373 protein-coding genes, 6 tRNA genes and 10 pseudogenes (2 of these 389 only partly in view) are annotated in these 461,373 nt (G+C 66.8%); 200 read left to right on the top strand and 189 right to left on the bottom strand.

Translation table 11 applies throughout. The annotated features are described in order from the left end of the window. A protein-coding gene (locus HH212_RS24330; protein WP_170204826.1) for a cation diffusion facilitator family transporter crosses the window boundary here: on the bottom strand, positions 1 to 655 show its 5' portion. The gene continues 341 nt to the left of window position 1, outside the view; 655 of the gene's 996 nt are visible here — the first part of the coding sequence; the start codon lies at positions 653 to 655; the stop codon falls past the left edge of the window. 105 nt (positions 656 to 760) lie between these two features. Here HH212_RS24330 and HH212_RS24325 point away from each other — a divergent pair, with 105 nt between their 5' ends. Then, complete coding sequence (locus HH212_RS24325) at positions 761 to 3,451, top strand: bifunctional acetate--CoA ligase family protein/GNAT family N-acetyltransferase (RefSeq protein ID WP_170204825.1); 2,691 nt, start codon at positions 761 to 763, stop codon at positions 3,449 to 3,451. Positions 3,452 to 3,510: 59 nt separating this feature from the next. Here the strand turns inward: HH212_RS24325 and HH212_RS24320 are convergent, their stop codons facing one another. The 4 genes from HH212_RS24320 to HH212_RS24305 form a co-directional block, all read right to left on the bottom strand. Next, positions 3,511 to 4,065: a hypothetical protein gene (locus tag HH212_RS24320; RefSeq protein WP_170204824.1), complete on the bottom strand. Its 555-nt coding sequence runs from the start codon at positions 4,063 to 4,065 to the stop codon at positions 3,511 to 3,513. Continuing rightward, on the bottom strand, positions 4,062 to 4,679 hold the full coding sequence (locus HH212_RS24315) for a lysozyme family protein (protein WP_229217445.1): 618 nt from the start codon (positions 4,677 to 4,679) through the stop codon (positions 4,062 to 4,064). Before HH212_RS24315 ends, HH212_RS24320 begins: the two co-directional genes overlap by 4 nt. A 111-nt stretch (positions 4,680 to 4,790) precedes the next feature. Continuing rightward, positions 4,791 to 5,069 (bottom strand): PAAR domain-containing protein, encoded by a 279-nt coding sequence (locus HH212_RS24310; protein ID WP_170204823.1) that lies wholly within the window; start codon positions 5,067 to 5,069, stop codon positions 4,791 to 4,793. Between the two features lie 153 nt (positions 5,070 to 5,222). Further along, positions 5,223 to 5,501, bottom strand: coding sequence for a hypothetical protein (locus tag HH212_RS24305; RefSeq protein WP_170204822.1), 279 nt, complete (start codon positions 5,499 to 5,501; stop codon positions 5,223 to 5,225). Between HH212_RS24305 and HH212_RS24300 the strand changes: the two are divergent. After that, positions 5,436 to 5,675 (top strand): annotated as a pseudogene (locus tag HH212_RS24300) (SDR family oxidoreductase); the annotation flags it as partial. The gene HH212_RS24305 and the pseudogene HH212_RS24300 overlap by 66 nt on opposite strands. A 93-nt stretch (positions 5,676 to 5,768) precedes the next feature. Here the strand turns inward: HH212_RS24300 and HH212_RS24295 are convergent. From HH212_RS24295 to HH212_RS24285, 3 genes are all read right to left on the bottom strand, one after another. Then, positions 5,769 to 7,409: a methyl-accepting chemotaxis protein gene (locus HH212_RS24295; protein ID WP_170204821.1), complete on the bottom strand. Its 1,641-nt coding sequence runs from the start codon at positions 7,407 to 7,409 to the stop codon at positions 5,769 to 5,771. 76 nt (positions 7,410 to 7,485) lie between these two features. Next, positions 7,486 to 7,740, bottom strand: a complete 255-nt coding sequence (locus tag HH212_RS24290; protein WP_170204820.1) for a hypothetical protein — start codon at positions 7,738 to 7,740, stop codon at positions 7,486 to 7,488. Between the two features lie 57 nt (positions 7,741 to 7,797). Then, positions 7,798 to 8,781 (bottom strand): PEP-CTERM sorting domain-containing protein, encoded by a 984-nt coding sequence (locus HH212_RS24285; RefSeq protein ID WP_211172412.1) that lies wholly within the window; start codon positions 8,779 to 8,781, stop codon positions 7,798 to 7,800. 475 nt (positions 8,782 to 9,256) lie between these two features. On the opposite strand from HH212_RS24285, the gene HH212_RS24280 reads away from it, so the two are divergent. From HH212_RS24280 to mnhG, 6 genes are read left to right on the top strand one after another with little or no spacing between them, the layout of a single operon-like run. After that, complete coding sequence (locus HH212_RS24280) at positions 9,257 to 12,283, top strand: monovalent cation/H+ antiporter subunit A (RefSeq protein ID WP_211172411.1); 3,027 nt, start codon at positions 9,257 to 9,259, stop codon at positions 12,281 to 12,283. Continuing rightward, positions 12,283 to 12,627 (top strand): Na+/H+ antiporter subunit C, encoded by a 345-nt coding sequence (locus tag HH212_RS24275; RefSeq protein WP_170204818.1) that lies wholly within the window; start codon positions 12,283 to 12,285, stop codon positions 12,625 to 12,627. Before HH212_RS24280 ends, HH212_RS24275 begins: the two co-directional genes overlap by 1 nt. After that, the gene (locus HH212_RS24270; protein WP_255486870.1) at positions 12,624 to 14,303 is read left to right on the top strand and encodes a monovalent cation/H+ antiporter subunit D; all 1,680 of its coding nucleotides are present in this window, start codon (positions 12,624 to 12,626) and stop codon (positions 14,301 to 14,303) included. Before HH212_RS24275 ends, HH212_RS24270 begins: the two co-directional genes overlap by 4 nt. Continuing rightward, the gene (locus tag HH212_RS24265; RefSeq protein WP_170204817.1) at positions 14,300 to 14,833 is read left to right on the top strand and encodes a Na+/H+ antiporter subunit E; all 534 of its coding nucleotides are present in this window, start codon (positions 14,300 to 14,302) and stop codon (positions 14,831 to 14,833) included. The genes HH212_RS24270 and HH212_RS24265 overlap by 4 nt, the downstream gene beginning before the upstream one ends. After that, positions 14,817 to 15,095 carry a K+/H+ antiporter subunit F gene (locus HH212_RS24260; protein ID WP_170204816.1) on the top strand — a complete coding sequence of 93 codons (279 nt, stop codon included), beginning with the start codon at positions 14,817 to 14,819 and terminating at the stop codon, positions 15,093 to 15,095. Before HH212_RS24265 ends, HH212_RS24260 begins: the two co-directional genes overlap by 17 nt. Continuing rightward, positions 15,092 to 15,484, top strand: coding sequence for a monovalent cation/H(+) antiporter subunit G (mnhG, locus tag HH212_RS24255; protein WP_170204815.1), 393 nt, complete (start codon positions 15,092 to 15,094; stop codon positions 15,482 to 15,484). Before HH212_RS24260 ends, mnhG begins: the two co-directional genes overlap by 4 nt. Before the next feature lie 92 nt (positions 15,485 to 15,576). On the opposite strand, the gene HH212_RS24250 is transcribed toward mnhG, so the two are convergent. The 7 genes from HH212_RS24250 to HH212_RS24220 form a co-directional block, all read right to left on the bottom strand. Next, on the bottom strand, positions 15,577 to 15,891 hold the full coding sequence (locus tag HH212_RS24250; RefSeq protein WP_170204814.1) for an EthD family reductase: 315 nt from the start codon (positions 15,889 to 15,891) through the stop codon (positions 15,577 to 15,579). 128 nt (positions 15,892 to 16,019) lie between these two features. After that, positions 16,020 to 16,616 carry a PEP-CTERM sorting domain-containing protein gene (locus HH212_RS27125; protein WP_211172410.1) on the bottom strand — a complete coding sequence of 199 codons (597 nt, stop codon included), beginning with the start codon at positions 16,614 to 16,616 and terminating at the stop codon, positions 16,020 to 16,022. A 65-nt stretch (positions 16,617 to 16,681) separates the two neighbouring features. Beyond that, positions 16,682 to 19,024 (bottom strand): family 43 glycosylhydrolase, encoded by a 2,343-nt coding sequence (locus tag HH212_RS27775; RefSeq protein WP_308633226.1) that lies wholly within the window; start codon positions 19,022 to 19,024, stop codon positions 16,682 to 16,684. 170 nt (positions 19,025 to 19,194) lie between these two features. Beyond that, positions 19,195 to 19,455: a hypothetical protein gene (locus HH212_RS24235; protein WP_170204813.1), complete on the bottom strand. Its 261-nt coding sequence runs from the start codon at positions 19,453 to 19,455 to the stop codon at positions 19,195 to 19,197. Between the two features lie 39 nt (positions 19,456 to 19,494). Beyond that, entirely contained in the window at positions 19,495 to 20,742 is a 1,248-nt protein-coding gene (locus tag HH212_RS24230; protein WP_170205668.1) for a DEAD/DEAH box helicase, read from the bottom strand. Positions 20,743 to 20,877: 135 nt separating this feature from the next. After that, a complete protein-coding gene (locus tag HH212_RS24225) occupies positions 20,878 to 21,024 on the bottom strand; it encodes a hypothetical protein (protein WP_170204812.1) in 147 nt (48 codons plus the stop codon). A 70-nt stretch (positions 21,025 to 21,094) separates the two neighbouring features. Further along, a complete protein-coding gene (locus HH212_RS24220) occupies positions 21,095 to 21,622 on the bottom strand; it encodes a hypothetical protein (protein ID WP_170204811.1) in 528 nt (175 codons plus the stop codon). 156 nt (positions 21,623 to 21,778) lie between these two features. Here HH212_RS24220 and HH212_RS24215 point away from each other — a divergent pair, with 156 nt between their 5' ends. After that, positions 21,779 to 23,107 carry an NAD(P)/FAD-dependent oxidoreductase gene (locus tag HH212_RS24215; RefSeq protein WP_170204810.1) on the top strand — a complete coding sequence of 443 codons (1,329 nt, stop codon included), beginning with the start codon at positions 21,779 to 21,781 and terminating at the stop codon, positions 23,105 to 23,107. Positions 23,108 to 23,179: 72 nt separating this feature from the next. Here HH212_RS24215 and HH212_RS24210 read toward each other — a convergent pair whose 3' ends face one another. After that, entirely contained in the window at positions 23,180 to 23,881 is a 702-nt protein-coding gene (locus HH212_RS24210; RefSeq protein WP_170204809.1) for a sensor histidine kinase, read from the bottom strand. 155 nt (positions 23,882 to 24,036) lie between these two features. Between HH212_RS24210 and HH212_RS24205 the strand changes: the two genes are divergently transcribed. Beyond that, complete coding sequence (locus HH212_RS24205) at positions 24,037 to 24,525, top strand: hemerythrin domain-containing protein (protein WP_170204808.1); 489 nt, start codon at positions 24,037 to 24,039, stop codon at positions 24,523 to 24,525. Positions 24,526 to 24,568: 43 nt separating this feature from the next. On the opposite strand, the gene HH212_RS24200 is transcribed toward HH212_RS24205, so the two are convergent. After that, positions 24,569 to 26,179, bottom strand: coding sequence for a response regulator (locus tag HH212_RS24200; protein ID WP_170204807.1), 1,611 nt, complete (start codon positions 26,177 to 26,179; stop codon positions 24,569 to 24,571). Positions 26,180 to 26,445: 266 nt separating this feature from the next. On the opposite strand from HH212_RS24200, the gene HH212_RS24195 reads away from it, so the two are divergent. Both HH212_RS24195 and HH212_RS24190 read left to right on the top strand, forming a co-directional pair. Further along, on the top strand, positions 26,446 to 26,886 hold the full coding sequence (locus HH212_RS24195) for a hypothetical protein (protein WP_170204806.1): 441 nt from the start codon (positions 26,446 to 26,448) through the stop codon (positions 26,884 to 26,886). Between the two features lie 65 nt (positions 26,887 to 26,951). After that, positions 26,952 to 27,563: a GNAT family N-acetyltransferase gene (locus tag HH212_RS24190; protein ID WP_170204805.1), complete on the top strand. Its 612-nt coding sequence runs from the start codon at positions 26,952 to 26,954 to the stop codon at positions 27,561 to 27,563. A 100-nt stretch (positions 27,564 to 27,663) separates the two neighbouring features. On the opposite strand, the gene HH212_RS24185 is transcribed toward HH212_RS24190, so the two are convergent. From HH212_RS24185 to HH212_RS24175, 3 genes are all read right to left on the bottom strand, one after another. Then, positions 27,664 to 28,683, bottom strand: a complete 1,020-nt coding sequence (locus HH212_RS24185) for a GGDEF domain-containing response regulator (RefSeq protein WP_170204804.1) — start codon at positions 28,681 to 28,683, stop codon at positions 27,664 to 27,666. Between the two features lie 153 nt (positions 28,684 to 28,836). Then, a complete protein-coding gene (locus tag HH212_RS24180; protein ID WP_229217444.1) occupies positions 28,837 to 31,875 on the bottom strand; it encodes a hybrid sensor histidine kinase/response regulator in 3,039 nt (1,012 codons plus the stop codon). A gap of 245 nt (positions 31,876 to 32,120) precedes the next feature. Next, positions 32,121 to 32,960: a response regulator gene (locus tag HH212_RS24175; protein WP_170204803.1), complete on the bottom strand. Its 840-nt coding sequence runs from the start codon at positions 32,958 to 32,960 to the stop codon at positions 32,121 to 32,123. 531 nt (positions 32,961 to 33,491) lie between these two features. Between HH212_RS24175 and HH212_RS24170 the strand changes: the two genes are divergently transcribed. Continuing rightward, a complete protein-coding gene (locus HH212_RS24170; protein WP_170204802.1) occupies positions 33,492 to 34,121 on the top strand; it encodes a TOL_0243 family YfiR-like periplasmic protein in 630 nt (209 codons plus the stop codon). A gap of 2 nt (positions 34,122 to 34,123) precedes the next feature. Then, entirely contained in the window at positions 34,124 to 36,013 is a 1,890-nt protein-coding gene (locus HH212_RS24165; protein ID WP_170204801.1) for a sensor histidine kinase, YfiR-like protein-associated, read from the top strand. 190 nt (positions 36,014 to 36,203) lie between these two features. Here the strand turns inward: HH212_RS24165 and HH212_RS24160 are convergent, their stop codons facing one another. The 5 genes from HH212_RS24160 to HH212_RS24140 form a co-directional block, all read right to left on the bottom strand. After that, positions 36,204 to 36,740 carry an FxDxF family PEP-CTERM protein gene (locus HH212_RS24160; RefSeq protein WP_255487022.1) on the bottom strand — a complete coding sequence of 179 codons (537 nt, stop codon included), beginning with the start codon at positions 36,738 to 36,740 and terminating at the stop codon, positions 36,204 to 36,206. 472 nt (positions 36,741 to 37,212) lie between these two features. Beyond that, positions 37,213 to 37,289 (bottom strand) — tRNA-Arg (locus tag HH212_RS24155). Positions 37,290 to 37,424: 135 nt separating this feature from the next. Further along, positions 37,425 to 37,501 (bottom strand) — tRNA-Arg (locus tag HH212_RS24150). Between the two features lie 330 nt (positions 37,502 to 37,831). Then, a tRNA-Arg gene (locus HH212_RS24145) sits at positions 37,832 to 37,908 on the bottom strand. 189 nt (positions 37,909 to 38,097) lie between these two features. Next, positions 38,098 to 38,174 (bottom strand) — tRNA-Arg (locus HH212_RS24140). Between the two features lie 157 nt (positions 38,175 to 38,331). Here HH212_RS24140 and HH212_RS24135 point away from each other — a divergent pair. Then, entirely contained in the window at positions 38,332 to 42,402 is a 4,071-nt protein-coding gene (locus HH212_RS24135; protein ID WP_170204799.1) for a sensor histidine kinase, read from the top strand. 216 nt (positions 42,403 to 42,618) lie between these two features. Here the strand turns inward: HH212_RS24135 and HH212_RS24130 are convergent, their stop codons facing one another. Both HH212_RS24130 and HH212_RS24125 read right to left on the bottom strand, forming a co-directional pair. Continuing rightward, positions 42,619 to 43,590, bottom strand: coding sequence for a D-2-hydroxyacid dehydrogenase (locus tag HH212_RS24130; protein ID WP_211172408.1), 972 nt, complete (start codon positions 43,588 to 43,590; stop codon positions 42,619 to 42,621). 121 nt (positions 43,591 to 43,711) lie between these two features. Next, positions 43,712 to 44,053, bottom strand: coding sequence for a hypothetical protein (locus HH212_RS24125; protein WP_170204798.1), 342 nt, complete (start codon positions 44,051 to 44,053; stop codon positions 43,712 to 43,714). Between the two features lie 258 nt (positions 44,054 to 44,311). On the opposite strand from HH212_RS24125, the gene HH212_RS24120 reads away from it, so the two are divergent. Then, on the top strand, positions 44,312 to 46,003 hold the full coding sequence (locus HH212_RS24120; protein WP_170204797.1) for a M28 family metallopeptidase: 1,692 nt from the start codon (positions 44,312 to 44,314) through the stop codon (positions 46,001 to 46,003). Between the two features lie 95 nt (positions 46,004 to 46,098). Beyond that, complete coding sequence (ligD, locus tag HH212_RS24115; protein WP_170204796.1) at positions 46,099 to 48,837, top strand: DNA ligase D; 2,739 nt, start codon at positions 46,099 to 46,101, stop codon at positions 48,835 to 48,837. A 181-nt stretch (positions 48,838 to 49,018) separates the two neighbouring features. Here the strand turns inward: ligD and HH212_RS24110 are convergent, their stop codons facing one another. The 3 genes from HH212_RS24110 to HH212_RS24100 are packed head-to-tail and all read right to left on the bottom strand — an operon-like array spanning position 49,019 to position 51,383. After that, the gene (locus HH212_RS24110; protein ID WP_308633225.1) at positions 49,019 to 49,267 is read right to left on the bottom strand and encodes a hypothetical protein; all 249 of its coding nucleotides are present in this window, start codon (positions 49,265 to 49,267) and stop codon (positions 49,019 to 49,021) included. Then, entirely contained in the window at positions 49,268 to 50,404 is a 1,137-nt protein-coding gene (gene ku, locus HH212_RS24105; RefSeq protein ID WP_170204795.1) for a non-homologous end joining protein Ku, read from the bottom strand. It abuts the gene before it with no gap. Positions 50,405 to 50,414: 10 nt separating this feature from the next. Continuing rightward, positions 50,415 to 51,383 (bottom strand): SDR family oxidoreductase, encoded by a 969-nt coding sequence (locus HH212_RS24100; RefSeq protein ID WP_170204794.1) that lies wholly within the window; start codon positions 51,381 to 51,383, stop codon positions 50,415 to 50,417. Positions 51,384 to 51,534: 151 nt separating this feature from the next. Between HH212_RS24100 and HH212_RS24095 the strand changes: the two genes are divergently transcribed. From HH212_RS24095 to arsC, 13 genes are all read left to right on the top strand, one after another. Then, positions 51,535 to 53,046, top strand: coding sequence for a GGDEF domain-containing protein (locus tag HH212_RS24095; protein WP_229217443.1), 1,512 nt, complete (start codon positions 51,535 to 51,537; stop codon positions 53,044 to 53,046). Then, positions 53,043 to 54,737 carry a SulP family inorganic anion transporter gene (locus HH212_RS24090; RefSeq protein WP_229217442.1) on the top strand — a complete coding sequence of 565 codons (1,695 nt, stop codon included), beginning with the start codon at positions 53,043 to 53,045 and terminating at the stop codon, positions 54,735 to 54,737. The genes HH212_RS24095 and HH212_RS24090 overlap by 4 nt, the downstream gene beginning before the upstream one ends. Positions 54,738 to 54,797: 60 nt before the next feature. After that, positions 54,798 to 54,995: a hypothetical protein gene (locus tag HH212_RS24085; protein ID WP_211172407.1), complete on the top strand. Its 198-nt coding sequence runs from the start codon at positions 54,798 to 54,800 to the stop codon at positions 54,993 to 54,995. Positions 54,996 to 55,164: 169 nt separating this feature from the next. Further along, positions 55,165 to 56,007, top strand: coding sequence for an urease accessory protein UreD (locus HH212_RS24080; RefSeq protein WP_170204792.1), 843 nt, complete (start codon positions 55,165 to 55,167; stop codon positions 56,005 to 56,007). A 15-nt stretch (positions 56,008 to 56,022) separates the two neighbouring features. Beyond that, positions 56,023 to 56,325: an urease subunit gamma gene (locus HH212_RS24075; protein ID WP_170204791.1), complete on the top strand. Its 303-nt coding sequence runs from the start codon at positions 56,023 to 56,025 to the stop codon at positions 56,323 to 56,325. A gap of 26 nt (positions 56,326 to 56,351) precedes the next feature. Then, a complete protein-coding gene (locus tag HH212_RS24070; RefSeq protein WP_170204790.1) occupies positions 56,352 to 56,882 on the top strand; it encodes a GNAT family N-acetyltransferase in 531 nt (176 codons plus the stop codon). Further along, a complete protein-coding gene (locus tag HH212_RS24065) occupies positions 56,879 to 57,271 on the top strand; it encodes an urease subunit beta (protein ID WP_170204789.1) in 393 nt (130 codons plus the stop codon). The genes HH212_RS24070 and HH212_RS24065 overlap by 4 nt, the downstream gene beginning before the upstream one ends. Next, positions 57,272 to 58,972: an urease subunit alpha gene (ureC, locus tag HH212_RS24060; RefSeq protein WP_170204788.1), complete on the top strand. Its 1,701-nt coding sequence runs from the start codon at positions 57,272 to 57,274 to the stop codon at positions 58,970 to 58,972. 25 nt (positions 58,973 to 58,997) lie between these two features. Then, complete coding sequence (gene ureE, locus HH212_RS24055; RefSeq protein WP_170205662.1) at positions 58,998 to 59,540, top strand: urease accessory protein UreE; 543 nt, start codon at positions 58,998 to 59,000, stop codon at positions 59,538 to 59,540. Beyond that, positions 59,537 to 60,238, top strand: coding sequence for an urease accessory protein UreF (locus HH212_RS24050; protein ID WP_170204787.1), 702 nt, complete (start codon positions 59,537 to 59,539; stop codon positions 60,236 to 60,238). The genes ureE and HH212_RS24050 overlap by 4 nt, the downstream gene beginning before the upstream one ends. A gap of 86 nt (positions 60,239 to 60,324) precedes the next feature. Beyond that, the gene (ureG, locus tag HH212_RS24045; protein WP_170205661.1) at positions 60,325 to 60,960 is read left to right on the top strand and encodes an urease accessory protein UreG; all 636 of its coding nucleotides are present in this window, start codon (positions 60,325 to 60,327) and stop codon (positions 60,958 to 60,960) included. A gap of 22 nt (positions 60,961 to 60,982) precedes the next feature. Further along, positions 60,983 to 61,585, top strand: coding sequence for a HupE/UreJ family protein (locus HH212_RS24040; protein WP_170204786.1), 603 nt, complete (start codon positions 60,983 to 60,985; stop codon positions 61,583 to 61,585). A 111-nt stretch (positions 61,586 to 61,696) separates the two neighbouring features. Next, complete coding sequence (gene arsC / locus HH212_RS24035; protein ID WP_170204785.1) at positions 61,697 to 62,044, top strand: arsenate reductase (glutaredoxin); 348 nt, start codon at positions 61,697 to 61,699, stop codon at positions 62,042 to 62,044. 35 nt (positions 62,045 to 62,079) lie between these two features. Here the strand turns inward: arsC and HH212_RS24030 are convergent, their stop codons facing one another. After that, complete coding sequence (locus tag HH212_RS24030) at positions 62,080 to 63,336, bottom strand: right-handed parallel beta-helix repeat-containing protein (protein ID WP_170204784.1); 1,257 nt, start codon at positions 63,334 to 63,336, stop codon at positions 62,080 to 62,082. Positions 63,337 to 63,577: 241 nt separating this feature from the next. On the opposite strand from HH212_RS24030, the gene HH212_RS24025 reads away from it, so the two are divergent. Beyond that, complete coding sequence (locus HH212_RS24025) at positions 63,578 to 65,086, top strand: glycoside hydrolase family 30 protein (RefSeq protein WP_211172406.1); 1,509 nt, start codon at positions 63,578 to 63,580, stop codon at positions 65,084 to 65,086. Positions 65,087 to 65,113: 27 nt separating this feature from the next. On the opposite strand, the gene HH212_RS24020 is transcribed toward HH212_RS24025, so the two are convergent. The 3 genes from HH212_RS24020 to HH212_RS24010 are packed head-to-tail and all read right to left on the bottom strand — an operon-like array spanning position 65,114 to position 68,698. Beyond that, the gene (locus tag HH212_RS24020; RefSeq protein ID WP_170204783.1) at positions 65,114 to 66,940 is read right to left on the bottom strand and encodes a putative bifunctional diguanylate cyclase/phosphodiesterase; all 1,827 of its coding nucleotides are present in this window, start codon (positions 66,938 to 66,940) and stop codon (positions 65,114 to 65,116) included. Further along, positions 66,933 to 68,309 (bottom strand): sensor domain-containing diguanylate cyclase, encoded by a 1,377-nt coding sequence (locus HH212_RS24015; protein ID WP_229217441.1) that lies wholly within the window; start codon positions 68,307 to 68,309, stop codon positions 66,933 to 66,935. Before HH212_RS24015 ends, HH212_RS24020 begins: the two co-directional genes overlap by 8 nt. Next, positions 68,306 to 68,698 carry a phosphonate transporter gene (locus tag HH212_RS24010; protein WP_170204782.1) on the bottom strand — a complete coding sequence of 131 codons (393 nt, stop codon included), beginning with the start codon at positions 68,696 to 68,698 and terminating at the stop codon, positions 68,306 to 68,308. Before HH212_RS24010 ends, HH212_RS24015 begins: the two co-directional genes overlap by 4 nt. Before the next feature lie 257 nt (positions 68,699 to 68,955). On the opposite strand from HH212_RS24010, the gene HH212_RS24005 reads away from it, so the two are divergent. Next, positions 68,956 to 70,341, top strand: a complete 1,386-nt coding sequence (locus HH212_RS24005; RefSeq protein ID WP_170204781.1) for an AMP-binding protein — start codon at positions 68,956 to 68,958, stop codon at positions 70,339 to 70,341. Between the two features lie 10 nt (positions 70,342 to 70,351). On the opposite strand, the gene HH212_RS24000 is transcribed toward HH212_RS24005, so the two are convergent. Then, entirely contained in the window at positions 70,352 to 70,783 is a 432-nt protein-coding gene (locus tag HH212_RS24000; RefSeq protein ID WP_170204780.1) for an acyl-CoA thioesterase, read from the bottom strand. Positions 70,784 to 70,848: 65 nt separating this feature from the next. Between HH212_RS24000 and HH212_RS23995 the strand changes: the two genes are divergently transcribed. Beyond that, complete coding sequence (locus HH212_RS23995) at positions 70,849 to 71,316, top strand: hypothetical protein (RefSeq protein ID WP_170204779.1); 468 nt, start codon at positions 70,849 to 70,851, stop codon at positions 71,314 to 71,316. Between the two features lie 97 nt (positions 71,317 to 71,413). Here the strand turns inward: HH212_RS23995 and pepN are convergent, their stop codons facing one another. Beyond that, positions 71,414 to 74,125, bottom strand: coding sequence for an aminopeptidase N (gene pepN / locus HH212_RS23990; RefSeq protein WP_229217440.1), 2,712 nt, complete (start codon positions 74,123 to 74,125; stop codon positions 71,414 to 71,416). Positions 74,126 to 74,427: 302 nt separating this feature from the next. Here pepN and sugE point away from each other — a divergent pair, with 302 nt between their 5' ends. The 6 genes from sugE to HH212_RS23960 all read left to right on the top strand — a co-directional run bounded on the left by sugE (position 74,428) and on the right by HH212_RS23960 (position 80,569). After that, on the top strand, positions 74,428 to 74,748 hold the full coding sequence (gene sugE, locus HH212_RS23985; protein WP_170204778.1) for a quaternary ammonium compound efflux SMR transporter SugE: 321 nt from the start codon (positions 74,428 to 74,430) through the stop codon (positions 74,746 to 74,748). Between the two features lie 215 nt (positions 74,749 to 74,963). Further along, positions 74,964 to 76,154, top strand: coding sequence for a glycosyltransferase family 2 protein (locus HH212_RS23980; RefSeq protein ID WP_170204777.1), 1,191 nt, complete (start codon positions 74,964 to 74,966; stop codon positions 76,152 to 76,154). Next, entirely contained in the window at positions 76,151 to 77,932 is a 1,782-nt protein-coding gene (locus HH212_RS23975) for an ArnT family glycosyltransferase (protein WP_170204776.1), read from the top strand. The genes HH212_RS23980 and HH212_RS23975 overlap by 4 nt, the downstream gene beginning before the upstream one ends. 4 nt (positions 77,933 to 77,936) lie before the next feature. Next, positions 77,937 to 78,782, top strand: a complete 846-nt coding sequence (locus tag HH212_RS23970; RefSeq protein WP_170204775.1) for a phosphatase PAP2 family protein — start codon at positions 77,937 to 77,939, stop codon at positions 78,780 to 78,782. After that, entirely contained in the window at positions 78,775 to 79,056 is a 282-nt protein-coding gene (locus HH212_RS23965) for a lipid-A-disaccharide synthase N-terminal domain-containing protein (RefSeq protein WP_170204774.1), read from the top strand. The genes HH212_RS23970 and HH212_RS23965 overlap by 8 nt, the downstream gene beginning before the upstream one ends. 238 nt (positions 79,057 to 79,294) lie before the next feature. Further along, the gene (locus tag HH212_RS23960) at positions 79,295 to 80,569 is read left to right on the top strand and encodes a glycosyltransferase family 9 protein (protein WP_370663893.1); all 1,275 of its coding nucleotides are present in this window, start codon (positions 79,295 to 79,297) and stop codon (positions 80,567 to 80,569) included. Between the two features lie 201 nt (positions 80,570 to 80,770). Here HH212_RS23960 and HH212_RS23955 read toward each other — a convergent pair whose 3' ends face one another. The 4 genes from HH212_RS23955 to HH212_RS23940 form a co-directional block, all read right to left on the bottom strand. Continuing rightward, positions 80,771 to 81,760 (bottom strand): M14 family metallopeptidase, encoded by a 990-nt coding sequence (locus tag HH212_RS23955; RefSeq protein ID WP_170204773.1) that lies wholly within the window; start codon positions 81,758 to 81,760, stop codon positions 80,771 to 80,773. A gap of 128 nt (positions 81,761 to 81,888) precedes the next feature. Next, the gene (locus HH212_RS23950) at positions 81,889 to 82,407 is read right to left on the bottom strand and encodes a hypothetical protein (protein ID WP_170204772.1); all 519 of its coding nucleotides are present in this window, start codon (positions 82,405 to 82,407) and stop codon (positions 81,889 to 81,891) included. A gap of 87 nt (positions 82,408 to 82,494) precedes the next feature. Further along, positions 82,495 to 83,397, bottom strand: a complete 903-nt coding sequence (locus HH212_RS23945) for a pirin family protein (RefSeq protein ID WP_170204771.1) — start codon at positions 83,395 to 83,397, stop codon at positions 82,495 to 82,497. A gap of 97 nt (positions 83,398 to 83,494) precedes the next feature. Continuing rightward, positions 83,495 to 84,088, bottom strand: coding sequence for an FMN-dependent NADH-azoreductase (locus HH212_RS23940; protein WP_170204770.1), 594 nt, complete (start codon positions 84,086 to 84,088; stop codon positions 83,495 to 83,497). 132 nt (positions 84,089 to 84,220) lie between these two features. On the opposite strand from HH212_RS23940, the gene HH212_RS23935 reads away from it, so the two are divergent. Further along, positions 84,221 to 85,132, top strand: coding sequence for a LysR family transcriptional regulator (locus tag HH212_RS23935; protein WP_170204769.1), 912 nt, complete (start codon positions 84,221 to 84,223; stop codon positions 85,130 to 85,132). A gap of 47 nt (positions 85,133 to 85,179) precedes the next feature. Here the strand turns inward: HH212_RS23935 and asd are convergent, their stop codons facing one another. The 6 genes from asd to HH212_RS23905 all read right to left on the bottom strand — a co-directional run bounded on the left by asd (position 85,180) and on the right by HH212_RS23905 (position 89,996). Continuing rightward, positions 85,180 to 86,031 (bottom strand): archaetidylserine decarboxylase, encoded by an 852-nt coding sequence (gene asd, locus HH212_RS23930; RefSeq protein WP_170204768.1) that lies wholly within the window; start codon positions 86,029 to 86,031, stop codon positions 85,180 to 85,182. Positions 86,032 to 86,058: 27 nt separating this feature from the next. Continuing rightward, positions 86,059 to 87,327: an MFS transporter gene (locus HH212_RS23925; RefSeq protein WP_170204767.1), complete on the bottom strand. Its 1,269-nt coding sequence runs from the start codon at positions 87,325 to 87,327 to the stop codon at positions 86,059 to 86,061. 61 nt (positions 87,328 to 87,388) lie between these two features. Then, positions 87,389 to 88,084 (bottom strand): HD domain-containing protein, encoded by a 696-nt coding sequence (locus HH212_RS23920; protein ID WP_229217439.1) that lies wholly within the window; start codon positions 88,082 to 88,084, stop codon positions 87,389 to 87,391. Then, positions 88,077 to 88,901: a ribonuclease HI family protein gene (locus tag HH212_RS23915; RefSeq protein WP_170204766.1), complete on the bottom strand. Its 825-nt coding sequence runs from the start codon at positions 88,899 to 88,901 to the stop codon at positions 88,077 to 88,079. The genes HH212_RS23920 and HH212_RS23915 overlap by 8 nt, the downstream gene beginning before the upstream one ends. A 117-nt stretch (positions 88,902 to 89,018) precedes the next feature. Further along, complete coding sequence (locus HH212_RS23910) at positions 89,019 to 89,522, bottom strand: YXWGXW repeat-containing protein (protein WP_170204765.1); 504 nt, start codon at positions 89,520 to 89,522, stop codon at positions 89,019 to 89,021. 222 nt (positions 89,523 to 89,744) lie between these two features. Next, positions 89,745 to 89,996: a hypothetical protein gene (locus HH212_RS23905; protein ID WP_170204764.1), complete on the bottom strand. Its 252-nt coding sequence runs from the start codon at positions 89,994 to 89,996 to the stop codon at positions 89,745 to 89,747. A gap of 213 nt (positions 89,997 to 90,209) precedes the next feature. On the opposite strand from HH212_RS23905, the gene HH212_RS23900 reads away from it, so the two are divergent. The 7 genes from HH212_RS23900 to HH212_RS27515 all read left to right on the top strand — a co-directional run bounded on the left by HH212_RS23900 (position 90,210) and on the right by HH212_RS27515 (position 103,668). After that, on the top strand, positions 90,210 to 93,764 hold the full coding sequence (locus HH212_RS23900) for a penicillin-binding transpeptidase domain-containing protein (RefSeq protein WP_229217438.1): 3,555 nt from the start codon (positions 90,210 to 90,212) through the stop codon (positions 93,762 to 93,764). Between the two features lie 104 nt (positions 93,765 to 93,868). Continuing rightward, positions 93,869 to 95,257 (top strand): hypothetical protein, encoded by a 1,389-nt coding sequence (locus HH212_RS23895; protein WP_170204763.1) that lies wholly within the window; start codon positions 93,869 to 93,871, stop codon positions 95,255 to 95,257. Beyond that, a complete protein-coding gene (locus tag HH212_RS23890) occupies positions 95,254 to 95,916 on the top strand; it encodes a hypothetical protein (RefSeq protein ID WP_170204762.1) in 663 nt (220 codons plus the stop codon). Before HH212_RS23895 ends, HH212_RS23890 begins: the two co-directional genes overlap by 4 nt. Next, entirely contained in the window at positions 95,913 to 97,157 is a 1,245-nt protein-coding gene (locus HH212_RS23885) for a hypothetical protein (RefSeq protein ID WP_211172405.1), read from the top strand. Before HH212_RS23890 ends, HH212_RS23885 begins: the two co-directional genes overlap by 4 nt. Then, positions 97,154 to 98,176: a hypothetical protein gene (locus HH212_RS23880; RefSeq protein ID WP_170204761.1), complete on the top strand. Its 1,023-nt coding sequence runs from the start codon at positions 97,154 to 97,156 to the stop codon at positions 98,174 to 98,176. The genes HH212_RS23885 and HH212_RS23880 overlap by 4 nt, the downstream gene beginning before the upstream one ends. Before the next feature lie 72 nt (positions 98,177 to 98,248). Then, entirely contained in the window at positions 98,249 to 100,483 is a 2,235-nt protein-coding gene (locus tag HH212_RS23875) for a coiled-coil domain-containing protein (protein ID WP_170204760.1), read from the top strand. After that, positions 100,483 to 103,668 carry a bifunctional serine/threonine-protein kinase/formylglycine-generating enzyme family protein gene (locus tag HH212_RS27515; protein WP_229217437.1) on the top strand — a complete coding sequence of 1,062 codons (3,186 nt, stop codon included), beginning with the start codon at positions 100,483 to 100,485 and terminating at the stop codon, positions 103,666 to 103,668. The genes HH212_RS23875 and HH212_RS27515 overlap by 1 nt, the downstream gene beginning before the upstream one ends. 78 nt (positions 103,669 to 103,746) lie before the next feature. Here the strand turns inward: HH212_RS27515 and HH212_RS27770 are convergent, their stop codons facing one another. The 3 genes from HH212_RS27770 to HH212_RS23855 form a co-directional block, all read right to left on the bottom strand. Then, complete coding sequence (locus HH212_RS27770; RefSeq protein WP_170204759.1) at positions 103,747 to 105,357, bottom strand: methyl-accepting chemotaxis protein; 1,611 nt, start codon at positions 105,355 to 105,357, stop codon at positions 103,747 to 103,749. A 437-nt stretch (positions 105,358 to 105,794) separates the two neighbouring features. Continuing rightward, on the bottom strand, positions 105,795 to 107,321 hold the full coding sequence (locus HH212_RS23860; RefSeq protein ID WP_170204758.1) for an FHA domain-containing protein: 1,527 nt from the start codon (positions 107,319 to 107,321) through the stop codon (positions 105,795 to 105,797). Between the two features lie 10 nt (positions 107,322 to 107,331). Beyond that, positions 107,332 to 108,324, bottom strand: coding sequence for a PP2C family protein-serine/threonine phosphatase (locus HH212_RS23855; RefSeq protein WP_229217436.1), 993 nt, complete (start codon positions 108,322 to 108,324; stop codon positions 107,332 to 107,334). Here HH212_RS23855 and HH212_RS23850 point away from each other — a divergent pair. After that, positions 108,323 to 108,910 (top strand): annotated as a pseudogene (locus tag HH212_RS23850) (GNAT family N-acetyltransferase); the annotation flags it as partial. The gene HH212_RS23855 and the pseudogene HH212_RS23850 sit on opposite strands and share 2 nt — an antisense overlap. Before the next feature lie 21 nt (positions 108,911 to 108,931). Here the strand turns inward: HH212_RS23850 and HH212_RS27500 are convergent. The 5 genes from HH212_RS27500 to HH212_RS23825 form a co-directional block, all read right to left on the bottom strand. Then, complete coding sequence (locus HH212_RS27500) at positions 108,932 to 109,516, bottom strand: SH3 domain-containing protein (protein WP_229217435.1); 585 nt, start codon at positions 109,514 to 109,516, stop codon at positions 108,932 to 108,934. A gap of 7 nt (positions 109,517 to 109,523) precedes the next feature. Next, positions 109,524 to 111,416, bottom strand: a complete 1,893-nt coding sequence (locus HH212_RS23840) for a hypothetical protein (RefSeq protein WP_170204756.1) — start codon at positions 111,414 to 111,416, stop codon at positions 109,524 to 109,526. Then, complete coding sequence (locus HH212_RS23835; RefSeq protein ID WP_170204755.1) at positions 111,353 to 113,962, bottom strand: FtsW/RodA/SpoVE family cell cycle protein; 2,610 nt, start codon at positions 113,960 to 113,962, stop codon at positions 111,353 to 111,355. Before HH212_RS23835 ends, HH212_RS23840 begins: the two co-directional genes overlap by 64 nt. After that, positions 113,959 to 114,957, bottom strand: coding sequence for a protein kinase domain-containing protein (locus HH212_RS23830; protein ID WP_170204754.1), 999 nt, complete (start codon positions 114,955 to 114,957; stop codon positions 113,959 to 113,961). Before HH212_RS23830 ends, HH212_RS23835 begins: the two co-directional genes overlap by 4 nt. Positions 114,958 to 115,122: 165 nt before the next feature. Then, entirely contained in the window at positions 115,123 to 115,623 is a 501-nt protein-coding gene (locus tag HH212_RS23825) for a hypothetical protein (protein ID WP_211172404.1), read from the bottom strand. A gap of 202 nt (positions 115,624 to 115,825) precedes the next feature. Between HH212_RS23825 and HH212_RS23820 the strand changes: the two are divergent. Together HH212_RS23820 and HH212_RS23815 are read left to right on the top strand one after the other, a co-directional pair. Further along, positions 115,826 to 116,962 (top strand): annotated as a pseudogene (locus HH212_RS23820) (metallophosphoesterase). Positions 116,963 to 117,157: 195 nt separating this feature from the next. After that, on the top strand, positions 117,158 to 118,630 hold the full coding sequence (locus HH212_RS23815) for a M20/M25/M40 family metallo-hydrolase (protein ID WP_170204753.1): 1,473 nt from the start codon (positions 117,158 to 117,160) through the stop codon (positions 118,628 to 118,630). Positions 118,631 to 118,651: 21 nt separating this feature from the next. Here HH212_RS23815 and HH212_RS23810 read toward each other — a convergent pair whose 3' ends face one another. Further along, positions 118,652 to 119,023: an Lcl C-terminal domain-containing protein gene (locus HH212_RS23810; protein WP_170204752.1), complete on the bottom strand. Its 372-nt coding sequence runs from the start codon at positions 119,021 to 119,023 to the stop codon at positions 118,652 to 118,654. 230 nt (positions 119,024 to 119,253) lie between these two features. Then, positions 119,254 to 119,931: an SOS response-associated peptidase gene (locus HH212_RS23805; RefSeq protein WP_170204751.1), complete on the bottom strand. Its 678-nt coding sequence runs from the start codon at positions 119,929 to 119,931 to the stop codon at positions 119,254 to 119,256. A 148-nt stretch (positions 119,932 to 120,079) separates the two neighbouring features. Between HH212_RS23805 and HH212_RS23800 the strand changes: the two genes are divergently transcribed. The 3 genes from HH212_RS23800 to HH212_RS23790 all read left to right on the top strand — a co-directional run bounded on the left by HH212_RS23800 (position 120,080) and on the right by HH212_RS23790 (position 124,922). Further along, entirely contained in the window at positions 120,080 to 121,792 is a 1,713-nt protein-coding gene (locus HH212_RS23800) for an Hsp70 family protein (protein WP_170204750.1), read from the top strand. Continuing rightward, positions 121,792 to 123,486 (top strand): hypothetical protein, encoded by a 1,695-nt coding sequence (locus tag HH212_RS23795; RefSeq protein WP_170204749.1) that lies wholly within the window; start codon positions 121,792 to 121,794, stop codon positions 123,484 to 123,486. The genes HH212_RS23800 and HH212_RS23795 overlap by 1 nt, the downstream gene beginning before the upstream one ends. A gap of 251 nt (positions 123,487 to 123,737) precedes the next feature. Further along, positions 123,738 to 124,922: a GGDEF domain-containing protein gene (locus HH212_RS23790; RefSeq protein WP_170204748.1), complete on the top strand. Its 1,185-nt coding sequence runs from the start codon at positions 123,738 to 123,740 to the stop codon at positions 124,920 to 124,922. A 218-nt stretch (positions 124,923 to 125,140) separates the two neighbouring features. On the opposite strand, the gene HH212_RS23785 is transcribed toward HH212_RS23790, so the two are convergent. The 4 genes from HH212_RS23785 to HH212_RS23770 form a co-directional block, all read right to left on the bottom strand. Further along, positions 125,141 to 125,392, bottom strand: a complete 252-nt coding sequence (locus tag HH212_RS23785; RefSeq protein ID WP_170204747.1) for a hypothetical protein — start codon at positions 125,390 to 125,392, stop codon at positions 125,141 to 125,143. A 255-nt stretch (positions 125,393 to 125,647) separates the two neighbouring features. Beyond that, positions 125,648 to 125,830 (bottom strand): hypothetical protein, encoded by a 183-nt coding sequence (locus HH212_RS23780; protein WP_170204746.1) that lies wholly within the window; start codon positions 125,828 to 125,830, stop codon positions 125,648 to 125,650. 91 nt (positions 125,831 to 125,921) lie between these two features. After that, positions 125,922 to 126,140 carry a hypothetical protein gene (locus HH212_RS23775; RefSeq protein WP_170204745.1) on the bottom strand — a complete coding sequence of 73 codons (219 nt, stop codon included), beginning with the start codon at positions 126,138 to 126,140 and terminating at the stop codon, positions 125,922 to 125,924. Positions 126,141 to 126,234: 94 nt separating this feature from the next. Then, a tRNA-Leu gene (locus tag HH212_RS23770) sits at positions 126,235 to 126,321 on the bottom strand. Positions 126,322 to 126,473: 152 nt separating this feature from the next. Here HH212_RS23770 and HH212_RS23765 point away from each other — a divergent pair. The 7 genes from HH212_RS23765 to HH212_RS23735 all read left to right on the top strand — a co-directional run bounded on the left by HH212_RS23765 (position 126,474) and on the right by HH212_RS23735 (position 135,347). Continuing rightward, positions 126,474 to 127,286, top strand: a complete 813-nt coding sequence (locus tag HH212_RS23765; RefSeq protein WP_170204744.1) for a ParB N-terminal domain-containing protein — start codon at positions 126,474 to 126,476, stop codon at positions 127,284 to 127,286. Between the two features lie 49 nt (positions 127,287 to 127,335). Next, positions 127,336 to 129,639 (top strand): penicillin acylase family protein, encoded by a 2,304-nt coding sequence (locus tag HH212_RS23760; RefSeq protein WP_229217770.1) that lies wholly within the window; start codon positions 127,336 to 127,338, stop codon positions 129,637 to 129,639. A gap of 235 nt (positions 129,640 to 129,874) precedes the next feature. Continuing rightward, entirely contained in the window at positions 129,875 to 130,510 is a 636-nt protein-coding gene (locus HH212_RS23755) for a PEP-CTERM sorting domain-containing protein (protein WP_229217434.1), read from the top strand. Positions 130,511 to 130,651: 141 nt separating this feature from the next. Then, a complete protein-coding gene (locus HH212_RS23750; RefSeq protein ID WP_170204743.1) occupies positions 130,652 to 131,203 on the top strand; it encodes a thymidine kinase in 552 nt (183 codons plus the stop codon). A gap of 24 nt (positions 131,204 to 131,227) precedes the next feature. After that, complete coding sequence (locus HH212_RS23745) at positions 131,228 to 131,797, top strand: hypothetical protein (protein WP_308633224.1); 570 nt, start codon at positions 131,228 to 131,230, stop codon at positions 131,795 to 131,797. Between the two features lie 323 nt (positions 131,798 to 132,120). Continuing rightward, on the top strand, positions 132,121 to 134,400 hold the full coding sequence (locus tag HH212_RS23740) for a carboxy terminal-processing peptidase (RefSeq protein ID WP_170204742.1): 2,280 nt from the start codon (positions 132,121 to 132,123) through the stop codon (positions 134,398 to 134,400). Between the two features lie 218 nt (positions 134,401 to 134,618). Next, positions 134,619 to 135,347 (top strand): PEP-CTERM sorting domain-containing protein, encoded by a 729-nt coding sequence (locus HH212_RS23735; protein WP_170204741.1) that lies wholly within the window; start codon positions 134,619 to 134,621, stop codon positions 135,345 to 135,347. A gap of 58 nt (positions 135,348 to 135,405) precedes the next feature. Here the strand turns inward: HH212_RS23735 and HH212_RS23730 are convergent, their stop codons facing one another. Both HH212_RS23730 and HH212_RS23725 read right to left on the bottom strand, forming a co-directional pair. Continuing rightward, complete coding sequence (locus HH212_RS23730; RefSeq protein WP_170204740.1) at positions 135,406 to 136,362, bottom strand: diguanylate cyclase domain-containing protein; 957 nt, start codon at positions 136,360 to 136,362, stop codon at positions 135,406 to 135,408. Next, positions 136,359 to 140,996, bottom strand: a complete 4,638-nt coding sequence (locus HH212_RS23725) for a response regulator (RefSeq protein ID WP_229217433.1) — start codon at positions 140,994 to 140,996, stop codon at positions 136,359 to 136,361. The genes HH212_RS23730 and HH212_RS23725 overlap by 4 nt, the downstream gene beginning before the upstream one ends. A 460-nt stretch (positions 140,997 to 141,456) precedes the next feature. Between HH212_RS23725 and HH212_RS23720 the strand changes: the two genes are divergently transcribed. The 15 genes from HH212_RS23720 (at position 141,457) to HH212_RS23650 (ending at position 158,248) form a co-directional block, all read left to right on the top strand. Beyond that, positions 141,457 to 143,160 (top strand): GspE/PulE family protein, encoded by a 1,704-nt coding sequence (locus HH212_RS23720; protein WP_170204739.1) that lies wholly within the window; start codon positions 141,457 to 141,459, stop codon positions 143,158 to 143,160. A 2-nt stretch (positions 143,161 to 143,162) separates the two neighbouring features. Then, on the top strand, positions 143,163 to 144,404 hold the full coding sequence (locus HH212_RS23715) for a type II secretion system F family protein (RefSeq protein ID WP_170204738.1): 1,242 nt from the start codon (positions 143,163 to 143,165) through the stop codon (positions 144,402 to 144,404). A gap of 276 nt (positions 144,405 to 144,680) precedes the next feature. Next, entirely contained in the window at positions 144,681 to 145,175 is a 495-nt protein-coding gene (locus HH212_RS27765) for a type II secretion system protein (RefSeq protein ID WP_170204737.1), read from the top strand. Between the two features lie 20 nt (positions 145,176 to 145,195). Further along, complete coding sequence (locus tag HH212_RS23705; RefSeq protein WP_170204736.1) at positions 145,196 to 145,813, top strand: pilus assembly FimT family protein; 618 nt, start codon at positions 145,196 to 145,198, stop codon at positions 145,811 to 145,813. After that, complete coding sequence (locus tag HH212_RS23700; protein ID WP_170204735.1) at positions 145,803 to 146,399, top strand: type II secretion system protein; 597 nt, start codon at positions 145,803 to 145,805, stop codon at positions 146,397 to 146,399. The genes HH212_RS23705 and HH212_RS23700 overlap by 11 nt, the downstream gene beginning before the upstream one ends. After that, positions 146,396 to 147,340: a type II secretion system protein gene (locus tag HH212_RS23695; protein WP_170204734.1), complete on the top strand. Its 945-nt coding sequence runs from the start codon at positions 146,396 to 146,398 to the stop codon at positions 147,338 to 147,340. Before HH212_RS23700 ends, HH212_RS23695 begins: the two co-directional genes overlap by 4 nt. Next, a complete protein-coding gene (locus tag HH212_RS23690) occupies positions 147,337 to 147,807 on the top strand; it encodes an agglutinin biogenesis protein MshP (RefSeq protein ID WP_170204733.1) in 471 nt (156 codons plus the stop codon). The genes HH212_RS23695 and HH212_RS23690 overlap by 4 nt, the downstream gene beginning before the upstream one ends. Further along, on the top strand, positions 147,804 to 151,130 hold the full coding sequence (locus tag HH212_RS23685) for a DUF6701 domain-containing protein (protein WP_170204732.1): 3,327 nt from the start codon (positions 147,804 to 147,806) through the stop codon (positions 151,128 to 151,130). The genes HH212_RS23690 and HH212_RS23685 overlap by 4 nt, the downstream gene beginning before the upstream one ends. 172 nt (positions 151,131 to 151,302) lie before the next feature. Then, positions 151,303 to 152,256 carry a type IV pilus biogenesis protein PilM gene (gene pilM, locus HH212_RS23680; protein WP_170204731.1) on the top strand — a complete coding sequence of 318 codons (954 nt, stop codon included), beginning with the start codon at positions 151,303 to 151,305 and terminating at the stop codon, positions 152,254 to 152,256. Beyond that, the gene (locus tag HH212_RS23675; protein WP_170204730.1) at positions 152,253 to 152,939 is read left to right on the top strand and encodes a PilN family protein; all 687 of its coding nucleotides are present in this window, start codon (positions 152,253 to 152,255) and stop codon (positions 152,937 to 152,939) included. The genes pilM and HH212_RS23675 overlap by 4 nt, the downstream gene beginning before the upstream one ends. After that, on the top strand, positions 152,936 to 153,691 hold the full coding sequence (locus HH212_RS23670) for a hypothetical protein (protein WP_170204729.1): 756 nt from the start codon (positions 152,936 to 152,938) through the stop codon (positions 153,689 to 153,691). The genes HH212_RS23675 and HH212_RS23670 overlap by 4 nt, the downstream gene beginning before the upstream one ends. Continuing rightward, positions 153,676 to 154,074, top strand: coding sequence for a hypothetical protein (locus HH212_RS23665; protein ID WP_229217432.1), 399 nt, complete (start codon positions 153,676 to 153,678; stop codon positions 154,072 to 154,074). The genes HH212_RS23670 and HH212_RS23665 overlap by 16 nt, the downstream gene beginning before the upstream one ends. A gap of 40 nt (positions 154,075 to 154,114) precedes the next feature. Then, positions 154,115 to 155,944: a pilus (MSHA type) biogenesis protein MshL gene (gene mshL / locus HH212_RS23660; protein WP_229217431.1), complete on the top strand. Its 1,830-nt coding sequence runs from the start codon at positions 154,115 to 154,117 to the stop codon at positions 155,942 to 155,944. Between the two features lie 16 nt (positions 155,945 to 155,960). After that, the gene (locus HH212_RS23655; protein WP_170204728.1) at positions 155,961 to 156,854 is read left to right on the top strand and encodes an ExeA family protein; all 894 of its coding nucleotides are present in this window, start codon (positions 155,961 to 155,963) and stop codon (positions 156,852 to 156,854) included. Continuing rightward, entirely contained in the window at positions 156,851 to 158,248 is a 1,398-nt protein-coding gene (locus HH212_RS23650) for a tetratricopeptide repeat protein (RefSeq protein WP_170204727.1), read from the top strand. The genes HH212_RS23655 and HH212_RS23650 overlap by 4 nt, the downstream gene beginning before the upstream one ends. Before the next feature lie 186 nt (positions 158,249 to 158,434). On the opposite strand, the gene HH212_RS23645 is transcribed toward HH212_RS23650, so the two are convergent. Together HH212_RS23645 and HH212_RS23640 are read right to left on the bottom strand one after the other, a co-directional pair. Then, complete coding sequence (locus tag HH212_RS23645) at positions 158,435 to 159,592, bottom strand: pyridoxal phosphate-dependent aminotransferase (protein WP_170204726.1); 1,158 nt, start codon at positions 159,590 to 159,592, stop codon at positions 158,435 to 158,437. A gap of 31 nt (positions 159,593 to 159,623) precedes the next feature. Next, positions 159,624 to 160,091 carry a PIN domain-containing protein gene (locus tag HH212_RS23640; RefSeq protein ID WP_170204725.1) on the bottom strand — a complete coding sequence of 156 codons (468 nt, stop codon included), beginning with the start codon at positions 160,089 to 160,091 and terminating at the stop codon, positions 159,624 to 159,626. Between the two features lie 36 nt (positions 160,092 to 160,127). On the opposite strand from HH212_RS23640, the gene yaaA reads away from it, so the two are divergent. Next, positions 160,128 to 160,898 (top strand): peroxide stress protein YaaA, encoded by a 771-nt coding sequence (gene yaaA / locus HH212_RS23635; protein WP_170204724.1) that lies wholly within the window; start codon positions 160,128 to 160,130, stop codon positions 160,896 to 160,898. 277 nt (positions 160,899 to 161,175) lie between these two features. Here the strand turns inward: yaaA and HH212_RS23630 are convergent, their stop codons facing one another. Further along, the gene (locus tag HH212_RS23630; RefSeq protein ID WP_170204723.1) at positions 161,176 to 162,087 is read right to left on the bottom strand and encodes a LysR family transcriptional regulator; all 912 of its coding nucleotides are present in this window, start codon (positions 162,085 to 162,087) and stop codon (positions 161,176 to 161,178) included. Positions 162,088 to 162,212: 125 nt separating this feature from the next. Here HH212_RS23630 and HH212_RS23625 point away from each other — a divergent pair, with 125 nt between their 5' ends. Beyond that, positions 162,213 to 163,328: a tartrate dehydrogenase gene (locus HH212_RS23625; protein WP_170204722.1), complete on the top strand. Its 1,116-nt coding sequence runs from the start codon at positions 162,213 to 162,215 to the stop codon at positions 163,326 to 163,328. 114 nt (positions 163,329 to 163,442) lie between these two features. Beyond that, positions 163,443 to 164,786: a dicarboxylate/amino acid:cation symporter gene (locus HH212_RS23620; protein ID WP_170204721.1), complete on the top strand. Its 1,344-nt coding sequence runs from the start codon at positions 163,443 to 163,445 to the stop codon at positions 164,784 to 164,786. A gap of 469 nt (positions 164,787 to 165,255) precedes the next feature. Here HH212_RS23620 and HH212_RS23615 read toward each other — a convergent pair whose 3' ends face one another. Then, the gene (locus tag HH212_RS23615; protein ID WP_170204720.1) at positions 165,256 to 166,101 is read right to left on the bottom strand and encodes an outer membrane protein assembly factor BamD; all 846 of its coding nucleotides are present in this window, start codon (positions 166,099 to 166,101) and stop codon (positions 165,256 to 165,258) included. A gap of 180 nt (positions 166,102 to 166,281) precedes the next feature. On the opposite strand from HH212_RS23615, the gene HH212_RS23610 reads away from it, so the two are divergent. Together HH212_RS23610 and pgeF are read left to right on the top strand one after the other, a co-directional pair. Beyond that, the gene (locus tag HH212_RS23610) at positions 166,282 to 167,286 is read left to right on the top strand and encodes an RluA family pseudouridine synthase (protein WP_170204719.1); all 1,005 of its coding nucleotides are present in this window, start codon (positions 166,282 to 166,284) and stop codon (positions 167,284 to 167,286) included. 8 nt (positions 167,287 to 167,294) lie between these two features. Continuing rightward, positions 167,295 to 168,074, top strand: coding sequence for a peptidoglycan editing factor PgeF (gene pgeF / locus HH212_RS23605; RefSeq protein WP_170204718.1), 780 nt, complete (start codon positions 167,295 to 167,297; stop codon positions 168,072 to 168,074). On the opposite strand, the gene HH212_RS23600 is transcribed toward pgeF, so the two are convergent. Then, complete coding sequence (locus HH212_RS23600; protein ID WP_170204717.1) at positions 168,071 to 168,274, bottom strand: hypothetical protein; 204 nt, start codon at positions 168,272 to 168,274, stop codon at positions 168,071 to 168,073. The genes pgeF and HH212_RS23600 overlap by 4 nt on opposite strands. Positions 168,275 to 168,325: 51 nt before the next feature. Between HH212_RS23600 and phaC the strand changes: the two genes are divergently transcribed. The 4 genes from phaC (at position 168,326) to HH212_RS23580 (ending at position 174,197) form a co-directional block, all read left to right on the top strand. Next, entirely contained in the window at positions 168,326 to 170,155 is a 1,830-nt protein-coding gene (gene phaC / locus HH212_RS23595; protein ID WP_170204716.1) for a class I poly(R)-hydroxyalkanoic acid synthase, read from the top strand. A 274-nt stretch (positions 170,156 to 170,429) separates the two neighbouring features. Continuing rightward, positions 170,430 to 170,984: a polyhydroxyalkanoate synthesis repressor PhaR gene (gene phaR / locus HH212_RS23590; RefSeq protein ID WP_170204715.1), complete on the top strand. Its 555-nt coding sequence runs from the start codon at positions 170,430 to 170,432 to the stop codon at positions 170,982 to 170,984. 407 nt (positions 170,985 to 171,391) lie between these two features. After that, entirely contained in the window at positions 171,392 to 172,756 is a 1,365-nt protein-coding gene (gene rimO / locus HH212_RS23585; protein WP_170205646.1) for a 30S ribosomal protein S12 methylthiotransferase RimO, read from the top strand. Positions 172,757 to 173,030: 274 nt separating this feature from the next. Continuing rightward, positions 173,031 to 174,197 (top strand): cystathionine beta-lyase, encoded by a 1,167-nt coding sequence (locus HH212_RS23580; RefSeq protein ID WP_170204714.1) that lies wholly within the window; start codon positions 173,031 to 173,033, stop codon positions 174,195 to 174,197. Positions 174,198 to 174,294: 97 nt separating this feature from the next. Here the strand turns inward: HH212_RS23580 and HH212_RS23575 are convergent, their stop codons facing one another. Continuing rightward, on the bottom strand, positions 174,295 to 174,669 hold the full coding sequence (locus HH212_RS23575) for a DUF4870 family protein (protein WP_170204713.1): 375 nt from the start codon (positions 174,667 to 174,669) through the stop codon (positions 174,295 to 174,297). Between the two features lie 50 nt (positions 174,670 to 174,719). After that, positions 174,720 to 175,166, bottom strand: coding sequence for a thioredoxin TrxC (trxC, locus tag HH212_RS23570; protein ID WP_170204712.1), 447 nt, complete (start codon positions 175,164 to 175,166; stop codon positions 174,720 to 174,722). A 158-nt stretch (positions 175,167 to 175,324) separates the two neighbouring features. Here trxC and HH212_RS23565 point away from each other — a divergent pair, with 158 nt between their 5' ends. The 4 genes from HH212_RS23565 (at position 175,325) to HH212_RS23550 (ending at position 179,215) form a co-directional block, all read left to right on the top strand. Further along, complete coding sequence (locus tag HH212_RS23565; RefSeq protein WP_170204711.1) at positions 175,325 to 176,083, top strand: DUF72 domain-containing protein; 759 nt, start codon at positions 175,325 to 175,327, stop codon at positions 176,081 to 176,083. A 112-nt stretch (positions 176,084 to 176,195) separates the two neighbouring features. Then, entirely contained in the window at positions 176,196 to 177,899 is a 1,704-nt protein-coding gene (locus HH212_RS23560; RefSeq protein ID WP_170204710.1) for a T6SS phospholipase effector Tle1-like catalytic domain-containing protein, read from the top strand. A gap of 67 nt (positions 177,900 to 177,966) precedes the next feature. Continuing rightward, positions 177,967 to 178,716, top strand: coding sequence for a Mut7-C RNAse domain-containing protein (locus HH212_RS23555; RefSeq protein WP_170204709.1), 750 nt, complete (start codon positions 177,967 to 177,969; stop codon positions 178,714 to 178,716). A 94-nt stretch (positions 178,717 to 178,810) separates the two neighbouring features. Continuing rightward, complete coding sequence (locus HH212_RS23550; protein ID WP_211172402.1) at positions 178,811 to 179,215, top strand: hypothetical protein; 405 nt, start codon at positions 178,811 to 178,813, stop codon at positions 179,213 to 179,215. 528 nt (positions 179,216 to 179,743) lie between these two features. Here the strand turns inward: HH212_RS23550 and HH212_RS23545 are convergent. Further along, positions 179,744 to 180,946 (bottom strand): sugar diacid recognition domain-containing protein, encoded by a 1,203-nt coding sequence (locus tag HH212_RS23545; RefSeq protein ID WP_170204708.1) that lies wholly within the window; start codon positions 180,944 to 180,946, stop codon positions 179,744 to 179,746. Between the two features lie 248 nt (positions 180,947 to 181,194). Between HH212_RS23545 and HH212_RS23540 the strand changes: the two genes are divergently transcribed. Genes HH212_RS23540 through HH212_RS23530 form a run of 3 tightly spaced genes read left to right on the top strand, consistent with a single transcriptional unit; the run spans position 181,195 to position 184,988 of the window. Next, on the top strand, positions 181,195 to 182,532 hold the full coding sequence (locus HH212_RS23540) for an MFS transporter (RefSeq protein WP_170204707.1): 1,338 nt from the start codon (positions 181,195 to 181,197) through the stop codon (positions 182,530 to 182,532). Positions 182,533 to 182,545: 13 nt separating this feature from the next. Next, the gene (locus tag HH212_RS23535; protein ID WP_170204706.1) at positions 182,546 to 183,760 is read left to right on the top strand and encodes a glycerate kinase; all 1,215 of its coding nucleotides are present in this window, start codon (positions 182,546 to 182,548) and stop codon (positions 183,758 to 183,760) included. A 34-nt stretch (positions 183,761 to 183,794) separates the two neighbouring features. After that, positions 183,795 to 184,988 carry an aminotransferase class V-fold PLP-dependent enzyme gene (locus tag HH212_RS23530; protein ID WP_170204705.1) on the top strand — a complete coding sequence of 398 codons (1,194 nt, stop codon included), beginning with the start codon at positions 183,795 to 183,797 and terminating at the stop codon, positions 184,986 to 184,988. Between the two features lie 9 nt (positions 184,989 to 184,997). Here HH212_RS23530 and HH212_RS23525 read toward each other — a convergent pair whose 3' ends face one another. The 8 genes from HH212_RS23525 to HH212_RS23490 form a co-directional block, all read right to left on the bottom strand. After that, the gene (locus HH212_RS23525; protein ID WP_170204704.1) at positions 184,998 to 185,687 is read right to left on the bottom strand and encodes a hypothetical protein; all 690 of its coding nucleotides are present in this window, start codon (positions 185,685 to 185,687) and stop codon (positions 184,998 to 185,000) included. Between the two features lie 54 nt (positions 185,688 to 185,741). Next, positions 185,742 to 186,683 carry a family 43 glycosylhydrolase gene (locus HH212_RS23520; protein ID WP_170204703.1) on the bottom strand — a complete coding sequence of 314 codons (942 nt, stop codon included), beginning with the start codon at positions 186,681 to 186,683 and terminating at the stop codon, positions 185,742 to 185,744. Between the two features lie 253 nt (positions 186,684 to 186,936). Then, positions 186,937 to 187,527, bottom strand: a complete 591-nt coding sequence (locus tag HH212_RS23515; protein ID WP_170204702.1) for a Dps family protein — start codon at positions 187,525 to 187,527, stop codon at positions 186,937 to 186,939. Between the two features lie 153 nt (positions 187,528 to 187,680). Further along, a complete protein-coding gene (locus tag HH212_RS23510) occupies positions 187,681 to 188,409 on the bottom strand; it encodes an ABC transporter ATP-binding protein (RefSeq protein ID WP_170204701.1) in 729 nt (242 codons plus the stop codon). Positions 188,410 to 188,418: 9 nt separating this feature from the next. After that, the gene (locus HH212_RS23505) at positions 188,419 to 190,434 is read right to left on the bottom strand and encodes a branched-chain amino acid ABC transporter ATP-binding protein/permease (RefSeq protein WP_170205644.1); all 2,016 of its coding nucleotides are present in this window, start codon (positions 190,432 to 190,434) and stop codon (positions 188,419 to 188,421) included. Between the two features lie 50 nt (positions 190,435 to 190,484). Continuing rightward, positions 190,485 to 191,375, bottom strand: coding sequence for a branched-chain amino acid ABC transporter permease (locus HH212_RS23500; protein WP_170204700.1), 891 nt, complete (start codon positions 191,373 to 191,375; stop codon positions 190,485 to 190,487). A gap of 112 nt (positions 191,376 to 191,487) precedes the next feature. Next, complete coding sequence (locus tag HH212_RS23495; protein WP_370663892.1) at positions 191,488 to 192,585, bottom strand: ABC transporter substrate-binding protein; 1,098 nt, start codon at positions 192,583 to 192,585, stop codon at positions 191,488 to 191,490. A 381-nt stretch (positions 192,586 to 192,966) separates the two neighbouring features. Beyond that, positions 192,967 to 193,410 (bottom strand): hypothetical protein, encoded by a 444-nt coding sequence (locus HH212_RS23490; RefSeq protein WP_170204698.1) that lies wholly within the window; start codon positions 193,408 to 193,410, stop codon positions 192,967 to 192,969. Between the two features lie 205 nt (positions 193,411 to 193,615). Between HH212_RS23490 and HH212_RS23485 the strand changes: the two genes are divergently transcribed. Continuing rightward, a complete protein-coding gene (locus HH212_RS23485; RefSeq protein WP_170204697.1) occupies positions 193,616 to 196,987 on the top strand; it encodes a PAS domain-containing protein in 3,372 nt (1,123 codons plus the stop codon). A gap of 9 nt (positions 196,988 to 196,996) precedes the next feature. Here HH212_RS23485 and HH212_RS23480 read toward each other — a convergent pair whose 3' ends face one another. From HH212_RS23480 to HH212_RS23455, 6 genes are all read right to left on the bottom strand, one after another. After that, positions 196,997 to 198,301 (bottom strand): SGNH/GDSL hydrolase family protein, encoded by a 1,305-nt coding sequence (locus tag HH212_RS23480; protein WP_170204696.1) that lies wholly within the window; start codon positions 198,299 to 198,301, stop codon positions 196,997 to 196,999. A 179-nt stretch (positions 198,302 to 198,480) separates the two neighbouring features. Further along, positions 198,481 to 199,344, bottom strand: coding sequence for a phosphoserine phosphatase SerB (serB, locus tag HH212_RS23475; protein WP_170204695.1), 864 nt, complete (start codon positions 199,342 to 199,344; stop codon positions 198,481 to 198,483). Between the two features lie 40 nt (positions 199,345 to 199,384). Beyond that, positions 199,385 to 202,834 (bottom strand): transcription-repair coupling factor, encoded by a 3,450-nt coding sequence (gene mfd / locus HH212_RS23470; protein WP_170204694.1) that lies wholly within the window; start codon positions 202,832 to 202,834, stop codon positions 199,385 to 199,387. Positions 202,835 to 202,956: 122 nt separating this feature from the next. Further along, positions 202,957 to 203,997: an HDOD domain-containing protein gene (locus HH212_RS23465; protein WP_170204693.1), complete on the bottom strand. Its 1,041-nt coding sequence runs from the start codon at positions 203,995 to 203,997 to the stop codon at positions 202,957 to 202,959. A gap of 159 nt (positions 203,998 to 204,156) precedes the next feature. After that, the gene (locus HH212_RS23460; protein WP_170204692.1) at positions 204,157 to 204,522 is read right to left on the bottom strand and encodes a hypothetical protein; all 366 of its coding nucleotides are present in this window, start codon (positions 204,520 to 204,522) and stop codon (positions 204,157 to 204,159) included. A gap of 249 nt (positions 204,523 to 204,771) precedes the next feature. Then, positions 204,772 to 207,207 carry a penicillin-binding protein 1A gene (locus HH212_RS23455; protein WP_370663891.1) on the bottom strand — a complete coding sequence of 812 codons (2,436 nt, stop codon included), beginning with the start codon at positions 207,205 to 207,207 and terminating at the stop codon, positions 204,772 to 204,774. A gap of 246 nt (positions 207,208 to 207,453) precedes the next feature. Between HH212_RS23455 and HH212_RS23450 the strand changes: the two genes are divergently transcribed. Beyond that, positions 207,454 to 209,748: an OPT family oligopeptide transporter gene (locus HH212_RS23450; RefSeq protein ID WP_170204691.1), complete on the top strand. Its 2,295-nt coding sequence runs from the start codon at positions 207,454 to 207,456 to the stop codon at positions 209,746 to 209,748. A 37-nt stretch (positions 209,749 to 209,785) separates the two neighbouring features. Here HH212_RS23450 and HH212_RS23445 read toward each other — a convergent pair whose 3' ends face one another. Further along, the gene (locus tag HH212_RS23445) at positions 209,786 to 210,328 is read right to left on the bottom strand and encodes a DUF4232 domain-containing protein (protein WP_170204690.1); all 543 of its coding nucleotides are present in this window, start codon (positions 210,326 to 210,328) and stop codon (positions 209,786 to 209,788) included. Continuing rightward, positions 210,325 to 211,323, bottom strand: a complete 999-nt coding sequence (locus HH212_RS23440) for an alpha/beta hydrolase (protein WP_229217430.1) — start codon at positions 211,321 to 211,323, stop codon at positions 210,325 to 210,327. The genes HH212_RS23445 and HH212_RS23440 overlap by 4 nt, the downstream gene beginning before the upstream one ends. A 156-nt stretch (positions 211,324 to 211,479) precedes the next feature. On the opposite strand from HH212_RS23440, the gene HH212_RS23435 reads away from it, so the two are divergent. The 12 genes from HH212_RS23435 to HH212_RS23380 all read left to right on the top strand — a co-directional run bounded on the left by HH212_RS23435 (position 211,480) and on the right by HH212_RS23380 (position 227,817). After that, on the top strand, positions 211,480 to 211,812 hold the full coding sequence (locus tag HH212_RS23435; RefSeq protein WP_170204689.1) for a low molecular weight protein tyrosine phosphatase family protein: 333 nt from the start codon (positions 211,480 to 211,482) through the stop codon (positions 211,810 to 211,812). Then, positions 211,809 to 212,390, top strand: a complete 582-nt coding sequence (locus tag HH212_RS23430) for a YdcF family protein (protein WP_229217429.1) — start codon at positions 211,809 to 211,811, stop codon at positions 212,388 to 212,390. The genes HH212_RS23435 and HH212_RS23430 overlap by 4 nt, the downstream gene beginning before the upstream one ends. Positions 212,391 to 212,759: 369 nt before the next feature. After that, entirely contained in the window at positions 212,760 to 215,711 is a 2,952-nt protein-coding gene (locus HH212_RS23425) for a type VI secretion system Vgr family protein (protein ID WP_170204688.1), read from the top strand. Between the two features lie 10 nt (positions 215,712 to 215,721). Beyond that, complete coding sequence (locus tag HH212_RS23420) at positions 215,722 to 220,566, top strand: RHS repeat-associated core domain-containing protein (protein ID WP_170204687.1); 4,845 nt, start codon at positions 215,722 to 215,724, stop codon at positions 220,564 to 220,566. 57 nt (positions 220,567 to 220,623) lie between these two features. Beyond that, on the top strand, positions 220,624 to 221,652 hold the full coding sequence (locus tag HH212_RS23415; protein ID WP_169433898.1) for an IS5 family transposase: 1,029 nt from the start codon (positions 220,624 to 220,626) through the stop codon (positions 221,650 to 221,652). 271 nt (positions 221,653 to 221,923) lie between these two features. Further along, on the top strand, positions 221,924 to 222,160 hold the full coding sequence (locus HH212_RS23410) for a hypothetical protein (RefSeq protein ID WP_170204686.1): 237 nt from the start codon (positions 221,924 to 221,926) through the stop codon (positions 222,158 to 222,160). A 93-nt stretch (positions 222,161 to 222,253) separates the two neighbouring features. Continuing rightward, complete coding sequence (locus HH212_RS23405) at positions 222,254 to 222,658, top strand: hypothetical protein (RefSeq protein ID WP_170204685.1); 405 nt, start codon at positions 222,254 to 222,256, stop codon at positions 222,656 to 222,658. 249 nt (positions 222,659 to 222,907) lie between these two features. Beyond that, positions 222,908 to 224,245, top strand: coding sequence for a sigma-54 dependent transcriptional regulator (locus HH212_RS23400; protein ID WP_170204684.1), 1,338 nt, complete (start codon positions 222,908 to 222,910; stop codon positions 224,243 to 224,245). A 115-nt stretch (positions 224,246 to 224,360) separates the two neighbouring features. Then, entirely contained in the window at positions 224,361 to 225,338 is a 978-nt protein-coding gene (locus HH212_RS23395) for a ferritin-like domain-containing protein (protein ID WP_170204683.1), read from the top strand. A gap of 132 nt (positions 225,339 to 225,470) precedes the next feature. Beyond that, positions 225,471 to 226,058: a sigma-70 family RNA polymerase sigma factor gene (locus HH212_RS23390; RefSeq protein WP_170204682.1), complete on the top strand. Its 588-nt coding sequence runs from the start codon at positions 225,471 to 225,473 to the stop codon at positions 226,056 to 226,058. Continuing rightward, positions 226,055 to 226,756, top strand: coding sequence for an anti-sigma factor (locus tag HH212_RS23385; RefSeq protein ID WP_170204681.1), 702 nt, complete (start codon positions 226,055 to 226,057; stop codon positions 226,754 to 226,756). The genes HH212_RS23390 and HH212_RS23385 overlap by 4 nt, the downstream gene beginning before the upstream one ends. 56 nt (positions 226,757 to 226,812) lie before the next feature. After that, a complete protein-coding gene (locus tag HH212_RS23380) occupies positions 226,813 to 227,817 on the top strand; it encodes a mechanosensitive ion channel family protein (RefSeq protein WP_170204680.1) in 1,005 nt (334 codons plus the stop codon). Positions 227,818 to 227,856: 39 nt separating this feature from the next. On the opposite strand, the gene HH212_RS23375 is transcribed toward HH212_RS23380, so the two are convergent. From HH212_RS23375 to HH212_RS23365, 3 genes are all read right to left on the bottom strand, one after another. Then, positions 227,857 to 229,095, bottom strand: coding sequence for a cation:proton antiporter (locus HH212_RS23375; RefSeq protein WP_170204679.1), 1,239 nt, complete (start codon positions 229,093 to 229,095; stop codon positions 227,857 to 227,859). A 19-nt stretch (positions 229,096 to 229,114) separates the two neighbouring features. After that, entirely contained in the window at positions 229,115 to 230,407 is a 1,293-nt protein-coding gene (locus tag HH212_RS23370) for a DUF2254 domain-containing protein (protein ID WP_170204678.1), read from the bottom strand. A gap of 135 nt (positions 230,408 to 230,542) precedes the next feature. Then, a complete protein-coding gene (locus HH212_RS23365) occupies positions 230,543 to 232,045 on the bottom strand; it encodes a peptide MFS transporter (RefSeq protein ID WP_170204677.1) in 1,503 nt (500 codons plus the stop codon). A 234-nt stretch (positions 232,046 to 232,279) separates the two neighbouring features. Between HH212_RS23365 and ppnN the strand changes: the two genes are divergently transcribed. After that, positions 232,280 to 233,650 carry a nucleotide 5'-monophosphate nucleosidase PpnN gene (gene ppnN, locus HH212_RS23360; protein ID WP_170204676.1) on the top strand — a complete coding sequence of 457 codons (1,371 nt, stop codon included), beginning with the start codon at positions 232,280 to 232,282 and terminating at the stop codon, positions 233,648 to 233,650. A gap of 169 nt (positions 233,651 to 233,819) precedes the next feature. Here ppnN and lysS read toward each other — a convergent pair whose 3' ends face one another. The 3 genes from lysS to prfB all read right to left on the bottom strand — a co-directional run bounded on the left by lysS (position 233,820) and on the right by prfB (position 237,252). Then, positions 233,820 to 235,382 carry a lysine--tRNA ligase gene (lysS, locus tag HH212_RS23355; RefSeq protein ID WP_170204675.1) on the bottom strand — a complete coding sequence of 521 codons (1,563 nt, stop codon included), beginning with the start codon at positions 235,380 to 235,382 and terminating at the stop codon, positions 233,820 to 233,822. Between the two features lie 25 nt (positions 235,383 to 235,407). Continuing rightward, the gene (locus tag HH212_RS23350) at positions 235,408 to 236,145 is read right to left on the bottom strand and encodes an HAD family hydrolase (protein WP_170204674.1); all 738 of its coding nucleotides are present in this window, start codon (positions 236,143 to 236,145) and stop codon (positions 235,408 to 235,410) included. Between the two features lie 2 nt (positions 236,146 to 236,147). Beyond that, a protein-coding gene (prfB, locus tag HH212_RS23345) for a peptide chain release factor 2 (RefSeq protein WP_170204673.1) occupies positions 236,148 to 237,252 on the bottom strand; the annotation gives its coding sequence in 2 pieces (ribosomal slippage) (positions 236,148 to 237,170 and positions 237,172 to 237,252; 1,104 coding nt in all). A gap of 153 nt (positions 237,253 to 237,405) precedes the next feature. Here prfB and HH212_RS23340 point away from each other — a divergent pair. Both HH212_RS23340 and HH212_RS23335 read left to right on the top strand, forming a co-directional pair. Then, positions 237,406 to 239,433 carry a bifunctional 2',3'-cyclic-nucleotide 2'-phosphodiesterase/3'-nucleotidase gene (locus tag HH212_RS23340; protein WP_170204672.1) on the top strand — a complete coding sequence of 676 codons (2,028 nt, stop codon included), beginning with the start codon at positions 237,406 to 237,408 and terminating at the stop codon, positions 239,431 to 239,433. A gap of 7 nt (positions 239,434 to 239,440) precedes the next feature. Further along, the gene (locus tag HH212_RS23335) at positions 239,441 to 239,866 is read left to right on the top strand and encodes an SEL1-like repeat protein (protein WP_170204671.1); all 426 of its coding nucleotides are present in this window, start codon (positions 239,441 to 239,443) and stop codon (positions 239,864 to 239,866) included. A gap of 9 nt (positions 239,867 to 239,875) precedes the next feature. Here HH212_RS23335 and HH212_RS23330 read toward each other — a convergent pair whose 3' ends face one another. After that, positions 239,876 to 240,598, bottom strand: coding sequence for a GAF domain-containing protein (locus HH212_RS23330; RefSeq protein ID WP_229217428.1), 723 nt, complete (start codon positions 240,596 to 240,598; stop codon positions 239,876 to 239,878). Between the two features lie 269 nt (positions 240,599 to 240,867). Here HH212_RS23330 and HH212_RS23325 point away from each other — a divergent pair, with 269 nt between their 5' ends. Beyond that, positions 240,868 to 242,460, top strand: coding sequence for a methyl-accepting chemotaxis protein (locus tag HH212_RS23325; protein WP_170204669.1), 1,593 nt, complete (start codon positions 240,868 to 240,870; stop codon positions 242,458 to 242,460). Here the strand turns inward: HH212_RS23325 and pqqE are convergent. From pqqE to HH212_RS23290, 7 genes are all read right to left on the bottom strand, one after another. Then, a complete protein-coding gene (pqqE, locus tag HH212_RS23320) occupies positions 242,444 to 243,631 on the bottom strand; it encodes a pyrroloquinoline quinone biosynthesis protein PqqE (RefSeq protein WP_170204668.1) in 1,188 nt (395 codons plus the stop codon). The genes HH212_RS23325 and pqqE overlap by 17 nt on opposite strands. After that, entirely contained in the window at positions 243,619 to 243,888 is a 270-nt protein-coding gene (pqqD, locus tag HH212_RS23315) for a pyrroloquinoline quinone biosynthesis peptide chaperone PqqD (protein ID WP_170204667.1), read from the bottom strand. The genes pqqE and pqqD overlap by 13 nt, the downstream gene beginning before the upstream one ends. Further along, entirely contained in the window at positions 243,885 to 244,610 is a 726-nt protein-coding gene (gene pqqC, locus HH212_RS23310) for a pyrroloquinoline-quinone synthase PqqC (protein ID WP_170204666.1), read from the bottom strand. Before pqqC ends, pqqD begins: the two co-directional genes overlap by 4 nt. Next, positions 244,607 to 245,521, bottom strand: a complete 915-nt coding sequence (gene pqqB, locus HH212_RS23305) for a pyrroloquinoline quinone biosynthesis protein PqqB (RefSeq protein WP_170204665.1) — start codon at positions 245,519 to 245,521, stop codon at positions 244,607 to 244,609. Before pqqB ends, pqqC begins: the two co-directional genes overlap by 4 nt. A gap of 96 nt (positions 245,522 to 245,617) precedes the next feature. Beyond that, positions 245,618 to 245,692 carry a pyrroloquinoline quinone precursor peptide PqqA gene (pqqA, locus tag HH212_RS27865; protein ID WP_170205640.1) on the bottom strand — a complete coding sequence of 25 codons (75 nt, stop codon included), beginning with the start codon at positions 245,690 to 245,692 and terminating at the stop codon, positions 245,618 to 245,620. A 162-nt stretch (positions 245,693 to 245,854) separates the two neighbouring features. Next, positions 245,855 to 248,740 (bottom strand): insulinase family protein, encoded by a 2,886-nt coding sequence (locus tag HH212_RS23295; RefSeq protein WP_170204664.1) that lies wholly within the window; start codon positions 248,738 to 248,740, stop codon positions 245,855 to 245,857. 27 nt (positions 248,741 to 248,767) lie between these two features. Beyond that, the gene (locus HH212_RS23290) at positions 248,768 to 249,103 is read right to left on the bottom strand and encodes a DUF2288 domain-containing protein (RefSeq protein ID WP_170204663.1); all 336 of its coding nucleotides are present in this window, start codon (positions 249,101 to 249,103) and stop codon (positions 248,768 to 248,770) included. Positions 249,104 to 249,242: 139 nt separating this feature from the next. Here HH212_RS23290 and HH212_RS23285 point away from each other — a divergent pair, with 139 nt between their 5' ends. Beyond that, positions 249,243 to 250,535 (top strand): MFS transporter, encoded by a 1,293-nt coding sequence (locus HH212_RS23285; protein ID WP_170204662.1) that lies wholly within the window; start codon positions 249,243 to 249,245, stop codon positions 250,533 to 250,535. Between the two features lie 59 nt (positions 250,536 to 250,594). Here HH212_RS23285 and HH212_RS23280 read toward each other — a convergent pair whose 3' ends face one another. Next, complete coding sequence (locus tag HH212_RS23280; protein ID WP_170204661.1) at positions 250,595 to 251,302, bottom strand: RES family NAD+ phosphorylase; 708 nt, start codon at positions 251,300 to 251,302, stop codon at positions 250,595 to 250,597. Then, positions 251,303 to 251,527, bottom strand: a pseudogene (locus tag HH212_RS23275) (antitoxin Xre/MbcA/ParS toxin-binding domain-containing protein); the annotation flags it as partial. A gap of 78 nt (positions 251,528 to 251,605) precedes the next feature. Between HH212_RS23275 and HH212_RS23270 the strand changes: the two are divergent. The 3 genes from HH212_RS23270 to HH212_RS23260 all read left to right on the top strand — a co-directional run bounded on the left by HH212_RS23270 (position 251,606) and on the right by HH212_RS23260 (position 255,120). After that, positions 251,606 to 252,085 carry a YybH family protein gene (locus HH212_RS23270; RefSeq protein ID WP_229217427.1) on the top strand — a complete coding sequence of 160 codons (480 nt, stop codon included), beginning with the start codon at positions 251,606 to 251,608 and terminating at the stop codon, positions 252,083 to 252,085. Between the two features lie 489 nt (positions 252,086 to 252,574). Next, positions 252,575 to 254,362 (top strand): glycoside hydrolase family 16 protein, encoded by a 1,788-nt coding sequence (locus HH212_RS23265; protein ID WP_229217426.1) that lies wholly within the window; start codon positions 252,575 to 252,577, stop codon positions 254,360 to 254,362. Between the two features lie 158 nt (positions 254,363 to 254,520). Further along, on the top strand, positions 254,521 to 255,120 hold the full coding sequence (locus HH212_RS23260) for a PEP-CTERM sorting domain-containing protein (RefSeq protein ID WP_170204660.1): 600 nt from the start codon (positions 254,521 to 254,523) through the stop codon (positions 255,118 to 255,120). Between the two features lie 34 nt (positions 255,121 to 255,154). Here HH212_RS23260 and recJ read toward each other — a convergent pair whose 3' ends face one another. Beyond that, on the bottom strand, positions 255,155 to 256,804 hold the full coding sequence (recJ, locus tag HH212_RS23255; protein WP_170205637.1) for a single-stranded-DNA-specific exonuclease RecJ: 1,650 nt from the start codon (positions 256,802 to 256,804) through the stop codon (positions 255,155 to 255,157). A 44-nt stretch (positions 256,805 to 256,848) separates the two neighbouring features. Next, complete coding sequence (locus tag HH212_RS23250) at positions 256,849 to 257,919, bottom strand: hypothetical protein (RefSeq protein WP_170204659.1); 1,071 nt, start codon at positions 257,917 to 257,919, stop codon at positions 256,849 to 256,851. Between the two features lie 166 nt (positions 257,920 to 258,085). On the opposite strand from HH212_RS23250, the gene HH212_RS23245 reads away from it, so the two are divergent. The 8 genes from HH212_RS23245 to HH212_RS23210 all read left to right on the top strand — a co-directional run bounded on the left by HH212_RS23245 (position 258,086) and on the right by HH212_RS23210 (position 271,299). After that, on the top strand, positions 258,086 to 259,351 hold the full coding sequence (locus HH212_RS23245) for a lipoprotein-releasing ABC transporter permease subunit (RefSeq protein WP_170204658.1): 1,266 nt from the start codon (positions 258,086 to 258,088) through the stop codon (positions 259,349 to 259,351). Next, positions 259,344 to 260,072, top strand: a complete 729-nt coding sequence (lolD, locus tag HH212_RS23240) for a lipoprotein-releasing ABC transporter ATP-binding protein LolD (RefSeq protein ID WP_170204657.1) — start codon at positions 259,344 to 259,346, stop codon at positions 260,070 to 260,072. Before HH212_RS23245 ends, lolD begins: the two co-directional genes overlap by 8 nt. A 12-nt stretch (positions 260,073 to 260,084) precedes the next feature. Further along, the gene (locus tag HH212_RS23235) at positions 260,085 to 260,888 is read left to right on the top strand and encodes a TatD family hydrolase (protein ID WP_170204656.1); all 804 of its coding nucleotides are present in this window, start codon (positions 260,085 to 260,087) and stop codon (positions 260,886 to 260,888) included. 569 nt (positions 260,889 to 261,457) lie between these two features. After that, a complete protein-coding gene (locus HH212_RS23230; protein WP_229217425.1) occupies positions 261,458 to 264,316 on the top strand; it encodes a type VI secretion system Vgr family protein in 2,859 nt (952 codons plus the stop codon). 50 nt (positions 264,317 to 264,366) lie between these two features. Continuing rightward, a complete protein-coding gene (locus HH212_RS23225) occupies positions 264,367 to 266,037 on the top strand; it encodes an esterase/lipase family protein (RefSeq protein ID WP_170204655.1) in 1,671 nt (556 codons plus the stop codon). A gap of 19 nt (positions 266,038 to 266,056) precedes the next feature. After that, on the top strand, positions 266,057 to 268,006 hold the full coding sequence (locus tag HH212_RS27860) for a T6SS immunity protein Tli4 family protein (protein WP_370663889.1): 1,950 nt from the start codon (positions 266,057 to 266,059) through the stop codon (positions 268,004 to 268,006). A gap of 88 nt (positions 268,007 to 268,094) precedes the next feature. Next, on the top strand, positions 268,095 to 270,581 hold the full coding sequence (locus HH212_RS23215; RefSeq protein WP_170204653.1) for a DNA internalization-related competence protein ComEC/Rec2: 2,487 nt from the start codon (positions 268,095 to 268,097) through the stop codon (positions 270,579 to 270,581). A gap of 46 nt (positions 270,582 to 270,627) precedes the next feature. Beyond that, positions 270,628 to 271,299, top strand: a complete 672-nt coding sequence (locus HH212_RS23210) for a hypothetical protein (protein WP_170204652.1) — start codon at positions 270,628 to 270,630, stop codon at positions 271,297 to 271,299. 77 nt (positions 271,300 to 271,376) lie between these two features. Here the strand turns inward: HH212_RS23210 and HH212_RS23205 are convergent, their stop codons facing one another. Continuing rightward, entirely contained in the window at positions 271,377 to 271,736 is a 360-nt protein-coding gene (locus HH212_RS23205; protein ID WP_211172400.1) for a hypothetical protein, read from the bottom strand. 191 nt (positions 271,737 to 271,927) lie between these two features. Between HH212_RS23205 and HH212_RS23200 the strand changes: the two genes are divergently transcribed. Continuing rightward, positions 271,928 to 275,188 (top strand): DEAD/DEAH box helicase, encoded by a 3,261-nt coding sequence (locus HH212_RS23200; RefSeq protein WP_170204651.1) that lies wholly within the window; start codon positions 271,928 to 271,930, stop codon positions 275,186 to 275,188. Here the strand turns inward: HH212_RS23200 and HH212_RS23195 are convergent. Together HH212_RS23195 and HH212_RS23190 are read right to left on the bottom strand one after the other, a co-directional pair. Next, positions 275,185 to 276,921, bottom strand: a complete 1,737-nt coding sequence (locus HH212_RS23195) for a sensor histidine kinase (RefSeq protein WP_170204650.1) — start codon at positions 276,919 to 276,921, stop codon at positions 275,185 to 275,187. The two genes, HH212_RS23200 and HH212_RS23195, sit on opposite strands and share 4 nt — an antisense overlap. 2 nt (positions 276,922 to 276,923) lie before the next feature. Then, positions 276,924 to 277,610, bottom strand: coding sequence for a response regulator transcription factor (locus HH212_RS23190; protein WP_170204649.1), 687 nt, complete (start codon positions 277,608 to 277,610; stop codon positions 276,924 to 276,926). Between the two features lie 135 nt (positions 277,611 to 277,745). Here HH212_RS23190 and HH212_RS23185 point away from each other — a divergent pair, with 135 nt between their 5' ends. From HH212_RS23185 to dcd, 3 genes are all read left to right on the top strand, one after another. Then, positions 277,746 to 278,393 (top strand): Spy/CpxP family protein refolding chaperone, encoded by a 648-nt coding sequence (locus HH212_RS23185; protein WP_170204648.1) that lies wholly within the window; start codon positions 277,746 to 277,748, stop codon positions 278,391 to 278,393. 129 nt (positions 278,394 to 278,522) lie between these two features. Then, positions 278,523 to 279,380, top strand: coding sequence for an alpha/beta hydrolase (locus tag HH212_RS23180; RefSeq protein ID WP_170204647.1), 858 nt, complete (start codon positions 278,523 to 278,525; stop codon positions 279,378 to 279,380). A 41-nt stretch (positions 279,381 to 279,421) separates the two neighbouring features. Beyond that, entirely contained in the window at positions 279,422 to 279,988 is a 567-nt protein-coding gene (gene dcd / locus HH212_RS23175) for a dCTP deaminase (RefSeq protein ID WP_170204646.1), read from the top strand. A gap of 126 nt (positions 279,989 to 280,114) precedes the next feature. Here dcd and HH212_RS23170 read toward each other — a convergent pair whose 3' ends face one another. Further along, positions 280,115 to 282,370, bottom strand: coding sequence for an arginine/lysine/ornithine decarboxylase (locus tag HH212_RS23170; protein ID WP_170204645.1), 2,256 nt, complete (start codon positions 282,368 to 282,370; stop codon positions 280,115 to 280,117). A gap of 436 nt (positions 282,371 to 282,806) precedes the next feature. Between HH212_RS23170 and HH212_RS23165 the strand changes: the two genes are divergently transcribed. Continuing rightward, positions 282,807 to 283,469 carry a CCXG family PEP-CTERM protein gene (locus tag HH212_RS23165; protein ID WP_170204644.1) on the top strand — a complete coding sequence of 221 codons (663 nt, stop codon included), beginning with the start codon at positions 282,807 to 282,809 and terminating at the stop codon, positions 283,467 to 283,469. A 104-nt stretch (positions 283,470 to 283,573) separates the two neighbouring features. On the opposite strand, the gene HH212_RS23160 is transcribed toward HH212_RS23165, so the two are convergent. From HH212_RS23160 to wrbA, 14 genes are all read right to left on the bottom strand, one after another. Beyond that, positions 283,574 to 284,182: a DUF4337 domain-containing protein gene (locus HH212_RS23160; RefSeq protein WP_170204643.1), complete on the bottom strand. Its 609-nt coding sequence runs from the start codon at positions 284,180 to 284,182 to the stop codon at positions 283,574 to 283,576. Positions 284,183 to 284,187: 5 nt separating this feature from the next. Further along, positions 284,188 to 284,688 carry a dihydrofolate reductase gene (locus HH212_RS23155; RefSeq protein ID WP_170204642.1) on the bottom strand — a complete coding sequence of 167 codons (501 nt, stop codon included), beginning with the start codon at positions 284,686 to 284,688 and terminating at the stop codon, positions 284,188 to 284,190. A gap of 17 nt (positions 284,689 to 284,705) precedes the next feature. Continuing rightward, positions 284,706 to 285,500 carry a thymidylate synthase gene (gene thyA, locus HH212_RS23150; protein ID WP_170204641.1) on the bottom strand — a complete coding sequence of 265 codons (795 nt, stop codon included), beginning with the start codon at positions 285,498 to 285,500 and terminating at the stop codon, positions 284,706 to 284,708. Between the two features lie 80 nt (positions 285,501 to 285,580). Beyond that, positions 285,581 to 286,060 (bottom strand): nuclear transport factor 2 family protein, encoded by a 480-nt coding sequence (locus HH212_RS23145; RefSeq protein ID WP_170204640.1) that lies wholly within the window; start codon positions 286,058 to 286,060, stop codon positions 285,581 to 285,583. Beyond that, a complete protein-coding gene (locus HH212_RS23140; RefSeq protein WP_170204639.1) occupies positions 286,057 to 286,668 on the bottom strand; it encodes a TetR/AcrR family transcriptional regulator in 612 nt (203 codons plus the stop codon). Before HH212_RS23140 ends, HH212_RS23145 begins: the two co-directional genes overlap by 4 nt. A 65-nt stretch (positions 286,669 to 286,733) precedes the next feature. Next, entirely contained in the window at positions 286,734 to 287,819 is a 1,086-nt protein-coding gene (locus HH212_RS23135; RefSeq protein WP_170204638.1) for a threonine aldolase family protein, read from the bottom strand. Positions 287,820 to 288,109: 290 nt separating this feature from the next. After that, positions 288,110 to 290,137, bottom strand: a complete 2,028-nt coding sequence (locus HH212_RS23130) for a methyl-accepting chemotaxis protein (RefSeq protein ID WP_170204637.1) — start codon at positions 290,135 to 290,137, stop codon at positions 288,110 to 288,112. Positions 290,138 to 290,283: 146 nt separating this feature from the next. After that, positions 290,284 to 292,272 (bottom strand): ABC transporter transmembrane domain-containing protein, encoded by a 1,989-nt coding sequence (locus HH212_RS23125; RefSeq protein WP_170204636.1) that lies wholly within the window; start codon positions 292,270 to 292,272, stop codon positions 290,284 to 290,286. Between the two features lie 109 nt (positions 292,273 to 292,381). Beyond that, positions 292,382 to 293,467 (bottom strand): lipocalin-like domain-containing protein, encoded by a 1,086-nt coding sequence (locus tag HH212_RS23120; RefSeq protein ID WP_170205635.1) that lies wholly within the window; start codon positions 293,465 to 293,467, stop codon positions 292,382 to 292,384. 8 nt (positions 293,468 to 293,475) lie between these two features. Continuing rightward, entirely contained in the window at positions 293,476 to 296,073 is a 2,598-nt protein-coding gene (locus HH212_RS23115) for an FtsX-like permease family protein (RefSeq protein ID WP_370663944.1), read from the bottom strand. A gap of 23 nt (positions 296,074 to 296,096) precedes the next feature. Then, positions 296,097 to 296,672 carry a hypothetical protein gene (locus tag HH212_RS27485; RefSeq protein WP_229217424.1) on the bottom strand — a complete coding sequence of 192 codons (576 nt, stop codon included), beginning with the start codon at positions 296,670 to 296,672 and terminating at the stop codon, positions 296,097 to 296,099. Between the two features lie 11 nt (positions 296,673 to 296,683). After that, a complete protein-coding gene (locus HH212_RS23110; RefSeq protein ID WP_170204634.1) occupies positions 296,684 to 298,102 on the bottom strand; it encodes an FAD-binding oxidoreductase in 1,419 nt (472 codons plus the stop codon). After that, the gene (locus HH212_RS23105) at positions 298,095 to 298,493 is read right to left on the bottom strand and encodes a DUF2069 domain-containing protein (protein ID WP_170204633.1); all 399 of its coding nucleotides are present in this window, start codon (positions 298,491 to 298,493) and stop codon (positions 298,095 to 298,097) included. Before HH212_RS23105 ends, HH212_RS23110 begins: the two co-directional genes overlap by 8 nt. A 3-nt stretch (positions 298,494 to 298,496) precedes the next feature. Continuing rightward, positions 298,497 to 299,108, bottom strand: coding sequence for an NAD(P)H:quinone oxidoreductase (gene wrbA / locus HH212_RS23100; protein WP_170204632.1), 612 nt, complete (start codon positions 299,106 to 299,108; stop codon positions 298,497 to 298,499). Between the two features lie 170 nt (positions 299,109 to 299,278). Here wrbA and HH212_RS23095 point away from each other — a divergent pair, with 170 nt between their 5' ends. Further along, positions 299,279 to 300,787, top strand: a complete 1,509-nt coding sequence (locus tag HH212_RS23095) for a YihY family inner membrane protein (RefSeq protein WP_229217423.1) — start codon at positions 299,279 to 299,281, stop codon at positions 300,785 to 300,787. Here the strand turns inward: HH212_RS23095 and HH212_RS23090 are convergent. Both HH212_RS23090 and HH212_RS23085 read right to left on the bottom strand, forming a co-directional pair. After that, a complete protein-coding gene (locus HH212_RS23090; protein WP_255487021.1) occupies positions 300,777 to 300,893 on the bottom strand; it encodes an Mpo1-like protein in 117 nt (38 codons plus the stop codon). The two genes, HH212_RS23095 and HH212_RS23090, sit on opposite strands and share 11 nt — an antisense overlap. 32 nt (positions 300,894 to 300,925) lie before the next feature. Continuing rightward, positions 300,926 to 301,747 (bottom strand): alpha/beta fold hydrolase, encoded by an 822-nt coding sequence (locus tag HH212_RS23085; protein ID WP_170204631.1) that lies wholly within the window; start codon positions 301,745 to 301,747, stop codon positions 300,926 to 300,928. A gap of 192 nt (positions 301,748 to 301,939) precedes the next feature. On the opposite strand from HH212_RS23085, the gene HH212_RS23080 reads away from it, so the two are divergent. Continuing rightward, a complete protein-coding gene (locus HH212_RS23080) occupies positions 301,940 to 302,395 on the top strand; it encodes a CBS domain-containing protein (protein WP_170204630.1) in 456 nt (151 codons plus the stop codon). Positions 302,396 to 302,479: 84 nt separating this feature from the next. On the opposite strand, the gene HH212_RS23075 is transcribed toward HH212_RS23080, so the two are convergent. After that, positions 302,480 to 304,750 (bottom strand): EAL domain-containing response regulator, encoded by a 2,271-nt coding sequence (locus tag HH212_RS23075; RefSeq protein ID WP_170204629.1) that lies wholly within the window; start codon positions 304,748 to 304,750, stop codon positions 302,480 to 302,482. Positions 304,751 to 304,936: 186 nt separating this feature from the next. On the opposite strand from HH212_RS23075, the gene aroC reads away from it, so the two are divergent. Continuing rightward, positions 304,937 to 306,043, top strand: a complete 1,107-nt coding sequence (gene aroC / locus HH212_RS23070) for a chorismate synthase (RefSeq protein WP_170204628.1) — start codon at positions 304,937 to 304,939, stop codon at positions 306,041 to 306,043. A gap of 193 nt (positions 306,044 to 306,236) precedes the next feature. Here the strand turns inward: aroC and HH212_RS23065 are convergent, their stop codons facing one another. Next, complete coding sequence (locus tag HH212_RS23065; protein WP_229217421.1) at positions 306,237 to 307,730, bottom strand: HDOD domain-containing protein; 1,494 nt, start codon at positions 307,728 to 307,730, stop codon at positions 306,237 to 306,239. Continuing rightward, a complete protein-coding gene (locus HH212_RS23060; protein ID WP_370663888.1) occupies positions 307,727 to 309,490 on the bottom strand; it encodes a putative bifunctional diguanylate cyclase/phosphodiesterase in 1,764 nt (587 codons plus the stop codon). The genes HH212_RS23065 and HH212_RS23060 overlap by 4 nt, the downstream gene beginning before the upstream one ends. 372 nt (positions 309,491 to 309,862) lie before the next feature. On the opposite strand from HH212_RS23060, the gene HH212_RS23055 reads away from it, so the two are divergent. From HH212_RS23055 to HH212_RS23040, 4 genes are all read left to right on the top strand, one after another. Further along, on the top strand, positions 309,863 to 311,686 hold the full coding sequence (locus HH212_RS23055; protein ID WP_170204627.1) for an isovaleryl-CoA dehydrogenase: 1,824 nt from the start codon (positions 309,863 to 309,865) through the stop codon (positions 311,684 to 311,686). Between the two features lie 40 nt (positions 311,687 to 311,726). Then, the gene (upp, locus tag HH212_RS23050; protein ID WP_170205630.1) at positions 311,727 to 312,377 is read left to right on the top strand and encodes a uracil phosphoribosyltransferase; all 651 of its coding nucleotides are present in this window, start codon (positions 311,727 to 311,729) and stop codon (positions 312,375 to 312,377) included. Positions 312,378 to 312,408: 31 nt separating this feature from the next. Then, on the top strand, positions 312,409 to 312,792 hold the full coding sequence (locus HH212_RS23045; RefSeq protein ID WP_170204626.1) for an Hpt domain-containing protein: 384 nt from the start codon (positions 312,409 to 312,411) through the stop codon (positions 312,790 to 312,792). A gap of 309 nt (positions 312,793 to 313,101) precedes the next feature. Beyond that, on the top strand, positions 313,102 to 313,305 hold the full coding sequence (locus HH212_RS23040; protein ID WP_050408059.1) for a cold-shock protein: 204 nt from the start codon (positions 313,102 to 313,104) through the stop codon (positions 313,303 to 313,305). A gap of 99 nt (positions 313,306 to 313,404) precedes the next feature. On the opposite strand, the gene HH212_RS23035 is transcribed toward HH212_RS23040, so the two are convergent. Continuing rightward, on the bottom strand, positions 313,405 to 314,313 hold the full coding sequence (locus HH212_RS23035) for a LysR family transcriptional regulator (protein WP_170204625.1): 909 nt from the start codon (positions 314,311 to 314,313) through the stop codon (positions 313,405 to 313,407). A 149-nt stretch (positions 314,314 to 314,462) separates the two neighbouring features. Between HH212_RS23035 and aceB the strand changes: the two genes are divergently transcribed. Further along, the gene (gene aceB, locus HH212_RS23030; RefSeq protein ID WP_170204624.1) at positions 314,463 to 316,052 is read left to right on the top strand and encodes a malate synthase A; all 1,590 of its coding nucleotides are present in this window, start codon (positions 314,463 to 314,465) and stop codon (positions 316,050 to 316,052) included. Between the two features lie 131 nt (positions 316,053 to 316,183). Here the strand turns inward: aceB and gloB are convergent, their stop codons facing one another. Further along, the gene (gloB, locus tag HH212_RS23025) at positions 316,184 to 316,993 is read right to left on the bottom strand and encodes a hydroxyacylglutathione hydrolase (RefSeq protein WP_170204623.1); all 810 of its coding nucleotides are present in this window, start codon (positions 316,991 to 316,993) and stop codon (positions 316,184 to 316,186) included. A 34-nt stretch (positions 316,994 to 317,027) separates the two neighbouring features. Here gloB and HH212_RS23020 point away from each other — a divergent pair, with 34 nt between their 5' ends. From HH212_RS23020 to HH212_RS23000, 5 genes are all read left to right on the top strand, one after another. Further along, the gene (locus HH212_RS23020; RefSeq protein WP_170204622.1) at positions 317,028 to 317,846 is read left to right on the top strand and encodes a class I SAM-dependent methyltransferase; all 819 of its coding nucleotides are present in this window, start codon (positions 317,028 to 317,030) and stop codon (positions 317,844 to 317,846) included. Next, positions 317,843 to 318,283: a ribonuclease HI gene (rnhA, locus tag HH212_RS23015; protein ID WP_170204621.1), complete on the top strand. Its 441-nt coding sequence runs from the start codon at positions 317,843 to 317,845 to the stop codon at positions 318,281 to 318,283. Before HH212_RS23020 ends, rnhA begins: the two co-directional genes overlap by 4 nt. A gap of 60 nt (positions 318,284 to 318,343) precedes the next feature. Continuing rightward, positions 318,344 to 319,051 (top strand): DNA polymerase III subunit epsilon, encoded by a 708-nt coding sequence (dnaQ, locus tag HH212_RS23010; RefSeq protein ID WP_170204620.1) that lies wholly within the window; start codon positions 318,344 to 318,346, stop codon positions 319,049 to 319,051. A 69-nt stretch (positions 319,052 to 319,120) separates the two neighbouring features. Continuing rightward, positions 319,121 to 319,195 (top strand) — tRNA-Val (locus HH212_RS23005). Positions 319,196 to 319,322: 127 nt separating this feature from the next. After that, positions 319,323 to 320,639: a site-specific integrase gene (locus tag HH212_RS23000; RefSeq protein WP_170204619.1), complete on the top strand. Its 1,317-nt coding sequence runs from the start codon at positions 319,323 to 319,325 to the stop codon at positions 320,637 to 320,639. An 86-nt stretch (positions 320,640 to 320,725) separates the two neighbouring features. Here HH212_RS23000 and HH212_RS22995 read toward each other — a convergent pair whose 3' ends face one another. After that, positions 320,726 to 322,345, bottom strand: coding sequence for a Dyp-type peroxidase (locus tag HH212_RS22995; RefSeq protein ID WP_170204618.1), 1,620 nt, complete (start codon positions 322,343 to 322,345; stop codon positions 320,726 to 320,728). A 222-nt stretch (positions 322,346 to 322,567) separates the two neighbouring features. Here HH212_RS22995 and HH212_RS22990 point away from each other — a divergent pair, with 222 nt between their 5' ends. Next, positions 322,568 to 323,533, top strand: coding sequence for a hypothetical protein (locus HH212_RS22990; protein ID WP_170204617.1), 966 nt, complete (start codon positions 322,568 to 322,570; stop codon positions 323,531 to 323,533). A gap of 73 nt (positions 323,534 to 323,606) precedes the next feature. Here HH212_RS22990 and HH212_RS22985 read toward each other — a convergent pair whose 3' ends face one another. Beyond that, positions 323,607 to 324,005 carry a helix-turn-helix domain-containing protein gene (locus HH212_RS22985; RefSeq protein WP_170204616.1) on the bottom strand — a complete coding sequence of 133 codons (399 nt, stop codon included), beginning with the start codon at positions 324,003 to 324,005 and terminating at the stop codon, positions 323,607 to 323,609. Between the two features lie 169 nt (positions 324,006 to 324,174). Here HH212_RS22985 and HH212_RS22980 point away from each other — a divergent pair, with 169 nt between their 5' ends. Continuing rightward, positions 324,175 to 324,705 (top strand): DUF4755 domain-containing protein, encoded by a 531-nt coding sequence (locus HH212_RS22980; RefSeq protein WP_170204615.1) that lies wholly within the window; start codon positions 324,175 to 324,177, stop codon positions 324,703 to 324,705. A 26-nt stretch (positions 324,706 to 324,731) separates the two neighbouring features. Continuing rightward, positions 324,732 to 325,040: a hypothetical protein gene (locus HH212_RS22975; RefSeq protein WP_170204614.1), complete on the top strand. Its 309-nt coding sequence runs from the start codon at positions 324,732 to 324,734 to the stop codon at positions 325,038 to 325,040. A gap of 198 nt (positions 325,041 to 325,238) precedes the next feature. On the opposite strand, the gene HH212_RS22970 is transcribed toward HH212_RS22975, so the two are convergent. Further along, a complete protein-coding gene (locus HH212_RS22970) occupies positions 325,239 to 326,384 on the bottom strand; it encodes a PAS domain-containing sensor histidine kinase (protein WP_170204613.1) in 1,146 nt (381 codons plus the stop codon). A 127-nt stretch (positions 326,385 to 326,511) separates the two neighbouring features. On the opposite strand from HH212_RS22970, the gene HH212_RS22965 reads away from it, so the two are divergent. Beyond that, a complete protein-coding gene (locus tag HH212_RS22965) occupies positions 326,512 to 326,766 on the top strand; it encodes a hypothetical protein (protein WP_170204612.1) in 255 nt (84 codons plus the stop codon). Between the two features lie 60 nt (positions 326,767 to 326,826). Here HH212_RS22965 and HH212_RS22960 read toward each other — a convergent pair whose 3' ends face one another. The 5 genes from HH212_RS22960 to HH212_RS22940 form a co-directional block, all read right to left on the bottom strand. Beyond that, entirely contained in the window at positions 326,827 to 327,618 is a 792-nt protein-coding gene (locus HH212_RS22960) for a hypothetical protein (protein ID WP_170204611.1), read from the bottom strand. Between the two features lie 155 nt (positions 327,619 to 327,773). Then, positions 327,774 to 330,857, bottom strand: a complete 3,084-nt coding sequence (mobF, locus tag HH212_RS22955) for a MobF family relaxase (RefSeq protein WP_170204610.1) — start codon at positions 330,855 to 330,857, stop codon at positions 327,774 to 327,776. Between the two features lie 3 nt (positions 330,858 to 330,860). Further along, positions 330,861 to 331,166 carry a hypothetical protein gene (locus HH212_RS22950; protein ID WP_170204609.1) on the bottom strand — a complete coding sequence of 102 codons (306 nt, stop codon included), beginning with the start codon at positions 331,164 to 331,166 and terminating at the stop codon, positions 330,861 to 330,863. Between the two features lie 195 nt (positions 331,167 to 331,361). Beyond that, entirely contained in the window at positions 331,362 to 332,435 is a 1,074-nt protein-coding gene (locus HH212_RS22945) for a site-specific integrase (RefSeq protein ID WP_170204608.1), read from the bottom strand. A 443-nt stretch (positions 332,436 to 332,878) separates the two neighbouring features. After that, the gene (locus HH212_RS22940) at positions 332,879 to 333,430 is read right to left on the bottom strand and encodes a hypothetical protein (protein ID WP_170204607.1); all 552 of its coding nucleotides are present in this window, start codon (positions 333,428 to 333,430) and stop codon (positions 332,879 to 332,881) included. Between the two features lie 504 nt (positions 333,431 to 333,934). Between HH212_RS22940 and HH212_RS22935 the strand changes: the two genes are divergently transcribed. Together HH212_RS22935 and HH212_RS22930 are read left to right on the top strand one after the other, a co-directional pair. Then, on the top strand, positions 333,935 to 334,192 hold the full coding sequence (locus tag HH212_RS22935; RefSeq protein WP_170204606.1) for a hypothetical protein: 258 nt from the start codon (positions 333,935 to 333,937) through the stop codon (positions 334,190 to 334,192). Between the two features lies 1 nt (position 334,193). Then, entirely contained in the window at positions 334,194 to 334,706 is a 513-nt protein-coding gene (locus HH212_RS22930) for a hypothetical protein (RefSeq protein ID WP_170204605.1), read from the top strand. 1,620 nt (positions 334,707 to 336,326) lie between these two features. On the opposite strand, the gene HH212_RS22925 is transcribed toward HH212_RS22930, so the two are convergent. Further along, positions 336,327 to 337,538 (bottom strand): hypothetical protein, encoded by a 1,212-nt coding sequence (locus HH212_RS22925; protein ID WP_170204604.1) that lies wholly within the window; start codon positions 337,536 to 337,538, stop codon positions 336,327 to 336,329. A gap of 248 nt (positions 337,539 to 337,786) precedes the next feature. On the opposite strand from HH212_RS22925, the gene HH212_RS22920 reads away from it, so the two are divergent. After that, positions 337,787 to 338,362: a helix-turn-helix transcriptional regulator gene (locus HH212_RS22920; protein WP_170204603.1), complete on the top strand. Its 576-nt coding sequence runs from the start codon at positions 337,787 to 337,789 to the stop codon at positions 338,360 to 338,362. 194 nt (positions 338,363 to 338,556) lie between these two features. Continuing rightward, positions 338,557 to 338,772, top strand: a complete 216-nt coding sequence (locus HH212_RS22915; RefSeq protein WP_170204602.1) for a hypothetical protein — start codon at positions 338,557 to 338,559, stop codon at positions 338,770 to 338,772. On the opposite strand, the gene HH212_RS22910 is transcribed toward HH212_RS22915, so the two are convergent. The 3 genes from HH212_RS22910 to HH212_RS22900 form a co-directional block, all read right to left on the bottom strand. Next, on the bottom strand, positions 338,742 to 338,990 hold the full coding sequence (locus tag HH212_RS22910) for a hypothetical protein (RefSeq protein ID WP_170204601.1): 249 nt from the start codon (positions 338,988 to 338,990) through the stop codon (positions 338,742 to 338,744). The genes HH212_RS22915 and HH212_RS22910 overlap by 31 nt on opposite strands. A 396-nt stretch (positions 338,991 to 339,386) precedes the next feature. Further along, the gene (locus HH212_RS22905; RefSeq protein WP_170204600.1) at positions 339,387 to 339,935 is read right to left on the bottom strand and encodes a hypothetical protein; all 549 of its coding nucleotides are present in this window, start codon (positions 339,933 to 339,935) and stop codon (positions 339,387 to 339,389) included. A 56-nt stretch (positions 339,936 to 339,991) separates the two neighbouring features. Beyond that, a complete protein-coding gene (locus HH212_RS22900; protein ID WP_170204599.1) occupies positions 339,992 to 340,555 on the bottom strand; it encodes a hypothetical protein in 564 nt (187 codons plus the stop codon). Between the two features lie 178 nt (positions 340,556 to 340,733). On the opposite strand from HH212_RS22900, the gene HH212_RS22895 reads away from it, so the two are divergent. Continuing rightward, positions 340,734 to 342,776, top strand: a complete 2,043-nt coding sequence (locus HH212_RS22895; protein ID WP_229217420.1) for a type IV secretion system DNA-binding domain-containing protein — start codon at positions 340,734 to 340,736, stop codon at positions 342,774 to 342,776. 60 nt (positions 342,777 to 342,836) lie between these two features. On the opposite strand, the gene HH212_RS22890 is transcribed toward HH212_RS22895, so the two are convergent. Further along, positions 342,837 to 343,481 (bottom strand): hypothetical protein, encoded by a 645-nt coding sequence (locus HH212_RS22890; protein ID WP_170204598.1) that lies wholly within the window; start codon positions 343,479 to 343,481, stop codon positions 342,837 to 342,839. Here HH212_RS22890 and HH212_RS22885 point away from each other — a divergent pair. Together HH212_RS22885 and HH212_RS22880 are read left to right on the top strand one after the other, a co-directional pair. Continuing rightward, entirely contained in the window at positions 343,480 to 343,851 is a 372-nt protein-coding gene (locus HH212_RS22885; RefSeq protein ID WP_170204597.1) for a hypothetical protein, read from the top strand. The two genes, HH212_RS22890 and HH212_RS22885, sit on opposite strands and share 2 nt — an antisense overlap. A gap of 284 nt (positions 343,852 to 344,135) precedes the next feature. Further along, complete coding sequence (locus tag HH212_RS22880; RefSeq protein WP_170204596.1) at positions 344,136 to 344,432, top strand: hypothetical protein; 297 nt, start codon at positions 344,136 to 344,138, stop codon at positions 344,430 to 344,432. A gap of 338 nt (positions 344,433 to 344,770) precedes the next feature. Here HH212_RS22880 and HH212_RS22875 read toward each other — a convergent pair whose 3' ends face one another. Further along, positions 344,771 to 344,989 (bottom strand): DUF2188 domain-containing protein, encoded by a 219-nt coding sequence (locus HH212_RS22875; RefSeq protein ID WP_170204595.1) that lies wholly within the window; start codon positions 344,987 to 344,989, stop codon positions 344,771 to 344,773. Between the two features lie 178 nt (positions 344,990 to 345,167). On the opposite strand from HH212_RS22875, the gene HH212_RS22870 reads away from it, so the two are divergent. From HH212_RS22870 to HH212_RS22860, 3 genes are read left to right on the top strand one after another with little or no spacing between them, the layout of a single operon-like run. Then, positions 345,168 to 345,581 carry a hypothetical protein gene (locus HH212_RS22870; protein ID WP_170204594.1) on the top strand — a complete coding sequence of 138 codons (414 nt, stop codon included), beginning with the start codon at positions 345,168 to 345,170 and terminating at the stop codon, positions 345,579 to 345,581. Then, positions 345,578 to 346,558 carry an ArdC family protein gene (locus tag HH212_RS22865; protein WP_170204593.1) on the top strand — a complete coding sequence of 327 codons (981 nt, stop codon included), beginning with the start codon at positions 345,578 to 345,580 and terminating at the stop codon, positions 346,556 to 346,558. The genes HH212_RS22870 and HH212_RS22865 overlap by 4 nt, the downstream gene beginning before the upstream one ends. Beyond that, positions 346,558 to 346,866: a hypothetical protein gene (locus HH212_RS22860; RefSeq protein WP_170204592.1), complete on the top strand. Its 309-nt coding sequence runs from the start codon at positions 346,558 to 346,560 to the stop codon at positions 346,864 to 346,866. Before HH212_RS22865 ends, HH212_RS22860 begins: the two co-directional genes overlap by 1 nt. Before the next feature lie 125 nt (positions 346,867 to 346,991). Here the strand turns inward: HH212_RS22860 and HH212_RS22855 are convergent, their stop codons facing one another. Then, the gene (locus tag HH212_RS22855) at positions 346,992 to 347,795 is read right to left on the bottom strand and encodes an HNH endonuclease (protein WP_170204591.1); all 804 of its coding nucleotides are present in this window, start codon (positions 347,793 to 347,795) and stop codon (positions 346,992 to 346,994) included. A 505-nt stretch (positions 347,796 to 348,300) separates the two neighbouring features. Here HH212_RS22855 and HH212_RS22850 point away from each other — a divergent pair. Both HH212_RS22850 and HH212_RS27635 read left to right on the top strand, forming a co-directional pair. After that, positions 348,301 to 349,821, top strand: a pseudogene (locus HH212_RS22850) (AAA family ATPase); the annotation flags it as partial. A 106-nt stretch (positions 349,822 to 349,927) separates the two neighbouring features. After that, on the top strand, positions 349,928 to 350,524 hold the full coding sequence (locus HH212_RS27635) for an AAA family ATPase (protein WP_255486854.1): 597 nt from the start codon (positions 349,928 to 349,930) through the stop codon (positions 350,522 to 350,524). Positions 350,525 to 350,987: 463 nt separating this feature from the next. Here the strand turns inward: HH212_RS27635 and HH212_RS22845 are convergent, their stop codons facing one another. Beyond that, entirely contained in the window at positions 350,988 to 351,539 is a 552-nt protein-coding gene (locus HH212_RS22845) for a hypothetical protein (RefSeq protein ID WP_170204590.1), read from the bottom strand. A gap of 557 nt (positions 351,540 to 352,096) precedes the next feature. Between HH212_RS22845 and HH212_RS22840 the strand changes: the two genes are divergently transcribed. Continuing rightward, a complete protein-coding gene (locus tag HH212_RS22840; protein ID WP_170204589.1) occupies positions 352,097 to 353,986 on the top strand; it encodes a sensor domain-containing diguanylate cyclase in 1,890 nt (629 codons plus the stop codon). Positions 353,987 to 354,047: 61 nt separating this feature from the next. On the opposite strand, the gene HH212_RS22835 is transcribed toward HH212_RS22840, so the two are convergent. After that, positions 354,048 to 354,350 (bottom strand): hypothetical protein, encoded by a 303-nt coding sequence (locus HH212_RS22835; protein ID WP_170204588.1) that lies wholly within the window; start codon positions 354,348 to 354,350, stop codon positions 354,048 to 354,050. On the opposite strand from HH212_RS22835, the gene HH212_RS22830 reads away from it, so the two are divergent. After that, complete coding sequence (locus tag HH212_RS22830) at positions 354,345 to 355,121, top strand: EAL domain-containing protein (protein WP_170204587.1); 777 nt, start codon at positions 354,345 to 354,347, stop codon at positions 355,119 to 355,121. The genes HH212_RS22835 and HH212_RS22830 overlap by 6 nt on opposite strands. A gap of 230 nt (positions 355,122 to 355,351) precedes the next feature. Next, entirely contained in the window at positions 355,352 to 355,843 is a 492-nt protein-coding gene (locus HH212_RS22825; protein ID WP_170204586.1) for a hypothetical protein, read from the top strand. A gap of 6 nt (positions 355,844 to 355,849) precedes the next feature. Here HH212_RS22825 and HH212_RS22820 read toward each other — a convergent pair whose 3' ends face one another. The 3 genes from HH212_RS22820 to HH212_RS22810 are packed head-to-tail and all read right to left on the bottom strand — an operon-like array spanning position 355,850 to position 358,183. After that, positions 355,850 to 356,356 (bottom strand): hypothetical protein, encoded by a 507-nt coding sequence (locus HH212_RS22820; protein ID WP_170204585.1) that lies wholly within the window; start codon positions 356,354 to 356,356, stop codon positions 355,850 to 355,852. A 28-nt stretch (positions 356,357 to 356,384) separates the two neighbouring features. Beyond that, the gene (locus HH212_RS22815; RefSeq protein ID WP_170204584.1) at positions 356,385 to 357,311 is read right to left on the bottom strand and encodes a hypothetical protein; all 927 of its coding nucleotides are present in this window, start codon (positions 357,309 to 357,311) and stop codon (positions 356,385 to 356,387) included. Further along, positions 357,308 to 358,183, bottom strand: coding sequence for a hypothetical protein (locus tag HH212_RS22810; protein ID WP_170204583.1), 876 nt, complete (start codon positions 358,181 to 358,183; stop codon positions 357,308 to 357,310). Before HH212_RS22810 ends, HH212_RS22815 begins: the two co-directional genes overlap by 4 nt. Positions 358,184 to 358,475: 292 nt before the next feature. Between HH212_RS22810 and HH212_RS22805 the strand changes: the two genes are divergently transcribed. The 7 genes and pseudogenes from HH212_RS22805 to HH212_RS22775 form a co-directional block, all read left to right on the top strand. After that, positions 358,476 to 361,994 carry a helicase-related protein gene (locus HH212_RS22805; protein ID WP_170204582.1) on the top strand — a complete coding sequence of 1,173 codons (3,519 nt, stop codon included), beginning with the start codon at positions 358,476 to 358,478 and terminating at the stop codon, positions 361,992 to 361,994. Between the two features lie 176 nt (positions 361,995 to 362,170). Further along, positions 362,171 to 362,650: a DUF4145 domain-containing protein gene (locus tag HH212_RS22800; protein WP_229217419.1), complete on the top strand. Its 480-nt coding sequence runs from the start codon at positions 362,171 to 362,173 to the stop codon at positions 362,648 to 362,650. A 20-nt stretch (positions 362,651 to 362,670) separates the two neighbouring features. After that, positions 362,671 to 365,535: a DUF1156 domain-containing protein gene (locus HH212_RS22795; RefSeq protein ID WP_170204581.1), complete on the top strand. Its 2,865-nt coding sequence runs from the start codon at positions 362,671 to 362,673 to the stop codon at positions 365,533 to 365,535. Positions 365,536 to 365,547: 12 nt separating this feature from the next. Further along, entirely contained in the window at positions 365,548 to 368,418 is a 2,871-nt protein-coding gene (locus tag HH212_RS22790) for an ATP-binding protein (protein ID WP_170204580.1), read from the top strand. Between the two features lie 152 nt (positions 368,419 to 368,570). Then, positions 368,571 to 368,999, top strand: coding sequence for a hypothetical protein (locus HH212_RS22785; RefSeq protein ID WP_170204579.1), 429 nt, complete (start codon positions 368,571 to 368,573; stop codon positions 368,997 to 368,999). Then, positions 368,996 to 369,820 carry a hypothetical protein gene (locus tag HH212_RS22780; RefSeq protein ID WP_170204578.1) on the top strand — a complete coding sequence of 275 codons (825 nt, stop codon included), beginning with the start codon at positions 368,996 to 368,998 and terminating at the stop codon, positions 369,818 to 369,820. Before HH212_RS22785 ends, HH212_RS22780 begins: the two co-directional genes overlap by 4 nt. A 1,257-nt stretch (positions 369,821 to 371,077) precedes the next feature. After that, a pseudogene (locus tag HH212_RS22775) lies at positions 371,078 to 371,599 on the top strand (group II intron reverse transcriptase/maturase); the annotation flags it as partial. Between the two features lie 40 nt (positions 371,600 to 371,639). Here the strand turns inward: HH212_RS22775 and HH212_RS22770 are convergent. Then, positions 371,640 to 372,889 (bottom strand): IS3 family transposase gene (locus HH212_RS22770; RefSeq protein ID WP_229217358.1). Its coding sequence is split into 2 segments (ribosomal slippage): positions 371,640 to 372,604 and positions 372,604 to 372,889, totalling 1,251 coding nucleotides; the frame shifts between segments, so codons are not numbered across the junction. Here HH212_RS22770 and HH212_RS22765 point away from each other — a divergent pair. After that, entirely contained in the window at positions 372,801 to 373,799 is a 999-nt protein-coding gene (locus HH212_RS22765) for a reverse transcriptase domain-containing protein (RefSeq protein WP_255486853.1), read from the top strand. The genes HH212_RS22770 and HH212_RS22765 overlap by 89 nt on opposite strands. A 282-nt stretch (positions 373,800 to 374,081) precedes the next feature. Here the strand turns inward: HH212_RS22765 and HH212_RS22760 are convergent, their stop codons facing one another. Further along, positions 374,082 to 374,843 (bottom strand): Npun_F0296 family exosortase-dependent surface protein, encoded by a 762-nt coding sequence (locus tag HH212_RS22760; protein ID WP_170204576.1) that lies wholly within the window; start codon positions 374,841 to 374,843, stop codon positions 374,082 to 374,084. A gap of 328 nt (positions 374,844 to 375,171) precedes the next feature. Here HH212_RS22760 and HH212_RS22755 point away from each other — a divergent pair, with 328 nt between their 5' ends. Continuing rightward, positions 375,172 to 376,110: a bile acid:sodium symporter family protein gene (locus HH212_RS22755; RefSeq protein ID WP_170204575.1), complete on the top strand. Its 939-nt coding sequence runs from the start codon at positions 375,172 to 375,174 to the stop codon at positions 376,108 to 376,110. A gap of 28 nt (positions 376,111 to 376,138) precedes the next feature. Here the strand turns inward: HH212_RS22755 and HH212_RS22750 are convergent, their stop codons facing one another. Genes HH212_RS22750 through HH212_RS22740 form a run of 3 tightly spaced genes read right to left on the bottom strand, consistent with a single transcriptional unit; the run spans position 376,139 to position 381,281 of the window. Next, a complete protein-coding gene (locus tag HH212_RS22750; protein ID WP_170204574.1) occupies positions 376,139 to 377,176 on the bottom strand; it encodes a formylglycine-generating enzyme family protein in 1,038 nt (345 codons plus the stop codon). Positions 377,177 to 377,188: 12 nt separating this feature from the next. Beyond that, positions 377,189 to 379,039 carry an arylsulfatase gene (locus HH212_RS22745; protein ID WP_170204573.1) on the bottom strand — a complete coding sequence of 617 codons (1,851 nt, stop codon included), beginning with the start codon at positions 379,037 to 379,039 and terminating at the stop codon, positions 377,189 to 377,191. A 28-nt stretch (positions 379,040 to 379,067) separates the two neighbouring features. After that, positions 379,068 to 381,281, bottom strand: a complete 2,214-nt coding sequence (locus HH212_RS22740; protein WP_170204572.1) for a TonB-dependent siderophore receptor — start codon at positions 381,279 to 381,281, stop codon at positions 379,068 to 379,070. A gap of 318 nt (positions 381,282 to 381,599) precedes the next feature. Between HH212_RS22740 and HH212_RS22735 the strand changes: the two genes are divergently transcribed. Beyond that, on the top strand, positions 381,600 to 383,717 hold the full coding sequence (locus HH212_RS22735) for a TonB-dependent siderophore receptor (protein ID WP_211172399.1): 2,118 nt from the start codon (positions 381,600 to 381,602) through the stop codon (positions 383,715 to 383,717). Positions 383,718 to 383,847: 130 nt separating this feature from the next. Beyond that, positions 383,848 to 385,593, top strand: coding sequence for a diguanylate cyclase (locus tag HH212_RS22730; protein ID WP_170204571.1), 1,746 nt, complete (start codon positions 383,848 to 383,850; stop codon positions 385,591 to 385,593). 147 nt (positions 385,594 to 385,740) lie between these two features. Here the strand turns inward: HH212_RS22730 and HH212_RS22725 are convergent, their stop codons facing one another. The 7 genes from HH212_RS22725 to HH212_RS22695 all read right to left on the bottom strand — a co-directional run bounded on the left by HH212_RS22725 (position 385,741) and on the right by HH212_RS22695 (position 392,029). Beyond that, complete coding sequence (locus tag HH212_RS22725; RefSeq protein ID WP_211172398.1) at positions 385,741 to 386,181, bottom strand: hypothetical protein; 441 nt, start codon at positions 386,179 to 386,181, stop codon at positions 385,741 to 385,743. A gap of 213 nt (positions 386,182 to 386,394) precedes the next feature. Beyond that, positions 386,395 to 386,655: a PAAR domain-containing protein gene (locus HH212_RS22720; RefSeq protein ID WP_170204569.1), complete on the bottom strand. Its 261-nt coding sequence runs from the start codon at positions 386,653 to 386,655 to the stop codon at positions 386,395 to 386,397. Continuing rightward, a complete protein-coding gene (locus HH212_RS22715; protein ID WP_170204568.1) occupies positions 386,652 to 387,140 on the bottom strand; it encodes a hypothetical protein in 489 nt (162 codons plus the stop codon). The genes HH212_RS22720 and HH212_RS22715 overlap by 4 nt, the downstream gene beginning before the upstream one ends. Before the next feature lies 1 nt (position 387,141). After that, positions 387,142 to 388,023, bottom strand: coding sequence for a LysM peptidoglycan-binding domain-containing protein (locus HH212_RS22710; protein ID WP_170204567.1), 882 nt, complete (start codon positions 388,021 to 388,023; stop codon positions 387,142 to 387,144). 837 nt (positions 388,024 to 388,860) lie between these two features. Continuing rightward, positions 388,861 to 389,271 (bottom strand): GFA family protein, encoded by a 411-nt coding sequence (locus tag HH212_RS27855; protein ID WP_170204566.1) that lies wholly within the window; start codon positions 389,269 to 389,271, stop codon positions 388,861 to 388,863. A 280-nt stretch (positions 389,272 to 389,551) separates the two neighbouring features. Further along, positions 389,552 to 390,691, bottom strand: coding sequence for a sensor histidine kinase (locus HH212_RS22700; protein ID WP_211172397.1), 1,140 nt, complete (start codon positions 390,689 to 390,691; stop codon positions 389,552 to 389,554). Between the two features lie 357 nt (positions 390,692 to 391,048). Then, positions 391,049 to 392,029 (bottom strand): IS481 family transposase, encoded by a 981-nt coding sequence (locus HH212_RS22695; RefSeq protein WP_169434964.1) that lies wholly within the window; start codon positions 392,027 to 392,029, stop codon positions 391,049 to 391,051. A 174-nt stretch (positions 392,030 to 392,203) separates the two neighbouring features. On the opposite strand from HH212_RS22695, the pseudogene HH212_RS22690 reads away from it, so the two are divergent. Further along, positions 392,204 to 393,140 (top strand): annotated as a pseudogene (locus HH212_RS22690) (IS5 family transposase). A 161-nt stretch (positions 393,141 to 393,301) separates the two neighbouring features. On the opposite strand, the gene HH212_RS22685 reads toward HH212_RS22690, so the two are convergent. Further along, positions 393,302 to 393,880: a thioredoxin domain-containing protein gene (locus HH212_RS22685; protein ID WP_170204565.1), complete on the bottom strand. Its 579-nt coding sequence runs from the start codon at positions 393,878 to 393,880 to the stop codon at positions 393,302 to 393,304. Between the two features lie 804 nt (positions 393,881 to 394,684). On the opposite strand from HH212_RS22685, the gene HH212_RS22680 reads away from it, so the two are divergent. The 3 genes from HH212_RS22680 to HH212_RS22670 all read left to right on the top strand — a co-directional run bounded on the left by HH212_RS22680 (position 394,685) and on the right by HH212_RS22670 (position 397,001). After that, complete coding sequence (locus tag HH212_RS22680) at positions 394,685 to 395,893, top strand: DesA family fatty acid desaturase (RefSeq protein WP_229217418.1); 1,209 nt, start codon at positions 394,685 to 394,687, stop codon at positions 395,891 to 395,893. A gap of 371 nt (positions 395,894 to 396,264) precedes the next feature. Further along, positions 396,265 to 396,660: a LysM peptidoglycan-binding domain-containing protein gene (locus tag HH212_RS22675; RefSeq protein ID WP_170204564.1), complete on the top strand. Its 396-nt coding sequence runs from the start codon at positions 396,265 to 396,267 to the stop codon at positions 396,658 to 396,660. Further along, positions 396,657 to 397,001, top strand: a complete 345-nt coding sequence (locus HH212_RS22670; RefSeq protein ID WP_170204563.1) for a DUF421 domain-containing protein — start codon at positions 396,657 to 396,659, stop codon at positions 396,999 to 397,001. Before HH212_RS22675 ends, HH212_RS22670 begins: the two co-directional genes overlap by 4 nt. Before the next feature lie 698 nt (positions 397,002 to 397,699). Here the strand turns inward: HH212_RS22670 and HH212_RS22665 are convergent. From HH212_RS22665 to HH212_RS22655, 3 genes are all read right to left on the bottom strand, one after another. Further along, a complete protein-coding gene (locus tag HH212_RS22665) occupies positions 397,700 to 398,671 on the bottom strand; it encodes a mechanosensitive ion channel family protein (RefSeq protein ID WP_170204562.1) in 972 nt (323 codons plus the stop codon). Then, positions 398,668 to 399,522, bottom strand: coding sequence for a DUF2254 family protein (locus tag HH212_RS22660; RefSeq protein ID WP_170204561.1), 855 nt, complete (start codon positions 399,520 to 399,522; stop codon positions 398,668 to 398,670). Before HH212_RS22660 ends, HH212_RS22665 begins: the two co-directional genes overlap by 4 nt. Positions 399,523 to 399,603: 81 nt before the next feature. Beyond that, a complete protein-coding gene (locus HH212_RS22655) occupies positions 399,604 to 400,065 on the bottom strand; it encodes a DUF305 domain-containing protein (protein ID WP_170204560.1) in 462 nt (153 codons plus the stop codon). Positions 400,066 to 400,311: 246 nt separating this feature from the next. On the opposite strand from HH212_RS22655, the gene HH212_RS22650 reads away from it, so the two are divergent. From HH212_RS22650 to HH212_RS22630, 5 genes are all read left to right on the top strand, one after another. Beyond that, on the top strand, positions 400,312 to 401,340 hold the full coding sequence (locus HH212_RS22650; protein WP_229217417.1) for a mechanosensitive ion channel family protein: 1,029 nt from the start codon (positions 400,312 to 400,314) through the stop codon (positions 401,338 to 401,340). A gap of 153 nt (positions 401,341 to 401,493) precedes the next feature. After that, positions 401,494 to 401,943, top strand: a complete 450-nt coding sequence (locus HH212_RS22645) for a DUF2231 domain-containing protein (protein WP_170204558.1) — start codon at positions 401,494 to 401,496, stop codon at positions 401,941 to 401,943. Next, entirely contained in the window at positions 401,930 to 403,261 is a 1,332-nt protein-coding gene (locus tag HH212_RS22640) for a PQQ-dependent sugar dehydrogenase (RefSeq protein ID WP_170204557.1), read from the top strand. Before HH212_RS22645 ends, HH212_RS22640 begins: the two co-directional genes overlap by 14 nt. A gap of 503 nt (positions 403,262 to 403,764) precedes the next feature. After that, a complete protein-coding gene (locus HH212_RS22635) occupies positions 403,765 to 404,187 on the top strand; it encodes a PRC-barrel domain-containing protein (RefSeq protein WP_170204556.1) in 423 nt (140 codons plus the stop codon). Next, positions 404,166 to 404,573, top strand: a complete 408-nt coding sequence (locus HH212_RS22630; protein WP_170204555.1) for a PRC-barrel domain-containing protein — start codon at positions 404,166 to 404,168, stop codon at positions 404,571 to 404,573. The genes HH212_RS22635 and HH212_RS22630 overlap by 22 nt, the downstream gene beginning before the upstream one ends. Before the next feature lie 322 nt (positions 404,574 to 404,895). Here the strand turns inward: HH212_RS22630 and HH212_RS22620 are convergent, their stop codons facing one another. The 4 genes from HH212_RS22620 to HH212_RS22605 form a co-directional block, all read right to left on the bottom strand. Next, positions 404,896 to 405,228 (bottom strand): four-helix bundle copper-binding protein, encoded by a 333-nt coding sequence (locus HH212_RS22620; RefSeq protein ID WP_170204553.1) that lies wholly within the window; start codon positions 405,226 to 405,228, stop codon positions 404,896 to 404,898. A gap of 99 nt (positions 405,229 to 405,327) precedes the next feature. After that, positions 405,328 to 406,605: a cation:proton antiporter gene (locus HH212_RS22615; RefSeq protein WP_170204552.1), complete on the bottom strand. Its 1,278-nt coding sequence runs from the start codon at positions 406,603 to 406,605 to the stop codon at positions 405,328 to 405,330. Between the two features lie 122 nt (positions 406,606 to 406,727). Next, on the bottom strand, positions 406,728 to 408,080 hold the full coding sequence (locus tag HH212_RS22610; RefSeq protein ID WP_170204551.1) for a DUF2254 domain-containing protein: 1,353 nt from the start codon (positions 408,078 to 408,080) through the stop codon (positions 406,728 to 406,730). After that, positions 408,077 to 409,435, bottom strand: a complete 1,359-nt coding sequence (locus tag HH212_RS22605; RefSeq protein WP_170204550.1) for a DUF389 domain-containing protein — start codon at positions 409,433 to 409,435, stop codon at positions 408,077 to 408,079. The genes HH212_RS22610 and HH212_RS22605 overlap by 4 nt, the downstream gene beginning before the upstream one ends. Positions 409,436 to 409,565: 130 nt before the next feature. Between HH212_RS22605 and HH212_RS22600 the strand changes: the two genes are divergently transcribed. The 3 genes from HH212_RS22600 (at position 409,566) to HH212_RS27120 (ending at position 411,264) form a co-directional block, all read left to right on the top strand. Next, positions 409,566 to 410,114, top strand: coding sequence for a Na+/H+ antiporter NhaA (locus HH212_RS22600; protein WP_229217416.1), 549 nt, complete (start codon positions 409,566 to 409,568; stop codon positions 410,112 to 410,114). A gap of 255 nt (positions 410,115 to 410,369) precedes the next feature. Next, positions 410,370 to 411,095 (top strand): YihY/virulence factor BrkB family protein, encoded by a 726-nt coding sequence (locus HH212_RS22595; RefSeq protein ID WP_211172396.1) that lies wholly within the window; start codon positions 410,370 to 410,372, stop codon positions 411,093 to 411,095. Beyond that, entirely contained in the window at positions 411,037 to 411,264 is a 228-nt protein-coding gene (locus tag HH212_RS27120; RefSeq protein ID WP_211172395.1) for a YhjD/YihY/BrkB family envelope integrity protein, read from the top strand. The genes HH212_RS22595 and HH212_RS27120 overlap by 59 nt, the downstream gene beginning before the upstream one ends. Before the next feature lie 1,263 nt (positions 411,265 to 412,527). Here HH212_RS27120 and HH212_RS22590 read toward each other — a convergent pair. Continuing rightward, positions 412,528 to 413,556 carry an IS5 family transposase gene (locus tag HH212_RS22590; protein WP_170203683.1) on the bottom strand — a complete coding sequence of 343 codons (1,029 nt, stop codon included), beginning with the start codon at positions 413,554 to 413,556 and terminating at the stop codon, positions 412,528 to 412,530. Between the two features lie 419 nt (positions 413,557 to 413,975). Here HH212_RS22590 and HH212_RS22585 point away from each other — a divergent pair. Beyond that, a pseudogene (locus HH212_RS22585) lies at positions 413,976 to 414,463 on the top strand (IS6 family transposase); the annotation flags it as partial. A gap of 33 nt (positions 414,464 to 414,496) precedes the next feature. Here the strand turns inward: HH212_RS22585 and HH212_RS22580 are convergent. Further along, positions 414,497 to 414,787 (bottom strand): annotated as a pseudogene (locus tag HH212_RS22580) (integrase core domain-containing protein); the annotation flags it as partial. A gap of 64 nt (positions 414,788 to 414,851) precedes the next feature. On the opposite strand from HH212_RS22580, the gene HH212_RS22575 reads away from it, so the two are divergent. After that, complete coding sequence (locus tag HH212_RS22575) at positions 414,852 to 416,228, top strand: IS30 family transposase (protein WP_170203843.1); 1,377 nt, start codon at positions 414,852 to 414,854, stop codon at positions 416,226 to 416,228. Positions 416,229 to 416,235: 7 nt separating this feature from the next. Here the strand turns inward: HH212_RS22575 and HH212_RS27480 are convergent. The 8 genes and pseudogenes from HH212_RS27480 to HH212_RS22530 form a co-directional block, all read right to left on the bottom strand. Continuing rightward, positions 416,236 to 417,122: pseudogene (locus HH212_RS27480) on the bottom strand (IS3 family transposase); the annotation flags it as partial. A 48-nt stretch (positions 417,123 to 417,170) separates the two neighbouring features. Further along, entirely contained in the window at positions 417,171 to 417,995 is an 825-nt protein-coding gene (locus HH212_RS22560; protein WP_170204548.1) for a type VI secretion system Vgr family protein, read from the bottom strand. Positions 417,996 to 418,226: 231 nt separating this feature from the next. Next, positions 418,227 to 419,981: a phosphoethanolamine transferase gene (locus tag HH212_RS22555; RefSeq protein WP_170204547.1), complete on the bottom strand. Its 1,755-nt coding sequence runs from the start codon at positions 419,979 to 419,981 to the stop codon at positions 418,227 to 418,229. Between the two features lie 166 nt (positions 419,982 to 420,147). Continuing rightward, on the bottom strand, positions 420,148 to 421,071 hold the full coding sequence (locus HH212_RS22550; RefSeq protein ID WP_229217415.1) for a hypothetical protein: 924 nt from the start codon (positions 421,069 to 421,071) through the stop codon (positions 420,148 to 420,150). A 196-nt stretch (positions 421,072 to 421,267) separates the two neighbouring features. After that, the gene (locus tag HH212_RS22545) at positions 421,268 to 421,978 is read right to left on the bottom strand and encodes a TorF family putative porin (RefSeq protein ID WP_170204546.1); all 711 of its coding nucleotides are present in this window, start codon (positions 421,976 to 421,978) and stop codon (positions 421,268 to 421,270) included. Further along, the gene (locus HH212_RS22540) at positions 421,936 to 423,333 is read right to left on the bottom strand and encodes a S8 family peptidase (RefSeq protein WP_229217414.1); all 1,398 of its coding nucleotides are present in this window, start codon (positions 423,331 to 423,333) and stop codon (positions 421,936 to 421,938) included. The genes HH212_RS22545 and HH212_RS22540 overlap by 43 nt, the downstream gene beginning before the upstream one ends. After that, positions 423,330 to 424,055, bottom strand: a complete 726-nt coding sequence (locus HH212_RS22535) for a zf-HC2 domain-containing protein (protein ID WP_170204545.1) — start codon at positions 424,053 to 424,055, stop codon at positions 423,330 to 423,332. The genes HH212_RS22540 and HH212_RS22535 overlap by 4 nt, the downstream gene beginning before the upstream one ends. Further along, positions 424,052 to 424,612, bottom strand: a complete 561-nt coding sequence (locus tag HH212_RS22530) for an RNA polymerase sigma factor (protein WP_170204544.1) — start codon at positions 424,610 to 424,612, stop codon at positions 424,052 to 424,054. Before HH212_RS22530 ends, HH212_RS22535 begins: the two co-directional genes overlap by 4 nt. 229 nt (positions 424,613 to 424,841) lie before the next feature. On the opposite strand from HH212_RS22530, the gene HH212_RS22525 reads away from it, so the two are divergent. Next, positions 424,842 to 425,030: a hypothetical protein gene (locus HH212_RS22525; RefSeq protein ID WP_170204543.1), complete on the top strand. Its 189-nt coding sequence runs from the start codon at positions 424,842 to 424,844 to the stop codon at positions 425,028 to 425,030. Between the two features lie 238 nt (positions 425,031 to 425,268). On the opposite strand, the gene HH212_RS22520 is transcribed toward HH212_RS22525, so the two are convergent. After that, complete coding sequence (locus HH212_RS22520) at positions 425,269 to 428,070, bottom strand: TonB-dependent receptor (RefSeq protein ID WP_170204542.1); 2,802 nt, start codon at positions 428,068 to 428,070, stop codon at positions 425,269 to 425,271. 173 nt (positions 428,071 to 428,243) lie between these two features. Then, the gene (locus HH212_RS22515) at positions 428,244 to 428,963 is read right to left on the bottom strand and encodes a GntR family transcriptional regulator (RefSeq protein ID WP_170204541.1); all 720 of its coding nucleotides are present in this window, start codon (positions 428,961 to 428,963) and stop codon (positions 428,244 to 428,246) included. A gap of 262 nt (positions 428,964 to 429,225) precedes the next feature. Between HH212_RS22515 and HH212_RS22510 the strand changes: the two genes are divergently transcribed. The 3 genes from HH212_RS22510 to HH212_RS22500 all read left to right on the top strand — a co-directional run bounded on the left by HH212_RS22510 (position 429,226) and on the right by HH212_RS22500 (position 432,666). Next, the gene (locus HH212_RS22510) at positions 429,226 to 430,443 is read left to right on the top strand and encodes a pyridoxal-phosphate-dependent aminotransferase family protein (protein WP_170204540.1); all 1,218 of its coding nucleotides are present in this window, start codon (positions 429,226 to 429,228) and stop codon (positions 430,441 to 430,443) included. 149 nt (positions 430,444 to 430,592) lie between these two features. Next, positions 430,593 to 431,876, top strand: a complete 1,284-nt coding sequence (locus HH212_RS22505; protein WP_170204539.1) for an MFS transporter — start codon at positions 430,593 to 430,595, stop codon at positions 431,874 to 431,876. Positions 431,877 to 431,901: 25 nt separating this feature from the next. After that, a complete protein-coding gene (locus HH212_RS22500; RefSeq protein WP_170204538.1) occupies positions 431,902 to 432,666 on the top strand; it encodes a 2-keto-4-pentenoate hydratase in 765 nt (254 codons plus the stop codon). A gap of 65 nt (positions 432,667 to 432,731) precedes the next feature. Here the strand turns inward: HH212_RS22500 and HH212_RS22495 are convergent, their stop codons facing one another. Next, positions 432,732 to 434,411, bottom strand: coding sequence for a GIY-YIG nuclease family protein (locus HH212_RS22495; RefSeq protein ID WP_170204537.1), 1,680 nt, complete (start codon positions 434,409 to 434,411; stop codon positions 432,732 to 432,734). Between the two features lie 333 nt (positions 434,412 to 434,744). Here HH212_RS22495 and HH212_RS22490 point away from each other — a divergent pair, with 333 nt between their 5' ends. The 5 genes from HH212_RS22490 (at position 434,745) to paoC (ending at position 440,525) form a co-directional block, all read left to right on the top strand. Further along, complete coding sequence (locus HH212_RS22490; RefSeq protein ID WP_170204536.1) at positions 434,745 to 436,058, top strand: glycoside hydrolase family 28 protein; 1,314 nt, start codon at positions 434,745 to 434,747, stop codon at positions 436,056 to 436,058. A gap of 184 nt (positions 436,059 to 436,242) precedes the next feature. After that, positions 436,243 to 436,512: a hypothetical protein gene (locus HH212_RS22485; protein ID WP_170204535.1), complete on the top strand. Its 270-nt coding sequence runs from the start codon at positions 436,243 to 436,245 to the stop codon at positions 436,510 to 436,512. A gap of 158 nt (positions 436,513 to 436,670) precedes the next feature. Continuing rightward, the gene (paoA, locus tag HH212_RS22480) at positions 436,671 to 437,360 is read left to right on the top strand and encodes an aldehyde dehydrogenase iron-sulfur subunit PaoA (protein WP_170204534.1); all 690 of its coding nucleotides are present in this window, start codon (positions 436,671 to 436,673) and stop codon (positions 437,358 to 437,360) included. Next, positions 437,357 to 438,310: an FAD binding domain-containing protein gene (locus tag HH212_RS22475; protein ID WP_170204533.1), complete on the top strand. Its 954-nt coding sequence runs from the start codon at positions 437,357 to 437,359 to the stop codon at positions 438,308 to 438,310. Before paoA ends, HH212_RS22475 begins: the two co-directional genes overlap by 4 nt. A gap of 13 nt (positions 438,311 to 438,323) precedes the next feature. Beyond that, complete coding sequence (paoC, locus tag HH212_RS22470) at positions 438,324 to 440,525, top strand: aldehyde oxidoreductase molybdenum-binding subunit PaoC (protein ID WP_170204532.1); 2,202 nt, start codon at positions 438,324 to 438,326, stop codon at positions 440,523 to 440,525. A gap of 90 nt (positions 440,526 to 440,615) precedes the next feature. Here paoC and HH212_RS22465 read toward each other — a convergent pair whose 3' ends face one another. Beyond that, entirely contained in the window at positions 440,616 to 441,509 is an 894-nt protein-coding gene (locus tag HH212_RS22465) for a LysR family transcriptional regulator (protein ID WP_170204531.1), read from the bottom strand. A 145-nt stretch (positions 441,510 to 441,654) separates the two neighbouring features. On the opposite strand from HH212_RS22465, the gene HH212_RS22460 reads away from it, so the two are divergent. The 3 genes from HH212_RS22460 (at position 441,655) to HH212_RS22450 (ending at position 446,845) form a co-directional block, all read left to right on the top strand. Continuing rightward, positions 441,655 to 442,029, top strand: coding sequence for an SDR family oxidoreductase (locus tag HH212_RS22460; RefSeq protein ID WP_229217413.1), 375 nt, complete (start codon positions 441,655 to 441,657; stop codon positions 442,027 to 442,029). Positions 442,030 to 442,469: 440 nt separating this feature from the next. Continuing rightward, positions 442,470 to 445,328: a TonB-dependent receptor gene (locus tag HH212_RS22455; RefSeq protein ID WP_170204529.1), complete on the top strand. Its 2,859-nt coding sequence runs from the start codon at positions 442,470 to 442,472 to the stop codon at positions 445,326 to 445,328. An 89-nt stretch (positions 445,329 to 445,417) separates the two neighbouring features. Then, on the top strand, positions 445,418 to 446,845 hold the full coding sequence (locus tag HH212_RS22450; protein ID WP_170204528.1) for a M20/M25/M40 family metallo-hydrolase: 1,428 nt from the start codon (positions 445,418 to 445,420) through the stop codon (positions 446,843 to 446,845). 258 nt (positions 446,846 to 447,103) lie between these two features. Here HH212_RS22450 and HH212_RS22445 read toward each other — a convergent pair whose 3' ends face one another. After that, positions 447,104 to 448,981 carry an AI-2E family transporter gene (locus HH212_RS22445; RefSeq protein ID WP_229217412.1) on the bottom strand — a complete coding sequence of 626 codons (1,878 nt, stop codon included), beginning with the start codon at positions 448,979 to 448,981 and terminating at the stop codon, positions 447,104 to 447,106. 268 nt (positions 448,982 to 449,249) lie between these two features. Here HH212_RS22445 and HH212_RS22440 point away from each other — a divergent pair, with 268 nt between their 5' ends. Beyond that, positions 449,250 to 452,675 carry an ATP-binding protein gene (locus HH212_RS22440; RefSeq protein ID WP_170204526.1) on the top strand — a complete coding sequence of 1,142 codons (3,426 nt, stop codon included), beginning with the start codon at positions 449,250 to 449,252 and terminating at the stop codon, positions 452,673 to 452,675. Positions 452,676 to 452,942: 267 nt separating this feature from the next. Here the strand turns inward: HH212_RS22440 and HH212_RS22435 are convergent, their stop codons facing one another. The 5 genes from HH212_RS22435 to HH212_RS22420 all read right to left on the bottom strand — a co-directional run bounded on the left by HH212_RS22435 (position 452,943) and on the right by HH212_RS22420 (position 456,692). After that, complete coding sequence (locus tag HH212_RS22435) at positions 452,943 to 453,593, bottom strand: MetQ/NlpA family ABC transporter substrate-binding protein (protein ID WP_370663887.1); 651 nt, start codon at positions 453,591 to 453,593, stop codon at positions 452,943 to 452,945. Further along, positions 453,503 to 453,919, bottom strand: a complete 417-nt coding sequence (locus tag HH212_RS27475) for an ATP-binding cassette domain-containing protein (RefSeq protein WP_370663886.1) — start codon at positions 453,917 to 453,919, stop codon at positions 453,503 to 453,505. Before HH212_RS27475 ends, HH212_RS22435 begins: the two co-directional genes overlap by 91 nt. A 13-nt stretch (positions 453,920 to 453,932) precedes the next feature. Continuing rightward, the gene (locus HH212_RS22430; RefSeq protein ID WP_170204524.1) at positions 453,933 to 455,165 is read right to left on the bottom strand and encodes an acyl-CoA dehydrogenase family protein; all 1,233 of its coding nucleotides are present in this window, start codon (positions 455,163 to 455,165) and stop codon (positions 453,933 to 453,935) included. A 133-nt stretch (positions 455,166 to 455,298) separates the two neighbouring features. Next, positions 455,299 to 455,982: a haloacid dehalogenase type II gene (locus HH212_RS22425; protein ID WP_170204523.1), complete on the bottom strand. Its 684-nt coding sequence runs from the start codon at positions 455,980 to 455,982 to the stop codon at positions 455,299 to 455,301. A 77-nt stretch (positions 455,983 to 456,059) separates the two neighbouring features. After that, entirely contained in the window at positions 456,060 to 456,692 is a 633-nt protein-coding gene (locus tag HH212_RS22420) for a LysE family translocator (RefSeq protein WP_170205621.1), read from the bottom strand. Between the two features lie 144 nt (positions 456,693 to 456,836). Here HH212_RS22420 and HH212_RS22415 point away from each other — a divergent pair, with 144 nt between their 5' ends. From HH212_RS22415 to cphA, 4 genes are all read left to right on the top strand, one after another. After that, positions 456,837 to 457,691 (top strand): metallophosphoesterase, encoded by an 855-nt coding sequence (locus HH212_RS22415; protein WP_170204522.1) that lies wholly within the window; start codon positions 456,837 to 456,839, stop codon positions 457,689 to 457,691. Positions 457,692 to 457,954: 263 nt separating this feature from the next. Further along, positions 457,955 to 459,361: a branched-chain amino acid transporter BcaP gene (gene bcaP / locus HH212_RS22410; RefSeq protein WP_308633223.1), complete on the top strand. Its 1,407-nt coding sequence runs from the start codon at positions 457,955 to 457,957 to the stop codon at positions 459,359 to 459,361. A gap of 213 nt (positions 459,362 to 459,574) precedes the next feature. Continuing rightward, positions 459,575 to 461,035 (top strand): iron-containing redox enzyme family protein, encoded by a 1,461-nt coding sequence (locus tag HH212_RS22405; protein WP_170204521.1) that lies wholly within the window; start codon positions 459,575 to 459,577, stop codon positions 461,033 to 461,035. 136 nt (positions 461,036 to 461,171) lie between these two features. Beyond that, positions 461,172 to 461,373 carry the 5' portion of a cyanophycin synthetase gene (cphA, locus tag HH212_RS22400; protein WP_170204520.1) on the top strand. It continues 2,432 nt past the right edge of the window, so only the first 202 of its 2,634 coding nucleotides appear in the window; it begins with the start codon at positions 461,172 to 461,174; its stop codon lies beyond the right edge, outside the window.

The following is a 461,373-nucleotide window of genomic DNA, read 5'->3' as shown; positions in this document are numbered from 1 at the left end:
CGGCCGGGTCGCAATACGGGTTGTCGAACACTTGCCCGAGCAGGATGCCGAGCGCGGCGATCGCCAGGCCGATCAGCGCGGTGGAATCCTCGATGAAGACGGTGAACACCGATGCGTCCTTGCTGGCGCGTACCGTCTGCCACAGCGAGGCGCCGGGTTTCCTGCGCTTGTTCAGTTCCTTGCGCGAGACGTTCCAACTGTAGCCTTCGAACAGCGCCGAGACGCCCAACACGACGTAGTTCCACAGCGGATCGCGCAGCGGTTCCGGGTGGCGCAGGGCGTCGACGCCGTGGTAGATCGACAGGCCGCCGCCCAGCGCGAACACGCTCAGCGCCACCAGCAGCGCCCAGAAATACAGGCTCTTGCCGTAGCCGAAAGGATGGCGTGCATCGGCCGGACGCGTGCTGCGGCGCTCGCCGACCAGCAGCAGCAGTTCGTTGCCGGTGTCGACCGCCGAGTGGATGCCCTCGGCCGCCATGGCGGCGCTGCCGGTGATGCCGGCGACCACGAATTTCGACACGGCGATGCCGAGGTTGGCCACGATGGCGGCGTAGATCACTTTCTTGGAGCCGCCTCCCTTGGCGTCCTTGCCGTCTTCCGCGGCGGGCGCGGACGGGGCCTCCTGCAGGGGCTGTTTTGTATTGGAGTCGGTCATCGATGCATCCTGCATGCTGTGGGGGTATCGACCCAGTGTAGCCAATTTGCTACGATTGCCCTGCACGGCTGGAACGGTCCGGCCGGTCCCTTGGAGACCCCCGGCATGAGCGTCCGCAACCTGCGCCAACTGTTCGCACCGAAGTCGATCGCCCTGGTCGGCGCGTCCGAGCGCCCCGGCAGCGTCGGCGCGACCGTGCTGCGCAACCTGCTGGCGGGCGGTTTCAAGGGGCCGCTGTACCCGGTCAACCCGAAGTACGAGACGCTGGCCGGGCTGCGGGCCTGGCCCGACGTGACGGACCTGCCGCAGGCGCCGGAGCTGGCCGTCATCTGCACGCCGCCGCGCACGCTGCCGGGCATCGTGCGCGCGCTGGGCGAACTCGGCACGCGCGCCGCCATCGTCATGAGCCCGGGCGTGGCCGGGGCGCGCGACGGGCGTGGCCGCAGCATCAAGCAGGCGATGCTGGACGCCGCCAACCCCTACCTGCTGCGCATCCTCGGCCCCGACAGCGCCGGCCTGCTGGCGCCCGGCATCGGCCTGAACGCCAGCACGGCGGCCGGCGGCGCGGCGCCGGGGCGGATCGCCTTCGTGTCCGAATCGGGCGCCCTGATGACCGGGGTGCTGGACTGGGCGCGCACGCGCGGCATCGGCTTTTCCAGCTTCGTCGCGCTGGGCGACTCGGCCGACGTCGACTTCGGCGATGCGTTGGACTACCTGGCCAGCGACCCCGGCACCGGCGCCATCCTGCTGCACGTGGAAAGCCTGCGCTACGCTCGCAAGTTCATGTCGGCCGCGCGCGCGGCGGCGAGAAGCAAGCCGACCCTGATGCTGAAAGCCGGGCGCTCGCTGGAGGCGGCCGCCGGCGCCGCCTGCCTGGCGGGCGTGCTGGCCACGCCGGACGACGTCTACGACGCCGCCATCCGCCGCGCCGGCATGCTGCGCGCCTACACCACCGGCCAGCTGTTCGCCGCGGTGGAGACGCTGGCGCGCGCGCGCCCGCTGTACGGCGAGCGCCTGGCCATCCTCGGCAACGGCGCCGGCCCGGTGGTGCTGGCCGCCGACGCGCTACTGTTCGGCGGCGGCGCGGCGGCGCAGCTGGGCGAGGACACCGTGGCCAAGCTGCGCGAACTGGTGCCGGAATGGCGCGGCAGCGGCCCGCTCAACCTGCACGGCGACGCGCCGCCGGAACGCTATCGCGAAGTGGTCGAGGTGCTGCTGCGCGAGCCGGACGCCAGCGCGGTGCTGATCGTGCATGCGCCAAACGCCGTGGTCGATCCGGCCGCCGTGGCGCGCGCGCTGGCGCCGCTGGCGCGCGCCACCTCGCGCAACCTGCTGGCCTGCTGGCTGGGCGGGAACGGCGTGCTGGAAGCGCGCACCATCGCCTCCGAGGCCGGCATGCCGTCCTACCGCACGCCGGAAGAAGCGGTGAACGGCTTCCTGCAGATCGTGCATTACCGGCGCAACCAGCACCTGCTGATGGAAGTACCGGCCTCCAGCGGCGATGGCGCGCCGGACCGCGAACGCGCGCGCCTGCTGGTGCGCCAGGCGCTCGAGCGCGGCCGCGCCAGCGGGCGCTACCTGCTGTCCGACCCGGACACCAAGGCGATCCTGGCCGCCTACGGCATTCCGGTGGTGCCGACCCGCGCCGCGTCCACGGCCGAGGAAGCGGTGGACGCTGCCCGCGCGATCGGCTTTCCGGTGGCGGTCAAGATCCTGTCGCCGGACGTGGCGCAAAAGAGCGACGTCGGCGGCGTCACGCTCGACCTGGACACGCCGGAAGCGGTGTTTGCCGCCACCGAGCGCATGCGCCGCCGCCTGGCCGAGCTGCGCCCGGATGCGCGCCTGGACGGCTTCATCGTGCAGGCGATGGCGCGCAACCCCGAAGCGCACGAGCTGATCGCCGGCGCCGCCACCGACCCGGTGTTCGGCCCGGTGATCCTGTTCGGCCACGGCGGCCTGGCGGTGGAGGTGGCGGCCGACCACGCGGTGGGACTGCCGCCGCTGAACATGGTGCTGGCGCGCGACCTGATCGGCCGCACCCGCGTCGCGCGCCGCCTGGCCGGCTACCGCAACCACCCGGCGGCCGACCTGGACGCCGTCTCGGCGGTGCTGGTGCAGGTGTCGCAGCTGGTGGCCGAGCTGCCGGAAATCGTCGAACTCGACATCAACCCGCTGCTGGCCGACAGCCGCGGCGCCGTCGTGCTGGACGCGCGCATGCGCATCGCCATGGCCGACCGCTCGGCCAGCACGCTGGACCGGCTGGCGATCCGCCCCTATCCGGCCGAGCTGGAAGAGACCGTGCAATGGCAGGGCGCGCCGCTGCTGCTGCGCCCGATCCGCCCCGAGGACGGCCCGGCCCACGTCGCCCTGTTCAACGCGCTCACGCCGGACGACGTGCGCTACCGCATGTTCGTGCGCGTGCGCGAGCTGCAGCCGGCGCAGCTGGCGCGCTTCACCCAGATCGACTACGACCGCGAGATGGCCTTCATCGCCACCCGGCCGGACACGCACGGCGTGCAGGAGACGCTGGCGGTGGGGCGGGTGGTGGCCGATCCGGACAACATGAGCGCCGAGTTCGCGGTGACGGTGCGCTCCGACCTGAAGGGCAAGGGCCTGGGCATCATGTTGATGCACAAGCTGATCGATTATTGCCGCGCGCGCGGCACGCGCGAGATCGTCGGCGAGGCGTTGCCGCAGAATGCGCCGGTGCTGGGGCTGGTGAGGAAGCTCGGGTTCACGGTCGGGCCGCTGGACGAGGAAGAGGGGGTGCGCAAGTTCTGGCTGGATTTGCGGTGACGCGGGCCCGATCCGCTCGCTTCAATGCCGCCTGCCTCCCCGGTCTCATCGCAAGCGGATCATTGCGCTTTACGTCGCCCGGGCTGGAGCGAATCGTCATATGCGCCAAGCAGTTTCAGGATCGCGGGTTGGCCGGCATATTTCTTTTCAAGATTACGCAAATACTCGTTCATGCCTTCGCACTGCCCAAAATTATCGCAGTCACCACGCCATTGCATAGCGTAGCGAACGTCGGCCGGAAGAGGATTCACATCCTCGCTCGCTCCCTTTTCTCGACATTGATTCGACCAGCTCTCGATTTTCATAGAGCGCGTTTCCTCGCCTTTCGCATGAAGCCGCAAGCAAGCGTTGTTCCTTATGTATTGAAATACGCATAGCGATTCTCCAAGGCTGCAGTAATCGACCTCGGCAAATCCGTCCTGGACGAGTTGGCGTTCGACGCCCGTGTATTCGCCGCTTGCAGCATGTGCCGACAGATCGGCACGCCATCCTTCGGCCTGAAGTTTCTCCTGGGCCTTGATAAACGGTTCGCCAACGCCCAATGCGGGCGACGCGGCCTGGGCAATCGAGGTGGCGACAATGAGGAATATGGATGTAATCGTGCGGTTCTTCATTTGACGCTTCCTCCCGCAGCCTTGTATGTCGTTTCGAAATGCTCGAATGTCACGCAGGGCTGGTTATACCGCCCGGTTTGATACCGCCCGGTTTGGCCGCGTCCTGCAGGGAGCGCGGCCCACGGTTTCGATGCCTGTGACATTCCTGCTTCGATATCGCCATCCTTAATCTTGTCGATGACACCGAGTCGGCGAAGAAGCGAAACGGCGATGAGATCCTGTGTTTCCGGCGTGAAATCGGTCAAGCCCATGCCCTTTTCACCATGATCTTGCCAAGTCAATTTGTTGATCTGATACATGCCCGCAGCAGTGGTGACACCGTCACGCCCGGGACCGGGATGAGTCGCGTAGTCGGAAAATCGCCATGGGTCGTTGCGTTTGCCTTTAATCGCTCCGTACTTGAAGTCGTATCCGCCTCCTTCCGCATCGGCAATCGCTTTGAGAAAGGCTTGGACGTTCGTGTTTTTCAGGTATTCCCGGTTTTCCTCAAGCCGTTCTTCTTTACTTACTTTGATCCGTACGGCTTTTGCATCGGCATCCTCACGTGGCGTTGTCGTTCTAGTTGCATGATGATGAAGGGTTCGTCCCGATGAAGATGTTACTGAAGTCGTCATGATTACCTCACAAGTAAATCTCGATCAATTCAGCATGTGCCATAGCCGTAAGCAAATGGGTATGGCCTTTTTCGTCGGTGGTTCCGAATTCGACCTGCCCATTTGCTCTTTTCAAAGCGTACTCAATATTGGCGAGTGGCTCTTGGCTAATTTCATCGATAAGGATATATCTATCATCGGAAAAAGTTTCAGTAGCGGCGAAATTTCTCGCTGTCTGCGTTTCGTTGCGATCAGTATTGCTGATTTCCTGATATCTGATAAATTGATTTGGCAATAACTTTGGGTGGCTTGCGCAATCGTCATCCCATTAATGCTTCCGCTGCTGCTGGCTGAAAGAACTTTTCCGCCTGCCGAGGTTGGTGCGTTTAATGTGATCGTGTGGCGTTTCATCGATCGTCTCCGTAATAATCAGTGGTCAATCCAGTTGATTCCATCGTATTGGTTGGACACTATTGATCGAGCAAGGGTTTTGTATTGCGGAGGCGCAAACAGCGAAGGAATTTATAAACCGTCTAATCTCACAGCATATTTGTTGGAGAAGCATTAGCCAGGAGGGTTCAGCGCCTTGCCGACCGAGGTCGCGGCCGATACGCTCACCATCATGCCGTCTTCGTCGAGATTGACGACGAGCAGATGAAGAATGATCGACGCCGTTTCCACGATAACGGCAACAATCGTCCACAGCGTCTCAAGCAGGGCGGTATCATCATGATGGGCATGCGGTGACGCGTTCTCCAAACCAACCGGCTTGCCGACGGTTCGTCCAGGGAAGTGGCGCTGGAAGGCATCCGCGTGAACGGCGTGCGTCCGGGACTGATTCACACCGACATGCACGCCAGCGGCGGCGAGCCGGGGCGGGTCGAGCGGCTACGGTCGTCGGTGCCGATGGGACGCGGCGGCCAGGCAGAGGAGGTGGCCAGGGCGGTGCTATGGCTGTTGTCCGGCGACGCGTCCTATTCGACCGGGACGTTCATCGACGTGTCGGGCGGCAGGTAGCCGGTTGCCGCCGGCGCGCGTTACTGCCGCCATGCCCGGATGAGGGCATCGGCGCCCGCCCTGCAGCGCCGCATGCGCGGCAGCCAGGAGCGCCTAGCCGACGTGCGCCAGCTGCGCCGGCACCCGTGCGCTGCGCGCCGGTGCGGCAGGATGGGGCAGTTTGGCGGCGCCGGCGCCTGGCGCATCGGCCGCGCCGTGCGCCAGCCTGAACACCGCCATCGCCTCGACCAGCTGCCCGGCCTGGCGCCGCAGTTCGTCGGCGGCGGCCGCGCTCTGTTCGACCAGGGCCGCGTTCTGCTGCGTGGTCTGGTCCATCTGCACCACGGCCTCACCGACCTGCGCCACGCCCTGGCTCTGTTCCGCGCTGGCCGCGCTGATCTCGCCGACGATCCCGGTCACGCGGCCGATGGCGGCGACCACTTCCTGCATGGTGGCGCCGGCCTGGTCGACCAGCGCGCTGCCCTGGTCGACGCGCTCGACGCTGATGCCGATCAGGCCCTTGATTTCCTTCGCCGCCTCGGCGCTGCGCTGCGCCAGGCTGCGCACCTCGCTGGCGACCACCGCGAAGCCGCGGCCCTGCTCGCCGGCGCGGGCGGCTTCCACCGCCGCGTTCAGGGCCAGGATATTGGTCTGGAAGGCGATCGAATCGATGACGCCGATGATGTCGGCGATCCTGCGCGAGCTGTCGTTGATGCCCTTCATGGTCTCGACCACCTGCGCCACCACTTGTCCGCCGCGCGACGCCACGTCGCTGGCGTTCAGCGCCAGCGTGTTGGCTTGCCGGGCGTTGTCGGCATTCTGGCGCACCGTGCTGCCCAGCTCTTCCATCGAGGCGGCGGTCTGCTCCAGCGACGAGGCCTGCTCTTCGGTACGCTGGCTCAGATCGGTGTTGCCCTGCGCGATTTCGGCGCTGGCCGTGGCCACGCTCTCGGCGTTGGCGCGCACGATGCCGACGGTGCCGGCCAGCTTCTCCTGCATGCGCGCCAGGGAGGCCAGCAATTGGCCGGTCTCGTCCTGCGAGCCGACCGCGATCGGCAGGCTCAGGTCGCCGTCGGCGACGCGGTTGGCGACCGCCACCGCTTCGCCCAGCGGCCGGGTAACGGAGCGGGTCAGGACATAGGCGGCGGCCGCCGCCAGCAGCACGGCGAGCGCGGCGGCGCCCGTCAACACAAACGTGGAATTGCGGTACAGCGCCTGCGCATGCCCGGCGCCTTGTTCGATGGCCGTTTCCTGGAATGCCAGCATCTCTTCCAGCGCGGCCAGGTAGGCGCCCTGGGTTTTATATCCCGGTCCGTACAGGGTGACGGTGGCCTCGGCCTTCTGGCCCGCCTGCGCCTGCGCCACCACCGCCGCGGTGAAGCTGCGGTAGGCGGTCATGTTGCCCTTGACCCGATCCAGGATCTCGCGGTCCCGGCCCGTGCCGCTCAGGCGGTCGAGCCTGGCGAGCAGGTCGTCGGCCTTGGCCTGGTTCTTGGCCAGCGTCTGCAGGTTCGACGAGAACGCCTTGTCGTCGCTGACCAGGATCAGGTTGCGCACGACGCGTGCGGTGTCCACGGCCAGGTAGGACAGCTTGGCGGTCAGCGCGGCCTTGGGCTGCAGCCTGGTCGCGACCGTGTCCGTGAGTCCGTTCATTTCCGAGAGGCGCGACAGGCCGACCGCGGTCAGCAGGATCAAGAGCAGGCACAGCAGGCTGAAGCCGAGGCCCAGGCGGGCGCCGATATTGAGTTTGTTCATGGGCGATGATTGTGAAACCAATTAATGATCTGTGGAAACAAATGTTGCATGGAAATTTTTGATGCAACAAGCATTTTCAAAGAATTTCGTGGTTCTTACCACAGCATCGCCCTGGAACTCGACCGGTAGTGCAGCGAGTGCATGCGCGCCCGGCCGGCGAGCGCCCATGCAGCGCGCGAATCAGCGTGCCGGCTGCGCCGGTGGGCCGCTCCGCCAGCAGGCGGTCCGCGAGCATGGCGATCTCGTCGCACAGCGCCAGCGGTTCGAGCCGGGCGGCTGGAATCTGCCCGAGGCCCGCAATCGTCAGCCGTGGCGACGAGCGGACGATCATGGCGGCGACGGACGATTCCAACCGGTCGCGCCGGCGCGATGCCGGCCCAGCGGCGATTCAGGCCGCGGCGGTACCGCGCTGGCGCCGGCGCGCCAGCACCATCAGGCCGCCCAGCGACGCGAACATCCACGCCATGCCCGGCTCCGGCACTTGCTCCGCCGCCAGCTGGTCGGCCGCGAACTGCTGCAGCGCCAGCGCCATGGTGCCGCTGATGCCGAGGTCGCGCGCCACCAGGTCGCCGGCGCCGAACGCGCGCGGGTCGAGGCCGGTGACCGAGCCGTAGATGGTCAGCGCTTCCAGGTAGTAGCCGTACACGCTGGCGTGGTAATTGTCCGGCGCCCACAGGTCGACCTGGCCGGCGCCGATACCGTCGTACGGGTTGGCGTCGGCCACGCCGGCGGCGATGGCGCGGTTCCAGGTCTCGCCGACCGGGATCACGCCGTCGATCAGGTTCGAAGCGGCGTCGGCGGCGTCGTAGCCCTTGCGCACGTCCAGCGCCATCTGGTAGATCGACTGGCCGTACCACGGGCTCGCCGTTTTATAGGTGAGGTCGGCGCGCGACCAGGTCGAGGTCAGCATCACTTCCACGTTCGGGTTTTGCGCATGGAAGGCTTGGGCCAGCAGGTCGGCGTACTTGGTGAGCGTGTCCGGGTTGCCGGGATGGGCGGCGTCCAGCGTGCTGTAGCTCTGCAGCAGCACCTTGTCGAACGGTTTATTGATGACGGCCAGCTTATTGTTGTAGTGGTAGTCGACGCCCACGCCCGGCACCGTTTCCAGGCTGACGTCGTAGTTCAGTCCCGCTTCCACCGTCAGCGCCTTGAACAGCGCCGGCACGCCGCCGATGTTCGAGCCGTTCAGGTCGGTTACCGAGCCCGGCTTGTAGTTCTGCACCAGCGGCGCGGCGCCGGCCGGCTCGCCGTAGGTGAAGCTGTTGCCGACGAACAGGATCGTCGTCGCCGAGGCGGGCAGGGCGCAGGCGCCGAGGGCCAGGGTGGCGAACAGGGCGCCGATGGAACGGCGGATGGTGGAATCGATGTGCATGGTGGTCTCCGGTCTTGGTGTATGCATGGCGGGCGGCTTGCCCGCGTCGTTGGGGCAAGCAAGTCCCGTGCCGCGCCCTCGGCAGCGGGCGCCATGGCCGATCCGGCCGCGCCACCAACCGTGCGCCGCTGCGGCCTGTAAAAATCGTCGACAACCGATCGCGCAAAAAATGCCTGGGATTTGGCAGAATCATGGACAAGAATCCAGTATTTACGTCGTCGATCGAGGATGTTTTATGCTGAACATGGATAGTGCATGAAAACAATTCCTGCGTTGCCAGAGTAACGTGTTGTCGTTATCTCACCATTCCCGCTACAGTATTGACGTTCAGGACCTCATTGGTGGATGCCATGCCCGACGATTTCATGTACCCGAAACCGCCAGGATTGTTGCTCGCAACGGCCCTGAGCCACGCCCGTGACCTGCCGCCGGCGCGCGCCGATCGGCACCGTCGCCGCCGGCGCGATTGATGCCGATGGCGTCGCCACAGCTATTCATCCTGATACTGCTGCCCTTCGTCGGCGCATTGGTCGCCGGCTGCATGCCGGCCGGCTCGCGCACGCGTCCGGCGGCGGTGGCCGGCGTTGCCACGCTGGCGGCGCTGGTGCTGGCCGTCGCCCAGTTCGGGCGTATCCGCAGCGGCGACATCCTCGCTTCGCGCGCCGCCTGGCTGCCGCAGTTCGGCCTCGACATCGTCTGGCGCATGGATGGCCTGGCCTGGCTGTTCACGATCATGGCGCTGGGCATTGGCCTGCTGGTGTTGCTGTATGCGCGCTACTACATGTCGCGCCGCGATCCGGTGGCGCGCTTCTTCGCCTACATGCTCGCCTTCATGGGGTCGATGCTGGGCGTGGTCTTGTCGGGCAATATCATTCAATTGGTCGTGTTCTGGGAACTCACCAGCCTGACCTCCTTTCTCCTGATCGGCTACTGGCAGGAACGCAGCGATGCGCGCCGCGGCGCGCGCATGGCGTTCACGGTGACGACCACCGGCGGCCTGTGCCTGCTGGCGGGCATGCTGCTGGTCGGCCACATCGCCGGCAGCTACGACCTGGATGCGGTGCTGGCGGCCGGGGAGCGCATCCGCGCGCACGCGCTGTACCCGGCGGCGCTGGTGCTGGTGGCGCTGGGCGCGCTGACCAAGAGCGCGCAGTTCCCGTTCCACTTCTGGCTGCCGCACGCGATGGCGGCGCCGACGCCGGTATCCGCCTACCTGCATTCGGCCACCATGGTCAAGGCCGGCGTGTTCCTGCTGATGCGCTTCTGGCCGGTGCTGTCGGGCGCGCCGGAGTGGCACTGGATCGTCGGCGGCGCCGGCGTCTGCACGCTGCTGCTGGCCTCGTTCTTCGCCATCTTCCAGAACGACATGAAGGGCCTGCTGGCGTATTCCACCATCAGCCACCTCGGCCTGATCACGGTGCTGCTGGGGATCGGCACGCCGCTGTCGGTGGTGGCGGCGATCTTCCATACGGTGAACCACGGGATCTTCAAGGCCTCGCTGTTCATGGCGGTGGGCATCGTCGACCACGAGACCGGCACGCGCGATATGCGCCTGCTGCGCGGCCTGCGCCACGCCATGCCGTACACGGCGGCGCTGGCGGTGGTGGCCAGCGCCGCCATGGCCGGGGTGCCGCTGCTGAACGGTTTCCTGTCGAAGGAGATGTTCTTTGCCGAGGCGGCGCTGGTGGGCGGCACCGAGGATTGGTCGATGGCGGTGGCGGCCACGCTGATGGGCATTTTCAGCGTGGCCTATTCGCTGCGCTTCATCAGCGTGTTCTTCGGCGCGCCCGCCACCGGGCGCGATCCGGAAGCATACAAGCCGCCGCACGAGCCGCCGCGCTGGATGCGCTTTCCGATCGAATGCCTGGTGGTGCTGTGCATCCTGGTCGGCATGTTTCCCGAGCGCGCGGTCGGCGCCGTGCTGGCGGTGGCCGCGCACGCGGTGCTGGGGAGCGCGCTGCCGGCCTACGACCTGGGCATCTGGCACGGGTTCAACTTGCCGCTCTTGATGAGCGTCGTGGCGCTGGCCGGCGGCGTGGTCTTGTATGTGCTGCTGCGCCGCCATGCCAACCTGCGCCAGCGCACCGACGTGCCGCTGCTGCACCGCATGCAGGGCGCGCAAGCCTACGAAAACACGATGTCCGCGCTGGGCACCGCGGCCGACCGCCTGATGCGGCGCGCCGGCACGCGCCGCCTGCAGCCGCAACTGCGCGCCGTGGTGCTGCTGATGGTTGCAAGCCCGCTCCTGCTGGCGCGGCCGTGGGAAAGCCTGCCGCCCTGGCCGGCCATCGGTGCGGACGCCATCGACCTGCCGTTCGCGCTGCTGTGGCTGATCGGCGCCGCCTGCGCGCTCATGGCGGCGCACAAGGCGAAATACCACCGGCTGGCGGCGCTGGTCCTGGTGGGCGGCACCGGCATCGTCACCAGCATCACTTTCCTGTGGCTGTCGGCGCCGGACTTGGCGCTGACCCAGCTGATGGTGGAGACCGTGACCACGGTGCTGGTGCTGCTCGGCCTGCGCTGGCTGCCGCCGCGGCGCCAGCCGCGCGCATTGATGGGCCGGCCGCCGGCGTCAACCCGCTGGCGGCGCGCGCGCGACGCCACGCTGGCGCTGGCCGGCGGCCTCGGCCTGGCCGCCGCCAGCTACACCGTGCTGACGCGCGCCCCGGCCGACACCATCAGCGGCTTCTACGTGCTGCGCGCCTTGAGCGAGGGCGGCGGCGCCAACGTGGTCAACGTGCTGCTGGTCGACTTCCGCGGCTTCGACACCATGGGCGAGATCACCGTGCTGGGCGCGGTGGCGCTGACGGTGTATGCGCTGCTGCGCCGCTTCCGCCCGGCGCCGGAGAGCGTCGCGATTCCCGTGCAGCAGGCCAGCGACGTCGATCCGGCGGTGGCGCAGTCGCCGGCGCGGCAGGCGAATGGCGGCTACCTGGCGGTGCCGGCGGTGTACCTGCGCCTGCTGCTGCCGGTGATGGGCATCGTCGCCGCCTACTTCTTCATGCGCGGCCACAACCTGCCGGGCGGCGGCTTCGTCGCCGGGCTGATCTTCGCCACCGCGATCATCGTGCAGTACATGGTGGCCGGCACCGACTGGGTCGAATCGCACTTGCGCCTGCGCCCGCACCGCTGGATCGCCTGGGGCCTGGCCACCGCCTGCGCCACCGGCCTGGGCGCGTGGCTGTTGGGCTACCCGTTCCTGACCAGCCACACGGCGCACCTGGCGCTGCCGCTGCTGGGCCGGGTGCACGTGCCCAGCGCTTTCGTCTTCGACCTGGGCGTGTTCCTGGTGGTGGTCGGCGCTACCATGCTGATCCTGGTGGCGCTGGCGCACCAGTCGCTGCGCAGCCACCGCATGCCCGCGGCCGCGCGCGCCGCCGCCCTCGCGGCCGCTGCTGCGCCGGTAGCCGCGCTGGCCTCCGCCGGCGCAGCCGCCGCGCCCGCCGCACCCGCCGTACCGTTACCGCCGGCGGCGCTGCCGCCGGCCAAGGAGATCCCCTGATGAACATCGTGCTCGCCCTGGCGACCGGCATCGTGTTCGGCGCCGGCATCTGGCTGGTGCTGCGCCCGCGCAGCTTCCAGGTGCTGTGCGGCCTGATGCTGATGTCGTACGCCGTCAACCTGTTCATCTTCGCCATGGGCAGGCTGCGCGTCGACCGCGCGCCGCTGACGCCGGCCGGCAGCGCCCCCGACCCGGCCGCGCTGGCCGATCCGCTGCCGCAGGCGCTGGTGCTGACCGCCATCGTGATCGGCTTCGCCACCACCGCGCTGTATCTGGTGGTGATGATCGGCGCGCGCGGCCTCACCGGCACCGACCACGTCGACGGCGAGGAGCCCCAGCCTTGACCGCGACGCTCCCGACCCTCCACGCGCTGCCCTGGCTGCAGCACCTGATGCTGGCGCCGGTCCTGCTGCCGCTGCTGTGCGGCGCGGCGCTGGCGCCGCTCACGCGCGGGCGCCACCGCCTCAAGTTCGCGCTCGGCTACGCCTCGATCCTGGCGCAGCTGGCGGCGGCGCTGGTGCTGGGCGCGATGGCCGATGGCGGCTACTGGGAAGACGGCATCGGCGTCTACCTGGCCGCCAACTGGGCGGCGCCGTTCGGCATCGCGCTGGTGGCCGACCGCCTGGCGGCGCTGATGCTGGTGTTGACGGCGCTGCTGGCGCTGGCGGCGCTGCACTTCGCCATGCTGCGCTGGGAACGCATCGGCGTGCATTTCCACACGCTGTTCCAGTTCCTGCTGATGGGCCTGAACGGCGCTTTTCTGACCCACGACCTGTTCAACCTGTTCGTGTTCTTCGAAGTGATGCTGGCGGCCTCGTACGGCCTGGTGCTGCACGGCTACAACGCCCAGCGCCTGCGCGCCAGCATGCAGTACATCGCCCTCAACCTGGCGGCGGCGATGCTGTTCCTGATCGGCACCGCGCTGCTCTACGCCGCCACCGGCACGCTCAACATGGCCGACCTGGCCTGGCGCATCGCCGCTATGGCCGGCGCGGGCGACAGTGCGGACCTGAGCCTGGTGCACGCCGGCGCCGCCATCCTGGTGCTGGCATTCTTGATCAAGAGCGCGATGTGGCCGCTGGGCTTCTGGCTGCCGACCACCTATGCCGCCGCCTCGCCGCCGGTGGCCGCCATGCTGGTGCTGATGACCAAGGTCGGCGTGGTCGTGATCCTGCGCCTGTGGCTCTTGCTGTTCCCGGCCGGCGCTGCCGGCGGCTTCGCCTACGACGCGCTGCTGTGGGGCGGCATGGCCACCATCGTGTTCGGCGCCGCCGGCATGCTGTCCACCGGCAGCGCCGGGCGCATGGCCGGCTACGCCGCCACGGTGTCGTCCGGCACGCTGTTGGCGGTGGTCGGCTACGGCCAGGCCTCGCTGGTGACCGCCGGCCTGTTCTACCTGATCGGCTCGACGCTGGCGGTGGCCGCCTTGCTGCTGCTGCTGGAACTGGTCGACCGCATCCGCACGCCGGGCGCGGCGCTGCTGGCGGTGACCATGGAAGCCTGGGTGGTCGAGGATAAGCCGGACGAGCCGGTGGGGCAGGGCGTGCCGGCGGCGCTGGCCTTCCTCGCCGTTTCCTTCGCCGCCTGCGCGCTGATGATCGCCGGGCTGCCGCCGCTGTCCGGCTTCGTCGCCAAGTTCGGCATGTTCCACGCCTTGCTCAACCCGCCGGCGCCGGGCGCGGCGATAGCGGCCCCCGGCTGGACCCTGATGGCGCTGGTGTTCGGCTCCGGGCTGGTGGCGATCGTCGCGATGATGCGCTTCGGCGTGCGCACCTTCTGGACCAGCGCCAAGCTGGCGCCGCCCAGGCTGCACCGCTCGGAAGTGCTGCCGGTGCTGTTCTTGCTCGGGCTGTCCGCCCTGATGACGGTGCAGGCCGGGCCGCTGTTCGGCTACCTGGGCCGCGCCAGCGACGGCATCCACCGGCCCGGGGACTACATCGCGCGGGTGCTGCGCGAACCGGCGGTGGCGGCGCCGCCCCCTGCGACGGCATCCGCCGCCGGCCTCGCGGAGGCGCCATGACGCGCTGGCTGCCGTTCCCCATCGTCTCGCTCGGCCTGTGCGCGCTGTGGCTGCTGCTCAACCAGAGCGCGGCGCCGGCCGACCTGCTGCCGGGCGCCGCCCTCGGCATCGCTGCGCCGCTGCTGGCGCGCAAGCTGCAGCCGCTCGGCTATCCGCGCCTGCGCCGCCCGCTGGTGGCGCTGCGCTTGCTGGCGTTCGCGGCGGTCGAGGTGGTGCGTTCCTGCTTCAACGTGTGCCGCGTGATCCTGTTCGCCGACTACGCCACCGTGAATTCGCAGTTCATCCGCGTCCCGCTGGCGATGCGCGACCCGTACGGCCTGGCGGCGCTATCCTGCCTGATCAACATGACGCCGGGCACCGTCTGGGTCGAGATCCTGGAAGAGCGCCACGAACTGGCGCTGCACGTGTTCGACCTGCACGACGCCGACTGGTGGCGCCACACCATCCGCACGAAATACGAGCAGCCGCTGATGGAGATCTTCGAAACCCCGACCGTGAAACAGGAGGCCCGCGATGGCGACCCTGCTTGAACTGGCGATCGTCTACGCGCTGGTGTGCGTGGTGGCCGCCATGCTGCTGTGCACCGCGCGCCTCTTGATCGGCCCCTCGGCGCACGACCGCGTGCTGGCGCTGGACACGCTGTGGATGTGCGGCATGCTGCTGGCGCTGGTGCTCGGCATCCGCTTCGGCTCGCAGCTGTACTTCGAGGCGGCGATGCTGATCGCGCTGGTCGGCTTCGTCTCGACGGTGGCCATCGCCAAGTTCCTGATGCGCGGCGAGGTGATCGAATGAGCGCGCTCGGATTGGCCGTGGACCCGGCCGCATTGCCGGCCTGGGCGGCGCTGGCGGCGGCGCTGCTGCTGGCGCTGGGCGCCACCATCGTCCTGATCGGCGCGCTCGGTCTGCTGCGCCTGCGCACCTTCTACCAGCGCATCCACGGGCCGGCGATCGCGGTCACGCTCGGCGCCGGCAGCGTGCTGCTGGCGTCGATGGTCTACTTCACCGCATCGCAGTCGCGCCCCGTGGTGCACGAGCTGATCATCGCCGCGTTCCTGCTGGCGACGGCGCCGGTGGTGTCGATGCTGGTGATGCGCGCGGCGGTGTACCGCGACCTGCGCGCGCGCAAGCGCGAGGCGGGGGCGACGGCGGGGGAGGTGTATACCATCCCCGACGAAGAATGAACGCGGCGCTGGCCGACGCGGGATTGCGTGGCCTGGCAGATGGCAGTGCTTCAGGAGGCGCGTAGAGTCGCGCTGTGCGCAAGCCGTCCGGCTCAGCCGACCAGCACTTCGCTGACCTGGATCACCGGCTTCTGGTTGGTAAAGTGCGGAATGTCGCCCATGATCTCGTCCGTGTGCGGCCCGAAGCCGGCTTGGAAATCGGCGACCGACTCGCAGAACAGATGGCCCATGGCGATGTAGGGCGTGCTGGCGCCTGGCACGCCGGTGGCAATCACGTTGTCGACGGTGTAGCGCTTGCAGGTGTCGCCCATCAACTGCTTCACCATCGGCATGTGCTTGTCGCAATAATAGGCCTGGTCGAAACGGGCGTCCGGGCCGTTGGGATACATGACGCTTACCTTGATCATCGTTGTTCTCCTGGTTGCGGTTGGCTGAAGAATACCGGCCCATCGTGCCCCGATGAGCGCCGCATTGCAAGCGGCGCGCCGCTTGCCTTGCAGCCTGGCGCGCACCATGCCGGCCGGCGCCGGCATTGTCAGGCCGCCGGCCGCCGGCGCCGGCGCACCGAGACCAGCCCGGCCAGCGCGGTGCCGAACAGCGCCAGCGAGGCCGGCTCCGGCACCGTGAACTCGTCCATCGCCCACTGCGTGCCGCTGCTGTTGTAGATCACCAGCGTGTCGATGCCGGACCAGCCGAGCCCCACCCACACCGGGGTCGCGGGGTCGATCACCCAGGCCGTGTCGGTCGAGTACAGCAGGGCGCCGTCGCGCCAGCCTTCGAACGCCAGTTCCTGGTCGAGCCAGGCCGAGGTGAACCAAGCGCCGGCGAAATCGAAGACGCCGCCGCCGGTCCGGGAGACCGCCGCCGTGGCGCCGCCGAGGTTGTAGGCGACGTTGCCGGGCGAGACCGCGCCGGCGGCGTAGCCGCTGCCCGGATAGGCATCGGCGCCCACCACGCCGATGTTGTCCCAGTCGAAGCCGCCGTAGCCGGCGGCGATCGGGGATTCGTCGCCCGCCAGGTCGTCGAACGAGATCACGCCGGCGGAAGCGGCGGCGCAGGCGCAGCCCAGCAGCAGCGCCAGCAGCGCCTGTTTCACACCCGTATTCATCTTCATGTCCATCCTTTTGTTCATATCGTTTTCCTCGGACGCCGGATGCCCGCGTGGGCCGTCCGGCGCATGCGCTGCAGGATGCGGGTTCAATGCGCCAGGCCGGCGACTTCGGCGTCGCTCAGTGCCTTGCCATAGATGCGCAGTTCGTCCATCGAGCCTTTGTAGGGCGCGTCCCACCAGTTCACGCCCAGCGCAAAGGTGCCGGCGGCGGTCGTGAACACATTCGGGAAATTCACGCCCGAAAAGCGCTTGACGCCGTTCACGTATACGGCGACGGCGCCGTTATTGACGCTGAACGCCAGGTGCGACCATTGCCCGACCGGGATGTTCATGCCGAGTCCTGCGTCGTACCAGGTCGTGCCCGACCACAGCATCGAGGCGCCGTTGACGAAGTTGTGGCCCATCGGCAGCAGGCTGACCCAGGCGTCGCCGTTGCGCGCGCCGAAGAAGGTCGGGGAGAACGCGGTCAGTTGCGCCGGTTTCAGCCACAGCGACACGGTGTAGCTGTTGGTCGAGATCAGGCCGTTCGGCAAGCGCACGCCGGTGGCGCCGTTGAACACGGCGGCGCGGCCCTTGACGCCGGTCTCGTAGCCGAGGCTGCCGCCGGCGACGTCGATCTTGCTGCCGACCACGGTGCCGGCGCCGAACACGCCGTTCGAATCGGCCAGGTTGCCGTCGAACGCGTACCAGGCCAGCAGGCCGCCGACCTTGCGCACGGTGACGCTGAAGGTTTTGACCACCGTGGTATTGCCCTTGGCGATGGTGGCGGTGAGCGTGACCGTGACGTCGCCGTTGCCCGGCGCCGTGACCACGCCGGTATTGCTCAGCACCGCCGGGTTGGACGAGGTCCAGTTGATGGTCGCGCCGCGCGTGCCGCTGGTCGGCAGCGCCAGGTTGCCGGTGACGGCGCCCGTGTTGCCCAGGCTGAGTTCGGCGTACACGGCGTTCACCACTTGCGCGTCGGTCTTCGGCAGCAGGCGGCTGCCGAACACGGCGATGCCTTCGCGCGCCAGCGCCGAGAAGGTCATCACGTAGCTCTTCGACGTCTCGTCCCACTCGCTGACGAACACGCCCTTGTAGGTGGATGCGCCGGGTACATTGAGCTCGACCTGGTTGCTGCCCACCAGCGCCCAGGTGCCTGCCAGCGCGCCGCTGACCGTGCCGTTGTTGTTGAGGGTGATCGATACCGGCTTCTTGATCGCGGCCGTGATGTCCTTGCCGTGGTTGACCAGCAGGTAGTCGCCGGTGACGAATTCGCGCCGCACGCCCGCCAGGGTTTCGTTGGTGTTGCGATAGGGCGCCACCACCGGCCAGCCGTCGGCATTCATGAACATCTGGTGCACGCGGATCTCGTGCTGTTCGCCGCGTTCCGGGAAGCGCGTGTGGAAGATCAGGAAGTGCTTGCCGGTGGCGGCGTCGTAGTACGCCGAGTTGTGGCCCGGCGAGACGTAGCCGGTGCCGATGCCGCTGCCGGCGTCGCCCAGCTTGCGCTCGAACAGGAAGTTGCCCATCAATTTGACGCCGTAGGGCGCGATCGAGGCGTCGTCGAACAGCGGCTTGGTCGGATCGGCCTTCACCTTGGCCATGTCGTTACCCTGGGCATCGAGGTAGGGGCCGTCCGGGCTGGTCGAGCGCGCCACGCGGATGTTGTAGCCGCCGGCCGCATCCAGCCCGCCGAACGAGGTGAACAGGTAGTAGTAGGCGGTGGCCGGGCTGTACATCACGTAGGCGCCCTCGATACGGCTGTGGTTGCCGCCGATCAGGCGCTTGCCGTAGCCCTGGCCCGCGTACGGCATGCCGTTGGCCGGGTTCATCTGCATGATGAAGATGCCGCCGGAGTAGGAACCGTAGACCATCCACAGCTTGCCGCCGTTGTCGAAGAACACGGCCGGGTCGACCGTGTTCGGGTGTTTCAAGGCATCGTAGACGGTGCCGTCGTAGCTGGCCTGGCCCCACATGCCGGACTTCAGGATGATGCCCTTGTTGACGTACGGCCCCTCGACCTTGCCGGCGACGGCGACGCCCAGCGCCGACAGCGGCGAATCGCCCTTGCAGGCGTTGTAGTACATGTAGAACTTGCCGTCCGCCAGCTGGCGCACGTCCGGCGCCCACAGCGTGTTCGACTGTGCCCAGGCAAAGGTCTCCGCCAGTTCGGTGTACACGTTCGACGCGCCGTTCAGGAACAGCGGATTGGTGGCGCTGACGCTGTCGGTCAGCTGCTGCCAGTTCATCAAGTCCTTCGACCTGGCCGAGGCCAGGTGCGAACCGAACACGTAGAAGGTGTCGCCGACCTTGATTACCGAAGGATCGTGCACGGACGCGTTCTGGAAGGAGGGTTGCGTGAAGCCGGCCTGGGCATGGGCGTTCGCGGCCACGAATGACGCGGCCGCGGCGGCGCATGTCATCCAGCGTGACAAGTTCTTGTTCAATTGTGGTCTCCGTGATGGGCGCTGGTGTTGGCGCCGTTATTGTTCGAACGGGCATCATCCCGATGCGGCCGGTGCGCCGATCGGATGCCGATGTGCCTGTTCGTTGCGGAGAATGCGCGTGTTTTGAAAGTTTTGCAACGGGCCGGATTTGGCCTGCCGGCATTGAAAAATTACTCAGGGAAATCGATGTTTGTCTGAATAAAAGCTGCGATTCCAAAATGGCGCGGCTTTTTCGATAAACGGACTTTATCGATATGACGCCGCTGCCGGCGATAACCGTTTTGTTGGGCAAGCCATGCCTGGCCGAAAAAAAGATATCGATCGCGGCCTCTGGAGAGCGCGAAACCGCGAAAAATATTTTTCTTATTGTGTGGCGGCGGCGCCGCTGGCGGGCGCCGGCTTGGCCGTACGGCGCCGCGCAAGATCGCCATGGCAATGCGCAGCAGCGCTGCCGAAGCGCCAGGACCGGATCAGCGCCGGAAGCGCACGTCCTCGCTCACCACCTGCGCATCGCCCTTCGGCTTCTTCGGCTTTTTCGGTTTCTTGACGACCTGGCCGCCGGCATTGGTCTGCGGCACCCGGTGTTCCGGCGCGAAGCCGTCTTCTTCCTGGCGCGGCAGCGTCTGCCCGGTCAGCGCCTCGATCGCGGCCAGCTGCTGCACCTCGTCGGCGCAGACCAGTGACACCGCTTCGCCCGAGGCGCCGGCGCGTCCGGTGCGGCCGCTGCGGTGCACGTAATCCTCGGCCACGATCGGCAGGTCGACGTTCACCACCACCGGCAGGTTGTCGATGTCGAGGCCGCGCGCGGCGACGTCGGTGGCGACCAGCACATCCACCTCGCCGGCCTTGAAGCGTTCCAGCGCGCGCAGGCGCGCCGGCTGCGGCTTGTCGCCGTGGATCGAATCCGCATTGATGCACTTGGCGGCCAGCAGCTCGACCAGGGCGTCCACGCCCTTGCGCGTCTTGACGAAGGCCAGCACCTGGGGCCAGCGGTGGCGTCTCAAGAGATGCAGGAACAGCTCTGGCTTGCGCTTCTTGTCGACCGGGACGACCCACTGGCGGATCGCCTTGACGGTGGTGTTGCGCGGCGTGGCCTCGATGCCGACCGGGTCGTCCAGCAGCTTGGCGGCCATGGCGCGGATCGGGTCGGAAAAGGTGGCCGAGAACAGCAGCGTCTGGCGCCGCTTGGGCAACAGCGCGAACAGCTTGTCGAGGTCGCGCGCGAAGCCGAGGTCGAGCATGCGGTCGGCCTCGTCCAGCACCAGCGCCTGCACCGCATCGAAGCGCACCGCGTTCTGGCGCTGCAGGTCGAGCAGGCGGCCGGGCGTGGCCACCAGCACATCCACGCCCTTGCGCAGGCGCATCATCTGCGGGTTGATGCTGACGCCGCCGTAGGCCACCATGGTGCGCAGCGGCAGGCCGGCGCCGTAGGCCTTGACACTGTCGTGCACCTGCTCGGCCAGTTCGCGGGTCGGCACCAGCACCAGGCTGCGCGCGCCGTTGCTGGGCGCCTGGGCGCCTTCCAGCGCCAGGCGCTGCAGCAGCGGCAGGGCGAAGGCGGCGGTCTTGCCGGTGCCGGTCTGGGCGGCGGCCATCACGTCGCGCCCGGCCAGCACGGCGGGAATGGCTTGCGACTGGACCGCGGTGGGGGAGGTGTACGACAGCGAGACGAGGGTGCGCGTGATCTGGTCGATCAGGCCGAGCGAAGCGAACGACATGGGCGGCAAGGGATTTGGTAGAAGGAAAAGGCGACAGTGTACCCCGTCGCCTGCGCCCATGCCGTGGCAGGCGATGCCGGGCCGGCCGGGCGCGCATGGCGCTCGGACCGGATGCGGGCAGCGGCCTGGCGCGGATCAGGCCAGGCCGGCAGGCTCGGCGGGCGTGGACGCCGCGGCGAGCGCGGCGACGGTCGGCTTGACCGGCTCCCTGCGGTCTTGGCACGCCACGGACAGCAGGCAGGCCGCGACGACCAGGCCCCAGCGGATCGGATGCTTGTGCATGATGATGTCCTCCTTGCAGGCATCCTAGCGCAGCGGGCGCATGGCGGGCGCACGCTCGGCGCCTGCTGCCTCAGAAGCGGTAGCCCAGGTTGGCGCGCAGCACCGGATACACCTTGACGCCGTCGACGTCGCGGCGCAGGCGCACCTGCTCGGCGGCCACGTCCCGGGCCAGCGCGGTGCAGAACGCCTGCGAGGTGGTGCAGCCGACGCTGGCCAGCTTGACGTTCGGGTTGCCCTGGTAGAAGAAGCCGAGATCGGTGTTCACGCTCCAGCGGCTGCCCGGCGCCAGCGCATTGCCCCAGCCGATGCCGAGATAGGGTGCGGCCTTGCGGTAGTCGATGCGGCCGCTCAGGATGCCGACGTCGGCGCTGGCGTAGCTGGTGCCGTTGAGCGTGTACTTGCCCAGCTGGTTGGGATTGGCGCGGACGTCGCCCTGGTTGCCGTTGTAGACCAGGCCGCCGGTCAGGCGGAACGGGCTGCCTTCGCGCAGGTACCAGTCGAACAGGATGTCGAACGTCTGCAGCTTGCCCTTGACCTGGTAGTCGATGCCGTTCGAGGTCTTGTCGAAGTCGCGACGCCATACATATCGGGTTTCCATGTGGAATTTGTTGCTTTTGCGCCAGACGATCGAGCACACTTTTGCTGCAACGCACAAGACCGATATTTCTTTGCTAAACTCTGCGGTGATTCGGTTGCCGTGGCGTGCATCGGTGCACGCAGCCCATGGTAGCCAGCATGATATTTGGAGAAAAGTTTGCAAAGTAAGATCGTGATTGTCGGCGGCGGTGCGGGCGGGCTGGAACTGGCCTGCAAGCTGGGCCGCAAGCTGGGCCGGGAAAACGTGATGCTGGTGGACAGCCGGCTGTACCACGTATGGAAACCCTCGCTGCACGAAGTGGCGGCGGGCACGCTGGACATCCACCAGGAAGGCCTGTCCTACCAGATGCTGGCGCACGACCGCGGCTTCACCTTCGTGTACGGCGCCATGACCGCGCTCGACGCGGCGGCCAGGCGCCTGACGGTGGCGGCGGTGGGGGCCGCCGACGGCGAGGAAGTCATCCCGGAGCGCAGCATCGGTTACGAATCGCTGGTGATCGCGGTGGGCAGCACCTCGAACTACTTCGGCGTGCCCGGCGCGCGCGAAAACACGATCTCGCTGAACGCTACCGAGGATGCCGAGCGCTTCCGCCTGCGTTTGCTGCGCCTGCTGACCCAGGTCGAGCTGGACAAGGAAAAGAGTGGGGCAGGGGTGACCTCGGCCGGCGCAGGCGCGCGCACAGGCCTGGACATCGTGATCATCGGCGGCGGCGCCACCGGCGTCGAGCTGGCGGCCGAGCTGCGCGAAGCCTCGGGCGTGTACGCCGCCTACGGCTTCAACCGCCTGCAGGTGCAGCGCGACGTGCGCATCACCCTGATCGAGGGCGCGCCGCGCATCCTGGCGCCGCTGCCGGAACGCGTCTCGGGCGCGGCGCTGCGCCTGCTGGAGCAGCGCGCCATCAAGGTGGTGACCGATTGCCGCGTCAGCAGCATCGACCGCCACCACGTCAGCGACAGCCAGGGCAACGTCTATCCGTCCGACCTGTGCGTGTGGGCGGCCGGCATCCGCGCGCCGGAATTCCTCGGTTCGCTCGGCCTGCCGACCACCAGGGGCGGCCAGCTCGACGTCGACGCCCACCTGCGTGTGAAGGGCGTGGCGGGCGTGTATGCGCTGGGCGATTGCGCCGCCTGCTTCGACGGCGACGGCAAGCCGGTGCCGCCGCGCGCCCAGGCCGCGCACCAGCAGGCCGACTACCTCTTGACCACCTTCATGAACATGGCCAGCGGTCATGCGCCGCAAAAGAAGCCCTACGTCTACCGCGACTACGGTTCGCTGGTGTCGATCGGCCACCAGACCACGGTCGGCAGCCTGATGGGTTCGCTGCGCGGGGCCAGCTGGTTCGTGGAAGGGTTCATGGCGCGCATCATGTACCTGAGCCTGCACCTGCTGCACCACAAGGCGGTGCTGGGACCGGTGCGCACCGGCGTGATGGCGACCGCGCGTTTCCTGATCCGCCGCACCACGCCGCTGGTCAAGCTGCATTGATGCGGCCGGCCGGCTTGCCCCCATGGCAAGCCGGTCACGGTCGAATCATTGGTATTTTCGAAACAGGGTCCGTCAATCCTGCTTCGGCAGGATCAGCAGCAGGGCCGAGCCGCCCTCCAGGCCGGGCCGCAGCGTCAGCGTGCCGTTCAGCACGCGCGCACGTTCGCGCAGCAGGCGCAGGCCGTGGCGCTCGAGCGGCGCATCCGGCGTTTGCGGACCCTTGCCGTTGTCGCGTACCGTGAGCATGGCCTGGTCGCCGTCGTCGTCCAGGATGACGTCCACCTCGGTGGCGCCGGCGTGCGCCAGCACGTTGCGCAAGCCTTCCTCGACCGTGCGCAGCAGGGCCACGCCCTGGGCGCGCGAATACGGCGGATCTTCATCCGGCAGGCTGATGCGCGCCTTGAGGCCGTGTTCGCGGCCCCATTCGCTCACCAGTTCGGCGATCGCCGCCTTCGGTCCCAGGAATTCCAGCTTGTCGTTCCACAGCGCCAACTGCATGTTGCGGTTGGTTTCGATGATGTTGTTCAGCAACTGTTTCATCTGCGCGGCGCGGTCGCGCTGCGGCTGTTCCTTCAGGTGCTGCGACAGCAACGCCAGGTGCATGGTCAGCGCCGTCATCGACGAGCCGAGGCTGTCGTGTAGCTTGCGCGCCAGCTGGCGCCGCTCGTCGTCCCAGCACGTGGTCATGTGACCGAGCAGCTCGGCGAGCTCGGCGGCACGTGTCTCCAGACGCTCGCCGTCGGGATCGGGTGGTTGAGATGGTGGAACTTTCATGAAAGCAACCAATTTATGTTTCCTCGGATGATACAACAGCTTGGACCGCGATGGCGCGCAAGAACATGGCAGTGTGTGTTGCCGAACGGTCCATACCCCGGTTTCGCGCCAAGCTGAAACCTCTTACACAGATGAAATCAACAAGGGGGAATACCATGAGCGCGAAAGACAAGAACGCACAGGACAAGCATGCCAAGGACGCCGTCGCCATGCTGACCGCGCAGCACCGCGAGGTCTCCGGCATGTTCAAGCAGTTCGAGGATCTGGGCGACAATGCCAAGGCCGGCAAGCAGGAACTGGCCGCGCGTATCTGCGAAGCCCTGATCCTGCACACGGCGATCGAAGAGGAAATCTTCTATCCGGCCGTGCGCGAAGCGGCCAAGGAGGGCGACGACATGATCGACGAGGCGACGGTGGAGCACGCTTCCGCCAAGGAACTGATCCAGCAATTGCTGGACATGGACCCGGACGACGACCTGTTCGACGCCAAGGTCAAGGTGCTGGGCGAACAGATCGACCACCACGTCGAGGAAGAGGAAGAAGAAATGTTCCCGCGGGCAAAGAAGGCCGGCCTGGACCTGGTCGCACTGGGCCAGCAGATGGCGCAGCGCCAGCAGTCGCTGCAGGCGTCGGCAGCGGCCTGACGCGCATCCGCGGCGGCGCCGCGCCGCCCGCTCCCGCCGGCCCTCACCCGGCGGCGGCCGTGTCGCCGAGCTGCGCCAACAGGGCCGCCAAATCGACCGGCTTGACCAGGTGGCGGTCGAAGCCCGCCTCCAGCACGCGGCGCTGGTCTTCCGCCAGGCCGTAGCCGGTCAGCGCGATCAGGCGGATGCCGCGCGTGGCCGCTTCCCTGCGCAGGCGGCGCGCCACTTCGTAGCCGTCGATGCCGGGCAACCCGATGTCCACCAGCGCCACGTCGGGCAGGCTGGCCTGGGCCAGTTCCACGCCCTGCAAACCATCCGCCGATTGCAGCACCGTATAGCCGTAGGACGAGAGCATGATCGCCATCATCTCGCGGCCATCCTCGTTGTCTTCGATCAGCAGCACGGTCGGCTTGCCGCCCGCAGGCTGCGCTGGCGCCGGCGCGGCCGCCTGCACGGCCGCCTGGGCACGCGGCAGGCGGATCTCGAAGGTGCTGCCGCCGTTCGGCCCGGGACTGCGCGCGCTGACCGAGCCGCCGTGCAGCTCGACCAGGCGCCGCACCAGCGACAGGCCGATGCCGAGGCCGCCCTGCGAGCGGTCGATCGAGATCGATCCCTGCACGAACACGTCGAACACCTGCGGCAGCAGGTCGGCGGCGATGCCGACGCCGGAATCGCGCACCGTCAGCACCACGTCGGCGCCGTCGCAGCCAACCGCGATGTCGATACTGCCGCCGGCCGGCGTGTACTTCAGGGCGTTGTCGATCAGGTTGCTGGCGATCTGTTCCAGGCGGGTGGCGTCGCCGTCCACCCAGGCGGCGTCCAGCGTGGCGTGCAGGTCGTAGCGGCCGGTGCGGCCGGTGGCGCGGAAGGTATCCAGGCAGCTGCCGACCAGGGCCGCCATGTCCAGCTGCTTACGGGACAGCAAAATCTTGCCCGACATGGCGCGCGACAGGTCGAGCAGGTCGTCGACGATGCGCGACAGGTGCTGGGTCTGGCGCTGGATGATCAGGCGCGCGCGCGCCGCCGATTCGGCGCCGGCGCCGGCCATGCCGAGCAGGGCGGAAGCGCTGCTGATCGCCGACAGCGGATTGCGCAGTTCGTGGCCCAGCATCGCCAGGAACTCGTCCTTGGCGCTGTTCTTGCGCTCGGCCGCGTGGCGTTCCTCGATCTCGCACAGCAGGCGCGCGTTGGTGGCGCTCAGGTCGGCCGCGTGCTGCGACAGCGCATCGGCCTGGCGCCGCAGTTCCTCGTTCTTCATCGCCAGCGTCACGAACACCTGCACCTTGGCGCGCAGGATCTGCGGGATCACCGGGGTGAACATGAAGTCGGCGGCGCCGCGCTGGTAGGCCTTCAGTCGGTCGATCTCGTCGGCCAGGAAGGCGGTGACGAAGATGATCGGGATGTCGGCCGAGCGCGGCCGCTGGTGGATCGCCTCGGCGGTTTCGAAACCGTCCATGCCCGGCATGTTGACGTCCAACAGGATCACCGCGAAATCATGGCGCAGCACCTGGCGCAACGCATCCTGGCCGGAGCGCGCCGACAGCACTTCGTAATTGCATTCGTCGGCCCATTGCTCGAGCAGGCTGGTCAGGGCCAGCAGGCTGGCGGCATCGTCGTTGACGACGAGGATCTTCGGTTTGTCGAATTGAGACACGGCGTTCAAACTGGCCCGGATGTGGTTGCGTCAGGTCGGCAGAATAGCAGAGGATGCTGTTCCGCAAAGAGATTTCACAGAAAAAGTTGCACCTAGTCATGATAGCACGGTGTGTTTCCGATAAATGCGTCCACGAGGCAATCGTACGTAGACAAAATTGAAACATTGTTCGGTGCCGCACATACTGGCGTCACGCCGTGTGCAATAGTGGGTCCGTGTCTGATTCAACCGTCATTGGGGACAGGCGCCAACTTGAAAGGACAGACATGAATATTCAAATCATCGTAAACGATACGCACCACGACAAATGCTTCCGTGAACTCATCAGCGAACCGGTCACGGCGCTGCGCGGCGTCAGCCAGCAGCAGGCGGACGCCTTGCGCGATGTCTTCGGCATCAATACCATCGCCGACCTGGCCGAACTGAAGGTCGTCAAATGGGCGCGCGCCATCCGCACCATGGCCAGCGCGGAAGTCGAACCGCCGGAAGCAGTTGCCAAGGAATCCCTGCTGGACGACGCCGTCGAAATGACCTTCCCGGCCAGCGACCCGGTGTCGGTGCAGTCCAGCATCACCCGCATCGAAGTGGCGCCGGACAAGGTCGACGCCAGCCTCGACCACCAGCACGCATCGGCGATCGAAGCGCGCAACGAGGAAGCCATCGGCGTCCCGGCAGTGGGTACCGGAAACAAGGCCGGCACAGCCTGACGATTGTGCAGGGAAGACCAGGGGCGCGGCCGGAAACGGCCGCGCCTTTTTCATTGGCACTGCCCATGCGCGCCGCACGCGTGGTGATAATCTGCGTAGATTTCCCTACATTGATTGTGTTTATTTGTGGCAACACAATTTGTTACATTTTGTCGAAGAGTGTTACGCATCGATCCTGGCAATTCATCAATCGGCTGATTATTCTTTTCAGATGTCGATTACTTTCTGCCATCATGTTGACCATCCTCGATTTCCAGCCTTTGACCAGCCCATTGGGCAACAAGATCCTGCGCAATTTCCGCCGTGATGCAGGGTGGGATGGAGATGGCGCAGCGTCGTCCAGCGACGGGGCTTTCGGTGGCCGGGCGCAATGGGTGACGGCGAACCTGAAGAGCAAGGTCATCGGCATCGCCCGCCTGGAACTGGCGGCGCCGCAGTTCTGCTACGTCTCCGACCTGATCGTCCTGCGCGCCTACCGCGGACGCGGCGTGGGCGCCTGGCTGATGGACCATATCGAACAACATTGCCGCGCGTTGACCATACCGCGCGTGATCCTGCAGCCCTTGGACGACAACAAGCGGTTCTACGAAAAGCGCCAGTTCGTCGCCGACCCGCTGGCGGCCGGCTTCCTGAAGAAGGAGATCGGGCCGGCCAGGCGCATGGCGTTGCCGTTCTGAGCGCGCCTGCGCGAGAGGCTTGAGATGCCTGCAGAATGCAAAATGCCCGCGCAGTGCGCGGGCATTTTTCATGAACGGGCCGTTCGGGCCCGGTACGTGGTCAGCGGTGCTGGGCCAGCTCTGCCGAGAGCGGCGCCGCCGGCGCCGGCGTCGGCAGGGCGGGCTTGACGGCCTGGGCCGCCTGGCGCGCGGCGCTGCCGTTGGCGCAGAAGCGGTTCTTGCCCGAGCGCTTGGCTTCGTACAGCGCATAGTCGGCGATGCTGATCAGGTCGGCCACGTTCTCGGCATCGTCCGGATACAGGCTGATGCCGATACTGGTCGACAACTGCAGCGTCAGGTCGTTGATGAAGAACGGCGCCGATACCGCCTCGACCAGCTTGGCGGCCGGGCCCTGGGCGTCGGCCAGCGTGTGCACGTCGCCCAGCACCACCATGAATTCGTCGCCGCCGAGGCGCGAGACGGTGTCTTCCTTGCGCGAATTGGCCAGCAGGCGCTGCGAGACGATCTTCAGCACCTCGTCGCCGTAGGCGTGGCCGTAGGTATCGTTGATCGCCTTGAAACCGTCCAGGTCGAGGTACATGACCGCAGCCTTGTGGTGGTTGCGGCTGGCATGCTGCAGTGCGGTTTCGATGCGGTCTTCCAGCAGGCGCCGGTTGGGCAGGCCGGTGAGGGCGTCGTGCAATGCCAGTTCCTGCTGGGCGCGGCTGTATTGCGCCAGTTCCTTGTACAGCAGGCGCACTTCCAGCATGTTGTGGATGCGCTTGTGCACCTCCAGCAGGTCGAACGGCTTGCTGATGAAATCGCGGGCGCCGGCTTCCAGCGCGGCGATCTTGAAGCTCGGCTGGGCGGTCAGGGCCAGCACCGGCAGATAGCCGCCCTGTTCGATTTCCTTCAGGCCCTTCATGACCTGAAAACCGTTCAGCCCCGGCATCTGCAGGTCGAGCAGGATCAGGTCGTAGTTGTGCTCCCGGTGCATGGGGCAGACTTGTTCCGGCAGCATCGTGGAGCTGACGTCGGTATAGCCTTCCTCGCGCAATATCTCTTCCATCAATTCGATATTGTCCGGGGAATCGTCCACCACCAGGATCTTGGCGTTCAGAATGTCTTGTCGGCTTGGCATGCGTACTCTCGTGAAATCAAGGCTGGCATCGTTCAATATTGAAACTTTTGCCAGCTTTCGCGCAACATTACATAGTCTAACAAAACATAAAGAATTTCTTGTAGGACAGCGCCGCGTGTTTTGGTAGGAAGATACAAGGCGCCGCTTCCCGGTCTACAGCATATCACCCTGGCTGGCGGCCGGGGGCGGCGAACGGTTCACCAGCGGCGTGGCCGGACCGCGCATCGACGCCACCGTGGCGATCAGTTCGCTCGGCTCGACCGGCTTCGAGATATGCGCCGAAAAACCCGCTTCCAGCACGCGCAGCCGGTCTTCCGAGCGGGCGAAGGCGGTGAGGGCGATCGCCGGCACGTAGCCGCCGTGCTCGCGCCCCAGCTTGCGCACCCGGTCGAGCAGTTCGAAGCCGTCGACTTCCGGCATGCCGAGGTCGCTGATCAAGAGATTCGGCGGCGCTTCCCGGAACAGCGCCAGCGCCTCGCGCGCGCTGGCGGCGATGCGCACGGTGGCGCCGCAATCGCTCAGGATGCGCTTGATCAGTTCGCGGTTGTCGCGGTCGTCGTCGACCACCAGCGCGTCCAGGCTGGCGAGGTCGCGCGCCGCGCTTTCCGGCGGCGTCGGCGTGCCCGGCGCCTGCACCATGGCGGCGCTGCGCGCCGAGCGCGCCGGCGCCAGCGGCAATTGCTTGGCCAGCGGCAGCTCGATGATGAAGCTGGCGCCTTGCCCTTCGCCCGCGCTGTCGGCGCGCACCGTGCCGCCATGTTGCTCGATCAATTGCTTGACGATCGCCAGGCCCAGTCCGAGGCCGCCGTGGCGCCGCGTCATCGAGGCGTCGGCCTGGCGGAAGCGCTCGAACACGTGGGTGATGAATTCCGGCTTGATGCCGACGCCGTTGTCGCGCACGGTGATCAGCACGCTGGTATCGTTGCGCCCCAGTTCGACCTCGACGCGGCCGTCGCGCGGGGTGAACTTGATGGCGTTCGACAGCAGGTTCCACACCACCTGCTGCAGGCGCGCCGGATCGCCGGCCACCATGCCGGCGTCGGGCGCGTAGCGCTTCTCGATGCGGATGTTCTTAGCGTCGGCGCCCGGGCGCACGGTCTCGATGGCGGCGTCGAGGAAGCCGCCGGGGGCCACCGTCTGCATCTCGAGCAGCGCCTTGCCGGACGTGATGCGGCTCATGTCGAGCAAGTCCTCGATCAGCTGGGCCTGGGCGCGCGCGTTGCGCTCGATGGTCTGCAAGCCCTTCTGCAGATCGTTCTGGTCGCGGCTGCCGCGCCGCAGCACCTGCGACCAGCCCAGGATCGCCGACAGCGGCGTGCGCAGTTCGTGCGATAGGGTGGCCAGGAACTCGTCCTTCATCTGGCTGGTGCGCTCGGCTTCGGCGCGCGCCAGGCGCTCGCTTTCCAGCAAGACCTTGCGTTCCTCGGCGGCGCGCTGGGCTTCCTCGTACAGGCGGGTATTGTCGATCGCCACCGCCGCCTGGGCGGCGATGCCGCGCACGATGCGCTCGGTGCGCTCGGTGAAGATGCGCGGTTCCGGGTGGCCGAAGAACATCGTGCCCAGCACTTCGCCGGAGTGCGCCACCACCGGCACCGCCAGGTAGCTGCGCAGCGGCGGGTGGCCGATCGGCAGGCCGAACGGATTGGTGCCGTGGAAGCGCGCATCCTGGGTGATGTCGTCCGAGCGCAGCACCTCGTGCGCGTCGGCGCCGGAGGCGCCCGGCATGCCGGGGCCGAACAGGCCGTTGGCGCCAGCCGCGCCGAACGCCTCGAACTCGGCCGGGCTGGCGCCGGATACCGTATACAACGAAAACAATTTGCCGGCGCCATCGGCGCCGCGGCCGTGGTACAGGAAGGCGCCGTGGCGCGCGCCGGCGATGCCGGTAGCGGCGTCGGCCGCGGTCTGCAGCAGCGAATGCAGGTCGCGCGTGGAGGCGAGGGCGCTGCCGGTGCTGTTGAGCAGCTCCAGCACGTTCGACTCGTCGCGCAGCGCCTGCTCCGCGCGCTTGACCTGGTCGACGTCGGTATTCGTGCCGAACCAGCGCAGCACGTGGCCGTGGCGGTCGCGTACCGGATTGCCGCGCGTCAGGAACCAGCGGTAGTTGCCGTCGGCGCCGCGCAACGGAAACTCCATCTCGAACGGACTGCCGTCGCGGATGCTGTCGTTCCAGTGCTCCAGCACCAGCGGCAGCGAACTCGGTTCGCAGGCGCTTTGCCAGCCCCAGCCGACCACCTGGTCGGGCGTGGTGCCGGTGTAGTCGAACCAGCGTTCGTTGAACCAGACCATGGCGCCGTCGGCCTGCGCCATCCAGGCCAGCTGCGGAATGGTGTTGGCCAGCGCGCGCAGCACTTCCTCGCTCTGGCGCAGGGTGTCCTCGGCGCCGCGGCGCGCACTGATGTCCTGCACCACGCCGGTCATGCCGAGCATGCCCGAGCGCTGCGCCTGGTCGGCGTAGTCGGCGCGGCCGACCATGGCCACCCAGCGCTGCTCGGGACCGTCGCCCAGCAGGCGGCATTCGAGGTCCAGGTCGCTGTGGCCGGCGAAGGCCTGCATGACGGCGCGGCGCACGTTTTCGCGGTCGGCCGGGTCGATGCGGGCGCGCAGTTCGCTCCATTCGAGCGCCTGTTCGGGCGCCAGGCCGAAGATCTCGGCGGCGCGCTCGCCCAGCGATACGCGGTCGCTGCCGGCGTCCCAGCGCCAGTCGCCCAGGCGGCCGGCGGCCAGCGCCACCTGCAGGCGGTTATTGCCCTGCAGCAGGGCCTGCTGGTCGGTCTTGCGCCGGGTGATGTCCTGCAGGTACAGCGTCAGGCCGTCGGGCGACGGATGGGCGCGCACCTCGAACCAGCGGCTCAGCGTCGCATAAAAGAATTCGTGCACGCCGGTCTCGCGCCTGGCCATCGCGTGCAGGAACATGCGCTCCAGCTGGGTGCCGTGCAGTTCGCCGAAGGCTTCCCACAGGTTGCTTCCCACCAGGTCGGTGCGGGTGCGCTGCAGCGGTGCCAGCATTTCCAGGCCGCGCTCGTTGATATAGGAGATGCGCCAGTCGTGATCGACGGCGCAAAAGCCGTCGTTCAGGCTTTCGAGCATGTTTTCCATGCGCTCGTGGGCGCGCCGCAGCGCTTCGCGTGCAGCCTGCAACTCCCGCTCGGCGGCCGAGGTCGTGTCAGGCGCGCCTTTGTGTTCCTCGGTCACGTCGCCTCCACCGTCGGACGTGGCGTGGCCGTCGCGCGTGCACATGCGGCGGACGCGGCGGGCGGCCGGAAAGGTGACACATTGCCGCAAGAAGCAATGTTGCGGATGGAATTAATCTGGCTCATCGTTGTTGGAATACGGCGCGCCGCATGCAGCCGCGGGCAACGCTGCCCGCTGTACGTGGTGCGCCATGCACCGATTCTAGCCCAGCCAAGGCGGTTTGATGCACACCGTTGGCGCATCGCTCAAGCGTGTCCCGGACGCTGGCCGGATACCTTGTCCAGTGCCTGCTGCAACTGATCGAGCTCGTACGGCTTCTGCAGCGACAGGTAGGGGAATTCGACGTGGCGCAGCAGGGTGTCGCCGTAGCCGGACGCGAAGATCACCTGCATGGCGGGCGCATCGGCGACGGCGCGCCGCGCCAGGTCGACGCCGGACATGCCCGGCAGGCTGACGTCGGTGAACAGCACGTCGTAGGCCCCGGCCGCCAGGCGCGCCAGCGCATCGTTCGGATGGCCCACGCCGTCGGCGTCGTGGCCGAAGGCGCGCAGCATTTCGCATACCAGGTACTGGGAGTCGAGATTGTCCTCGACCACCAGGATGCGCAGCGGCCCGGCCGCGGCCGGCTCCAGCATGGCGCCCATGGTGTCGGCCACGGACAGGGCGCACAGCACGCCTTCGACGTTGCCTTCGGCCCCGCGCACCGGCGTCAGGAACACGTCGTAGGCCAGCGCCGCGCCGTCGTGGGCGCCGGCGAAGCCGAGGCTGCGTGCCGGCGCCAGCGCCGCCTCGCCGTTCCAGGCGCTGCGCAGCTCGTCGCCGGCGGCCGCCAGCGGCGGCGGCATCACCGGCGGCACACTGCCGCCCGGCACCTTGCCGTATCCCGGCCCGGCCAGCGCCGCGTAGGCGTCGTTGAACAGGACCGTCATGTCGCGGCCCCACACCAGCAGCATCGGCAGCGGCGTGTTGAACAACAGGTCGGCGCTCAAGCGCAGCGAATGCGGCCAGCCGGCCGGATCGCCGAGGCGCGAAGCGGACCAGTCGAACGAGCGGGAAGAGCGGGCGGATTTACCGGAAGGGAGCATGGCAAACTAGAAATATTATTATCGAAACGAAAAGAGCCAGCATCGTACACCAAAACGGTCCGCGCAGAGGCACGACTGTGTGTGCGAGCGAACTGACGGCAGAGCGGCTGCGGTTGCATGATTGCAACGAGTGAAGTTTGTATTTTGCGGCACAGCATGCAAGACGGCGTCGATCACAATCTGCAGAAAAAGACGCCGATGGCATGCAGGAGCAGACGCCAGGGGCAAAAAAAAGCCCGCTACGGGAGCGGGCTGAATCTATCCTTGGAGGAGAATAGAGGAGACAGGAACGATAATGCTGCATCGCAAAAAATAAAGCCAATTTAGATTTTCAATGGCTGTCATTGCTTTTATCAATAATGTGGTCGGCCGGCCTGTCGTCAACAGTATGCTTGGTGCACTAAAGAAAATGTTCTACGATAGCAAAATGTGTAACCCAGTCTTGCTGTCGGCGACCTCCGGCCCTGCATCCGCGCGTCCCGGCGGCGTCCCCATGGCGGCCGATGCCGCCCTGCGCCGGTGAGCCGCCCCATGCCGCGTCCATCGACTTCCATTCCGGCCCTGGCCATGCGCCGCCGCCTCGTGCGCTGGGGCGTGGCCACCGTCAAGGTGTGGGCGGTAGCCTGCGTCTGCGCCGGCGCTGCGCTGGCGGCGACGCCGCGCGCGCAGGCGTATCCGCCGGGGACGGGCGCGGCGGGCGAGCGGCGCGTCAAGGCCGCCTTCGTGGTCAAGTTCCTGACCTATGCCGATTTTCCGGCGGGTGCCTTCGCCGACGCCGCCAGCCCGGTGACGATCGGCGTGGTCGGCGCCGACGAGATGGCGCTGGAACTGGCGCATGCGGTGGCGGGGCGCAGCGTCAACAGCCGTACCATCGTGGTGCGCCCGCTGCACGAGAGCGAGGTGCATGCGCCGCTGCACCTGCTGTTCATCGGCGGGCAGGACCCGGTACGCGTGGCGCGCATCATGCGCCAGGCCAGCACCGGCACGCTGCTGGTGACCGAATACGAGCAAGGCTTGCCGCAGGGTAGTGTGATCAATTTCCGCATCGTCGACGGACGCGTCCGTTTCGATGTCTCGCTCGATGCGGCGGAACGTAACGGCATCAAACTCAGTTCGCGCCTGCTGGCGGTGGCGAGCCGGGTGCAGAAAGGAACGCAGTAACGATGAGCGTGCACGACAGCGGTACCGTCCGCGGCAAACTGATTCTCATGGCGGTGTCCACCACCATCGTCGCACTGCTGTCGGCGGCGCTGGTGATGCTGCTGTTCGACCTGCGCGCCTTCCAGCGCTACTGGATCGACGACCTCGTGGCCCAGGGCGACATCATGGCGCGCGTGAACGTGCCGGCGCTGGCCTTCAACGACGACAAGACCGCACGCCAGAACCTGGCGGTGCTGCAGGTGCGGCCGCAGATCCTGGCGGCCGCCATCTACAACGGCGCCGGCAAGCGCTTCGCCAGCTATGCGGCGGCGCGCGACGAGCAGTTCCCCCGCCAGCCGCAGCATGCTGGCTGGCAAATCGACGGCGGCGAGATCGTGGTCGCGCGCGACATCGTCGAGAACGGCGAGCGGGTCGGCTCGGTCTGGCTGCGGGCGCGCTACGGCCTGATGGACCGCCTGCTCGGCTACGCGGCGATGCTGGGCGCGGTGATGCTGGGCGCGCTGCTGATCGCCGGCCTGGTGGCCTCGCGCCTGCAAGCCGCCATCACACGCCCGCTGGAGGCGATGACGGAGGTGGCGCGCCAGGTGATGCAGCAGCGCGACTTCACGCTGCGCGTGCCGGGCAAGGAGCGCGGCGAGATCGGCGTGCTGGTGGAAGCCTTCAACGACATGCTGGCCGAGATCGGGCGCCGTTCGCACGCGCTGCAGGAATCCAACGCCACCCTGGAGCGCGAGATGCAGGTGCGCCAGCGCGCCGAGCAGGCGCTGATCGCGGGCGACCGCCGCAAGGACGAATTCCTGGCCACCCTGGCGCACGAACTGCGCAATCCGCTGGCGCCGATCCGCACCGGCCTCGACATCCTGCGCCTGCGCAGCGGCGACGCCCAGGCCACCCAGCGCGCCACCGACATCATGGAGCGCCAGCTGCGCCAGATGGTGCGCCTGGTGGACGACCTGCTCGACGTCTCGCGCATCAATACCGGCAAGTTCGCCATCAAGACCGGCCGCGTGGAATTGAAGGCGGTGGTCAACGACGCCCTGGAAGTGGTGCGCCCGACCGTCGACCTGCACGGGCACGAGCTGGTGATCGACCTGCCGGACCGCCCGGTGTTCCTGCACGGCGACGCCACGCGCCTGGCGCAGATCCTGTCGAACCTGCTCAACAATGCCGCCAAGTACACCAACCGCGGCGGCCGCGTCAGCCTGAAGGCGACGGTGGAAGAACGCACGCTGGTGCTGGTGGTGGCCGACACCGGCATCGGCATCGCCGCCGACATGCTCGACAGCGTGTTCGCCATGTTCGTGCAGGTCGACTCCACGCTGGAACGCTCGAACGCCGGCCTGGGCGTCGGCCTGTCGCTGGCGCGCAAGCTGGTCGAGCTGCATGGCGGCGCCATCGAGGCGCACAGCGCCGGCCTCGGCCACGGCAGCCAGTTCGTGGCGCGCCTGCCGATCGTGGTCGAGCCGGAATTGCCGGCCAAGCCGACCCCGGCCGCCTTCATCAGCGCCGAGACCTACCGCATCCTGCTGGCCGACGACAACGTCGACTTCGTCAACAGCATCGGCGCGCTGCTGACGGCGATGGGGCACAGCGTGGTCATCACCCATACCGGGCCGGACGCGCTGGCCGCCGCCAAGCGCTTCTGCCCGGACTATGCCTTTCTCGACATCGGCTTGCCGCAGATGTCGGGCTACGACCTGGCGCGCGGCATCCGCGACTTGCCGAGCGGGGCGATGACGACCATGATCGCGGTGACCGGCTGGGGCCAGGAAAAGGACCGCCAGCTGGCGTTCGAGGCGGGTTTCGACCACCACATGGTGAAGCCGGTGCGCTTCGAGCAGATCGAGGAAATCCTCGGCAACCGCAGTCTCATCAAAAAGCTACGTACCTGAAGGCGCGTCGAAAAACCTACTGCGCGTTGCAATGGCGTTCTGCGATGCTCACTGTACTATTCGTACAGCTGCGCTTCTCGAACACCATTGCTGCCGCTCGCTACGGTTTTTCGAGGCGCCGTGACGCAGTCAATATGCAAATATAAAGAAGCGGAGGCGCAGGCGTCTCCGCTGTCATTTACGGCAAGGTTTACGCCTGCAAGGCGTTCCTGCGGCGCCGCGCCAGCCAGCCCAGCACGCCCAGCCCGCCCAGCATCAGGCCATAGGCCTCGGGTTCCGGCACCGGGGCCAGCGCCACCACGCCGCCGATGCTGGTGGCCTGGTCGGACACCACGTTGCCCGTCACCTGCAGGTAGTAGTCGCCCGCCGTCAGGCCGTTGCCGGCGACCGTCCATACGTCGACCAGCCCGGATTGCAGCGAGGTGCCGGACGACACCGGTGTCCTGCCGGTAGCGCTGTAGACCGAAAAGCCGGTGATGTCCAGGCCGGTGTCCTGGGTGCGGCTGATCGAGGACACCACGGCGTCCAGGTTCCAGGTGGCGGCGGTCGGTACCGTGAAGGTGAAGCGGTCGGTGAAGGTGGCGCCGCTGTTGCCGGCCGCGAAGGTGTCGCCGAAGAAGGCACTGCCGTCGGTCAGGTCGAGGGCCTGGGTGGGCGTACCGACGGTCTGGGCCATGACGGCCGGGGACCCGAGCGATGCAGCAGCGACTACAACAGCAGCAATCATGGATTTGGTCATATCTCGCCTCGCAAAGAAACAGCCGCGTCGTGCAGCCTGGTTTTCGAGAATCGGGGATCTTCATGCTAGCAAAGCGCCCGTAAAACGCACGAAAATTCAGCGGTACGCAGGCTTCCTCGAAGAAATGTACCAGTTATCATAAATGCATGTCGTCATGCCGGGAAGGGCGCTCTTCAGAGCGGGAGCGAGGATCGGGGTGGCCATGGCGAACGGTCGGCATGACGCTTGCATTACATTCGTAGGCACAGTCCTACATGGAGAGGAGGATTGCTCCTTGGCTCAGTTTGTTTCCAATGGAAATTGGTTGTTAAGCCGTGTGCAATGGCGTGATGGATATTGGAAAAATAGAGATGCTGCATCGGACCAGACCGATGCCGGCCGCCTCTTCAAGCGCGGGAGAGGGAAGGACAAAGAAAAATGGCCCAGAAATCGCTTTCTGAGCCATTGATCTTGAAGAAGTTGGTGCGGCTGGCAGGAATCGAACCCACGACCCCTTGGTTCGTAGCCAAGTACTCTATCCAGCTGAGCTACAGCCGCCCGATGCAGGCATTATAGCGGAATTTTGCCATTTGGCAAAGAGCTGATGCGGCATGCGGCGGCATCGGGCGACACCGGCAGCGCAAAGAAAAATGGCCCAGAAATCGCTTTCTGAGCCATTGATCCTGAAGAAGTTGGTGCGGCTGGCAGGAATCGAACCCACGACCCCTTGGTTCGTAGCCAAGTACTCTATCCAGCTGAGCTACAGCCGCCCGAGGCACGCATTATAACGGCACTTTCCCGATTTGCAAAGTGGCCGCTTCGGCAAGCCGCGCAAAGGAAGCGTGCAGGGCAGGGTGGACGGCTTTGCCGGGCACCCCGCCGTTGCCGCGGTGCGTCCGCCGTCCACGCGTCCGGCCGGTGCCGAACAAGTCGCCTGGCATGCCGGCACCGTTTGAACGCGTGGACGGATCGGCGTCTCTGCCGTGCATAGCGTCCGGTGCAGCCGTCCACCCTACGCATGCGGGAACAACGGATGAAAGCGGAAGCGCAAAGAAAAATGGCCCAGAAATCGCTTTCTGAGCCATTCGTCCTGAAGAAGTTGGTGCGGCTGGCAGGAATCGAACCCACGACCCCTTGGTTCGTAGCCAAGTACTCTATCCAGCTGAGCTACAGCCGCCCGAGGCACGCATTATAGCGGGCCTTCCCCGATTTGCAAAGTGAAAGCGTGGATGGCATCGGCGCCTCTGCCGTGCATATCGTCCGGTGCAGCCCTCCACCGTACGCATGCGGCAGCACCGGACAAAAGCGGAAGCGCAAAGAAAAATGGCCCAGAAATCGCTTTCTGAGCCATTCGTCCTGAAGAAGTTGGTGCGGCTGGCAGGAATCGAACCCACGACCCCTTGGTTCGTAGCCAAGTACTCTATCCAGCTGAGCTACAGCCGCCCGATGCACGCATTATAGCAGCGGCATATGGATCGCGGAAGTCTTAATTTTTCTCAATACCCAGGGAGGGTTCTGGTAGATTAGGCTCGTGCCACCTACTTCATCTCATTTCCTTCCCGGCCGGCAGCGCCCGTGCCGCCTGTCCGCAAGCGCATGCATGGCCGTGCTGGCCTGGCTGTTGCCGTGCCTGGCCTTGTCGATCATGCTGTGCCGTCCGGCCCACGCCGGGGCGCCGCGCAGCCTGCGTTTCGAACACATCGGCCTGGACGAGGGCCTGCCGCAGGAATCGGTGCTCACCATCCTGCAGGACCGCACCGGCTTCATGTGGTTCGGCACCCAGGCCGGCCTGAGCCGCTTCGACGGCTACCGCAACCGTGTGTTCCGCAACGATCCGGGCGACGGCGCCAGCCTGGTCGACAACTATGTGCAATCCTCGTACGAGGATGCGCAGGGCCGGCTGTGGTTCGGCACGCGCGGCGGGCTGGAGCGCTTCGACGAAGGCAGCCAGAAATTCGTCCACTATCCGCTGTACACCAGCAGCGAGCGCGTCGCGCGCAACGCCGCCGTCACCGCCATCATCAACGACGGCAACGGCGGCATGTGGATCGGCACCGGCGACGGCCTGGTGCACCTGGACCCCGCCAGCGGCCGCGCGCGCACGCGGCACCACGACGAGGCCGACCCCGCCAGCCTGCGCGACGACCGCGTGACCGCGCTGGCGCTGGATGCGCACGGCGGCCTGTGGATCGGCACCGGCGTCGGCGTCGACTACCTGCCGGCCGGCGCCGAGCGCTTCAGCCACTTCGACATCGACCGCGAACCGGCCGGCGACGCCGCCCAGGCCGGCGCCCGGCGCAATGACGTGGGACGCAGCGACGCGCGGCGTGGCGACGCCCGGCGTGGCGGCGCCCGGCGTGGCGACGCGCGGCGCAACACCGTCACGGCGCTGTCGGCGGGGCCGCACGACACCCTGTGGATCGGCACCGGCGCCGGCCTGCACGCCTGGCAGCTGGGCGCGGCGCGCGGGCAGGGCGTGCTGCAGCGCCGCCAGTTCGGCGAACGCGAGGGCATGAGCGAGACGCGCATCCTGACGCTCTACCACGACCGTCACGGCAACCTGTGGGTGGGCACCGAGCTGGACGGCCTGAAATGGCACGATCCGGCCGGCGGCCGCTTCGTCGGCTACATCAGCCAGGCGTTCGACCGCCATGCGCTGTCGGACAACCAGATCAGCGCGATCTGCGTCGACCGCACCGGCACCCTGTGGGCCGGCACCATGTTCGGCGGCGCCAACCACGCCGACCTGGCCAGCGGCGGCTTCGGCCGCTTCACGATCCTGCCCGGACGTCAGCCCGATCCCGGCACGCGCAAGGTGCGCGCGATCGCCGCCGCGGCCGACGGCGGCCTGTGGCTGGGCACCACCGGCGGCGGCCTGGTACAGCTGGAGCCGGCCAGCGGGCGCGCGCAGGTGTTCCGCCACGATACCGCGCGCGCCGACAGCCTGCCGGACAACGTCATCACGGCGGTGCTGCCGGTCCCCGGGCGCCTGTGGGTGGGCTCGCCCACCGGCCTGTCCTGGCGCGATCCGGCCAGCGGCCGCTTCACCCAGGTGGCGCTGAGCGGCGAGGCCGGCGCCAACCACGTGCAGGCGCTGTACCGCGACCGCGCCGGCGCGCTCTGGATCGTCACCCGCGGCGGCCTGTTCCTGCTCGGCGCCGACGGCCATGCGCTGCAGGGCTGGCGCCACGACCCGTCCAACCCGTCGACCCTGGGCGAGAATTTCGGCTTTTCCGTGCTCGAAGACCGCGGCGGGGCGATCTGGATCGGCACCGAGAACGGCCTGGACCGCTTCGACCGCGCCAGCGCCACCTTCACCCACTTCCGCCACGATCCGCGCGACCCGTCCAGCCTGCGCCACAACCGCATCTATTACCTGTACCAGTCGTCCAACGGCGACATCTGGGTCGGCAGCGCCGCCGGCCTGCACCGCATGGAGCGCAAGGCCGACGGCCGGATCGGCTTCCGCTTCTTCCCGGTGACCGGCGCGCGCGAGCAGGCGCCGATCGGCGCCATCCTGGAAGACGGCAACGGCATGATCTGGGCCAGCACCACCGTCGGCCTGACGCGCCTGGACCCGGCCAACGGCGACTTCAAGAGCTACGACGCCAACGACGGCCTGATCGACGGCACCTATTTCGTCGGCTCGGCGGCGCGCGGCGCCGACGGCGAGCTGCACTTCGGCGGCGTCAACGGCATGACCTCGTTCATGCCGGAGGCGATCCACGACAACCCGTATCCGCCGCCGGTGGTGATCACCGATTTCCTGGTGTCGAACCGGCCCGGCCTGCCGTACGCCGCGCTGGCCCACGCGCACGAGGTGCAGCTACCGTGGCGCGACGCCGCCTTCACGCTGGAATTCGCCGCGCTGCACTACGCCGACCCGGCCGCCAACCGCTACGCCTACCGCCTGCGCGGCTTCGACCGCGACTGGACCGATACCGATGCCGGCAAGCGCTTCGCCACCTATACCAACCTGGACCCCGGCCGCTACGTGTTCGAGGTGCGCGCCGCCAACAAGGACGGCGTGTGGAGCGCGCAGCCGGCGCGCCTCGACATCACGATCGCCACGCCGTTCTGGATGACCTGGTGGTTCCGCCTGCTGACGGCGCTGGTGGCGCTGGGCGCGGCGCTGGCGCTGTACCGCCTGCGCATCCGCGTGCTGGTGCAGCAGACCGAACGCCTGGAGCGCCAGGTCGGCGCCCGCACCGCCGAGCTGGTGCTGCAGAAGGACCGCGCCGAGCGCCGCAAGCAGGAAGCCGAGACCCAGAAGGAAGCGGTGGAAGAGGCGCGCCGCACCATCGCGCTGCTGTCGGATATCGGCCGCGAGCTGACCGCCAACCTGGACAGCGAGGCGATCATGGCCAACGTCTACAACCAGGTCGGGCGCCTGATGGACGTGAGCGTGTTCGCCATCGGCGTGGCGCGCGCGGCGCACGGGGCGGCGCCGGACGCCACCGGCGCGGCGCTGACCCAGCTCGATTATCCGTACGTGATGGAGCAGGGCCGGCGCTGCGGCGCCACCGAGCGCTGCGTGCCGGAAGTGTTGCGCATGATCGGCTACTGCGTGCGCAAGGGCGAGGAAATCCTGATCGACGACTTCGAGGACGAGCACCGGCCCTACCTGGACGACCGCGCCGCCGCCGCCCAGGACTGGGTCGACGAGCACCCGCCCACGCGCCCGGCGCCGCGCTCGCTGATGCTGGTGCCGATCATGGTCGGCGCGCGCGTGCTGGGCGTGATCATCGTGCAGAGCGCGCGCGCCGGCGCCTACCGCCACGTGCAGCTCGACATGCTCAGCACCCTGGCCGCCTACGTCGGGGTGGCGCTCGACAATGCCGACGCCTACCGCCAGCTGAAGGAAACCCAGGCCCAGCTGGCCGCGCGCGAAAAGATGGCCTCGCTCGGCTCGCTGGTGGCGGGCGTGGCGCACGAACTGAACACCCCGATCGGCAACAGCCTCCTGATGGCCAGCACGCTGCAGGAAAAGACCGAGTCGCTGGCGGCGCGCGTCCAGGCCGGCGAACTGCGCAGGTCCGACCTCGACGGCTGGATCGGCGCGGTGCGCGAAGCGTCCGGCCTGATCACGCGCAGCCTGCATGCGGCGGCCGAGCTGGTGAACAGCTTCAAGCAGGTGTCGGTCGACCAGGCCAGCACCCAGCGCCGCCGCTTCGACCTGGCGCGCGCCTGCCACGAGATCGCCGCCACCATGATGAACCAGGTGCGGCGCGCCGGCCACCGGCTGGAACTGCGCATCGAGCCCGGCATCGAGATGGACAGCTACCCCGGTCCGTTCGGCCAGGTGATCATCAACTTCGTCAACAACGCCCTGCTGCACGGCTTCGACGGCGCCGGCGGCACCATGGTGCTGGCGGCGGCGCGCATCGACGGCGAGCGCGTGCGCATCGAATTCTCGGACGACGGCCGCGGCATCGCGCCGCAACACCTGGCGCGCATTTTCGACCCGTTCTTCACCACGCGCATGGGGCAGGGCGGCACCGGGCTCGGCCTGAACATCGCCTACAACATCGTCACCACGCTGTTGGGCGGGACCATCCGCGCCGAGGGCGCCGGCGCCGACGGCCGCGGCGCCGCCTTCATCCTGGAGCTGCCGCTGCATCCGGCGGGGCCGCCCCCGGAGCATGTGCTGACCATTCAACAGGAGCGCTGAACCCGGCCGGGCTGCCGTGCTGCCCGGAACGATCGTCGCGCCGCGCCCGTCTGCGGCGCGTCGTCCCCGCGCAGGCGGGGACCCATGCCGAGTATCCAGGACCCGTATTTTTGAAACCTTCCAGCTGCTTCCAATGTACCGAATCCTGTTGCTCATTATGGGTCCCCGCCGGCGCGGGGACGACGTTGTCGGCATGCTGTCGATAACGCGAGACCGCTACACCGCATTCTTCGGCGTCCCCGCCGCCCACGCCTCGATGTTATCGACCAGCATGTCCGCCAGCGTCTGCATCGCCCCGCCGCTGGCCCAGGCCACGTGCGGGGTCAGAACGAAATTCGGCAGGCGCAGCCGCAACAGCGGGTTGTCGGGCGCCGGCGGCTCCTTGCTCAAGACGTCGAAGCCGGCGCCGGCGATGGTGCCGTCGGTGAGCGCCGCGGCCAGTGCAGCCTCGTCGACCAGGCCGCCGCGCGCGGTGTTGATCAGGATGGCGGAACGCTTCATCGACGCCAGTTCGGCGGCGCCGATCAGGTGGCGCGTCTGTGCGGTCAGCGGCAGGTGCAGGCTGACCACGTCGCTGGTGGCCAGCAGTTCGCCCAACGGCAGCGCCAGCACGTCGTCGTCCTGGACCGGCGAGCGCGAAGCCGCCGCGACCTGCATGCCGAAGGCGCGCCCGATCTGCGCCACGCGCCGCCCCAGCGCGCCGTAGCCGACGATGCCCAGGCGGCTGCCGGACAGGTCGCCGATCGGGTGATCCAGCAGGCAGAAGCGGCTCGACGCCTCCCACCGGCCCGCCTCGACGTCGGCCAGGTAGGCGCGCAGGTTGCGCCGCACCGCCAGCATCAGGGCGAAGCAGTGCTCGGGCACCGAGACCAGCGAATAGTCGCGGATGTTGGCCACCACGATGCCGCGCGCGCGGCAGGCATCCAGGTCGACGTTGTCGGTGCCGGTGGCGGCCACGGCGATCATTTGCAGGTCCGGCAATTGCGCGATCGCATCCGCGCGCAGCGGCACCTTGTTGGTGATGGCGACCGTGGCATCGCGCAGGCGTTCGACGACTTCGCCCTGCGCGGTGGCCGCATGCTCGGTCCAGACGTGGTCGAAGGCGGGAGGGCGGACGGTGGCGATCAGGCTGTCGCGGTCCAGGAAGACAATGTGATGAGCAATGCGCTGCTTGGCGGTGGCGGACATGGGCGATCCTTGGCGGGGGCGGATCGTCATTGTAGAACAGGCGCGCATAAAAAAAGACAGGACCGGGGTCCTGTCTTCCGAGGAGGAGGGGCTTGAGCCGCTCTGGATAAAGGCAGTGCCTTTATTTCGCTGCGTCGGCTTTCTGGTCTGCGCGAGCCTCGGCCTTGTCGGCGCTGGCTTCGGCTTTGGCCTTTGCGGCCTTCTTGTGTGCTTTGGCTTTGGTCTTGGCGGCATCGGCCTTGGCCACGGCCATGTCCGAATTCGCTTCCGCGGCTTTCTTCTCTACCTTGGCATCGGCCTTGGCCGCTGCCTTGGCTTCCTTGGCGTCGGCCTTGGCCATGTCCTTGTCGGCCTTGGCTTCGGCTTTGGTGACAGGCGCCGCCGGCGCAGTGGCGGTCGACTGGGCGGCGAATGCCGAGGTAGCGAACAGGCCTGCGATCAGGGTAGCGACGATTTTGCTCATGGCGATGATTCCTTCAGGTGTTGGGATGTTGTTGGGTGTTTCCGGTGCTACTGAGCAGAAAACGCGGCACCGGAACACCCGGTTGACACGGTTACACACGCTTACATCACGATTTTTTTGTTTGAAGTTCATGCAGATGCGCAACGGGTAACTTGTTGAAAGTTTGACATTGGAAATCTTCCGACCCATACTCCGGATGCTGCTGTCCAGTTCGCCCGGCAAGCCGCCGGGTTCCCATCCAAGTCGAAGAGAGTCGCCATGAGAAAAACAAGATTGGCCTGCCTGGTGTTCGCCGCCCATGCCGTTCCCTGCATCGCCGTCCATGCCGCCGCCGGCCAAGCGGGCCCCGCCACGTCCACCACGCCGCGCATCGAAGCCAGCCACCTGTCGCAGGACGTCAAGGTGCTGGCTTCCGACGCGTTCGAAGGCCGCGGCCCGAATACGCCCGGCGAGGCCAAGACGGTCGCCTACATCGCCGAACAGTTCACCCAGGCCGGCTTGAAGCCGGGCGGCGACCTGGTCGACGGCAAGCGCGGCTGGACCCAGGACGTGCCGCTCGGGCGCTTCGAGATCAAGGGGCCGGTCGAGGTCAGCGTCACGGATGGCAAGTCCAGCCGCGCGCTGGCGCAGGGCGAGCAGATCGCCGTGCGCGCCGCCATGACCGGCGCCAGGAGCGTCGAGTTCCGCGACGCGCCGCTGGTCTTCGTCGGCTACGGCGTGACCGCGCCGGAACGCAAGTGGGACGATTTCAAGGGCGTCGACCTCAAGGGCAAGCTGGCGGTGGTGCTGATCAACGACCCCGACTTCGAGACCGGCAAGGGCGACTTCGGCGGCAAGGCGATGACCTATTACGGCCGCTGGACCTATAAATTCGAGGAGCTGGCGCGGCGCGGGGCGCTGGGCACCTTGATCGTGCACGAGACCGCGCCGGCGTCCTACGGCTGGGCCACGGTGAAGAACTCCAACACCAACGTTATGTACGACATCGTGCGCAAGGACCCGGCGGCGGCGCACGCGCCGGTGGAAGCCTGGATCCAGCGCGATACCGCGCAAGCCCTGTTCAAGAGCGCCGGCCTGGATTTCGACAAACTGAAGGCGCAGGCGCGCGCGCGTACCTTCAAGCCGGTCGAACTCAAGGGCGTGAGCCTGAGCGCGCGCTACGCGGTCGACGCCCAGACCATCACCTCGAAGAACGTGGTGGCGCTGCGCGAAGGCAGCGAGCATCCGGACCAGTACGTGATTTACAGCGGCCACTGGGACCACCTGGGCATCGGCCTGCCGGACGCGCGCGGCGACCGGATCTACAACGGTGCGGTCGACAATGCCACCGGCGTGGCGGCGCTGCTGGAACTGGCGCGCGTCTACGCGCGCGAGCCGCAACCGAAGCGCAGCGTGGTGTTCCTGGCGGTGACCGCGGAAGAAAAGGGCTTGCTGGGTTCCGAGTACTACGCCGCCAATCCGGTGTATCCATTGGCGAAGACCGTGGGCGTGATCAACATGGATGCCCTGACGCCCTACGGCCCGGCGCGCGATTTTTCCATCTCCGGCAATGCCAGGCTGGATTTGCTGACCCAGCTGACCGCCAAGGCGAAAGCGTGGAAGGTGCGCTACACGCCGGACCCGCGCCCGGAAGCGGGCGGCTTCTTCCGCTCCGACCATTTCCCGTTCGCCAAGCAGGGCGTGCCGGCGATCTCGTTCCGCTCGGGTATCGACTGGGAGCAGGGCGGCGTGGCGGCCGGCAAGGCCAATGCGGACAAGTATACCGCCGACCACTACCACCAGCCGTCGGACGAATGGCAGGCCAAGTGGACCTTCGCCGGCATGGCGCGCGACCTCGACATGCTGTATTCGCTGGGACGCGACCTGGCCGATTCGAAGGTCTGGCCGAACTGGTCGGCGGACTCCGAGTTCCGCGCGGCGCGCGAGCGTAGCGCGGCAGAGCGCAAGTAAGAGTATCCGCCCCCGGGCGCCACGGTTAGCTGTCGAACGGTGGCGCCGGGGCGTCCGGCCTACAGTGGCATCACCAGCGAACACCAGGTGACGCCATGCCAGACGCCCTCGAGCAGTACAAGTCCAAGCGCGATTTTTCGATTACCTCCGAACCGGCCGAAGGCGGCCGCGCCGGCACCGACGCGCTGACCTTCGTGATCCAGAAGCACTGGGCCACCAGGCTGCACTACGATTTCCGCCTCGAGCTGGACGGCACCATGAAAAGCTGGGCGGTGCCCAAGGGCCCGAGCTTCGATACCCGCGACAAGCGCATGGCAGTGCACGTCGAGGACCACCCGATCTCGTACGCCGATTTCGAGGGCACGATTCCGGCGCACCAGTACGGCGCCGGTAAGGTGATCATCTGGGACAAGGGCACCTGGGAGCCGGTCGGCGATCCGCGCGCCGGCTACGCCAAGGGCGAAATCAAGTTCGCCATCCACGGCCACAAGCTGCACGGGCGCTGGGTGCTGGTGCGCATGAAGCCGCGCGCCGGCGAGCGCCAGGAAGCCTGGCTGCTGATCAAGGAAAGGGATGACTACGCGCGCCCGGCCGCCGAGTATTCGGTGATCGACGCCATGCCGGACAGCGTCAAGGACTTGCCGATGCCGGCCGGGCCGGGCGAGCAGGCGGCGGCCGATGCCAAGCTGGCGGAACTGAAAGCCGAAGACGAGAAAGCCGGCGCCGGGCCGGCCAAGCCTGCCAAGCGCAGGACGGCCAAAGCGACGAAGGAAAAAGCAGGCGAGGGCGCCGCTGCCGTCGCGAAGGATGAATCGGCCGATGCCGCGCCAGCCGGCGCCGCACCCGCAAAGGGTCGCAAGAAGGTCGCCGCCAAGGCCGATGGCATGCCTGCCGGCGCCGTCGCCGCCGAGCTGCCCGCGACCCTGTCGCCGGAACTGGCGACACTGGTCGACGGCCCGCCCCCGCAGCCGGAGGAGTGGCTGTACGAGATCAAGTTCGACGGCTACCGCATGCTGGCGCGCGTGCAGGGCGACGACGTGCGCCTGGTCACCCGCAACGGCAACGACTGGACCGGCAAGCTCGACCTCCTGCACAAGGAATTGCTGCGTCTGCGGCTGCCGGACGGCTGGTACGACGGCGAGATCGTCGTGCACGACGAACACGGCAAACCCAACTTCAACCTGCTGCAGCTGGCCTTCGACGCGGACAGCCGCGCGCAGATCGTCTACTTCCTGTTCGACATCCCGTATTTCCAGGGCCACGACCTGCGCCAGGTGCGCCTGGACGCGCGCCGTCCGCTGCTGGAGCGGGCGCTGGCGCACAAGGCATCGGAGACGGTGCGCTTTTCCGCCGAATTCGGCACCGATCCCGGCCAGCTGGTGGTGGCGGCTTGCCGCATCGGCCTGGAAGGCGTGATCGGCAAGCGCCGCGATTCGCGCTACCTGACGCGCCGCTCGCCCGAATGGATCAAGCTGAAATGCGGCCTGCGCCAGGAATTCGTGATCGGCGGCTTTACCGATCCGCAGGGCGCGCGCAGCGGCATCGGCTCGCTGCTGCTGGGGTATTACGACGCCGAGGGCGTGCTGCGCTACGCCGGCCACGTCGGCAGCGGCTTCAATGGCGCCTCGCTGCGCCACTTGCGCGACGTCCTGGACGCGATCGAGACCGACGCCGACCCGTTCCCGCCGCGCGCGGTGCCGGGACGCGGCAAGCACTGGGTGAAGCCGGAACTGGTGGCCGAGGTCAGCTTCTCGGCATGGACCGTGGCCGGCCTGATCCGCCATCCGGTATTCCAGGGCCTGCGCGAGGACAAGCCGGCGCGCAGCGTGGTGCGCGAGCACGCCGGGCATGTGCAGGACGGCGGCGCGGCGGCCGCGCCGGACACGGTCCAGGCGGATGCGGATGCGGATGCGGCTGGCAGCGAAGCCGGCGCCGCGCTGCCGGCCGGCTTCAAGCTGACCCACGGCGAGCGCGTGATGGATGCCGACAGCGGCGTCACCAAGGCCGGCCTGGCGCGCTATTACGCGTTGGTCGGGCCGCTGATGATGGCGCATCTGGAAGGGCGGCCGGTGTCGCTGGTGCGCGCGCCCGAGGGCGTGGGCGGCGAACTGTTCTTCCAGAAGCACGTCGTCGACACGCGCAAGATGCCGGGCGTGATCCAGATGGACCGTGCGCTCGACCCCGAGCATCCGAGCATGATGCAGCTCGCCGGCGTCGAGGGCTTGCTGTCGGCGGCGCAGTGGAACGTGGTCGAGATCCATAGCCAGAACGCCACCGGCGCGCATTACGAGAAGCCGGATCGCATCGTGTTCGACCTCGATCCGGGCGAGGGCGTGGCGTGGACGGCGGTGCAGGAAGCCGCCCAGCTGATGCGCGCCTTTCTGCAGGAGCTGGGCTTGACGCCCTTCCTCAAGACCAGCGGCGGCAAGGGCCTGCACATGGTGGTGCCGCTCAAGCCCAGGCTGGACTGGGACACGGTCAAGGATTTCTCGCACGCGGTGGTGAACCACCTGGCGAAGACGCTGCCGGAACGCTTCTCGGGCAAGAGCGGCGCCAGGAATCGCGTCGGCCGCGTGTTCATCGACTACCTGCGCAACGGGCGCGGCGCCACCACGGTGTCGGCCTGGTCGCCGCGCGTGCGGCCGGGACTGGGCATCTCGGTGCCGGTGCGTTGGGAAGAGCTGGCCGGATTGACGTCGGGCGCGCACTGGACCGTCGGCACGGTGCAGGCGCGGCTGGAAGAAGGGAACGCGCCGTGGGCGGATTACGCCGAGAGCGCGACGACCTTGACCAGGGCGATGAAGGTACTGGGGTTCAAGGCAGCGAAGAAGTAGGCATGCCGGTCATGTGCGGGACGCTGAAACACCGTCGTCCCCGCGCAGGCGGGGACCCATACTGAGCTACAGAAACCGCGAAAGTCAACGCGGCGGCGATGTTTTTCAGTGCGCCATTTCTGGAAGCTCAACATGGGTCCCCGCCTGCGCGGGGACGACGCCTCATGCGGCGCAGGGATCGTCACGCCCCCTGCGTGTCGTTCCTCACGATCCCACGCACGTTCATGGCGAACAACCCGGCCTGCAGCGCGATCAGCGCCCATGCCTTGTCATGCACGCCCCACACGATCCACAGCAGGTTGCTCAGGATGAAGGCATAGAAGCCGACGATGCGCCGGTTGGCGCGGCGTGCGCCGACCAGGAAGGCGGCGGCCAGGGTGACCAGCATCGCCGGCCACTGCAAAAAGTCGATCACGGTATCCCAATCCACTCAGGCCGCCTTCCTGCGCCGCGCCGGCGCCTTGTCGGCGGCTGCGGTCTTGCTAGTGCTTGCCGTGCCGGCGCCGGCGGCGCGCTTGGCGGGCGCGTTCTTCGCCACCGCGCCTTTCGTCGTCACGCTTTTTTTTGCCACGGTTTTTGACGCTACCGTCTTGGCCGCAGCGCGCTTGGCCGGCACTGCGTTCGCATGCGCGCCGCTTGCAGACGCCTGCTTGCGCGCGCGCGGCGGCGGCGCGTCGCCGTCGTCCTCCTCGTTTTCGTCCGCATCGGGCTTGCGCGACCTGCGCGGCGGCGGATCGTCGTCGCCGTCGTCGTCCGGCGCCGCCCTGGACGGCTTCTTGCCCAGGCTGGCCTGCAGCAGCGCCACCAGGTCGATCACGTCGGCCTTGGCCGGCTTCGCTTCCTCCGGTTCGGGCGCGGTGAGGGTCTTGGTCTGGTTGGCTTCGATCTTCTTCTTGACCAGCGCCATCAGGTCTTCGCGGTAGCTGTCGTGGTACTGCTGCGGCTTCCACTTCTCGCTCATGCCTTCGACCAGCGCCTTGGCCATCTGCAGTTCCTTCTCGGTCAGCCGGGATGCCTTGCTGTCCTGGCCCGGGATGCGCAGCTCGTCGGTGGGGCGGATCTCGTCCGGGTAGCGCAGTGTGTTCAGCACGATGGTGTCGCCCACGCACACCAGCGCCGCCAGGTGCTGCTTGACGCGGATGACGACGTTGGCGATGCCGATCTTGCCGACTTCACGCAGGGCCTCGCGCAGCAGCGCGTACACCTTGTCGCCGCCCTTGCCGGGAGAGAGGTAGTAGGGCTGCTCGTAGTAGATCAGCGGCACCTGGTCGGCGTTGACGAAGGCCAGGATGTCGATGGTCTGGGTGGCTTCCGGATTGGCGCGCCGCAGGTCTTCGTCGGACAGCACCACGTATTCGCCGTCGCTGTACTCGTAGCCCTTGACGATGTCGTCCCAGGCGACTTCCTTGCCGGTGTTCTTGTTGTAGCGCTTGAAGCCGATCGGCGCGAAGTCGCGCCGGTCGAGCATGCTCAGGTCGAGGCCATGGTCGCTAACTGCGGGAACCATCTCGACCGGGATGTGCACCAGCCCGAAGCTGATCGCGCCCTTCCACATGGTGCGTGGCATGCCGGCGTCCTTATTCGCCGACGGTGCCGGTGATCGGCAGCACCACGCCGGTCACGTAGCCGGAGCACACGCTCGACGCCAGGTAGACGTAGGCCGGCGACAGTTCTTCCGGCTGGGCCGGGCGGCCGAAGGTGGTGCTCTGGCCGAACTTGGCGATATCCTCCGGCGACTGGTCGGCCGGGTTCAGCGGCGTCCACACCGGACCCGGGGCGACGGCATTCACGCGGATGCCCTGGTCCAGCAGGTTGGCCGCCAGCGACATGGTGAAGGCGTGGATCGCGCCCTTGGTGGTCGAGTAGTCCAGCAGTTTCTTGGAACCCTTCAGGCCGGTGACCGAGCCGGTGTTGACGATGGCGGCGCCGCGCTTCAGGTGCGGCAGGCAGGCCTTGGCCATGTGGAAGTAGCCATAGATGTTGGTCTTCATGGTCTCGTCGAAGCGGTCCTCGGTCAGGTCGAGCAGCGAATCGGCGTGTTCCTGGAAGGCCGCGTTATTCACCAGCACGTCCAGGCGGCCGAACTCGGCCACGACCTGGTCCACCGCCTGCTGGCAGAAGTCCATGTCCTTGACGTCGCCGGCGACGGTGACGCAGCGCTGGCCCTCGGCCTCGATGTAGCGCTGGGTCTCGGCCGCGTCCTCGTGCTCGTTCAGGTACAGGATGGCGACGTCGGCGCCTTCGCGCGCGAACAGGATCGCCACCGCGCGTCCGATGCCGGAATCGCCGCCGGTGACGATGGCCACCTGGCCGGCCAGCTTGCCGCTGCCCTTGTATTGCTCCGCCATGAACTTCGGCTTGAGCGCCATCTGCGCTTCCAGGCCCGGCTTGGCCAGGTGCTGGGCCGGGAAGTCGCCCTCGGGCTGGCGCACGCCGGTCTGGGCGGCGCCGCTGTCCTCGCTGCCTTTCTGCATGTTGCCGTCGTGCTGGTCCTGGCGGTTCTGGATCGCCTTCTGCTTGTTCGCCACGTCGTCCTGGTGTGCCATGTCGTGCTCCTCGTTCGAGACTGTTCGTAATCGTTCCAGTATTGGACGGGACCGCGCATGTGGACGGTGCGCTTACACACACAAGCGGGCATTTGGCGCGCGGGGTGCTTTATGGCAAACTCGCTTGTGTATTCGCGTATTCCAGGAGTCGATGATGTCGCAGCAAGCCGGGCAGGTTGGAGAAGCAGGAGCAGGAACGGTTGCCGATGGAGGACGCTGCGCCGTCTACCTGAATCCGATGGCGCAGCGGCGCGCCGAGTTCGAGGCCGCCGGCGCCGGCCTGTTCGCACGGCTGGCTCTGGCCGACGGCGTCGAGGCGGCGCGCGCGCTGGTCGTGGCATCCGAGGGGCAGGACGCGGCCAGCCGGGTCGACCTGCTGGTGATCGACCTGGAGCGCTTCGAGCAGAGCATCGACCTGGCCGCGCTGGGCGAACTGGTGGCGCTGCGCCGCGGCGCGCCGGTGCTGCTGCTGTGTCCCTGCGCCGGCGCGGCCTGGGTGCCGGCGTTGATGGCCTTCGGGCCGGCTTCGTATGCGATCACGCCGATCGAAGCGCCGGCGCTGCACCAGGCCGTGGCGGGCGCGCTCGCCGCAGCCGGCGCGGACGGCGCCGATGCGGCTGCGCTGCGCGACCTGCTGGCCCTGCGCACCCGCGCCGGGCAGGCGGTGCGCGCCGCCGTCGACAGCCAGGACCTGGGCGAGCGCCTGTGCCGCGCGCTGGCCGACTGGCCGGGCGTGCTGCATGCGGCGCTGTTCCACCTGAAGCCGGACGGCGACTTGCAGCTGGATGCCCAGCACGGCCCCGAGGGCCTGTCGCTGGCCACGCTGCTGGGACGCAGCCACGGCCTGCTGCAGGCGCCGCTGCGGCACGCCTTCCCGGGCCTGCTGGCGGCCGCCACCGGCGAACTGGCGCTGCTCGACACGCTCGGCCAGGCCGGCGAGCCGGGCATGGCCGACACCTTGCGCGCGCATGGCGTGGCGATGGCGGCCGGCATCGCGATTCCGGCCGACGGCCCCGGCATGGCGCGCGGCGCACTGTCGCTGCTGTTCGAGCGCGCGCGCCCGCTGTCCCAAGAGGATTTCGCCACCCTGCTCGACGTGGCGGAACTGGCGGCGCAGGGCCTGCACGGCGCCGAGCTGGCGCTGGAAAACGAGCAGCTGCTGGCCAGGCTGACCTATATTTCGACCACCGACGCCCTGACCGGCATCGCCAACCGCCGCCACGGCGAGGAACTGCTGGAAAAGGAAATCCGGCGCGCGCGCCGCTACCGCGTGCCGCTGGCGCTGGTCGCCTTCGACATCGACCGCTTCAAGGCCATCAACGACAACTTCGGCTACCCGGTCGGCGACGTGGTGCTGCGCAGCGTGGCCGACGCCGCGCGCGCCGTGCTGCGCAGCAGCGACCTGCTGGTGCGCTCCGGCGGCGAGGAATTCCAGATCATCGCGCCGCACACCAGCGCCATCGACGCCCTCAAGATGGCCGAGAAGATCCGCCTGGCCATCGAGCAGGCCGAGGTGCCGGGCGCCGACCACGTCACGGTCAGCCTGGGCGTGGCCCAGCTGGGCGAGCAGGAGAGCGGCGACTCGCTGGTGCAGCGCGTGAACGCGGCGCTGGCGCGCGCCAAGCGCGCCGGCCGCAATTGCGTCGAACTGGCGATGCAGTGACGGGTCCGCGGCCGGGACTGGGGCCGCTCGACTGGCTCCGGCACTACCGCCGCGCCGACCTGGGCGGCGACCTCTGCGCCGGCATCATCGTCGCCATGATGATGATCCCGCAGGGCATGGCGTACGCGCTGGTGGCCGGATTGCCGCCGGTGGCCGGCCTGTACGCCAGCATCGCCCCGGCGCTGCTGTACGCGCTGTTCGGCACCAGCGCCACCCAGTCGGTGGGGCCGATGGCGATCATCTCCCTGATGACGGCATCCGCGCTGGCGCCGCTGGCCGAAGCCGGCGGCAGCCTGTACGTGTCCCTGGCGGCGCAGCTGGCGCTGCTGTCCGGCCTGGTGCTGCTGGCCTGCGGCCTGCTGCGCGTGGGCTTCCTCGCCAATTTCTTTTCGCGCCCGGTGATGAACGGCTTCACGCTCGGTTCGGCCATCGTGATCGCGCTCGGCCAGCTCGACACGCTGCTCGGCGTGCCGCTCGGCCTGGACCGCCTGGCGCACCCGGCCGCGCTGCTGCACGGCCCCAGCGCGGCGCTCGGCCTCGGCGCGCTGGCCATCCTGCTGCTGGCGCGCCGCCATGGCGCGGCGCTGCTGCGCCGCCTGGGCCTGGCGCCGGGCGCGGCCGACGTCGGCGCGCGCCTGGCGCCGATGCTGCTGGTGGGCGCGTCGATGGTCCTGAGCGCCGCGCTCGGGCTGGAGCGGCACGGGGTGCGCACCATCGGCGCGGTGCCGTCCGGCCTGCCGCACTTCGCGCTGGCGCCGTCGGCCTGGTACTGGCAGCCGCTGGCCAAGCCGGCGCTCCTGATCGGCTTCATGAGCTTCCTGATCGCCATGTCCGGCGCCCAGGCGCTGGCCCTCAAGCGCGCCGAAAAGCTGCACACCGACCGCGAACTGCTCGGGCTCGGCCTGGCCAACATCGGCAGCGCGCTGAGCGGCGGCTTTCCGGTCACCGGCAGCCTGTCGCGCTCGGCCGTGAACTTCGCCGCCGGCGCCCGCACCCAGCTGGCCGGGGTGGTCGCCTCGCTGCTGCTGGCGGCGGCGCTGGTGTCGCCCACCGGCTGGCTGGCGCACCTGCCGCTGCCGGTGCTGGCCGCCACCATCATCGTCGCCGTGCTGGGCATGCTGGAACTGGATACGCTGCGCACCGCCTGGCGCTACGACCGCGCCGACGCGCTGGCCCTGGTCGCCACCGGCGGCGGCGTGCTGCTGCTGGGCGTCGAGGCCGGCGTGGTGCTCGGGCTGCTGCTGTCGCTGGGCGCGATGGTCTGGCGCGAGAGCCGGCCCCACATCGCCGTGCTGGGACGGATCGCCGGCACCCAGCACTTCCGCAACGTGCGCCGCTATCCGGCCGAGACCGCGGCGCCGGTGCTGCTGCTGCGCGTCGACGCCGGCCTGTTCTTCGGGAATATCGAGGCGGTGACCACGCGCATCGAGGAAGAACTGGCGGCGCACGGGGCGGCGCGCCACCTGGTGCTGGTGCTGTCGGCGGTGAACGCGATCGATACCTCGGCTTTGTTCGCGCTGCTGGAATTGAACGGCACCCTGGCGGCGCGCGGCGTCGCGCTGCACCTGGCCGAGGTCAAGGGACCGGTGATGGACCGCTTGAAGGATTCGGCATTATCAAGTCAGCTGAGCGGCTGTATCTTTCTGAGCACGGAAAATGCCTGGGATGCGCTCGCACGCAACGAATCGTGATTGCAGGCAAGTGCAGGCTGTGGCAGGATGAACCATCGCTCCGAACTGAAAGGTGACACCATGCCGCATGCAAGCACATTCGTCTTCATCCTCGCCGCCGTGGTCCTGTACGCGATCGGCCTGGGCACGCCGGCCCAGTGCGCGCTGTTCCTGGCGGCGGGCTGCGAACTGGTGGTGTGGAAGCGCGCCGCCGACAAGCTGCGCGCGGCGCGCGCGACGCGTCGTCAGCTGCCGCGCCGCCCGCACCGCCGCGGTTGAACCGACGGGCCGCTCCGGCTCGCTTTTCTGGCTTATTCTGTGATGCACCGCTCTGGTGCGCTCATCGTCCCTCGATTGCCGCGCTGGTGCATCGTCATCGCCGGCAGCGCCTGAAGCGCATCGACAACCCATGTTATGAGCTTGGCATGCTTCCTGCTGTAGCACAAGCATGCGCGATTTTCCCGATTCCACCCCTTCCCACGATGCCGGCGCCTGGCACGCCAGCCTGCGCCTGCGCTTCGACGACGACGGCGGCACCACCCGCCTGAGCGGACGCGCGCACCGCGGCCCGCTGCGCGTGCAAAAGGCGCTGTATCCGGAAGGACCGCGCACCTGCCACGTGATCGTAGTGCATCCGCCCGGCGGCGTGGTCGGCGGCGACCGCCTCGACCTGGCGCTGGACGCCGGCGCCGCCGCCGAAGTGCTGGCCACCACCCCCGGCGCCGCCAAGTGGTACCGCGCCAACGGCCGCGTGTCGCGCCAGAACGTGGTGCTCACGGCCGGCCCCGGCGCCGCCATCGAGTGGCTGCCGCAGGAAACCATTTTCTACGACGATGCCGACGTGGTGCTGGAACACGAGGTCGACCTGGCGCCGGGCGCACGCTACATCGGCAGCGAGATCCTGTGCTTCGGCCGCCGCGCCTGCGGCGAGACCTTCCGCAGCGGCCGGGTGCGCCAGCGCACCCGCATCCGCCAGGGCGGGCGGCTGGTGTGGTGGGAGCAGGGCACGCTGTACGGCGGCGACGCCATGCGCAGCCCGCTCGGCCTGGGCGGGCGCAGCGTGTGCGCCACCCTGGTCGCGGTGGGCGCGCCGCTGCCGGCGGCGCTGCTGGCCGACCTGCGCGCGGGCGACCCGGCGCTCGGCCTGAGCCAGGTGAAATCGGTGTTCGTGGCGCGCCACCTGGGCGACGACGGCGAGGCCGCGCGCGCCAGCCTGCAGCGCGTGTGGCAGGCGCTGCGCCCGCACCTGCTGGGACGGCCGGCCTGCGTGCCGCGCATCTGGCATACCTGATACCGATGGAACGACATGGACCTGACCCCACGCGAAAAAGACAAGCTGCTGATCTTCACCGCCGCACTGCTGGCCGAACGCCGCCGCGCGCGCGGACTGAAGCTGAACTACCCGGAAGCGGTGGCCCTGATCACGGCCGCCATCATGGAAGGCGCGCGCGACGGGCGCAGCGTGGCCGAACTGATGAGCGAGGGCGCCACCGTGCTGGCGCGCGCCGACGTGATGGAGGGCGTGCCGGAGATGATCCCGGAAATCCAGGTCGAAGCCACCTTCCCGGACGGCAGCAAGCTGGTGACCGTCCACAATCCGATTCCCTAGCGATGCCTCGAACGGGCGATGACACCATGAAGATCCAGAAACTCGATGCGCGCGCCGTCGACGCGGCGCTTCCCCAACTGGCGCAGCTGCTGCTGGATGCGGTCGGCGGCGGCGCCTCCCTCGGCTTCCTGTCCGGCATCGGTGCGGACGAGGCCGATGACTACTGGCGCGGCGTGCGCGGCGCCGTGGCCGACGGTGCGCGCGTGCTGCTGGCGGCGGTCCAGGACGGCGCGCTGCTCGGCAGCGTGCAGCTCGACCTGTGCCGGCGTCCCGACGGCAGCCACCGCGCCGAGGTGCAGAAGCTGATGGTGCACCGCCGCGCGCGCCGGCGCGGCATCGGCAGCGTGCTGCTGCGCGCGGTGGAGGCCGAGGCGCGCGCGCTGCAGCGCGGCCTGCTGTGCCTGGACACCGAGGCCGGCTGCGGCGCCGAGCACCTGGTCCACGACCTCGGCTACACGCGCGTGGGCGAGGTGCCCGGCTACGCGGCCACGCCGGGCGGGCAGTTGCGGCCCAGCGCCATCTACTACAAGTCGCTGCTGGTGCCGGAGCTCGCATGATCCCGGGAGAATACTTCATCGAGGACGGTGACGTCGTCATCAACGCCGGCCGCGCCGTGCTGACGCTGACGGTGGCGAATGCCGGCGACCGCCCGATCCAGGTCGGCTCGCACTACCATTTCTACGAAGTCAACGACGCGCTGCAATTCGACCGCGCATGCGCGCTCGGCATGCGCCTGAACATCGCCGCCGGCACCGCGGTGCGCTTCGAGCCGGGCCAGCGCCGCACGGTGGAACTGGTGGCGCTGGCCGGCGGGCGCGTGGCGGTCGGCTTCCAGGGGCGCGTGATGGGCAGCCTGCCCGCGCATGCCGACCCGGCGCCCCCAGCCGCACCCGCGGCCGCACCCGACAGCGCGGCCGCGCCGGTCCCATCTTCCGGAGAACACTGAATGGCATCGATCACACGCCGGGCCTATGCCGACATGTACGGCCCCACGACCGGCGACCGCATCCGCCTGGCGGATACCGAGCTGGTCATCGAGATCGAGCGCGACCACGCGATCTACGGCGAAGAGGTGAAATTCGGCGGCGGCAAGGTGATCCGCGACGGCATGGGCCAGTCGCAGCTGCCGCGCGCCGGCGTGATGGATACCGTCATCACCAACGCCGTCATCGTCGACCACTGGGGCATCGTCAAGGCCGACATCGGCATCAAGGATGGCCTCATCGCCGGGATCGGCAAGGCCGGCAACCCGGACATCCAGCCGGGCGTGACGATGGCCATCGGCGGCGCCACCGAGATCATCGCCGGCGAGGGCATGATCGTCACCGCCGGCGCCATCGACAGCCACATCCACTTCATCTGCCCGCAGCAGATCGAGGAAGCCCTGATGTCGGGCGTGACCACCATGCTGGGCGGCGGCACCGGGCCGGCGGTGGGCACCGCCGCCACCACCTGCACCCCGGGCGCCTGGCACATCGAATCGATGCTGCTGGCGGCCGACGCCTTCCCGATGAACCTGGGTTTCCTGGGCAAGGGCAACGTCAGCCATCCGCGTCCGCTGGAAGAACAGATCGAGGCCGGCGCCATCGGCCTCAAGCTGCACGAGGACTGGGGCAGCACGCCGGCCGCGATCGACAACTGCCTGGCGGTGGCCGAGCGCATGGACGTGCAGGTGGCGCTGCATTCGGACACGCTCAACGAGGCCGGCTTCCTGGAGTCGACCCTGGGCGCGTTCAAGGACCGCACCATCCACACCTTCCACACCGAAGGCGCGGGCGGCGGCCATGCGCCCGACATCATCGCCGCGGTCGGCCAGGCCAACGTGCTGCCGTCGTCGACCAACCCGACCCGCCCGTTTACCGTCAACACGCTCGACGAGCACCTCGACATGCTGATGGTCTGCCACCACCTCGATCCGGCCATCGCCGAGGACGTCGCCTTCGCCGAATCGCGCATCCGCCGCGAGACCATCGCCGCCGAGGACATCCTGCACGACATCGGCGCGATCTCGATGATGTCGTCCGACTCGCAGGCCATGGGCCGGGTCGGCGAGACCATCCTGCGCACCTGGCAGACCGCGCACAAGATGAAGGTGCAGCGCGGCGCATTGCCCGAGGATTCGTCGCGCCATGACAATTTCCGCGTCAAGCGCTACGTCGCCAAGTACACCATCAACCCGGCCATCACGCACGGCATCGCGCACGCGGTCGGCTCGATCGAGCCGGGCAAGATCGCCGACATCGTGTTGTGGCGCCCGGCCTTTTTCGGCGTCAAGCCGTCGATGATCCTCAAGGGCGGGATGATCGCGGCCAGCCTGATGGGCGACCCCAACGCATCGATTCCGACGCCGCAGCCGGTGCACTACCGGCCGATGTTCGGCGCCTTTGGCGGCGGCCTGCGTAAATCGTTTACCTTCATTTCGCAGGCGGCCTACGACGCCGGCGTGGCGCGCCGCCTGGGCTTGCAAAAAACCGTGATCCCGGTGCGCGGCATGCGCGGCCTGCGCAAGGCCGACATGGTCCACAACGGCGCCACCCCGCACATGGAAGTCGACCCGGAAACCTACGAGGTGCGCGCCGACGGCCGCCTGCTGGTGTGCGAAGCCGCCGCCGTGCTGCCGCTGGCGCAGCGCTACTTCCTATTCTGAGCCCGAGCGGCCGAGGACCATCATGCTGCCTTCCCTGCATACCAAGCTTTCCCCGCAAGACGCCGCCGGCGTGCGCGTCGACGACGAACTGGTGCTGCCCTACGACGCGCGCGAGCGCTGCCGCCTGCGCGCGCGCCTGGCGTCCGGCCGCGAGGCCGCGCTGTTCCTGGTGCGCGGCACCGTGCTGCGCGACGGCGACCTGCTCACCGGCGCCGAAGGCCTGGTGGTGCGCGTGGTCGCCGCCGCCGAGCCGACCTACCTGGTGCGCTGCCCGGACCCGGTGCTGCTGGCGCGCTGCGCCTTCCACCTCGGCAACCGCCACACGCAAGTGCAGGTGGGGCCGGACTGGTTGCGCATCCGCGTCGATCCGGTATTCAGGGAAATGCTGGCCGGGCTGGGCGCGCAGGTGAGCGAGGAGATGGCCAAGTTCGAGCCGGAGCCGGGCGCCTATGCCGCCGGGCACGGTCACGGCCATGGCCACGAGCACGGACACGGGGAGGGCGCGCGCGGCCTGCTGGCGCCGGTGCCGCTGCGCCAGAAGATCCACCGGCCGGGCGACGCCGCATGAATGCCGCCGCCCTGCTGCACCTGCTGCAGTTCGCCAGTCCGGCCCTGCCGATCGGCGGCTACAGCTATTCGCAGGGGCTGGAAGCGGCGATCGAGGGCGGGCTGGTGCACGACGCCGCCAGCGCGCGCGACTGGATGGCGCGCTGCCTGGATGAAGTCATGGCGCACTGGGACGCGCCGCTGCTGTGGCGCCTGCTGAAGGCCTTCGAGGCGCGCGATGCCGCCGCCATCGCACTGTGGAGCGAGTGCTACCTGGCCTCGCGCGATACCGCGGAACTGCGCGCCGAGACGGTGCAGATGGGCTATTCGCTGGCGCGCCTGCTGGCCGAACTCGGCGTGGCCGACGTGGCGCCGCTGGGGGCGGGGCAGGGGACGGGGCAGGGGGCGGCGCAGTTGGCCGATACCTCCTTGCCGGCCGCATTCGCCTGCGCGGTCGACGCGCTCGACATCCCGCACGAGGAAGCGCTGCTGGCGATGCTGTTTTCCTGGCTCGAGAACCAGGTGCTGGTGTGCGTCAAGTCGGTGCCGCTGGGGCAGGTGGCGGGCCAGCGCCTGCTGCTGTCGCTGCGTCCCGACCTGGAACGCGCCGCCGCGCTGGCGCGCACGCTGCCGGACGAGGCGCTGTCAAACTGGTCGCCCGGCCTGTCGATGCTGTCGATGCGCCACGAGGTGCAGCACGGCCGCCTGTACCGCTCCTGATCCGCCCGCATGCAACCGAGATTGACGACACCATGGAACCAACGATGACCAGCCATTTTCATACCGGCGCGGCGCCCGCCGCAGCCATGCCGGCGCCCGCGCCGTCCAATCCGCTGCGCGTCGGCATCGGCGGCCCGGTCGGCTCCGGCAAGACCGCGCTGTGCGAACTGCTGTGCCGCCACATGCGCGAACGCTACGACATGGCCGTGATCACCAACGACATCTACACACGCGAAGACATGGAGATCCTGCTGCGCTCGCAGGCACTGCCGCCCGAGCGCCTGATGGGCGTGGAGACCGGCGGCTGCCCGCACACGGCGATCCGCGAGGACGCCTCGATCAACCTGGAAGCGATCGCGCGCCTGCAGGCCGATTTCCCGGCGCTGGAACTGGTGCTGGTGGAATCCGGCGGCGACAACCTCGCCGCCACCTTCAGCCCGGAACTGTCGGACCTGACGCTGTACGTGATCGACGTCGCCGGCGGCGAAAAGATCCCGCGCAAGGGCGGCCCCGGCATCACCCGCTCGGACCTCCTGATCATCAACAAGACCGACCTGGCGCCGCACGTGGGCGCCGACCTGGACGTGATGGCCAGCGACGCGCGCCGCCAGCGCGGCGCGCGCCCGTTCGTGTTCACCAACCTGCGCAGCGGCGAAGGCGTGCAGGCGGTGGTCGATTTCATCCGCGAACAGGGCCTGCTCGACCAGGGCCGGCCGGCTTGACCATCACCAGGAGAACACAACTATGAAGAATACGAACCGCGGCAACGCACTGCGTGCGGCACCGCTTGTGGCACCGTTTCTGGCAGCGCTGCTGGCGCTGGCCGTGCCGCTGACGGCGGCCGCCCATCCGGGCCATGCGGAGCTGGCGGCGAGCGGCTTCGCGGCCGGCCTGCTGCATCCTCTCACCGGGCTGGACCACCTGCTGGCGCTGCTGGCGGTGGGCCTGTGGAGCGGCTCGTGGCGCGGGCGCCAGCGCCACGCCATGGTGTTGCCGCCATGCTTCCTGGTGCTGATGGCGCTGGGCGCGTCGACCGGCCTGGGCGCGGCGCTACCGGCGCTGGAAACCTCGATCGCCGCCACCGTGCTGCTGCTGGGCGTGCTGGCCGCGAGCGCGCTGCGCGTGCCGGTTGCGCTGGCGGTGGCGCTGGTGAGCGTGTGCGGCTTCCTGCACGGGCTGGCGCACGGCAAGGAACTGGCGGGGATGGCCGGCGGCGCCGGCTTCCTGCTGGCCAGCGCGGCGGTGATGGCGCTGGGCCTGCTGCCGCACTGGAGCCCGCGCCTGCGCCGCCTGGCGGGCGCCGCGATCGGCGCCGCCGGCCTGGTCCTGCTGAGCGGCGTCGCCTGAAGCGCGCCGGGCAGGCCGCGCCGCGTCGTCGAAACGCTGGCAGCCGCACGCCGCTGCCGGTATCATGCGCTGCCGGTATCATGCGCTGCCATTTTCGACTGGGAGCCCACGATGGACGTCACGATCTTTCACAATCCGCGCTGCGGCACGTCGCGCAACACGCTGGCGCTGATCCGCGCCGCCGGCGTCGCGCCGCGCGTGGTCGAGTACCTGGCGACGCCGCCCACGCGCGCCGAACTGGCCGGCCTGGGTGCACGCAGCGGCCTGCCTTTGCGTGACCTGGTGCGCAGCAAGGAAACCCTGTTCGCCGAACTCGGCCTGGACGACCCGGCCGTCGGCGACGCGGCGCTGCTGGAGGCGATGGTGGCCAACCCGATCCTGATCAACCGGCCGCTGGTCGTCACGCCGAAGGGCGTGCGCTTGTGCCGGCCGGCCGAGCTGGTGCACGAGATCCTGTAAGCGCCGGTGCCGGCGCCGACCTCCCGCATGGCCAGCTAGTGCTGCGCCGCGCCGATATCCACCTCCACCGCGTTGGGGCGCGCCTTGCCGTAGAAGTCGGGCTGGTCGGCGCCCAGGTCCAGGCCCTTGCCGATCGCCGGCGAACGCTGTGCCAGGCGGAAGTCCGGCGTGCCGCTGCGCGTGTAGGTGATGAAGTTCGGCGCCGCCGCCACCGTGCCGCTGTGCGACATGCCCTGCGCCAGGCTCCAGTCGCCGCCCGGGTTCTGGAACACCAGATTGTTGCGGTAGCTGTTGTGCGGGCCGGTCGCGCCCAGTTCGGCGATGCCGAAGCGGTTGTCGTAGACGATATTGTTGATCACCTGGGTATGGTCGTTCAAGCCCTTGGTGTGATAGAAGTCGCCGCCGCCGACCAGGATGCCGCGGTTCGAGGCCGTCACCGTGTTGTTGACGATGCTGACGCGGTGCGCGTCGTGCCACAGCAGGATGCCGGCCTCGGCCACGCGGTACACCACGTTGTTGCGGATGGTGCCCGGCGCGTTCATGTAGATGCCGTGCACGTAGCGGCAGTCTGGCGGGCCGATGTCGTGCACGCTGTTGCCGCTCACTTCCGAATGCATGCCTTTGTAGTAGCTGTCGACGCCGATGCCGCCGCCGTCCGAGCTGGTGCAGGCGATGCTGTTGGCGACGTGGTGGACGTGGTTGCCGGTGATGCGGTTGTAGGAACCGCCGCTGTAGATGCCGGTGGTCCATTTCATGCCGGTGCTGGCGGCATTCCCGGCGCCGATGCCGATCTCCATGCCGGTGCCGGACGCCTGGGCGCTGCCGTCGATCTCGAAGCCTTCGATGTCGACGTAGCTGGCGCGGTTGTCCCAGGCGGCGGCGTTGCTCGACAGCGGCGGCGGCACGATGCGCGCGCCCCAGCGCTCGCTCGAGCGGAACACGATGCGCGCGTTCGACAGGCCACTGACGGCGGTGCGGAAGCCGCCGTGGTAGACCCCCGGCAGCACGTTGACGATGGTGCCCGGCTGCACTACCTGGGCGGCGCGCGCCAGCGTGCGCAGCGGCGCGGCGCGGGTGCCGGGATTGCTGTCCAGGCCATCCGGCGCCACGTACAGTTCGGCCGGGACCACCTGCGGGATAACCGTGACCGGGTGGTTGTCCTGGACGCTGCAGGCGGCCAGCAGGGGCAACAGGACCAGCATGGACGGTGGGAGGGCGCCGAACCGGGACCGCGCACGGGTGGCGGCCGGCGCGCGCTGGCGGCGACGATAAAAATTGCGTATTTGAATCATGATCGTGGCATTCTTGACAGGCAACTGCGCAAGTTTGCCGCACGCGCCGCCAGGCAGACCCGGCTGCCTCAATGTCGCGGTTGAGGTCGCGCAAGCCGGGTCTGGCGTGCGCGCGTGCAGCGTGTCCACGATCGGCTGTTTTGACATCTGGAAAATGTGAATGTTATAGTGCAGACACATAAATGGTAACGTTTCCAATCCGATCCGCGACGGATCGGCCTGGAGACCGACAGGAGACAGGATGACGACGAGACGACAGGCGATGCGCGTGCTGGGCAGCGGCGCGCTGATGGGACTTCCGCTGGCGCGCACGGCGCTGGCGGCTGCAGGCGCAGAAGGCCGGCAAGCCGCCGGGCAAGCCGCGTCCACGAAGGCCGCAACGGTTGCGGGTGCCTGGCGCGCCGTCACCAGCGCCCCCGGGGCCGCACGCTTTGCGCCGCAAACCTTGGGCGCGCCGCAGCCGGCCGCGCAGCCGCTGGAAACCGACATCGCCGTGTTCGTCGATACGCGCCACCGCTACCAGGAAGTGTTCGGCTTCGGCGGCGCCATCACCGATGCCGTGGCCGAGGTCTACGCGACACTGCAGCCGGAGGCGCAACGCGCCTTCCTGGGCGCGTATTTCGATCCGCGCGAGGGGATCGGCTACAACGTGGTGCGCACCACCATCCACAGTTCCGACTTCGGCAGCGCGACCTATACCTACGTGCGCGACGGCGACAAGTCGCTGGCCTCGTTCGACATCGGCCACGACATGAAGCTGCGCATCCCGCTGCTGCGCCAGGCGCTGGCCGCCGGCGCCGCGCACGGCAGCCCGGTGCGCGTGTTCGCCAGCCCGTGGAGCGCGCCGGCCTGGATGAAGTCGAACCGCAGCATGCTCGGCGGCAGCAGCCTGCTGCCGGAATACCGCGACACCTGGGCCGCCTACATCGTCAAGTTCGTGCAGGCCTACGAACGGGCCGGCATCCCGCTGTGGGGCCTGTCGGTGCAGAACGAGCCGATGGCCAAGCAGACCTGGGAATCGATGATCTACACGGCCGAGGAAGAGACCCGCTTCCTGGGCGACCACCTGGGCCCGGCGCTGAAGAACGCCGGCCTGGGCGGCAGGAAGATCGTGGTGTGGGACCACAACCGCGACCTGCTGCCGCAGCGCGCCGGCCACATCCTGGCAGACCCCAAGGCGCGCCCGTACGTGTGGGGCGTCGGCTATCACTGGTACGAGACCTGGGCCGGCGGCGCGCCGATGCACCGCAACCTGGCCGCGGTGCACGAGGCCTATCCCGACGTGAACCTGTTGATGACCGAGGGCTGCATCGAACAGTTCGATGCGGCCAGGCTGCAGGACTGGGCCAATGGCGAACGCTACGCCGGCCAGATGATCGCCGACCTGAACGCCGGCGCCTGCGGCTGGATCGACTGGAACATGCTGCTCGACGCGCGCGGCGGCCCCAACCACAAGAACAACTTCTGCTTCGCGCCGCTGCACGCGAGCGCCGACGGGCAGCTGGTGTTCACCCCGATCTACAGCGCCATCGGCCACTTCAGCCGCTACATCCGCCCGCAGGCGCGCCGCATCGGCGCCGCCACCAGCCGCAGCACGCTGGACGCCACCGCCTTCCGCAATGCCGACGGCAGCCTGGCGATCGTGGTGCTGAACAGGACCGACCAGGCGCAGCGCTACCGCCTGCAGGTCGACCGCCTGGAAACCACGGTCGAGATCCCGGCGCGCGCGCTCCAGACTGTCGTTGCTTGATCAATCACAAACCGCCAACGGGCCGCATTACATCGGGTGTGCGTCGAACGCGTGGACGGCGCAGCCGTCCACCCTGCCGGTTTCGGCAATCGCTGGCGCCGGCATGTTGATGCACAGCCAGTCGAGCAGGGCGCCCGAGGTCAGCGGGCGGCTGAACAGGTAGCCTTGTCCCTTGGCGCAGGACAGGGCGCGCACGGCGGCGGCCTGGGCCTCGGTCTCGATGCCTTCGGCCACGGTGCTCATGCCCAGGCTCTGCGCCACCTTGACGGTCGCCTCGATCAGCACGCGGTGGTGGTGGCTGGTGTCGGCCTGGCACACGAACGAGCGGTCGATCTTGACCGTGTCCACCGGCAGCTGGTGCAGGCTCGACAGCGACGAATAGCCGGTGCCGAAATCGTCCAGCGCCAGCGTGATGCCGATCGCCTTGAGTTCGTGCAGGCGCTGCTGCACGTGCTGGTCCTGGGCCGCCAGGCTTTCGGTCACTTCCAGCTGCAATTGCGCCGGCAGCATGGCGTTGTCGATCAGGACCTGGCGCACGGTCGCCGGCCAGCCGGCTTCGGCCAGCTGCGCGCGCGACAGGTTCACCGCCAGCAGGCGCGGCGCGCGCGCGCCCAGCGTGCGCTGCCAGGACTGGAAATCGCGGCAGGCGCGGCGCAGCACGAAATCGCCGAGCGCGCCGATCAAGCCGCATTCCTCGGCCACCTGGATGAATTCGAAGGGCGGCACCACGCCGCGCGCCGGATGCTGCCAGCGCACCAGCGCCTCGACCCCGGCGCCGAAGTCGGTGGCGCCGTCGGGGCCCAGGCCGACCACCGGCTGGTAGACCACGAACAGCTGTTCCTCGACCAGCGCCAGGCGCAGGTCGGCCTCGATGTCGGCGCGGCGGGCGGCGCGCTCGCGCATGGCGTTTTCGAACAGCACGCAGCGGGCGCCGCCGGCGCGCTTGGCTTCGGCCATGGCGATGCTGGCGTCGCGCAGCAGTTCGTCGGCGAAGGCGCCGGCAATGTCGGCCGGGTCCAGATCCTGGCTCCACACCAGGCCGATGCTGAGTGTGCAGATGACGTCCTGGCCGAGCAGCTGGTACGGCTTGGCCAGCGTATCCTGCAAGCGCGCCGCGACGCGCTCGGCGTCCTCGCGGCTGCGCAGGCCGTCGAGGATCACGGCGAATTCGTCGGAACCGATGCGCGCCGCCAGCTGGCCGGTATCCGCGTTGGGCTGGATGCGGTCGGTCGGCGGGCGCAGCGCGGCGCGCAGGCGTTCGCCGACCTGCACCAGCAGGCGGTCGCCGACCGACTGGCCGAGCGCGTCGTTGAGCTGGCGGAAGCGGTCGCAGTTCATCGACAGCAGGGCGAAGCCGCGCGCGCCGCTCGGCCGCGCCAGCATCTGCTGCAGTTGTTCCAGCACCGCCTCGCGGTTGGGCATGCGCGTCAGGGCGTCGGTGCGGGCCGCGTTCTTGAGGCGCCGCGCCAGCCGTTCCTGCTCGCGCTGGACCTCAGCGGTGGCGTCGGTCACGGTCGCCATCAGGCGCGCGCCGTCCAGCTTCAGCACGCTCAGCGACAGCACCTTCGGTCCGTTCGCCATGGCGGCCTCGCCCAGTTCCACGCGCAAGCCTTCGCAGACGACGCCGGAGGGCTGGCCGAAGCTTGATACCAGGTGCGGCAATTGCGGCACCACGTCCTGCAGCACGGTGAACAGGTTGTCCATGCTGCCGTCGTGCACCAGCGGCATGAGCAGGCTGGACGACATGGGGTTGAGCATGTCGACCGTGCCGTCCAGGCCGGTCTGTACCAGGCCGATCGGCGCGCGGTACAGGAACTGCACCAGCGCTTCGTAGGCGTCGAGATTGTCAGACATCGCGGGTTGGCGGTGGGTTGTCGGGATGCGCGGACGGGGGCGGGGTCCAGCACGCGATGCGGTTGCGGCCTTGTTCCTTGGCGGCGTACAGGGCGCGGTCGGCGCGCTTCATGAGCACGTCCAGCTGCAGCTGTTCGCCGTCGCTGGCGGCGATGCCGGCGCTGATCGTCAGTTCGATTGGCACGCCGTCGACGACGATCGGGCGCGCCGCCACCAGCTGGCGCAGGCGCTCGGCGACGATGGCCGCGCCTTCCAGCGTGGACGAGGGCAGCAGCACGGCGAATTCCTCGCCGCCGACGCGCGCCACCACGTCGACCTGGCGGAAAGTCGCCGTCAGCAGCTGGCCCAGGTGGCGCAGCACGGCGTCGCCGGCCGGGTGGCCGTGGCGGTCGTTGACGCGCTTGAAATGGTCGGCGTCCAGCAGGATCAGCGCGGTCGGGCGCGGCGCGCGCCGGTTGCGGTTGAGTTCCAGCTCGGCCGCCTCGAAGAAGGCGCGGCGGTTGCCGACGCCGGTCAGGTGGTCGCAGAACACCGCCTTGTGGCGCTTCTCGATGGCGTCGCGCTTGTCGCTGATGTCGCGCACCACCATGCAGTAGGCGGGGCCGTCGTCGGGCAGGCCGTTCGCGCCGGCTTCGGCGCCGGTGTCGGGATCGCGGTCCGGCAGCGGCGAGATCATGGCGCTCGACCAGAACTGGCTGCCGTCGGCGCGCACGCTCGGGCCTTCCTTCAGGCTCCAGCCGTTCTGGTCGGCTTCGCGCAGGCGGTCGCGCAACTGCTCCGGCGTGGTGGCGTCGTCCGGATAGAACACGGAATACGGACGCCCCACCACGCTCTCGGCGTGGCCGGTGACGCGCTCGATGGTGGTGTTCCATTCGCTGACGCGGCCGTCGCTGTCGAGGCCGACCAGGGCGTAATCGGTGATGCTGGTGAGCAGGGCGTTCAGCCAGGCGTCGTTCTGGCGCAGCTGGCGTTCGCGCCGCACCTGTTCGCTGACGTCGGACAGCACCGCCATCAGGCGCTGGTCGTCCAGCTTCAGCAGGCTGAGCGACAGCACCTGCGGCTTGCGCGCGGCGCGCTGGGAACCGCTGTTGAGGTGGATGTGCAGGCCGTCGCAGATCATCCCGCTCGGACGCGCGAACACGCTGCACAGGTGGCGCAGCTCGGGCGCCACGCTTTCGAGCGCGCCGAACAGGTTGAGCAGGTTGCCGTCGCGCTGCAGCGGCATCAGCAATTGCGCCGAGATCGGGTTGATCATCAGGATCTCGCCGTCGATGCGGGTCTGCACCAGGCCCACCGGGGCCAGGTACAGGAACTGGATCAGCGCCTCGTGTTCGGCCGCCAGGCCGTCCTGCAGGATGTCGTCGATCACGGCCGGCGCTGCACCAGTACGTAGCGCACCGGGCTGCCCGGTTCGGCCAGCAGGCGCAGCGCCACCTTGATCGGGCGCATGCGCAGCGTCAGCACGTAGTCGATGGTATCGTCCAGCGCGGCGGCGTCGTCCTGGGCATCCTCGAAGCGCTGGGCCACCATGAAGTTGTTCAGGCACGGCGCCACGTTGGTGAACAGCGGCTGTCCCACCACGCGCGGGGCGGTCAGGCCTGCGGCCTGGGACTCGGTCTGGTTGTACTGGCAGACGTTGGTGTCGGCGTCGAAGCCGATCACACCGAAGTCGAGGCGGTCGAGCGCTTCCGGGCTCAATCGGGTGAGGTGGGCATGCAGGCCGGGCGTGGCGAAGGACAGGTCGGTGGTCGGGCTCATGGAGGTTCCGGCGAAATCGGGGGCGGATGTTGCAAACAAGAAAGGTATGGTGACATACCGAAATTTAACTGTCAAATCAATCGTGCGATATGTGATATTGCGTAATAAAGAGGAAATAAGCAATGACTCATTCTGTTTGACAGTGGCGCGTAGTACATTCAACATTCACCGCCAAAATTTCCTGCCCCGTTCATGCCATGGCCGATCCGTCCAGCACACAAGCTTTCCCGTTTCCTGATGTCCCCCATCGCGGCGCCATGACAACATGGTGGGCGCACGAACCCACGCTGCGGCGTTTCATCGGCGACCTGCTGGCCGCGGAACTGGCGCAGGCGCGTCCGGGACGGGCCGCGCCGCCGCCGCCATGGCCGCACGGCGTCGACCTGGTGCGCGACCTGGGCGCCGACTCGCTCGACCTGCTGGCCATGGGCAGCGCGCTGGCCGAGGCGCTGCACCTGCACCAACGCGGGCCGGCCGGCGGCGCGCACCCCGGGCCGGCGGACCGGCTGCTGGCGCTGTCCGCCCTGGACGATTGGATCGACGCCGTGCGCACCGGCCTGCGCGCGCAATGGGCCGCCCCGGACGGCGGCGCCGGCAGCGATGCCGATGCGGGCGCGAACGCCGCGGTGCTCACCTTCCGCACCTCCGGCAGCGCCGGCACGCCCAAGCGCTGCACCCACCTGCTGGCCACGCTGGCGCAGGAAACGCTGGCACTGGCGCAGCTGCTGCCCGGACGGCGGCGTATCCTGAGCGCGGTGCCGTCGCACCACATCTACGGCTTCCTGTTCACGGTGCTGCTGCCGCGCCTGCTCGGCATCGAGGATGTGGTCGACCTGCGCTCGGCCACTCCGGACGTGCTGCTGCGCGGGGCGCGCGCCGGCGACCTGGTGGTGGCGCATCCCGGCTGGTGGGACGCGCTGGCGCGCCTTCAGCCGCGCTTCGGCGCCGACGTCGCCGGCGTGACCTCGACCGCGCCCTGTCCGGACGCCCTGGCGGACACGCTGGCCGAGGCCGGCATGCGCCTGCTGCAGGTGTACGGCAGCTCCGAGACCGCCGGCGTCGGCTGGCGCGAGCGGGCCGGCGCACCGTTCACGCTGTTTCCGTACTGGAGCCGGGTCGAGGGCGCGGACGCGCTGGCGCGCCCGCTCCCGGACGGCGGCATGGCCCGCTATCCGCTGCAGGACCGGCTGGACTGGCGCGACGCGGAAGAGGAGGCGGGCCGGGCGCAAGGGCGCGGCGGCGCGCGGGAACAGGCGGGCTCGACGGGGCGCCGCTTCCTGCCCGGCGGCCGCATCGACCAGGCGGTGCAGGTGGGCGGCGTCAACGTGTTTCCCGGCTACGTGGCCGAGGTGCTGCGCATGCATCCGGCGGTGCAGGACGCGTCGGTGCGCCTGATGCGCCCCGACGAAGGCACCCGCCTGAAGGCGTTCGTGGTGCCGCGTGACGGACACCTGCATGCGACCGGCGATGCGGCCGGCGATGCGGATGGCGCGAAGGACGCGGGCGGCCTCGGCGCGGAACTGGCCGCCTGGATCGGCGCGCGCCTGCCGGCGCCGGAACGTCCGGCCGCCTACACCTTCGGCGCGCGCCTGCCGCGCCAGGCCAGCGGCAAGCCGGGCGACTGGATCATCGACGCCGGCTGAGCCGGCGGCGTCATGACACCACCACCGCCATGTAGGTATCCAGGAATTCCTGCGGCATGCGGCGCGGCCGGCCGCTGCTCATCTCGATACACACCAGGTCCCAGCGGCCGCGCAGCACGGTGACGCCGTCGCGCTCGCGCACCAGCTGGAAGCGGCGCTGCATCGACAGCTTGCCGTCGCCCGCCACCAGCCAGGTCGCCAGCACCAGCGCGTCGTCCGCGAAGGTCGGCAGCAGGTAATCGTATTCGCCGCGCCGGATCGCCATCGCCCGGTCCAGGCGCCGGTAGTCGGCCAGCGCCAGGCCCAGCGCCTCGGAATGCGCCCAGCCGGCCTGCTCGCACCAGCGCACGTAGACGGCATTGTTGGTATGGTTCAGCCCGTCGATGTCGTCCGCTTGCGGGACGCGGGGCAGGGTGAAGGGGTGCGGGTAATCCCAGGCCAAGGTAGTCCTTCCTGATGTCGGTCGAGGCCGCGACGCGGCGACGGCGCCATTCTACCGGCTGGCGCGTGAAGCCGGGAACCGCGGCGCACGCCGGCGGTCAGAGCCATTACGCGCGCAAGCGCGCCGCCGCCGGAGGCCGGATGTACACGATGATTCTCTTGCTGTACTTGCAGCAAAACCTGGAAGTCACGCTCGACCAGGCCAACCTGCGCGGCCAGTACGCGCGCCAGGCCGATTGCGAGGCGGCCGCGCGGCGCCTGCGCGGGCCGCTGCCGATCCCGCACAATACCCAGGCGGCCTGGCAGGACGCGCTGTGCATCCGCATCAACGACAACGTCAGCGTCAACGGCATGAAGCCGGTGGAACTCGGCAAGCTGCTGCAGCAGCACCCGCCGCTCGGCTGCCAGGCCGAGGGCGCGTGGGGCAGGGTGGCGGCACTGTGCGCGCCGTCCGGGAAGGGCGGCGCGGAAGAGACGCCAGATGGCGCAGCGCCGGCCGGCGCACGGGCCGGACCGGGGCCGCCGCAGCGCTGACGCAGCGGCCCGATGGCGGCGCCTGCAGCGACGCCGGCGCGCTGGTCTGGCGCCGGCTTGGCGCTCGCTTCGCGCCGGCTTGGGGCTTATTTGGCCCTCATTTGGCCGTCATCGCCCCCTTGATCGTCACGCAGCGCCGGTCTTCCTGCAGCGTGTCGAGCAGGGCGCGGCGGGTGCCGGCCGACAGGTCCTGCATGCTGCCGGCCGCGGCCTGCAGGCGCTGCACGCTGGCCGGGGTGCAGCTGGCCGGGATCAGGCTCGGGCCGTAGGAACGCATGAACACCGGGCCGGCCGACTTGTCCAGCTCGGGCAGGCGCGCCAGGCGCTGCTCGGCGCTGCGCTCGGCCAGCGCGGCCTGCTCGGCCGGGTACAGGCTGCCCATCGCCGTGCGCACCTTGGAGAACGGCAGCTTGGTCTTGACGTCCTGGATCGTGCCCAGCCATTCGGCCTTGAGCGCCGGGTCGGGACGGGCGACGGTGGCCGCGATGGCGGCGGCCTGGCCGCTGTCCGACTTGTCGCGCGCCTGTTCGGCGTCGAGGAGGGCGGCGGCGCCCGGGTAGTCGAAGCGGTTCAGGCGCGCGACGATGGCCCAGCGCAGGTCCTGGTTGACCGTCAAGCCGTCGATCGTGCCCTTGCCGTTCAACAGCGCGGCCAGGCGATCCAGCGCCGGGCGCGAGCTGGCCACGGCGACGTAGGTGCCGAACCAGCGGCGCTGGAAGTTGTCGTCGCCCTTGCTGGCGACCGCGCCTTGCCACGCCATGTTTTCCAGGTCGCGCGTGGCTTGCGCGCTGTACGGCCCGTCCAGGCGCATCAGGTCGAGGTAGTGTTTCGATGCGACGACCTTGCCCAGCACGTCGCCCAGCAGCGTGTAGTCCTTTTCGCCGGGCGCGTTGTCGAGGGCGGTGGCGATGAAGTCGTTGAGCGGCAGCTTGCCGTCGCGTACGCCGTCCCACAGGCTTTGCCACAGCATGGCGCGCAGCAGCGGATCGTCGACGCCCTTGATGCGCGCACGCGCGCTGTCGAACGAACGCTGGTCCAGCTGCACCTTGACGAAGCCCCAGTCCTCGTAGTTCGGGTAGACCAGGTCGGGGCAGGCCGCGCCGACCATGCCCGGCACCGCGGTGGAGGCGTTCTTGTAGGTCACCGCGACCTTGCGGTCCAGTTTCAATTGATCGCCGTCGAGGCGGAATGCGGCCACCTGCACGCGCTGTTCGCGCAGCGTCGGGAATTCCTTCGAAGCGCTCTGGTCGAGGGCGAACGACGTGATCTTGCCGCCGGCGCACCGGTAGTTGGCGGCGATGGTGTTCACGCCCGGCTGGTACAGCCACTGTTGGGTCCAGCCCTTCATGTCGCGTCCGGCCGCCTGGCCCAGGCTGCCGATGAAGTCGTCCAGCCTGGCGTTGCGGTACTGGTACTTGACCAGGTAATTGTGCACGCCCTTGCGGAACACGTCGGCGCCGAGCAGGTGGCGCAGCTGCATCAGGGTCGAGGCGCCCTTCGAATAGGTGATGGCGTCGATGTTGTCGAAGGCGTTCTGGGTGGACGGCACCGGCACCTCGATCGGGTGGGTGGTCGAGCGCTGGTCCTGAGCGTAGGCTTGCTGCTTGCCTTCCGAGTAGAACGAGCGCCAGGCATCCTTGAACTCGGTGGCTTCGGCGGTGGCCAGCGTGCCCATGAAGGAGGCGAAGCTTTCGTTCAGCCACAGGCCGTTCCACCATTGCATGGTGACCAGATCGCCGAACCACTGGTGGGCCATCTCGTGCATGATCACCGCGGCCAGGCGCTGGCGCTGCTCGGCGGTCATGTCGGCCTTGTACATGAAGCCGCGCTCGGCGAAGGTGATGGCGCCGGCGTTTTCCATGGCGCCGTACAGGAAATCCGGTACCAGGATCTGGTCGTATTTCTCGAACTGGTAGGGTATGCCGAAGTACTCGTCGAAGAAGGCCAGGCCCGACTTGGTGTACTTGAACCACTCGGCCGGCTTGATCTGCGACGCCACCGACTGGCGCGCGAACAGGCGCATCGGGTACTTGCCGCTCTTGTCTTCCCACATCGTGTAGGGGCCGGCGTGCATCGAGAAATTGTACGGGCTCAGCTTCTTGGTAGCCGGGAAGGTCCAGCGCCGGGCGTCGGCGCCGCTGGCGACCGCGCCGGTCTCGCGCTTGGTCGAGATCACGTGCCAGTCGGCCGGCGCGGTCACGTTCAGCTGGTAGGTCGCCTTCAGGTCGGGCTGGTCGAACAGCGCGAACATCTGGTGCGCGGCGGCCGGCTCGAAGTGCGAATAGGTGTACACGCGGCCGTCGACCGGGTCGACCATGCGGTGCAGGCCTTCGCCGTTGGTGCTGTGCAAGCGCTCGAAGGCGACCACCACGGTGTTGCGGCCCTTGGCCAGGTCGGCGGCGGCCAGCGTGATGAACCAGCCGTTGTACCGCGGCGTGACCGTCTTGCCGTTCACCGTGAGGGACTTGATGGTGGCCTTGTCCAGGTCGACCGTGAGCGCGCTGTCCTTGTCCTTCAGGTCGAACGTCAGGGTGGTGACGGCGTTGAAGGTTTCCTTGCCGGTGAGCGTGAAGTCCAGCACGTAGTCGACGTTCGACACCCGCGCCGCGCGCGCGGCGGCATCGGCCTGCGACAGGAAGGCGTTCTCGGCGCGTGGCGCGGCCGCCGCGGCGGGCGCGGCGGCGAGGGCGGCGGTGGCGGAAGCGAAGGCCAGCGCGGTGGCGATGGCGAGCGGCAGCAGGCGGGGCGCAAGACGTGGAGAGAAGCGGGTGGAGAAGCGGGGAGCGAAGCGGAGTACGAAGCGGTTCACGGTTGTCCTTGCAACGATTGACGACGCTGGCGGCGGCTTGTGGCTGGCGCCAGAATGAATTGCGCAAGAATAGCATGCCGGCAATGGCAATCATACTGGCGGCAGCCCGGTCGCCGGGGTTTTCTTGCCGAAAAGCGCACTCGGGAAGAAGGCCATCGCGCGGCGCGCAGGCATGGCTGGACAGGGTGCCGCCGATGCTATACTCGCCACCTTTTGCCCTCCAGGGCAAGCCGAAAAGGGACCTCGAAAGCCATGCCGTCATGGGGTCGATGTTCGCGGCGCCCGGGGGCGATGGAGTCTCGATGAACTGGATCTACCTGATAATCGCCGGGTTGCTGGAAGTGGCCTGGGCCGTCGGCCTGAAGCATACCGCCGGCTTCACCCGCCTGTGGCCCTCGGTGTTCACGCTGGCCACGATGGCCGGCAGCGTCGGCATGCTGGGCCTGGCGCTGCGCGCGCTGCCGCTGGGCACCGCCTACGCGGTCTGGACCGGCATCGGCACCGTCGGCACCGCGCTGTTCGGCATGCTGGTGCTGGGCGAACCGGGCGGCGCGGCGCGCCTGCTGTCGATCGGCCTGATCGTGGCCGGCATCGCCGGACTGAAGCTGCTGACGCCGGCCTGATCTGATTCCCCGAGCGGCCGCGGCTGGGGCGTGTCTCCCGTGCCTGTGCCGGCCAAAGCGCGCACGTTTGCGCTGCATCGTCATCGCGTCCTCATGCAGGACGAATATACGGTCTCCCGGCCGCCGCCGAAACAAGCCCCATGGCTGCGTTGCATGCGCCTTGCCCTGGAACTTGTGCCGGCGGCGCTTACATCGGCTTCCGATCGGAGACACGGATGACTTCGCCTTTTCGGACACAGCACGGCGCTCCTGCCCCTGGCCATGCCGCCGGACCGGACGGCGGGCACACCTTGTCGGTCGTGGTTCCGCTGCACGACGAGGAAGACAATGTGCTGCCGCTGGTGACCCAGGTGCAGGCCGCGATGGCGGCCTCGCCCTGGCCGTGGCAGCTGATCCTGGTCGACGACGGCAGCCGCGACGCCACCGCCGCGCGCGTGCGCGAAGCGGTGGCGGCCAGCCCGGAGCGGGTGGCGGCGGTGCTGCTGCGGCGCCGCTTCGGCCAGACCGCGGCGATGCAGGCCGGCATCGACGCGGCGCGCGGCAGCGTCATCGCCACCATGGACGGCGATTTGCAGAACAGCCCGCACGACATCGTGCGCATGGCGCGCCGCCTGGTCGACGAAGACCTCGACCTGCTGGTGGGCTGGCGGCGCGCGCGCCAGGACGGCTTCTGGCTGCGCCGCGTGCCGTCGATCCTGGCCAACCGCCTGATCGGCGCGGTGACGCGGCTGCACCTGCACGACTACGGCTGCTCGCTGAAGATCTACCGCACCGCCGTGCTGCGCGAAGTGCGCCTGTACGGCGAGATGCACCGCTTCATCCCGACCTGGATGGCGACCGTGACCGCGCCCGAGCGCATCCGCGAGGAGGAAGTCAGCCATTTCCCACGCCTGTACGGCAAATCGAAGTACGGCATGTCGCGCGTGCTGAAGGTCGTGCTCGACCTGCTGGCGGTGGTGTTCTTCGTGCGCTTCCGCGCTGCGCCCGGCCATTTCTTCGGACGCATCGGCCTCGGCTGCGTGTTCCCGGGCCTGGTCGCGCTGGCCTGGCTGGTGTGGGTCAAGCTGGCCGAGGGCACGCCGATCGCCAGCCGCCCGCTGCTGCTGCTGGCGGTGCTGCTGGTCGTGATCGGCGTGCAGTTCGTCTGTACCGGCATCGTCACGGAAATGCTGGCGCGCACCTATTTCGAGGCGGGCACGGCGCGCACCTACCTGGTGCGCGAAACGCTGGGCGCGGCTGGCGGCGCGCAGGCTGGCCTCCAGTCCGGGCAGCCCGGCCCGGCGGGTCCGTCCGTGCGTGCGCAGCGTGCGCCGTACGGCGCCGAGCGCCGGATCGACATGGCGCGCAGGATCGACATGGAGCGCAGGATGGGGCAGGGACCGACGCCCGGCTCGGAGCGTGCATGAAGCCATCCGCCGGCCGTCCGGGTGGCATGGGTGCGCAACCGGCGCGCCCGCCGGCGCATGCCGCCGCCGCAGCGCATCCAGACGCGCGCGCGTGGGGCGGGCGCCTGTACGCGATGGCGTCGGGGTGGGCCGCGCCGCTGGCGCTGGCCCTGGCGTTGCTGGCCGGCCTGTTCCTGCGCCTCGGTGCGCCACCATTGTTCGACGTCGACGAAGGCGCGTTCGCCGAAGCCACGCGCGAAATGCTGGAACGCGGCGATGCGGTGTCGACCTGGCTCAACGGCCAGCCGCGTTACGACAAGCCGATCCTGGTCTATTGGCTGCAGGCGGGCTCGGTGCTGCTGTTCGGGCCATCCGAGTTCGCGTTCCGCCTGCCGTCGGCGCTGGCCGCCGGTGCCTGGATCGCGGCGATCCTGGCGTTCACGCGCCGGTGCGCGGACCGGGGCACGGCCTGGGCCGCCGCGTTCATCGCCGCCACCACGGCGGGCGTGACGGTGATCGGCCGCGGCGCCATCGCCGATGCCCTGCTGAACCTGTTCATCGCGCTGGCCATGTTCGACATCATGCGCCATGCCGGCGTGCGCTACGCACCGCAGCGGTGGCAGGGGCAGCCGCCATCGCCATCGCCACTGTCCCTGCGCCGGGCACTGCCGAGCGGACCGGCCGGCCTCCCGCGCGGCTCGGCCTGCCTGAGGCGCGCCTTCCTGTGGATGGGCCTGGGCCTGCTCGCCAAGGGGCCGGTGGCGCTGCTGGTGCCGGGCGGCGCCAGCCTGCTGGCCTGCGCGCTGTCGGGCCGCATCGCCTGCTGGCGCCGCGCCGCGCGCGACCCGCTGGGCTGGCTGATCCTGCTGGCGGTGGCGGCACCCTGGTACCTGCTCGAATACGGCCGGCGCGGCGACGCCTTTTTGCAAGGCTTTTTCATGCGCCACAATGTCGAGCGTTTCATGGCGCCCATGCAGGGCCACGGCGGCGGCGCGCTCTACTACGTGCCGGCCCTGCTGCTGGTGCTGCTGCCGTACAGCGGGCTGTTCCTGCTCGCGCTGCGGACGCTGCCGGCGCCGCGGCGCCGGCGCGAGCAGGAAGCGGCGGTGTTCCTGTGGTGCTGGTTCGGGTTCGTGTTCGTGTTCTTTTCGCTGGCCGGCACCAAGCTGCCGCACTACATCCTGTACGGCGCCACGCCGCTGTTCATCCTGATGGCGCGTCGCCGCCACGCGCTGTGCAACCGTGCGCCGCGCAGCCACGCGCTCGCCTTCGCGCCGCCGCTGCTGTTGCTGGGGGCGGTCGCCGCGCTGCCGGAACTGCTGCGCCGGGCGGCGCCCACGATCCGCAACGCCTACGTGCGCGAGGCGCTCGGCCGCGGCGATGTGTTCGATGCGGCCTGGCGCGCCGGTGCGCTGTGCCTGCTGGCCGCCGTGCTCGTCCTGGCGCTGTGGCGCACCCGGCCCGTGTGGCCGCGGCTGGCGGCGGCGGGCCTGGCGTGCGCGTGCGCGATCGGCGCCCTGCTGCTGCCGGCGCTGGGCGAGCTGCAGCAGGGGCCGGTGAAGGAAGCGGCGCGGCTGGCGCAGCGCGCCGGCTGGCAGGTGCACGGCTGGCGCATCGACGCGCCCAGCTTTTCCGTGTACCGCGCCGCGGTCACGCCGGCGGTCGCCGTGCCGGCCCCGGGCCAGGTGATCCTGACGCGCAGCGATGCGCTGGACGAGCTGGCGCGCCTGCGCGGCCGCGGCGCCGCGCGCATCCTGTACCGCAAGGGCGGGGTGGTGTTGCTGCACGTCGAGGAGTGAACCGATGCGCGCGCCGTTCGACCCGGCCTGGATCTGGCTACCGCCCGTGCTGGGCCTGGCGGCGCTGCTGCTGGTCGCCGCCGGCGGCGCCAACCGCACGCTGTTCCTGCTGCTGAACCATGGCGGCCACGCGCTGGGCGCGGCGTTCTGGCTGCACCTGACCATGCTGGGCGACGGCGCGATCGCCCTGGCGCTGGTGTTGCCCTGCATCCGGCGCGCGCCGCGCTGCTTCTGGGCGGCCGTGATCGCGGCGGTGTTCGCGGGCTTGTGGACGCAGTTCACCAAGCAATGCATCGACGTGCCGCGTCCGCTCGCCGTGTTCGGCGCCGCCGAATTCTTCCATGCCGGTCCCGCCTACCGCCAGGTTTCCTTTCCCTCCGGCCACGCCGCGGCGGCGTTCGCGCTCGCCGGGATCGCGGTGATGGGCGCGGCGCAGCGCGCGCTGACGCGCTGGCTGGCGCTGGGACTGGCGTGCCTGGTCGGCCTGTCGCGCATCATGGTGGGGGTGCACTGGCCGATCGACGTCCTGTGGGGCATGCTGGGCGGCTGGGCCGGCGCCTGGTGCGGGCTGGCGCTGTGCGGCCGGCTGGAACGGACCGCCGCGGGTGCGGGCACGCTGGCGGCCGGCCTGGTGCTGCTGGGCTTGTGCGCGGCGCTGCTGGCGAGCCGTCACATCGGCATTCCGTCCACGCTGCCGCTGCAGCGCCTGATCGCCGGGGTGTGCCTGGTATGGGGCGCCTGGGAAATCGGCGCCATGCCGTTCCCGCGCCACCGGCGGCGCGCGCCCGGCGCGGCTCCCGTGGCCGACGTGGGGCCGGCGCCGGCGGCGGGAAGGATCGCCGATGGATGACGAAACCTGGTGGCTGCTGCTCGGCTTCGGCGGGCAAGCCTTGTTCATGGGACGCTTCGTCATCCAGTGGCTGGCCAGCGAGCGTTGCCGGCGCAGCGTGATTCCGGTGTCGTTCTGGTACCTGAGCATCCTGGGCGCGCTGGTGCTGCTGGGCTATGCGGTGCACCGGCGCGATCCGGTCTTCATCGCCGGCCAGGGCCTGGGCGTGGCCATCTACCTGCGCAACCTGCAATTGATCCGGGGCGCCAGGGCGCACGCCCAGGGGTCCGGGTAGGCAGGCCGGCGCGTCTTGTCATGATTTTACGAAAATTTACAGTGGCGCCACATTCTGACGTGTTATTCCACAATAAAATTCGTCACGATCCGGTTGCGCCTGATAGCGTATCCGCCGAACGATTTCCAGGAGCCCGAATGAACGCGCGTTATCTTGTCCACGATTCCCATGCCACGACGCGACCGCGATCCGCCCGATGCGCACGCGGCTGCCGGCATGGCGTCGCCGGGAGCGCGCCATGAAGCCGGTGGGTGGACAAGCTGCGCGCGGCGGCGCCGGCTGGCGCTGGCCAGGACGCCAGGCCGCGCCGGCCCCTGCCGGCCGTGCGGGCCACGGCGCCGTAGCCGGTGGCGCCGCATCCGATGCCGACGCGGCCGGTGCCATGGCGTCCGATGGCGCGGTGGCGCCGCTGATCGATGCCGATCTGCTGCGCGGCGCGGACAAGATCCTGTTCATCGCGCACCTGGCGCTGGGCGATTTCACTTACCTGGAAAGCTGCTTCCGCGCCCTGGCGCAGGCCCATCCGCACCTGCAGATCCATCTCTGGGTCGACGAGCGGCGCCGCACCGGCCGCGCCGCCGATTGGCCGCACCTGAAGAAATATGCGCTGTACGACTGGCTCGCCGAGTGCCCGTACTTTGCCAAGGTCTACGACCGGACCTATAGCCCGGCATCGTTCCGCGCGTCGCTGCAGGAAGCGCAGGAGCAGGACTATCCGCTGGTGGTGTCGCTGGCGGTGCTCGATCGCCACAAGTACGCGATCCTGGCGCGCAAGATCAGCCCGCATGGTTTCGTGGTCGGCCAGAAAAAACGGGTGCGGCGCTACGACCTGCCGAAGATGCTGTGCTATCGCAAGCTGGACGCATTCATTCCGGCTTACGTGGCGTCCGCCCATCCGGAGCAGCACATCAGCGACATCTATGCCGGCTGGTTTGCCCGCCTGTTCGGCCTGCGCATCGACGCCGCGGCGCGCTTTCCGGTACTGCCCATCGCCGAGCGCTGGCAGCGCTACGCCCGCGACCAGTTCGCGGCGTGGGGCTTCGGCCGCGCGCCGGCCGCGGCGCCGCGCAGGGTGGTGTTCCTGAATGCGTTTTCCAAATCGATCGAGCGCAGCTGGCCGCTGGAACGGGTGATCGAACTGGTGCGCGCGATGCGCGGCCATCCCGCCTGGCACGACACCGGCTTCGTCGTGAACGTGGTGCCGGAAGCGCTGCCGCATGCCAGGAAACTGTTCGAAAGCCAGGACCTGCCGCACACGCACCTGTTCAGCGCGGAAGACAATTTCTTCCAGTTGCCGGCGATCCTGGCGCTGTGCGACCTGGTGGTGTCGGTCGAAACCGCGGTCATGCACCTGGCGAACGCGGTGCATGTACCGGTGATCGCCCTGATGCGCCAGAAGACGCCGGAGTGGGCGCCGATCGACAAGGCCAACAGCACCGTGATCACGGTCGCCGGCCGCGACGACTGGGTCGAGAAGATCGGCGTGGACGAGGTGCTGGCCGTCCTGCCTTGACGACGGCGCGCCGGGCAGCCCGCAGCTTAGAATCTATCCCAGTAGGGAGAGGGAAGTTGCTGGCGACATGCGCGTAGGCGATGCATGGCGAGCGCGGGCAAGGCGCGAGGACGCCGCATGGCGAGCCATGCAAGGACGAGCAACGCGGCACCCGCTTGCCAGGCGCGTCAGCAACGACCGGTTCCCTACTGGGATAGGTTCTTAGCGCGACGGTTCCTGCTCGCGCCCGAACGCGGGATTCGGCCGGGTCAGGTAATACCACTCCTGGTTCGGTCCGGCGTTGGCGTCGGGGAACAGGATGCGTCCCGAAAACTCGGCCAGCACCGGGCTGCCGTCGGCGCGCACGCCGATCTGCTCGCCCTCGGCGAGCGGGTCGAAGCTGGCCCACTGGCGCGTGAAGCGGTCGCCGGCATCGAGCTTGTCGTGCACCACCACCATCTGCAGTGCTTCCATCTCGTCGAACGGCACAGGCTGCGGCTGCGGCGCCTCGACCAGCGCCAGGAAGGCGAGGGTGTTCAGGATGGCGCGGTAGGCCACCTGCGGCGCCTGCGGGTCGAGGTGCTGGCCGCATTCCAGCGTCAGCGCGTAGCCGCCGGTGCTGCGCATGTACTCGGTGGTGCCGACGCCGTAGCGCAGCACGGTTTCCAGCTCGGCGGCGTCGCCGCGCGCACGGCGCTGCACGCCGCCGCCGTAGGCCGCCATCCAGCCGGTGACGAAGCGGCGCACGCCCAGGCGGCGCGCCAGCGCGCGTTCGGCCGCCATGTGGCGGAACGGTTCGAGCGGGCCGTCGTTGTCGACCGGGCCGACCATCACGAAGGGTTCGCCGTGCGCGGCGTTGAAGGAGTGCAGGTCGAGCAGCACGTCGTGCCGGGCCAGCAGCGGGCACAGCCAGTTGGCGACGCGGTCCTCGAAGTCGCGCGGCTGTTCCTTGGGGAACAGGTCGCGGTTCAGGTTGCGCTCGCCCGAGCGGGTGTTGTTGGCGTAGGCCAGCGGGTTCACGACCGGCACGAAGGTCACGCTGCCGTTGGCGATGTGCAGGGCGCCGCTGTCGAGTTCCGCCATCACCCGCGCGATGGCCTGCGTGCCGCACACCTCGTTGCCGTGGGTGGCGCCCATGACGATGACGCGCGGACCCTGGCCGAGGCCGGTGTAGGTGGTGGATTTGAATTGCAGCTTGCTGGCGGAACTCATGCCGGTATCCTGGAAATAAGGGGAAAGCCGGCATTGTAGAACAAGCCCGCATGGCAGCGGACAGCGCATCGACCGCGGCGCGCCCGGCGGCGCCGCACAGGAACGAAGAAAAGGCGAGACGCGATGCGTCAGCCCGCGCCGGCGCCCGTAGGTCCGTCGCCGCGCTCGCCGGCGGCATCGATGACGTCGAACGCCGCCGGCATGTCCGCCAGAAAGGCGGCCAGCTGGGCGCTGCGCATCGACGGATCGTAGCCGTCGGTGGCCTCGATCGCCGCGCGCAGGCCGGGCAGCGCTTCCTGCGTGTGCGGGCTGGCGTAGGCGTCGAGCAGCATCGCCACCAGGTCGGTGGGCGCGGCCTGGGCGCCGGCGCCACGGCGCATGCGCGCATGGATCGCGCCGAGCAGGGTGCGCTGCATGCGCGGGGTCGGATGGTCGATGTGGGCGAAGGCGGCCGGTGTGTTGGCGATCGCCTCGCACAGGGCGCGCTCGATGGCGTCGGGCTTCAGGTCGGACGGGATGTCGAACCAGGACTTGTCCCAGCGCGTGCGCGCATGGCGGTGGCCGGGCGGGAAGGAATCGACGCTTTCCAGACCGAGCGCGCGGCTGGCGCGGGACAGGAGCGTGGACAGGGCATCGAGCAGGGGCATCGGCGTGAGGTGTTCGGAAAAATGGCGGCGATGGAGAGTGTAGCCGAAAGCCGCCGCTGCTCTGCGCGCCGAAACTACGCGCCGAAACTACGCGCCGAAACGTCCGGCGCGGAAATCCTCGACGGCCTGGAACACTTCGGCCTGGGTATTCATCACGAACGGCCCGTATTGCGCGATCGGCTCGTTCAGCGGGCGTCCGGCGAGCAGCAGCAGGCGCGCGCCCTGGCCGGACCCTCCAGCCGCCTTGATGCGCACCCCGTCCGCGCCTTGCGCATTGTCCAGGATCGCCATGCGGCCCTGCGCCACGCCCTTGCCCTCGACCACGACCTCGCCGCGGTAGACGTACAAAAAGGCGTTGTGCCCGGCCGGCAGCGGCTGCGCCAGGCCGGCGCCGGGCGGCAGATGAATGTCCAGGTACAGCGGCAGCGTGCCTGCGCGCTGCACGGCGCCGGTCACGCCGTGGCTGCTGCCGGCGATCACCCGCACCGCGGCGCCGTCCGCCAGGGTGAAGCGCGGCAGGTCCCCGGACGGAATGTCGCGGTACCAGGGTTCGCCCATCTTGTCGCCGGACGGCAGGTTCAGCCACAGCTGGAACCCTTCCATCAGGCCCTCGTTCTGTTCCGGCATCTCGGAATGGACCACGCCGCGCCCGGCCGTCATCCACTGCACGCCGCCATCGGTGACCAGGCCTTCATTGCCGGCGCTGTCGCGGTGGCGCATGCGCCCGCTCAGCATGTAGGTGACGGTCTCGAAACCGCGGTGCGGGTGTTCCGGGAAACCGGCGATGTAGTCGCCGGCGCGGTCGCTGCCGAACGCGTCCAGCATCAGGAACGGGTCCAGGCGGCGCTGCAGCGGCTGGGTCAGCACGCGGTTGATCTTGACGCCGGCGCCATCCATCACGAACTGGCCGCCGAGCACGCGCTCGACGCCGCGGCTGCGGGTCACGCTCGCGTCCGCGACCGTCTCTTCATTGCTGGCTTGCTGGTGCATATGGCGCTCCCGTCATGGCTTCGTTGCGGTCGTGATGAACGTCCGGCTGCGCCCGCTGGCGCAGCCGGCCCGTGCAGACAAGCTTGCTGCCGGCGCGTCAGGCCAGGGCGGCGACGGCGGCGTCGGCGTCGGCCTGGGCCTTGGCCGCGGCGTCCGGCCCCATCGACATACCCGACGAGTAGACGAAGGTCGAGTCGCTCATGCCGAGGAAGTTCAGCAGCATGCGGATGTGCGGCACTTGCGGGTCGGCGTCGGCCGGGTAGATGCCGCCGCGCGCGGTGGCCACGTAGACCTTCTTGTTCTTCAGCAGGCCTTCCGGACCGGTCTCGGTATAGCGGAAGGTGACGCCGGCGCGGCAGATGGCGTCGAACCAGGCCTTCAATTGCACAGGCATGCCGAAGTTGTACATCGGCGCGCCGATCACGATCACGTCGGCGGCCTGCGCTTCGGCGATCAGGGTGTCGTCCAGCGCCACGCGCGCGGCCTGGCCTGCGGAGCGGCTTTCGGCCGGGGTGAACAGCGCGCCCAATGCGGCGCCGTCCAGTTCCGGGTGCGGCTGGGCGCCCAGGTCGCGCACGCTGACGCGCGCATCCGGGTGGGCGGCGCGCAGGCGGGCGACGATCCGGCTGGCCACGCGGGTCGATTCCGAATCCGCGCCGCGCACGCTCGAGTTGATTTGCAGGATGTTCATGGGTCTTCCTCCGTGGATGCCAGTCATGCCGGATGCATGCCTATTGCGATGGAGACACTTTAACGGTTCCAAAACCAATGGGGAAGGCGATAGAATGGATAACATTATTCATCCGATGGAACAATCGCCGCCATGGACCTGGAACCGAACGATTTGCTGCTGTTCGCGCGCATCGTGCAGGCGGGTAGCTTCAGCATGGCGGCGCAGCGCCTCGACCTGCCCAAGTCGACCGTGTCGCGCCGCATCGCGCTGCTGGAAGCGCGCCTGGGCGAACGCCTGTTGCAGCGCACCACGCGCCGGCTGATGCTGACCGAGTTCGGCGCCAGCCTGCTCGAGCATGCGAGAAGGGTGGCGGACGAGGTCGAGGCGGCCGGCGCGCTGGCGCAGCACCGCCAGGCCGCGCCCAGCGGCAAGCTGCGCATCTCGATGCCGCACGACTTTGCCAACATCGGCATGACCGAGCTGATCGCGCGCTTCACCGAGCGCTATCCGGCGGTATCGCTGGAACTGGATTTGTCGCCGCGCCGGGTCGACCTGGTGGCGGAAGGCTTCGACATCGCCATCCGCATGGGCGACCTGCCGGAAGATTCGACCCTGGCGGCGCGCCGGGTGGCGCTGGAGCGCTTCGGACTGTACGCGGCGCCGGCGTACATCGCCCGGCGCGGCTTGCCCGAGCATCCGGACGACCTGCTGCAGCACGATGTGCTGTGCATCCTGAGCCGCAGCGGCGGCCCGGCGCCGTGGAAGCTGCAGCGCGGCAAGACGCAGTGGGAACGCGGCCTGCAGGCGCGCCTGACCGCGAATTCGCCGGAGCTGCTGGCGCGCATCGCCTGCGGCGGCGCCGGCATCGCCCTCAGTTCCGACCTGTTCGCGGCGTCCTACCTCAAGAAGGGCGAACTGGTGCGCGTGCTGCCGGAATGGGAGATGCCGAGCGCGGTCGGCTGGGCCGTGTTCCCAGGGCGGCGCCTGATGCCGGCCAAGACCCGGGTATTCCTGGACATGATGGAAGATATGTTTTGCAAGGAGCAGCAGGCCAGGCAATAGGGCGTGCCGGCCCGGCGCCTGCAGGGCCAGTCGCTCACGCCGGCCGCTCAGGCCGGCTTGTTCCCCATCGATTCGCCCAGGCGCACCGAACGCTCCGGCGCCCAGTCCGGGTTGAAGCCGATCGTATTCGCCTGGAACAGCATGACGATGGTCGAGCCCAGCAGGAAGCGGCCCATCTCGTCACCCTTCTTCAGCACGATGTCCCGGTCGTCGTAGGTCCATTCGCTGATTTTCTGCGGACGCTTGGGGTTGACCACGCCGTGCCACACGGTGGCCATGCTGCCGACGATGGTGGCGCCGACCAGCACCAGCACGAACGGGCCGAACTGTGCGCTTTCAAACACGCACACCACGCGCTCGTTGCGCGCGAACAGGTTGGGCACGCCGCGCGCGGTGGTCGGATTGACCGAGAACAGCGCGCCCGGCACGTAGATCATGCGCGTCAGGCGGCCGTCGCAGGGCATGTGCAGGCGGTGGTAATCCTTGGGCGACAGGTACAGGTTGGCGAAGCTGCCGTGGCGGAACTGCGCCGCCAGCGACGCGTCCCCGCCGACCAGTTCGGTGGTGGTGAAGCGGTGGCCCTTGGCCTGCAGGATGTGGTGGTCGTCGATGGCGCCGAACTGGCTGATGGCGCCGTCCACCGGGCACACGAAGTCGGCCGCCGCCAGCGGCCGCACGCCGGCCTTGAGCGGACGGGTGAAGAATTCGTTGAAGCTGGCGTAGCTGGCGACGTCCGGATTTTCCGCTTCCGCCATGTTGACGCCGTACTTGCCCACGAACCAGCGGATCAGCCGGGTCGTCATCGATCCGCCCTTGGCGCCAGCGACGCGGCCGGCGAAGGTGGTGAGGCGCTGCTTGGGCAGCAGGTACTGGGGCAGGACTTTGAAGCGATCGGACACGGCAATCCTCGTGATGTTGACGGCGAATTATAAACGGTGGGAGGCGGGCGGGGGCGCGGCAGGCGTGGCCGGCGCGCCCGGCCGCAATACGCGCCACGCGGCCAGGATCGCCGCCGCCTGCATCGCCGCGCACAGGTAGAAACTGCTGCCGATGCGCCAGTCCTGCGGCGGCAGGTGGCCGACCGCGCCCAGGATGCGGGTGCCGACCAGCGGCATCACGATCAGCCCCAGGCTGGCGATCGATTGCAGGGACCCCATCAATTCTCCCTGCTCGCGCGGCGCGGCGTCCTTCGACAGGATGCCCTGCAGCGTCGGCACCACCGCGAACGACAGCAGGTTGCACAGGATGATCGCATACAGCATCCAGCCCCGCGTGGCCAGGCCGTACAGCAAAAAGGCGCAGGCGCCGGAACTCATGCCGGCCAGCGCCAGGCGCCGCTCGCCGAAGCGCCGGATCAGCGGTCCCAGCAGGCGCGCCTGCACCAGGAACGACGTCAAGCCGACGCAGCACAGCGCCACGCCGTTCTCGCGCGGGGTCCAGCCGAAGCGGAAGCTGGAATACAGCACGAAGGTGGCCTGCAACGTCATCTGGGCGAACGACACCAGCGTGTACACCGCGACCAGGCCGCGCACGTCGCGCCGTCGCAGCAAGCGTAGCAGGGCGGCGAACGGATTCAGGCGCGCCAGCCGGAACGGCGCGCGCCGCTCGGCCGGCAGCGATTCCGGCACCGCGACGGCGCCGTACACGAAGTTGGCGGCGGCCAGGGCGGCGGCGACGTAGAACGGCAGGTGCAGGCCGACGTTGCCGAGCAGGCCGCCCAGCACTGGCCCGCAGATGAAGCCCAGGCCGAAGGCGGCGCCGACCTTGCCGAAGTTCTTCGCCCGCTCTTCCGGCGCCGAGACGTCGGCGGCGTAGGCCGAGGCCACCGCCATGCTGGCCGAGGAAGCGCCGCCCAGCACGCGCCCGAGGAACAGCCAGGCCAGGTTCGGCGCCAGCGCGGTGCTGAGAAAGGCCGCACACATGCCGGCCATCGAATACAGCAGCACCGGGCGCCGCCCGAGGCGGTCGCTGGCCATGCCGATGACGGGCATGCACAGGAACTGCATCAGCGCCCACACGGCGGCCAGGATGCCGAACCACAGCGCCTGCTGCTCGCGTCCGTGCGCGTACTCGCCGACCAGGGCCGGCAGCACCGGCACGATCAGGCCGACGCCGAGCAGGTCGATGAAGACGCAGATCAGGACGAACTTCAGGTTGCCGGCCGGGGCCTTGGCGAGGGTCGCGCTGGTATCCATGGACTTCCCGTTGCAATGGCGAGACGCCCGATGGTAACACCGCTTGCGGCCGCTGCCGCGCTTATTCCGGGGCCGCTGTTGCGCCGCCGGCCCACTCGTCGGCGAAGGCGCTGCGGAAGTCTTCCAGCAGGGCCAGGCGCCGCTCGGCGACGCGGCGTCCGGCGGCGGTCTGCATCATGCCCGGCAACAGGGCCAGCTTGGCCGGCACGTGGTCGAGCGCGTAGGCGCGGTCGTCGAGCGGGCGCGCGGCCGCGAGCGGATCGGCGCCGTGCGCCAGCGCGCTGCCCATGCGCCCGGCGATGTAGAACATGCGCGCCAGTCCGACCGCGCCCAGGCCGTCCAGGCGGTCGGCATCCTGCACGATCTGCGCCTCGATGGTGGTGGCGGGAATCGCGGCGGAAAAGCTGTGCGCCTCGATCGCGTGGGCGACGCCGTCCAGCTTCGCAGGCGGAAAGGCGAGCGCCGCCAGTTCGCGCCGCGCCAGTTCGGCCGACAGGCGCGAGGCGCGGCTGCGGCGCGGGTCGTTCTTGGGTACGTTGACCAGGTCGTGCAGGTAGCAGGCGGCCAGCACGGTCAGCGCGTCGGCGTGCGGATGGTCCGGCAGCAGCGCCCGCGCGTTGCGCCAGACGCGCTCGAGGTGGTTGGCGTCGTGGGCGCCGTCGCTGGCGCCGGCATCCGCTTGCGCGACGGCGGCGGCCAGCGCGGCCAGGCGGGTGCGCCAGGCGTCCAGTTCGGGCGTCATGGGAAAACTAGGCATCGGTATCGGTAGCGTGAACGGTGTCGGTCGGGGCGGGGGCGGGGCGGTTGCCGGCCTGCTGCGCAAGGGCGTCTGCCTGGGTGTTGCGGTGGCGCGGCACCCAGCGCAAATACAACGGGTCGAAGCGCGCGGCCAGCGCCCGCACCTGGGCGCGGTAGCCGGCCAGCACGCGCGCGGCCAGGGCATCGGGACCGTTGACGTCGTCGATGACGACGCGGCTGTCGCCGTACACGGTCAGCGCGCGCGCGCCGTGCGCCAGCGCCGCCTGCAGCAGCGCGATCAGGGCGCGGTATTCGGCGTCGCTGCTGCTGCCGTAGCCGGCGTCCTGCGCTAGTTCGACGCGCCGGCCGTCCGGGCCCAGCAGCACGGCGCCGATGGCGCAGCGGCCGGGATTCGGGCGCGCGGAACCGTCGAACCAGGCGCGCCAGGCGGTGGTGCCGGCGGTGGGCGCGCTGGTGGGCGGTCTGATGGCGGCATCGCCGTTGCCCGATGCGGCGGCGACAGGCAGGCCGGTCGCGGCATCACTCCCATCGGGCGGTTCGCCGTGGCGCAGGCGGCGTGCGGCTTCGCGTCGGGCGGCGCCGGCGGCGCGCACGGCATCACGCGCCACGTCGCGGGCAGCGGCGCGCTGTTCTTCGCCGTCGCGTAGGGCAGTGCGGCTGGCGACCAGCGCCGCCAGGCCGGCTCGGCCGGCGTTCAGTTCCAGCGTGCGGCGCAGGGCTTGTTCTTCGCTCAGCCCTTGCGTGCGTGCCAGGCGCCGGCTGGCCGCGCGTTCGCTCTTGAAGGCGAGATGGTGCAGGTCGATCGTTTCATCCATGCCGGCAGGATAACCGGTTTCGGCGTGGAAGTGGATTTCCAAAAATAAACAGCGCCGCACGAAGCGGCGCTGCCGGCCTGCCCGCGTTGCCGCGGGCCGGTAAGGCGGGATCGGGGATCAACGCCGGTACGGATTGTCCGGGCGGTGATCGTAGCGGTTGGGCACGCCGTCGCCGTCGCGGTCGTGGCGGTCCGGGCCGCCGTCGCGCCAGCCATGCGGGCGATCATGGCGGTCCGGACCGTGTCCATCCCAGCGGCCGGGGCCGCCGCGGTACTCGTAGCGGTCGGGGATGCCGTCGCGGTTGCGGTCGCGGCCGTACGGGGTCCAGCGCGCCGGTTCCATGTACCAGCCGCCGTTGCGGGCGTACCAGGACGGGGCGCTGTAGACGTAGCCGGGACGCTCGGCGATCCAGTAGCCGCGCGCCCAGGTGTGGCGGCGGCCGTTCCATTCCCAGTGGCCCGGCGCCCATACGTAGCCGTGGCGCGGCGCCGGGATGCGCTCGACCAGCGGCGCCGGCGGCGCGGTGTCGATGAACAGGTTGACCTGGCCGGCGGCCAGCGAAGGCAGCGGTGCGGTGGCGGCGCCGAGGGCGATCAGTGCGGCAAGAGTAAGCGATTTCATGTTCTGTCTCCAGTTCCAGTCCGAACAGCGGATGGAGGAACTATAGCGCCGCACGCTGCCGTACGGGGCGCCTGAAGCAGATCCTTACATTTGAAACAGAATGTGGTAGGGCGCTTGTGGGCCGGGCGAAACGGCTGCCATGCGTCTTGCGCGGCCGGCTTGACCGGTGCGCCGGACGCCGCGCATGTGGCGTCCGGCCGGGGCAGGGCAAGCTCGTCGACATCAGATCGGCTGGCCGGCGCGTTCGCGCGCCAGCGACGCCTGTTTCTCGGCCGCGGTCATGCGCTTGGCGCTGACGTGTACCACCGCCATCGGCACCGCCGCGGCGGCAGGCTGCGCGGCCTGGACAAGCGCAGCGCCGGCCGGCGCCACGCGGGCCTGGGCTTCCGGGATGGCGTCGACCGCGACGCTTGCGGCGCCGGCCACGCTCAGGACGACGAGAAAGGCGGCTTCCATGTGCTTGACGATGTTCATGACCTTGGCTCCTGTGGGTGATCGGGGTGTCGATGGAGTCACTGTAGCCAAGGCGTTGCGGGCCTTCCAGCGGCGTGCGACAGGCAGCGCGAAACGCGGGATGAACTGCGCAAAAGACGCCTCCGGACAGGCGGCCGGCCCTGTATGCCGGCAGCGCTTTTTCCTTCCCCCCGCTAGGGCCTGCCACGAGCGAGAACGCGGGGGAACGGGACCATGATCGGAGCGGTATTCGAAGCGCTGGCGGCTAGCCGCACGCGCCGGCGGCGCGCGCGCAACTTGCGCGCGGGCGTACGCGCGGCAGGCGCAACACGCGTGGCGGCCGCGCCGGTGTCGCGGATGGATCGCGCGCTGCTCGTTCGGCCGTCACGGATGCCGCCCTTCGCCGCGGCGCTTGCGTGGCCGGGTGCGCGGCTGCACGCCGCGCTGCTTGCATGGCGCGCGTCCTGGCCGCGCAGCGGCGCCGCCGTCACGCTGCGCCGTCCCGGACCGCTGGCCGTGCTCGCCGTCGCCGCCATCGCGCTGGCGGCCGCGGGCGCCTGGACCATCGCCGTCCACGCGCGCTGGCTGGACGCCGCCGCGCTCGAATCGATGGCCCCCGACGGCGGCCTGGCCGCGCTGCAGCCGCTGCTGCCCGGCGCCGCCTTCGACGTGCCGTCCGGCCCCGCCGTGCGGCTGGAGCGGCGCGGCGGCGCGGCGCTGCTGGTGCTGTCCGGCCTGCGTCCCGAGCCGGCCCGGCGCATCGACCTGTGTAGCCAGCTGGCCGACCCGGGCGGCGGGCGCCTGCTGACGCTGCGCATCGGCGAGCGCTTCGAGGATGTGGCGGCGCTGGCCGCGCGGCGTGCCGCGGCCGGCACCCCGCTCGCGCTGCGTAACGTCGTGCTGGCCGACGAAGCGATGCCGCGCATCGAGATCGGTGGCGCGGTGGCCGGGCGCGGCATGGCGAACGCCGCGCTGCCGGACGCGGCCGGCGCCGGCGCCGTGCTTGGCGCGCCGCCGTTGATGCTGCGCTGGCAGGGCGACGCCCGCTGGATCGGCGATGGCGGCGCTGCGGCGCCGGCCGGCGGCAGCGGCACGGCGGCCCTGCACGGCCAGGGCTGGCTGCTGTGGGGCGGCACGCGCGCGCTGCGCGTGCTGCGCCGGCCCAGCGCCGCCTGTGCGCAGACGGGCGAGCTGGTGCTGCAGCTGTACCGTCCGGCGCCGGGGGCGGCGCAAGGGGTGGCGCAAACGGCGGCGCCAGCGGCGGCGCAGCGGGCGCTGGTCGCCGCCTTTGCGCTCGGGACCGACTTTGCGCCCGGCGCTGCCGGCTCGGCCGGGAGCGCGCCCGGCCCGGCCGAGATCCGCCTGGCGCCGGGCAGCTACCGCGTGCCGCAAGCCGCGCCGGCGCGGCTGGAAGACCGCCAGCTGTTCGAGCAGTTGCGCGCGCATGGATTGGTGCGGCTCGGCGCGGGTGGCCTGGCCGAGCTGGCGCCGCCCGACCTGTTCGCCTGGCGCGCTGCCGGGCCGACCGCCTGGGACGACGTGGTCCTCGACGACGAGGCGCGGCGCCTGCTGCAGCACGTGTACGGGCGCGCCGACGGCGACTACGTGCGCGAGCAGCTGCGCATCTTCAACGGCGAACGGCGCCTGCTGGCCTGGCGCGTGCAGGACGCCGCGCCGGCGGATGCCGGCGCGGCCGGTGCGGACGCCGTGGCGGCGCTTGCCGCGACGCCGCTTGCGGCCGGCGCCATGGCCGCCGCAGGGATGCCAGCTTTGCCATGGCGCGCCGACGCCGGCGGCATGCCCGCGCCGCTGGCGCACGACATGCCGGCCGCGGCCGCGCGCCTGTTCGCGCGCCTGCCGCAGGGCTGGACCCCATGGCAGCGCATCGGCGCCTGGCCGGCGGGACGCAGCGCCACGCTGCGCCTGCCGCTGGCGGCGCCGGCGCAGGGTGGCGAGCGCCTGCGCCTGATGCTGGCCGGGCGCCTGCTGGACGTGCGCGGCGCCCTGCTGGCCGCCGCGCCGGTTCCCGCCTGCAGCGGCCGCGCCTGCCGTACGCCGGACCAGGTGCAGGTGCTCGACCTGCGCCTGGCGCCGGGCGCGCGCGAACTGGCGCTGGATGCTGCCTCGCTCGGCCTGGATGCGCTGGCCATGCCCGGCGATGCGCGCTACCGCCACCTGGCGCTCGAACATGGCCGCCTGGCCTGGCAGGCGCTGCCCGCACACGCCGGCGCACCGGCAGCCGCGCCGCAGTCGCCGGTCCCGGCGGCGCCGGCGCTGCGCCTGGAAGACCGCAGCGGCGCGCCGCTGTGGCGCGACGGCGCACCGGTCGACGCCGCCCGCGGCGCCGGCCTGGCCGCGCTGCTGGGCGTGCACGCGGGCCAGCAATCGGGCCTGGCCGGGATGCTCGGCCGCCTGCCCGGCGGCGCGCACCGGGCGCGCCTCACCATCGACCTCGACCTGCAGCGCGCGGCGCAGGCAGCGCTCGACTGCATCGGCTTGCGCCGCGGCCGCTGGGAAGGCGGCGCCTGCAGCGGCGCGCAGGCGGCGCCGGACGGGCGCCAGGCCGGCCTGGTGCTGCTGGACGCCGAGACCGGCGACATCCTGGCGGCGGCCGGCAGCGGCGGCGCGGACCTGGACCGGCTCGACGGCGCCCGCTGGCGCGAGCTGCGCGACTTCGACCGCGCCGACCCGGCCGCCAGTCCGCTGCGCCTGCCGGCCTGGCAGCACGACGGCGGCGCCGAGCGCAGCCCCGGCTCGACCTTCAAGATCGTCAGCGCGCTCGGGCTGGAACGGGCGGCGCGCGCCGACCGCAGCCTGGATGCGCTGCTGGACGGCCTGCCGCTGCCCGCGATCAACGCCCTGGCGCGCGCGCGCGGCTTCGATTTCCGTACCGACGCGCCGTCCTATCCCGCCGCTGCCGGCAAGGCCGCGGCGCGCATCACCAACTTCCGCGACCAGGGCCTGGACCGGCGCGCCCAGGACGGCCGCCTCGGCCTGTCCCAGGCGCTGACCTACAGCCTGAACACTTGGTTCGCCTGGACCGGCGAACTGGCCGACCGCAGCCTGCTGGGCCTGCCCAGCGGCGGCGTGCCCGACCTGCAGCCGCTGGCGCCGGGCGCGCTGGACGACGTTCGTCCGATCGTGGCGATGGCGCGCCGCCTCGGCTTCGGCCAGGCGCTGCGCCTGGACGGCGGCCTGCTGCCGGACGACTATACGTGGTCGGCGTGGGACGCGCTGCAGGCGACGCCGGCCGCCATCGACCCGGTCCACACGCGCCACGAACTGCGCCAGATGGCGATCGGGCTGCGCATGCAGGCGACGCCGCTGCAGATGGCGCTGGCGGCGGCGGCGGTCGGGCAGGGCGCGGTGGTGCGGCCGCGCCTGCTGGCCGACCTGGACGGGCGGGCGGCCGTCGATGCACCGCAACAGCCGCTCGGCGTGCGCCTGGACCGCGTGCGCGCCGGCCTGAAGGGCGTGGTCGACAGCGGCACCGCCGCCGGCGCGTTCGGCAGCCCCGGCGGCGCCGGCATGGAGGCGATCCGCCGCGGCCTGTCCGGCAAGACCGGCACGGCGCCGGTCGGCGACGGCAGGCTGGCCACGGTCTGGTTCACCGGCTGGCTGGAACCGCACAGCGTGCCGGGCCAGGCGCACCGGCTGGCGCTGGCGCTGTTCGTCAGCCGTTCCGAGGCCACCGGCGGCGAGCATGCGGCGCCGGTGGCGGCGGCGCTGCTGCGCCACCTGGCCGCGCGTGGCGCGCAGAAAACGCAAGCGCACCAAGCGCCGAAATAAAGGGTAAAAGCGCGCCATCAGCGCGCCTTGGCGGTATGGTTCTGTGGCATGATTTGCTTCGGTCCGGCAAATCGCGGGCCATTGGACACGTCGACGAGGAAGGTATGCGCTTGCCGGGAACCCGGTACCAGGAGCCGGGATGGGAAGAAGTGCGCAAATTGCTGGGGCAATGCTCGCTCGCGGCCCTGCGCGCCGGCGCGCCGGCGCACCCGGACAGCGATCCCCAGGCGCGCGCTGACGCGCTGGAGCGCTACGTGGAGGCGATGGCCGCCGCCCTGCATGCGCTGCGGCGCACGGCGCGCGCGCAGGCGCCCGGCAACGCCTACGGCGACAGCGTGTTCGAGCTGGCCCTGAGCCTGTTGTTCGAATTGCAGGCACGCCCGGCCGACTGGCACGCGCTGTGCGAGGCGCTGGACGGGGTCGACCGCGGCGGCGCCGACGATGGCCTGCTGCGCAAGAAGGTCAACGACATGTACGCGCTGCTGCGCGACCGCGTCGACGCCGACAATTACCAGGCCGCCTGCGGCCGTCCCTGCAGCGCCAACCGCATGTACGCCTACCGCATGCTGGACACGGCCTACGGCGAGATCGCGCGCCTGTTCGCCGATTGGGAACGGCACCGCGACCAGGTCGGCGCCATCCTCGGACGCGAACTGGCCGGCGTGCCGATCGAGGTGCGCCAGCTGCGCGGCATCGGCGGCTGCCGGCCCGAATGGGTGCTGCGCTGGAGCGCCACGCGCGCGCGTTTCGGCCCCGGGCCGGGGCCGCTGCACACGCGTTCCAAGCGCTTCGCCAGCCTCAAGGACCAGCCGGAGCGGATCGGCGCCATGCTGGCCGAGATCGGCGAGTACCAGGTCCTGTCGGACAACCGCGACCGGGACTGGTTGCAGGACCTGGACGACGCGGCGGTGTGGATGGAAGATTACTGGCGCGTGCTGCAGGAGTCGGTCGACGCCGCCGTGCCGGGGCCGGACCGCATCCTGGAAGCGCGCCAGGATGCGCTCGATGCGGATGCGTGCGATGCGGATGCGCGCGATCCGGCCGCGGCCGGCGTGGATCCGGACGATGCGCAGGCGGACTGCGCGGCGCAGGACGGCCTTGGTGCGGCAGGCGATGGCCAGGCGCTCGCCGCCGCCGCCCGCCTGGAAGCGATCGCGCTGGCGGTTGCGCTGCCCCCCGGCTACATGCAGGCGGCGGCGCATGCCGAGGAAGCCGGCGGCTGGGTGGCGCGCGCATTGCGCGACGCCGGCCTGCCGGTGCGGCTGGCGGTGTACGCGCGCGTGCTGGGGGCGGCCGACGACGCCTATCCGGACGCGTGGCGCGATCCGGCCAGCGGCGAACTGCCGACCATGCGCCAGCTGGCGGCGCTGGCGCAGGTGTCGCTGCCGACGCTGCGCAAGCGCCGCGACGCCGCCATCGACAAGCTCGTGGCGATCGAACGGCCGGCAGCCATCGAACAACCGGGCGCTGCGCCCATCAGGAGAAGCGGATGAATACCAGGAACACCGGCGGCGCCGACCAGGCGGCGCACCAGCTGCAGCGCCGGCTGGGCGAGCGCGCGCTGCTCGGGCGGCGCGTCGAGGGCGACCGCCTGGCGCTGGCCGACGCCACGCTGCTGGCGGCGCTCGACGGCAGCCGTCCCCTGACGGCCGGCGAGCGCGCCGCGCTGCAGGCGTCGCCGCTGACGGCGCGCCGCCTGCGCCAGCTGGCGCTGGAGCGGCGCGCACGCTCCGCCGCCGATGCAAACGGTGCCGATGCGAACGGCGCCGGCAGCGTCGTACGCGAGGCGGCCGGCGGCTGGCGCGGCAGCCGCGGCATGCTGCGCGCGGCCAGCAGCGGCGCCGTGGCCGCGCTGGCCACCGACGACGGCTGCTGGACCCTGCACCTGCTGCGCCAGGAGGGCGCCTGGCGCGCCATCCTGCAATTGTCGGCGGATGCGCCGTTCGCGGCGCAGCTGCTGGCGGCGCGCACGCCGCTGCGCGTCTGCGACGGCGCCGGCGCCGTACTCCTGCAGGGCTGCCTGGACGACGACGGCGAGTGCGAAGCCGCCTGGCCGTTCGCCGCGGCGCCCGGTGCCCACCTGCAGGCGCACGGCGCCGGGTTCAGCGTGGAGCCCTGCAGCGCGGCGCCGTCCGCTCGGGAGCCATCGTGAAACTCGACGCCGGCGCCATGCTGGGCATGCTGTTCCGGCGCGCCGCGCCGCCCGCCGGCGCGTGCGCGCTGGGCACCAGCGTGGTGGCGCTGCCGCTGCGCAGCGGCTGCACGGCGCCGCCGGGCTGTCCGGTGGTGATCATCGACGCCAAGGGCGCCACCCGGCGCGCCCCCGATCCGCGCCGTCCCGCCGTGCGCGAGGGCGAGCTGGCCTGCGTGTTCCATCCGGGGCCGTACACGGTCGACATCGTGCCGTTCGCGCAGGCGCCGGAAATCGGCCTGCGCACCACCTTCGCCGTCGACGCTGCCGATCCGCAGGCGGCGCACCAGCGCTTCGACCTGTACCTGTCCAGTGAAGTGCCGGAGCGCCTGGAACTGGCGGCGCTGGCGGAGGGCATGCAGGCCACCCTGCAGCGCGAACTGGCGCACGGCGGCCTGGAACTGCCGCCATGCGCCGGCATCGAGGAGTGGAACGTATTCCGCCTCGGCCTGAACCAGCTGCTCTACATGCGCTACGGCGTCACCGTGGACGATTGCGTGCCGGTCGACCTGGGTGCGACGCGCGACTACGCCCAGGACCTGTGCGCGCGCGCGGCGGCGCAGCCGGCCGCCAGCCTGGCCGTGCCGGCGGACGCAGCGGCAAGCGCGGTGCCGGGCGGGGCGGCGCTGGCGGATCCGGGCGCCGCTGCGCCGGGCGGCGCCGCGGCGCCGGTGTACGGCGGCGCGCGCCGGCCGGCATCGGCTGCCCTGGCCGGCGCCGACGACGCGGCGCTGCGCGACGCGCGCGCGTTGCGGCGCCTGTTCCTGGAACTGCCGTGCCTGATGTGCGGCCTGCGCCTGGCGGCGCTGCCGGTGTGCCCGGAACAGTTCCGCCGCCAGCAGGCGCTGCTGCAGCGCATGGACTTGCTCAGCGTCGGCGCCGCCAGCATGCCGGCATTCTCCCTGGCCACGCCGGGCCAGGCGCTGGCGATCGAGCAGCGCCTGCGCCGCGTGCGCCACAGCCAGCGCGCCTGCGCGTCGCTGGACGACGCCTGGGCGCTGCTGGCGCGCATGAAGGAGGCGCCGGCGGCGCTGGCGCGGCACCGGCTGGCGGCCTTGTACGACGAAGCCGAGCGCATCGTCGCCAACCTGGAAACCGATTGCGCCGGCCGCCGCGCGGCCCAGCCGCCCGCCGAGGGCGAAGAGCGCGCGATGGAACGCGGCGCGGCCGACGCCGGCAGTGCGCAAGGCGGCGCCGCATGAGCCCGGCGCCGACGACGGCCGCGTGCCGCAGCCTGCTGCCCGACGGTGCCGTGCTGACGGTCAGCGCGGTGCGCCGCCCGCGCGACGGCCGCGCCGAGGTCAAATCCGCGGCCTGCGGCGACGCCGCCCTGGCCGCGCGCATGACAGAGACCGTGCGCCTGGCGCGCCACACCGAGACCCGCTTCGACAGCCGCGACCAGGTCGTGCTCAGCCTCGACCGCGCGCCGCCGGCCGGCTGGCGCGACTGGGAGCTGGCGGCGGTGCTGGCCGACCGCATGGTGCGCGGCCTGTGGCGCCCGAACGGCACGCCGCTCGCCAACGGCTGGTCGGATACCTGGCAGCTGGGGCGCGTGGACGGCCACGCCATCGACGACAGCGTGGTGGCGGCGGAGGTGCTGCTGGGCGGGCCCGGCGCGCTGGCGCACCTGGGCATGCTGGACGGCCATCCGGATCCGGGCGCGGCGGTGTCGAGCGCGCGCGCCTGGTTCCCGCTGCACAGCGGCGGCGCCGGGGACAGCCTGTGCTGGGTCGAGGTCGGCCTGCATCCGCTGGCGGCCGGGGCGGCCGGGGCGGCCGAGGAAGAAGAGCAGACCATCGCCGTGCCCGGCCAGGACGCGGCGCGCCAGGCCGCGGTGCGCCAGGCGCTGGCCGGCGCGCGCCAGTTCGATGGGCGCGGCCTGGGCCGCTGGCGCACCACGGTGCGCTTCGGCGGCCAGCCGTTCCAGGGCCGTTCGTTCGAGCTGGCGCTGGTGCTGGCCGACCGCATCGCGCGTGGACGCGAGTTCGTGCCGCGCGCGCGCCTGATCGCCAGCGGCTGTTCCGACGCCTGGCACACGGGCCGGGTCGACACGGTGGAAGCGATCGACGCCAAGTGCGCGCTGCTGCTGCGCGAAGCCGGCGCGGGCGACCGCATCCTGCTGCCGCAGGCATGGCAGGATGCGTTGCCGGCCGGGTTCGCGGAGGGCGTGCGCGCGCTGGGCGCCAGCGTGGCCTGCGTGGCGCGGATCGGGATCATTTAGGCGGGATCATGCAAGCGGAATCGTGCGAGCAGATTCGGTTGTACAAGGAGTGGGTGATACAAGGAGTGGGTGATGTTGAAGATGTTCGGATTCGGCGGCGCGGCCTGCCCGCGCTGCGCGCATAAGAACGCGGGCGAAGACGGCTATTGCGCCGGCTGCGGCCTGATGCTGGGCGCGCCGCGCCATGCGCCGGTGCTGGTCGACAACCGCTGGATGCCCGGCCCCGACGAACTGGCCGTGTTCTTCGGCGTGCGCGACCTGGCCGGCCTGTTCGTCAAGGTGCTGCGCGTGCCGGCCACCGCGCGCGCCTTCATCCTGCAGGGCGGCGAGGCTACCGAGGTGCAGCAGGGTGAATACGAGATCGAGGGCTTCTTCACGCGCCTGAACCATTTGCTGCGCGACCAGCACGCCGAGATCCTGGTCACCAGGAGCGGCGCGCTGCCGGTGGAATTCGCCTTCGACGACCTGGCCAGCAGCGAGCACCTGCAGCTGGCGGCGCGCGTGACGCTGTCGCTGCGCATCGAGAACGTGCCGGCCTTTGCGCGCCATTTCATGACCATGCCCGGCACCATCGGCGCGGCCCAGCTGCGCGAACTGCTGCAGGCGCCGCTGCGCCAGCTGGCGGCGGAATTCAGCGCCGCGCGCTCGCTGCGCGACATGGCCGGCAACGCCGAGCTGCGCCCCCAGCTCGACCAGCACCTGCAGGGCGGCCTGGCGCTGCTGCTGGCGCAGTACGGGCTGGCGGTGGCGCGGGTCGATACGCTGGCGCTGCGCCACGACAAGTTCGACGCCAACCGCGCCCGCATCGGCAGCCTGTGGCTGGCCGCCGACGAGCAGCGCGTGGCGCGCGAGCATGCGCGCCACCTGGACGAGCTGTACGGCGAGGAGGAATGGCAGCGCATCCGGCGCGCGGAGCAGGACGTGCGGCTGGATTACCGGCGCGCCCAGTTGCGCCAGGAGAGCGCGCTCGAGCGCGCCGAACTATCGCTGGAGAATGCCGAGCGCGCCCATGCGGTGCGCGCGCGCGAGATCGAGCTGTACGGGCGCATCGTCGAATCGCGCACGCGCAAGCAGGCGATCGAGCGCGGCGCGGTCGACGTGGTCAGGGAAATCGAGCACGAGCTGGGCGAGAAACGCGGCGCGCGGCTGGACGAGCAGGGCCAGTGGGAGCACCTGCGCGCCGTGGCCGGCATCCGCATGCGCACCGAGCTCGAGGTGGCGCAGCAGGATACGCTGGAAGCGCGCACGGTGGCGCGCCAGCGCTTTTCGCACGCGCTGGTGCAGCAGCAGATCCGCAACAAGATCGAGCAGGCGCAGGCGATCGAGGATGCCGCGCAGCGGCGCAGCGAACTGGCGCGCCTGCGCGAGGCGGAGCAGGCCGGCGCGCTGCAGGCGCGCGCCATCGACGACGAGGAACACGCGGCGCGCCTGAAGCTGCTGCAGCTGGCCCATCGGGCGCGCGCGCGCGAAGCCGAGCGCGTGCTGGAGTGGGAAGAGACGCAGTTCGGCGCGCGCCTGCGCGAAGCGGCGCGCGGCGAATCGGTGGAAGCCGAGTTCACGCGCCAGAAGCTGGACGAGCTGCGCCGCGCCGGCGGCCGCGCCGATGCCGTGGCCCAGCGCGACAAGCTGCTGCTGACCATCGAGCTCGATGCCGAACAGGCGCGCCGGGAGCAGGCTCTGCAGCTGGACGCGGAAGAAAAGCGCGCTGCGCTGCGCGCGGCCGAGCGCGAAGCCGCCTGGCAGCAGGAGCTGCGCGTGCTGGCGCAGCAGGCCGGGCGCCAGGAAGCCGCGCATGCCCAGGCGCTCGAGCTGGCGCGCCTGGAGCTGGCGCGCGCCGAAGCGCTGGGTGCGATGGACGACGGCGCCCGCGTGGCGCTGGCGCCGGCCGCCAACGCGGCCCTGCTGGCGGACGTGATGAAGGCGCGCGTGCACGCCGGCATGAGCGCCGAGCAGCTGGGCGGACTGGCCGGCGTGGCCGCCGCCGCGCTGCCCGGCGCCGAGGCGCTGGAGGCGGCCAGGCAGAAAGCGGACGCGGCGCGCGCCGACGAGCGCGGCCAGCGCGCGCGGGACGCCGACAGCGAGCGGCGCCACCAGCTCGACCTGCTGGCGCTGCACAACGGCGCCGGCCGGCCGGTCGCCGCCGCCGGAGTGCCGGCCGCCGGAGCGCCGGCCGCAGTGTCGCCGGCCGCCGGATCGTCGGCCGCAGTGTCGCCGGCACCAGCAGCGCCGGCCTGCACGCATGCGCAGGCCGGCCCGGCCGACCGCTTCTGCGCGGCCTGCGGCGCGTCCCTGGCGGCCCGGGGCTGATGCAGACGGCGCACGACAAGCTGCGCGAACTGCGCGCGCTGCACGAGGACGGACTGCTCAGCCGCGAGGAATTCGACAGCCGCAGGAACGCGATCCTGGACGCCGCCTACCCGGCGCCGGCGGAGGCGGACGCGCCCGGCGCGGCGCAGGCGGCGCCGGCCGCGGCGCACGACGGGCGCGCCGGCACCGAACTGGGCCTGATGCGCGGCCAGGAAGTCGGCCCGTTCGGGCGCCGCTACCGGCTGGAGCGCCTGATCGCCCAGGGCGGCATGGGCCAGGTGTGGCAGGCCACCGACCTGGCCACCGATGCCGAGCTCGGACACAGCGCCCGCGTCGCGCTGAAGATACTGCCGCCGCAGCTGACCGCGAACGGCGCCCATGCGCGCCTGCTGCTCGAGGAAGCGGCGCGCGCCCGCGCGCTGGCGCACGAGCACATCGTGCGCGTCTACGACTGGGCCCAGGACCCGGCCACCGCCAGCCACTTCATCATCATGGAATGCCTGGAAGGCGAAGACCTGGACCACCTGCTGGCGCGCGAGGCAAGCCTGGGCCTGGAACGCACGCTGGCGCTGCTGGCGCCGGTGGCCGAGGCGCTCGACTACGCCTGGGAGCGGCACCGCCTGGTGCACCGCGACATCAAGCCGGCCAACGTCTTCGTGACCACGGCGGGCGAGGTCAAGCTGCTCGACTTCGGCATCGCCGCACGCGCGCTGGCCGGTGTGTCCGGTGCGCCGGACGCGGCGCTGGAAGCCCCGCCCAGCTCCGGCACCGCCGGCTACCGCGCGCCCGAGGCCGGCCGCACCGCCGCGGTCCCGGCGCCGGCGCTGGACGTGTACGCGGTGGCGGTGATGATCTACCGGATGCTGGCCGGCAGGCTGCCGTTCGCGCCGCGCCGGCGGCCGGACGACAGCGCCGAACGGCCGCCGGCGCTGGACGACGCCGGCTGGGCGGCGCTGCAGGCCGGCTTCGCCTTCGCGCCGGACGCGCGTCCGGCCAGCGTCGGCGCCTTGCTGGCGCGGCTGGCGCACGGCGGCAGCGCCGCAGCCGGGGGCGCTGCTGCTTCTGCCGCTGCTGCTACTTCTGCTGCCGACTCTGCCGATGCCGGCGGAGCGCCGGGCGACGCTGCGCCGCAGGCCGATACCCGTGCCGCACCGCAGGCCGGCGCCGCCGCCGCGCCGGCGCCGCCTGGGGTGGTCGTGGTGTCGGTGCAGGTCGATGCCGGCGGCGATTGCCAGCCGGACGCGCCCGACACGCCCCCGGCTGCGGACGTGTTGTTGAACGTGCTGCGCGAACAGCTGGTGCGCGACAGCGCCCAGGAATCGCTGGCGCAGCTGGCCGGAGCGGAGACCGCGGCCGCCGCGCTGCCCGCGGGCGCCGAGCCGCCGCAACGCGCGCTGTCGCCGGCGCGCGCGCAGCAAACGCATGCCGGCGCGGAACGCCCGCGCGCACCGGATCGGCAAGGCGCGGACGAGCCGCAAGCCGTGCAGGCGCCCGCGGCCGGGCGGGATGGCGGGCGCGGACGGGCGCAGGGCAGCGGGCATGAGGGGGAGCAGCAGGAGCGGGAGCGCGGGAAGGAGCAGGCGCCCACGCAGGACCAGCGGCCCACTCAGGAACAGCAGAGCAGGCAGGAACAGCAGCCCGCGCAGGACCAGCGGCCCACGCAGGACCGGCAGCGCACGCAGGAGCGGGAACCCACGCAGGAGCGGAAACCCACGCAGGAGCGGGAGCCCACGCAGGAGCCGGGCGATGGGCGGGAGCAGGAGCGGCAGCAGGAAGAGCAGGTCCGCCAGCGCGCGCAGGCGCTGGCGCGCCAGGTGGCGCAGGATGCCGCGGCGCGCGCGGCGGCCGCTGCCGCCAAGGCCGTCCTCGACCGCCAGCGGCGCGAGCAGGAACGCGCGGCGCGCGAGGCCGCCGAGGAAGCGCGCAGCGCACGCAAGGACGTGCTGCGGCGCCAGCTTGCCGAGCGCCGCGCCCTCGACGCGGAACAGGCGCGCCTGGCGCAGGAAGAGGCGCTGCGCAAGGCGGCGCAGGCCAGGGCCGCGGCGGCGCAGGCGGCCGCCCGCCGCGAGCGCGCCGGCCCGGCAGCGCCGGCCGGCGCGCAACTGCCGCAAGCCGCGCAACTGCCGCAAGCCGCGCAACTGCCGCAAGCCGCGCAACCGCCGCAAGCCACGCAACCGCTGGAAGCCGCGCAACCGCCTCGACCCCGTATCTCCGGTCCGGACCGAGCCACGGCGCCGGCCGCGCCCGCCGATCCCGCGGCCGGCGCCACGCACGCGGCGCCGGTATCCGCCGCACAGGCCGTGCCCGCCGCGCGCGCGCAAGCGGCAGCCGCGGCTGCTGCGGCCCCCGCGCCGCGCCCGCCGCCCGCCATCCTGCGCGACGCCTTCGCGGACGGCGCCGGCAACGGCCCGGATCTGGTGCCGCTGCCGCCGGGACGCTTCCAGATGGGCGCCTCCGACCAGGAACACCGCACCGCGATGGCGGCCGGCTCGCGCCCCGGCTGGCTGGCGCGCGAACTGCCGCGCCACTGGGTCGGCGTCGAGCGCCCGGTGGCGCTGGGACGCTTCCCGGTGACGGTGGACGAATGGCGCATGTTCGCGCGCGCCACCGGCTGGCGCCCGAGCGGCGAAGTCGACTGGGAGGCGCCGGGTTTCGTCCAGGCCGGACGCCATCCGGTGGTCGGGGTCAACTGGTTCGACGCGGTGGCCTACACCTGCTGGCTGTCCACCGCCACCGGCCGCCGCTACCGCCTGCCCAGCGAGGCCGAATGGGAATACGCCTGCCGCGCCGGCACCCGCACCGCGTTCAGCTGCGGCGACACGATCGACACCGGCCAGGCCAACTACGACGGCAGCTTCACCTACAACGGCGGCCCGCGCGGCGAATTCCGGCGCGGCACCACGCCGGTCGACGCCTTTCCGGCCAACCCCTGGGGCCTGTGCGACATGCACGGCAACGTGTGGGAATGGGTGCAGGACGCGGTGCACGACAACTACGAGGGCGCGCCGGCGGACGGCAGCGCCTGGGAGGCGGGCGGCGCGGCGGGCGGCGATCCGGCGCGCCGCATCCTGCGCGGCGGCTCCTGGCTGTACAACCCGCGCTACCTGCGCTCGGCGCTGCGCAACGGCTTTTCCGCCGCGCTGTCGAACGACATCGTCGGTTTCCGCGTGGCGCGCGAACTGTAACACGCAAAAAAACCGGCGCGCCCGGGTGGGTGCGCCGGTCTGCGGCGGGGGGGCGGCGGGCGCCGTGTGCGGGGTGGGTCAGGCGGGGAGCGCCAGGCGGCCGGCGCCCGGCAGCGCGTGCGCGCCGTCGGCGGCGCGGTCGTCCTGCTCCACGCGGAAGGTGCCGACCAGGCCGGACAGCGCGTGCGCCTGCTCGTGCAGCGCCGCGGTGGCGGCCGCCGCTTCCTCGACCAGCGCCGCGTTCTGCTGAGTGGCCTGGTCCATGTGAAGCACCGCCTGGTTGATCTGGTCGATGCCGGCGCTCTGCTCGGCGCCGGCGGCCATGATCTCGGCCATGATGTCGGTGACGCGCGCCACGCTGGTCACGATCTCGTCCATGGTGGTGCCGGCCTTGTCGACCAGCGCGGCGCCGCTGTCGACGGTGGCGACCGAGGCCGTGATGAGTTCCTTGATTTCCTTGGCCGCCGCCGCCGAGCGGTGCGCCAGGTTGCGCACTTCGCCGGCCACGACCGCGAAGCCGCGGCCCTGTTCGCCGGCGCGCGCCGCTTCCACCGCGGCGTTCAGCGCCAGGATGTTGGTCTGGAAGGCGATGCCGTCGATGACGGCGATGATGTCGACGATGCGGCGCGACGAGGCGTTGATGGTGCCCATGGTGTCGACCACTTCGGCCACCAGCTGGCCGCCGCGCAGCGCCACCTGCGACGCCGATACCGCCAGCTGGTTGGCCTGGCGCGCATTGTCGGCGTTGTGGCGCACGGTCGAGGTCAGCTCTTCCAGCGAGGAGGCGGTTTCTTCCAGGCTGCCGGCCTGCTGCTCGGTGCGGTTGGACAGGTTCAGGTTGCCGGCCGCGATCTCGCTGCTGGCGCTGGCGATCGAGGCGCTGCTGTCGCGCACGCTGCGTACGGTGGCGGCCAGGTTGTGCTGCATGTCGGCCAGGCCGCCCAGCAGCTTGCCCATTTCGTCGCCGCGTCCGGCCGGGACCGGGGTCGACAGGTCGCCGCGGGCCATCGCCTCGAAGTGGCCGAGCGCCTGGTCGAGCGGGCCCATGATGGCGCGCAGCAGCGAGACCGAGGACACCACGATCAGCAGCGCGCCCAGCACCACCGCGCCCACCGCCAGCTTGAGCAGGCGCTCGCTGCGCGCCAGGCTTTCCTCAAATGCGGCCTTGGCCGACTTGACCTGGTAGTCGTCGAGCTTGTTGGAGGCGGTGTTGTAGTCGCCGAAGGCAGTCGTCAGGGTCTTCATGAACAGGGTTTCCACCGCCGCGCCGTCGCGCTGCTGCACGGCGCGCGTCAGGGTCGCGATGGCGCCGTCGACGTATTCCTTGCGGCGCGCCGCCAGGGCATCGACCAGCGCCTGTTCCTCGGCGTCGCGCGGCATCGCCAGGTATTCCTTCCAGGTCTTGTCGGAATCGGCCAGGAAGCCCTGCATGCGGGCGATGGTCTTGTCGATGTCCGGCGCGTCCGGGTGCAGCACGGCGCGGTCCAGCACGAAGCGGGCGCGCGACAGGAAATTCTTCGAGTTGTTCAGGACGATGCTCGATACCAGCTGGCTCGAATACACCTCTTCGAGCGAGGCCTGGGTGGCGCGCATGCCGTGGATGCCGATCAATCCGGTCGCCACGATGATCAGCCCGAGCAGGGCCATGGTGGCGATGAGGCGGATGCGGAGCGTAAGTTTGCTGGTCATGGATGTCTGCTTGTTGCGGTGGCGGGCAGCGGCCCCGATGGACGCATGCCCGCCGATGCATGTGGAGGGAACAAAGCGCACTGTACCTCCGAAATTTCCACAAGACAATAAATCAAGGAAATACACGTTGCTTACAGGATACGTTTGACCCAAATCATTGTTACCGCAATAAGAGGCAAGATAAATCTTGCAACGCATGAATGGCGGCGGCCCGGCGCCATCGATTCATGCCGGTGGCATAATCGGCGTATCAGGTGTGGGAGGACTTCCGATGCGGATCCCGAAAGAACTGCAGATACCGCTGATCGTATTCGCGCTGCAGGCGGTGCTGTTGACCGGCGCCGCGCTGGTGTTCGTGGTGCTGGGCGTGCGCTGAGGCGCGCCGACGGCGCACCGGGGTCGTCGCCGGGCAGGCCGGCGTGGCGTGCGCTCCGGTTCTAGCCGGGGCGGCGGTCTTCGGGCCGCGCCGTGGCGGCGAAGCGGCCGTAGCCTTCGAGGCCGGCCAGGCTGCCGGCTGCGCCGCCCGGCGCCAGCGCCGTCTCGCGGCCGCTGGCGCGGTCCAGGTGCCAGAAGCCGCCGTCGCGGTGGAACAGCGGCGGCATGGCGGCCGCAGTGAGTGCGGCATCCGGATGGCGTTCCGGCGCCAGCAGCAAAAAGCACTCGTCGTCGGCGCCGCCGTCGGCACGGCGCAGCAGCACGCCGTGCGCCGACAGGGCGCCCACCTCCAGCAGCACGACGCCGCGGATGCTGGCGGTGAACTCGATGCGCATGCCCGCGCGCAGCGGCACGGCGTGCCGCTTGCCGGGCCAGGCGCCGTCCAGCAGCAGCCCGTAGCGCGACACGTCCTCGATCTCGAAGCCGTCGCGTCGCGGCCGTACCAGCGCATGGCGCGCCGACAGGCGCCGCGTCAGCCCGTCCGCCTCCGGCCCGTGCGCGCCGTAGTGCAGCAGCGCCGGGCCGGCGCCGGCTTGCGTGCTTTCCCAGCGTCCCAGCACGCATTCGTCGAGCGCGAACAGGCGCAGGTGGCGCGGCACGCCGGCGCGTCCGTTGGCCGCCACCAGGCAGGCGCTCGACGCCGGGCACGGATGCGCACCCGCCAAGCGCGCAGGCACCTGCGCGCCGGCCCGGGATGCCGCCGCCAGGTCGATTTCGATCAGGTCCTCGTCCCAGGCGATGGTCGGCAGCGCCAGGTCGATCTTGCCGCCGCCATGCCCGTTTCCGGCGAGGCCGGCCAGGTCGAGCCGGGCGATGCCGGCGTTGCGCGCGGCGATCTCGATGTCCATCGGCCCGCCCGCATCCAGGCCGTGCACGCGCGCGATGGAAGCGTCGTCGGCGCTGATGCGCACATTCTTGTGGGTGGACAGGAAGGTGCGGTGGATTTCTTCCAGCGACGCGTCCGGACGCGGCACCAGCAGCACCAGCGTGGCCACCCAGGCGCGCGCCGCCACGGGTGCGCCGGCATCCGCCGCCGCGGGCGCTTCGTGGCGGCGCGGGGGCTCGCCGCGTAGTTCGACGTCGATGCGGTACTGGCCGTGCTCGCGGCCGCGCGAGGAAAATTCGATGTACAACGGCAGCCAGCCGCCATGCACGTCGCGCGTAAAGGCCAGGCGCGCGCCGCTGCCGGCCAGCAGCTCGGACGCCAGCCGCGCCTCCAGGCGCGCCGGCGCGTCGGCCGCCATGGCGTGCAGCGTCAGCTTGATGGTCTGGCGCCCGCCGGCGGCGCGCGGGTCGAAACCGCTGACGCGCAGGTGCGGGCGCGCCGGCACCGGCTGCGCGTAGACGGGCAGGGCCGGCACGGCTTGCGGCAAAGCGCGCGGCAAGAGCGCCGGCGCTGCGGCGTCTGCAGTCATGGCCGCTTCATGACCGGGGTCCGCCGGCTGCGCATGCCCGTGCGCGCATACCGGCGCGCCCGGCATGACCCAGGTGGTGCAATGCGGATGGTCGGGACTGGCGCAGCGTTTCATGGCGGATTCCCTATCGAGCGTCGGGCAGCGCGGTTTCTTCGCGTCCGGCGCCGTCCGGCGTGCGCAGCAGGATCGCCGTCACGTTGTCGGGGTAGAAGAAGGCGGCGGGATGCGCGTCGTAGGCGCCGAACAGGGCCGCCAGCATGGTGGCGGCTTTGGCGCGGCCGCCCAGCAGTTGCGGCCACTGACCGACCCAGCCGTCCGGGTCGGAACAGGACCACAGGCCGTCGGTCGCCAGCAGGTAGGAGGCGCCGGGACGCAGCGCCAGCGCGCGCCGGTCGGCCAGCGGCGCCAGCCAGGCCGGCAGGTTGGCCGCCGACAGTTCGAACAGCGGATCGCTCAGCCGTGCCGGGTCGGCGAAGGCATTCCCCAGGATGAACGCCTGCGACACCTGCGGCCGGTGCTCGCCGTGCACTTGCCGCCACCAGTCGTCCTCGCCCAGCAGGCCGGCCATCGCGAACGCCGTGGCCGGCACGTGGTCCACGCTGAGCGGCGCCGCGTGCGTGCGCGTGATTTCGTACAGGCGCGAATCGCCGGCGTGGTACAGCAGCGGCGCGCCGCCGGCCGGCAGCTCCAGCATGGTCAGCGTGGTGCCGGGACGCGCACCGTGACCGAAGGCGGCGCCGGCGAAATGGCGCTGCAGGCCGGCGTGTAGGCCGTCCAAGCGCTGCGCCAGCTCGGCCGCGCCGTCGCAGGGCGGCAGCGCCAGCAGCCCGGCGGCGACCGCTTCCGCCGCCTCGCGCCCGTGGCCGTGGCCGCCCATCCCGTCCAGTACCGCCACGCGCGCATGCCCGGCGCGCCAGCCGGGCAGGCGGCGCCGCTGCGGCAGCCCGTCGCGCAGGAACACGGCTTCGCCGGCGGTATCGATCAGTACCAGGTTGTCCTGGTTTTCCTCGCGCAGGCGCGGCCCGGCGCCGACGCAGGAAAAGGCGGCGACGTCGAGCGCGCCGAAGCGCAGCGCGGCGGCCAGGGAAGACGGAGACAGGGGCGGTGGAATCGGCATGACGCTACTTTACCCGCAATCGGCGCACCGGTCAGGCCGCGCCGGTTGCGGCCGTGTGGTAGGTTGGCCTTGCCACGCATACCAAGAGAGGGAGCCCGCGATGACCAGTGCCAGCACCAGCACCAGCACCAGCGCCAACGCCAACGCCGGCGCAATCCTGATCCGGCCGCTGGCCGGCGCCGACGTCCCGGCCGCGGCCGGCGTGCTGCGGCGCGGCGCCGAGGCGTTCATCCTGCACGAATCGGCGCCGCAGGACGCTGCGGATTTTCTTGCCCAGCACGGCGAGGACGGCATCCGCGCCGCGCTGGCCGCCGGCATGGCCTATCACGCGGCGCTGGTCGACGGCCAGCTGGCCGGCTTCATCGGCATACGCGAGCGCAGCCACGTGTATCACCTGTTCGTCGACGAGCGCTGGCAGCGGCGCGGCATCGCGCGCCGCCTGTGGGAATGCGCGCGCGCCGCGGCGCTGGCGCCCGGCCACGCGGGCGTGTTCACGGTGAATTCGTCGAACCATGCGGTTCCCCTGTACGAGGCGCTCGGTTTCGTGCGCAGCGCGCCGATGCAGGTGGCGCGGGTGCGCTACAACCCGATGCGCCTGGATGCGGCGCTAACGCGCGCCGTGGGCGGTGTTGCCGAGGTCGGCGCTGTCGTGCCCGACGCTTCCTTGGCCGACGCTGCCTTGCCCCATGCGCGCGCCGGCCTGGCCGTGTCCGCCGCCGCGCTCGTCGATCCGGCGTAGCCACAGGCTGTTGGCCCAGCCTTCCAGTTCGCCGCCTTTCACACGCGCGCGCACCTGCCACCAGTCGCCGTCGCGCGCGCCGCCGGCGGTCACGAGGGCGCCGGCCGGTAGCACCGCCACGCGCGTGCCGCGCACGCCGCCCTGGGTGCGCAGGTTGAGGCCGTCGATCACCAGGTAGCGGCTGCCGCGCGCCGGCGCGGCCACGCCCATGGCGCCGGAGTACATCCGCGGCGCGGCCGGGCCAGGGCGCGCCGCGATGGCGCGCTGCGCCGGGCCGGGCGGTACGCCGAGCAGCATGCAGAACAGGGCGCCGAAGGCCAGCGTGCCGCCGCCCGCCAGCGCGATGACGCCGAGACTGGGGCGGCGCCACCAGCGCCGCGGCGTCAGCCAGGCGGCCAGCAGCAGCGTCAGCGCCAGGGCCGCGCCATAGGCGGCGATTGCGGTGGTGTCCATGGCCGCTTCAAGCCTCGAAACGCAGCACGTAATGGCCGGCCACCAGGTGGTGCCCGGCCGGCAGGCGGTAGGGCGCTTCCGGCGTGGCCGCATCGATCGCCGCGACGAAGGCCAGGCGTTCGTCCAGGTGGTACAGCGCCTGGGTCGGGCTCAGGCGCGCGATGTCGAAACCGTCTTCGGCGGTGTCGAAACTGAAGGCGCTGCGCGACAGGCCGAGGCGGTCCGCGCTGGAGGCCGCCGAACCCGCCGCATGGCGCAGGAAGCGTGGCGAATCGAGCACGCGCAGCGCCGCCAGCGCCGGCGCGGCGCGCCCGAACACGCAGCGCGCGCCGGGCGCCGCCGGCAGCGCCGGCGTGGGCGGCAGGCGCAGCAGCGCGCAGTAGCGGTCCGCCATCCCGGGCGCGACGGCGAGCAGGTCGACGGCGCCGTTGTCGACCGGCCGGAAGCTGGAAGGCACGCCGATCGCCTCGCGGCCGGCGGCGGTGATCGCATGCAGGCCGTCGGCCTGGTCGACCGCGAAGGTGATCACCGCGTTGCCCGCGGCGGCCGGCGCCAGCGCGCGGTCCAGGCCGATCTCCAGCGCCTGGGCGCCGGTATCGCGGTAGCGCGACAGGCGCGGCAGGGCCAGCGCCGCCAGCGCCACCCGGTGGCGCGCCAGCGGCGCGTAGGTCGCTTCGGCGTCGATGGCCTGCGGCGAACGCGCATCCTGGCGCTGCGCGCCGGGCGCCGCCGGCAGGGCGGTGCGCTGGTCGTCCGGCGCCAGGCGCGGCTTCCAGACCGCGGCCGGGCGCAGCGAAGCCGGTGCGGGCGCAGCCGGCATGGCATCGGCCGAGGCGTCGTCCATGGGCGCGCCGGCGGCCGGCTGTGCCGGAAGCGGCCGGCCCGGCAGGGTTGCCATGTGCGCGGTTTGCGCCGCGATTGCCACCTGCCCCTGGAGCGTGGCGTGCGCCGGTGTGCCGCCCGCGGCATGCGTGGCGCCGGCGGCCGGCGGCGCCGCCGGCACTGCACGATGCGCCGGCGCCGCGGCCGGCGCGCCGGCCTGCTGCAGGCGTGCGCGCGCAGCGACGGAAGGCAGCGCGACCGCCGCCGGCGCCTGGCGCGCGTCCTGGACGGACGGCGCCGCCGCCGGGCCGGCCGCCGGCGTCACCCGCAGCAGCAGGCGCAGCGGCACGCCGGCGCCGTCCACCGCGCCGCGCCGCGAGCGGATCACGTAGTAATCCTGGACGGCGTCGTAGACGCAGTCGAAGGCGTCCCTGGGGCGCACCTGCACTTCGAGCGGCAGGCCCGGCCCGTCGTTCACCAGCAGCACCGCGCCCTCGGCGCCGAACGGCCAGCCGGGTGCGGCGCAGGTGGCGCCGTGTTCGTCCTGGCCGATCAGCGTCAGGCGCTGGTTCGGGTAGATGGCGCAGGCGGTCTTCCACACCGCGCTGTCGCGCGAGACGCCGACCGTGTGCTGGACCGCCTCCCCCGGCGCCGGCAGGTACACGGCATGGCCGAAGCGCACCTCGACCTCGCCCGGCGCCAGGCCGTCGGCGCCGAGCACGCGGTAGCGCACCTCGTCGCCGCCGAGCAGGTCGCCGAAATCCCTCTGGTGCAGCGCCGCCAGTCCCTGGGTCAGGTCGCGCACGCGCGCGCCGCGCGTCAGGTGGCGGTCATCGTCGACTTCTTCCTGGGGCAGCACCAGCGTCACGTGCGAAAAGCAGCGCGTGGCGGCGTTGCCGCGCCGTTCGCGCGGGGCGCGTTCGAGCAGGTCGCGCAGCAGCGGACGGCGCGCGAACAGGGCCAGTCCCGGCGCCTGCCAGAGGGCCTCGGGATCGAACACGTCGGCGATGCCGGTCAGGACCTGGCGCTCGACGTAGGTTGGCGCAGTGCGGGGTGCAATGCGGGGGACGGTGTGCATGCCGGCGCCGGATGCGGCCCCGGAGGCGTTGCGGCTGAATGCGATGCTGCTGGACATGGTTGGTTCTCCTCCAAGGATTGTGCGCTCGCGGCGGCAAACGCTAGCAGGGGGCAGATGAAAAACAGCAGGTGCGAGCCGCCGGCCGACAGGAAGCTCATCGGCTGGCCCATCACCGGGAAGATCGCCAGGTTGGTGCCCCACGACAGCAGGAAATGGCCGCACACGAAGGCGGCGCCGCCGCACAGCACGAAGCAGCGCAGGCGCGCCAGCCAGGCCAGGCGGAAGTCGCGCGCGTGGCGCTGCGCCAGCCAGCAGCGCAGCGCAATCGCCAGCAGGCCGGCGACGAAGGCGGCCTGCAAAAGCCACAGCGCCAGCGCCGCCGCCAGCCCGTGCCGGTTCAGGAAGAACGAGGCGGCGAAGTCGTCCTGGACGGCGGGAATGCGCAGCGCCGCTTCGCCGCCGCGCGTCGCAGTGGCCAGGCCGAACAGGCCGTCGGCGCCGCGCCAGCCGCCTTCCATCACGGCGCGCGCGCCCAGCAGCAACTGCTGGCCGGTATGCGGATGGGTGCCTGGATCGAGCCAGACCAGGAAGCGGTCGGCATAGAAATTCCATTGCGCCAGCGCGGCCGGGCCGGCGCCGCGCAGCCCCACGATCCCCAGCACGGCCAGGCAGGCGCAGCCCAGCAGCGCGGCCGCCGCCAGGCGCTGGCCGGTGGCCAGCGCGTACGCCAGCGCCAGGGCGCCGCCCCACACGCCCAGCAGCACCAGCGGCGAATAATCGTCGACCTGCACCAGCGCCACCGCCAGCAGCACGGCGAACAGCAGCGCCGGAAACACCAGGCGCAGGCATTGCCGCAGGGCGCCGCCGGGCGCCGGCTGCGCCCCGGCCGCCAACGCCAGGCAATGCGCGCTCAGCGCCGTCAGCGCCAGCTTGGCGAATTCGACCGGCTGCAGGTCGAACACCCCGGTCTCGTCGCCGAACGCCACCTGCAGCAGCAGCGCCGCCAGCGCCAGCGCGGCCAGCAGCATCAGCAGCGCTTCCACGCGCGCCTGGCGCGGCGCGGCGGATCCGTGTTGCATGCGCCAGCCGCGCCAGCCCTGCCAGCCGGCGCCGCCGCCCAGGCCGACGGCCAGCAGCGCGGCGCTCTTCTGGACGTAGCGCAGCCAGGACGAGTCCGGCCCGGCCAGGCCGAGTTCGAGCTGCGCCAGCAGGCCGGTGGCGAGCAGCAGCAGCGCGGCCGCCAGCGCCAGCGGCAGGCGCCGCGGCGCCCACAGCGCCAGCCACAGCGCCGCCCACGCCACCGGCAGCGCCACGCCGGCGCCGGCCGCGGCGCCGCTGCGCTGCAGCCAGAGCAGCAGCAGGCCGGCCAGGGCCAGCAGCGCGCCGGCCAGCAGCTGGAAAACGGCGCGCCCGTCCGTGCGCGCGGCGCGCGGGCGCCCCCGCTTCTGCCGGCGCCAGGCGCAAAAGCCGGCCAGCAGCACTCCCGCCGAGCCCGCCATGACCGCCGCCAGCGCCGGCGCCGGGTTCCACAACGCGCGCCGTTGCCACGACCAGGTCACGCCCGGCGGCAGGCGCCGCTGCGGTTCGGCATACAGGGCGACGTGGCTGGCCGGGCGCAGCCGCAGCAGGCCGCCGTCCGGCCGCACCAGCAGGCGGGTGCGTCCGGCCAGCAGGATGTCGCCGGCCTGCAGGCGCAGTGCGCGTTCGGCCAGCGCCGTTTCGATGCCGGCTTCCACCATCAGGGGCGGCGCCTGAACGCCCGCGCCGCCGGCGGACGCGGCGATGCCGTCGGCGCTGCGCGCGAACGATGCCGCCGGCGCCGCCAGGCCGGGCAGGGCGATGCGGTTGCCGCAATCGAGGTTGCCGCCGAAGACCAGCGGCCGCGCCAGCGTCAGCGCCGCCGGCGCGACGCGGTTCCAGGCGGCTGCCAGGCGCGCGCCGGCGCGGGTGTCGGGACAGGCCGGCTGGACCGCGCCGTCGCGCCATAGGGTGGCGCCGTCGTAGCGCCAGTGCACGGCCGCCGGGGCGCCGCCGGCGCGCGCCGGCACGACCGGGGATGCCGCGGACGCCGCGTCTTGCGGCGCGCCGTCCATCCGGCCGGCGTCCAAGGGCGTGCCGTACGGCAGCGCCGCAGCGGGCGCTGCGGGCGCTACGGGTGGCATCGTGGCGCTGGAAAAGCCGACCGCATCCGCGCCGCCGCTCTCGATCGCGAACGTGGCCGCGCCCACGCGCAGGCGCTGACCGGTGGCCAGCGTCACGCTGCCGCCGCGGCGCCGCACGCCGTCGCGCTCGAGCGCCGGCGGCGCGGCGCCATCGGTGGCGCCGATCCACCAGTCGCCGCCGGCGTCGCGCCGCAGCAGGAACGGCGCGGCATCGCCCTCGGGCGCGCCGAGCGCGTCGCGGCCGATCTGCATGCTGTCGCCGCGGCCCAGGACGATGCCGACCTCGGCCGGCATCCAGGCGGCGGGCGCGCGCAGCAGCGCCAGCAGTTGCAGGCAGCACAGCGCCAGCAGGCCGGCGCCGGCGAACACGCGCAAGGGTCTCATGCCGCGCTCCGCAGCGGCTGCACGGCATCGCCTGCGCCGAGGCGCACGCGTTCGATCAGGCGGCTGATCTCGAGCGCATGGCGCGGCCGCCCGTCGGGATGCGCCGCCAGCAATGCGCGCAGCAATGCCAGCGCCGCCTCTCCGCAGCCCGCACCGTGCGGCAGCGCGTGGCGCAGGAACAGCGCGGCCTCGTCCGGCGCCAGCGGAGGCGGCACCGCGCCGCCGTGGCGTTCGCGCAGCCACGCCGCCGCTGCGCTGCCGTGGACGCGCCGGGCGCCGGCGCATGCGCCGCCGAAGCGCAGCTGGACCCCGGTCGCCAGGTGGTAGAGCAGGGCGCCCAGGGCGAAATAATCGGTGCGCGCATCGGTGCGGTAGCCGCCGTCCTCGTGCTCGAAGAACTGTTCCGGCGCCTGCCAGCTGGCGGTGCCGGCATAAGCGTGGGCGCGGGCGTCGGCCAGCGGCCGGTTGGTGCCGAAATCGGCCAGCTTGAGCGCGGCCCCGCCGTTGCCGCCGCCCTTGTCGACCAGCAGGTTGGCCGGCTTCAGGTCGAGGTAGCGCCAGCCGTACTGGTGTACCTTGGCCAGCGCCGCATTCACCTGGGCGGTCCAGGCCAGCGCCTGCGCGAAGGAAACGCGTTCGCCGCGCAGGCGCAGGCACTCGAGGTGCCGCGCCAGGTCGCCGTCCAGCAGTTCCAGCGCCATCGCGGGCTGGTCCAGGTGGACGCCGCTGTCGAGCAGGCGCACGATGTGGCGCCTGTCCCACGGCTGCAGCGCGCGCAGGAAGCCGATCTCGGCGGCCGCGTCGCGGGTCCAGCAGGCGCGCTGCGGCGGCAGGGCCAGCGCCATTTGCGCCAGGTTGACCAGCTTGAGCGCGGCCGGCGCGCCGCCCAGGCAGGGCTCGGCGCGCCACAGCACGCCGTAGCTGGATGCGGCCATCGGCGCGCGCAGGCGCCAGGCGCCGCCCGTCAATGCGATGATGTCTCCTGCTGCATACATGTGTTCTCCCGTGGCCGGCGCGGCTGCCGCCGTCCGCGACTAGCGGGGGGAGGGTGAAACGGCATACAGGTGCGGACGAAAAAAAACCGCGCGGGCGGCGCGGTTTTGCGGGGCACGGCGGCTCATCCAGAGTCCGCCCTGGGCCGGCAGGGCGCCGGCCAGCGCTCAGCGGTGGCGGTCCCAGCCGCCGCGGTCGTGGTCGCGGTCCCAGCCGCGGTCGTGCCCACGGTCGTAGCCGCGATCATAACCACGGTCGTAGCCGCGATCGTATCCGCGGTCATAGCCGCCGCGGCGCGGTTCGACGTACACCACTTCCGGACGCGGCGAATAATAGCGCGGGCGCGATTCGACGACAACCGGCGCCGGCTGGTAATAGCCCGACTGGTAGTAGCCCGGCGCGTAGCCGCCCGAGTAGCTGCTCACGTAACCGTTCGAGTAGCCGCGGTCGCGGTAGTAATAGTCGTCGTTGGTACGCACCGAGCTGCCGACCGCCGCGCCCAGCACGCCGCCGACGATGGCGCCGTTGCGTCCCGCCGCGCTGCCGCCGACGGCAGCGCCGACCAGCGCGCCCACGGCGGTGTTCACACCGCGGTCATCGGCGAATGCCGTGGAGGACACGGCGGCCGCGGCCAGGAGTACCGCACCAAAGCATTTTTTCTTCAACATGGCTTTTCCTTGCGCCTCGACGGGGGACCGGAATGATCGCGACGACGTCAGGCATGAATCCACTATATGCCCGGCCATTGCTGGCGCCACTTGTTAATACCAATTCTTACATCTGCATCAGGGGCTGTAACAATTTTCCATTTTCATCTTGCAGCAGCCCCAGCCCGCCCCATCTAGCAATACTCCGGCCCCGATTTTTCCCATGGCACGTCAACGTTCCCTCGTCTCCATTCTTTCGATCCTGGTGCTGGTGCACTTGTACGTCGGCCTGCGCCTGCTGCCCGGCATGCGGCTCGGCATTGCTGGCATGGCGGCCGGCGCCACGCTGCTGGCCTTGTCGACCGCGCTGGTGCGCATCGGCCTGGTGGCGCCGAGCCTGCGGCGCACGCGCTGGTCGGAGCAGTTGACGTGGGTGAGCCTGCTGGCGATGGGGTACTTTTCCTCGCTGTTCGTGCTGACCCTGGTGCGCGACCTGGCGCTGCTGGGGCTGGCGTTGTCCGGCGCCGCCGGCCCCGCCGTCGATCGCAACAGCGCGCTGGCGGTGCCGCTGACGGCGCTGGCGGTGACGGTGATCGGCTTCGTGAATGCGCGCCGGTTGGCGCGCGTGGTGCGGGTCGACGTGCCGATCGCCGGCCTGCCGGCGGCGCTCAGCGGCTATTCGATCGCCCAGATCTCCGACATCCACGTCGGCCCGACCATCCGCGGTCCCTACCTGAACGCCATCGTCGAACGCGTCAACGCCCTCAAGCCGGACGCGATCGCCGTCACCGGCGACCTGGTCGACGGCAGCGTGCAGCGCCTGGCCGCGCGCACCGCGCCGCTGGCGCGCCTGTCGGCACCGGACGGCGCCTTTTTCGTCACCGGCAACCATGAATACTATTCCGGCGCCGACGGCTGGATCGCCGAGGTGCGCCGCCTCGGGCTGCGCGTGCTGCTCAACGAGCACGTGATCCGGCGCCGCGGCGATGCGTCCCTGATGATCGCCGGCGTCACCGACTTCACCGCCCATCATTTCAATCCCGGCCACAAGAGCGATCCGCAACGGGCGGCGGCCGGCGCGCCGCGTGACGTCGCCGTCAGGATCCTGCTGGCGCACCAGCCGCGCAGCGCCCCGGCGGCGGCCGATGCCGGCTTCGACCTGCAATTGTCCGGCCACACCCATGGCGGCTAGTTCTTTCCGTGGAACCTGTTCGTGCCGCTGCAGCAGCCCTTCGTCGCCGGCCTGAACCGCGTGCGCTCGCTGTGGGTTTATACCAGCCGCGGCACCGGCTACTGGGGCCCGCCTAAACGCTTCGGGGCGCCGTCCGAGATCACGCTGGTGCGCCTGGTGCCGGCCTGAGGCACGGACGCCGGCAATGCGTGGGACGCAGGGTGGTGGCGCGCATCATGCCGGCCGCAGCCGCAGCCGCAGCCGCAGCCGCAGCCGCGTCCAGTCGTCCAAAAAATGTATTTACTGCAATTAATTTTCCATAAATCCTTGGGGATGCGTTATCGTTGGCGTTTTTCGTTTTTCGCCAACCTGAAGGATCCACGCATGAACCGCCGCAGCCGCTTGCCCGCCTTGTCCCTCCTCGCCGCCTGCCTGCTCGGGAGCGCCGCCCACGGCGCCACCCCGGGCAGCGACCCGGCCGCGCTGGCCAGGGTGCGCGACACGGCGCTGGCCAACGACTACCCGTACCAGCGCCTGGAAGACCTGACCGACCTGGTCGGGCCGCGCCTGTCCGGTTCCGCCGGCGCGGCCGCGGCCGTCACCCAGGTGGCGGAAGAGCTGCGCAAGCTGGGCGCCAGGGTCACGCTGCAGCCGGTCAAGGTGCCTCACTGGGTGCGCGGCGTGGAAACCGGCACCGTGGTCGACTACCGCGGCCGCCCGGCCGGCGTGACCCAGAAAGTCGTGCTGACCGCGCTCGGCGGTTCCGGCGCCACGCCGGCGGCCGGCCTCACCGCCGAGGTCGTCGTGGTGCGCAGCTTCGACGAGCTGAAGGCGCGCGCGGCCGAGGTGAAAGGCCGCATCGTGCTGTTCGACGTGCCGTTCGACCAGGACATGGCCGACCGCGGCCTGGCCGGTACCGCCTACGGCCAGGCGGTGGCCTTCCGCGGCGCCGGACCGCGCATGGCTGCCGAGATGGGCGCCTCCGCCGCCCTGGTGCGCGCCGTCGGCGGCGCCGCCTACCGCATCGTCCACACGGGCGCCACCAACCTGGCCGACAACGCGCGCATCCCCGCCGCCGCCATCACGATCGAGGATTCGATGCTGATCGCGCGCCTGGCCAAGCGCGGCCCGGTCAAGCTGCACCTGACCCTGACCCCGCAGACCCTGGCGGACGCCGACAGCTACAACGTGATCGCCGACTGGCCGGGCACCGACAAGGCCGACGAGATCGTGCTGGTCTCCGGCCACCTGGACTCGTGGGACCTGGCCACCGGCGCCAACGACGACGCCTCGGGCGTGGTCAGCGCCATGGGCGTGATCGACACGTTGCGCAAGCTCGACTACCGTCCGCGCCGCACCATCCGCGTGGTGGCGTGGATGAACGAGGAAAACGGCGGGCGCGGCGGCAAGGGCTACAACGACGCCTATCGAGCCAACGCCGAGAAGCACTTCGCCGCCTACGAGGACGATAACGGCTCGGGCCGTCCGTTCGGCTTGCGCGCCGGTATCGGCCAGGCGGCGGCCAAGCTGTTCGCGCCGCTGCAGGCGGCCCTGTACCCGATGGGCGCCGGCGCCTTCCGGCGCGAGGACGTGGTCGGTTCCGGCGACTTGCGCGACCTCGAGATCTCGGGCGTGCCGTCGTTCGAGCCATGGATCGACTCGTCGGATTATTTCAATTACCACCACACCCCGGCGGACACCTTCGACAAGGTGATCCCGGAAAACCTGCGCCGCCATGCCGCGGTGATGGCGACGACCGCCTGGTTCCTGGCCAACATGGACCAGCCGATCGGCCGCGCCAACGTTGCCGTCGAGGCGGTCGAAGCCAAGGCCAGGGCGACCGGCGCGGTCAAGTAAGCGGCAGCGCCCGCAACGGGCTCAGCCGCCGTCCACGCGCCGCACCGCCCGTGCATGGCCGCGGAAGGGGCGGCCGTACACGGTCTGGATACCGCTGGCGAAATTCTGCCCCCAGACCAGCTGCGGCCGCGTGTCGTGCTGCTCGCTCGACCAGTACCAGACGCGGTCGAATCCCTCGCGCTGGTTGGCGAACAGCAGCGCCAGCTCGCGCCGGGTCGGCAGCTCGCCGTCCTGTTCGAGCGCCCACTCGCGCGCGGCCGGCCAGCTGATGTCCGACACCGTGTCGGCCAGCAGCACCAGGTGGTAGTCGGGCTCGCCGTTCTTGCCCAGGATGAGCCCGGCATAGGACTCGCCTTCCTTCAGCATTTCTTGAATTCTCAGATAGTCACCCATCGCGCAATCCTCTTGTCCGCAACGCTTCGATCATGCAGTACCAAGCTATAGACCGTGATCGTTGCGCTTGGTTGCGATGCAGAACTAGACATAGCTCATAACGGGTTGCCGAGCAGATGATGCGAAATGGCTTATGCCGACAGGGTTTGATCTGGAAGGAAAGGAGGTGCAGTCACGAGTCACAGGGATCATGGCGCCGGGCAATGCGCCAACCGGCCTGCAGGCGCAGCTTATTCCTGTTCTTCCAGCGGCAACGCGATCTGCGGCCCGTCCGCGCCGGCGCGGTTGACCGCCGTGCCGACCTTGTGCCACTCGAACGCCTCGCTCGGCAGCGCCGCATGGCGCAGCAGTTCGACCGCCTGCTGCGGCGCCAATCCCGGGTCGAGCCACAGCTTCGCATCCTCGGCATCCAGCACCACCGGACGGCGGTCGTGGATGTCGAGCATGCCGCCGGACGCGTCGTCGGTCACCAGCACGAAACCGGCCTCGGCGCGGTTTTCCTCGAAGGCGCCGAAGTTGGCCAGCGCCACCAGGAACAGCGGCGCGCGGTCCTTGCGGTGGATGTGCCAGGGTTGCTTGTGCCCCTTTTCCCCGGTCCATTCGTACCAGCCCTCGGCCGGCACGATGCCGCGCCCGTTCTTCAGCAGGCGCGCCCAGTAGCGGTTGGGCAGCTTTTCCAGGCGCGCGTTGATGCAGATCGGCACCTTACCGTCGGCCCACTTGGCGCGGTAGCTCCAGAACACGTCGTCCACGCGCCGTTGTCCGTCCTGCACGTGCAGCACCGGCCGGTAGGTGCCGGGCGCGGCATTGGTGGTCGGCGCCGATTCGCTGTCGAAAACGGCGTCGGTCCACCCGAAGATGTTGGCGTAAAAACGCGCGGTCTGGCTTTGGTCGAATCGTCCACACATGGCCCGATGGTACCGCATTGGCGAAAAGGCCACATTCCATCGCGTGCGCGCCTGGATGGACGCTTTTGGGCAAGCACGGCAGTAAGTGATAGCATTCAGCCATCATGACGTTTTTGCCAATGTAATCCAAACAATAAAGGATGCGCCAATGATCGTAGGGATCGACCTCGGCACGACCAACAGCCTGGTTTCGGTATGGGAAAACGGCGCGGCGCGCCTGATCCCGAACAGTCTCGGCGACGTCCTGACGCCGTCCTGCGTCAGCGTGGACGAGGACGGCACCATCCTGGTCGGGCGCGCCGCGCGCGAGCGCCTGCAGACCCATCCGGACCGCAGCGTGGCCGCCTTCAAGCGCCACATGGGCAGCGACAGGACGACCCGCCTGGGCAAGCGCGCGTTCCGGCCCGAGGAATTGTCGGCGCTGATCCTGCGCGCGCTGAAGGAAGACGCCGAGGCCGCGCTCGGGGTGCCGGTGCTGGAAGCGGTGATCACGGTGCCGGCCTATTTTTCCGACGCCCAGAGAAAGGCCACGCGCGCCGCCGGCCAGCTGGCCGGGCTGAAGGTGGAGCGCCTGCTCAACGAGCCGACCGCGGCGGCGCTGGCCTACGGCATGCACCTGCGCGGCAGCGAGACCCGCTTCCTGGTGTTCGACCTGGGCGGCGGCACCTTCGACGTGTCCGTGCTCGACCTGTTCGAGAACGTGATGGAAGTGCGCGCCTCCAGCGGCGACAACAACCTGGGCGGCGAGGACTTCGTCGCCTGCCTGGTCGAGCGCTTCTTCGAGGAAGCCAAGGTGCCGCCGCACTACCGCAACGATGCGCGCTTCATGGGACGCCTGGGCGCCCAGGTCGAGCGGGCCAAGCGCACGCTCAGCGACGCGCCGAACGCGACGGTGCGCATCGTCGACGGCGCCACCGAATACCGCATGGAACTGGACGAGGCCGCGCTCGAGAAGCATTGCAGTGCGCTGCTGGCGCGCCTGCGCGACCCGGTCGAGCGCGCGCTGCGCGACGCCGGCATGCCGCTGGCGGACCTCGACAACATCGTGCTGGCCGGCGGCGCCACCCGCATGCCGGTGGTGCGCCGGATGGTGACGCGCATGTTCGGCCGCTTCCCGGCGTGCGAACTGAACCCGGACGAAGTGGTGGCGCTGGGCGCGGCGGTGCAGGCCGGACTGAAGAGCCGCGACGCCGCCCTCGACGAGGTGGTGATGACCGACGTGGCGCCGTATTCGCTGGGCGTCGGCATCGCCCGCCAGCTGGACCGCAACACCATCTCGAGCGGCCACTTCGACCCGATCATCGAGCGCAACACCGTGATCCCGGTAAGCCGCGTCAAGCGCTATTCGCCGACCAGCGAAGCGCAGCGCGAGGTCGACATCCACGTCTACCAGGGCGAGGCGCGCATGGTGAAGGACAACATCGAGCTGGGCAGGCTGCACGTGGCGCTGCCGCCCGGCGCCGGCGTGGACAACAGCGTCGACGTGCGCTTCACCTATGACGTCAACGGCTTGCTGCAGGTCGAGGCGACGCTGGTGCGCACGGGTGAAACCAGCACGCTGCTGGTCGAGGGCAACCCCGGCCTGCTGACCGAGCAGGAGATCGCCGAGCGCTTCGCCGCCCTGGCCGACCTCAAGATCCACCCGCGCGAGCGCCTCGACAACCGCACCCTGCTGGCGCGCGGCGAGCGCCTGTACCAGCAGTTGCGCGGCCAGTCGCGCGAGCAGATGGCGCACGCCATCGTGCGCTTCGAGCAGGCACTCGAATCCCAGGATGCGCGCATCGTGACGCCGGCCGCCGCCGAGTTCCGCGCGCTGATCGAGCACGTCGAGCGCCACAGCCACCTGCTGCCGGACGATTGATGCCGATGGAAACCGGCCATCCTTTCCTCGAACGCCTGGGCCTGGACGAAATGGCCGACGCGCGCGCGATCCGGCGCGCCTACGCGCGCGAACTCAAGCTGGTGGACCAGCAGCGCGATCCGGACGCCTTCCAGGACCTGCGCGAATGCTACGAGACCGCCTTGTCCTGGGCCGCATGGGATGCCCGGCGGCGGGCGCAGGCCGAGGCCGAGTCCGCGGGCGACGCCGCCGGCAGCGGGGCGGCGCCGGAAGCGGCTGCGGCGCCGGAAGCGGCTGCGCCGGCCGCGCAGGACGCGCCGCCCCCGGCGCAGGTCATGACGGCGCCCGTACCGGCCGGCGAACCCGATGCCGTGGCGGACGCCGCCATGGCCCCCGCGGCGCAGGCCGGCGTCGCGGCCGCATCCGCGCCGCCGGTTCCCGACCGGCAGGCGCCGTGGGACGTCGGGCGCGCGCTGTTCCATGCCTTTTGCGCCGGCCTGCCGGGCCTGGAGCAGCGGCGCCTGGAGCCGCGCGAACAGCCGTGGACCGATGCCCTGCGCGCGGCGCTGGCCGACGAGCGCCTGCTGAACTTCGAGACGCGCCTGAGCTTCGAAGTCCACCTGGCGCACCTGCTGGCCGACGGCTGGCGCAGCGGCCACGAATTCCTGTTTCCCGCCTGCGCCCAGGTATTCGGCTGGGACAGCGACCGGCGCGCCCTCGGCCGCCTCGGCCAGGCCGGGCAGGTGCTCGACCTGGCGCTCGAGGAACGCGCGAGTTTCTTCGCCCAGGACGTCCAGCAGCGTACCGGGCAGCGCAACGTGCTGGCCTTGCTGCGCCAGCCGGACCCGCCGTCGGACCAGCGCCTCGCCGAGGGCATGGGCGGGCTCGAGCAGATGATGCAGCGCTTTCCGCACTGGCTGCCCCTGATCGCGCCGGCGGCCGGCATCGCCGCTTGGCGCGAGCGCTATCGGCAGCGCCACGGCAGGCCGTTCAGCCTGGACGACATGCCGGCCAGCGCGCCCGCCCCGGCGCCGCGCACCCGCTGGGGCAATGCATGGGTCGCCTGGGCGTGCGTGATGGGGCTGGTCGGTTCCCTGCGCTTGTTCGGCGGCAGCGGCGATGGCGGTTCGGCCGCCTACCGGCCTGCGCCGAGCGAGGCGGGCCGGGTCGTCGAACGCCTGCGGCGCGAGGAAGCGCAGGACGCGTCGCGCCTGGGTTCCGCGGATGGCGGCCAGGCGATCGAACGCCTGCGGCGCGGGCAGGTGCCCGGCGCGGCGGGACCGGCGTCCGCCGGCGCCGGGCCGGTGGCCGAACGCCGGCCAGCGGCCCAGGCCCGGCCGCTGACGCAGGCGCAGCTGGACGATATCGGCAGGCGCATCGACTACAAGCCGGGGCCGGACGCCAGGACCGGGCCGGTCAAGGTGCGCTTCCAGGTGCGCCTGGATGGCGAGGGCAAGGTCGCCGACGTGAAGCGCGAGGAAGCCATCGGCGATCCCGCCTTCGCCGCCGCCGCCGAAAAGGCGGTGCGCAGCGCCGGCCCCTTTGCGCCGGCGACGTCGAAGGCGTTCCAGCTGACCTATTCGGGCACTGTCCGCAAGGTGAGGCGGCCGGCGCCGGCGCCGGCGCCCGCAACGTCATCGGAGAGCGCGCCGAATCCGCCCGAAGCGGCGCCGGAAGCGGCCCCGGCGGCGCAGGGAGATCCGCAAGCGCGCTGAGGACCGCCGGCGGACCGGGTGGCGGCCGGGCCGCGCGCGCCATCCGGCGCGGCCGGGCGAGGACGGCGCAGCGCCGTCGCACTGCGGTCGCGCCGGGGGAGGCGAGGGGCCGGCACCGGTAGGCTTGTCGCATTTATTGCTATACTGCGAGGGTATTTCCATATCGCAAGAACATTACGACGCTTGCATCGATTCTTTCGCCGGCCGGTCGCATGCCGCCGGCGTGACGTTTTCCCTATTCTGGTCCGGATTTGAGCGTTCTCAGCCTCTTCGTTCTCAACGGCGCGCTGGCCGCCATCATGTTGATGGTGCTGCGCTCGCTGTCGCATGCCGGCGCCGCCGGCGTGCGCGAATGGTCGCTGGCCAACGGCATGGCGGTGGTGGCGCTGCCATTGTTCATCGGCCGCGGCGTGATCCCGGACGTGCTGTCGCTCGAACTGGCCAACGCGCTGCTGCTCGGTGCGTCCATGATGGTCTACGCCGGCTTCCGGCGCCACCTCGGGCTGCCGGTGCCGGCGCGCGCGCTCGCCTGTGGCCTCGCCGCGACGATCGGCCTGCTGTCGCTGCTCTACCGTGTCGTCGACGTCCTGCCGGTGCGCATCGCGCTGGCATCGAGCGCGCACGGCATCGTGTTCCTGGCCCTGGCGCACACGCTGCACCGCATGGAGCGGCGCGACGAGACCGTCTATCCGCGCCGCTTCGCGTTCTGGGTGGCGGTGACGATGGTGTGCATCCATGCCGCCCGCGCCGCCGCCTACCTGGTCCGCTACGATCCCGACGCCGGCATCTTCGACGCGTCGCTGCTGAACATGGCCTGCATCACCCTCGGCACCCTGGCGATGCCGGCGCTGACGCTGGGCGCGGTGATGATGGCGAACGCCGACATCATCCGGCGCACCACCTACGCGGCCGAGCACGACCACCTGACCGGCGCCTGGTCGCGCCGCGCCTTCTTCGGCATCGCCGAGCGCGAGCGCGAACGCGTCGAGCGCCGCGGCGGCGCCTTGTCGGTGCTGGTGTTCGACGTCGACCATTTCAAGTCGATCAACGATACGCGCGGCCATGCCGCCGGCGACCGCGTGCTGGCGGACATCGTCATGCGTACCGAAGCGGTGCTGCGCGGCCGGGCCGTGTGCGCACGCCTGGGCGGCGAGGAATTCGCGGTGCTGCTGCCGGACACCGGAGCGAGCGGCGCCGGCGCGATGGCGGAGCACTTGCGCGCGGTGCTGGAGCAGGCGGTGCTGGCGGACGAGGGGCAGGACCCGCTGCGCTACACGGTGAGCGTGGGCGTGGCCTGCCTGGCGCCGCAGGAAACGCTGGCCGCCCTGCTGGAGCGGACGGATGCGGCCTTGTATGCCGCCAAGCGCGGCGGCCGCAACCGGGTGTGCGAAGCGCAGGCGGCGCAGGCGGACTCCTGGTCGTTGAATACGGGTTGAGCCGGCCGCCGGCGGCCTGGCCGATGCAGACCGCCTCGTCTCCTTAGAACCTATCCCAGTAGGGAGAGGGAAGTTGATGACGACATGCGCGTAGGCGATGCATGGCGAGCGCGGGCAAGGCGCGAGGACGCCGCATGGCGAGCCATGCAAGGACGAGTAACGCTGCCCCCGCTTGCCAGGCGCGTCAGCAACGACCGGTTCCCTACTGGGATAGGTTCTTAGGCGGTCGCCATCGGATAAGCGCGGGAGACGGTATCGATGTAGCTGGCCACCTGCTGGATTTCGGTCAGGGCGATATCGATGAAGCCTTCGATCGGATGGTCCCGGTCCCAGGCGCTCAGGCGGCTCTTGCGCTCCACATCGTCAAATACGTCAAAAATGTCTGCGTAAAACGTCGCCCTGGCAGAGCTGCGCAGTTCGACGGCCAGGGTGCGGACATGCGATGCGAGCAATAGTTCATCAGTATTCATTGGTGGTTGTTCCGTATCTTTCGTGCAACTAGCAAATGGTGGAGATGTTTTGCGTGTGCGGCGTAATATACGCAATAACTCATCAATAAATCTCACGAAATGTCACTAAATGGCTAAATCATCAAATTTAGTTTCTCAATGACATGTTTTTGAGACGCGTTGCACACTGGAATAGTAGGACGTCTCGACCCGGGCGCGCGCAACCGCGTCCGGCGGCGCACTGGCACCGGATTGCGTGGGAAGACCGCTGCGGCCTCAATCGGCGCGCAGGCCGCCGCCTAATGGGGTGGTCATCGCCTTGGCGTCGCTGAAATGGTCTTCGAACTGGGGCGCTTCGCCGGGGTGGTCGTACAGCCACTCGGCGGCTTCGCGGGCGCGTTCTTCGCTGCCCATGTCGTACACGCGGCCGTTGACGGCGATGGTGGTCGAGGTGCTCATGCCATGTCTCCCAAGGAAGGTGTGACCGGCACTCTAGCGCTTTCGCGCAAAGGATGCATCCCGCGCATCGTGCCGGGTCATCCGGGCCGGATCATTCGGGCTGGACGAAGGAGCGGCACGATTCGCGGTAGAAGTGATGCGTGGCCCTGAGGTCGCGGCAGAGCGCGTCGAACTCGGGGCCGGGCGTCTTGAAGCCTTGTTCGATGTCGCGCAGGTACATTTGGTGCGCCACCGTGGCTGCACGCCATGCGCGATGCGCCATGGCGACGGCGTCCAGGTCGACGGTGCGGTGCTCTTCAGGGGTCGGCATCGGTCGGTCTCCGCGCGAAAGGGGAAGGGCCCATCTTACGCGAATCCGGCGCATGCGTCCGGCACGGTGCGGATCGGGAAACCCGCAGGAACAGTGGTGCCCGGAGCCGGGATCGAACCGGCACGCCATTGCTGGCACGGGATTTTAAGTCCCGGGTGTCTACCAGTTTCACCATCCGGGCAGCGGGCGAGATTCTAGCACAGCCGGGGCGGAACGGGGCCGGTCCTGGCCATTCCGGCAATGACGGATCGGCAACACACAAGCGGGCAAGGCCCTTTTGGTCGCCCCGGCGCATGGTGTAGCATGCAAGGTGACCATTTGCCAGGAACGACATTGAACATCATCATCAACGAAGAACTCCGCTCATTCATCGATCCGCTCACGCCCGTGGAATACGCGGCGCTGGAACGCAGCCTGCAGGCCGAAGGCTGCCGCGACGCGCTGGTGCTGTGGCGCGACGTGCTGATCGACGGCCACAACCGCTACGACATCTGCAAGAAGCACGGCATTCCTTTCCGCACCGTCCACAACAACAACTTCGCGGCGCTGGAAGACGTGATGCTGTGGGTGATCGACAATAACCTGGCGCGCCGCAGCGTGTCCGACTTCCAGCGCGGCATGCTGGCGCTGCGCAAGAAGGAGATCGTGGCGGCGCGCGCGGCCCAGCGTGCCGCCGGGCAGGGCGCCGCACCGGACGATAAGGCCGCCGCCGCGCCCGACGAGCAGGGCGCCGACCCGGCCGATCCGCCCTGGAACACGCGCGAAGACGTCGCCAAGGCGGCGCGCGTGTCGGCGAATACCCTCAGCCAGATCGAGCGCATCCGCAAGACCGCCGCGCCCGAGCTGGTGGATGCGGTGCGCAGCGGGACCATCTCGGTGAGCGCCGCCGCCAACGTGGCCTCGCTGCCGGCGGAAGCGCAGCAGGCGGCCGTCGCCGGCGGTCGCAAGGAATTGCAGCAGGCGGCGCGCCAGGTGCGCGAGCAGAAGGGCAGCGCGCGTCCGAAGAAGGACATCACGCCGGAGACCGCCGAGGAGCAGGTCAGGCTGCTGCGCGCCCAGGTCGCCGAACTGAAGGACCGCCTGGCCACCATGATGACCGAAAACGACGTGCTGAAACAGAAGCTGGCCAACCTCGGCGCCGCCTGAGGGGCCGCACCCGGACCCACCCATCACGACAGGAGAACTCTTGAACCCGATGCCCCGTCTTGCCGTCGCGGCCGCCCTCGGCGGCGCCCTGCTGGCCATGCTGCCCTGCGTCCACGCGGCGCCCGCCGCCGCGCGTGCGGAAACGCTGCCGGCGCAGAGCGCCACGGCGCGCGCCGCACAGCCGTTCACGCCGGCCGAACTGGCGCGCATGCGCGCCGGTGCGCAGCGCGTGACCATCCTGCGCGACAAGTGGGGCATCCCCCACGTGTTCGGCAAGACCGACGCCGACGCCGTATTCGGCATGGTGTATGCCCAGGCCGAGGACGACTTCAACCGGGTCGAGCTGAATTACATCAACGCGATGGGGCGGCTGGCCGAGGTCGAGGGTGAAAAGGAAATCTGGCGCGACCTGCGCATGAAGCTGTACATCGATCCGGCCGCCATGAAGGCGAAGTACGCCGCCAGCCCGGCGTGGCTGAAGAAGCTGATGGATGCCTTCGCCGATGGCCTGAACCATTACCTGGTCACCCATCCGCAAGTGAGGCCGAAGCTGATCGCGCGCTTCGAACCGTGGATGGCGCTCAGCTTCAGCGAAGGCAGCATCGGCGGCGACATCGAATCGATCGAGCTGAAGCGGCTGGAAGACTTCTACGGCAAGCCGCGCCAGGCCGCGTCCGCGTCGGCAGCGGCAGCACCGTTCGATGCGCGCGCGCCGCGCCTGGCCGCGCTGGCGGACGGCGACAAGGGCTTCGACGCCGAGCCGAAAGGCTCGAACGGCTTCGCCATCGCGCCGAAGTTGTCCGCCGACGGGCGCGCGCTGCTGATGATCAATCCGCACACCTCGTTCTATTTCCGCCCTGAGATCCACATGGCCAGCGAACAGGGCCTGAACGCCTACGGCGCGGTCACCTGGGGCCAGTTCTTCATCTACCAGGGCTTCAACGATCGCCTCGGCTGGATGCATACCTCGGGCGGCGGCGACGTCATCGACGAATACCTGGAGACCGTGAGCGAACGCGGCGGCAAGTTCTATTACCGGTACGGCAAGCAGGAGCGCGCGCTGAGGGCGGTGCCGATCGCGCTGCCGTACAAGACCGCGGACGGCATGGCCACCCGCACCGTCACCGCGTACTTCTCGCACCACGGTCCGGTGGTCCGCGCGGAGGGCGGCAAGTGGGTGGCGGTGAAGATGATGGACGACCCGGTGCACGCGCTGATGCAGTCGTACGCGCGCACCAAGGCGCGCAACTACGCCGAATTCGTGAAGGTGATGCAGCTGCGTACCAACTCGTCGAACAATACCGTGTATGCCGATGGCGACGGCAACATCGCCTACTTCCACGGCAACTTCGTCCCGCGCCGCGACGTCCGCTTCGACTGGACCAAACCGGTCGACGGCAGCAATCCCGCCACCGAGTGGAAAGGCCTGCACGCGGTGAAGGAAACCATCACGGTGTTCAACCCGCAGAGCGGCTATATCTCGAACACCAACAACTGGCCGTGCACCGGCTTCGGCGCCAGCAGCCCGGACTGCGCCCGCTATCCTGCCTACATGTGGTCGCTGCCGCAGAACGCGCGCGGCATCCACGCCGAGCGCGTGCTGCACGATGCGCGCGGCGTCACCCTCGACAACCTGATCGCGCGCGCCTACGACAGCTATCTCACCGCATTCGAGCCGCTGGTGCCGGCCGTGCTCAGGGATTGGGACGCGCTGCCGGCCGGCGATCCGCTCAAGGCGCGCCTGGCCGCGCAGGCGGCGGCGCTGCGCGGCTGGGATTTGCGCTTTTCGACGGTGTCGGTGCCGACCTCGCTGGCGGTGTACTGGGGGCAGGAGATGGTCAAGGCGTCCGCCGCACGCGCGCGCGAACAGGGCGTGCCGGTGGTCGACTTCATCCAGACCGGCCTGACTTCCCGGGAACGGCTGGACGCGCTGGCGCGCGCATCCGCCAAGCTGGAAGCCGACTTCGGCAGCTGGCAGACGCCGTGGGGCGAGATCAACCGCTTCCAGCGCATCAGCGGCGACGTCGACCAGCATTACGACGACGGCAAGCCGAGCTATCCGGTGGCCTTCACCTCGGCCAACTGGGGATCGCTGGCCTCGTTCGGCATGGTGGCCAAGCAGACCACCAAGCGTATCTACGGCGACCGCGGCAACAGCTTCGTGGCGGCGGTCGAATTCGGTCCGCGGGTGCGCGCCAAGAGCATCCTGGCGGGCGGGGAGAGCGGCGACCCGGCCTCGCCGCACTTCGCCGATCAAGCCGAACTGTACAGCCGCGGCGAGTTCAAGGACGTGCTGTTCTACAAGGAAGACATCGAGAAGGCGCTGGAGCGGCGTTACCATCCGGGCGAATGACGGTGCGCCAGGGCAGGTGCCGACGACCGGCGCGTGCGGCGCCGGTCGTTGCTGCCGATACCTTTATTTAGCGCATGCCACATCGACGGCGACAAGTCAATCTCAGCAATGCCGCACACATTATATGCAGCGCAAGGTGTCCTAAAAAAGCCGTTAGCACGATTGCAACGTTGATGCGCCTGGTATCTACTCGACTCAGCCTCCGGGCCTAATCGATCAACCACAGGAGTGTATCGTGATCCAATCCCTTCCCTTGCGCGCCCGTTTCCTGAAACCCCTCTGCCTGGCAGCCCTGCTGTGCGCCGCCGCCAGCTCGCAGGCAGCCATCACGGTCTATACCAGCCAGGCCGACTTCCTGGCCGCCGTGTCGGCGCCGGGCGTCGACAGCTTCGACGACCTGACGGTCGACCCGTACGGCGACACGCTGGACCGCACCGCCGGCAGCTACACCTACCAGGCATACTCGCCGGGCGGTTTGTGGGGCGCGGGCGCGGCCGGCAACTACTGGCTGTCGAACAACACCCAGACCGATCCGATCGTGTTCTCCAACTTCAGCGGCGGCGCCAGCGCCTTCGGCGGCAATTTCTTCACCTCCGACCTGGCCGGCCAGTACGCGCCGGGCGGTAACGTGGTGTTGACCGCAACCGACGGCACCTCGCTGACCTACAGCCTGAACGGCACTACCCAGTCGTCCTTCCTGGGCTTCGTTTCCGACGCGGCGCTGTCCAGCGTCAGCCTGAGCACCGACGGCGGCGTGTACTGGGCGACTGCCAACGACGTGGTGCTGGCCGTGCCGGAGCCGGCGACCTACGGCATGCTGCTGGCAGGCCTCGGCTTCGTCGGCCTGATGGGCCGCCGCCGCCGCGCCTGATGCGGCGGCACGCGCGATGCGGGCGGCACGAGCGCCCGCGTCGTGCGCCGGCCCGGCCCGGCGCCCGCCGGGACGATGCCGATGGCTGGCGCCGCCGGTCCCGCCCTTGCTATAATTTTGCAATTTACAGCAGGGCAGGCCGTGGCAAAACTCTACTTCCGTTATTCGGCGATGAACGCCGGCAAATCCACCTCGCTGCTGCAGGTGGCGCACAACTACGAAGAGCAGGGCCAGCCGGTCAAGCTGTACACCGCCGCCATCGACGACCGCTACGGCGTCGGCCAGATCACCTCGCGTCTCGGCCCGCATCGCGAAGTCGACGTGTTCGACCGCGACACCGACTTCCTGGCCGGCGTGCCGGCCGTCGCCTGCGTGCTGGTCGACGAGGCCCAGTTCCTCAGCAAGCAGCAGGTGGTGCAGCTGCACCAGCTGGCCCAGGTGCGCGGCGTGCCGGTCATCTGCTACGGCTTGCGCAGCGATTTCCGCGGCGATCCGTTTCCCGGCTCGGCCTACCTGCTGGCGCTGGCCGACGACATCGAGGAAATCAAGAACATCTGCAGCTGCGGCAAGAAGGCGACCATGAACATCCGCCTCGATCCGCAGGGGCGGCGCATGCGCGAAGGCGAGCAGGTCAGCATCGGCGGCAACGAGAGCTACCGCCAGGCCTGCGGCCGCTGCTTCTACATGGGCTGAGCGGGGCCGCCGAAGCTTCCGATCGTGTTGCCGTCGCTGTTTTCCTTCCATGGCTGCGAGGCGGCGGCGCCGGCCCTGCCGTGCCGCCTGGCCGGCATGCTGCTGTACCTGCTGCCTTCCGCCGCGCTGGCATTCCTGCTGCGCCTGTTCTGCCGGCAGTACCCGTTCCTGTACGTGTTCGGCATCGCCGGCACCCTGTGCCACGAGCTGGCGCATTTCGCGGCCGGCCTGCTGACGAATGCCGATCCGGTCGGCTTCAGCCTGGTGCCGCGCCGCCGCGGCAAGGTATGGGAGCTGGGATCGGTGACTTTCGCCAACCTGCGCTGGTACAACGCGGCGCCGGCCGCGCTGGCGCCGTTGCTGGTGCTGCTGGTGCCGTTCGCGGTGGCCTGGTGGCGTACCCGCGCGCCGTGGACCTTCGGCGCCGCCGACCTGGCGCTGACGGTGTTGCTGGCGCCGCAATTCCTGTCGTTCTGGCCATCCTCGGTCGACTGGCGGCTGGCGCTGCGCAGCTGGCCCTACCTGGTGCTGCTGGCGGCGGCGCCGGTCTTGTATGCGCAGTACCCGCAGCTGTTTCAATTTGTAAAAGCCTGAAGCGTGCTTGCGTGGGCACCGTAAAGTCGGGTAAAGCAGTGCGCGTGCCGGCTCTGCGTTGCCGTGCGATCCTGTAGAATCGGTCGCAGATGCCGGCAGGCCGGTGCAACGGCCTCGTCCCTCCGCAGGACCGCCGCCGGCGCGTCCCGCGCCGAGTTTCTGCACTGGGCCGCCGCACCATGGGCCCAGCAACATGGGCCTTGAAATTTCGTGAGCAGCAGCAATGTTGGACGGATGTGCCGTTGCAGGGTACGCCGCATGTCGACGAGGCCGCACGCAGCAGATTTTTGATCCCAAGACCATTCCGCCCGGAGAATCGAAGAATGAAGAAGCAGATGTTGATGGTCGCGCTGGCGTGCGCCATGTCCGCCCACGTGGTCACGGCCCAGCCCGAGAAAGCGGCGGCCGCGGCCACGGCCGCCCAGCCTGCCACCCAGCTCAAGGCATCCGTCGCCCAGACCCAGGCAGCCCTGTGGGCATCGCGCGTGTTCGCCCGCTATCACTACAAGGCGACGCCGCTCGACGATGCCATGTCGGCCAAGATCTACGACGCCTATTTCAAGTCGCTCGACAGCGAGAAACTGTATTTCACCCAGGCCGACCTGGACGGGTTCGCACCGATGCGCCTGAAGCTGGACGATGCCATCAACAACGAAGACCTGGCGTTCCCGTTCCAGATCTACGGCGTCTACCAGCAGCGCTTCGCCGACCGTATGACCTACGCGCGCCAGCTGCTCAAGGGCAAGTTCGACTTCACCAGCGACGAAACGCTGCAGATCGACCGTGAAAAGGCGCCCTGGGCCAAGAACGAGGACGAGGCGCGCGACTTGTGGAGGAAGCGCGTCAAGAACGACTGGCTGCGCCTGAAGCTGGCCGGCAAGGACGACAAGTCGATCCGCGACACCCTCGACAAGCGCTACGAAGGCTACCTGAACCGTCTCAAGAAGTTGAACAACGAAGACGTGTTCCAGATGTTCATGAACGCCTACGCCACCGCGATCGAGCCGCACACCAATTACCTCGGCCCGCGCTCGGCGGAAAACTTCGACATCGCCATGCGCCTGTCGCTGGACGGCATCGGCGCCGTGCTGCAGTCGCGCGACGACTACACCGTGATCCGCGAAGTGGTGCCCGGCGGTCCGGCCGACAAGTCCGGCAAGCTGAAGGTCGGCGACCGCATCGTCGGCGTGGCCCAGGGCAACGGCCCGTTCACCGACGTGATGGGCTGGCGCATCGACGACGTGGTGCAATTGATCCGCGGCGAGCGCGATTCGACCGTGCGCCTGGACGTGCTGCCGGCCGATGCCGGCCAGGACGGCAAGCACGCCACCGTGGCGGTGGTGCGCAAGAAGATCACCATGGAAGAGCAGTCGGCCAAGAAGCAGATCATCGAGGTCAAGGACAATGGCGTGAAGCGCCGCATCGGCATCATCTCGCTGCCGACCTTCTACCAGGACTTCGAGGCGCGCCGCAAGGGCGACAAGGATTTCAAGAGCGCCACCCGCGACGTGCAGCGCATCCTGGGCGAGCTCAAGAAAGAGAAGGTCGACAACGTGCTGATCGACCTGCGCAACAACGGCGGCGGTTCGCTGATCGAGGCGGTCGAACTGACCGGCCTGTTCATCGACAAGGGGCCGGTGGTGCAGCAGCGCACCGCCGAAGGCCGCGTCGAGGTCGAGAGCGACACCAATCCGGGCCTGGCCTGGGACGGTCCGATGGGCGTGATGATCAATCGCGGTTCCGCGTCGGCCTCCGAGATCTTCGCGGCGGCGATCCAGGACTACGGCCGCGGTATCGTGATCGGCGAGCCGAGCTTCGGCAAGGGCACGGTGCAGACCCTGGTCAACCTGGATAAATTCTCGCAGAGCGACAAGATGAAGTACGGCGAACTCAAGATGACGATCGCCCAGTTCTTCCGCATCAACGGCGGCACCACCCAGCTGCGCGGCGTGACGCCCGACATCAAGCTGCCGGTGACGGCCGATGCCGAGAACTTCGGCGAATCGTCGTACGACAATGCCTTGCCCTGGGTCCAGATCAAGCCGGCGGTGTACCTGCCGTCCGGCGACCTGAAGGAACTGGTGGCGCCGCTGCAAAAACGCCACGATGCGCGCGTCGGCAGCGACAAGGATTTCCAGGACATCGAGGACGACATCGCCGAAGCGCTCAAGCTGCGCAAGGACAATGTGATCTCCCTGAACGAGACCGTGCGCCGCAAGGAACGCGACAAGCAGGAAGCCAAGGCCAAGGCGCGCGAGGCGCGCCTGGCCAGCGACGGCCAGGCGCCGAAGGACGATGCGGCGGCCGGCCCGGGCGCCAAGGAGCCGCGCGGCAAGGTGCCGGATGCCACCAAGCCGAGCAAGCCGGGCAAGTCCGCCGTCGCGCTCAAGGGCGTGCCGCGCACCGACGACGGTTTGCAGGGCGACGAGCGCAGCCTGTCGGCGGAACTGGCGGCCGAAAAGGCGGCCAAGAACGCCAAGGACGTGTACCTGCAGGAAGCCGCGCACATCCTGGCCGACGAGGCCGGCATGCTGAAAGCCGATACGCGCATGGCATCGCGCACGATGCCGTATTTGTCGATGGTGAAACAGGGCGAGAATTGAGATTGTCGTCGATCGCCGGCATGGACGGGCCGTCCGTGCCGGCCGGTTGGCCTGGAAGCGGGGTTTCGAAAGAAACGCCGCTTTTTTCATGGGCGTTTCAATCGTGCGTTGTGTTTTTTTTACCAATGCTAGGATTCACTCAGCAATTGTTTTAACAACATGTTTTTGTTAAAATACTTATATCAACAATAACTTTATTGGCCGAGCCAGGAGCCCACATGTCAACTCGTTACCTCATCGCCGCTGCAGTCCTTTTCGGAAGTGCATGCGCCGCCCAGGCAGATACGCTGCCGTCCAGCGATTCCACGTTCATCGCGTCCTGGAAGGACAGCAACGGCAACGACGTTGCCAGCTCGGGCGTGCTGGGCAACTCGTCGCTGATCGGCGGCGTGGCCTACGGTAACGACAGCGCGGCGCAGGCGTTCGCCGCCAAGGTTAGCGCCAACCTGTCGTCGGGCGCTTCCTACACCCTGGTCAAGGGCCTGGACGGCGAGATGCTGACCTCGGCCAGCAGCGCGCAGCTGGCGGCGATGTCGGGCAACGGCGTGGCCGTGGTGGGCTGGGACGACCAGCGTACCGTGTCGCTCGGCCAGAGCGCGAACGCGGTCGCCGCCGTCGGTGCGGGTTCGGGCGCAGGTGTGGGCGCGGGCGTGAGTGCAGGCGTGGGCGTGAGTGCGGGCGTGGGCGCCGGTACGGGCGCCGCCACCGATGCGGGCGCCGGCGCCGGTTCCGGCACTGCCGCAGGCTCGGGTTCCGGTTCGGATGTCGCCGCCGGCAGCGGTGCAGCCGCCGACGCGGGCGTCGGTGCAGGCGCCGGCGCCGGCCTCGATACGCCGCTGGCGGACGTGCCGGGCACGACGGCGGAAGTGCCGGAACCGTCGTCGATCGCATTGCTGATGGCCGGCATGTTCGGCGTGTTCGCGATCGGCCGCCGCCGCGTGCGCTGAGCCGCGCGCTGCCAAAGGAAGCGGGCCGCGGCCCGCTTTTTTTATTGCCGGCGGCGGCTCAGGCAGGGTCTGGGGTGGAGCCGCCGCAGGGATCGGCGGCGGTATTCGCGCACCAGCGGTTGCGTCCGCCCGCCTTGGCCTGGTACAGCAGCGCATCCGCCACCTGCACCAGGTCGGCCGGCCGGCTGTGTTCGTCCGGCACCATGCAGGCGATGCCCATGCTGGCCGTCAGGCGCGCCGCGGTGGGCGAGGCGGCGTGCGCGATCGCCAGCCGCTCCAGTTCCGCCATCAGGCGGCGCGCCACGCCGACAGCGCCGCGGCCATCCAGCTGCGGCAGCAGGATCGCGAACTCTTCGCCGCCGTAGCGCGCCACCAGGTCCTGGCTGCGCGCCGCGGCGTGGCGCATGGCGCCCGCCACCTTGACCAGCGTGGCGTCGCCGGCGGGGTGGCCGTAGCGGTCGTTGTACAGCTTGAAGTGGTCGACGTCGACCAGCATCAGCGCCACCGGCAGGCCGGCGCGCCCGCAGCGGCGCCATTCGGCATGCAGGCGCTCGTCGAAGGCGCGCCGGTTGGCGGCGCCGGTCAGGGAATCGGTCAGGATCAGGGCGCGCAGGGCGTCGCGCTGGCGCTTGACGGTCAGCTGGGTGCGCACCCGCGCCCGCACCACGGCGGCGTTCACCGGCTTGCTGATGAAGTCGGCGGCGCCGGCTTCCAGGGCGCGCGTCTCGTCCTCGGGCGAGGTCAGCGCGGTGACGAAGATGACCGCGATATCGGCGGTCTCGGGCGCCGCGCGCAGTTCCTTGAGCACGGCATAGCCATCCATCTCCGGCATGACCGCATCGAGCAGGATCAGGTCGGGCAGCTGGGTGCGCGCCAGTTCCAGCGCGCGCCGGCCATCGAGGGCGAACAGCACTTCATGCTCGTCCTGCAGCGCGCGGTGCAGGATCTGCACGTTTTCCATCGCGTCGTCGACCACCAGGATGCGACCGTTGACGGCCATGTCGCTCCAGCTCATGCATTCTCCTCGGTGTCCAGAATAGCGCGTACCAGCGCGCCGGCCGCCTCGAAGCGCAGCGCGGCCACCGCCTCGGCAAGCGGCGGCGTGCGCGCAGGGGCCACGCGAGCCAGTGCGGGATGGAGAGCATCGAAGTGCGCCAGGGCTTTCATATTGTTATTTTGTAGCAGATCAAGAAGATGCGCCAACTCTTCATGCAGGGTGCATGCCGGCATCGATGTCGATGTCGGCGCCGTCCCGGCCGGTACGGCGCCCCCCGGCCCGGACGGCCGCTGCTGCGGCATCGCCCGCGCCGTGGCGGCTGCCGTCGCCAGCGCCTGTTCCAGCTGCGCCAGGGCGGGCGCCACGGCCGTTTGTGCGCCGTGCAGCGCCTGTTCGACGGCGAGCGCGTGGCGCGCCACGTCGAGCGCGCCGAGGTTGGCGGCCACGCCGCGCAGGCGGTGCGCGGCGTGGCCGGCGCCGTCGCGGTCGCCGCGCGCCAGGCAGGCGCGGATCTGCTCCGGCACGTCGGCGTGCGCCGCCGGGAAGCGCGCGAACACGGCGGCGAAATCGGCGAAGCTGCCGCCGAAGCGGGGCAGGGCCGCGTGCAGGTCGATGCCCGGCAGGTCGATGTGCGCCGGGTCGGTGGCTGCCAGGGCGAGGGCCGGCGGCGCCGGCGCCAGCGCCATGGCAGGCGCCGGCGTGCCGGATGCGCCGACCGATGCGGGTGCCTGCCGGCCGGCACTGCGCGCCAGCGTCGCCACCAGGTCGTCGACGTCGATCGGCTTCGCCAGGTAGTCGTTCATGCCGGCCGCCAGCGCGCGGCGGCGGTCTTCTTCCATGGCATTGGCGGTCATGGCGATGATCGGCAGCGCGTCCAGGCCCAGGGCGCGGATCGCCGCGGTGGCTTCGAAGCCGTCCATCACCGGCATCTGCAGGTCCATCAGTACCGCATCGTAGCGCGCGCCGGCGCCGGGAGCGGCCAGCAGGTCGAGCGCCAGGCGGCCGTTGCCGGCAAATTCCACCCCGGCGCCGGCGTGGGTGAGCACGTATTTCGCCACTTCCTGGTTCATCAGGTTGTCCTCGACCACCAGCACGCGCAGTCCCGCCAGGCCGCCGCGCAAGGGCGCCGGGCGCCGCCGCGGCGCCGGCGCCGCGCTGCCGCGCAGTTCGGCGACCGCTTCGCACAGCGCGCGCGGCGTGAACGGCTTGGCCAGCACCGCACCGGCGCCCAGGCCCGGGGCCAGCGCGGCCAGGCGCTCGCGTTCCGGATCGGCGGCCAGCAGGGCGCAGCGCGGCAGCGCGATGCCGTCGGCACGCGCGGCGGCGAGCACGGCGGCGCCGTCCAGGTCCGGCATGGCGCCGTCGATGAAGGCCATGTCGTAGGCAGGCCCGGCGCGCAGCAGCGCCAGCGCGGCCGCGCCGCCGGCGGCGCCGTCGACCGCGGCGCCCCAGCCGGACAGCAGGTCGGCCAGCGCGGCGCGGCCGGCGCCGTTGTCGTCCGCCACCAGGATGCGCAGGCCGGCCAGCGGCGCGCCGCCAGGGGCGCAGCCGGCGCCCTCGGCATGCCCGGCGGCGACGCCGAAGCGCGCGCTGAAGCGGAACCGCGCGCCGCGGCCGGCGGCGCTGTCGACTTCCAGGACGCCGCCCAGCAGGTCGACCAGGCGCCGGCTGATCGCCAGGCCCAGGCCGGTGCCGCCGTACTTGCGGCTGGTCGAGCTGTCGGCCTGCGAGAACGCCTCGAACATGCGCTGCTGCTGCCCGGGCGCGATGCCGATGCCGGTGTCGCGCACCGTGAACGCCAGCCGCACGCTCTCTTGCGCGGCGCCGTCCTGCGCGGCGCTCTCCTGCGCAGCGCTCTCCTGCGGGGTATCGGCCGGGACCGGCTCGTCCTCCGGGCCGGCCAGCGCGATCTCGAGCACGACCTCGCCGCGCTCGGTGAACTTGATCGCGTTGCTGACCAGGTTGAGCAGCACCTGCTGCAGCCGCATCGGATCGCCGCACCGGCGCGCCGGCACCCCCGGCTGCACCGCGAACACCGGTTCGATGCCCTTGTTCCAGGCGCTGGTGGCGTTCAGCACGCCGATGCTGGACAGGACGTCGTCGAGCGCGAACCCGGTCCGTTCCAGCACCAGCCGGCCGGCTTCGACCTTCGAGTAGTCGAGCACGTCGTTGAGCATCGACAGCAGCGTGTGCGCCGCCATCTGCATGCGCTCGACGTAGCCGTGCTCGCGCCGGCCCAGGTCGGCTTCCTCGAGCAGGCGCGCCAGGCCGATGATGGCGTTCATCGGCGTGCGGATCTCGTGGCTGATGTTGGCCAGGAACGCGCTCTTGGCGCTGCTGGCCGCCTCGGCCGCATGCAGCGCGTCTTCCAGGCGCGACTGGGTGCGCTTGAGTTCCGTGATGTCGGCGTGCAGCGTATAGAAACCGCGCACCTTGCCGGTGGCGTCGAAGTCGGGGATGTAGCTGCCCCAGGCCTGCATCACCTCGCCCGAGCCGGCGCGCCGCAGGCGGCGCTCGAAGAATTGCGGCGTGCCCGCGAACACGGCGCGCGCGAACGGCTCGACCTGGGCGATCTGCTCGGCGTCCAGCAGTTCGTGCACGGTGCGCCCGATCACCTGGCCGGCGCTGCGCCCGAGCCAGTCGAGGTAGGGGCGGTTGGCGAACTGGCAGCGCAGCTGGTCGTCCCAGTAGCCGACCAGGGCCGGCAGGTGGTCGGTGATGGCGCGGATCATGCGCTCGTTGTGTTCCAGGCGGGCGCCGGCGGCGCTCAGCGCGGCCTGGGTGGCGACACGCGCGCTGATGTCGCGCACCGTGGCCTGCAGCATGCCGCTGCCGTCGATGTCGACCCGGTTCAGCAGGACGTCGGCATGGAACACGCTGCCGTCGCGGCGGCGGTGGATCCATTCGAAGCGCGCCATGCCTTCGCGCAGCGCGCGCTGCATGTGTTCCTGCGCCAGTTGGTCCGAGCGGCGGCCGTCGGGCTGGAATTCGGGCGAGGCGGTCGCCGGCGACATGGTCAGGAACTCGGCGGCGTCGCGGCAGCCGAACAGGCGGATCGTGGCCTGGTTGGCGCTGACGAAGCCGGCGTCGTGCACCAGCAGCATGTGGGCGTCGCCGGAGCCCTCGAACAGGGTGCGGTACAGCACCTCGTTGTCGCGGTCGCGCTGTTCCTGGCGCCGGCGCTCGGTGATGTCGAGCACCACCGCGTTGATGCCGACCAGTTCGCGCCCGGGCCCGTACACCGGGTAGTAGCTGCAGATCCAGTGGCGCAGCCGGCCCGGTTCCGCCGGCGATTCGCCGCTGTCCTCGACGTCGACCAGAGGACGGCCGCTGGCCAGCACCCGGCGGTAGGGGAGCTCGATGGCCACGCCGCGCTCGCCCAGCAGCTCGGGCAGGGTGCGGCCGACGTGGGCGCTGGCCGCCAGGCCGTTCACCGTCGCCAGGTAGTCGTTGACCATCACGATCTTCAGGCTGCGGTCGAGGAAGGCCAGGCCGACCGGCGCGGTGGCGTACACCGTGGCCAGCATCATGCTGGAGCGCTGCAGCGCGTCGGTGCGCTCGGCAACCCGCGCTTCCAGGCCGGCGCGGTACTGCTCCAGTTCACTCTCCACCTTGCGCAGGGCGCGCGCCACCGAGGCGGCTTCGCGGATCGCCAGCGGCGGGATCGCCAGCGCTTCGCCGCGTCCCAGCGCGGCGGCCGGCGCGGTCAGGGCGCGCACCGAACGCGCGATCGACCCGCCGATGCGCCACGCCAGCCCCAGGCTGATCGCCAGCATGGCTGCGATCACGGCGAGCGCAGCGCCCGGCGCCGGGCCGAGCAGTTCGCGCGCCGCCTGGCGCGGAAAGCCGACCGCCACGGTCCAGCCGTGGGCCATCGTGCGCGCGTAGGCCAGGTCGACCGGGCTGCCGCCGGCAGCGTCGGCGGCGACCATGCCGATGCCGGCCCTGGCCAGCGCCGTCGCCAGTTCGGGACGCATCGGCATGCCGATCGTGCGCGTCGCGTCGCCGGTGCGCGCCACCAGCAGGCCGCGCTCGTCGAACACCTGCGCGTTCCAGCGCGCGGGCAGGTGCTGGTCGGCGAGCAGCTCCGCCAGGCGGCGCGGGCGCAGCTCGACCGACAGCGCGTATGCCACCTTGCCGCCGCGCCACACCGGCACCGCGATCGAGATCACCCAGGGCTGGCTGGCGGCGCCGCGGTGCAGGCCGGACGCCACCGCCTCGGCGCGCGCGAACACCTGGCGCACGTCGGCCTCGTTGCCGCCGGCCGGCGGCGGCGCGCCGTACGGGTGGCGCGTGTCCAGCACTGCATGGCCGTCTGGGCCGCTCAGGGTGAAGCCGGAGATCGACAGCTCGGGACGCAGCAGGCGGCGCGCCGCCGCGTGGAAGGCGGCCAGGTCGCCGCGGCCCAGCGAAGAATCGTTGGCCAGCGCCTGCGCGACGATCTCGCCGTTGGCCAGGTCGCGCTCGACCGCCGCCGCCAGCGCGCGCGCGGCCATTTCCGCATCCTCGGCCACGTGGATGCGCTCGCGCTGGTCGGCGTCGTGGGCGAAGATCAGGTAGCCGACCAGGATCGGCAGGGCACAGGCCAGCACCAGCGTGACCAGCTTGGCGCGGATCGAGGGAAGGGAACGACGTTGTAAGAACTGCACCATGATGCTCCGGAACGCGCGGCGTTCATGCGCCGTGCATCCATGGTATCCGAGCGCAACGGCAGGATGCCCCATGCTGAATATTCTCGTGTGGCAATAAACAGTGATCTGTACACATGGCACAACATCCTGGGCTGCAGCGCGTCGGGCGGATTTGGGGTCAGCAGATTCGGGGTCAGAGCACAATGTGTTCGGGAAGCCTGCCGCAAGCTGCTGATTTACCGGGAAGTATTCATGTGAATGGATAACGATTGTGCTCTGACCCCGAATTCAGGAAATTGCTTGGAAGTTATTGCCAAAAATTGTGCTCTGACCCCGGTTTGATGTTGATCAGGTTGTATCGGATTGCGGGTTGACGTCGCGTTCGGGATACGGTTTCGATCAGGAAATTAATTCCATGGGTTAATTTATGTTGTTCTTGGCTTAGAATGCGCGCTGGGTCCACATTGATCGATGAGGTAGCATGGCGAGGCCAGAAAAAGTCCGGCTCGGGGAAATCCTGGTGCAACAGAAGCTGCTGTCGGAAGAGCAGTTGAACCAGGCGCTGGCCGACCAGAAGCGCACCGGGCGCAAGCTCGGCCGGGTGTTCGTGGAAAGCGGCTTCGTCACCGAGGAGCAGATCTCGGGCGCGCTGGCGCGCCAGCTCGGCATCCCGACCATCAACCTGAAGTTCTACAACATCAACCAGGAAGTGGTGCGGCTGCTGCCGGAAACCCAGGCGCGGCGCTTTCGCGCGCTGGTGCTGGAAGACCGCGGCCACAGCGTGCTGGTGGGCGTGTCCGATCCGACCGACCTGTTCGCCTACGACGAGATCGCGCGCCTGCTGAAAAAGGCGGTGGAACTGGCGGTCGTCAACGAGACCGAGGTGCTGCAGGCGATCGACCGCATCTACCGCCGCACCGGCGAGATCACCGGCCTGGCGCGCGAGCTGGAGCAGGACCTGGGCGACGCCTCGGTCGACTTCGGCGCGCTGTCGGCCAACTCCGGGCTGGAAGAAGCGCCGGTGGTGAAACTGCTGCAATCGGTGTTCGACGATGCCACGCAGGTGCGCGCCTCGGACATCCACATCGAGCCGCAGGACGGGCGCCTGCAGATCCGCTTCCGCATCGACGGCGTGCTGCACCTGCAGACCGAGGCCGACATCAAGATCGCCACGCCGCTGGCGCTGCGCCTCAAATTGATGGCCGACCTGGACATCTCGGAAAAGCGCCTGCCGCAGGACGGCCGCTTCGCGGTAAAAGTGCGCAACCAGCGCATCGACGTGCGTATCTCGACCATGCCGACCCAGTACGGCGAGTCGGTGGTCATGCGTCTGTTGAACCAGGTCGGCACCATGCTGCGCCTGGACGCGATCGGCATGCCGCCCACGCTGGTGGAGCGCTTCCGCGCCATCGTCCAGCGTCCCAACGGCCTGGTGCTGGTGACCGGCCCCACGGGTTCCGGCAAGACCACCACGCTGTACAGCGCGCTGGCCGAGCTGAACTCGGTGGAAAAGAAGCTGATCACGGTGGAAGACCCGATCGAATACCGCCTGTCCGGCATCAACCAGGTGCAGGTCAACGACAAGATCGACCTGTCCTTCGCGCGCGTGTTGCGCTCGGCGCTGCGGCAAGACCCGGACATCGTGCTGGTGGGCGAGATGCGCGACCAGGAAACCGCCCAGATCGGCCTGCGCGCCGCAATGACCGGCCACCTGGTGCTGTCGACCCTGCACACCAACGACGCCGCCTCCACGCCGCTGCGCCTGATGGACATGGGCGTGCCGCGCTACATGGTGGGAGGCTCGCTGCAGGCGGTGCTGGCGCAGCGCCTGGTGCGCGTGATCTGCGAGAGCTGCAACAGCCCGTTCCAGCTGCCGGCGCCGGAACGCGCCTGGCTGCGCGCCGAACTGGGCGACCGGGCCGAGACCGTGCCGTTCTTCCACGGGCGCGGCTGCTCGCACTGCAACGGCACCGGCTACCGCGGCCGCACCGGCGTCTACGAGCTGCTGGAAATGACGCGCGCCGTCAACGAGGCCATCAACCACCCGGACCCGTCGCACTTCCTCAAGACGGCGTATGCCGAGATGCGCGGCGAGACCCTGCGCCGCGGCGCCGTGCGCCTGGCGATCCAGGGCCGTACCACGGTGGCCGAGGCGATGCGCATCAGTAACCAGACCGAGGAGTAAGGGTGCCGTTCTTCGCCTACCGGGGCCGCAACGCGCGCGGCGACTTGATGCAGGGCGTGCTGGAAGGCGCCGACAGCGGCGCCATCGCCGACCAGCTGTTCGGCACCGGCGTCACGCCGCTCGAGATCACGCCCACCACGCGCACCGTCAGTTCCGGCAACGGCGCCGACGGCGACACGCTGTGGCAGCGCCTGACGACCAAGAAAGTGACCTCGCTCGACGTGCAGCTGTTCAGCCGCCAGCTCTACACGCTGCTGAAGTCCGGCGTGCCGATCATGCGCGGCCTGGCCGGCCTGCAGGAATCCGCCACCAGCAAGAGCCTGGCGCGCGTGATCCAGGATTTGCGCGAATCGCTCGACGCCGGCCGCGAGCTGTCCAGCGCCATGCGCCGCCATCCGGAATGTTTTACCACCTTCTACCTGGCCATGGTGCGGGTGGGCGAGATGACCGGGCGCCTGGAAGAAGTGTTCCTGCGCCTGTTCGACCACATGGAATTCGACCGCGACATGCGCGACCGCGTGAAGACCGCGCTGCGCTACCCGATGTTCGTGGTGACGGCGATGGTGATCGCCATGTTCATCGTGAACATGTTCGTGATCCCGCAGTTCGAAAAGGTGTTCAACAGCTTCCACGCCGAGCTGCCGCTGATGACGCGCCTGCTGATCGCCGCCTCGCGCTTCACCGTGCAATGGTGGCCCGCTTTCGTGTTGGGCGCCTTCGGCCTGGTGCTGGGCTTTCGCGCCTGGGCGCGTTCGCCGTCCGGGCGCCTGGCCTGGGACCGCGTCAAGTTGCGCATCCCGATCGCCGGCAAGATCATCCACAAGGGCACGATGGCGCGCTTCGCGCGCAGCTTCGCGCTCTCGATCAGGAGCGGCGTGCCGATCGTGCAGGCGCTGACGGTGGTGGCGCAGACCTCGGACAATGCCTGGCTGGCCGCGCGCATCGAAGGCATGCGCGACGGCGTCGAGCGCGGCGAGAGCATCCTGCGCACCGCCACCAATACCGGCGTGTTCACGCCGATGGTGCTGCAGATGATCGCGGTGGGCGAGGAATCCGGCTCGATCGACGACCTGATGGACGAGATCGCGATGATGTACGAGCGCGAGGTGGACTACGAGCTGAAGACCCTGTCCAGCCAGATCGAACCGATCCTGATCACCTTCCTGGGCGTGATGGTGCTGATCCTGGCGCTCGGCATCTTCCTGCCGATCTGGGACCTGGGCAAGGCGGCGCTGCACCACTGACCCCCGAGCCTTGACCCTTGACCCGGCGGATTTTCGGCCGGGTGTTTTACCCACGCGACAGAATCGTTGCGACTTTGATCTCGAACGCAGAAAGTTTTTCTTGCGATAGCGCAAGATTGCTGTGATTCAAGGTAAAATTCTTCCATGCATCTGATTCAGCCGGCAGCGCCGGCGCGGAAGACGCAACCTGAGCCTGGCCCTGCATGCGTCAGCGGATAGGCGGCTGTACTCCACCACCACGCGGCGCGATCCGCACCACTTCATTCGGAGATGTCAATGAACAAGAATTTCAAAGCCGGCGCCCAGGGCGGTTTCACCCTGATCGAACTGATCGTCGTGATCGTCATCCTCGGTATCCTGGCCGCGACCGCGCTGCCGAAATTCGCCAACCTGACCGGTGACGCGCGCTTCGCCTCCCTGCAGGCGGCGCGCGGTTCACTGTCCTCGGTGTCGGCCATGGCGCACGGCCAGTTCCTGGTCAATCCGACCGGCAACGCCAGCACGCTCATCATGGAGGGTACGACTGTCAACATCAGCAATGGCTACCCGGTAGCGAATAATGCCTTGGCGGCAGCCGCTGGCTTGAGCACAAACGATTATACGTTCACGACAGTGGATTCCAGCAATGGTTCCGCATCCACCCTGACGGTGTCGCCGAATGGCGCCACGGTTGCCAACTGCAAGATCGTCTACACCGCCGCCACTGTGAGCGGCACGACCGTGACGCCGCCGTCCATCGTCACCACCGGTAACGCGGCCGGCTGCTTGTAAGCCGCCGTGGAGGCCGTCGCATGCTGAGCCGTGTTTCCGGTCCGATGTATCGTCCTCCTGCCAATCCCATCCCGGCTGAGCGCCGCACCGCCGGCTTCACGATGGTCGAGCTGATCATCGTGATGATCCTGATCGGCGTGCTCAGCGCCATCGGCCTGTCGCGCTTCTTCAGCCGCAACGGCTTCGAGGCCGACGCCTTTTCCGAGCAGGTGCGCGCCATGCTGCGCTACGGGCAGAAGATCGCGGTGGCGCAGAACCGGCGCGTCTACGTGCAGGCCGGCGGCGCCGGGCTGGCGCTGTGCTACGGCGCCGCGTCGCCGTGCGCGGCGGCCGACCAGGTGCCGGTGCCGGCCGGGAACAACAGCGGCAGCGGCGCCACCCGCGCCCTGTGCACCGCCGGCGGCAGCTACGCCCCTGCCTGGTATTGCGAGGGCACGCCGGCCGGCAGCACGCTGACGTTCGCTCCGGCCGCCCAGGCCGTGTTCTTCTTCAACGGCCTGGGCAAACCCTACCAGGGCAGCGACAATCCCACCACCTCCGACGATGCGTCCACCTTCGCCAACCTCGCGTTCAGCATCGCCGCCGAAGGCGGTACCCGCAGCGTCGTGGTGTATGCGGAAACCGGCTATGTCAATTGACATGCGCCGCCAGCGCGGCGTCACGCTGGTCGAGCTGATCATCTTCATCGTCATCATCGGCGTGGCCCTGACCGGCATCCTGGCGGTGATGAACCTGACCACCCAGCGCAGCGCCGATCCGGTGCGGCGCAAGCAGGCGCTGATCCTGGCCGAGGGCTTGCTGGAGGAAGTCGAGCTGGCCAAGTTCTCGTATTGCGACCCGGCGTCGAGCAACGCCGACACTGCCGCCAGTAGCGCCGCCTGCACCATTCCCGAGACCTGGGGCCAGGCCGGCAACGAGCCGGCCACCACCACCCGGCCGTTCGACAACGTCAACGATTACGTGAGCGCTCCCAACACCGCTACCGCCGCCTTCGACGTCAACGGCGTGCTCAGCGACGCCAACGGCAACGCCCTCAACCTGACCGGCTACACGGCGCGCCTGACCATCAGCCCGGCCGCGCTGGGCGGCATCGGCACGGCCAGCAGTTCGACGGGCGCGTCGGCCAACACCGAGGTACTGCGTATCCGGGTCGAGATCGGCTACGACGGCCAGACCCTGGCGCTGGACGGCTACCGCACGCGCTACGCGCCGAATTCACTATGAAGATCTTGCGCGCGCGGCGCCAGGCCGGCTTCACGCTGGTCGAGGCGGTGATGGTGATCGTGATCGTCGGCGTCCTGGCCGGCATCGTCGCGGTATTCATCCGGGCGCCGGTGCTGGGCTACCGCGACAGCGTCGACCGCGCCGAGATCACCGACCAGGCCGACCTGGCGCTGCGCCGCATGGCGCGCGACGTGCGCCTGGCGCTGCCCAACAGCGTGCGCGTGAGCGCCGACGGCAGCGCGGTGGAACTGCTGCAGACGCGTTCCGGCGCGCGCTACCTGGACAGCGACGACGGCCTCGCCGGCGCCGCCGTGCTGAGCTTCGACGATCCCGCCCAGGCCGTCTTCACCGCGCTGGCGCCGCCGCCCAGCTTCAGCCGCGTGCGCAAGGGCGACTTCGTGGTGGTCTACAACCTGGGCGAGGGCATGGGTTCGGCCAACGCCTACCAGCTGGCGGCCACCGGCGTCGGCGCCTGCCCGACCGGCGGCGCCGCCACCGCGGCCGGCAACATCGCCTGCATCAATGCCGATCCGGCGTCCACGACCGTCGCCGTCAACGGCGCCAACGTGCCGGCCATGCGCATCACGCTGGCCGGCAATCCGTTCGCCTACCAGGACGTGGCGCTGCCCTCGCCGCAGAAGCGCTTCCAGGTGGTGTCCGGACCGGTCAGCCTGTATTGCCAGGCGCGCGCCGACGGCACGCTCGACCTGTGGCGCGCCTGGGGCTACGCCATCGCGGCGGCCCAGCCGGTGCCGCCGTCCGACGGCCAGCGCGCGCTGGTGGCGACCCGCCTGACCCGCTGCGGCGGCCTGTTCTCCTACAGCACCGCGGCGGCCCAGCGCACCGGCCTGCTCGGCATCAACCTCGAACTGCGCGGACGCTACGACAGCGCGCCCGCGATCCGCCTGGTACACCAGGTCCACGTCGACAATACCCCATGACTTTCCCCATCCGCATGCGCATGCGCCGCCAGGCCGGCGTCGGCCTGGTCACCGCGATCTTCCTGCTGGTCGTGCTGGCCGGGCTGGCGGTGGCCATGGTCAGCCTGTACACCACGCAGCAGGCCAGTGCCAACCTCGACCTGCAGGGCGCGCGCGCCTACCAGGCGGCGCGCGCCGGCATGGAGTGGGGGCTGTTCCAGTGGAACCGCAACAAGAGCTGCACCGCGGCGACCACGCTGGCGATGCCGGCCGGGACCACGCTGTCCGCCTTTACGGTGAACGTGCGCTGCAGCCAGACCGGCGGTAGCGGCCAGGCCGGCGATATGCTGGCGCGCACCACGATCGCGGCCAGCGCCTGCAACATCACGGACAGCGCGGGCGGCTGCAACTGCGACGGCGCCAGCGGCGCCTGCACCCCGTCGGCCAATCCCGAGACGGTGAACCGCCGCATGGAGGCGCAGCTGTGAACGCGCGCATCCCGGCGCCGGCGCCGTCCCCGCATGCGTGGCTGGCGGCGCCGCTCCTGGCGCCGCTTCTGGCGTTGCTTCTGGCGCTGCTCCTGTCGCTGTCCGCGGCGCCGGCGCGCGCCGATACCGCGCTGTCGGTGGTGCAGAGCTTCCGCGGCACCTACAACTTCACCGGTACCGAAGTCACGATGCGCACCGGCGACAACGACAACCCGTGCGCCGTGGCGAGCTCCAACACGATCCTGTCGGCCAAGCTGTCGGGCATCCCGAGCGGCGCCACGGTGCAGAGCGCGCTGCTGTACTGGGCCGGGTCCAGCACCACGCCGGACTACACCGTGAACTTCGACGGCGTCTCCAGGACCGCCGACCGCCAGTACACCTCGAACACCATCGGCAGCGGCTTCACCTTCTTCAGCGGCGCGGTCGACGTCACCACCCAGGTCAACAAGAAAGGCAACGGCACCTATACCTTCAGCGGCTTGACCGTCAACAGCGGCAATCCGTGGTGCGCGTCGAGCGGCGTGCTGGGCGGCTTCGCGCTGCTGGTCATCTATTCGCAGCCGAGCGAGCCGTTCCGCCTGCTGAACGTGTACGAAGGCTTCCAGTATGTCCGCAACAGCAGCCTGAGCATCAGCCTGGGCAACTTCAACGTGCCCAATCCGCTGCCCGACAACGTCACCGGGCGCGTCGGCCACATCACCTGGGAAGGCGACGACACCCTGTCCGGCGGCGGCGAAGACCTGCTGTTCAACGGCTACGCGCTGACCGATTCGATGAACCCGTCCGGCAACCAGTTCAACTCGTCCAGCAACGTCAACGGCGACGCCAGCTCGTACGGCATCGACTTCGACGTGTACACCCTCAAGCCGCCGATCATCCAGGCCGGCCAGAGCAGCGCCACCAGCACGTACAAATCCGGCCAGGACCTGGTGCTGCTCAGCGCCGAGGTGGTGGCCATGCCCTACGTCGCCAACGCCGACCTGGCGCTGGAGATGACCCGCAGCGGCGACCTGACCGTCGGCGCCACCGCCAGCTACACGATCAAGGTCAGCAACGTCGGGGTGGACAAGGATGTCGGCCCGATCACGGTGGTCGATACGCTGTCGTCCAGCCTGAACCTGGTGTCCGCCAGCGGCTCCGGCTGGACCTGTTCCAGCGCCGTCCAGGGCAGCGGCGAGACCGTCGTCACCTGCAGCCAGGACGGCCCGCTGGCCGGCAACGGCGGCACGCTGACGCCCCTGACCATCAGCGTGACGCCCAAGGCGGCCGGCAACTACAGCAACAGCGCGGTCGTGTACGGCAAGACCGGCGACGACAATGCCGCCAACAACAGCGCCACCGACACCGGCAAGGCCGGCACTGCCGACACACCGCCCGCGGTATTCACGCGCCAGGTCTGCAAGTCGGGCGACGAGATCGTGGTGATCGGCAACGACAAGACGGCGGCCGACAATACCTGCCCACGCTTCATCGGCCCGGTGACGGCCGGCGACAGCACCACCCGCATCTACATCACCGCGGTCAGCATGGTCAACGGCAAACTCATCGCGAAGCCGCTGTCCAGCAGCGACATGACCGTGCCGGTCAGCCTGTCCGCCACCTGCCTGCCGAACTCGGGCGTGGCGGTCAGCTACGCCGGCGCCACGTTCGATTGCAAGGGCACCGCCAGGAGCGTCAACGTGACGGCGCAGGGCAACAAGCCGACCGCGGTGCTGGGGCCGTCCAGCGCGCCCTCGCAATTCTTCTATGCCGACGTCGGCCGGGTGACGCTGTCGCTGAGCTACAACGGCTCGGTGGTGAGCAAGCTCGACTTCATTTCGCGCCCGTCCGACATCCGCGTGTACAGCGTGGCGCGCGCCAGCGACGGCGCCCTCGACCGTGGCGGCCTGGCCGCCGCCAACTGGAGCAAGACCGACGACGTCGCCTTCGCCAAGGCAGGCGAGCAGTTCAACGTGCGCGTGGGCGCGTGGATGGCCAATAACGCCTGGGCGCCCAGCTTCGGCAAGGAACCAGCGGCGCTGTCCAGCACGCTGCCGGCGAGCGCGCTCACCCAGCAGTTCAAGCTCGACCTGTTCACGCCCACCGCGGTCGACGGCGGCAGCGGCGTGGCGGCCAACGCCGCCAAGGACGCCATCGTGCAGGGTGCGTTCTCGCCCGACCAGGACTTCGCCGCCACCAGCGCGGTGAGCGGGGTCGGCCTGTTCGAAGCCAAGGCGCGCTGGTTCGAGGCCGGCTACCTGGGCCTGACGCCGTCGATGATCGATTACCTGAACACCGGCGCGGTGGGCGGGCCGCCGGACGGCGTCGACCCCGCCTCGACCAGCCGCCTGATTGCCTCCACGCGCGTGGCGGGGCGCTTCTACCCGGACCATTTCGAGACCCAGCTGACTTTCAATCTCGCGTGCCAGGCCGACATGAGTTGCCCTGCCACCTACCCGGTCGAGGGAGCGACCTATTCGCTGCAGCCCTTCAACCTCGCGGTAACGGCGTTCGCCATGCCCAGGAACGGCAAGCCGCAGCCGATGGGACTATTTCGTAACGTCAACGCGGCGCGCGCAGTGACACTGGCGGCGGTGACCTCGCCGCTGGCATCCGGCACGGCGCTTGCCGCCGCGCCGTTCTCGGCGGTGACGCCGCTGCCGCAGTCGGCCAACATGAGCGACTTCCCCACCATGTCCACCACCGGCACGTTCGCGCTGGGCACGCCCTACAGCGCGAGCGCGCGCCGCGCCCAGAACTGGGGCGCGCCGACCGCCGCCTACCTGCGCGCCACCAGCGCCGACAAGCTGGTGGCGGCCGGCAGCGACAGCGCGACCACCGCGCTGGTCGTCAATTCCGCCACCCCGGCCGGCGCCAGCGGCGTCCAGTACGAAGATGGCCTGATGGTGATTTCCGGGCGATTGTTCGTGCCCAACCTGTTCGGTTCCGAACTGCTGCGCATGAGCGTGCCGCTGACGGCGCAGTACTGGAACGGCAGCGCCTGGGTCACCAGCGCCACCGACAGCCCGTCCGGCACCGCCACCCCCAGCACGGTGGCGGCGACCGTCACGCCGCTGGCCTGCACGCGCTCGTTCGCGCAATCGTCGACCGCCAGCACCTGCAAGGCAGGCGTGCTGGCGTTCGCGTCCGGCAGCGTCAATCCGGCGCCGTTGACGGCGGGACTGGGCAAGATGATCCTGCAGGCGCCGGGACGCGGCACCAACGGCAGCATCGATTTCACCGCCGCCGGCGGCAACGCGGGCGCCTGGCTGCCCAGCACGCGCGCCCGCGCTACCTTCGGTTTATATACGAGTCCGCTGATTTACTTGCGGGAAGTATATTGAACTCACTAAAATTGATAATAAACAATACAAGATTCTGTGCGTAAAACATGAAATATTTTTCCTGGGAGTAAAAAACGGGTTCGATTTGCGGCGGAGTTGACTATAATCATGGCATAGGGAAACATTCGTAACCATCCATCGTCATTCAACCAACCGATTTTCATCGCCACGCATGCGTTTTTTTAGTAGAGCAAAGAAGAATGGTGCCTGGCTGGCGATGATGCTGCAGCGCGACGGCATCGCCGCCGCCAGCGTGGCGGCCGACCCGGCCCAGCCCGATGCCCGGCCGATCGTCACCCTCGCCAGCTTCTTTCCCGGCAATGCCAGCGTCGAGGCACTGGAAAAGGTCGGCAAGGAACTGCACAGCACCGACTACCGCTGCGCCACCGTGCTGGCCGGCGGCGATTACCAGTTGATGTCGGTGGAGGCGCCCAACGTGCCGCGCGAAGAACTCAAGAGTGCGATGCGCTGGCGCCTGAAGGACGTGCTCGACTTCCCGGTCGACGACGCCACCTTCGACATCCTCGAGATCCCGATCGACGCCAGCGCCGCGGCGCGTCCGCAGCAGAGCGTGTTCGCCGTGGCGGCGCGCAACGCGACCGTCCGGGCGCGCCAGCAGCTGTTCGCGCAGGCCAAGGTGAAACTGCGCGCGATCGATATCCCCGAAATGGCGCAGCGTAACGTCTCGACGCTGCTGGAACGCGACGGCCGCGGCGTTGCCATGCTGTCGTTCGGCGAGGACGGCGGCCTGCTGACGGTGTCCTGGCGCGGCGAGCTGTACCTGTCGCGTCGCATCGACGTGACGCTGGCGCAGCTGCTGGAAGGCGACCACGAGCGCAAGGCCCAGAGCTTCGACAAGATCACCCTCGAACTGCAGCGCTCGCTCGACCACTTCGAGCGCCAGTTTTCCTTCATCAGCGTGGCCAAGCTGGTGCTGGCGCCGACCGGCGCCTCCGGCCTCGAAGCGTACCTGTCGGGTAACCTGTACACGCGCGTGGAAACGCTCGACCTGGGCGATGTGTTCAACCTGGGCGGCGTGGCCGAGCTGGCGGCCGACGCCGCGCGCCAGCAGCGCTTCTTCGTGCCGCTGGGCGCGGCGCTGCGCGGCGAGGAGGCGGCGGCATGAGCCAGCAGATCAACCTGTTCAACGACCAGTTCGAGCACAAGAAGCAGCTGTTCACGGCCAATACCATGGCCGCCGGCGCCGGCGTGCTGGTGCTCGGCCTGGCCGCCATGGGCGTGTTCGGCAAGATGCGCGTCGACGCCCTGCAGCGCGACGCCGACGCCGGCGCCGCGCGCCTGGAACAGACCAGGAAGCGCCTGGCCGACGCCACCACCGCATTCCCGGCGCGCCGCAAGGACCCGCAACTGGCGGTCGAGGCGCAGCAGGCGGAGGTCCGACTGGCGACGCTGCGCCACGTGTCCGGCATCATCGCGCACGGCGAACTCGGCAACACCCAGGGCTATGCCGAGTATTTCCGCGCGCTGGCGCGCCAGCGCGTCGAAGGACTGTGGCTGACCGGCGTCAGCGTCGGCGCCGCCGGCCAGGACATCGGCGTGCGCGGGCGCGCGCTGGACGCGGCGCTGGTGCCGGGCTTCCTGGCGCGCCTGCGCAACGAGACCGTCATGCAGGGCAAGCCGGTCGGCAACCTGCAGATCGCCGAAGCGGCCCCCGTCAAGGTGGCCGGCAAGGACGGCAAGGAAACCGACGCCCCGGCGCCGTACGTCGAATTCAGCCTGCAGTCGGCGGGGCCGGCACGGCCGGGCGCCCCCGGCGCGGGCGCGTTCCAGTCCGGAGGACAGCCATGAAGCCGCGCTGGCAGCACGACCTGCAATTGCGCTGGCAGCGCCTCGCCGCGCGCATCGATGCGCTGAACCAGCGCGAACGCATCCTGGCCTTCGCCGCGCTGCTGGCGGTGCTGGCCTTTCTCGCACAGACCGCCATGCTGGGGCCGCTGCAGCGCAGGCAGGATGCGCTGCGCAGCCGCATCGTCCAGCAGCGCAGCGATACCGCCGCCGTCGACGCCGAGATCGTGCAGAAGCTGGAAGCGTCGCGCGCCGACCCGGATGCGCCGCTGCACATGCACCTGCAGGACGTGCGCGGCGAGACCGAGCGCCTGGGCAGCGAACTGCGCGCCATGCAGCACGGCCTGGTGGCGCCCGAGCGCATTGCGCCGCTGCTGGAATCGATCCTGCGCGCCAACGGCCGCCTGAAGCTGGTGGCGGTGCGCACGCTGCCGGTCGATCCGCTCAGCGCGCTCGACCCGGCCGGCGCCACCCGCGACGGCGCGCCGCGCATGCCGCAGGCGGCGCCGGCAGCGCCGCCGCAGGACGCGGCGAAACCCGCCGCCGATGCGCCCGAGCTGCTGTTCCGCCATGGCGTCGAAGTCACGGCGCGCGGCAGCTACCTGGACATGGTCGACTACATGGCCGCGCTGGAAGCGCTGCCGACCCAGCTGTTCTGGGGCAAGGCCCAGCTCGAGGTCGAGCAATACCCGACCGTGCGCCTGACCCTGACCCTGTACACCCTGAGCCTGGACGACAAATGGATGAAGCTGTGAACCGCGCCATGCGCCTGCTGGCTGCGCTCGGCGCGCTGCTGGCGTCGGCGGCCCAGGCGGCCAACCCGGCCGCGCAGGCGCTGCAGGACCCGACCCGCCCGCCGGCCGTGCTGGCGGCGAAAGCTGCCCCGGACGCCACGCCCGGCGATGCCCCGCGCCTGCAGACCGTGCTGGTCGGACGCGCGCCGGGCGGCCGCCACCTGGCCGTGATCGACGGCGAAACCGTGCGCCCGGGCGACAGCTTCCATGGCGCGCGCGTGGCGCGCATCGCCGAGGGCGAGGTCGAACTGGTGCGCGGACGCGAGCGCCAGGTACTGCGCCTGGCGCAGGACGCGCCGGGCGGCATGACGCCGGCGCGCCCGGCACCGCAACATGCGCGCTGAGCGCGCCGACTGCACGCCGCTGCGTGCGATGAGGACAAGAATGCACAAGACGAATTCGAAGGCGGCGCTGGCCGCAGCGGTTGCCCAGCTCGGCATGGCGCTGCTGCTGTCCGGCTGCCAGAGCGCGCCATCCAACGCCACCTACGACCGCATCCGCCAGGACGTCGCCGGCGCCGCCCGCCCGCGCGCCGCCGGGCCGGCCGCCGGCACCGCAGCCGCCGGTGTGCCGGCCACCGCGCCGGTGGCCGACCAGGCCGTCGCCGACGCCCTGTTGCCGCCCAGCGCCGCGCTGGCGACCCAGTTGCCGCGGGCGCGGCCGGCGCTGGAAGAGCGCTTCAACGTCTCGTTCAACAACGTGCCGGCGCAGCAGTTCTTCCGCTCGATCGTGGCCGGCACCCGCTACAACATCCTGGTGCATCCGGACGTCAGCGGCAGCATCACCGCCAACCTGAAGGACGTGACGCTGCCGGAAACCCTGGACGCGGTGCGCGAGATGTACGGCTACGACTACAAGATCGAAGGCACGCGCATCTCGATCAAGCCGCTCACCATGCAGACCAGGATGTTCCGCGTGAACTACCTGGTGGGCAAGCGCCGCGGCGCTTCCAACCTGCGCGTGACCTCGACCTCGGTGGGCAACGCGGTCCAGAACGGCAACAACAACTTCCAGAACAACGGCACCGCCAACAATACCGGCAGCAACGGCAACCCGAACAATCCGAACGGCCAGAACCAGGCCGAGAGCACCGACGTCAACACCAGTTCCGACAACGACTTCTGGGCCGACCTCAAGAGCGCGGTCGAGGCCATGGTCGGCTCCAAGGAGGGCGGGCGCAGCGTGGTGATCAGCCCGCAGTCGGGCGTGATCGTGATCCGCGCGCTGCCGGACGAGCTGCGCAACGTCGACGCCTACCTGAAGGCGACCCAGCTGGCGGTCGACCGCCAGGTGATCCTGGAAGCCAAGATCCTCGAGGTCGAGCTGAACGACAGCTACCAGAGCGGCGTCAACTGGGCCTCGTTCGCTTCCATCAAGAGCGGCCACGACAACCGCGTCTCGGGCGGCATCATCGCCCCCGGCGCCACCTTGACCCCGCTGCCGTTCGGCGGCGGCCAGCCGGGTACGATCACCGATCCGGGCACCGGCCTGTCGGCCAGCAGCGGCTTCTCGCTGTCGAGCGCGGTGGAAGCGGCCGGCTCGATGTTCGGCCTGGCGGTCCAGACCAGCAACTTCGCGGCCCTGATCTCGTTCCTGGAAACGCAGGGCAGCGTGCACGTGCTGTCGAGCCCGCGCGTGGCCGCGATCAACAACCAGAAGGCCGTGCTGAAGATCGGCACCGACGAATTCTTCGTCACCGGCGTGACCACCACCACCAACTCGACCAACGCCGGCAACACGGTGACGCCGAGCGTGACGCTGCAGCCGTTCTTTTCCGGCGTGGTGCTGGACGTGACCCCGCAGATCGACGAGCGCGGCAACATCATGCTGCACGTGCACCCGTCGGTGAGCCAGGTCTCGACCGTCAACAAGGCGATCAACCTCGGCACGGCCGGCAGCCTGAACCTGCCGCTGGCGGCCTCGGCCACCTCGGAGCTGGACAGCATCGTGCGCGGCATGAACGGCCAGGTGGTGGCGATCGGCGGCCTGATGCGCCAGGCCTCGAACAACGACGCCTCGCAACTGCCGGGCGCCGGCGACGTGCCGGTACTGGGCACGCTGTTCGGGTCCAAGAAACGCGTCAACCAGAAGCGCGAGCTGGTGGTGCTGATCAAGCCGACCATCGTCGAAGGCGCCAGCAACTGGAACGACGACCTGCTCGACGCCGGCCGCCGCATCGAGCAGCTCGATCCGCGCGCCCGCGGCGTGCGCTGACGGCGGAGGACAGCCGATGTATGCGACCCATTTCGGCCTGCGCGAGCTGCCGTTCGGGATCACCCCGGACACCAGCTTCTTCTTCGGCAGCCCGCATTCGCAGGAAGCGCTGAACACGCTGCTGGTGGCGGCGCGCGCCGGCGAGGGCTTCATCAAGATCACCGGCGAGGTCGGCACCGGCAAGACCCTGTTGTGCCGCAAGTTCATGGCCACGCTGGGGCCGGACTTCGTCACCGCCTACATCCCGAACCCGTACCTGGAGCCGCGCACGCTGATGCTGGCGCTGGCCGACGAGCTGGAACTCGCGCTGGCGCGCGACGTCGACCAGCACCAGCTGCTCAAAGCCGTCAACGCGCGCCTGCTGGCATTGGCCGGCGAAGGCAAGCGCGTGCTGCTGTGCCTGGACGAGGCGCAGGCGATCCCGCTCGAGAGCCTGGAAGCGCTGCGTTTGCTGACCAACCTGGAGACCGAAAAGCGCAAGCTGCTGCAGATCGTGCTGTTCGGCCAGCCGGAACTGGACCGCAAGCTGGCGCTGCAATCGATCCGCCAGCTGGCCCAGCGCATCACCTTCCACTACCACCTCGGCCCCCTGCGCCGCGACGACCTGGATTACTATGTGGCGCACCGCCTGCGCGTGGCCGGCTTCGAGGGCGCGCGCCTGTTCTCGCAGGCCGCGGTGACGCGCCTGTACCGGGCCAGCGGCGGCGTGCCGCGCCTGGTGAACATCCTGGCGCACAAGGCGCTGATGCTGTGCTACGGCGAAGGCCGCCACGAAGTGTCGGGCGCGCACGTGCGCGCGGCGGCGCGCGACACCATGGCGCTGGAACGGCGCCGCGCCTGGCCGTGGGCGGCCTTGACGACGCTGGGGGCCAGCCTGGCTGCCGGCATGACCTGGGCACTGACGCGATGAGCCTGATTAACAAGATGCTGCAGGACCTGGACGCGCGCGGCACCGGCGCCGGCGAGGCTTTTCCGGCGCAAGTCAAGCCGGTGGCGCCGCCGCGGCGCGCTGTGCGCCCGAGCCCGCGCACGATCGCGGCGGCCGTGGCCGGCGCCTGCGCCGGCACGGCGCTGGTCTGGTTCGCCTCGGGCCGGCTGCAGGCCGTCCAGGAGGGGAGCGCGCCGGCGCCGGCGGTGCTGGCCGCCGACGCCGGCGCCAGGCCGGCGCCGGGCACGTTGCGGCCGGGGCAGGGGATGAGCAGCGTCATCACGACCACCCCGGCCGGCGATGGCGCCGGGACCGGCGCGCCGGCGCGGGATGCGGCGGGTGGCGCGGCCACGCCGGCGGCGCTGGAGGCGCAGCCCGGCAGTCTGTCGACTGCGGCGCCGGCTGCAATGCCGGCTGCGCCCGCGGCCATGCCGATGCGCGAGGCGCCGGCCGACCCGCCGGCAGCGGCGCGCGCCGGCACGGACGCGGCGGCGTGGACGGCATCCGCACGCGCCGCGCGCGTCATCGAAGAACCGGCCGCACGGACGTCGCCGCCGGCCGCCCGGCGCGGCATCGACGATGGCGCTGCACCGGCAGCCGGCACGCCGGCCGCCGTGGCTGCGCCCGTCGCGCCGGTCAAGTCGGTGGCCTCGATGGAACCCGACAGCAGCGAGGCGCGCGCGGTGCGCAATGCGCTGATGCTGGAACTGCAGAATCGCGAAGCGCGCCGCGCGCAGGCGGCCGGGGTACTGGCCGGCCGTCCAGCCGCAGTGCGCGAGCGCGGCGCCGTGCAGGGCCGCCAGGACAGCGCGTCCCAGCGCGCCGAGGGCGAATACCGGCGCGCGCTGGCCAGCCTGCAGGAAGGACGCATGGGCGAGACGGTCGCCGCGCTGGAAGCGGCCCTGCGCATCGACCCGGGCCACGACGCGGCGCGCCAGACCCTGGTCGGCCTCTTGATCGAAGCCCGGCGCCCGGACGAGGCCATGCGCCAGCTGCAGCTGGGCCTGGCGCAAGACCCGCGCCAGCCGCGGCCGGCGATGTTGCTGGCGCGCCTGCAGATCGAACGCGGCGGCAGCGGCATCGACACCTTGATGCGCACCCTGCCGTACGCCGGCAACGACCCCGACTACCACGCCTTCCTGGCCGGCGCCCTGCAGCGCCAGGGGCGCCACCGCGAAGCGGCGGCCGAATACCAGGCCGCGCTGCGCGGCGCCCCCGCCAACGGCATCTGGTGGATGGGACTGGGCATCTCGCTGCAGGCCGACAAGCGCAATGGCGAGGCGCTGGAGGCGTTCCAGAGGGCGCGCGCGAGCGGGGCGCTGTCGCAGGAATTGCAGGCGTTCGTGGAACGCCAGATGCAGGCGCTGGGGCGGTAAAGGATGGTACGGACTGTCGTTTCCGACATCTGAGCAGCCACCTCCGTCGTCCCCGCGCCCATACCGAGCAACCAAATTCGCGACAATGGAAATGACCGCGGTACTTCGACGTGCCGGACTTCGGAAGCCCACTATGGGTCCCCGCCTGCGCGGGGACGACGTAGATATTCGCTTCTCCAGCGTCATTCAGACCCTGGCCAGCCGCTCCAGCGCCAGCCGCAGCGTCTCGTCCTGTTTCGCGAAGCAGAAGCGCACGATCCCCGACTCGCGCCCGCCGCGGTAGAACGCCGACACCGGGATCGCCGCCACCTTGATCTCGCGCGTCAGCCACTGCGCGAACTCGGCTTCCGGCAAATCCGAGACGCCGTCGTAGCGCACGCACTGGAAGTAGGTGCCGTCCGCCGGCAGCAAGGTGAAGCGCGTGCCGGCCAGCCCGGCGCGGAACAGGTCGCGCTTGCGCTGGTAAAAGGCGGGCAGGTCCAGGTAGGGCGCCGGGTCGGCCATGTAGGCGGCCAGGCCGTGCTGCATCGGCGTGTTCACGCTGAACAGGTCGTACTGGTGCACCTTGCGGAATTCCGCCGTGAGCGCGGCCGGCGCCGCCACGTAGCCGATCTTCCAGCCGGTCACGTGGTAGGTCTTGCCGAAGCTGGACACCACGAAGGCGCGCTCGGCCAGCACCGGATGGCGGCTCACCGACGCGTGCTGCTCGCCGTCGTACACCATGTGCTCGTAGACCTCGTCCGAGAGTACCAGGATGTCGGTATCGGCGACGATCGCCGCCAGCGCGTCCAGGTCGCAGGGGCGCAGGATGCTGCCGGTCGGGTTGTGCGGGCTGTTGATGACGACCATGCGCGTGCGCGGCGTGACCGCGCCGGCCACGTCGTTCCAGGGCACGTGGTAGCCGGCCTCGTCCAGGCGCATCGGCACCGTCACCGGCACCGCGCCGGCCAGGCGGATCGCCGGCAGGTAGCTGTCGTAGGCCGGCTCGATCACGATGACCTCGTCGCCCGGATGGACGGCGCACAGGATCGCCGTGACGATGGCTTGCGTGGCGCCGGCGGTGACCGTGATCTCGGTCGCGGCGTCGTAGGCGCGGCCGTACAGCGCGGCGATCTTGGCGGCGATGGCTGCGCGCAGCGGCGCCGCGCCGGGCATCGGCGGGTACTGGTTCAAGCCGGCGCGCATGGCCTCGCTCACCAGTTCCGGCAGGCGCGGGTCGCAGGCGAAATCGGGGAAACCCTGGCCCAGGTTCACGGCGCCGTGTTCTGCGGCGAGGTTCGACATCAGGGTGAAAACGGTGGTGCCGACGGCCGGCAGGCGCGATTGCAGGACGGGTGTGCTCATGAGGTCGTGGTGGGCAGGTCGATCGATGCTTTTATTCTAGCGCGGAAGGCGGCGGCGCCGGCAGTTCGGTCTTGATCCAGGCTTCCGGACCCATGATGCGGAACAGGCCCTCCTTTGCGGTGCGCTTGCCGCACTTGAGCAGCGCCTTGTCCTTGGTGACCAGCACCGCGGCGCCGCTGTCGCGCGCCACTTCCAGGAACTTCTGGTCGTCGCGGTCGCTGCAGGCCGGCAGCCGTACCGGTTTCTGGCCGGGTGCCACCACCTGGATGAGGGCGTCGAAGCGCGCCGCCGCCCGCGGGCGCGAGTCGTCGTCGAGCGGCAGGTGAGGGTAGTGCAGGACCGCCAGGTATTCGTCGCGGCAGTCGGCGCGCGTCACTGCCTGCACGGCGCCGCCGGCGAGCGCGGCCAGCAGGCCGGCCCAGCGCGGGTCGTGGAACACGAACAGGTCGAGGCAGACATTGGTGTCGAGAACAATCGGTTTCGCTGGAGCAGGTATCATGGCAGCAATTCTACCCGCTGGACCCCGTTCCCGAACATGCTGATCGTACTTTCGCCCGCCAAATCGCTCGACCTCGACACGCCATCCACCACGCAGCACGCCACTACCCCGCGCTTCATCGACCACGCGGCCGAACTGGCGACGCACTTGAAAACCCTGTCTCCGGCCCAGGTCGGCGCGCTGATGTCGATTTCCGACCAGCTGGCCGTGCTCAACGTCACCCGCTACGCCGACTGGCACCCGGACCACGGCACGGCGCGCCAGGCCGTGATGGCCTTCGACGGCGACGTCTACACCGGCCTGGACGCGCGCAGCCTGGACGCCGGCGCGCTCGACTGGCTGCAGCGGCGCGTACGCATCCTGTCCGGCATGTACGGCGTGCTGCGCCCGCTCGACCGCATGCACCCGTACCGCCTGGAGATGGGCACGCGCCTGGCCAATGCGCGCGGCAAGGATCTGTACGCGTTCTGGGGCGACCATGTCACCGGCGCGCTCAACGCGGATCTCGCCGAGTCGGGCGCCACTGCGGTGGTCAACCTGGCCTCGGAAGAGTACTTCAAGTCGGTCAGGCCGAGGCTGCTGGACGCGCCGGTGATCACGCCGGTGTTCGAGGACTGGAAGGGCGGCAAGTACAAGATCGTCTCCTTCCACGCCAAGCGCGCGCGCGGCATGATGGCGCGCTATGCGGCCGAACGGGCGATCACCGATCCGCAGCAGTTGAAGGATTTCGACCGCGACGGCTATGCGTTCGACGAGGCGGCTTCCGGTGGCGACAAGTGGCTGTTCCGCCGGCGGCGCGAAGTATGAGCCGGACCCGGGGGGTGTGAGGATTGGAGGAATTTGGGCGGCCTCCCGGCGGATATGATGTGGAAAGCGCCCACGGGCGGCGCCGAAGATCGTCTACGGCATCGCGTACCGGCCGTATGCCGACCAGGCCGGCCTGGTCGCGCGGCCGTGGGCAGGGTTCGCGCCGCTGATCGAGACCGACTGGCTGGCCTGGCTGGACGGGCGCGAAAGCATGGGCGTGGCGCTGGACCGGATGGTGGCACGCCTGCCGCAGGACCCCTGAAGGCCGGCGCGCGGTTCACCCCCGCGCGAAGGTCGCGGCCAGAAAATCGACGAAGCTGCGGATGCGCGCCGACAGCTGGTGGCGCTGCTGGTAGACGGCGTAGATGTCGGCGTCCGGCGTGCGGTAGTCCGGCAGCACCTCCACCAGCCGGCCGCTTTTCAGGTAGCGCTCGATGTCCCATTCGGCGCGCATCAGGATGCCGTGGCCGTCGAGCGCCCAGTTGACCGCGATCTCGCCGTCGTTGGTGGTCAGGTTGCCGCGCACCTTCACCGCTTGCCCCTGGCGCTCGCCGGTGTCGCTCTCGAGCAGGCGCCAGCTGCCGTAGGCTTCGTCGCCCTGGCGGATGCTGATGCAGTTGTGGCGCGCCAGCTCGGCGGGCGTGCGCGGCGTACCGTGGCGCGCCAGGTAGGCCGGCGCCGCGCACAGCAGGCGCCGGTTGGACGCCAGCCGGCGCGCGATCACGCGCGTGTCGTAGGGGGCGCCGAAGCGGATGCAGACGTCGAACACATCGTCGGTCAGCGCCGGCGGGTCCACCGACAACTGCAGCTGCACGTCGACCTCCGGATAGCGCAGCACGTAGCGCGAGATCGCGGGCGCCACGTGCAGGCGCCCGAAACCGAGCGTGGCGTTCACGCGCAGCTGGCCCTTGGGCGTCTCGCGCCCGGCCGCCATCAACTGGCCGAGCGCGTCGATGTCGGCCAGGATGCGGCGCGCGTGTTCCAGCAGCACCTCGCCGTCCGGCGTCAGGCGCATGCGCCGGGTGCTGCGGTTCACCAGCGGCACTTTCACACGCGCCTCGAGCGCGGCCAGGCGCTTGCTGACCGCCGCCGTGGTGATGCCGAGCTCGCGCGCCGCCGCGCTCAGGCTGCCGGCGGTGGCCAGGGTCACCATGAAGCTCAGTTCGGCCGGCTGGAAACCGTCGGTCATGGGGCCTTTCTTGCGGCCCGATTATTGAGCCGGGGGTTAACAATGGTTTGAGTGTAGCGGTGCGAAAGGGCGCCGTCCAGCGCGTACATTGGGCCCGTCACAACAGTCCAATCAAGGAGACACGCATGAAGACCTATCGCATCGCAACCATTCCCGGCGACGGCATCGGCAAGGAAGTGGTGCCGGCCGGGCGCCAGGTGCTGGCCGCGCTGGCCGGCGCCGGCGCCGGCGCCGGCTTCCAGTTCGAGTTCGAGGATTTCGACTGGGGCGGCGACTACTACCGCCAGCATGGCGCGATGATGCCGGCCGACGGCCTGGACGCCTTGCGCGCCAAGGACGCCATCCTGTTCGGCTCGGCCGGCGACCCGGACATCCCCGACCACGTCACGCTGTGGGGCCTGCGCCTGAAGATCTGCCAGGGCTTCGACCAGTACGCCAACGTGCGCCCGACGCGCATCCTGCCCGGCATCGACGCGCCGCTCAAGCGCTGCGGCCCGGACGACCTGAACTGGGTGATCGTGCGCGAAAACTCGGAAGGCGAATACTCGGGCGTGGGCGGACGCGCGCACCAGGGCCACCCGATCGAGGTCGCCACCGACGTCAGCATGATGACCCGCGCCGGCGTCGAGCGCATCCTGCGCTATGCCTTCCGCCTGGCGCAGTCGCGGCCGCGCAAGCTGCTCACCGTGATCACCAAGAGCAACGCCCAGCGCCACGCGATGGTGATGTGGGACGAGATCGCGCTGCAGGTGTCGCACGAATTCCCGGACGTGCAATGGGACAAGGAGCTGGTCGACGCCGCCACCGCGCGCATGGTCAACCGCCCGGCCAGCCTGGACACCATCGTCGCCACCAACCTGCACGCCGACATCCTGAGCGACCTGGCGGCGGCGCTGGCCGGCAGCCTGGGCATCGCCCCGACCGGCAACATCGACCCGGAACGACGCTATCCGTCGATGTTCGAGCCGATCCACGGCTCCGCCTTCGACATCATGGGCAAGGGGCTAGCCAATCCGGTCGGCACCTTCTGGTCGGTCGTGATGCTGCTGCAGCACCTGGGCGAAGAGGCCGCGGCCCGGCGCCTGATGGCCGCCATCGAGCGCGTGACGGCGACCCCGGCGCTGCACACGCGCGACCTGGGCGGCACGGCCACCACGGCCGAGGTGACGGACGCCGTGTGCGCGATCCTGGCCGAAGCGGACGGCGGCGCTGCCGCCGGCCAGGCGCGCCAGGCAGCCTGACGCCGCGCACCCGGTCGCCGGCCGGCAGTGCGCCGGCGCCGAGCCGCCCCGACCCGGCCGCCAGAGCGCGGGCCGGGCGGCTCTCCATGCAAGACAATCACACAGGAGACAAGCATGTTCAAGCGATTGTTCGGCCAGCTGTACGTGCAGGTATTGATCGGCGTGCTCGCGGGCTGCCTGCTCGGGGTGCTGGCGCCGCAGCTCGGCACCGACCTGAAACCCCTGGGCGACGCCTTCATCCGCCTGATCAAGATGGTGTTCGCGCCGGTCATCTTCTCGATGGTGGTGCTGGGCATCGCCAAGATGGAAAGCATGAAGGAACTGGGCCGCGTCGGCGTGCGCGCGCTAGTGTATTTCGAGGTGATGTCGACCTTCGCGCTGCTGCTCGGGCTGGTGGTGGTGAACGCGGTGCAGCCGGGCGTCGGCATGAACGTCGACCCGCGCGCGCTCGACACCCACGCCATCGCCGGCTACACCGCGGCGGCGGCCAAGCCGCACGGGGTCGTCGACTTCCTCCTCAACATGATCCCCACCAGCCTGGTCGACGCGCTGGGCAGGAACGACATCCTGCAGATCCTGGTGTTCGCCACCCTGATGGGCGTGGCGCTGTCGCGCCTGGGACGGCGCGCCAAGCCGGTGGTCGATTTCCTCGACGCCTTCGTCAACGGCATGTTCGTGGTGGTCGGCATGATCATGCGCGTGGCGCCGCTGGCCGCGTTCGGCGCCATCGCCTTCACGGTCGGCAAGTATGGCCTGGCGTCGCTGCTGTCGCTGGGCCAGCTGATGGGCTGCATGTACCTGACCTGCGTGGCCTTCGTGCTGGTGGTGCTGGGCGGCGTGGCGCGCGTATCCGGCTTCAGCCTGTGGCAGTTCCTGCGCTACCTGAAGGACGAACTGCTGACGGTGCTGGGCACCAGCTCGTCCGAATCGGTGGTGCCGCAGCTGATGCGCAAGCTGGAGCACGCCGGCGTCTCGAAGCCGGTGGTCGGGCTGGTGGTGCCGGCCGGCGTCACCTTCAATCCGGACGGGCAATGCATCTACTACAGCATGGCCGCCATCTTCATCGCGCAAGCCACCAACACGCCCTTGACCCTGACCGACCAGCTGGTGGTGCTGGGCGTGCTGATGCTGACCTCGAAGGGCTCGGCCGGCGTGACCGGTTCCGGCTTCATCACACTGGCGGCCACGCTGGCGTCGATGGGCAAGATCCCGGTGGCCGGCATGGTGCTGCTGCTGGGCGTGGACCGCTTCATGTCCGAGGCGCGCGCCGTCACCAACACCATCGGCAACGCGGTGGCGACCATGGCGGTGGCGCGCTGGGTGGGGGCGCTCGACCGGGCCCAATTGCGGCGCGCGTTGGACGGCGTGCCGGCGCCGCTGGAGCTGGAAGAAGAGGATTTAGCGCCTGGCGCGCCGGTGGTGTCGCCGCTGGCGGGCGCCAAGCAGGCGTCGGCGTAGAGTGCCCAAATACCGTTCGGTCAAGCTGCAATGACAACGTCGTCCCCGCGAAGGCGGGGACCTATAATGAGCAACAGAATTCGGTGAATTAGAAGCAACTCAAGTGCTTCAAGAATGCCGACTTCGGACACTCAGCATGGGTCCCCGCCTTCGCGCACTACTGTCCAAGATAATCGTTAGCTCTGCTTTAACCCATAGCTCGTCGTCCCCGCGCAGGCGGGGACCCATACTGAGCAACAAAATTCGTTACCATTGAAGCAACTAGAATATTTCAGAAATACCAACTGTGGATGCTCAGCATGGGTCCCCGCCTTCGTGGGGACGATGGTTTTTAGGCCAGCAATAGTATCTTGGACAGTAGTGCGCCTGCAAGGGGGAGTCGTTTCAGGCAGTGCCTGGAAGTCGTTTCCGGCAATGCTGGGAACGACGGCTTTCAAGCCAGCAGTATTATTGCGAAGAACATGTTTTCTTATTGCTTTACCACCACGTCCTTGGGCGCCGGCTTCGGCCCCGACTTGGCCCAGAACTTCCACCACGCCGCGTCGCCGCGCGCGTTCGGGTTCAGGAAACGGCTGTCCGGATAGTTCTTCTGGAAGATGCGCTGGGTGTCGTCGCGCAGGTCGAACATGCCCAGCTTGTCGTAGCTGCGGATCATGATGAACAGCGCTTCCTCGCGCGCGGTGGCGTCGGGGAACTGGGTCACGGCGCCCTGGGCACGGTTCAGCGCCGACAGGTAGGCGCCGCGGCGGTAGTAATAGTTCGCCACGTGCACTTCGTACGAGGACATCGCGTTGATCAGGTAGTTCATGCGCGCCAGCGCATCCGGCGCATATTTGCTGTCCGGGAACTTATCGACCAGCTCCTTGAAGGCGGCGAAGGCTTCGCGGGTCGCCTTCGGATCGCGCTCGGTCGGGTCCTGCGAATAGATGAAGCTTAGGAAGCCGATCTGGTCGTTGAAGTTGACCAGGCCGCGCAGATAGTACATGTAGTCGACGTTCGGGTGGTTCGGGTGCAGCTTGATGAAGCGCTCGACCGAGGCCAGCGCCTCGGCCTGGTCCTGCGCCTTGTAGTGGGCATAGGCGATTTCCATCTGCGCCTGGGCGGCGTAGGTGCCGAACGGGTAGTTCGATTCGAGGCGCTCGTACAGCTTGATCGCGGCTTCGTAATGGCCGCCGGCCATTTCATCCTTCGCGTCAGCGTATAATTTCGATGCTGACACGTTCTTGCTTTCGTCATTTCCCTTCGGTAACAAACTGCAAGCGGACAAACTTAGCAGGGCGCCAGTCACGATTAATACAGACAATTTTTTTTGCATAAGCTTTTTGCAAGAAAGTTTTACCGAAAGGAGCGCGCACCGTCTGGCGTATGCCGGAGGGCCATGTTGCCGTGGAACTGTCCTGGCTGGCCGGTGGGCGCGTTCCTGAGACTCTTTGAACGGCTGATTATAGCCGATGGGACTGACGTGATATTAACTGCTGCGCCGAATTCGGCGGAAATGCCTTTCGACCCCGACCTCGACGATGAACTGGACGCCGACTTCCCCAACGCGGGCACCGGCGCCGATTTCGCCCCGATCACCCTGCAGCTGGCGCCCGCGCACTGCGGCCAGCGCCTGGACAAGGTGGTGGCCGGCCTGGTGCCGCAATTCTCGCGCAGCCGCCTGCAGCAATGGTTCGACGACGGCCACGTCACCGTGGACGGCAAGCCGGCCAAGGGCAAGGGTACCGCTTACGGCGACGAGACCGTGCTGGTGCTGCCGCAGCCGGCGCCGGAAGACACCGCCTACACCCCGGAAGCGATGGCGCTGGACATCGTCCACGAGGACGACGCCATCATGGTGATCAACAAGCCGGCCGGCCTGGTCGTGCACCCGGGTTCGGGCAACTGGTCGGGCACGCTGCTCAACGGCCTGCTGCACCATTGCCCGCAACTGGTGTCGGTGCCGCGCGCCGGCATCGTGCACCGCCTGGACAAGGACACCAGCGGTCTGATGGTGGTGGGCAAGACCCTGGAAGCGCAGACCGACCTGGTGCGCCAGTTGCAGGCGCGCACCGTCAAGCGCGAGTACCTGGCGCTGGTGTGGGGCACGCCGCGCCTGTCCGGCACCATCGATTCGCCGATCAGCCGCCACCCGAAGGACCGGGTCAAGATGGCGGTGTCGAACGCGCCGATGGCCAAGCCGGCCATCACCCACTACGAGCTGCTGGAAACCGGCGAGCTCGACCGTCGTCCGGTGAGCCTGGTGCAGTGCCGCCTGGAGACCGGCCGCACCCACCAGATCCGCGTGCACATGCAGTCGCTCGGCTACGCGCTGGTGGGCGACACGGTGTATGGCAAGCCGCACCTGATGCCGTTCTTCCACCGCCAGGCGCTGCAGGCGCGCCGCCTCGGCCTGAGCCATCCGTCCACGGGCGAGCACATGGAGTGGGTGGTGCCGCTCGCGGCCGACTTTGCGGAACTATTGGAACGCGTCGGCATCGAAGAACCTGAAGCGGCGTGAGGCGTGACATGGACGCGGACTTCGCGGACAGCCTGATCCGGCCCGACTGGCCCGACCTGCCGGCCGGCGTGCAGGCGCTGGCCACCACCCGCATCGGCGGCGAAAGCAGCGGTCCATATGACGACGGGCAGGGCGGCGGCGGGCTGAACCTGGGCCTGCACGTCGGCGACGATCCTGCCGCCGTGGCCGCCAACCGCGCGCGCCTGCAGGCTTGCCTGCCGGGCCGGCCGGCCTGGATTTCTCAGGTGCACGGCGCCGACGTGGTCGATGCCGCCAGCGTCCAGCCCGGCGCGCCGGTGCGCAGCGGCGACGCCAGCATCGCAACGGCGCCGGGCGTGGTGTGTGCGATCCTGACCGCCGATTGCCTGCCGGTGCTGTTCGCGGGTCTCGACGGCAAGGTGGTGGGCGCCGCCCACGCCGGTTGGCGCGGCCTGGCGGGCGGCGTGCTGGGCGCCACGCTGGCGGCGATGCGCGCGGCCGGCGCCGGCGAGATCACCGCCTGGCTGGGGCCGGCGATCGGGCCGGATGCGTTCGAAGTGGGCGAAGACGTGCTGCAGGCGTTCGAGATCGCCTTGCCGGGCGGGTGCGCGGATGCCTTCCGCTCGCTGCCCGGCAAGCCAGGCAAGTACCTGGCGGACATGTATCTGCTGGCAAGAAGGATGCTGGCGCGCGACGGCGTGACGCGCGTGCATGGCGGCGGACGCTGCACCTTCGGCGAGCGCGATGTGTTTTATTCCTACCGCCGCGACGGCGTCAGCGGACGCCAGGCCAGCCTGATCTGGTTCTAATCGTCATCGGCAGGCGCAGGCATGGGCGCGGGCGGCTGCGGCCGCGGGCGCCGCCGGAAGCGAACTCCGGCAATATACAAAACAAGGGATAATGGCAGCATGCCGAATCCGAAAAACGTCATGATGCCGCCAACGACGCTCGGCGCGGTCGCCGCCATCAGGGTCACGACATACATCCATCCGATGGCAACGATCCACATGCGACCCTCCTTGCGCTGGCAAACGAACCGATTCTAACAATGGATGCCGATATGAACACGCCCGACGCTTTTCCGCAGATGTTTGCCGCTCCCTGGCTGGCGCAGTTTTCCGATCCCAACGCCTGGCAGGCGTGGATGAAGATGCCCGATGGCTTCGGCGCCGGTTCCGCTTCCGGTATGGGCGCGCCGGGCGCCGCCGCGCCGGGCGCCGCCGCGGCGATGAACGCCGCCAATCCGGCCGCCATGATGACGCGCATGCTGGGCGACTTCAACGCCAGCGTGTCGCCGGCGAAGCTGGAAGCGCTGCGCGACGATTACCTGCAGAAGGCGGCGCGGCTGTGGCAGGACTTTGCCACCGGCAAGACGCCGGCATTCCAGGACAAGCGCTTCGCCGCGCCGGAATGGACCGCCAACCCGATGTCGGCCTTCAGCGTTGCCTCCTACCTGCTGAACGCGGCGTTCCTGACCGCGCTGGCCGAGGCGGTCGAGGCCAAGCCGCGCGACAAGCACAAGATCCGCTTCGCGGTGCAGCAGATGGTCGATGCGCTGTCGCCGGCCAACTTCCTGGCGACCAATCCGGAAGCCCAGCAACAGATGATCGAGACCAAGGGCGAGAGCCTGGGCAAGGGCATGGCCAACATGCTGGCGGACCTGCAGAAGGGGCGCATCTCGCAATCGGACGAATCCGCGTTCGAGGTCGGCCGCAACGTCGGCGTCACCCCGGGCACGGTGGTGTTCGAGAACGACCTGTTCCAGCTGATCCAGTACGCACCGAGCACGCCGGCCGTGCACGAAGTGCCGCTCTTGATGATCCCGCCGTGCATCAACAAGTACTACATCCTCGACCTGCAGCCGGAAAACTCGCTGGTGCGTTACCTGGTAGAGCAGGGCAATACCGTGTTCATGATGTCCTGGCGTAATCCGGACCAGGCCATGAGCAAGCTGGGCTTGGACGACTACGTCGAGCGCGGCGCCATTAGGGCGATCGAGGCGGCGCGCGCCATCTCGGGCCAGGAAAAAGTCAACGTGTTCGGCTTTTGCGTGGGCGGCACCATCGCCGCCAGCGCGCTGGCGGTGGAAGCCGCGCGCGGCAACCAGCCGGCGGCCAGCCTCAGCCTGTTCACCACGCTGCTCGACTTCAGCGACAACGGCGTGCTCGACGTGTTTGTCGACGAGGCGCAAGTGGCGCTACGCGAGCAGAAGATGGCGCGCGGCGGGCTGATGCCGGGGCGCGACCTGGCCACCATGTTCTCGTCGCTGCGCCCGAACGACCTGGTGTGGAACTACGTGCAGCAGAACTACCTGAAGGGCAAGAACCCGCCGGCATTCGACCTGCTGTACTGGAATGCCGACAGCACCAACCTGCCGGGCCCGATGGTGTGCTGGTACCTGCGCAACACCTACCTGGAAAACAAGCTGAAGGTGCCGGGCGCACTGACCGTCGCCGGCGTGCCGGTCGACCTCGGCGCGATCGATTGTCCGACCTTCCTGTACGGCTCGCGCGAAGACCACATCGTGCCGTGGGACGCCGCGTTCCTGTCGATGCAGTTGCTGAATCCGAACAAGCCGAAGGCCAACCGTTTCGTGCTGGGCGCGTCCGGGCACATCGCCGGGGTCATCAATCCAGCCTCGAAGAACAAGCGCAGCTACTGGGTGGCCGACGGCGCCGCAGGTGGCGACGGCAAGGGCAGGGGCAAGCCGTCGCCGAGCGACTGGCTGGCCGGCGCCACCGAAAGGAAGGGCAGCTGGTGGCCGGAATGGGCCGCATTCCTGGCCGAGCAGGGCGGCCAGGACGTGCCGGCGCCGGACGCGCCGGGCGGGGTCGGCTACCAGGCCATCGAGCCGGCGCCGGGACGCTACGTCAAGGCGCGCGCCGACTGACGCCATCCCCGGCCGGTGGCCGCCCCTCGCCCTGGCCGGCACTGCCGATCGCCCCGGCCGGCGCCCGTGCCCACCGGCCAAGACCGGGAAACCGGTTCATGCAAACAGGGTAACTTGTTTGCAGAAAAATGAAGTTGCTCGTTGAATAATTGCTGCACCTGCGTACGCAACGTGGTATTTTTAGCGGCGTATCCCATTGGAATCGGAGACACCGCAGGCGATCCCTGCGGCTGCCGTATAAGAAAAGCGCCCAGGCGCACATCATGGAACCGAGATGAGCAGTACGAAAAAGAGTAGCGAACGCCTGATCAAGAAATATCCGAACCGCCGGCTGTACGACACCCAGACCAGCTCCTACATCACGCTCGCCGACGTCAAGCAGCTGGTGCTCGACGCCGACGAGTTCACGGTGGTCGACGCCAAGTCCAACGAAGACCTGACCCGCAGCATCCTGCTGCAGATCATCCTCGAAGAAGAAGCGCACGGCGTGCCGATGTTTTCCAGCAGCGTGCTCTCGCAGATCATCCGCTACTACGGCCACGCGATGCAGGGCATGATGGGTTCGTACCTGGAAAAGAACGTGCAGGCATTCACCGACATCCAGAACAAGTTCGTCGGCTCGACCACCGGCGCGCTGGAAGGCAAGCCTTTGAACACCGAGATGTGGACCCAGTTCATGAACATCCAGGGCCCGATGATGCAGGGCATGATGAACAACTACATCGACCAGAGCAAGAACCTGTTCCTGCAGATGCAGGAGCAGATGCAGTCGCAGAGCAAGGCGATGTTCGGCGTATTCCCGTTCGGGACGCCGCCTGAGAAGAAGTGATCTGGCTGTACACCTTACAATTGTTGTCTGCCGCGCTCCGTCGTCCCCGCGCAGGCGGGGACCCATGCCCCGTATCCGGAATTGGCGGTTTCCGCGTAGTAGAGTTGCTTTTTAATGTATCGAGTTCCGATGCTCGGTATGGGTCCCCGCCTGCGCGGGGAGTCGTTTCAGGTAGTGCCTGGAACGACGGTCTCCAGGTCGGCAATATTATCTCGGACAGTCGGCCTGTCACCATTTTGCCCCGCCTGTCGCTCAACCCTCCCGCTTCCTGTACAATCGCAGATTGCCCAGAATTTTCTCTGCAATCCGACATGCAAGAACTCCGCCGTAATCCCATTCCCGCCACCCTCGATCCAGTCACCGGCGCCGTCGAAGTCGCGCCGAACGCGGCCCTCATTCCGCCGGCCATGCACGCGCCGGGCGCGGCCGCGCCCAGGGTCGGCTTCGTCTCGCTCGGCTGCCCCAAGGCGCTGGTCGATTCCGAGCAGATCCTGACCCAGCTGCGCGCCGAAGGCTACGAGACCGCCAAGTCCTACGCCGGCGCCGACCTGGTGATCGTCAACACCTGCGGCTTCATCGACGCCGCGGTGCAGGAATCGCTGGACGCGATCGGCGAAGCGCTGGCCGAGAACGGCAAGGTCATCGTCACCGGCTGCCTGGGCGCCAAGAAGGATGCGTCGGGCGCCGACATCATCACCAAGGTGCACCCGAAGGTGCTGGCCGTGACCGGTCCGCACGCGGTGGCCGAGGTGATGGAGTCGGTGCATACCCACCTGCCCAAGCCGCACGACCCGTTCGTCGACCTGGTGCCGGACCACGGTGTCAAGCTGACGCCGAAACACTACGCCTACCTGAAGATCTCCGAAGGCTGCAACCACCGCTGCAGCTTCTGCATCATCCCGTCGATGCGCGGCGACCTGGTCTCGCGCCCGATCCACGAGGTGCTGCAGGAAGCCGAGAACCTGTTCAAGTCGGGCGTCAAGGAATTGCTGGTGATCTCGCAGGACACCAGCGCCTACGGCGTCGACGTCAAGTTCCGCACCGGCTTCTGGAACGGCCGCCCGGTCAAGACCCACATGACGCAACTGGCCGAGGAACTGGGCAAGCTGGCCAAGCAATACGGCGCCTGGGTGCGCATGCACTACGTCTACCCGTACCCGCACGTCGACCAGGTGATCCCGCTGATGGGCGAGCACGTCCTGCCCTACCTCGACATTCCGTTGCAGCACGCGCACCCGGACGTCCTGAAACGCATGAAGCGTCCGGCCAGCGGCGAAAAGAACCTGGACCGCATCCTGGCCTGGCGCAAGATGAACCCGGACCTGACGATCCGCTCGACCTTCATCGCCGGTTTCCCGGGCGAGACGGAAGAGGAGTTCGAATACCTGCTGGAATTCCTGAAGGAAGCGCAGATCGACCGCCTCGGCTGCTTCGCCTACTCACCGGTCGAAGGCGCCACCGCCAACGAACTGGACAATCCGGTGCCGGAAGCGGTGCGCGAGGAACGGCGTGCGCGCGTGATGCTGCTGCAGGAAGAGATTTCGCTGAAACGCATGCAGGCCAAGGTCGGCAAGCGCCTGCGCGTGCTGGTCGACGAGGTCGGCCCGCGCGAAGCGATCGGCCGCACCAGCGCCGACGCACCAGAAATCGACGGCGTGGTCCACATCAAGCGCGCGCTGGCGCCGGGCAAGGCCAAGCCGGCCGTGGGCGAGTTCATCGAGGTGGTGGTGACCAAGGCCGACGCGCACGATCTGTGGGCGACCGTGGCTTGATACGATCCGTCGCACTGATCAAAGCGCATCCACCGTCGTTCCCGGCATTGCCGGAAACGACTCCCCGCGCAGGCGCACTACTGTCCAAAATAGTATTGCTGGCCTAAAGACCGTCGTCCCCGCGAAGGCGGGGACCCATAATGAGTGTCAAAAGTTGGTATTTTTGAAGCATTCTGATTGCTTCCGGCTACCAAGTTTTCTTGCTCGGTATGGGTCCCCGCCTTCGCGGGGACGACGAGGTGGTGGCCAAGCTTTCCATTGTCCGGAGCAAGTCGTGACCAAAAAATCACCCCAAACCACCCTGATCCACAGCGACTACCGCGCCCCAGCCGGTTTCGACGCCTTTCCCACCGCTATCCACCATGCCTCCACCGTCCTGTTCAAGGACGTGGCCAGCATGCGTGCGAGCGACTGGAAGAACAAGGACGCCTACACCTACGGCCTGCACGGCACCCCGACCACGTTCACCTTGGAAGCGCGCCTGGCCGAGATCGAGGGCGGCAACCATTGCCTGCTGGCGCCGTCCGGCCTGGCGGCGATCTCGATGGTCGACCTGGCGCTGCTCAAGAGCGGCGACGACGTGCTGTTGCCGGACAATGTCTACAACCCCAATCGCGAACTGGGCCGCTGGCTATCGAGCGACTTCGGCATCACCGCGCGCTTCTACGATCCGCTGGTGGGCGCCGGCATCGCCGACCTGATCCAGCCGAACACCAGGCTGGTCTGGACCGAGGCGCCCGGTTCGGTGTCGATGGAAGTGCCGGACCTGCGCGCCATCAGCGACGCCGCCCACGCGAAAGGGGTGCTGGTCGCGCTCGACAATACCTGGGCCGCCGGCCTGGCGCTGCGCGGCTTCGACGTCGGCGCCGATATCGTGATGCAGGCGCTGACCAAGTACCAGTCGGGCGGTTCGGACGTGCTGATGGGCGCCGTCATCACGCGCGAGCGCGCGCTGAACGACCGCATCGCCCAGGCCCACATGCGCCTGGGGCTGGGCGTCGGCGCCGACGACGCCTACCTGGTGCTGCGCGGCCTGGAAACCATGCAACTGCGCTTCGACGCCCACGACCGGGCGGCGCGCGAGGTCGCGGCCTGGCTCAAGGCGCGTCCGGAAATCGCCAGGGTGCTGCACCCGGCCTTCGACGATTGCCCCGGCCACGAAACCTGGAAACGCGATTTCACCGGCGCCGGCGGCCTGTTCTCGGTGCTGTTCGATGCGCGCTATACGGAAGAACAGACCGACCGCTTCGTCGACGCCCTGCACCTGTTCGGCATCGGCTACAGTTGGGGCGGCACGCACAGCCTGGCGGTGCCGTACCGCATCCAGGCGATGCGCCGCGGCTGGAGCGACGCCGGCATCCTGGTGCGTTTCAACATCGGCCTGGAAGCGGTCGACGACCTGATCGCCGACCTGGAGCAGGCGTTTGCACATCTGTCATAGCGTCTAACAAAACCTTCAGGGCAAGGCGCAGCGTCGAAGACAGTAGTCATGTACGGCGAGACGCTGCAACGCCGCCATGAAGGTTTTTTAGGCGCTATCAGACCGGCATCGCGCGGTTGTTGTTCAGGTCCAGAAAGCCGCGAATGATGCGGTAGGCCATCCAGATCCAGGCGATGCCCCACATCGCCCAGGCGATCGGCAAGCCGATCAGGATGAACCCCAGCGTGAAGAAGATCACGGTGGCCAGCGCGAACCAGATCGCGTACCACCAGAACGAGCGGATCATCCAGGTATGGTGGCTGTAGACCAGGGTGCCGGCCGTGTCCGGCCGCTTGACGTAGTTGACGATCAATACCAGGATCGACAGCATGCCGGCCGAAAACAGGAAGGTGAGGGCGTGCGCGACGTATAGGATGCGGGCAAATTGCTTGGCGTCCTCGACGCCGCGTTCATAGACGAGTTCTTGCGACATGGTGTCTTCCGGGTTGGTGGTGGTTGTTTGAAAGCTTACAAGCCTGCATGTCAGGCAGCGGCGCGGGCATGCGACTGCACCCAGGCCACCAGGCTGCCGGCATCCATGGCGCCGGCCTGGCGCGCCACTTCGCGACCGCCCTGGAACAGCGCCAGGGTCGGGATGCTGCGGATGCCGAAACGCGCCGCCAGGTCTTGCGCCGCTTCGGTATCGACCTTCAGCAGGCGTATCTGCGGTTCCAGCCGGCCGGCGGCCTGCTGGTAGGCCGGCGCCATCGCGCGGCACGGTCCGCACCACGGCGCCCAGAAATCGACCAGCACCGGAATGTCGTTGCGGGCGACGTGCTTGTCGAAGCGGGTGCCGGCCACGTCCAGCGGCTTGCCGGTGAACAGTTCTTGGGTGCACTTGCCGCAGACCGGGTTATCGGCCAGGCGTTCGCCCGCCATGCGGTTGACGGCGTCGCAATGCGGACAAACGATGTGGAGCGGATCGCTCATGCTGCCTCCTGTTGCTGTGTTGATGTCAATATGTTTATTGTAAGGCAAGTGCGCCAGGCGCCGCACGCCATGCGACGGATGGCAGATGCGTGCGACGAACGGTCAGTCTTTCGGCATAGAATCGGCTCCCGGGCGCCAGCCCCCGACCATGGGTCTACATGAGCGATCTGCAACCTGCCGCCATCGGCGCACGCCTGGTCGGCTGCGCCGGCTGGAGTATCCACAAGGATGCCGCGGCCGCCTTCCCGATCGAGGGCAGCCATCTCGAACGCTACGCACGGGTGTTCCCCGGCGTCGAGATCAATTCCTCGTTCTACCGTCCGCACCGCCCCGAGACCTATGCCAAGTGGGCCGCCATGGTGCCGGCGTCTTTCCGCTTTTCTGTCAAGCTGCCGCGCGCCATCACGCACGAGGCGCGCCTGCAGGACGTCGACGAAGCGCTCGACCGCTTCGCCCGCGAAGCCGGCGAGCTCGGGGAAAAGCTCGGCTGCGTGCTGGTGCAGTTGCCGCCGAGCGGCGTCTTCGACGAAGCCGCAGCGCGCGACTTCCTGCCGCGCCTGCGCGCGCGCTTCGGCTGCATGCTGGCGCTGGAGGCGCGCCATCCGGCCTGGTTCGGCGAAGCGGCCACCGCGCTGCTGGCCGAACACGCCGTCACGCGCGTGATCGCCGACCCGGCGGCCGGCCAGCCGGGTCCGCACGTGCCGACCACGGCCGCGACCTATATCCGCCTGCACGGCACGCCCAGGGTGTACTACTCCAGCTATCCGCCGGAATTCCTGCGCCGGGTCGAACGGCGGATTCGGGAACACACGGCCGGTGGCACCGACCTGTGGTGCATCTTCGACAATACCGCGGCCTTCGCGGCGGTGCCGAATGCGCTCGAGGTCTTGCGCGCCGTGGCGCCCGCGGCGGGCTGAAGCGCAGCGACCCTGTCACTTGTGAGAGGGTCGCCTTGTGGCGCCTGTGTTGCAATTGACAAGTCGGCGGCATGCATTGCAGACTGGGTTATCCTGGATCAAGGAGTGTCGAATGGATGCCACCGGCCACATCGGGTCCGTGCACGTGCCCGCCTCGCGCACCCCGCAGCAGGTTTCCGTTCCCGCCGGCGCGGACGAAGGACGGCCGCCGCCGCACGGCCGCGAGGCCATCCTGGAGGCCTGCATCGCCGCCGACGCAGGCTGGCGCGCGCAGCCGGGACGCAACCTGGTGCTGCTGTTCGACGGCACCGGCAACATCCTCGGCAACCACCAGGACACCAACGTGGTGAAGCTGCTGCGCCTGCTGCAAAAGGAACAGGTCGACGTCGAGCATGCGCGCCGCCAGGTGGTGTACTACGATCCCGGCGTCGGCACCAGCAACCAGTTTCCGGTGGGCGACAGCGGCGCCTGGATCGCCAGCAAGCTGCGCCTCCTGAGCGGCCTGGCGATGGGCAGCGGCGTGTTCGACAACATCGCCGATGCCTACATCTTCTTGATGCGCAATTACCGCGAAGGCGACCGCATCTTCCTGTTCGGCTTTTCGCGCGGCGCCTTCACGGCGCGCGCGGTGGGCGGCATGCTCAACATGTATGGCCTGGTGTCGGAATCCTGCCTGTCGCTGATGCCGAGCATGGTGACGACCTATTTCGCGCGCCGCCACGCCGTCAACCGCGCCGGCAGGGACCGCGAGGGCTTCGCCTTCGACATCGAGCGCAATTTCTCCTCCGGGCGCCAGCCGCTGGTGCACTTCACGGGTGTCTGGGATTCGGTGGAGACGATCGGCAGCGGTTTCATGGGCGGCATCCGCATCACCAACCGCGGCGACCTGGAAGACAAGCGCTTCGTCCACGTGCGCCAGGCGCTGTCGATCCACGAAAGCCGCGCCAAGTACGCGCCGCGCGCCTACATCCCGCCGCGCTTCACGGCGGCGGAGGCGCAGTACCGCAGTTTCGGGCAGCAATGGTTCCGCGGGGTGCACAGCGACGTCGGCGGCTCCTACCAGCGCGACGGCCTGTCGCTGATCGCGCTGAAGTGGATGGTCGACGAAGCCATCGGCTGCGGGCTGCTGGTGCAGTCGCCGGACGTCGAGCCGGGCAACCCGCAAACGCCGATGCACGACCAGACCTACGACAGCCCGTACTGGGCCTGGACCGGCATCGACGCGCGCCCGCGCGGCCGGGACGACATGATCCACCCCAGCGCGCTGCCGATCGCCGCGGCGGTGCCGGCCGAGGCCGTGCCGCCGGCCAGGCAATCGCGCCAGATCGGCTGGTGCCTGACCGCACTCACCGCGGCGAGTGCGGCGGGCGCGTGGCTGGCCTACGGCGCGGCCGGCAGCCCGGTGGCGTCCACCGTCGCCTCGGTGCTGCTGCCGGCGGCCCATGCCGCTGCGCCGGCAACGGCGCCATGGCCGGCGGACGGCCCGGGCCTGCACGTGGCGCTGGCACTGGAATGGCTGTACCTGCTGTTCTTCACGCTGTGGCTGGCCTACCCGATGGCTTTTGCGCTGCGCCGGCTAGTGCGGCCGGCGATCGCCAGCGGCACCGGGCTCGGCCCGCTGGCGCGCCACGCCAAGTACCTGATGGGCGCCACCGTGCTGAGCGGCGCCTACAAGATCGTGGTGACGCACCACCTCGCCACCGCGCCGACCCAGCTGGCGGCGGCCGCGGTGGCCAACCTGGCCTGCTATCTGCTGGTGCTGGCGGTCGTGGCGCAGGGCCTGCTGGCGCGCCCCGGCCCGATGCGCCGCGATTGACGCCGTCCCGATACAATGCAAGCCCCGTCCTGTTAGGAACACCGGGCGCCCGCGCGCCGCGCCACCCATGGTCACCGCCACCTTCCGCTTCTACGACGAACTGAACGATTTCCTGCCGCGCGTGCGGCGCGGGCAGGCGTTCGATGCGCCGTGCGCGCGCGCCGCCACCGTCAAGCACATGATCGAGGCGCTCGGCGTGCCGCATACCGAGGTCGAGCTGGTGCTGGTCGACGGCGAATCGAGCACGCTGGAGCGGCTGCTGGAAGACGGCGACCGGGTCGCGGTGTATCCGCGCTTCACGCGCCTGGACGTGGCGCCGCTGGTGCGCGTGCGCCAGCGCCCGCCGGGACGGCTGCGCTTCGTCGCCGACGCCCACCTCGGCGGCCTCGCGCGGCTGTTGAGAATGGCGGGGTTCGACACCATCTACGCCAACGACATCGATGACGCCGTGATCGAAGAGTACGCCATGATGGAGGAACGCATCGTGCTGACCCGCGACCGCGAACTGCTCAAGCGCCGCGGCGTCGAATACGGCTGCTACGTGCGCGCCTTGCACTCGCAGGCGCAGCTGGCGGAGGTGGGCGGACGCTATGGCCTGGCCGAGCGCGCCCGCCCGTTCACGCTGTGCCTGCACTGCAATGCGCCATTGCGCGGCGTGCCCAAGGATGCGGTGCTGGAACGGCTGCCGCCGGCGGTGCGCGCGGCGCAGGACGAATTTTCCACCTGCGAGCGTTGCCGGCGCGTGTTCTGGAAGGGGTCGCACTGGAAGCGCATGGCGGCCATGCTGGAGCGGGCCATGCCGCAGGCGCTGGAGTGAGCGCCCTTGCGCCCGTGCCCGGCAGCAGGACGACGCTTGATATAGACTGAAGACCCGCTCGCGGCAATCGACGGCATCACAGGATGACTGAGCCATGTTGCAACAAGTGACGATACCGATCCGCACCGAATGCCCGCCCGGCGCCTGCGTGTGCGAGCGCGAGCTGCTGGACACGCCCGGCGCCGACATCCGGCCGCTGTACCTCACGCGCCTCGAGGAAGAGAAGCTGCTGGAGCGGATCGAGCGGGTGGCCAGCTACGACGAACTGAAGCGCCTGCAGGAGCGCGTGCGCGCCAACCTCGGCGTCGAACTGCGTATTACGCCCGGCCCCAACGAGGTGCGCACTCTGCGCGGCATCCTGATCGTGCTGGAAGACCGGCCGGGCCTGTGCAAGAAGGTGCGCCAATCGGTGCCGGCGGCGCTGCGCAAGGTGCTGGAGCGGCATCCGGAGATCGCCTTCGCCATCCTGGATGCGCACGATTTGTTCGGCCCGCCATGAGCGCGCTTCGGCGAGAGACCGCCCATGCGTCGTCCCCGCGCAGGCGCACTACTGTCCAAGATAGTATTGCTGGCCTAAAAACCGTCGTCCCCGCGAAGGCGGGGACCCATACCGAGCGCCAAAAATTGTTATTTTTGAAACATTCTGGTTGCTTCCGGCTACCAAATTCTCTTGCTCAGTATGGGTCCCCGCCTTCGCGGGGAGTCGTTCTCGGCAGTGCCGGGAACGACGAGTTATTGGCTAGGAATGATTTTTACGTTACTGCTAGCAACAAAAACTGCTTAAGGCAGAGACAACGATCGTCTTGGACAACAGTGCGCGCAGGCGGGGACCCATACTGAGCAACAAAATTCGGCATCTCGAAGTGGCCCGCTCAGCATGGGTGGGTCCCCGCCTTCGCGGGGACGACGTTCATGCGTTCCGGGCTACCATAGGCTTCCGGTAAAGCGATCCACACCCGCACCGGCAGTTTCGTTACCATTGGCCGTTTTCATTTCCACCGGCTATCTTCGCTCCCACCAGCGGTACTCACTCGCTCAACAGCGCCGACACGTACAACAGCAGCCGGTCCTCGCTGCGCGCCAGCAGCAGCCCGGTCACCTGCTCGATGCGCCGCAGCCGGTAATCCAGCGTGTTGCGGTGGATCCCCAGCGCCGCCGCGGTCGCCGCCGCGCTCTCGTCGTTGGCGAACCAGGCTTCCAGGGTGCGGCGCAGCAGCGCGCCGTTGCGTTCGCGTCCGAGCCGTGCCAGCGGACGGCGCAGCTGCGCGGCGCGCCAGCCGCCGTCCAGGCCCGCCAGCAGCACCGGCAGCGCCAGCGCGTCGTAGCTGAAGTGGCGCTCCTGCGGATGGCGGCGGCCGCCGATGCGCACGGCGGCGCGCGCGCTCTCGTAGCTCACCGCGGCGCCGTCGATGCCGGGCAGGGCCAGGCCCAGGCCGAGCGTGAAGGGCAGGCGGCAGGCCGGGCGCACGAGCGTATCCAGCGCCTGCAGGCGGCGCGCGGCGGCATCGAGCGCGGCGCGCGCCGGCAGCGGCGGCAGGGCGGGCAGGTCCGGCGCATCGGCGCCGGCGCCGGGCGCGCGCGGCGCATCGTCCAGCATCTCGATCATCACCAGTTCGTGCGCGGACACCGTGGCGCTCAGCAGGCCGGGACGGCGCGCCAGCAGTTCCAGCTGCAGCCGCGCGAGTTCCGCCAGCGCCAGGTCGGCCGGCGCGGCGCCGTCCAGCGTCAGCAGGCAGGCTTGCTGCACGCGCCCGAGGTCCAGGCCCAGCCGCGCCGCCCAGGCCTGCAATTCCGGACGCGCGCCGGCATCGCCGCGTACCAGGTTCAGGACGAACGCCTCGCGGTAGCGCGTGTCGCGCTGCAGTTCGCCGGCGAGGCCGGCCTGCTCCAGGATCATCTCGGCGGTCAGCCGCACCAGCTCGCCGAACTGGCGCACCTGTTCCGGCGCGCCGCTCAGGCCCACCGCGCCGCACAGCTGGCCGTCGACCACCAGCGGCAGGTTGGTGCCGGGACGGGCGCCGTGCATGCGCTGGGCGGTGGCGGCGTCGATGTCGACCGTGGCGCGCTTGGCCAGCGCCAGCAGGGCGCCGTCATGCAGTTCGCCGATGCGTTCCGGGTCGCCGCTGGCCAGGATCACGCCGTGCGCGTCCATCACGTTGACGTTGAAGGGGATGATGCGCATGGTGCGGGTGACGATGTCGCGCGCCAGCGCGCTGCTGAGGACGGTCATGGCGAAAAGGGTGGGCGCGGTCCGGATCGCCGCATGCGCCATGAGCGTAGCCGATCGCCGGGTTTGTGCCAAGTGCCGAGTGCGGCTGCCGGAATGCGCATCCACGGCTGCATGAAGACGTGGCTTTTGTGCACGTGCCCAAGCGGCGCGCCGAATAAATGGCGTCGTCTCGTGCCGTGCGCCGAGGATTTGCCGTGGCCTTGTGGTCATAATGGATGCTCGTATAACAAGACCATCCTGGAGACAGCATGAACGACAGCATCGGCGCCGGCGCCTCCCGCCCGCCCGGCATGGCCGACCGCGCCACCCTGGAACGCGGCTGGAGAAAAGCCACCTGGCGCCTGATTCCCTTCATCTTCGTCTGCTACCTGTTCAACTACCTGGACCGGGTCAACGTCGGCTTCGCCAAGCTGGAGATGCTGGACGCGCTCAAGCTGAGCGAAACCGTGTACGGCCTCGGTGCCGGTATCTTCTTCATCGGCTACGTCACCAGCGGCGTGCCGAGCAACCTGATCCTGCACAAGCTGGGCGCGCGCCGCTGGATCGCCATCATGATGATCCTGTGGGGCGCCCTGTCGGCGGCGATGATGCTGGTCACCAGTCCGCTGTCGTTCTACGGCCTGCGCTTCCTCACCGGCGTGGCCGAGGCCGGGTTCTTCCCGGGCATGGTGTTTTATTTCACCAACTGGTTCCCGGCGCAAAAGCGCGGCCAGGTGATGGCACTGTTCATGTCGGCGATTCCCGTATCCGGACTGGTCGGCGGGCCGCTGTCCGGCTGGATGCTGAGCCATTTCCAGAACGGGCAGGGCGGCCTGGCCGGCTGGCAGTGGCTGTTCCTGCTGCAGGGCCTGCCCACCGTGGTGCTGGGCGTGGCGGTGTTCTTTTACCTCTCCGACGGCTTGCGCCAGGCATCCTGGCTGACGCCGGACGAAAAGGCGGCGATGCAGGCCGCGCTCGACCGCGACGAGCAGGGCCGCGCCGCCGGCAGCCACGCCGTGCACAGCTTCGGCGCGGTGCTGCGCAACGGCCACGTCTGGCTGCTCGGCCTGGTCTATTTCAGCATCCAGATGGGCGTGTACGCGATCAACTTCTGGCTGCCCTCGATCATCAAGGCGCTCGGCGTGCAGAGCGCCACCACGGTCGGCTGGCTGAGCGCCTTGCCCTACCTGTTCGCCGGCGTGTTCATTATCGCGGTGGGCCGCTCGGCCGACGCGCGCGGCGAGCGCCGCTGGCACCTGGCGGTGCCGATGCTGATGGCGCTGGTGGGCCTGCTGCTGGCGGCCCACTTCTCGACCAATATCGTGATCGTGATGGTCGGCCTGACCCTGGCCACGATGGGCGCGCTGACCGGCCTGCCGATGTTCTGGCCGCTGCCGGCGGCCTTTCTCGGCAGCGCCGCCGCGGCCGGCGGGCTGGCGCTGATCAATTCGCTGGGCCAGGTGGCCGGCTTCGTCAGCCCGTTCCTGGTCGGCTGGATCAAGGACGCCACCGGCAGCACGGATACGGCGCTGTACATCCTGTCGAGCGTGCTGCTGGTGGGCGCGCTGCTGGTGCTGCGCGTGCCGGCGCGCCTGGTCGACCGCTGAAAAGGACCTAACCATGAAAATCGTGATCGCCCCCGATTCGTTCAAGGAAAGCCTGTCGGCACTGGCCGTGGCCGACGCCATCGAGGCCGGCATGCGCGCCGTGTTCCCGGACGCGCACTACGTCAAGATCCCGGTCGCCGACGGCGGCGAAGGCACCGTGCAGGCGCTGGTCGACGCCACCGGCGGCGCCCGCGTCGAGCAACGCGTGACGGGGCCGCTGGGCGAGCCGGTGGACGCCTTTTACGGCATGACCGGCGAGCGCGGCGAGGCCGGCGACACGCCGACCGCCGTGATCGAGATGGCCGCCGCCAGCGGCCTGGAAGGCGTGCCGCCGCACAGGCGCGACCCGCTGCTCGCCACCAGCCGCGGCACCGGCGAGCTGATCCGCCACGCGCTCGACCGGGGCGCGCGCCGCTTCATCCTCGGTGTGGGCGGCAGCGCCACCAACGACGGCGGCGCCGGCATGCTGCAGGCGCTCGGCGTGCGCCTCCTCGACGCCGCGGGACGCGAGCTCGGCCCCGGCGGCGGCGCACTGGCGCAACTGGCGCGCATCGACGCCGCAGGGCTGGATGCGCGCGTGGCCGACGCCGAATTCCACATCGCCTGCGACGTCGACAACCCGCTCACCGGACCGCGCGGCGCCTCCGCCATCTTCGGCCCGCAGAAGGGCGCCACGCCGGAGATGGTGGCGCAGCTGGACGCCAACCTGGCCCATTACGCGCGCATCGTCGAACGCGATATGGACGGAAATGCGGGCCACGCTGCCGGCCGCGGCATCGCCGCCATGCCGGGCGCCGGCGCCGGCGGCGGCATCGCCGCGGCGATGGTGGTATTCCTGCACGGGCGCCTGCGCCCCGGCATCGAGATCGTTACCGAAGCGGTCGGCCTGGACGCCGCCGTGCAGGACGCCGACCTGGTCGTCACCGGCGAAGGCCGCATCGATGGCCAGACCGTGGGCGGCAAGACGCCGATGGGCGTGGCGCGCGTGGCCGCCCGCCACGGCAAGTCGGTGATCGCCATCGGCGGCTGCCTGGCGCCGGACGCCGATGCGGTGCACGCGCACGGCATCGACGCCGTGTTCGCGGCGGTGAGCCGGCCGTGTACCGTGGCCGAGGCGCTGGCGGCGGCGCAGGACAATGTGCGCACGGCGGCGCGCAACGTGGCGGCGGCGCTGATGCTGGGAGCGCGGCTCGGCGCGTCCGATTGCGGCACGGCGGCGCCGGGTTAAGATAAGGTTTTCCCGACACCAGCCGGAGCCACGCTTGCCGCCACCGATCCATCCCGCCTACCCACCCGGCGCCGACGTGGCGCCGGACGACGACACCTTCTGGGGCGCGGTGCGCGCGCAATTCTCGCCGTCGCCCGACTTCATCAACCTGGAGAACGGCTACTTCGGCATGCCGGCCGACCCGGTGCGCCGGGCGCTGCGCCGCTACCAGGACCAGGTCGACGCCGAAACCGGCTACTTCCTGCGCGTGCGTTTTCCCGAACGGCTGGCGCGCGTCAAGGCGGCGCTGGCCGCCTTTGCCGGGGTGGGGGCGGACGAACTCCTGATCACGCGCAGCGCGGTCGAGTCGCTCAACATCCTGCTGCAGGGCTATCCGTTCGCGCCCGGCGACGACGTGCTGCTGGCGCGCCACGACTACGACAGCGCGCTCGACACGCTGCAGATGCTGGCGGCGCGCAAGGAGCTGGCGCTGTCGTATGTCGACGTGCCGCTCGACCCGGACGGCGACGAGGCCATCGTGGCGCGCTACGAACGGGCGATCGCGCCGCGCACGCGCCTGCTGCTGGTGACGCACATCGTGCACCGCACCGGCCAGGTCATGCCGGTGGCGAAGATCGCCGCCATGGCGCGCCGGCACGGCGTCGACGTCCTCGCCGACGGCGCCCATTCGCTGGCCCAGCTCGACTACCGCTTGCCCGATCTGGGCGTGCCGTTCGCCGCCTTCAACCTGCACAAGTGGGTCGGGGCGCCGCTGGGGACCGGGCTGCTCTACATCGCGCGCGAGCGCATCGCCGACATCGCGCCGCTGTACGGCGACGTCGGCCACGCCGCCGGCGACATCGACAAGCTGGGGCACTTCGGCGCGGTGCCGCCGGCGCCGGTCATGGCGATCGAGGATGCGCTCGATTTCCACTACGCCGTGGGAGCGCGCAACAAGGAGGCGCGCCTGCGCTGGCTGGCCGGCTACTGGATGGAGCGGGTACGCGCGTTGCCGCGCGTGCGCGTGCTGACGCCGCGCGATCCGCACAGACATTGCGCGATCGGCAGCTTCCAGGTGGAGGGGATGGCGGTCCAGGACGTCGCCGAGCGGCTGATGGCGCAGCACCGCATCTTCACGGTGGCGCGCTATATCGGGGACGAGGAATGCGTGCGGGTGACGCCGCACCTGTACACGGCGCCGGCCGATCTTGATGCGCTGGTGGCGGCGATCCGGCAACTGGCGGCGTAAAACCGGCATCTAGCGGCCCAGGCGTTCTCGGAAACTGGTGGTCGCATCGTCGAGCAGGCGCTGCAGGTACAACGCGCGTTGCGCGGCTTCGTCGCGCAACAGCGCCGGCCCGGGCGCATGGCGCGGATCGGGACCGGGTTCCGTTGCGCCTGCCGCCGTCGCGCCATGCCGCAATTCCTCGATGGCCTGCGCCAGCCGCACGTCGTCGTTGTCGAACCACCGGCGTGCAACGTCGATGCCGAACATCGTTTGCCGCAGGCGGCTGCGCTGCCGGGCCCAGGCGTCGATCCGGGCCAGGTCGACCGAAGCCACCGGCACGGCATGCGCCTGCAGATTATGCGCAGCCAGGACGGCGTCGTATTCCTTCATGTAGACCTGATAGTCCGCTGCGATCCGTAGCGCCTCGCGCCGCGCCGCGGCAGGCAAGCGCTGCGCGAGGAAGTCGTTCAACCCGGCGATGCCCCGGCCGGGATGGACGACCAGGAAAAATTCGATCGTGTCGAGCAGGCCCGGGTCGACGATCAGGCTGCCGTCTTCCGTGGTGAACAGTTGCGCGGACGGAGAGGGGAGCGGCGCCGGCGGCTGCGCGGTCGGCGCCGCAGGCGTCGGTGCCGGGCCGGGCTGCGCCTGGCGCGGCGCGTCCGGGATGGCGCCGTCGTGCCGGTACAGCGCCGCCGCGCACAGCGCCGCGATGGCCACGGCAAGGCCGGCGCGTCCCACCGGCCCGGTTGTGGATGCGGGGCGCCTCATGGTTCAGAACGTCGGCCAGCCGTTCGAGAACGCCAGGTCGCTGATGAACATGATCGGCGTGTAGTTGTTGGTGCTGTCCTTCTTGTGCCGGATCATCGCCCCGTTGGCCACCGATTCGCCGCCCGGCGCGATCCAGCGGCCGGCGCCGGCCTCCAGGACCGTGCCGCCGCCGTTCACCATGTTCACGCCGTTCTTGTCGAGATACGGCCCGGTCATGCTGGTCGAGCGTCCGTAGGCGATGCGGTAGGTGCTGTTGGCGCCGTCGCAGCAGGTTCCCTTCGAGACGAACAGGTAGTAATAGCCGCCGTTGCGCATGACGAAGGCGTTTTCGATTCCCGTGCTGTCGGCCGCCAGGCGATAGCGCGACCCGCTCGGCTTAAGGGTGCCGGCGTCGAGCCGCACGGTGTAGATGCCGGTCGACCACGAGCCGTAGGTGAGCCACGGCTGGCCGGAGGCATCCACCGAAAAGTTCGGGTCGATCGCATTGAAGTCGTCGCTGGTGTTCGAACTGAGGACGACGCCGCGGTCGACCCAGTCGCCCTTGGCGATCGAGGTCGCCGTGGCCAGCCCGATGGCCGAATGGCGCGACCCGAAGGTCGACACGGCGTAGTAGACGATCGCCTTGCCGTTCCACACGTGGATGTCGGGCGCCCAGGCGCTCTTGGTATTGCCGTTGTACGCACCCCACCACGACAGGCCGCCGCCGAACAGGCTCACGCCTTGCGTCCATTTGTGTCCGTCGGCGGAATACTTCACGCCGAGGCCGGTGTCGCTGGTCTCGAATACCCACCAGGTGCTGCCTTCCACGAACATGCTCGGGTCGTGCGTGACCAGGTCGCCCGACAGGGTCCATGTGGCCGCCTGCGCGGCCGGCAGGGGCGCGAGGCAGGCGAGGCCCAGGCTGCCGAGCGCGGCGAGTTGCTTGAAGGGGAGTGTGAATCGCATGGTGACCGTCCTTTTCGTTGTAGGTGTGCGGTGATTGTCTCCGGCACGCCCACGGGCGGACGCGCCAAGCCCATGGTGCCCCAGGCGACAGGAATCCACGAATGACTTTTTTTCCGCGTCCCATACACGAAGCGGTATCGGTTCCTGCGATGCATTCGGCCAAAGCCGCGACGCATGAAAAAGCCCCATGCTCGTCGAGCACGGGGCTTTCGGCTGGCGCAGGTCGAGGGGCCGGCGCCGATCGGGGCGGGAATCAGCCCTTGTTGGACGGCGACTGCGTATCGCCCAGCTCCGAATGACGCGACAGGTGCTGCACGATGAACCAGCTCTGCAGTTCGTTGGTGCGCACGATTTCGCTGACGATCAGGTCGTTGGTACCGTCGTCGCCGTTGTCGTCGGCTTCGCGGCCCAGCGGGCGCGCATCCAGCAGGATGGTTTCGTGGCCGTTGGCCAGGCGGTCGAGCTGGGCGCGCGCGGTCTCGCGGCCGCGCGGTGCGCGCGCGATTTCCGATTCGCTGGCGACGTCGCCCGGCAGGGAGATCGTCACGCCGCCCAGGGTCTGGATGCGCTCGGCAATCGAATCCATCAATTCGGCCTGCTCTTCGTAGTGCTTGTCGAACAGCAGGTGCAGTTCGTAGAAGGTGGCGCCGGCGGTCTGCCAGTGGGCCTTTTTGTAGGCGTCGCGCATGGCCATGGTGTGGGCCAGCAGGCGGTTCAGGGCCTGCACGCTCTTGGTACGGACTTCCGCATCCAGGCCGATACGGACCGGCTGCAATGCGCCGAATTCCTGGACGATGTGGTTGTCTTTGTCTTTCTGGTTGTCTTTCGCGTTTTTGTCGGACATATCTTGCTCTCGCTGATGGTGAATAAGGATGGCCAGGCTGCGCGAATCGCGTATGGGCACGATCGCGGCAGCGGTTATAAAAATGTACATGATTGACGAATTTGATGGCGCACGCCATTCATTCGCGCGGCGCTCATTCGCCTCGGCGCCGTGTCAGTGCGCCTGTCCGCCACCCAGGTAGGCCGCCACCACCTTCGGATCGTTGCGCAAGCTTTCCGCCGCTCCATGCACCGCGATGCGCCCGTTCTCCAGCACGTAGCCGTAATCCGCCACGTTCAGCGCCGCCTGCGCGAACTGCTCCACCAGCAGCATGGTCACGCCTTCCGCTTTCAGGCGCGCGATGATGCGGAATACCTCGTCCACCAGGATCGGCGCCAGTCCCATCGACGGTTCGTCCAGCAGCACGACCTCCGGGTTCAGCATCACCGCGCGCGCCATCGCCAGCATCTGCTGCTCGCCGCCGGACAGGGTGCCGGCCAGCTGCGTGCGCCGTTCCTTCAGGCGCGGGAACAGTTCCAGCGCGCGTTCCAGGTCGCGCGCGATGTCGCCCTTCGGCCGCGCGCGCGTAAAGCGCGCAAAGGCGCCCAGCAGCAGGTTGTCGGTCACGCTCATGGTGGCGAACACGCGTCGGCCCTCCGGCGAATGGGCCAGGCCGGCGCGCGCGATGCGGTGCGAATCCAGGCCGGCGATGTCGCGCCCGTCCAGCTGCACCCGGCCGCTGCGCGGCTTGATCATGCCGGAGATGGCGCGCATGGTGGTGGTCTTGCCGGCGCCGTTGGAGCCGATCAGCGTCACCAGCTTGCCCTTCGGGACGTCCAGCGAGATCCCGTGCAGCACGTCGACCTTGCCGTAGGCGGCGTGCAGGTTCTGTATCGACAGCATGGGTTCTCCTCAGGCGGCGGCGGAGGCGTCGCTGCTGCCGCCGAGATAGGCTTCGATCACTTTCGGGTCCGACTGTACCCGCGCCGGCGTGCCTTCGGCGATCTTCTGGCCGAAGTCGAGCACGGTGACGGTATCGGACAAGGCCATCACCACGTCCATGTGGTGCTCGATCAGGACGATGGTCACGCCGTGGTCGCGGATCTTGCGGATGATCGCCATCAGTTCGCGGATGTCGGGCGCGGTCAGGCCGGCGGCCGGTTCGTCCAGCAGCAGCAGGCGCGGGTCGAGCGCCAGCGCGCGGCCGATCTCCAGCAGGCGCTGCTTGCCGTAGGGGAGGTTGCGCGCTTCCTCGCCGGCGAGCGCCGCCAGTCCGGTGAAGTCCAGGATCGCCAGCGCGCGCCGGCGCGCCGCGGCTTCTTCGCGGCGCTGGCGCGGCGTGTGCAGCATGGCGTCCAGCCAGGTCGATCGGAAGCTGTGGTGCAGGCCGACCAGCACGTTTTCCAGCGTCGTCATCTCGCCGAACAGCTGCACGTTCTGGAAGGTGCGGGCGATGCCGCCGAGCGCGATCTGCGACGGCGTGCTTGCGCCGATCGGCGCGCCGCAAAACACCACCTGGCCGGCGGTCGGCTTGTAGATGCCGGTGAGGACGTTCATCATCGTGCTCTTGCCGGAACCGTTGGGGCCGATCAGGCCGTGCACGCTGCCGCGCGCCACCTGCAGGTCGACCCGGTTCAGCGCCTTCAGGCCGCCGAACTGCATCAAGACCTGCTCGACGCGCAGCAGCTCGGCCTCGAGACCATCGGCGCCGGCAGGCTGCGCGCCGGGCGCGGCCGGGCTGCCGCCGAAGGCGTCGACGCTGCCCGCGTCCACGTCCACGTCCGCGCCCGCGCCGGCCGGCGGCGCTGCGGCATGCACGCGTGCGCGTCCGGCTAGGCTGCGCGCGAAGCCGACGATGCCGTCCTGCAGGTAGTACACCACGAACAGCGTCATCAGGCCGAAGATGGTCAGGCGCCAGTCGACCATGCTGTCGAGGCGGTACGCAAAGAAGGCCAGGGCGGCGGTGGCCGCGACCGGCACCGCCAGCTTGCGCAGCCGCGCGCCCTCGGCCGCGCCGCCGTCCCGGTGCCGGCGCTCCAGCGCGAACCCTGCGCCTGCCACGGCCAGCGCCAGCGCCGCCAGCGCGATCCTGCGGAACAGGTCGATGTCGGCCAGCAGGCTGGGCAGCATGACCACGATGGCGGCGCCGAGCAGCGCGCCGACGCGGCTCTTGCGTCCGCCCATGATCACCGCCAGCAGGAACAGGATGGTCAGCTCGAAGTTGTAGGTATTGGGCGCGATGTACTGTTCCGAATACGCGTACAGGCTGCCGGCCAGGCCGGCGAAGGCGGCGCTGACCACGAAGGCGATCACCTTGTAGCGGTACACCGAGACCCCCATGCAGTCGGAGGCGATCGGGCTGTCGCGCAGCGCTTCGAAAGCGCGCCCGAAATGCGATGTCAGCAGGCGGTCGACCACCAGCAGCGAGACCGCCATGCACGCCGCCACCATGTAGAAATAGCCGGTCTCGCCGAGCGGCTCGCCGAACGTCGTGGGCTTGGACAGCGTGATCCCCATCGGCCCCTGGGTCAGGAAGGACATCTCGTTGATCAGGATCTGCACGATGGTGCCGAAGGCCAGCGTCACCATCGCCAGGTAGGGGCCGGTGACGCGCAGCGCCGGCAGCGCCAGGATGGCGCCGAACAGCGCGGCGCCGCCGATGCTGGCGGGGATGGCGACATACCAGGGCGCGCCCAGCGTGACGATCAAGACGCCGGTGACGTAGGAGCCGACACCGAACAGGCCGGCGTGGCCGAGCGAGACCTGGCCGGTATAGCCGACCACGATGTCCAGCCCGAACAGCAGGATCGCGTAAATCAGGATGGTCTCGACCAGGTGCACGTAGTACGGGTTGGTGACCAGCTGCGGGAACAGCGCCAGCGCCGCCACGCCCAGCGCGGCGGCGACGAGCGCGCCGCGCGGCCGCATCACCGCGGAAGGCGCGCCCTGCGCCTCGACGGGTTTTGTCGTGTCCATGCTCATACCTTCTTGATGGCGGCCTTGCCGAACAGGCCGGACGGTTTCACCGCCAGCACCAGCAGCAGCAGCAGCAGGCCGGGCACGTCCTTGTAGCCGGTCGAGATGTAGTAGCCGGCCGCGGTCTCGGCGATGCCCATGATCAGGCCGCCGACGATGGCGCCCAGGCCCGAGGTCAGGCCGCCGATGATCGCCACCGCGAACGCCTTCAGGCCGAGCGAGGCGCCCATGGTGGCGCCGGTGAGCGTGATCGGCGCCACCAGCACCCCGGCGAAGGCGGCGGTGGCCGAGGACAGCGCGTACGAGAAGGTGATCACGCGGCCGGTGTCGATGCCCATCAGGCCGGCGGCGTCGCGGTCGTTGGCGGTGGCGACCACGGCCTTGCCATAGATCGACTTGCGGTTGAACAGCTCGACCGCCAGCATGATCGCCAGCGCCCCGGCTACCACCGCCAGCTGCATCGGCTGCACGTTGGCGCCCAGCACCTGCAGCGGGGTCGAGTCGAGCGGGGAGGGGAAGGGCATGTCTTCCTTGCCCCAGATGTTCTCGGCCACGTTCTTGAAGATGATCGCCAGCGCGATGGTGGACATGATCCAGCCGAACTCGGATTTCTGGCGGATCGCCGGGCGCACGCCGATCCATTCGACCAGCGCGCCCTGCAGGGCGCCGAAGGCGATCACGATCGGGATCGCCAGCCAATAGTTCAGGTACGGGCCGCCGTGGATACTGCCGGCCAGGCTGAGGCCGACCAGCGCGCCCAGCATCAGCGCCTCGCCCTGGCCGAAGTTGAGGGTGCCGGAGGTGGCGAAGGTCAATTGGTAGCCGAACGCGATGACGGCGTAGATCATGCCGAGCGCGATCCCGCTGAACACCAGCTGCAACAGGATTTCCATGCTTGCTTCCCCTTGGACGACAGGACTGGAGCGACGAGGCGGCCGGGTACCAGGGCCGCCGTTCGACGAGCCGGTGCGTGCCGCGGCCGGCGCACGCACGACGACGACGGCCTTACTTGGCGACCACCACGCGTCCGCCGCGCACTTCGCCGAAGCGGGTATTGTTGAAGTCGATCGCTTCGTGGTCGGTCTTGCTGTAGGGCTTGCTGTAGGTAGCGACCACGCCCTCGATGCGCTCGTTCAGGTCTTCCAGCGCGGCGCGCACCTTGGGCCCGTCGGTGCTGCCCGCCTGCTTGATGGCGGCGGCCAGCAGGTAGACGGAATCGTAGCCCTGCGCCGCCGAGACGGCGGACGGCATGCGCCCGGCCGGCGGGTTGTAGGTTTTCACGTAGGCGTCGATGAAGGCCTTGCGCCGGGGCGAGTCGGCTTCCTGGATGAAGGTCTGCGGCATGCGCGTGCCTTCGGCGTTCTTGCCGGCGTTGTCGATGAAGTTGGCCATCGCCAGCGTCCAGCTGCCGATCATCGGCACCTTCCAGTTCAGCTTTTCCATGCCGTTGGCGATCTGCGCCAGTTCCGGGCCGATGCCGTAGGTCAGCACCACCTCGGCGCCGCCGCCCTTGGCCTTGAGCAGCTGCGGCGTCATGTCGACGTCCTTGAGGTTGTACTTTTCCACGGCGACCGGTTTGACGCCCTTGGCGGCCAGCGCCTTTTCCAGGTCTTCGCGGCCGAGCTGGCCATAGCTGGTGGAGTCGGCCAGGATCGCCACCTTCTTGAAGCCGCGCCGCGTCACCGCTTCCTCGACGATCATGGCGGACTGGATGGTGTCGTTGGCGGAATTGCGGAACACGTAGTTTTCCGGCTTGGCGGCAAACTGCTTGGTGATCACGGAACCGGTGGCCACGTTGTTCATCACCGGGATGCGCGCGTCCTGGTAGAAGCGCTGCGATGCCAGCGCCACGGTGGTGTTGATGTAGCCGACGGTGGCCACCACCTTTTCCTTGTTGATGAGTTCCTGGGCGATTTGCACGCCGCGCTCGGGCTTGGCTTCGTCGTCGCGCTCGACGATCTGCAACTGGCGCCCCAGCACCCCGCCCTTGGTATTGATCTCAGCCACGGCGAGCTTGACGCCATCGCGCATCGACACGCCCATCGGCGCCGACCCGCCGGTGAACGGGCCGGACACCCCGATCTTGATCGGTTCGGCGCCCATGGCGGACATCGACCACCCCAGTACAACACTTGCAACCAATGCTTTCGTTCTGAAATCCATTGCTGTCTCCGTTGTGTACGTTGCGTGTTTTTTGTCGTACGCCGGCGCCGCGGACAAGTACTTACGCCGGGTGCATCGTGAGCGATTGTAGGATAGCAAACGGGCAACAGCAAAGGATTGTTGTGACGCGTTGCAGCATGCGGCATTCATGCAAACGCGTAAGACGGACGTAAGCAAAACGGCGTACATACATGCGTGATTGCGTCTGCAACGGCGCGGTGGAAGACGCACGGAACGCGGGACGAAAAAAAGCCGCGTCCGGGGACGCGGCCTTGGGTGCCGATGGCCCGACCTTGTGGCCGAGCCGCCTGCGACGCCGGATCAGCGATGACCGCGGAAGCGCGGGCCGCCGTAGCCGCCGCGGTAGCCGCGATGGCCGCCCCAGTTGCTCCAGCCGAAATTCAGGCCGAGGCCGATCGACACCGGCGGATACCAGAACGGGTCGGCATACGCCGGGTAGGGCGCATACACCGGCGCCGGCACGTACACCGGCTGGGTGACCACGGTGGTCACGCCCGGGCTGTAGCTGACCACGCCCGGATTGGTGACGGCATACGGTTGCGACGTGACGCGCCCGGCATCGCCGTTGGCGGCGCCGGTACCGACCGGCACCGGCGTGACCGAGACGACTTGCCAGCCGTTCGGATCGGCCGGCTGGGCATAGGCGCGCGTGCCGTAGTTGGCCGGGCCAGGGTAAGTGGTAGCGCAGCCGGTCAATGCAGCCAGCGATGCGCCCAGGGTAACGATGATTGCAAGCTTTTTCATGACGGTCCTCCTCACCTGCTAACTATACGCATTCCTTCAGTCCGCGTATCCGGAATTACAGGGTGTTACACCTCTTCCCTTTCTAGAAATATGTTGTGGGAAAGGGACTACGCCATCAGAAGTGAAAATGCGCGCAAAAGACGGTAATTGCTGTATGTAAAGAAGGTAAAATGGGCAGGTTTCCCTTCTGCCGTGCCAACCCTTCATGCCGCCTTCCGATCAAGCGTTCCACCGTCTGTTCGACGCCTCGCCCAATCCCTACCTGGTCCTCGATCGCAAGCTGCACATCGTCACCGCCAACCGCGCCTACCTGGCGTCGACGCAGCGCGAACTGGACGACATCGTCGGGCGCTGGGCCTGGGATGCCTTTCCCACCGATCCGGACACGCTGCGCCAGGCGGTGGCCTCGTTCGAGCGCGTGATCCGCACCGGGCAGACCGACACCATGGCGCTGCTGCGTTTCGACATCCCGCGTCCGCAGGCGGACGGCGGCGGCTTCGAGAGGCGCTACTGGACCATCACCCACACGCCGGTGTTCGGCGCCGACGGCGAGGTCGAGATGGTGATGCAGCACCCGGTCGATGTCACCGAGATCGAGCGCATGCGCGAAGCCAGCGGCCACGAGCAGCAGCCGCAGCAGGCGCTGGCGCTGAAGCAGGTCGGCCTGATCGACCACGCACGCCAGGCCTTCGAAGCCAACCTCGACCTGAAGGCCGACGCCGAACGCCTGCAGACGCTGTTCCGCAAGGCGCCCGGTTTCATGGCGGTGCTGCGCGGCGAACGGCACGTGTTCGAGTTCGTCAACGACGCCGTCTACGGCCTGCTCGGCCGGCGCGACTACGTCGGCCGCCCGGTGCGCGACGTGCTGCCCGAACTGGCCGGCCAGAAGGTATTCGAGACGCTCGACCGCGTGTACGCGCGCGGCCAGGAATTCGTCGGCTACGACTTGCCGGTGCGGCTGTCGACGCACGACCGCGAGGGCGTCGAACAGCGCTACATCAACCTGATCTACCAGCCGATCGTCGAGCACGGCCGCATCGCCGGCATCTTCGTCGAAGGCACCGACGTCACCGAGCAGCACCTGGCGCGCGCGCTGGCGGAAGACCGGGTGGCGCAATTGCAGCGCGCCGAGCAGCGCCTGGCGTTCCAGCTGGAACTGGCCGACGGCCTGCGCCCGTTGCGCACGGTCGACGACATGATCGGCACCGCCAGCCGCTTGCTGGGCCAGCGCCTGGGCCTGGCGCGCGTGGTGTTCGCGCAGGTCGCCGCGCCCGGGCCGGTGATGACGGTGAGCGTGCGGCGCGACTGGGTCCGCCAGGGCTTGCCGAGCGTGTCCGGCATCCGCACCGGCTTCGACGACTTCTACCTCGGGGTGGCCGGCGAACTGCGCGCCGGCAGGGAAGTGCGGGTCAGCGACGTCACCGTCGACGCCCGCGCGCGCGCCTACCTGGCCGCCTACGAAACCATCGACGTGCGCTCGCACATGTCGATCCCGCTGGTGCGCTCGGGCCAGGTGAATGCCGTGCTGTGCCTGCACCACACCGTGCCGCACGAGTGGACCGACGAGGAATTGCGCATGGCGCTCGACATGGGCGAGCGCACCTGGGCGGCCGTGGAGGCCACCAACGCGCAGGCGGCGCTGGATACCGAGCGCGACCATTCGCGCCACCTGTTCGACTCGATGACCGAAGGCATCGGCCTGATCGACCGCGACTGGAACGTGGTGCGCATGAACGCCGCCGGCCTGGCACTGGTGGAAAAACGCGCGCACGAGGTGGTTGGACGTAACCATTGGGACGTCTTCCCCGATACGGTCGGCACCGACATCGAGCGCATGCTGCGCCGTGCCCATGCCGGAGAAGAGGTAGAGGCCGCCGAATTTCCCTACCCGTTGGCCGGCGGCGCGATCCGCTGGATCGAGGCCAAGGCGTTTCCCGCGCTGGATGGCGGCGTGACCAGCTTCTTCCGCGACGTCACCGCGCGGCGCCAGGCCGAGGACCAGTTGCGCCGCACCGCCGAGCACCTGCGCTTCACCCTCGATGCGGCCCAGCTCGGCGAATGGGACCACGACCTGGCCAGCCACACGGCGCGCCGTTCGCCGCGCCACGACCAGTGCTTCGGCTATGCCGAGCCGGTGGCGACCTGGAACCTGGCCCTGTTCCTGGCGCACCTGCACCCGGACGACCGCGCCCGCGTCGAGCGCGAGTTCCATGCGGCGGTGGCCGAGGCCGGCGTGTGGCGCACCGAGACGCGCGTGGTGTGGCCGGACGGCAGCGTGCACTGGCTCGCGATCTTCGGCACCGTGTACCTGGCCGGCGGCAAGCCGCAGCGCATGGCCGGCATCGTATTCGAGATCAGCGAGCGCAAGCGCATCGAAGAGCAGCTGCGCCTGGAAGGACGGCGCAAGGACGAGTTCCTGGCGATGCTGGCGCACGAACTGCGCAACCCGCTGGCGCCGATCGGCGCCGCCGCCGACCTGCTGGCGCTGGGCCGGCTGGACGCGGCCCAGGTCAAGCGCACCAGCACCATCATCACGCGCCAGGTCGGCCACATGACCAGCCTGATCAACGACCTGCTGGACGTGTCGCGCGTCACGCGCGGGCTGGTGACGCTCGACTGCACGCCGGTCGAGATCGCCGATATCGTGGCCGATGCGGTGGAGCAGGTGCGGCCGCTGGTGCAGGCGCGCCGCCACCGCCTCGACCTGGGCCTGGCGCCGGGACCGGCGCTGGTGGCGGGCGACCGCAAGCGCCTGGTGCAGGTGCTGGCCAACCTGCTCGGCAACGCCGCCAAGTACACGCCCGACGGCGGCGACATCGCGCTGCGCGTGACGCTCGTGGAGGGCGGCGCCGGTGCCGCGGGCAGCGTGCTGCTGGACGTGGTCGACAACGGCATCGGCATGGCGCCCGAGGTGCGGCGCGGCGCCTTCGAACTGTTCACCCAGGCCGAGCGCACGCCCGACCGTTCGCAGGGCGGCCTGGGCATCGGCCTGGCATTGGTGAAAAGCCTGGTCGAGCTGCACGGCGGCAGCGTGGCGGCGCACAGCGAGGGACCGGGGCAGGGCAGCCGCTTCACGGTGGTATTGCCGCGGCTGGCGGCGCCGGCCGTTCCCGCGAACTGCTGCCCCGGGCAGGCCGGCATGGGCGCCGCCGCCAGCGGCAGCGGCAGCGGCAGCGGCGCCGCCGGCATGGCCGGCGCGACCGGCAACGCCGTGGCCGCGGGCGAACGCCGCAGCGTGCTGCTGGTCGACGACAACGTCGATGCCGCGCAGTTGCTGGCGATGGTGCTGGAAGACCTCGGCCATCGCGTCGCGGTCGAGCATGATTCCGGCCGCGCGCTGGCGCTGGCGGGCGAGACCGTGCCCGACGTCTGCATCCTCGACATCGGCCTGCCCGACATGGACGGCAACGAACTGGCGCGCCGCCTGCGCGCGCTGCCGCAGATGCGCGCCAGCCTGCTGATCGCCCTGACCGGCTACGGCCACGCGCGCGACCGCGACGCCGCGCTGGCCGCCGGCTTCGACCATCACCTGGTCAAGCCGGTCGACGTGCGCGAGCTTTCGGGGCTGCTGGGCTGAGCAGCACGCCTAGGGCGCGAACAGCCCCAGCGGCACTGCCTGCGCCATCGCCTCGTAGCCGGCGTCCTGCGGATGCAGGTGGTCGCCGCTGTCGTAGCGCGCCAGCAGGCGCGTCGGCTGGCGCGGGTCGCGCAGGACGGCATCGAAATCGGCCACGGCATCGAATGCGCCGCCGTTCCTGATCCAGTCGTTGGCGCGCCGGCGCACGCCGTCGCGCGCCGTGGTGTACCAGGTGTAGCCTTCGAACGGCGGCATGGTCGCGCCCAGCGCCAGCATGCCGCGCGCGTGGGCGCGCGCCGCCAGGCGGGTGTAGCCGGCCGCTAGCTGGTCGGCCGTCACCGGGTTCGCGGACGGGCTGCGGATGATGTCGTTGATGCCGACCAGGACCGCCAGGTAGCGTGCGCCGGCGGTGGCCGCCACGTCGCGCTCGAAGCGTTCCACGGCGGCGCGTCCGGCCAGCGGCGTGTCGGCGCTGTCCGCCAACAGGCGGTTGCCGCTGATGCCGCGATTGACCACGCCGACCGGCGCCCAGCCGGCCGGACGCTGCGCCGCCAGGCGCCGCGCCAGGTAATCCGGCCAGCGGCGGTCGGCGTTGCCGCTGCTGCGGGCGCCGTCGGTCAGCGAGTCGCCGAGCGCGACCAGCGCGCTGGCGGGCGCAGCGGTCGCGCTGCCGGGAGCCGGTCCGGCGGCGTCGATCTCGGCCAGCAGCGGCCAGGAATACAGGGTGCGCTGCACCGCCATGGCGGCCGCGCCGGCATGGTCGCCCGTGGCCGATACGTAACTGGTCTGGAACGCCGCGTCGTGCACCGACGCGGCTTGCACGGCGCCCGGCAGGTACAGGCTCAGCGCCAGGCCGGCGAACGGCGGCAGCGGAAAGTCGAGCGCATCGGAGGACAGCGTGGCGCCGGCCGCCATGGTGGCGCCCGCCTTGCCGTTGAAGCGCAACTGGCGGTTGCTGGCGGCCGCCACGTTGGCGCCGGCAGCATGGATGCCGAGCCAGGCGGCGCCGACCTGCAGCGCCGCGTTGCCCCATTCGTTCGACAGGCGCACCCGCACGCGGGCGCCGCCGATGCTGGCGCGTACGATCAGGCGCAGGGTTTGGTTGTTGAACGAGAGCATGGAGGATGCCGGCGCCGGTCCGGTCAGCGCCGTGCCCCAGGTGGCGCACGGGCTGTCCGCGAGGGCCGCGAGGGCCGTCTGCGCCGGCGCCGGGCCGTGCGCCAGGCCAGCCGCAAGTCCGGCGGCGCCGCGCAGGAACGCTCGGCGGCGCGGCCGCGCAGGCTGCACGCCAGGGCCGGAAGGAAAGGTCGTCATGGCACTCCCCGTCGCATGCGCCGGGTGGACGATCCGCCGGGCCGCTGCTGTTGCTTGGAGCGCGGCGGCGGGCCATCGTCGGCGCGGCTTCGGCAGGAAGTTTGCGCCAAATCGAAGTCGAGCCCTGTTCCTGCCAGTACCTGTTGTGGCAGAACAATCGTCAAGTCATGCGAACGGCCTCAGGCCAGGATGGTCAGCAGCGCATCCAGCCCGCAGAAATTCAGCGCCACGTCGGCCTGGGCGCGCACCACCGGCTTGGCGCGGAACGCCACCGACAGCCCGGCGATGCCCATCATTTGTAAATCGTTGGCGCCGTCGCCCATCACGATGGCGCGGCGCGGCGCGATGCCGATGGCGGCGCACGTGCGCTCGACGGTGCGGCGCTTTTCCTCGGCGTCGACGATGCCGCCCAGCACGCGGCCGGTCAGCTTGCCGTGCGCCGCTTCCAGCACGTTGGCGTGCGTATGGTCGAGCTGCAGGCGCGGCTGCAGGCGCTCGGTGAAGAAGGTGAAGCCGCCCGACACCAGCAGCGTCTGCAGGCCGGCTGCGCGCACGCCGGCCAGCATCGCCTCGCCGCCCGGCGAGATGCGCAGGCGCTCGTCGTACACGCGGCCCAGCGCCTCGACCGGCAAGCCTTCCAGCAGTGCCACGCGGCGCGCCAGGCTTTCCGCAAAATCCAGTTCGCCGCGCATGGCCGCCTCGGTGATGGCGGAAACCTGCGGTTTCAGGCCCTGCATGTCGGCGATCTCGTCGATGCACTCGATGGTGATCAGGGTCGAGTCCATGTCCATCGCCACCAGGCCGAAGTCGGCCAGCGCGAGGCCGGCATCGACGAAGGCGGCGTCGATGCCGGCCGCGTAGGCCGCATCCAGCACGCGATCCTGCAGCGCCGGGGTGCAGTCGAAGCCGTCGGCGCGCAGCGCGTGTTCGTGCAGCGGCGTGGTCGATTGCGGCTGCACCAGCCGGGCGATGGCGCCCAAGGCGGCTTGATCGGCCCGTGGGCCTTGCAGGACGAGTTTTTTCAGTACCGGCGAATCTGGCATGGCGGACATCGTGGTAGGCACCTTTTATCGTTGTAATAAGTCAGGCCAGCAGCTGCCTGATGGTCTGCTTGACCTGGTTCACGCGCGCCGCCAGGTCCGGCATGGCGGCGGTGATGCGCAGCCTGTCCTGGCCGGCCAGCTTGACCTGCTTGTTCTTCTGGATCAGCGTGATGATCCGGATCGGATCGATCGGCGGCTTTTCCATGAACTGCAGGCTGGCGGCCTCGCCGTGGGCGTCGATCTTGACGATGCCGACCGCCTTCGCCGCGATGCGCAGGCGGTGCGTCTCGATCAGCGCCTTGACTGCGTCCGGCAGCTTGCCGAAGCGGTCGATCAGCTCTTCCTGCATGGCGTCGATGCGGTCCGGGGTCTCGCAGTTGGCCAGGCGCTTGTAGATCGACAGGCGCTCGTGCACGTCGCCGCAGAAGTCGGCCGGCAGCAGCGCCGGCACGTGCAGGTTGATCTCGGTGGTGGACGAGAGCGGCGCGCTCATGTCCGGCTCGCGCCCGGCTTTCAAGGCTTTTACCGCCTCGCCCAGCATGTCGGAATACAGCTGGAAGCCGACCTCCAGCATCTCGCCCGACTGGTTCTCGCCCAGCACCTCGCCGGCGCCGCGGATCTCCAGGTCGTGCATGGCGAGATAGAAGCCGCTGCCCAGTTCTTCCATCTGCTGGATCGCGTCCAGGCGTCGCTGCGCCTGCTTCGACAGGCCCAGCACGTCGTTCACCAGCAGGTAGGCATAGGCCTGGTGATGCGAGCGGCCGACGCGCCCGCGCAGCTGGTGCAGCTGCGCCAGGCCGAATTTGTCGGCGCGGTGCATGATGATGGTGTTCGCGCTCGGCACGTCGATGCCGGTCTCGATGATGGTGGTGCACAGCAGGATGTTGAAGCGCTGCGCCACGAAGTCGCGCATCACCTTTTCCAGGTCGCGCTCGTGCATCTGGCCGTGCGCCACGCCGATGCGCGCTTCCGGCAGCAGCTCGCGCAGCATGGCCAGGCGGTTCTCGATGGTCTCGACCTCGTTGTGCAGGAAGTAGATCTGGCCGCCGCGCTTGAGTTCGCGCAGGCAGGCTTCGCGGATGACGGAACCGTCCTCGCTGCGCACGAACGTCTTGATCGCCAGGCGCTTCTGCGGCGCGGTGGCGATGACGGAAAAATCGCGCAAGCCTTCCAGCGCCATGCCCAGCGTGCGCGGGATCGGCGTGGCGGTGAGCGTGAGCACGTCGACCTCGGCGCGCAGCGCCTTCAGCGCTTCCTTCTGGCGCACGCCGAAGCGGTGTTCCTCGTCGATGATCACCAGGCCCAGGCGCGTGAACTGCACGTCCGGCGACAGCAATTTATGGGTGCCGATCACGATGTCGACGGTGCCGTCGGCCATGCCCTTGATGGCGTTGTTGATCTCCTTGCCGGTGCGGAAGCGCGACAATTCCGCGATCTTGACCGGCCAGTCGGCGAAGCGGTTGGCGAAGGTTTGCGCGTGCTGCTCGGCCAGCAGCGTGGTCGGCGCCAGGATCGCCACCTGCTTGCCGCCCATGACCGCGATGAAGGCGGCGCGCAGCGCCACTTCCGTCTTGCCGAAGCCGACGTCGCCGCACACCAGGCGGTCCATCGGCCGGCCCGAGGTCATGTCCTTGATAACGTTGTGGATGGCCTCGGCCTGGTCCGGAGTCTCGTCGAAGCCGAAGCTCTGGGCGAAGTTCTCGTAGTCGGTGGACGAATACTCGAACGCGTGGCCGGTGCGCGCCGCGCGCCGCGCGTACAGGTTCAAGAGCTCGGCGGCGGTGTCGCGCACCTGTTCGGCCGCCTTGCGCTTGGCCTTGTCCCACTGGCCGGAGCCGAGCGCGTGCAGCGGCGCATCCTCGGGCGAGGCGCCGGAATAGCGCGAGATCACGTGCAGCTGCGACACCGGCACGTACAGTTTCGACTCTTTCGCATACTCCAGGTGCAGGAACTCGGTCTCGCCTTCGCCCAGGTCCATGCTCATCAGGCCCATGTAGCGGCCGATGCCGTGGTTGATGTGCACCACCGGGTCGCCGATCTTCAGTTCGGACAGGTCGCGCACCATCGACTCGACCTGCGAGCTGGCTTCCTGCTTCTTCTTGCCGGCGCGGCGACCGGTGCCGGCGTACAGCTCGGTCTCGGTGATGAACACCAGGCGCCCGGCCGCCGCCTCGTTCAGTTCGAAGCCGGCCTGCAGCGGGGCCACGCCCAGCACCAGCGGCGCGCTCGACGCGCGCAAGCCGTCGAAGCCTTCGACGGGAGCCAGCTCGATCCTGTATTCGTTGAAGTACTGCTGCAGCGTCTCGCGCCGGCCGGCCGATTCGGCACAGATCATCACGCGCGCGCCGACGCCCGCGAGATAAGAGCGCAAGTTCGCCAGCGGATCGTCCAGGCGGCGGTTCACCGCGATGTCGGGGATCGGTGCGGACAGTTCGGACACGCCGAGATCCGCGCCGTTGCGCGCGATGGCCCAGCGCCCGTGCGGCTTGGCCAGGGTGAAGAACTGCTCGGCGCCGAGGAAGATTTCCTTCGGCTCCAGGATCGGGCGCTCGCGGTCGCTTTTGAGGAATTTGTAGCGCGACGCGGTGTCCTGCCAGAAGCGCTCGATGGCGCCGTCGATGTCGCCCACCAGCGCCAGGCCGGCGTCGTCCGGCAGGTAGTCGAACAGGGTCGCGGTCTGGTCGAAGAACAACGGCAGGTAGTATTCGATGCCGGCCGAGGCGATGCCGTTGCCGATGTCGCGGTAGACCGGCGAGCGCGACGGATCGTTCTCGAAGCGTTCGCGCCAGCGGCCGCGGAAGGCGCTGCGCGCCTGCTCGTCCATCGGGAATTCGCGTCCCGGCAGCAGGCGCACCTCGCGCACCGGGTACAGCGAGCGCTGGGTGTCGGCGTCGAAGGTGCGGATGGTCTCGATCTCGTCGCCGAACAGGTCGAGGCGGTAGGGCAGCGCGGAACCCATCGGGAACAGGTCGATCAGGCCGCCGCGCACCGAGTATTCGCCGGGCGACATCACCTGCGACACGTGGGTGTAGCCGGCCAGCGTCAGCTGCGCCTTGAGCCTGGCTTCATCCAGGCTTTCGCCCTGGCGGAAGAAGAAGGTGTAGGCGGCCAGGAAGGCCGGCGGCGCCAGGCGCACCAGCGCCGTGGTGGCCGGCACGATCAGCACGTCGCACTGGCCGTTGCGGATCTCGTGCAGCGTGGCCAGGCGCTCGGACACCAGGTCCTGGTGCGGCGAAAAGGCGTCGTAGGGCAGGGTTTCCCAGTCCGGCAGCAAGTGGCAGGCCAGCTTGCCGTCGGCGAACCAGGGGATCTCGTCGAGCAGGCGCTGGCCGTCGGCGGCGCTGGCCACGATCACGGTCAGCATCCGCTGGTCCGCCTTCAGTTCGCGCGCGGCCACCGCCAGCGCGTAGGCGTCGGAAGAGCCGTGCAGCGCCGGCAGGGCAAAGCGGGTGGCGGATTTCGGGAGGTGTTTTTTGAGATCGAAAGGCATTGACGCGGGCTATCAATAGTCGACGGAACATAGGGTCCAACAGGGAGTTCATTATAGTCGAAGCGGCGCGGAGGGCTGTTCCGGTGCGGCCGCCGCGCCGTGCCCCAACCCGCTGGTCCGCTTCAGGCGCCGGCGTCGCCCAGGCGCGCGAAACAGTCGCCCGCCGCGCCGGCCAGCAGCGGCTGCAGGGATGGCTCGTCGGCAGGGTAGACGCCGTGGTCGACCAGCAGGCGCAGCTTGGCCAGCAGGTCTGCGCGGCCCAGCGCCTCGGCCAGCGGGATCGTCCCCGGCCGGCCGGCGCGCACGATGGCGCCGGCGACAAAAGGCGGCAATTCCCAGTGCGCGGCGATGGCCGCCGACAGCGCGCGCGCGCCCGCCAGCAGGTCGACGCAAAAGGCGTCCGACTGCGGCACCAGCGGCTGCTCCAGGCGGTCGATGATGCGCAAGGCGACGATCAGGCCGAGATTGAGCATCAGGCCGGCCAGGTAGGCCTCGAACGGATCGGCGCCCAGATCCGCGGCCAGCAGGCTGGCGGCCAGCGCGCACTTGTCCGACTGCGCCCATAGGCGCGGCGCCACCAGCCGCGCCACGCCGCCGGGGCCGCCCTGCATGTTGATGATCGGCCGGAACGCGACGCGCGCCAGCAGGATGCGCAGGCCGCTCTCGCCCAGCACCATGACGGCGGCGTCGATGCTGCGCACCGGCGCGCCGCGCCGGAACAGCGGGCTGTTGGCTTCGCGGATCGTTTCCGCCACCAGCACCGCGTCGCGCGCGATCTGGCGCGCCAGGTCGGCGCTGGACACGCTCTCGTCGCGCAGGCTTTTCAGCAGTTGCGGCACCACCGCCGGCACGCGCGGCACCAGGTCGCCAGCTGCGGCCGGATTGCCGGCCAGGCGCGCGATCTCGGCCAGGATGCGCTGCTCGGCTGCCGCCGCGGCGTCGCCGCGTACCGGATCGGTAAGCCAGCGGCAAAAGGCGAGGTCGAGCCGGCGCGCCAGGGTGGCGTGGTCCGGCGGCGGCGCCTGCATGGACGGGCCGGCGGGCGCCGCGGCTGCTGCGCCAGGCGCGCCGCCGGCAGACGATGGGGATGCCGGGGCGGCGACCGGGGAAACAACAGGCGCCGGATCGGCGCCGCCGAAAAGACGCGTGAACCAGTTTTTCATGGGTGCGGTGGAGGGTGCGATGACATGCATTCTACCCGTGCGCCGCAGCCCGGCGTTGGCGCAGGCCGGAAAAAGCACATGGCGCAGCACCGGTGGGCGCTGCGCCATGTCGACGTTCGATACCTGCGCCGGGCGCAGGCATCATGGAGGTAGAAAACCTTAGCGGGTGCCGGCGCCCGAGGTGGGCGGCGTGGTGCCGGTGCCGGTGGCGCCCGACGTGGTGTCGGCGCCGCCCCAGTTGTTCGAACCCGAGGTGTTGTTGGTCATGCCCGAGGACGAGGTGCCGGCAGCGCCGTTGCCGGCGGTGCCCATGGTGCCCGAGTTGGTGGTGCCGCTCATGCTGCTGCCGCTCGACATGCCGCTGGACGTGGTGCCGGAAGACGAGCTGCCGCTCTGGACGCTGCCGTTGACGGGCGCCGTGCTCATGTTGCCATTCATGTCGCCGCTGCCGGTGCCGGTCGAGCTGCAGGCTGCCAGGCTCATTGCCATCAGTGCGCCGATCATCGCGGTTTGGTAGGTTTTCATGGTCTTCTCCGTTCGTCTATGTGTGTGAAGCCATGATGCGCGCCCGCCGGGCTGCACGAAATAGGATGAGCCCGTCCTTGTTCGTAGGACAAGGCGGACAGCGTCGCCATTCCGGCCATGCCGGACAAGCGCATCCGGTATGCCGGAACGGACTGGAATGCGTCGACAATGCCGACGCTGGACTCGCCGCATGGGTCCCCGCCTGCGCGGGGACGACGAGTGGGCCGGCCTGGCGTTCACACTCGCAAGTCAGAACCAGCTGCTTCCCTGCGACTGCACCGGCTGCGTCGGCTGCGGCGGGGCCGGCAGCGCGGGAGGTGCCGGCGGGGCCGGCGGCGCGTTCGGGTCGCGGTAGGCGTTCGGATCTTCCGGCGCCGCATTCGGGTCGGCGGCCGGCTGCTGGTCGAGGTCGACGCCGCCCAGCACCGGCGTCTCGGCATACTCGGCGTAGACCCAGTCGTCGTTCTCGCGCACCAGGCCTTCCGGCTGCGCGCGTTCTTCCTGCGGACGCTTGGCCAGCGCCACCTTCATGTAGTCGATCCAGATCGGCAGCGCCAGGGTGGCGCCGAATTCGCGTCCACCCAGCGACTTCGGATCGTCGTAGCCCATCCAGGCCACCGCCACCACGTTGCCGCCGTAGCCGGAGAACCAGCCGTCCACCGCGTCGCTGGTGGTGCCGGTCTTGCCGGCGATGTCGTTGCGTCCCAGCGCCTTGGTGGCGGCGGCGCCGGTGCCGTAGCGGGTCACGTCGCGCAGCATGCTGTCGGTGATGAACGCATTGCGCGCGTCCAGCACGCGCTGCTCTTCGTTGTGAACGGTCGGCGGCTTGGCCTGCTGGATGATCTTGCCGTCGGCATCCTCGATTTTCGCGATCAGGTAGGGCTGGACCGCGTAGCCGCCGTTGGCGAACACCGCGTAGGCGCCGGCCATCTGCAGCGGCGTGACCGAACCGGTGCCCAACGCGAGGGTGAAATTCTTCGGCTGGCGCGCCAGGTCGAAGCCGAAGCGGCCCAGGAATTCGTGCGAGAACGGCACCGACACGGCGCGCAGCAGGCGCACCGACGGCACGTTCTTGGATTCGGCCAGCGCGCGGCGCATGCTGATCGGGCCGTCCCATTTGAAATCGTCGTTCTGCGGCGACCAGGTCTTGCCGGCGTCTTCTCCGGCCAGGTCCAGCGGCGCATCCAGGATGCGGGTGGCCGGCGAATACCCTTTTTCGACCGCCGCCGAATAGATGAATGGCTTCATGCCGGAACCGGGCTGGCGCCAGGCTTGCGTCACGTGGTTGAACTTCTGGAAGTTGTAGTCGAAGCCGCCCACCAGCGCGTGGTAGGCGCCGCTGTCGGCGTCGATGGCGACGAAGGCGGCCGCCACCTGCGGCACCTGCGTGATCGACCAGTTGTCCTTGGCGTCGCGCGCCACCCGCACGATGGCGCCCGGCGCGATGCGCAACGTGTCCTTGGCATTGCCCGCCAGGCCGGCGGCGGCGAACTTCAGGCCGGCGCCCTTGATGTCGACGGTGTCGCCATCGACGGTCTCGACGCGCACCGACTTGGCGGAGGCGGCCAGCACCACCGCCGGCAGCAGGCCGTCGCTGACCGGGCGCCTGCCGAGCGCTTCGTTGATGGCATCCTCGCGCTCGACCGGATCGTCCGGCAATTCCATGCGGCCTTCCGGACCGCGGTAGCCGTGGCGCTGGTCGTAGGCGATCACGTTGCGCCGCACCGAGGCGTAGGCGGCTTCCTGCTCGGCCTTCAGGATCGTCGTGGTGACCCGGATGCCGCGCGTATAGGCTTCTTCCTTGAACTGGCTGTAGACCGCCTGGCGCGCCAGTTCGGCCACGTACTCGGCGTGGGTGTCGAATTCCTGGCCGCGGGTATTGATGTGCAGCGGTTCCGCCAGGGCCTTCTGGTACTCGGCCTCGCTGATGTAGTCGAGCGCGCGCATGCGTGCCAGCACGGTGTGCTGGCGTTCGCGCGCGCGCTTCGGGTTGGCCACCGGGTTGTGGCGCGACGGGTTCTGCGGCAGGCCGGCCAGCATCGCGGTCTCGGCCACCGACAACTGGTCGAGGCGCTTGTTGAAGTAGGTGCGCGCCGCGCTGGAAAAGCCGTAGGCGCGCTGGCCCAGGTAGATCTGGTTCATGTACAGCTCCAGGATCTCGTCCTTGGAGAGCGCCGCCTCGATCTTGTAGGCCAGCGCGATCTCGTTGATCTTGCGGCCCAGGCGCTTTTCGCGCGACAGGAAGAAGTTGCGCGCCACCTGCATGGTGATGGTGGAGGCGCCGCCGGCGCCGAAGCCGCTGCGGATGTTGGCGCCGACCGCGCCCAGCGCGCGCTTGACGTCGATCGCGCCGTGCTCGTAGAAGCGCGCATCCTCGATCGCCAGCAGCGATTTCTTCATCAGGTCGGGAATCTGCTTGATCGGGACGAAGTCGCGGTGTTCTTCGCCGAACTCGCCGATGAGCACGTTGTCTGCCGTATAGATGCGCAGCGGAATCTTGGGCCGGTAATCGGTCACGGCGTCCAGCGCCGGCACGTTGGGCAGCACGCGCAGCATCACGTAGCCCGCCACGCCGGCCGCCAGCAGCAGCAGGGCGGCGAGCGCCAGCAGGATGAAACCGCGCACGCGGCCGAACGACTTGGGCTTGGACTGGCGACCGGGCGCCTGGGGAACATGATTTGCCAAAACTGTGCTTCCTAATAGGGGACATCGGCGCCGCCGCGGCGTGCGGCGGGGGCGATGTCCGTGTGGCCGAAACGGCCAGAAACCGCGCCGGGCGGGAGGGCAAGGGCCGATTATAATCCGCTTTTCTTCCACTACGGCATGTGCGATAGTCACGCTTTCACGGCCCGCCCGGCGATGCCGGCGGTCCTGCCGCATGCCACCTGGCACGCCACGTTTGCAGTCGTCGTTTCATCCGAAGGACACCCGATGCCGTACGATCCCCAGCCGCCCGCCGTCAAGCCCTACATCCCGGCGTCCAGCGCCCTGCCCGAAATGACGCTGCGCGCGCTGGTCATGGGCGTGGTGCTGGGCATGGTGTTCGGCGCCTCTTCGCTGTACCTGGTGCTGAAGGTGGGCCTGACGGTGAGCGCCTCGATTCCGGTGGCGGTGATCGCCATTACCCTGTTCGGGCTGGCGAAAAAGGCCGGCGGGCGCGAGTCGACCATCCTGGAAAACTCGATCACCCAGACCGCCGGTTCGGCCGGCGAGTCGCTCGCCTTCGGCCTCGGCGTGACCATGCCGGCCATCATGATCCTCGGCTTCGACCTGGAAATCTCGCGCGTGATGCTGGTCGGGATCCTGGGCGGCCTGCTCGGCATCCTGATGATGATCCCGATGCGCCGCACCATGATCGTCGACCAGCACCGCGAACTGAAATACCCGGAAGGCACCGCCTGCGCCGAGGTGCTCAAGGCCGCGGCCACGCCATCCTCACGCGAGGCCGCGGGCGAGGCGCGCCTGGAAGGGTCGAGCGAGGCGCTGGCGGCGCGCCGGCGCGCCATCATCATCTTCGGCGGCTTCGGACTGGGCCTGCTGTATAAAGTCTTCAACATCTCGCTCAAGCTGTGGAAGGACACGGTCGACTTCGTGTTCGGCGCGCCGCTGAAGGCCGGATCGGCCGGCGCCGAGATTTCGCCCGAGCTGCTCGGCGTCGGCTATATCATCGGCCCGCGCATCGCCATGACGATGGCGGCCGGCGGCGTGCTGTCCTACCTGCTCCTGATCCCGATGATCAAGTTCTTCGGCGAGCTGCTGACCGTGCCGCTGGCGCCGGGCACCATGCTCATCAAGGACATGGGGCCGGACGACATCCGCAGCGCCTACGTGCTGTACATCGGCGCCGGCGCGGTCGCGGCCGGCGGCCTGGTGAGCCTGGCGCGTTCGCTGCCGACCATCTGGAACGGCTTGAAGGGCGGCCTGGCCGGCATGCGCATGGGCGCGCCGTCCACGGCCGGTGCATCTGCCGGCGTGCCCGGCGCGCCGCTGCCGCGCACCGAGCAGGACATCCCGCTGAAGTGGGTCGTCATCGGCTGCCTCGGCATCATCGCCGTGATCACCTTCGCCACGCCGCTGCACATGAATTTGCTGGGGGCGCTGCTGATCCTGGTGTTCGGCTTCCTGTTCTCGACCGTGTCCTCGCGCCTGACCGGCGAGGTCGGTTCCTCGTCGAACCCGATTTCCGGCATGGCGGTGGCGACGCTGCTGTTCACCTGCCTGATCTTCCTGGCGATGGGCTGGACCGGCGGACGCTACTACGTCACCGCGCTGTCGGTCGGCGCCATCGTCTGCATCGCCGCCAGCAATGCCGGCACCACCTCGCAAGACCTCAAGACCGGCTACCTGGTCGGCGCCACCCCGCGCCTGCAGCAGTATGCCATCCTGGCCGGTGCCTTCGCCTCGGCGCTGATCCTGGGGCCGATCCTGCTCAAGCTCAACGATGCCGGCACCGTCTACGTGCCGACCGCGCAGGCGGCGCCGCAGCTGCAGGCGCTGCGCGTCGATGTGAGCAAGCTGGACGCCAGCGCCCAGCTGCAGGGGCCGCAGGCCGCATCCGACCACAATACCTACAAGGTCTGGCAAAAGACGGACACCGACGGCGGCCCGGCCGGCAAGTACCTGGTACGCCCCGACGGCTCGCTGGCCTACCTGGTCGACCCGGGCATCAACGGCCAGTTCCACACGCGCCCGGACGGCACCGAGGTCAAGAAGTACGACGCGCCCAAGGCCGTGCTGATGTCCTACATCATCAAGGGCATCCTCGACCAGCAACTGCCGTGGACCCTGGTGCTGTTCGGCGTGATGATCGCGCTGGTGCTGGAAATGGCCGGCGTGCAGTCGCTGGCATTCTCGGTGGGCGTGTACCTGCCGCTGGTGTCGACGCTGCCGATCGCGATAGGCGGCCTGATCCGCTGGCTGGCCGACCGCCGCAACGGCACGCTGCCGCAGTACGCCGGCCTGAACGAGGAAGAACTGCAGGCGGCGGGCGACCGCAGTTCCGGCACGCTGCTGGCGTCCGGCTACATCGCCGGCGGCGCGCTGGCCGGCATTATCATCGCCATCACCGCCGGGGTGCTGACCGATTTCGATACGCGCATGAGCAAGTGGGCCGAGAGCATGAACCCGTTCTTCGCCGGGGCGAACGCGGACCTGCTGTCGCTGCTGCCGTATGCGGCGATCTGCGTGCTGCTGTACTGGGTGGCACGCGAAAAAAGTCAGCACTGAGGCCGCAGCATCGAGGCCGGCGCGGCCGATCCAGGCCTCAGCGGTCGGCCGCCATGCCTTCCATGGCGCGCAAAGGGGTCCGGTCCAGGGCGATGGGCGCGCCGGCCGCGCCGTACATCACGGCGTCGAGCGGCGCCCGCAGGCTGGCCGCGCCGACTTGCACGCGTACCTCGGCCACGTGCGCGCTGCGGTTGCGCGCGTAGACCGGTCCCGAGACCCAGCGCAAGCTCATGGCGGCGCGGTGGCCGCCGCCCAGGCGCAACCGCGCCGGCCGGGGCGCGGGCGCGGTGCGCGCCTGCACCGGCAACTTCACGCCACGCGCATCGTACAAGGCGACCGGCAACAATGCGGGCAGGCTGCAGTCCGGTCCCAGGTTGCGGATGGAGACCTCGGTGCCGCCGTGCGACATGCCGTTGAAGTCGCCGTCGCGGCCGTCGAGCGCCAGGCGCAGCCTGGCCGGATCGCATGCCGGCGCAGCGGGAGGCGCGGCCGGCACCGCAGCCCGGACCGGCGTGGCGGCGCCGATCAGCGCCAGGGCAGCGATCGACAGGCCGGCAGCGAAGGCCCTGGTGCACTTCATGGAACCGCCACGCCAGGTTGCAGCACGCCGATCGACTGCATCCATTGCTCCGCCAGGTCGGTCCAGTGCGTGTTGATGGCGGCCGTCCTGCGCACGCCGAACGCGTGTCCGCCATGGGCATACACGTGCATTGCCACCGGCACCTTCGCCCGCTGCAGCGCCAGGTAATACACCAGCGAATGGCGGATGTCGTCGACCGGGTCGTCGCTGGCGGCGACGATCAGCGTCGGCGGCGCGTTGCGCGCAATCTTCACCGCTGGATTGAGCTTCAGTCCGGGTCCTTGCCACAGGTGGCCCGGATAGACGGCGATGGCGAAATCGGGCCGGCTGCCCTGGCGGTCGGCGTCGTCGAGCGGACGGTAACTGCGTTGATCGTGGTTGCTGATATCGGCCACCATGTGTCCGCCCGCCGAAAAACCCAGCACGCCGATCCGGTGCGGATCGATTCCCCATTCCGGGGCGCGCGCACGCAGCAGGGCCATGGCGCGCTGTGCGTCCTGCAGCGCATACGGCGTGGCAGGAATGCGCCGGCAATTGCATTCTTCCGACCAGTACGGCCCCGAACCCGGCACCCGGTATTTCAGCACGACGCAGGTGATGCCCTTGGCCGTCAGCCAGTCGCACACTTCGGTGCCTTCCAGGTCGATCGCCAGGCGCCGGTAGCCGCCGCCGGGGAATACCAAGACTGTCGCGCCCGTACTGTTGCCATTATCCTTTGCGCGAAAGATGCTCATGGTGGGCCGGGACACGTGCTCGATCATCGTGAACGGGCGGCCGGCGATCTGCTTGTCCTCGTTGCCGTAGGCTTCGTTGCCCTTGAACGGCGAGGGCGCGGGCGGCCCCTCGGGCCATAGCGGTACCTGGATGGCGCCGGCGCCCGGCTGCCAGGGCTGGTCCTGCCGGTTCAGCAGGTCCGCCGCGGTGGCAGGTGCGGTGGACAGCATCAGCGACAACAGCTGTGCCAGGTACAGGCTGATCCATTTATTCGTCGTCATTCGGCGATCTGCATTGCAGAGGTTTTCCGTCAAAGCGGGAATGTTATACTAGTTTCAATACTCGCAACAGGCACCAACCGTTGACTCGCTCCGGCCGACGCCTTTCCTCCATTCGATGATCGTGGTTGCCTAAACCCGTATGCAAAAGGCGAAAGCGTGAAACGCGCATTATTCATCTGCAGCCAGAACCGTCTGCGTAGTCCTACCGCCGAACAGGTTTTCGCTTCCTGGCCCGGCGTCGAAACCGATTCCGCCGGCGTGGGTGGCGATGCCGACGTGCCGCTGTCGCCGGAACAGATCGCCTGGGCCGACATCATCTTCGTGATGGAGAAAGCCCACCGGAACCGCATGGCCGCCAGATTCCGCGCCAGCTTGAATGGCAAGCGCGTCATCTGCCTGGATATACCGGATGATTACGACTACATGCAGCCGGAACTGGTCAGGCTGCTGCAAGCGAAGGCCGGGCCGTTTTTGCGGAAGGCCACGTGAGAGGGGGCTGGATCGCCCGGTCCGCGCTCGCGTTGCTGGTGGCGCTGGCCTGTGCGGCCGGGGCCATCGTCCTGGCCGGCCTGCGCGACGACGTGCAGGTCAGCGATGTCGGCATCGTATTGGGTTCCAAGGTGATGCCGGATGGCGCCCCGTCGGACCGGCTGCGCGCGCGCCTCGACCGGGCCGCCGGGTTGTACCGGCAGGGCATGTTCAAGCACGTGATCGTCAGCGGCGGCACCGGCGTGGAAGGCTTCAGCGAAGCGCGCGTCATGGCCGACTATCTGGTAGAGCGGCGCGCCGTGCCGCGTGCGGCCATCCTGGTGGACGAGCACGGCGACACGACCGAAGCGACCGCGCGCAACAGCGCCGCCATCATGCGCGTGCACGGCTTCGACAGTGCGATGGTCATCACCCAGTATTTCCACATTGCCCGTTGCCGTTACGCGCTGCGGCACGCCGGTATCCAGGAAGTCCATGCCGCGCATGCGGTTTACGTCGAACCGCGGGATGCCTATTCCACGCTGAGGGAACTCATTGCGTTGCCCGTGTATTGGATACGGGATTTGCGCCGGCGATAACCTGGCCTGCTGGGCCGCCGATCGTTCCAACCCGGCGCGCCATTGCCGCCGCCGACCCGGCATCGGGCTTCCCATTTCTCGCCAAGATCTTCGATAGTTTGCCATACCTGAAACCAGCAAACTTGACAGCGAAAAACTCAAAATCGATGCAGAAACTGCTGTGCGTATGACTTTGCGCGAACTTGCGTTTTGTCATTGGCTAATCGCAACTTAATCCCTACAGTCAAGAAGTTCGTTGCAAGTCTAGACACGCTCTGACGAGACACGTGCGGACCATGGCAAATGCCTGCAAGCAGCAGGTGAATCGCACGTACCGCCACGTCGAGCATCGAATTCAACATTGTCCCCATCAACCGATGAGCCACGACGATGACTGACCTGCAAGCAGTGTTCGAAGGCCACCAAAATACCCGCCTGTTGCGCTTGTCGTTCTCGAGGAACGACGGCCCGCAGGCCAAGCTGATGGTGAACCGGTTCGAAGGTACTGAATACCTGTCGCGCGACTTCGAATTCAAGGTGGAACTCTTGAGCGACGATGCCGGCATCAAACTCGAGGCCATGCTCGGCAAGCTGCTGTGCGTGTCGCTGGTACTGGCGGACGCCAGCCTGCGTCCGTTCACCGGTCATGTCGCATCGTTCAAGCTGGCCAAGACGGATGGCGGCCTGGCGTTCTATGAAGCCGTCTTGAAGCCATGGCTGGCCTGCACCCGCCTGCGTCGCAACAATCGCCTGTTCCACGGGAAAAGCCTGTGCGAGCAGGCGGAAACGATCTTCGCCGGCTATGGCGGACTGCCCGCGTGGGAATGGAACGTAGCGGGTGAACAGCCGCAGCTCACGATGGCCGCGCAATGGGACGAGACCGATCACAACTACCTGTGCCGGCGCTGGGAAGCGGCCGGCTACAGCTATTGTTACGAACACACCAGCGAAGGCCATAGGCTCGGGATCCGCGACGACACCTGCGCCGCGGCGCCGATCGACGGGCCGTCGCCCGGCATCCGCTTCCACCGCGCCGGCGGCGCAGCCGACGAGGACGCCATCGGCGACTGGAGCCCGCTGCGCCAGTGGGCATCCGGACAAACGGCGGTGAGCGGCTTCGACTTCAAGAGTCCGCGCCCGGTCCATGCGGAGACCGCCACCATCGACCAGCAGGGCGAGTTTCCGAGGCTGGAGGTGCACACCTACGAGGGGCACTACGGATTCAAGCACCAGTCCGGCGCCTACCAGCTTTCCCGCTTGTGCATGGAAGAAATCGAAGCCCGCACCAGACTGGTCGAAGCACGAGGCAACAACCGGCGCGCCGCCGCGGGCAGGTGGTTCAGGCTGCTCGACCATTTCAACGAAAGCGAAGACCGCGAATTCCTGATCCTGGAAGTGCATCACCAAGCCAGCAACAATTACTTGCAAGGAAAGGATGCGGTCGCCGAGTACAAGAACCGCTTTGTCTGCCAGGACAAGGCCTTGCCCTGGCGGCCGGGACGCGGTTTCAACAGCACGGAATCCAGGTTGCTGGCTCCGCAGACCGCCATCGTGGTCGGCGCGCAAGGCCAGGGCAGCCTGAACGTGGACCGGTACGGGCGCATCCAGGTCAAGTTTCACTGGGACCGGAACGACAGCGGCAGTTGCTGGGTACGCGTGGGCAGCAACTGGGCCGGCGGCGAGAAGGGCCTGGCCAGCCATCCGCGGGTCGGATCGGAAGTGATTGTGCAATGGCTTGACGGCAACCCCGATCATCCGATCGTGACCGGCTCCGTGCATAACCAGGACCATATGCCGCCTTGGAAGCTGCCCGAACAGCGGGCGCTGACGGGTCTCCGCAGCCGCGAGTTGACCGCCAACGGCGGCAACGCGCCCGGCGGCCGCAGCAACCACCTGGTGCTGGACGACACCCAGGGGCAGATCCAGGCGCAGCTCAAGAGCGACCATCTCGCCAGCCAGCTCAGCCTCGGCCATATCAAGCGCATCGAAGACAATGCCGGACGCAAGGATGCGCGCGGCCAGGGCTTCGAGCTGCGCACCGACGGCCACGGCGCGCTGCGCGCGCAGCAGGGCCTGCTGCTCAGCACCGAAGGACGGCCGAATGCCCGCGCCCATATCACCGACATGGCGGAAACGCTGGCGCGCATGGCGCAATGCCACGAGTTGCACGACAGCCTGTCGCAGGCCGCGCAGCAGGCGCAGGCGCACCGGCCGGGCGACCAGGACCAGGTCGCCGCCGCGCTGGCGGCGCAGGTCGACGCTATCAAGGGCCAGGGCGGCACGCCGGCGCAAGGCGAATTCCCGGAATTCCAGGCGCCCCACCTGCTTCTGGCCAGCCCTGCCGGTATCGAGACCAGCACGCAGGGTTCCACCCATCTGATGAGCGTCGAGCACACCGCCGTGACCAGCGGCGGCCATGCCAGCCTGAGCGCGGGCAAGAGCCTGCTCGTCAGCGTCAAGGAAGCGGTGCGCATGTTTGCCTACAAGGCCGGCATGAAGCTGGTGGCGGCCGGCGCCGACATCGACATCACCGCCTTGAAGGACAGCGTCAACATCCTGGCCAAGCTCAACATCACCCACACCGCCAATCGGATCACGATCACGGCGAAGGAAGAAGTGGTGATCAACGGCGGCACCAGCTTCAGCCGCTGGAACGCAGCGGGAATCGTCCATGGCACCAGCGGTACCTGGCGCCAGCATGCGGCGCAACATCACGTCGTCCCCGGCAAGAGCGAAGGCACGCCGGCCTTGCCGCAGGCCGTGAAATTGCCGCCGGGGCAGCTCGACCTGCATCACCAGTACGTGGATATCGAAGGCAGCACGACGCAGGGCATCCGCCAAGGCGATTACACCGTCGTCGACGCCGAAGGCGGCGTCCACCAGGGGACGCTCGATGGCAACGGCTTCGCCAGCGTGGCCGGCCTGCCGATGGGCATGGCCACGGTCAGCTACGGCATGGACCCGCGCGACCCGTGGGACGAAGCCAGCTATCTTGGGCAGGGAAGCGAATGGCCGGACGTAGCGCTGCCCGAGGCTGGCGACCATGCGGCGGCAGGCAGCCTCGGCGGTGCAGCCGGCAAGGCCGGCGCGATGGCGCCAATCGCGCACACCGCGCAGCAAGCGGCAAGCGCGGTGCAGTCGCTGCAAAAGGGCGGCGCGCAAGCATTGCTGGCGCCGGTCGGACAAGCAGCCCTGGCCAACGTTGCGGGCAAGCTCGGGCACGGCGCGTCGGGTGCCGGCAAGCCCGCCGCCGCTGCCGCGCCGACCTCGGATTTGCCCGGATCGCTGCCGCACCTCGGCGCCGACGCTGCGCTGTCGACCCTGAAAAAAACCATTATCTGACAAAGCCGCCATGACCGAACCCACGCAAGTCCCGCCCAAGCCGGCCGAACGCGTGCCGGAAGTCGCAGTCGCCCCGCTCAACACCATCGACCGGCAAGACATCGGCGCGGGCGCCGCCGCCTTCGACCAATGGCTGCGCAAGATCAGCCACGATGTCGTCACGCTGGAACGCCTGAGTACCGTGGCCGGCAGCCTGCCGGTGATCGGCAACATCATGGCGCTGATCGACGCCATCATGGACATCGTCGGGGTAATCCAGAAGGCCATCAACAAGAAGGAAATCGATTTCCTGGAATGGGTCAGCCTGGGCATCAACCTGATCGGCGTGGTGCCGGTGCCGCCGGCGATGAGCGCGGCACGCATGAGCCTGCGGCCGGCGCTGCACCTGGTCCGGCAAAAGTTGAGACAGGGCGTCAAGGATCTCGGCGCTGCGCTGATCGAGGTGCTGATCGTGCACCTCAACGCCAGGCTGGCCGGCGAGATCGATACCTTCGTCGATAGGGCGATGGGCAAGCTGGCGGGGATCCTGCACGATTGCGCCGATACGGCCGACGGCATCGCCGACGACCTAATCAAGATCCTCGAGCGCTGCATCGGCAAGGAACCGCTGTTCGAGGTGGCGCCCCCGGCGCAAGTGGAGGGCAAGCTGCACGACCCCAGGGTGCAAAGCAGTTGGCGCCGCATGCTCGGCGCCCTCGACCGGCAGTACAAGAAGACTGCGAACTACGTTGTCGCCGTGGCGGCCAGCCACCTGCCGCAGGGCGCGGTCGCGGGCGTAAAAAGCATCATCGCCCACCTGACCGACTTCAAGCCGGCGTTTCGCGGCAAACTCGCTGCACTGGCAGACGAACAGGCGCAGATGAGCATCCGCTGGTTGCTCGCGAAGCTGCGCGACGCGGTCGTCAAGCACAAGAAGCGCTACCCGGCGCTGGTCCCATCGGGCAAGGGCGCGCACCACGAGAAGAACAACCCCGGCCATGAGCTGGGCGCCACCGGCCGGCAAAGTCCGGCCACGGGCGACGCCAATGCCTGCAAGCTGTGCCCCGCAAAAGGCGGCACCGCGCACTCGATCAGCTTCGCCACCGGCGCCGAAACCTTCATCCATACCGACTTCGTCCTGGATGCGCCGCTCCCGATCGAATGGACCCGGACCTACCGCAGCCAGCTGGTCGCCTACGACCGCGGCAATCTCGGCGCCCGTTGGCTCACCCCGTACGGCACGCGCATCGACGTGGTCGGCCAAGGCAAGCCCACCGGGCTGCTGTATCACGCCGCCGACGGCCGCAGCCACCGCTACCCCTTCCTCGGCATCGGCCAGCGGCACCACGATCCGGTCGAGCAGGTCACGCTCACGCGCGTGAGTATGACGCTGCTCGCGCTCGACTTCGGCAAACCGCCGCCCGAGGGCGAAGCCAGTGCCTGGCGCGAAACCTACGAGCTGGTCGACACCGTGCGCGCCAAGGCAGCGGATATGGGCAAGCAGCATTTCCGCCTGATCGCGCTGCACGGTCGCGACGGCGCCGCCCTCGGCTTGCGCTACGACCACGTCGTCGCCCATGGCCCGTACGCGGGCGAGGCCGTCCTCAGCGACATCGTCAGCAAGCAGGGCGAGACCATCGTCGCGCATGCCGGCACCCAGATCGACGCCGGCAGCGGCTGCATCCGCGCGCTATGGCAAATCGAGGACGGCAAGCTGGTGCGCCAGCTCGCTGCCTACGACTACGACGAGCACGGCGACCTGGTCCGCGCCCAGGATGAAAACGGCGCCGCCTGGCATTACCGGTACGACCGCCACCTCGTCACCCGCTACACCGACCGCACCGGGCGCGGCATGAACCTCGCCTACGACATTGCCATCGACAGCGGCGCCCATGCCAGAGCAGTCCGTGAATGGGCCGACGACGGCAGCCACGATACCCGGCTCGAATGGGACAGCAACATCCGCCTGACCTACGTCACCGATGCGCTCGGCCAAGAGACCCGCTATTACTACGACATCGCCGGCTATACCTACCGCATCGTGTATCCGGACGGGCTCGAGGAATGGCTGTTCCGCGACGACGCCAAGAACGTCGTCCGCCACATCCATACCGACGGCAGCAGCGAGCATTACCGTTACGATGCGCACGGCAACCTGCTTACCCACACCCGCGCCGACGGCAGCCAGGTCCACTTCGAGTACGATGGCCGGCATCGCGTCACCGGCATCCGCGACGGCGAAGGCGGCACCTGGCGGCGCGACTACGATGTCCAGGGCCATCTGGTCGAGGAAACCGACCCGCGCGGCAACAAGACCGAATATGCCTACGACAAGGCCGGGCGGCCGATCGACATCACCGATGCCAAGGGCGGCGTCAAGAAGCTTGCCTACACCCCGGACGGCCAACTGGCCACCTACACCGACTGTTCCGGGCGCAGCACCGAATGGCAGTACGACGAGCGCAAGCGCCTGGTCAGGAGCATCGACGCCGCCGGCAACGTCACCCGCTACCGCTACACGCCGCTCAGCGCCAAGAAGCTGGCGCAAGCGCACGGCGAAGGCGCGGACAGCGGCAACCACCCCGGCCAGCTCGAAGCCGTCATCCACCCCGACGGCAGCGAAGAACGCCTGCGCCACGATGCCGAAGGCCGGCTGCTGGCGTACACCGACCCACTGCAACGTACGACTGCCTACCGCTACACCGCGGCCGGATCGATCGCCAAGCGCATCGACGCCCTCGGGCACACCCTGCAATACCGGTGGGACCCGCTCGGCCGCCTGTCCGCCCTGGAAAACGAAAACGGCAGCGTCTACCTTTTCCAGTACGACCCGGTCGGCCGCCTGCTGCAGGAACAGGGCTTCGACGGCAAGTCCACCGAATACCGCTACGACGAGGCCAGCGGCGTGCTGGCGGAAACCGTCGAAGCCGGCGTGACCACGCATCTCGACTTCGACTCTATGGGCCGGCTCGTGCAACGTCGGGCCGCAGCCCCCGGCCAGCCGGAGCAGACCGAAACCTTCGCCTACAACACCAACGGCCAGTTGGCCGAAGCGAAGAACGAACACGCCCGGCTGCAATGGTTCTACGACGCCGCCGGCAACCTGGTGCGCGAGCACCAGCACTACCAGGGACCGTTCCATCCCGACAGGCGCACCGCGGTCTGGCAGCACCACTACGACGAACTCGACCGGCGCACCGGCACCATCCGTCCCGACGGCCACCGCGTCGACTGGCTGACCTACGGCGCCGGCCACGTGCACGGCCTGCTGCTCGACGGCCAAGACCTGGTCGCCTTCGAACGCGACGCGCTGCACCGCGAAACCGGCCGCACCCAGGCCAACGGCCTGCTGCAGACGATGCAGTACGACCCGGCCGGCCGCCTGATCGAACAGCAGCTCGGCGCCATCAAGCACGCCGGCCGGGAGCGCGGCTTCGTCACCGGACAATACCGTCCCGACGCCCAGGCCGGCATGCCAGCCGCGATCCTGCGGCGCTACCGCTACGATCCGTCCGGCCAGCTGACCAGCATCGAGGACAGCCGGCGTGGCCGCATCGAATACCGCTACGACCCGGTCGGACGGCTGCTGGCGGCAAGCAGCGTATTGGGCCGGGAAACCTTCGCGTTCGACCCGGCCGGCAACATTCGGGCTGCCGAACCCGCGCCAGATGGGCCCATCGCCCAACGTGTCACGCTGCCTAAGCTGCTGGACAATTTACTTAAGGAATATGCCGGCGTCCGTTACCGCTACGACGAACGCGGCAACGTTGTGGAACGCGTGCAGAACGGCGAGCGGTCCGAATATGAGTGGGACGCCTTCAACCGGATGAACCGCGCCACGACCTGGCATGGGGTTACTACTTTTGCCTATGATCCGCTAGGGCGGCGCATTGCCAAGCATAGCCATGCGGTGGAAAACACTGTCCTGCGTGCGACGACCCGGACGATGTATGGCTGGGATGGCGACACGCTGGCGCTGGAGAACAGCGTGCACCAGAACTACGCGGCGAGTGAACGAACTGTGCACTATGTGTACGAGCGCGACAGCTTTGTACCGCTTCTACAGGCTGCGAGAAGCCAGGCGCTTCGTTTGGCTCCCACCACCGATGTCAAGTCACTGATGGCCGGCAACGATGGTAAATACGACAAAGCGCTTGACCCGCTATGGAACGGGGACTTCGAGCAAGAGGCTGAACCGTTCGATAAGGGGGAGATTGTTTTCTACCAATGCGATCATCTGGGCACGCCGCAGGAGTTGACGGATTTCGAGGGCAGGGTGGCGTGGTCTGCGCAGTACAAGGCGTGGGGGCAGGCGAAGCAGGCGATCAGCGAGGCGGCGTACAAGGCGGGGATACGCAACCCGATCCGGTTCCAGGGGCAATATCTTGATGATGAGACGGGGCTGCACTACAACCGTCATAGGTATTATGATCCAGAGACCACCCGGTATTTGACACAGGATCTTGTTGGTCTAATAGGTGGAATAAACCTCTACCGATATGCACCCAATTCTACAGCTTGGGTTGATCCATTGGGGTTGAGTAATAAAAATTGCTACGACAAAGCATCTATTAAAAATCGTGTGCTTAGTAATATCACTGAAAGCCAAGCAGCGAGAAAGACATCGAACTTTCAAGAGCACGGAAATCGTGAATGGCCTCTGAACCGAGGATTTAAAGAAGAGCCAGTAGACTTCACACTTTTACCTGGCTCAAAAATTGATCGCTATGGTAGCCCTTATGGAACCTTTACATCACCAGTGGGCACACCATATCGTGCAAGAGCACCGAAGCCAGGTACTGATTTAAAGCCTTATTGCGTTTATGAAGTTAATAAACCATTGACAGTTAAGGGAACCTCGAAAAACCTCGGCTGACCTGGCCCTGGCTGGGTAAAATCTTGAGATCGAACCAAGCCAGCGAGTGTCGCCGTGATGAAGCCCAGGATCAGTCTATTTGCCGAGCAGGAGCGCGAGGACCGGCGCGCGAAGCTGGGCGATCCGCTGGTGGGCCTGGCCGAGCATGTGGATTTCGAGGCGCTGGCGGGGAGCATCGATGCCGCCGCGCCGCGTCCGTCGCGTGCCAAGGGCGGCCGTCCGCCATACCCGACAGTATTGATGATCAAGATCTTGGTGCTGCAACAGCTCTACAACCTGGCCGACGACGCGCTGGAATATCAGTTGCTGGACCGGCGCAGCTTCCTGCGTTTCCTGGACCTGACGGAAAGCAGCAGCATCCCGGACGCCAAGACGATCTGGCTGTTCCGTGACCGCCTCGCGCAGGCTGGCGTAGGCAATCAGGTATTCGAGCAAGTCCAGCAGCAGTTACTGTCGCAGGGCTATCTTGCGCGCTGCGGCCAGATCGTCGACGCATCGCTGGTACAAGCCCCGATCCAGCGCAACAAGCGCGAGGAGGCCGAGACGGTCAAGGAAGGCACGATGCCGTTGGGCTGGAAACCGCACAAGCGCGCGCAAAAGGACGTCGATGCCAAATGGACCAAAAAGCACGGCAAGAATCATTTTGGGTACAAGCTGCACGCCAGCGTCGACAAGCGTTGCAAGCTGATCCGCAAGATCGCCATCACCCATGCCGCTGTGGCCGATACCACGGTCTTCGAGGAGTTGCTCGACCTGAGCAACACGAGCCGGGATGTCTATGCCGACCGTGGCTATCCCAGCATCGAACGCGAAGCCAGATTGAAACAAGCCGGATGGCGCGTGCATATTCAGCGACGCGGCCATGCGACCAAAGGCATTTCCGAGACGCAGAAACGGCGCAACCGCGCGATCGCTATCCCGCGAGCCCGTGTTGAGCATGTATTCGGCGCCCTGGCTCAAATGGGTGGAAAACTGGTGCGCTGCCTTGGCATCGTGCGCACGACCTTCGTCCTGCAGTTGAAGGCTGCCAGCTACAACCTCAAGCGTCTCGTATTCTTGAAAGAACGCGGTCTGGCACCGTTCTAAACCCACGGTTTGGCAGCCTGCGGCTGCCAAACCAGCCTGTTCATATACGTGTCGCGATCAAAAATCGCGTTGTCGGAGCGTCGCGGTACGCTGAATCGTGCTTCAGATTGCCTGCTGGCGTTCAAAACTGGGTTATTCGAGGTGGCCTTAAAGCTGGAGGAGCCGCTCCATGGTTTGGTTATGAAGGAAATGGGATTCAATATGAGCTTCCGGAAAGAGTGATAGCCTTAGAAAAAGCTGGAATATTAACAAAAATTAACTAATTCAAAAGATGAAAAAAGACGAATTGCGCTCTATTTTAATTAACAAGGGAATATCAAGGTCTTACTATTCGCTGGAGGGTGGATTGCCTAATGAGAAACTTTGTCTTGATTGCGAAAACGGAAAATGGATTGTGTATTATTCTGAGCGTGGCATAAGAACAGGCATCCGATATTTTGATAACGAAAATGATGCTTGCGATTACCTACTGCACGCTATTGAAGAGTCGGCTAGCGGAAAATATTGAAGTGTGGCGATATTTAATGAGGAGTTCGTGAATATTGCTTTGCTCGGATTCGACTTTAAGAAGTCTCACTCCAATGCAGTAGCAATTTAATGATTGCTTGAAAAATTCGACTTGTATAGTCAGGGCATGTTCGAGCACGTGATCGTCAGTGTCGGTATCAGCGTGGAAGGCTTCAGCGGAGCGTACGTCGTGGCCGACCATCTGGCGCACCGGCACGCGCTGCTGCTCGCAGCCATCCTGATGAACGAGCATGGCGACTATATCGAAGCGACGCCACGCAACAGCGCCGCCGTCATGCACGCACACGGATTCCGTAGCGCGCTGGTCGCTACCCAACATTTCGACATTGTGCGTTGCCATTACGCGCTGTGCCATGCCTGTCTCCGCACTGTCCATTCCGTTCATGGCCGCTACGTTGACCCGCGGGAGGCGCACTCTTTGGCGCGGGAACTGCTTGCCCTGCCGATGTACCGGCAGCGCAGTTTGCGCGAGCAATAAGACCAAAGCATTATCGTGCACCGGCGGTATTACACTCCCTGTATTCATATATCCTTGATAAAACAAAAATTTCCATAAAGATTTAAATTTTCTCTATTTCATCATCCCATCTTCAAAACCTCCCATTTTTCCGCAAAAAGTAGAAACACCTGAATCCAAAAAGCGACATCGTCAGTACAAAGCCAACGATGCCGCATCGCGTCTTTTGTCAGGATTTCGAAAGTTTATTGCGGGTAATGGAGATGATGAATGAAGCAAGTGCTGTGCATTAATCTCGGCAATACGGGCACTGCCGATTCCCTGGCGGATGCCATGGACGGATGGGACGTCCACCCGGTGTCGAACCTGGCCGACGCAAGACGCCTCCTGCGCCGCGCCGGCCATGCGGTCGGCTTCGTGTTGTATCCGGCGCATGCGATGGACAGGGCCGAGCTGGCTGTCTTCCTGAGAGAGCACGCCGACGTGCAATGGATCGGCATCGTCGAGCCGCGCGAGATCGAGAACGAAAGCGCCAGGCAATTCGTCATCGAGCATTTGTACGATTACCACACGACGCCCATCGATCACGTCCGGCTGGCGTACACGCTCGGCCACGCCCATGGCTGGGCAAGGCTGCGGCAAAAACATGCGGATGCGTCGTCGAACGGAAAAGCAGATGCATCGCCCCTTGTGGGCGGGTCCGAAGCGATGCTGCGCCTGCGCGCGCAGGTCGGGCGCGTCGCTCGGGTGGCGGCGCCGGTGCTGATCTGGGGCGAGAGCGGCAGCGGCAAGGAGCTCGCCGCACAGACGATCCATGCGCAATCCGAGCGCGCCGCCGGCCCCTTCGTGCCGATCAATTGCGGCGCCATCGCCCCCAATCTGATCCAGTCGGAACTGTTCGGCCACGAGCGCGGCGCCTTTACCGGCGCCACCCGCGCCAAGGTCGGTCTGATCGAATCGGCGCATGGCGGCACGCTGTTCCTGGACGAGATCGGCGACCTGCCGAAGGACTTGCAGGTCAACCTCCTGCGCTTCCTGCAGGAGAAGACCATTTTCCGGGTGGGCGGCACGCGCGCCATCCACGTCGACGTGCGCGTCGTGGCGGCGTCCCACGTGCAGCTGCATCAGGCGGTTGCCGCCAACAGGTTTCGCGAAGACCTGTATTACCGCCTCGCGGTACTGCCGGTGAACGTGCCCGCACTGCGCGAGCGCCGCGACGATATCGTGACCCTGGCCGAGCACTTTTTCCGCCTGTACGCCGCGGAAAAGTCGCCGCGCCTGCAAGGCTTTTCGCGCGAAGCGCTGGATGCCGTCCTGGACCACGCCTGGCCGGGAAACATCCGCGAATTGATGAACCGGGTGCGGCGCGCCATGGTGATGGCGGACGGCCGCCTGATCATGCCCGAGGACCTGGGCCTGGGACTGGGCGCGGAGGGCGCGACCAGGGCGGCGACCGCACTCGACGATGCGCGCGAACGCAACGAGCGTTCGAGCCTGCGCGAATCGCTCGACCGCAGCGGCCAGAACGTCAGTATGGCCGCGCGCCAGCTGGGTATTTCGCGCACCACCATGTACAGGATGCTGAACAAATACAGCATGCGTGTTTAAAAAGTTGAATCCGAACGCGCTTTGACCCAGTACAAGGTGTATGCGTGCAAGATAGACAAGGCCATCTGCACGCTTTCGACATGTTTTCGCAATCAATCGACACGAGGAGAACACCATGACCGATACGAACCTGACCCTGGCATTGCTGGAATCGCGCAAGCAGAAACTGGAAAAGCGCCGCTCGTTTTTCAAGAACATGGGAGGCCTGAGCGTGGGCCTGGTGGGCGGGACCTTCCTGAGCGCCTGCGGCAGCTCGGTGCACGATGCGGTGGCGCAGGCGGCGGCGCCGACCGACACCGACATCCTGAACTTCGCCCTCAACCTGGAATACCTGGAAGCGCAGTTCTATTCCTATGCGGTGTTCGGCACCGGCCTCGCAGCCAACCTGCTGACCGGTACCGGTACGCAAGGCGCCGTGACCGGCGGCAGCAAGGTGCCGTTCAGCGATCCGATCGTGGCGCAATATGCCAAGGAGATCGCCCAGGACGAGATCGCCCACGTCGGCTTCCTGCGCACCGCGCTGGGATCGGCGGCGGTGTCCATGCCGGCCATCGATATCGGCGGTACCGATCCCAACGGCGCCTTTTCCAAGGCGGCGCGCGCGGCCGGCCTGGTCGGCGCCAACCAGGCGTTCAATCCGTACGCGAGCGACGAGAATTTTCTGCTCGGCGCCTTCATCTTCGAGGACGTCGGCGTGACCGCCTACAAGGGCGCCTCGCCGCTGATCACCAACAAGACCTTCCTCGAAGCCGCCGCCGGCATCCTCGCCGCCGAGGCCTATCACGCCGGCCTGATCCGGACCGTCCTGTACACCAAGGGCTTGAGCACGCCGGCCCTGCGCACCGGCGCCGGCGCGATCTCGGATGCACGCGACAGTCTCGACAACGCGGCCGACGTCGACCAGGGCATCGTCAATGCCAGCGATGCGACGGCATCGAACATCGTGCCGACGGACGCCAACGGCATCGCCTACAGCCGTTCACCGGGCGACGTGCTGAACATCGTGTATTTGACCAAGGAATCGGTCACGATGGGCGGGTTCTTCCCGAAGGGCGCGAACGGCACGCTGAACATGAGCACGGCGTACGCATAAACGCGAGTCCAGCCGGCGCGGCCTCGCCGTACACGATTGCCTGAAACAATTTTGCAGTGGCAGTCGTGTGCAGGTCATCAGCATGGTATGTTGTCATCCAACTGCCATGTGGCATTCCTGACAAGGCCCGTAGTGTCCGATTCCCGCACTTCCGATCCCGCGCAGTTGCGTGCCTGGCTGCAAGGCACGGCGCAGCACGACGCCGTCGCCTTCCGCCGCCTGTACGAAGCGACGTCGGCCAGGCTGTACGGCTTCGCGCTGCGCATCCTGGCCAAGCGCGAACTGGCCGAGGAGGCGCTGCAGGACAGTTTCGTGGCGATCTGGAACAAGGCCCACACCTACCAGAGCCAGCTGGCGGCGCCGATGACGTGGATGACGACGATCGTGCGCAACAAGTGCTTCGACCTGCTGCATGACGCCGGCGTCCAGGTCGACCTGGGCGCCGAGCCGTTCGACAAGGACGTGGCGAGCGCGCTGCAGGACCCGAATGCGACGCCCATCGAAGCGCTGGAAATCGGCCGCGAGGCCAAGGCGCTGGCGGTCTGCATGTCGGCGCTGGAAGGCCTGCATCGCCAGGCGGTGGGCCTGGCGTTTTTCCACGACCTGTCGCACCAGGAAGTGGCGCAGCACATGGCGCTGCCGCTCGGCACCGTCAAGACCTGGATCCGCCGTAGCCTGGAACGGCTGAAAACCTGCCTGGCAAGAGGCGATCGACCATGAATTTGCGTGACAAGCCCGACCTGGGCGACAAGCTGGCGGCGCAGTACGTGCTCGGCACCCTGAAGGGCGGCGCCCGCCGCCGCTTCGAAGCCCACCTGCACGGCGACGCCGCGCTGCGCCGCATGGCGGACGAGTGGCAGGACCGGCTCATGCCGATGGCCGGATTCGCGCCCGCCGTGCAGCCGCGCAAGCTGGTGTGGGACACGATCGCGCGGCGCCTGGACCTGCAGCGCGGCCACGCCGCCTGGCAATTCTGGCGCAACGAATCGCTGGCGTTCTGGCGCGGCCTCAGTAGCGCGGCGGTGGCGGCGGCGCTGGTGCTGGCCGTCGCGCTGGGCACCTACAAGGAGGCGGCGCCGCGCTACGACTACATCGCCACGCTGGCGGACGACAAGGCGCAGCCGGCGCTGCTGCTGACCGGCGACGAGCGCCGCAAGACCTTGACCGTGCGCCTGGTGGGCGGTGTCGCCGTGGCCGACGACAGGACGCTGCAGCTGTGGGCAGTGCCGACGAGCGGCGCGCCGCGTTCGCTCGGCCTGCTGGCCGGCCGCGAGAGCACGCTGGCGCTGACCGGCAGTTCGCTGCAGCCGGACGTGGCGATGCTGGCGGTGTCGCTCGAGCCGAAGGGCGGCTCGCGCGATCCGAAGGGGCCGACTGGGCCGATCCTGTACAAGGGCAACTGGGTGCGGGTGATGTAGGCCGTGCCGGCGCCATGATGGCGCATCGATCAACCAGAACAAGGAAATCCCGGCCCATGTCAGAGGAAATCGCGATCGCATACCAGCGCATGCACGCCATCGGCATCAGCGCCATGCGCCTGTTGCCCAACGTCGTGATCGCCGTCGTCGTCATGCTGCTGTTCGTGCTGATCGCGCGCTGGACACGCAGCCTGGTCGAGCGCCTCAGCGCCCGCAAGTACCACCAGAACCTGGTGCTGGTGCTCGGGCGCATGGCGCAATGGGGCTTGTACCTGATGGGCTTGCTGCTGGCGATGACCATCGCCTTTCCCTCATTCACCCCCGGCAATTTGATCAGCGCACTGGGCATTACCGGCATCGCCATCGGCTTCGCGTTCAAGGATATCTTCGAAAATTTCCTGGCGGGTATCCTGATCCTGGTGGGCGAACCCTTCCGCATCGGCGACCAGATCGTGTTCGGCAACTTCGAGGGCACGATCGAGCAGATCGAGACGCGCGCGACCAAGATGCGCACCTATGACGGCCGCCTGGTGATCATCCCCAATGCCGACCTGTACAAGGGCACCTTCATCGTCAACACCGCCTACCCGACACGGCGCCTGCAATACGATGTGGTGATCGGCAACGGCGACGACATCGGGGCGGCCAAGCGCCTGATGCGCGAGGCGATGGCGGACGTGTCCGAAGTCGAGCAGGACCCGGCGCCGGACGTCCTGCTGCTGAACTATGCGGACGCCGGCGTCACGCTGCGCATGCGCTGGTGGATCCGGCCGCCACGACGTGCCGACGCGCTGGCGGTACAGGACCAGGTGCTGGAGCGCGTCAAGGCCGCGCTCGCTGAGAACGGCATCGACTTGCCGTATCCGACCCGGCAAGTGCTGTTGCACGACCAGACCGAGGAAACCGACGGCGACCGGCGCCGCCAGCGCGAAGGATGGCCGGCGGGCAAAAGCGAGGTGCCGGCGCCGGCGCGTACGCGCCGCCCCCAGTTGTACGACGGCGCCTCCGGGGACGCTAGCGGCGATGGCGAGCGCGCGGACGGGACGGCGGCGAGCGCCTGAAGCGTTTGATGGGTGGCCCGGTGCGCGGCACGCCGCCGTTCACGCTCCCGGATTGACCACCTTGCGCACCAGTCTTTCCACGCTGAGGCCCTGGACTAGGACCGAGAACACCACGACCAGGTAGGTGATGGTCACCAGGGCATCCCGTTGCGCGCTGGCCGGCAGCGAGAGTGCCAGCGCCACCGAGATGCCGCCGCGCAGACCGCCCCAGGTCAGCACTTGCCAGGCGCCTTGCGGCAGGCCCGAATGCCGTCCCAGCAGCGCCACCGGCAAGCCGGCGCTCAGCAGGCGTGCCGCCAAGGTCACGGCGACCGCCACCGCGCCCGCCGCCAGCAGCGTGCCGGAAAACGGCAGCACCAGGGCTTCGAAGCCGATCAGCACGAACAGCACCGCGTTGAGCATCGAATCGAGCAGTTCCCAGAACTGGTCGACGTGCTGGCGCGTCGTGTCCGACATCGCCTTGCGGCGGCCAAGGTTGCCGATCAGGATGCCCGCAGCTACCATCGCCAGCGGGCCGGAAACGCCGAGCACGTGGGCCAGGCCGTAGCCGCCGACGACGAGGGCCAGCGTCAGCAGCACTTCTTCCTGGTAGCTGTCGATGCTCTTTAGCATTTGGTAGGTGATCCACCCCAGCACCAGGCCGTAGGCCAGGCCGCCCACTCCTTCGCGCACCAGCAACAGGGCAGTGTGGCCGGCGTCCGGCACCTGGTGCTGCGTGGCGACGGCGGCCATCACGGTGAACACGACGATACCGACGCCGTCGTTGAACAGGGATTCTCCCGCGATCACCGTCGACAGGTTGGGCGGCGCCTTCATCTTGTGCAGCAGGCCGGTGACGGAGATCGGATCGGTCGGCGCGATCAGGGCACCGAACACCATGCAGAAAGGCAGTGGCAGCGCCAGGCCGACCAGCGGCAGTAGGTGGTATAGCCCGAGTCCGATCAGCAAGGCCGCCACGACGGTGCCGAATACCGCCAGCAGGCCCACCTGCCAGCGGTAGCGCGCCAGGCTGTGCAGGTCCACCTGCAACGCCCCGGCGAACAGGAGCATGCTCAGCATCCCCTGCATCAGCACCTCGGAAAAATCGATGGTGCCGAACAATTCGGTGGCGAGTTCGCGCAGCCGTCCGTAGCCGGCGTGGTCGAGCGCCAGCATGGCGGCCGACAGGACCAGGGCGGCGGTCATCACGCCGATGGTCGAAGGCAGCTTGAGGAAGCGCGCATTGAACCAGGCGATCACGGCGGTGATGACGATCAGGATAGGAACGAGTTCCGACATGGCAAACCTTTCGAGCGAATTACTCTTTTTCGTGCGAGCAGCCCGGGTCCGCCGCGGCAGGCGCGTCATCCCAGTAGTCGGCATGGCGCCGCTGTAGCAAGCGGACATCGGCCGGAAAGTCCAGCGCGAGCTCGGCGCGCGCCAGCGCGTGCGCGGCATGGCGACGGGCGCCGCTGCGCGCCCCGGCGCGCCCGCACCGGCCGATTTCCCCCAGCACCTTCTGGATGCGCATCGCCACCTCGATCTGGCCGCCACCGTCGCGCGCGATGGCGGGGAAGGCATCCTCGAACATCTCTTCGAGCGGCAGCGCAGGCATCGCGACCAGATCGTACTCCGGCTCTTCCGGCTGGACCGGGTCGGTCCATACGGCGAACAGCCGGTGCAGTGAACCCAGGACGCCGATCGCCGTACCGGCGTCGTTGATGCCGGGTGACAGGGCGCGCGAGGCGATCTCGGCGAGCACCACCAGGCCGAAGCGCGGGTCTTCGTCGAAATGGCGATGCGGACCAATGGTGAACGCCTCCCGCAACAAGGCTGCGTCGATCGGCACATGGCCGGCGTCCAGCGGATGCACATGGCCGAGCGGCCGCGAGGGGACGATCATGGTGCCGGGCAGGACGGCAAGGCTGATGCGCACCCGGTGCTTCTCGGCCAGGCGCTGCAGCGCGGACATGTCCACGCGCTGCAGGTAGCCGATGGCGTCGCCGTGGAAGGCGGAGCCCGGCGCCGGGCCGTCGGCAGCCATGCCGCCCAGGCAGGGATGCAGCTTGCGCCGCTGCATGGCGGTGGCCGTGGCCTGTTCTACCTTGGCGATCACCGCGCCCAGCCGGCCCAGGCGCGCGATGCTATCGACCCAGCGCACGAACACCAGCACCACGGTGGCCAGCGTCACCAGGGTCAGCACGAACAGGGTGAAGCGGCCCTTCTTGCCGAAATAATCGTTGGTAGTGGCGCTCAATCCGACGATCGCGACGATGAAGGCGCCGACGAAGATCGACAGTGCGTTCTGTGACACGTCGTCGGCGACGACCAGCGGAAACGCGCGCGCGGTCGCCGACTGGCCGGTGGAGGCATAGGCCGCCACCATCGAGGCCACGGCGAAGGTGGCGACGCCTAGCATGCTGCCGGCGATGATCTTCAGCAGGTCGACGACGGAACCTTGGGCAATCTCGGGCACCTTCCAGTCGCCGGGCAGACTATCGGCGAGGTGCGCCAGCAGCACCCCCGCGACCGCAAGAACGCAGGCGATCAATGGCTTGACCCAGAGGCGCTCGCGCAGGCGGTTGAAGAAGAACTGGAATCGGGTCGGCATAGCGGCAAGCTTGGGGCAAGCCGACGCCGGCGTCGGTTCGTTCAAGAACATTGTTGCATGAAAAACCGCACCGTCTGGATAGCGCCAAGAACAACGGCGGCCCGCAGGCCGCCGTTTTCATGGCAGTGTCGACGCTTACTTCACGCCATGCATCAGCCGCTGGATCAACGGTGCGACCAGGAACAACAGTACGCCCGAACCGATCAGCGCCCAGAAACCGAAGGTGTAACCCTCCAGCGCCGATTCCGGCGACATGCCTTTTTCGCCCGAGACGAAGCTGGCGAAGATGCCCGACAAATTGTTGCCGATGCCGGTCGACAGGAACCAGCCGCCCATGCCCAGGCCGACCAGGCGCGTCGGCGCCAGCTTGGTGACCATCGACAGGCCGATCGGCGACAGGCACAGCTCGCCCACCGACTGGATCACGTAGACCATGAACAGGGTCCAGAACGGGATCTTGTTGTCGGCGCCGATCAGGTGGGTCAACGCGTACATCAGCAGCAGGAAGGCGAGGCCGTTGAACAGCAGGCCCAGGCCGAACTTGCGCGGGATCGACGGGTTCTTGCGGCCCAGCGCGACCCAGGTGGCGGCGACCAGCGGCGCGCAGGTGATGATGGCGATCGAGTTCACCGACTGGAACCAGGCCGTCGGGAAGGTCCAGCCGCCGAAGTCGCGGCGCACGATGTTCTCGGCCAGGAAGGTGAACGAGCTGCCGGCCTGCTCGAAGAAGCACCAGAACATCACGTTGAAGAAGAAGATGATCAGCATGGCGATGGTCTTGTCGCGCGAGACCTTGCCTTCGCGGATGCCTTCGACCAGCAGCATCACCGCCAGCAGCACGAACAGCACCGACAGGATGCCCTGCAGGCGTTCGGCGCCCAACTGCAGCAGGAAGTACACGCCCGGGATCACGACCAGCGCGCCGATCACGACGTAGGCGACGCGCGCCGGGCTGGCGGCGGCGCCGGCCGGGGCGCCGATGCCCTGCAGCTGGCGGCGGCCGATATAGAACCACACCAGCGACAGCAGCATGCCGATGCCGGCGGCGAAGAACACGACTTTATACGCCGGCATGCCGCCGCTGCCGAACACGTTCTGGGCCAGCACCTGGGTCAGGATCGGCGCGATGAAGGCGCCGGTGTTGATACCCATATAGAAGATGGTGAAGCCGGAATCGCGGCGCGGGTCGGCGATGCTGTACAGCTGGCCGACCATGGTCGAGATGTTCGGCTTGAACATGCCGTTGCCGACGATGATGGTGGCCAGGCCCAGCTTGAAGATATTCGGGTCGGGAATGGTGATGGCGAACAGGCCGAGCGCCATGAACACGGCGCCGACCAGGATCGAGCGCTGGTAGCCGATCACGCGGTCGGCGATGTAGCCGCCGAAGACGGCGCCGGCATACACCAGCGCCAGGTAGGAACCGTAGGTGAGGTTGGCGACGGCCTGGCCTTCGCCGCTGCCGCCGTAGAACTGGGCGACGATGTAGAGCACCAGGGCCCAGCGGATGCCGTAGAAGGCGAACCGTTCCCAGAACTCGGTCATGAACAGCATCCACAGCGGCGCCGGGTGCCCCATGATCTGCCTGAATTCCGGGACCGCCTTGGCTGCGGCGGTCGTAGTAGCTGCACCGCTCATGCGGTTCCTCCTGAAAATCGTTTTTTAGGATGTCTCGTCGGCCTGGTTTCCGCTTCGTGGGCGGACGGCCGATTGCGTCGCATTTTAGTGGAAATCTCACTGAATCTGGCAATTTTTTCCATTGAGAATATTGACGCCGGCAGCACGCGCCCAATTGGCGCCGCAAACCCGCTTGACTTGTCGTATATTGGTGGAAACACCACATTGATTGACTGCAGAAAAAGGAATGCGAACATGAACCACGAGTTAGTCGATGCCCTGATCTCGCCGGAAGGGCGCCTCGAAGTCTTGTCCAAGGCCGAGGTGGCGAAGCTGCTCGATACGCGCCAGGGCGGCCTGTACCAGATCTTCCGCAAATGCGCGCTGGCGGTGCTCAACAGCGGCAGTTCGATCGACGATGGCAAGGAATTGCTGGAGCGCTACAAGGACTTCGACATCAACATCATCCAGCGCGAGCGCGGCATCAAGCTGGACATCCGCGGCGCGCCCGGCATCGCCTTCGTCGACGGCAAGATGATCAAGGGGATCCACGAACACCTGTTCTCGGTGCTGCGCGACATCGTCTTCGTCAGCTTCGAAGTCACGGACAACCCGCGCTTCGACCTGCAGCGTCCGGAAGGCATCACCGATGCCGTTTTCCACATCTTGCGCAACGCCAACGTGATCCAGCCGCAGCGCAATCCGAACCTGGTGGTGTGCTGGGGCGGCCACTCGATCAACCGCGTCGAGTACAACTACTCGAAGGAAGTCGGCTACCAGCTCGGCCTGCGCGAACTGGACATCTGCACCGGTTGCGGGCCGGGCGCGATGAAGGGGCCGATGAAGGGCGCTACCATCGGCCACGCCAAGCAGCGCCGCGACGGCGGCCGCTACCTGGGCATTTCCGAGCCGGGCATCATCGCCGCCGAGTCGCCGAACCCGATCGTCAACGACCTGGTGATCATGCCGGACATCGAAAAGCGCCTGGAGGCCTTCGTGCGCACCGGCCACGGCATCGTGGTGTTCCCGGGCGGCGCCGGCACCGCCGAGGAAATCCTGTACATCCTCGGCATCCTGCTGCATCCGGACAATGCCGAGCAACCGTTCCCGCTGATCTTCACCGGTCCGGCCAGCGCGCGCGCCTACTTCGAGCAGATCGACCAGTTCATCGGCCTGACGCTGGGCGAGGCGGCGCGCGCCCGCTACAAGATCATCGTCGACGATCCGGAAGCGGTAGCGCGCGAGATGCACACCGGTATCCGCCAGGTGCGCGAATTCCGCAAGTCGAGGAGCGACGCCTATTACTTCAACTGGGGCCTGAAGATCGATCCGGAATTCCAGCGCCCGTTCCGCCCGACCCACGAGAACATGCGCAACCTGTCTTTGCACAAGAACCAGGCCACGCACCTGCTGGCGGCCAACCTGCGGCGGGCGTTTTCCGGCGTGGTGGCCGGCAACGTCAAGGAAGACGGCATCCGCGCGATCGAGCAGCACGGCAAGTTCGAGATCCACGGCGAGCCGGAGATCATGGCGCCGATGGACGCTCTGTTGCAGTCGTTCGTGGAACAGAGCCGCATGAAATTGCCGGGCAAGGAATACGTGCCGTGCTATCGCGTAGTGCGCTGAACCGCTAGCGTAATGACGTCGTCCCCGCGCAGGCGGGGACCCATGCTGAGCTTCCAGGCGTAGCGATGCATGGATTCCCGCCTGCGCGGGAACGACGAATCGAGGCCGGCGCAGGGAACGAAAAGGGGCGCCGCGGCGCCCCTTGGTTCATGTCGTTACCACGATCCGATCAATCTTCCTTGCGCAGGTGCGGGAACAGCAGCACGTCGCGGATGTTCGGCGAATCGGTGATGATCATCATCAGGCGGTCGATGCCGATGCCGCAGCCGCCGGCCGGCGGCATGCCGTATTCCAGCGCGCGGATGTAGTCGGCGTCGTAGAACATCGCTTCCTCGTCGCCGGCATCCTTGGCTTCCACCTGCGCCAGGAAGCGCGCCGCCTGGTCTTCCGGATCGTTCAGCTCGGAGAAGCCGTTGGCGATCTCGCGGCCGACCATGAACAGCTCGAAGCGCTCGGTGATGCCGTCGACCGTGTCGGAAGCGCGCGCCAGCGGCGACACTTCGACCGGGTAGTCGATGATGAAGGTCGGCTCCCACAGCTGCGCTTCGGCGGTTTCCTCGAACAGCGCCAGCTGCAGCGCGCCCAGGCCGGCCACCGCGTGCGGCTTGACGCCGAATTTCGCCAGCTCCGCCTTCAGGAAGTCCATGTCGTGCAGCTGCGCGTCGCTGTAGCCGGGCGCGAACTTGTTGATCGCCTGGACGATGGTCAGGCGGTGGAATGGCTTCGACAAATCCAGCGCGCGGCCGCCGTAGGTCAGCTCGGCGGTGCCGTGGGCATCGGTCGCGGCCTGGCGGATCACCGCCTCGGTGAAGTCCATCAGCCACTTGTAGTCGGTGTAGGCGGCGTAGAACTCCATCATCGTGAATTCCGGGTTGTGGCGGATCGACACGCCCTCGTTGCGGAAGTTACGGTTGATCTCGAACACCCGGTCGAAGCCGCCGACCACCAGGCGCTTCAGGTACAGCTCCGGCGCGATGCGCAGGAACATCTGCATGTCCAGCGCATTGTGGTGGGTGACGAAGGGTTTGGCCGCGGCGCCGCCCGGGATCGGGTGCAGCATCGGCGTTTCCACTTCCATGAACTGGTGTTCCTGCATGAAGCGGCGGATCGACGCGATCGCGGCGGTGCGCGCCTTGAAGGTGCGGCGCGTTTCCTCGTTCATGATCAGGTCGACGTAGCGCTGGCGGTACTTGGTCTCCTGGTCCGCCAGGCCGTGGAACTTGTCCGGCAGCGGGCGCAGCGACTTGGTGATCAGGCGCAGCTTGGTCACCTTGACGGTCAGTTCCTCGACCTTGGTCTTGAACAGGGTGCCTTCCACGCCCAGGATGTCTCCCAGGTCGTAGCTGCGCAGCGCTTCCATGGCTTCCTCGCCGGCGTTGTCGAGGGTGACGTAGATCTGGATGCGGCCATCGGCGCGCACGCCGGAGGCGTCCTGCAGCGTCGCGAACGCCGCCTTCTTGCCGGCTTCGCGGCGCAGCATCATGCGCCCGGCCAGCACCACCTGTTGCGGCTCGGCTTCCAGTTCTTCGCGGGTCCAGCCGCCGTACTGCTCGACCAGGTCGGCCGCCTTATGCTGCGGGACGAAGTCGTTGGGGAAGGCCACGCCCCTGGCGCGGATCGCGCCCAGCTTGGCGCGGCGCTCGGCGATGATCTTGTTGTCGTCGGCGCCCAGTGTGGTCTGGGCCTGGCCGGCTTGTTCCTGGCCGGTTTGTTCTTGGTTGTCGTTGCTCATGTCAGGATTCAATCTCGTTTCGGTATCAGGCCGCCGGACGGCCGGCCTGCGGTGCGCCGGGCGCCGGTTCGCCGGGCGCCGCTTCGTCGTCGAACAAGTCGGCCAGGGTCAGCTGGGAAAAGTCGCGCACGATGCGGATCACGTTGTCGAACTGCGCGAAGTCCGAGGCGGGCAGGGTGGTGGTCAGCACCACCGCGCGCATGCCGGCGCGGCGCGCCGCTTCCACGCCCAGCGGCGCGTCCTCGAACACGATGCAGTGGGCCGGATCGGCGCCCAGCGTCTCGGCCGCCTTCAGGAACACGTCCGGGTGCGGCTTGCCGCGCTCGACGTCGGCGGCGCCGACCACGGCGTCGAAGTGGCGCCGGATGTCCATCTCGTCGAGCGTGAACACGATGTTGGCCGGCGGCGCCGAGGTGGCCACCGCCAGCGGCACGCCGTGCGCGCGCGCCTGCACCACCAGGTCGTCGAAGCCGTCGATGGTACGGCGGTGCGGGCCGTACAGCTCGCGGTACAGCGCATCCTTTTCCTGCGCCAGCAGGGCGACCTCGAAGTCCGGCAGGTCGGCGCCGAGGCGCAGGCGCAGGATCTCGCTGCCCTGGGCGCCGGCGGTCTCGCGGAAGAAGGTGTCGGGCTCATAGTCGAAGCCGCGGCGCGAAAAGAACTGCAGCCAGGACGTCGTGTGGTACGCCATGTTGTCGACGATGGTGCCGTCCATGTCGAAGATGAAGGCGTGGCGGCCGGGGTTGGAAACCGTCTGCGTCATGCTCACACTCCCTGCTTCAGCGAGGCCGAGATGAAGTCGTCCAGGTCGCCGTCCAGCACGCCCTTGGTGTTGCCGGTCTCGAAGTTGGTGCGCAGGTCCTTGATGCGCGACTGGTCCAGCACGTACGAGCGGATCTGGTGGCCCCAGCCGACGTCGGTCTTCGAGTCTTCCAGCTTCTGCTGCTCGGCCATGCGCTTGCGCAGCTCCAGCTCGAACAGCTTGGCGCGCAGCATGTCGAAGGCCTCGGCCTTGTTGCGGTGCTGCGAACGGTCGTTCTGGCACTGCACCACGATGCCCGACGGGGCGTGCGTCAGGCGCACCGCGGAGTCGGTCTTGTTGATGTGCTGGCCGCCGGCGCCGGAGGCGCGGTAGGTATCGATGCGCACGTCGGCCGGGTTGATGTCGATCTCGATCGATTCGTCCACTTCCGGGTACACGAAGATCGACGAGAACGAGGTGTGGCGCCCGTTGGCCGAGTCGAACGGCGACTTGCGCACCAGGCGGTGCACGCCGGTCTCGGTGCGCAGGTGGCCGTAGGCGTACTCGCCGTCGACCTTGATGGTGGCGGTCTTGATGCCCGCGACCTCGCCCTCGGACAGTTCCATGACTTCCGGCTTGAAGCCCTTGCGCTCGCAATAGCGCAGGTACTGGCGCATCAGCATCGAGGCCCAGTCCTGGGCTTCGGTGCCGCCGGCGCCGGCCTGGATGTCGATGAAGCAGCTGGCGTGGTCCATCGGGTTGCTGAACATGCGGCGGAATTCCATCGCCTCGATGACCTTGCGCACTTCATCGGCATCGCCCGACACCGATTCCAGCGTGTCGTCGTCGCCTTCCTCGCGCGCCATCTCGAACAGGTCGTTCGAGTCGGCCAGGTCGGCTTTCGCCTTTTCCAGCGTCAGCACGACGCCTTCCAGCGCCTTCTTTTCCTTGCCGAGTTCCTGGGCGCGCTTCTGGTCGCTCCAGATTTCCGGGTCTTCGAGTTCCTGGTTGACCTGCTCTAGTTTCTCCGACTTCCGATCGAAGTCAAAGATACCTCCGAAGTTCGGCTTCACGGCTGGTCAGGTCGTTCAGCAGGGCGGAGAGGGCGTTGATGCGTTCAGCTTCCATGGTCGGTCACGTTTTATTGGTGGTTGAATCGAACCCTCGATTATACCGGAGCGCGAGGCCATATCGTATAACGGCATGCGGCGCGCAGCGCTATTCTTGCTGCGCAACATCGCACTGCCGTATCATGGCCCTTTTGCCGCCTTCGAAACCGCCATGCCGACCCTGCCGCCGTGCCGTCTCCTTCCGCTTCTTCCCGCCGCGCTGCTGGCGGCGTCCAGCGCCGGCGCCGCGTCCGGCGCGCAACTCGCCGCCGGCACCGGCGCCGTCCTGGCGATCCTGGAAACCACCGACATCCATGCCAACGTGGTCGGCTACGACTACTTCAAGCTGGCGCCCGAGCCGGCGCTGGGCCTGGACCGCACCGCGACCCTGATCGCCCAGGCGCGCCGCGACTTTCCGAATACCCTGCTGTTCGACAACGGCGACACCATCCAGGGCACCGCGCTGGCCGATTACCAGGCCGTCGTGAAGCCGGTCGCGTGCGACGAGCAGCTCGGCATCTACAAGGTCATGCAAAAGCTCGGCTACGACGGCGGCGGCATCGGCAACCACGACTTCAACTACGGCCTGGGCTTCCTGGGCCAGGTCAGCGGCCGGCGCTTCGACCTGCCCGGCCAGGCGGCAGGCAAGGGCGCCGCCTGCCGCGGCCCCGGCTTCCCGCTGGTGCTGGCCAACGTCTACAGCGTCAAGACGCGCGAGCCGATCTTCGCGCCCTATAAAATCATCGAAAAGCGCGTCAAGGCGTTGGGGCCTGGCGGCAAGCCGGTCGAGGCAGTGGTGAAAGTCGGGATCATCGGCTTCACCACGCCGACCATCCTGGCCTGGGACAAGCGCTGGCTGGAAGGCAAGGTCTACACCGAAGGCGTGGTCGAGACCGCGCGCCGCTACCTGCCCGAGATGCGGCGCCAGGGCGCCGACGTGATCGTGGCGATCTCGCACGGCGGCCTGGACGCCAGTCCGTATTCCCCAGGCATGGAAAACGGCAACTACCACCTGGCCCAGGTGCCCGGCATCGATGCGCTGTTGCTGGGCCACTCGCACCAGCTGTTCCCGAACCCGGCCAGCACGGTCCCGCAGTTCAACCTGCCGCACGTCGACAAGGCGCGCGGCACCGTGTTCGGCGTGCCCACCGTGATGGCCAATTTGTGGGGCAAGAACCTGGGCGTGGTGCGCCTGGCCCTGCGCCACGACGGCAAGCGCTGGCGGGTGGAGCAGGACGCCACCGTGGTCGAGACGCGCGCCACCCAGCAGGCCGACAAGTCCTTCGTGGCCGCCGATCCGGCGGTGATGGAACTGGTGCGCGCCGAGCACGAGGCCACCATCCGCTACGTCCAGACCCCGGTGGGCAGCACCGACTTCCGCATGTCGAGCTATTTCGCCGACGTCGGCGACCCGGCAGCGATCCAGGTGGTCAACCAGGCCCAGACCGACTACGTGCGCAAGTACGTGCAGGCCAACCTGCCGCAGTACGCGCAGCTGCCGGTGCTGTCGATGGCGGCCGCGTTCAAGAGCGGCAATGCCGGCGTGGGCGACTACACCGACGTGGCGGCCGGCAGCCTGGCGCTGAACAACGCGGCCGACCTGTACCTGTATCCGAACGCGCTGACTGCGGTGAAGGTCGACGGCGCCGGACTAAAGGCCTGGCTGGAAAAGGCGGCGGGGCGCTTCAACACCATCGACCCGCACAGGACCGAGGCCCAGGAGCTGATCAATCCGGCTTTCCCGAGCTATAACTTCGACACCGTCACCTCGCCCGAGCTGAGCTACGAGATCGACGTCACCCAGCCGCCCGGCAGGCGCATCGTCAAGCTGCAGCTGCGTGGCGCGCCGGTGACGGAGCGGCAAGCCTTCCTGGTCGCCACCAACAACTACCGCGCCAGCGGCGGCGGCAACTTCCCCGGGCTGGACGGCAGCCGCACCGTGCTGGCCTCGCCGGACGCCAGCCGCGACGTGCTGATCGCCTACATCCGCGACGCCAAGCGCCTGTCGCGCGCGGCCAACGGCGCCCAGCGCAGCTGGCGTTTCGCGCCGGTGGCAACCAAGGGGCCGGTGGTGTTCCATGCGGCGCCGGGCAAGATCGAGCTGGCGCGCGCGGCGAATCTGGCCAACGTGTCGGTGCTGCGCGAGGATGACGGCGCCGGCAAGGGCTTTGCGCTGTATGCGGTCGACTTGTCGAAGTGATCGTGGGTTGAGGAAGCTGGCGCTGCTGGCGGTGCTGGCTGGATGGAGCGTGCAGGCTGCGGCGCAGCAGGTGCAGTGCGCGCCGACGGGGGCGCAGGCGTGGTCGCCGGAAGCGGCTTACCGGCTGGGGCTGGCGCTGCGCAATGGCGATGGCCGTGTGCGCGACGCCGCCGCGGCGCTGCGCCTGCTGGCCGAGGCGGCCGAATGCGGCTTGCCGCAGGCGATGTTCATCCTGGCGCACATGCTGGCGGCAGGCGAGGGGACGGCGCCCGACCCGGCGGCGGCGCGGCGCTGGCTGGAGCGCGCGGCGCAGCTGGACTATCCGGAAGCCCTGCAGGAACTGGCGCTGGGCGAATCCGATCCGCAGCGCGCCGACGAGCTGTTGCGCGAAGCGGCGCATGCGCTGCGCCACCGCGCCGCCGAGCAGCGCTAGCAGTGTGAATCAGTGACGCGAGCTGCGGCCGTTGCCGTTACCGTTGCCCTGGATTTCCGACGAAGCGATATCGGCCAGGTCGAGCAGGCTCTGCACTTCGGCGGCGCGCAGGCGGCGCGGTTCGCGGTCGATCACGCACAGGGTGCCGAGCGGCTGGCCGGACTTGTCGCGCAGCGGCACGCCGGCATAGAAGCGGATGTGCGGATCCTGCTGCACCAGCGGATTGTCGCGGAAGCGCTCGTCTTCCATCGCATCTTCCACCACGAACAGTTCGTTGTTGAGGATGGCGTGCGAGCAGAACGCCCAGTCGCGCGGCGTCTCGCGCGCCGCCACGCCGACGCGCGCCTTGAACCACTGGCGGGTCGAGGTCAGCAGCGAGATCAGGGCGATCGGCGATCCGGTGACCATCGAGGCCAGGCGCACCAGGCGGTCGAAGCGCGCCTCGTCCTCGCTGTCGACCAGGCCCGACGCCGCCAGCGCCGCCAGGCGCGAACGTTCGGTGGACGCGACCGGATACGATGGCTTGATGGCCGGCTGGTATTCGGGGTCGGTGCCGGGATTGGGCGTGTTGCGCGCCGCTTCCTCGCTGTGCAGCAGGCCCTGGACCAGGCTCATGCGGGTGCGGCGGTGTCCTCCCGGGGTCTTCCAGGATTCGATCGCACCGCTTTCCATCCAGATCTGCACCGTGCTGGTCGCCACGCCGAGCAGGCGCGCGACTTCGCTGGTGGTCAAAATCGGATCGTCTTCTTTTATGTTGCTCTGCATAAACTTCCTCACTACCCGTCAGTATAACGGATTTGTGAACGCAAATTTTTCTTTTGGAGTCAGACAACAGAATGCCACCTGCCGCGACATCTTCAAAGTAAAATTTGATGCCACAGGGAAATCAATCAAATTTACGCGATTTTACGAAAAAATCTTGAACGATTTGCTAATTTTTCCTCGAACAAACCGGGATTCATGTCGGCGACCCGGCGACAGGACGTACTTGGAGAAGTGATATGGATGAAAAACCGGCGGCATTCAGCGTCAAGACCCGGCTGTATGGCGCATTCGCAGTTGTTGTAACGGTGACACTAGTGCTGGCGTTGTTCTCGATTTCCCGGGTCAGCGGCATCGAACGGGCCTTGCACCGGGCGGACACGCACCGCAATACCGAGCTCGAACCCTTGTATGCGGTGCGCGAAGCGCTCGACCAGACCGGCATCTCCGCGCGCAACGCCTATATTTTTGCCGATATCGCCGATGCCGAGCGCGAGCTCGATTCGGTCGACCGCCACGTGGCCTTGTACCAGGCGGCGCTGCTCAAGCTCGACGCCTCGCTGGGCACGGAGCCGCGCTACCGGCAGGTACGCGAAGAGCTGGACGCGATGAGCCGCGAGCTGAAGCGGCCGCGCCAATACCGCGTGAACGGGCAGATGGCCGAGTTCGGCACTTTCCTGGTCAGGGAATGTTCGCCCTTGCGGCGCAAGATCGTCGCCGATATTGGCGTCCTGCTCGAACAATTGCAGGCCAACGGCGCGCGCGACAGCGCCACGGCCGCCGCCAGCGCTTCGTCGGCGCGGTATACGATCGCTGCCCTGGGCGCCTTGAGCGTGGTGCTGGCGGCGGTGGTCGGCGCCATGCTGGTGCGCAGCCTGCTGCGCCAGCTCGGCGGCGAGCCGGCCTATGCCTCCAGCGTGGCGCACGCCATCGCCGCCGGCGACCTGCAGCAGCCGGTCGACACCCGCGCCGCGGCACCGTCCAGCCTGCTGGCGGCGATGAGCGCCATGCGCGACAGCCTGAGCGGCATCGTCGGCAAGGTGCGCGGCGGCACCGATGCGATCGCCAGCGCCTCCGCCGAAATCGCCTCCGGCAACAACGACCTGTCGCGCCGCACCGAATCGCAGGCGGCCGAGCTGGCGCGCGTGGCCGGCGCCATGAAGCACCTGATCGACTCGGTGCGCTGCAACGCCGGCGACGCGTCCGAAGCCAGCCGCCTGGCAGAGGACGCCGCCGCGGTCTCGCGCGAAGGCGGCAGTGCCGTCGCCGACGTGGTGGCGACCATGAACCTGATCAACGAGTCGTCGCAGAAGATCGTCGACATCATCTCGGTGATCGACGGCATCGCCTTCCAGACCAACCTGCTGGCCCTGAACGCGGCGGTGGAAGCGGCGCGCGCCGGCGAGCAGGGCCGCGGCTTCGGCATCGTGGCGGCCGAGGTGCGCAACCTGGCGCAGCGTTCGGCGGCGGCGGCGAAGGAAGTGCGCACCCTGATCGAGGATTCGGTCGGCAAGGTGGCGGCCGGCACCGGCCAGGTGGCGCACGCCGGCGACACCATGCGCAAGGTGGTCGACGAAGTGCACCAGGTGACCGGCATCATCGCGCGCATCTCGGACGCCACCAGCAGCCAGACCCGCGACATCGAACACGTCGACGCCGCCATCGTCCAGCTGGACGAGATGACGCTGCAGAACGCGGCGCTGGTGGAGCAGGCGGCGGCGGCGTCGCGTTCGCTGCAGGAGCAGGCCGGGCAGCTGGCAGGGCTGGTGAATACCTTTCAGCTGGAAGCCGGGGCCGGCGCCGGTACGGCGCGGCTCACGGCTTCAGCCTGAGGCTGCGCGCGTTGGCATCGGTACGGAACAGGATCGGCTGCTCGACGGCGGCCGGCGGGGTAAACCCGGCGGACCCGGCCGACCCGGCGCGTGCGGCAAAGGCGATCACCCGGTCGACCTCGTGCCGGTGCGGCGACTTGGCGCACACCGGATCGGCCGCCGCGGCGTCGCCCGCCAGCATGAAGGCCTGGCAGCGGCAGCCGCCCAGGTCGCGCGCCTTTTCGTCGCAGCTGCGGCAGGGCTCCTGCATCCAGTCGTCGCCGCGGTAGGCGTTGAAGGCGCGGCTGTCGCGCCAGATGGCGGCCAGGGATGCGTCGCGCACGTTGGGCAGGTCGAGGCCGGGCAGGTCGCGCGCATTGTGGCAGGGCAGCGCGACGCCGTCCGGCGCCACGCCGAGGAATACCTGGCCCCAGCCGTTCATGCAGGCCTTGGGCCGGTCCTCGAAATAATCCGGCACCACGAACAGCAGCTTGCAACGCGCGCCGATGCGCTCGCGGTACTGCGCCACCACGCGCTCGGCGTCGCGCACCTGCTGCAGCGTCGGCATCAACTGATCGCGGTTCTTCATGGCCCAGCCGTAGTACTGCGTGTTGGCCAGTTCCAGGTATTCGGCGCCCAGTTCCAGCGCCATGTCGATGATCTTGCCGACGTGCGGCAGGTTGTAGCGATGCAGCACGCAGTTCATCACCATCGGATAATCGTACTGCTTGATCAGCCTGGCCACCTTCCGTTTCAGTTCGAAGGTGCGCGTGCTGCTCAGGAAATCGTTGAGTTCGCGGGTCGAATCCTGGAACGACAACTGGATGTGATCCAGGCCGGCTTCCTTGAGCGCGGCGATGCGCGTTTCCGTCAGGCCGACGCCGGAGGTGATCAGGTTGCTGTAGAAGCCGAGGCGGCGCGCTTCCGCCACCAGTTCTTCCAGGTCGTCGCGCACCAGCGGTTCGCCGCCGGAAAAGCCGAGCTGTACGGCCCCGAGCGCGCGCGCCTGGCGCAGCACGTCGACCCATTCGGCCGTGCTCAGTTCGTTGCGCACGGCGTCGTAGTGCAGCGGGTTGTAGCAGAACGCGCAGTGCAGCGGACAGCGGTAAGTGAGTTCCGCCAGCAGCCAATAGGGCGGGGGCGGGGGCGGTGCCGACGACGGTGCCGCGGCGCCCTGCATCACACGATCCATTGTTGCTCGGCGGCGTAGGCCAGGAAGTGCTCGATGTCGGGGCGCAGGCCGCCGGCGTCGAACTTCGCCTCCAGCTCCGTGACGATCTGGTCGACGCTGCGCACGCCGTCGCAGCAGGCCAGGATTTCGCCGGCGCTGGCGTTCAGCTTGACCATCCCTTCCGGGTACAGCAGCACGTGGCTGTCCTGGGCCGGCTCCCATTGCAGGCGGAAGCGGCGGTTGATGGCAGGCGTTGCGGGAAAGGAGGGCGTCGTCATTCGGGGTAGGCCTTTTCGATGGCGTCCAGCATGGCCCACAGAATATCCAGCTTGAACTTCAGGATGTCAAGCGCGCGCTGCTGCTGGGCACGGGTCGTGAAGTAGTCCAGCGTGACCGCGAGGCCATGCTCGACGTCGCGCTGGGCCAGCGGGATGCGCGTGCGGAAGTAGGCCAGTCCCGGCGCCTGCACCCACGGGTAGTGTTCGGGCCAGCCGGCCAGGCGGTCCTTGTGGATCTGCGGCGCGAACATCTCCGTCAGCGACGAACACACCGCTTCCTGCCAGGGCGAGCGGCGCGCGAAGTCGACGTAGGCATCGCAGGCGAAGCGCACCGCCGGCACCACGTGCTGCAGCGACCACAGTTCGTTTCTCGGGATGCCGGCGGCCTCGCCGAGCCGGGTCCAGGCTTCCATGCCGCCCTCGGCGTCGCCCTGGTAGTCGCCGTAGCCGTCGTGGTCGAGGATGCGCGCGATCCACAGCCGGCGCGTGGCGCGGTCGTCGCAATTCGACAGGATCGCCGCGTCCTTCTTGGGAATGATGAACTGGTAGTAGAAGCGGTTGGCGATCCAGCCGCGGATCTGCGCCGGCGAGCACAGCCCGGCGTTCATGCGCACGTTGAACGGATGGTGGATGTGGTAGTTCCTGCCCATCGCGCGCAGCTGCGCCTCGAATTCGCTGCGCGACCATGGTTCACGGATGCCGCTCCCGGTGGCGTCGTTCATAGGTCGATCTCCATGCCGTCCACGGCCACCTCGATGCCGTGCGCGGCCAGCACGGCGCGCTGCGGCGCGTCTTCGCGCAGGATCGGGTTGCTGTTGTTGATGTGAATGAGGATCTTGCGGCGCGCCGGCATGCGGTCGAGCACCTCGATCATGCCGCCGGGGCCGGACTGCGCCAGGTGCCCCATCATGCGCGCCGTCTTCCTGGACAGGCCCATGGCCAGCATTTCGTCGTCGCTCCAGCAGGTGCCGTCCACCAGCAGCACGTCGGCGCGGCGCATGGCCGCTTCCACCTGGGGGGTGATCTCGCCCAGGCCGGGCGCATAGAACAGGCTTTCGCCGCTGGTGCCGTTGCGGATCGTCAGGCCGATGTTGTCGCCCGGATGCGGGTCGTCGCGGTGCGGCGAGTACGGCGGCGCCTTGCTGCGCAGTGGCACCGGCAGGAAGGTGGTGGCGTGCAGGGGCGGGATCGTCAGTGCGGCGCCGTCGATGGCGATCGGGCGCGCATCGATGCCGCAGTAATGCCCGAGTACGCGCGTGATCGGCAGCGCCTGCGACAGGTCGGCCAATACCTGCGCGGTGGCATACAGGGGTAGCGGCGTAGCGCGCTCGCGCAGCATCAGCAGGCCGGTGACGTGGTCGATCTGCGCATCCATCAGCAAGACCGCGCAGATGCCGCTGTCGCGCACCGCGCGCGCCGGCTGCAGGGCCGGGTTGGCGCGGATCTGCGCCAGGATGTCGGGCGAGGCGTTGACCAGCAGCCAGTCGCTGCCGTTTTCGCTCACGGCGATCGACGACTGGGTGCGGGCGACGGCATCGATGCTGCCCTTGCGCAGGCCATCGCAGTTGGCGCAGTTGCAGTTCCATTGTGGGAAGCCGCCGCCGGCCGCCGAGCCGAGGATACGGATCTTCAAGCGTTTTTCCAGGGAAGGGGAGACATCGGAGCGGTGGGTGGCGCAGCGGATCCGCCACCCACCGGCGCTGCATGGTCGACAATCAATCGTCGACGATCAACGGTTGGAAATGTACATCGTGATTTCGAAGCCCAGACGGAAATCGATCGCTTGCGGGGTTTGCCAGGTCATGGTGCGTCTCCTTTGGAAGTCGTGGTCGGAATGAACGTGCCGGCAACGCTTGCGGCGCCGCCGATGAGCATTGTGACAAAATTCCGGCGATCGCGCCGAATCCGGAACGCGATCCGTGCGCGCCGGGCGCGCAGTGTTGCCGAGTGTTGCCGAGTGTTGCTATTACGCAGTCGGCGCGGCCGCCATGGCGGCCAGGTCGAGCGCCGTCATCCCGGCCAGGTCCTGGCCGGCGGCGCCGACAAAGGCGGCGCGGCTGGCGGCGGCCGGCGCCAGCCAGGTGCGCGCGGCGGCGCCGATCTGCGCCGCGGTGCAGGCCAGCACCGCCGCGCGCCATCCCTGGCGCAGCGCCGGCGTGACGCCCGCGCGCCGCGCCTGCCAGGCGTAAATAGCTTCCCGCTGCGGCGGCAGCGGCCGGTCCAGCGCCTTGATCGCGCCGACGATGGCTTCCTCGATCGATTCCGGGTCCAGGTCGCCGTGCGCGAGAGTGTCCAGCGCGGCCATGAAATCCGCATAGGTGCCGGCCAGGCGCGGGTCGTGCACGGAAGCGAGGGCGAACACGCGCGCGTCGCCGTCGTACTGCGCATGGGCGCCGTAGGCGCCGCCCCGTTCGCGCAGGGAGCGGTGCAGCCAGGCCGTCATCAGTTCGGCCGCCACCGCCAGCGGCGCGGCGTCCGGGTGCGCGATGCCGGGCGCGCGCCATGCCATCGCGCAGTGGTTGACCTGGCCGCCCCCCAGCAAGGCCAGGTTGGCGGCCGGCTGTCGCGGCACGGGCGCGGCGGCCGCCTGCCGGACCGGCGCCGCGCCGAAGGCGTCCGGCGCCGCCAGCAGGCGCGCCAGCGCGCGCGCCGCCGCGCCGCTGCCGATGCATAGCCGCGCCGGCGCCGCCGCCGTGACCTGCGCGTGCAGGGCCGCGAGGCGCGCCGCCAGCCGCGCCATGCCGTCCGGCGTGCGGCACAGCCGTCCCAGCGCGGCGTGGAACGGCAGCGCGTCGATGCCGTCGACCGCGTTCCAGAAACGGCGCGCCGCCGACAGCGGCGCACATGCGGCCAGCATGGCGACGTCCCTGCCGGCACCGCTCACGCCCTCCATGCGCTGCCGCACCGCGCGCTCGACCAGGAAGGCCAGGCGCGCCGTTTCGTCGAAGCGCACACCGGCGGCGCTGGCCGCCAGCAGGTCCGCCAGCGCCGCCTCGTCGCCCTCCAGGCCGGCGGCGCAGAACGCGATGTCGATGTGCAGGCCGCCGTCCTGCGCCGCAGCGGTGTCGATGCCGACCCGGAATTCCGGCGCCGCCGCGCGCCGCCAGGCAGCGGCAGCGCGAAAATCGCGCGCGCCCACGCCCAGCTCGGGCAGCACCCGCACGTACAGGGCCAGCCACGGCCAGTCGTCCGCCGGCAGGTGCGAGACGTCGTACAGCACCCTGGCATGGGTGATGCCGTTGGTGGCCGCCTCGACCACCCAGGCGCCGCCGTCCAGGCGCTCCACCGCCGGCAGCGGCCGCGCGCGGGCGTCGATGTCGCCGGGGCGGATGCGCGGCAGCAGTGCCTTGTCGGCCGCCAGCGCCTGGCGCGCGGCCAGCGCCGCGGCGTCGGCTTCGATGCGGGCGCGTTCGGCACCGGGCAGCGCCGCCTGGCGCGCCGCCAGGGCTTGCTGTTGCGCCGCCGCGCGCGCCGCGAAATAAGCGCCGTCCGGCACCACGTGGGTGTCCAGGCGGGTGGGGTTGTCGAGCAGCGCGCGCACCAGGCCCTTGAAGAAGCCGGGGTCGCCCACGCGCGCATCGAGCACCGCCAGGGCCGGCGCATTGTCGAACCCGTCCAGCACGTCGCCCCCGTACAACGCCAGCGGCAGGGCCTGCAGCAGGCGGCGCAGCGCGAACGGCGTGTGGCCGCCGCCGTCGGTGTCGCGCTGGCGGTAGCGCAGGTCGCGCAGCGCGCAGCGCAGCACCGGCTCGGCGACGCCGGCGGCAGCCACCCGCTCCAGGGTGGACAGGATCAGGCGCCGCGCATCGTCGACCCGCGCCGCGTCCAGGCCCTCCATGCCGACGTGGAACACCATCTGGCGCATGTCGGTGTCCAGCCCGGCCAGGCGTGCCGGCCGCCCGAAGCCCGCCGCTTCCAGCGCCGCGCGCAGCGGGGCGGCGGCGTCGCCGAGCAATCCGGCCCACAGCAGTTCGGCGCTGCAGCGGCCCAGGGCGTCGCCGGTCTCGCCCAGCACCCAGGCCAGTTGCAGGCCGTGCCCGCCCGGCTGCCCGTCTTGCGCCGGAATGCGCAGCTGCTGCGCGCGCGCCGCCGTCCAGGCGCAGGCCAGCGCCGGCAGCAGGCGCTCCGCCCGCCCGGCCTGCAGTGCCGGCACGCACGCGGCGATGCGCTCCTGGATCTGCGCCGGCGCGATCCGGCCCGCGCTCATGAACACCGCCTGCGACGGGTGATAATGGCGCGCGTGGAAGGCGCGCAGCATGGTGTGGCTCAGGCCGGGTATCGCCAGCGGATCGCCACCCGGATCGGCCGCGTACCCGGTGCCCTTGAACAGCGCGGCGACAACGCCGTGGCGCAGCGCATGCATCGGATCGGCCATGGCGCCCTGCATTTCGCTGAGCACCACGCCGCGCAAGGCGAGCTTCCCGTCCTCCAGCACGTGGCGCCAGCCTTCCTGCAGGAAGTCCAGGTAGTCCAGCGTCGGGTGGAAGCAGGCGTCCAGGTAGACGTCGAGCAGGTTGAAGAAATCGCGCCGGTCGGTGCTGGCGAACAGGTAGGCGGTACGGTCGGCATGGGTGCGCGCGTTCATGTGCGTGGCCAGCGAGCGGCGCAGCATCGCGAAGAAGGGCGCGCGCACCGGAAAGCGCCGCGAGCCGCTCAGGGCCAGATGTTCGAGGATGTGGGCGCGGCCGTCGCTGGTGTCGAGCAGGGTGGGAAAGCCAGCCAGAAACGCGCTTTCCTGCGCCTCGGTGGCCATGTGCACGTGGCGCGCGCCCGAGCGCCGGTCGACGTATTGTTCGATGGTGGCCCGCAGTGCGGGCACGGCGTGGCTGCCGGTGTGTTCGAAGCCGTGCATCGGTGTCTCCTCGCCCCGGGTGCGCCGTCAGTGCAGTTGCTGCTTCTCCGGCTGCACCAGCACGAACGGGCTGACCACCGACGCCCACAACTGCACGCCGGCGGCCTGCCAGGTCTGCGCCTGGACGTCGGACACCTTGGCCAGCTTGCCTTCGCCCATCCAGCGCGCCACGTGTTCCTTGTCGTCGTGGGCGATGCGCAGCGCCACTTCCACCAGGTCCAGTTCCTCGCTCACCCAGATCACCACGCCGTGGGCGAAATGGCGCTCCAGTTCCGGCCACGCGATGCGCGCGGTTTCGCGGTTGATCTTGTCGTGCAGTTCGCTGTCCTTCAGCGGGTCGAGTTTGTCGGCGGTCTGGCTCATGATGCTGGTGTGCTTGTAATGACGTTGTCCGCAGTGGCGCGGAAACGCTCATGGTAACCGATCGCCGGGCGCGTGCGCGTGCAACGCCGATGGACGCTTGCGGGTATGCTGCATGCCTTTGTCAGTCTCAGGAACGTTCATGACCACCACCCGGCAAGCCTCGTCTCCGCTCGCGACCATCCTGCGCGTTACCAGCGGCAACTTCCTCGAAATGTTCGATTTCTTCCTGTACGGCTTCTACGCCACCTACATCGCGAAGACCTTTTTCCCCTCCGGTAACGACTACATCTCGCTGATGCTGACCTTCGTCACCTTCGGCGCCGGCTTCCTGATGCGCCCGCTCGGAGCGGTCATTCTGGGCAGCTACATCGACCGCGTCGGCCGCCGCACCGGCCTGATCGTCACGCTCGCCATCATGGCCTGCGGCACCATCCTGATCGCCTTCGTGCCGGGCTACGCGACCATCGGCCTGGCGGCGCCGGCGCTGGTGCTGGTCGGCCGCCTGCTGCAGGGCTTCTCGGCCGGCGTCGAACTGGGCGGCGTCTCGGTGTACCTGGCCGAGATGGCCGGACCCGGCCAGAAGGGCTTTTACGTGAGCTGGCAATCGGCCAGCCAGCAGGCCGCCATCATGGCGGCGGCGCTGCTGGGCTACCTGCTCAACCAGAACCTGGCGCCGGCGCTGGTCAGCGACTGGGGCTGGCGCATCCCGTTCTTCGTCGGCTGCATGATCGTGCCGGTGGTGTTCGTGATCCGCCGCTCGCTGCAGGAAACCGAGGCCTTCAAGGCGCGGAAGCACCATCCGTCGTTCCGCGAGATCCTGAAGTCGATCGCCGACAACTGGCGCCTGGTGCTGCTGGGGATGATGCTGGTGGTGATGACCACCGTCTCGTTCTACCTGATCACCGTGTATGCGCCGACCTTCGGCAAGAGCGTGCTCAAGCTGAGCGCGGCGGACAGCCTGCTGGTGACCTTCTGCATCGGCCTGTCCAACTTCATCTGGCTGCCGCTGATGGGCGCGCTGTCCGACCGCGTCGGCCGCTGGCCGCTGCTGGTGGGGTTCACGGTGCTGCCGATCCTGACCGCCCATCCGGTGCTGTCCTGGCTGGTGCACAACACGACCTTCGCGCACATGCTGGAAGCGGAGCTGTGGCTTTCCTTCATGTACGCCAGCTACAACGGCGCGGCCGTGGTGGCGCTCACCGAGATCATGCCGGCGCACGTGCGCACGGTCGGCTTTTCGCTGGCCTACAGCCTGGCCACCGCGATCTTCGGCGGCTTCACGCCGGTGGTGTCGACCTGGCTGATCGAGGCCACCGGCGACAAGGCGGCGCCGGGCTACTGGATGGCGGCGGCCGCGGCCTGCGGCCTGGTGGCGGCGCTGGTGCTGTACCGCCCGTGGGCCGGCCCGCGCATGCAGCCGAGCGCCGGCTGAGCGCTGCCGGCGCGCCGGACGGGCAGCTGCCCAGGGCGCCTCCGTCCGAACCGCCCCGGTCAAGCCGCTTCGATCAGCGGCTGCGGCGACCCGGCCCAGGTGAGCCGGTAGGCCGCGCCCTTGCGCACGTTGCCGACCAGGGCCGGGCGGAAGCACGCCAGGTTGGTGCCGCCGGCGTGGCGCACGCTCGGGTAGACGATGCCCATCGAGCCCAGCTCCAGCAATTCCTGCGCCAGCGCCTGCGAGGCCACGTAGCTGCCCGGGTCGAGGCAGGGGGCCCAGGCGCCGGCGCCGCCTTCCGCGCCATCCGCACCGCGCAGGTCGTGGAAGACGGCGCTGAAGTCGGCCAGCAGGCACTGGTAGCCGACGCTGTCGTCGAAGCGCCGGATCTCCTGGTACTCGACCGTCTTGTGGAAGGCGACTTCGGCGAGCGCGGTCTCGACCTCGAAGGCGCAATACCAGGCGCCGCGCTCGCCGTCGTTGAAGCGGCTGCCTTCCGGACGCGCGTAGGTGTAGGCGGCGTTGATCATGCGGAAGTTGGGCACGCCGAACACCAGCTCGTCCATGCCGATGCCGGGCAGCAGGCCGGATTCGCCGCGCAGGCGTTCGTTGGTGGCGTTGTCGAGGTCGAACAGGTCGCGCAGCAGCGCATCGTCGCCGCCGGCCAGCGGCGTCAGCACCGAATCCTCGACGTCGGCGAAGCGCGACGGGATCAAACGGCAGGTGTCGTAGCGGCGCAGCAGGCTCAGGCGGGGAAGGGGCGTCATCTACAGGCCTCCGCGGCGCGCGTCGAGCAGGCGCCGCACCGTCTGCATCGCCAGCAGGCCGCCGCCGAGCATGGCCGCCAGCGGGCTGCGCCCGTTGAACACCGCATTCGCGTTCGGCAGGCGCACCCATTCGTCGGCCAGCTTGTCGCCGTACAGGATGTGCAGCGCCTTATAGATGCCGAGCAGGTAGGAGATGCGCGTGATGCGGTCGACCTCGAGCAGGCGGAGTGATTGCAAGGCGCTTGATCAAAGCGGATCGCCGTGACAGAATTGCCCGATTGGCAATCGAAACCCGGAGGCGTCGTGCGTCTGTTGTCGATCGGCGTGTTATGCATCAGCGTGCTGATGCTGGCCACCACCGGCGCCATGCGCGTCTCGAACGCCGACCTCAGGGTGCAGGTGGCGGACACCGAGCGCGCCTTCGCCGCCACCATGCGCGCGCGCGATTTCGACGCCTTCGGCGCATTCCTCGCCGATGAAGCCGTGTTCCTGTCGGGAGACACGGTACTGCGCGGCCATGACGCGGTCGCGCGCGAGTGGCGCCGGTTCTACGACGGCGAGCACGCGCCGTTCACCTGGGCGCCGGACCGGGTCGAGGTGGTGGCGTCGGGCACGCTGGCCTACAGCAGCGGCCCGGTCTATGGCGGCGACGGCAGGCAGGTCGGGCGTTTCGATTCGATCTGGCGGCTGGAGGCGCCGGGGCGATGGCGCATCGTGTTCGAGCGCAGCGAGTGCCTGGCCGGCGTCGCCGCATCGTGCGCCGATGCCTGCCCGCGCCGCTGACCGGGCGTCCGGCCCTGGCCCGTCCGGCGAGGCGCCTTGCGCACGGGATGACTCTTGCTCCTGCAATGCCCCCAGCGCCGCCCACGGCGCTTCTTCGGCCGCCTGATGCTGCAAAGCCTTGCGTACCCGGGAAGTGAACGCGTGGCCGGTATGGCAGCGGTAGCGCGCGTCAAATCGCGCCTGGCGCATAGCGCTCGCCGATGGCGCCGGAATGCGAAGTACGGCCGCCCGGTGGGCGCGCTGCTGCCCAGGGCGCCGGTCGACCCGCCGGCTGCGACGACGCCGCGACATCGCGATGGAGTAAAACAACACGGCGCACGCCGGATTTGACGCTTCATGCAAATAAGAATATATTTTACATTCACATTTGGAAAGGTTTCCAAATAGTGCCATCGGAAAGTCATTCGAGACCAGCGTTCGAAGCTGGCAAGCCGTGGTAGCGCCGCCCGGCGCTGTCACATTTTCTTTGGAGTGGAACGAGGAGTCGACGTGAACAAACAACACGAATATCGTCAGCTGAAGTCGAATTACAAATGGAAACCTTTCCACGCGGCGCTTGCCGGCGCCTTGCTGGCGTGCGGCGCCCAGGCCATGGCCAGCGTCACCAGCCCGGCCATCGGGCAACTGCTGTGGTCGGAAGAGTTCAACGGCAGCACCCTGGACAGCAAGACCTGGACCGCCACCGACGGCAACGGCTGCCAGATCAACCTGTGCGGCTACGGCAACGCCGAGCTGGAGTACTACAGCCCGAACAACCTGTCGATCGTCAACGTGCCGTTCGAGTCCGGCACGCGTGCACTGGCGATCCGCGCCCAGAGCCAGACCGTGGGCAGCAACGTCTTCACCTCCGGCAAGATCGACAGCAAGGGCAAGGTGCAGGTGCAGTACGGCATGATCGAGATCCGCATGGCCACGCCCAACATCGCCACCGGCCTGTGGCCGGCTGCCTGGATGCTGGGCGTCAGCCCGCAGACCTGGCCGCGCAACGGCGAGATCGACATCATGGAGATGGGCCACAAGGCAGCCTCGCGCAGCGGCTCCGGCGCCACCTCGGCCAATAACTTCGTCGGCTCCAACGTGATCACCTGGCAGCAGGCCGCCTGCGTGCCGGGCAACGAAAGCTGCGCCGCCTCGACCGCCTGGCAGACCAAGAACTGGTACGCGCCGTCGGCCTCGCTGGCCAACCGCTTCGTCACCTACCGCCTGTACTGGACCGAAAGCGAAATGCGCTTTACCACTGTCGACAACGGCGTCGAGTACAACATGTACGACAAGCCGCTGCCGGTCAATTCGACCGCGCTGCAGTCGCCGTTCTACCTGCTGCTGAACCTGGCCGTGGGCGGCAACTTCACCGACGCCGCCAGTCCGGGCCAGGTCACGGCGCCGCTGCCGGGCACCATGTACGTCGACTACGTGCGCGTCTACCAGCTGGACGGCAAGGGCACCGTCAAGCTCGGCAACCAGACCGTGCCGGAAGTCGGCAACTTCGGCGTGTTCACCGACACCACCGCCGTCAACAACAAGCTGGTGGCCGGCACCACCTCCGACATCTTCCTGTGGAACGGCGCCTCGACAGGGGCCGGCAACACGCCGCCGGCGGAAGGCAGCAACGTGATCGCCTGGAACTACACCGCCCCCGGCCAGTGGTTCGGCGGCGGCATCCAGGCGCGCCAGGCGGTCGACCTGTCGAACTTCCGCAACGGCACGCTGAAGTTCCGCATCAAGATCCCGGCCAACGTGTCGTTCAACATCGGCGTGGGCGACACCTACACCAACCAGAACTGGGTCAACTTCCCGGCCAATACCACCGCCTACGGCCTGGTGCGCAACGGCGAGTGGGCCACCGCCAGCGTGCCGGTGTCGGCCCTGCTCGGCACCAAGGTGGCGGCGCAGTCGCTGCTCGACGTCTTCATGATTTCGAGCGACGCCAACAAGCTGCCGGCCTCGAGCTTTCAGTTCGCGATCGACGACGTGGTCTACCTGTCGGGCACCTCGACCACGACGCCGCCGGTGACGAGCACCGGCCCGACCTCGGTCACCCAGACCTCGGCCACCACGCTGCAGTTCAACACCACCACCGGCAGCTGGGCCGACGTGCACTACACCGTCAACGGCGGCGCCCAGCAGAACGTGCGCATGCGGCTGGACGGCAGCACCAATTCGTACAGCGCCGGCGGCCTGAAGATCGGCGATGTGGTGCGCTACAGCTTCACCTACTGGGATGCGGCGCGCAATGGCGGGGTGGATACGGCGCAGCAGAGCTATACGATGAAATGACGATGAACTGAGCGCCGGCGCAGGCGCCCGCGGCACCGCGAGGGACCGCGGGCGCTTTTTCGCGCCGGCGCACGAAAAAGCCGGTGCGGCGAAGGCACGCACACGCCCGCCGGCGACCCTCGTCACCGGGCCATACCAACAAATTGAAGGAGACTTCCATGCCACTGAATGCAATCCGCAAGATGCTCGCCGGCGTGTCCCTGTTCGCATGCGCCTCGGTATTCGCGGCGCCGTTGACGGTGAACCTCGCCGGCATCCAGAGCAACGGCATCGCCGGCAATCCGGACAACACGGTGCAGACCTACGACGTCGGCGCCAATGCCACCATCACCAGCATCGCGTATGCGGTCGGCCTGAGCGCGTTCGGTACGAGTTGGCTGTCCGACATCGGGCTGGCGTTCACCAATTCGGACGGCACCGGCGTCCTGTTCAATCCGGGCCTGGGCAACGACGGTCCCGGTACGGCAAGCTATGCCGGGAATATCGACCTGGCCGACCTCGGCCTGGACTTCAACGTCGGCGCCGACGGCATCCTGCGCCTGGAGTTCTACGATTACTACGACGACCTGGCCGGCGCCGACGGGCGCTGGGACAGCGGCGCGATCACCTTCGGGGTGGCGTCGGCCACGACGCAGGACGTGCCCGAGCCGGCGACGGCCTTGCTGCTGGGCGGAGGACTGGCGCTGATGGGCTATGCCGGTCGCCGCAAGGCGTCGAACGGCGCGGCGTCGAACGGCGCGGCGCCGGCCGGGCGCTGAGGTCGCAAGCCGCGGGCCGGGGTGCGGGCCGCCGTCACGCCGGCTCGGCGTGCTCCACCAGCAGCTGCACCTTGGTCACGCCGTTGTACTCGTTGGCGTCGAGCCGGAACGCCACCCGCGCCTTGTCGCCCAGCGCATCGACGTGGCCGAACCAGATCGCGTCGTAGCGGCGGCCGTTGCGTTCCAGCAGCAGTTTCAGGTGCTTGTCCTTCAGGATGCGCTGGCTGACCACGCGGAACTCGTCGACGAACACCGGCGGCGCGAAGCCCTGGCCCCACACCTGGCCGTCGACCAGCTCGATGAACTGGGTCGAATAGAAATCGTCTTCCAGCGGGCCGTCGGTCTCGACCACGCGTTCCAGCTGGGCTTCCGTCAGCCAGGCGCGCCCGACCGCTTCGAAAGCCTGGGTGAAGGTGTCGAAGTGCTCGCCGCGGATGGTCAGTCCGGCCGCCATCGCGTGGCCGCCGAACTTGTCGATCAGGCCGGGTACGCGCTTGGACACCAGGTCGAGCGCGTCGCGCATGTGGAAACCGGGGATCGAGCGTCCCGAACCCTTGATCCAGCCGTCGCCGGCCGGGGCGAATGTGATGGTCGGGCGATAGAACTTTTCCTTCAGGCGCGAGGCGACGATGCCGATCACGCCCTGGTGCCAGCCGTCGTCGAACACGGCGATGGTGCTGGCGTCGGCCGGGCTGAAGTCGTCCAGGTGCAGCAGCGCGGTGCCCTGCATGTCGGCCTCGATCTCGCGCCGCTTGAGGTTGATCTCGTTGAGCTGCTGGGCGATGGCCCAGGCGCGGCCCTCGTCGTCGGTGGTCAGGCACTCGATCCCGAGCGACATGTCTTGCAGGCGGCCGGCGGCGTTCAGGCGCGGACCGAGCGCGAAGCCGAGATCGAACGGCGAGGCGGTGCGCGCCTCGCGCCCGGCCACCCGGAACAGCGCCGCCACGCCGGCATGCATGCGTCCGGCGCGCATGCGCTTCAGGCCCTGCGCCACCAGGATACGGTTGTTGGTGTCGAGCTTCACCACGTCGGCCACGGTGCCCAGCGCCACCAGGTCGAGCAGGCTGTCCAGCTTGGGCTGGCTTTGCGCGTCGAACGTGCCGCGCTTGCGCAGTTCGGCGCGCAGCGCCAGCAGCACGTAGAACACCACGCCGACGCCGGCCAGGTTCTTGCTCGGGAAGCCGCATTCGGGCTGGTTCGGGTTGACGATCACGCGCGCGTCCGGCAGGCGCTCGCCGGGCAGGTGGTGGTCGGTGACCACGACCTCGATGCCGCGCCGCCTGGCCGCTTCCACGCCGTCGATGCTGGCGATGCCGTTGTCGACGGTGAGGATGATGTCCGGCGCCTTTTCGCGCGCGGTCAGCTCGACGATCTCGGGCGTCAGGCCGTAGCCGTACTCGAAGCGGTTGGGGACGATGAAGTCGACCTCGGCGCCCATCGCGCGCAGGCCGCGCAGCGCGACCGCGCAGGCGGTGGCGCCGTCGCAATCGTAGTCGGCGACGATGGTCATCTTCTTGCGGTCCTGGATCGCGTCGGCCAGGTAGGCGGCGGCGGCGTCGATCTGCAGCAGGGCGCCGGGCGGCACCAGCGCCTGCAGCTCGCTGGCCAGTTCGCGCGGGTCGGACAGGCCGCGCGCGGCGAACACGCGCGCCAGCACGGGATGGATGCCGCCCTGGCGCAGCATTTCGGATTGGCGTACCGGGCAGGGGCGGATGGCGATGCGGGTCTTCAAGTCAGTGCTTCCAGGGTCGGACGGCGCCAGAACTTGCGCTGCGCCATCGGGGTGGTAACGGTTTCCAGGGCGCCGTCGCGGTGGCTCAGCACCAGGCGCAACTGCTTGACGCGGCCGGTTTTGACGGCCTCCAGCAGCGGCGCGAACAGTTCGGTTTCCAGGCGCGTCATTTCGCGCAGCCAGCCGTCCCAGTCCGCGGCGATGGCCGGCGCCGTGACGCTGCCGCACACCAGGACGGTTTCATCGCCGCCTTCGCCGTCCAACTGGACGGCGAAGGCGGATGGCGACTCAAGGCGGCGCGTGGCGAGCGCGTCGAGCCAGGCGGGCACGGCGTGGGTGACCAGCGCCGGGGGCGCGCCCAGGCGGCGCCGGGCGCCGGCCACCAGCTTATGGGCCTGCTCGGTGGCCAGGCTGGCGCCACCCCAGGGCCAGATCGAATTGATCGCCTGGCGCCCGCGCGCCTCGCGCGCTGCGTTGACCGGATGCGTGTACCAGGTCACCTGCACGTCGTTCTGCAGCTTGCGGAAGGCGCGCGCCTTGTCGCCGGTCGGCATCCAGTCGGTCAGGTTCATGCCGACCGCGGCGTCCGGCGTGGCGGTGCGCAGGTCGTCCCAGGCGTCGGCGCGCAGGAACCAGGTGTCGGCGGCGCCGTAGAGGAGCCGGTAGCCGCTGTCCGCGATCGAGGGCAGGGCGGCTTCGAACAGGGCGCGGCCTTCGTCCTCGCGCAGGTCGAGCCCGCGCAGGTCGTCCATCATGAGGTGGGTGCGCGCGATCTGGATGTGGGTCGGATTGACCACGAACCAGGTACCGTCTTCCGGATCGAGCCCGTAGCCGCGCATGACGCCGGTCGCCAGCGCCGGTTCGACGCCGCGCATCAGGCCGAGCGCATCGGCGATCCACAGCTCGTGCGGCAAGGCGCGCGCGTTCGGCGGCAACGGGTGGAACCGGTGCTGCGCCGTGCGCGACAACAGCGCTGCCAGCGCCGGCGCTTGCAGGACACGGATCAGGTCGGCGGCGAATTCGGGGACGGGGAGGGCGAACGGCAGGACAAGCGTAATAGGGGCCATGGCGTATTGTAGGACATCTGCCGCGCATACGCGAAGCGCCTGTCTTCGACGGCATGGCAAGCCGTCAAAAGTTGTTCCAATTGTGACAATCCGCCACGCGCAGGATGTTTGTGTGGCAAACTGCGGGACCGACAGTATCCAGCTCCGCATCGAACCCACGGAATCCATGAGCATCATCCACAAAATGCCGTACGAATGGCTGGTCGGCCTGCGCTACACGCGCGCCGGCAAGCGCAGCAGCCGCAACAGTTTTATTTCCTTCATTTCCCTGATCTCGGTGTCCGGCATCGCGCTCGGCGTGGCCGCGCTGATCGTGGTGCTGTCGGTCATGAACGGCTTCCAGAAGGAAGTCACCGACCGCATGCTGTCGGTGCTGGCCCACATCGAAGTGTTCGACGCCTCCGGCAGCATGCCCAACTGGCGCCAGGCCGAACAGGAAGCCTTCCGCAACCCGGCGGTGCGCGGCGCCGCGCCCTTCGTCGAAACACAGGGCCTGCTGCTGCGCGACGACGTGATGAAACCGTCGGTCATCCGCGGCATCCTGCCGTCCGAAGAGCACAAGGTGTCGGACGTGGCCAAGCAGATCCGCCAGGGCAGCCTGGACGCATTGAAGCCGGGCGAATTCAACATCGTGCTCGGCTACGTGCTGGCGCGCTCGCTCGGCGTGCAGGTGGGCGACAAGATCACCATGATGCTGGCCCAGGGCCAGACCACGCCGGCCGGCATGGTGCCGCGCACGCGCAGCTTCACCGTGGCCGGCATCTTCGAAGCGGGCCACTACGAGTTCGACTCGGGCATGGCCTTCATCAACATCGAGGACGCCCAGCGCATGGAGCGCCTGGCCGCGCCCAACGGCCTGCGCCTGCGCGTCGCCGACATGCACCAGGCGCCGCTGATCGCGCAGGAACTGAAAAAGACCATGTCGGGCGACTTGTTCATGCGCGACTGGTCGAAGATGAACGCCACCTGGTTCGCCGCCGTGCAGACCGAGAAGCGCATGATGTTCATCATCCTGACCCTGATCATCGCGGTGGCCGCGTTCAACCTGGTGTCGACGCTGGTCATGACCGTGACCGACAAGCAGGCCGACATCGCCATCCTGCGCACGCTCGGTTCCTCGCCGCGTTCGATCATGAAGATCTTCATGATCCAGGGCGCGCTGGTCGGCATCATGGGCACGTTCGTGGGCGTCGGCCTGGGCGTGCTGGTGGCGCTGAACATCGACGTCATCGTGCCCTTCATCGAGCACCTGCTGGGCGTGCAATTCCTGTCCAAGGACATCTACCTGATCAGCGAGATGCCGTCCGACCTGCGCTGGCCGGACGTTTTCAAGATCGGCGGCGTCTCCGTGCTGCTGGCGTTCGTCGCCACCATCTACCCGAGCTTCGCGGCCTCGCGCGTCAAACCGGCGGAGGCGCTGCGCTATGAATGACATGACGTATCAATCCACTCAGACCGCCGGCGCACAGGCCGGCACTACACCGGTGCTGTCCTGCCGCGGCGTCGGCAAGACCTTCGTCCAGGGCGACTACAAGGTGCAGGTGCTGGGCCACGTCGACTTTGCGATCGGCCGCGGCGAGCGCGTGGCGATCGTCGGCGCCTCCGGTTCCGGCAAGTCGACGCTGCTGCACATCCTCGGCGGCCTGGACACCCCCAGCAGCGGCGCGGTCACGCTGCTGGGCGAGGACTTCGCGGCGCTGTCGGAAACCCGGCGCGGCGAGCTGCGCAATTCGTCGCTCGGCTTCGTCTACCAGTTCCACCACCTGCTGCCGGAATTCTCGGCGCTCGACAACGTCGCCATGCCGCTGTTGATCCGGCGCGTCAAGCGTCCGGAAGCCATCGCGCGCGCCGAAGCCATGCTGGCGCGCGTCGGATTGACCAGGCGCGCCATCCACCGTCCGGGCGAGCTCTCCGGCGGCGAACGCCAGCGCGTGGCCCTGGCGCGCGCGCTGGTGACCGAGCCGGCCTGCGTGCTGGCCGACGAGCCGACCGGCAACCTCGACACCGCCACGGCGCAGGGCATCTTCGACCTGATGCTGGAACTGTCGAAGAACCTCGGCACCGCCTTCGTCATCGTCACCCACGACCCCGGCCTGGCGACCCGCTGCGACCGCGTGCTGCGCCTGACCGAGCACGGCCTGCAGGCGGAATAGGAAACCGGCGCGATGTGGATCGACACCCACTGCCACCTGGATGCGCGCGAATTCGGCGCGCAGGCGCTGGACGTGGCCGCGCGCGCCGCTGCGCTGGGCACGTCGATGATCGTGATCCCCGCGGTCGAGCGCGGCAACTTCGGCATCGTCAAGGGATTGGCCGACGGCGCGCCGAACCTCAGCTATGCGCTCGGCATCCATCCGATCTGCGTGCCCAACGCACGCGACGAGGACCTGGTGCTGTTGCGGCGCCTGGTCGAGGAATCGCTGTCCGACCCGCGCTTCGTGGCGATCGGCGAGATCGGCCTGGATTACTTCATCCCCCTGCTGTGCGAGCCGGCGATGCGCGACAAGCAGGAACGCTTCCTGCGCGAGCAGCTGCGCATCGCGCGCGATTTCGGCCTGCCGGTGCTGACCCACGTGCGCCGCTCGCAAGACCAGGTATTGAAGCACCTGCGCCAGATCCGTCCGCCGTTCGGCATCGCGCACGCCTTCAACGGCAGTTTCCAGCAGGCGCAGACCTTCATCGACCTGGGTTTCCACCTCGGCTTCGGCGGCGCCATGACCTTTACGCGCGCGCTGCAGATCCGGCGCCTGGCGACGCAATTGCCGCTGGAGTCCATCGTGCTGGAAACCGATGCGCCGGACATCGCGCCGGCGTGGGTGCATCCGGCGCGCAACAGTCCGGAACAATTGCCGGCGATCGGTCGGGCGCTGGCCGAGTTGCGCGGCATCGATGCCGAGCACGTGCGAAGCGTGACCGGCCGCAACGCGCTGGCGGCGATTCCACGCTTGCATCCATTGCTGGAACAGTAAATCCATCGTTTCAGGCACTGCCTGAAACGACTCCCCGCGCAGGCGCACTACTGTCCAAGATAAGCGTTATCTCTGCATTAAGCGGGTTTTGTTGCTAGCAGTATTGTAAAAATCATTCCTAGCCAACAACTCGTCGTCCCCGCGAAGGCGGGGATAATGCCACTGGCATTATCCCCTCCATACTGAGCAAGAGAATTTGGTACTTAAAAGCAACCATAATGCTTCAAAAACCCTAATTTTTGGTACTCAGCATGGGTCCCCGCCTTCGCGGGGACGACGGTTTTTAGGCCAGCAATACTATCTTGGACAGTAGTGCGCGCAGGCGGGGACCCATACTGAGCATCCAGGAACGGCAAACATCAAGGCCGCGCCGTAGCACGACCACAATCGCCACCTTCTAGTTCCCGCTTCCTGTCAAAGTCCATTGCGCATGCCTGCACGGCGCATGCCGCGGTACGCCATCGATCCCGGATAGCCGCGCCGATTCTCCTGCGCTCTCCCAATCTTCCCGCACGGGAAGCATGGAAAAATGCTGTCTTCCGCGACAACGCGGCAACCATTCGGGAGGCATGGTGGATAGCGCGAGCGAGTTCTTGCGGGTGCTGCAGCACGAACAATCCCTGAGCACCGCGCATCGCCCGTTGCGCCTGCACCTGGCGCATGGCGGCCAATTGTCCGAGGACGTGCTGTTGCCGCAGCGGGTGATGGGCAGCGAAGCCATCTGCGGCGGCATCGACTACCGCGTCGCCTGCCTGGCCGGCACGCCGTCGCTGCCCCTCAAGGAACTGATCGCGCTGCCGGCGGAAATCCAGTTCGTCACCGACCGCGGCCAGCTGCGCAGCGTGTGCGGCATCGTCACCGAGGCGCGCGCCGGCGATGCCGACGGCGGCCTGGCGGCCTACGAGCTGGTGATCCGCGACGTGTTCGCCGTGATGGAAAAACGCAGCGGCAGCCGCATCTTCCGCTACCAGAACGAGCTCGAGATCGCGCAATTGCTGTGCGACGAATGGCGCCATTCGAACACCGTGCTGGCCAGCGCCTTCGAGCTGGAACTCGATCCGCTGTTCGACATGCGCCAGTTTCCGCCGCGCGAGCAGACCATGCAGTACAACGAGTCGGACGCCGCCTTCTTGCGGCGCCTGCTCAAGCGGCGCGGCGTGGCCTGGTACTTTCGGCCGGGACGCAGCCGCGGCAGCGCGGTCGACCCGCTGCACGACCGCACGCCGGCGCATACGCTGGTGCTGTTCAGCGACCCCAGCGGCCTGGCCCGCAACGCCGCCGGCAGCGTGCGCTACCACCGCGACGGCGTCGCCGACGGCCGCGATACCGTCACCTCGTGGAGCGCCGCGCGCCGCCTGCAGCCGGGCGTAACCACGCGCCACAGCTGGGATTACAAGAACCCGGCCGGTCCGCAGTTCATGACGGCCAGCGCGCGCAGCAACGCCGACCAGGGTGCCAGCGGCAACCGGCTGGCGGCGACGCTGGACGACTACCTGATCGACGTGCCGCACGTCGGCAACGACGTCGAAGACCACTGGCGCCTCGGGCACGTGCGCATGCACCGCCACGAATTCGCCTCCAAGTGCTTCCAGGGCGAAGGCAGCGTGCGCGACTTCTGCGCCGGCCAGTATTTTTCGCTGGAAGGCCATCCCGAAATCGATACCCATGCCGCGGCCGAGCGCGAATTCGTCGTCACCGAACTGCACATCGTGGCCGACAACAACCTGCCGCGCGGCCTCGACCTGCGCGCCGCGCGCCTGCTGCACGACGCGGGCTGGCCGGGCCACGACTGGCCGGGCCACGACTGGCCGGGCCGCGAACCGGCGGCTGCTTCCCGAACGCGCGGACGCGGCGCCGGCGCGCGCGTGCACATCGCCTTCACGGCGGTGCGCCGCGGCGTGCCGATCGTGCCGGACTTCGATCCGCGCACCGACTTGCCGCACCCGCAGCTGCAGAGCGCGCTGGTGGTGGGCCCGGCGGGCGAGGACGTGCATTGCGACGCCATGGGGCGGGTGAAGATCCGCTTTCCCGGCATGCGCGCCGCCGACCACCGCCACGCGCACGGCGCCGGCGCCTCCGATTCGCCGGCCGATTCGGCCTGGGTGCGCGTCGCCTCGAACTGGGCCGGCAACGGCAACGGCAGCCAGCACCAGTCCGGCGCCGTCGGCCTGCCGCGCGTCGGCACCGAGGTGCTGGTGGCTTTCCTCGGCGGCGACCCGGACCGGCCGATCGTGCTGGCGCAGCTGTACAACGGCCGCGCCGCGCCGCCGGCCTTCAGCGCCCACGGCGACCTGCCCGGCAACCGCTACCTGTCCGGCACCCGCACGCGCGAAATCCGCGGCCAGCGTGGCAACCAGTTGCGCTTCGACGACACCCGCGGCGAGATCGGCGCCCAGCTGGCCAGCGACCACGCCGCGTCGGAATTGAACCTGGGCTGGCTGACCCGTCCGCGCGCCGGCGGCGCCGCCACCCCGCGCGGCGAGGGCGCCGAACTGCGCAGCGACGCCGCGGTGGCGCTGCGCGGCGCCAGGGGCGTGCTGATCAGCGCCGAAGCCAGCCCCGATGCCGAAGGCGGGCAGCTGGCGCGTGCCGGCCTGGTCGGGCTGGCCGAGGTGATGCAAAGCATCCTGGAAGAGGTCGGCCGGCTGGCCGCCGTGCACACCGGCGACCAGCCGGCCACCGAGCGCCTGGCCGCGCTGGCCGACAAGCTGCGCCACTGGGACCAGGGCAGCAACGCGGCCGGCGGCGCCGGCAAGGCCGCCGGGCAGGGCGGCGCCCCGATCCTGGCCGCCACCGCGCCGGCCGGCGTGCTGGTCGCCAGCAGCGACAACCTGGCGCTGGGTGCCGCCAGCAAGGTCGACGTGGTCAGCGCCGGCGACACCGAGATCGCCGGCGGGCGCAACGTGTTCGTGCGCGCGCTGCGCAGCCTGAGCCTGTTCGCCCACGAACTCGGCGTGCGCCTGGTCGCCGGGCGCGGCGATATCGTCGTGCACACGCACCAGGGCCACATCGAGATCAAGTCGGCCGGCAAGATCACGCTGGTCGCCGCCGAGGGCATCGAACTGGACGCGCCGAGCGTCAAGGTGGTGGCGTCCGGCGCCCAGACCGACTGGGCCGGCGGCGCCATCACCCACCAGAGCAGCGGCGCGCAGGTCATGAAGGGCGCCGGCTTCGTGCACCTGGGGCCGGGCGCCGCCGCCCCGCAGGGCGTGACGCTGCCGGGTTCCAGCCTGCGCACCGACGAATACGTGGTGCTGCGCCACCAGCAGACCGGCAAGCCGGTGCCGAACCAGCGCTACCGTGCCACGCTCGACGACGGCCGCGTGGTCAGCGGCCGCACCGACGAGATGGGCCGCACGGCCCTGCTGATCGGCGACACCCTGGGCAAGGTCGCCATGGCCTTCCTCCCCGACGAGCCGGCCGCCTGAGTCGTCATCCAGTCGTCCAACATTCATCCACTTCACCATACGGAGCGCGCATGGCCGATCCCGTTCGCCCCTTGCCCAACCTCATCCCGCAATCCGACGGCAGCTGGACCGGGCAAACGATGCTGACCCCGACCTCGTTCACCACGCGCGGCCTGTTCACCATGCCGTCGAAGAAGGTGGTGCCGGTGATCGTGGTGCCGGGGATCATGGGATCGAACCTGCGGGCGGCGACCAGTCCGGCCAGGCGCGCCAACAAGGCGCTCAATCCGGGCGAAGAGGCGTGGCGGGCGCCGAACGGGACTCTCGCCGGGTTGACCGCAGCCCGCCTGTGGAAGGCGCGTAGCGCCAAGATGCGCCAACAGATCCTGGACGGGGCGACGCTGGAAGTCGACACCCGCGGCGAGATCGATCTGCCGGGCGATGCGGGCAGCTACGGCACGTCGATGGAAGAAGTGCGCAAGCGCGGCTGGGGCGAAGTCCATTGGGATTCCTACGGCAAATTGCTGTACGGCTTGAGCATTTGCCTGAACCGTACCTTCGAAGAGCATGCACCCGACCAGCCGCGCGTCGTGCGGCGCCACTGGAAGGACGTGATGGAATGCGATCCGGCGCGCTGGGGCGTGCGCGCGATCGATCACGTCACCGAACAGGAGCTGGAAAAGCATGCCGATTACCATTATCCGGTGTACGCATGCGGCTACAACTGGCTGGAATCCTGCGAAGATTCGGCCAATATCCTGCGCGATCGCATCCAAAAGATCATTGCGTTCTGGAAGGGTTGCCGACACGACTGCAAGCAGGTGATCCTGGTGACGCATTCGATGGGCGGCCTGGTGGCGCGCGCCTGCGCCAAGCAGATACCGGACCAGATCCTGGGCATTGTCCATGGCGTGATGCCGGCGCTAGGCGCGCCCGTGTGCTATCGCCGCATCGCCTGCGGCACCGAGGCGTCCAGCCCCGGCAACGGCAAGATCGCCGACAAGGAAGCCGAATGCGTGGCCGACATTCTGGGTTCGACGCGCGAGGCAACGATGGCCGTCATGGCGACTTCGCCCGGTGCGCTGCAACTGCTGCCGAATCACCTGTATCCGCAGCCCTGGCTGCACGTCTACATCGTCAGCCAGGTCAACAACAAAGACACGGGGCGCGACGTGGTGCACTTGCCGACCGAAAATCCATATGACTTGTATCGCGACATGGCGTCCTGGTACAGGTTGGTCGATCCGACGTTGGCCGACCCGGCAAACAAATATGGCGGCAGTGTACTCAAGGCGACTCAAGGCATACTGAATGCGATCGACAACGCGGAACGTTTTCATCGGGAAATGTTAGGTTCCTATTACCACCCGAACAGCTATGGTTTCTATGGCGCCGATCCGCAACACATGTCGTTCGGTGCCGTGCGCTGGGTTGCGCGCGATCCTAAAAAAGGCGCAGTGTTTACGGAAGCAAATCTGCGAAAGGCAGCCCAGGCCGGCTATGGCACGTCAGGTAGCCGGCGTGTCCGTGTCGAACAGCGTACCGACCTGCAGTTCATTCCGGCGCGCCAGGATGCGGCTGGTGACGGTACGGTGCCGCAGCAGTCGGGAGCAGGACCGACCGGCAAGGTTCGACAAGTATTCGAAATGCGTGGTTTCGATCACCAAGGCGCCTTCAACGACGATGCCATTTTGTTGCTGACTCGCCATCTTATCGTCAAGATCGTGCAGACACTGCCATGAAGCGGATGCGCAAACCTGGATGGTGGATGCTTGTCGTCCTGCTGGCGATTCTCGCGTGTGCGGGACGCTGGCCAGCAGGCCAGAGTCACCGTGTCCACGACCGAACTGGGGTGACGAGGATGACCGGAACCGACAAGGCTTTGTGCGTTGGCCGTTTGCTGATCGATATTCCAGCGCAATCCCTCCTGCCATACGCCCATCATTCGATCGCCAAGCGGCATTAAAAGTTGCCATGATGCGAATAAGGAAACACGGATGGCGCGGAGTCATCGTCTTGCTGGCGGCCCTGGTCTGCGCGGGGAGTTGGGGGGCCAGCCAGATTCGCAGCATGCGGGACAGATCCGAGGTAGCGAAAATGACTGAAAACATGAAAACGGTATGTGTCGGGCGGTTCCTGGTCGACGTACCGGTCCAGGCGGAAGTGAGTCTTTCTCGCGAAATGATCGATGGATTCGAAATCGAAAAGAGGGAAGAAAGCGAAACGGCATTTCACGAGCGCGTGGCAGCGCGCGCAGCCGATATCGATGCACAAGCCGCAAAAGACCCTGCAAGGAGAACGAGCGGCATGCTTGAAGCGCGCGACCTGGCAATACCCGGTATGGCGGGCCGCAGCCTGGTTTATGGGCGTACACGTAGTTACTATTTCGAAGGAGAGCGCCGAATCGACACCGAATGGGTGTCGGTCGAGGTTCACGCCCACAAGGAAGGTTGGAGTTTCTCTCTCTCGGCAAAGTTTGCAGACGAAACAAGCGCGCGCGCGGCCGAAGCACTCCTTGCGCGTCTTCGGTTGCGCGGCGAAGACGACATTCCCGCAGTAGCCGGCTTCTGCATCGGGCGCGCAGTATTCGCCGAACCGCTGCCTCCACACAAGACCGAGCACATCGCCATGCACATCGGCCTGCCCGATCACCCCGACCTCGGCATGGCATTCGCAAGCCTGCCCGGCGGCGGCACCAGCCGCACCCTCCTGGAACGCTACGCCGACATGGACGCCGACGCCGGCGCCGACGAACTGCTGCGCGTGACCAGGCTGCGCACCGGCAAGCGCGACATCGACGCGCTCGCCGGCGAGGAAGTGCTGGAACGCGTGCGCGAGTTCAACTTCGCCACCACCTTCGGCTTCGTGTGGGAAGCGCAGGGCGTCAAGGACGATCCCTTGCGGCCTTTCCTGTCGCTCGAGCTGCATGCGGGGATCAGCGCCGAGCCGGGCGGCAAGCCGCGCGATTCGAGCCTGCACGAAGACGCCGTGCTGGCGCTGTGGGACTGCATCTCGTCCAGCATCCGCCTGCGCCCGGGCGGCCCGCCGCCCTCCGGACCATCCGGGCCGGCCGAGCCGCCGGGACCGAAACTGGGCGCGGTCGCCAGCGCCGGCGACACCTGCCCGCAATCCGGCTGGTGGCAATGCAACGAAGGCGGCCCCGATGTCGGCGTGCAGGGCGGCCAGGTGCAGTACATCCGCAAGGGCGAGCGCATGCCGCAGCCGCTGCTGCTGCCAAGGCAGACGCTGTGGCAAAAGGTGCGGCGCATCCAGTCCAGCGTCGAGCCGGAGCGCCTGGCCGCCTGGAAGCTGGTCGACAAGCGCCTGTGGCCGCGCATGGTGCCGCTGGTGGCGCTGGCGCAGCCCGGGATGCCGCCCATGCCGGGCGATGCCGGCGCCGGCAAGCCGCCGGTGGCACTGCTCGGCACCCAGGTGCGTACCGGCGAGCCTTGTCCGGCGAGCGGCTGGTGGCGTTGCGAGGAATCGCACGCGCTGGACGGCACGCGCTGGTTCGCGCACGGCAGCCTGCTGCCGGCGGCAACCTTCCAGGTGCCGGCCAGCGTGTTCGGACACGCGGCGGGACCGGAAGCGATCCGGCGCCGCAGCGTGTGGCAGCTGGTGCGGCAGATGGAGCCGGCGCCGCCGCGGGAAACGGCGCCGGCCGACGTCGCCGCCGCCGGCATCCTCGGCGAGCCGCCGGCGCTGGCGTGAGGGCGCGCGTCGCATCCATGCCGGCGTCTTCGTCCGTGGCGCCATCCTGCGCTGCGCCATCCTGCACGGCGCCGGGCGCCCGGCACGCATGCGCTGCCTGATCCTGGGGTTTGCCGCCGGCGTGTTCTGGCTGCAGCAGGCGTCGTCCCTGCCGGCGGCACTGTCGCTGGCCGGCTGCGCCGCAGCCGCACTGGCGCTGTCGATATTGGCCGCGTTTGTCCGCCGCGCAGCCCCGTCTCGTTTGCGTGGCGCCGCCGCTGTGGTCCTGATGCTCGCGGCCGCCGGCGGCTTGTCCGGTTACGCATGGGCCGCGCTGCTGGCGCAGCGCGCATTGGCGCCAATGCTGGCGGCCACCGACGAAGGGCGCGACCTGGCCATCGTCGGCGTGGTCGACAACCTGCCGGCCAGCTTCGAGCAGGGCGTGCGTTTCAACTTCCTGGTCGAGCGCACGCTCACGGCGGGCGCGGCCGCGCCGCCGCGCGTGGCGCTGTCCTGGTATGCCAACCCGCGCGGCGCGTCCGGCCGCGCCGCTGCGGCGTCCAGCGTGTCCGCGCAAGACGCGCTGCCCGAGATCGAGCCCGGCCAGCGCTGGCAGTTGACGGTGCGCCTGCAGCGCCCGCACGGCAACGCCAATCCCGGCGGCTTCGACTACGAAGCCTGGCTGCTGGAACAGGGCGTGCGCGCCACCGGCTACGTGCGCACCGGGCGCGCTGCGGCAGGAGTGCCGGCGGCGGTCCTGCTGGACGAGTTCGCGCCCAGCCTGCCGGGCGTGGTCGAGCGCTGCCGCGCCTGGCTGCGCGAACGCATCCTGCGCGCGCTGGCGGGGCGCCAGTACGCCGGCGTCATCGTCGCGCTGGTGATCGGCGACCAGCGCGGCATCGACCAGGCCGACTGGCAGGTGTTCAACCGCACCGGCATCGGCCACCTGGTTTCGATCTCGGGATTGCACATCACGATGATCGCCGGGCTTGCGGCACTCGGCGCCTCGGCGCTGTGGCGGCGCTCGTTCTTCACCGATGCCCAGTTGCCGCTGCTGCTGCCGGCGCAGAAGGTGGCGGCGCTGGCCGGCGCCGTCACCGCGCTGCTGTACGTGCTGCTGGCCGGCTTCGGGGTGCCGGCCCAGCGCACCTTGTACATGCTGTCGGTGGTGGCGCTGGCGCTGTGGAGCGGACGGCTGACGGCGGTCTCGCACGTGCTGTGCGCGGCGCTCGGCGTAGTGCTGCTGCTGGACCCCTGGGCGGTGTTGTGGCCGGGCTTCTGGCTGTCGTTCGGCGCGGTGGCGATGATCCTGTTCGCCGGCCATGGCCGCATCAATCCGCCGCTGCGCGGCCTGTGCGGCACGCTGCTGGGGGCGGGGCACACGCAGTGGGCGGTGACGCTCGGCCTGGTGCCGCTGACGATGCTGCTGTTCGGCCAGGTATCGCTGGTCAGTCCGCTGGCGAATGCGGTGGCGATCCCGCTGGTGAGCTTCGTGGTCACGCCGCTGGCACTGGCCGGCAGCCTGCTGCCCGATCCGTTGTGCGGCTGGCTGCTGGCGCTGGCGCACGCGGCGGTCGCGGCGCTGGCCTGGCTGCTGGGCTGGATGGCGGGACTGCCGCTGGCGGTATGGCGCGCACCGGCGCCGCAGGCCTGGGTATTCCTGCTGGCGCTGGGCGGCACGCTGTGGCTGTTGATGCCGCGCGGCTGGCCGCTGCGCTGGAGCGGCGCGATCGCCTGGCTGCCCTTGCTGCTGCACCTGCCCGATCACCCGCCGGCAGGCAGCGTGCGCGTCACCGCCTTCGACGTCGGCCAGGGCATGGCGCTGCTGGTCGAGACCGCGGGCCACCGCCTGCTGTACGACACCGGCCCGGCCTATGCGCCCGGCGCGGATGCCGGCAGCCGCGTGATCCTGCCGTACCTGCGCATGCGCGGCATCGGGGCGCTGGACGGCATCGTGGTCAGCCATGGCGACCTCGATCACACCGGCGGCGCCCTGGCGCTGCTGGGGGAACTCGAGGTCGGCTGGCTGGCGTCGTCGCTCGGTGAAGAGCACGCGATCGCGCGGGCGGCGCCGCGCCACCTGCATTGCATGGCCGGCCAGCGCTGGGAGTGGGACGGCATCCGCTTCGAGATGCTGCATCCGGCGCCGTCGAGTTATGGCGACGCCGGCCTGAAGGCGAATGCGCGCAGCTGCGTGCTGCGCATCGTCAATGCCACGCATGCGTTGCTGCTGGCGGGCGACATCGAGGCGGCGCAGGAAGCCGGCCTGGTGGCGGATCGAGCGCAGGCGCTGCGCGCCGACGTGCTGCTGGCGCCGCACCACGGCAGCGGCACCTCGTCCACGCCGGCCTTTTTGCAGGCGGTGCGGCCGTCGATCGGCATCTTCCAGGTGGGGTACCGCAACCGTTACCGCCATCCCAAGGCCGAGGTCTACGAGCGTTACCGGATGCTGGGCATCGAGCGCCTGCGCACCGACACCAGCGGCGCCGTGACGTTCGACGTGGATGCAGCCGTGACGGTGGAAGCCTACCGCAGCGCGCACGCCCGTTACTGGTATGCGGGGGGCATGACGGCAGACCATTTACAAAGTTATTGAACATGCAATTATAATGAGGTCATCTTTTTGACGTGGAGATGACATCATGCACTACCGTTTATCGATCGCCGGCGTGGCAGCAGCGCTGCTGCTCGGCGGCTGTTCCACCATCGAAGAGCGACAGCAGCAGCGTGTCGCCGATATTCCCGAAGCGGGGCGCGGCTACGTCGTCGGCACCTTTGCGATTCAGTGCAAGCCCGCGGATGCCAGCTGCGTGAACGAGTACGATGCCCAGCTGCTTCAGTTTCGCAGCGCCGACAAGACATGGGAAGACAGCGTGGCGATTGGCAACTACGGTGTCCCCACCTTCCAGCGGCAGGTATTCGACTACGAGCGCGCCGAGCGCGCTGAAAAGGGCAAGCGCTTTTGCGTGCCGCTCCGGCCTGGAAGCTACGGCTTTTACGGGTTCACCTATTTCATTGGCGGCATCGCGTATTCGTTCAAGCGCGCCAGCGAGTTCAATCTCGCATTCATTGTGAAGCCGGGAGAGATCACCGATGTGGGCAAACTGAAGCTGACCAGCGAGCATGGCCGGCACCTGCTGGGCTTTCAGGTCCCGGTGCCTGGCATGCTGCTGCTATCGGGCCAACCCAAGGCCGACATCGACGCCGCCTTGCAGAAATGTCCGGAACGCGTGCGCGCATGGCCGGTGCGCGAGGCCTCACTGCGGGCCATGGATGCCGCCACCCCGCTCGTCAGGATGAATCCGGCGCCATGAGGCGGCTTAAGGCAGCTTGACAGGACGGCGCAGGACGGCGGTCCAACCCTGGCGGTCCCGGGCGCGACCGCCGGCGCTTATTTGGCGCAGCTCTTGCCGTGCTCGCCGTGGTAGCCCTTGGCCTTGGCGTCGGCTTCCGCCAGGTACTCGCCCTTCTTGGTCTTGCCGTAGTACTTTTCGCCTTCGCAGTGATACACCTTGCTCGAGGTGTTCACCCATACCTTGCCGGCGCCGCCGCCCGCGGCCTGTTCCATCGGCGCGGCCTTGGCCTTGCCCGCCGGCGCAGCGGCGGGCGTGGCGGGCGTGGCGGAAGCAGCGGGCGCCGCGGCGTGCGCGGGAGCCGCGGCCGGCGCCATCGGGTTGGGGACGGTGGTCTGGGCGAATACCGGCGCCGCGATGGCGATGCTCAGGGCGGCGATCAACAGGTTCTTTTTCATGCGGTTCTCGAAACGGGCACACGAACGTACGTGCATGCGCAGATAACGCCGTCATGCGCGGCGGGTTGACGGCGGTAACAATCGGACACAATCGCCTGCCGTATGCAGGCGCCGCCGCGGCGAATAGAGTCGCGCGCCATGCAGGTTAAATGGTACATTGCCGCCCTTATGAATGGATCACGTCACCCAGCATGACCAACAGCTATTTCCCCACCGTGCGCTACTGGCTGGAGGTCGAATCGCTTGTCTATCCCGACTTGCCGCGCACGCGCGCCAACGGCAGCATCAAGACCTGCCGCTACCAGGACCGCATGCCGTGGGAAGCACAGTCCGGACAGCCGCCGTCCGCCGATGCGCGCGAACCGGCGCGCGGCCGCGGCCAGGCCGGCCTGTTCAACGACGATCACAAATATTTCGTCTACTTCGGCCTGGTCGACCGCGCCATCCTGGAACACGAGCTGCGCGCGCAATACCGCCCGCCGGCGCCGGACGAACATTACGACGGCAACCAGGCGCGCCCCGACAGCGGCCGTACCTTCCTGTGCGCGGTCGAAGTCGACGCGCACGGCATGCCCGACCTCGATACCCTGCAGGTGGCGGCGTTCGCCGTCGCCTTCGCGGCGAAGAAGCACGGCACGCGCATGCGCCACGACGAACTCGAGGCGCTGCTGGCCGACTTTGCCGCCAACCGCGCCGCGCGCGCCGGCGGCGGGGTCGACGGCGCCTGGTTCGCCGCGCTGGTCGACACCCTGTGCGCGCAACTGGCGTGGGGGCCGGCCGAACTGATGGCGCGCGAGCAGTTGTGCGTGCAGCGCGTGACGACCGTGCGCAAGGACGGCAAGCCGCTGCGCCATCCGCCCGAGCTGGCGCCGATTAACTCGTTCTACGTCGAGGACCTCGAGCGCATCGCGGACGCGGCCGAACGCGGCGAGTACGCGCCGCAGGTGGCGCGCTACCTGGACGGCGAGCGGTCGCGCGACAAGCCCGGCGGCCAGCGCATCGACGTCACCCGGCTCGACGTGATCGACCAGCTGCTGCATCCGGCGCGCTTTCCGGCCGGGCGCTGGCCGTCGCGCTTCCCGCTGTTCATGATGCAGCAGGTGGCGGTGAACGGCTGCTTCGAGACGGTGCGCGACGGCGGCATCTTTTCGGTGAACGGGCCGCCCGGCACCGGCAAGACCACGCTGCTGATGGACGTGATCGCCGCCCGCATCGTCGAGCGCGCCACGCTGATGGCCGGTTTCGACGATCCGGCGCAGGCCTTCGCCAAGGGGCCGGGCACGATCGCCTACCCCGCCTTCAACGGTGGCGCGGCGCTGGCGGGCAGCAGCTTCGCCGTCGACGAGCGGCTGCTGGACTTCGGCATCGTGGTCGCCAGTTCCAACAACAACGCCGTCGAGAACATCACGCGCGACCTGCCGAGCGCGGCCAGGATCGACCCGGCCCTGGCCAGCGTCGACGGCCAGCCCTTCGATTATTTCGCCGCCACCGCCGACGCGGTGCTGGCGCCGGCGCCGAAGGCGGCGGGCGAGGGCGAGGACGAGACGGAGGCCGCGCAGGCCGGTCTGGTGAAGAGCTGGGGCCTGATCTCGGTCCCGCTCGGCAAGAAGGCCAACCGCAACCGGGCGGCGTTCGAGCTGGGCCGGCACGGCATGTTCGGCATCGCGCGCGCGCTGGAAGGCTTGCCGCTTGAGGAAACCGACTGGACCACGGCGCGCCGGCGCTTCGCCGCGGCGCTGCACGCGGTGCAGGCGCTGCAGGCCGAGATCGTGGCCTACGACCGCCTCGACGCGTCCCTGCGCGATGCGCGCAAGCGCCAGCACGCCGCCGCCGCCGAGGTGGAGCGGGCCGGCGCCGCCCACGGCGCGGCGCGCCAGGCCGAGCAGGTCTGGGAGACCCGGGAACAGGACATCCGCGCGCGCCGCGACGCCAACCTGGCGGAGCACGACCGGCTGGAAGACGCGTGGGGCTTCTTCAGGCGCATCGTCGGCGCCTTGCTGGGCACGCGCGGCTACGCCGGCTTCCAGGCGCAGCGCCGGGCGCTGGACCAGGGCCGCGATGCGCTGCGCACCGAAATGGCCGGGGTCAAGCGCGGCGCGCTGCAGTACCAGCAGCGTTCGGCCGAGCTGCGCCGCGCGCACGAGGGGGCGCAGGCGGCGCAGGCGGCGGCGCAGGCGGCCGGCCTCGAGCTCGAACGCGAACGGACGCGCCTGCGCGCCGCGCTCGGCGAAGCGGCGTTCGATCCGGCCGCCTTCGCCGCGCTGCCGGTGGAGGAGCAGCACAAGCGCCTGCCGCGCAGCAATGCGCGCCTGCATGCGGCGCGCGCGGCGCTGTTCGTGGAAGCGCTGCGCCTGCAGCGCGCCTTCGTGAAAAATGCGGGCAAGGCCTTCGAGACCAACTTCCGCCTGGCGCTGGCGATGCTGGAAGGGCAGCCGTTCCTGGCGCCGCACCTGCCCGCCATCGCGCCGCACCTGTGGGCCACCTTCTTCATGGTGGTGCCGGTGGTGTCGAGCACCTTCGCCTCGTTCGCGCGCTGCTTCAAGGACCTGGGCGAGGGCCAGCTCGGCCTGCTGCTGGTCGACGAGGCCGGCCAGGCGGTGCCGGCGCACGCGCTGGGCGCGTTCTGGCGCTCCAGGCGCGCGCTGGTGGTCGGCGACCCGCTGCAGGTGGAGCCGGTGATCCGCATGGATGCGCAGCTCGACCTGGCGATCCTGGCGCACCACGGCGCGCCCGAGCGGCATGCGCTCACGCGCTGGTCGGCGCAGCACCTGGCCGACCGCGGCAACCGCTTCGGCGCCGAGGTCGTGCAGCACGACGGCGCGGCGCTGTGGGTCGGCTCGCCGCTGCGCGTGCACCGGCGCTGCGCCGAGCCGATGTTCTCGCTGTCGAACCGGATCGCCTACAACGGCAAGATGGTGGACGGCATGGACCCGGCCCAGGAGGCAGCCGCCACCGCCGAACGGCCGCTGCTCGGGCCTTCGCGCTGGATCCACGTCGACAACGACGACTTCGTCGACCACTTCAACCGCGCCGAGGGCCAGGCCGCGCTCGAGCTGGTGCTGCGCTGCCGGCGCCAGGGCGCTACCACCGGCACGCACGGCCTGCCCGACCTGTTCGTGGTGTCGCCGTTCGTCTCGGCGGCGGACGGCGTCGCCGCGCTGCTGCGCGAGCGCCAGCGCGAATGGGCCGGCGGCGCCGGCGACGAGGTGGTGGCCGAGTGGCTGAAGACCCACGTCGGCACGGTCCACACCTTCCAGGGCAAGGAATGCGATACGGTGCTGTTCGTGCTGGGCGGCAGGAGCGGGCGCGCGCGCCAGTGGGCCGGCAGCCGGCCGAACATCGTCAACGTCGCCGTCACGCGCGCGCGCCGGCGCCTGGTGGTGATCGGCAATCGCGACGCCTGGCGCCGCACCGTGTTCGGCGCGGCGCTGGCGGAGGCGCTGCCGGGTTAGCCCTGCGGCTCCCGCAGCTCGCGCGGCAGGGAAATCGTCACGCGCAGCCCGCCGCCCTCGCGGTTGGCGGCGGTGATGCTGCCGCCGTGGGTGTCCACCACGCGCTTGGCGATGGCCATGCCGAGGCCGTGCCCGTCGACGTTGTTGCGGGTCGGGTTCGAGCGGAAGAAGGGTTCGAACACGTCGCCCAAATGCTCCTCGGCGATGCCCGGCCCGCGGTCCAGCACCTCGATGTGCACCTGGCCGTGGTCCGGATGCAGCGCCACCTCGACCGCATTGTCGGCGCCGCCGTGCTTGACCGCGTTGCGCATGATGTTCTCGACCGCGCTCCACAGCAGGTCGGGGGCGCCGCGCACCGCCACCGGCACCGGCGCGTCGACGTCGATGCGGGCGCCGGCCTCGAAGCGGGCATCGTCGGCGATCTGGTCGACCATCTCGACCAGGTCGATGGTGTCGATGGCCGGCAGCGCGCTGCTGGCTTCCAGGCGCGACAGGGTCAGCAGCTCGCCCACCAGGCGGTCCATGCGCACGCTCTCGCGCTCGATGCGCTCCAGCGAGGCGTGCACCTTGTCCGGCTGCTGGTGCGCCAGGCCGATCGCCGCCTGCAGGCGCGCCAGCGGCGAGCGCAGCTCGTGCGAGACGTCGTGCAGCAGGCGGCGCTGGCCTTCCATCAGGGTGCGCAGCTGGGCGCTCATGCGGTCGAAGTCGTGGCCGAGTTCGGCCAGCTCGTCGCCGCCGACCGCGAAGGTCGACGCCGCGAACTTGGGCGCCAGGTCGCCGGCGGCGGCCGATTCGAAGGCGCTGCGCAGCGCCCGGATCGGCCGCGAGAAGTACCAGGCCAGCAGCACGGCGAACAGCAGGCTGGCCAGCGTGGCGGCGACGATCGGCAGCCAGCGGCCGATGTGGCGGCCGAAGTCGGGCGGCAGGCCGAACATACCGCCGCCCATGCCCGGACCCATGCCGGGGCCGCCCGGTCCGCCGGGGCCGCCATCGCCGCCGAAACCGGGTCCGCCGCCGAAGCCTGCAGGCGGACCGCCGAATCCGGCGCCCGGCGCCCCGCCGAATGCGCCGTCCGGCCCGTTGCCTGGATCGGCGTCGGCGCCATCGGCGCCGCCGTCACCGGCGCTGCCGTTGCCGCCATTGCTGCGCCGGGCGCGCTGCGGCGGCTGCGCGGCCGTGCCGCCCCGGGATGCGCCGCTGCCGTCGGTACCCGCCGGCGCCGCATTGCCGCTGCCGGCCTTGTCGATCCCGGCCTTGTCCATGCTGCTCCCGGCCGCCTGGTCGCTTGCTTTCTCGCCCGCAGCGCCGCCCGTGCCCGTGCGTACGCCATACGGCATGCGCGACGCGAACGCCAGGTAGCGCTGGCCGTCCGGCGCGGTCAGGCGCGCCACCGCGTGCGCCTGGCCCTGGCCTTCGAGCGTGCGCTCGACTTCCTCGCGCAGCTTGGCCGGCACGCTGCGCCCCAGCAGTTCGTGGCCGCTCGCATCCAGCACGAACAGGCGCACGCGCCGGCTGGTGGCGGCCAGTTCGCGCAGGCCGCCCACGCCGGCGTGCTTGAGCGTGGCCTTGGCGGCGTCCAGCATGATCACGGCGGGCGGGCCGACATCCAGCGTCGGCTCGGTGCCGCGCTGGCGCGCCTGGTCGCGCAGCCAGACGGTGCCGCCGATGCCGATCGTGGCGGCCACCTGCGCCAGCAGGATGGACAGGAAGAACTTCCAGAACAGCCGGCCCATCGCTATTCGCGGATCAGCTGGTAGCCGAGACGGTAGACGGTCTGCAGGCAGGAACGCCCGTCGGACAGGGTGCCGAGCTTGTGGCGCAGGCTGCTGAGGTGGACGTCGATGTTGCGGTCGAAGCGCGCCAGCGGGCGGCCCAGGCCCTGCTCGGACAGGTCGTTCTTGCTGACCGGGCGGCCGGCGTTCCTGGCCAGGACTTCGAGCAGGTTGAATTCGGTGCTGGTCAGTTCCAGCGGCTGGTTGTCCCAGGTGGCGCGGCGCTGCTCGGGCAGCATGGTCAGCTTGCCGACCGTGAGCGTGATGCCGGGACCGTCGTTGGCCGAATGCTGGGTGCGGCGCAGGATGGCGCGCACGCGCGCCGTCAGCTCGCGCGGCGTGCACGGCTTGGCGACGTAGTCGTCGGCGCCCAGTTCCAGGCCCAGGATGCGGTCGGCGTCGTCGCCGCGGCCGGTCAGCATCAGCACCGGCATGCGGCTGGCGGCGCGGATGCGGCGCAGCGTCTCGATGCCGTTCATGCGCGGCATCATCACGTCGAGGATGGCGATGGCGTACTGGCCGCTCAGGGCCTCGCGCGCGCCGGTCTCGCCGTCGTGGGCGCAGTTGACGCGGAAGCCTTCCTGCTCCAGGTATTCGCTGAACATGCCGACCAGCTCGGTGTCGTCGTCGATTAACAGTACTTGGTTCATGCTCGCATCTTAGCAAAACCCGGGAAACCTGCTGATTGGAAGGAGCATGTCTTTACCCCGATTTACAACGGACTAACACCACTTAACACGGGCGCCGACGAGAATGGCCGTTCCAAACTGACAAGGATGTAACACATGAAATTCACTCGCCAATCCGTGGCGGCCGCGCTGTTCGCCGCCGGGGCCGCCGCCTGCTTCGCCAACCCCGCCTGCGCATTCGCCACGGCCGACGCCGCCGCGCCGGCAGCAGGATCGACGGCCGCCATGGAGCACGCTCCCGGCGGCGACGCCGGCGCACGCCCGGAGCGCGGCGTGGACGAGCGCGGTCCGGACGGCCACGGCCCGGACCGGCGCGGCCACGGTGAAGGCGGCGGGCCCGATGGCGGCCCGGATGAAGGTTTCGGCGGACACGGACCAGGAGCACCTGGTCCGGACATGCCCTTCGGTCACGGCGGCCCGTCCGGCATGCACGGCCTGCATCGCCTGCAACTGAGCGAAGCCCAGCAGGACAAGCTGTTCGCCGTCATGCATGCGGCCGCGCCGCAGCGCCGCGAACAGGACAAGGCCGAACGCAAGGCGCGCGAGGCGCTGCGCGAGATGGGACAGAGCGGCAGCTTCGACGAGACCCGCGCCAGCAACCTGGCGCGCAACCTGGGCCAGGCCATCGCCGCCGGCATCGTGCTGCAGGCGCGCACCCATGCGCAGGTGCTGGCCGTGCTGACCGCGGAACAGCGCGAGCAGCTGCGCAAGGAGCGTCCGCCCGGCCCGCCGCCGGGCCGTTGAGAAGATGCGCGGGCACGCCGCGCCGCGCGGTTTCCTTGCCGGCGTGTAGGTGTTTCCTTCTAATCCAGGTTGCCGGGCGCGGCAAAGCCATTACAATGGCGCCTCGTATTTACTCCGTCCGCCGCTGCCATGACCAAACCACTGCTGCACTTCACGCACGGGAACAGCTATCCGTCGGGCTCGTACGGCAGGATGCTCGATGACCTGCGCCGCGATTTCGACGTGCGCCTGACCGACATGCTCGGCCACGATCCGCGCTATCCGGTCGGCGACAACTGGCATGCGCTGGTGGACGAACTGATCGCCCAGCTGGCAGCGTACGACCGGCCGGCGATCCTGCTCGGGCACTCGCTGGGCGGCGCCATCGGCATGCTGGCTGCGTGGCGCCGCCCCGAGCTGGCGCGCTGCGTGGTGATGCTCGATTCGCCGGTGGTGGCGGGCTGGCGCGCGCTGGCCTGGCACGCGGCCAAGGCGCTCGGCCTGGGGCGGCGCCTGTCGCCGGGCGGAATCGCGCAGCGCCGCCGCACCACCTGGCCGTCGCGCGAGGCGGCGTTCGACCACTTCCACGCCAAGTCCATCTTCCATGCCTGGGCGCCGGGTGCGCTCGACGACTACCTGCAGCACGGCCTGGTGCCGCACCCGGACGGCGTGCAGCTGCGCTTCTCGCGCGAGATCGAAGCCGACATCTACGCCACGCTGCCGCACGACATGGGACGCGTACTGCGCGCGCCGTATCCGCTGCCGATCGGCTTCATCGCCGGCACCGAGTCGGAGGAGCTGCGCCAGGCCGGCATGGCCGCCACGCGCAAGCTGGTGGGGCGCAACCTGGTGATGATCGAGGGGACGCACCTGTACCCGATGGAGTCGCCGCAGCTGACCGCGCACCTCACGCGCGAGATGATCGGGCGCCTGCTGGCGCAGGGCGGCGGACGCATGCAGGGCAGCCGCCAGGGCCTGGCCCACGACCGCGGTTCGCTTTTCGCGTAGAATCGCGGGCTTCACTTCCCCATTACGAGAGCAGTTCGACGATGAGCATCAAGAGCGACAAATGGATCCGCCGCATGGCGGAAGAGCACGGCATGATCGAGCCGTTCGCACCCAACCAGGTGCGCGAGAGCGACGGCCGCCGCATCATTTCGTGGGGCACCTCCTCGTACGGCTACGACATCCGCTGCGCCGACGAGTTCAAGGTCTTCACCAACATCAACAGCACCATCGTCGATCCGAAGAACTTCGATTCGAATTCGTTCGTCGACGTGAAGAGCGACGTCTGCATTATCCCGCCGAACTCGTTCGCGCTGGCGCGCACCATCGAATACTTCCGCATCCCGCGCAACGTGCTGACCGTGTGCCTGGGCAAGTCGACCTATGCGCGCTGCGGCATCATCGTCAACGTGACGCCGTTCGAGCCGGAGTGGGAAGGCTACGTGACGCTGGAATTCTCGAACACCACGCCGCTGCCGGCCAAGATCTACGCCGGCGAGGGCTGCGCCCAGGTGCTGTTCTTCGAAAGCGACGAAGTGTGCGAGACCTCGTACAAGGACCGCGGCGGCAAGTACCAGGGACAGAGCGGCGTCACGTTACCGAAGACTTGACATTGCCGGAGACCTAAAACGGAAAGGGAGGCCGAGGCCTCCCTTTTTCGTGACCGGTCGATGCGTTGGGCGTGGCGTGGACGTGGCCGGCGAGGCGGGGTCCCCGTCCACGCGTCCGGCCGGCGCTCAATCCTGCTTGACGCAATCCACGAAGTAACCGCGCTTGCCGTCCATCTCGCGCTTGACCAGGCCGTGCACGTCGGTCTCGAAGCCCGGGAAGCGCTCGTTGAAGTCGCGCGCGAAGCGCAGGTAGTCGACGATGATCTTGTTGAAGCGCTCGCCCGGAATCAGGAGCGGAATGCCCGGCGGGTACGGGGTCAGGAGGATCGCCGTGATGCGGCCTTCCAGTTCCTCGATCGCCACGCGCTCGATCTCGCGGTGCGCCATCTTGGCGAAGGCGTCCGACGGCTTCATCGCCGGGATCATGTCCGACAAATACATCTCGGTGGTCAGGCGCGCCACGTCGCGCGATTTGTAGAAATCGTGGATCTGCTGGCACAGGTCGCGCAGGCCCCAGGATTCGTAGCGCGGGTTGGCGGCGCAGAATTCCGGCATGATGCGCCACATCGGCTGGTTCTTGTCGTAGTCGTCCTTGAACTGCTGCAGCGCCGTCACCAGCGTGTTCCAGCGGCCCTTGGTGATGCCGATGGTGAACATGATGAAGAACGAGTACAGGCCGCACTTCTCGATGATCACACCGTGCTCGGCCAGGTACTTGGTGACGATCGAGGCCGGGATGCCGGAGTCGCCGAACGAGCCGTCCAGCGACAGGCCCGGGGTCACCACGGTGGCCTTGATCGGGTCGAGCATGTTGAAGCCCTCGGCCAGGCTGCCGAAGCCGTGCCAGTCGTCCTCGGCGTGGATCATCCAGTCGGCCTGGGTGCCGATGCCTTCCTCGGAAAACACTTGCGGGCCCCATACCTTGAACCACCAGTCGTCGCCGTACTCGGCGTCGACCTTCTGCATGGCGCGGCGGAAGTCGAGCGCCTCGAAGATCGATTCCTCGACCAGCGCGGTGCCGCCCGGCGCTTCCATCATGGCCGCGGCCACGTCGCACGAGGCGATGATCGAATACTGCGGCGAGGTCGAGGTGTGCATCAGGTAAGCCTCGTTGAAGGCGTCCTGGTCTAGCGCCACGGTCTCGGATTCGCGCACCAATACCTGCGAGGCCTGCGACAGGCCGGCCAGCAGCTTGTGGGTCGACTGGGTCGAGAAGATCATCGATTCCTTGGCGCGCGGGCGGTCGCGGCCGATCGCGTGCATGTTCTTGTAGAAGTCGTGGAAGGTCGCGTGCGGCAGCCAGGCTTCGTCGAAGTGCAGGGTGTCGATCTTGCCGTCCAGGAGTTCGCGCAGGACTTCCACGTTGTAGACCACGCCGTCGTAGGTCGACTGGGTGATGGTCAGGATGCGCGGCTTCTTGTTCTTGGCCTCGCGCGCGAACGGGTTGGCTTCGATCTTGCGCTGGATGGATTCCGGCGTGAACTCGGACAGCGGGATCGGGCCGATGATGCCGAGGTTGTTCCGGGTCGGCATCAGGAACACGGGGATCGCGCCGCACATGATGATCGAGTGCAGGATCGACTTGTGGCAGTTGCGGTCGACCACCACGATGTCGCCCGGCGCCACGGTCGAGTGCCAGACCATCTTGTTCGAGGTCGAGGTGCCGTTGGTGACGAAGTAGCAGTGGTCGGCGTTGTAGATGCGCGCGGCGTTACGCTCGGACTTGGCGACCGGGCCGGTGTGGTCGAGCAGCTGGCCGAGTTCCTCGACCGCGTTGCAGACGTCGGCGCGCAGCATGTTCTCGCCGAAGAACTGGTGGAACATCTGGCCGATCGGCGACTTCAAGAAGGCGACGCCGCCCGAGTGGCCGGGGCAGTGCCACGAATAGGAACCGTCGTTGGCGTAGTTGACCAGCGCGCGGAAGAACGGCGGCGCCAGGCTGTCGAGATAGGCCTTGGCTTCGCGGATGATGTGGCGCGCCACGAATTCCGGCGTGTCCTCGAACATGTGGATGAAGCCGTGCAGCTCCTTCAGGATGTCGTTCGGGATGTGGCGGCTGGTGCGGGTCTCGCCGTAGATATAGATCGGGATGTCCGAGTTCTTGTGGCGGATCTCGGCCACGAAGGCGCGCAGCGCGGCCAGGGCGAAGTTGGTTTCCTCGACGGTGCCGCCGCCGAATTCCTCGTCGTCGATCGACAGCACGAAGGCCGAGGCGCGCGACTGTTGCTGGGCGAACTGCGACAGGTCGCCGTAGCTCGTCAGTCCCAGCACTTCCATGCCTTCTTTTTCCATCGCGGCCGCGAGCGCGCGAATGCCCAGGCCCGAGGTGTTCTCGGAACGGAAATCCTCGTCAATGATGACGATAGGGAAACGAAATTTCATCGACAGCTCCAAAGCGAAGCGCCGCGCACGCCAACTCCCTTTCCATGGGAATTGGCCGGGCACGGCACCGAAAAAAATGAATGCGGATTTTCGCAGAAATGCGTGCGGCTTGGTAAAAAACTTATGCGCGCCTGCGACCGGCCAGCCGCGAGCGTAACCGTGGGCGGCGAATGGTGGCGCACTCTTGTGGACGAGGCTGCCCGGTGAACCGGTTTGGCATGCGGCGCACCCTTGCGGCTGCACGGACGCTGACTGGGTGCCGCACGGCGGGCCGATGTGGCTATCGCGGAGGCACGAACCTATACGGGGCCTCAAAGTACAACGGGGTTGGTGAGGAAAATGAAAAAATTGATGGAAGTAAGCATATTTCTAAATCCCATGTTATATTGCCATTCAGAAAAACTAGTTTCCTCAAATTACCATATTGAGCCAAGCCATGAACCTGAAATCGAAGATCGTCCTCGCCGCATTCGCCGCTGCCGCTGCCTTCCACGCCAACGCCAGCGTGATCACCGTTTCCACCGCATACAGCGCCGCCGGCGCCCAGACCAGCGCCGCTGCCTACAAGAACGTGGTCGAGAACGCGCTCAAGACCCAGACCACGGGCTACGGCACCGCGGTGCTGGCGAGCGCGGACAACATCGACAACAGCGACCTGTTCGGCGCCTACAGCAACATCGCCTGGAAGACCACCGTCGATTTCAACGTCGCCTCGGCCGCGACCTGGTCGCTGCGGGCCGGCGTCGATTTCGGCTATGGCGGCGCGCTGTTCCTGGACGGCGTGGCGGTCTCGTTCAAGTCGAACGACATGTGGACCGCCAACAGCTACACCGATACCACCCAGTTCTTCCAGTACACCAGCGCGCTGGCGGCAGGCAACCACACCTTGACCCTGTACGGCCTGGAAAACTGCTGCGACGCCAGCCAGCAGGTGCAATACAAGGTCGGCAGCGGTAACTACGCCAGCTTCGCCAGCACCGACGGCCTGAACCCGAAGGCGAGCACCGCGGTGGCGGAACCGGCGACCATCGCCTCGTTCGGCCTGGGACTGGGCCTGCTGGGTCTGATGCGCCGCCGCGCGCGCCGCAACCGCGCCTGACCCGGACGCCGCCGGACCTGGATACACGAAGCCCGCCGGCGCAATGCATGCGCCGGCGGGCTTTCCTTTTTATCGCGCTGGCGGAACCGCGCGCCGAGGTGCCTCTAGTGCGCGCTTCCCGCCAGCAGCGCCAGCGGATCGACGTGCAACCAGGCGAACAATCCCAGCACCAGGCCGACCGCCGCCACCGCATAGGTGGCATTGAGCAGCCAGCGGCGCCGCGTCAGCAGCGAGATCGCCGCCAGCGAGATGGCGATCTGCTCGGCGGTGGTGGCCAGCGCCCACTGGTGGTGGGTGTGCAGCGACTTTTCCGACTTTTCGTTCCACACGTCGGATTCGTGGTCGAGCTTTTCCGCCTGCCTGCGGTTCTCGGCCTTGTCGCTGGCGTAGCGCTCGGCCTGGGCCTTGTATTTGGCCTGGTCGACGCCCGGCAGGCTGGCGGCCAGTTCCGAGACGTTCTGCTTGACCGACTTGGCCTGGTAATAGCTCCAGGCGTCGGCCGCCGCCGTCTTGGCGATGGCGGCGTTGTTCTTGAAGAGGGCGGCGTCGTTCTGGGTGGCGCCGCCCATGTAGCCGAACATGGCGCCGACCGTGGCCAGCACCGCGGTCATCACCGCGATCCTGTTCGAGAAGCCATCGTTGGCGCCGTGCTGGGCGGCGTGTTCGACCGCATGGTCGTGCGGGCCATGGACGTGAAAACCGGAACCGGACATACTGTTTATTTAATTTTTTGGTAGGTGACGAAGGAGAAATCGAGATCGTCCTCGGGTGCGTGCTGCAACTCGCGCGCGGTGGCGGTCCAGCGCGCCGGATCGATGTCGGGGAAGAAGGTGTCGCAGCGGTAGGTGCGCTCGATGTGGGTGACGATCATGCGCCCGGCGAGATCCATCGCCTCGGCGAACACCTGGGCGCCGCCGATGATGCTGGCCGGCGCGCCGTCCAGCAGGCGCACCGCGTCCTGCAGCGAGTGCGCCGTTTCGACGCCGGCATGCGACCAGTCCGGATTGCGGGTGACGACGATGTTGCGCCGGCCCGGCAGCGCGCGCCCGATCGAGTCGAATGTCTTGCGGCCCATGATCACCGGCTGGCCGAGCGTGACGCGCTTGAAGTGCGCCAGGTCTTGCGGCAGGTGCCAGGGCAGCCGGTTGTCGACGCCGATGCCGCGCTGGGCATCCATCGCCACCACCAGCGTCAGGTGGGAAACCGGTTGATCGGCCATGTGGGGTCCTCGCGAAGTCATACCGCCACCGGCGCCTTGATGGCCGGGTGCGGGTCGTAGCCGGTCACCTCGACATCCTCGAAGCGGTAGTCGAACAGCGAGTCCGGCTTGCGCTTGATGACCAGCCTGGGCAGCGGACGCGGCTCGCGCGACAGCTGCAGCTCGGCCTGCTCGATGTGGTTGGCGTACAGGTGGCAGTCGCCGCCGGTCCAGATGAAGTCGCCCACGTCCAGGCCGGCCTGCTGCGCCATCATGTGGGTCAGCAGCGCGTACGAGGCGATATTGAAGGGCACGCCCAGGAAGATGTCGGCGCTGCGCTGGTACAGCTGGCACGACAGCTTGCCGTCCGCCACGTAGAACTGGAACAGGGCATGGCAGGGCGGCAGCTTCATCTTCGGCACGTCGGCCACGTTCCAGCTGGAGACGATCATGCGGCGCGAATCCGGGGTGTGGCGGATCTGCTCCAGCACCTGCGCGATCTGGTCGATGTGCTCGCCGTCCGGCGCCGGCCAGCTGCGCCACTGGTAGCCGTAGACCGGTCCCAGTTCGCCGCCGGCGTCGGCCCACTCGTCCCAGATGCTGACGCCGTTCTGCTTCAGGTAGGCGATGTTGGTAGAGCCGGCCAGGAACCAGATCAATTCGTGGATGATGGACTTCAGGTGCACCTTCTTGGTGGTCACCAGCGGGAACCCGTCCTGCAGGTTAAAGCGCATCTGGTGGCCGAACACGGAGCGCGTGCCGGTGCCGGTGCGGTCGGTTTTGACCGCGCCATGATCGAGAACATGGCGCATCAGGTCGTGGTAGGGACGCATCGGGAATCATCGAAAAGCAAAAACGGCATTTTAACCGAACTGGCGCTTCCGTACCGGGCCGGGGCGGCGCCGTTGCGGCCCTACAAACCCAGTTCGGACAAGCCCGGATGATCGTCCGGGCGCCGCCCCAGCGGCCAGCGGTACTTGCGCTCGGATTCGAGGATCGGCTTGTCGTTGATCGACGCGTGGCGCCTGGTCATCAAGCCGTCCGCATTGAACTCCCAGTTCTCGTTGCCGTACGAGCGGAACCAGTTGCCGGAATCGTCGTGCCACTCGTAGGCATAACGCACCGCGATCCGGTTGTCGCCGTAGGCCCATAGTTCCTTGATCAGGCGGTAGTCCAGCTCCTTTGCCCATTTGCGTTCCAGCAGTTGCTGCGCTTCGGCGCGGCTGGCGACGAATTCGGCGCGGTTGCGCCACCGGGTGTCTTCGCTGTACGCGAGCGCCACGCGGGCAGGGTCGCGGCTGTTCCAGCCATCTTCGGCCAGGCGGATTTTCTCGATCGCGCTCTCGCGCGTAAACGGCGGCAGCGGCGGGCGCGGTGCGGTGGGGGCGGTCATGCTGTTCCTTTCATGCTTGGGGAGAAATCGTCGGGCCGGCGCGCCTCTGGCAGCGCAGCGGCGATGTGCGCTGCGCGCGCTGCCGACGCCAGGTCGCCGCCGACCAGCGCCACGGTGATGGCGCCGTCGATCAGGATCAGCAGCTGGCGTGCCAGTTCGTCGGCCGGCCGCGGCGCCAGGCCGGCTTCGTCCGCCACCCTGCGCAGGTACTGCAGCAGGCGCAGCTTGTGCGCCTTGGCCGCTTGCCGCACCGGGCCGTCGGCATCGCCGCTCTCGCCGGCGGCATTGATGAATGCGCAGCCGCGGAAGTCGGGCGTGCCGAACCAGGTGCCGAGGGCGTCGAACATCGCCTGGATGCGCTGCGCCAGCGGCATGGCGGACGACGACGCAGCTGCGAACCAGGCCATCCAGCGCTCGTCGCGCGCGTTCAGCGCCTCCGCCACCAGCGCTTCCTTGGTCGGGAAATACCGGTAGACGCTCTTGCGCGCCACGCCGGATTCCCTGACGATGCGGTCCATGCCGGTGGCGGCGATGCCGGATGCGTAGATCAGCCGTTCGGTCGTGGCCAGCAGCCTGGCGCGGGTATCGGTGGCGGGTGGAGCGGTCATGCCGTATGGTAGAACGATCGTTCTCCAGCCGTCAAGGCTTTCCGGCGGCGGCTGCGGCCGGCGGCTCAGGCGGCGACGGCCGCCGCCAGCAGCGCCACCGCTTCGTGCACCCGCGCCTCGCTCAGGGCCAGCAGGTTGTCGCCCACGTACAGTTCGAAATACGAGGTATCCGGCAGCGCGCCGTGGTTGATGCGGTGGAAGGGCCAGACGCCGTGCTCCAGCGCCAGCGTGCGGCGGATTGCCAGCGCCCGTTCGCGGCTCACCGGCAGGTGCACGTGCAGCATGTTGGCTTGCGGACGCGCCGGATTGACCTTGAGCACCGGATGCGCGCGCAGCGCCTCGTAAAGCAGTTCGGTGCGGCGGAAATATGCCGGCATCGCCGCCAGGCGCGCGTCGAACTGCATCGCCGCCGCCACCACGTACGGCGACTGGTGCACCAGCTTGCCGCCCTGGCGCGCGAACCAGGCGGCGGCGCGGTCGACCATGGTGCGGCTGCCCAGCAGCATGGCGCCGCCCAGGCCGCCGATGCCCTTGTACAGCGACACGTACACCGAATCGAAGCCGGCGGCGATCTCGCGCACGTGGCGCCCGTAGCCGGCGGCCGCTTCCCACAGGCGCGCGCCGTCCATGTGCAGGTGGATGTCGTGCCGGCGGCAATGCGCCTTGATGGCCTGCAGCTCGTCCCACGCGGTGAGCTGGCCGCCGATCTCGCGCATCGGGATTTCCAGGCCGAGCGCGGCCAGGCGCTCGGGCACGGCGGCGATGTCGGCCGCCAACCAGGCACGCTGGCGCTCGCCCACCGGCAGGGCCTCGAAGTGGCCCAGCATCTGGTAGTTGGCGCGCTCGTGCACGAAGATGTGCGAGGTCGGGTGCAGCGCCACCGGCGCGCGCCCGCGCGCCATGCTGGCCAGGCGCAGCGCCGTCACCTGCGCCATGGTGCCGCTGATGCAGAACACCGCCGCCTCGAAGCCGAGCAGGTCGGCCACCTTGCGCTCGAAGGCCTGGATCAGCGCGCCTTCGCCGTAGACGTCGTGGGCGACGCCGTTGGATTCGCACCAGGCGGCCATGGCGGCGTACATTTCCGCGGGCGGGCGGACGCGGTGGCCGGGGAGGATGGCGGTGCAGCGGGCGAGCAGGTCGGTGTCGGACAAGGGAGGCTCCAGTGAGGCGGCGGGGGTGGGCGGCTACTCTACACCGAAGCGGAAAGGTGGGGAAGGGTGGAATGCCTGCGCAGCCGGGCGGCTACCAGGGCGGCATGCCGTGGATGCGTCGTCCCCGCGCAGGCGGGGACCCACACCGAGTATCAGAAACCGCTTTGTTGAAAGTTCCGTGACGTTTGACGGCGCGACTTCGGAAGCTCGGCATGGGTCCCCGCCAAGGGGGCCGCCGAGGCCGGGGACGACGGAGCATCGATATCTGGCGATAGCGGCGCGGGTGTCGCTCAAGCGTCGCTCAGCAACGGCCGCGCCGCAGCCGGCGCCGGCTGCGTCTCCACCTGGTCCAGCTTGAACAGGCGCACCGCCCTTGCCAGCTGCGCCGCCTGTTCCTGCATCGCCTGCGCGGCGGCGCTGGCCTGTTCGACCAGGGCGGCGTTCTGCTGGGTCACGTCGTCCATCTGGCCGATCGAGCGGTTGACGTGCTCGATGCCGGCGCTCTGGTCGGTGCTGGCGGCACTAATGCGCGACATGATGGCGGTGACCTGCTCGGCGCTGGCCAGTACCTCGCCCATGGTCACGCCGGCTTCGTGCACCAGGCGGGTGCCGGTGTCGACCTGGGCGCCGGAGGCCTGGATCAGGGTCTTGATCTCGCGCGCGGCGGCGGCCGAGCGCTGCGCCAGGTTGCGCACCTCGCTGGCGACCACGGCGAAGCCGCGGCCCTGTTCGCCGGCGCGCGCCGCTTCCACCGCGGCGTTCAGGGCCAGGATGTTGGTCTGGAAAGCGATGCCGTCGATGACGCCGATGATGTCGCCGATCTTGCCGGACGACTGGCGGATGGTGTCCATGCTCGCGATCACCTCGCGTACCATGCGCCCGCCTTCCTGCGCCACCATCGAGGTGTTCACCGCCAGCTGGTTGGCTTCGCGCGCGTCGCCGGCGTTGCGGCGCACGGTCTCGGTCAAGTCCTTCATCGAATTCGCGGTCGAGGCCAGGCTGACCGCCTGCTGCTCGGTGCGTTCGCACAGGTCCTGGTTGCCGCTCGAGATCTCGACCGAGGCGTTGGCGATCTGCTCGGCGCCCTGGCGCACCTGGCCGACCACCGAGGACAGGCCGCTGCTGATGCTGTTCATGGCTTCGCCCAGCAGGCCGATCTCGTCGCGGCCTGCGGCCTCCACGTGGACGCTCAGGTCGCCCCGGGCGATGCGTACCGCGGCGTCGCGCGCCGCGTGCAGCGGACGCGTCACGGTGCGCTTGATCAGCGCGTGCAGCAGCAGCGCGAACACGGCCAGCGCGCCCAGGCCGATCAGGATGTAGCGGTCGCGCAGGCGCGCGGCTTCGTTGACGATCTCGTCCTCGTAGGTGCCGCCGGCCACCAGCCAGTTCCAGTCCTTGAACAGGGTGAAAGCCACCACCTTGGTGCGCGGCCGGGTCTCGCCCTTTTCGGCGTTCTGCCATTCGTAGCTGATGGTGCCTTCCTTCTGTTCCAGCATGGCGCGGATGAATTCCTTGCCGTCGGCGTCGCGGCTGGCCAGGATGTTCTGGCCTTCCTTGGCCGGGTGCACGATCAGGTTGCCATACGATTTGCCGGGATTGGCGTCCAGGATGAAGTAATAGCCGGTGTCGCCGATCTTGTTGCGGCGGATCTTGTCCTTGAGCGCAGCCAGGTTGGCGTCGGCTTCCACGCCGACATACAGGATGCCGACGGTCTTGCCGGCGGCGTCGCGGACCGGCTGGTAGTCGGTGATGGTGCGTTTGCCGAACAGGTTGGCCAGGCCGGAATAGCCGCGTCCGGCGCGGATCGCCGCGTAGGCCGGGCTGGCGTGGTCGAGGACCGTGCCGAAGGCGCGGCTGCCGTCTTCCTTCTTGACCGAAGTGCCGATGCGCACGAAGTCGTCGCCCGAGGCGACGAAGATGGTGGCGTTGCCGCCGGTCTGGCGCGTGAAGTTGTCCGGCAGCGTGTGGTCGAGATTCAGTACTCTGGCGCCGCTGCGCAGGGTCGGCACCTGCATGCCGCCGACCGCCACCATGGCGCCGGTGTCGAGCGCGAAGCCGTCCGGGAATTCGTTGGCGAAGATCCGGCCGTAGCTGATGGCCTGGTTGGTCATCACGCGGTTGAACAGTTCGACCGCATTGACCACGCCGCGCAGCTCGCTGCTGACGTTGTTGACCGCGCGCTGGTGCAGCATGGTGGAGGTGGTCAGGCTGATCGTAAAGACCAGGCCGGCCACGATCAGGCTGATCAGGCCGAAGGTGAAGACGGTGATCCTGGTGCCGACCGACCAGTTTGACAGGGAGAACGGCTTGCCTTGCATGGGATGCTCGCAGAATGGGGGATTGCCCCATTCTATGCTGAGTGTCCATACGGAAACTAATAAACCATGCGCGATGGATGCGCGGCTACAACAGCTTGCCTTCTTGTTCAGTCAAGCGGGTGCCAATGCCCCGCTTTTGATTGCGATCAGTGGCTAACGTGCACGCTGTGGAACTGCAGCGCAGCCAGGTTGGCATAGATGCCGCCCAGCGCCACCAGCGAGGCGTGCGTGCCCGTTTCGACGATGCGGCCGTCTTCCATCACGATGATGCGGTCGGCGCGCTGCACCGTGGCCAGGCGGTGCGCGATGATCAGCGTGGTGCGGCCGACCATCGCCGCCTCCAGCGCCTTTTGCACCAGGCGTTCGCTTTCGGCGTCGAGCGCGCTGGTCGCTTCGTCGAGCAGCAGCAGCGGCGGGTTCTTGAGCAGGGCGCGCGCGATGGCGATGCGCTGGCGCTGGCCGCCGGACAGGCGCACGCCGCGCTCGCCCAGGAACGATGCATAGCCTTCCGGCAGCCGCTCGATGAATTCGTGCGCCGCCGCCAGGCGCGCGGCGGCGATCACCTCGGCGTCGCTGGCGCCCGCGCGGCCGTAGCGGATGTTGTCCATGGCGTTGGCGGAAAAGATCACCGTGTCCTGCGGCACGATGCCGATCGCGCCACGCAGGTCGTGCAAATCGAGGTCGCGGATGTCGACGCCGTCCAGCAGCACGGCGCCGGCCTGCGGATCGTAGAAGCGCAGCAGCAGCTGGAACAGCGTGGTCTTGCCGGCGCCGGACGGGCCGACGATGGCGACCGTCTCGCCCGGCCGGATGTCCAGGTCCAGGTGCGCCAGCGCGGCGCTGCCGGGGCGCGACGGATAGGAAAAACTCAGGTCGCTCATGCGCAGCGCGGCGCCGCCGCCGGCCGGGCCGCGCGCCGCGTCCGGCGTGCCGATGGCGTCGTCGACGCGGCGGCGCGCCAGCGAGGAAGGCAGCGGCAGCGGCGCGGCCGGATTCTGGATCGGGGAGCGCACCGCCAGCAGTTCCAGCAGGCGCTCGGCGGCGCCGGCCGCGCGCTGGGCTTCGCCCATGACCTCCGACAGGGCGCCGATCGCGCCCGACACGATCGAGGCGTACAGGATGAACTGGCCGAGGTCGCCGCCGGTCATGGTTCCGGCCAGTACCGCGTGCGCGCCCAGCCACAGCACGAACACGATGGCGCCGAACACCATCACGATGGCCAGCATCGTCAGCACCGAGCGCGCGCGGATGCGCCGCATGGCGCTGCCGAACGCACCCTCGACCGAGGCGGTGAAGCGCGCCGCCTCCGATTTCTCGCCCGTAAAGGCTTGCACGGTCGGCATGGCGTTGAGGATCTCGCCGGCCAGCGCCGAGGCGTCGGCGATGCGGTCCTGCGAATCGCGCGACAGGCTGCGCACGCGCCGCCCGTACAGCACGATCGGCACCACCACCAGCACCAGCAGGCCGAGGATGATCGAGGTCAGCCTGGCGCTGGTCACGAACAGCATCACCAGGCCGCCGGCGAACAGCAGCGTGTTGCGCAGCGCCAGCGAGATGCTGGTGCCGACCACGGTCTGGATCAGCGTGGTGTCGGTGGTCAGGCGCGACAGCACTTCGCCGGTCTGCGTGGTCTCGAAGAATTCCGGGCTTTGGCGCACAACGTGCGCGTAGACCGCGCTGCGGATGTCGGCGGTGACGCGCTCGCCCAGCCAGGACACCGTGTAGAAGCGCGCCGCCGTGGCCACGCCCAGCACCGCGGCCACGCCGAACAGCGCCAGGAAGGTGGCGTTGACATTCTCGGCGCTGCGCACGGCCAGCGCGTTGGCAATATTCGTGGCAGCGCCGGCCGTGGCCACGCCCGCAGCGGCGCCGAAGCCGTGGTCGATCATCTGCTTGAAGGCGTAGGGAATCGCCAGCGTGGCGCCGGCGGCGACCACCAGCGCGATCGCCGCCAGCACGAACTGGCGGCGGTATGGACGCAAAAAGGGGAGCAGGCCGCGCAGGGCGGACAGCGCGCCCTTGGCCGGCGCCGCCTTGGCGCGGGCGTCGGCGGGCGGCAGGGCGGCCATGTCCGGCCTGGTGTGCGAGGGGGCGCCGGCGTCGGTGGCGGTGCTGGCGGTGGAACGGTTATTCATGGTCTTGGATTCGTTGTTGCTCGGTTGATGCCGGATTGGCGGCCGCCCCGCCGATCGTGGCGATGCGCTGCGGGCAGACTGCGCGGACAGGCCGCGCGTGCAGGCCCATCTACAGTTTCATCGCATCGACATAGCCGGTGAGTTCGAGGTAGCCGCGTCCCGCCGGACGGCCGTCGCGCTGCACGCGCACCGCGCCTTCCCAGTACACGGCGCCGGTCGAGCGGCGCGAGTCGAGCTCCTGGTCCGATTGCAGCGGCACCACGTTCCAGTGGATGGCGCCGGTCGCCAGTACCGTCGCCACCGGATAGGTCGCGCGCGTGCGCGGCGAGGTCCAGCGCGCCTGCGGCGTGAAACTGACCTCGTCGCGGCCGTATTGCGTGACGCGGCCGCGCGCGTCGCGCAGCGCCGCGTGGGCCCATAGTTTAGCACCGCTCCTGCTGCGGATCTGGAAAGCCATCAGGGCGCCGCCGTCGTCGAGGTTGATGCCGACCCATTCCCAGCCGGCGGCGTCGGGATCGAGCACGGTGCTCGACCACTCGTGATCGAGCCAGGCGCTGCCCTTGACGGCGACGGTTTTTCCGGCGCGCGTGACCCGGCCGTCCACCTGCAACTGCGGTTCGCTGTAGTAGTAGCTGGCATGTTGCGCCAGCGCGCCCTTGCGCGAAAAACCGTTCTCGCCCTGCAGCAGCGGCGCCTGGGTCGGCGCCAGGCGCAGCGTGAACGCCAGCTCGCCGGAGCGCACCGTCACGTCGTAGTGGCCGTCGGGCGCGCGCGTCATGGACCAGTCGTCCAGCTTGACGTCGGTAGTGCCGGTCTTCGCATACGCCAGGCCGAAGCCTTCGCGCGCGCTGCGCTGGTCGTGCACCAGGTGCCCCAGCGCCGGATCGGACAGCGCCGCGTGGCCGATGATCAGCTGCTTGGGCGCGAACGCGCTCGGGTTGGCCGGGTCGTGCTCGGTGCGGCTGCGGAAGAAGGTGACCTGGAAGCCGAGCGGCTTGCCGTCCGGCGTCTCGAGCCAGCCGGTCGCGTACCACCACTCGGTGCGGTAGTCGGGATGGGCGCCGAAGTCCTGCGGGAACACCAGCGCGCGGCCCGGCGTGACCGGCGCGAACGCCGGCGGCGCCGCCTGTGCCGCGATATGGACGCCGATGCCGGCGCAGGCGAGCACCAGCAGCGCCAGCAGGCGCGGCAGCATGGTTCGCATCACCAGTCCTCCCGCACCGCGCGCACCGGCCCGCCCGACAGCGCGTAGCGCCCCGATACCAGCGCGGTGACCACCGAGGCCGCCAGCAATACCGCCGCCACGCCCAGCAGCAGCGCCCACGGCAGGTGCAGCTGCATGGTCCAGTGGAACGACTGCGGATTCACCACGTACACCAGGATCAGGCTGATCAACAGGCCCAGCGCGAAGCCGGTCAGCACGCCCAGCGCGGTCAGTGCGCCGCCTTCGATGGCGAGGATGCGCAGCACCTGCCCGCGCGTCACGCCGACGTGGCGCAGCATGCCGAATTCCTTGGCGCGCGCCAGCGTCTGCGCCGAAAAGGTGGCGGCCACGCCGGACATGCCGATGGCGATCGCGATCGCCTCCAGCAGGTAGGTCACCGCGAAGCTGCGGTCGAAGATGCGCAGGCTGATGGCGCGGATGTCGCCCGGCCGCGCCAGCGCGAGCGCCGCGCCGAACGGCAGCGCGCGCAGGCCCGCCTCGATGCGCTCGACCGGCACGCCGGGTGCGGCCCACAACGCGGCGTCGGTCACGCCGGCGTCGCCGGTCAGTGCCCGGTAGTCCGGCAGGCGCACGATGACGGAGCCTGACTGGCTGGCATAGTCGCGCCACACGCCGGCGATGAAAAAGGCCTGCGGCTTGCCGCCCAGCGGCAGCGTGACCGTGCGGCCCGGCGCCAGGCCGTACAGGTCGCCCATCGCTTCCGAGATCCAGGCCGGCCGCGCGCCCGGCGGCAACGGCGCCGCTGCGCCGACCAGGTCCAGCAGGCGGCCCGGATCGGCGGCGTCGATGTCGCGCGCCACCAGCGTGACGTCGGGCCGCGCCGGGTCCAGCGACAACGGCCGCGTGCGCAAAAAGGCGACCTGCGCCGCCCCCGGCACGGCGGCAAGCAACCGCTGTTCGCCGGGACCGAAGGCGCCGGTGTTGCCGCCGCCGCTGCTGCGCACGTACAGGTCCGCCGGCAGGATGTGGCGGATCCAGTCGTCCACCGAGGTGCGGAAGCTCGCCACCATGATCCCCATCGCCACCATCAGGCTGAAGCTGGCCAGCACGCCGCCCAGCGCGATCGAGGCCTGGCCGGGGGCGTTGGCCAGGCGCGCCAGCGTCAGCGTCAGCACGGGCGACGGCGCCGAAGACAGCGCCGTGCGCGCCTGCATGAACCGGTCCAGCAGGCGGAAGGTGGACGCGGCCAGGCGCGGCATCAGGCCGATGCCGCCCACCAGCAGCAGCGCCACGGCGAAGTAGCCGAACAGCGGCAGGTCGAACACCGGCGGCGCGAACGAGAAGACGCCCGCCAGCGCCAGGCAGATCAGCGACGGCCAGACCCGCGCCAGGCGCGCCAGCGCGGCTTCGTCGTTACCCGACTTGAGCGCGATCGCCGGACGCGCGCGCGCCGCTTCCCAGGCAGGCGCCAGGCAGCCCAGCAGCGCCGTGCCCAGCCCGAGGCCGAAGAACACCACGGCCGCCACCGGCGTGAACCGGACCTGCGGATGCACGCCGGTGAAATAGCCGGCGCCGAGGTCGCCGCCGAAGAAGCGCAGCGCCGCCGCCGCCAGTGCGTAGCCGCCCAGGATGCCGAGCAGCGCGCCCAGCACGCCCAGGCTGGCGCCTTCCAGCAGGATCTGGCGCAGCAGCGCGCGGCGCGACAGGCCCAGCACGCGCAGCAGCGCGAACTGGCTGCGCCGGCGCAGCACCGACAGGGCCTGGGTCGAGAACACCAGGAAGGCGCCGGTGAACAGTGCCACCAGCGCCAGCACGGTGAGGTTCACGCGGTAGGCGCGGCTGAGGTTGTTGTTGCGGCTTTCCTGGTTGGCGTCGTTGGGACGCGCCACGCGGAAGCGCCCCGGATACGCGCGTTCCAGCTCGGCCGCCAGGCTGCGCTCGAAGGCGCCGCGGTCGACGCCGTCGCGCAGCTTGAGATCCACGCGCGTGAGCTTGCCGACCTGGCCGAAGCGCCACTGGGCCGCGCCGATGTCCATCACGCCGATGCGCTGGCCGCTGCGCGCGCGCAGCACCGGGCCGGCCACGCGGATCGAAAAATCGCGGGTGCCGGCACGCACACGCAGGGTGTCGCCGCGGCGCTTGCCCAGCCAGGCCTGGGCGGCCGGCGACAGGAAGATGGTGTCGTCGCCCAGCACGTCGGCGGCGCGGCCGGCTTCCGGCACGCCGGTCAGATCCGGCGAGATGACGCCGGCGCGCAGCGGATCCAGGCCGACGATCTTCAGCGATCCCTTCGCGTCGGCCAGCGCGGCGTCGAGTTCCAGCACCGGCGAGGCCAGCGCTACCCCGGCATGGGTGGCCAGGTACGGGTAGATCGCTTCGTCGAAGGCGGCCTCGCGGCCCGATACCTGCACGTCGGCCTGGCCGGCCAGGCTCTGGATGGCGGCCGAGAATTCGTTGAAGGCGGCGGCGTTGATCAGGTGGATGGCGAAGCCCATGGCGACGCCGACCGCAATGGCGACGATCGCCAGCAGCGCGCGCAGCGGGTGCGCGCGCCATTCGCCCACCAGCAGCCAGCGCACCAGCAGGCCGGCCGGCGATCCGGCGGCCGCGGGCCTGCCGGCGGCAGGGACGTCCACGGGCTGCGGGCGCGCCGGGCCGTTCAAGCGGGGCACTCCAGCGCCAGCGCCTCGGCCTGGCGCTTCTCCTTGCGGCGGGCGGCGTCGCGCGCCGCCGGTTTCGCATCCAGCCAGGCGCGCGCGGCGTCTTCCTCGGCCCACTTGTGGCGCAGGCGCAGCCTGGCGCAGGTCTTGCGGCGCGACGCATCGGCGCGCGCCAGCTTCTGCTGTTCCTTGCGCTCGGCTTTTTCCTGCGCCAGTCGTTCCTTCTGGAGGCGCTGCAGTTCCTTCTGCCGGACGCGCTGTTCGGCCAGCATGCTGCGTTGCTCGTCCCCGGCGCGCGCCGCCGGCGCCGGTGTCGAGGGTGGGTCGAGTTCCAGCAGCGTGCGGCTGTCGCCGGTGACGACGGCGTCGGCGCCCGGCGGCGCCACGCCCGGCGCCGGCGGCAGCGTGGCGGACGTGCCCTGCGCGCACGGACGGTCGCCGTAGCTCACCTTGCCGCCGGCGCTGCATTTGTACACCGGCGCCGCCAGGGCGGACCGGGACGGCAGGCCGGCCGCCAGCAAGGCGGCGAAGGTGCATGCAAGAGTCGAAAGGCGCAAGGTCATCGTCGGCGACATGGATTCTCCGGTCACAGGATTTTACCGGGGTTCATGATGCCGAGCGGGTCGAGCGCGGCCTTGAGCGCACGCATGAGGCCGAGTTCGACCGGCGATTTGTAGCGCGCCAGTTCGCCGCGCTTGAGGGCGCCGATGCCGTGCTCGGCCGAGATCGAGCCGCCGAAAGCGACCACGCTGTCGTGCACGATGCGGTTGACTTCGTCCTGGCGTAGCAGGAAGTCGTCGTGGGCGATGCCGGCGGGCGGGGCAATGTTGTAGTGCAGGTTGCCGTCGCCCAGGTGGCCGAAGCACACCACCTGCACGCCCGGTATGGCGTCTTCCAGCAGCGCATCGGTGGCGGCGATGAAATCGGCGATGCGCGATACCGGCAGCGCGATGTCGTGCTTGATGTTCTTGCCGGCCGCGGCCTGGGCCAGCGGGATGTGCTCGCGGATCGCCCACAGTGCGCGCGACTGGGCGATCGAGGTGGCCACCACGGCGTCGCGCGCCACGCCTGCTTCCAGCGCCGCCTCGATGGCGCGCTCCAGCAGCGCCGTCCCGTGCCGCTCCGACTCGTGGCTGGACAGTTCCAGCAGCGCGTACTGCGGATAGCGCGCCGGGAAGGGCCGCGGCAGCGCCGGGAAGTGTCCGGCGACCAGGCGCAGGCAGACGTCGCTCATCAGCTCGTAGCCGGTCAGGGTGGGGCCGCAGGCGGCTTCGGCCAGCGCCAGCAGCGCCTGCGCGTCGGCCGGGCTGCCCAGCGCCACCAGCGCGGTGATCGCCGCTTTCGGCTGCGGGAACAGTTTCAGCACCGCGCCGGTGATCACGCCCAGCGTGCCTTCGGCGCCGATGTACAGGTCGCGCAGGTCGTAGCCGGTGTTGTCCTTGCGCAGGCCGCGCAAGCCGTCCCACAGCGCGCCCTGGGCGGTGACGGCTTCCAGTCCCAGGCACAGTTCGCGCGTGTTCCCGTAGCGCAGCACGCCGGTGCCGCCGGCGTTGGTCGCCAGGTTGCCACCGATGGTGCAGCTGCCCTCGGCCGCCAGCGACAGCGGAAACAGCAGGCCGTGCGCGGCGGCGGCGGCCTGCACGTCGTGCAGCACGCAGCCGGCGTCCACCGTCATCGTGCGGTTGCGCGGATCGACCGACCGCACCCGGTTCAGGCGCCGCAGCGACAGCACGATCGCATCGCCGGAAGCGTCCGGCACGCTGCCCAGCACCAGCCCGGTGCGCCCGCCCTGCGGCACGACCGGCACCCGGTAGCGGGCGCACAGGCGCACCAGTGCCGCCACCTGCGCGGCGTCGCCAGGCAGTACCACCGCGCGCGCGGAGCCGGTGAAGCGGCCGCGCCAGTCGGTGAGGAAAGGCGCGCAATCGTCCCCGGTCAGCACGTGGGCGGCGCCGGCGATGGCGCGGCAGCCGTCGATGAAGCCAAGGTCCTGCGCCTCAGTCATGCGGCACTTTCACCTTGTCCAGCAATTCCTTGGCCAGCTGCTTGGCGCGCTGCTTGTACGGGCGCAGGTAGAGCAGGGCGAACACGAAGTACACGCACACCAGCAGCGCCTCGCCCAGCGCCATGATGCGCGAGAGCTCGACGCGGTCGCTCCAGGCGCGCACCACGCCTTCGACCAGGTACACCAGGATCACCATCGACGACCATTGCAGCGTGTACAGGTCGCGCTTGAGCACGCCGCGCAGCGGCAGCAGCAGCGGCAGCGCCTTGAGCGCCAGCAGCGAACCGCCCGGGTGCAGCGGCGCCACCACGATTTCCCACAAGAGCAGCCAGAAGAACAGGATGACCAGGCTGGTCACCGCGCCCGTATGAAACACCCTATGCGCTTGCATGGCTCATTCCATCCCCTGCAATTTGCCGGCCGCGAGCGCCAGGCGCCGCCCGAGCGCGATCGCCAGCCGCTTCTCGTCTTCGGTCACCGCGCGGTCGTTGTCCACGCCGGCCCAATGGGTCGCGCCGTAGGGACTGCCGCCGCTCGCGGTCGTCATCAGTTCCGGCCGGGTGTAGGGCAGGCCCATCACCAGCATGCCGTGGTGCAGCAGCGGAATCATCATCGACAGCAGCGTCGCTTCCTGGCCGCCGTGCAGGCTGCCGGTGGAGGTGAACACCACCGCCGGCTTGCCCGCCAGCGTACCCGACAGCCATTGCGCCGAGGTGCCGTCGAGGAAGTACTTCAGCGCCGCCGCCATGTTGCCGAAGCGCGTCGGCGAACCCAGCGCCAGTCCGGCGCATTCCGCCAGGTCTTCCGGTTCGACGTAGGGCGCGCCGGCGCGCGGGATGTCGGGCTCGGTCGCTTCCGCCACCGTCGACACGGCCGGCACCGTGCGCAGCCGCGCCTCCGCGCCGGGAACGCTTTCCACGCCCTGGGCGATCAGCTCGGCCAGCCGGCGCGTCTTGCCATGCCGCGAATAATATAAAACAAGGATGATCGGATCGGTTGGGTTCATCGTTGGTATTATAGGACGCTTTAGAGCCGCTAACACAGGCCCCATGGCGGCGTTGCATTCGTCTCGCCGTACCAGCGCGGCTTTTTATCGGATGGCCCGGCGCGGTCATGCGGCTTCCTCTTCTCCACTGTTCTGGGTATATTGCACCTAGTTCAGCTTCCGAATCACCGATGCTTTCCAAAACCGTCACCACGCTTTCCCGCGGCACCAGCGGCATGTTCCACGCGGGCGCCGAGCGCGTGCGCGGCCTCACCTGGGGCGAGGCGCGCGACCTGGTGCGCTTCGCGCGCCGCCGCCTGACCGAGGAAAGGCTGCCGCAGGTGGCCGGCAGCCTGACCTTCACCACCGTGCTGGCGCTCGTGCCGCTCCTGACCATCGTGCTGGCGATCTTCACCACCTTCCCGCTGTTCGGCAAGCTGCGCACGGCGGTGGACAATTATTTCGTGCAGATGCTGATGCCGAAGGCGATCGCCAACACGATCACGGCGAACCTGACCCAGTTCGCCAGCAAGGCGACCGGCCTGTCGGCGGTGGGCGCGGTGGCGCTGGTGTTCACCTCGGGCGCGATGATCTTCACCATCGAGCGCGCCCTCAACCAGATCTGGCGCGTGCGCCAGCCGCGCCCGCTGCTGCAGCGCGTGCTGGTGTACTGGGCGCTGGTGACGCTGGGCCCGCTCGCCTTCGGCATCTCGGTGACCATCACGACCCAGCTGTTCAGCGCCACCAACGGCCTGATGGACGCGGTGCCGCTGCTGGGCGCGCTGTTCTATACGCTGGCCTCGGTGGCGCTGACCACCGGCTTCTACGTGCTGCTGTACATGACGGTGCCGAACCGCCCCGTCGACTGGCGCGACGCGTTCTTGGGCGGGCTGGCGGCGGCGCTCGCCTTCGAGGTCGCCAAGCGCGGCTTCGCCGTCTTCATCCGCCAGTTCCCGACCTACGCCATCATCTATGGCGCGCTGGCGGCGCTGCCGACCTTCCTGGTGTGGCTGTACCTGTCGTGGCTGATCACGCTGGTCGGCGCGCTGCTGACTGCGGCGCTGCCGGTGGTCAAGTACGAGCGCTGGTGGTACGAGCCGGCGCCGGGCGGCGAATTCGTCGATGCGATGGCCATCCTCAAGGTGTTGCACGGCAGCGCCCACGTCACCGGCAGCGCGCTGGTGCCGAGCAGCCGCATCCGCGCCCACACGCGCATCGGCTACGACGAGATGGGGCTGCTGCTGGAACGCATGGTGGCGGCCGGCTGGGTGGGCCGGGTGCAGGCCGAGGGCGCCGTGCAGGCGCGCTGGGGCCTGGGCGCGCGCGAAGGTAGCGACAACTGGGTGCTGCTGCTCGATCCGGGCCTGATCCGCCTGGCCGACGTCTACCGCCTGTTCGTGTTCGGCGGCGTGGCCGAAGGCTTGCCGGAGGCGGACCAGGCGGCGCAATTCGCGGCCGCGATGTCGGCCGCGCTGGGCGCCGCGCCCGAACCCGATCCGGGGCTGCCGCTGGAAGCCTTGCCGGGCGCGGCGCCGGCATCGGCGCATCCGCTGGCGCTGGACACCGCGGCGCTGGCGCGGCGCGCCGAGCAGGCGGTGGAGCGGGGGCTGGGCCAGACGCTGGCCGATCACTTCGCGCAGGATGGCGGCAAGGACGGCGAGAGCGCGGGCCTGGCCGGTGCGGCCGGCGTCAGCGGCTGAGTTTGCCGGTCAGCATCTGCCAGTACATCACCCCCTCGGCGCGGAGCGAATGCCGGGGCTGATCGAAGGTGGCGCAGCGGTTGTTTTCGCACACGAAGTGGCCGATCCGGGCACCGCCGCCGCCGCCCGCGCCGGTCCCTAGACGCAGCTGCGCGCGAACCCGTCCAGCGCTTCCAGCAGCGCGCCCGGCCGTTCCGCCATCATCGCGTGGCCGGCATCCACTTCCAGCAGCGTGGCGTGCGCGATGGCGTCCTTCAGCCTGGCCGCGGCGCGTGCCGGCGTCATCTTGTCGCGCCGACCCAGTACCAGCAGTGCCGGGCAACGCAGCGCGCCTGCCGCCCGTTCGCCGCCGGCATAGGCGTTGCAGGCGGCCAGGTCGGTGTACAGCAGCCGCTCCGGGTTGATCTCGGACAGGCGCCGCATCAGGGCGCGCGCCGCGTCCCCGATCGACAACGCCGGGTCGCCCGCGGACGGCGCCAGGGACAATTCGGAATGCGACCAGCGCGCCACCATCTCGATCGCCGCCGCTTCGTCGTCGCGCGCGCCGGCCAGCAGCGATTCCGCCACCCGCATCGGATACGCGGTGCCGAGCAGGACGATGCCGGCCGCGCGGCCGGGCGCGCGGGCGGCGGCTTCCAGCGCGACCAGTGATCCCATGCTGTGGCCGGCCAGGATGGCGGCGCCGCCATCGTCCGGGCCGGCGATGCCGGCCGCATCGAGCAGCGCCAGCAGCCAGCCGGCCATGTCCTCGACGCTGCCCAGGGCCGGCCCGGCGCTGTTCCCGTGGCCCGGCAGGTCGGCCGCCAGCACCCGGTGGCCGCGCGCGCCCAGGCCCTGCGCCAGCGCGGTCCACACCGAATGGTCGTTCTGGGCGCCATGCACCAGCACGATGGCCGGTCCCTTGCCCTCGCTTCCTTCCAGCCGCGCATATGCCGGCTTGCCCTGCACGTCGAACAGCATGGTATGCCTCATCCGCAAACGAAGATGGCAGCGATGCTAACACCGGCACGCACGCCGGTGTGGCGGGATCGGCAATATTGCGTGATTCGCGCACCATGACGGGGCGCAGTGCTGGATTTTTCGGGAAGCATAAGCTAGAGTCCCCCTTGTGTGTTGAACAAGGCTTGTTTCGCTTTCCTTAAGGTGGTCAATATGAAAGTTTCTGAAATCCTGCAGGTCAAGGGCGATATCCTGTACACCGTCTCGCCGGACACGCCGCTGGCCGACGCCGCCGCCACGATGGCCGAGCGCGACATCGGTTCGCTGGTGGTGATGGAATACGGCGACCTGGTCGGCATGCTGACCTTCCGCGAAGTGATCAAGGCGCTGCACGCCAACCAGGGCACGACGCTGCCCGCCGGCACGGTGCGCAAGCACATGGACGATGCGCCGATCACCGTCACGCCCGAAACCGAGGTCAACGAGGTACGCCGCATCATGCTGGAAAAGCACGCGCGCTACCTGCCGGTGATGAATGCTCGTACGCTGCTGGGCGTGATCTCGTTCTACGACGTGGCCAAGGCCGTGCTCGAGGCGCAGAGCTTCGAGAACCGCATGCTCAAGGCGTATATCCGCGACTGGCCGGCGGAGCAGGCTGCGGAAGACTGACGCCGGGCAGGCGTTTTCTGTTGCTCGGCATGGGTCCGCGCCAAGGGGGCCGCCGAGGCCGGGGACGACGGTTCTTCGTCGTGCTTAGGTTGCGCGTGCGTCGGTCGTACCGCCCAGCCATTCGAGCAATTGTGCCGGAGGCAGCGGCCGCGCGAACAGGAAGCCCTGCGCCAGCGGGCAGCCGAGCGATTGCAGGATCTGCGCCTGGCGTTCGTCCTCGACGCCCTCGGCGATGATCGACAGGCCCAGGTTGCGGCCCAGTTCGATCACCATCTCGGCGATGCTGCTGCCGCGCGCCGAGCCGGTGATCTCGGTGACGAAGGCGCGGTCGATCTTCAGGCGGTCCACCTGCAGCCGCTGCAGGTAGGACAGCGACGAGAAGCCGGTGCCGAAGTCGTCGATCGCGATCGACACGCCCAGGCGCTTGATCTGCGCCAGCCGCTCGATCAGCACGTCCGGCTCTTCCATCGCCACCGATTCCGTGATTTCCAGCTCGATGCAGGCCGGCGGCGCGCCGCTGTCTTCCAGCGCGCGCGACAGCATCTCCAGGAAATGCGGGTGGCGGAACTGCACCTGCGACACGTTGATCGACATGGTGAAATCGAGGTGGCCGGCCGCGCGCACCCGCATCAGCTCGGCGCAGGCCTGGCGCAGCACCCATTCGCCGATCTCGATGATCAGGCCCGAGTATTCCGCGATGGCGATGAAGCGGTCGGGCGGCACCAGGCTGCCGTCCGGAGTACGCCAGCGCAGCAGCGCCTCGGCGCCGAACGGGCGGCGCACCGCCAGGTCGATCTGCGGCTGGTACACCAGGAACAGTTCGCCGCGCGCGAAGCCGCCGCGCAGCGCGTGCATCATGCGCACCCGCTCGCGCGTTTCGATGCCCATGCAGCGGGTGAAGAAGAAATGCCCGCCGCGGCGCTGCGACTTGGCGCGCTTGAGGGCGATGTCGGCGTCCTTGAGGGCGTCGGTGCCGCTGCCGTCGTGTTCCGGCAGGCGCACCAGGCCGAGCGTGGCCGATACCTGCACGTCCTGGCCCTCGATCGAGAACGGCGCGTCGAACAGGTCCTGCAGGGCGGCCGGGTCGACGTCGCGCGTCGCACCCAGCAGGCAGAACACGTCGCTGCCGATGCGCGCCAGCGCCAGCCCGCCCTCGGCGGCAGCCTCGCGGGCGACGTCCAGGCAGGCGCGCAGGCGCGCCGCCACCGCCACCAGCAGGGCGTCGCCGAACTGGTGGCCGAGGGCGTCGTTGGTTTCCGAGAAGTGGTCGATGTCGATCAGGCACAGGGTGGCGTCGGCGTGGGCGCCGGCCAGGCTGGCGTCGATCAGCTCGACCAGGCGGGTGCGGTTGGGCAGGCCGGTCAGTGCGTCGTAGAAGGCGGCGCGCTGCAGGTCGGTCATCAGCGCCACGTTGTCGAGCCCGACCGCGATGCTGCTGGCGAACACGTCGAGCAGGCCGCGGCGCAGCTCGTCGACCGGGCGCGCCAGGCGCAGGTAGGCGGCGAAATCGCAGTGCGCCTTGCCGCGGAAGTACAGGGTCAGGTGCTCGGGCGCGTAGATGTTGCGGCGCTCGGCCAGGCTGCGCGCGATGGCGGCGCGCGTGCCGCTCGCGCCCGGGTCGAGCAGGCCACCGTGCACCAGCCGGGCGCAGGCGCCGCCGGCCGCCAGCACCGTCCACTCGCCGGCACCGCTGGCCGGCGGGCACGAGCACAGCAGGCCGTCGGCCGGCTGGCCCAGCAGCAGGGCGGCTTCGCGCAGGATGCCCTGGCCGAGTTCGGCGACCGAATGCAGCGCCATCAGCTCGGCATTGGCGCGCACCACCCGCGCCAGGCCGGCGCGGCTGTCGTGCAGCGCACGCAGCTGCTCGTAGGCGCGGATCGCCGCCGCCACGCTGGTGTACAGCTTGGTGCGCGTCAGTTCGGACTTGGTGCGGTAATCGTTGATGTCGTAGCCGCGGATCGCGTCCATCTCGGGCGCGTAGCCGGGCTGGCCGGTGCGCAGGATGATGCGCACGTCGTGCATGCCCAGGGTCTCGCGGATGTGGCGCACCAGGTGCAGGCCGGCGTCGGCCTGTTCCATCACCACGTCCAGCAGGATCACCGCGACGTCGGTCTCGGTCTCCAGCAGGCGGCGCGCCTCGGCGCCGGAATACGCGTGCAGGAAGGCCAGCGGGCGGCCATGCATTTCCAGGCTGTCGAGCGCGAAGGTCGTGGTCGAATGCACGTCGGCGTCGTCGTCCACGATCAGTACGCGCCAGGCGCCGCGCCCATCATCGGACGAGGCAACGGGTGTCTCGTCGATGAACACCAGGTCGTCGTGCTGCGCGGCGCCGGTGGGCGTGGTCGGTGCGAGCATGTGCTGCGTCTCCAAAAGCATGGAATGAAGGTAAGCCTAGTATATCTGCAATGTGTACGCGGCAGGAATAAAATTCTTCTGAGCAACATATTGATTGCGATCGCTGTTGCATAAGCGGCGCTGCCTGCCCCAAAGCCCTGCATGCTGGTAGAATCGTCGATTCCATTCGAACAAGATCTGCGAACCATGTCCGGCAACACCTTTGGCAAATTGTTTTCCGTTACCACCTTCGGCGAATCGCACGGCCCCGCGATCGGCTGCGTGATCGACGGCTGCCCGCCGGGCCTGGCGTTGTCCGAAGCCGATATCCAGCCCGAACTCGACCGCCGCAAGCCCGGCACCTCGCGCCACGTGACCCAGCGCCAGGAAGCCGACCGTGTGCAGATCCTGTCCGGCGTCTACCAGGGAGTCACCACCGGCACCCCGATCGCGCTCCTGATCCCGAACGAGGACCAGCGCAGCAAGGACTACGGCAACATCGCCGAGACCTTCCGTCCCGGCCATGCCGACTATACCTACTGGCACAAGTACGGCGTGCGCGACCCGCGCGGCGGCGGCCGTTCCTCGGCGCGCCTGACGGCGCCGGTGGTGGGCGCCGGCGCCATCGCCAAGAAATGGCTGCGCGAGCGCTTCGGCACCGAGTTCATGGCCTGCATGCGCCAGCTGGGCGACATCGACGTGCCGTTCGAAGGCTGGGAGCACGTGCACGCCAATCCGTTCTTCGCGGCGAGTGCCGATGCCGCCCTGCTGGCGCGCATGGAAACCGCGATGGACGCGCTGCGCCGCGCCGGCGACTCGATCGGCGCGCGCATCGACGTGGTGGCGAAGAACGTGCCGGTCGGCCTGGGCCAGCCCTTGTACGACAAGCTGGACGCCGACATCGCCTACGCCATGATGGGCATCAACGCGGTGAAGGGGGTGGAGATCGGCGCCGGCTTCGCCGCGGTGGCGCAGAAGGGTTCCGAGCACGGCGACGAACTGACGCCCGCGGGCTTCGTCGGCAACCACGCCGGCGGCGTGCTGGGCGGGATCTCGACCGGGCAGGACATCACGGTGTCGATCGCGATCAAGCCGACCTCGTCGATCCGCACGCCGCGCCGCTCGATCGACAAGGACGGCAACCCGGTCGCGGTCGAGACCTTCGGCCGCCACGACCCCTGCGTCGGCATCCGCGCCACGCCGATCGCGGAAGCGATGCTGGCGCTGGTGCTGATCGACCATGCGCTGATGCACCGGGCGCAGTGCGGGGATGTGCGGGTGGAAACGCCGAAGCTGGCGGGGCAGGTGCCCTAAGCCGGCCTGGTATCCCGTCGTCCCCGCGGAGGCGGGGACCCATGCATCGCATCGGGACTCGTCACTCTTGAGTCGCCACGGGATTTTTTTGGACGGCGATTCTGGTAATTCAGCATGGGTCCCCGCCAAGGGGGCCGCCCAGGCCGGGGACGACGGTGCCGCTGTACGGGGTGTGCGGCGAACCTGCAAGCCGCTAGCTGCGCACCTGCGCCGTCTCCGCCGCCTGGCGCCTGTCCACCGTCCCCACCACCAGCGCGCGCAGCTCGTTCAGCAGGGCGAACTCGGCCTGGTTCAGAAACACCGACGGGAAGCTTTCGTCCCAGTCGCCGTACAGGAAGCCGACCGGCTCGCCGTGCGTACACAGCGGGATGATGACGAAGCAGCGCCCCTCGGCCAGCGTGCCTTTCCACCAGCCCGGCAGCTTGGCGGCGAACTTGGGGTCGCGCGCGTTCTCGATGAAGATCACGTGGTCGCTGCCGAGTGCCGCGAAGAACACGTCGGACTGGAAGGCGTCGCCGAACGTCAGCCGGGGCAGCATCGCCTTGGCGCCCTCGCCCAGGCCGATGCGCGCGCTGTACCTGCCGTCGCGGCGGTTGCGCAGGAAGCCGAAGGCGCGCGTGAACGACAGCCCGCGGTAGGCGGTCTCGAGGGCCATCGACATCATCTGGCCCGGGGTGGCGCCGGCGGCGGCGTCACGCATGTCGGCCACGCCGTCGGCCAGGATCTTGTTGCCGGCCTCGCGCAGGCGCGCCGCGCCGTTTTTCGTTTCCAGGGCGCGCTTTTCGGACGACTGCGCCAGCGGCGCGATCGACAGGTCGGCCGCCGCCTCCAGCCTGGCCTTTTCCACCGCGCCCAGGATGCCGTCCGGCGCCACGCCCAGCAGCGGCGCGAACCCGGCCGCCAGCTCGCGCACCCGTTCGGCGCCGGCCTCGTCGTCGTTCCACAGCGATTCGGCGCAGCGCGTCGACATGGTGCCGAGCGCGGCCAGCCAGTCGTCGTGGCCGAAGCCCTCGCCGCGTTCGCCCGGCTCGATGCTGTGCATGCCGGCGATCAGGTTGCGCGGCAAGCCCCAGTGCTCGGCGGTGGCGCGCCCGATCTGTTCCAGCGACAGGCCGAGCCTGTCGGCGGCGGCCGCGTCGGCGCCGCTGTCTGCCTGCTGCAGCCCGGCCCATTGCTCGGGCAGGTAGAAGGTGACCATCATCCGCCCCAGCGAGTGCAGGATCGAGCACACCACGGCTTCCTCCGGGTCGCGGCTGGCGGACGCCAGGGCCACCTGCTGCGCCACCATCCCGGCCAGCACCGCCTTTTCCATCTCGATGTGCGCCTGCAGCGAATCCGGCGTCGACTTGCCCAGTTCCTCGATCAGCTTGAGGCCCAGCGCCAGGTGGCCGATCGCCTCGGTGCCCAGCACCAGCAGCGCCTTGGAGACGGTGTTGACGCGCTGGCCGAAGGCCGAGTACATGCCGCTGTTGGCCAGGCGCAGCACCTTCTGGGTCAGCACCGGGTCCGACAGCACGGTTTGCGTCATCGAGAAATCGCGCTCGTCCTCGCCGCGCATCGAGGCCAGGATGGCGTTGATGGCGCGCGTGAATCCGGGCATGTCGCCGCGCCGGCGGATGCGCTCCCACAGCAGGGCGAGGGTGGCGTCGGCCTTGGGCGAACGCGGGTAGGTCGGGGTCTGGTTCATAGTATGCCTGCGCGTAGTTCGTCCGGCAGCAGTTCCGCGTACAGGTTTTCCTTGAGCGCCGCCATGGCCACGTGCGCCGGCATCGGCTTGCCGGTCAGGTAGCCCTGCACGTAGTCGCACCCGCGCGAGGCGACGTACTCGAGTTGTTCTTCGGTCTCGACGCCTTCGGCCACCACCGACAGGTCGAGGTGCTTGGCCAGGTCGAGCACCGCGTTGCAGATGGCGCCGTCCTTTTCCGCGGCCGGCAAATCCTTGATGAAGGCGCGGTCGATCTTCAGCACCGAGATCGGGAAGCGCTTCAGGTACGCCAGCGAGGAATAGCCGGTGCCGAAATCGTCGATGGCGATGCGCGCGCGGCGCTCGGCCATCTTGCCCAGGATCGCCTCGGCATGCACGGGATCGACCATCAGCGTGCCTTCGGTGATCTCCAGCACCAGGCGCTCGCCGGGCGTGCCGGAAAACGCCAGGGCGTCGTCCAGCACGTCCAGGAAGCGGTCGCTGCGGAACTGGCGCGGACTGATGTTGACCGAGATGTACAGCGGACGCCTGGCGATGTCCTCGAACTGGCGCAGCTGCACGCAGGCCGCCTTCAGCGCCCATGCGCCCAGCATGTTGATCAGGCCGTTGGTCTCGGCGATCGGGATGAAGCGCACCGGCGGCACCATGCCGAGGGTCGGGTGCTTCCAGCGCATCAGCGTCTCGAAGCCTTCGATCTGGCGCGTGCGCGCCGCCACGATCGGCTGGTAGTAGAGCAGGAACTCGCCTTCGCGCACCGCGTGGAACATGGCCGCCTCGAGCGAGATGTCGTGCTGCGGCGGACTGCTCTCGCGCACGCTGTAGACCACGGTGCGGCCCTTGCCGGTTTCCTTGGCGCGGCCCATGGCGGTATCGGCCAGCGCCACCAGGCGCACCTCATCCTCGGCGTGTTCCGGATAGATCGACACGCCCACCGAGGCGCCCAGGTAGATGGTGTGGCTGTCGACTTCGAACGGCGACTGCAGCGCCGCCATCAGGCGCCCGCTGACCAGCTTGATCTGTTCGGGCGTGGCGGTGCCGGGCAGGACCGCCACGAATTCGTCGCCGCCGACGCGCGCCAGCGTGTCGCTGTCGCGCAGGGTCTTGCGCAGGCGCGCGGCGGCGACCCGCAGCACGGCGTCGCCGACCGGGTGGCCGAGGCCGTCGTTGACCTTCTTGAAGCCGTCCAGGCCGATGCTGGCGATGCTGAACCCCTGGCCCGAGCGGCGCGCGTTGGCGATCACCATGCGGATGCGGTCGGACAGCAGCAGCCGGTTCGGCAGTTCGGTCAGGGCGTCGTGGGTCGCCAGGTGGCGCAGGTGCTGCTCGGTGGCGCGCTGGGCGCTCATGTCGCGTCCCACGGCCAGCAGTTCGTGGGCGTCCGCCGGCTGCGCCGGCGTGCAAGCCGGGATCGGCGTGATGCGCAGCTCGAACCAGGTGTCGCGTTCGCCGCAGCGCAGGCGCGCCTCGACCGTGACCGGCTCGGCGCGCGCATTGGCGTCGACCACCGCGTTGCGCAGCGCCGCCTGGTCGACATCGAGCGCCAGCGCCGCCAGCGGCGTGCCCGCCGCCACCGGCGCGCCCAGCAGGCGCAGCGTGCGCTGGCTGGCAGCACGCACCAGGCCGGATGCGTCGAGGCGCAGGGCGACGTCGCCCAGCGCTTCCATGAACGGGTCCAGGCTGCTGGCCTGGCCGGGTTCGCGGCGCGGATCCTGATCCGGTACGGCGGTTAAAGAAGGGCGCATCGTCGGCTGTCCGCTTTCCTGCTTTCTCAATATGTCGGGCGCTGCCGCGGGGGCGGAACGGCGCGCCTGGTCCAGAACAACAAACAATGTATCACTGAAAGATTCCTACAGGAACTAAAAAGTACAATCCGGCGCGCCATCGGTCCACGCGCTTGACGCGTCGCAGGCATCGGCAGCGGCAGCGGCTGCGCATGGACGTGCTTGTCCGGCATGCCCGTTTGGGCTAGGCTCGTTGTCTCACCGATAAGGCGATGGCGACCCGCGCCGGTCATTGTCGCTGATGTAGTGTAAGTAGGAAACATTTGTGCGAAATTAATGATGCTTGATTGCAACGTACTGTCGGTTTTTTTCGACTTTCCGGAGGAGACCCGCATGAACCGTTTCGACACCCATGCCGTACTGAACCAGGCGCCGCCGTTCGCCGACGTCAACCTGTTCGCCTGCGACCCTGCCTTGCGCGAAGGCGTGCTGCGCGAGGGCGCCGCCTGGGCCATGTCGTGGCTGGACCGGCTCGGCGCGCTGCTCGGCGCCGCCGAGGTGCTGGAGCTGGGGCGCGTCGCCAACGCCAACCCGCCGCGCCTGCTGCAGTTCGACCGCGGCGGCCGCCGCATCGACGAGCTCGAATGCCATCCGGCCTGGCATACCCTGATGCGCATGCTGGTCGAGCATGGCGCCCACTCCTTGCCTTGGGAAGCACCGCGCCCGGGCGCCCAGGTGGCGCGCGCCGCCGCCTACCTGCTGTTCGGCCAGGTGGAAAACGGCACCCAGTGTCCGGTCACGATGACCTATGCCGCGGTGCCGGCGCTGCGCCGCCACCCGCGCCTGGCCGCGCGCTGGCTGCCGCACATCCTGTCGCGCAGCTACGATCCGCGCTCGCTGCCAGTCGAGCGCAAGTGCGGCGCCCTGGTCGGCATGGGCATGACCGAAAAGCAGGGCGGCAGCGACGTGCGCGCCAACAGCACGCGCGCGACGCCGCTCGATCCGCAGGAAGGGCGCCGGCGCTTCGGCGAGGAGGGCACGGATGCCTGGACCATCGTCGGCCACAAGTGGTTCTTCTCGGTACCGCAGGCCGATGCCCACCTGATCCTGGCGCAGACCGGAGGCGACGATGGCGGGGGCGGGCGGCCGGGCGGCGGGCTGTCGTGCTTCTTCGTGCCGCGCTTCCTGCCCGACGGCAGCCGCAATCCGGTGCGCGTGCAGCGCCTCAAGGACAAGCTCGGCAACCGCTCGAACGCCTCGTCCGAGGTCGAGTTCTGCGATGCGCTCGGCTGGATGATCGGCGCCGAGGGGCGCGGCGTCCCGACCATCCTGGAAATGGGCGCCCACACGCGCCTGGATTGCGTGCTGGGCAGCGCCGCCATCATGCGCGCCGCGCTGTGCCACGCACTGCACCATGCGCGCGGCCGCCAGGCGTTCGGACGCGCGCTGGCCGCGCAGCCGCTGATGATGAACGTGCTGGCCGACCTGGCGCTGGAATCGGAAGCCGCCGGCGCGTTCGCGCTGCGCCTGGCGCGCTGCTTCGACGCGGCCCGGGCTGCCGATGCGGCCGGCGCCGCGGCCGATCCGGACGGGGCGCTGCTGGCGCGCCTGCTGACCCCGGCCGGCAAGTACTGGATCTGCAAGCGCGCCCCGGCCTTCTGCGCCGAAGCGATGGAAGTCATGGGCGGGAACGGCTACGTGGAAGAGGGGTCGCTGGCGCGCCTGTACCGCGAAGCGCCGGTGAATTCGATCTGGGAGGGTTCCGGCAACGTGATGTGCCTGGACCTGCTGCGCGTGCTGGGCAAGGAGGCGCGCGTGCGCGCGGCGCTGGCCGCCGAGCTGGCGCCGGCACAGGGGCGCGACGCCCGTTTCGACGCCTTTTGCGCGCGCCTGCTGGCGAGCCTGGAGGCGCCGCCGGACGAGTCCGGGGCGCGGCGCCTGGCCGAGGAACTGGTGCTGGCGGTGCAGGCCGGCCTGCTGCTGCGCCATGCGCCGGACTACGTCGCCGATGCCTTCGTGGCCTCGCGCATCGGTGTCCCGCCGGGAGGCGCCTTCGGCCGCCTGCCTTCGTCCGCCGACTGCGCGGCGATCCTGGCGCGCGCGCTGCAGCAAGGGCAGGCGCAGGACGCGGGCGTGGACACGGCGCCGCTTTGCGGCGGCGCTTCTGCCGATATTTCTTCGACAAAACCGGGACAAACCGGCGCGCGGCTGGGATAATGCCGCCCTGTATACGTCCACACTATGATGTTCCATGACAATGAAACAAGATCCGCGCTTTCCTAACCTGTTCATCCTGAACCATCCCCTGATCCAGCACAAGCTGTCGCACATGCGCGACCGCGGCACCTCGACCCGCACCTTCCGCGAGCTGCTCAAGGAGATCACCCTGCTGATGGGTTACGAAATCACGCGCGACCTGCCGCTGACCACGCACCGCATCGACACCCCGCTGATGAGCATCGACGCCCCGGTCATCGCCGGCAAGAAGCTGGCCATCGTGCCGATCCTGCGCGCAGGCATCGGCATGAGCGACGGCCTGCTGGAGCTGGTGCCGTCGGCGCGCGTCGGCCACATCGGCGTGTTCCGCGACCCCGCCACCCACCAGCCGGTGGAATACCTGGTGCGCCTGCCGGACACGGTCGACCGCACGTTCATCCTGTGCGATCCGATGGTGGCCACCGGCAATTCGGCGGTGTACGCGGTCGACGTGCTCAAGAAGCGCGGCGTGCCCGACGACCAGATCATCTTCCTGGCGCTGGTGGCGGCGCCGGAGGGCGTGGAAGTGTTCCGCAAGTCGCATCCGGACGTGAAGCTGTACGTGGCCTCGCTCGACAGCCACCTGAACGACCACGCCTACATCATCCCGGGCCTGGGCGATGCCGGCGACCGCATCTTCGGCACCAAGTAAACGGCGGCCGACCGTGCTGGAAGGACAACGCATGCAGGACGGCGCCGACGGCGCCGACGCCCAATTTTTCGCCCGCCTGGCGCAACTGAACGACAAGTTCGCCGCCAGCCTGCCGCATACGCTGGCGCGGCTGGCGGCGGCGCGCCACGCCTTCGACCCCGCGTGTCCGCACGGCGCGCCGCTGGACGAGATGCAGGCGCTGCTGCATACGCTGGCCGGATCGAGCGCCACCTTCGGCTTTCGCGCGCTCGGCCAGCAGGCGCGCCTGCTCGAGCAGCGCCTGCGCGTGTTCACCACCTTCGATGCCGTCGCCGCGGGCGACTGGGACGACTGGCTGGGCGCCGTGGATGCCTTCGTGGCCTGGGGACTGCATGATCCGAAATCCGCCTATCCTAACGACGAGACTGTTGTATAGATCCCGGGCACAAATCCCAGGTCCGAGCCGTTTGATCCAAGACAAACTTATCCCCCATCGATAACTTATATTTCTGCTTGCGGCGGACACGAAAGCAGGGGCGTAAAGTTGGTTCTGGGAACGTCAGGAATCCGGCAACGAATCTGGTGTTTTAATTTTCGTGAAAACTGCGTGTGCCGGGTTTTATTCGGTATAATACGGGATCGTTGGATTCGAGGTAGCAGTGCAGTTAGTCTGTCATTTGTTTCTTGCTTCTTCAAACGATCGTAAACGGACAATAGTCCACTTTAACTGAAATAGGAAATTGTAATGGCAACTGGCATCGTAAAATGGTTCAATGACTCCAAGGGCTTTGGCTTCATCACCCCGGACGAAGGCGGCGAAGATCTGTTTGCTCACTTCTCGGCTATCCAGAGCGCCGGCTTCAAGTCGCTGCAGGAGAACCAGCGCGTCTCGTTCGACGTGACCTCGGGCCCGAAGGGCAAACAAGCGTCGAACATCCAGCCGCTGTAATTTGAAGCGCTGCATGTAGGCAAAAAATCCTCGGGTTCCCCGGGGATTTTTTTTGCCTGCTCATTGGCTGTTCAATCAATGGCCGCACGCCGCTTTGTTTCAGCCGACTGCGCCCCAGTAATCCGGCTGCGCATAGGCATGGCGCAGGAAATCCACGAAGGCGCGGATACGCAGCGGCAAATGACGGCGCTGGGCGAATACCGCGTGGATATCGTTGCCCGGCGCCGCGTGCTGCTCCAGCAACGCCACCAGGCGGCCGGCGGCGATGTCGGCGCCCACTTCCCACAGCGAACGCCAGGCCAGGCCGCGGCCCGCCAGTGCCCACTCGTGCAGCACGGCGCCGTCGTTGCAGGCCATGTTGCCGCCCACCTTCAGCGTGACGATGCGCCCGCCGTCGCGGAAGGTCCAGCCGCGCTGGCTGCCGGCGCCGCCGATCGCCAGGCACTGGTGGCGCGCCAGTTCGTCCAGCGTGCGTGGCGTGCCGTGGCGCTTCAGGTAGGCCGGCGCCGCCACCACCACGCGCTGGTTGGCGGCCAGTTTCACGCCCACCAAGTTGGAATCCGAGAGGCTGGCGATGCGGATCGCCACGTCCACCCCTTCACCGACGACGTCGACCACGCGGTCGTTCAGGTCGAGGTCGACGCTGACTTGGCGGTGCTCGGCCAGGAACGAGGGCAGCAGCGGCGCCACGTGGCGCCGTCCGAAGCCGGCCGGCGCCGATACCAGCAAATGGCCGCTGGCGCGCGCGCTGCGCTCGGATACCGCGCTTTCCGCTTCCGCCAGCTCGGCCAGGATGCGCTGGCAGTCTTCCAGGAAGGCAGCGCCCTCGTCGGTCAGCGCCAGCTTGCGCGTGGTGCGCTGGAGCAGTTTGACCCCGAGGCGCGCCTCCAGTGCATCCAGGCGCCGTCCGATCATGGCCGGGGCGATGCCTTCGGCGCGCGCCGCGGCCGACAGGCTGCCGCGGGCGACGACTTCGACGAAGGTGGAGATCTGGCGGAACTGTCCCATGGCTTGGCAGTGTATGGTGTTTTATCTGTGACAAAAACGCATAGATGAAGTGATTTTTTGTCTCGTTTAGATGGGCAGAAGTGAATATACTGGATGCCAGGGCAAACGCCAAGCAACCGAATCCATCCATCACAGAACAGGAGCATGCAATGACCATCGCCACCCCAGCAGGAATGGAAATCCGCGGCGCGATCGCGCCGGGCTACGAACGCATTCTCGTGCCGCAAGCGCTCGACCTGATCGCCAAGCTGAGCCGTGAGTTCGAGCCGCGCCGCCAGCAATTGCTGGCCGCCCGCGTCGAGCGCGCCAGGCGCCTGGATGCCGGCGAGCGTCCCGACTTCCTGCCCGAGACCGCCCATATCCGCGAAGGCGACTGGCAGGTGGCGCCGATCCCGCAGGCGCTGCAATGCCGCCGCGTCGAGATCACCGGCCCGGTCGAGCGCAAGATGGTCATCAACGCCCTGAACTCGGGCGCCGACAGCTACATGACCGACTTCGAGGATTCGAACACGCCCAACTGGCACAACCAGCTCACCGGTCAGCTGAACATGCGCGACGCCGTGCGCGGCACCATCTCGCTGGAGCAGAACGGCAAGCAGTACAAGTTGAACGATAAGGTCGCGACCCTGGTCGTGCGTCCGCGCGGCTGGCACCTCGACGAAAAGCACGTGCTGGTGGACGGCAAGCGCATCTCGGGCGGCATCTTCGACTTCGCCCTGTTCATGTTCCATAACGCCAAGGAGCAGCTGGCGCGCGGCGCCGGCCCGTACTTCTACCTGCCGAAGATGGAATCGCACCTGGAAGCGCGCCTGTGGAACGACATCTTCGTGATGACGCAGGACGAACTCGGCCTGCCGCAGGGCACGATCAAGGCGACCGTGTTGATCGAGACCATTCTGGCCGCCTTCGAGATGGACGAGATCCTGTACGAACTGCGCGAGCACAGCGCCGGCCTGAACGCCGGACGCTGGGACTACATCTTCTCGTGCATCAAGAAATTCAAGCTGGACAAGAATTTCTGCCTGGCCGACCGGCCCAAGGTGACGATGACGGCGCCGTTCATGCGCGCCTATGCGCTGCTGCTGTTGAAGACCTGCCACAAGCGCGGTGCGCCGGCGATCGGCGGCATGTCGGCCCTGATTCCGATTAAATCCGATCCGGAAAAGAACGAGACGGCGATGGCCGGCGTGCGCGGCGACAAGTCGCGCGACGCCACCGACGGCTACGACGGCGGCTGGGTGGCGCACCCGGGCCTGGTCGAGCCGGCCATGACCGAATTCAGGAAGGTGCTGGGCGAGCGGCCGAACCAGTTCGACAAGCAGCGTCCGGACGTCGAGGTGACTGCCGCGCAATTGCTCGACTTCAAACCGGAAGCGCCGATCACCGAGGCCGGCCTGCGCTACAACATCAACGTCGGCATCCACTACCTGGGCGCCTGGCTGGCCGGCAATGGCTGCGTGCCGATCCACAACCTGATGGAAGACGCCGCCACGGCCGAGATCAGCCGCTCGCAGGTGTGGCAATGGATCCGCTCGCCCAAGGGCGTGCTGGACGACGGCCGCAAGGTCACGGCCGACATGGTGCGGGCGATGATTCCGGAAGAGCTGGCCAAGGTGAAGGGGGATACGCCGGACGGCGCCAACCCGACCTATGCGCGCGCGGCCGAGATCTTCGAGCAGATGTCGACCTCGGAAGACTTTGCCGAGTTCCTGACCTTGCCGCTGTACGAGGAAATCTGACGACTGGGTGACGCCGGCCGGACGCGTGGACGGCGGCCAGGCTGGCGTTGCGCACGCCGTGCGGTAGCGCCGTCCACCCTACGCGCCGAGGTTCGTGCCGCGCGCACGGCCTACGCCGTCTGCCCCCTGCATCAAAACACGTTCTTCCACTCGCGCAAGGCGGTAAACGCCGCCAGCGCATCCGCGCCCGGCTGCAAACGGCCCACTTCGACCAGGCTCTCCACGATCGCCGGCTCGTCCGCCCGCAAGAAGGGATTGGTCGCCTTTTCGATCGCGATGGTCGATGGAATGGTCGGCAAATTGGTGCCGCGCGCCTGGTTGTCGGCCACGATGCGCATCTGCAGCGCCCGGTTGCCCGGCTCGACCTGCTGCGCGAAGCGCAGGTTCGACAGCGTGTACTCGTGCGCGCAATACACCAGCGTATCGTCCGGCAATGCCGCCAGCTTGGCCAGCGAGTCCGCCATCTGCGCCGGCGTGCCTTCGAACAGGCGTCCGCAGCCGGCGCCGAACAGGGTGTCGCCGCAGAACAGCCAGGCGGCGCCGGGCTCGTCGCGCACGTAGGCAATGTGGCCGAGCGTATGGCCGGGCACGTCGAGCACGCGCAGGTCGAGACCGATGCCCGGCACCGTGATGCGCTCGCCTTCGCCCAGTGGTTGCGTCACCGCGTCGATGCCGTCGTTGCGCGGCCCGAATACCGGCACATCGGCATGTTCCAGCAGGCGCGGCACGCCGCCGATATGGTCAGCATGATGATGGGTGAGTAGAATGGCGGTGAGGGTGAGCCCATGCGCCGCCAGGGCCTCGAGGATGGGATCGGCATCGCCGGGGTCGACGACCGCCGCATGCGCGCCATCATGGATGAGCCACAGGTAATTGTCCTTGAATGCAGGGACCGTCAGGACGGCCAGCTTGTTGTGCGCAGGGGTCGGCGATGGGTTCATGGGGACGTCAATTCGGCATCAGGGTAGGGGTGGCATGGACAGCGCAGCATCCGAAAAATCCATTATAGCGCTCGAGCGCTGGCTGCAATCGCCGGCGGGTGCCTACGTGCGCGCCTGGGAACAGGCGTGCCTGGACAAGCTGACCGCCGACATCTTCGGCTTCAACGCGGTCCAGATCGGCGTACCGCAGCTGGACGCGCTGGCCGCCAGCCGCATGCCCAACAAGTGGCAGGCAGCCACGCGCCTCTCAAGCGCGGACGAACTGGCCTATGCCGCCGCCGGCCGCCAGGTCGCGGTCGCGCTCGACTTCGCCGACCTGCCGTTCGCCTCGCAGAGCCTGGACCTGGTGGTGCTGCCGCACGTGCTCGAATTCGCGGCCGAGCCGCACCAGGTGCTGCGCGAGGTCGAGCGCGTACTGATTCCGGAAGGCCAGCTGATCGTGTGCGGCTTCAACCCGGCCAGCCTGTGGGGCATCCGCCAGGGCATGGGACGCATCACCAGCAGCGACTACCTGCCGGCCGCCGGCGAGTTCATTTCTTTGCCGCGCCTGAAAGACTGGTTAAAATTGCTGAACCTCGGCGCCACCCGCAACCACTTCGGCTGCTACGCGCCGCCGCTGCGCACCGCCAAGTGGCTCGACCGCTTCGCCTTCGCCGAGGGCGCCGGCCAGCGCTGGTGGCCCTACCTGGGCGCGGTCTACGTCGTGCACGCGATCAAGCGCGTCAAGGGCATGACGATCATCGGCCCGGCCTGGAACAAGAAAGCCAGCAAGGCGCCGCAAGCGGTGCCGGCGGCCAACCGCAACGAACGCAAGCAACACGATCAACACCAGAATGAAAGTAACGCAGCATGACCAAAGTTGAGATCTTCACCGACGGCGCCTGCAAAGGCAATCCGGGCACCGGCGGCTGGGGTGCGCTGCTGGTGGCCGACGGCCGCCACGAAAAGGAAATCTTCGGCGGCGAGCCGAACACCACCAACAACCGCATGGAGCTGCGCGCCGTGATCGAGGCGCTCGGCGTCCTGAACCGGCCGTGCCAGGTGGTGCTGCATACCGACAGCCAGTACGTGCAGAAGGGCATCTCGGAATGGATCCACGGCTGGAAGGCGCGCGGCTGGAAGACGGCGGCCAAGGAGCCGGTCAAGAACGACGACCTGTGGAAGGCGCTCGACAGCGCCCAGGCGCAGCACGCCGTCGAATGGCGCTGGGTGCGCGGCCACAACGGCCATCCCGGCAACGAACGGGCCGATCTGCTGGCCAACATGGGCGCGGCCTCGGTCAAGCGCTGACAGGCGCCGCTTGGTATACTGCAAGGTCTTTTTTCACGCTTTTGATTGGGTGAACCGCATATGCGCCAAATCGTTCTCGATACCGAAACCACCGGCCTGAATCCCCGCACCGGCGACCGCATCATTGAGGTCGGCTGCGTCGAACTCCTCAACCGCAAACTTACCGGCAACAACTTCCACCGCTACATCAATCCCGAGCGCGACTCGGACGAGGCGGCGCTGGCGGTGCACGGCCTGACCACCGAGTTCCTCAGCGACAAGCCGAAATTCCACGAGATCGCCCACGAGCTGCGCGAGTTCGTGCAGGGCGCGGAAATCATCATCCACAACGCGCCGTTCGACCTGGGCTTCCTGAACCACGAGTTCCAGCGCGTCGGACTGCCGTCCTTCATCGACCATTGCAGCGGCTTGATCGACACCCTGGTGCACGCCAAGGAACTGCATCCCGGCAAGCGCAACTCGCTGGACGCGCTGTGCGACCGCTACGGCGTCTCCAACGCCCACCGCAAACTGCACGGCGCACTGCTGGACTCGGAGCTGCTGGCCGACGTCTACCTGTCGATGACGCGCGGCCAGAACATGCTGTCGATGGACGTCGAGGTCGAGGAAAGCGCCGGCAGCCAACTGGCCGATGCCGGTCCGCTGGGCGAGATCCTGGTGATCGCCTCCAGCGCGGACGAGCTGTCCGAGCACGACAAGGTGCTGGCCGCGCTCGACAAAGGGGTCAAGGGAGAATGCCTTTGGAGAAAATATTCTCCACAAGCGTGACAAAACGCAAAACTCCCCCTATAATGCTCGTCATTGCAGCGACACATTCGCAGCAAAGCAGTAAAAGTAGGGCGGTTAGCTCAGGGGTAGAGCACAGCATTCACACTGCTGGGGTCGCAAGTTCGAAACTTGCACCGCCCACCAGGATACATGTTTAGAATCAAAGGCTTGGCTTGATCAGGCAGTGGTTTTAAGCGGCGGCCGAACAGGCTTTTGGTGAAAAAAGTAGGGGAATTCGACAAACGATTCCACCAACGCCAAAGGCTGACAAATGGCTGCAACCATCCCTCGCGGCATCCGAGTCATCGACTGGAAAAACGCCGACAAATCAAGATCCATCCGTTATCGAGTCCGAGTTGAGCGGGGCGACTTCGTCGTCGACCGCTCTTTTTCCGATTTGGAGCGCGCCAAGCTCTTCCTTGAAGACACCAAGACGCCTCAAGGCCGGCTGTTGATCGCCCAGGGCCGCGACCGCGCGAGCCTCGTGGTCGACGAGGTCGAGCGCCTCGCGGCGGAGTTTATTAAAGAAGGGCGCTGCACGCTCTCCCACGCGATCGACAGCTACCTGCGAGCCTACGTCAACGGCAAGCTCGAAAGCGAAGTCGACAAGGAGCGCGTCACCGCCAAAGCCGCCAAGGCTCGTCTGGAATTTTGTAAGACGGTGCGCGTCCCCTACATTAAGCCGGGACATGTCGTTCCTTCGGGTCCGCTAGCGTCGCTGAGGCAATTTGCCAAAGGCTACGACGAGAAGCCGATTGGTGACTTCTACATCGACGACCTGACCGAGCAAGAGACCACGGAATATATCAACGCCAGGCTTCGCGCCGGGAAGGCCAACAGCACGATCAAGCGCGACATCTATGCCTTGCAGTCCGTGGTTAACAAGCTGCGCTACACTGACAACAAGGCTTGGAAGCGCCTGAACGGCTACAACCCGTTTGTGCAGGCCGACAAATCCAAGCTCAAAGGCGGCGAGCGGCGGCGCCGGCGCATCATTAGTGACGCCGAGGAGGAGGCGCTGCTCGCCGAGCTGCGCAAGTGCCGCAACCCTGAGATGCCAATGATCTTCGCGCTGGCGATCTCCACCGGCATGCGCCGCGCGGAGCTGCTTGGATTGCGTTGGTCGCAAGTCGACCTTGACCGCGGGGTTATCCACCTAAATGCGGACCAGACCAAGGCCAGCGAGGATCGCATGGTGATCTTGCTGCCGGAAGCTCGGGAAGCGTTCAAGGCCATCCCACAGGTGGACGACCGGGTTTTCCACTACAAGATCGAAGGCTTCAAGACCAATTTTCAGCGGGTATTGAAGCGCGCTGGCCTCACGGATATTCACATGCACGACACCCGTCGTTCATTTATTTCGCGCGTCCTCAAAAACATCACCGCGTCGCCGGTGGCGATCGCCGACATGGTGGGGGCTCGCAGCGTGTCGAATCTTGAGCGCCGGACTATCGACCGCATTCGACAGCACGAGATGATCGAAGCTGGAGCGATCAAGACCGAACAAGAGTTGCGTTGGACGGTGCAGCATAAAGACGGCCAAACGACTTCGCGGTATGCGAATTTGGCTCCTGAGAGAACCGAATAACTCTGAGCATTTTCCGCGGTGAGGCGGTGGCTTCACTTCGGAATTCCAGTAGAGTCGCGCCGACTGACGGCGCGACTAGCTTTTGCTCAAATGCTGCGCAAGAACGAAATGGACGGGGCGAAGAAGTATTCTCCGCCTTTCATCTTGACGAACCCAAAAAACTCGGTCGGCTTGCTTAGTTCCTTACCCCAAATCTTGGGATAGATCTGCTTATTTTGATCGTCCTTTGTCAGGCCCGCGTTTTCGATGACGGCCACGCCAATGACAGGGTCGATGCCAGTGTGATGTTCATTAAAGATTGGCTTGTTGGCGCGGGTTTGTGTGGCTTCAAACTGATTCTCAATGCTGCTTTGATAAGCCATGAACAGCAAGCCAACGTTTGTCGTCGGCTTTGTGTCCATGTTGTCGTCATTTGGTCCATCAGTTCTGTTCCCATAGGTCACTCCGCGGCGAGCCATCAACATGCTTTTGGAGTTTTTTTCATCCGATCTCGGGTTTGTTTTTCTAATGTGGGCGGCGAATGGGCATTTCAGCCCATCCTCGTCGCCAGTGTAATTGAAGTTGTTTAGCACGCCAGCGTTGCCTCTGACTTTGACGGGTTGCTCATCGTCAAATTTGGCGACTGGCGTCCCGTTTTCGAAACGTCCAACGACGCTCGCTCCGGCCCGCTCGTCAATGTCGCCAAGGGTGTGTCCAAGCTCTTTTTCAGCTTCTTTAAATCCTTTCACGTTTTGCTCTAATTTTCGAAAAACGAAATAGCTTCCAAAGCTGAGATCGGATTGTCCTCCAGGACACCGAACCAGAAGTTGATTCAGCGGAATTGATGGGTCCCATTTTCCGATGCCGCCATTCTCGTTTTTTTCACGCTCGATATCTTCGACAAGCGCCAGAGGCTGGCTGCGGCCGTCCACGTATCCGAAGTGCTCCAACGGATTGCCATCGTCATTGAGCTGAGGGGAGCCGATCTCCCAACCGATCTCTTCCACTGCGGCGTCAGTATCATTGATGCGATTTTGATAAATCTTGTGAAGCTCTTTCTGCCGTTCTTCATTGTCAGCAGCTAAAATCAGCAAGGCGTGTATGTTCCTCGTGAACGTCGGGTCCCACCTTTCACGATTGGGATCGCCGAGCGGTCGGCCATCCATTCCTTGGCGAAAGGCGTCGTCCTCGGGTTTCGCTTCCTCCTTCCTAAGAACATCGTATCCTTTCGACGTCAGAAAGAAACCAATGTAAGGCCCGGAATTGGTTTGGCCCGCTTTGAACAGATCCGTCGTGATCAGTTGGTGCATGGACGACGTCACCTCGCGGCCGATTTGGCGGATAAAAGTCAACGCTTGCTCTCGTCGATCTGGATCGAAAGCCAAGAACATGTTGACGCTGTGCATGCGGCCGTGGCTTTTAAGTATGTTCCCCTGCAAATCGTTGAGCATGGCGGTGCCCGCCAATGCATTGTCGTCTGCGCCTTCAAGGGCTTTCTTCCAAGAAAAAGGCTTGTTCATTTCGAGTGGCATGGCATCCCCTTTATGACATAAGGCCGGGCTTGGCTTATGCAGTATAGATGTCGTAAATACGTTGGCAAGGAGATATTGGCCGAGATAAGTTTTCCGCGAAAACATGCTCACTGCATCATCGAAGAAAAATCTTGGAAGCATTATCGTCGATTGGATATTGAACATTGCGTTTTGGTAAAACAATGCAAGACGCATGGCGTGTCGGCTGCTTCAATGCTATGTTTTTGACGCGGAATATTTGAGAAATTTGATGATCGGCCGATGCCGAGTGTTTAGGGAAATGCTGGGTTGGAAAGGCGTTGGGATCTTATTTTCATCCATCGCGTCATGCTTGGCGGATAGCAGGATCATGGCGACGTTTGGCTTTCTGGCTACACGCTGATCATTGGCCGGTTGGAGGAGTGGTTGATGCAGGGAATGAATGACATTGAAATGTTGACGGAGATTTATCCCTCAATCGAAAGGCGGATTACTGAGACGATCCGCCTGAGTGACTCTGAACTGTGCACGCCATTCGATCCAGAAGACTCGGCGTTGCGAATTCTTAGTCCAGTCGCGCAAGTGGAGTTGATGCGGGAGTGGTTTTTCAATCGGTATTGCGATCCCGCATTCGAAACGCCGCGCGAAGCGGCGGGCGGGTATCTTTGGATTTGGGGCGGACCATACTATGCCCATGAAGAGCTGCGACGCCGGTTTGGCTCAGTGGTGGGCAAGGATGTCATCGATGAGTTGGTTGGCGAACTCGATCGCGAAGGCGTTTGCCAGTGGGCGCCGGCGCGCCGAGGCGCGCAGCCTCGAGACGACGGTTTCGAACTCGAACTGGACAAGCCGGAAGACCCTTCTTTTCGATTGCGTTCGAGGCTAGAGCAAGCGTTGAGCGCGCTGTCGCTTCGAGGCGACGAGGCCGCCATGGCCCAACTGCCGCGGCTGGCTTTTGGCGAGATCATTTCGGCTCTGGAAGGGTATCTGTGGGAGGCGATGGCGTATTGGGTTGGGAGCGATCGAGAAGCGCTCAAAAACGCTGTGTCCAACATCCCCGATTTGAAAGATCAGTGGTTGAGGCTTGGACAGATCTTTGATCAGCATGACGCGATCAAGGCTCGGGTCATGTTTTACCTGCAAAATTTAGCATGGCGTCGTTGGGATAAGGTCGCGCTGCTGTTCGAATTTTGCTTGGGCATCAAGCCGCCCAGTTTTCGCCCATTCGAGGAGGCTTTGGCCAAGCGCCACGACGTCGTCCACCGCGGCGGACGCGACAAGGATGGGCGCCCGGTTGCGTTGACCGCGCAGGATGCGCGGGATTTGGCGGCCGCGGTGGAAACTTTCGCCTTGGAAGTTGACCGCGCGATTCTGTCAAAATTCGACCGTGGCAGCGACAGCTAGCTCGCCGATCCGATTTGGCGCGCAAGAGGAAGTTTAAGTTTTTTTCACCGTGCTGACTAGGACGGCCGATGACTTAGACTCTGTTTTTTTCTGCCCGTCGCCGCAAATGGGCGACCAATTGATCCACGCTGCCAAGGACGAAGTCGCGATCCGTGATTGAGAGTCCGTCAAGCATGGCCCACAACGCTCCGGCCTGATCTTCGGGACGCTCGCTCGCGCCCAACAACAGTTGGTCGGATCGGCACCCAAACATCTGGGCCAACACCACCAAGCGCTCCGCCGTGATGGAGCCGACGCCGCGCTCAAGTCGCGACACCGCCTCGGGCCCAATCCCCAACATCTCCGCGACACTTTCTTGCGTCAAATTTGCGTCCTGCCTTGCTCGGGCAATGGATTGCCCGATCGCTTTGCGAATGCGCAACGCGTCCGCGTTGGGCTCGTCGCGCCGCGGCGCGTTGAAGTTTGATTCCATGCTGCCTCCCGACCTCAATAGTCGGATGTCCACCTTAGGCTTTGAAGGACTTTAAAGGTTGACTGTCAACTAAATTGGTTTAGTATGCGTTTCTACAGCGCGGCGGTGTCGCCGTAACGAATAAGGAGAAGAAGATGGGTTTGCTCGCAGGGATCTTCGCAGTGTGGGGGTGATCGTGTCCGCATTGGTTCCGTTCGCCGACGGCGGATTCGCCAAGCTTGTGACGCTGGCGGTGGGCTGGGCGCCGGCTGGATTCTTGGCGTGGTTCGCCATGAATCGGGCAAAGCGCCGCCAAGCGCTTCACCAACAAATGCTCGCGGCCATTGGAGTCGCAGGAGACCGCGGGTTCGACCACGCGGAGGAAGGCACGGGGATCGCGCTCAACCAGGCGAAACGCGTCGTGGCCGTCCTGGCCGACGGCTCGTATCGAGAATACCGCTATGAGCAAGTTCGTCAGTGGTCGATTCGCGAAGAGCGCGCCGGGGCAGTCGTCCCTGCTTTCGGCGTCGCCAGCGGCGTCGCGGCGGCCGGGGCGAACGCTCGCATGGCGCGGGACGCGCTCGCGAACACCGGGCTGTTTTTGACCGTGAAAGATGTCGACCGGCCTGGATGGCGCGTCGCGATGAAGGACGCGCGGACTCGCGAGCGCTGGATGGAGCTGCTGCGGCAGGAGATCAACGAAGGCGGCGTGGCCGCTTGACCCAGTCGATATTTCGAGGAGTGAACATGAAGCGATCAAGTATCACGGCCGTCTTGGCCACGCTTGCCGCGAGCGCGGCGCTGGCGGGCTGCGGCGATTCAGCGCCGACCGACAAAGACGTGCGGGACGCGATGTTGCGGCAGTTGGAGCGCGCCATGGGCAAGGAGGCCGCCGACAGCCAAAAAGAGGAACTCGCGAAGGTGAGGGTGGTCAAATGCGTGAAAGCCGAGCTCGGCGGCTTCGCGTGCGAAATCGACAGCCCCGTGGGCGGCCGAGGCACCGGCCGCTTCAAGAAAGAGAGCGATGGCTGGACGTTCGTTGGCAACAGCGGCTGAGTCCATCTGGCGAAGTTGTTCTCGGCGCCTGCGAGACCGTGGCGGCGGCGGCGTGGACACCTTGCTTGCGTCAGCGACTCGGATTGTGGCGCGGGCGAACGACATGATCACGTGTGTTCATGCCTTTTTTTGATATACACCTGACGCACTGGTGTGCGACGCAATGCGTCGCGCGGCGCGGGCGCGCCTTTCAACCCCTCAAACCGCGCCAACGGCGACAGGCAAAGCCAGGGACACGGTGGTCCCCAACCCCAGTCCGGCGCTGCGCACGTCGATCGAGCCGCCGTGCGCTTCGCATACGCCCTTGGCGATGGTGAGCCCCAGGCCGGCTCCCTCGGGAGCCCGGCCCGGCGCCACGGCGCGGCGCTCGAACGGCTCGAAGACGTGCGGCAGATCTTCGGCGGCGATGCCCGCGCCGCAGTCGACCACTTCAACGCGCAGCACGTCGCCTTCGACGAACACCCTCAGGCAAATCTCTTCGCCATCGGGCGTGAACGCGCTGGCGTTGCGCAGCACATTGCCCAACGCTTGGGCGACGCGCTCCGGGTCGCAGCGCAGCGACGCGTCGCGGTCGTTGACCTCGACGACCAAACGCTGCTTGCGCGCGCGCACTTCGGGCTCGACCGCGTCGAGCGCCAAAGCGAGGATGTCGTCTTCGGTGCAGACGCGAATCTCCACCTGCAGATCGCAGAAGCAGTCGACGCGGGAAGCGTCGAGCAAGTCGGTGATGAAGCGCGCCAGCTGCTTGGTCTGCCGTTGCACGATGGTGGCCATCTTGGCGATTTTGGGATCGGCGTTCGACAGCTGCAACGCTCCGGCGATGCTCATGATCGGCGCCAACGGGTTTCGCAGTTCGTGCGCCAGCATGCCCAAGAAATCATCTCGAGCGTTGGCCGCGCCAAGAGCGCGCTCTTGGAGGCGACGCTTTTCGCTGACGTCGGTGAGGCAGCAAAGCGCGCCCATGATCGCGCCTTGCTCGTCGAAGACGGGCTTGGCGTGGATCACCACGCGCCGAAGCTGTCCGTCCTGGCACAGGGCGAGCAATTCGGTGGGGACGGGGGAGTCGCCCGCGGCGGCCAACGCCGCGGGGCTGTCGTCTTTGTCGAGGGGCTGGCCGTCGAGATCGCGCAGCGCCGCGAATCCATCCCAGCGCGAAGTTTGGGCGCTGTGCTGCGTCTCTCCCCAAATCCGTTTGGCCGAGGCGTTGCGGTGGATGACGGCGCCGTCATGCGAACAACAATAAGCGGGACAAGGCATTTGTTCGATGGCCCAAGCGTAGGACTCTGGCCACCCGTTGTCCAAACGGGCAAATTCGCGCCGAAGCGAACGATTGTTGGTTTCCATAATGAAAGCGCGAGGTCCTGGCGCGGCTGAGGTATGTGGTTCGCATTATCGGTCCAGCCACTTTTGATTTTCGTAGGACGATGTCGATTCGACATGTCGGACGTTGTCCAAAGGCCACGTTCCCACCATGCAATCGCGTTGCTTCAAAACATTCCGTCGTATGCTCATGGAATGGAGGAAAGATGTGAGAGATGAAGTATTCAAGCGCGGCGCGCCACCGAACAAGCGGCGCGCGGCCACCGTGGAGGATTACGCGCGCCACCGCATGGGCCTGGCGATGGATCGCATGGGATCGACCGACTGCCCAACCAAGAAAAGCCAATCGGCGCGATGGGCCATCGCGTGGGGGATGGCGCTGCGCAAAGCCAGATCTCTCGCCTGAACGCCATGGAAAAGGGGGCTCGGCGACAACTTGGGCGCCGCCAAGCGCCGGCGTGGCCTGTCACGCGTTGAAACTGTCGAGCTCAGGGCCCAGCTTTCCTTTCGCGTCGATGGCGTGCAGACGGGCGATCCACCCCTGCGCGCCGCGAGAACAAACCAGCACCCCCACTGCGTCGTTCTCAAACGCGGCCAGCGCTCCAAGCCTGGCGGGGCCGATCAACACGGTGTCCAAGCTTGCCGTTTTCTCAGCGAAGTCCGCAGGCGCCGCCGCCCAAGCGTCGACCCTCGACATTGCCTTGCCCGGCTCCGCCGATTCCGCGCCCAGCCAACGCGCTTTGACGACGGCCCAGGCGAGGCTGGGCGCGGCTTCGCGGCTGAGCCATTCGCCCAACGTGGGCGTTTTGTCTCTCGCGCCATGGGTTGGCGACTGCGCGATTCTTGCTGGCTCAGCTTCGGCGCCCAGTTCGTCAAGCCGGCTTTCGATGCGCTCAAGCGAGGCGCGCGCCTCGCCGCTATCGGCTCGCAAAGCGGCGCATGCCGCCAGCACCTCGCGCAACTCGTCCATAAAGGCATCGCGCGCATCCTCCTCGGCCGCGCCGCGATCGAACGAGGCGAAGCCTAGGCCTGCCGCCCGCTCGATGGCGAAATCGATGGCGGCCGTGGGGCTCGCGCGCATGCCCAACTCGGGGGCCAACGCGAGGAGCGCCCGGCGTCGCTCCTCGGTGAGCCTGAACGTCACCGAGGGCCGCTCCCAAGCGTTGGCGCCGTTGGGCACCGCGTCGGCGTCATGATGAGCAGGGCCGGCGGCCTGTTCGCCATGCGTGGATTTGGACATGGGTTCGAATTCCTTCATTTTTGTTCGGCTCCCGCATGGTTTGGTCAGCTCCCTCATGGTCTGATCAACTCCCACGTGTGTTAATGAATCGTCGCATGGGCGTCGCGGGCGTGGCCGCTCTCTGCATGATCGTTGGGCGGTCGTGGGTTGGCTGGGCCATGGCCCCGCCCAGTTCAACGCGGCCTCCCCATGTCGCTTGGCGCTGGATCGCGCTTGGGCTTCGCTCGCCTCGTTGCCTCAGAACCCGACGGGTCAGGGCGTGGCCGCGCCGCGCGGGGCTTGGAACGAGCGCCCTCAGGGCGGCCAGGCGCGCGATCATCGCCTCTTGACCGCGCTGGCTTCTCGCCACGGCCCGAAACCCATGCTTTTTTGACCGGAAACGTCCAATCCAGGGCCGTTCCCTTGGGACGGGACTTGGACATGGAAAAAGCGAGCTTTTCGACCTGATCGGCGCGCTCTTCGAGCTCAGGATCTTTGTCCGCAGGCTGGTGCGAGTCGAGGTAGACCTTCGCGAGCGCTCCTCGGTTGACGTAAAGCGTGGTGGAGAAGCGCGAGCGGCTGGCGGCCACGTAGGTCCATTCCCGGTCGGCCATCGCCGGGTTGACGAGGCAATAGGCCGAATCGAACGTGCGGCCCTGCGACTTGTGGTTGGTCAGGCAGTAGCCATGGTCGAAGCGGCCGAACGCCGGGGGAACCATCACGACAGTTTCGCCGAGCTCATTGGCGTCGTCGAGCTCGACTCGAAGCAGTGGCGTGAACGCGGCTTGGTCGATCGCCACGATCGTGCCGGCGACCCCGTTGGCCACGCCGAGGGTCTTGTCGTTCTTGGTGAAGACCACCCGGTCGCCCGGCGCGAAGCGTTTGATTTCGCGCGCGTCGTCGCGGTGAATGATTTCGATATCCAACGCTTGGCCATCGCGGACTTGGCCGGCGGATATCAGCAGCGCCCGCGCTTTTTCGTTGAGCTCTCGGACTTCGGCGCGGCTGCCGGCGATCATGGTTTTGTCGCGAAGCGGCGCCTTGTCGGCGGCCCAATCGGATATCAGCGCGTCGAGGGCAGCCGTATGTCCCGATATCAGCTTCAATCGGCCCTTCTCGTCCAGCATCGACAGCGCCTGTTTGGCGTCGCCGAGGGCGAACTTGCGCACCGCGGCGCGCAGCCAGCGGTGGTCGTAGCGCTCGCGCCACCGCGCGAAAGCTCGGGCGAGTTTGGGCAGCGCGGCGCAAAGCGACTCCAAGGCGCCAAGGCGCGCGTCCTCGGGAAGTTGGCGCAGCGCCGCGGCGGCGCGCTTGGACAGCTCGCCGCGCGATCGCAGCCAATCCAGCAGCGGGCCGAAGTCAGTGCGCTGGCGCTGGATGTTGGAGATCTCGACCTTGCCATGGCGCTCGCACAGCGCCCGAAAAATGCCGCCGGCGGCGATTGGTTGGAGCTGCTTGGCGTCGCCGACCGCCACCAGCTTGCCGCCCGCATCCAGAACAGCCCGCTGGAGGAGCGAAAACTCCTTCGAGCCGACCATGCCGGCTTCGTCAAGGACCAAGATCGTTTGGGCCCCCAGCTTGGCTTTGCCTTTGCCCAACGCATGCAGCAGGCTCGCGATGGTGCGCGAGGGGATGCCGGTTTCGCGCGCGAGGTTTTGGCTCGCGGCCGCCGATTGGCAGCAGCCGAGAACCTCGAAGCCGGACGCCTCGTAAGCGTCGCCAAGGGCTTTGAGCATGGTCGTTTTGCCCGTGCCCGCCCAGCCTTCCACGAAGGCGTGGTCGCCTGTTTGGCAGGCCACATGCAGCGCCGCCGCGCGCTGCTGCGCCAGCGAAGCCGGCGCGCCGATCTTGGCGGAGATTTCAGCTTCGAGCCGGTCGAACTCCCGGTCGATGGCGCGCCGGTTCAGGCGGTGGGCTTTGCCTTCGGCGCCGCGACCCACGGCCTGCGAGCATTCGGTCTCCATGGCGAGCGTGGAGGTGGATGTGAACACGTCTTCGAGCTGTTCGGTTCGCCCGAGGCGGACCGCCAACGGCGACGCCATGAATCGGCCGAGCTCCGCGACGCAACGCGCCGCGTCCCAGTGTCCCATCGCCATCTCGCAGATGAGGGCGAGTGCGTCGGACGAAGTGGCGCACGACTGCGACTCCATGAGTCGCTCCATCACTTCATCGTGGTCGAGCTCGAAGGGGATTGGCGCGTCGCATGGGGCCGCGCCCTGGTCACGCTGATCGGCATTGGGCAGTGGACCCGCCGGGTCGCAGGCAGGGGTTGGAGCTGGGTTTGAAGCTTGGTTTTGAGCTGAATTGGAAGCCGGCGAGGGCGCGAGCGTCCGCATCGCCGCGACGCTTTGCGGCGTCAGGCCAATGGCGGCCGCCTGCTCGGAGAAGCTGGCTAGGAGCTCCGGCAGGGGCGGCTCGGCCTTGGCTTGGCGAGTGTTGAGGGCGGCGACTTCGCGGGCCGCCGCGCCGTCGAGCATGCCGCACTCGCGCACATATTCGGCGATCTGTTTGGAGCGCGACGACAGCGCGTCGCGCTGCGCTTGATTGATGCCGCGCAAGGTGAAGTATTTGCCATCCGCCTCGACCTCAAAGCCCAGCGCCTTCATGCGGCTGGCCAGCTCCGCGCGAAAGAGAATGCCAGTGGCCATCTTGCGCTCGAACTGGGCCCGCTGCTCCAAGGCGCTCCACTCCTCGTCGCCTTCGCGCTTGCCCAAGTTGAAGAGAAACCCGTGGACGTGGAGCTGAGGCTCGCCGGCGCGGCTGGAGAAGTGGGGATAGCACGCGGCGAGCGCGGCTTGGGCGAAGCGCTTTTCGTGTCCCGCGCTGCCATGCCGGGTGACGCATTGAGACTCGACGTGGGCGAGGGCGGCTTTGGCGGCTTGCATGACGGCGTTGGCCACAGCCTCGCGAGTCGCGCCATCGCCGCCGGCGAAGACGGCCGAGACGTCCTTGGGGGCGGAGAAGGTCATGTCCAAACCCATCACGTGTTCTTCCCCGGCGCCTCGGACGAGCTCCTCGCCGGTCAAGGGGTGGAAGCCTTTGGCGAGACGTTCGACCTGCTCGGGCTGGGCAACACCGGACAGGCCAAGGAGCGAAGCGCCGGAGCACGCCCAGGTCGGCTGCAGGCCGGCCTGCTTGGCGTCGCCTCGGGCATAGTCGTCGAAGTCGCCGCGTTGCTTGGTCGTCGTGGATGGGCCTCCCAGGTAATGCAGATATCCTCCGGCGTCGCCGCGCTTGGCTTGGTTGGAAGACGAGTTGATCTTGGTGATCGACAGCATGCATCACTTCCTGCCGCCAAACAGCGCTTCGAATTCGTCACCGATGGACGTCGAAGGAGACGTCGAACGGACGATATCCTCTTCGGGCTCGCGGGTTGCGGCTTTCGAGCGCAGCCACGCCTCGACGCAGGCTGAACGCGACAAACCATTTTTAGCGCGCGCTGCGTCCAACAGGGCCAGCGAGCCCTTTCCGAGCCTGAGCAAGACATGCTCGGTTTGAGATTTGCTTCGCGCGTAGGCGGCTTGGCTTGTTTTGCGCTTGCGGGTGACTCGTCGCGTCTCCACGGGGCTATTTTCTTCTTCGATCATGCGTTTTCTCCTCCCATGGGTTGCTGACGGATAGCGCGCGACGCCACAAGAAAAGGCCCGGCCAACAATCCGTTGGTCGGGCGTGCTTGTTTAACGGATGGTCTTTCCCATGATGAGCGTTGGACCCACGGACCACCGTCACAATCTGCGTGGGTTTCGTTCGTGGTGGCGACCTTTCAACGCGAGTGGCCCGAATCAGTCAAGCAGTCCGACGAGCTCATCGTCGCGAAGGTGGGAATACCGAGTGAACGCTTGATAGGTCTGGTGGCCGACGATTTCCATGATGGCTTTGACCGGGGCTTTGGGTTTGTCGATGCACATTCTGCTGATCGCTTCGTGGCGCAAGTCATGAAAGCGAAAATCGACTATTCGCGCCGCCTTGAAAATACGGTGGAAGTGGTGCGATGCGGCGCCAGGAGTGGGGAAGACTTGGAAGATGCGAGCATCATCAGCTTGGCGAAGCGCCCTAAGATCAGCAATGACTGCGCGGGCTTTGCCTGAAAGCGGCACGCTGCGCTTTTTCTTTTTCTTGGTATGCGAGGCTGGAATTTTCCACAATTGGTCTGCCCGTTCAAATTCTTTCCATTCGGCCAGAATGAGTTCTTGGAGACGAGCGCCAGTTTCGAGGCACAGCTCGACAAGGCAACGCGATTCATTACTCCGACTCGGAAGCAAGGAAATTTGCTCCATGATGCGGTCGTATTCCCCACCTTCCAGCCGACGGTCACGCTTGACGTCCCAGTTTTTCGGGAAACACGCGTTGCTGATTTCAATGGTGGGATTGCGAAAATGATTCTGCTTTGCCCACCATCCGCATGCGGACACGAGGCCCAAGATTTGGCCGTTGATGGTCGCGTAGGAATAATTTGTCCGCATATGAGTTTTGAGGGCTCGAACTTTGGCCACATATTGCTCGGTCCAAGCCTCGTCGGCCTTCTCAACCGTGACGGCGCCGACAAAATCCGCGACGGGAATAAGACTTTTTTTGGCGCGCGCCGAGCACTTTGAGCTTTCGCGAAAAGCGGCGACCACGTCCGCGAGAAGTGCCCTTCCATAAGTTCGGGAGTCGCCTGTTTTTGCCTTTTGCGCCAGTCGATGCGACGCGGTGGAAGTTGTGGCCTTTCGCGCGGCCGATTTGATGGTGTCGATGAAATGTTCCGCTTGCGCTCGGGTTTTGAAGGTCATGGTTTTTCGCTCGACTCCTTTGATTCGGACATCTGCTTCAAACTTTGACGAGCCATCCGCTTGCGTTTTTACTTTGATTCCCATGTGTCTTTGCTCCAAGGTAGTTGATGTGGGTGCGAGTCGCCTTTGCTGATCGCTGGACTTGACTCGCCGAAAAATAGACAAAAGGCGCGAGTCAAAGCGCGGCCGGTGCCGCGGTAAAAATTGCGGTGTGCCGGGCTGCTCGCGTTCAACTACCTCAAAGAAACCAAAGTGGGACAAGGACTAATTTTTTTGTGATTAAGAACAAAGGGTTGATTAGAGATGCCCTTGATGGTGGCTTTGTCAACGTAAAATTACCGATAAAATAAGCTAATATAATGATAAATCAATCATTTACTTTTTTAGTGATTTGCATTTTTATATTTTTTGATTTCGATGTTTGCGCGGATCGAATAATTCGCGCAAATTGCGGCGCGTTTCGGGCGGCAAGCTTTTAAGACAAACGGTAGAAAATGCGTGGCTTTCGCGCCCACTTATTTTCTGGATCAGCCTCGCTCGTCGAACCACCATCGATAGATGTCGTTGTGTGCGTGCTCCATGAGAGGGCCCCACTCGGGTTCGAAACGCGCTTCGACTTCGAGCGTCTTGGCCAACTCATAGCCCAGCTCATGTTCGAAGAATCGACCTTGCAGCGCGTCGCAGTGGACGCAGCCGTTGGAGAGGTAGGAGCGGCCCTCCGCGCGGCTGTGGCGCCGGCGCAGCTCGCCGATGCCGTGGCGCTTCAACAGCGCGGCCGGCAACATGCGCGCGACCACGCCGACGCCGTCCTCCAAGCAGTCTCCAAACGAATGAAGATCAAGCTCGACGTCCGCGCAACCGGGCAGGACGCGGCTGACCGCGAACGTGATGCCCAAGACCAATCGCGTCTCCTCTACGCGTTTCCAGCAGCGCGCGGTTTCCGTGAAGACGTCCACTGGCGTCGTCAGCCCAAGAATGAGAGCGACCCGCAACTTGCCGGTCAGAGCGCCTTCGACGAAGCGCGAGAGCTCGATGGATTGGCTCGGACAGCTTGAATTTTCTTGTTCCTTGGCGCTCATCCAAGGATGATGCTTTGGCGAAGGCAGTTTGACGGCGAAGGCTAGGGCGTCCGAGTGGAACCCCAATCCAAAGGCATGCGTTTCCTTTTCGATCGGGAATCCGCTTTGGCGAAAAAGCCAAGGGGCTCCGACACCGGCCGCGGCGCATCCCTGATGTTGACGCCTCGTGTCGCTATTGTCTTGGCAGCTCCACTGCGCTTCTCAGGCAACTTGGCGATGTTCTTGGTGGACAAGACGTCCGCGATCCGTGGGGTCGCGTCCACGGACTGCCAGGCTTGATCAGGGGGCGCGACCTAGTCCGCCTATTTGAGCCCCCGCCAGCAATCCCTTGGCCGGCGAGCGCTCAGCCGATTCCAGTGCGGCGGCGCTGGATGAATAATGCCCAGCTGGTCGCAATGATGACCACTATGCTGCTAGACATCTGGTAATGACTTTGGTGCTTGCTATGATATGCTTTGCGTATTCAATGTGCAAAATTGTCAAGAAATTAATTGGGAGGAGATCATGGACGATGAAAAAATAATCCGCGAGGTGATCGAGCGCATCGAATGGCCTGATGATATTCATGGTTATGATCTTGAATTCACGCCTGACTGGTCCGGAGCTCCTTCCGTTTATATAAATCTGCACATTGACGATGACTACCATCCATCTAAGGATAAAATCGGAAGGCTCAGCAGAGTTAGGCGTGAAATTGCCGATGAGCTCTTGGATATGGGATTGGATTATTTTCCCTATGTCAAACTGGTGGCGGAAGACTGATATGAGTCTTCATGCTGGTTTGCTAGCTCAGGCGCGGGATTTATCGGTGTTCGAGAAAAAGGGAAAGCCAAAACAGGCAAGCTTGAGGAGATCAGTCTCCTGCGCATATTACGCGTTATTTCATTTGCTTGTGAAAGAGGCGTCAGATGTATTGGGCTCTCGTCTTAGCAAGGAGGCGCGAGCGAAATTGCGTCGCTCTTTTGGCCATGTGGAAATGAAATTGGTTTGTGCATCTTATGCGCAGCCACAGAGCAAATTCAACCCTCAAATCAGTATTTTGTTGACCTTTCCCATTTCACCGGAGCTGAGAAACCTTGCTAAGTTATTCGTATCCTTGCAGGATGAGCGGCATAAAGCTGATTATGATATTGCCGCTATTTATACTCGCTCCTATGTGCAGTCAATAGTTTCGGACTTGGACAAAGTTTTTTCTGATTGGCAGTTGATTAGGACATCGAATAATGCAAAGGTGTTTTTAGCGGACCTTTTGCTCAGAAAGTCATGGAGTCGCTAGCAATCCAAGGCGCTTGATGGTTTGAATCCTCTTTGTGTATCTTTGCCCGAATATCTGTCCATGGGAGATTCTGGCGCCGTTGGGCGACGGTCATGGCGTGCATGGGCGAAGCGCTTGGTCCCCGATGTGCTCGTTCGCAGAGTGACCTCGGCGCCGCAGCACGGCATCCTCAACATCTTCGCGCTGGCGTTTTCTTGGCGCAAAGCCTTCCACGCGTTCTCCGACTCGAACTCCCAAGCCATGAGGGGCTGATTGTCGCGGATGCATTTGAGCGGCATGGAAGGGGCAAGGCGGGAAGACGCCCGATTGATCGTCAGCAGCCAGGCTACTCATGAGGGGCTTCAATGTCAAAGCCGAGAGGGCGCTTTCTGGAAGCCGTCGTTGCGGCGCGCAGCGGCCTTTTCGGCGCGGCCCTGTGGGCGCGCCGCCTCGGGGGTGGGTTTTGGGGCTTCAAGAAGTCGGCGGCGCCGCGCGCCGCGCTCAGCCGACATGGCGGGCCTCGGCGGCGCCAAAGCGCTGTCCGGAGGCCGCGCCGAGCGCCTATGGGTTTTGTAGTTCTATTTAAAACCTATAGCTCATAGGGAAAACGGCCAACTCAACGCGAGTTTGCGGCCATTTGAACGCGAGTTTTCGCGAATATCGGCCATTTGAACACGGGAATTGGCCATTTGAACGCGAGTTTTGGCCATTTGAACGCGGGTTTTTCAACGCCATCGGAGCATGCAAAATGGAACGAGACTGTGGTGACGACGCCTCGACCCAACTTCGCGAGCGCATTCCAAGGTTAAAATGCGCGGCCGAATGCAAATCCCGTGGCGATTCGCCTATCTGGGATTTTTGTATGTGACATCCAAGTCCAAAGGCCGCGTTGAATTGACGCGCCAAAAACTGCGCCCCTTGCGGGGCGCAGAAGCAGCTCAATTGAGAAGCTGCGCACTTGGAGGTTGTCATGAAGACAACACTGCTTTGGTTGAAACGCAACAGGCTCCGCATCGTGGTATTGATCGTCCTGTCGTTGCTCTGTGGCCCGTGCTATTGAGCTAGACTGACCTGAGCGGCGTGGCTAACCCCACGCCGCTTTTTTCTATCGTTCTGATGCGAAAGTCAATGCCTGCGAAACTTTTTTGCGCCCTTTTGGACTTCCAAGATTTTTGCAGATTGCTGCGCCACGTGTTTTGACTGACACGTAAAGCCGGATTTAAGCGCCAAACTCATGTTTGCTTAGTCAGTAGTGAACTCGCGCTGACAGACCGGTTGGCATCCTGGGTCGCCTTGACCAAAACTGGGATTTGAGGCGAAAGCGGCGCTTCTTGCAGAGGCTTTGTTAACACATTTTATCGAAAGCTACCATGAAGTCAAAAATCTGAGCTGCGGCGCGCCAACATTTAATAGCGAACCGTCGTCTTTTTTCGCGCGCGCGCAGGCCCTCAAAAAAAACCGGGTTTCATAGCAAAATCGGCCAGTTCAACGCGGGTTTTTTAGAAATTAATAAACAGGTATGTGTTTTTAAGCGTCCCGCCATCGTTTCGGGCGAGTAACATATGAGGCTATTGAGGTCGACTAAATACTATGTAACATATCTTCAAAATATATCATTACTCTATTCGAAGTGGGTTGAAATCATAGGTTTGGACCGCCGCGCCGTTTTGCTTGGGGCGCGATGGCTGGCGCGCTAGGCGCGCAACGTTTTGCAGGGTGCTTCACGTCGGGCTTGGCCGAGCCGCGAACTGCGAGCAAGGTCCAATTGGCGCTCTTGTTGACGTCGCCTTCGCCTTTGTCGATCGACCAGGACGCGATTAGGTCGGGGCGGCCTGCGCGAAGCTGCTCCATCGACGCTTCGAGCGCCGCGACGAAATGCTTTGGCTGGGATGGGAAGCCGCTAAGCGTCCGCAGGTAGTCCAACGTCAAGGGCTTGGCCAGTGGCTTGTGGGTCGAGAAATAGTCGCGCAGCCACTGCGCCAAAGGCGCCTGGATGCCGTCGCCCACGGCGCCGGCCATCGACGCCAGCATCGTCTCGGCGAATGCGGGCTCAACGAGGCCGGGGTCTAGGCGGACCGTCGCGTCGCGGCCGCTCGGCGTCGCCGACATCAACAGCCAGCCCTTCGCTTTTGCCCCGTAGACCGTCGCGTCCAAGTTCGAGCGCGCGAGCCGTTCAATCGCAGCCCAAGCGGAGCGGGACTGCCCGCGTCCATAGCCGGCCATTTCGGCGATTTCCGCCAAGCGCGCTTTGAACGGTTGGGCGAGATCGTGGCGCTCCCGCTTGGCGACGCGGACAATCGCCTCCCAGACGCGCTTGTCCGCCATGGAGAGGCGCGGCCCTGTGAATGCGATCGACACTTCCCCGGCCGCCTTCAATGCTCCCTCGTGGGTTCCCCCACAGTTGGGTCTGAATGCCCCAAAAAGGGCGCTTCTCGACATGAAGGCGGGGAACATGTCCAGGTCGGCGGGGTGGCTCATTGACAGCGGCTTCCCGATTGGCGCCGTCGTCGTTGAGCGCCCATAGGCGCGCCGCGCCGGTTTGACCTTCGTTGCCGTGGCAGGCGCAACGATGGGATCGGCCGAGGCGGTGGCGCGATGGTCCTCTTCGCTTTCAGGCGCGCTGGCTGGCGTCTGGGCAGTGATCGATGCCACGTCGGAAGCGTCAGTCGGGTTGAACTCGTCCACGGCTGGGGGGACTGGGAAGACGTAGGGTGGCCAATAGTCGTGATCGTCCTCGGGGTTTGGCGTTTCATGGGTCATGGGGTCCTCGTTTGGCGTGCGCGAAAAATAGGTAAACGAATGTTTACGTTTAAGGTCGGGTTTACCTATCTCAAGCGCCTCCATGCGTGTCAATAGGCGGCTTCTTGTTAACTCGCTTTTTTTAAAGCGCGCCAATTTCACCCTCGCATGACGCTATGGGCCCGGTCCCACATGCTTAACCCAAAGCCAGTCCGCCGCGTTTTTCGTCGAGCGTCGACTGAGGGTATGAAGCCTTCCGAGCGTCCGAAACCCTCTCTCATCTCTTTTGCCAATGGCGCCCAAGCCTCCCTGCCGAGCAATCCCCGCGTCGCCGCGTGGGCGGCGCTTTTCGGGAGGGTTGGGTGAACAAAAAGGCCATGGAGAAAAAATTCGCCGAGCAAGCATCAGGCGAGATGGACGAAGCGCAAGCGCTCGGCCGAGACGGCGAAAAACAGGGCGAGCCTCTCGCCCGGCGCATCTCGGGCAACGAGGCCATTCAAATCGAGCCATTGGACAAAGCCGGCATGGAGGCTCGCAAAACGACCACGCGCATGGGGCTCATCGGGCAATACCAGCTGGATTCGGCATTCATCGGGGTAGCCAAGCTCGCCATGATCCTTGGACGATCCCCTTCGGCGATCTACGCGGACATGAGGGCGGGGCGCTTTTTCCTGCCTTACCGGCTGTTCAACAAGACGCCGATGATTTGCGTCGACGATCTTGTCGCATGGTTTGCCTCAGGCTCAGACGTTGTGCCGGCTTTCGGGAGCAAGCCAGAACCGCGCGAGGCGCGCTCGCCAAGCGACGCCGCGGACGGCGCCAAGCGAGCGCTGTCGCTGGAAGAAGTCAACGCGGCGGTCGAGAAGGTAGCCGACGACGCCATGCGCGCCGCGGGGATCGATCCATCCAAGCGTCGAAGACGGCGCCAACGTCCATGAAGATGTGGGCAACGCGGCCAGTGCAAATGAAAGGCGGCCGCTAGGCCGCCTTTCATTTGCTTGTTTGATTGACGCTCACCTGCGACTTCTCACTTGGTCAATGACGGGCTGTCTCGCGCTGCGAAATGAGGCGACTTGCGCGTGCTAGAGTATCGGCTTTGACGATTCTTCGACCAACGTAGAATGGCAATAAAATGACGTATATCCCTAACCCGCAGTCGTCGGATGCCGAAATTCTTGCCATGATTCTTAAAGAAATCTTGGTTCAATTGCCTGCCAACCAGCGGGCCACCATCAAGCAAAATTTATCGGCGGTGGCTAAGCGCATGCAAGCAGATGGAGTGAACTCTGCCGACGGGCGCAGGCTCAACGAGCTGGCTCAGGGCGCAGGGCTCGGCTCGTTGTTCTGATTGCTTGCGCCTGAGCGCTCCGAACTTTCCAAATCTGAGAGCATTTTCGCAGCGGTTCGCAGCGCCGAGACCATTTGGCGTTCAAAAATTTTGTGCATGCCGGCGATTTCCTCAGTGCGTTCCACCCGCGCGCACAGCTCGCAGGCGACTCGAAGGTTGCCTGCCAAGAACATGAGGTCGGTGATTTGTTCGGTGGACGATTTTGGAAGAGGGAACATGGATGGCTCCTGGATAATGAGGGCAAAGCCAGTTCTTGCCACGCGAATGCGCGGTTCGCAACCTTTTTATAGGAGCGCATGCGCGAATGGGTTAAGGTTCTCCGTCGAGTCGCCAATTCGCAAGCGATTGGTCGCGATTAAAGAGGCTTCGCGTTCAATGCCACGCCGACGACGCGCAGTTCATCGTCCAACGCGGCGGTCGAGAAGGCGCCCGACGACGCCATGCGCGCCGCGGGGATCGATCCGAATGCGCGGCGCAAACGTCGCCGTTTGGGACGCGAGTAAAACCATGGCGGCCTGGTCGCGGCCGCCCTCGCGACGGCGGCTGAGATGCGCGCGTGAGGGCATTCAAGGCATGTCCACAACGCGATCCGGCTTGGGCGACAACCCAACCCCTCAGTCACCTCGCTCGGTGGGGACGACCACTCGCAGTTGGCTCAGTTCGCCGTCCCTCAAGGGCACGGCCGGCTGCTCGGGATTGCCGGAGCAGAGAAGGGCGGCTCCGCCAAGAAAACGCAGCTCGCGCAGTAGACGGCCAAATCCGGCGCGCTCCAAAATGACGAGGTCGCCTTCGCAAGGCTCGACGTCGGCCAATGTTTTAAGCTCGTCGCCGTCGCGGACGCCCCTGGCGTTCATCGCATTCCCGCGCGCGAAGACGCGGCCGTCTTGTTCGCGCGCGAAGTCGCCCGCCACGATGGACGCAGACGCGATGTCGTCAGCGGCGGGAGGCATCGCCTGTTCGGCTTGGGCTAGGAATGTGGACATCCGATTGGGAAGCCCCGCCCATGCGGGCGGCACGCCTCCCTCGACGGCGCCGCCTTGCTCGCAGGCGGCGGCGATGGCCGCGGCGTCCAGGCCCTCGACCAAAAGAAGAAATTCCTGCACAGGATACGCGTAAGCGTTGCCCGCCTTGAGATTGGCTTGTCGCTTCCCTTTGCTTTTCATGTCCGCCCCCGTCGCGCTTCGGCGCCGAAGCTTGGGACCATCCCAAGCTTTCGGGCTCACAGTCTCCCTGTATTTTTCAACGCGCGCAACATGCGCTTTCTCGCCGCTTCCAGCTCCGCGGAGCCGATGCCCGAGTCGTCGCGCAGGCTCGTGATCGGCTCCTCTTGCAGCATGCAGTCCAACACGCTGCGCGCGAGCGGATCTTTATGTTCCAAACGAGCGCGGGTCGAATACACCTTTTTCCACATCAGGGCGCAAGTTTGCGACCGCTCCACGCATTCCTCGGCCGACGCGTGGGCAACCAATGCGCCGCTTTCCGACCATTCCAAAAGGTCTTCCACTGGGCTGCGATGCGCGAGCTTGTTCGCCAAGCGCGTGCGATCGGCGTAAGCGACGCTGCGGATCGTCATCGCCATGAAAATTGCAAAATTCAGGCCCCGTGGCCAGTTGCGCCGGCCTTCGGCCGCCAAGAACAACGCTTCGTGCACAAGGTCCATCGGCGCGGAAAACCGCGTCCCTTCCAACTGCTTGTGAGCCGCGGCGTATAGCGCGCATTTTTCTTGGTCGGCGAGCTGGGCAAAAGCGTCGAAGATTTCTTGCGTCGTGGCGTAGTCGATCATCGGTTCTCCTAGGGTGGTTGTCGTGTTGTCGTGCTTTGCTGAATTGGCGATTCGAACGCCGCTTTGGCCCGCCGCCCTGACGGAAGGTGGCGAGCGCCTTTTATCGGTGGCCTTCCATCGAAGCGGCGCGCTCACGCTTCTTCCAGCAATGCCTTCTTTGGCGGCATGGGAGGCGTGGATGGAGCGAAGAGAAAAGACGCGGCATGACTTGGGGGCGATGCCGTTGGTGGCGCCGACGGCCAAGCGGGTGGGGGTGTCTTCGTGGGCGTTCGCTGGCGCGGCGCTGGGCGCGATCTCCGGCGTCGGCGCGCTGGCCCTTTTGTGGCGGCCACTGCCGGGCTTGGCCGCTCCACCTGGCGAGCTCAAAGAGCATGCGGGGTGGGCGATGCGTTGGCTGATTCATCAAGCGTTCGCGCCGGCCTTCCCCGACGCCGCGAAGGGCTACGCCTCAGGGTTGGCGGGGCTGGCGCCGGCCCCAAAGTTCGCGCTCCAATGGCGGGCCTGCGCCGCGGCGCTGTGCGCCTGCCTGCCAGCCGCTTTGCTCGCGCCAAAAATGTTGAAGCCGCGCGACGGGCTCACAGTGCTTCGAGGTCCGGCCAGGTGGGAAGGCGACGCCGCCAAGACGGCGCTGCGCCGCAGGCTGGCCAAGCGCTGCGCGGCGCGCCCCGACCACGACCTCGCGCCGGGCATTGCCTATCCGGCCGACATGTGGACCCGCCACATGCTGGTGGTGGCCGGCACCGGAGCCGGCAAATCGACCGCCCTCAAACCCTTGATCGAGAAGGTGGTCAAAGCCAACGAACGGGCATTGATCTTCGACCCCAAAGGCGAATTCACCAAGGGCTTCGGGTCGCCCGCGATCTTGGCGCCTTGGGACGCGCGCTCGGTGGCGTGGGACGTGGCCAAGGATATGCGCAACATCGGCGACATGCGCAGGCTCGCCGCCGCGTTCGTCAAAGAGGCGCAAGACCCCATGTGGTCCAACGCGGCGCGCCAGCTCCTCGTGGGGTTCATGGTCTACCTCAAAGCGACCCGGCGGGACGATTGGGGATGGAAGGAGCTCGACGCGATGTCGTCGGCGCCGCATTCGGACATCCTGCCCATCATGGAGGAGCATCACCGCGAGGCCGTTCGGGCCGTGGAGCGCGCTTCGGTCACGACCCAAGGCATCCTGATCAATCTCGCGTCTTTCATGTCGCCCGTGCGCGACTTGGCCCAGGCGTGGGGAGAAACCCCCAAGAGCCGCCGAGTGAGTTTTGTCGAATGGACGCATGGCCGCGACGAGAGGGCGCAAATCATTTTGCAAGGGCACGGGGCCTATCCAGATCTGGCAAAAAGTTTTTTGGAGGGGATCGTCGGCGTCGTGGCCGCGATCGTCAACAGCGTGGAGATGGATGATGATCCTCGTCGAAAAATATGGTTCATCGCGGACGAATCGGCGCAGATGGGCAAGGTCCCGATGCGCCCGCTGTTCGATGTCGGCCGCTCGCGCGGCGTGCGTTGCGTGATCGCTTGCCAAGACCTTGGCCAGCTTGAGGAGATTCATGGCGACAAGACCGTCAAAGCCATCGTGGCGATGGCCGGGTCGATCTTGCTGGGGCAGATGATGCCCGGAGAGACTTCCGAACAGCTTTGCAAAGCGCTGGGCAGCCGCGAGGTGGAGCGGGCCAACGTTTCGGCGTCGGTCGGCGCCGGATCGGGCCGATCGACGACGCTGTCATTCTCGCGCGACGAGATGCCCCTCTACAAGCCTTCGGAGCTCGCCTCCCGTCTGGGGCTGACGCCGGACGGACGGGGCGTGCGCATGGCGCTGTGCATGGGTGGCGACGCCTACGAGCTGTTTTGGCCGCGCTTCGACATCAAGAACATCCGTCCAGCCCACGTTCCCGCGCCGTGGACGCGGCGGTTCATGTTTGAGGAGGGCGCCGCGTTGGAGGGGAAGCATGGCGGCGAGGCGGCGAGCGTGAAAGCCATCGCGCCCGCGCCTGCGGCAGCCTGCGTGGCCTATGCTCCGGCGTCGGCATTCCATGGCGAGAGCGATCCTATGCAGGAGGGCATGGAGCCGCTTTCGGAAGACGATTCTGAGGAGCTAATTGACCTGCTGGATCTTGTCGACGAACTCGATGCTGCGCCGAGAGGCGACCCGCAGATCCATGCTTCGATGCCCAGCCTCTCTGAGATTGAGGCGATGCTTGCGCGGGACGAGGCAGACGCGCGCTGATCGCGTCGTTTGCCAATGGCGACAAGTTGACTCGTAAAAAAGGGCTCGGAGCAAACTCTTTCAAAGAGAAGATGGCCCGCGTTTTGGCGCCTTTTCATGCGCTGAGCCTCCAATGGACGCCGCTTCGGCTGCGGAAAAAATTGCGGCATCCTCGGAGAGAAAAGCCAGCCGGGCCGAAACGTGGTTCTGCAAAGCCCGCAACAGCATGGGTTCTCCGCGTGAGACTGCGTCAGCCATGTCGTTGGAAATGAGGGAAAAGTATTGCTGCTTTGGCCTCAATTTGGGCGAACGAAGCAGGAGTCGAAATTCTTCTTTGGCAGCCTCTTCGAAGATGCCGCGCTCAAAGATGATTGATGCGGTTGTGTCGCCGAACGAAATCGACTCCAAGATGAACTTCTCTGCTTTTTCGTCCGGCGACTCGATGACCCCGCGGCCTTCCGGGTCGACTTTGAGAATCGTCGCAATCCAAGGTTTTCCCGCCAATAGCGCCTCGGAGACTTCGGTTTGAGTGACATCCACTACGACTGTTTCGCCGTTGGTGAGCCAACGTCGCAGCGCGAACGCAGGCTGGCCGTTGGCGCCGACCGATGCGGCCAGTTGAAAACGCGCGCCAGACTTGGGCTCGCAGGCGTTTTCCCACTCAAAGTCCGACAGGCGCCGAGTTTTCGGGTGGCAGAGAATTTTCTGGAAGAGATCAGCATCCATGGTCATCGAGCCCGGGTTGACGTTGCCCAGATGTTTTGAGATGAAAGAATCTTCTCCTAAAGGATGCGCGATGGCAAACAGCAGAACATTCGAAGCCCTGGCGAAGCCTCCGGACACCATTCCAGTCCGCCGTTTTCATGAGAGCATGGTGACCGTGCTGCGGTTGGCGGAGATATTTGGCGGCGACGAGGCGAAGATTGCCCGCGAGGCCAAAATGAAATCCGAGCTTGAGTGGGGAATGGACATGGAATGGCTCGACGGAATTGATCTGCGATGGGATCTCTCGCCCAAACAGAGGCAGGAATTTGAACAGCAGTTCCGCCAACGCCATCGCGATATCTGGGGCGCCTTCGCTTACGAAGGCGATTGATCGAATCCGATGGCCGCGGCAGTCAAAATGGAGGCGGTTTCGGGTTGCGCAAAGGGCATTTTTCTCTCAGCCGAAACTTCAAGGGTTTCAAGAGTGGATTGCATGGCAGGCGAATGCCGCGTGATCTCCGCGAGAGCGTTCGGCCACAATAGAGTCAGACCGCATCGCTGTGTTCCTGTGGAATCAACATTTGAAACCCCCCGGCATTCATGATCGCTTTTGCCTCGTTGACGATGTTTGGAAATTTTGAGAAGCCGTTCAGATCTTCTACCAGCGGACATCGCATGGCAAACGAAAAAGATTCCCATGGGGCGGTGCCTCCCAAGGACATTCCGCCTCGACGATTTCATGAGGACATGAAGACAGTCCTTATGTTGGCGTCCGTCTTCAATTACGGCGCGGCAAAACTAGCCGAGCAAGCCAACATCAGGTCTCAGCTCGAATGGGAAATGGACATGGATTGGCTCGATGACATGCAAGAGCGGTGGACATTGTCCACCGGTGAGCGCATCGATTTCGAAGACAAGTTTAGACAACGCCATCGGGACACATGGGGCGAGTTCGCATACGCAGGCAATTAACCGAGCTCGAGCAAGGCCGTGTGTGGCGCTTGCAGCGTGCTGGTGAATGGAAGGCTTTGACGCCAGGCGAAGGGGGACGACTTTTCCCTGTCGAGCCAAGCGTATGGTTTCACGAAAAAAGTTTTGATTGAGAACGCTAGCGCAACTGGTCGGCGGCTATGGATGTTGGCAAGGCCGCCGAACCGGGCTAGGGCGTCACAGCTTCCGAGGCAGCCAGATCAGGTTGGGCAGCTCTTAGCGAGCGTTGCCCACGCGTTTCCGTTCGATGGAATGTTCCAAGGGATTCCGGTTACTGATGCCTCTTAGCCTGCGGCGCAAGCTTTGATTGGCGAGGCGATTCAGTCAGCGGATCGCCACTGATCGCGTTTGCCTTTGTCGGTGTTCCTCACATGAGCCACCAACGGCTTGTGCCCCAGACGCTTCGCTTCGTCGATGGCCTCTTTTTGGGTCTTGAAGGGGCCGGCGGCTTTTTGGCCGTCTTCAAACTCGATTTGATATCCGGTGGGCGTGGCAGGGGTGTCGCCCTTGGGCATCGGCTCAATGAACACGTTCGGCATGTCGGCTCCTTGGTTGATGACAAAAATGTCACGGGTCATATAAGGGCTGAGTCGGCGCGTTCAAGCAGGCGAGCCCGGCGCATGTCGCAGGGCGCCGTCTAGCGGTTGGATGGCCGGGGCATGAGCTTAGCCAGCAATTCGCGCGGGGCCCATGGGGGCTCGCGCAGCGGAGAGAAAAATGGCGGGACGAAAGCAAAGAAGCGAGGCGGGCGATGTCTTCGACGAGCGGGACGAAGATTGCGGATCGAGGTTCGGCCAGGGCTGGCCTATCCCGGCGCGGTCCGATGACATGAGGCGCATGAGCGGACAAGAGCGCAGCCGCGTTGGAAGCGACAAGCTCGCGGCGATCCTGGCGAGGCTCAAGACGCTCTGGGCCACGCAGGCCCGAGGCCGGCGGGTCTCGAGGCTTGATGGCGGGACGATTTTCACCGACGCCGAGTGGGCGGCTCTTGGGGACTGCTCCCTTTTCGCCAAGCTGGGCGAAGACGACGAAGGCGGCGGCGCGCCGACTCAGGCGTCGCCGCCATCCCTGGCGTTCGAAGGCCGCGCCGCGGGTGATCGTTCGAACGACAGCGCGCGAGGCCAGCAATGAGCGCGCAAAGCGAAGCTCCGGCTCCTCGCGTCGACGTGAAGTCCGACATCGCGCGGACCCTCATCGACGCGATGGAGCGCGGCGACACGCCTTGGCAAAAGCCATGGAGCTCGCAATCGCTGCGCCCTGTGAATCCCACCTCAAACAACGCCTACCGCGGCATCAATCGCATTTTGCTCGCGCTCTCCGGGCGCGACGATCCGCGGTGGATGACGTATCAGCAAGCCCAGGCGAACAAATGGCAAGTGCGCCGCGGCGAAAAGGGGACGCAGATCGTCAAGCTGGTGGAGCTGAGCCCTCGCGAAGCGGCGCAAAGCGGCGCCGACGCGGGCGGCCAGGCAGCCGAGCAAGGCGGCGAGGAGCGGCAGCGCGCGTTCGCGCTCAAACGCTACACGGTGTTCAACGCCCAGCAGATCGACGGCGTCCCCGAGCTGCAGGCGGCGTCGGGGTTGGAATTCGATCCGATACAGCGCGCCGAGGGGGTGATGGCGGCTCTGCAAGAAAAAACGGGCTTGCTGATCGTGCACAAAGGCTCCCAAGCTTGCTACCTTCCCGAGCTGGATGAAGTGCGCTTGCCGCCGAAGAAAAAGTTCAACAGCGTCCACGATTATTACTCGACCGCCATGCATGAAGCGGCGCACAGCACGTTGCATGCGAAGCGGATGGATCGCAAGGAAGCGCTTGCGAAGAAGTGGGGCGACGACGCTTATGCCGTCGAAGAGCTGCGCGCGGAAATCTGCTCGGCGATCTTGGCGGCGGAGACGGGCGTGCCGGTGTCGCAGGCGCACATCGACAACCACGCCGCCTACCTCAGGCACTGGGTGAAAGTCGTGGCGGCCGATCCCATGGCCATCTTCTCGGCGGCCAAGGACGCGGACCTCATGGCCGCCTACATGCTTGGGCTGGAAAAGCAGCGGACGGGCATGGCCGAGCACCAGGAGTGGGTGGAAGAATACGACAACGCGAGGAGGGCGTGATGATTTTTCAACGAGCGAAATGCGCATGTTGCGGGGAAGCGATGGAGGCTTGCGTCTGTCGCCGGCTGACATGCGTGGACGTCGCCGAGGGCGAGGCGTTGACGTTCGTCGACGGCCACGACGACGCCATCTTGGGCATGGCTGACGTGGAGGGCGAATGGCGAGTCGTCTACGATCAAGAGACGATCGTTCGCAAGCTGATGGCTCGCGACGCCATGGACCGGCAAGGCGCCGTCGAGTTATTTGAATACAACATCGAAGGAAGCAAAATAGGGTCGGCGCATCCGCTCTTTTTGAAGGCCTGTTGATTCTGTCCTGCATTCGACGCAAACGCCATCTTCAAAAGATGGCGTTTGCGTGTTTGGTTTCACAATGTGTGGATTTGACAAATGATATGAATGCGATCTTCTCTCCAAGTGAATATCTGGAGACGCTATTTCTTTAAAATTTCCGAAAGATGATCTTTCAATTCTTTCGCAGTCATTAATGGGTTGATCCGGTGCAGCATGCGATGGCAGTTTGAGCAAACGAGCTCAAAGTCTTTTGCCCCAACACGCTTGGGAGCTTTGCTAGACGAAATTGGAATGCGATGATGAGCTTCAATAAAACCTACTCCGTCTTTGCCATAAACTTTCGCAAAGTCAAAACCACATGCCTCGCACTCGAGTCTGCCAGTAGCTTTAAAACGCTTGGCTTTGGCGAGCTTCACTGCTGGATTGCTGCGCTCTATTTTTCTGTGGAGAAAGAATTTTTCAGTTCCCTCAGGGTAGTGTTTTTCTTCATCCCCGCTTTCGTCAATCATGCTCGGGGCTGGCTGAGATAGTTCTGGACGTTGGATATCATCCCATATCGATATCGCTAGATTTCCTTGTGGAGGCATGCGGCCCCCTAAAAATCGCTTAATCTCAGCATTGATGAGCGCCAAGCGATGAAAGCGCTTTACATGAAACAACACTCTTCCAAATTCGGATTCTCTTTCGGGATCAGCTTTCAGAACGCCTCCGAACAACTCGCGCGGATATCCTCCATTGCCACTTGCGCTGGGTAGCAAAATAAAGATCGCATCTCCTTTTTTGCCGCGGTCTTCTCGAAAAATCCAGTGCCCCGATTGGTTTTTGTCAATAAAATATTGATTCAATTGATGATTTTCAGGTTTTCCAGTCACCAAAAAAGCGCGCGGACAAGCTGAAAATCGCTTGTCATCCCTATATGCTTGAATGTTACGTGGAACGCTCATAGAAAAATCCTTTTTATATGAAATGCAAGTCCGAGGAGTTCAAATTTTCATAAGGTCCTGGATTCGACGAAGCGAAATTTAGCATATTTATTTTATTATATTTTGACGGTCTTATCTCATAGCTTCGAAGTATTTAGGCTTAAATTTCGACTAGCGAGCAGGCTATGCCGTGCTGGCGAGGGCCATGGGTCCCGCCGTTGTTGTGGGGTTGAAGCCGCGAGGCAGCCCGTGTGACGAGCGCCGTTACAGCATCTGCGCGCTGGTTATGTCGACATGTTCATCACGGCCCATGGACGATCAAACGATTAGGCCCCAGAGGCGCAGGTCGCGATGCGGTGATCGGGCTTTCACGCGGCGCGGATGCTTAGCTCACAGGCGAAGTTGTTGAGAAATATCGCTGCGTTGCTTAAAACCATCGCTTTTGAAAATTGATAATGCTTGGTGTTTTATCGGAAACTGTTTCGGTGTAGGATTTAATTTCTCTACAACGACATGTTTGCGCTCGATGATCGAGACCCTTGAGATTGACCAGGTGGCGACCTACGCCAAGCGCGAAACGATGGCCGGGCTCAAAGACATCAACTTTGTCTTCGGAACCAACGGCGCCGGAAAGACCACTATCGGAAGGGTGGTGGCTAACAGGTTCAAGCCTGAACATGCGAAGTGCTCGATCGCTTGGCGAGACGGGATCGAAATGCAGCCGCTCGTCTACAACCGGGACTTTGTGGACGCGAACTTCAGCCCGGAAGGCAACCTCAAAGGCATATTCACGCTTGGCGAAAAGGACATCGCCAACGAGCTCGCGATCAAGGCGAAAAAAGAGGAGGTCGACCGCTACGTCAAGGACATCGCGCAGCGCGCGAACACGCTTGGGGACCTCGTTCAAAAGTCGGGCAAGGCGCAAGAACTTGCCGACTTGGAAGCCGAATTCAAAGATCAGTGCTGGGCCCAAAAACGCAAGCACGACCAGGTCTTTTCGGAGGCCTTTGCTGGCGTCAGGAATGACGCGGCCAAGTTCAAAGAACGTCTATTGATGCAGCGTCAATCCAACACGGCCGAGCCGCAAACGCTCGAATACCTAACGGGGCGCGCGGCCACCGTGTTCGGCGAGGCGCCACAGCGGCAGGTCAAAGTTCCGACGCTGGATTTTGCGCGCATAGTCGCCTTGGAGGCGGACCCCATCCTCGCGAAGAAGGTGGTCGGCAAAGAGGACGTGGACATCGCCGAGGTGATCCACCGGCTCGGCCACAGCGACTGGGTCAAAGCTGGCCAAGCGCACTTTGAGAACAGCGCGCCGAACTGTCCGTTTTGTCAGCAAGCCGCGCCTGAGGGGCTCAAGGCCAGCTTGGAGAGCTATTTCGACGAGACGTTCGAGCGAGAAACCAAAGCGATCGCCAACCTGCAGGCGTCCTACGATCGCGAGAACAAATCGCTTTTGTTCGCCTTGGATGCCATTAAGCAGTCGACATCAACCTTCTTGGACAAGGCGGCGTTTTCGTTGGAGCAAACGGTGGTCGATGCCAAGCTTCGGTCCAACGCCCTCATCTTGGTCAACAAGCGAAAAGAGCCAAGCGCGCCTCAACAGCTCGAGTCGCTCGCGGACCCTTTGGCGGCCATCTTCGACTTGGTCGAGGCTGCCAACGCCAAGGTGGCCGAGCACAACCGGATTGTGGACAGCATCGGCTCAGAGAAGACGAAGCTCGTCGCTCAGGTTTGGCGCCACATCCTCGATGACATGGCCGTCGATCTTGACTCCTATGGCCGCAAGAAGAGGGCGATCGAAGCGGCGATAGCCAGCCTCAAAAGTCAGATCAAGATCGCCGAGGACGCGAAGGCAAAGTCAGAGCGGGAGCTGCGCGAGCTGGAAAAGAAGGCCACCACCGTTCAACCCACGGTCGACTCCATCAACGATTTGCTCAAGTCCTTCGGTTTCAAGACGTTCACGCTGGCGAAAGCTGGCGACCAGCCGCATTACAAGTTGGTGCGGCATGATGGCAAGGACGCGAAGCATTCGTTGAGCGAGGGCGAAAAATCTTTCGTCACGTTCCTCTACTTCTACCACTTGATCAAGGGTAGCGACAGCGAGAGCGGCGCGGGACCGCGTCGTCGTGTTCGACGATCCGGTGTCGAGCATGGACAGCGACGTGCTCTTCATCGTCAGCAGCCTTATTCGCTCGCTGTTCGACGACATGAAATACGGACGCGGCTACGTCAAGCAGGTGTTCGTATTGACCCACAATGTCTACTTCCACAAGGAGGTTTGCTTCGCGAGCCCCGCGCGCAAAGGCGCGGCAAAAGGCGGCAAAGAAGCTGTGCGCAACCTGGCGCGCAGCTACTGGGTCGTCCGCAAATCGGCGACTGGAGCGCGGCTCGAATGTTTCGCCGAAAACCCGGTCAAGACAACCTACGAGCTGCTGTGGGACGAGGTTCGCAAGGACGAGCGCAATCCGCTGACGATCCAGAACACGATGCGAAGGATTTTGGAGCACTATTTCAAGATCCTTGGCGGCGTGGACTTCGACGAGCTTTGTGAGAAGTTCGACGGCCGAGAAAAGCTGGCGTGCCATTCGCTGCTTTCGTGGGTCAACGATGGCTCCCATTTTTCCCACGATGATGCCCACTTCGCGTTTGGCGAGGAAGCGATCGACGATCAGGTCGAGATTTTCAAGAAGATTTTTGAGCGCGCCGAGCACTTGCCCCATTACGACATGATGATGGCGCGGAAGTGAGCGTCCTTACCGCGGGGTGGTGGCTTTCCGACTACGCTAGGCCATCCTGGGTGCCGACTATGTCGGCCAACAGGAGTGGAAAGCAAAAAAGCGCGCATCGGCGATTGTAAACGCCCAAGAGTTGCGCTATGTTGGACAGGCAAATATTGGAGCGTGACGATGGCTAAACCGCGAACGAAATCCCCCTGTTTTGGGCAGCTTGTATTCTTTGAAGGCGTCGAAAAATCCGATTTTCGCCCCAGGCTTGCTCGGATTGCATTGAACTTGGGAGGATGTCAAGACGATTATCCAATCGACTTGGGTGATGTCGTGCGCCGGTTGCCATGGCGAGAATGTCAGTCTGTGTTGGCTTTGGCGTCTCTCGCTGCCAGCGCCCCTTTTGAATGGTCCGCCTCGCAAAAAGAATTGCTCATGAGTTGGGCTGCGTAGCAGTCCAACTTCCTAAATGTCGTTGTCAATCGCGTTAGAGCTTCGGCTTCGCATTGGAATCGGCATTGGCTTCCGCGTCTGCCATTTTCATAAGCTGGCTTTGGACGTTCTCAAGAGACATGTCGAATACCTCGTATTCGAAGCGCAATTCCTCTTCAAATCGGGTGTTGTTGACCTCCTTGCTGATCTCCATGACCGCTTCCCACACCTTTGTTCTTTCGGCTCGATCTTTCAGCCTTTGCTCCAGCATCTTAACGTCATCGTCATGCCCCTCGATCGCTTGAAGATAACTCGAAAGTCGTTCTAGGAATCTTCTTGATGAAGGCCCGCTGACCAAATGGATCCCCTGCAAGTCACGTTCAATGTTCGGCAAGCTAGAGAGATTTGGATATTTTTCTAGCAATTTTGCGAAGACTTTTGGCCAAGCTAAGAGGCGAGCGCAGTGGACAGCAATGTGGAGACTGGGAAATCCTGTCCGGCATGCGGCGTGAATGTATTGCAAGATGCCAAATGGAATGAGCGAAGCCCTCTCAATTTTCAGATGATTTAATACATAACGTTCGCAATCGGTGGACGGAAAATCCATGTTTTTTCCTTATTCTTGAAGTTAGATGCGTTAAACATCCCAGGGAGTGTGTATCCGACATTTCTCAAGTTTGTCATCATATCTCAAGGGATGCGTGTGGAGGCGCTGCGGCGGAGATATGTTCGGCGATCCTCACATCGGAGACGCCGTGCCCATGTCGCAGGCGCCATATGGCAACAGCGTTCTCTACCTAAAACTGGATGTCTGCTCCTGCGGCCGCCTGGCATGTTTGGATGTCGCCGACGGCTAGGCGTCGCGGTTCGTCGACATGGAGAGGAGTGGCGCGTCGTCTACGATCAAGCGTCGATCTTCCGCAAGCTGATGGCTCGCGACGCCTGGACCGGCGTGGCGCCGCCGAGTTCTTCGAATACAACATCGCCGGGCTCGCGGCGCGAGCGCCGAGGCCGACCTTCATGCGGCTCACAAGGCGCGGCAAAATTGATGAAATCACTCGGCCTTGAAGGCTTTGTATCTTGCGCTCATTAATTTTCCTTGAGCATATGATGATAAAGTGATCTCAATCCCGATTGCGGAAAGAGCGCGAGCGGGGAGCTGGCGTGGAAGATATACATCGCGGGTTTTATCAATTTCGCCAAAAGCTGTCGGTGGGCTATGCGATCCTGGCCGGCCTTTTGGTGTCCTTGCTCGCGTGGAAAATCAGCCAAGCCGACCAAGCCAGCAGAGATTCCGAACTCGCCATGACCGGAGTGATCGCCCGGTCGATGGCCGCCCATGTCGCGGATTTGGTCGAGGCGGCGGACCAGCCGCTACGCAAATGCGTGGAGAAAATCGGGGAGCTGGACGCTTCCGAGATCAAGCCCTCCCAGGTCGGCGCGCTGCTGTCGTCGACCATGGGCACCGGGGATTCTCGATTTTGGTTTTTCTATGTGGACGCCCATGGCGTGGGCTTGGCGTCGAGCAACGGCTTGGTCATGGGCGCCACTTCATTCGCCGACCGACCTTACTACGCGCGGCTTGTCGCGTCGCGCGGCGCCGATTACTTTGTCGGCTCGCCTTTGGTGGGGCGATTGAGTGGCCGCCGGGTGTTTTTTTTGAGCCGCCCCGTCGTGTCCAAGTCCGGCCAGACGCGTGGAGTGGTCGTCGCGTCGATCGACGCCGCCAAAGTGGCCGACGTGTTCGATTTGGCCCGCTTGAACCGCGACATGTCGATCACCATGGCCGCGACCGACAAAAAAATCATCGCCCGCGCGCCGCTGTTTGAGCAAACATTTGGGTTGGACGTCGCCAGCGCCGTGAATGACATGGGACTGCTTGGATGGAACGGAAGCCTCGAAACGGTGAGCCCGATCACGGGCGACCGCCGAATCTTTTCTTACGCTCGGGTGGGAAGCTTTCCCATGATCGTGGGCGTGGGGCTCGCCCGCGAGCCGTGGTGGGCCAAGATGCGCGGCGATTTGGGCGTGGCGGTCGTGGCGCTTGCCTTGCTGTTGACGGTCGCCTGGCTCAGCGGCAAGCTGGCGCTGCTGCGGTTTTGGCGGCTTGAAGAGCTCGAAGCCGAACAGCGGGCGCTGCTGGCCGACATGGGCGAGGCGCGCCGAAAGCTCGAAATCAGCGATCGTCGCCTGCGGGCGATCATGGATAACATGCCGGCGCTGGTGGCGTATCTGGACACGGAAGAACGTTTTGTCTTTCACAACGCCGCGGATCAAAAACTCACTCGCTACCCTTCCAGGACGGCTCAAGGAAAAACCGTGTTGGAGGTGTATGGCCCCGAAATCTACGCGACGCTTCGCGGCGACATTCGGCAAGCCTTGTCCGGGCAGCGCGTCAAGGCGGAGCGTCGATACGTGGACAACGGGCAAGAGCTTTTCTTCAAACATTTTTACGAGCCCGATTACGACGCCCATGGCAACGTGGTGGGTTGCTATGCGATGGTCACCAACATCACCGCGTTCAAGCAAACTCAGCGGCGCCTTTGGGCCCTCAACCGCGTCGACGATCTGACCGGCTTGGCCAATCGGGTGGAGCTTCGGGAGCGGGTCGAGGAAGCCTTGGCGCGTTGCCGCCGCGCCGGTTGCGCCTTGGGGTGCCTCTACTTGGACATCGACAAGTTCAAAGAGGTCAACGACACGCTAGGCCACGCGGGCGGCGACGCGGCGTTGGTCGAATTCAGCCGGCGGCTCAAAGATTGCGTGCGGCAAACGGATTTGGTCGCCCGCTTGGCCGGCGACGAGTTTGTGATTTTGCTCGAAGGCCTTGAGCAGCCCGCGGAGGCCGAGCGGGTGGCCGGGAAAATCATCCAGGCCATGGAGGCGCCATTCGATCTCAATGGAACGCCGAGACGTGTGACCACCAGCATCGGCGCGGTGGCTGCGGATTTGGTCAACGACAATTTCGAGACCCTGCTTCACAAAGCCGATTTGGCGTTGTATCGCGCCAAACGGGGCGGAAGAAATCAAGCGGTTGGCCAAGGCGCCGCTGGCTGACTCGTTCCGCTGTCAGTGTTGCCTTCGCCCATGCTAACAGCGAAGACGCTCGGCCAACCTTTCAAGCGGCGGACAAAGCGCTCGATCGAGCCAAGCGACTTGCCCGAGACAGGATCGCTTGCAATGAAAGCGCTGTGGCGGTAAGCGGCCAATAATGCTCAGGCATTTCGGTGGATCGTCGTCCAATGTGTCGAGCATTTCTCAGTTTTAAAAAAATGCCATTGTCGATTTGGCTTTCCGGTAAAAAATTCATGTGACTTTTCGCATACACGCTCCTGTCCTCGATCTCCTCAAGAGTAGAATCAATTTGACTTTGCGCAATCTGGCGCAAGCCACGATTGGAGCGCTGGAGGACGTCATGCATGTGGTCAAAGCTCGTGTTTTTGGTCAAGGCGAATGCGGCAAATGCGGGGACGACATTCCGCGCATTGGATTCGAGTTCGCGTTTCAACCGATTGTCTCATTCAAAGCCCAATCCATTTTCGCCCACGAGGCGCTGGCCAGGGGAGCGCAAGGGGAATCGGCGGATTCGGTGCTCGGGCAATTGACCCCGGAAAACCGATATCGATTTGACCAAGAGTGTCGAACTCGCGCGATTGAGCAGGCGGCCGCTCTTGGCATGCCCGAATCGCTGTCGATCAATTTCATCCCCAACGGCGTAGCCAATCCTCGGGCCTGCATTCAGCGGACCTTGCGCGCGGCCGCCAACTGCGGCTTCGCGCTGTCGCGTTTGATTTTCGAAGTCACCGAAAGCGAAAAGGTCGCCGATCCTGAGATGCTCGTGAGGATTTTCCGAGAATACCGAAAGCTTGGCATAAAGACCGCGATCGACGATTTCGGCGCTGGATACGCGGGCCTGAATCTCTTGGCCCGCTTTCAGCCGGACATTGTAAAAATCGACATCGATCTTATTCGCGACGTCGACTCCAACAAGACCAAGCAAATCATCGTTGAGAACATCGTCAGCCTTTGCTCCAAACTCAACATCGTTCCGCTCGCCGAAGGCGTGGAGACGTTCGACGAGCGCGATTTTCTTTTAGGGATCGGCATCGATCTGATGCAAGGATTCCTTTTCGCGCGGCCGGCCTTCAAAGCGATGTCGCCAGTCGATCCCATCGCATGGTCCACCCGTTAGCGAGTCTGCGAAATCGATGCGGGAGGAGGCGCTTTTGATCTTGGGTTTCTCTGGCATGACGTTCGGCTCGCCCAGCGTTCCCATTATCGGCCCTGACGCGTTTGGCAAAGCGAAAAGCGAGCAGGATCGGCCTCTGGACATGGACGCTTCGCTATAATCCACATCGCTAATGTGGATGTGCATGTCGGGATGCGATGGAGATATTGATAATTGACGGAGATCGGGACGTCTTGGAGACCCTCGGCGAAATTGCGCGCGCTCTTGGGCATGCGGCATCAGGCTTGGCTGTGTGGCGGGACTGTTTCGCACACGGCAAGCCAGCTCAGATGGGATTGCCGCTCCGCCAAGATCCCTGGAGCGGACTTGCGCGCGCCGCAAGCTGGCGCTATACGAAGCAAGGTCACCCTTTTTTTATCTCGGAGCTAGGCATGCCAAGCGAAAAATCGTCTCACTGTTTTGTCCAGTTCAAGTATTACCAGGGCTGCTCGGCAGCGGGTCGAAATCGTCCCTTGCTTGCCCGCATAGCTCTCGCCGTTGGCAACAAAATGGACTACGCAGTCGACGTTGGTTCGCTTTTTCGAGAACTCAACTGGGATGAGTGCCAACTGGTTCTAGCGTTGATGTCCTTTCGCTCCAACACCGCCATTTGCTGGCGCGATGATGAACTGCGCGTGCTGGCGGATTGGGCTGAGGAAGAAAACGAATCGCCAACGCCTAGATAATGGCGGTCAGTTCTTGGGCTTGAAGCTGTTTTTCTTGCGGAGGGTGGCTTCCAATCTTTTCTCGTCGACTGATGGGTCATTCAAAAAATCTGCTTCGGCCTCAAGCAGAGTCAGTTCAGAAAACTCCATGTCAGGAAGTGAGCGCAAAGCGTTGACAACCTTCCAAAATAACTCAACGCGCTCCAAGTAGTAGGCAAGGCTTCCTTGTCCATTTTCAAGGCCGTGTTTCAATGCTTCGGCCAACTTTGCACGGAATTTATCGGAGAGCCCATCAGCTAAAAAAATACATTGGAGCTCCTCCATGTCGCTTGCAGTGATAACCGCTGGACCAACAAGCCTTGCGAGGACCGATGGCCACTGGTAAAGACGATAGATTTTTTTTGCCGCAATTTCCGTATTGTCCGCATAAACATCTTGCATGAAGTGCTCTAAAGCCGTCGGCAACACTGAAGGTTTTAGGCGAAGCAGTTCTTCCTTTACTACTTCATATGTAAGTGGCTGGGGCTGGCTCATTGGAATCCTTTGCTATCGCGTTGGTCAATCACTGAGGGCGTATTGTCGGGAGCGCCCAATCATAGATCTCAGAGGCGAGCCCGGCTGGCGAGGGAAGGCTAACCACTCGAAAGCCGTCGCGCTCCAACTTCCACTCGTGGTCGGCTATGACTTCGGTGATGCGGCGGTATTCTTTGGTGGGCAGAGTTTCCGGCTCTGGCAGAAGAAGGAACAAGCCAATGTCATGGAAATCGTGGACTCTCGCATAGGTCGTCAAGTCGCGGCTGGTCTTTAGCAGGTTCAACTCGACGCTTTGGGCGGTTTTGTAGACGGCCGATGCCACGCTGCCGCACGCGCGCTCCGTCAGCAGGTTCAAATCCAAGAAGTGCGTCACTCCACCTTGATCAAGAAGAAGGCCTTGGTTGTCGGACCGCGCGATTTTCTCAAAGTCCATCTGCGCGATTTTTTTAAGCTCGGCGTTGACCAATTGACGCGCGCGCGGCGTGTCGATCGACTCAAACTCTTTAATTTTCTTGGCGTCGGCTTGCCCCATTACGACCACCTCGTCGAACAAACGCTCGACCGTAGCTTCGTGGTCGTCGCCCGACGTGAAACTTGGCGTGGATAGGCTCAGCGCGCTCGTTTCGAAACGCATTTCGGCCAGTTGGGTCTTCGACTGCGCCGCGACCCGCAAATTTTGCTCCGCATGCGCGAGGATTTCCCGGGCTGATCGCTGGGAGAATCGGCCTTGGTATACGCAATCGAATTTGCGGAAGTCGTCGAGGAGCTTGAAGTGCAGCCGGCCGCCTGGCGACTGGACGGCGACGCCCACGGTGAACCGCTGGGGCACGAAAACATCCGGCTGCAGTTCGACGGTCGCCCAAGCTCCGGTGAACGATGGCTTCGGAGGCTCCACGGCCAGGTCGCTCAAATGATCGAAACCCCCAAGGCCCGAAAATACGTTGTTTTGACTCATGCGATCACTTTCAGGTTGTCGGCCATCCAGCCCGGCGCCGATCGCTCGCGAAGCAAGGCGGTGATTTCGGAAAAGAGCTCAGGCCCTTGGGCGGGGAACAGTCGAGACAAGGTCTCCTCAATGTCGGCTTCGGCGTCGACCAACGCCGCGCCATGCGAAGCCGCGGCCGCGGCCATGTCCAATTGGAAGCGTTGAAAATCGGCCCCGGCCAGCGCCGAGCGCGCGTTTTCAAGCAGGCTGCGCTCTTCCCAGCTCATGCCGCACCTCAGCCACAACAGGTCGTGCAGCAGCGTCTCGTGATCGATCGCGACGTAGCCGCCTTTGGACGAATGTATGACGTTGCCAAAATTCCTGTCGCGCAGGTCGCTCCATTGATCAAAGGCCGCGATCTTGCGCGCGTCCTTGCTGCGCAGGCAAGCGGAGCGCGCCAAGAAGAACTTCATCTTGTGAACTTGCCTCACGGAATTGCCGGCCACGATCTCACTGCACCAAGCGGGGGCGAGGGAGGCCTTGTCGTATTCCGACGGTAGCGGCCCGTGTTGACGCAAAGCGTCAACGGGGACAAGAACGATCGCGGCAAAATCTGGGCAGGGAACCGCGGCGGCGCGAGCGAGCAGCCAACCTATGGCTTCGCACAGCAGCGCGGGTGTTTGGGGAGGCAGCAGCTTCACGAAGCAGTCTCGCAATCGGCCTTGGGCGTCCCCGATTTTCGCCAAGTGCGTGGTTTCGTTGATGCCAGAACTGGTTGGCTTTCCTCTGTATTCGCGCCATGCTGATGGGCCGAGAATTTCTAGTTTCATGTCGAAGCCAGAGCGCCCTGGCCAGTGAAGTTTGTTGACAAAGTATATATCAACATAATCATTGAGCTTCATTAAAAATGACGACGAGGCCCAATCGAATCGCTCCGAAATTGCAGACTGCACGCACTTTGTAACGTGCTTGACGAAGGGCGGGCATTCCGACTGGACTTCGATGAGCTGCCAGCATTCATGCCATTGCCTGCAGGATGCCGGGCAGAGCAGCGCTCTACCCATTCGCGAGACTCGTTCAGCTCTTCAAGCTGGCTCGCGCAAATTGCTATAATGGTGGGTTTGTCAGTCCAGCGCAAAACTCGATCGCCTCGCCGCGTCGACAATCCCTGGAAATTCGCCACTGAAAGTTCCCATGAAACTCGAATCGATACTCAAAGGCGCTGTGATCTCCGGCATCGTCCAAGGAGAGGTAGCGCGCGTTTTTAGCGTTGACTGGCTGGGAGACTCACTTTCCGTCGTCTACAAAACCGACGATGGGCGGTTGGGCGAACGCGTTCTGTTTAGAGCTGACGAGCCTAGCCTGTCAGTGGCGTTAGCCGAGCGGCCATGGAGCTTCGACGCCAATGGGGCGGACTTCAAGTTGGCGGCAGAGGCCTACCGAATCAATTTGGCCCACTTGTTCGACCCCATGATGGCGGTCCACACCTCGAATGTCGCGCCACTTCCGCACCAAATTACGGCGGTTTATGAATCAATGCTGCCTCGCCAGCCGTTGCGTTACGTGCTCGCCGACGATCCCGGCGCCGGCAAGACGATCATGGCCGGCTTGCTGATCCGCGAGCTGCTTATGCGCGCCGACGCAGTCCGCATTTTGATCGTCGCCCCAGGCAGCTTGGTCGAGCAGTGGCAAGACGAGATGGACGAAAAATTCGGCCTCTCGTTCGCCATCTTCTCCCGCGATCTGCAACAGCAAACGCGCAGCGGCAATGCGTTCAACGATTGCGACTTGATGGTCGCCCGGATCGACCAACTCGCTCGCAACGATGAGCTTCAAGAAAAAATTCGCGGCTCGCAGTGGGATCTGGTGGTGGTGGACGAGGCCCACAAGCTCTCGGCGACGTGGTATGGAAAGAAAGTCAACGAGACGAAGCGCTTTAGGTTGGGCCAGTTGCTGGGCAGCGTGACCCGACATTTCCTCTTGATGACGGCCACGCCACACAATGGCAAGGAGGAGGACTTCCAGCTCTTCATGTCGCTGCTCGACTCGGATCGCTTCTACGGGAAATTCCGAGATGGTGCGCATCGCGTAGACGTCACGGACCTGATGCGTCGCATGGTCAAAGAAGACCTGCTCAAATTCGACGGCACGCGCCTGTTTCCGGAGCGCAGGGCCTATACCGCGAACTATCAGCTCTCTCCTTTGGAGCGCGAGCTCTACGACGACGTGACCACCTACGTCAAAGAGGAGATGAACCGCGCGGACAAACTCGACGGCAAGCGCAAAGGCACAGTGGGCTTCGCCTTGACCGCCCTGCAGCGCCGCTTGGCGTCGAGCCCGGAGGCCATCTATCAATCCATCAAACGGCGCCATCGAAAATTAGTGCGCCGGGTTGAGGAGGAGCGGAGCCAAGGCCGCTTGCTTTCGGCAACGATGGCCGGCCTCGACTCGGAAGACATCTGGGACAGCGAGGACGAAATGCCGGCGGGGGCTTACGAGGCTTTCGAGGAGGAGGTCGTCGACCAGGCGACGGCGGCGCAAACGATCGCGGAACTGGAAACCGAGATTCTTACCTTGGCCAAGCTCGAAGTCCAAGCGAAGGAGCTTGCGAATTCCGGGCACGACCGAAAATGGGAAGAGTTGCGCGAATTGCTTCAGAATACTCCGGAAATGTTGGAGGCCGACGGCTTGCAGCGAAAGCTGATCATCTTCACCGAGCATCGCGACACGCTGAACTATTTGGCCGACCGCATCCGCGACCTGCTCGGAAGCTCGGAGGCCGTCGTCATGATCCATGGCGGCGTGACCCGGGAGGCCCGCCGGGAGGTTCAGGAGCTCTTCCGCAACGACAGGGCCACGCGCGTGCTGTTGGCGACGGACGCCGCGGGCGAGGGCGTCAATCTCCAAAACGCCCACCTCATGGTCAACTACGACCTCCCTTGGAATCCGAACCGCCTCGAGCAGCGGTTTGGCCGCATCCACAGGATTGGGCAGACCGAGGTGTGCCATCTGTGGAACATCGTGGCCGCGGAGACGCGCGAAGGCGACGTGTTTCAGAAGCTTTTCGACAAGATCGAGATCGAGCGCGCGGCGCTAGGCGGACGCGTGTTCGACATTCTGGGTGAAGTTTTCGAGGGGCGCAGCCTTCGGGAGTTGTTGATCGACGCGATTCGGTTTGGCGAGGACCCGGCCCGCAAGGAGCATCTGCGCGAGGTGGTGATGAGTGCGATGGATCGGGAAAAACTGCTGGCAATTTTGGAGCGCAACGCGTTGGCCCAAGAAGTCATGGGGCCGCAGCGCCTGTTCGCGTTGAAGGAGGATATGGAGAAGGCCGAGGCCCGCAAGCTTCAACCCTACTTTATTCGCTCATTTTTCGCGCAAGCGTTTTCGCGCTTGGGCGGCGAAGTGCGTTCGCGCGGAGCGAATCGCTACGAGATCACGTTCGTGCCCGCGCTGATTCGTGAGCGCGACCGCCAACTTAAGAACAGGTCCCGCCGCAGCATGAATCCGGTCGTGACGAAATATGAGAGGATCTGTTTCGACAAGGAATGCATCCGCGTGGAAGGCAAGGGCAGCGAGCCGGCCGCCGAGCTGGTGCACGCCGCGCATCCGCTCATGTTGTCAATCGTCGACCTAACCTTGGAGCAGCACCGCGCCAAGCTCAAGCAAGGCGCGATCTTCGTCGATCCCAACGACGAAGGCATCGAGCCAAAGCTGCTATTTTTCATCGACCACTCCGTCAAGGAGGATGGCGAGGCGGGCGAGGTTGCGTCTCGCCGTCTGCAGTTCGTGACCATCGACCAAGCCGGGACAGTGCGCAGCGCCGGTTGGGCGCCGCACTTGGACCTCGATCCGATCGACCCGATGGACAAGGCTTTGGTCGAGCAAGAAATCAGCGCCCCGTGGATCAAGAAAGATCTGGAAGCTGCGGCATTGGCCCACTCGTCGGACCAACTGGTTCCCGAGCACTTCGACGAGGTGAGGCTGCGGCGCGAAGAACAAGTCGACAAAAACTTGACCGCGATTCATGAGCGGTTGGTTAAAGAAATTGACTATTGGACCAACAGCCACGAAAAGCTGCGAAAGGACTATGCAGCGGGCAAGGAGGTGCGGCTTTCGCTGGAAAACGCTCGCAGGACCATCGACGAGCTGTCGGTGCGTCTAGACGAGCGATCAAAAGAGCTGCGCTCTCAGCGGCACGTCGTGTCGGGCATGCCTGTCGTGATCGGCGGCGCATTGGTGATTCCGTCGGGATTACTGGCGATGAGGCGCGGCGAGGCGGAAGGCGCCCGGTGGACGGCGGACGCCGCGGCTCGGGCCCGCGTCGAGCGCGTCGCCATGGACGCCGTCAATAAGGCGGAGGTCGCCTTGGGTCATGAGGTGATCGACGTCTCCGCGGAGAAGTGCGGTTGGGATTTGACCGCGGTCATTCCAGCTGGAGGCGACAAGCTGCCATTGGCTCGCCACATCGAAGTGAAAGGGCGGGCCAAAGGCCAATCGACCATCACGGTGACGCGCAACGAAATTCTCTACGCGCTTAATCAGGCGGATAAGTTTCTGCTTGCGATCGTGATCGTCGACGGAGAGGGCTTCGAGGGTCCGCATTATGTGCGCAACCCTTTCACCCAAGAGCCAGATTGGGCGGTGACCAGCGTGAACCTCGAGCTCGATCAGCTCTTGAAGCGCGCAGTGGCGGCGGAGGACTCGTTTTGAGCGCGGAGTCCAATTCAAAAATTATCTGGTCCCATTGCAACGAGTGCGGGCAGGATACAAAGCATCAGATAGTCCACAGGGCTACCCGGACGCGGTCCCATGACGATGGGCAGTATTCAATTGAAGCGGGGTCCACTTGGACCATTGTCCAATGTGGCGGATGCGAAGAGGTCGCCATGCGCCGAGTCGAATGGTGCTCCGAAGACTGGCCGGGAGAGACATATGAACCGACGTTCTTCCCGCCTCGGGTGTCCCGCCGCAAGCCTGCTTGGCTGGGGCGTGACGGAGTGGAGTCGATCTATGTCGGGATGCTCGATGAGGTCTACGCCGCTCTGCACGCGGACAGCAGAAGGCTAGCGATGATGGGCGCCCGGGCCGTCATCGACGTCGTCATTGGGCGAGCCGTTGGAGATCAAGGCAACTTCTCAAAGGGGCTTGACGCTCTGGAAAAGGGGGACCTGATTGGCAAACGCGACCGGAAGATTATCGCGGCTGCAATCGACGCAGGGTCCGCCGCGATGCACCGCGGCCATCAGCCCACTGTGGACGACCTCAACGTGGTCATCGACATCGTTGAACGAATGATTCAGGCGGAAATTCTGGAAGCCAAAGCGAAAGAGCTTGCCGCGACCACGCCACCAAGAAAACGGGTTTAGGCCCAATAGAAGCAATCGCAATGCAGAATGTAAAGACACCTAAAAAGCTTATTGAAGTGGCGTTGCCGCTGGATGATATCAACGCCGCCTCGGCGCGGGAGAAGTCGATTCGGCATGGACATCCATCCACCCTTCATCTCTGGTGGGCCAGGCGGCCACTGGCCGCGGCCAGAGCTGTAATATTTGCGCAGATGGTCAACGATCCGGGTGGGGATCGCGGATACGCGCCCGGTATGACGAAGGCGCAGGCGCAACTCGAACGAGAGCGGCTCTTCGGAATCATGCGCCGGTTGGTCACTTGGGAAAACACTAATGACGGGACCGTCTTGGCCGAGGCGCGTGCTGAAATTATCAAGAGCTGGGTGGAAATTTGCGAACAGAACAAGTCGCATCCACAGGCGCGCGAACTTTTTGCCCCGGCTCGCTTGCCAGCTTTTCACGATCCATTCGCGGGGGGCGGCGCTTTGCCTCTCGAAGCTCAACGGCTTGGGCTGGAAAGCTTCGCTTCCGATCTTAATCCGGTCCCAGTGCTGATTAATAAGGCAATGATTGAGATTCCGCCTATTTTCGCGGGCCGCCGCCCTGTGGGCGACCCATTGCCGTCCGACCAGCAAATGGATTTGTCTGAGAATTGGGCCGGGACGGCGGGTTTCGCCGCTGATGTGCGCCGATATGGCGAATGGGTGCGAAGTCAAGCGTTGGAGTGCATAGGTCATCTTTATCCGTCTATCGACCTGCCAAGTGAATTGGGGCGCGGAAAAGCCACGGTGATCGCGTGGATTTGGGCGCGCACAGTGCGCAGCCCCAATCCAGCCTTCGGCCACGCCGAGGTGCCGTTGGCGTCGACATTCATCTTGGCGAGCAAGCCCGGCAAAGAAGCATATGTCGAACCGGTCGTGGACGGAGACTCCTACCGTTTCGAGATCAGGTCCGGCAAGCCGCCCGCGTCGGCCAAGAGCGGAACGAAAGTGCCGGGCAAGGGCAGCGGGTTTGTTTGCATTTTGTCGAACACCTCAATTGACGGGAAATACATCAAAGAAGAGGCCCAGGCTGGCCGGATGGGCGTCAAGCTTCTGGCGATCGTGGCGGAGGGGCAGAGGGGCAGGATCTACCTCCCGCCCTCGGAAGAACATGAGAAAACGGCGCTGCAAGCTAAACCAGAATGGGTGCCGACGCAGGAGCTTGTGGGGAAAGCCAGGGACCAGATGCCGCTGTATGGCATGAACACATTTGGCGATCTTTTCACTTCCAGGCAGGCGGCCACGCTGAGCACGTTTTCCGACCTAATCCACAAGTCTCGTCAGAAGATCGCCGTGGACGCGGCCGCCGCTGGCATGGACGACGATCCCACCCCGCTTCGAGACGGGGGCAGGGGAGCCGTGGCCTACGCTGAGGCGATCTCGGTTTATTTGGCGTTCATCGTGGAAAAAATGGCGGAGACCCATTCCTCGCTATGCACTTGGAGCAACGCCCCAAAAAACGAGCTGGTGGTGAGCACCTTCCGCAGGCAAGCGATCGCCATGACTTGGGATTTCGCGGAGTCGAACCCCTTCGCGCGATCAAGTGGAAGCGTGGAAAAAATTACGGAGGCGATTTGTCGCGTGCTTCCCACTTCAATACCAGCTTCCGCAAGTGGGTCGAGCTCGCAGGCCAACGCGCAGGCCCAATCGATCACGGCGGGCAAAGTCGTCTCGACTGACCCGCCCTACTACGACAACATTTGCTACGCAGACCTGTCCGACTTCTTCTATGTATGGTTGAGGCGAACTTTGAGGCCGGTGTTTCCGGACTTGTTCGCCACGCTGTCCGTGCCCAAGCTAGAGGAGTTGGTTGCGAGCCCGTATCGGGAAGATCTGAAAGGCCAAGCGGAGGAGTATTTCTTGAGCGGGATGACAAGCGGCATGCGTCAGCTCGCAAAACAAGCTCATCCAGCTTTTCCCACGACGATCTATTACGCTTTCAAACAGTCCGACACGACGGATCTTGGCACGGGCAACACGGGGTGGGAAACCTTTCTGGAGGCTGTGCTGCAAGCAGGCTTTGCCATCACGGGAACGTGGCCTATTCGCACCGAGCGGGACGCGCGCTCGATAGGCATCGGCGCCAATGCCTTGGCATCGAGCATCGTCTTGGTTTGTCGCCAGCGCGAGGCAAACGCCCCATCGATTTCAAGGCGAGAGTTTCTGCGCGAGCTCAAAGAGCAACTTGCCGAAGCGATCGAGGTGATGATCGGCGGCTCCGAGGGGGTTTCCCCCGTGGCGCCGGTCGACTTGGCCCAAGCGGTCATTGGGCCTGGCATGGGAATTTTTTCGAAATACGCGGCCGTTTTGGAAGCTGACGGGACCGAGATGACTGTTCACACGGCGCTGACCCTCATCAATAGAATGCTTGTGGAGGGAGAGGACGACTTCGATAGCGACACTCAGTTTTGCATGAGCTGGTTTGACGAGCAAGGTTGGGCGGCTGGGGATTTTGGAAAGGCGGACGTCTTGGCGCGGGCGAAGGGCACGAGCGTCGAGCGAGTGCGCCAAGCTGGAGTGGCTTTGGCTTCAAGCGGCAAGGTGAAACTGTTGAAGCCGCTCGAATATCCTTCCGATTGGCTGCCGGAGAAAGACAACAACACCCCTGTTTGGGAAGCTCTTCACCAGCTCATTCGGGCCCTAAGAGCGCATGGAGAGGCTGCAGCCGGCTCGCTTCTGGCCAGGATGCCGCAAAGAGCGGAGCCCATCCGCAATCTCGCCTATCGCCTATACACGCTGTGCGAGCGCAAGGGGTGGGCCGAAGACGCGCGGGCCTACAATGAGCTGATCACATCTTGGGCCAGCATCGACGCCGCTTCCCACGAAAAGGGCCACATTGGCTCGCAAGCCGACTTAGATATTTAATGGAGTAGACACATGGCGCTTAAGCCTTGGCGAGAAATAGCCGTTCCGCACGAAGATGTTTTGAAGGGAACGTTCCAGCAAGCGGAGTTCGCGGCGGATCTTTCCCGCGTTCACCAAGGCACCGCGACGGCCGAATACCAAGACGCGGAGCTGTTCTTCCAACGCACATACATCACTGAGGGCATGCGGCTGTTGCTGGACTCCGTGGTGAAGCGCTTGGCCGGACGCGGAGGCGATCCGGTCGTGCAGCTCCAAACCGCTTTTGGAGGCGGCAAGACCCATACGCTGCTGGCGGTCTATCACCTCGCGCGGGGGGATACGCCTGCCACCAAGCTGCAGGGGGTTCCCCCCATCCTCAACGCGGCGGAGATTACGGAGCTGCCCAAGGCGCGTGTAGCGGTCCTCGATGGCGTCGAACTCTTGGGCTTGGCCAGCAAGCCCCGCCTGCGTGACGGAGTCGCGGTCAAAACGCTCTGGGGCGAGCTAGCGTGGCAGCTCGGCGGAGCGGAAGCCTACGGGTTGGTCAAGGAGGCCGACGAGAGTGGCACGGCCCCGGGCAAGGGCGAGTTGACCGCTTTGTTGTCGGCGCAGGCTCCGTGCATTGTGCTTGTCGATGAGTTGGTGCGCTACGTCTCTCAGTTCGAGGAGGGCAGGTCGCTCTCAGGCGGCACCTACGACACCCAGATCTCATTCGTTCAAGCGTTGACTGAGGCTTTCAAGGCTGTGCCCAATGCGATTTTGTTAGCATCGCTTCCATTTTCGGATCGCGAGGCGGGAAGTCAGCAGGGCGTGAAAGCTTTGCGGATGTTGGAGCATTGGTTTGGCCGCGTCCAAGCTCTCTGGAAGCCGGTGGCGACCGAGGAGGCATTTGAGATTGTGCGCCGGCGGCTTTTCGCCAAGGTGAGCGATCCGTTGGCCGCCGACGAGGTGTGCAAAGCGTATGCGGATCTCTATGCTGGGAACGCCGGCGATTTCCCCATCGGGACGCAAGAGGCGAAATATCTGGAGAGGCTGGAGCAATCCTATCCTATCCATCCTGAAGTCTTCGACCGCCTTTACGAAGACTGGTCGTCCCTTGACAATTTCCAGCGCACGCGCGGCGTGTTGAAGCTGATGGCGAAAGTAATCCACAGGCTTTGGACCTCGGGAAACAATGACTTGATGATCCAGCCGGGCTCCCTTCCGCTCTTTGATCCCGACACTCGCAACGAGGCGATTTACTACTTGGCGCCGGGTTGGGATCCAGTTCTCGAGCGCGACATTGACGGGGACCGGGCCGAAACCACGGAGATGGACAACGCGAAACCCTTGTTCGGAGCCATCCACGCCTGCCGGCGCCTCGCCCGGACAGTGTTCTTGGGCTCCGCTCCCGACGCGGGTGTAGTTGGTGGAGCCAAGCACCATCGCGGCGTCGAGCTCGAGCGCGTCTTGCTTGGCGCGGCCCAGCCCGGGCAAGTTGTTGGGCACTACCGGGATGGGGCGCGGGCGTTGGTCGATCGGTTGCAATACTTGAACAGCGCGAATGGTCGCTTCTGGTTCGACGTCCGTCCGAATCTGCGGCGCGAAATGGAGGACCGCAAGCGGCGCTTCGACCTCAAAGATCACGTCTACCCGTTCATCAAGGACAAGCTGCGCTTCGCGAACGGCGTGTTTGGGGGCGTCCACGTGTTCACACCGTCCGCCGACGTGCCCGACGACTGGTCGTTGCGGCTGGTGGTGTTGCCGCCAACGGCCACTTTCGCTCGCGCGGCCCAGTCCCCTGCGATTGACGCAGCGTCCTCCGTGCTGAAGGCGCGCGGCGAACTGCCGCGGCAGAAACAAAATAGGCTGATATTCCTGGCTCCTGACGCGGACAGCGTTCCACGTTTGAAAGACCAAGTCACTTCGGTGCTGGCTTGGTCCTCCATCGTCGCCGACGTCAAGGACGACCGGCTCAATTTGGACCAGCATCAGAGCAAGCTCGCCTCTCAAAGCTTGGAGCTGGCCACAGAGGCGATGGGCCGAATGGTGCGCGAGACCTACAAATGGCTTTTGGTTCCCTCGCAAGAGGCGAGGCTGGGCAAAGGGGTAGGAGACGTTCAGTGGGACCATTTCCAAGTCAACCCATCGGCAATCAACCGCACGGAAGAGATTGAGAAAATCCTTAGGGAGCACGAGTTGCTCATCGCCGAGTGGGCCCCAGTCCATCTTTCAAAAATGTTGCACGCGTGGTTCTGGAAGGATGCCCCTGCAGTGGGCGCTCTCGATGTGTGGCAGAAAACTTGCTGTTATCTGTATCTTCCACGCTTGCGCGATTCGGAAACCTACCGAGCGGCGATCAACGCGGGCGTGCATTCAAGAGATTTCTTTGGCATAGCGTATGGCATCGAGGACGACCGATATCAAGGCTTCCACTTTGGCGAGCGTGCCATCGCGATTCTTGACGAGACTCTTTTGCTCATCCAGCCGGCCATAGCGTCCGGGTTTGCGGCCCAACTGGATGAGGAAGACGCGGCTAGGCGGGCTCGCTTGGAAGAGAAGACGCCTCGCTTGACAGGAGACGGACCGCAAGGGCAGTCGCAAGGCGATGAGGGAGGCGAGGAGACGAAACCTGTTGGAAAAGGCGCAGACGCTTCGGAGAGCTCCAAGCCTTCGGCCAGCGCGCCAGCAGTCAAAAAGACGTCGTTTTTTGGTTCGGCCGAGCTTGACCCGGTGAAGGCCAAGCTGCAGTTTTCGGACATCGCGGAAGAGGTGCTGATGCTCTTCACGCAAAAGCCAGGCGTAAAGGTGAAGGTGTCCATCGAGATCGAAGCCTCGGCGCCAGATGGCTTCGACGACCACACTGTGCGCGCTGTGTTGGAAAACTGCGATCAATTGAAGGTGACGAAGCGCTCATTTGATTGATGCAATCCAGAAAGCTTGCGGGGATGATCGGCATGGCGCGCCGTGCATCGCCGCTCAGGTCGCGATGCGCAGGCATCGAGTGGAACCTCTTCGGGCGCGCTCATCGCGAGCGCATTCGGAGGGGCCGAGCCAGTTTAATTTTAGGAAAAATAATGAACAACGATGTGAAGCTTATTGAAGCGCTCAGCGCGGTAGCAAACGATTACTGGAGGCCCGACTCACCGATTTATTTGTCCAACATCCCTCGAATCTTGGACAAAACCCTTTCCAATTTCAGAGAGATTTTAGGGGAGCGATCCCTGAAAAATTTTGCGAAAGCCACGGAAAATCAAGGTCGCTATGAAGTGGTTGAACATCCCACGCAGAGTTCCAGGGTAGTGTTGGCGCCCGCGGGAAAAGGATTCAAGTTTGAACCGCTCGACCCCACTCCCGTGGCACCTGCCGCCCCGGTGCATGCCAGGCGGCCAAGAACTAGGGCGAAAACCTTGGATTTTTTGGACTGCCTGGCTCTTCTGCCTGAGCATGAGAGGTCGCAAGTAGTGATTCCTGTTGGAGTTATGGTCAAATTGCTTGAAAAATGATGCAAATTCTGCTGTGTCTCGTATCGGACAACAAACCCGCGCGCGATATGGTGATGTCCGCCAAAAGCGCGCTCGTTCCGCACACCTTCCGCAATACTGAAGCGTTCAAGAGCCTGAGGGCCGAAATCGAAGTGCGCGCCATAGAATTCGGAGCCGAATTCGCGATCGAACAGTTCATCCTGAGCGAGTTGGACAGATGGGACGGCGTGTGTCTGCTCACGGATAATTTGGCGAGAATGTCTGCAAGGCTCCGAACGTCTTGTTTCGTTGGCGAAATCAAGGCAGAAGTTGAAATGAGTGCGCTTACTGCGATCGCGGTGAGGACGCTGTCAAACTATTTTCGCTTGCTGCCGCATATGCTCGACAAGGGCAGTATGCAAGCCCTCGCTTTGCCATTAAACAATTTTGACGCTGATGAATTGAGAAAAGTCGCTTACTTGTGCGCTTCAGAGGGCACCGACGATCTGTTTTATAGAAATTTCGCAAGCCTGTTGGCGCGACTGATGAAGCGCAATGGTCCCCGGCGGCCTAAACATGGGCAGCCAAAGAAGTATTTTCAAGATGATCAAAAAAAGCACTTCGACTATGGGCCTGAAGACCATGGCCAGTTTGACACCGGCGCTCCCCACACTCCGCTTTGCGAAATTTCCGGCAACTTTCGATTCGGATGGAAAATACCGACGAAATACCATTACAACATGACGAAGGCCTACAAGGACCACACGCACATCAAAGGGACGTTCTTGGGATGCCACTGGCAAGAAGTGAAGATCGTTGGACAAACACACGCGAACATCTTCGCGAACGATTTTCAAAAGTAGAAGTGAAGAAGCGGGGCCAATCTCCCATTGGCAACCCGCTTTTCGGCTAGCAGCAAAAACTTCACTGTTTCGGTTTACGGTAGACCTTCCGAGCTTTGTGTGCCGCATCGGCGGCGCTCTCTTCAGCTTCGCATAAACAGACCCTACTGGCCGCTTCCGCGTTAGATATCTTAACGCGTTACGGGTAAAGAGTGCAGATCTAGCGTTGGAAGGATAGCAGATAGGCCGCGCAATGTCAAAAAATACGCGCCTTGGCGTCGCGTTAAGGGCGGTAGAAGGCAGTCCCCCCGGCGGGTGTCGGCGAGGCGCGCTGGCTGGCTGAAAAGTCGGTCATGGAGGCAATCCGTCCGATTATTTTGGAACCAATTTGGCAGCCAATAAACGACTCCTCGACATGACCCAGTGGAGCCAGCATCGACCATGGCGTCGCGCTCAGTTCAACCACACCCTTAACTCAACGCCAAGAACATCCGCAGCCGACGGACGAGGGGACTGACGGGGGACTGTCCACTCTGGAGGCAAAGGGCATTGGCGCCCTGTAGTATGTAAACTACATTAGTTTAAATTGATGCGCAGGTATTGCTGCATTACCGATGTGCTACTTCTAACCATTAAGGTCGGGTTGATCTTACCTCAACGCGCCTGGAATTTTACGTGGGATGCACACCCGTATTTTGTGTAGTCAATTACGTGACAACGAATTCCACAAATATTCCACCAAAATGATATTATTAGCCGGCGCAAAAAGCACAGCTCCCCTATGGAGCGAGGGAACTTGAGCGCCCCATTCACACTGCTGGGGTCGCAAGTTCGAAACTTGCACCGCCCACCAGGATTTTTCGGAAAGGCCAGCGTTCAGCTGGCCTTTTTGTTTTGGTGCGCCCAGCATGGGCGCACTTCTGGAGGTGCAAGTCCTCCCGCAAGCTGACCACAGCGAGCGAAGCGAAGCGCAACTGCGGAAGGGCGACCGACCGTGGGAAGGAAGCGTGAATCGAAACTGCGAGCCGATGAACAAGAATCGGATACAAGGCGCTACCGAGCAGGGCGAGCGGGCCAATCACCGCGAAGCTCTTGTGGTCAAGGCGAAGTGGCGTAGATCCGGCGGTTGTGCAGTGAAGGAGTGCGTTCCTACCTGGGGAGATCTCGTCTTGCGCCTGAAAGGGCGACGAAAAAAAATCGGAGCGAGAAGTCAGCAGAGGCCGTAGTAGCCCGTTTTTTTTGAGGGTGAAGGGCCGAACGAGTAGGAGTGTCGACACCTTGTCGATGAGTCGTGTACGGCATCAGATGTCCGCAACAGCGGAGCGGGTCGCGGTAAGGCGGGGTGAAACCTCGTCCAAAGCGATCAGCGATAAAACACGTTTCCCGCGACAGGAACGGGAAGGCACAGGGCGAGACTTGCTCACGCAAGCGCTCGCGAGGGAAAACATGCAACGCGCATGGAAACGCGTGAAGGCGAACAAGGGCGCCGCAGGTGTCGACGGTCTGGATATCGCAAAGACGGGACAACACCTGAAGCACGCTTGGCCCTCCATCAGGAAACAGCTGATGGAAGGCACGTACCGGCCCCTGCCGGTGCGGCGCGTCGGCATCCCGAAGCCGGATGGCAGCGAGCGTGAACTGGGGATACCCACCGTGATCGACCGTCTGATTCAGCAGGCACTCTTGCAGGTGCTGCAACCGCTGATCGATCCCACTTTCAGCGAACACAGTCACGGGTTCCGGCCCGGCCGACGTGCGCGTGATGCCGTGCTTGCAGCACAGCAGTACGTGCAGGAAGGCTTAAAGTGGACCCATCAGTCAAGACACTCAGCCGGCTAGTTTAAGCTGTGTCCGTTTCCACTTCAGCAGCTGCCCGGCGCTGCCCCGTACTGCCGATTTTTTCTTGCTCTAGGCCCGCGTCGCCGAACCTGTCGACGATCAGCGCACCGCCTCCGACACCGGCGCGGTAGACATGATCCGGCGTCTCATATCTCAACGCCTGATGCGGTCGCTCGGCGTTGTAGAACACAAAGTACTGCGCCAGGCCGACTGTTAGTTCGGGCATGTTGGCATAACCCTTCAGGTACACGTCTTCGTACTTCACGTTGCGCCACAAGCGCTCGACGAAGATGTTGTCCAGCGCCCGCCCGCGTCCGTCCATGCTGATCGCCACACCTTCGCGCTTGAGCACGCCGGTAAAGGCGTCGCTGGTGAACTGCGCGCCCTGGTCGCTGTTGAATACATCCGGCCTGCCGTGGTGGCGCAGCGCATCTTCCAGGCAGTCCACGCAGAACGACGCGTCCATGCTGTTGCTGATGCGCCAGGCCAGTACCCGGCGCGAGTACCAGTCGATGATCGCCACCAGGTAGGCAAAGCCACGCGCCAGGCGGATATAGGTCAGATCCGTACTCCACACCTGGTTCGGTCGCGTGACTGCTACCCCGCGCAACAGGTATGGATAGACCTTGTGCTGCGGATGCGGCTTGCTCGTCGCCGGCCCCGGCGCCATGCCCGCCAGACCCATTTCCCGCATCAAGCGCTGCACGCGCTTGCGATTGACCTGGTGCCCTCGACCTCGCAGGAACACCGCCATGCGCCGGCTACCGTAGAACGGCCGGCCGGTGTATTCCTCGTCGATCAGGGCGCGCAATCGGTCGTCTTCCTCGTTCATGCATGCCTGGCGTGTTACCGCTTCCAGCCGCCGATACACCGTCGAACGCGGCACGCCGGCCAGTTCGCACTGCATGGTCAGCGGCATCGCGTCTTCCCGCGCAATCCACCGTGCCCGCTCGGCAGGACTCATTCCCCAAGCTTTTTTTTGAGCCAATCCACCTGCATCTTCAACTTGCCGATCTCGCTGTACAGCTTGTCCTCGGGACTGCTTTCGTCCACCGGCTTCGGCCCGCGCTTGACGTCGAACAGCGCGCCGGCGTTCTCCAGAATCTCCTTCTTCCACTGCGTCACCAACTGCGGATGCACGTCGTGCTCCTGCGCGATCTCGTTGATCGTCTTCACCCCGCGCACCGCTTCCAGCCCGAGCTTGCCCTTGAACTCGGCACTGTGCACCCTGCGTTTTTTACCTTCACTCATTCGCTGTCATCCTTTCGCGGACGACAGCTTAAACCACTGTCTCAAATTCGGGGTCCACTATAGCTACCGCACCGTGGTCGACGTCGATCTGTCGAAATTCTTTGATCGGGTCAACCACGACATCCTGATCGATCGTCTCAAGAAACGCGTGAACGAGGCTGGCGTAATCTGGCTGGTCCGTGCTTATCTGAACGCGGGCATCATGGATGGCGGCGTGGTGGTCGAACGCGCCGAGGGCACGCCGCAAGGCGGGCCGCTCTCGCCGTTGCTGGCCAATGTGCTTCTCGACGAGGTGGATCGCGAGCTGGAACGAAGGGGGCATCGCTTTGCCCGCTATGCCGATGACTGCAATGTTTATGTGCGCAGTCGGAAAGCGGGTGAGCGGGTAATGGCTTTGCTCAAGCGTCGCTACGACAAGCTGCACTTGAAGATCAACGAATCGAAAAGTGCGGTGGCAAGCGCATTTGGCCGCAAATTTCTGGGCTACGCCTTTCGGGCAGCTCCGAAAGGCGAGGTAAAACGCAAGGTCGCCAGTCAGGCGTTGAGCAAGTTCAAGCAGCGAATCCGGGAACTCACCCGGCGATCCGGGGGACGCAGTATCGAACAGGTGATTGAAGGTCTACGCCCCTACGTCCTGGGCTGGAAGGCTTATTTCGGATTGACGCAAACCCCGAAAGTCTGGCGCAAGCTGGACGAATGGATGCGTCACCGGATGCGGGCTATCCAACTCAAACACTGGCGGCGCGGGACGACGATCTACCGTGAATTACTGGCTCTGGGCGCTCCGGCTGCTGTGGCCCGTCAAGTCGCGGCGAATAGCCGCAGATGGCAACGCAATAGTCGCTACCTGCTCAACCGGATTTTCACGATTGCCTACTTTGATCGTCTTGGCATGCCACGACTCTCATAACCTCAACTACTCGAACCGCCCGGTGCGGACCCGCATGCCGGGTGGTGTGGCAGGGGACCGGTCAGTTTATCTGGCCGCCCCTATGCCGATCCGGTCCGCTTTCGGTCCGCTTTCTCAGCAGCCGGCCGCCGTTGCCGCATCACGCCGGCCGGCAGCGCGCGGCCGCGACCAGGCCGTCCAGTCGCTCCTGGCCGCAGTTGGTCATCGGGTTCTGCCTGGTCTAGACTAGGGTCTTGCGCCGGCCAGCCCTCGTGCACCGGCACCGGGCATTCGTTCCGAACGTCAGCGCTTCTTGCGCTTGCGAGCGGCAACCAGGGCGACCGCGCTCAAGCCCAGCAGCGACAGCGAGCCGGGTTCCGGGACCGGATTGAGCACCGTGCCGCTGGTCGTGACATAACGGCCGACGGTATGGTTGTCCGATTCGTAGCCCGAATTGGCGACGGTCTCCGAGAACTCGACGCGATCGAAGCCGCTCGCATCCTGATCGAAGAAGTTCAGGAAGACGTAGGGCTGCGGCGTGTTTTCCCCGGTCTTCGGATTGCCGCAGTAGGGATTGCTGGTGCCGGTCGCGCAGCTGCCGGTGAGCGCCAGCACGGCATCCGGACTGAAGCTGAAGACCAGCTCGTCGCCTTTGAAGAATTTCAACTGGTTGCCCGCATCCAGGGCCGACAGCCAGAATCCGAAATATGTTACCGGGTCCGCGCTCGACAGGGACAGGGAATAGATCGCCGACGAAGCGCTGCCGGTCGACGTCAGCGCATAGTTGCCCTCGGCGCCGCCATACAGGTTTTGATTCGCGATATCGACGTTGGTGTAGGTGCCGGTGATCGCACCCGAACCGGTCATGCCGAAGGTCGTGGTAAACGATTGATTCAGGCCGGTCTGGCGGGTGGTGAAACGCTCGACGCCCTTGGTGGTGAACGCCGCGGTGGTGTCGGTAACGCCCGGCGCCTCGTAGGTGACGGTAAAGGCCGGGGCCGCGCCCGCGATGCCGGACAACGTGGCAAGGGACAGGGCGACGAGATGGTTGCTGAACGATTTCACTTATTTTCCTTATGGTAATTAAACAAGAAACTTTGATAATTTATAAATATATTAAGCAATGTTTATGCTAAAGGGAAGTGTTTATTTACTTGCAACATGTTTGTTTGGGGAATTTTGATATCTCGATAGGGCCCATGGGTGCGGTGAACCGATGCGTCACCGGTTCAAGGACACTGCCCATAACTGTTTAAATGCAACTAACCGATTGATGCTTCGATTGAAATATCGAGCGAGCAGGACATCGTGGTGTCGATTGGCTACAATGCCGTCCGGTCCGCCACATGGGGTGCGCGGACGGGCGCATCGATCGACAGCGAAAAGGGCACGCGTGAACGCATTGGAAAAAGCCAGCAACGTCGTCGGAAAGACGTTTTCCCTATGGGTGATCCTGTTCGCCTGTCTCGGCTTTTTCTTCCCGCAGCTGTTTGTCGCTTATAAAACCTGGATCGCGCCGCTGCTCGGCGTCGTCATGTTCGGCATGGGCCTGACCCTGTCGGCGGCCGATTTCCGCGCCGTGTTGCGGCGCCCGCGCGACGTGCTGATCGGCGTGGTCGGCCACTACCTGATCATGCCCGGCATCGCCTACGTGCTGGCGCTGGCGTTGCGGCTGCCGCCCGAGATCGCGGTCGGCGTGATCCTGGTGGGTTGCTGCCCGAGCGGCACCGCCTCCAACGTCATGACCTTCCTGGCCAGGGGCGACGTGGCGCTGGGCGTGTCGATCGCGCTGGTGTCGACATTGGTCGCGCCGCTGGCCACGCCGGCCCTGGTGTCGCTGCTGGCCGGCAGGTGGATGGCGATCGATACCCGCTCGCTGTTCCTGGACATCGTGCAGGTGGTCATCGTCCCGATCGTGCTGGGCGTCGTCGCCAAGACGGTCTTCCGCAGGCAGGCGGCCGCCAGCGTCAAGGCGCTGCCGCTGGTGTCGACGCTGACGATCGTGTTCATCATCGCCATCATCGTCGCCTTGAACCAGCCGAAGATCCTCGGCAACGGCCTGCTGATCCTGGCCGCGGTGGTGCTGCACAACCTGCTCGGGTTCGCGCTCGGCTATGGGTTCGCGCGCCTGTTCGGCATGGACCTGGCCAAGCGCAAGGCGGTGACGCTGGAGACCGGCATGCAGAATTCCGGACTCGGCGCCGCGCTGGCCGCCGCCCATTTCACGCCACTGGCGGCGGTGCCGAGCGCATTGTTCAGCGTGTGGCACAACCTGTCCGGTTCGGCGCTGGCCACCTGGTTCGCGCGCAAGGCGGAGCGGCCGATACGGTGACGACCCGGCCGCCGCCGCGGCAACGCTGCTAGGGCGCGCGCAAGACCGTCCGGAAGCCGATGTGGCTGGCGCCCAGGTCGGCTTCCTGCGACTCGCGCGCCGCCGCGCGGTAGCGCACGCAATAGTCGGGCGAGCACAGGAAGGAGCCGCCCTTGATCACCATCGGCCGGTCCGGCCTGGGCGCCGATGCCGCCGTGGCGACGGCCGCCGTATCCCCGTTCATGTGCGGCTGGCGCGGGCCTTCGTACGGGTCCCTGGTCCATTCCCAGGCATTGCCGATCATGTCGTACAGGCCGAAGGCGTTGGGCGCGTAGCAGCCGACCGGGGCCAGGCCGGCGTGGCCGTCGGCGGCCAGGTCGGCCAGCGGGAACGGGCCCTGCCAGTAGTTGGCGGCCGGGCGGCCGGCGCCGTCCACCGGCGCCGTGTCCAGTTCCTCGCCGTCGCGCCCGGCCTTGCCGGCGTATTCCCACTCGGCCTCGGTGGGCAGGTCGCGTCCCAGCCAGCGCGCGTAGGCGAGGGCGTCGGCCTGGGTCACCATGACGACCGGCTGGTTGGGCGGCGGCGCGGCGGGCAAGTTTCCGTCGGCGGCGGGGCCGTCGCGCCGCTTCCAGTCGGCGCCGCGCACGTAGTTCCACCAGGCGTACGGGCGGCGGCCCAGCTTGTCTTCCCCGGGCGTGTGGAACACCACCGCCGCGCCCTCGCGCTCGGCCTGCGTGACGTAGCCGGTGGCGTGCACGAAGCGCTCGAACTGGGCGTTGGTGACCTCGGTGCGGTCGATCCAGAACGCGGAAACATGGCGCCGTTCGCCATCGGCCGGGCGCTCGTCCGGATAGCCGCGCGTGCTGCCGAATACGAAGTCGCCACCCGGCACCCGCACCATGCCGGCATGGACGTCGCTGCCCCATCCCGGCGGCAGGCCGCCGTTGGCAGCGCAAAGCGCCTCGCTGCCCAGGGACGTCGCGGCGCGGGCGGGGCCGCCGTCCGGCGCGGCGCGGCTCCACACCGCGGCGCCGATGCAGGCCAGCACGAGCAACAGCGTCGAAGGACGGTAAAACGCGTTCAGCATGCCGCCATCTCCTCAGTAGAACCCTGCCGGGCGCAGCGGCTCAACGCCGCCGACCTGCGTCATGTAAGCCTGCCAGCGCTGCACCAGCTGCGCCACGACCTCCGGGTGGCCTGCGGCGACGTCGCGGTTCTCGCCGCGGTCGCTGCGCAGGTCGTACAGCTGCCAGTGGCCGTCGGTCGGTCCCTGCGGCGGCTCGGCCCACACCGCCTTCCAGCGGCCGTCGGCGCTGAACACGTAGCCGCGCCCGTAGGATTCGTCGGCCGCGGGCAGGCCGCGCTCGGCCAGCCTGTCGCCGCGCAGCAGCGGCAGCAGCGAAGTGCCGCTGACCGGGTACACGTTGCGGCCCTTGTAGACCACCTTGCCGGCGTTGCGGTCCTTGCCGCCGGCCGCGTCCGGGTCCGGCGGGGCGGGCCGGCGCGGCGGCTCGATGCCGGCCACGGCCAGGAAGGTGGCGGTGTTGTCGGTCACGTAGGTCCAGTCGCGCAGGACCGGCTGGCGCCCACCCTGGCCGGACCCGCCGGGCAACCGGACGATCAGCGGGGTCGACACGCTGCCCTCGTGCGAGGCGCCCTTGACGTTGCGGAACGGCGCGGCGCTGACCTCGGCCCAGCGCAGCCCGTACTGGATGCGCTTGAGCTGATCGGTGCCTAGTTTCGCGTACGCCTCCGGCGCGGCGTTGGCCTCGTCGGTGGCCCTGGGGTCGGCGCCGCCGTCCACCGGCCAGCCTTCGGCGCCGTTATCCGACTGGAACATGATGAAGGTGTTGTCGTATTCGCCGATCTCCTTCAGGTACCGGATCAGCAGGCCGATGTTGTGGTCGAGATTGTCGACCATGCCGGCGTAGATTTCCATATAGCGCGCCTGCGCCTTTTTTTCCAGCGGCGTGAGGCTGTCCCATTTCTTGACCACGCGGCCCGGGCCGTAGTCGACGTGGCCCTGCGCCGCGCCGTTGACGGCGTTGACGTAGCGCGCTTGCGGCGTGCCGCTGTTGGCCGTGGCCGGCGACTGGCGTAGCGTCTCCGGCAGGCCGGCGTAGGGCGTGAAGTCGGCGGGGATGATGCCCAGCTGCTTCATGCGCGCGATGCGCGCCAGGCGGATCGCGTCGTAGCCGGCGTCGTAGCGGCCCTTGTACTTGCTCAGGTAGGGTTCCGGCACCTGCAGCGGCCAGTGCGGCGAGGTATAGGCTGCGTAGGCGAAGAACGGCTTGCCGTCGCCGCGCCGGGCGTCGATGTACTCGATCAGCTTGCGGGTATAGAAGTCGGTCGAATAGAAGCCCGGTCCCGGCTGCACGAAGCGGCCGTCCTCGCTGTAGTTGCGCGCATCGGCCGGCTCGTGGCCGAAGTGGTTGCGCGCGGCGCCCGGCAGCAGCGCGTAGCTGCGCTCGAAGCCCCACTGGTCGGGCGTCTTGCCCTTGCCTTCCTCGCCGGCGCCCAGGTGCCACTTGCCGGCCATGTAGGTGTGGTAGCCGCCGTCGCGCAGCAACTGGGCCACCGACAGGGCGCTGTCGTTCAGGTAGCCCTCGTAGCCGGGCAGGCCACGGCGTTCGTCGCGCGGCGCGCCCATCGTGCCTTCGCCGACCAGGTGGTGGTCGGTGCCCGAGATCAGCATCGCGCGCGTGATCGCGCACACGGTGCCGGTATGGTGGTTGGCGAGCAGGCGGCCGTCGCGTGCCAGCGCGTCCAGGTTGGGCGTCTCGATTTCGCCGCCGAAGGCGCCGATGTCCGAGTAGCCGAGGTCGTCGGCCATGATGTACAGGATATTGGGGCGCTTGGCCGGCGCGGCGGGCGTGGTCGCTGCGCCGGGTACGCCGATCGCGGCGGCGAAGGCGGCGGCGGCGAGGGCGCCGCTGGTGAGTCGTTTCATGGAAGCTCCTTGGACAAGATGGCGGTCGTCACAGGTCGACGCGCAGGTTGGCGGCCAGCGTGCGCGGCGCGCCGATCTGCAGCGCGTTCGAACCGGTCGAGTACCAGTAGCGGCGGTCGGCCAGGTTGTTGGCCTGCAGGCGCAGCGTCACCCAGCGGCCGTCCACGTGCGTGCGCCAGGCGGCGCCGGCGTTCAGCAGCGTCAGCGCCGGCACGGTCCAGGCGTTGGCGCTGTTGACGAACTGTTTTCCCAGGTAGCTGGCGTTGGCGTGCAGCGACAGCCCGGCCACCTGCGGCACTTTCACGTCGGCGCCCAGCACCGCCTGGAAGCGCGGCGTGCTCTCGACCCGGTTGCCGACGATGGCCGGACTGGTGGCGCGGTAGGTGGCGTCGAGCCAGGTGGCGCCGGCGTTCACGCTCAGCCAGCGCCGCAGGTCGGCGCGCCCGTTCAGCTCCATGCCCTGGTAGCGCAGCTCGCCGCCCTGCGTCAGGACGCCGCGCGCATCGGCGGTGTAATCGGCGTAGGTGGCGCCGCGGCGCACGCGGAACAGCGCCGCCGACGCGCCCCAGCGCGCCTGGTCGGTCTTCACCCCGAGTTCGGCCTGGCGGCTCTTCAGCGGCGGCAGCACCTCGTTGGCGTTGGCGTAGACGGCGGACACGGTGCCGCCGTCTTCCAGCGCCTCGACGTAGCTGGCGTACACGGTGGCGGCCGGCGCCGGCTTGTACAGCAGCGCCACGGTGGGCGAGGTCGGCTTCTTGCGGTAACTGGAGGTGCGCGCCCCGCTGGCGGCGTAGTTCAGGTTGCGGTAGTCGACCCGGCGCGCGCCGGCCAGCAGCGACCAGCGCTCGTTAAAGGCGATGGTGTCGCTGGCGAACACGGACTGGTGGCGCCAGGTCGAGATCGTGTAGAAGGTGTGGCGGTCGATGCTGGACGTGTCGACCAGCGCCGGCGCCGGCTGGTAGAGGTTGCCGGCGGTGGCCGCGCTGAACAGGCTCAGCGCCGACTGCGGATTGAGCGTGCGCGACAGCGCCTGGCGGCCGGCGCCGAACACCGTCGTGTGGCGCAGGGCGCCGGTGGCGAAGCTGCCTTCGATCGTCGCCGACAGCGCGTTGTAGGTCAGGGTCGGCCGGTAGAACGGGTTCAGGCGGTTGCTGTAGCCGCCGGCGGCATTGGTCAGGTACAGCGTCTCGTAGGCGCTGTCGATGCGCTTGTAGCTGTGGCCGTAGGTCACGTTGGCCTTCCAGTCGCGGTTTATCTGCCAGTCGACGCCGCTGGTGGCCATCCACATCGTCGAATCGTAGTAGGAAGTGGCGTAGGCGCCGTAGTTAATGCGCCCGTCGACCGGCGCCGGCAGCCGGGCGGCGGCCGGGTACACCTGCAGCGACACGGTCGGCGCGCCGCCATCGAGGTCGCGCTCCTGGTACAGCAGGCTGGCGTTCCAGGTGAGGTCGCGCGTGATGCGCGCGTCCAGCGCCAGCGACGCGGCGTCGCGCTTGAGCCTGACCCCGTTGTAGGTATCGCCCTGCTCGTGCACCAGGTTGGCGCGGTAGCCGAAGCGGCGCTCGCTGCCGAAGCGGCCGCCAGCGTCGAGGTGCGCCTTGCGCAGGCTGGCACTCGCATAGCCGATATCGACGCTGGCGGTGCGTTCCTCGGTCGGCTTCTTGGTGACGTAGTTGACGATGCCGCCCGGCGCGGAAAAGCCGTACAGGAAGCCGGTCGCGCCTTTCAGCAGCTGCACCGACTCGATCGTTTCCAGCGGCAGCTCGACGCCGTACATCTGGAACGGCTGGCCGTCGATCTTGAAGCCGTTGGTGAAGTCGAGCGCCAGGCCGCGTACCGCGATGGCGTGGGCCGACTGGGTATAGGTGCCGCCCTTGGCGGTGACCGAGGCGTCCTCCGCGAACACCTGCGCCAGCGAGGCGACCTGGCGGTCTTCCAGCTGTTCGCTGGTGACGGTGGCGGTGGCGAACGGCGTGTCGAGGTCGGAGCGGCTGCCGAGGGCGCCGCGCGAACGCGCTTTCTCGCCTTCGCGTTCGCGCTCGCCGTTGATGGTCACGGTCTGGACGGCGGCGGCGTCCGGCGCCGCCGCGTCGTTGTCGGCCGCGGCGGGGCCGTTCGCCTGCGCCTGCGTGTGTCCGGCGCCGGCGAACAAGCCGGCGACGAGGGCGGCGATGCGCGCGTTGCTGCGCGCGGCGTTGTGCGCGCTATTGCGCGTGCCGCGCACGATGGTGGTTCTGTGCATGCTGTTTCCTGTTGTTTGTGGTCTTGTCGTGCAGGACATCGCACTGCGCCGATCAGGCAGGCATGGCAATCCGGCGGGCCGCCAGCCTCGCGCGCGTTGGCGCCGGCCGGCAAGGGGCGAAGCGGGACAGGCACCGTGGATAACGGTGTTGTTCGTTGGACATGCATGATAAGTTTTGCCGCACTGCGGCAAAACCATCGATTTCTGCTATGGATAGATGAAATGCTGGAAAGGGCTTGCGGCAACTACTAATTGAAAATGATTCTCATTACCGATATGATGCCCGGTGATCCGAACAACCATCGAAAGCCGGGCGCCATGTCGTCCTGCCTGCAATCCCCCGATTTCTTCCGCCTCTCCTTGCTGGCCCTGGCCCTCTCCAGCGCCTTTCCTGCCATCGCCGCCGCCCAGGAGGGCGACGAGCAGGCCATGCAGGCGGTGCGCATCACCGCCGCCAGGGCCCAGGGTTTCGTCCCGCGGACGGTGGAGGCGGGGAGCTTTCGCGGCGCCGACGTGATGGACGTGCCGTCCACCGTCAACGTCGTGACGCGCGAGGTGCTGGAACTGCAGGGCGCCGCCGGCCTGTATGATGCGCTGCGCAATACCGCCGGCGTGACGCGCCAGCAGAACGCCGGCGACACCTGGGACCAGCTGGTCATCCGCGGCATCGCGGTGGAAAACCGCACCAACTACCGCCTCAACGGTTCGCTGCCGATCATGAATTTCTCCCAGGTGCCGCTGGAGGACAAGGAGCGGGTCGAGGTGCTCAAGGGCGCCACCGCGCTGTACTACGGCTTCACCTCGCCGGCCGGCGTCGTGAACTTCGTCACCAAGCGCGCCGGCAGGGCGCCGGTGACGACGCTGGGACTGACGCTCGACCAGAACGGGTCGGCCGTGGCCTCGACCGACGTGGCGCGCCGTTTCGGCGAGCGCGGCCAGTTCGGCGTGCGCGTGAATGCCGCCGGCGGCACGCTCGGCTCCTACCTCGACGGCGTCGGCAACGGCAACCGCGGCTTCGCCTCAGCGGCGCTCGACTGGCGCGTGGACGAGCGCCTGCGCCTGAGCGCCGACATCGAATACGACAGGCGTCGCGTGACCGAGCAGGCCGGGATCGCGCTGCCGACCGCCGTGAGCGGCGTGATCGCGCTGCCGCGCGCGGTCGACTCGCGGCGCCTGGTGGGGCCGGACTGGGCGCTGTTCAAGGCCGAGAGCAGGAATGCCCAGCTGCGCGCCGACCTGGCCCTGAACCAGGACTGGGCGCTGACCGTGGAAGCCGGCCATGCGCAGACCGAACGCGACCGCGCCTTGCCGGTGTTCCGCTTCACCAACGCCGCTGCCGTGGCCGGCGGCGCCGGCCGCATCACCGGCAACCTGCAGCATTCGCTGGTGGACTCGAGCATGCTGCGCGCCGAACTGGCCGGCTCCTTCGCCACCGGCCCGGTCACGCACGACCTGACCCTGGGCGCCACCGGCACCGACAAGGGCCAGGACCCGATCTACCAGGCCAACTACACGATCCCGGTGCAGAACCTGTACGCGCCGGTCGCGGTGACGGGCGTGACCGTCGGTGCCTATCCCGCCACGCCCACCACGGCCGCACTGGACAGCCGCGACAAGGGCCTGTACGCGATCGACCGCCTCGGCTTCGGCCGCTGGCAGGCGATCGCCGGCGTGCGCGCCGTGCAGTACCGCAGCGACCAGGGCGCCAACCACTACGACGTCGGCAAGACCACGCCGATGGCGGCGCTGGTCTACCGGCCCGGCGACGACGTCTCGCTGTACGCCTCCAGCGCCCAAGGACTGGAAGAAGGCGAGACGGCGCCGACCGGCAGCGCCAACCAGAACGTGCGCCTGGGGCCGGGCGTCAGCAGGCAGAAGGAACTCGGGGCGCGCTGGCGTACCCCGGGCGGCCTGCTGCTGCAGGCGGCCCTGTTCGACATCCGCCGACCCGGCTACTACACGAATGCCGCCAACGTCTTCACCGCCGACGGCGCGCAGCACTACCGCGGCATCGAACTGGCCGCGCAGGGCAAGCTGACGCGCCAATTGTCGTGGCAGGGCTCGGCCCAGGTGCTCGACCCGCGCTTCGAGCGCATCAACGCGCAGTACGACGGCAAGCTGCCGGAAAACGCAGCGCGCCGCACCGCCAGCAGCTTCCTGTCGTACGACCTCGACGCAGTGCCTGGGCTGTCGCTCAACGCCGGCGCTTACTTTACCGGTCGGCGTCCGGTCAACGACCTGGACCAGGCCTTCTTGGGCGGGAATACCCTGTTCAGCGCCGGCGGCCTCTACGCCACCCTGGTGGGCGGCAAGCGCACCACCTGGCAGATCAACGTCGACAACGCCGGCGACAAGCGCTACTGGGCCGGCGCCGGCACGCGCCTGAGCGCGGGCCTGCCGCGCCTGGTCAAGCTGGGCGTCAAAGTGGATTTGTGAGGCGGGCGCGCCCGGCTGGCGATGCCGGCGCCGTCAATCGCCCGAATTGGCGGGGACTTCACCGGTTACTCCATGCGTCGCATTTCCTCGGCTGGGTTATGATCCGTCAACATTGTTATTTCCTAGAAGCATGTTTTCGCGACTCGACTCCAGCCTCAAGCTCTTCGGCACCCTGATCATCGTCATCGTCGCCTGTCTCGCCACGCTGCCGATCCTCAGCAGCTCCCAGGCCAACGCCACCCTCGACGCCCTGAAGGAGGGCGGCGCCAAGGAGCGTGCCTACAACCTCACGCTAAGCCTGCTGAAGGATGCCGAGACCGGACAGCGCGGCTTCCTGATCGCCGGCGACGAGAGCTTCCTCGACCCCTACCGCGCCGGCGTCGCCGGCATTCCCGCCGCGGTCGAGGAGCTGCAACAGCGCGCCGGCTCGGACAAGGAGCGGACGCTGGTGGCCCGCATTGCCGAGTTGAGCCGGGCGAAGGTGGCCGAAATGGACCAGACCATCCGCCTGAAAAAGGCCGGCGACACCAGGGCCGCCATGGACATGGTGGCCAGCCAGCGCGGCAAGATCATGATGGACGAACTGCGCGCGCTGCTGGGCGCTCAGCTGCGGGTGCTGGCCGGCGAGCGCACCAGGTTGCGTGACGAGCTGACCGCCACCCTGGGCTACAACTCGGCGCTGGGCATCGGCGCCAGCCTGGCCAGCCTGGTCCTGATCGTGGCGACGGTCTACATCGTGACCAGGAGCCTGAACGAACGGGCGCAAGCGGCAAGCGAGTCGCGCTCCCTGGCGGAGCGCAATGCGCAGCTAGCGCGGCAGTCCGCGGTGCGCGCCGAGCGCCTGTCGATCGCGGCCGACATGCTGCAGGCGCTGGACAGCGTCAGGACGCCGCCCGAGCTGGAGCGCGTGCTGCCGGTCTTCCTGCGCAAGCTGTTGCCGGCCACGGCGGGCGCGGTCTACCTGTACCGTAACTCGCGCGACGTGCTCGAGCTGAAGGCGAGCTGGGGGCTGGACGGGGAAGCGCCGCCCATGGTGGCGCCGGGCGACTGCTGGGGCCTGCGGCTCGGCAAGGTCCACGTCGCCACGCTGGACCACGACCTGTGCTGCGACCACGGCGCGATCCGGGGCGGCGCCCACGCCACCCAGACCTGCGTCCCGATGATTTCGCAGGGCGACGTGATCGGCGTGCTGGTCGTCGCCGCCGGCCGGCGTGACGACGCCCGGCGTGACGACGCCCGGCGCGACGACGACGCGGTCGACAGCGCCCACGTCGTCGCGCTGGCCGAACAGCTCAGCCTGGCGATCAGCAATGTCTCGCTGCGCGACACCCTGCGCCACCAGTCGACCGTCGATCCGCTCACCGGCCTGTACAACCGGCGCTTCTTCGACGAATCGCTCAAGCGCGAACTGGCGCGCGCCCAGCGCAGCCGCAGCGCCTGCTCGGTGGTGATGGTGGACCTGGACCACTTCAAGCGCGTCAACGACACCCATGGCCACGAGGGCGGCGACCTGGTCCTGCAGGCGGCCAGCCGCGCCATGCTGCAGCGGGTGCGCGCCAGCGACGTGGTGTGCCGTTACGGCGGCGAGGAACTGGTGCTGATGCTGCCGGATTGCGGCGCCGAGGAAGCGGTGAAGTGCGCCGAAGCGATCCGCGCGTCCATCGCGGGCATCGTCATCCAGCACCAGGGACTGACCATTTCCGGCATCTCGGCCTCGTTCGGCGTGGCCCAGTGGCGCGGCCATGGCGAGGGCGAGCAGGAGCTGCTGCAGGCGGCCGACCGCGCCCTGTATGCGGCCAAGAAGGGCGGGCGCAACCGGGTCGTGGTGGCGGATGCTGACCTGCCTCCACGGGGCCGGGAGGCCGTCGCAGCTTGAACGGCAACGCCCCATCGGACTGACGCCGATGGGTAGGTCCTGCACCCCCAGTATGGCGAGGTGTCACGGCATGCGCAAAAATCGGCGGGGAACTCCCGACCACCTCGGCGCAGGCAGCCGCTTCGACGGTAAGTCGGCGGTTGCAAATTACGGCGTCGCCGAATAAAAACCAACCAGCTCCTTTTTCGCGATCACACTGCTGCCGTGTCGGGAGGAATCCGTCAGCAGTTCACCCAGCACGGCATTCGTCTTGCTGCGATCGCGGTCCGACGCCACCAGGCGGCCTGTCCAGTCGTAGGCTTCGTGCCATTCGCATTGTTCGCAATTGCCGCCGTTGTACATGCTCGCCACGATGTAGCGCTCGTTCGCTTCCGTACGAAGGCAACTGAGCGTGCCGACTTTTTCTTCCACCAGCGGCGGGTCGCCGTCGGCGCCCGGTTGCGGCATGAACCGGTGCACCGATTTTACTTCCCCACCCGGATGACTGCTCACGGTGAGGGATTGCGCGGTGCAGGCAAGCATGCGCGGGCCATTCAAGGGGCTGCACGTCGCCTCGACGATGATACTGCGGTCGTCGCAATCCAGCACCGTTTTCCTGGCGACCGCACCGGTCGCGGCGCCGGCTATGCCGGTGGCGGGTGCAGCCGGCGGGCCAGGGGTAGCGCTTGCCGGGACGGAAGCGACGTCTGCGGCCGAGGGTACGGGAGCGATGTCTTTTCGTCCGGAGCACGCGACCAGGGCACAGGTCAGGAGCACGCCTAGAAGGCGCCGGGAGTGCATATGCTTCATATCGATTGGATGCTAGCGAATGAGGTAGTGGGTGTGTGTCGCGGCCAAGGTGGCGCCACAGGCAGTCGTGTCGCCGTCGCGCGCCGTAGGCTTGGCGTCCGTGAAGTAATGTTTGCTGCCGCTATCGATGGCGGTATCGCCGTGGATGGGGCAACTCGCTTTGTCGCCGAGACGGGCGACCGGTTTGCCGTCCACGATGAAATTCGGGCTGCCTTCGAGCACCTTGCCGCCGTGCGAAGTGGGGTCGCCCACCCGTATCAGCGCCCGGTTCATGGCTTACCAATCAACCTGATGCAGGCTTGGGCGGCGCGCTTGAGCGGCGCGGCAGGCAAGCGCGCCACTGCCTGTTCGAACTGCCTGCGCAATGGTGCGGTTTTCTTCATGCGCATGAACAACGAGAGCGGTTCGCCGAGTTCGGTATCGAAGTACTGTGCACATGACGACCGTTCATCGATCAGGGCAGCGCAACCGGCTGCCTGCGCCAGCCTGGCCATGCGTTGCTCGTCGACCGTGCGCGCAGCCAGCCTGGCGACGACTTTCGGCTGATCCAGGCGCCTAGCATCCGGACCCAGGGCATCGTCGAACGTCCTGTTGAGCGTGTCGGTCACGTCTTTCACCATGCGTTCAGTCACTTGCTGCGGCGCGGCGTGAATGACCGGACAGGCGAGCGCGGGCCGCGGCGAAGCGCCATCCTGCGCATGCGCCGCCTTGGAAGCGACAGTCATGACGACCATCCATGCCAGACATTTTTTTTTCATTTCATTCCTTGAACCATATGCCGATGACCTTGTAACTCACGGGAATTCTCCTACCAACCGGCGATACCATCGTGACCGCATCGGTGCCATACGTCGGACGCTCGGTAAAGAAATCGCTGACGTAGCCATGTTCGGTCTTGATTTCGATGTGGCCGTAGATGGTTTTTCCATGGTATGCCTGCATTTCAACAGGCCTGTAGATGATGATTGATCCGATTGGCGCATTCTTCAGATTAGCGCCTGGCTTGCTCTCCAGGAGATTGTCGAAACCTTCCTTGCCGAGGAAAGGGCCGAAATCCTTGGCCGCGATGATGCCTGGATAGGACCGGATCGCCTTCGAGGCAAACAGGGCCCTCTTGACATATTTCAGGCACAGATGCACTGACTTCGGTTCCTTGTGTTTCATCGCGTAGGCGATCGCGGCCGCGATCCTGTCGGATGGCGTAGTCGCCACGACATCCGCGACGGGATGCCGGCTTTCCTGGTCGCGCTTTTCGCTGACCGCCGGTTTTCCCGGCAATGCCGCGGCGGCACGCGGTGCGCGGTCGGGCACTGGCGCGTGTGTAGCCGGCTGGCCATGGTACGGCGCGGGCGGCACGGGTGCCTTCTTGCCATGCTTGGGAGGAAGCTTGAGGATCTGGCCGGGGTAGATGGTGTATGGCTTCTCTATCCCGTTCAATTTGCAGATCTCCTGGTAAGTCGTTCCATTATCACGCGCAATGCGCGAAACGGTTTCGCCAGGGGTAACCTTGTGCGTACCGCTGGCCACGCGTGTACCGTCGTCCTTTGGGACATCATGCAGATGCGTCTTGATCGACACGCGCTCGTTGGGGGCGACCAATGTCCACACCGATGCGAGCTTGTCGATGGCGAGTTCGCCCAAATGCTTGAATGTATCGTCGGCCGTCCGATGAAGTAAAAGTGAAACTCTTTATGAAGTAAAAGTGAAACTCGCCGAAGAAATGAAGTAAAGGTGGAACTTTTCGCCGATTTAGCCCGCGCCTCTGCTCTGGGTCTGCCAAGAGACGAGGACGAATGTGCGGCTTTGCCAATGGAACAGGCCTGGCGCCGGGCAGTAAGTACGGACTCCTCAACGAGCTCCGTACCGTGCCGGTCGTACGACCGCGTTCGACCCAAAGCGGTCTTCGGCAGATGTGAAGACTCAGGTGACGACCGTTCCTTGATGGTAAATCGCCTGTCATTGTCCGCCGCAGCGTTGCCATACCGTCACCCTGCGTGTAACACGCTCCGGCTGACGCAGAGTGCATGTGAGCAAATAGTGGTCGGTACCGGCCGGGGCCAAATCGAAATCTTCGGCGCGCCAATCGTCGGGCGCGAGACTGGTGGCACGTTCGCGTAGCACGTTAAGGACATCCTGCCTGCCATAGCGCTGTCCGGATGCGCCCACTTCCGAAAAATAGGCGCAACCATGCGCTCGGCATCGTGTCCAGCATGGAGCAGCGGTTCGAGCTTGCGCAACTCGTCAAGGACTTCAATTAACTTTGGGCATGTAGACGGGATGAGACTCATAGTTCCTTCCTAGCTGATGCAGGGGCGTTTCACCTGCCGAATGCAGTCGAGGTGAGACCGCTTCTAGCCGGTTGCAGACCTACCTCGACGGGCCGTTATCAACCAAAAGTTGACCGTCGAGAACAGCTTAAATCGGCTTTTTTACTTTGCTTACTTGACCAACATTATTTAGAAACCAAGGCGTTTAGGATCACTGAGGCGAGCCCGGAAATTGAGGAATTGTCGCATCAAGGCAAACCCATTGCTGCGCACTGGCAGTGTAGATGTCTAGCATGGGTTTGAAGTCGGTAGTGTCGTCTAACGACGGGAATCGGATAGACATGAGTTTCGGATTCGCTGCGCTGCTCGTGAATAGTGGCGTGCCACAGTCGGGGCAAAAACTACGGGTGACAAGTCTACCGCTGCTTGCAGTAACGTTATAGGTCTTGCGCGTCCCACTGACTTGAAGAGATCCGCTCCGAACGACAACGCCAGACGCAAAAGGAGCCCCGCTTGAGAGCTGGCAATCACTGCAGTGGCAGTTGAGCATTGCAAGCGGCTCTTGCTCGCTTGTGTAGCGGATCGCTCCGCAGGCACACCCACCTGAGAAAGGAGCGTTCATTTTGTAGTTCTCATTTCGATCATAATCTGATTGTAATCGCTCATGCCGCCATCGTTGCTTGGCCCGCTGCGAACAGCCAACTCAGCATAGCAGGTTGCCTGAGCGGAAAAGTCACGAACGGTCACGACCGGCCGGAACCGACCCGAAGCAGACTTTCGAGACTGGTGAAACACCCTGTTTAACACTGATGCACGTAAGTGTCTTTGCGGCAATAAACCTTTTAACTTCACATCTATTGTGACCTGCAGGGACTCAGAATATTTTAGTAATCCCGGGAGCACTACCAAGCGCGCTGTAGACGTATAGGAAGGTTGATCGTAAACACACATCCATGACCGGGTAGGTTGCGCACAGTCAAGGTTCCGCCATCGGCATGTACACTTTCTCTTGCGATAGATAGACCTAAACCAAGGCCTGTCTTGTCGTCGCCACGCTGGCTGAATGGTATAAATATACGCTCTGCGTCACCTTGTCGCAGTCCCCCGCAATGGTCGCTCACCTCGATGAATACGCGGTCGCTTACTGCATGTGCTGTCAATGTTACTGTCGTATTTGGCAAGGTGAACTTTAAGGCATTGCCAATCAAGTTGGTCAATGCGCCAAGCAAAAGATCTCGGTGGGCCTCTACCACAAGACCCGGGTCGACTTCTAACGCAACAAGTTTGAGTCCGCGCGCTTCGGCGTCGAGCTGCCCCGCTTCGTGGGCTTCGCGGATAAATTCGTCCACGGCGAAAATGGACGACGTATCAAGCTGTGCATTGTCGGCTTTTACCTCGTCCAGTGCCCGGTTGATTATTCGAGCCATGGCGGCGTGGCTTCGTTGGAGCACTGAGCCAGTAGCGCCGCCAACTGACAAATTTCCTGCTTTCATGGCCGCTGCAGCCAACATGCCGGAACTGAGCGCATTGCGAAGCTCATGCATCAAGTATCCCAAACGCTGGTTGCCCTCACTCGTTTGACGCAGTTGAGTCGCGATGTCGCGCTGCGTACTGAACTCAGTCACTGCAGCCGCGATCGCGTTGTCTAGGCAACGGTTGAGCGTTCGATACTCTTCAATCGAAAATGGTGCGTCGCGTTCAACTGCCAAGTCCGTAATCGCCTGGCATAGATCACCGTAGTCGTGCACCACTTGGTCAAAGGTATATTCAAGCGCCAGTAACGCCTTACCATGCTCCATGGCTGTAGAACGTATTTCTGAAACGGTTGTGTGCTCCCCTCCTGCCGGTCCCGAAATTCGCACACCCTCCGATGCATCGCCGTCGCTTTCCGCGTCGAGTGTCTGGATGAGCTGCTCAAGAAAAATCGGAATGCCAGTCTCAAGTTGTCTTTGGGAAGCATTGCGCGTCGGGCGTTTGGCGACTTTGGCTGCGCATCGAGCGATCAGATCAGCTCGATTATTGTCAAGAAAGCTACTCAGCATGGATAAACCTTGGAGGCTAAAGGTTAGGAATCATTCAGTAGCGTTGAAATAGAGTACAAGGATTGATGAAAAACTAGTATCTAAACTGGATAGTAACTCTATTCGCTCCGCTATTTATTTATTTTCTACGGAAGAGCAACACCCCCGTCAAAAAACCAAGAGTATGAACATAGTGTTATGTTCGTCTGTCATGGTTGCAGGTCACCTTTTCAAGCAAATAACTGTTTATGACCGAATTCGGCCGTTCACTCTGGCATAAAAGGTTGCCTATCCAAAAGTTTGCAGAATATCATGACATGCCGTATCGACCCAAAGCAGGCGTTGTAAGATCGCTGTAGAAGACAGTGTGGTACCTACCTAAGTGTCAAGACCCGCCTGGTTATACACGCGTTTCCTGAACAATTCGGGGCGTTTTTCGTGCCAGTCTTTGAGTGCTTGAACAGGTGTTTTATGGTCGAGGGCTCGCTGCGGAATGCAGTGGTTGTAAATCTTGACGTAATTACGCAGCGTCGATTCCAGTTCGGCGGCTGAGCCGAAACGTGTTTGATTGACGATGTCGCTGATACGGCCGTTGAAGCGCTCGACCATGCCATTGGTCTGCGGGTGACAAGGCGGAATAAGGCGGTGCTCGATGCCAAGCTGTTTGCACAGCCGGTCGAACGCGTGCGTGCCGCTGGGTTCCTTTTTCTTGCTGCCAGCGGTGAAGCGATCCGTGAACTGGCTGCCGTTGTCGGTCAGCAGCTTGATGATCTTGACGGGACAGGCCTGCTGCACCTTCGCCAGGAAATCGACGCTGCTGCTGTCGGTTTGGTCGGCGTACAGGCCGATGTAGACCCAGCGCGTGGCACGGTCGATGGCGACGAACAGGTAACGCCGTGACGTTTCGTCGGGCATTTGAGGCAGATACTTGATATCGATGTGTACGAAGCCTGGCTCGTAATCCTTGAAGGTCTTTTTCGTGACCGGCGCAGCGTTTTCCTGCTCGACCAGGTCGCGCAGGTCCGAGACCCCATAACGACGCAGGCAGCGTCCCAAACCAGCGCGGGAAACGGCAGGATTAACGAATTCACGCGTGATCGCCAGTAGGTCGTCGGTCGGTAACAGCAGCGTCTTGCGCAGCTCTACCACGATGAGTTCCTGTTCAGGTGAAAGTGTGGTGTACATCTTGACCGGAGCGTGCGACTTGTCTTCCGGCGAATCGCGGTTTTGCCACTTCCGGATAGTCTGGCGCGTAACGTTGTACAGCCTGGCCAGTTCGGCTTGCGGTAGCGTCGAGTTCCTAATTTCCTCGCGAATCAGGTGAGTAGTGCGGGCTTGGCTGTGCAGCGCTTGGGTCATTGAATTGTCGGCGAAAGATCAGATTGAAACAGTGTACGCAAAACGTTCCTGGCCTTGAAGAGCGGCCAGCTACGGGTGGGTACATGATCCCACGAGTCTAAACACCTAAGAGGCTTTGTTGCGTAAATCAGGCCCGACCAGCGTAGAACGCGTAGGTCTGGTAGCCTGAACGGGATGAAACCAGCTCCACAGAAGTACCGCACTACCAACTGGAAGACGTACAACGAAGCGTTGAAATCACGCGGCTTGCTGCTCATCTGGCTTGACCCGGCGATGAACTGGCACGGGCAACCGAGCGGCAAGCGCGGACGCAGCCAGGCGTTCAGCGACGAGGCGATCCAGTTCTGCCTGAGCATCAAGTGCCTCTTCAATTTGCCACTACTCCAGGCCATGGGGATGACGCAAAGCCTGCTGCACCTGGCTGGGCTCGACTGGCCGGTGCCGGATTACAGCACAGTCAGCCGGCGGCAAAAGACGCTGCAGGTCGCTATCGGCGCTGTGCCAACCACAACGGGCTTGCATCTGGTGGTGGACAGCACGGGCGTCAAGATGCTGGGCGAAGGCGAATGGAAGACGAAGAAGCACGGCGCCGATTACCGCCGCCAATGGCGCAAGGTGCATCTAGGGATCGATGCGTCCATGCTTGAGATCCGGGCTATGGAAGTGACGGATAACAGTATCGGCGATGCACCTGTCCTGCCAGCGCTGCTCAGCCAGATTCCTGCTGACGAGCGCATTGCCAGCGTCAGTGGCGACGGCGCCTACGATACGAAGGACTGCCATGAAGCCATCGCGTTGCGCGCTGCGCAGGCGATCATCCCAACCCGCAAGAACGCCAAGCCCTGGAAGGCAAACCGCTGCGGCGCCGATGCACGTAACGACATCCTGTGGGCGACAAAAAGGCTGGAGGCTGGGGCGGGCAATATGGAAGAGATGGAGCGGCTACCACCGGCGTAGTCTTGTTGAAACCAAGATGCGCTGCTTCAAGTTGCTGGGCGAACGCGTCTTGGCACGCGACTTCGACCGTCAGGTCGCCGAGCTACAGGTGCGGGCTGCCGTGCTGAACCGCTTCATTCGGCTGGGCACCCCGATTACGGTTCCAGTGTTATAAAACGAATCACAAATAGCGTCAGCTCGGCCTTCGCTCAATTTACGCAACAAAGCCAACGAAAAATCAAAGCGCGGCCAAAGTTCCGTGTCTCAACGCGTCGCCACTGAGCGCATGTGGAAAAACACGGTGCAAAGGTCAGCATTTTTTCTAGAAAGTCGCCTTTATTGTCGGCTCTTTTTGGCGCGTACAGCCTCTTCTACCGCCGCGATTTTTGCGCTGGTTGGGGGGCCCTTGATCCGCTGCGAAATCGTTCCATGTTCGTCGAGTACGAATAAAAATGCGCTGTCTGATCCGCGCGGAATGTGCAATACACGTTTCACTTGGGATTCGTCTGTGATCCAGGTTTGGTCGTAATATTGAGCCGGAATCTTTTCCTTGGCGCGCACTCGCATGTCATCCTCGCTCATGAAAAGAGGCCGATCAATTGCCAAAATATCCCCGATCAGCACCTTCCGTTGGTCGATAGTTTTCCGCAAAGCCTGAACCCACAAACGGGTGTCTTTAGCAGCTCCTTGGCTCGGTGTCACAATCAATATTGTAGGTCGACCAGAGAACTGAGTGGAATTGACGAGCCTCCCCGTTAAAGCGGTAGCGCTAAAGTCTGGAAACGGCTTGCCTGAGTACCCTGTCGTCTGCGAATGCGCAGGAAGCCACGCTAGCAGGAAAATCCACAATATTGGCTTCATAAGTTTCCAATTATCAATATAGAAATGCTCGAGCGCAAAGTTTTCCAGTTTCAACTACGCTGATAGTCCGGTGGACTTCTTCTGTAAACACCGTAACACGTTGAGGATGCAAAATCTAATTTATTAGTGTGTGGTAATTCGCTGTCAAATAATGTTTATCTATATTTACGTGTGTTAGCGAACATTGGAATTTTCATCTAGAGCGTAAGTTGATTTTAAAGAAATCCAGAAAGCTAATATAACGGTCAGGGTTTCCCAAACTATTTGCCATCATATGAAGTGATTCTACGCAATATATTCCCTTGCATAAAGTAATCAAGTCGTAACAGGGTATGGTCAGTGTAATACTATTTTGCTACCCATGCGTTGTTTTAAAGCAATATAAGCGGTGCTCGGAAAATTTCTAAAAATCATCTATTGTTGCTAAAGATGATCAACAAGAATTTATAATGCCCATAAGGTTAGAAAATTCTAGATTTCGTTATTTACTTTACATTTCCAGCAGTTAAAAATGAGTTGACGTTCGACTTCAGCTTTGGAAATTTAGAAGTATTAGCGATCACTACAAGCCAGTTAGCGAAGGCGAGATAAAGTAACGTTTCGACCAAAAAAATTCAAAATCCGGTTAGAGAAAAAATGGATTTTTGTACTTATGGATCACAAATGTTGCTTACCATAACAAAAAAAGATTAGATTACTCACACGCTTTAGGAATATTTCGCTCATTGTACGCGAGGGAAACTTTGGGTAGTCGTATGGGCATCTAGGATAAAGTTAGATTGGCAAGATCAAAGATTCTATCGCAGACTTCATCTCCATATATTTGCAACGTATGTTATAAAATTAGTGAGAGCAAAAGTGGAAATTCGAGAATTATTGACAAATATAGTCAATGGCAGCTTAATGGATTTTAATGTATGGGAAATATTATTGTACACCTTGCTGGTTACTCATATTACAATTGTTAGTGTCACAATATTTCTTCATCGTAGTCAAACTCATCGCTCTGTTGATCTTCATCCGCTAGTTGCTCATTTTTTTAGATTTTGGCTTTGGCTCACTACAGGGATTGTTACAAAAGAATGGGTGGCAGTGCATCGAAAACATCACGCGACTTGCGACACGTTAGAAGACCCACACAGTCCGCAAACGCACGGCCTCCCAACAGTCCTTCTCCAAGGCAGCGAATTATATGTAAATGCTGCCAGGGATGTAAAAATTACTGACCGGTATGGATTTGGAACGCCTGAGGATTGGGTTGAGAAAGAAATTTACTCTAGGCGCAGCTTCCATGGCGTGATTTTGCTTCTGGCATTCAATATTCTAGCGTTTGGAATTATTGGGGTCAGTATTTGGGCTGTACAGATGTTATGGATTCCTGTTACGGCAGCTGGTTTAGTCAACGGTGTGGGACATTGGTGGGGATACCGCAACTTCGAAACAACTGACGCAAGTCATAATTTCATTCCGTGGGGAATTTTGATTGGGGGTGAAGAATTGCATAATAATCATCATAATTATCCCACATCAGCGAAGCTTTCCGTACATTCTGGCGAGTTCGATATAGGATGGGCGTATATAAAGACATTTCAATTTCTCGGTCTTGCCAAAGTAAAAAGAGTTCATCCGAGTCTCCAAATCGATTTGGCAACTGGAGAAGCGGATACAAAAATGCTTGATGCAATCATTTCTAATAGATTCGCTTTTATGTCCATCTATGGCGAAAGAATTAGGCAAGCGACCTTTACAGAACAAGTTCGTGAAGAGTTAAATGAAAATATTGCCGAAAGAATCGCAAACTTGAAGGTTGCACAAAAATGGCTACATCGAGATGAAAAATTCATTCCAGCTATATTTAAAGTTCAAATTCTAAATGCAGTTCAAGGATCTCCTTTACTTTCAGAACTTATAGCTATGCGTGAACAGTTGCGTAATCTTTGGGAGCCATCGAACACTTCGTCCGAGGATCTGGTTAGGCCACTCCATTTATGGCTTGATCAAGCAGATCACAGTGAGAATGGTTCATTGAAAGAGTTTGCAATAATGCTCCGTCGCGTACATACTTGATTATGTATTAAATTTTGCACAATTACTATTTTTCGCATGAAGTAGTTAGGACAGCCTCGTCGTCGGTTTTTAAGGAAGAAAAAGCGAATTATCTGGCGTCTTGGAATATATAATCGCAAACTAAATTGAAAGTCCCCCTAGTACGCTGTAATGAATTATATTTTAAGATCGGATATCTGGGACGCTAATTACCCAGCGTGGGGCAGACTTAAATGAAGACGAGAACAGTTAGAATGATATTCAACTTATTTCTTGGTTTTTTAACCACTGCGTTCGCAGTGCCGATTAAGGAGTGCTTCACATTGTCGCGTCTTGAAAGATAGCGCGTCGCCGCGTGGTCACTATTTCTTTAATAACCAAATGAGGTCAATATGAAAAAATCACTGATTTTGTTTTTATGCATTCCACTTTTTTCGGCATGTCATAAAGAAAGTCCGCCGCATGTCGAAAATTCGACTGCTATGACGGTCCCTACCAATGGAAATGCGGTGAGACCGGTAGCCACACTACCTGTTACTCCCCAGGACACCGCAGTTGCCTCAGCAACTGTAAGTAAATCTTCAACTGAATCCGGTTCTGTGGGTTCATCCAGTGTCAGTTCAACTGGATCCGGGGGTGAAGACATGTATCTGGTAAGCGAGGGAGACACGTTGTGGGGGATCGCCAAGAAGAATGGTATTAGCGAAACCGACCTTGCAAAGTGGAATGAGGTTGACAATCCAAGAGAGCTACAGATAGGCCGTAAGTTACGACTGTCCGCTAAATGAAGCTTAGCCTGGCTACCGGCCTCGCGGCCATCGCACTGCTGATCGGCCTGCAGTTCGCTATCACCTGGACATCTGTGCGTTCGCGGTTTGTCAGCGACATCGTGAAGACCGTCCCGACGCTGGTGGTTCAGGATGGCCGTTTTCTCGATGCGGCAATGAAGGAGGTACGTGTGACCGCCGATGAGGTGCGTAGCGCGCTACGGCGGTGCGGCATTGGAACGATGGAACAGGTGGCCGCCGTTGTGCTCGAGAGCGACGGCAGCCTTTCCGTGATGTCGGTGTCACAGGCCGGCGACCGTTCCGCCTGCGCCGGCGTACGCGGCAGCGCCATGCAGACCTAGTCGGGCGGTGCCGGCCTTGCCGTCACGGCTCTGGATGCCGGAACGGCGAGGCGCCTGCCCAGTACGCCGTACGGTGCGCCGCGCCTCGATTCCTGCCTGCATCGCGACGGTTGCCGTCTGCTCCAGGGCATTGCGTGTACTGTATGCTGGCCAGCGGGACGGAGCCACAGCCATGGATGGCGAATGCGAGACGCGATCCGGCGAACGGCCCCTCGTGAGATGAATGCGGTGCCTGATGCTGGAGGGTGTCGCTGCAAGCGACGACGGGGCACGCGCACTACTGGCGGGCATGGCGCCGGCGCATGGCAGCGCAAGGGCGGCAATAATGACCTGATTTTGTCGTCGATCGCGTTTTCATCCGGGAATCGTCCGTGAAGATGGGTGGCGCTGACGCAAGCGGATCAGCATCGTGCCCGTGGGACATGACCGGCGTGGCGGCTATGAAGCGATGGTGGGCACAACGGCAAACGCTTGCAACATGCCTGATGCGTCCATGCACGATTCCCTCGTATATCGTTTCGCAGTATGCAGCGCCGGCGCCTTCAGGGCGTCTCGCCGATGGCATGCTCGCCCGTGTGTTCCCCGCGAATGTTCAGCCGCTCCACCTGGCGCGTCCGGCCGGACGATCCCCCGGGCAGCATGCCCGGGTCCGTGTTCCGTCCCCTTCGCACCCGCCTCCGCTTCGCGCGAGGGGAGTTTCAGGCGTCCGGCGTGGACCGGCCACTGTCACTGTCACGCACCGCCCTTGCTACCCCTGCCGGGTCGGGAACCTTGCCGGTTCCCGCCGGCCAGCCTTCGCGTTGGTGTCGCCGGTCGCCGTCCGTGCTTTCGGTCTGGTCATGGAACAGCACATGGCATGTTGGAAACGGCAGGTCGATGCCGTGCGCCGTCAGCGCCACCTTGACGCGTTCCAGCACTTGGTCCTGCAGGTCCAGCGCGTCGGCCCGGCGCGGCGGCTTGACCCACCAGCGGATTCGGATCCTGACGCCGGCGTCCGCATACGCCACGACCAGGGCATCGGGCGCGGGCGTCGCCGCCACTTCCCGCACCGAGCGCACCGCATCGAGCATGATGCGCTTGGCCGTGGCGATGTCGTCGCCGTTCCCGACCACGACGTCGTACTGGAGGCGGCGCTCGGGGAAGGCAGTATTGACAATAAACGAGCCTTTGTACAGGTCCGAGTTGGGAATGACCACCAGCCGGCCGTCATACGTGCGCATCTTCGTGGCCCGTGCCTCGATCTGTTCGATTGTACCCTCGAAGTCGCGGAACACAATCTGGTCGCCGATCCGGAAGGGCTCGGTCAGCAGGATCAGGATGCCGGCCAAAAAATTTTCGAAGATATCCTTGAACGCGAAGCCGATGGCGATGCCCGTAATGCCGAGTGCGCTGACGAGGTTCGCCGGCGTGAATGAGGGAAATGCGATCGTGATTGCGAGCAGCATGCCAAGCAGGCCCACGCTCCATTGCGTCATCCGCCCGAGCACGAGCACCAGGTTATGGTGGTATTTCCTCGCGTTGATGCGCTGTACCAGTTTGCGGATGAAACCTGCGGCCAGCAGGAAGGCCAGGAACACGAACAGGGCGATGACCAGGTTGGGCAGCAGGCGCATGGCATCGGCGCCCAAGGCGTTCAGACGCTGGTAGACGATGGCGATTTCCTTGTTCATGGCGAAGCCGGGGATCGGTGTCTGACCGCTGCTTCCGGAAGGCTGGGAAGAACCGGTCCGTGCCAGTAGTCGGCATGGCGTGCGCGCACTTGCTCAATGTCATCGGGAAATACCATAGCGCGTTCCGCACGCTGCAGCGCCGGTTCGGCAAGGCGTTGCAGGCGCGCGATGTCGATGTGCTGGATGTAGCCGGTCTGTCCGCCATGCACGGCGATTCCCTGCACGGTAGCTGCGGCCGTCACGCTGCCCATCCAGGGCTGGCGCTGCCGGCGCGCCAGCGATGCAGCCGTCGCCTGCTCGACCTTCTCGATGATCGCCCCGATACGGCCGAGGCGGGCGATCCGGTCGACCCAGCGTACGAAGGTCAGCACCACGATCACCACGATCACCAGGACCACCACCATCAGCACGAACAGGGTGAACCGCCCGGCGCGTCCATAATAGCCGTTCATGGCGGCGCTGATGCCCACGATGCCGAAGATGAAGGCGCCCATGAAGATCGACAGGGCGTTCTGCAACAGGTCGTCGGCGACGATCAGCGGAAACGCGCGCGCCGTGGCGACCTGGCCGGCCGATGCGTACGCGGACACCATCGACGCGACCGCGACCGCGGCGATGGCCAGCATGCTGGCCGCGATGATCTTCAACAGTTCCACGACGGAAGTCTGCATCACCTGTGGCACGGAGCCGTCGACCACCATGCTGTCCGCCAGGTGGGCGAGCAGTACCCCGGCGACCGACAGGGCGCACGCGATCAGCGGCTTGATCCATAACCGGTCACGCAGCGGGTTAAGCAGCATTCGGCATTGTTCTCGCATGGCATGGGGGCGTTCGACGTAGTCGCTGGGCATGTCCGTAGCCTGCGCTGCGCCGGGCGCGTCGTCGGTTCGTTCGCGTACGGTGGCGACCACGCACCCGGCCACACTGGATCCTCAGTGCCGTACGCCGTTGCTTTCGATGCCGGCGATCAACGCATCCATCTCGGCGATTTCGCGGCGCTGTGTGGCGACGATGCCGTCGTCAAGCTTGCGCACGCGCGGGTCGCGGATGCGCGCCCGCTCGCTGGTCATGATGGCGATGGAATGGTGCGGAATCATGGCGCGCATGTAAGCGACGTCGTCGACCGTCGCCTGGCTGCGCACCAGCCATAGCGACACGGCGAATGCCGCGGCGGCGCTCGCGAAGATGGCGGCGTTGCGGCGCCCGTCCCGGTACATTCCGCGCATGAAAGCCAGCATGACGATCGCCATCGCCGCTCCCATGACCAGTGCCATCCACGCGCGCGTCTGGCTGAAGTGGGCGTGGGCCGGCGTGTACGTGTTCAGGTATATGAGTCCGAACATCACCAGCGTCGAGCACACGATCATGGCGCCAAAGCGCAGGTAGTTTCCCATTGTGTTTGTCCTCCAAAAATCTAGACGTTTGCGCATAAAGCGTGGCATGCCCGCAATGGGCAATGCTCGCGGGTCCGTCGGGGCCATGTGTGCAGCGGCAGCGGAAAAGGGGGGAAGTCCGCATGCGATCCTAAATGCATGGGTTCAAATGATTATGCGCGGCACAATCCATGGACCGGCGCACGCCAAGAGATGGATTGAGCAATGCACTACGTCCTATTCAACAACGGAGTCCCAGCCTGGGCCATGGCCCTCGCCATCGCCATCGCCGCCATCGTTTACACGGTCCTGCACATGGCCAAGCGCATCGTCGTCGGCCGGCTGGCGACGTTCGCCGCGACCACTGCGACCTACCTCGACGACCTCGCCGTCGGCATGCTGTCGGCCACCCATCCCCTGTTCATGCTATCGCTCGGGATCTATGCCGGTGCGCACTGGCTGCTGTTGCCGGAAGGCACCACGACCGTGCTGTCGCGCCTGGTGATCGCCGCGCTGCTGCTGCAGTGCGCGCGCTGGGGTGGCGTCGGCGTGCACGGCTGGCTGCACCACTACCGGGTCCAGCGCAGTACGGCGGACGCGGCCAGTACCACGTCGACCGCGGCGCTGGGGTTCGTGGCGCGCACCGCGCTATGGCTCATCATCGCCCTCATGATCCTGGATAACTTCGGCTTGAACATCACGACGCTCGTGGCCAGCCTCGGCATCGGCGGCATCGCCGTCGCGCTGGCGATCCAGAACATCCTCGGCGACCTGTTTTCCTCGCTGTCGATCGTCCTCGACAAGCCGTTCGTGGTCGGCGATTTCATCACCGTGGACGACATCGCCGGCACCGTCGAGTACGTCGGCCTGAAGACCACGCGCATCCGCGCCCTGGGCGGCGAACAGGTCGTGTTTTCGAACAGCGACCTGCTCAAGAGCCGCATCCGCAACTACAAGCGCATGCAGACCCGCCGCATCGTGTTCACGGTCGGCGTCGTCTACGAGATCAGCAAGTCCCAACTGCTGGCGATCCCGCGCATCCTCCGCGAGATCGTCGATGCGCAGCCGCAGGCCAGGTTCGACCGTGCCCACTTCAAGGCCTACGGCGCGTCGTCGCTGGACTTCGAGACGGTGTACATCGTGCAGACGCCGGACTACGGCGTGTACATGGACATCCAGCAGGAAATCAATGTCGCCCTGTTCGAACGTTTCGGACAGGAAGGGATCGGCTTTGCCTATCCGACGCAGACGGTCTATCTCTCGCATCAAGGGAAGAACGCGGCGGAGGCGCCATGATGCCGGGGTGACAGCCAAGCGCGAGGACGGCTGGCCTCGGTCGGTTGCTGGCTGTCAAGCGAAAACGGCGCTTTCGACAAGCGTTATATGCTTTGGATGCCAGACGGAGAGCGCAACGCTTACATGCAACGGATTCTTCAAAGGAGTAATACCATGACAGCAGGACGACCTCCATCCACATCCAGCATCGCTTCGGCGCTATTCAATCTTCTCGATCCGATACCATTCGGCTTTTTCGTCGGCGTATTGATCTTCGACTTTGCCTATGCCAGCACCGCGACCATTCTGTGGATTAAAAGCGCTGCCTGGCTCGTCAGCCTCGGCCTTGTTTTCGCCATTGTGCCGCAGTTGATCAACCTGTACCGTGTCTGGTTCGCGCGGCGTCGCGTGCGCGCTCGCGGCGAGGTCGTCAATTTCTGGCTCAACGTCGCCGGTATCGTCGCCGCGCTCCTGAACGCCTTCGTGCACAGCCGCGATGCATACGGGGCGATCCCGGATGCCCTGTGGCTGTCCGTCGTGACCGTCGCAGCGCTGGGCGCCGGCCGGATCCTCCTGGCAGGACAACTCCCGGCCTACAAGGAGCTTAACAATGAACAAGCATAAATGGGGCCGGGGGGGCGCACTGGCCATGGGAGCCGGCCTCGCGATGCTGCTGGGGGCCTGCGGCGACAAGGCCAGGATGGATCCCGCGCAGCAGGCGGGGCCTGCTCCGGAGTTGCCCAGAGCGAAGGACTTCCTGGTTCCGCCGATGCAGGTTCCAGACGGTGTCGGCTGGAAGGGCGATGCCAAGCCGCAGGTCGTACCCGGCCTGCAAATCGACAAAATTGCGTCGGGATTGCTGCATCCCCGCCAGCTATTGGTCCTGCCCAACCAGGATGTACTGGTCGTCGAGGCGAATGGGCCGGGGGAAGAAGCGGTCACTACGCCGAAGCAGGTCGTCGCCGGGTTGGTCAAGGGCCGTTCAGGAAAGGGCGGCAGGGGCGGCAACCGCATAACCTTGCTGCGCAAGAAACCTGGCGGTTCCGGCGAGTGGGAACAGCACGTCTACATTGAACACCTCCATTCGCCTTTCGGCATCCAGCTGGTCGGCGACACACTGTACGTGGCGAACACCGGCAACATCATGAAGTACCGGTACACGCCCGGCGAGACCAGGATGTCCGACCCTGGCATTGAACTCGGCGACCTGCCCGACACAGTCAACCACCACTGGACAAAGGCCCTGCTGGCCAGCCCGGACGGCACGAAGTTGTATGTCGGCAGCGGCTCGAACAGCAATATCACGGAAAACGGACTCGAGGTCGAATACCGGCGTGCCGCCGTGCTTGAAGTCGACACGGCGACCGGTGCCAGCCGGATATTTGCGTCGGGTATACGTAATCCAACCGGTCTGCAATGGGAGCCGCAATCCGGCAAGCTCTGGGCCATCGCCAACGAGCGCGATGAAATCGGCGACAATCTCGTTCCCGACTACCTGACGTCGGTGCAGGAAAAAGGATTCTATGGCTGGCCCTACAGCTATTACGGCCAGCATGTCGACCAGCGTGTCCGGCCCCAACGCCCCGACCTGGTCAAGCGCGCCATCAAGCCCGACTACGCGCTCGGCTCGCACGTGGCGGCTCTGGGCTTGCTGTTCTACACCGGGAGTAACCTGCCGCAACGATACAGGGGCGGCGCGTTCGTCAGCGAGCACGGCAGCTGGAATCGCTCTCCGCTGAGCGGCTACCAAGTCGTGTACGTCCCGTTTGAAAACGGCATGCCGAAGGGCGACCCGCAGCCCATCGTGACGGGCTTTCATTCATCCGATGAAAAGAGCCTGTACGGCGCGCCAGTGGGATTGGCGCAGGACGGAGAAGGCTCCTTGCTGATCGCCGACGATGTCGGCAATGTGATCTGGCGCGTCAGGAGCGCCCCGCAGTAGGCGCTCCGGGATTTCGTATTCCGTCAACTCAACGATGGCGTCCGGACATGGCAGGGCGGGGTTTACTTGGTGGCAGCGACGATTGACGCCGCTTCTGCTAGTCCGACAGTCTGGGGCCGTGAACCGTCATTGCCGTGAACCCCCATGGCGGTGAACCCCCATGGATGGCCTCGGTGCATGCCGAGCGGCTTTCCGGCATCAGCGCCTAATACCGGCTGAGTCTGCCAAGAACACTACGCCAGGCTCATGATCGTCACGCAAGGCTGAAGCGGATTGCCGAACACTGAACCGTCACATGGGGCTCCCACAGCGCACCGATTAGCTGTTAAACGGCACGCATGCATCGCGATGCCGGTATAAACATCAACGCCAATGTCACGCAACGTGTGTTGCCGCACATTCCAGCTCCCTGTTGGGCATGTAGGTTCGTTCCTGTGACTTTCAGTCACACGTTGTGGTGGGCGACTTTCAAACTTCGTACACGGACACGGAAAGGAAGTTTCATGTTAACTATTTCCTCCAAAAAGACGGGCGTTTCCGCACTTGCCTTTGCCGCTGCGGTCTTGTTTTTTCATGAATCTGTTGTCCAGGCGCAACCCGCCGACGTCACGACGAAGACGACCCAGCACCGCTTGCTGGTGTCGGACATGATGAAAAGCAGCGTGATTGGCAGTGCCAACAAAAACATTGGCGAAATCAGGGACTTGGTTATTGATATGACGTCTGGCAAGGTACGGTACGCAATCCTCGAGTTCGATCCAGGTTTTTCAAATCTGAAAAATTGTTTGCGATTCCCGTCGCGGCGCTCGCTGTCAACGCGAATGGGAAAGGCTTGGCATACCGTGAAGTTTCTCGGGCGCAAGTTGAACGGGCCGCTTTGGACAAGCGTGACTGGGTTCGCGCCGTGGACAACAAGGCCTTCTTGACGGGTACGGATCAGGCGTATGGCTTCAAGCCCCCTGCTGGAACCGCGCGGTCCATGCGCGCCAGCCGGATCATCGGTCGCGATGTCAACAGTCGCGCGGGTAAGGATATCGGCAAGATCAAGGATCTGGTCGTCGATGTCGACACCGGCAATGTCAAGTATGCAGTCCTTTCGTTCGACCCGAGTTGGTTCACTGCGGGCAAATTATTCGCCTTCCCATTGACATCGTTTAAGGTAGAAAATGATAAGGACGAATTGATGCTCGACGTCGACAAGAACATGCTGGCTTCGATGAAAAACTTCGACGCGGACAAGTGGGGAAGCCTGAACGATCTCAATCGCGACAACCTCGTCAACACCTTGCCGCAGAGCGCAGTCGCCAAGTAGAACGCCATGCGTCGCGCAACCCGTAGTTATATCAGGCCGCGACGCAGGTGCGCTGCGCGCCACTTCAGATGTTGCCGGCTGGATGCCGTTTATGCGCACCGAAGCGATGCTCCTTTCATCCAGCGCGGCGGCGCTGTTCGCGCTGGCCGCTATTTCAGCGGACTGTCCGATGGTTTAGGTATCGCGATGGCGACGGGGTCACTCGATGGAAAGCTGTCGGCAAGTGCTTCGTCGAGTGCATGTTCGGCATGGCTTTCGCAGTCCGGCGTGATCACGGGCAGTGCGGGCGGCTCTTCTGCGCCCCGTGGTTGGGGATGGGCAGTCATGCCGCCGCCATCTGAGCGCATGCCGCAGCGCAGTCTTTGCACGCAGCGGCGCACTGCTGGCAATGCGCCATATCGTGACGTGCGCATTCCGTTGCGCAGGCCTCGCAGGCTTGCGCGCACAACCTGCACATGGCCGCTGCATGGACGCTGTTCCGCGACATCAAGCTCGCCGCTGTGCGGCACAGCTGAGCGCAGTCGATGTCATTGGAAATGCAACGCGCCATTGCCTTGACATCCTCCTCGCCGAGGCACATGGCCGCGCAATTGTCGCAGGCATCGGCGCAGGCGTTGCAGGCGTCGATACAGTCCTGAAAACTGGTGGTGCTCATGATTGGACTCCGAAGAAAGTAGCATGCAAGCTTAACCCTCAGATAGGCAGCCCGCCGCACCTTACGGCCCAGCAACACGATATCGCCCACGCGGCGCCATCAATCGGCCGTGTTCCCGCGCGCCTTCACCGGCGCCGGCTCCTCCGTCGCGATCACCGCGCGCACGACGTGTCCGAGGCTCACGCCCTGGACCAGGATCGAGAAGACGACGACGCAATAGGTCAGGGTCAGCACGACGTCACGGGCGTGCCCCGGCGGCAGCGACAACGCGAGTGCAACCGAGATGGCGCCGCGCAGGCCGCCCCATACCAGCACGGGTGCCGACCCGCCGGGCAAGCCGAACCAGCGCGCGCCGGCAGCGACCGGCACGCCCACCGTCGCTGTCCGTGCGGCCAGGGTTACCACCACCGCGGCGGCGCCGCCGACCAGCAGGGATGGCGTGAACGTGATCATGATCACTTCCATGCCGAGCAGGACGAACAGCACGGCGTTGAGGATCTCGTCCAGCAGTTCCCAGAACATGTCGACGTAGCGCCGCGTGATATCCGACATGGCATGGTCGCGTCCGCCATTGCCGATCATGAGTCCGGCGACCACCATTGCCAGGGGGCCCGATACGTGCAGGCGGCTGGCGAGCGCGTAGCCCCCGGCCACCGCCGCCAGGGTCAGCATGACTTCAACGTGATACTGGTCGATGCTTTTCAACATGCGGTAGGTGATATAACCGAGCACGGCGCCAAGCAGCAGTCCGCCGCCGGCCTCGTGCAACAACAGGAAAGAAGCAGCTTGAACGGTGGGCGTGCCGCCGCTGGCAAGCATGCCCAGCAATAGCGAAAACAGGACGACGCCGACGCCGTCGTTGAACAAGGACTCGCCGGCAATGACAAGTTCGAGGTCCTGTGGCGCCCCGGCCGATTTCAGGATCCCCATTACCGCGATGGGATCGGTCGGCGAAATCAGGGCGCCGAACAGCAGGCAATACAACAGGGGCAAATCGATGCCCAGCAATGGCAGCACCAGCCACATGCCGCCCCCGACTGCCGCCGTCGACAGGACGGTGCCCGCAACGGCGAGCGCGCCGATTTGCCACTGGTGCTGGTGGAGCGACGCCAGTTTGATGTGCATCGCGCCGGCGAACAGCAGGAAGGACAACATGGCCTGCATCAGCACTTCGGAAAAGTCGATCGAGCGCAGGAACGCCTGTTCCTGGTCGCGTACCGACGATGCAATGCCGAGCCAGTCCAGCAGGACGATTGCAAGAGACAATACCATGGCGATGACCATGACGCCGATGGTCGTCGGCAGGCGGATCCATTGATGGTTGACGTAGCTGAGGAGGGCGGTTGTAACAAGACAAATGGCGAGGATATCCAGCATGGCGTGTCCGTTTCTCGTTTTTTGGTTGCATGCCGGCGTGCGCCGGTAAGGTGACGATTGTATGTCGCTGCATGTTCAGAACACCGGGCCAGGCATTGCACGCACCGTACCGGTATGAACGCTTACGGCGTCCGCCCACTGCACTGCGCCGCTTGCGAACCTGCGTCAGTCCCGGCGCTTGCCGGGGCAGCGTGCTGCAGTGCTTCATGGAAAAGCGCGGCACGGGCATTGACAGTGTCGAGATCGGAAGCATTGCCGATGGTCCTCGCGGCATCCATGCATACCAGCGACACATGGTGAATCAAGGTGACGCGGCGATCGGGCAAGGTCTCGCAGTGCGCCACCTGGGCCAGGACGTCCAGCATGCGGATCAGGATCGCCGCGCTGCCTGCGGCGTTCTGGCGGATCATGTGCAGCATCAGTCCGACGAGGCGATCGTAATTAACATCCGGCATTTCGAGGGCGATCTCGCCGTTGCGCAGATGTACCCCCGTGTCGAGTTCGCACCTGGCCAGCTTGCACAGCACGGCGCCCAGACGATCAAGCACGCTCATTGCCGTGTGCGGGTCGTTGATGCCGGGCGACAGTGCGCGTACTGCCACTTCGACCAGCTGACGCAGCGCGTCCTCCACATCGTTGGCGCCGCTGCGGTTGTCGGCCAGTACGCTGTGCGCGTGGATGAGCGCGCCGACGCCGGCGACCGGCACCGTCATCATGGCAATCGGCGCACCCGGGAAAACGTAGTCGCCGGGGCGCCGCAGAACACGCAGTGCCGTGCCGTGTTCCGCGGCCCAATCGGCCAGCGCTGCTGCGTCGACGTGGCGCAGGTAGCCACTGCGGTTGTCTTTCACGGCCGTCGCGCCCGACCAGAAGGCATCTGGCGGCCTCGGCGCCTGGTCGGATACCGTACGGATGCCGTCCACGGCCCGGTGCACATCGTCGCTGACCAGTTCCACGACTGTGTCGACGTTGATGCGGCTGGCCATGTGGCCGACAAAATAAACCAGCGTGGCCACGCAGGCGAATGCCAGGATGACGCACACCGTCAAGGACAGGTGCGGCGTAAACAGGCTTTCCTCGGTCGTCCTGACCCTGCGGAGCACCATCAGCGAATACGAGAACGTGCCGAGAAACGCGCCCAGCGTGACCTGGTTGCCGCGGTCGCGGGTAAAATTGCGCAGCAGGCGCGGTCCCATCTGGCCGGCCGCGAGCGACAGGGCGGCAATGGTGATCGAGAAAACGGTACCGGCAACCCCGATCGTGGATGCGGCGATCGTGCCCAGCAAGGTGCGCGCACCGGTGCCGCCGCCGTTGTAGATCCATGAGCTGCCGTCGAGCCACCCCGGCAGGGCGCCGTTTTCGTCCAGGTGCAGCATCCCCACGGCCAGAAGGATGCCGGCGATGACCATGGCGGCCGGCAGTGGCCAGAATGCGTCGAGCGCGTCGGCGAGCCATTTGTACAGGCGCGATTTCATGGCCGCCCCTTGCGGCGGCGTTTGGCGGACGCGGGCAGGGCCTGGACGACTTCGACCGGGTTGGCGGCAAACCGGACAGCCAGGCCGGCGCGGATCCGCTCCAGATCTTCTTCCCGCAGGCGTGGCTGCGCTTCGAGCGTCAACACCATGACCGCGGCCGGCGCCGTGTCGCCGCGCGCCATGCGCAGTCCCTGCGCTACCGACACGCGCGTGATCGTGCGGTACTCGGCCAGCAGTTGCGGAATCAATGCCGTCCGTTCCGCCTGCTCCCGCTCCGCCTTGGTGATCTGCAGATGCATTGCATCGAGCGCGACGGTGCGCTGCTGCACCTGGCCGTCGACGTTTGCCATCAGTTCGCTGCGCAATTCGTTGCGCAGCGTCGTCACGTCGACCTTTTCGGCACCGACGTGGCGCAGCACCAGGCGGGCTTGGCGCACGCCATTCGCTTGCAAGCGCTTCTCCAGCACAGCTTCCGTGGCAGGGGCGATGCGCTCGCCGCCCAAGGTGACCGCCATCGTGCGCCGTGCCATGTCGACGTCCCTGCGAAGCACGACCGCGTTCGGCTCCCGGTCGAGTGCGGCGGACACATCCTTGCTGGCAGCCAGGAACAGTTGATCCTGCACCAGGCCATACGCAAGCCAGGCGCTGGGCACGCCCAGGGCCAGGACGCCGAGGACGATGAGTATGTGGGCGCGCCGCTGCAGGCGCGGATTGCCGCTTTCGTGCTGCGGCAATCCGATCAGGGTGACGAACAAATACGTTGCCAGCGTGATGAAAAAAGCGTTAATCAAAAACAAATACAGTGCGCCGCCCACGAAGTGCCAGTTGCCGGCGGCGATGCCGTAGCCGGCGGTGCACAGCGGCGGCATCAGCGCGGTGGCGATGGCGGCACCAGGCACGATGGTCGATGCGCCGCGCCGTGTCTGTGCCACGATGCCGGCACAGCCGCCAAAGAAGGCGATCAGTACGTCCCACAGGGTGGGCGTGGTACGCGCCATCAATTCGGTCTGCGCCTGCGACAGGGGACTCAGCAAGAAATACAGGGTGGACGTCAGCACGCTGAGCGCGGCAAAGACCAAGAGGCTGCGCGCGGCAGTGCGGATCAGTCGATAGTCGCTGATGCCAGCGCCGTATCCGATCGCCAGCAAAGGCCCCATCAGGGGCGAGATGAGCATTGCACCGATGACGACGGCGGTCGAATTGACATTGAGTCCGACCGAGGCGATCAATATGGCAAAGATCAGGACCCACAAATTGGTGCCGACGATGCGTTCTCCGGACCGGATCGAACTGTCGATCACACTGTTCTCATCCTGATCGTGACGCAGGTCGAATAATTTTTTCAGGCGTTCCAATGTCCTGCCTTTCGTTCAGTAGCCCGTGACCAGCCACGTGGCACTAAGCAAAAGCATACAACATCGGCGACGTAACCCTTGCTTCACGACTATTGCAAAGTCCTGCATAGCGCCGCAACGCGAGCGCGCATTGTCGGACACGCCACGTTTCGATGCGCCGGGGGGGCTGATCCGCTATACTGAGACCGGGTGCTGTCACATTGGTGCACAGCAGGAACAAAGCGTCGGTCGGGCCGCGACGCGGCTCGTTGACGGCCATACCATGCATCCATTCTCTCCTGCCTACAGCAGTCTGTCGCGCACCTTCCAGCACCTGTTTGCCTCCACAAGGGCAGGCGGCATTGTGCTACTTGCCTGCATGATCGTATCGATCCTGCTGGCGCACTCGCCGTTCGGCGCCAGCTACCTTGCCGTATGGCGGCTCGACTTCAGTGGCATGTCTGTCGAACACTGGATCAATGACGGGCTGATGGCGATCTTCTTCTTGATGATCGGCCTCGAACTGAAGCGCGAAATCGTCAACGGCGAGTTGTCGGAGTTACGCAATGCATTGCTGCCGATCGTGGAGGCATTGGGCGGTATCGGCGTGCCTGCCTTGCCGCCCAATTGCGATCTTGATCGGTTCGCTGGTCGCGGGCCTTGCCGGCCTGGCATGGCTTCTTTTTGCCGGCGGCAATAAGCACGATGTCGCGCCAGCGACAAACGAATCGGCTTCAGCCTAAGCGGACTGGATGACGGCCTGTATCCGGCGTCACGCCTTTCCCGATTTTCGCCAGATGACCGGTGCCGCGGATCGCGGCGCTGCCTGCGGAAGAACGGCGGCGTTGCGGCAGAGGCGGGCACGTAACGGCGGTGGTATCCGCTCCTGGCAGTAGAAGGGGCGCTAGGGCGAAGCGGCTCGGTGCGGCATGGACGATGGATGAGGGTCACAAGTGTGAAAGATATCTGCATCAAGCTTGGCATCGATGCTTACAATCTGATCAACCAATCGGCTCAGGCCTATTCAAGGCATGCCATGTCCTTGCATGCTGCCGCCCTGGCATACCGCCTGCTTTTTTCGGTCTTCCCGTTCATCGTCTTTCTTTTTTCACTGTTGAGCTTCTTCGCGGTGCCTGCTTTTTTTGGCTGGATCAGGGACCAAGCCGTGCCATTTCTGCCTCATGCCGCCCTTGAACAGGTGGACGCCATCATCCGCGAGTTGCAAGTGCCCCGGATCGGATTGTTGTCGGCAAGCTCGGCGGTGTCCTTGTGGATGGCGTCGAGCGGCATGCGCCAACTGATGATAGCCCTGAACGTGGTGTACGCCGCGGTGGAATCACGCGTCGTGTGGAAGCGGATTCCTTTTTCGATGCTGTTCACGGTCGGTATCGCGATGCTGCTGATCACAGCTGGAATCATGATGCACTTTGGGCCGCCGGCGATGCAATGTCTGGCGCATTTGTTCGGCATCGAGCCCACCTTCATCGTGTTCTGGGAATGGTTGCGCTGGCCTGCGGCCTTGTTGCTGTCGAATGTTGCAGTGGCGCTTGCCTATTACGTCATTCCAAATGTAAAGCACCGGTTTCGTCTTTTTTTCGGCAGGTTCATTGTTGTCGGTAATCGTGTGGAGCGTCGCCGCAGTCGCATTCCGGTACTACATCCAGAATTTCTCCCATTATGACGTCATGTTTGGCAGCATCGGTGCGATCATGGTGCTGCTGGTCTATGTCCGCTTATCCATCACCGTCTTGTTGTTCGGCGCGGAGGTCAACGCCGTGATCGAACAACGCAGGCATGCGCAGCCCGATCGTGCCGTGCAAGCGCCACCATCGAGATCGTCGATTTCCTGATCGCGCACGCGCGCAAACCGCGCCCGACGCGCCCGCCGGCAAGCGGCCCGGCGCCTAACCGTTTGAAAAAATTTATACGAACTGAAACGAATCGTGTAGATGACCTTTTATATTTGGTGCTTAAAATGTTGCGTCCTCGAAGCAGGTGCTGACGCGATACCGTAAAACCGGCACCATGACGCCCATCTTCATTAGTGGCGTCTTCGATCCACGCGGGCCGGTCGTAGCCGATGAATATCAGGTCTCCGTGGCATCTGCAGGAAATATTAGGCTTGCGGAGGCTGAACCGTGCCGACTTTTGTGGTGGACAGTTCGTTTGAGTCTGGAGGGCAGCAGATTGTCCGCGATACCATGCACGTGTAACTCAACGGCGGGAAAAGCGCAGTCTAATGTAGTAGTGGCGATTCAGCCTAAAAAAACGTTGTCCGCTCGATAGCGTGTACGCATAAGTTAAATCGCTGAAACTTAACGCTAGCGGAATTTAGCACCACTTCTTCAAAGCACGATAACAATAAACCGGCATGGTAACACTCAGCTGTCCGCTCGGCAGAGATTTTATGGTTACACGATTTGAATCCCATCGAGACCAAGCAGGGGTATTTGGGGTGTAAACCTGGATGCCTTCGCGATCGGAACTAGGTGTGAAATTTTCGGACTTCAAAAACGAATAAAGTGCATTATGTGACAGTCCATCAACGATCCCGTGGACAGGTAAACAGACCAAGATTGATGGCAACATGCCAATTAATCCGCCGATCAGTGTAGAGCGAATTGTACGCCACTCGAAAACGGACCAAACCAATAGTACTTCGCTTAAACCCAAAGCTCCGCTGATTAGTCCCAGTACAACAATCCAATCACGGAAAGATACGAGCGCAGTAAAACCAATGGAATGATTTTTCAAAATATTCATAATTCGGAGCGTTAAAAATCGAAGTTTCTACCGCATAAAGTGCATTTTGTAATGCACAGACTATGAAGTCGCCGGTTTTTTATTGGATCCGCAAATAAGTGCTTCCTACATAACAATAAGAGAAAACACTACGCCATTCATAATGATTTGTAATCACTAGAAAAAGGTAATCGAACTGGTTAAATTACGAGATAATGACTTAAGGCCACCTCGAATAACCCAGTTTTGAACGTCAGCAGGCAATCTGAACCACGATTTAGCGTGCCGCGACTCTCCGACAACGCGATTTTTGATCGCGACACGTACATGAACAGGCTGGTTTGGCAGCCGCAGGCTGCCAAACCGTGGGTTTAGAACGGTGCCAGACCGCGTTCTTTCAAGAATACGAGACGCTTGAGGTTGTAACTGGCAGCCTTCAACTGCAGGACGAAGGTCGTGCGCACGATGCCGAGGCAGCGCACCAGTTTTCCACCCATTTGAGCCAGGGCGCCGAATACATGCTCGACACGGGCTCGCGGTGTGGCGATCGCGCGGTTGCGCCGTTTCTGCGTCTCGGAAATGCCTTTGGTCGCATGGCCGCGTCGTTGAATATGCACGCGCCACCCGGCTTGTTTCAATCTGGCTTCGCGTTCGATACTGGGGTAGCCACGGTCGGCATAGACATCCCGGCTTGTGTTGCTCAGGTCGAGCAATTCCTCGAAGACCGTGGTGTCGGCTACGGCAGCATGGGTGATGGCGATCTTGCGGATCAGCTTGCAACGCTTGTCGACGCTGGCGTGCAGCTTGTACCCAAAATGATTCTTGCCGTGCTTTTTGGTCCACTTGGCATCGACGTCCTTTTGCGCGCGCTTATGCGGTTTCCAGCCTAGCGGCATCGTGCCTTCCTTGACCGTCTCGGCCTCTTCCCGCTTGTTACGTTGAACCGGGGCTTGGACCAGCGAAGCGTCGACGATCTGGCCGCAGCGGGCAAGATAGCCTTGCGACAGCAGCTGTTGCTGGACTTGCTCGAATACTTGATTGCCTACGCCTGCCTGGGCCAAACGGTCACGGAACAGCCAGATCGTCTTGGCGTCGGGGATGCTGCTGCTTTCCGTCAGGTCCAGAAAACGCAGGAAGCTGCGCCGGTCCAGCAACTGATACTCCAGCGCGTCGTCGGCCAGGTTGTAGAGCTGTTGCAGCACCAGGATCTTGATCATCAACACTGTCGGGTATGGCGGACGGCCGCCCTTGGCACGCGACGGACGCGGCGCGGCGGCATCGATGCTCCCCGCCAGCGCCTCGAAATCCACATGCTCGGCCAGGCCCACCAGCGGATCGCCCAGCTTCGCGCGCCGGTCCTCGCGCTCCTGCTCGGCAAATAGACTGATCCGGGGTTTCATCACGGCGACACTCACTGGCTTGGTTCGATCTCAAGATTTTACCCAGCCGGCGTCAGGTCAGCCGAGGTTTTTAGAGGTGGCCTTAAGCACATCCATGTGTCATAAGAACGAGGTAAAGACGGTTTCAATAAATCATCATTCATGAAAGTTCCTAAATTAATTTATATTATCACCTTACCACCTTTGACCCTGGTGCTGTAATGTATATATCAATTATGCTTGCTAAGATGCAAGCGGGTTAAAATTTTTTCCTCAATCTATTTATAGAATTTCATCAACGTTTCACGTTGCTTCTCGACACGTATTTCCTTCCCGTTTCCCACGTGTTCGGTGCTGATATTCCCATTATTCAGTGCAACTAAAATCGCGGGCTCTGGTGCAAACCTGCAACTTGGCTAGAATGATGGCCTTTGCACAGCATGCGCAATCGTCCGAGCAGGAGCGACCTGTTCAAGGGGCGACACTTCGAACAAGAGGTCATTATCCTGTGCGTGCGCTGGTAACTGCGCTACAAGCTTTCATCCCGTGACTTGGTCGAGATGATGGCCGAGGCTTACCGATCGCTCACACAACAATCCTTCGCTGGGTTCGGCGCTATGCGCCAGAATTCGACAAACGCTGGAGTCGCTTCGCGACGCCGGTTGGCACGTCCTGGCGGGTGGACGAGACCTATGTGAAGATCCGCGGCCGAAGGGCATATCTTTACCGTGCAGTGGATGCGTCAGGCAAAACAGTTGACTTCCGGCTGAGCCCGCGGCGCAACGTCGCCTCGGCAAAAGCCTTCTTTCGAAAAGCCGTGCGTTCGCAGCGCCGCTCGCCCGAGACCATCACGCTGGACGGTTACGCAGCCTCCCACCGCGCCGTCCGCGAACTTCAAGAGCAGGGGCGGTTACCTGATTTGACGAAGTGAGGTGTACTGTCAATAGCGGACACGCTTGTCTCAAGCCGCCTGCGGCTGTTTGCTGAATTCTTCAGCGAACAACGCTGGCGGAACAAATCCGATGCGGGAATGGCGCCGCTGTCGGTTATAGAAAATCTCGATGTATTCTTGGATCGACGCTTGCGCCTCGGCGCGGGTGGCGTAGCGACGATGATGAACAAGCTCGTTTTTCAGCGTGCCCCAGAAGCTCTCCATCGGCGCGTTGTCGTAGCAGTTCCCCTTGCGCGACATCGAAGCTCGCATGCCGAATTGCGCCACCAGATCGCGGTACGCATGCGCGCAATATTGGGCGGATTCAACCAGTCGTCGCAACACCTTTATCGAGAGGGTGTTTATGGGACGACCAGCAGGATGGATGCACAAGTTGACAGGGCGAGGAGCAATGCGCTCACCAGGGGCGCCGTCGCATCGCCGAGAAACCGAGCGGCGATTCTGGGAGCAAATAGCGACGGGTATTACAACTGAGAAGGCTGCTGAGGCGGTTGGCGTATCGCAGGCAGTTGGGGCGCGCTGGTTTCGTCATAATGGCGGCATGCCACTTTCCATGTTGAGTCCAATATCTAAAAGATACCTGTCTTTCACAGAGCGAGAAGAGATTGGCCTTCTTTCGTGTCAAGGTATCGGAATCCGAGAGATTGCTCGCCAGATCGGCCGCAGTGCATCAACGGTCTCCCGAGAACTAAGACGTAATGCTGCTACACGCTGCGGCCGACTTGAGTATCGAGCTTCGGTTGCGCAGTGGAAGGCCGAACTCGTTGCTAGAAGACCCAAGCCTTCGAAACTGGTGACGAATCAACGGTTGCACGACTATGTTCAAGGCCGCTTGCAGGGACAGGTTCGCGACGCTGATGGCCATGACATTTCTGGGCCGGAATCGGCACCGTTCATAGGAAGAAACAAGCCACATCGCGGCGACCGTAAATGGGTCACTGGTTGGTCGCCTGAACAGATTTCCAACCGCCTGCGGACTGACTTTCCGGATGACGAATCCATGCGCATCTCTCACGAAGCCATCTACCAAGCACTCTATATCCAAGGCCGAGGAGCTCTTAAGCGCGAGCTGGTTAGTTGTCTGCGCACTGGGCGGGCATTACGCATGCCGAGGACGAGAGCACAAGCCAAAGCCTGGGCACACGTGAGCGAGGATGTAATGATCTCCAACCGGCCTGCAGAAGTCCAAGATCGTGCCGTGCCGGGACATTGGGAAGGCGACCTGATCATCGGTTTGAATCGGTCGGCCATCGGAACGCTGGTCGAGCGATCAAGCCGATTTACCATGCTTGTCCATCTGCCTCGCGAGGAAGGCTACGGTTTGATACCCAAGACAAAGAATGGCCCTGCGCTAGCTGGCTACGGAGCTGTCACAATGGCCAACGCGCTCAGTAATACCGTCGCTGACATGCCGGCCCTTTTGTGGCAGTCATTGACTTGGGATCGTGGAAAAGAACTGTCTGATCACGCGCGATTCACGGTCGAGTCTGGGGTAAAGGTCTTCTTTGCCGATCCGCACAGTCCATGGCAACGCGGCACAAACGAAAATACGAACGGCCTCTTGCGGCAGTACTTCCCAAAAGGTACTGATTTATCTCGGTGGAGCGCCCGCGAACTCCACGCCATTGCCAATACACTCAATTCTAGGCCCCGTAAAACACTTGGTTGGAAGACGCCGGCCGAAGCACTGGACGAGTACCTAAAATCTGTACAACAATATAGTGTTGCGACGACCGGTTGAATCCGCCTTGGCTGCCCCGGTCCGAATGGTGGATCAAACCCGGCACTGGGCGTTTGTTGGCAACAGCCTTCCACAGCGCTTGCGCCGTCAGATCCTGCGTCATGCGCTCGCCCATCGCGTAGCCGACGATCTCACAGGTGAAGACATCCTTCAGGCCAGCCAGATACAGCCAGCCTTCAGCGGTTGGAATGTAGGTGATATCCGTGACCCAGACTTCGCCCGGCCGCGTTGGCGTGAACCGCTGTTCCAGCAGATTCTCGGCCACCGGAAGATCGTGCTTGGAGTTGGTCGTCGCCATAAATTTACGCCGCTGCTTGCAGCGCAATTCGAGCTCCCTGCGCAGTCGTCCAATACGATCGCGTCCGACGTCGTGGCCCTGCGCGGCTAGTTCGTGCTTGACGCGCCGCGTGCCATAGGTCTCGCGGCTTTGCCGGTGCGCGGCCGTGATCAGCACTTTCAGTCGGCCGTCTTCTTGCGCTCGTGCCGATGGCTTGGCGTCCAGCCAATCATAGAAACCACTGCGCGATACGCCCAAGACCTTGCACAGCATCGTTACGGGAAATTCGAGTCGCACCGTCTTTATCCACGCGTACCTGGCAGCGACTCCTGCGCAAAGTACGCTGCCGCTTTTTTTACGATATCTCGCTCCATTTTCGTCGCGGCCAGCTCCTTGCGCAGCCTCGCATTTTCAGCTTCCAGTTCGGCCACAGTACGGCTGCCGGGCGGCGTCACTTCTGATGGACCACGGCGGGCCGCTGCTACCCAATTAGCGAGCGTCCCCTTGGGAATGCTCACGCTGGCAGCTGCCTGTTCGATCGAAAGGCCCTGCGTCAAAACCAGCTTCACAGCTTCTTCGCGCAGCGCGGTGTGGTATGTCTTCTTCAATTTCTTCATAAAGGCTCCTGTCGGTGCAACTCTACCAAACAAGAGTGTCCGAAAATCTCAGGCTACCTCAACATGCAACACGTTTCCTTGATCGACAATCGACGGCGTATCGAAAGTGGCGGGAACCGGATGCTTGAAATCGAAACTGCTCAATACGGTCTGGCCAGCGACGATCCGGCGCACTGGACTCCACGCGCTGATGCCTTCCTCTTCCACCGATCCACCGTGTTTCTGGAATCGCACTTCCGGCGCGGTGCCGTCGACAGGCTGGGCGCCGAAAGAATCGTCCGACAGCACCAGCTTGTGGCCTGCAGGACCGTGCTCGTACCAGAAATACCAGCCGGCAGCTTCCCAACGACGATTCAAGTAGTTATGATCGCTCTCGCCGAACTGGCAGGCCATGGTAAACTTTGGATCGTTTCCTCTTATTCGCGCGTCCCAATCGGCATGCGTGGTGTAATCGGCAAAAACGAGTTCCGTTTGCCGGCGCAAGGTGCTCTCGTGGAATACGAAATTGTCCCGGCGTAGTTTCAGGTAGGCCAGCCATGGCCTCAACACCAGGCGATAGAACGCATAGCCGCCATCGGTGCGATCGAATCGGAATTCGAATGCATAACCGTTGAAATATCGCAGGCTGCCGTCGCCGCGCACCAATTCGATGGTGACCATTTTCCCTAATACGTGCTCGAGCGGAATTCTTGCATCGTCGGACAATACGTCGACCACGTATTCGAAATCGCGTGACAAGCCTTCCGAGGCATCCAGGCGATTGGCCAACATCATGGCCTGCGGACCATCGCCATGCGGAAAAGACATCCGCAAGATGCGACGATGCTGCGGATCCTGCAATAAAATAGCCAGCTGAGGGGAAAATGTTCCCATCAATGTTCCTTCGTGCGTTATTTGACTTTGTATCAGGAATTATAATAGTTCCCCAGAAAGGCAGCGCAGCAGTATTTAATGTGCGAGCGCCGGCAAGATCGCTGGACCGCGCATGCGCTCCAGGAGGGAAGGCGACGTCGCGCAGGTGCGCGATGCCGCCTGGAAATAGCTTGTCGTGATAAACACCAAGCGGCGTCGCCGTGCTCGATGAAGGCCACTGACTGGTCGAGATCAGCGCCGCGGCGGCTCGCGCATCGCCAGCCGTACGCCTTCGCGCACCTCGGCCGGCAGCAGCGCCGCGTCCCAGGCGTAGTCCGGCCCCAGCACATTGTATTTTCCGGTCTCGCCGCGCCAGTCCAGCTGCAGCAGGTCGGCCAGCGTCCAGCCGGCCCAGTCGGCGCGGAACGGCCGCCCGGCCAGCTCGGCCGCCGCCGGCCACGGCCGGTTGCGCCAGACCAGGGCCGGGATGCGGTAGCCGGCCGGCGTGCGCGGGCTGTGGCCGGCGAAGTCGGCGCCGTGCCCGACTTCCTGGCCGTGGTCGGACAGCATCATCCAGGCGCGGTTTTCCTGCGCATCGCGGCGCGGGGCCGCCTGCGTCATCGCCAGCAGGCGCGCCACCACGCCGTCGTGGTACAGCACGGCGGCGTCGTATTCCTTGCGCAGCCGCGCGACCCGGCCCGAGCGCCCGGCGGCGGCCAGGCCGGCATCAACCGCATCGGCGGGGGCAAAGGGGTCGGCGCCGGCCGGGTAGCGCAGCTTGTAGTAGGGATGCGCGCCGAGCAGGTGCACCACGATGAACTTGCGCCGGGCGGGGCCGTCGAGCGCGGCCTGCACCTCGTCCAGCAAGCCTTCGTCGAGGCCGCCGCCCGAGCGGCCCGGGCTGCGGTTGACCGTCTGCACCACCTCGGCCAGGCGCGCGTGGCGCTGCTCGATGCCGATGTCGTCGTGGTTGCTGATCCACCAGGTGCGGTAGCCGGCCGCGCGCGCCAGCGCCAGCAGGTGGGCATCCTCGCCGCCGCTGTCGTTATCGTTGTCCTTGTCGAGCGCGAACAGCTGCTCGAGCGCCGGCAGGGTGCTGGCGTCGCTCGACCAGGCATTGCGGATCACCAGCATGTCGTCGCCCAGGCGGCGCTTGAGCGCGTCGAGCGCCGGCGTGGTCGGGCGCTGGTAGCCGTACAGCGACATGTTGTCGCGGTTGACGCTGTCGCCCAGCACCAGCACCACGGTCGACGGTCGGCCGGAGGCCACCACCGGAGCGAGCTTGCGCGCCAGGCCGTGCGCCTGCAGGCGTTTGGCGTCGTGGTGGCGCCAGTCGTCGCGCAGGTCGGCGGCGGCGCCGGCCCAGGCGCTCCAGAACACCAGCGGGTGCAGCTTGCGCCACGGCTTGATGGCGTAGCCCGCCGCCGATACCGCCAGCAGCGCGCCCAGCGCCAGCACGGCGGCGCGCGGCATGGCGGCGCGCGGCATGGCGGCGCGGGACATGTCAGCGCGCCCTGCGTCGTCCGGCGCGCGCCTGCCGAACGTGGCCAGGTACGCGGCCGCACCCAGCGCCAGCGCCAGCACGGCGCCCCAGCCGGCGAGCGCCGGGGCGGCGCCGCGCGCGTATTCGGCGCTTTCGCGCCAGTTGCTGTTGGCCACCGCACCGATCACGAAGCCGCTGTCGGGCGCGGCCTGGTAGGCGCCGGCGATGAAGGCGCGCAGCGCGCCGTCGAGCAAAAAGGCGCCGACCCACAGCGTCACCAGCCATGGGCGCAGGCGCCGGGCCGCGCGCGTACGCAGCGGCAGCAGCAGCGCCAGCACGCCGGGCAGCAGCAGGAATGCCGCCTGCAGGGTGCGCAGCGGCGCATGGCCCTGCGCCAGGAACAGCGCGCCGCCGGCGAGCAGGGCGACGCAGGCCAGCGCGGCCTGCATCGCCGTGGGTGAGCGCGAGGCCGCGCGCGTGCAGGCGCCAGCGTCCGGGGCGTTATCGTGAGGCAGTGAGGGCATCGTCAATCCATCTTCCGCAGCGCGGCTGGGATGGACAGCGTCGGCAGTGCAGTAGTGCGAAATGGTTCATCGGGGTTGCAGCGTCCGGGATTCTACCGGGTCCGGCCTGCCGCAGCCAGGCGCTGCGGCGCAGCGCCGGCAAGCTTCCTGCCGGCGCTGGAGAACATTACTGCGCGGCGCGCGCCTTGAGGCGGTCGGCGTCGGTCACCGGGAACGGTGCGCCGAGCACGGTGGAGCGGCCCTTGGTCTGGTTCTGGGCCTGGCACTTGTGTTCGCACACGGTGGCCGGCGGCGCCACCTCGGTGGCGTCCTCGCCCATCACCTGGCCCATGCGGCCGCCGCTGGCGACCGACCATTGCGACACGCCGCCGCAATGCTGGACCTTCGAGATGGCGCCGGTGCGCGTCACGATGTTGTTGGTGCACAGCGGCTCGACTATGCGGTCGGCGAACTGCGGGCTGTCGCGGCCGACGAACTTGGACGAATAATCGTTGCCGAAGTTGATGCGCGGGGTGACCTTCAGCGTGGTGTCCTTGTAGTCGACGGTGTCGCCTTCGCGGTTGCGGAAGTTGCGGTTGTCGAAGTAGAACGCGCTCTGCGCCAGCTTGTGGGTGAACACGGTCTTGGTGTCGTCGGCGCGCGCCACTTCCATCTGGAACACGCCGCCGTTGGCGCAATCCTTGGCCTGGATCTTCATCGTCACGCCGGGGCCGCTGCGGGTCAGGACGATGTCGGCCGAGCTGCTCAGTTCGACGCTGACGTTGCCGTTCAAGACCAGGCCGCGGTGGTCCGGCATCTTGCTCTCGAAGACCGGGGTGACGCGGCCGCCGGTGATGTCGATCTTGTTGGCCGCGCCGGTCAGGGTCCAGTTCAGCACGCCGAAGGTGGCGGCGTCGACGTCGAACTGCACGTAGCGGCCCTGCACCCGGAACACCGATGCGACGCTGCCGGCGGCGACGGTGGCGTTCTGCGCGCCGCTTTTTCCCAGCACCGTGAAGCCGCCGCCATCGCAGCCCGCCGAATCCGCCGCGTAGGCGGATTGCGCCGACAACACCAAGCCCATGCAGCAAGCCATCATCCAATTCTTCATTTTTCTCTCCGTCTGAACGAGCCATCAGCGGCTCTGGGGCGCCGGTATCGACATGATCCGGTCGGGACATCCGGACGGTTGATACCCAGGCGGGCGCCGAAGGTTCAATGAAAAGAAAAATAAATATAAATCATTTAGCGGCGGCGAATACGGCCAGACGAATCCAAGGCCGCCACGATGGCGGTGCCGGCGCCGCCTAGAAGCGGAAGCTGGCGCTGGCGGTGAGCGCACTGGCGCGGCGGCTGCCCGGCAGGTAGCTGGTTCCCTTCACTTGCCAGCCGGCCTGCAGGCTGACGTCGCGCACGTCGGTGACCAGCGCCAGCCGCAGGTCGACGCGGCCGCCGCCTTCGCCGGGCGCGCCGTGTTCTTCCTCGAACGGATGCAGCAGGCCGGCATGCGCCGCCAGCTGCACCCGTTCGTTGATCGGCCAGGCGCCGTTCAGGTCGAGATACAGGCTGCGCTCGTCGCCGTAATAGGCGGGCGAGTAGAACAGGCGCGCGCCGAGGCGGTTCCAGGTCACGCCGGCATAGAACTCGTGGTAGTTCCAGCGGCTGTCGCGCAGGTAGACGTTGCGCGTCGCCCCGGCATCCCACGACAGTATGGTGCCCAGGCGCTGGGCGCGCCCGCCGTAGACGCTCAACTGCCCCAGGTCGCGCCCGCCCAGCGTGACCGGCGAGGCGAAGGTGCCGGCATACCAGGCGCCGGCGCCGTCGGCGTCGATGCGGATGTCGCGCTCGACGCGCAGCTGCGCCACCGGATGGGTGCTCAACGCGGTGCCGCGCCCGGCGTACTCGGACAGCAGGCTGAGGTCGGCGCTGGTCTGGCCGTGCGCCGCACCGGCGAGGCAAGACAGCAGGAGAAAGGCTAGAGCGGACGGACGGTTCTGGTGGCGGCGGTCGGGGAGCATAGGCAGACGCAGGCATCGGCCACCCGCGCGAGGGTGGCGCACGCGTCTATGTTACCAGCAGCCGCCGCCGCCGCCCGCAACGGCGTGCCGGCGCCGCCGTTTCCGGCGCCGGCGCCGCCGCCGGATTCGCGCAGCAGCGCCTGCGCCGCGGCGCGCGGGCGCACTTCGGAGAGCAGCGCCGCCAGCCCGGCCACGTGGGCGGCGGCATACGACGAGCCGGACACCAGGCCCCAGCGCGCGCCCGGCACGCAGGTCGGCACGTCGGTGCCCGGCGCATAGCGGATGGCGGCGGGCGCCGGATGGCGGTCGCCGCTGCGTGCCACCGCCACCACGCCCGGATGCGAGGCCGGAAAGCCGCCGTCGGGCCGCTGCGGATCGGCCGCGCCGACCACCACGATGCCGCGCGCCAGCGCCGCGTCGAGCAGGCTTTGCAGCAGGCGGTCGGGCGGCCCGCCCAGGCTCAGGTTGATGATGCGCGCGCCGTTCTCCAGCGCGAAGTTGATCGCCTTGCCCAGCGTGAGGCTGTTGCAGCGCGCCGCCTGGCCGCGGCTTTCCCAGCAGGCGCGCAGGGCCATCAGGCGCGCGGCCGGGGCCACGCCGGCGATGCCCAAGCCGTTGCCGCTGCGGGCGCCGATGATGCCGGCCACCGCGGTGCCGTGCGCCTCGGCGGCATCCGGTACATCCTCGACGAAGTTGCGGCGCAGGGCGAGCTGGCCGGCCAGGTCGGGGTGGGCGGCGTCGACGCCGCTGTCGATCACGGCCACGGTGACGTTGCGGCCGGTGCTGACGCGGTGCAGGTCGGCCAGGCGCCAGTCGTGCGCCGCCGGCTGCGCCGGATACAGCGGGTCGCCGCCGTCGAGCGCGTGGTACTCGCCCAGCGGCTGGGCCCAGGCCACGCGCGCGTCGTGCGCCAGCGCCTCCAGCACGCGTTCCAGCGGCGCGCCGCCGGCGTCTTCCATCAGGAAGCAGTCGACGCCGATGGCCGGCATCGGCCAGCTGTCGCGCAGCAGCAGGCCGTGCGCCTTGGCCAGCTCGGCGGCGATGCGGCGGCGCGCGGCGTTGCCGCCGTCGTTGGTGTAGCTGCCGGCGTAGGCGCTGTCGGGACGGAAGTGCGGCGGCGGCAGGCGCAGCATCACCAGCACCTGGCGCCGGGCGGCGTCCGCAGGCTGCGCCGTTACGGCCGGCACGGCGGCCGGCACGACGGCGGCGCCGGCCCCGGCATCGGCCGCCTGGCCGGGCGCGGGTGCGGCGGCGCGTGCCGCGGACTCGTCGTGCGCCGCCGCGCGCGCGCCGGCATAGGCCAGGGCGCCCAATGCGAGCGTCAGCGCCGACAGCAGGGCGAGCAGGCGGTTCAAGGACGGCCTTCCGCGGCGCCGCCGACTGCGGTGCCGGCGTCCGTGCCGAGCGGCTCGGCCAGCGTGACCGCCGGCTCGGCGCGCAGGCGGGCCACTACCGCCGCGGCTTGCTGCTCGGTGTCGAGCAGCCAGGCGCCGGTGGCGGTCGGGCCGCCGGCCACGCGCGCACCGCTGGCCAGCACGATGCGGCGCAGTTCGCGCTCCGGCGTGTCCGGCTGGAACGTCACCAGCATGCTGCTCTTCGCGCCCTGGGAAGCACCGAGCACGCGGTAGGCGCCGGCCGGCTCTTGCGGGGCGCCCGGGCGCGCCAGCAGCGCCGCCAGGCCGGCGATCACGCAGCATTGCAGGGCCACGGCGACGCGCAGCCAGCTGCCGTCGTTGGCGGCCAGGCGCGCGCGCCATCCGCGCGTTACCGGCGACTGCGGCGCTGACGGCGGCGGCATTCGCGACAGTTCAGGCGGCGCGGCCGGCGTCCCCGCCCTTTCGGTGTCTTGCGGCGCGTCCAGGCGTGGAAGCACGCGCGCCAGCGCCCGCTCGACGTCGCAGTCCGGCGCGGCACCGGGTCCGGCGGCGCGCAGCGTGTGCAGCAGGGCGAGATCGGCGCGGCAGGCCGCACAGGCTTCCAGGTGCGCCTGCACGCGCTCCAGTTCGACGTCGGCCAGGGTGCCGTTGGCCAGCCAGGGCAGGGCGTCCTGGGCTTCGCGGTGCGACAGCGGGTTCATGGCCTGCCCTCCAGCTGGTCTTCGAGGAGCAGGGCCAGCCGCTTGCGCGCATGGAACAGGCGCGTCTTGATCGTGTTGACGGGGCAATCCATGATGTCCGCGATTTCCGTAAGTGTCATGTCGTGATAAAAAGTCAGCTGGAAGGCCGTACGCTGCGGCATGGGCAGCGCGGCCAGGGCGGCGTCGATCGCGTGCGCCAGGCGTTGCTGCTCGAACTGCCATTCCGGGCGGTCGGCGTCGAGTCCTTCGCGTTCGTCGACGCCGGCATCGACCGGTTCGTCGAGCGCCTGCAGCGTCTTGCAGGCGCGCCGGTAGGCGATCGCGAACACCCAGGTCGATACCTTGCTGCTGCCGTCGAAGGTGGCGGCCTTGCGCCACACCGCCAGCAGGGTGTCGTTGACGATTTCCTCGATCAGCGCTGCGCTGCGCGTCATCCGGTTCAGGAAGCGCGTCAGGCGCGGAAAATAGGCGCGGTACAAGGCCTCGAAGGCGCGCCGGTCCCCGGCGGCGATGCGGCCGACCAGGCAGGCTTCTCCCGCGGCCGTACGCGCCAGCATGCCGCTGTCATCGGTTCTTCTGTCCACGCACTTCCTTTCCACTGTTTGCGGTATATACCCGGCCGCCGCGAAAAGGTTCAATCGAGGTCGATATGATTCTCCGTGCGGTGCGGCGGCGATTGTCGTACGCGGCGTCAAGACGCGATCCGCCTTCCACATCTGCATTTGCAGCCGGGCGGATGCAGGCGTATGCTGGTCTCACACAAAAGCAACCATGTTGGAGACAATCATGAAATTGCATGTCGCCCCGGTACACCTGTCCGACCGCCTGCATCGTCCGCTGCGCTTCGGGCGCATGTGGCGCGGACATGAGCTGTTGCTGCGCATCATCCAGTTGGTCTTGCTGGTCTGGTTCGCGGTGGAAGGCGCGCGCTGGATCGCGCAGGGGGCGCGGATGGTGGTCGAGCGGTTGACGTAAAGGGGAAGCCGCCATGCATAGCAGGCCAGCGACCCGTCGTTCCCGGCCTTGGCGGCCCCCTTGGCGGGAACCCATGCTGAGCAACAAGATTCGGTGGTCGGAAATAGCCCGAATCTTCAAAAGTAACAATCTTGTTGGCTCAGTATCGGTCCCCGCCAAGGGGGCCGCCAAGGCCGGGGACGACGGTGGGTTGCTTGCGCTCGCGATCCTGGCGCTGCCAGCCACCAGCCACGAGCCGTCAGCGGAACGTGTACGTCGCGCTCGCGTATAAACGCCGGCCGCGCGGGTCGGTGTAGCTCGGATCGTAGCCGGACAGGAAGTAAAAGGCCTGGTTCGAGTACGGCGGGCTGCGGTCGAACAGGTTCTGCACGCCCACGCGCAGTTTCAGGTGCGGGTCGAACACGTACGCGCCGGACAGGTCCCACAGCGAATACGACTTGACGCGGTTGCGCGCCACCACGCTGCCGTCGTCGATGTTGATCGCGGTGTTCTGGTCTTCGTAGCCGCTCGACCAGGTGTTCGACAAACTGGCCGAGGCCGGGCCGCGTTCCCAGTCGAAGGTGAGGGTGTGGCGCCAGCGCTGCACCACGCCATCGGTGACGAAGTGGTTCAGGTTGCTGACGAACGCGTCGCCCGGCGCGTTCTGGATCTTCGACGACAACACATACGTGCCGTTCAGGCGCCCGCCGAAGCGGCCCACGGCGGTGTCGATGCCGTGCACGGTGACTGCCAGGTCGAGGCCCTTGGCCAGCTGGGCGCCGCGGTTTTCCTTGCGCAGCTCGATGTAGTCGATCAGGCCGTCCTCGTCGCGGTGCACCAGGTCGCCGTATTTCGCCAGGTTGCCGAGGATGATGTCGTCGCCGATCTCGCTGATCAGGTCGGTGCGCTTGATGTTCCAGTAGTCGAGCGAGGCATTCACGTGGCGGCCGGCGGCGAACACCGCGCCCAGCGACAGCTGGCGGCTGCGCTCCGGCTTCAGGTTGGCGTTGCTGTAGCGGCGCGTGTCCCAGTTGTCGGCGCAGTCGGCGTAGTTGTTTTCCACCGTGGCGCAGTACACCGGGTCGGGCAGGGTGGCGGTGCTGCTGTACACGGTCGGGCGGTGCAGGTCGGTCATCGACGGCGCGCGGAAACCGCGGCCGGCCGAGCCGCGCAGCAGCAGCGCGTCGCTCGGGCGCCAGGAGAGGCCGATCTTCGGGCTGGCGGCGCCGCCGACCTGCTGGTAATGGTCGTAGCGGCCGGACAGCTGCGCTTCCCAGCGCTTGGCGAAGGGCAGCAGCAGTTCGCCGTACACCGCCGTGACGTTGCGGCTGTCGTGGGTGGCGCGCCCGCCCTCGGGCGCGGCGTCGTTGTTGATGTTGTCGCTCAGGAGCAGGGCGGATGGCGTGAAGTCGTTCTTTTCGCGCCGCGCCTCGCCGCCGAGGGCCAGGGCCAGGTCGCCGCCGGCCATCGGCATCAAGGCGCGCGAGAATTTGACGTCGAACGAATCCATGGTGCCGCGCGCGTGGCGCACGTCGTCGTTCACCTGGATGCTGTCGATCAGCGCGCGGCCGGCCGCGCCGGACGGTCCGAACGGGTTGATGCGGCCGTCGGCGATGCCGGCCAGCAGCTCGTTGTACAGCACGTAGCCGTGGGTGTCCTTGTCCTTGACCGTGTTGACGCTGTGGTTCAGGGCGGTGTCGTAGTCCCAGCCGCCGAGGGTGCCGGTGAGGCCGGCCACCAGGCGCACGCCTTCGCTGGTGAGCGAGCTGGTGCGGCGGCCGGCTTCGTTCAGGCGCATGCGCAGTTCCAGTTCGCCGGGGACGTCGTCGTCGAGCTGGTCCAGGCCGGTATTCGCCAGCTGCGGCACCTTGCGGTAATTGATATACCCGGTCACGCGCGCCGAGGAGCCGACGTAGTCGGTCCTGGCGCGCGACAGCGCCAGCTCGGCATAGGCCTGGTGGCCGCCGCCGAGCTTCACCACGGCGCGGCTGAGCAGGCTGGCCTTTTCCGATTTCGGGTACAGCTCGGTGTCGCCCATGTAGTCGTAGGTGCAGGCGTCGACGCCGCCGGTGCCGGCCGGCAGGTAGACGTTGGCGGGCGCCGCGCAGCCCGGCGCCGCCAGGTTGATCAGGCGGTTGGTGATCGGCTTGCCGCTGATGGTGAAGCCGATCTCCTGCAGCCGGTCGCGCTGGGCCGACGTCAGGCGGATGTTGGCCGGGCTGGTATAGCCGGACAGCAGGTGGCCGAGGCGCTGCTCGACCTGCAGTCCCGGGATGAAGCGGCGCTGCGCCGTGCTCAGGGCGTCGGTGCGCTGGAAATCGGCCACCGCGAACACGTTGTAGCCGTCGCGTTCCAGGTCGCCCTTGCCGGCGCCGATGCTGGCGGTGCGCTTGCCGGCGCCGCCTTCGCGCGTCTTGCTGCCGTAGACGTTCAGTTCCACGCCCTGGAAATCCTTGCGCGTGATGAAGTTGATGACGCCGCCGATGGCGTCGGTGCCGTACAGCGCCGAGGCGCCGTCCAGCAGCACCTCCACGCGTTCGAGCGCGGCGGCCGGGATGTTGTTCAGGTCGACGCCGCTGTCGTCGCCGGGCGAGGCGAAGTTGGCCATGCGCCGGCCGTTGAGCAACACCAGCGTCGACGAGGTGCCGATGCCGCGCAGGTTGGCGCTGTTGAAGCCGCGCTGGTCGCCGCCGACGTTGATGCTGGCGCCGTCGGTCAGGCCGTTGACGTTGGCCGACACGCGCCCCAGGATCTCGGCGGCGGTGGTCACGCCGGCCTTTTCGATTTCCGCGCGGGTAACGGTCTGCACCGGCAGCGTGGTGGCCGCCTGCACGCGGCGGATGGCGGAACCGGTGATTTCCACGGTCGCCATTTTTTCGCGCGCGTCCTGCGCATTGGCCTGGGCATCGGCCTGGGCGTCGGCCTGGATGCCGGCGGCCTGGGCTTGCGCCGCCGCCGGCAAGGCGAGCAGCCCACCCGCGATCCATGCGCCGGCGATCCATGTACTCGCGCTCCATGCACCGCGCACGGCGCGCGCCGTGGCCTTCATCTTGTCGTTCATCGTTTTCCCTATGGTGACGTGCGGCCTTGGGGTGAAACTCGGCCGTTCTTTCCGTCATCTTAGTGGCGGCGCGGTGAGAATTTGCAAGTTTCGCAAATATTCCGCCAAAACGTTGCGTTAATTTAACAACAAGAATGCCGGCGATGGGAAAAACCGACGCCGGCGTTGCCTGCTCAAGCCTGCGGCGACGACGCGCCGGTCATGGCCATCACCGCGTCGCGCTTGTCCAGCAGGTGCTGGGTCAGGATCGCCGCCATGCGCTTGCCGTCGCGCGCTTCCAGCGCCCGGATCATCTCTTCGTGGTCGTGCGCGGCGCGCTCCCACTTGTCGGCCTTGAAATTGGACTTGAAGCGCAGCGCCTGCAGGCGCCGGTTCATGCTCAGGTAGGTGCGGTGCAGGACCGAGTTGCGCGCCGCCTCGTTGATCTTGTTGTGGATCGCCTGGTTGCGGCTGTAGTAGCCGGGCAGGTCGTTCTGCGCCTTGCAGGTCAGCATGGCGTGGTGCAACGCCTTGATCTCGGCCAGTTCGGCGGCGGTGATGCGTTCGCACGCCAGTTCTCCCGCCATCGCTTCCAGGCCGCTGACGAACTCGAAGGTTTCCCAGATCTCGGCCTGCGACATCTTGTACACCGAGGCGCCGCGGTTCGGGAAAATCTCGATCAGGCCTTCCACGGCCAGCACCTTGAGCGCTTCGCGCAGCGGCGTGCGCGAGATGCCCATGGTCTCGCACAGTTCGCGCTCGTTCAGCTTGGTGCCGGGCGGCAGCACCGCTTCCACGATCAGGTTGCGCAGGTGCTCGACCACGGTGTCGTGCAGGTGCTGGCGTTCCAGTTTCGGGACCGGAAAGGCGTTGTCGTCGAGGCCGGGAATCAGGCCGATTTCTGCATTTTGCATTCAAAAACCTGTTGCTGTGTATTCGATGGCATTTTAGCACCCTATGCGAATTGGTACGGAGCAAGATGACGCCGGACCATGGCAAAACGTGGCTTTTCGGGGCTTGGCAGTAGGCGAGCATTGCAGGAAATACTGGATCGCCGCCGTTTCCGTACGTACTCCTGCACGACTGAAATAAGCGTTGTCGCTGCCGGATTTAGCTGTTAGAGTGATTTTGCATGCAAAATACAAAACGCAGCAGTTACTGTTCATGGAGGAGTACATGTTGAAGCTGGATTTCCACCCCGCCGGTCGCCATTTCCTGCAAATCCCGGGTCCGAGCCCGGTGCCCGACCGCATCCTAAGGGCGATGAGCTATCCCACCATCGACCACCGCGGTCCCGAATTCGGCGCGCTGGGCTTGCAGGTACTGGAAGGCATCAAGAAGATCTTCAAGACCGCGCAGCCGGTCGTCATCTACCCGGCGTCCGGCACCGGCGCCTGGGAAGCGGCGCTGGTGAACACCCTGAGTGCGGGCGACCACGTATTGATGTTCGAGACCGGCCACTTCGCCACGCTGTGGAAGAAGATGGCGGAAGCGCTCGGCCTCAAAACCGAATTCCTCGGCCTGCCCGGCATCGAAGGCTGGCGCCGCGGCGTGCAGGCGGACATGATCGAACAGCGCCTGCGCCAGGATAGTGGCCACGAGATCAAGGCGGTGTGCGTGGTGCACAACGAGACCTCCACCGGCGTCACCTCCGACATCGCCGCGGTGCGCCGCGCCATCGATGCCGCCGGCCACCCGGCGCTGCTGCTGGTCGACACGATTTCCGGCCTGGCCTCGGCCGACTACCGCCACGACGAGTGGGGCGTGGACGTCACCGTGTCCGGCTCGCAGAAGGGCCTGATGCTGCCGCCGGGGATCAGCTTCAATGCCGTCTCCAAGAAAGCCATCGAGGCCAGCAAGACGGCGACGCTGCCGAAGGCGTTCTGGAACTGGGCCGAGATCATCGAGATGAACGCCACCGGCTATTGGCCCTACACGCCCAACACCAACCTGCTGTACGGCCTGTCCGAGGCGATCGACATGATCCTGGGCGAGGGCCTGGACAACACCTTCGCGCGCCACCAGCGCCTGGCGCACGCCTGCCGCAGCGCAGTCAAGGCCTGGGGACTGGAGATCCAGTGCGCCGACCCGGCCGTGTATTCGCCGGTGCTGACGGGGGTGATGACGCCGCCGGGCGTCGACGCCGACGCCATCCGCAAGCTGATCTACGACAAGTTCAACATGTCGCTGGGCACCGGCCTGGGCAAGATGAAGGGCAAGATGTTCCGCATCGGCCACCTGGGCGAAGCCAACGACCTGACCCTGATGGCGACGCTGGCCGGCTGCGAGATGGGCCTCAAATTGGCCGGCGTGCCCCTGGCGGGCAGCGGGGTGCAGGCGGCGATGGCCGAGCTGAGCGCTTCGGTGGCGCCGGACCAGCTCAAGGCTGCCTGAACCGGGGACCCGATGGAGAACTGGCGCCGGCACGGGAGATCCTCGCGCCGGCGCCGTGTGCAGGAATCCGGCCGCGCATGCGTCCCGCAGAGGACACGGCCACACGACAGCGCTCGACAGCGGTCGGCCGGATCAACCAGGAGACAGTAATGCGATTTCTGCGTTTGCGGGCGACCAACGTCGTTCTATTGATGCTTTGCCTGATGTATTTCATCACCTACCTTGATCGGGTGAACGTCAGTACCGCCGCTTCCGGATTCGGCAAGGAATTCAACCTCAGCAAGACGGAGATCGGCCTGGTCTTTTCCGCCTTCGCCTATCCCTACCTCGTGTTCCAGATCATCGGCGGCTGGGTCAGCGACAAGTTCGGCGCCCACAAGACGCTGATCTTCTGCGGCACCCTGTGGGCCGCCGCCACCATCCTCACCGGCTACGCCGAAGGCCTGATCTCGCTGCTGGCGGCGCGCCTGCTGCTCGGCTTCGGCGAAGGCGCCACCTTCCCGGCCGCCACCAGCGCCATGTCGCGCTGGGTCGCCAAGGAAAAGCGCGGCTTCGCCCAGGGCCTGACGCACGCGTTTTCCCGCATCGGCAACGCGGTGGCGCCGGCGGCGGTGGTGTTCGTGATGGCCGCCTACGGCTGGCGCCAGTCCTTCTTCATCTGCGGCATCATCAGCCTGGTGTGGGTGGCGCTGTGGTCGTGGGTGTTCACCGAGGAACCGGCCGACCACCGCTTCATCACGCGCGAGGAGCTGGCCGCGCTGCCCAAGCCGAAGAAAAGAAATACGTACGTCCCATGGGGACCGCTATTCCGGCGCATGATGCCGGTGGCGCTGGTCTACTTCTGCTACGGCTGGACCCTGTGGCTGTTCCTCAGCTGGATTCCCCAGTACTTCCTGCACAACTACGACATGGACCTGAAGAAGTCGGCCCTGTTCTCGTCCGGCGTGTTCTTCGCCGGCGTCATCGGCGACACGCTGGGCGGCATCGTCAGCGACCGCATCCTGACCCGCACCGGCAGCCTCAAGAAGGCGCGCAGCTACATGGTGTCGGTGTGTATGCTGCTGACTTTGCTATCCTTGCTGCCGATGCTGGTGACCCACGATGCCCACGTGGCCATCCTCAGCCTGAGCGCCGGCTTCTTCTTCGCCGAAATGACGATCGGCCCGATGTGGGCGATCCCGATGGACATCGCGCCGGAATACTCCGGCACTGCCAGCGGCATGATGAACACCGGCTCGGCGATGGCCGCGATCCTGTCGCCGGTGGTGTCCGGCTACCTGATCGACCGCACCGGCAACTGGGAACTGCCGTTCATCGGCAGCATGGTGCTGATGGGGATCGGCGTGTTCCTGGCCGCGCGTATCCAGCCGGACAGCAAGTTCCAGCCGATTCCCTCGTCCGCCGCCGAAGCGGCCATGCGTACCGGGACCTGAGCATTCCTACTTTTATCCGAAACCAATGACGACATCACAGAACACCCAAGAACAGCTCGGCCAGCTCCTGGCCACTACCTACGCCCGCCATGCCGTCACCGCCGTGCCGGCGGCGCTGGAACCGGACAGCGGCGCCGACGCCTACGCCGCCCAGCGCGCTTTCCTGGCTGCGCAGGGCTTGAGCATCGGCGGCTGGAAGATCGGCGCCAAGTCGGAAGACGGCCCGATCCAGGGCGCGCCACTGCCGTCGAAGAGCATCCATGCGGCGCCGGCGCGCATCCGGCTGGACGAGTTTCCGGTGCTCGGCCTCGAAGTCGAGATCATGTTCCGCCTCAAGCACGACCTGGCGGCAGACGCAGCCACACTGAGCGAGCAGGACGTGCTGGACAGCATTGCCGGCATCGCGGCTTCGGTCGAGATCGTGTCGAGCCGGCTGCAAGGCTGGCCCGACGTGCCCAAGCTGAACCAGCTGGCCGACTTGCAGAACCATGGGGCGCTGGTCGTGGGCGAGTTCGTCGACTACGACCGCGATCTGGACTTTCGCACGCCGCAGGCGGTGCTGAACGTCAACGGACGGGACGTGTTCAATGGCGCCGGTGCCAATCCGGCCGGCGATCCGCGCCGGCTGCTGCACTGGCTGGTAAAACACTGCGCGGAGCAGGGGTTGGCGCTGCCGGCGGGGACGGTGATCACTGCCGGGTCGTATACCGGCATGTTCTTTGCCAAGGAAAGGGGGGAAGTGTCGGCCAGCATCGCCGGTTTGCCGCCGATCCGGTTCGAGATCGTCTGAGCCGGGGCAGGGAGGGGCGGCTGTGTACGAACATCCTGAGATCGTCGCCTCTCTTTCCGGCTGTCTTACTCATTGACGGCTTCGATAAGTTCCGTTTGCTGCTCGTCTGCGGCCGAAAGCTGGTAATTCAACCATTCGGTTGCAGTTGCCGGATTCTCAGCAAGCTGACGTTCCAATTTAAGCGTCTCACGATACTCGGCCGCCGCCGCAGCAACCGTCCAGTTAGCGTTGATACCCTGCTGCTCCAAGTATCCGCGAATCTCGCCAAGCGGAATTCGGAAGAACTCTTTGCGCGGATTGACCTTGTTCACCTGGGCGCACACAAATATCTTGTGCAGCCGGGACTCCAATTGCGGCGCATCTTCGGACCAGATCATCGCGTGCACGTCGAAACCAAATGGCACGCTGGCGTCGCCCAACTCCTTGACCCGATCAAGCGGCTCTAGGCGCCGCGTCATGCCGACCTTGTAGACATGCTCACCGAAGCTGCCTATGTTAGAGATCACATACACATGGCCGGCCTTCGTCTGCTGGGCCATCGACAGCGCACGCTGGTTTCTAAACTCTGCCTGGCTGAGTTTCGCCTGTAATTCCTCGAGTTGCGCTTCGAACGCGGCGCGCTGCTCGTCGTTAGCCTTCGTTACCTGGGCCTGCACCTTGGCCATCGCCTTCTGCAGGGCATCCTCTTCTTTGGCAGCATCTTTCAAAGCGCGCTCGATTTCACGGCGCGCCTTTTCCTCCTCACGGATTTGCTCACGAATACGGCGCTGCTCTTGTTTGTCGCGTTCGCGCAGCGCATGTACCATGCAGGCATATTTAAGTTCGTCCAGGCGAGCCTGCAGAAAATGCTCAATAATCCGCGCATTACGGAACGCCGATCCATTATGGTTCACGAGGGCGTAAGAATCGCGAATCTGCTGCTCGAGCGTACCAACGTTATCGGACTTCGCCCGAGATAGTACTGAATCGACGCGACCATTGAAGGCATCGATAACGAAGCGGATTGCAGTGTCGCGGCGCGACACCTCTACATAGTCACACGCTGCAGCCTGCCCCCCATCGATCATGCGCTTACTGCGCTCGCGCGCAATTTTGAGCTGTTGCCCTGCCTCTTCGAAACCATAATCCTCTGCGAGATCGTCAATCAGACTAATCGTGGGCTTTAAGTACTTATCTCCATAGCCATCGACTACGTTCTGCATTGCTTTTGCGACCTGCTTCAGTGACGCGGCTTCGTTCATAGCCTTGTATGCGTCGCCGGCGATTTGTTCGCCCCGCTCTTGCGCCGCTTTGATTATTTCTTCGGCGTGTCGCGCCGCATTTGTCACCAAGGTTTCGGCCTCAAGTTTCCGCGTTTGGATCGTTACCTCAGCAGCATTTTTGAGATTCGACACCTCGGCCTTGGCTCTTGCAACGATCTGCTCAGCCTCTGCCCGGGCCTTGCTTTCCACGTCTTTGGCATCGGCTTTAGCATTTGCAAAGAACTCTGCTCCCTGCATACGTAGTTCCTCAGCTTTTCGGCTAGCGTCTTTGACTTCGCGGAACGGCGCGAGGCACTCAACTTCATCACGCAAAGTGCGATTTAGCACAAGCGCATCGTCTCGTGCTCGAGTAAGCGAGGCTGTTTCAGCCTGGGCAGCAGCGAGTTTCGTTGTCGACTCTTGCTGCTTGACTGTCCACTTGATGTGTTGACGAAGCAACAGGCCGATTAAAATGGCACACAGAATGGAGAGAAAGATGGTCATGAGATTTGGCTCCAACGGTGTGCCGTGATGTTTTAAACCTCACATCTTATACGCTAGAGCAACACCAATTCTCACTAATTATCCCGAAGCATTACAAAATCCGCTGCCAGCGTCATGTACGCTCCTACGATAGTCCTTGGTTGTCGCGGCAGGTTTTATTGTTTTGTGGCGGAGTGTACTATCGGGGCACAGCGGCGCCCCCGCCGGAAAAATCAACCCGGTGATTACTCTACCGGCGCAGTTGTTTTCCACCCCAACCCTCGGCTACGCTCCCAGCACGCTTGCCTGCCGCACCCGCGGCAAGCGCTTCACCGGCTGGAGGCTACATTGAAATTGACATCACTTGTCCCATCGACCGTGCACATGCGCCGCCGCTTCGTCCTGTCGCTGCTTGCTGCGCCGTTGTGGCACCCAGCGGCACGCGCCGCCGCCGCATCGTCCGAGGTACCCGTTATTCCGATCACCGATGCCGGCGCCATCGCAGACGGCGCCACCGTCAACACCAGGGCGATCCAGTCGGCCATCGACCGCCTCGCCGCCCGCGGCGGCGGCACCGTGCGCGTGCCGCCCGGCGTGTTCGTCAGCGGCGCGCTGTTCTTCAAGCCGAAGGTGCACCTGCAGCTCGACCGCGGCGCGGTGCTGCGCTGCTCGACCGACATGGCGAATTTTCCGCCGCGACGCACGCGCATCGAGGGGCACTTCCAGGAGCGTTTCAATCCCGCCCTGATCAATGCCGACGGCTGTGACGGCCTGCGCATCGGCGGCGAAGGCACGCTCGACGGCGCCGGCCGGCCGATCTGGGACGAGTTCTGGAAGCGGCGCCGGGCCGCGCCGGACCCGCACAACTTTCGCAACCTGGACGTGGCGCGCGCGCGGCTGGCGCTGATCGAGCGTTCGCGCGGCGTGGTGGTGGAGGGCGTGACCTTCAAGGATTCGCAGTTCTGGAACCTGCACCTGTACCGCTGCGAGGACGTGACGGTGCGCGGCGCCCGCTTCGAGGTGCCGGACGATTATAAACAGGCGCCCAGTACCGACGGCATCGACCTGGACAGCTGCCGCAACGTAACGATCGAGCGCTGCCACTTCTCGGTCACCGACGATTGCATCGCCGCCAAGGGATCGAAGGGCCCGCGCGCGCTGGAAGACCGCGACAGTCCGCCGGTCGAGCACATCCGCGTGCGCGACTGCGTGTTCCGGCGCGGCCATTCGGTGATGACGCTCGGCAGCGAGGCGACGGTCGTGCGCGACGTGGTGGTGGAGGACTGCACCGCGCTGGACGTCGAGATGGTGGCGGTGCTCAAGCTGCGGCCGGACACGCCGCAGCGCTACGAAGACATCCATTTCCGCAACATCGCTCTCGATTCCACGCGCGGGTCGGTCATCGGCATGCAGCCGTGGACCCAGTATGTCGACCTGGGCGGCGCCGCGCCGCCGCAGTCGGTGGTGCGCAACGTGACGCTCTCCCGCATCCGTGGCCGCTTCGGCGCGCTGGGAACGATCAAGCCGAATCCTGGCCAGACCCGCATCGACGGTATCGTGCTCAAGGACGTCGACCTGCAGCTGGCCAAGGCAGGGCTGGACGTGAGCGGCGCCAGCGGCGTGCGCCTGGAAAACGTGGTCGTCAACGGCAATCCGGTATCGCTGTAGCGGCGCGCCTGGTTATGGGCGCTGCTGGCAGGCGAGGCGGCGCTGGCGATGATGGCGTGGCGCGCGGTGCACCAGCCCGAGGACCAGCCGGCCGAGCGGCCGGCTGGTTGACATGCTCGGCGCTGTTTGTGCAAGCATCTTCACAGGCAAGCTTAGGCACCCTGGCGGCCATGGAGCAAATACGATGCAAGTAGAAACATGGGTCGTCGCAGATGAGTACGACGACGCTGCCCTTGCCCAATTGAAAGTCGCCTTGAGCGACCTGCAGTACACCTTTCGGCATCGCTGGAGCGCCATCATCGGTTCCCAGGACGTGCGCCAATGGGAAGCCGTCGGTCCGGGAGGGCGGCTCATCATCGAGAGCGAAACCTACATGGGTCTTTCGGTCGAAGGGAGCGCCTCCCTGGTGGCCGAACTGCAAGCTCGATACGAGAAAGCGTCAGGAGACTCATGAGCCGGCAACATAAGCCCATGCGAATCCCTGCATAAGTGCGCTGCTCGACTTGTCGTAAGATCAATTGACTGCCTGCGATACGGTCTGTTGTCGCGCGCGCTTTTGATTTCAATCACGGCATAGGATGAAACCTTTTGCCAGATAAAAGGACAAGTCACATGGATGACGCCACCGATATCAACCCAACCCGACGCGGCCTGCTGATCGGCGGCGCGCTCGGCGCCACCGTCGCCGCCGTGCCGGCCATGTCGCATGCGCAGTCGGGCACCCAGGCCGCCGCCGCCCCGGCGGCAGCGGCCACCACGCCGGCGCCGGTCACCGGCAAGGTCACGCTCCGCGTCAACGGCCAGCCGCAAACGCTGGAACTCGACACCCGCACCACCTTGCTCGACGTGCTGCGCGAACACCTGCACCTGACCGGCACCAAGAAGGGCTGCGACCAGGGCCAGTGCGGGGCCTGCACCGTGATGGTCAACGGCCGCCGCATCAATTCCTGCCTCAGCCTGGCGGTGATGCACGAAGGCGACGAGATCACCACCATCGAAGGCCTCGGCACGCCCGACAAGCTGCACCCGATGCAGGCCGCCTTCGTGAAGCACGACGGTTACCAGTGCGGCTACTGTACCCCCGGCCAGATCTGTTCGGCGGTGGCGGCGCTGGACGAGATCAAGCGCGGCATCCCGAGCCACGTCACCGGCGACCTGAACGCGAAACCGCTGCTGTCGATCGACGAGCTGCGCGAGCGCATGAGCGGCAACATCTGTCGCTGTGGCGCCTACTCGAACATCATGGAAGCCATCACCGACGTTGCCGGTGGCGCCGCCGCCGTGAAGGGGGCCAAGGCATGAAGGCATTCACCTACCAACGCGCGGCCAATCCGGCCGACGCTGCCGCGGCGGCCATGAAAAACAAGGGATCGCGCTTCATCGCCGGCGGCACCAACCTGCTCGATCTGATGAAGCTGGAGATCGAGACGCCGACCCACCTGATCGACGTGAATGGCCTGGGCCTGGACAAGATCGAACCGACTCAGGACGGCGGCCTGCGCGTGGGCGCGCTGGTGCGCAATACCGACCTGGCGTCGGATGCGCGCGTGCGCAAGGACTACGCCGTGCTGTCGCGCGCGCTGCTGGCCGGCGCCTCGGCCCAGCTGCGCAACAAGGCGACCACCGCCGGCAACCTGCTGCAGCGCACCCGCTGCCCGTATTTCTACGACACCTACCAGCCGTGCAACAAGCGCACGCCGGGCAGCGGCTGCTCGGCCATCGGCGGCTATACCCGCAACCACGCCATCGTCGGCACCAGCGAGTTGTGCATCGCCACCCACCCGAGCGACATGGCGGTGGCGATGCAGCTGCTGGACGTGGGCGTGGAAACGGTGCGCGCCGACGGCGCACGCCGCACGATCCCGATCGCCGATTTCTACCGGCTGCCGGGCAACACCCCGCACATCGAGAACAACCTGCAGCCGGGCGAGCTGATCACCGCGGTGACGCTGCCCAAGCCCTTGGGCGGCAAGCATTACTACCAGAAGGTGCGCGACCGCGCCTCGTACGCCTTCGCCCTGATCTCGGTGGCGGCGGTGGTGCAGCCGGACGGCAGCGGCCGCGTAGCGGTCGGCGGCGTCGCCCACCGCCCATGGCGCGTGCCGGCCGCCGACCAGCAAATCAAAAATGGCGCCAAGGCGGCCACGGACGCGCTGCTGGCCGGCGCCCACACCACCGACGACAACGCGTTCAAGGTGCCGCTGGTGCAGCGCACCCTGGCCTCGGTGCTGGCGCAAGCCCGCAAAGCTTAACCGGACGACGACTATGAAATTCACCACACCCGCCACCACCAATCCGATCGACCGCCTGAAGGTGGTCGGCAAGCCGCACCAACGCATCGACGGCCCGTTGAAGACCACCGGCACCGCGCCCTACGCGTACGAGCAGCACAAGGCGGCGCCGAACGCCGCTTACGGCTGGGTCATCGGTTCCGCCATCGCCAAGGGCCGCATCAATGCCATCGACACGGCTACCGCGCGCCGCGCGCCCGGCGTGCTGGCCGTGGTCACCCACGAGAACGCTGGCAAGCTGGGCAAGGGCGAGCACAATGCCGCGCACCTGCTGGCCGGCCCGGACGTGCAGCACTACCACCAGGCCGTGGCGATCGTCGTGGCCGAGACCTTCGAGCAGGCGCGCGCCGCCGCCGCGCTGGTCAAGGTCGACTACGCCAAGGTGCAGGGCGTGTACGACCTGGACGCCGCCAAGAACGCGGCGAAAAAGCCGGACGAGAAGGACAAGCCGGAAAGCAAGGTGGCCGACTTCGAGGGCGCCTTCGCCAGCGCCCCGGTCAAGCTGGACGCTACCTACCACACGCCGGACCAGTCGCACGCGATGATGGAGCCGCACGCCTCGATCGCCGCGTGGGAGGGCGACAAGTTGACGCTGTGGACCTCGAACCAGATGATCAACTGGGGCAAGAAGGACCTGGCCAAGACGCTCGGCGTGCCGGAAGAAAAGGTGCGCCTGGTCTCGCCCTACGTCGGCGGCGGCTTCGGCGGCAAGCTGTTCCTGCGCTCGGAAGCGCTGATGGCGGCGCTGGGCGCCAGGGCCGCCGGCCGCCCGGTCAAGGTGGCGCTGCAGCGCTCCCTCATGATGAACAACACCACGCACCGCCCGGCGACGCTGCAGCGCATCCGCATCGGCGCCACGCGCGAAGGCAAGATCAACGCCATCGCCCACGAAAGCTGGTCGGGCAACCTGCCGGATGGGAAGCCGGAAACCGCGGTCAACCAGTCGCGCCTGCTGTATGCGGGGCCGAACCGCCTGACGCGCATGATGCTGGCCGGCCTCGATCTCCCGGAAGGCAACTCGATGCGTGCGCCGGGCGAAGCGCCGGGCATGATGGCGCTGGAAATCGCCATGGACGAAATGGCCGAGAAGCTCAAGATGGACCCGGTCACCTTCCGCGTCATCAACGACACCACGGTCGACCCCGAGCACCCGGAGCGCAAGTTCTCGACGCGCCGCCTGGTCGATTGCCTGCGCCAGGGCGCCCAGCGCTTCGGCTGGAACAAGAGGAAGGCCACGCCGGGGCAAATGCGCGAAGGGCGCTGGCTGATCGGCTACGGCATGGCCGCGGCCTTCCGCGACAACAAGAACATGAAGTCGGGCGCGCGCGTGCGCCTGGAGCGCGACGGCGGCGTGACGGTGGAAACCGACATGACCGACATCGGCACCGGTTCCTACACCATCCTGGCCCAGACCGCGGCCGAGATGCTGGGCGTGCCTTTGGCGCGCGTGACGGTGCGCCTGGGCGACTCCGCGTATCCCGTGTCGTCCGGCTCCGGCGGCCAGTTCGGCGGCAACAGCTCGACCGCCGGCCTGTACGCGGCCTGCGTCAAGCTGCGCGAAGCGATCGCGCAAAAGGCCGGCATCGACCCGGCCCAGGCCGAGTTCGCGGACGGCGCGGTGCGCGGCGGCGGCAAGTCGCAGGACCTGCGCCAGCTGGCCGCGCAGGGCGAGCTGACCGGCGAGGACACGATGGAATACGGCGACCTGGACAAGAAATTCCAGCAATCGACCTTCGGCGCCCACTTCGTCGAAGTCGCGGTCGATGCCGCCACCGCCGAGGTGCGCGTGCGGCGCATGCTGGCGGTGTGCGCGTCCGGGCGCATCCTGAACCCGGTGACGGCGCGCAGCCAGGTGATCGGCGCGATGACCATGGGCGTCGGCGCGGCGCTGATGGAAGACCTGGTGGTGGACAAGCGCATCGGCTACTTCGTCAACCACGACATGGCGGAATACCACGTGCCGGTGCATGCCGACATCCCGCACCAGGAAGTGGTGTTCCTGGACGAGGTCGATCCGTATTCGTCGCCGATGAAGGCCAAGGGCGTGGCGGAACTGGGCATCTGCGGCGTGGCGGCGGCGGTGGCGAACGCCATCTACAACGCCACCGGCGTGCGCGTGCGTGAGTATCCGGTCACGCTCGACAAGCTGCTGGTGAAAATGCCGGCAGTGGCCTGACACCGGGCTGGCGTCGATACGTAGGGTGGACGTGGCCGGCGAGGCGGGTTCCCCGTCCGCCCTACGCACGGTTTTCGCCGGCCGTTTCGGTCAATCCTTGTACCTGATCGCGTCGATCACCAGCGCCAGCGCGCGCGACGCATGGCGCCGGCTCGGGTAGTACGCATGCAGCCCCGGAAACGCCGGGCACCAGTCCTCCATCACGCTCACCAGCCGCCCCGCGCGCACGTGCTCGTCGACCATGCTCAGCGGCAGGAAGGCCAGCCCGCAGCCGCTCAGCGCCGCGTCCAGCATGTGGTAGACGTTGGTGAACACCGCCTGGCCGCGCACGCGCGCTTCCAGCGCCTGGCCGTCATGCTGCAGTTCCCAGGCATACAGGCCGCCGCTGCTGGGCAGGCGCAGCACGATGCAGTTGTGCTTCATCAGGTCCTGGAGCGAGGCGGGCAGCGGGCGCCGTTCGAAATAGCCGGGCGCGCCGACGATGCGCATCGCCACGTCGGCGCCCAGGCGCACCGCGATCATGTCCTTGTCGACCTGGTCGCCGTAGCGCACCCCGATGTCGTAGCGCTCCGCGGCGATGTCCACCAGCCGGTAGTCGGAACTGATCTCGACGTGCAGGTCCGGATACTGCGGCAGCAGCGGCGCGATGCGCGGCCACAGCACTTCCTCGATCACATGGTCGATGGCGGTGATGCGCACGGTGCCGGCCGGCTTGCCGCCGAGGTCGCTCACCGCCGCGATCTCGGCGTCGATCTCTTCCAGCCGCGGCGCCACGTTCTGCAGCAGGCGCTCGCCGGCCTCGGTGGGCGACACGCTGCGCGTCGTGCGCATCAAGAGGCGCACGCCCAGCCGCGTTTCCAGCGCGCGGATGATGTGGCTGAGCGCCGATTGCGTCATCCCCAACTTGGCCGCCGCGCGGGTAAAACTGCGCTCGCGGGCGACGGCGAAGAAGACCAGGATGTCGTTGATATCGTTTCGGGCCATGCCGCGTCCAGTCGAATCGGAATGCCGGCATCATACACAGTTTGCTATTCCTGCGTGGAATATCCTAATGGTGCGCCGGATTCATGACGGTTCTTCATAAGCCCAGGCAATGCACGATACGGCCGCGCCGCGTCGCGGGTCTAGCATGGCGTTCTTACCCATCACATCCGCCTTCGACCATGCCGGCGTCAAGGGATTCAAGGGGCAGGGCGCCTATGCCGCCGCCAAGCACGGCGTGGTCGGCCTGAGCAAGTCGGCCGCGCTCGACTATGCGGCGTCCGGCATCCGCATCAACGCCGTGTGCCCGGGCATGATCGACACGCCGATGATGGACCGCTTCACCGGCGCCACGCCCGAGGGCCGCCGCGAGGCGATCGCCCAGGAACCGATCGGCCGCTTCGGCACGCCCGGGGAGATCGCCGAAACCGTGTTGTGGCTGTGTTCCGATGCCGCCTCCTTCGTCACCGGCGCCGCGATCGTGGCGGACGGCGGACGGCGGGCAGACGGCGTGAGGGCGTGAACCGTGGCGTCCGGCGTTGCCGGGCGCCGACCCGGCTTCCAGCGGCACGGCCCGGTTTTTTGCACCGCGCCGTGCCGTTTCACTTATCCATTCCAAGGTCTTGCGTTGTAACGACACAACCATTCCAATCTCGTGCAAAAAACTTATCCCTTTTGGATAACTTTGCATTCGATCAAGACTATAATTTTTTCAAGAAATCAAAAAAGCAAGAACAGCGGCTTGCCGCATCGAGGGAACCACCGCGCCGGCCACCAGCCGGCCGGGTGCTTGGCACGTCACCACGGACCAGGACAGCAGCCCCCTCTTGGAGACGACACCAGAACATGCCCACCGGCGTGTCCGAACCTGCCCGTCACCGGGACCGGTTCACGGCTGCTGCCCGCAAACCTTCCGCGTCATCTGCATCGCCGCCATTTAACGTATCCAGGGAGTCGTTCCGCATGTCCGTGCCATCCATCCGTCCACAATCTACCGCGCGCCTGACACCGTCGCCGCGTCCGAAGCCTTCGACGCATCTGAAGCCATCGCTCGTCCTGCTGGGCGCCGCCTTCGGCACGCTCGCCCTGGCGCCGACCGCGCTGGCGCAGAACGCCGACGCCGGCCAGAACGTGCAGCGCGTCGTCGTCACCGGCTCGTCGATCAAGCGCATCGACGGCGAGACCGCGCTGCCGGTGCAGATCCTGAAACGCGAGGACATCGAGCGCGTCGGCGCTACCTCGACCGAGGAACTGGTCAAGCAACTGAGTTCGCTCTCCAGCGCCGGCAGTTCGACCACGGTGGCCAACGCCACCGGCTACGGCGGCGGCAGCATCGCCACCGTCTCGCTGCGCGGCCTGGGCAGCGCGCGCACGCTGGTGCTGGTCAACGGCCGCCGCACCGCGGTGTACGGCGGCGGCTCGGCCGGCGCCGCCGGCTCCTCGGTCGACGTCAACAGCATCCCGCTGGCGGCGATCGAGCGGGTCGAAGTGCTCAAGGACGGCGCCTCGGCCGTGTACGGCTCGGACGCCATCGCCGGCGTGGTCAATTTTATTTTGCGCAAGGATTTTACGGGCGTCGAAGCCAGCGCCAACTACGGGCAGACCAGCGACCGCCTCGGGCGCGACCGCAAGGCCTCGGTGTTCGCCGGCTGGGGCCGCATGGACGAGGATGGCTGGAACCTGACCGCCAGCGCCACCGTGCAAAAGACCGACCCGATCTTCGGTGCCGACCGCGCCTTCGCCAGCCGCCTGAACACGGCGGCGCAGAACGACTACACCTCGTCGATCGCGTTCCCGGCCAACGTGGTCTTGAACAGCCGCGGCACGCTGGGCAACCCGGCGCTGCCCAACTGCGGCCCGTACTCGCTGGTGTCGCCGTACTCGCCGACCCGCTGCAGCTACGACAACAGCCCGTTCGTGTCGCTGCAGCCGGATTTCGACAAGGCCAGCTTCATGGCCAACGGCCGCATGCGCCTGTCCGGCGGCGCCGAGGGTTACTTCGAATCCGGCTACACCAAGAACAAGATCACCTCGACCACGCAGGCGGTGCCGCTGGCCTACAACGCCATCACCACCGCCAGCAACCCGTACGTGCCGGCGTTCGCGGCCTTGATCGCGCAATACCCGGGCGTGGCCGCGAAGTACGGCAGCATCGGCCGCGGCGGCGCCATCCTGATCCCCAGCAGCCCGTATTACCCGACCGCGTTCGCCGCCGCCAACGGCCTGGCCGGCCTGCCGCTGCTGCTGAACTACCGCGACGTCGCCAACGGTTCGCGCAGCACGCTCGACGTCTCGGAAAACCTGCGCCTGGTGGGCGGCGTGCGCGGCACGCTGGCCGGCTGGGACATGGATTCGGCGCTGCTGTACAGCCAGAGCCGGGTGCACTCGGAACTGCTGTCCGGCTATGCCCAGTACTCGAAGGTGCTGCCGATCTTTAACAGCGGCGTGATCAACCCGTTCGGCGACACCGCCGACCAGTCGGCGCTGGCGGCGGTGCGCGCCGCCGAGTTCCGCGGCACCAGCTACGCCACCACGACCTCGACCACCTCGGTCGACCTCAAGGGTTCGCGCGAGGTGTGGACGCTGCCGGCGGGCGCGGTCGGCATGGCGCTGGGCGCCGAATTGCGGCGCGAAGAGTTCGAATACGACCCGTCGGTGGCGATCCAGACCGGCGACATCGCCGGCCTGGGCGGCAACTCGTTCCCGGTGACGGGCGCGCGCAACGTCGGTTCGGTGTACGCCGAGATGAGCATCCCGATCGCCAGGAAGCTCGATGCCGACGTCGCGGTCCGCTACGACAATTACCAGGGCGTCGGCCACACCGTCAATCCGAAGGCCTCGATCCGCTGGCAGCCGGCCGAGTCGCTGCTGCTGCGCTCGGCCGTGGGCAAGGGCTTCCGCGCGCCCTCGCTGACCGACATGTACACGCCGCAGGCCACCAGCATCACCGGCAACGGCGCGCGCGACTATGTGCGCTGCCCGAACCTGGCCACCGGCGCGCCGCGCGACTGCAACTTCCAGTTCACCACCGTCACCGGCGGCAACCCGGACCTGAAACCGGAGAAATCGCTGTCGCTCACCGCCGGTGTGTTGTGGGAGCCGATCCGCAACGCCTCGATCAGCCTGGACGCCTTCCGCATCAACCTGAAGGATGCGATCGTGGTCGGCGGCCTGAGTTCGACCTACATCCTGGCCAACGCTGAGCGCACCACGCGCTACGCCCAGTTCGTCAACCGCGGACCGGCCGACGGCAATGCAGCCGGCGTCGGGCCGATCCTGTCGATCGTGCAGACCAACTCGAACCTGTTCAAGACCCAGGTGGCCGGCGTCGACGTCGACGCCATGTACCGCCTGCGCCTGGGCGAGGCCAACCGCGTCAACCTGCGCCTGTCCGGCACCTACATGGACAAGTACGACGTGCAGGGCGCCGACGGCACCTACACCACCTCGCTCGACCAGGCGCTGAACGCGTCCGGCGGCGTGGTGCTGCGCTGGAAGCACAATGCCAGCGTGACCTGGGAAAACGGCCCGTACGCGGCGACCCTGATGCAGAACTACCAGAAGGCCTACACCGACGCACTGGCCAACCTGGCCCCGGCCGGTTCGCAGCCGCGCAAGGTGGACGCCTACCAGACCTTCGACCTGCAGCTGGTGTACGCCGGCCTGAAGAACACCAAGCTGGCGCTGGGCGTGAAGAACATGTTCGACCGCGACCCGCCGTACACCAACCTGACCTCGAACTTCCTGGGCGGTTACGACGTCAGCTACGCCGATCCGCGCGGCCGCTACATTTACTTGACGGCCACATACAGTTATAAATGACGCCGTCATCCATTGACCGCCTGCGGCGCGCCTGCGCGAGCGTGCGCGCCAGCCCGAGAACCACCGTTTTGCCGAATGAGGAAACATCGATGCACCAGAACCTGAAACCGAACCTGAAACAGGCTGCCGCTGCCGCCATGCTGCTGGCCGCTTCCGTGGCCGGTACCACCGCCCACGCCGCGCCCGCCGCCGCCACCAACGCTGCCGCCGCCAACGCTACCGCCGACGGCGCCAGGCGCCAGGCCGAGATCGACGCCATCGTGCGCGAGATCTCGCCGCAGCGCATGCGCGCCTACGTGGAAAAGCTGGTCAGCTTCGGCACCCGCCACACGATGTCCGACACCAAGTCCGACACGCGCGGCATCGGCGCCGCGCGGCGCTGGATCAAGAGCGAGCTGGAACGTTGCGGCGCGGCGTCCGGCGGCCGCCTGCAGGTCGCCTACGACAGCCACGTGCACCCGGTGATGGCGCGCCTGTCGAGCCCGACCGAGATCGTCAACGTGGTCGCCACGCTGCCCGGCACCCAGGCCGAGTCGAAGGACCGCATCTACGTGGTCAGCGGCCACTACGACAGCCGCGTCACCGACGTCATGAACGCCAGGGACGACGCCCCCGGCGCCAACGACGACGGCTCCGGCACCGCCGCCGTGATGGAGATGGCCTGCGTGATGGCCAAGCACAAGTTCGACGCCACGCTGGTGTTCATGACCGTGGCGGCCGAGGAGCAGGGCTTGCTGGGCGCCGAGAACTGGGCCAAGCTGGCGAAAGAGAAGAACTGGAACGTGGCCGGCATGTTCGACAATGACATCATCGGCAACTCGCACAGCGACGAGGGCAAGGTCGACGACAAGCAGGTGCGCCTGTTCGCCGAAGGCGTGCAGCCGGTGAAGGAGATGTCGGACGCCGCGCGCGCGCTGGTCGCCACCGGCGGCGAGAACGACAGCATCACGCGCCAGCTGGCGCGCCACGTCAAGGAAACCGGCGAGCGCTACGTGCCCGGCTTCAAGGTCACGATCGTCAACCGGCGCGACCGCTACCTGCGCGGCGGCGACCACATCCCGTTCCTGGAGCGCGGCTTCGCGGCGGTGCGCTTCACCGAGCCGGCCGAGGACTTCAGCCACCAGCACCAGGACTTGCGCACGGAGTCCGGCAAAAAGTACGGCGACCTGATCGAGTACATGGATTTCAACTATGCCGCCAACGTGGCGCGCGTGAACGCCGCCTCGCTGGCCTCGCTGGCGCTGGCGCCAAGCGCGCCGAAGGAGGTCAAGGTGATCACCAAGAACCTGACCAACAAGACCGAGCTGGCCTGGGCGCCCAACGCCGAACCGGACGTGGCCGGCTACCGCGTGGTGTGGCGCGACACCACCGCGGCCGACTGGCAGGGCGCCGTCTCGGTGGGCAAGGTCACGACCTATACCAGCGACCTGTCCAAGGACAACGTGTTCTTCGGGGTGCAGGCGGTGGACAAGGATGGCAACGTGAGCCCGGCGACGTATCCGATGCCGGCGCGGTAAGCAGTTCCATTTGACGGTTGAAACATACCGTTCATATCGTTAATGCCAGCAGCTCGTCGTCCCCGGCCTTGGCGGCCCCCTTGGCGGGGACCCATGCCGAACAACCAAAGTCGTACTCTCAAAAAAGCTGCCGTCGTTTCAAGGTGACGAATTCTGATGCTCTGCATGGGTCCCCGCCTTCGCGGGGACGACGGTTTCAAGGTTTTTGGCCAGAAGGGGTGCTGCCGATGAGCACTCGCGGGATCATTACAACGCTTTCTATGCCAGGTTCTTCCCCGTCTTTTCCGGCATCACGAACGCCAGCGCCTCCTCGAACGAACGCAGCACCATGTCCACGTGCCGCTCGATGGTGGGCTGGCTCACCGTCGAGGTGTCGATCGGCAGGCGGATCGTGGCCAGCAGCGCCTGCGGCAGATGCACGCGCAGGATGTCGGCCGCGGCCAGCCATTGTTCCAGCACGTCTTCCTGCGGATAGGGCAGGAACACGGTCGACACCAGCTCGGCCTTTTCCGGCCCCGGACGGTCGCCGGCGTCGCCCAGCGTGGTGCTGCGCGCGTCGACCTCGGCCTCGCGCAGCGCGCGCACCAGCAGTTCGCTCAGGATGGCGTCGCGTTCGCTCGGCAGGCCGGCGCACAGCACCACCGAGTGCAGCGGCACGTCGAGCGAGCCCTGCCAGCGGCCCTGGCGCGTCTCGCGCATCTCGCGCAGGTGGGCGCCCAGGTTGGCGTCCAGCAGCGAGACGTTGCGGCGCCGGCGGCGCATGAACGGGCGGCGCGGCTGCGGGCCGGATTCCGGCGTCAGCGCCGAGGCGACCACGGCGATGGTCGAGCGGATCGTGGTCATCTGCACGCCGACGATCTGGCCGCTGCGGATGTCGGCCCCGGCCAGCGCCAGGCCCGGCAGCAGCACCTGGTCGCAGTAGCGCGCGAAGCTGGCGCGGCGCAGGTAGGCGTGGGCGTCGCGCAGGATGGTGTAGGTGTCGCCGCTCAGCGCCCGGTGGTAGAAGCGCTGGCCGCCGCTGATGCTGGGCGCGTCGCCCAGCAGGATGGTGACCGGCTCCAGGCTGCGCACGTGGCGCCCGGCCACCACCAGGCACAGCGTCAGCGGGGTGGAGAGCAGCAACCCGACCGGCCCCCACATGGCGCCCCAGAACACCGCCGACAGGATCACCGCCAGCGGCGACAGCCCGGAACTGTGGCCGTACACCTTGGGCTCGACCACGTTGGCGACGACCACTTCCAGCGCCACGAACAGCACGATGCAGGAAATCGCCATGCGCCAGCCGGGATCGATGGCGGCCACGAACAGGGCGATGATGATGCCGGCCGCCATCACGCCGAGATAGGGCACGAAGCGCATCAGGCCGGCCAGGGCGCCCCACAGCGCCGCGTGCGGCACCCCGGCCACGCCCAGCAGCACGCCGATCAGCGTGCCGAAGGTGAAATTCACGGCGAACTGCGAAAAGAAGAAGCGCGACACGCCCTGGGCGGCGTCGCCCAGCGTGCGCATGGTGCGGCTGACCTCGGACTGGCCGGCCAGCCGGATCACGCGGTCGCGCAGCGATTCGTGTTCCAGCGAGATGAAGATCAACAGCACCAGCACCAGGCCGGCCTCGCCGATCGGTCCCCAGGCCATCGAGAACAGGCGCGCCAGCTGGTCGCGCGTGGTCAGGCGCGGGGTGCGGATCTCGACCGGCAGCGGCTGGGTCGGGCTGACGGTGACGGTATTGATGCCGCGCCGCCCCACCGCAGTGGAAGATGCGGAGGACGCCTGCGGCGCCACCGCGCTCAGTTCGGCTTCCAGGCGCGCGAACGGGCGCTCGGTCAGTTCGCGCACGGTGGCCACCTTGGTGCGGATCGCGGCGCGGTACCGGGGCAGGTCGCCGGTGACCGCCACCAGCTGGAAGGCCAGCACCGTGCCCACGCCGATCACGGCGGTGGTGACCAGCACCACCGCCAGCAGCGTGGCCGGCAGCTGGCCGAGGCCGACGCGGCGCATGGCGCGGATCAGCGGCGCGATCACCAGGCCGAGGATGGATGCCAGCGCCAGCGGTTCAAGCACGTCGCGGCCGAAATACAGCAAGCCGAGGAAACAGGAAGCCGTCACGAGCGAGCCGGAGCTCAGGTGCTTGAACAAGGGTGAATCGCGCATTCGCGGAAAGCCGTTCGGAACGGCAAGACCGTTCGCTTACATAAAACCTCCAATGTAACGAAAAAATGGCCGTGGATCAATTCGTGATGGCGCCACCAGGACCGAATCGGCTGCATCGCGCCGGGCGTCATCCATCGGCAACGGGTAAATACATAACCAACAGTAATGTATTGGCATACTGGAAATGACAGTGCTAAGCTCGACACCATGCGCCGGGTATGTGGGGGCAAGCCCGGTCCGAGGGAGACCGCTGGTGGACTACGAACGACACGGCAACGAACAGCGCGCCTCCGGCCCGGGCGGGTATCAGGGTGTGCCCGACGAGGCGCAGGCGGGCGCCATGCGCCGTTTGCAGGGCGAAGTGGACGCGCTGCGCGCCGAGTGCGCGCTGCTGCGTGCCGGCCGCGCCGCGCCGGAAGAAAAATACCGTACCCTGTTCGATTCGATCGACGAAGCCTTCTGCATCCTGGGCGACTTCTCGTTCGACGCCGAAGGGCGCTGCGTCGACTTCCGCCACCTGGAAGTCAACCCGGCCTACGAGCGCGAGACCGGTCTGCGCGGCGTGCAGGGCAGGACCTACCGCGAACTGAGCGGCGACGGCGATCCGCTGCTGTACGAGGTCGTCGGCCGGGTCGCGCTCGGCGGGCGCCCGGCGCGCTTCGAGCGCTGGTCGGCCTGGTTGTGCGGCTGGTACGACATGCACGTGTTCCGCATCGAGGACAGGGGCGCGCCCCAGGTCGGCGTGCTGTTCACGAACGTCAGCGAGCGGCGCCGCGCCGAGCAGGCCCTGCGCCAGAGCCGCGAGCGCAAGATGTTCCTGCTGCGCTTCGAGGACGAGATGCGCGCGCTGGGCGCGCCCGCCGCGGTGGAGCGCCAGGCGGCGCGCAGCCTGCGCAGCCAGCTCGGCGCCGACGCGGTGGTGTTATGGGAATTGACGGCCGACGGCATGCTGGCGCCGGCGACGGTCGACGAGCTTGCCGCACAGCCGCAGCCGCACCGGCGCCGGTTCCTGGCGGCGTCCGGCCTGCGGCTATGGACGCAATTCCATGCCGGGCGCAGCCTGACGAGCGAGAACGCGGGCGCCGACGCGCGCCTGGGCGCCGCCTGCGCGCTCGGCCTGGCCGGTAGCGCCGGCGGCTGGGCGGCGCTGCCGCTGGCGCGCGAGGGCATGCTGGTACGCCTGCTGACGGTGGAATACGCAGCGCCGCACATCTGGTCGCAGCACGAACTGGCGCTGCTGCACGACGCCGCGGCGCGCGCCTGGTCGGCGCTCGAGCGCGCCCATGCCGAGCGCGCGTTGCAGGCGTCCGAGGAAAAATACCGCTCGCTGTTCGACGCGATCGACGAAGGCTTCGCCATGGTCGAGGTGCTGTTCGATGCCGGCGACGGCGCTGGCGGGCTGCGTCTGCTGGAAGTGAACCGCGCGTTCGCGCGCCAGACCGGCGTCCCGCTGGCACCGGGCAAACGCATCCTGGAAATGCTGCCCGGCTTCGACCCGAAACTGCTACGGAGCCATGCGCTGGCAGCGCTGGGCAGCGCGCCGGTGCGCTTCGACTGCCAGTCGGCCGCCCTGGACGGCCGCTGGTTCAGCGTGCACTTGTCGCGCGTCGGCGGCGCCGGCAGCCGCCAGCTGGCGATGGTGTTGGACGACATCAGCGTGCGCAAGCACGCCGAGCTGGTGCTGCGCGACAGCGAACGGCGCCAGGCCTTTTTGCTGCGCCTGAGCGACGCGCTGCGGGTTGCGCAGAGCCCCGCCGATGCCATTGCCATGGGTGCGCGCCTGCTGCGCGAACATCTCGGGGTGCAGCGCGTCGAGGTCGGCGAAGTCGGCGCCGGCCAGGTGATTCTGCATGTCGGCCATGGCGTCGCGCTGGCGCCGGGCGCGGCCTGGCCGGACGTCGGCGCCCTCGACGAAGCGCTGGTGATCCGCGACGCCGCCATCGACGCGCGCCTGGCACCGCACCAGCGCCAGGCTTGCCTGGCGCAGGGCACGGGCGCGCTGGTCAGGGTGGCGGTGGCCGCCGAGGGCGTGCCCACCGCGGTGTTCGTGGTGCATGGCGCCGCCGCGCGCGACTGGAGCGACGCCGAGGTCGACCTGGTGCGCGACACCGCCGAGCGCACCTGGACGGTAACCGAGCGCATCCGCGCGCAGGCGTTGCTGGCCGCCAGCGAACGGCGTTATCGCACCTTCACCAGCCTGGTCCCGGTGCTGCTGTGGCAGACCGACGCCGGCGGCGGCCAGGTCTACCTGAATGCGCGCTGGCTCGAGTACACCGGGCAGGACGCCGCGCAGACCCAGGACGGCGGCTGGCTGCGCGCGATCCATCCGGACGATGCGGCGGCCACGGGTGAAGTGTTCCGCAGCGCCATGGCGGCCGGCGCGCCGATCGAGATCGAGCACCGGGTGCGCGCCGCCGACGGTGTGTACCGCTGGTTCCTGGTGCGCCAGGTGCCGGTGCGCGACGCCGCCGGCCGCCTGGAGAACTGGTATGGCGTGGCGATCGACATCGATGCGCGCCGCCAGGCCGAGGCCGCGCTGCAGGAAGCCGACCGCCGCAAGGACGAGTTCCTGGCGGTGCTGGCGCACGAACTGCGCAACCCGCTGGCGCCGATCAGCAACGCGGTGCAGATGCTGCGCCGCGCCGGCGGCCAGCGCAAGGCCGACCGCCTGATGGAAATGGCGCATCGCCAGGTGCGCCAGATCACGCGCCTGGTGGACGACCTGATGGACGTGTCGCGCATCACGCGCGGCAAGATCGAACTGGCGCGCCAGCCGGTGCCGCTGGCCGAGGTGCTCGCTGCCGCCGTCGAGACCAGCCGCCCGGCGATCGACCGCGCCAGCCATGCCTTCAGCCTGCGCCTGCCGCCCGAGCCGCTGCTGCTGGATGCCGACAAGGTGCGCCTGACCCAGGTGTTCGCGAACCTCTTGAACAACGCGGCCAAGTACACCGATGCGCACGGACGCATCGAGCTGGCGGCCTGGCCCGAAGCCGGGAGCGGCGGCGAGGGCGGCGCCTGCGGCCAGGTCGTGGTGGCGGTGCGCGACAGCGGCATCGGGATCCCGCCCGAGAAGCTGGACCAGGTGTTCGACATGTTCACCCAGGTCGAGGCGGCCGGCAGCCATAGCCAGGGCGGCCTGGGCATCGGGCTGGCGATGGTGCGCAGCCTGGTGCAGATGCACGGCGGCAGCGTGGAGGCGAAAAGCGGCGGCCCGGGCAAGGGCAGCGAATTCCTGGTGCGCCTGCCGTTGCCGGCGCTGCCGGCTGCGGGCACGGGCGCGGCGGCCCCGGCCCGCGCCGCCGCGGCGCCGCTGGCCGGGCGCAAGGTGCTGGTGGTGGACGACAACCGCGACGCCGCCGATTCGCTGTGCATGCTGCTCGGCAGCCGCGGCGCCCACGCCAGCTGCGCCTACGACGGCGCGCGCGCGCTCGAACTGCTGGCGGCGCTGCGTCCGCATTCGCTGGTGGTCGACATCGGCATGCCCGGCATGGACGGGCACCAGGTGGCGGCCGCGGTGCGCGCCGACCCGCGTTTCGCCGGCCTGCAGATCATCGCCCTGACCGGCTGGGGCCAGGAAGCCGACCGCCGCCGCTCGCGCGAGGCCGGCATCGACCACCACCTGACCAAGCCGGTCGACCTGGCGCTGCTGGAGCGGTTGCTGGTGGAAGCCGCTATCTGACAACGTCGTCGTTCCGGCATGAGTGATTGGATACACGCTTCATGCCGCCACCAGTACCGTCGTCCCCGCGCAGGGTAAAGAATGCCACTGGCATTCTTTACCCCATACTGAGCAACAGAATCTGGTACCCGGAAGTCACCAGAATGATTCAAAAATACTAACTTTTCGCACTCAGCATGGGTCCCCGCCTTCGCGGGGACGACGGTCTTTAGGCCAGCAATACTATCTTGGACAGCAGTGCGCCTTCGCGGGGACCACTAGCAAAACTCAGGGCTTTTTTTGCGCCAGCATCGCCAACTGGTAATCGGTCTTGGCGTAGCCGGGATTGTGCTGCTCGGTCCAGGCCAGGAAGGCGCGCGAGCGGTAGGCGGCGATGTCGCGCGCGAACGGCTTGTTCAAATCGCCGCTGCGCACCGCCACCCGGTTGACGTAGTTGCGCGAGATGGTCTCGGTGCGCAGGGCGTCGGCCAGTTTCAGTCCCGAGGCCAGCGCGTAGTTGCCGTTGACAAAGGCGTAGTCGGCGTCCTGCAGCGCGCGCGGCAGCTGCGCGGCTTCCAGCGGCAGCAGCTTGATGCCGCGCGGGTTGCGCACGATGTCCTTTTCGGAGGCCTTGACCGGGTCGGCGTCCGGGCGCAGCGCGATCCAGCCGAGCTGCGCCAGCATCACCAGCGCGCGCGCCTGGTTGGTGGGGTCGTTCGGCAGGGCTACCGTGGTGCCGGCGCGCGCCTCGTCCAGGCTGCGGTGGCGGCGGCTGTAGATGGCGATCGGCGCGGTCGGGATGGTCACCAGTTCCGCCAGTGCCAGCTTGTGGTCGCGCGCGAACTTGTTCAGGTAGACGCTGTGCTGGAACACGTTGGCGTCGAGCGAACCCTCGGCCAGCGCGAAGTTCGGCTGCACGTAGTCGTTGAACTCGACCACGCGCTGTACTGCTGGAAGACCATGCCGATGCCGCGCCGCGCCGCGCGCAGATCGCGCCGCGACAGCCGCGTCAGGTCGCGTCCGCCGACGATGACGGCGCCGCTGTCGGGCGTCTCCAGCAGGTTGATCATGCGCAGCAGCGTCGACTTGCCGGCGCCGCTGCGGCCGGCGATGCCGAAAATGTCGCCGCGGTGCACGTCCAGCGAGACGTCGCGCAGCGCCTGGCACGCCGCCGTGTCGTCGCCTGTGGCGGCGAAGGCCTTGGCCACGCGTTGCAGCCGGATCAGCGGCGCCTCCATGGCGCCGCCGGAAGACAGTTCGTCCATGGTCGTCGCGGCCTCAGGAATAGGGCGTCGGCTCGGGCAGGCGGCCGTCCAGCGCGAAGCGGCCCAGGTCGCGCAGCTTGTAGTCGACCGGGTCGTGCAGCGTGTGCACGCGCGCGTTGCGCCAGAAGCGGTCCAGGCCGTACCTGGCCGAGGTCGACCGGGCGCCGGTCAGCTCGAACAGCTGGTTGCCGATGCCGAGCGCGGCGCGGTGCGCCAACACCTTGGCCTCGGCCACCGCCACCGCCACCGCGCCGCGTTCGGCCGCGCTCAATGCGCCGCCCTGCGCGAAGGCGGCGTCCAGCGCCCGCGCCGCCTCGTCGGCCAGCGCCTGCGCCGGCCGCACCAGCAGGTGGAATTCGCCGAAGCGGTGCTGCACGAACGGATCGTCGGCGGCGGCCTCGGCGCCGCCGGCCGGCCACGGCCGCGCTTCTTCCAGCAGGTAGCGCCGCGCCGCCGCCAACGCGCCCTCGGCGATGCCCAGGTACAGGTTGACCAGCACCAGCTGCGCGACCTGCGAACGCAGCGTGGCCTGCGCACTGGGCGCGCGCGTGGCCGGCTGCAGTACCAGGTCTTCCGGCAGCAGCACGTCCGCGAAGCGCACGTTGCCGCTGTCGGTCTGGCGCTGGCCGAAGGCGTCCCAGTCGGCCACCACCTCGATGCCGGGCTGGCGCGTGGGCAGCACGCCGATCAGCGCGGCGCCGGCCAGCGTGTCCCAGGCGGACACCGTGAGCCAGTCGGAACCGACCGAGCCGGAAGCGAAATTCTTGACGCCGCTGAGCGCATAACCGCCGGCGGTCGGCACCGCCACCAGGCGCCGGTCGAGCGGGTTCAGGGCATTGCCCCAGAACAGGCGCTGCTCGACGGTGAGCGTCAGCAGGCGGCGCTGCTGCTGGGCGCTGCCGTACAGGCGGATGCCGGCCAGCTGCAGGTGGTGGAAGGCCAGCAGGTGCGCCAGCGCGCTGTCGGCGCGCGCCACGATGCGCACCGCGCGGTACACGGTCTGCCAGTCGGCGCCGATCCCGCCGAATTCCGCCGGGACCGACAAGGCCAGCAAACCGGAATCGCGGATCCAGCCGCGCTCCTCGGCCGCATGGCCGCCGGCGCGGTCGCGCTCGACGGCGGTGGCCGCCAGGCGCTCCGCCAGGCGTTCGGCGGCGGCCAGCGGGTCGAAGGCGCCGGTCGTGCCGGCGGCAGCGCTCGCATCGGCCGGGTCGGCGGAGGCGGCGGCGGGAAAAGCCAGGTGCATGATGAGTATCCTGTTCGGCGATGCGGGCCAGTATGGCAAAGCCCGCCGGCGGCGTAAACGAAGATATTCGGGATTGCATAGTCGCTAAACGCGACAAGGAAAAGCGTCCATGCAATGGCGCCTGCGCCGCGGGTCAGGCGCCCAGGCGCTGCGCTAGTTCCCCCAGGTCGCCGACCACCAGTTCCGGCGCCGGCGCCAGGGCGAACGGCGCCTGGCCGGCGCGCTCGACGAAGGCGGTGCGCAGGCCGGCCCAGGCGGCGCCGCCGATATCCCAGCCGTGCGCCGCCACCAGCATGGTGCCGGCGGCCTCCACGCGCATGCGCGCGGCGACGCGGCGGTAGACGTCGGGATGCGGCTTGTACAGCCTGAACTCCTGCACGCTGAACTGGGCATCGAAGCAATCGGCGATGCCGGCATGGTCGAGCTGGGCGCGCAGGCCGGTGCGGGTCGAGATCGACAGCGCGGCCAGGCGCAGGCCGGCGCTTTTCAGGCGCTGCAGCGCGGGCTGCACGTCGGCGTGGGCGGGCAGGCGCGTCAGCGAACGCATCGCCGCCTCGGCTTGGGCCTGTGATACGTCGATGCCCTGGCCCTGGGCCAGCATGCGCAGCACGGCGGCGCCGATCTCGGGCAGCGGCGCGTAGCGTCCGGCCAGGGTCATCGAGGCGGCATATTGCAGGGTGGTGGCGAACCACAGCTTGGGGCTGTCGGCGCCGGGCAGCACGGCGCGGATGGCCGCATGCACCGGGCCCATGTCGAGCATGGTCTGGTTGACGTCGAACAGCAGCATGTCGGGGCGGGCGAGGGAGGAGGCGGTCATGGCGTTCACGGTGGTTGTCGATGCCTGCATGCTCGCCGAAACGGCCGCCGTGCGGCGCCCGCTTCCCCGCGCGCGCGTCAGCGCGCCACGATCAGCCGCAGTCCGAGCGCGATGAACACCACGCCGGCGCAGCGGTCCAGCCACATGCCGGCCCGGGGCCGGCGGTTCAGCCAGGCGCCGACGCTGCCGGAAAACCAGCCCAGCAAGCCGAACAGCACCGCCGCCTGCGCCGTGAACGCCAGGCCCAGCAGCGCGGTCTGCAGGTTGGCGTCGCCGCGCGCGGGCGCCACGAACTGCGGCAAAAAGGAAAGGAAGAACAGCGCCACCTTGGGATTGATGGCGTTGGCGAACACGCCCTTGAGGAACAGCCGGCGCGGCGATTCGGCCATGCCGGTCGAGCGCGCCGCACTGACCGCGCCGCCGCCGCGGCTGCGCAGCGCGCCGACGCCCAGCCAGGCCAGGTACAGCCCGCCGCACACCTTCAGCGCGCCGAACGCCAGCGGCGAAGCGGCGATCAGGGCGCTGACGCCGACGACGGCCAGCAGCGTGTGGCTGAGGCAGCCGAGCGCGCAGCCCAGGCCGAAGGCGACGCCGCGCAAGCGGCCCCTGGCCATGCCGAGGCTGAGCACCAGCATGTTGTCCGGGCCGGGCGACAGGGTCAGCAGGATGGCGGCGGCGAGAAAGGCGAGCGACTGGTCGAGGGTGAGCATGCGGTGCAGAGATGGCAAGAAGAGATGCCCATCTTACCCGGCGCTGCCGTGGGACACCAGTCGGGGCGGAAGGAACGCGACATCCGGGGAACGATGGTATACAGTGCGCTTTTGCCAGCCCAGGATTTTGCCGCCCGCCACCGCATGACCAAGAAAAACAAGTCGCAACGCCCCATCCGCAACCTCGTCGAACGCGTCCTCAACACCTTCCTGCGCAGTGGCCGCCTGGCCTGTTTCAGCTACCGGCTGGGCGCGATGGGGCATGCCCGCGTCACCCGCCACGAGGTGGTGCTGGCGCCCGGCCAAGCGCTGCCGCGCCCGCTGAAGATCGCCTTCGCCTCGGACTTCCACGCCGGCCCGACCACCGCGCCGGCGCTGTTCGACGAATTGCTGGCGCTGGTCGAAGCCGAGCGCCCGGACGTGCTGCTGCTGGGCGGCGACTACGTGGTGTTCGACGCCGCCAACGTCGCCGCGCTGGACGGTTTTCTCGCTGCGCTGCGCATTCCGCTGCGCACCTATGCGGTGCTGGGCAACCACGATGTTTGGAACGGGCGCCGGACCATCGTGGCGGCGCTGGAGGCGCACGGCGTGGCGATCCTGGACAACCTGAACCACCGCCTGCCGGCGCCGTTCGGCATGGTCAGCGTGTGCGGCATCGACGACCCCTGGACCGGCACGCCGCGCCCGGCGGACGCCTTTGCCGGCGCCGCGCCGGTGCGGCTCTTCGTCACGCATGCGCCGGATGGCCTGTTCCTGCTCGACGGCCAGCGCTACGACGTCGCCTTTTCCGGCCATACCCACGGCGGCCAGATCGCCACGCCGGGCGGGCGTCCGCTGTTCCGTCCCAGCGGCCCGGTGTCGCGCGAACATACCTACGGCCGCTACGACGTGGAAGGCAATGGGCCGATGTTCGTCAGCCGCGGCGTCGGCTGCTCGGGTATTCCACTGCGCGTGAACGCCGATCCGGAATTGCTCGTCTGTACGCTGCGCGCGGTGTGAGCGGCGGCTTTTACCCTTCAAAGATTGTTTTTTGAGTATTTCCTTTGATTCCGCATTACAGAATGGCGATAATGGCACGCCACTAATGCTTCTGCCGGGCATCGTTCTTGCATAGTCCGGCAGCAGCAGGCCCGCGCCCGAGGAGGAGACATCCGCCGTCCGGCGGCGACACGATCGCCGGCGGACGCCAGGCCCGCTGGATCTTCGGTTCCACACACAAACGATGGGGCACGGGGTCTATCACTTATTGATTGGAGAAAGCAGTGAGTCTTTTCAGAACCAAGAATCTCGACACCATGGTTGCCGAGACACAGAAAACCGGCGGGCTGAAGAAGGTGCTGGGACCGTTCGACCTGATCCTGATGGGCATCGGGGCGATCGTCGGCACCGGCATCTTCGTGCTGACCGGCACCGGCGCGCTGACCGCCGGCCCGGCGCTGACCGTGTCCTTCATCGTCGCCGCCATCGCCTGCGGCTTCGCGGCCATGTGCTATGCCGAATTCGCCTCCACGGTGCCGGTGGCCGGCTCGATCTATACCTACAGCTATGCGGTGCTGGGCGAACTGGTGGCCTGGATGATCGGCTGGGACCTGCTGCTCGAATACGGCTTGGCGACCTCGACCGTGGCGGTCGGCTGGTCCGGCTATTTCCAGTCGCTGCTGCACGGCTACGGCCTGGAGATTCCCGCCGCCCTGAGCGCCGCGCCGGGCGCGCGCGAGGGCGTGCACACCGTCATGAACCTGCCGGCGCTGTGCATCATGCTGCTGCTGACCTGGATGCTGTCGCTGGGCGTGCGCGAATCGGCGCGCGTCAACAACATCATGGTGGCGATCAAGATGACGGTGGTGGTGCTGTTCATCCTGTTCGGCTTCGGCCACGTGAACACCGACAACTGGCACCCGTACGCGCCGTTCGGCGCCTCCGGCATCATGAGCGCCGCCGCGCTGGTGTTCTTCGCCTTCATCGGCTTCGACGCGGTGACCTCGGCCGCCGAGGAAGTCAAGCGCCCGGCGCGCGACCTGCCGATCGGCATCATCGGTTCGCTGGCGATCTGCACGCTGCTGTACGTGATCGTGGCCGCCATCATGACGGGCATCGTGCCGTTCGCGCAATTCAAGGGCATCGACCACCCGGTGTCGCTGGCCCTGCAGCATGCCGGCGAGAACTGGCTGGCCAAGTGGACCGACCTCGGCGCCATCCTCGGCATGACCACCGTGATGCTGGTGATGGCCTACGGCCAGACCCGCATCATCTTCGCCATGTCGCGCGACGGCCTGCTGCCGGCCAAGCTGTCGACCGTGCACCCGAAATACGGCACGCCCTACCTCGCCACCTGGATGGTCGGCATCGTGTTCGGCGTGATCGCCGCCTTCGTGCCACTGAACGTGCTGGCCGAACTGGTCAACATCGGCACCCTGGCCGCGTTCTGCCTGGTGTCGGTCGCCGTGATCGTGCTGCGCAACAAGCGCCCGGACCTGAAGCGCGCCTTCCGCTGCCCGGGCGTGCCGGTGGTGCCGGCGATCGCCGTGCTGTTCTGCCTGGCGCTGATGGCGTTCCTGAGCCTGGTGACCTGGATCGCCTTCGGCATCTGGCTGGCGCTGGGCCTGGTGGTGTACTTCGGTTATGCGCGCTCGCGTTCGGTGCTGAACAAGGTGCCGGCCAAGGTATAAGGTCACCGCGTCGGCCGCTCGCCGTCGTCCCCGCCTTCGCGGGGACGACGTTTTTATTTCTTGCACCGTCAATGGTCAAAACCCATCGAAAATTGCATTGAAACGGTGCAATTTTTGTAATCCCTGTCCGACATGGACTAGGGACGCGTACCGATTACGCAAAATGCATCGAGTCATCATAATCCTGGTACAACATTTATCAGAAGATTCATTATGACTCCAAGCCTTGTCGTCGATAGCCCGGAACGTCTCGCCGCAGCCACGCCGGTTGCGCCCGTTACTTCCGCGAAAGCACTGTATTTTGCGCTGTTGGACAATCCGGAAAGCGTGTCCGCAGGGGCGCGTGCATTCCTGCGCGCCCAGATCGAAGCGGCGCGCGCCGAACCGGAAGAGCTGCCGGAGGAACCCTCCCAACTGGTGGGATGGGTGCAGGGCCGCTCGGAAGCGGTGGGGCTGTCCTACCGCGAATACCTGGCCGCGCGCAAGAACGGTGCGGCGCGCCGCTATTTCACCACCAAGTCGCATGCGCTCGCCTTCTTGAAAGGCGTGGCGCCCACCAAGCTGGTCGACGGCGCCTGGCTGTACGGCGTGCTGTCGCGCTGGGAAAACCCGGATTTCCATCCGCTGATCAAGACCTACCTCGAAGAGCTGGGCGACGGCGTGCCCGACAAGAACCACGTCACGCTGTACCGCCGCCTGCTGGCCGCGCATGGCTGCGACCAGTGGGACAACCTGTCGGAAGACCATTTCGTGCAGGGCGCGATCCAGCTGGCGCTGGCCTACCATGCCGACGAGTTCCTGCCGGAAGTGGTCGGCTTCAACCTCGGCTACGAACAACTGCCGCTGCACCTGCTGATCTCTTCCTACGAGCTGAACGAACTCGGCATCGACCCGTACTACTTCACGCTGCACATCACCGTCGACAATGCCGGCAGCGGCCACGCCTTCAAGGCGGTGCAGGCGGTGCGCAACCTGATGGCGCAGTCGAGCGACCCGGCCGCCTTCTACCGGCGCGTGCTGGACGGCTACCGCATGAACGAGCTGGGCGCCGGCACCACGTCGGTCATCGCCGGGTTCGACCTGGAAGCCGAACTCACCGAGATCTTCACGAGCAAGGCGGTGGTCGGCAAGAACATGCACTCGGATTACTGCCGCGTGGCCGGCCGTTCGATCAACGAGTGGCTGGCGGACCCGGCCCAGATGCCCGCCTTCCTGGGCGCACTGGAGCAGGCCGGCTGGATCAAGCGTGGCGAAGACGCCGAGAACAGCCGCTTCTGGCGCCTGATCCAGGGCGAGCGCGCCGAGATGTTCGGCGTGTTCTCGCCCTACGAGCAGCAGGTGCTGCGCGACTGGATCCAGAGCACCCGCGACGCCGGCGCCAGCAGCCGCACCGGCCGCGTGCTCAGCCACCGCGCCCGCCAGCGCGCGCTCGACACCCTGAACCAGCACACCGGCCGCAGCGGCTATCCGGAACGCGGCCTGATCCGGCGCCGCTCGGCCAACGGCGAAGCCGGCGGCGACGGCGAGCTGCGCCGGCTGGAGCAGGACGTGGCCGACGCCGCCGGCAAGGGCGAGGCGATGACCATGCTGGCGCGCCGGATGTCGCCCTCGGTGCACCACACCGCGATCGGGCTGATGGCCACGCGCATGTATTCGCGGCTGCTGGACGCCTAGCAGCGCGCCAAGCGTGTGCCATGCCATCGGGCGCACCTGTCATAATTAAAAAATTGGCAATATCGTAGCAACCCAGTGCGGGTCCGGGCCAGTCAGGCCGGACCCGCACGCCGTATTCAGACCCAAGGATCAACCCGTGCGCATTCTCGAACAACGCTTCCTGCGTGGCCCCAACATCCACGCCGACACCCCCTGCCTGCTGTCCGTGCTCGACCTGGAGGACCTGTACGGGGTCTCGACCCGGGAACTTCCGCAGTTCACCGAAGCGCTGCTCGATTTGTTGCCGCTGCTGGCCGACTACCTGGTGCCGACCGGCCAGCCGGGCGGCTTCGCCCAGC

The sequence above is a fragment of the Massilia forsythiae genome, assembly GCF_012849555.1.
Classification (GTDB): Bacteria; Pseudomonadota; Gammaproteobacteria; order Burkholderiales; family Burkholderiaceae_D; genus Telluria; species Telluria forsythiae.
Note: the sequence above shows the minus strand (reverse complement) of the source record. Positions and strands in the feature narration are given on the sequence as shown.

Excerpts from the sequence above, each read along its gene's own strand:
- HH212_RS23900 (WP_229217438.1), top strand. The coding sequence starts at position 90,210 with ATGATCGGAGCGGTATTCGAAGCGCTGGCGGCTAGCCGCACGCGCCGG.
- HH212_RS23905 (WP_170204764.1), bottom strand. The coding sequence starts at position 89,996 with ATGAACATCGTCAAGCACATGGAAGCCGCCTTTCTCGTCGTCCTGAGC.
- HH212_RS23200 (WP_170204651.1), top strand. The coding sequence starts at position 271,928 with ATGACCAACAGCTATTTCCCCACCGTGCGCTACTGGCTGGAGGTCGAA.
- HH212_RS24225 (WP_170204812.1), bottom strand. The coding sequence starts at position 21,024 with ATGCACAAGCATCCGATCCGCTGGGGCCTGGTCGTCGCGGCCTGCCTG.
- HH212_RS24010 (WP_170204782.1), bottom strand. The coding sequence starts at position 68,698 with ATGAGCCCGACCACCGACCTGTCCTTCGCCACGCCCGGCCTGCATGCC.
- HH212_RS23630 (WP_170204723.1), bottom strand. The coding sequence starts at position 162,087 with ATGACCGACGGTTTCCAGCCGGCCGAACTGAGCTTCATGGTGACCCTG.
- HH212_RS23705 (WP_170204736.1), top strand. The coding sequence starts at position 145,196 with ATGCTGAGCCGTGTTTCCGGTCCGATGTATCGTCCTCCTGCCAATCCC.
- HH212_RS22720 (WP_170204569.1), bottom strand. The coding sequence starts at position 386,655 with ATGAACCGGGCGCTGATACGGGTGGGCGACCCCACTTCGCACGGCGGC.
- HH212_RS23365 (WP_170204677.1), bottom strand. The coding sequence starts at position 232,045 with ATGAGCGGTGCAGCTACTACGACCGCCGCAGCCAAGGCGGTCCCGGAA.
- HH212_RS23260 (WP_170204660.1), top strand. The coding sequence starts at position 254,521 with ATGCCACTGAATGCAATCCGCAAGATGCTCGCCGGCGTGTCCCTGTTC.
- HH212_RS23875 (WP_170204760.1), top strand. The coding sequence starts at position 98,249 with ATGTTGAAGATGTTCGGATTCGGCGGCGCGGCCTGCCCGCGCTGCGCG.
- HH212_RS23760 (WP_229217770.1), top strand. The coding sequence starts at position 127,336 with ATGCCCCGTCTTGCCGTCGCGGCCGCCCTCGGCGGCGCCCTGCTGGCC.
- HH212_RS22880 (WP_170204596.1), top strand. The coding sequence starts at position 344,136 with ATGGCAAACGAAAAAGATTCCCATGGGGCGGTGCCTCCCAAGGACATT.
- HH212_RS24310 (WP_170204823.1), bottom strand. The coding sequence starts at position 5,069 with ATGAAACGCCACACGATCACATTAAACGCACCAACCTCGGCAGGCGGA.
- HH212_RS24175 (WP_170204803.1), bottom strand. The coding sequence starts at position 32,960 with ATGCTCCCTTCCGGTAAATCCGCCCGCTCTTCCCGCTCGTTCGACTGG.
- HH212_RS24135 (WP_170204799.1), top strand. The coding sequence starts at position 38,332 with ATGGCCGTGCTGGCCTGGCTGTTGCCGTGCCTGGCCTTGTCGATCATG.
- HH212_RS23445 (WP_170204690.1), bottom strand. The coding sequence starts at position 210,328 with ATGAAGTGCACCAGGGCCTTCGCTGCCGGCCTGTCGATCGCTGCCCTG.
- HH212_RS23960 (WP_370663893.1), top strand. The coding sequence starts at position 79,295 with ATGAAGCCGGTGGGTGGACAAGCTGCGCGCGGCGGCGCCGGCTGGCGC.
- HH212_RS24095 (WP_229217443.1), top strand. The coding sequence starts at position 51,535 with ATGATGTCGCAGCAAGCCGGGCAGGTTGGAGAAGCAGGAGCAGGAACG.
- HH212_RS23690 (WP_170204733.1), top strand. The coding sequence starts at position 147,337 with ATGACTTTCCCCATCCGCATGCGCATGCGCCGCCAGGCCGGCGTCGGC.
- HH212_RS22940 (WP_170204607.1), bottom strand. The coding sequence starts at position 333,430 with ATGAGCGCCAAGGAACAAGAAAATTCAAGCTGTCCGAGCCAATCCATC.
- paoC (WP_170204532.1), top strand. The coding sequence starts at position 438,324 with ATGAAATTCACCACACCCGCCACCACCAATCCGATCGACCGCCTGAAG.
- HH212_RS23920 (WP_229217439.1), bottom strand. The coding sequence starts at position 88,084 with ATGCCTAGTTTTCCCATGACGCCCGAACTGGACGCCTGGCGCACCCGC.
- HH212_RS22670 (WP_170204563.1), top strand. The coding sequence starts at position 396,657 with ATGAAGCTTAGCCTGGCTACCGGCCTCGCGGCCATCGCACTGCTGATC.
- HH212_RS22935 (WP_170204606.1), top strand. The coding sequence starts at position 333,935 with ATGGACGATGAAAAAATAATCCGCGAGGTGATCGAGCGCATCGAATGG.
- HH212_RS22425 (WP_170204523.1), bottom strand. The coding sequence starts at position 455,982 with ATGACCGCCTCCTCCCTCGCCCGCCCCGACATGCTGCTGTTCGACGTC.
- HH212_RS23065 (WP_229217421.1), bottom strand. The coding sequence starts at position 307,730 with ATGAACCAGACCCCGACCTACCCGCGTTCGCCCAAGGCCGACGCCACC.
- HH212_RS23325 (WP_170204669.1), top strand. The coding sequence starts at position 240,868 with ATGGATGAAAAACCGGCGGCATTCAGCGTCAAGACCCGGCTGTATGGC.
- HH212_RS22875 (WP_170204595.1), bottom strand. The coding sequence starts at position 344,989 with ATGCCGAACGTGTTCATTGAGCCGATGCCCAAGGGCGACACCCCTGCC.
- HH212_RS22780 (WP_170204578.1), top strand. The coding sequence starts at position 368,996 with ATGATGCAAATTCTGCTGTGTCTCGTATCGGACAACAAACCCGCGCGC.
- rnhA (WP_170204621.1), top strand. The coding sequence starts at position 317,843 with ATGACCAAAGTTGAGATCTTCACCGACGGCGCCTGCAAAGGCAATCCG.
- HH212_RS22790 (WP_170204580.1), top strand. The coding sequence starts at position 365,548 with ATGGCGCTTAAGCCTTGGCGAGAAATAGCCGTTCCGCACGAAGATGTT.
- HH212_RS23610 (WP_170204719.1), top strand. The coding sequence starts at position 166,282 with ATGCCTTTCGACCCCGACCTCGACGATGAACTGGACGCCGACTTCCCC.
- HH212_RS22995 (WP_170204618.1), bottom strand. The coding sequence starts at position 322,345 with ATGCGTCTTGCATTGTTTTACCAAAACGCAATGTTCAATATCCAATCG.
- thyA (WP_170204641.1), bottom strand. The coding sequence starts at position 285,500 with ATGCGTCCCTACCACGACCTGATGCGCCATGTTCTCGATCATGGCGCG.
- HH212_RS23370 (WP_170204678.1), bottom strand. The coding sequence starts at position 230,407 with ATGCCGACCCGATTCCAGTTCTTCTTCAACCGCCTGCGCGAGCGCCTC.
- HH212_RS24290 (WP_170204820.1), bottom strand. The coding sequence starts at position 7,740 with ATGATCGTCCGCTCGTCGCCACGGCTGACGATTGCGGGCCTCGGGCAG.
- HH212_RS23830 (WP_170204754.1), bottom strand. The coding sequence starts at position 114,957 with ATGTATGCAGCAGGAGACATCATCGCATTGACGGGCGGCGCCTGGCGC.
- HH212_RS24030 (WP_170204784.1), bottom strand. The coding sequence starts at position 63,336 with ATGATTCAAATACGCAATTTTTATCGTCGCCGCCAGCGCGCGCCGGCC.
- HH212_RS22895 (WP_229217420.1), top strand. The coding sequence starts at position 340,734 with ATGGAGCGAAGAGAAAAGACGCGGCATGACTTGGGGGCGATGCCGTTG.
- HH212_RS23670 (WP_170204729.1), top strand. The coding sequence starts at position 152,936 with ATGAAGCCGCGCTGGCAGCACGACCTGCAATTGCGCTGGCAGCGCCTC.
- HH212_RS23185 (WP_170204648.1), top strand. The coding sequence starts at position 277,746 with ATGAAATTCACTCGCCAATCCGTGGCGGCCGCGCTGTTCGCCGCCGGG.
- HH212_RS22500 (WP_170204538.1), top strand. The coding sequence starts at position 431,902 with ATGACGACATCACAGAACACCCAAGAACAGCTCGGCCAGCTCCTGGCC.
- HH212_RS24065 (WP_170204789.1), top strand. The coding sequence starts at position 56,879 with ATGATCCCGGGAGAATACTTCATCGAGGACGGTGACGTCGTCATCAAC.
- HH212_RS23700 (WP_170204735.1), top strand. The coding sequence starts at position 145,803 with ATGTCAATTGACATGCGCCGCCAGCGCGGCGTCACGCTGGTCGAGCTG.
- HH212_RS23210 (WP_170204652.1), top strand. The coding sequence starts at position 270,628 with ATGCACTACCGTTTATCGATCGCCGGCGTGGCAGCAGCGCTGCTGCTC.
- HH212_RS23840 (WP_170204756.1), bottom strand. The coding sequence starts at position 111,416 with ATGCACACCGTCCCCCGCATTGCACCCCGCACTGCGCCAACCTACGTC.
- HH212_RS24220 (WP_170204811.1), bottom strand. The coding sequence starts at position 21,622 with ATGGAAACCCGATATGTATGGCGTCGCGACTTCGACAAGACCTCGAAC.
- HH212_RS23395 (WP_170204683.1), top strand. The coding sequence starts at position 224,361 with ATGACCGATACGAACCTGACCCTGGCATTGCTGGAATCGCGCAAGCAG.
- HH212_RS24050 (WP_170204787.1), top strand. The coding sequence starts at position 59,537 with ATGAATGCCGCCGCCCTGCTGCACCTGCTGCAGTTCGCCAGTCCGGCC.
- HH212_RS22735 (WP_211172399.1), top strand. The coding sequence starts at position 381,600 with ATGTCGTCCTGCCTGCAATCCCCCGATTTCTTCCGCCTCTCCTTGCTG.
- HH212_RS23515 (WP_170204702.1), bottom strand. The coding sequence starts at position 187,527 with ATGTCCGACAAAAACGCGAAAGACAACCAGAAAGACAAAGACAACCAC.
- HH212_RS22645 (WP_170204558.1), top strand. The coding sequence starts at position 401,494 with ATGACAGCAGGACGACCTCCATCCACATCCAGCATCGCTTCGGCGCTA.
- HH212_RS23965 (WP_170204774.1), top strand. The coding sequence starts at position 78,775 with ATGGATGACGAAACCTGGTGGCTGCTGCTCGGCTTCGGCGGGCAAGCC.
- HH212_RS23195 (WP_170204650.1), bottom strand. The coding sequence starts at position 276,921 with ATGGGCCGGCTGTTCTGGAAGTTCTTCCTGTCCATCCTGCTGGCGCAG.
- pqqE (WP_170204668.1), bottom strand. The coding sequence starts at position 243,631 with ATGGATCGTGTGATGCAGGGCGCCGCGGCACCGTCGTCGGCACCGCCC.
- HH212_RS23520 (WP_170204703.1), bottom strand. The coding sequence starts at position 186,683 with ATGCGATTCACACTCCCCTTCAAGCAACTCGCCGCGCTCGGCAGCCTG.
- arsC (WP_170204785.1), top strand. The coding sequence starts at position 61,697 with ATGGACGTCACGATCTTTCACAATCCGCGCTGCGGCACGTCGCGCAAC.
- HH212_RS23825 (WP_211172404.1), bottom strand. The coding sequence starts at position 115,623 with ATGTTGAAGAAAAAATGCTTTGGTGCGGTACTCCTGGCCGCGGCCGCC.
- HH212_RS23040 (WP_050408059.1), top strand. The coding sequence starts at position 313,102 with ATGGCAACTGGCATCGTAAAATGGTTCAATGACTCCAAGGGCTTTGGC.
- HH212_RS23165 (WP_170204644.1), top strand. The coding sequence starts at position 282,807 with ATGAACCTGAAATCGAAGATCGTCCTCGCCGCATTCGCCGCTGCCGCT.
- HH212_RS22655 (WP_170204560.1), bottom strand. The coding sequence starts at position 400,065 with ATGGGAAACTACCTGCGCTTTGGCGCCATGATCGTGTGCTCGACGCTG.
- HH212_RS22505 (WP_170204539.1), top strand. The coding sequence starts at position 430,593 with ATGCGATTTCTGCGTTTGCGGGCGACCAACGTCGTTCTATTGATGCTT.
- serB (WP_170204695.1), bottom strand. The coding sequence starts at position 199,344 with ATGCCAGATTCGCCGGTACTGAAAAAACTCGTCCTGCAAGGCCCACGG.
- HH212_RS22635 (WP_170204556.1), top strand. The coding sequence starts at position 403,765 with ATGTTAACTATTTCCTCCAAAAAGACGGGCGTTTCCGCACTTGCCTTT.
- HH212_RS22430 (WP_170204524.1), bottom strand. The coding sequence starts at position 455,165 with ATGCACCTGGCTTTTCCCGCCGCCGCCTCCGCCGACCCGGCCGATGCG.
- HH212_RS23130 (WP_170204637.1), bottom strand. The coding sequence starts at position 290,137 with ATGCAAGGCAAGCCGTTCTCCCTGTCAAACTGGTCGGTCGGCACCAGG.
- HH212_RS24320 (WP_170204824.1), bottom strand. The coding sequence starts at position 4,065 with ATGAAGAACCGCACGATTACATCCATATTCCTCATTGTCGCCACCTCG.
- HH212_RS24265 (WP_170204817.1), top strand. The coding sequence starts at position 14,300 with ATGACGCGCTGGCTGCCGTTCCCCATCGTCTCGCTCGGCCTGTGCGCG.
- HH212_RS23285 (WP_170204662.1), top strand. The coding sequence starts at position 249,243 with ATGACCACCACCCGGCAAGCCTCGTCTCCGCTCGCGACCATCCTGCGC.
- HH212_RS22805 (WP_170204582.1), top strand. The coding sequence starts at position 358,476 with ATGAAACTCGAATCGATACTCAAAGGCGCTGTGATCTCCGGCATCGTC.
- pilM (WP_170204731.1), top strand. The coding sequence starts at position 151,303 with ATGCGTTTTTTTAGTAGAGCAAAGAAGAATGGTGCCTGGCTGGCGATG.
- HH212_RS22945 (WP_170204608.1), bottom strand. The coding sequence starts at position 332,435 with ATGGGAATCAAAGTAAAAACGCAAGCGGATGGCTCGTCAAAGTTTGAA.
- HH212_RS23095 (WP_229217423.1), top strand. The coding sequence starts at position 299,279 with ATGCTTTCCAAAACCGTCACCACGCTTTCCCGCGGCACCAGCGGCATG.
- HH212_RS23860 (WP_170204758.1), bottom strand. The coding sequence starts at position 107,321 with ATGAAACGCTGCGCCAGTCCCGACCATCCGCATTGCACCACCTGGGTC.
- HH212_RS22870 (WP_170204594.1), top strand. The coding sequence starts at position 345,168 with ATGGCGGGACGAAAGCAAAGAAGCGAGGCGGGCGATGTCTTCGACGAG.
- HH212_RS23250 (WP_170204659.1), bottom strand. The coding sequence starts at position 257,919 with ATGGCCCCTATTACGCTTGTCCTGCCGTTCGCCCTCCCCGTCCCCGAA.
- HH212_RS23060 (WP_370663888.1), bottom strand. The coding sequence starts at position 309,490 with ATGCGCCCTTCTTTAACCGCCGTACCGGATCAGGATCCGCGCCGCGAA.
- HH212_RS22650 (WP_229217417.1), top strand. The coding sequence starts at position 400,312 with ATGGCCCTCGCCATCGCCATCGCCGCCATCGTTTACACGGTCCTGCAC.
- HH212_RS22695 (WP_169434964.1), bottom strand. The coding sequence starts at position 392,029 with ATGACCCAAGCGCTGCACAGCCAAGCCCGCACTACTCACCTGATTCGC.
- HH212_RS23465 (WP_170204693.1), bottom strand. The coding sequence starts at position 203,997 with ATGAAAAACTGGTTCACGCGTCTTTTCGGCGGCGCCGATCCGGCGCCT.
- HH212_RS23380 (WP_170204680.1), top strand. The coding sequence starts at position 226,813 with ATGTCAGAGGAAATCGCGATCGCATACCAGCGCATGCACGCCATCGGC.
- HH212_RS24185 (WP_170204804.1), bottom strand. The coding sequence starts at position 28,683 with ATGCCAAGCCGACAAGACATTCTGAACGCCAAGATCCTGGTGGTGGAC.
- HH212_RS27635 (WP_255486854.1), top strand. The coding sequence starts at position 349,928 with ATGGACAGCGACGTGCTCTTCATCGTCAGCAGCCTTATTCGCTCGCTG.
- phaC (WP_170204716.1), top strand. The coding sequence starts at position 168,326 with ATGAACACGCCCGACGCTTTTCCGCAGATGTTTGCCGCTCCCTGGCTG.
- HH212_RS24100 (WP_170204794.1), bottom strand. The coding sequence starts at position 51,383 with ATGGCACACCAGGACGACGTGGCGAACAAGCAGAAGGCGATCCAGAAC.
- HH212_RS27860 (WP_370663889.1), top strand. The coding sequence starts at position 266,057 with ATGGTGGATGCTTGTCGTCCTGCTGGCGATTCTCGCGTGTGCGGGACG.
- HH212_RS22885 (WP_170204597.1), top strand. The coding sequence starts at position 343,480 with ATGGTCATCGAGCCCGGGTTGACGTTGCCCAGATGTTTTGAGATGAAA.
- HH212_RS23665 (WP_229217432.1), top strand. The coding sequence starts at position 153,676 with ATGGATGAAGCTGTGAACCGCGCCATGCGCCTGCTGGCTGCGCTCGGC.
- HH212_RS23505 (WP_170205644.1), bottom strand. The coding sequence starts at position 190,434 with ATGCGGCCGCGCGGCGCGCTCGTCGCCGCCGCGCTGGGCGTGGCGGCG.
- HH212_RS24125 (WP_170204798.1), bottom strand. The coding sequence starts at position 44,053 with ATGAGCAAAATCGTCGCTACCCTGATCGCAGGCCTGTTCGCTACCTCG.
- mshL (WP_229217431.1), top strand. The coding sequence starts at position 154,115 with ATGCACAAGACGAATTCGAAGGCGGCGCTGGCCGCAGCGGTTGCCCAG.
- HH212_RS23110 (WP_170204634.1), bottom strand. The coding sequence starts at position 298,102 with ATGACTGAGGCGCAGGACCTTGGCTTCATCGACGGCTGCCGCGCCATC.
- dcd (WP_170204646.1), top strand. The coding sequence starts at position 279,422 with ATGAGCATCAAGAGCGACAAATGGATCCGCCGCATGGCGGAAGAGCAC.
- HH212_RS23080 (WP_170204630.1), top strand. The coding sequence starts at position 301,940 with ATGAAAGTTTCTGAAATCCTGCAGGTCAAGGGCGATATCCTGTACACC.
- HH212_RS22615 (WP_170204552.1), bottom strand. The coding sequence starts at position 406,605 with ATGCTGGATATCCTCGCCATTTGTCTTGTTACAACCGCCCTCCTCAGC.
- HH212_RS23105 (WP_170204633.1), bottom strand. The coding sequence starts at position 298,493 with ATGCAAGCGCATAGGGTGTTTCATACGGGCGCGGTGACCAGCCTGGTC.
- HH212_RS23815 (WP_170204753.1), top strand. The coding sequence starts at position 117,158 with ATGAACCGCCGCAGCCGCTTGCCCGCCTTGTCCCTCCTCGCCGCCTGC.
- HH212_RS24170 (WP_170204802.1), top strand. The coding sequence starts at position 33,492 with ATGCCGCGTCCATCGACTTCCATTCCGGCCCTGGCCATGCGCCGCCGC.
- HH212_RS23980 (WP_170204777.1), top strand. The coding sequence starts at position 74,964 with ATGACTTCGCCTTTTCGGACACAGCACGGCGCTCCTGCCCCTGGCCAT.
- HH212_RS22890 (WP_170204598.1), bottom strand. The coding sequence starts at position 343,481 with ATGGATGCTGATCTCTTCCAGAAAATTCTCTGCCACCCGAAAACTCGG.
- HH212_RS22485 (WP_170204535.1), top strand. The coding sequence starts at position 436,243 with ATGCAAGTAGAAACATGGGTCGTCGCAGATGAGTACGACGACGCTGCC.
- HH212_RS23620 (WP_170204721.1), top strand. The coding sequence starts at position 163,443 with ATGTTCAAGCGATTGTTCGGCCAGCTGTACGTGCAGGTATTGATCGGC.
- HH212_RS22525 (WP_170204543.1), top strand. The coding sequence starts at position 424,842 with ATGAAATTGCATGTCGCCCCGGTACACCTGTCCGACCGCCTGCATCGT.
- HH212_RS22960 (WP_170204611.1), bottom strand. The coding sequence starts at position 327,618 with ATGAAGGAATTCGAACCCATGTCCAAATCCACGCATGGCGAACAGGCC.
- HH212_RS23565 (WP_170204711.1), top strand. The coding sequence starts at position 175,325 with ATGAGCGATCTGCAACCTGCCGCCATCGGCGCACGCCTGGTCGGCTGC.
- HH212_RS23895 (WP_170204763.1), top strand. The coding sequence starts at position 93,869 with ATGCGCTTGCCGGGAACCCGGTACCAGGAGCCGGGATGGGAAGAAGTG.
- mnhG (WP_170204815.1), top strand. The coding sequence starts at position 15,092 with ATGAGCGCGCTCGGATTGGCCGTGGACCCGGCCGCATTGCCGGCCTGG.
- HH212_RS22665 (WP_170204562.1), bottom strand. The coding sequence starts at position 398,671 with ATGAACAAGGAAATCGCCATCGTCTACCAGCGTCTGAACGCCTTGGGC.
- HH212_RS23215 (WP_170204653.1), top strand. The coding sequence starts at position 268,095 with ATGCGCTGCCTGATCCTGGGGTTTGCCGCCGGCGTGTTCTGGCTGCAG.
- HH212_RS23400 (WP_170204684.1), top strand. The coding sequence starts at position 222,908 with ATGAAGCAAGTGCTGTGCATTAATCTCGGCAATACGGGCACTGCCGAT.
- HH212_RS22855 (WP_170204591.1), bottom strand. The coding sequence starts at position 347,795 with ATGAGCGTTCCACGTAACATTCAAGCATATAGGGATGACAAGCGATTT.
- HH212_RS23795 (WP_170204749.1), top strand. The coding sequence starts at position 121,792 with ATGCCGATGGAAACCGGCCATCCTTTCCTCGAACGCCTGGGCCTGGAC.
- HH212_RS22450 (WP_170204528.1), top strand. The coding sequence starts at position 445,418 with ATGCACCAGAACCTGAAACCGAACCTGAAACAGGCTGCCGCTGCCGCC.
- HH212_RS23170 (WP_170204645.1), bottom strand. The coding sequence starts at position 282,370 with ATGAAATTTCGTTTCCCTATCGTCATCATTGACGAGGATTTCCGTTCC.
- aceB (WP_170204624.1), top strand. The coding sequence starts at position 314,463 with ATGACCATCGCCACCCCAGCAGGAATGGAAATCCGCGGCGCGATCGCG.
- HH212_RS22715 (WP_170204568.1), bottom strand. The coding sequence starts at position 387,140 with ATGAAAAAAAAATGTCTGGCATGGATGGTCGTCATGACTGTCGCTTCC.
- HH212_RS23560 (WP_170204710.1), top strand. The coding sequence starts at position 176,196 with ATGGATGCCACCGGCCACATCGGGTCCGTGCACGTGCCCGCCTCGCGC.
- HH212_RS27500 (WP_229217435.1), bottom strand. The coding sequence starts at position 109,516 with ATGGACACCACCGCAATCGCCGCCTATGGCGCGGCCCTGGCGCTGACG.
- HH212_RS23725 (WP_229217433.1), bottom strand. The coding sequence starts at position 140,996 with ATGGTGCAGTTCTTACAACGTCGTTCCCTTCCCTCGATCCGCGCCAAG.
- HH212_RS23160 (WP_170204643.1), bottom strand. The coding sequence starts at position 284,182 with ATGTCCGGTTCCGGTTTTCACGTCCATGGCCCGCACGACCATGCGGTC.
- HH212_RS22750 (WP_170204574.1), bottom strand. The coding sequence starts at position 377,176 with ATGCTGAACGCGTTTTACCGTCCTTCGACGCTGTTGCTCGTGCTGGCC.
- mobF (WP_170204610.1), bottom strand. The coding sequence starts at position 330,857 with ATGCTGTCGATCACCAAGATCAACTCGTCTTCCAACCAAGCCAAGCGC.
- HH212_RS24160 (WP_255487022.1), bottom strand. The coding sequence starts at position 36,740 with ATGATTGCTGCTGTTGTAGTCGCTGCTGCATCGCTCGGGTCCCCGGCC.
- HH212_RS24205 (WP_170204808.1), top strand. The coding sequence starts at position 24,037 with ATGAGCGCGAAAGACAAGAACGCACAGGACAAGCATGCCAAGGACGCC.
- HH212_RS23655 (WP_170204728.1), top strand. The coding sequence starts at position 155,961 with ATGTATGCGACCCATTTCGGCCTGCGCGAGCTGCCGTTCGGGATCACC.
- HH212_RS24020 (WP_170204783.1), bottom strand. The coding sequence starts at position 66,940 with ATGTCTGACAATCTCGACGCCTACGAAGCGCTGGTGCAGTTCCTGTAC.
- HH212_RS22620 (WP_170204553.1), bottom strand. The coding sequence starts at position 405,228 with ATGAGCACCACCAGTTTTCAGGACTGTATCGACGCCTGCAACGCCTGC.
- HH212_RS23935 (WP_170204769.1), top strand. The coding sequence starts at position 84,221 with ATGGACCTGGAACCGAACGATTTGCTGCTGTTCGCGCGCATCGTGCAG.
- HH212_RS24315 (WP_229217445.1), bottom strand. The coding sequence starts at position 4,679 with ATGACGACTTCAGTAACATCTTCATCGGGACGAACCCTTCATCATCAT.
- HH212_RS23835 (WP_170204755.1), bottom strand. The coding sequence starts at position 113,962 with ATGAGACCCTTGCGCGTGTTCGCCGGCGCCGGCCTGCTGGCGCTGTGC.
- HH212_RS22835 (WP_170204588.1), bottom strand. The coding sequence starts at position 354,350 with ATGCATGACGTCCTCCAGCGCTCCAATCGTGGCTTGCGCCAGATTGCG.
- HH212_RS23490 (WP_170204698.1), bottom strand. The coding sequence starts at position 193,410 with ATGAAAAAGCTTGCAATCATCGTTACCCTGGGCGCATCGCTGGCTGCA.
- HH212_RS24120 (WP_170204797.1), top strand. The coding sequence starts at position 44,312 with ATGAGAAAAACAAGATTGGCCTGCCTGGTGTTCGCCGCCCATGCCGTT.
- pqqC (WP_170204666.1), bottom strand. The coding sequence starts at position 244,610 with ATGAACGACGCCACCGGGAGCGGCATCCGTGAACCATGGTCGCGCAGC.
- HH212_RS23880 (WP_170204761.1), top strand. The coding sequence starts at position 97,154 with ATGAGCCCGGCGCCGACGACGGCCGCGTGCCGCAGCCTGCTGCCCGAC.
- HH212_RS23440 (WP_229217430.1), bottom strand. The coding sequence starts at position 211,323 with ATGACGACGAATAAATGGATCAGCCTGTACCTGGCACAGCTGTTGTCG.
- trxC (WP_170204712.1), bottom strand. The coding sequence starts at position 175,166 with ATGAGCGATCCGCTCCACATCGTTTGTCCGCATTGCGACGCCGTCAAC.
- HH212_RS23785 (WP_170204747.1), bottom strand. The coding sequence starts at position 125,392 with ATGAATACTGATGAACTATTGCTCGCATCGCATGTCCGCACCCTGGCC.
- HH212_RS24210 (WP_170204809.1), bottom strand. The coding sequence starts at position 23,881 with ATGAAAGTTCCACCATCTCAACCACCCGATCCCGACGGCGAGCGTCTG.
- HH212_RS24230 (WP_170205668.1), bottom strand. The coding sequence starts at position 20,742 with ATGTCGTTCGCTTCGCTCGGCCTGATCGACCAGATCACGCGCACCCTC.
- HH212_RS22590 (WP_170203683.1), bottom strand. The coding sequence starts at position 413,556 with ATGAAACCCCGGATCAGTCTATTTGCCGAGCAGGAGCGCGAGGACCGG.
- dnaQ (WP_170204620.1), top strand. The coding sequence starts at position 318,344 with ATGCGCCAAATCGTTCTCGATACCGAAACCACCGGCCTGAATCCCCGC.
- HH212_RS23245 (WP_170204658.1), top strand. The coding sequence starts at position 258,086 with ATGAGCATCATCCACAAAATGCCGTACGAATGGCTGGTCGGCCTGCGC.
- ku (WP_170204795.1), bottom strand. The coding sequence starts at position 50,404 with ATGCCACGCACCATGTGGAAGGGCGCGATCAGCTTCGGGCTGGTGCAC.
- HH212_RS22405 (WP_170204521.1), top strand. The coding sequence starts at position 459,575 with ATGACTCCAAGCCTTGTCGTCGATAGCCCGGAACGTCTCGCCGCAGCC.
- pqqD (WP_170204667.1), bottom strand. The coding sequence starts at position 243,888 with ATGACGACGCCCTCCTTTCCCGCAACGCCTGCCATCAACCGCCGCTTC.
- HH212_RS22640 (WP_170204557.1), top strand. The coding sequence starts at position 401,930 with ATGAACAAGCATAAATGGGGCCGGGGGGGCGCACTGGCCATGGGAGCC.
- recJ (WP_170205637.1), bottom strand. The coding sequence starts at position 256,804 with ATGCTGCGCCAGGGCGGCATCCATCCCGTGCTGGCGCGCGTGTTCGCC.
- HH212_RS27515 (WP_229217437.1), top strand. The coding sequence starts at position 100,483 with ATGCAGACGGCGCACGACAAGCTGCGCGAACTGCGCGCGCTGCACGAG.
- HH212_RS23415 (WP_169433898.1), top strand. The coding sequence starts at position 220,624 with ATGAAGCCCAGGATCAGTCTATTTGCCGAGCAGGAGCGCGAGGACCGG.
- HH212_RS23290 (WP_170204663.1), bottom strand. The coding sequence starts at position 249,103 with ATGAGCCAGACCGCCGACAAACTCGACCCGCTGAAGGACAGCGAACTG.
- HH212_RS22610 (WP_170204551.1), bottom strand. The coding sequence starts at position 408,080 with ATGAAATCGCGCCTGTACAAATGGCTCGCCGACGCGCTCGACGCATTC.
- HH212_RS22745 (WP_170204573.1), bottom strand. The coding sequence starts at position 379,039 with ATGAAACGACTCACCAGCGGCGCCCTCGCCGCCGCCGCCTTCGCCGCC.
- HH212_RS24295 (WP_170204821.1), bottom strand. The coding sequence starts at position 7,409 with ATGAACAAACTCAATATCGGCGCCCGCCTGGGCCTCGGCTTCAGCCTG.
- HH212_RS23085 (WP_170204631.1), bottom strand. The coding sequence starts at position 301,747 with ATGCTGTTCGACGTGCAGGGCAAGCCGGCATATGCGCGGCTGGAAGGA.
- HH212_RS22830 (WP_170204587.1), top strand. The coding sequence starts at position 354,345 with ATGCATGTGGTCAAAGCTCGTGTTTTTGGTCAAGGCGAATGCGGCAAA.
- HH212_RS23805 (WP_170204751.1), bottom strand. The coding sequence starts at position 119,931 with ATGTGTGGACGATTCGACCAAAGCCAGACCGCGCGTTTTTACGCCAAC.
- HH212_RS23045 (WP_170204626.1), top strand. The coding sequence starts at position 312,409 with ATGCAGGACGGCGCCGACGGCGCCGACGCCCAATTTTTCGCCCGCCTG.
- ligD (WP_170204796.1), top strand. The coding sequence starts at position 46,099 with ATGCCAGACGCCCTCGAGCAGTACAAGTCCAAGCGCGATTTTTCGATT.
- HH212_RS24235 (WP_170204813.1), bottom strand. The coding sequence starts at position 19,455 with ATGGCGATCTTGCGCGGCGCCGTACGGCCAAGCCGGCGCCCGCCAGCG.
- HH212_RS27855 (WP_170204566.1), bottom strand. The coding sequence starts at position 389,271 with ATGAACGCTCCTTTCTCAGGTGGGTGTGCCTGCGGAGCGATCCGCTAC.
- HH212_RS22800 (WP_229217419.1), top strand. The coding sequence starts at position 362,171 with ATGCGCCGAGTCGAATGGTGCTCCGAAGACTGGCCGGGAGAGACATAT.
- HH212_RS23810 (WP_170204752.1), bottom strand. The coding sequence starts at position 119,023 with ATGGGTGACTATCTGAGAATTCAAGAAATGCTGAAGGAAGGCGAGTCC.
- HH212_RS23950 (WP_170204772.1), bottom strand. The coding sequence starts at position 82,407 with ATGCCCCTGCTCGATGCCCTGTCCACGCTCCTGTCCCGCGCCAGCCGC.
- HH212_RS22975 (WP_170204614.1), top strand. The coding sequence starts at position 324,732 with ATGAAGCGATCAAGTATCACGGCCGTCTTGGCCACGCTTGCCGCGAGC.
- HH212_RS22905 (WP_170204600.1), bottom strand. The coding sequence starts at position 339,935 with ATGAAAAGCAAAGGGAAGCGACAAGCCAATCTCAAGGCGGGCAACGCT.
- HH212_RS22545 (WP_170204546.1), bottom strand. The coding sequence starts at position 421,978 with ATGCTCCCCGACCGCCGCCACCAGAACCGTCCGTCCGCTCTAGCCTTT.
- HH212_RS22520 (WP_170204542.1), bottom strand. The coding sequence starts at position 428,070 with ATGAACGACAAGATGAAGGCCACGGCGCGCGCCGTGCGCGGTGCATGG.
- HH212_RS23125 (WP_170204636.1), bottom strand. The coding sequence starts at position 292,272 with ATGAATAACCGTTCCACCGCCAGCACCGCCACCGACGCCGGCGCCCCC.
- upp (WP_170205630.1), top strand. The coding sequence starts at position 311,727 with ATGAAACAAGATCCGCGCTTTCCTAACCTGTTCATCCTGAACCATCCC.
- HH212_RS22910 (WP_170204601.1), bottom strand. The coding sequence starts at position 338,990 with ATGTTCCCTCTTCCAAAATCGTCCACCGAACAAATCACCGACCTCATG.
- aroC (WP_170204628.1), top strand. The coding sequence starts at position 304,937 with ATGTCCGGCAACACCTTTGGCAAATTGTTTTCCGTTACCACCTTCGGC.
- HH212_RS23410 (WP_170204686.1), top strand. The coding sequence starts at position 221,924 with ATGAAAAAAGACGAATTGCGCTCTATTTTAATTAACAAGGGAATATCA.
- HH212_RS23695 (WP_170204734.1), top strand. The coding sequence starts at position 146,396 with ATGAAGATCTTGCGCGCGCGGCGCCAGGCCGGCTTCACGCTGGTCGAG.
- HH212_RS23120 (WP_170205635.1), bottom strand. The coding sequence starts at position 293,467 with ATGCTGCCGCGCCTGCTGGCGCTGCTGGTGCTCGCCTGCGCCGGCATC.
- HH212_RS23180 (WP_170204647.1), top strand. The coding sequence starts at position 278,523 with ATGACCAAACCACTGCTGCACTTCACGCACGGGAACAGCTATCCGTCG.
- HH212_RS24190 (WP_170204805.1), top strand. The coding sequence starts at position 26,952 with ATGCGCGCCGCACGCGTGGTGATAATCTGCGTAGATTTCCCTACATTG.
- HH212_RS27485 (WP_229217424.1), bottom strand. The coding sequence starts at position 296,672 with ATGTCGCCGACGATGACCTTGCGCCTTTCGACTCTTGCATGCACCTTC.
- yaaA (WP_170204724.1), top strand. The coding sequence starts at position 160,128 with ATGCTGATCGTACTTTCGCCCGCCAAATCGCTCGACCTCGACACGCCA.
- HH212_RS22965 (WP_170204612.1), top strand. The coding sequence starts at position 326,512 with ATGCAATCGCGTTGCTTCAAAACATTCCGTCGTATGCTCATGGAATGG.
- HH212_RS23540 (WP_170204707.1), top strand. The coding sequence starts at position 181,195 with ATGAACGACAGCATCGGCGCCGGCGCCTCCCGCCCGCCCGGCATGGCC.
- HH212_RS22555 (WP_170204547.1), bottom strand. The coding sequence starts at position 419,981 with ATGCCCTCACTGCCTCACGATAACGCCCCGGACGCTGGCGCCTGCACG.
- wrbA (WP_170204632.1), bottom strand. The coding sequence starts at position 299,108 with ATGAACCCAACCGATCCGATCATCCTTGTTTTATATTATTCGCGGCAT.
- HH212_RS23575 (WP_170204713.1), bottom strand. The coding sequence starts at position 174,669 with ATGTCGCAAGAACTCGTCTATGAACGCGGCGTCGAGGACGCCAAGCAA.
- HH212_RS23600 (WP_170204717.1), bottom strand. The coding sequence starts at position 168,274 with ATGTGGATCGTTGCCATCGGATGGATGTATGTCGTGACCCTGATGGCG.
- HH212_RS23975 (WP_170204776.1), top strand. The coding sequence starts at position 76,151 with ATGAAGCCATCCGCCGGCCGTCCGGGTGGCATGGGTGCGCAACCGGCG.
- HH212_RS23075 (WP_170204629.1), bottom strand. The coding sequence starts at position 304,750 with ATGCTCGCACCGACCACGCCCACCGGCGCCGCGCAGCACGACGACCTG.
- pgeF (WP_170204718.1), top strand. The coding sequence starts at position 167,295 with ATGGACGCGGACTTCGCGGACAGCCTGATCCGGCCCGACTGGCCCGAC.
- HH212_RS23230 (WP_229217425.1), top strand. The coding sequence starts at position 261,458 with ATGGTGGATAGCGCGAGCGAGTTCTTGCGGGTGCTGCAGCACGAACAA.
- lysS (WP_170204675.1), bottom strand. The coding sequence starts at position 235,382 with ATGAGCAACGACAACCAAGAACAAACCGGCCAGGAACAAGCCGGCCAG.
- HH212_RS23740 (WP_170204742.1), top strand. The coding sequence starts at position 132,121 with ATGAAGAAGCAGATGTTGATGGTCGCGCTGGCGTGCGCCATGTCCGCC.
- HH212_RS22510 (WP_170204540.1), top strand. The coding sequence starts at position 429,226 with ATGTTGAAGCTGGATTTCCACCCCGCCGGTCGCCATTTCCTGCAAATC.
- HH212_RS23495 (WP_370663892.1), bottom strand. The coding sequence starts at position 192,585 with ATGGGCGCCGAACCGATCAAGATCGGGGTGTCCGGCCCGTTCACCGGC.
- HH212_RS22810 (WP_170204583.1), bottom strand. The coding sequence starts at position 358,183 with ATGAAGCTCAATGATTATGTTGATATATACTTTGTCAACAAACTTCAC.
- HH212_RS22700 (WP_211172397.1), bottom strand. The coding sequence starts at position 390,691 with ATGCTGAGTAGCTTTCTTGACAATAATCGAGCTGATCTGATCGCTCGA.
- HH212_RS23925 (WP_170204767.1), bottom strand. The coding sequence starts at position 87,327 with ATGGATACCAGCGCGACCCTCGCCAAGGCCCCGGCCGGCAACCTGAAG.
- HH212_RS23480 (WP_170204696.1), bottom strand. The coding sequence starts at position 198,301 with ATGACGACCTTTCCTTCCGGCCCTGGCGTGCAGCCTGCGCGGCCGCGC.
- mfd (WP_170204694.1), bottom strand. The coding sequence starts at position 202,834 with ATGCCTTTCGATCTCAAAAAACACCTCCCGAAATCCGCCACCCGCTTT.
- HH212_RS23020 (WP_170204622.1), top strand. The coding sequence starts at position 317,028 with ATGGACAGCGCAGCATCCGAAAAATCCATTATAGCGCTCGAGCGCTGG.
- rimO (WP_170205646.1), top strand. The coding sequence starts at position 171,392 with ATGCACGCGCCGGGCGCGGCCGCGCCCAGGGTCGGCTTCGTCTCGCTC.
- HH212_RS23640 (WP_170204725.1), bottom strand. The coding sequence starts at position 160,091 with ATGATACCTGCTCCAGCGAAACCGATTGTTCTCGACACCAATGTCTGC.
- HH212_RS23780 (WP_170204746.1), bottom strand. The coding sequence starts at position 125,830 with ATGAGCACCTCGACCACCATCGCCGTCAACGGCCGCGTGTACGACATG.
- HH212_RS23800 (WP_170204750.1), top strand. The coding sequence starts at position 120,080 with ATGATCGTAGGGATCGACCTCGGCACGACCAACAGCCTGGTTTCGGTA.
- HH212_RS22420 (WP_170205621.1), bottom strand. The coding sequence starts at position 456,692 with ATGCTCACCCTCGACCAGTCGCTCGCCTTTCTCGCCGCCGCCATCCTG.
- HH212_RS23970 (WP_170204775.1), top strand. The coding sequence starts at position 77,937 with ATGCGCGCGCCGTTCGACCCGGCCTGGATCTGGCTACCGCCCGTGCTG.
- HH212_RS23375 (WP_170204679.1), bottom strand. The coding sequence starts at position 229,095 with ATGTCGGAACTCGTTCCTATCCTGATCGTCATCACCGCCGTGATCGCC.
- HH212_RS22535 (WP_170204545.1), bottom strand. The coding sequence starts at position 424,055 with ATGAACCCGCTGTCGCACCGCGAAGCCCAGGACGCCCTGCCCTGGCTG.
- HH212_RS23735 (WP_170204741.1), top strand. The coding sequence starts at position 134,619 with ATGTCAACTCGTTACCTCATCGCCGCTGCAGTCCTTTTCGGAAGTGCA.
- HH212_RS23555 (WP_170204709.1), top strand. The coding sequence starts at position 177,967 with ATGGTCACCGCCACCTTCCGCTTCTACGACGAACTGAACGATTTCCTG.
- HH212_RS22475 (WP_170204533.1), top strand. The coding sequence starts at position 437,357 with ATGAAGGCATTCACCTACCAACGCGCGGCCAATCCGGCCGACGCTGCC.
- HH212_RS27125 (WP_211172410.1), bottom strand. The coding sequence starts at position 16,616 with ATGAACAAAAGGATGGACATGAAGATGAATACGGGTGTGAAACAGGCG.
- HH212_RS23140 (WP_170204639.1), bottom strand. The coding sequence starts at position 286,668 with ATGACCGCTCCACCCGCCACCGATACCCGCGCCAGGCTGCTGGCCACG.
- HH212_RS22460 (WP_229217413.1), top strand. The coding sequence starts at position 441,655 with ATGGCGTTCTTACCCATCACATCCGCCTTCGACCATGCCGGCGTCAAG.
- HH212_RS23055 (WP_170204627.1), top strand. The coding sequence starts at position 309,863 with ATGAACCGTTTCGACACCCATGCCGTACTGAACCAGGCGCCGCCGTTC.
- paoA (WP_170204534.1), top strand. The coding sequence starts at position 436,671 with ATGGATGACGCCACCGATATCAACCCAACCCGACGCGGCCTGCTGATC.
- HH212_RS24325 (WP_170204825.1), top strand. The coding sequence starts at position 761 with ATGAGCGTCCGCAACCTGCGCCAACTGTTCGCACCGAAGTCGATCGCC.
- HH212_RS22530 (WP_170204544.1), bottom strand. The coding sequence starts at position 424,612 with ATGCTGGCGCGTACGGCCGCGGGAGAAGCCTGCCTGGTCGGCCGCATC.
- HH212_RS24130 (WP_211172408.1), bottom strand. The coding sequence starts at position 43,590 with ATGTCCGCCACCGCCAAGCAGCGCATTGCTCATCACATTGTCTTCCTG.
- HH212_RS22730 (WP_170204571.1), top strand. The coding sequence starts at position 383,848 with ATGTTTTCGCGACTCGACTCCAGCCTCAAGCTCTTCGGCACCCTGATC.
- HH212_RS22550 (WP_229217415.1), bottom strand. The coding sequence starts at position 421,071 with ATGAAGAATTGGATGATGGCTTGCTGCATGGGCTTGGTGTTGTCGGCG.
- HH212_RS23450 (WP_170204691.1), top strand. The coding sequence starts at position 207,454 with ATGCCGTACGATCCCCAGCCGCCCGCCGTCAAGCCCTACATCCCGGCG.
- HH212_RS22675 (WP_170204564.1), top strand. The coding sequence starts at position 396,265 with ATGAAAAAATCACTGATTTTGTTTTTATGCATTCCACTTTTTTCGGCA.
- HH212_RS23205 (WP_211172400.1), bottom strand. The coding sequence starts at position 271,736 with ATGAAAAAGAACCTGTTGATCGCCGCCCTGAGCATCGCCATCGCGGCG.
- HH212_RS22495 (WP_170204537.1), bottom strand. The coding sequence starts at position 434,411 with ATGACCATCTTTCTCTCCATTCTGTGTGCCATTTTAATCGGCCTGTTG.
- ureG (WP_170205661.1), top strand. The coding sequence starts at position 60,325 with ATGCCGGCGCCCGCGCCGTCCAATCCGCTGCGCGTCGGCATCGGCGGC.
- HH212_RS23500 (WP_170204700.1), bottom strand. The coding sequence starts at position 191,375 with ATGGAAATCCTGTTGCAGCTGGTGTTCAGCGGGATCGCGCTCGGCATG.
- HH212_RS22990 (WP_170204617.1), top strand. The coding sequence starts at position 322,568 with ATGAATGACATTGAAATGTTGACGGAGATTTATCCCTCAATCGAAAGG.
- HH212_RS22660 (WP_170204561.1), bottom strand. The coding sequence starts at position 399,522 with ATGCCCAGCGACTACGTCGAACGCCCCCATGCCATGCGAGAACAATGC.
- HH212_RS22950 (WP_170204609.1), bottom strand. The coding sequence starts at position 331,166 with ATGATCGAAGAAGAAAATAGCCCCGTGGAGACGCGACGAGTCACCCGC.
- HH212_RS23915 (WP_170204766.1), bottom strand. The coding sequence starts at position 88,901 with ATGGATGAAACGATCGACCTGCACCATCTCGCCTTCAAGAGCGAACGC.
- HH212_RS23035 (WP_170204625.1), bottom strand. The coding sequence starts at position 314,313 with ATGGGACAGTTCCGCCAGATCTCCACCTTCGTCGAAGTCGTCGCCCGC.
- ureC (WP_170204788.1), top strand. The coding sequence starts at position 57,272 with ATGGCATCGATCACACGCCGGGCCTATGCCGACATGTACGGCCCCACG.
- HH212_RS23955 (WP_170204773.1), bottom strand. The coding sequence starts at position 81,760 with ATGAGTTCCGCCAGCAAGCTGCAATTCAAATCCACCACCTACACCGGC.
- HH212_RS24285 (WP_211172412.1), bottom strand. The coding sequence starts at position 8,781 with ATGCACATCGATTCCACCATCCGCCGTTCCATCGGCGCCCTGTTCGCC.
- HH212_RS23350 (WP_170204674.1), bottom strand. The coding sequence starts at position 236,145 with ATGACGCAGACGGTTTCCAACCCCGGCCGCCACGCCTTCATCTTCGAC.
- HH212_RS23280 (WP_170204661.1), bottom strand. The coding sequence starts at position 251,302 with ATGACGCCCCTTCCCCGCCTGAGCCTGCTGCGCCGCTACGACACCTGC.
- HH212_RS23225 (WP_170204655.1), top strand. The coding sequence starts at position 264,367 with ATGGCCGATCCCGTTCGCCCCTTGCCCAACCTCATCCCGCAATCCGAC.
- HH212_RS22415 (WP_170204522.1), top strand. The coding sequence starts at position 456,837 with ATGACCAAGAAAAACAAGTCGCAACGCCCCATCCGCAACCTCGTCGAA.
- HH212_RS22515 (WP_170204541.1), bottom strand. The coding sequence starts at position 428,963 with ATGCAAAATGCAGAAATCGGCCTGATTCCCGGCCTCGACGACAACGCC.
- HH212_RS23340 (WP_170204672.1), top strand. The coding sequence starts at position 237,406 with ATGCCGACCCTGCCGCCGTGCCGTCTCCTTCCGCTTCTTCCCGCCGCG.
- HH212_RS24195 (WP_170204806.1), top strand. The coding sequence starts at position 26,446 with ATGAATATTCAAATCATCGTAAACGATACGCACCACGACAAATGCTTC.
- HH212_RS27770 (WP_170204759.1), bottom strand. The coding sequence starts at position 105,357 with ATGACCAGCAAACTTACGCTCCGCATCCGCCTCATCGCCACCATGGCC.
- HH212_RS23295 (WP_170204664.1), bottom strand. The coding sequence starts at position 248,740 with ATGCACGGCTTCGAACACACCGGCAGCCACGCCGTGCCCGCACTGCGG.
- HH212_RS22820 (WP_170204585.1), bottom strand. The coding sequence starts at position 356,356 with ATGAGCCAGCCCCAGCCACTTACATATGAAGTAGTAAAGGAAGAACTG.
- HH212_RS22985 (WP_170204616.1), bottom strand. The coding sequence starts at position 324,005 with ATGGAATCAAACTTCAACGCGCCGCGGCGCGACGAGCCCAACGCGGAC.
- HH212_RS23485 (WP_170204697.1), top strand. The coding sequence starts at position 193,616 with ATGCCGCCTTCCGATCAAGCGTTCCACCGTCTGTTCGACGCCTCGCCC.
- HH212_RS24280 (WP_211172411.1), top strand. The coding sequence starts at position 9,257 with ATGGCGTCGCCACAGCTATTCATCCTGATACTGCTGCCCTTCGTCGGC.
- HH212_RS22970 (WP_170204613.1), bottom strand. The coding sequence starts at position 326,384 with ATGGAAACCAACAATCGTTCGCTTCGGCGCGAATTTGCCCGTTTGGAC.
- ppnN (WP_170204676.1), top strand. The coding sequence starts at position 232,280 with ATGAACCACGAGTTAGTCGATGCCCTGATCTCGCCGGAAGGGCGCCTC.
- HH212_RS24025 (WP_211172406.1), top strand. The coding sequence starts at position 63,578 with ATGACGACGAGACGACAGGCGATGCGCGTGCTGGGCAGCGGCGCGCTG.
- HH212_RS24260 (WP_170204816.1), top strand. The coding sequence starts at position 14,817 with ATGGCGACCCTGCTTGAACTGGCGATCGTCTACGCGCTGGTGTGCGTG.
- HH212_RS24165 (WP_170204801.1), top strand. The coding sequence starts at position 34,124 with ATGAGCGTGCACGACAGCGGTACCGTCCGCGGCAAACTGATTCTCATG.
- HH212_RS23190 (WP_170204649.1), bottom strand. The coding sequence starts at position 277,610 with ATGAACCAAGTACTGTTAATCGACGACGACACCGAGCTGGTCGGCATG.
- HH212_RS23000 (WP_170204619.1), top strand. The coding sequence starts at position 319,323 with ATGGCTGCAACCATCCCTCGCGGCATCCGAGTCATCGACTGGAAAAAC.
- HH212_RS24040 (WP_170204786.1), top strand. The coding sequence starts at position 60,983 with ATGAAGAATACGAACCGCGGCAACGCACTGCGTGCGGCACCGCTTGTG.
- HH212_RS24080 (WP_170204792.1), top strand. The coding sequence starts at position 55,165 with ATGCGCGATTTTCCCGATTCCACCCCTTCCCACGATGCCGGCGCCTGG.
- HH212_RS23615 (WP_170204720.1), bottom strand. The coding sequence starts at position 166,101 with ATGCAAAAAAAATTGTCTGTATTAATCGTGACTGGCGCCCTGCTAAGT.
- HH212_RS22865 (WP_170204593.1), top strand. The coding sequence starts at position 345,578 with ATGAGCGCGCAAAGCGAAGCTCCGGCTCCTCGCGTCGACGTGAAGTCC.
- HH212_RS23855 (WP_229217436.1), bottom strand. The coding sequence starts at position 108,324 with ATGCCGATTCCACCGCCCCTGTCTCCGTCTTCCCTGGCCGCCGCGCTG.
- HH212_RS22860 (WP_170204592.1), top strand. The coding sequence starts at position 346,558 with ATGATTTTTCAACGAGCGAAATGCGCATGTTGCGGGGAAGCGATGGAG.
- HH212_RS23155 (WP_170204642.1), bottom strand. The coding sequence starts at position 284,688 with ATGGCCGATCAACCGGTTTCCCACCTGACGCTGGTGGTGGCGATGGAT.
- HH212_RS23720 (WP_170204739.1), top strand. The coding sequence starts at position 141,457 with ATGGCGAGGCCAGAAAAAGTCCGGCTCGGGGAAATCCTGGTGCAACAG.
- HH212_RS23625 (WP_170204722.1), top strand. The coding sequence starts at position 162,213 with ATGAAGACCTATCGCATCGCAACCATTCCCGGCGACGGCATCGGCAAG.
- HH212_RS24005 (WP_170204781.1), top strand. The coding sequence starts at position 68,956 with ATGACAACATGGTGGGCGCACGAACCCACGCTGCGGCGTTTCATCGGC.
- phaR (WP_170204715.1), top strand. The coding sequence starts at position 170,430 with ATGAGCAGTACGAAAAAGAGTAGCGAACGCCTGATCAAGAAATATCCG.
- HH212_RS23425 (WP_170204688.1), top strand. The coding sequence starts at position 212,760 with ATGACTGACCTGCAAGCAGTGTTCGAAGGCCACCAAAATACCCGCCTG.
- HH212_RS23650 (WP_170204727.1), top strand. The coding sequence starts at position 156,851 with ATGAGCCTGATTAACAAGATGCTGCAGGACCTGGACGCGCGCGGCACC.
- HH212_RS24275 (WP_170204818.1), top strand. The coding sequence starts at position 12,283 with ATGAACATCGTGCTCGCCCTGGCGACCGGCATCGTGTTCGGCGCCGGC.
- gloB (WP_170204623.1), bottom strand. The coding sequence starts at position 316,993 with ATGAACCCATCGCCGACCCCTGCGCACAACAAGCTGGCCGTCCTGACG.
- HH212_RS23730 (WP_170204740.1), bottom strand. The coding sequence starts at position 136,362 with ATGAGCTGGAGCGACATGGCCGTCAACGGTCGCATCCTGGTGGTCGAC.
- HH212_RS27475 (WP_370663886.1), bottom strand. The coding sequence starts at position 453,919 with ATGGACGAACTGTCTTCCGGCGGCGCCATGGAGGCGCCGCTGATCCGG.
- HH212_RS22795 (WP_170204581.1), top strand. The coding sequence starts at position 362,671 with ATGCAGAATGTAAAGACACCTAAAAAGCTTATTGAAGTGGCGTTGCCG.
- HH212_RS23675 (WP_170204730.1), top strand. The coding sequence starts at position 152,253 with ATGAGCCAGCAGATCAACCTGTTCAACGACCAGTTCGAGCACAAGAAG.
- HH212_RS23385 (WP_170204681.1), top strand. The coding sequence starts at position 226,055 with ATGAATTTGCGTGACAAGCCCGACCTGGGCGACAAGCTGGCGGCGCAG.
- HH212_RS22455 (WP_170204529.1), top strand. The coding sequence starts at position 442,470 with ATGTCCGTGCCATCCATCCGTCCACAATCTACCGCGCGCCTGACACCG.
- HH212_RS23535 (WP_170204706.1), top strand. The coding sequence starts at position 182,546 with ATGAAAATCGTGATCGCCCCCGATTCGTTCAAGGAAAGCCTGTCGGCA.
- HH212_RS22465 (WP_170204531.1), bottom strand. The coding sequence starts at position 441,509 with ATGGCCCGAAACGATATCAACGACATCCTGGTCTTCTTCGCCGTCGCC.
- HH212_RS23775 (WP_170204745.1), bottom strand. The coding sequence starts at position 126,140 with ATGCCGACCCCTGAAGAGCACCGCACCGTCGACCTGGACGCCGTCGCC.
- HH212_RS27765 (WP_170204737.1), top strand. The coding sequence starts at position 144,681 with ATGAACAAGAATTTCAAAGCCGGCGCCCAGGGCGGTTTCACCCTGATC.
- HH212_RS24250 (WP_170204814.1), bottom strand. The coding sequence starts at position 15,891 with ATGATCAAGGTAAGCGTCATGTATCCCAACGGCCCGGACGCCCGTTTC.
- HH212_RS22740 (WP_170204572.1), bottom strand. The coding sequence starts at position 381,281 with ATGCACAGAACCACCATCGTGCGCGGCACGCGCAATAGCGCGCACAAC.
- HH212_RS22785 (WP_170204579.1), top strand. The coding sequence starts at position 368,571 with ATGAACAACGATGTGAAGCTTATTGAAGCGCTCAGCGCGGTAGCAAAC.
- HH212_RS22815 (WP_170204584.1), bottom strand. The coding sequence starts at position 357,311 with ATGAGTCAAAACAACGTATTTTCGGGCCTTGGGGGTTTCGATCATTTG.
- HH212_RS22930 (WP_170204605.1), top strand. The coding sequence starts at position 334,194 with ATGAGTCTTCATGCTGGTTTGCTAGCTCAGGCGCGGGATTTATCGGTG.
- sugE (WP_170204778.1), top strand. The coding sequence starts at position 74,428 with ATGAACTGGATCTACCTGATAATCGCCGGGTTGCTGGAAGTGGCCTGG.
- HH212_RS22575 (WP_170203843.1), top strand. The coding sequence starts at position 414,852 with ATGCACAAGTTGACAGGGCGAGGAGCAATGCGCTCACCAGGGGCGCCG.
- HH212_RS23420 (WP_170204687.1), top strand. The coding sequence starts at position 215,722 with ATGACCGAACCCACGCAAGTCCCGCCCAAGCCGGCCGAACGCGTGCCG.
- HH212_RS23145 (WP_170204640.1), bottom strand. The coding sequence starts at position 286,060 with ATGACCGCCCCCACCGCACCGCGCCCGCCGCTGCCGCCGTTTACGCGC.
- HH212_RS23235 (WP_170204656.1), top strand. The coding sequence starts at position 260,085 with ATGTGGATCGACACCCACTGCCACCTGGATGCGCGCGAATTCGGCGCG.
- HH212_RS22915 (WP_170204602.1), top strand. The coding sequence starts at position 338,557 with ATGACGTATATCCCTAACCCGCAGTCGTCGGATGCCGAAATTCTTGCC.
- HH212_RS24070 (WP_170204790.1), top strand. The coding sequence starts at position 56,352 with ATGAAGATCCAGAAACTCGATGCGCGCGCCGTCGACGCGGCGCTTCCC.
- HH212_RS23910 (WP_170204765.1), bottom strand. The coding sequence starts at position 89,522 with ATGAAATCGCTTACTCTTGCCGCACTGATCGCCCTCGGCGCCGCCACC.
- HH212_RS23510 (WP_170204701.1), bottom strand. The coding sequence starts at position 188,409 with ATGCTGTCGATACAGAACCTGCACGCCGCCTACGGCAAGGTCGACGTG.
- HH212_RS23890 (WP_170204762.1), top strand. The coding sequence starts at position 95,254 with ATGAATACCAGGAACACCGGCGGCGCCGACCAGGCGGCGCACCAGCTG.
- lolD (WP_170204657.1), top strand. The coding sequence starts at position 259,344 with ATGAATGACATGACGTATCAATCCACTCAGACCGCCGGCGCACAGGCC.
- HH212_RS22845 (WP_170204590.1), bottom strand. The coding sequence starts at position 351,539 with ATGGATTTTCCGTCCACCGATTGCGAACGTTATGTATTAAATCATCTG.
- HH212_RS23550 (WP_211172402.1), top strand. The coding sequence starts at position 178,811 with ATGTTGCAACAAGTGACGATACCGATCCGCACCGAATGCCCGCCCGGC.
- HH212_RS22900 (WP_170204599.1), bottom strand. The coding sequence starts at position 340,555 with ATGATCGACTACGCCACGACGCAAGAAATCTTCGACGCTTTTGCCCAG.
- HH212_RS23940 (WP_170204770.1), bottom strand. The coding sequence starts at position 84,088 with ATGAACATCCTGCAAATCAACTCGAGCGTGCGCGGCGCGGATTCGGAA.
- HH212_RS23645 (WP_170204726.1), bottom strand. The coding sequence starts at position 159,592 with ATGAGCACACCCGTCCTGCAATCGCGCCTGCCGGCCGTCGGCACCACC.
- HH212_RS23460 (WP_170204692.1), bottom strand. The coding sequence starts at position 204,522 with ATGAAAACCTACCAAACCGCGATGATCGGCGCACTGATGGCAATGAGC.
- HH212_RS23945 (WP_170204771.1), bottom strand. The coding sequence starts at position 83,397 with ATGCACCAGCAAGCCAGCAATGAAGAGACGGTCGCGGACGCGAGCGTG.
- HH212_RS22560 (WP_170204548.1), bottom strand. The coding sequence starts at position 417,995 with ATGGGAACATTTTCCCCTCAGCTGGCTATTTTATTGCAGGATCCGCAG.
- HH212_RS24085 (WP_211172407.1), top strand. The coding sequence starts at position 54,798 with ATGCCGCATGCAAGCACATTCGTCTTCATCCTCGCCGCCGTGGTCCTG.
- HH212_RS24075 (WP_170204791.1), top strand. The coding sequence starts at position 56,023 with ATGGACCTGACCCCACGCGAAAAAGACAAGCTGCTGATCTTCACCGCC.
- HH212_RS23545 (WP_170204708.1), bottom strand. The coding sequence starts at position 180,946 with ATGACCGTCCTCAGCAGCGCGCTGGCGCGCGACATCGTCACCCGCACC.